Below are 452,954 nucleotides of genomic sequence, written 5' to 3' on the forward strand. Positions count from 1 at the left end.
CGACGGTCTTGATCGAGATGAACAGCTCGGACGCGACCTCACGGTAGGAGTAGCCGCGTGCGATCAGCCGCATGACCTCGCGTTCGCGGGCCGACAGCCGGTCCAGCTCGTCGTCACCGATCGCGACGTCGCCGGCCGACGACCCGAAGGCGTCCAGCACGAACCCCGCGAGCCTCGGGGAGAACACGGCGTCCCCGGAAGCCACGCGACGCACCGCGTCGGAGAGGTCCGGGCCGTCGATGTTCTTGGTGACGTAGCCCCGGGCGCCGGCGCGGATCACCGCGACCACGTCGTCGGAGGCGTCGGAGACCGACAGTGCGAGGAACCTCGTCGTGGCCAGCAGGTCGGTGCACGCGCGGATGACCTCCGCCCCGCCACCACCGTCTCCACCGGGCAGGTGCACGTCCAGCAGGACCACCGGCGGCTGCACCGAGCGCACCAGCCGGATCGCCTCGTCGACCGTGTCCGCCTCCCCCACCACCCGGACACCGGCATCCAGCGACGCCTTCACACCCGTACGGAACATGTGGTGGTCGTCGACCAGCACCACGTCGACGACGTCGCTCATCGCTCTTCCCCTTCGTCCGGACCGGAGCTCACCGGAACCAGCAGATGGACCTCGGTGCCGCGCCCCGGCTTGCACGTCACCGTCGCGGTGCCACCGCGACGACGCACGCGGCCGATGATCGACTCGCGCACCCCGAACCGGTCGGACGCGACCTCCTCCAGGTCGAACCCCTCGCCATGGTCCCGCACGAACACCTCGACCTGCGACGCCCCGACCTCCAGGTACAGCGAGACCGGCGGCAGACCGTGCACGACCGCGTTCACCAGCGCCTCACGAGTCGCCTGCAGCAGGGCCTCCGTGTCGACGTCCGGGACACGGTCCCCCACGACGACCGCCTCGACCGCGACCGGGTCGCCGGACGGCCCGGACCGGGAGTCCTCGACCTCCGCGACGATCTCGCGCAGCGATGCCGCCACCGACGTGCCCGGCGCCGGGCGATCGTCGTAGAGCCACTCGCGCAGCTCGCGTTCCTGTGCGCGCGCCATCCGGGCGACCTCCGCGGAGTCGTCGGCGCGCAGGCGGATCAGCGCGAGCGTCTGCAGGACCGAGTCGTGCAGGTGGGCGGCGATGTCAGCACGCTCCGACTCGCGCGCGCGGGCCGCCCGTTCGTCGCCCAGCTCGCGGACCAGCCGCAACCACCACGGGGTGAGCACGAGGGCCACCCCGCCGAGCATCACGACCGCCGCGATGATCGACTGCGCGAGCGTCGCCGGCTCGACGCCCTCGCCGGACCCGAGCCCGATGAACAGGAGCACCCCGACGCCCGCCAGCAGGATGCCGCCCGCCACGCGCAGGACGCTGACCGGAGTCCGCCCGCCGGCGCGGTCCCTGAGGCGGTCACGCTGCGCCGCGTCGAGCTGGCTCCACGCCAGCCACAGACCCGACAGCACGATCAGCGCCGGCAGCAACCAGTCCGCCTCGACGTCCGCACCGGCACGGACGGCGACCAGCAGCACGGCCGCGATGACGAGCACGGCGCCGATCGCGATGTCGGTGACGGGGATCCGGCGGCCCGGCTCGATGACGTTCTGCCGCCGCGCCAGCCTGGTCAAGGCGCTCGGCCGCACGTCGCGCGCGGCCGCGGCAGGGTCGCCGGCCGGGATCGCGAGCCACCAGAACACGTACAGCACCGGACCGACGGCCGCGACCGGCGTCAGGACGATGAACGCGAGCCGCACCAGCCCGACGGGCAGGTCGAGGTGCGCCGCGAGCCCGAGCGCGACGCCACCGAACCAACGCCCGCGCACGGGGCGGCGCAGCGGGAGCCGTCGCGGGGCGACGAGCGGTTCAGTGGTTGCCACGCTCCGATCGTCACACGTCCGTCCACCACCAGGGGCGCTTCTCGGGGCCGCTTCAGGGATCGGGACGTGCAGGATCAGGGTGCTCTCAGGGGTACACCCGATGCCGCCGGCACGCTCGGGCCACCAGGATCGAGACATGGACACGAGCACCCCCCCGATGCCGGAGCAACCGGCACCCGCTGCGGCGGCCCACCCCGCCGACGGCTTCTTCGCCGCGGTACGCCGCACCGGGATCACGCGAGCCGACGACCGTTGGGTCGCCGGCGTCAGCTCCGGCATCGCCGACAGGTTCGGGATCGACCCCCTGCTGGTCCGTGGGGTGTTCGCCGCGTCCCTGCTCCTCGGCGGGCTCGGTCTCATCGCCTACGGCATCGCCTGGGCCCTGCTCCCCGAGCGGAGCGACGGACGGATCCACACCGAGGAGATGATCCTCGGCCGCTTCGACATCGCCCTGCTCGGCGCCCTCGCGTTCGTGCTGGTGGGCTTCGGGCGTGGCGACACCTGGTTCTTCTTCTGGGGTCCTCCCGGTTGGGTCCAGGGTCTGCTGTGGCTGCTGTTCGCGGCCGGCATCGCCGCGATCGTGCTCGTGGTCGTGAACCAGAACCCACGCCCCGTTCCCCAGACCTACGGCGGGCCCCAGCCGGCCGCACCCTTCGCCGGCCAGGGCCAAGGCCACGCCGGTCCGCAGGCCGCGACGACGTACGCGGCGAGCACGGCGACGCCGCCGGCATCGTCTGCACCCGTCGACGCGATGCCGCCCGAGCCGGTGCGCACCTACGCGGCACCGGGATACACGCCGCAGGCCTACGCAGCGCCCGGGTACGCGTCGCCCACCTACGCACCGCCCCCGGCGTACGTCCCACCGCCGCCCACCAAGCCGAAGCAGGTACGCCACCAGCAGCCCCCGCGGCCGCCGCGGACGCGGACGCCCGGTGCGGGTGCGGGAGCGCTCGGGGTCGTCGTCGCGCTCAGCCTGCTCGCCCTCGCGACGCTGATGGTCGCAGAGCGCTCGGGCGAGTTCGACGGGCCCGTCGCGCTCACGTCGCTCGGCATCGCGATCGTCCTGGCGGGTCTGGGAATCATCGTCTCCGGCCTGCGCGGCCGAACCAGCGGAGCGCTCGGCGCCCTGGCCGTCCTCGGGCTCCTGGCGTCCGTGCCGCTCGGCGTCGCGACGAGCGCCAGCTCGTTCTGGAGCCGCGACGGCGAACGTCAATTCAACGCCGCCGACGTCGCCGTCAGCAGCCGCTCCGACGCCGCTGACGGGTACTCGATGGGCTTCGGCGACGTCACTATCGACCTGACGTCGGTCCCGATGACGGACGACACGCTGGTCGTCCCCATCGCCCTGGCCGCCGGCAACCTCACGGTGGTCGTCCCCGACGGCGCCGACGTCGACGCCGACGTCAACATCGGTGCAGGCGAGATCACCTGGGACGTGGACGGCGACCACCGCTCGCAGGACGGCGTCGCCATCGACGACGGCAACGACTTCAGCACGGGCAGCAGCGACCCCGAGCTCGAGCTCCAGATCCGCGTCGGTGCCGGCCAGGTCCAGATCATCGACTCCCGCACATCCGACACGCGACCCCTGCCGCCCGCACCAGCGGTGCCGGCTCAGCCCGGGGAGGAGACCCCATGAGCACCGAGAACAACGCGCCCGCCGACGAGACGCAGACCCAGCCGATGGACGCCGTCGACGAGACGGAGACCCAGCGCATGGACGCCCTCGATGAGACGCAGGATCCGTCGACGGATACCGTCGGTATCACCGCGACCCAACCGATCGACCCTGTCGATGAGACGGAGACCTCCTCGATGGCCACCGTCGACGTCGCCGAGACGCAGACGCTGGATCCCGTCGACGAGACGGAGGCGATCGCTGTGGTCGAGGACGAGCCGACCGCCGACGACGAGCCGACCTTCGACCACGACCCGCGGCCCACCGCCGAGCACCAGGCCGACCCGCTCGGTGGGTTCGCAGCGGTGCCCGCCGAGCCGTACCCGCCAGCCGCATCGACCCAGTCGTACGCGGGTCAGTCCTACGGAGAGCAGCCCTCCGCAGCCCCGACCGCGACCGTGGTGGTCGAACCGCAGGTCGTCGAACCCGGCATCGTCACCGAGCCCGGACCTCGCAGGCTTCGCGTGGGCACCGTCGTGTGGGGCCTGATCCTCGCCACGTGCGGTCTCGGCGTGATCGCCTGGGCCTCGGGCGCTCGGATCGACTTCCAGCTGGCCCTGATCATCCTGCTGGCCGTCGCCGGCACGGCACTTCTGGTCGGCTCCATCGTCTCGGGCGCACGACACGCCCGACGCTGACCACCGACGTCCGGTCCCCCTGGTGGGGACCGGACGTCGGCGTGGGTCAGACTGCCGCGGGCGGAGCGGGCGGGGTCGTCGGCGCGGCGGGTCGGGACGCGACGACGGGTGCGGGTGCAGCCGACACCGTGCCGACTGCGGGAACGATCCCGATGCGGCGCAGCGCCCAGCCGATGAGCGCGAACACCACGCCGATTCCGACTGCCATCAGCGCCACGCCGAACGCGACGACGGACGTGAACAGCGACGCCCGAAGGAACGAGGCCGTCATGGCCGTCTGCCGGACCGGGTCGTCCTGTCCGAGCTCGGCGTAGGTCTTGCCACCGGTCGCTTCGAGTGCGTGGTGGTTGATGATGTCGGCCTGGAACCACGCCTCCCACGGCGTGTCCACCAGCTCCCCGCCGAACGCCTTCGCGTCGTCGGAGACGGTGATGTTCTCTGCAGCGAGGTTGTTGGCGATAGCCACCCATGTCCCGATACCGGCAACGATGAAGATGATGCCCAGGATGAGGGTGATGAGCCCGATGACGCGGACCCCCTTGGACCCCTCGGTCTCAGTCGTCGTCGTCATTTCTACCCTTCCGAGTCCCGCTGCGGGACATGGGCACAGGGCCTGATGAGTACCGCAGCTCATGCCAGAAAGCCCGAACACGACCACGTTAGCGACAATTGTCCTGAAACGCCCGAACCATCTAATTCTGCGGCGTGCCTGGTCAGGGGGTGCGCGCAGAACTCCGCGCGCGGGCGTACTCCGCCTGGGCCGCTCCGAGGACGTCGTCCCACCCGAATGCAGGTGGGATCGACCGATTGTGTGCGGAAATTCCCTCGAAGACCTCGCGTTCCGACGCGAGCCGCACGACCGCCTCCGCCATCTCGGCGTCGTCGGCCACCAGGAACCCGTCCACACCATCCTCGACGAACTCCGCGATGCCCGTCCCACGACGCGCGACCACCACCAGACCCGCGGTCCGGGCCTCGAGCGCGGCGATGCCGAAGGCCTCGAGCTCGGCAGGTGCGAGGAACACGTCGGCGTCCGCGTAGGCCGCGCGGACCTGCGGACGGGTCAGCCGCCCGCGCAGGTCGACGACGCCGTCGAGGCCCTGTGCCGTGATCGCCGCCGCCACGCGCGCCTGCGCCGGACCCGAGCCGATGATCGAGAGTCGGAGCGCCTCTGCCGGGAGCCGGCGGGCGGCGGACCCGACCAGCTCGACGAGCGGCACCGCTCGCTTGCGCGGCGCGAGCCGCATGGTCGACACGAGCCGCAGGGAACGGTGCGCAGGTCTCGGTCCTTCGGGCGCCCACGCGTCCACGTCGATGCCGTTGGGCATGACCGCCACCTCCCCGCCGAAGACGTCGCGGACCCGGGAGGCTGCTTCGTGGCTCACCGCGCTCAACGCGGCGGGCGTCCGGCTCCACCGGGTCCGGCTCACGATGGCTCTCAGCGGACCGACGACGCCGTCGAGCATGCAGTGCCAGGTGATCGCCGTCGGCAGGCGCAGGTCGAGTGCGATGCGCGCGCCATCGTACGCGAACGGTGAGAGGACCCCGGCGTGCACGTGCACGACGTCCGGCGCGAGCGCGCGGAAGGCCTCGCGCAGGAGCCGTGGGCCGACCGGGTTCACGGGCAGGTCGAACGGCAGGCGCGCACCGAGCCGGTGGACGTGGACACCGTTCTCGACGTCGACGACGCCGCCGCGCTCCCCCGCCGCGCCCAGCGTGGCAGTCAGGACGTGGACCTCGTGCCCGGCTGCGGCCTGTCGGGCCGCCAGGTCGCCGACCTGTGACTCGATGCCGCCGGTGCGCGGCGCGTAGCAGTCGCTGACGTGCGCGATCAGCACGTCACCCTCGCTTCACGACACCGCGCCGCTGGCCGCCTCGATGCGGGCGACGGCCTGCGCGTGGACCTTGCGCTCGAGGACGAACGACATCACGGGCACGACACCAGCGGCCGCCATCGTCACGAGCCGTCCGACCCGCCAGCGCATCTTGGACCACAGGTCGAACACGGTCACGAGGTAGACCACGTAGAGCCAGCCGTGCGCATAGGCGATCCACGCGCCGATCACGGGGTTCGGGTGGCCGTCCGCGCCTACTCCGTTGGCGTGCAGGCCGTACTTCAGGATCAGCTCCAGGCACAGCAGGAGCAGCATCGTCCCGGTGGCCCACGCCATGATCCGGTACCGCAGCAACGCGCCCGCGGCCTTGCGTGGCCAGGCGTCCGCCTTGCTGTTCGTCGCAACCGACTCAGTCATGTGGCGATTCTCCCCCACGCGCAGGACCGGTCACTCCCACTCGATCGTGCCCGGCGGCTTGCTCGTGACGTCGAGGACCACCCGGTTGACCTCCGGCACCTCGTTCGTGATGCGCGTCGAGATCACGGCCAGCACGTCGTACGGCAGGCGCGTCCAGTCCGCGGTCATCGCGTCCTCCGACGAGACCGGTCGCAGCACGATCGGGTGGCCGTACGTGCGGCCGTCTCCCTGGACACCGACCGAGCGGACGTCGGCGAGCAGGACCACCGGGCACTGCCAGATGTCACGGTCGAGCCCGGCGCGGGACAGCTCCTCGCGCGCGATGACGTCCGCGGCACGCAGGATGTCGAGGCGCTCGGCCGTGACCTCGCCGATGATCCGGATGCCCAGACCGGGTCCGGGGAACGGCTGCCGCCAGACGATGCCCTCGGGCACGCCGAGCTCGAGCCCGACCGCCCGGACCTCGTCCTTGAACAGGGTGCGCAGCGGCTCGACGAGCGAGAACTGCAGGTCGTCGGGAAGCCCGCCGACGTTGTGATGGGACTTGATGTTGGCCGCGCCCTCGCCGCCGCCCGACTCGACGACGTCGGGGTACAGGGTGCCCTGGACGAGGAACTTGACCTCCTCGTCGCTGCCCTCCACGATCTCCCGCGCCGCGTCCTCGAACACACGGATGAACTCGCGACCGATGATCTTGCGCTTGGTCTCGGGGTCGGTGTGCCCGGCCAGCGCGCGCAGGAACCGGTCGCGCGCGTCGACCACCTTGAGCTGCACGCCCGTGGCGGCGACGAAGTCCTTCTCGACCTGCTCGGCCTCACCGGACCGCAGCAGACCGTGGTCGACGAACACGCACGTGAGCTGGCTGCCGACCGCCTTCTGCACGAGTGCCGCGGCGACCGACGAGTCCACGCCGCCGGAGAGCCCGCAGATCACGCGGGCCGACCCGACCTGTGCGCGGATCTTCTCGACCTGCTCCGCGACGACGTTCCCGGCGTTCCAGTCCGGCGCCAGGCCCGCGCCCTCGTAGAGGAAGTTCTCCAGCGCCTGCTGACCGAGCGGAGAGTGCTTCACCTCGGGGTGCCACTGCACGCCGAACAGGCGGCGCGACCGGTCCTCGAACGCCGCGACCGGGCTGCCGGCAGACGTCGCGAGCACCTCGAAGCCCTCGGGCGCGGCGTGCACGGCGTCGCCGTGGCTCATCCACACGGTCTGGTTCTCGGGGCTCCCCGACAGGACGGTCCCTTCCGAGGTGACCGACACCGCCGTACCGCCGTACTCACGCTGGCCGGTCTGCGCGACGGTCCCGCCGAGCGCCGCGGCCATCGCCTGGAACCCGTAGCAGATGCCGAGCACGGGGACACCGGCTTCGAACAAGGCCGGGTCGACGAAGGGAGCACCGGTCGCGTACACCGACGACGGGCCACCCGACAGGATGATCGCCGCCGGGTTCTTGGCCAGAAGGTCAGCGACCGAGGCCGTGTGCGGCACGATCTCGGAGTAGACGTTGGCCTCGCGCACCCGGCGCGCGATCAGTTGCGCGTACTGGGCTCCGAAGTCGACGACGAGGACCGGTCGGTGGTCCATGGTGGCGGGCGGCGGGGGCGTCTGCGTCACGGGCTCAGGGTAGTCGGGCACCGAGGCGTGCCGTGCTCCCGTCCACGCGGACCGCGACGTCACGGGCTCTCGACGACGCGGGGCAGGCCTGGACCGACGGAGCGCCCAGCTCGCCGGCGGGCGCCTCGGCGACGACGAACACGATCGGGGTGCCGCCCGGGCCCTTCGTCGAGACGAGCTCAGCGCGTCAGACCGAGGACGAGGATCACCGGCGCGACCAGGAGGAACCCGACCGGCCGCAGCACGCTCGACAGTGGCGGCTCGAGATCCGCTCGGTCGAGGTAGAGGACGTCCGGCCGGCCGGCCTCCTGGACGACAGGGACGACCTGCCCGACGCGGCACTCGTGGGACGGCGGCTCCTGCCGTACCGGGACCCCGCGCGGCCACGCAGCGGTCGCCACCGTGACGATGTCCGTGTTCCGCGGCTGGACCCAGCCGCCCCGCACCCGTGGCACGGGCCGGACGTCGACGACGACCGCCGTGCCCCGCAGCCCGTTGGCGAACCGGCGACGACGAGCGAGCGAGGCGAGCGCGATTGCGGCGAACAGTCCACAGACCGTGAGCGACGCGAGCAGGACGAAACGGGTCACGTGCGGCGGCCTACGAGCACGTCGGGCCCGCCTCGAGCCCCACCAGCGCCATGGCCATCCGCCGGAACACCGGTTCGCCGCTGCGTGGGGAAACCGTCCCACCGGGCAGGCGTCGGCGTGACGCCCGCCAGCTCACGACGGACTCGTGAATGCCGCGTACACGATCACGGGGATCATCACGAGCATGCCGAGGGGCACGTACACGCCGAAAGTCGAGCGTTCGAGGTCCGGCCGGTCGAGGAAGATGCGTTCGGGCCGTCCGGGCGCCTGAACCACCGGGACGACCTGACCGACCCAGTACTGCCCGGCGGGAAGCTTCTGGTCGACCGCGTGACCACGGGGCCACGCTGCCGTCGCCACGGTCACACGCTCGGTCGGCCTCTCGATGACCGAGCGGCGTTGCATGAGGAACGTGGGCTGCACGTCGATGACGACCGCGGTGCCGCGCAGGCCCTTGGTGAACACCCGGTGCCGGCTGTAGGTGTAGGCGAACGCACCGGCGCACGCGATGGCGAAGACGACCATCACGCCGAGCATGAGAACGGCCTGGCCTCCGGAGGGCGGACCCGACGTCACGGCTCCCACGGCCGTCACGGGCTCACCTTCAGCGACATGTCGACGTGGCATCCCTTCACCGGACGAACGACGGTCGTCCCCCTGAACGGTCGTCGCCGGAGGCTAGCATTCCGGGCGCACCGTCGTAGACGGGACGAAACCGGCCTTGACGGCACCACTGTGCTGGTTGTCGGCACCTGCATGGGCCGACTGCGCGGCATGCTCGCCCGGCTCCCGCCGCCCGTGCTCTGATGCTGCGCCGTGCGAGCTCGGTGCACCGGATCGGCATGAGGGCCGTCGGAAGCCTCACCCGTTGCGATCTGACCGAGGGCTCGCAGGTCGACGTAGCCGGGTGGCGCGGCGGGCGGACCGTGCGATAAGCCTTCGGTGCTTGTCGGTACCCGCCCGTAACGTTGCTCCTCGTGCGTTCCCTCCCCCTGGCCGACCCCGGGACCCCGCCGACGAGCGGGCCGTCCGCGTTGCTCTGGTGGCTGGCGCGCAGGCAGTGGGGCATTCTCCTGGTCGCCGTCCTGCTCGGTGTCACGATGTTCGCGTGCCAGGCGTTCACGCCGTACATCGTCGGGAGGGCCGTCGACGACGGCCTGAGCCACGGGTTCGGGCCTGAGCTGTGGCGGGCCTGCGGGACCCTGCTCGCGCTGGGCCTGGTGGTCATCGTGACCTCGGCGATCGGGCACCGGTACGACATCGCCAACTGGCTGCGTGCCTCGTTCACGGCGTCGCAGCTGGTCGGTCGCACGGTGTCCCGCAGCGGGCACGCGATCACCGCCGAGCTTCCGACCGGTGAGGTCGTCTCCGCCGTCGCCAACGACGCCCTGCGCATCGGCGAGGTCTACGCGCACGCCGCGCACTTCCTGGGAAGCCTGGTCGCGTACGGCGTCGTCGCGGCGCTGATGCTGCGCGTCTCGGTGCCGCTGGGCCTCGTCGTGATCCTCGGCCTGCCGACCGTCGCAGCGGCCCTGGGGCTGCTGGTCAAGCCGCTGCAGAGGAAGCAGGCGGCCCAGCGCGAGGCGTCCGGCCGGTTGACGACGCTCGGAGCCGACACCGTCTCCGGCCTGCGGATCCTGCGCGGCATCGGGGGCGAGTCCGTGTTCACCGGCCGCTACCGCGAGCAGTCGCAGACCACGCGGCGACGCGGGGTGGAGGTGGCGCAGACGCAGTCCGTCCTCGACGCGTTGCAGGTGCTCCTCCCCGGCATGTTCGTCGTGGTCCTCATCTGGATGGGTGCCCACCTGGCGCAGGCGGGCACGCTGACGCCTGGACAGCTCGTCTCCACCTACGGCTTCGCGGCGTTCCTGGCCTGGCCCGTGCAGAACGCGACGATGATGCTGCAGGCCACGAGCAGGGCACACATCGGTGCGGGCAAGGTGGTGAAGGTGCTCCGTGTGGTCCCTTCGACGGGCGCCACGCCGGCTGCGGCAGACGCGCCCGAGCCGGGCGTACGACTCGTCGACGAGGTCAGCGGGCTGGTGGTCAAGCCCGGTCGCGTGCTCGCACTGGTCAGCGCCGACCCGGACGAGTCGGCACGGATCGCCACCCGGCTCGGGCGGTTCGACGACGACGCCGAGCGTGAGACGCCGGTCCGGCTCGGCGGAGTCCTGCTGTCCGACCTGGACAAGGACGACGTGCGATCCCGGATCGTGGTCGCCGAAGCGACGCCCCAGCTGTTCTCGGGGCCGCTGGGCGGCGAGCTCGACGTGCGCGGGACGGCGTCGCGAGACGACCTGCTGCGCGTCATCGCCACGGCGGACGCGCACGACGTCCTCGACTCGGTGCCCGACGGGCTGGCCGGAGAGCTGCCCGAGAAGGGGCGGTCCTTGTCCGGCGGCCAGCGCCAGCGCGTGGCGTTGGCGCGTGCCCTGCTCATCGACCCGGAGATCCTCGTGCTCGTCGAGCCCACCAGCGCGGTCGACGCGCACACCGAGGCCCGGATCGCCGTGCGGCTCACGGAGGCACGCCGAGGCCGCACGACGGTCCTGGTCACCGCGAGCCCGCTCGTGCTCGACCACGTGGACGAGGTGGCGTTCCTCCAGGACGGCGTCGTGGTGGCTCGTGGACGGCACGAGGACCTGCTCGACGACGTGGCGTACCGCGCGGTCGTCGGTCGACTCATGGACGAGGAGGTGATGGCCCGATGAAGCTCCCCATCGCAGACACCGCGACCGTGCGCGCGTACGCGGCCGTGCTCATGCGACGTCACCGCCGTCCTCTGATCGGCATCGTCGTGCTGCACACGCTCGCGGCGACAGCGGGTCTGGCAGGTCCGCTGATCCTCGGCCTGCTGGTCAACGCCGTCACCACCGGCACCACGACCACCTACATCAACACGCTCGTGCTCGTGGGTGTGGCTGCGGTGCTGACGCAGACCGTGGTCATGCGGTTCGCCCAGCGCACGTCGATGGTCTTCGGCGAGGAGGTGTTCGCCGAGCTTCGTGAGGAGTTCATCGAGGCGGTCACCGCTCTGCCGCTGTCCACCGTGGAGCGGGCCGGGACCGGGGACCTCGTCGCGCGCACCACCAACGACGTGAACAAGCTGCAGCACGCGGTGCGGTTCGGCGTGCCGCGAGTGATCGTCGCCGTCGTCACCATCGTCCTGACCGTCGTCGTATGCCTGGTCATCGCTCCCCTGGTGGCGTTGGCGATGTTCGTCGGTGTGCCCTCGCTGCTGCTCGTCACCCGCTGGTACCTCAAGCGCGCGACCCCGGGGTACCGGCGGGAGTCGGCCGCGTACGCGACGCTCAACGGAACCATCACCGAGTCCGTCGAGGGCGCACGCACCGTGGATGCGCTGCGGTTGGGTCCGCGTCGGCTGGCGCGGGTGGACGCGGACCTGGCCGAGGCGTTCGCGGCCGAGAAGTACACGCTTCGACTGCGCACGATCCTCTTCCCGGGCATCGACGCGACGTTCGTCCTCGCGCCCGCTGCCGTGCTGCTGTGGGGCGGGTACCTCGCATCGCAGGATCTGGTGACCGTCGGGGCGGTGACGGCGATCGTCCTGTACTGCTACCAGGTGACAGGGCCCGTCTGGGAGCTGATCTTCTGGATCGACGAGATCCAGGTGGCGGCCGTCTCGCTCGCCCGGATCGTCGGCGTGCAGCTCGTCGACCCCGACCGCGAGCCGCGTGACGGCACGCCGGCCGACGAGACCATCGCGGCGCGTGACGTCACGTACGCGTACCGCGAGGGCCACAACGTGCTGCACGGGATCGACCTCGACCTCGCGGTCGGCGAGCGTCTCGCGGTGGTCGGCCCGTCCGGCGCCGGGAAGTCGACCCTCGGACGCATGCTCGCCGGCATCCACCCGCCGGCCCGCGGGTCGGTCGCGGTGGGCGGCGTGCCGCTGATCGACCTTCCCTTGCGTGATCTGCGCGGGCACGTCGCACTGGTCACCCAGGAGCACCACGTGTTCGTGGGATCGGTCGCGGACAACCTGCGGCTCGCTCAGGTCGACGCGCCCCCCGAGGCGCTCGAACGGGCACTGCGGGCCGTCGACGCCTGGGACTGGGTACAGGCGATGCCCGACGGGCTGGCCACCGAGGTCGGTTCGGGCGGTGCACCGCTGACGCCTGCTCAGGCGCAGCAGATCGCGCTGGCCCGGCTCGTCCTGCTCGATCCGCACACGCTCGTGCTGGACGAGGCGACCTCGCTGCTCGACCCTCGGGCGGCTCGGCACCTCGAACGGTCGTTGTCCGCCGTCCTCGAAGGTCGGACCGTCGTCGCCATCGCGCACCGCCTGCACACCGCGCACGACGCCGACCGGGTGGCGGTCGTCGATGACGGCCGGATCGTCGAGATCGGGGCGCACGACGACCTCGTGGCCGCGGGCGGCGACTACGCCGCCCTGTGGCACTCCTGGCAGCACGAGTGATGCTCGAGCTCCGTGGGGGCGTCGTCGTCCCGGACGACGCCCTCGCGTGGAGGTTCTCCCGGTCCGGCGGCCCGGGCGGTCAGTCCGTCAACACCACCGACTCACGCGTCGAGCTGTCCGTCGACCTCGCACGTATCCCGTGGAGCTCATCGACCCAGCAGGACCGCGTCCTGGAGCGCCTGCGACCGCGGCTCCGCGACGGCGTGCTGACCGTCACGGCGTCCGAGTACCGCTCGCAGCTGCGCAACCGCGAGGCGGCACTCGTGCGTGTGGGCGCACTGCTCGACGAGGCCCTCGCTCCCCCAGGTCCCGTCCGCCGCGCCACGCGCCCGAGCAAGGCGTCCCGCGCGCGCCGGACGCAGGCGGAACGCCAGCGCCGCGCCACCAAGCAGCTCCGTCAACGTCCGCCGCACGCGTGACCGCGCGGCACGTGATCGGGACGGGTTCGCCACCTCGTGCGGGAGGTTGTCGGGCCGGTCCGCGTGACGTGCAGCGGCTGGAGCCGCGCAGGCCGCGCGGGCGCGTGCGTCAGGCCGGACCGGGCGCGGCAACGGGCCCGTCGGGTGCGCCGCGAGCCTCGTCGCGGACCATCCGGAGCCAGAGCAGCACCGCGAAGGCACCGAAGATCCACCACTGGGCCGCGTACGCCAGGTTCTGGATGTTCAACCCCGAACCAGGCCTGGTCGGCGGGTCCAGGAGCGCGACGGACGACGACTGCTCGGGCTCTGACGACGCGACGACGAGGTAGCCGGTGTAGATGGGCCCTCCCCAGGCGTTGAGCAGCTCGGGCGAGCTGATCGCCTCCGTCTGCCCGTCGGCGACTCCGGAACCTGCCTGCTCGGAGGCCTGCAGGTACCCCACGACGGACACGCTGCCCGGTGGCGGGACGTCGGCCTGCGACGGCGATTGCACCCATCCACGGACGACCGGCAGCACCGGTGCGTCTGCGGTCGACACGCGCAGGGGGGTCAGCACGAGATAGCCGACCTGCCCGTCGTGGGCGCGACCGGGGACCAGGAGCTGGCCGTCTGCGTCGTACGTCCCGGTCACCGCGACCTTGCGGCCGACCAGTGCGCCGGTGAACGACGTCTGCGGCTCGAGCACCGTGCCCAGTGCGACCGGCTCGGCGGCCACGAGCGCGGCGGTGTGCCGGGCCTCTGCCGACGCGCCCCGCACCTGCGCACGGTCGAGCTGCCAGACGCCCAGACGTGCGCAGAGGGCTGCTGCCGCGAGCAGCAGCACGAGCGTCACGAGCATCCGGGGCCGCAGCGCGGCACGAAGCATCGTGGTGGGCGGTCGGCGTTCGGTCTGTGCCCACGCGGACCGGACGGGAGCGGGGGCCACGGGCGTCGACCCGGCTCCGACCGGCAGCGGTACGGCGCCCTCGGGGCCGCCGCCAGACAGGCCCGGTGCAGGCTCGCGCGCAGGCGCGGCCACCCCGTCCAATGTCTCGCGCTCGGTCACGTCTCACGGTACCCCGGAGCTCGTCGGCACCCCGAAGCCCTCGACGGCCGCCCGAGCTCCTGACCTGCCCGGGGAGCAGACACTGTGGCGAACACCACCTGTTCGACGAACGTTCGCTCTCCCCCTGTGCACCACGCGCTCACCTGCGGTTGTATGGCAAGACGAGGGTGCGCATCCGGGCCGAAGGGCCCTATGTGGCACCGTCTTCCGACAACGAGGGTGGCACCGGGGCCTGTCCGCGGCTCCGAGTGATCACGGGGAGCGCGCATGAGCACCACGACCACACCGGCCACTACCTGGCGCCGGGGCACCGGCCAGCCGGTCGACAGCACGACCCTCCAGCGGATCGACAAGTGGTGGCGTGCTGCCAACTACCTGTCGGTGGGGCAGATCTACCTGCTGGACAACGCCCTGCTGCGTGAGCCGCTGACCCGGGACCACGTGAAGCCACGTCTGCTGGGCCACTGGGGCACCACCCCGGGCCTGAACTTCCTGTACGCGCACCTGAACCGAGCGATCGCCGAGCGCAACCAGTCGACGATCTACATCATCGGCCCGGGCCACGGCGGCCCTGGCCTTGTCGCGAGCGCGTACCTCGACGGCACGTACTCCGAGGTGTACCACGACATCACCGAGGACTCTGAGGGCCTTCGCCGGCTGTTCCGGCAGTTCTCCTTCCCGGGTGGCATCCCCAGCCACGTCGCCCCCGAGACGCCGGGGTCGATCCACGAGGGCGGCGAGCTCGGGTACGCGCTGAGCCACGCGTACGGCGCGGCGTTCGACAACCCTGACCTGCTCGTCGCGACGATCGTCGGCGACGGCGAGGCCGAGACCGGTCCGCTGGCCACGAGCTGGCACTCGAACAAGTTCGTGAACGTCCAGAAGGACGGTGTCGTCCTGCCGATCCTGCACCTCAACGGGTACAAGATCGCGAACCCGACGGTCCTCGCGCGCATCAGCGACGAGGAGCTGAACGCGCTCATGGTCGGGTACGGGCACAAGCCGCACGTCTTCGTGGCGGGGTTCGACGAGGAGTCGGCGGAGAGCATCCACGCCCGGTTCGCGACGATCCTCGACGAGGTCCTGGACGAGATCGCCGACATCAAGGCGAGCAGCAGCGAGCAGCGCCCGATGTGGCCGATGATCGTGTTCCGCACCCCCAAGGGCTGGACCGGGCCGGACTACATCGACGGCAAGAAGACGACCGGCTCGTGGCGCGCGCACCAGGTGCCGCTGGCCAGCGCGCGGGACACCCCCGAACACCTCGAGGTCCTCAAGGACTGGCTCGAGAGCTACGGCGTCGACGAGCTGTTCGACGAGAACGGCGCGCTTCACGCGGACATCCGGGCGCTCGCCCCTGAGGGAGACCTGCGGATGAGCGCCAACCCGCACGCGAACGGCGGCCTGCTGCTCAAGGACCTGCGCCTGCCGGACTTCCGCGACTACGCGGTGGACGTGCCCACACCGGGCGGCTCGTTCAGCGAAGCCCCACGAGTGCTCGGCGACTGGCTGACCGACGTCATCAAGCAGAACCCGGACAACTTCCGGATCTTCGGCCCCGACGAGACCGCGTCGAACCGTCTGCAGTCCGTGTTCTCGACGACGGACAAGCAGTGGAACGCCGACTTCTACGGTCCGGACGTGGACGAGCACCTCGCCCGCGCCGGGCGGGTCATGGAGATGCTCAGCGAGCACCAGTGCCAGGGCTGGCTCGAGGGCTACCTGCTGACCGGTCGGCACGGGCTGTTCAACTGCTACGAGGCGTTCATCCACATCATCGACTCGATGTTCAACCAGCACGCCAAGTGGCTCAAGGTGTCCGACGAGATCCCGTGGCGGCGGCCGATCGCCAGCCTCAACTACCTGCTGTCCAGCCACGTCTGGCGCCAGGACCACAACGGCTTCAGCCACCAGGACCCGGGGTTCGTCGACCACGTGGTCAACAAGAAGGCCGAGGTCGTCCGGGTCTACTTCCCGCCGGACGCGAACACCCTGCTCTCCACCTACGACCACTGCCTGCGCAGCAGGCAGTACGTCAACGTCGTCGTCACCGGCAAGCAGCCGGCACCGAACTTCCTGACCATGGACCAGGCTGTCGCGCACTGCACGCGTGGCCTCGGCATCTGGGACTGGGCGGGTTCCGAGGTTCCCGGCGAGATGCCCGACGTCGTGCTGGGGTGCGCGGGTGACGTCCCGACGCTCGAGGTCCTGGCGGCAGCGGACATCCTGCGACGCGAGCTGCCCGACCTCAAGGTCCGGGTGATCAACGTCGTGGACCTCATGCGGCTGCAGGACGAGCGGGAGCACCCGCACGGGCTCTCGGACGCGCAGTTCGACGGGCTCTTCACCCACGATCGCCCGGTGATCTTCGCGTACCACGGCTACCCATGGCTCATCCACCGCCTGACCTACCGACGCGCGGGCCACACCAACATCCACGTGCGCGGCTACAAGGAGGAGGGGACCACGACCACACCGTTCGACATGGTCATGCTCAACGACCTCGACCGGTTCCACCTCGTGATCGACGTCATCGACAACGTCCCCTCGCTGCGCACCGCCCAGGCGGGCCTGCGGCAGCGGATGGTCGACGAGCGCCTCCGGGCACGCGAGTACACCCGCCAGCACGGAGACGACCTTCCCGAGGTGCGCGACTGGGTATGGCCCGATGCCGGGGACGCCGCCGCCGAGGGCGAGGTCGCCGCGACGATCTCGACCGGCGGCGACAACGAATAACCTGGCCGACACCTAGGTCAGGAGACCTGTTCCGTGGCACGCACCATCTACGTGACCTCACCCGAGGGCGACACCGGCAAGTCTGTGGTCGCCCTCGGGCTGGTCGACCTCCTCACGCGCACCGTGCAGAGGGTCGGCGTGTTCCGCCCGATCGCCCGCTCGACCGCGGTCCGCGACTTCGTCCTCGAGCTCCTGCTGCAGCGGGACGGTGTGGATCTCAGCTACGACGAGTGCATCGGTGTGACGTACGAGCAGGTCCGTCAGGACCCGGAGGCTGCGCTCTCCCAGATCGTGTCGCGCTACCACGACGTCGAGCGGCGCTGCGATGTCGTCGTGGTCGTCGGCACCGACTACACCGACGTCGCAGGTCCGACCGAGCTCGCGTACAACGCGCGGATCGCCGCCAACCTCGGCGCCCCTGTCGTCCTCGTCGTCAACGGGGCCGGCCGCTCGCCGTCCGAGATCGCCCAGGTCGCGGACGTCGTGGTGACCGAGATGGAGGCGAACTACGCACAGGTGGTCTCGGTCATCGCGAACCGCTGCAGCGGACGCGATCTCGACGCCATCCGCGAGGCGCTCAAGATCAAGGCCGGCTGGGCGATCCCCGAGAACTCCTTGCTCACGGCGCCCACGATGCGACAGCTGACCGACGCCGTCAGCGGTCGCGTGATCGCCGGCGACGAGGCGCTGCTCTCCCGCGAGGTGCTCGACGTGATGGTGGGCGCCATGTCGATCGAGCACCTCATCGACCGGCTGGCCGACGGATCCGTCGTCATCACGCCCGGCGACCGCTCGGACGTGCTGCTGGGTCTGCTCATGGCGCACCAGGCGGAGGGCTTCGCGTCGCTCGCCGGGATCATCCTCAACGGCGGGTTCCTTCCCTCGCCGTCGGTGATGCGGCTGATCGAGGGCCTCGGGACCAAGCTGCCGATCATCAGCACGAACCTCGGCACGTTCAGGTCCGCGAGCGCGGTCGGTGACACGCACGGACACCTGAGCGGCCACTCGCAGCGCAAGGTCGACACGGCGCTGTCCCTCTTCGAGCAGCACGTCGACGGCGCAGCCCTGCTGGCCGCGCTCGACGTCGAACGGCCTGAGGTCGTCACGCCGCTCATGTTCGAGTACGCGCTGCTGGCCCGGGCCCGAGCCGACCGGAAGCACGTCGTGCTCCCCGAGGGGGACGACGACCGTGTCCTGCGTGCTGCCTCGACCCTTCTGCAGCGCGGCGTCGCACAGATCACGATCCTCGGCGACGAGCCGACCATCCGTGCACGTGCCACCGAGCTCGGCCTCGACCTCGAGGACGCCGCGGTGGTGAGCGCGCACGACCCCGTGCTGCTCGAGCGCTTCGCGGTCGAGTACACCGAGATGCGCAAGCACAAGGGCATGACGGTCGAGCGTGCGCGCGAGATCGTCTCGTCGGTCTCGTACTTCGGCACCATGATGGTCAAGCTCGGGCTCGCGGACGGCATGGTCTCGGGTGCCGCCCACACGACCGCGCACACCATCAAGCCGTCCTTCGAGATCATCAAGACGTCGCCCGGCGTCTCCAACGTGTCGAGCTGCTTCCTGATGTGCCTCGAGGACCGGGTCCTGGTCTACGCCGACTGCGCGGTGATCCCCGACCCGACCGCCGAGCAGCTCGCCGACATCGCGATCTCGTCGGCCGGTACCGCCGCCCAGTTCGGCATCGAGCCGCGCATCGCGATGCTGTCCTACTCGACCGGCGAGTCCGGCTCGGGTGCCGACGTGGAGAAGGTCCGCGAGGCGACCGCTCTGGTCCGAGCACGGCGACCGGACCTGTCCGTCGAGGGCCCGATCCAGTACGACGCCGCAGTGGACGCCAGCGTCGCGCAGACCAAGTTGCCCGACTCCGCCGTGGCCGGTCGGGCGACCGTGTTCGTCTTCCCCGACCTGAACACCGGCAACAACACGTACAAGGCCGTGCAGCGTTCGGCGGGCGCCGTCGCCATCGGCCCTGTGCTGCAAGGGCTGCGCGCACCGGTCAACGACCTCTCGCGTGGTGCGCTCGTCTCGGACATCATCAACACGGTCGCCATCACGGCGATCCAGGCACAGGGGCAGTCGTGAGCACCGTTCTCGTCATCAACTCCGGCTCGTCGTCGATCAAGTACCAGCTTGTCGACACGGTCGGAGGCGAAGCGCTCGCCTCCGGGATCGTCGAACGGATCGGCGAGGCCGCCGGGTCGATCAAGCACTCGTTCGCGGGCACGACGACGTCGCGCACCGACCCGATCGCCGACCACGGCGTGGGGCTGCGGGCCGTCCTGGACCTGTTCCGTGAGCTGGGCCCCGACCTGCAGGAGGTGGGCATCGCCGCGGTCGGGCACCGGGTGGTGCACGGCGGGTCGGTGTTCGACGGTCCGGCGATCGTCACGGACGAGGTCATCGCACAGATCGACGCGCTGTCTCCCCTCGCGCCGCTGCACAACCCCCCGAACATCACAGGCATCCGGGTCGCGCGCGAGCTGCTGCCCGACGTGCCGCACGTGGTCGTGTTCGACACCGCGTTCTTCCGCACGCTCCCGGAGGCGGCGGCGACCTACGCGATCGACGCAGAGGTCGCCCGCGAGCACGGGATCCGCCGGTACGGCTTCCACGGGACGTCGCACCAGTTCGTCTCCCAGCAGGTGGCCCAGATCCTCGGGCGCCGGCCGCAGGACCTCAACCAGATCGTGCTGCACCTGGGCAACGGCGCGTCCGCGTCCGCCGTGCGGGGAGGCGTCGCGGTCGAGACGTCCATGGGCCTGACGCCTCTGGAGGGTCTGGTCATGGGCACGAGGTCCGGCGACATCGACCCCGCCGTCCTCATCCACCTGCAACGCAACGCGGGCATGAGCGTCGACGAGATCGACGACCTGCTCAACCGGCGCTCAGGCCTGAAGGGCCTCTCGGGCGAGAACGACTTCCGCACCCTGCACGACCTCGTCGCGGCCGGCGACGCCGAGGCGTCGCTCGCGCTCGACGTCTACCTGCACCGCCTGCGCAAGTACATCGGCGCCTACTTCGCTGTGCTCGGCAGGGTCGACGTCGTCGTGTTCACGGCGGGCGTCGGGGAGAACGACGACATCGTCCGCGCCCGCGCGCTGGCCGACCTGGAGTCGCTGGGCATCGCCGTGGACCTCGAGAAGAACGAGGGCCGCATCCGCGAGCCACGCGTGATCTCGCCGGAGTGGGCGACGACGACCGTCATGGTCGTGCCCACCAACGAGGAGCTCGCGATCGCCCAGCAGGCGGTCGACCTCATCGGCGTCGTGGACGACGCGGCCGACCTCGGCCACGCCTAGCTCCTACGGCAGGCGCAGCGTCTTCATCAGGCGCAGCGCCCCGGTGTACACACGTGGCCACGTCTCGGTGCCCAGGTCGAACATCCGGTGCAGGCCGACGCCCGGTCCGCCGAGCACGCCGTGGACCCCGTGCTGGACCGCGATCGTCTGCGTGCGGGTGGTCGCCCAGAGGCCTTCGCGACCGTGCCGCGAGCCCATGCCGGACGCACCGACGCCACCCTGCGGCGCCCCGACGGAACCCCATGTGGCCACGTAGGCCTCGTTGACGTTCACGGAACCGGACCGGACGCGTGCGGCCAGGGCGGCGCCCCGTCGAGTGTCCGCCGTCCAGATGCTCGCGTTCAGGCCGAACTCGGTGTCGTTCATGGCGGCGACCGCCTCGTCGTCCGACGCGACGCGGTAGACCGCGACCACCGGGCCGAACGTCTCCTCGCGGGCCAGGCGCGCCGCGTCCGGCACGTCGGCCAGGATCGTCGGCTCGTAGAACCACGGACCGAGGTCGCTCCGATGCAGTCCGCCCGCCAGCACGTTCGCACCGTGCCCGACCGCGTCCTCGACGTGCTCGACGACGGTCGCCAGCTGGGCGGCCGACGCCAGCGAACCGACGTCCGAGCGGTAGTCGAGGCCGGAGCCGAGGCGCAGCTCGCGGGTTCGCCGCACGAACGCGGCCGTGAACTCGTCGGCGACGTCCTGGTGGACGTAGATGCGCTCGATGCTGACGCACACCTGGCCGGTGCCGACGAAGCACGCGCGGACCGCCCCCTCGGCCGCGACCTCGACGTCCACGTCCGGCGCGACGTACATCGGGTTCTTGCCGCCGAGCTCCAGGGTGGCCGGGACGAGGAGCGAACCCGCCTGTGCGGCGACGATCCGCCCGGTGCGCGTGGAGCCCGTGAAGCTCAGGTGGTCGACGTGCTCGGTCACGGCCGCGCCGATCGAGCCGTCCCCGACGACCACCTGGAACAGACCGTCGGGCACGCCCGCCTCTTCCAGCAGCTCCACGGTCCACAGGGACGTCAGCGACGTCTGCGGATCCGGTCGCAGGATCACGGCGTTGCCGGCGACGAGCGCGGGCAGCACGTCACCGAGCGTGAGGGTCAGCGGGAAGTTCCAGGGGGCGACGATGCCGACGACGCCGACCGGGTGGCGCAGCACGCGTGTCGTCGTCAGGCCCGGGATGATGCCGGCGACCCGCCGTGGTGCGAGATAGCGACCGGCCCGCAACGAGTAGTGCCGGGCGATGTTGGCGATGTCGGCGATCTCCTCGAAGGCCGACACGCGCGCCTTGCCGGACTCGAGCTGGATGAGGTCGAGGACGTCGCTCTGGCGTTCGAGGATGAGATCGTGCACCCGGGAGAGCACCGCGGTCCGGTCCTTCAGCGGGCGCGCTGCCCACAGCCGCTGGGCGGAGCGGGCCGTACGTGCGGCACGGGCGACGTCGGCCGGCGTCGACAGCGGGATCGCGGCGATCGGGCCCCCAGTGAACGGGGCGTGCGACGTGTAGGTCGCGGCACCCGGCGACGCGACGACCCGTCGCAGGAGCGTGCGGATGTCGTCCGGTTCGAGGACGTACGTCGCGAGCGGGTCGGTCTCGGGGTCGTGGAGCTCGGTGTGTCCGGGGTCGTGCGCCATACCCGCGAGGGTACGCGCGGCCTCCCGGGATCTTCGCGCCCTACACGCCCGAGGTCTGACGCGCGTCGCCGTGCAGCGTGCCGACCACGGCGAGGTCAGGACGTCTCAGTGCGGCTGGTACGGGCTGACGACGACCTCGACGCGCTGGAACTCCTTGAGGTCGGAGTAGCCCGTCGTGGCCATGGCACGGCGCAGCGCGCCGATCAGGTTGAGCGTGCCGTCGGCCGTGTGGCCCGGCCCGAACAGGATCTGCTCGAGAGACCCGGCTGTGCCCACCTCCACGCGCTCGCCGCGCGGGAGCTGCGGGTGGTGTGCCTCGGGACCCCAGTGCCATCCCTGGCCGGGCGCCTCGGTGGCGCGGGCGAGTGCTGCGCCGAGCATGACGGCGTCCGCCCCGCACGCGACCGCCTTGACCAGGTCTCCGGAACGACCGACACCGCCGTCGGCGATGACGTGCACGTACCGACCGCCGGACTCGTCCAGGTAGTCCCGACGTGCAGCGGCGACGTCGGCGACCGCCGACGCCATGGGCGCGTGGATGCCGAGCGAGAGTCGCGTGGTGTGCGCGGCGCCCCCACCGAACCCGACGAGCACACCCGCCGCACCGGTCCGCATGAGGTGCAGAGCGGCCGTGTAGGTCGACGCGCCACCGACGATCACGGGGACGTCGAGCTCGTAGATGAACCGCTTCAGGTTCAGGGGTTCGGCGCGCCCCGACACGTGCTCGGCGGACACCGTGGTGCCCCGGATGACGAAGAGGTCGACGCCGGCGTCGACGACCGTCCGCCAGAACTCGTTGGTGCGCTGCGGTGAGAGGGCGCCCGCGACGGTGACGCCAGCCGCGCGTACCTCCTTGAGACGGGCCGTGATGAGCTCGGGCTGGATGGGGGCCGCGTAGATCTCCTGCATCCGCGCGGTGGCGCCTGCCGCGTCGAACGTCGCGATCTCCTCGAGCAGCGGCGTCGGGTCCTCGTACCGAGTCCACAGGCCTTCGAGATCGAGGACGCCGAGACCGCCCGCCTGGCCCAGCGCGACGGCCGTCGCCGGGCTCATGACCGAGTCCATGGGAGCGGCGACGACCGGGAGGTCGAAGTGGTAGGCGTCGATCTGCCAGCCGACCGAGACCTCCTCCGGGTCGCGGGTCCGTCGCGACGGGACGACCGCGATGTCGTCGAAGGAGTAGGCGCGGCGCCCGCGCTTTCCGCGGCCGATCTCGATGTCGTTGCTCACCGGGCAAGGCTACCGGCGCGGGGAGTTCGTCGAGATCGGACGCCACGCGGTCGGCCTACCGTGCCGTGTCGGACCCCGGTGCGATCCTGGCAGCAGACCGCACCTGAGGGAGACGCACGGATGAGAAGGCACGGATGAGCTGGGCGGACGGGCCGCTCCTGGGCTTCGACACGGAGACCACGGGCGTCGATGTCGACAACGACCGCATCGTGACCGCCGCACTGGTCCGGCGGGACCACACCGGAACGCACGTCCACAGCTGGCTCATCAACCCGGGCGTCGACATCCCGGAGGCGGCCGCCGCCATCCACGGTGTCAGCACCGAGCATGCGCGCACGCACGGCGCCAAGCCGAAGCAGGCGCTCGAGGAGATCGCAGCCGAGCTCGCACAGGCGTTCCGCGACGGTGTCCCGGTGGTGGCCTACAACGCGACGTTCGACCTGTGCCTGCTCGACGCCGAGCTCCGTCGGCACAAGCTCCGGACGATCCCCGAGCGGCTCTACAACGAGGCCCGTCCGGTGATCGACCCGCTCGTCCTGGACCGTGCGGAGGACGGGCTGCGACGCGGCAAGCGCAAGCTGGTCGACCTGTGCGGCTTCTACGAGGTCGTCGAGTCCGGCGCGCTGCACACCGCCGACGTCGACGTCGTCGCGACGCTGGACGTGCTGGAGCGGATCGTCGGACGCTTCCCGCACCTGGCCTCGCTGGACCTCGACACGCTCCACGAGTACCAGTCGACCGCGCACCAGGCGTGGGCCGAAGGGTTCAACGCCTGGCGGCTCGAGCAGGGGTTGGACGGCCCGGGCGTCTCGGACGTCTGGCCCACGCGGGAGCCGGTCGGCACGCTCTGGTGAGACGCGTCATATCGCGCTTGAGTTGCGCACGGCCTGAATGACCCGTATGGAGCGGAAACTCGGGACCTCGCGAGGTGGCAATATCTCATCCATGAGTTAACGTCGTGCACATGACGACGACTACCACGGTCCCGCTCAGCACCGGCCAGCTGCCGATGGTGGCCGACCCGCTCGCTCACGTCGGCTCCCTGGTCCGCTCGGCCCGGCAGCACCGAGGGCTCACGCAGGCCCAGCTGGCGGAGCGTCTGGGCACGAGCCAGTCCGCGATCCACCGCATCGAGCAGGGCGCGCAGAACGTCAGCCTCGAGATGCTGACCAGGATCGGCGGGGCGCTCGACTCCCCCATCGTCACGCTCGGCGGCCCGCAGCGCACCCACCTGCGCGTCCAGGGCGGCCAGACGCTCAGCGGCCGGATCGACGTCAACACCAGCAAGAACGGCGCCGTCGCCCTGCTGTGCGCGTCGCTGCTCAACCGCGGGACCACGCGGTTGCGCAACGTCGCCCGCATCGTCGAGGTCGACCGCATCGTCGAGGTGCTCCGGTCCATCGGCGTGAAGGCTGTCTGGTCGGCTGACGGTCGCGACCTCGAGATCGTCGTCCCCGAGCAGCTGCGGCTCGAGTCCATCGACGTGGACGCCGCACGCCGCACGCGGTCGATCATCATGTTCCTCGGGCCGCTGCTCGGCCAGCAGGACGAGTTCCGCCTGCCCTACGCGGGTGGCTGCGACCTCGGCACGCGCACCGTCGAGCCGCACCTGATCGGACTGCGCCCGTTCGGTCTGGAGGTCACCGCCACGGCGGGCGACTACCACGCGCTCGTCGAGCGGTCGGCGACGCAGGACCTGTCCGTGGTGCTGACCGAGCGCGGCGACACGGTCACCGAGAACGTCATCATGGCCGCCGCGCGCCGTACGGGTGTCACGACCATCCGGAACGCGAGCCCCAACTACATGGTCCAGGACCTGTGCTTCTACCTCGAGCTCCTCGGGGTGCGGATCGACGGCATCGGCACCACGACCCTGCGCGTGCACGGGGTGGCCAGCATCGACGCGGACGTCGAGTACGCCGTCTCGGAGGACCCGGTCGAGGCGATGAGCCTGCTCACCGCCGGCATCGTCACGGCGTCGCAGATCACGGTCGGCCGCGTGCCGATCGAGTTCATGGAGATCGAGCTCGCCACGCTCGCGGAGATGGGCCTGCACTTCTCGACGTCCGACGAGTACAGCGCCCAGAACGGCCGCACCCGCCTGGTCGACGTGACCGTGTACCCCAGCGAGCTGCGCGCGCCGATCGACAAGATCCACCCGATGCCGTTCCCGGGCCTGAACATCGACAACCTGCCGTTCTTCGCGGCGATCGCGGCCTGTGCGACCGGCACCACCCTGATCCACGACTGGGTCTACGAGGGCCGCGCCATCCACCTGACCGACCTCACCCGGCTGGGTGCGGACGTGCGGCTGCTCGACGCGCACCGCCTGCAGGTCAGCGGACCGACGCACTGGTCGGGCACGGAGGTCTCGTGCCCGCCCGCGCTTCGTCCCGCCGTCGTCATCCTGCTCGCGATGCTCGCCGCGAAGGGCACGTCCGTGCTCCGTGACGTCGACATCATCGCCCGTGGCTACGAGCAGCTGCAGGACCGCCTGGTCGAGCTCGGAGCACGCATCGAGACCTTCCGCGACTAGCGGGAGGCCCGTCGGGGCTTCCGCGACTAGCGGGAGGCCCGTCGGGGCGCGACCGGTTCGATCCGCGCGCTGCGCAGGTGCTCGAACACGATCGACGTCCGGACGTCCGCGATCTCCGGTCGTTCGGTGAGCCGGTCGATCACGAACGCGTACAGACGCTCGTTGTCGGCCACGGCGACGTGCAGCACGAAGTCCTCGGTGCCGCTCGTGACGAACACGCCGACGACCTCGGGCAGCGCCGCGGCCCAGGTGCGGAACCGTTCGATGTTCTGCCGTGTCGGCGGCCGGATCCGCAGGGCGATCATCGCCTGCACGGGCCGACCGATCTGCGCCAGGTCGACGTCCAGCACCGCACCGCGGATCACGCCCCGCTCGCGCAGCGACCGCGTGCGGTCCAGGGCGGTGGTCGGTGAGACACCCACCGCAGCAGCGATGTCCCGGTTGGTCCGCCGTGCATCCACCTGGAGCTCCCGCAGGATCGCCGTATCAAGTTCGTCGAGCGCCGCCATTTGCCCATCCTAGCCGTATGTCATACGAATCGCTTGGTCGTGGATCGCATCTCTGCATAGCCTTCTCGCGGAACAGCGGATGAACGAGAAGCAGGAGACGTGATGACGGTCGATGTGACACAGCGCATCGGGTTTGCTCCCGACGAGATCGAGACCGGCGCGCACACGCGCGCCGCCCGGCTCAAGTGGGTCGTCGTCGTCGACGCCTCCTTGCCCGCCGGCCGCGCGGCGAACGCCGTCGCGTGCGTCACCGCCGCGACCGCAGCGGGAGTCGACGGGCTGCTGGGTCCGGGCGTGCGCGACCGGTCGGGGACCGATCACCCGGGCATCCCGTGGATCGGCTGCACCGTCCTCGCCGCCGACGCTGCGCAGCTGACCGACATCCGGGCGAAGGCCGCGTCCTACGCCGAGATGTACGTCGCGGACATGCCCGAGATCGCCCAGAGCATCCGCGTCTACGACGAGTACGTCGACCACGTCACCGACGCCGAGGACCTGCCCTACATCGCGCTCAGCCTCGTCGGCCCACGCAGCCAGGTCGACCGTCTCGTCCGCAAGCTCCCGCTGCTGAGCTGACGGGCGCACTCGGCTGACGAGCGCGGCCCGCCCGCAGCGGGGAGCGCGCGGTCACCTGCCGGAGTAGTTGGGCGCCTCAGACACCATCTGCACGTCGTGCGGGTGGGACTCCTTGAGCCCTGCCGGCGTGATGCGGATGAACCTGCCGCGACTCTGGAGCTCGGGGACCGTGCGCGCACCGACGTAGAACATCGACTGGTGCAGGCCACCGATCAGCTGGTGCGCGACCGCTGCGAGCGGTCCGCGGTACGGGACCTGACCCTCGATGCCCTCGGTGATGATCTCGTCGTCGGAGAGGTCACCCTGGAAGTAGCGGTCCTTGGAGTACGAGCGGCGGTCGCCGCGCGACTGCATCGCACCGAGCGAGGCCATGCCGCGGTACCGCTTGAACTGCTTGCCGTTCACGAACACGAGGTCGCCGGGCGACTCGTCGCAACCGGCGAGGAGCCCGCCGAGCATCACGGTGTCGGCGCCGGCCACGAGCGCCTTGGCGATGTCGCCGGAGTACTGCAGCCCGCCGTCGCCGATGACCGGGACGCCGGCGGGCTTGGCCGCGAGCGACGCCTCGTAGATCGCGGTGATCTGCGGTACGCCGACCCCGGCGACCACGCGCGTGGTGCAGATCGACCCGGGTCCGACACCGACCTTGACGGCGTCGACACCCGCGTCGACGAGCGCCTGGGCACCCTCACGGGTCGCGATGTTGCCGCCGATGACCTGGACGTGCCTCGTGCCCGCGTCACCCTTGATGCGACGGACCATGTCGAGCATCAGCCGCGCGTGCCCGTTGGCGGTGTCGACGACGAGCACGTCCACGCCGGCCTCGACCAGGGCCGTCACGCGGTCCCAGGCGTCCCCGAAGAACCCGACGGCGGCGCCGACGACGAGCCGACCCTCCCCGTCCTTCGTGGCATCGGGGTACTGCTCGGACTTCACGAAGTCCTTGACCGTGATCAGTCCGCGCAGGATTCCTGCGTCGTCGACCAGGGGAAGCTTCTCGATCTTGTGCTTGGCCAGCAGGGCCGCAGCGTCGTCGCGCGCGATCCCGACCGGGGCCGTGATCAGCGGCATCGCGGTCATGACGTCCCGCACGCGCAAGGTCTCGAAGTCGCCGGGCGGGACGAAGCGCAGGTCGCGGTTCGTGATGATGCCCAGGAGCAGGCCGTCCGCACCCACGACCGGGAGGCCCGAGACGCGGTAGGTGCCGCACAGCCGGTCGAGCTCGGCGAGCGTCGCCTCGGGCGAGACCGTCACCGGGTCGGTGATCATGCCGGACTCAGATCGCTTGACCAGGTCCACCTGGTGCGCCTGGTCCTCGATGGACAGGTTCCGGTGCAGGATCCCGATCCCGCCCTGACGCGCCATCGCGATGGCCATGCGGGACTCGGTGACCGTGTCCATCGCGGCCGACAGGAGCGGCACGCGTACCGAGATCTCCCGCGTGAGCCGTGAGGTGGTGTTCACCTCGCTCGGGATGACGTCCGTCTCCCCCGGAAGGAGGAGCACGTCGTCGTAGGTCAGCCCGATCCGGGCGAACGGGTCGGCAGGCGAAGGCTCCGTCATTGCCACAGGATACGCGTGTCGGAGGACCTACTGGATCAGTCCCCGACGCAGCCCGATGGCCACGGCCTGGGCACGGTCGTTGGCGCCGAGCTTGCGGAACAGGCGCCGGGCATGAGTCTTGACGGTGTCCTCGGAGAGGTACAGCTCGGCACCGATCTGCGCGTTGGAGCGCCCGTTGCTCATGCCGACCAGCACCTCGATCTCACGCTTGGTCAGCGGCACACCGGCGATCGCACCCGAGGTCGGGGTACCCACGGGCACCCCGTTCGCGTCGTCCCGCATCGGGGCCGTGGAGGCGCGGCTGTCGTCCACGACCGAGCGCTGCGCGATGCTCGCCTGGCTGGGGACGTCGACCGACGCCATGCGTGCGCCGGTCGCGACCGGGAGCGCGGGGCTGGCGAGCACGTGCGCGGCGACGGCGGACAGCTCGGCCCGGCCCACGTCCGGGGCGAGGAAGCCGCGAGCGCCGAGGGCGAGCGCGCGGTCGAGCGCAACGGTGTCGTCCGGCAGGGCGAGGAGCACGATCGCGGCGGACGGTGCGACGGCGCGGAGGCGGCGGATCGCTTCGATCGCGCCCGGCGCACCCAGGTGGGCATCCAGGAGGACGACCGTCGGCGGCATCCGACGCGCGAGGCTCAGCAGCTCGTCGACGGAGGAGGCGGCGCGAACGGGACCGAGAGCCGGCACACCGATCGACGTCACTACCAGCCGTTCACGCACGACCGCCGAGCCGTGACACACCACGACCCCTGCCATGTTGATCCCCTCTCGGGCCCCGCACGGGGCACCCCTCGTCTATCGGTCGCCCGGACGAGTGACGTTAGTTCTGGCGCCGGGCGACGGGCGTGCGGGTCGGGCAATCGTCCGGCGATGCGTCGCAAGTGCGGAATGTCTCACCCGAACGACGCATCGGCGGGCGGGTGAAATGGCCCCATCAGGGACGAACATCACCGGGTCCAGCGCGAACGGTCTCACACCTCCGGCACGGCGAAGGTCTCGACCGCACCGTTCGCCACTGCCAGGACCTCGTGCACGAGGCCGGTGAAGGATCGCGCCCGGTGCACCGACCGACCGACCGGCACGGCAGCCGACGCACGGTCCGAGACCATCACGAACTGCGGCAGCTCGGCGTGGAGGTCGGCTATGCGCTCGACCACCTCGAGGTTCACCTCCGGTCCCTGGCCGATGGTGACCACAGCACGGGTCCGCGTCATCGCGACGAGCTCGAAGGCGTGGCGGACGCCGCCGGGCCCGCCGACGATCCGTGCGTCGACCCCGTGCGAGGCGAGCGCCCCGGCCACGGCGTGGGCCACGAGCGGCCGAGGCTCGTTGGGCGCGACGAGCACGAGGACCACAGGCCGGCGGGCACCCTCGAACGGTGCGATCCGGTCGCGCAGCGCCGCAAGCGTCGCGGCGTGGACGGTGGCCGTCGCGTCGACGCCCGGGGGGTCGACGACGGTCCGGCGCGCGAGCGCGTCGAGCGTCGGCTCCACGAGCCCCGTCCACCAGGCGAGGACGTCCGCATCGGCCGACAGGGCGAGGACGCGCGCGCAGCCGTCGATGTCGCCGGCCAGGGCGGCGTCCACCGCGGCGGTCGGGGTCTGCACCGCGGGAGCACCACCTGCGGGCGCTCCCGAGACGTCCGTGGCGAGGGCGATCCTCGCCGACTCCGCGGGTGCGACGCCGTCCAGCGTGAGGCGGCGCATGACGAGCAGGCGCTCGACGTCGGCGGCGGAGTACCGACGGTGCGCCCCGGCGGAGTGCTCGGACGGTCCGAGCCCGTAGCGGCGGTCCCAGGTGCGCAGCGTCGCGGGGGCGACCCCGAGGCGACGGGCCACGGCCGCGACAGCGAGTGCTGGCGCGTGGACGACCTGCGGCTCGTCGTCGCTCGGCGTGGACATGGCGCGATTCTGCCAGTCCGAGAGCAGAAGTTCGTGCGGGGCAAACCCTGGACATACCGACGCGACCTGGGGTATTGGCGCATATCGTTTCAACGAATCACATCTCGAACCGGTCTTGAACAACTTCTGAAGCGGTTGTACCGTCCTCCCAGAGACGTCGTCCGAAAGCGTCCCAGCGGTACCCGAACACCATGCACTTCCGGCACGGTCGCCCATCCGCGGCTGACGACGGAGCGACTCAGGAGGAACTGATGGCCGAGATCTCTCGCCTTCCCGGACCGGTGATGGATCTGTGGGAGTGGCAGTTCGAAGGCGCTTGTCGAGACGCCGACCAGGACCTCTTCTTCCACCCCGAGGGCGAGCGCGGCTCCGCGCGACGCCGACGCGCTGAGGCCGCCAAGGCCATCTGCGCCACCTGCCCCGTCATCAAGGAGTGCCGCGAGCAGTCGCTCGCGGTGCGCGAGCCTTACGGCGTGTGGGGCGGGCTGTCCGAGGACGAGCGGACCGCCGTCCTCGCCCAGCGCAACCGCCGCAGCCAGGCTGGATGACCTCGCCGGTCGCCCCTCGCACACACGAGAACGGCCCCTCCGGTCCAAGGACCGAAGGGGCCGTTCTGCGCGATCGTCAGATCACTTGACGACGACCGCGAGGATGTCGCGGGCCGAGAGGATGAGGAGCTCCTCGCCCTGGTACTTGACCTCGGTGCCGCCGTACTTGGAGTAGATCACCTTGTCGCCGACGGCGACGTCGAGCGGGACCCGGTTGCCGTTGTCGTCGATACGGCCGGGGCCGACCGCAAGGACCTCGCCCTCCTGGGGCTTCTCCTTGGCGCTGTCCGGGATGACGAGACCGGAAGCGGTCGTCGTCTCTGCCTCGAGCGTCTTGACGACGATCCGGTCCTCGAGGGGCTTGATGGAGACCGACACAGCGGACCTCCCCTTCGCATGTGAGTAGTTCGTGAGTCCGATGAGCGCTTTCGGGCCGCCGTCGTCGCGGGTGCCGGGGCCTTGAGCACTTGGCACACTCACGGGGAGAGTGCCAGTTCCTCACTCTAGGAACGGGTTAGCACTCGGTCAAGGCGAGTGCCAACGGCCGAGAGCGAACACCGATGGTCACAGGGCAAACATGCGAGGATCGCCGCATGGATTCCGAGGGCCTCTCCCAGCTCCTCAGCCCGACCGGCTGGGCACTGCTCTCCGCTCTGCCGCCCTACGACGAGACCCGCACGATGGCCCTCTCGGAACGCCTGCGCGAGGAGGGTCTCGACCCGGTGCTCGTGGCGGCGGCGCTGACCCAGTCGCGGCTGCGAGCCAAGGCGGTCGCCAAGTTCGGCGACTTCGCCGGCGGCATGCTCTTCACGGGTCCCGGCCTCGAGCAGGCCACGCGCCTGAACGTCGCGGCCCACCACGCACGTCGTTTCCGTGACGCAGGCAGCACGCGCGTCGCCGACCTGACGTGCGGGATCGGCGCAGACGCGATGGCGTTCGCCGGGATCGGGCTGCGGGTGCTCGCCACGGACGTCGACGAGGCGACCGCGGCGATCGCGACCGTGAACCTTCGGCACTTCCCCGACGCCGAGGTCAGGCACGGAGACGGGCTGGCACTGGACCTCGAGGGAGAGGGCATCGACGGGGTGTACGCGGACCCGGCCCGGCGGACGTCGTCGGGGAGCCGGGTGTTCGACCCGTCCGCCTACGAGCCGGCGCTCGACAGGGTCCTCGAGCTCCGCGAGCGGGTTCCGGCCCTCGGGCTCAAGCTCGGCCCCGGAATCCCCCATTCGGCCCTGCCCCTGGACGCGCACGCGCAGTGGGTGTCCGTGGACGGTGACGTGGTCGAGCTAGGGCTGTGGTTCGGGCCGCTCGCGCCCGAGGGCTCCGGACGGTCCGCGCTCGTGCTCCGCGACGGGCAGGCGCACACGATCCTGGCCAGCAACCCGGACGGCATCTACCGGCCGGCGTCCGGAGCGGTCGGGGCCTACCTGTACGAGCCGGACGGCGCCGTCATCCGCGCGGGTCTGGTCGGTGAGCTGGCCGACCAGGTGCGTGGACGGCTGGTCGACCCGACCATCGCCTACGTGACCTCCGACGTGCTCACGCCCGTGCCCACCGCGACGGCCTACCGGGTGCTCGACACGATGCCGTTCGGGTTGAAGCGCCTCAAGACCTACCTCCGGGAGCGTGACGTGGGCCGCCTGACGATCAAGAAGCGAGGCACGGCCGTCGTTCCCGAGCAGCTACGCCGCCAGCTCGACCTGCAGGGCAGCGCGTTCGCGACGATCATCCTGACGCGGGTCGCGGGCAGCCAGCAGGTGCTCGTCGTCGAGGCCGCGTGATGGCGGCGCCCGTTCCGCTGCCGTTCGCGCACTCGGAGCGGTCCAGCATCGGGATCGAGTGGGAGGTCGCACTGGTCGACGCGGACTCCGGCGACCTGCGGCAGGCGGCCGAGGCCATCCTCGCGGCGGTGCGGCCTGCCGGCGGCGGAGACCACCCACTGATCACGCAGGAGCTGCTGCTCAACACGGTCGAGCTGCGGTCGGGCAAGTGCACGACGGTGGCCGAGGCGGCCGCTGATCTGCAGCGTGCGCTGGACATCGTCGGTGCGGCCGCCGAGACCCTGCGGATCGACCTGATGGGCAGCGGGACGCACCCGTTCGCGCAGTGGTCCAACCAGCGCGTCACCGACAAGCAGCGCTACGCGACGCTGATCGACCGCACGCAGTGGTGGGGCCGGCAGATGCTCATCTACGGCGTGCACGTGCACGTGGGCATCGAGGACCGCGCCAAGGTGCTGCCGCTCTCGCGCGCGATGCTCACCGTCTTCGCGCACATCCAGTCGCTCTCGGCGTCGTCACCGTTCTGGGGCGGCAAGGACACCGGGTACGCCTCGAACCGCGCGCTGCTGTTCCAGCAGCTGCCCACCGCCGGCCTGCCGTTCGGGTTCGACGAGTGGTCACAGCTGGAGCAGTACGTCGGCGACATGATGCACACCGGCGTGATCGACCAGTTCGACGAGGTCCGCTGGGACGTGCGGCCGTCGCCGCGGTTCGGGACTCTCGAGATGCGGATCGCGGACGGGGCGTCGAACCTGCTCGAGGTCGCCGCGATCTCGGCGCTGACGCACTGCTTCGTCGAGCACTTCTCGACCCTGCTGGACCGTGGTGAGGCGCTTCCGAGCCTGCCGCCCTGGTTCGCGCAAGAGAACAAGTGGCGTTCGGCGCGGTACGGCATGGACGCGATCATCATCACGAACGCGGCCGGCGACGAGGAGCTGGTCACCGACGCGATCGGTCGCTGGTTGGTGGAGCTGGCCCCCGTGGCTGAGCGGCTGGGCTGCGCGGCGGAGCTCGACCAGGTGCGCGTGATCCTGCGGCGCGGCGCGTCCTACCAGCGTCAGCGCGCGGTGGCCCGCCGTCACGCCGGCGAGCTCGACGCCGTGGTCCGCTCACTCGTCGCGGAGATGAACGCCGGCCGACCGCTCTGACTACTTGTTTATACCTAGTACCTGGCATAGCGTGACGCCATGGACGAGCCGCGCGACCCGCAGCTGCTCAAGGGCGTCCTGCCGATGCTCGTCCTCGCGCTGCTTAGCGAGCGGGAGTCGTACGGCTACGAGCTGGTGACGCGGCTGCACGACGGCGGCTTGGACGACATCGCGGCCGGCACGGTCTACCCCGTGCTCAACCGCCTGGAACGCGACGGGCAGATCTCCTCCAGGCTCGTGGCGTCCACGGCGGGCCCCGCCCGCAAGTACTACCTGCCGACGACGACCGGAACCGACCAGCTGTGGGCCACCGCACGCTCCTGGCGCCGGCTCGCGGCGACCGTCGAACACGTGCTGGACCGCACCCCGAAGGAGAGCTGATGCTCCGCGACACGCTCCGGCGCGAGACCTACCTGCTCCGGTTCAGCTGGGCCGTGCAGGACTTCCCCAAGTACGTGCGGCTCAAGCGAGAGCTGCGTACCGAGCTCAACGCCACCGCGGCCGAGGTGGGGATGCGGCAGGCCGTCGCCGGCCTGGGGCACCCCCGCGTGCTCGCCGACGGCTACCTGGCCGAGCTCGACCGCAGAGTGCCGCGATGGAACACCGGCAGCTGGTCTGCCGTGGTCACGATCACGGTGCTCACGTCGCTGTGGACGGCGTACGGTCTCGGGACGCTCAGCACCCTGGAGCAGAACGGCGGCGGGACGTCGACCGCGACCTTCCTCGGCGCCACAACCACCTACACATGGACCGCCGGCTCGATCTCCTTCGCCACCGTGCTCACCTGGCAGCTCGTCGTCTTCCTCCTGCTGGCGTTCCTGGTTCCGTTCCTGGTCGGCGCGCGCGCCTGGCGCCTCTGGCCGACGTCGCGATCGCTCCAGACCGCGTAGACCCGTCGGTCAGCCGAGGCTCGTCACCTGGACGTCGTCGTACGTCACCGCCGCCGGGCCCGTCGTCGCGCCTGAGCTGAGGTACGTCGTGAGCCGCACCACCCCGGGCGACTGCAGGCCCACGGCCGAGCTCGTGACCGTGTGCGCCCAGCTCGTCGGCTCCGGGGTCCCGTCACGCCAGACGCGCACCCGCAGCGTCGTCGGGCTCGTCCCTTCCACTTGGAGGCGCACGTGCGCCGCGACGCCCGGACCGAACGTGCCGGCGGGCAGCGTGCTCGCCGCGAGCACGGTCGAGCCGGTCAGCAGGTTGAGCTGCGTCACGCCGGTCGGGAGCACCTTGAGCCGGGCCGTGTAGTCGGCCGCCCCGACCAGGCGTCCGACGAACGACAGGTACGTCGCCGTGTCCGGCTGCGCCGCGTACGAGACCGTCGCCGTCAGGTCGGTCGCCGAGGACGAGACGCCCGCAAGGGTGGCGGTCAGCGTCGAGCCGGAGGCCGCCTGGACCCGGCCGGCACCGCCGCTGACCGAGAAGCGCGAGGCACCGGTGAGCGTCCACGCACCTCCGACATCCGCCGAGCCCCACCCGCCGGTGACGGACCGGTTGAAGGCGTCGGAGGCGAGCGTCGAGGTCTGCGGCGGCGCGGTCACGACGACCTGCTGCGTGGTGCTCGCCGTCGCGCCGTCGTCGTCGGTCACCGTCAGCACCACCGGGTAGGTGCCCGCCACCGCGTAGGTGTGGTTCGCCGTGGCCGTCGTCGCCGAGCCTCCGTCGCCGAACGTCCAGGAGCGGGACGCGATCGTGCCGTCCGGGTCGGTGGAGGCCCCCGAGTCGACCGCGACGGACAGCCCGGTGGCGGTGGCGGTGAACGACGGCTGGGGCGGCTGGTTGACCGGTGGCGGCGTCGTTCCGATCTGCGTGACGAGCAGATCGTCATAGGTCGCCAGCAGCGACCCACCCGTCGTCGTGCTGCTCGCGTAGGTGGTGAGACGGACGCCGCCCGGCACCTGCATGCCCGTGGTCGAGTCGGTGGCGACCGCCTGCCAGGTCGCCGGCTCCGACGCACCGTCGAGCCATGCGCGCGCTCGCAGTGTGGTCGGCGACGCTCCCTCGACCTGCACGCGCACATGCAACCGCGTGCCGGCCGACAGGACGACCCCGGGCAGGGTCGCGTAGGCCACCGACGCGCCCGATCGGGATGCCTGCAGCTGCACCACACCGGTGGGGAGCACCTTGAGCCGGGCCGCATAGTCCTGCGTGCCGACGGTCCGGCCGGCGACGGTCAGGTACGCGGTCGCGTTGGGAACGCGGTCGAGCGCCACGGTCGTGTGGACGTCCGTCGCCGTCGACGCGAGGGTGCCGAGCGTCGACGCCAGCGTCGACCCCGCCGGCGCCGCCTGCTGCCCGGTCGCACCGTTGACCGTGTACCGGGAGGCGGAGCCGGCGTGGGTCCACGGGCCGCCGATGTCCGAGCTCCCCCAGCCTGAGGTGGACGTCCGGGAGAAGGCGTCGCCGGCCAGCGCGGTCGGTCCCGGGCCGGGGTCGGTCGTCATCGCGTACGGCATGGTGAACTGGCTGTCGGCGTCGGTCTCGAACGCACCCAGGTGGGGCGAGTACGTGAACGCCTTGATCTCGTTGGTCGCCGGGTAGAACGTGTAGTACCTGAGCCAGCCGTTGCCGCCGTTCGCCCGTTCCTGGTAGTCGCTCACGATCTGCAGGACCGGCTTGCCGCACGCGTTCGTGTCCGTGCGCCTCGCCTCCCCCGCGTCACCGTTGTGGAAGTGGCCGCTGACCACCATGAAGATCGAGCAGCTCGTCGAGACGAGGTTGTCCCACAGCTCGACCCCGCTGTTGCCGCCGTCGGCGCGGATCACCTGGGCCGAGCGCTGCCCCGACAGGTCGAGGAAGCTGTGGGTGGCCAGGATCACGCGCCGGTCGGGGTAGGCCGCGAGCACCCGCTTGGCCCAGGCGACGGCCGCATCGGGCGGGTTGAACTCGAGGCTCAGCACCAGGAAGTCCATGCCACCGGCGGTGAACAGCGAGTAGCTGTCGGCGTTCTGCCGGTCGATCGCGTCGGGCCCGAACTGGTTCTGCCCCAGGAAGCCGCCGTACGTCGTGGTCGACGGTGTCCACGCGGCCCCGGCGTACCTGCTGACCGGGAAGTACTGACCGAAGCGGATCACCTCGCCGTTCGCCATGTTCATGTCGTGGTTGCCCGGCACGACGCTGCTCGGCACCCCGGCGGCGTCGAGGATCCCCCAGTACTGCGAGGCCCGCTCCCAGTTGGTCAGGTTGTCCTCGAACTCGACGATGTCACCGAGGCTGGAGACGAACTCCGTGCCCAGCGCGGCCCGCTGGTCGGCGATCCACTGCATCTGCTCGCCCATGATCGGGTGGTTGGCCACCGACTTGGTGTAGCTCTGGGTATCCGGGACGACGACGAACGTGAACGGCGCGGGAGGCGGCTCCGCGGCGGCCGGTGCCGCGGCCAGCGCGGTCAGGACGAGCGCCGCCGCCGACGCGACGCCGACCCCCCGACGGTGGAGCAGGGCGCGCAGGTGCAACGACATGGAGGGCTCCTCACAGCTTCGGGCCCACCGTCCACCCGGGCATCAAAAGGTGTCAAGCCATCACAAGCAGGACAAACAGGACATCACCCTCTGGCCACGCCGCCGCGCGTGGCGGTCCCGCCGCGAGCGCTAGACGAGGACCTGCGTGAGTGGCATCGACGAGTCGACCGGCAGGTCCAAGGGCGACGGCGGAAGGCCGCGTCTGACGACGGCCGACCCGAGGGCGGCAATCATCGCGCCGTTGTCCGTGCAGTAGCGGATGGGCGGGATGCGCAGCGTGATGCCGGCCTCGGCGCAGCGCTTGGCCGCCATGTCGCGCAGCTGCGAGTTCGCCGAGAACCCGCCACCGATCACCAGGGTGTCGACCCCGTGCTTGCGGGCGGCCGCGATCGTCTTGGCGGTCAGCACGTCGGCCACGGCCTCCGCGAACGACGCAGCGACGTCGTTGAGCGGGATCTCCTCGCCCGCGTCCTGACGGGCCTCGACCCAGCGGGCGACGGCCGTCTTCAGACCCGAGAACGAGAAGTCGGCAGCGTGCTCGGCCTGGTCCTTCGGGGCGGTGAGCCCGCGCGGGAAGCGGATCGCGCCGGGGTCCCCCTCCCGTGCCAGCCTGTCGATGTGTGGTCCCCCGGGGTACGGCAGGCCCAGCAGCCGGCCGACCTTGTCGAACGCCTCCCCTGCGGCGTCGTCCAGCGTGGACCCGAGCTCCGTGACCGTCACGGTGTCGTCCAGCAGCAGCAGCGACGAGTGCCCGCCCGAGACCACGAGCGCCATGACGCGCGTCGGGAAGGCGCCGTCCACGAGCTCGTCCACGACCGCGTGCCCGATGACGTGGTTGACCCCGTACAGCGGCTTGTCCAGGGCCAGCGCGAGCGCCTTGGCCGCGGCTGCACCCACGGTCAGCGGGCCGACGAGCCCCGGTCCAGCCGTGACGGCGATGGCGTCGACGGCACCGAGCGACACGTCTGCGGTAGCCAGCGCCCGCTCGATCGTCGGGACCATGGCCTCGAGGTGCGCCCGCGAGGCGATCTCCGGGATGATCCCCCCGAACCGCGCGTGCTCGTCGACCGAGCTGGCCACTGCGTCGACGAGCAGGTCGAAGCCGCGGACGAGGGCGACGCCGGTCTCGTCGCAGGACGTCTCGATCCCGAGCACGAGGGGTTCAGCCATGTGCGCAGTTTATCGGCGCTCGGGAACGTGACCGGCCTCACCTCGCTGCTCGGAACAACCATTTGTAGTTGACCGTTCAACCGACATGACCACTGACACGACAGTCCTGGACGGCCTCGACTTCCCGACGCCCGCGCTGGCAGTTGCCGACGACGTCGCCGACCTCCTGTTCCGGGAGGCACGCACGGTTGCCCAGTTCGTCCCTGGCGAGGTCACCGACGAGCAGCTCGCCGCGGTCTACGACCTCGTCAAGTGGGGTCCGACCGCGATGAACACGCTGCCGCTGCGCCTGCTCGTCGTGCGCACGCCGGAGGCTCGTCAGCGTCTCGCCGCCCTGATGAACGAGGGCAACCGCGAGCGCGTGCTCGCCGCGCCCGTCACGCTGGTCCTCGCCGCCGACACCGGCTTCCATGAGCACCTCCCGACGCTGGCACCGCACGCCGCCGCGTACAAGGACGTCCTCGAGGGCCAGCCCGAGACCCGCGAGCAGATGGGCCGCACGAGCGCCCTGATCCAGGCCGGCTACCTGATCGTCGGTCTGCGTGCTGCCGGTCTGGGCGCCGGCCCGATGGCCGGTCTCGACTTCCCCGGCGTCGACGCCGAGTTCTTCGCGGACAGCGGCTGGAAGTCCCTGTTCGTCATCAACGTCGGCAACGTCGAGGGCACCGGGACACCGCGCCCGCGCGCCGAGCGCCTGCACTACCGCCAGGTCTCGAAGACCGTCTGACCCCGTGTACTGACGAAGGCCGCGACCTCCCCCTGGTCGCGGCCTTCGTCACTCCCCGGTCGCGACCGGTCGGCTGGGGTCGTTCGACCACTGCGACCACGAGCCGGGGTAGAGAGCAGCGTCGATGCCGATCGTCGCGAGCGCGGCGACCTCGTGCGCGGCCGTGACGCCGGACCCGCAGTAGACCGCGACCGGCCCCGGGAGCGCGGCGAACCGTGCGCGCAACGACTCGGCGCTCAGGAACGTCCCGTCCGCCTCCAGCAGCCACGCCGTCGGGAACGACAACGCGCCGGGGATGTGTCCGGCCCTCGGGTCCACCGGCTCGACCTCACCGCGGAACCGCTCCGCGGCGCGTGCATCGAGCAGCGAACCGCTCCAGCGGGCCGCTGCGTCCGCGTCGATCGTCTTCATCTCGCCCACCGACAGGACGATGTCGCTCGGCGACGGGGTGACCTCGCCCGCCTCGAGCGGACCCGTCCACGCCCCGAGACCACCGTCGAGCAGCCGGACGTCGCGGACGCCGGCCCAGCGCAGCAGCCACCAGGCGCGCGCCGCGGACATGCCGCCGACGGCGTCGTAGGCGACGACGGGACGCCCGCGCGTGATGCCCCACCGACGAGCCGAGGCCTGCAGGTCCGACGGGAGCGGATGGCGTCCGTCGCGCCCGGTCGGTGGGTCCGCGAGCTCGGTCTCCAGGTCGACGTAGACGGCGTCGGGCAGGTGCCCGGCGAGGTAGCGCGCGTGACCGTCCGTCTGCCCGAGCGCCCAGCGGACGTCGAGCAGGACCGGCCTGCGGGGACCGGCGAGCTCGGCCTGCAACGCCTCCGCGCTGACGAGCACGTCGTACCGGCTCACGCGCGTTCCCCGCGCAGGTCCAGCCGCATGGTCCAGGCGTCGATGTTGCCCGGCTGGTAGTACGCACGACGTTTGCCCAGCCGCTCGAACCCGGCGCTCTCGTACAGGTGGATCGCAGGCTCGTTGTCCACCCGGACCTCGAGCAGGACCACAGCGGCGCCGACCTCACGCGCCCGGGCCACCAGGTTGTCGAGCATGAGCCGGGCGAGCCCCCGGCCCTGGAACCGCTCGTCGGTCCCCACGGTCATCACCTGCGCGTCGAACCCGTCGAACCACAGCCCCGCGTAGCCCACGAGGTCACCGTCCTGCTCGACGCCGACGTACCAGCGCCCGGGCCCGACCAGCTCGTCGGCGAGACCCTGCGGCGACCAGGCGGCCGCACCGAACAGCTCACCCTCCAGGCGCACCAGGGTCGGTAGGTCGGCGGTGGTGAGCGGCCGGACGAGCACCGTCATCCGAGCGCACGCTTGCGGGCCGGCTGCGGCACGGCGTCGGGGCGGCGCAGGTAGAGGGGTTCGGTGTCGAGCACCTCGGCGGACCGCTGCAGGGACAGCCGGGCGAGCTCGGCGGGGTCGGGGTCGCGCAGCCCGTCCAGGAGGTCGGGCGTCATCAGCACCGTGCCGACGGGTGCGACGACCGGCCCGTCGAGGACGAAGACGTCCTGGTAGAGCTCGGCACCGCGCCCGAGCACGAGTGCTCCGTTCGCCGGGACGGCCGCCGCAGCGCCGACGGACGGTGGCACGAGAACCTGGATCCCGCCCGGGCCGGTCAGCCGGTACAGCGCCCAGTACACCTCGCGGCGGCGCGCGTCCGTCGCGACCAGCACATCGGTCCCCGCGGGAAGCTGGCGTGATGCGGCAGAGGCGATCGCGTCGAGGCTCGGCACGCCGCGCGCCGGTATGCCGAGCGCGAGCGCGAGGGTCCGCGCAGTCACGAGGCCGACGCGCAGGCCGGTGAACGGGGCAGGACCGGTACCGACCACCACCGAGGTGAGCTCGCGGCGGTCGACCCCCGCGTCCGCGAGAACGGCGGCGATCATCGGTGTGAGCAGCTCGGCGTGGTGCCGTTGCTGCTCGTCGGAACGTGCGGCAAGGAGGGCACCCTCGTCGTCGGTCAGGCTGACCGCGACCGCGGAGGAGGTGTCGAGAGCGAGGACGGGCACGTTCTCAGCCTGCCACTGTTCCGCGGCCGTCCGAGCCGGGGAACGTCACGTCGGCCCACCGCGCACCCACCGGGTTGAGCGTCACGATGCGCTCGCCCGTCGCTGCGTCGTCGAGGTTCTCCAGCGTCCCGCCCCGCGGGCGCTGCAGCGTGATCTCCAGGCGGTCGTCCGTCAGGCCCTCGACCCAGCCCTCACCCCACTCGACCACGGTGACGGCCTCGTCGAGGCTGGCGTCCAGGTCGAGCGCGTCGACCTCGTCGAGCGAGCCGAGCCGGTAGGCGTCCACGTGAACCAGCGCAGGTCCGCGTGTGCCGTCGGCTCGTGTCAGCGGTGGGTGCTCGCGAGCGATGACGAAGGTCGGGGAGGCAACCTGCCCACGGACCACGAGACCTGCGCCGATGCCCTGGGTCAGGGTCGTCTTGCCGGCGCCCAGGTCGCCCGTGAGCACCACCAGGTCGCCCGCCCGCAGCACAGCCGCGAGCGACCGCCCGAATGCCCGCGTCGCCTCGGCGTCCGCAAGCCGTACCTCGGTCATGAACCCTCCTCGCTGTCGACGTACACGCGCGGCACGCGCGCACCGAGGCGCGTGACGATCTCGTAGGAGATCGTCCCGGCCGCCCGTGCCCAGTCCTCAGCCGTCGGACCACCGTCCGCGCCCGTCCCGAACAGCTCGACCCGGTCGCCCGCCTGCTCGGTGGCGTCGTGACCGAGGTCGAGGATGACCTGGTCCATGCACACCCGCCCGGCGACCCCGACCGTCCTGGTCCCGACCCGCACAGGGGCCCCCGGATGGTTCTGGGTCCCGGAAGCGTGCCGCGGCACCCCGTCTCCGTACCCGAGCGGCACGAGGCCGAGCACGGTGTCGCGCTCGGTCACGTACAGGTGGGAGTACGAGACGCCGGAACCCTTCTCCACGCGCTTGACGTTCGCGAGCTCGGCCTCGACCGTCATGGCGGGCACGAGCCCGAAGTCCTCAGGTCCGCCGAGCTGCGGGACAGGGGACAGACCGTAGACAGCGATCCCTGGACGCACGAGGTCGAAGTGGGTGCCGGGGCTCGTCAGCGTCGCTGCGGAGCTGGCCAGGTGGCGCACCTCGAGCCGGACCCCCGCTGCCTCGACGACCTGCAAGGCCTCCGCGAACACCTCCCCCTGACGCTTCATGCTCGGATGCGTCGGCTCGTCGGCCGCAGCGAGGTGCGACCAGAGCCCGACGACGTCGATGACGCCCTCGGCCTCGAGCCGCCTGGCGAGCGGCAGAAGTGCAGTCAGGTCGGCCGGCGTGAGGCCGTTGCGGCTCAGTCCCGTGTCCACCTTGAGCTGGACCCGAGCCGTCTGGCCAACCGCGCGAGCCGCGTCGGCGACCTCGTCGAGGGCCCACCGCGCCGACACGGTCAGGTCGATGTCCGCCTCGATCGCGTCCTGCAGCGGCGCTCCGGGTGCGTAGAGCCACGTCAAGATGCGCGGTCCGGCAACCCCGAGGCGACGCAGCTCGAGCGCCTCACCCACCTGCGCGGCCCCCAGCCAGGTCGCTCCGCCGGCGACCGCTGCCTTCGCGGACGGGAGCAGGCCGTGGCCGTACGCGTCGGCCTTGACCACCGCCATGACCTGCGCAGCAGGAGCGTGGGCGGCTAGCGCGGACACGTTGCCACGGATCGCGGCAAGGTCGACGACCGCGCGCGCGGGGAAGTGGCTCACGGCGCCCAGTCTCGCACTGCGCTCACGGCTCACGGACGACCACGTCGGCCCGGTGAGCCGTCGCGGCGACGAGCCGGGCGTTCGCCTCGTCCGGACCGTGGGACCACGCGCGCGCTGCCTCGGGTGACTTGCCGAACGCCTCATGACGAGCCACGAGCCGCGCCAGCCGGATGTCGTCGGGCAGCGCGACGAACCACGACTCGTCGAGCAGCCCTGCCACCGGGGCGAAGCCGTCGCCGTCGAGAAGCAGGTAGTTCCCCTCGGTGACCACGAGAGGCACGTCCGAGGGAACCGCGATGGCCCCGGCAACCGGGTTGCGCAGGTCTCGCCGGTACTCCGGCGCGTACACCGTGCCGGGCTCTGTGCGCAGGCGCCGCAGCAGGGCCACGTACCCGGCGGCGTCGAACGTGTCCGGTGCACCCTTGCGATCGGCCCGGCCGATCCGTTCCAGCTCGGTCTGTGCCAGGTGGAAGCCGTCCATGGGGACGACGACGGCCCGCGTCCCGACCGCATCAACCACCTGCGCGGCGAGCGTCGACTTCCCGGCACCCGGGGCACCGACGATCCCCACGATGCGGCGCTGGCCGGAGGCCAGGAGGGCGTCGAGCCGTGCCCGGAGCTCCTCGTTCACGCGCGGCCGACCAGCTCGGCGACCGTTCCGGGCAGGGCCTCGGCGACCGCGGCCGCGGACACCGGGCCGCCGGGGTTGGCGCGATCGGCAGCCCGACCGTGCACCAGCGCGGCCGTCGCCGCGAGCGCCGCGACGACCGTCGCGTCCTCGTGGATCGCCTCGACCCGGGCAGCGAGCAGCGCGCCGAGCAGACCCGCGAGCACGTCCCCCGCACCGGCCGTCGCCAGCCACGGCGGTGCGTCCGCCTGTGCGTACGTGGCGCCGTGCGCACCGACCACGAGCGTCACCGGCCCCTTGAGCAGCACCGTCGCGCCCGTGAGCCGATGGGCCTGCCGCGCCCAGCGCAGCGGCTCGGCCTCGATGCCAGCGCGGTCGACGTCCTGGCCGCGGGCGACCAGCAGCGCGGCCAGCTCTCCGGCGTGCGGTGTCAGCACGGCGTGCGGGCCGACGCGCTCCGGCAGCAGCTCGAGCGCACCCGCGTCGATCACCGCCGGCTCGCCGCCGGTCAGCACGTGCTCGAGCGCGTACTGGATCCGGCGTCGCTGGCTCGCGTCGTCCGTCTGCACACCCGGCCCGAACACCCAGGCCTGGACTCGGCCGTTGCCGACGACGACCTCAGGGTTGGCCGCAACGACACGCTCGCCGACATCGCCCAGGTAGCGGACCATGCCGACGCCCGCTCGCAGGGCGGCGGTCGTCGCGAGGATCGCGGCCCCGGGGTACGCCCGGGACCCCGCGACGACACCCACGACCCCACGGGTGTACTTGTGCGCGTCGGCCGTCGGTACCGGCCACAGGCCGCCCACGTCGCTCGCCTCGAGCCGGGCGACTGCCGGGGACTCGTCCAGCGGGAGCCCGATGTCGACCACCACGACCCGACCCGCCCTGCGTGCGGCTGGCGGCAGCAGGAGGCCCGGCTTCGCGCCGCCGAACGTCACGGTGAGGTCAGCACCGAGCACGGTTCCCGTCGTGGTGCCGTCATCGACGCCGATGCCCGAGGGGACGTCCACCGCGACGACGAACGGGTCGCCCACCACCTCGTGGACGACCTCGGCAGCCCGACCACGCAACCCGCCGCCGTCCCCACCGATCCCGACGAGCCCGTCCAGCACGAGGTCGGCGGCGGCGGGTCGGTCGAGCACCCGCCCACCTGCCCGCAGCAACGCCACGAGCCCACCCTCGTGCACGCGCTCGCTCATCAGCACGGCCCGGACCTCGACCCCACGCCGCGCGAGCAGCGCCCCGGCGTACAGCGCGTCACCGCCGTTGTTGCCGGAACCAGCGAGGACCAGGACCCGCGCACCCCCGACCCTGCCGCGCAGCTCGCGGAGTGCGGTGCAGACGTGCACGTGCAGCGCGAACGCGGCCCGCTCCATGAGCGGCTGCCCGGCGGCCAGCAACGGCGCCTCGGCGGCTCGGACCTGCGACGACGTCCACGACTCCAGCACGTGCCCATCCTGTCCGTTCCGCGCGGACGGTGCGAGCCGCGGGTAGCGTGCGGTCATGCGCTTCGGACTCTTCATCCCCCAGGGCTGGCGGCAGGACCTCACGGGCATCGAGCCCCGCGACCACTGGCAGGTGATGAACGGCCTCGCCCAGCATGCCGACGAGGGCGACGCGTATGAGTCGATCTGGGTGTACGACCACTTCCACTCGGTCCCCGAGCCGAACGGTGAGGCCGTGCACGAGGCGTGGAGCCTGATGAACGCGTTCGCCGCGTCGACCAGCCGCGTCCGCCTGGGCCAGATGTGCACGTGCATGGCCTACCGGAATCCCGCCTACCTGGCCAAGGTCGCCGCCACCGCCGACGTGATCTCCGGTGGGCGCGTCGAGATGGGCATCGGCGCCGGCTGGTACGAGCACGAGTGGCGCGCGTACGGCTACGGCTTCCCGAGGGCCGGGGAGCGGATCGGCATGCTCGACGAGGGCGTGCAGATCTTCAAGCAGCTGTGGACCAACGGCACGGCGACCCTGGACGGTCGCTATTACCAGGTCGACGGCGCCCAGCTGGCTCCGCTCCCCCTGCAGGTCGACGGCCCGCCGCTGTGGATCGCCGGTGGCGGCGAGCAGAAGACCCTGCGCATCGCCGCCGAGCACGCGCAGTACACGAACTTCGACGGAACGCCTGAAGGCTTCGCGCACAAGTCCGACGTCCTGCGCGGGCACTGCGACGCCATCGGCCGGCCGTTCGACGAGATCACACGCTCGGCCAACTACAACGTGGTCATCGGCGAGACGGAGGCGGACGTGGACGACCGCATCGCCTGGGCGGAGGAGCACCTATCGAACACGGTCCCGACCCGTGCCGCGGACCAGGCCGAGGACCTGCGCAAGGGCCCGCTGGTGGGCACACCGGAGCAGATCGTCGAGAAGCTGCAGGCCCTGCGCGACCTCGGGCTCGGGTACGCGATCACGTACTTCCTCGAGGCCGCCTACGACCGCTCCGGCATCGAGCTGTTCGAGTCGCAGGTGATCCCGGCGCTGCGCTGAGGCGGTCAGTCGCGCTCGGCGACGACCACCGCGGAGGCGATGCCCGCGTCGTGCGAGATCGACAGGTGGAACCTGTCGACCCCGGCCGCGGCCGCGGCAGCGGCGACCGTCCCGACCACCTCCACCACAGGCTGCGCGCCGGCGATGCGGCGCACGGTCGCGTCCTGCCAGCTCATACCCGGGGGCGCGCCGAGCGCCTTGGCGATCGCCTCCTTGGCGGCGAACCGCGCAGCCAGCGACGTCTCGGGCATCTCGCGCTCCTCAGGCGTGAAGAGGCGCGCGCGCAGGCCGGGGACGCGGTGCAGCGTCGCCACGAACCGGGCGACGTCGACGACGTCGATGCCGATCCCCACGATCATGCGGGGGTCACTCGACCGTGACCGACTTCGCCAGGTTGCGCGGCTGGTCCACGTCCAGGCCCTTGGCCGTGGCGAGCTCGCACGCGAAGACCTGCAGCGGCACGACGGCGAGGAGCGGGGCGAGCAGCGTGGGGGCCTGCGGCACGTAGAAGACCTCGTCCGCGTAGGGCCGCACCGCCTCGTCGCCGTCCTCGGCGATCACGAGGGTGCGGGCGCCACGGGCACGGATCTCCTGGATGTTCGAGACCACCTTCGAGTGCAGGGAGTCGCGTCCGCGTGGCGAGGGGACCACGACGAACACGGGCTGCCCCTCCTCGATCAGCGCGATAGGCCCGTGCTTGAGCTCGCCGGCGGCGAACCCCTCGGCGTGGATGTACGCGAGCTCCTTGAGCTTGAGCGCACCCTCCATCGCCACGGGGAAGCCGACGTGCCGGCCGAGGAAGAGCACCGACGTCGTGTCCACCATCGACCGCGCGGTCTCGCGCACGCGGTCGGCGCGGTCCAGGACCTGCTGGATCTTGTCGGGCATGGCGCGCAGCTCGGTGAGGATCTCGGCGACCTCGTCGGCGTACTTGTTGCCGCGCAGCTGCGCGAGGTACAGACCCAGCAGGTACGTCGCGGTGATCTGCGCGAGGAACGCCTTGGTCGACGCGACGGCGATCTCCGGTCCGGCGTGCGTGTAGAGCACGGCGTCGGACTCGCGCGGGATGGTCGACCCGTGCGCGTTCACGATCGCGAGCACCTTGGCGCCCTGCTCACGCGCGTGGCGGGCGGCCATGAGCGTGTCCATGGTCTCGCCGGACTGTGACACCGCCACGACGAGCGTGCGCTCGTTGACCACGGGGTCGCGGTAGCGAAACTCGTGCGACAGCTCGACCTCGACGGGGATCCGGCACCAGTGCTCGATCGCGTACTTGGCGACGTGGCCGGCGTAGGCGGAGGTGCCGCACGCGATGACGACGATCTTGTCGATGGCACGCAGCACGGACTCGTCGATGCGCACCTCGTCGAGAACGAGGCGGCCGCGCGCGTCGGTCCGGCCCAGCAGGGTGTCCGCGACTGCCTGGGGCTGGTCGTGGATCTCCTTGTCCATGAACGAGCGGTAGCCGCCCTTCTCGGCGGCGGCGGCGTCCCAGTCGACGGTGTACCGGCGAGCGTCGGCAGGCAGCCCGTCGAAGCCGGTGACCGAGACGCTCCCGGGCGTGATCGTGACCACCTGGTCCTGGCCGAGCTCGAGCGCCTCGCGCGTGTGCGAGATGAAGGCCGCGACGTCGGAGCCGAGGAAGTTCTCGCCGTCGCCCAGACCGACCACGAGCGGCGAGTCGTGACGAGCACCGACGACGACGTCCGGCGCGTCCTCGTGGACAGCGAGCAGCGTGAACGTGCCGTGCAGGGTGCGAGCGACCTCGGTCATCGCGACGGTGAGGTCACCGGTCGTGGCGTACGCGCGGGCGATGAGCTGGGCCGCCACCTCCGTGTCGGTCTCCGACCGGAACACGATCCCCTGCCCGACGAGCTCCGCCTTGAGGGCCGCGAAGTTCTCGACGATGCCGTTGTGGATCACCGCGAGCTTTCCGGCGACGTGCGGGTGGGCGTTCACGTCGGTGGGGCCGCCGTGCGTCGCCCAGCGGGTGTGCCCGATCGCCGCGGTCGACGTCGGGAGGGGGTTCAGGTCCAGCTCCTCGACGAGGTTGGCCAGCTTGCCGGCCTTCTTGGCCGTCGCGAGCCGGCCGTCCGGGCTCACGAGCGCCACACCAGCGGAGTCGTAGCCGCGGTACTCCAACCGCCTCAGGCCCTCCAGCACGACGTCCAACGGACGATCGCTGGCTACCTGGCTTCCGACGTACCCAACGATTCCGCACATGGCCGGGAGTCTACCGGGGCCCCTTCGGGGCCTCGGTTGCCGGGGGACTCAGGCACAATCGTCCCGTGCCATCCTCGCTCAGCCTGGCCACACCCTTCGTCGATCTCGATCGTGGCGCCTGGGCGCGGCTCTCCGCATCGACCCCCCTCCCCCTGACGGACGCCGACGTCGAACGGCTCGCCGGCCTGGGGGACCCCATCGACCTGGCCGAGGTCGACGTCGTCTACCGACCGATCTCCCGGCTGCTGGACCTGCACATCGAGGCGACCCGCGGGCTGCACGCGGCATCGAGCACGTTCCTGCGCGAGGACGTCGGCGGCACCCCGTTCGTGATCGGCGTGGCCGGGTCGGTCGCCGTGGGCAAGTCCACGACCGCGCGCGTGCTGCGCGAGCTGCTCGCGCGCTGGCCCGCGACGCCCCGCGTCCAGCTGATCACCACCGACGGCTTCCTCTACTCGAACGCCGAGCTGGCGCGACGAGGGCTCATGGAGCGCAAGGGCTTCCCCGAGTCGTACGACCGGCGCGCGCTCCTGCGATTCGTCTCCCAGGTCAAGGCCGGCCGACCCGAGGTCACGGCGCCCGTCTACGACCACCTGACCTACGACATCGTGCCGGGACGCGAGGTCGTGGTCAGCCGGCCGGACGTGCTCATCGTCGAAGGCCTCAACGTCCTGCAGCCGGCCCGCCCGTCGTCTGAGGGCCCGTCGAGCTTGGCCGTCAGCGACTTCTTCGACTTCTCGATCTACGTAGACGCCCGCACCAACGACGTCCGTCAGTGGTACGTCGACCGGTTCCTGAGCCTGCGTGAGACCGCGTTCGCCCGGCCCGAGTCGTACTTCCACCGGTTCGCCGCTCTGAGCGACGCCGAGGCGGTCGAGCGGGCGGGGACGATCTGGGACTCGATCAACGCGCCGAACCTCCTGCAGAACATCCTGCCGACCCGCAGCCGCGCCACCCTCGTCCTGACCAAGGGCCCGGACCACGCGGTCCAGCGCGTCCGGCTGCGCAAGCTCTAGGGCGTCTGCTGCACCGGGTACTTCTCGCTGTCCGTCTCCTGCAGCTCGGCGAGCGCCTCGGCCACCTCGGCGCTGGGCGCTCCGCACCGGTCCGTCGGCCACGTCGGGCGCAGGGCACGGCCGAGCGCGTCGACGAGCCAGAGTGCGGGCGCCTCGGCCTGCCCGGAGCTGCAGGTGCCCCCTCGCGGCTCCGACGGCTCCTGCAGGGCCGCGACGAGCGCAGCGAGGTCACCCTCCCGGTGGCTGGCGGTGAGGGCGAGCCACGTGCCCGACGCGTTCTTCAGCGAGCCGTCGGCCGTGCACACCACGACGCTCACGGGGACGAAGCCGTCGGGCACGCTGCCCGGTTCTGCCGACGAGGAGGACGTGGGGCTGATCTCGGCGTCCTCGACCGATGCCGGGACCAGGCCGAGGTCGTGCAGGACCCCGGGCGCCATGCAGTCCGCGACCGGCGCCACCACCGCAGTGGGCGTCGGCGTCGGTGTCGGGTCACTCGGACCGGCACCGCAAGCCGTCAGGGCCATGAGCGTGGGCAGCGCGAGGAGGGTGATCCTCGCCCGCATGCCCATCACACCGGTCCCCCTCTCGGCCGCCGCCCATGCCGCGGCGCACCCCCACGGGTGTCGTACGAGATGGGAGTGCCAGCATCACCGTCGGCACCTGTCGAGAGTAACCGTTGTCATGACCGGAATGACCGGAACGAGACCGGATCGTTAGGCCGCGGGACCGGATCGTGAGCGTCCCGTGACCGGATGCACGGCCAACGGGACGACCTCGGCCATCGGCAGCTCCGCCGCGGGTGTCGAAGCCTGGTCCGGCTCGTCCGAGCTGTGGGTCAGCTTGCGCAGGACCCAGTCGATGATGATGCCGATCGCGATGCCGCCGACGACGCCGGCACCGACCGCGACGAGCATGTGGTCGCCGAGCCACGCCCCGGCCCCGATACCGATGAGCGCGGCGTAGGCCGACCAGGTGACTGCGGCGATCGCCGTGAGCCCGACGAACCGACGCCGCGGGTAGCCGACCGCACCGGCCGTCATGTTCACGGCGACCCGGCCGACCGGGATGTAGCGGGCGGCGATGATGAACGCGGCGCCCCGCTTGGCGAGGGCGTGCTCCGCCCAGTCGATCGCTGCCTGCCCACGGGCCGAGCTCAGGAGCCTCAGCTGCCGCACCTTGACCTTGGTGCCGATCTGGTAGGCGATCTGGTCACCGGTGAACGCACCCAGCGACGCGACGAGCATGATCAGCCAGATGTTGGGCTCACCGTTCGCGATCGCGAGCGCCGCCAGAGCGATCACCACGGACTCGCTCGGGATCGGTGGGAAGAACCCGTCGATCATGGCGAACAGGTAGAGGACGACGAAGATCCACGGGGAGCCCGCCAGGGCAAGTGCCCATGACTCGATCACCTGACTCCCCCTCCCCGGATGCCCGGCCACAGCAGGGGCCGGTTGTTCTTCTCAACGGTAGGTCGGACTGATCCGTGCCCGATATAGGGGAGACCCCCGGAACTACCCTGGGGTCTGCCTCCGCGGACCCTGAGTCAGTGGAGCGGGAACCCCAGGGCGTGGCTCGCCGCGTCGGGGCGGGGCTCCGACGCCCACCGGGCGCCGAAGCCGTCGGTCGTCGCGAGGGACCGCAGGTCAGCGCGGTCCAGGTAGAGCGTCCCGCCCAGGTGGTCGGTCTCGTGCTGGACGATCCGCGCGGACCAGCCCGTCACCAGCTCGTCGACCGGGGCGCCGCTCTCGTCGAGAGCAGTCAGGTGCACCTGGCGGGCGCGCGCCACGACCGCGGTGTAGCCGACGACGCTCAAGCAGCCCTCGTAGAACGAGGCGAGCACCTCGGCGCCGGTGTCGTCCGGGACAGCCTCGTACGAGGGGTTGACCAGGACCCGGTAGGGCAACGGATCCCGTTCGCGCGTCCGAGCGTGCTCGTCGGACGACGTACCGGGGTCCTCCAGCACCGCGATCGCGAGCGGCAGACCCAGCTGCGGTGCGGCCAGGCCGACGCCCGGAGCCGCGTGCATCGTGCGGCGCATGACGTCGAGCAGTGCCACGAGCTCGTCGTCGGCCAGCTGCGCGTCGTACTGCGTCGCCTCGGCCCGGAGCGCCGGGTGCCCTGCCTGCACGATGGGCGCCACGCCCTGCGCTGAGCGCCCGCCCGCATCGATGATCCACAGCGCCGTGTCACGCAGGGCCCGGTCCCAGTCCGGCCCAGCGTGCACGGGAGCGCTCACGACGCCGTCCTGGGCGCGCCGCGGTTCGCGGCCCGGCGCTTCCACGCGGTCACAGCGCGAGCCGCGCCCGTACGACGTCCGCCAGGTCGTGCGCCACCCGGTCGGCCTCGGCCTGGGTCGCGGCCTCGACCATGACGCGGACCAGGTTCTCCGTGCCCGACGGACGCAGCAGCACCCGGCCTGTGGACCCCAGACCCGCCTCGGCGATCCGCACCGCGTCGAGCAGCGGCCCGTCGGCGTCGGCGCGGTTCTTGTCCACGCCGGGCACGTTGACCAGGGTCTGCGGCAGCCGGCGGACGACTCCGGCGAGCTTCGCGATGGGCTCTCCGGTGGCCGCCACGCGCGCCGCAAGCTGCAGAGCGGTCAGCACCCCGTCCCCGGTCGTCGCGTGCGCGGCCATGATGATGTGCCCGGACTGCTCACCACCGAGCGCGTACCCGCCCGCGCGCATCGCCTCGAGGACGTAGCGGTCGCCGACCGCGGTGTGGATCGTCGCGATGCCGGCCTCGGTCATGGCGATCTTCAGCCCGAGGTTGCTCATCACGGTGGTGACGAGCGTGTTGTCCACCAGGTCCCCCCGGTCTCGCATGGACAGCGCCAGGATCCCCATGATCTGGTCGCCGTCCACGAGCACGCCCGACGCGTCCACGGCCAGGCACCGGTCCGCGTCCCCGTCGAACGCGACGCCGAGGTCCGCGCCGGACGCGACGACCGCCGCCTGGAGCTGCTCAGGGTGCGTGGAGCCGCACTTCTCGTTGATGTTGCGGCCGTCGGGAGACGCGTTGATGACGACCACGTCGGCCCCTGCGGCCCGCAGCGCGACCGGACCGACGTCGCTCGCGGCACCGTTGGCACAGTCGACGGCGATGCGCAGACCGGTGAGCGGGGCGTCGATGGTGCCGACGAGGTGCTCGACGTACTGCTCGCCGGCGCTACCCGTGTCGACGCGGATGCGTCCGACGTCGCCGCCGATGGGCCGGTCCCAGGTCTCGCCCATGCGCGCCTCGATGGCCGCCTCGAGCTCGTCGTCCAGCTTGTGTCCTCCGTGCGCGAGGAACTTGATGCCGTTGTCCGGCATCGGGTTGTGCGAGGCCGAGAGGACCACGCCGATGTCGACGCCCAGAGCAGCGGTCAGGAACGCGACCGCGGGGGTGGGCAGCACGCCGACGTTGTTGACGTCGACCCCGGCCGACGCGAGACCCGCGGACACGGCAGCCGCGAGGAACTCTCCCGATGCTCGGGAGTCACGACCGACGATCGCACGCGGTCGGTGCCCCTCGAACTGGCCCAACGAACCCAGGACGTGCGCAGCGGCGACGGACAGGTCGAGCGCCAGCTCCGCGGTGACATCCCGGTTGGCGAGCCCACGCACGCCGTCAGTACCGAACAGTTGTCCCATGGTGGTCAGACTCCTTCGTCGTCACGAGATCCGCGGTACACCGCGCTCGCTCCCCCGTTGATGGTCGCAGACATGCCGATGGCCCCGTCGGTCGTGAGACCGGCGAGGCCATCGGGCCGAAGTGCTGGGATCAGCGCTTCGAGTACTGCGGAGCCTTGCGGGCCTTCTTGAGACCAGCCTTCTTGCGCTCGACGACGCGGGCGTCGCGAGTCAGGAAGCCGGCCTTCTTCAGCGCCGGACGGTTGTGCTCCTCGTCGATCGCGTTCAGCGCACGGGCGATGCCCAGACGCAGCGCGCCGGCCTGGCCGCTCACGCCACCACCGGTGATGCGGGCGACGACGTCGAAGCGACCCTCGACGTCGACCAGCTTGAACGGGGAGTTGACGAGCTGCTGGTGCACCTTGTTCGGGAAGTAGTCCTCGAGCGTGCGCCCGTTGATCTTCCACTGGCCGGTGCCGGGGACGATGCGCACGCGGGCGATCGCCTCCTTGCGGCGACCCAGCGCGTTGGCGGGTGCCACATTGCTCAGGCCACGACCCGTCGGTGCGGCCGTCTCGGAGGTGTAGCTGGTGGGGGTGTCATCGCCCTCGAGGTCGATGTCGACCGTGGTCTCTGCCACTGGTTTCCTCGCGTCCTTGTTCTGTGCTCAGCGGCTCACGCCTGCTGAGAAACCTGGGTGATCTCGAAGGGCTTCGGCTGCTGCGCCGCGTGCGGGTGCTCCGCACCGGCGTAGACCTTGAGCTTGGTGAGCTGCTGGCGCGCGAGCGAGCTCTTGGGGAGCATGCCGCGCACAGCCTTCTCGATTGCGCGCTCGGGGTGCTTCTCCAGGAGGTCGGAGTAGGCCACGGCGCGCAGGCCGCCCGGGTATCCGGAGTGGCTGTACGCGAGCTTGTTCTCGCGCTTGTTGCCGGTCAGGGCCACCTTCTCCGCGTTGATGACGATGACGAAGTCACCGCCATCGACGTGCGGAGCAAAGGTCGCCTTGTGCTTGCCGCGCAGCAACGTGGCCACGTGAGTGGCCAAGCGGCCCAGGACGACATCGCTTGCGTCGATGATGTACCAGTTCCGCTCGACGTCGCCGGGCTTCGGGGTGTACGTACGCACGGTCGTCAGCCTTCGTTTCGTTGCGAATCTTGTCGCGGCGGAGCTCCGCAGGGTGCGGGTCCGCCGATGAGAACTCTCGTATGGCATCCGGGCGGCGAGCGGGAACGCACCGGCCCTGCCGTTCTGGCTCGGTGCTGAGTACACCGATTGGCATTTCAGCCGCTCGAACGGGGACGCACAACGACTCCCAAGATTACCGGGCGCTCAGACACGGGTCAAAACGCGGTTCGTCACACCGCGGCACGGGGGCCGTGCCTGGGCACCGGCCGCAGTGCGGTCGACGCCGCTCGGACGACCCGGTCGGTCAGGTCGTCGAGCGTCGGGGTCCGCAGGGCCCAGTGCTGCCAGTACAACGGGACGTCGAGGGTCCTGCCGGCGCGCACCTCGACGAGCGACCCGCGCTCGAGACCGTCACGGGCAGCGACCTCGGGCACCATCCCCCATCCGAGTCCCGCCTCGATGAGCCCGACGAACGCCGCTTGCGACGGCACGTAGTGCACCATCGGCGTCACGGTCCGCCTGCCGACCACCGCCGCGACGAAGCGTTCCTGCAGGCCATCCTCCCTGTTGAACGCCAGCAAGGGCGCCGCAGCGAACGCCTCGGCGGTCAGGCCGTCCGCGAACCAGCGGTCCCGGCGATGCGGTGATGCGACCGCCAGGTAGCGCATGGCGCCGAGGCGCCGGACCCGGCAGCCCTGGACGGCACGGGGGTCTGCGGTGACGGCCGCCATCACCGTGCCGTCTCGAAGCAGGCCCGCCGACAGGTCCTGGTCCTCGCGGCGCAGGTCGAGCAGGACGTCCGAGGGGAGGTCTGCGACGGCTGCCGGGAACCACGTCGACATGGAGTCGTCGTTGACGGCCACCGGCAGCCGCCGGGATGCCCCGCCCGACCGCACCGCCCGCTGACCGCCCGGGGCGGGGACCAGCTGGCCGAGCGCGTCGCGCGCCAGCAGGTCCACCTGACCGGCCAGCCGGACGAGGATCTCGCCGTCCTCGGTGGGCTGGCACGGCCGCGTTCGCAGCACCAGAACCCGCCCCACCTGCAGCTCTAGCGCCTTGACGCGCTGGCTGACCGCCGACGGAGTGACGTGCAGGCGCTGCGCGGCCGCGTCGAAGCTGCCCTCGCTGACGACCGCCGCGAGGGCGCTCAGCTGGTCGGGATCGAACGCCATATGAATGATGCTAACGGTTCTATCGAATCCTTAACTGGTCTTCATATGCCGCCCGCGTCTACGGTCGCCACATGCCTGCCGCCGCCCTCGCCGGGTTCCTCACGATGATGAGCCTCATCGTCGCCATCGGCGCCCAGAACGCCTTCGTCCTGCGGCAGGGCATCCGTCGCGAGCACATCCTGCCGGTGGTGGTGATCTGCGCACTGGCGGACGCGCTCCTGATAGTCGCCGGGATCGCCGGCCTCGGAGCCATCATCGCGAACCACCCGACCGTCCTGACGGTCACCAAGTACGTCGGTGCCGCGTTCCTCCTGGTGCTGGCCTTCGGCTCGTTCCGGCGCGCCCGCCGCCCCGAGGTCCTCGACCCGGCAGCGTCCGGCCCGGCGAGCCTGTCGGCCGTGCTGTCCACCTGCCTGGCCCTCACGTTCCTCAACCCGAACGTCTACCTCGACACCGTCGTGCTGATCGGCTCCCTGGCCCACCAGCACGACCCAGGCGCCTGGGCGTTCGGGTTCGGGGCGGTCCTGGCGAGCATCGTGTGGTTCACGGCGCTCGGGTTCGGCGCCGGGCACCTGCGGCCCTTGTTCGCCCGTCCGCGGTCATGGCAGGTCCTCGACATCGTCATCGGCCTGATCGTGACGACCATCGCCGTGACCCTCGTCCTGTGACGGCCGCGGTTGGAGCGTCCCGTCGCACCGAGACCTACCGCGCTCGTTCCACGCGGCCCACCTCCCACACCGGCTCGGGCGTCTCGATCACGTCGCCGTCCGCGCCGAACACCAGGAACCGGTCGAACGTCCGCGTGAACCAGCGGTCGTGCGTCACCGCCAGGACGGTTCCCTCGAACGCCGCGAGGCCCGTCTCGAGTGCCTCTGCCGAGTGCAGGTCGAGGTTGTCGGTGGGTTCGTCGAGAAGCAGCACGGTTGCCCCGCCGAGCTCGAGCAGCAGGATCTGGAGGCGCGCCTGCTGGCCGCCCGAGAGCGTCTCGTAGCGCTGTTCGGCAGCGGCCACGAGCTCGTACCGGTCGAGCGCCTTGGACGCCTGCTCGCGGCCGATACCGGAGCGGTGCCCGTCGCCGCGGTTGAGGATCTCGAGCAGGGTGCGGCCGACGAGCTCCGGGTGGCCGTGGTTCTGTGCGAACCAGCCGGGACGCACCCTGGGACCGAGGACGACGCGGCCCGTGTGCTTCACGGGCGCCACGGGGGTGTCGTCTGCCGGCTCGTGCTCGGGACCGGGATCGCTCCCGCCCGCCGCCAGCAGGCGCAGGAAGTGCGACTTTCCTGACCCGTTGGAGCCCAGCACCGCGACGCGCTCGCCGAACCAGACCTCGAGGTCGAACGGTTTCATCAGCCCGGTGAGCTCGAGGCTGGTCGCGACGACCGCACGCTTGGCCGTGCGGCCGCCTCGCAGCCGGACGCGGACGTTCTGCTCACGCGCGAGGAGCGCAGGCGGGCCGGCCTCCTCGAACTTGCGCAGCCGCGTCTGGGCCGCCTGGTAGCGGGACGCGAGGCCGTCGTTGAACGCCGACTTGGTCTTCAGCGTGAGCACGAGCTCCTTGAGCTTCGCGTGCTCCTCCTCCCACCGCCGCAGCAGCTCCTCCAGCCGCGAGCGCCGGTCCTCGCGCGCCTGGTGGTAGGTACCGAATCCACCGCCGTGAACCCAGACCGTCGCACCCATGACCCCCGGCTCGAGAGTGGCTACCTGCGTCGCGACGTTGGCCAGCATCTCGCGGTCGTGGCTGACGAACAGGACCGTCTTGTTCGACGCCCGGAGCTTGTCCTCGAGCCACCGCTTTGTCGGGACGTCGAGCGCGTTGTCGGGCTCGTCCAGGAGAAGGACCTCGTCGGGCCCCCGCAGCAACGCCTCGAGGACCAGCCGCTTCTGCTCACCGCCCGAGAGCGAGCGGACCTCACGGTGCTGCGCCTGGTCGAACGGGATGCTCAGCACGGCATCGGTGACGCGGTCCCAGCCGGCCTCGGCCTCGTACCCCCCGACGTCGGCCCAGTCGACGAGCGCCTGCGCGTACCGCATCTGCGACGGCTCGTCGTCCGTCTCCATGATGGCGATCTCTGACGCGCTCAGCTCGACCGCGGCATCCCGCACCGCAGGCACGGCAAGCGACGCCAGCAGATCCCGGATCGAGCGGTCGTCGTTGATCCGGCCGATGTCCTGCCGCATGATCCCGAGCCCGCCGCTACGACCGACCGACCCCGCGTGCGGCTGCTCGTCACCCGCGACGATGCGCAGGAGTGTCGTCTTCCCGGCACCGTTGGGGCCGACGAGTGCGACACGGGCCCCGTCACCGACCCGGAACGTGACGTCGTCGAGGAGCGGCCGGCCGTCGGACAGCACGTAGCCGATGCCGCCGATGTCGAGGTGACCCATGGCACCAGTGTCCCTTGCCGGGACTCGCGGCAGCACCGCAATACTGGCGCCCAGCCCTGACGGATGCGAGGGTCGTGCCATGAGCTACGACACCTCCGGCACGAGCCCAGATCCCGAGCTCGACGGCGAGGGCGACACCAACCAGCTGACGACCGAGGAGACCCTCCTGGACCGTGGTCTGGATGACGCGCTGGACGAGGGCTACACGGTCCCCGAGCGACCACGGGCCAACCACTACGGCGAGACCCCGTGGGAAGAGGCGCACCGGGAGACGATCGACCAGCGCATCGGCCAGGAGGAGCCCGAGGTCTGGGAGGCCCGCCAGATCCCGATCGATGACCGCGAGCAGTTCCGCGCCGGCCGCCTCGTGGAGGACGACGACGCAGTCTCGGCGGGCGGCACGGACGGCTTCGCGATCGATGCCGGCATCTCGGGCGGTGCCGCGAGCGCCGAGGAGGCCGCGGTCCACCTGATCGCCGAGGAGTTCGTCGACGACCGGCGGTACCACGACGACGACGACGAGGTCTGAGCTCTCCGAAGCGCTGCGGCGCCTAGCCGCAGCAGCCCACTGCGCCGGGGCGCGGGTCCACGTCGTGCGCCGCTCGGCGCGCGCGGGTCTGCGTCGCGCGCCGTCCCATCTCGTCGTCGGCCGGGTAGCCCACCTCCTCGAGCGTGAGCCCGTGCGCCGGCACGACGTGCGCACCGGCCAGCCTGCTCTTCGCAGCCAAGAGCGTCGCGGGCCAGCTCTCGTCACGACGGCCCTCCCCCACCGCGACGCTCGCACCGACGAGCGTGCGCACCATCGAGTGGCAGAACGCGTCTGCCTGCACGGTGGCGACGACGAGCCCCGCATCCGGCCCCTCGAGCGGCCGAACCCACCGGAAGGCCTCGAGCGTGCGGATCGTGGTCGCCCCTGGGCGGGGCTTGCAGTACGAAGCGAAGTCGTGCCGTCCCTGCAGAGGTCGTCCAGCGACGTCCATGGCCTCGACGTCCAGCGGGCGCCGGTGCCACAGCACGTGCGCACGGGAGAGCGGGTCGCGGCGGGCGGAGTCGTCACAGATCCGGTACGTGTACCGACGTCGCAGGGCTGAGAACCGGGCGTCGAACCCGTCGGGCGCACGGATGACGGAGTGGACGACCAGGTCCGTCGGCAGCACCCCGCCCAAGCGGGTGAGGAGCGCCTCCGTCAGGGGGCGGTCCGCGCGTCCCCGTGAGCGCTCGAGCAGGTCCACCGGGATGTCGACGTGCGCCACCTGACCCCGCGCGTGCACACCCGAGTCCGTCCTGCCGGCCACAGTGACGCGAGGCGGGCCATCGGTCCGCAGGACCATGCCGAGGGCGTCCTCGAGCACACCTTGCACGGTGCGCAGACCCGGCTGCACGGCCCAGCCTGCGAAGGTGGACCCGTCGTAGGCGAGGTCCAACCTCAGCCGCACCACCGGTGCTCCGCTGCCGCCTGCTCTGCCGTCGACGGTGCCGGGGGTGACGCTCACGGGTCCACAGGCTAGTCGTCGGCGCGCGGGCGCTCGGACCAGCCGCGCCGGTCCGTGCACGTCACGCCACGTCGCGGATGGCGCTGCGAGCGGGCACGGGAGCGCGACCAGCCGACGTCATCGATAGCGTGGCCGTGTGCCGAAGACCGATAAGGGCTTGTTCACGCTCGCCGTCGACTGCGGCGGCGGTGGGATCAAGGCGTCTGTGCTCGACGCAGCCGGAACCCTGCACGCCCCGGCGGTCCGCGTCGCCACGCCGTACCCCCTCTCGCCGGAACGACTGGTCTCGACCATCGCCGACATTGCGGCCGGGCTCCCCACGGCCGAGCGGGTCACCGTCGGGATGCCGGGGATGATCCGCCACGGTGTGGTCGTCGCAACCCCGCACTACGTCACGAGGAGCGGGCCTCGCAGTCCGGTCGACCCCGAGCTCCTCACCGCATGGTCCGGCTGCGACATCCGCGCGAGCATCGAGGCCAGGCTGCGCATGCCGACGCTCGTCCTGAACGACGCCGAGGTACATGGCGCAGGCGTGATCTCGGGCACCGGCATCGAGCTGGTCCTGACGCTGGGCACCGGCCTCGGTTCCGCGCTGTTCGACGGCGGACAGCTGGCGCCCCACCTCGAGCTGTCGCACGCACCGGTCAGGTGGGGCACGTCCTACGACGTCTACATCGGCCAGGTCGAGCGCGCGAGGCTCGGGGACGGGCTCTGGTCCCGCCGCGTGCGCCGAGTCGTCGAGGGGTTGCGGCCGGTGTTCTGGTGGGACCGCCTGTACCTCGGCGGTGGCAACGCGCGGCAGGTCACACCCCAGGTGCTCGAGAGACTGGGTGACGACGTCGTGGTCGTGCCCAACCAGGCCGGGATCGTCGGCGGGGTGCGTGCGTGGTCACTGGGCCGATGAAACCGTCGAGCGTCCGGCGAGCCGTCGAGCACGTGAGTCAGCTGACCGGCAGGCGTTCCTCGACGTCCGCGAGAGCCTCGAGGAGCACACGCGTGAACCTCGCAGGCTGCACGAGGTTCACGAGGTGCGTCGCACCGGGCACCACGACGAGCCGGCCGTCGCGGCATGCGGCCAGGAAACGCCGTTCCTCACCGCGGAAGTGGTCGAGGCGGCCGTTCACCAGCCACACCGGCGCGTCGACGCGGGCCAGGTCGTCGAGCGGTGTGGCGGTCTCCATCTCCCGCAGCACGTCTGCGGTGACCGACAGCGCGAAACCTCCCGCGGCCACATCCACGGCACCCGCAGACGGCAGAGCGAGATCCACGAAGAACTGGTTCAGACGAGCACCCCCATCGGGCAGCCGCACGATGTAGCGGGCACCGAGAGCCCATCCCGCCAGCAGGATCTTGTGCGGGCGGGTCGAGCACGACGCAGCCAGAACACCTGCCACCTGGCCAGGGTGCTCGGCGGCGTGCCGGAGGGCGACGTAGCCGCCCAAGGACAGTCCGACCACGAAGGCGCGACCTCCGAGCTCCCCGACCGCACGTGAGACCGTCTGGACCGACTCGTCGAGCGTGAACGGCTCCTGCAGACGTGTCCCGTGCCCCGGCAGGTCGACGGCGACCGCCGCCAGGCCGGAACGCGCGAGCGCCTCGAGCTGCACACGCCACATGGTCCGCGACGTCCGCAGCCCGTGGACCAGGACGACGGGCATGCTCATGCTGGCGACTCTAGGCATGCGAGAGGGCCCGGAACCAGTGCGGTCCCGGGCCCTCTCGTGAACTGCGTCAGGCCTTGTCGGCCTCGGCCGCGTCTGTCTCCTCGACGGGAGCATCCGTCGCCTCGACAGGTGCGTCCTCGACGGCATCCTGTGCAGGAGCGTCCTCGACCTTGTCGGCCTTCTTCTCCTTGGGCGCAGCCTTCGCGGCGGCCTTGGTGGCCTCCTTCACGACGGCCTGCTTCGGGGAGAGGGGCTCGAGCACGAGCTCGATGACGGCCATGGGGGCGTTGTCGCCCTTGCGGGGGCCGATCTTGGTGATGCGCGTGTAGCCACCCTGACGGTCGGCGACAGCCGGCGCGATCTCGGTGAACAACGCGTGCACGACGGACTTGTCCTTGACGACGGTCATCACGCGGCGGCGGGCGTGCAGGTCACCACGCTTGGCGAACGTGATGAGGCGCTCGGCGAGCGGACGCAGGCGCTTGGCCTTCGTCTCGGTCGTCGTGATGCGCTTGTGCTCGAACAGCGCCGTCGCGAGGTTCGCGAGGATCAGCCGCTCGTGCGCCGGTCCGCCACCGAGCCGGGGACCCTTGGTGGGCGTAGGCATGGTTTTTACTCCTTGGGTTCCATTGATGGGCTAACGACGGACCGGCGCAGGCCGGCCTGTCGTCTCCCCGGCGTCAGTACTGCTCGTCCTCGACGAAGTCACCCTCGTCGTCGCCGTAGTAGGCGGAGGCGGACGGGTCGAAGTCGAGCGGGCTGTCCTTGAGCGTCAGACCGAGCTCGGCGAGCTTCTCCTTGACCTCGGTGATGGACTTCGCACCGAAGTTGCGGATGTCCAGGAGGTCAGCCTCGGAGCGTGCGACGAGCTCACCCACGGAGTGGATGCCCTCACGCTTGAGGCAGTTGTAGGAGCGGATCGTGAGCTGCAGGTCCTCGATCGGCAGGGCCAGGTCAGCAGCGAGCGCGGCATCCGTCGGCGACGGGCCGATCTCGATGCCCTCGGCCTCGACGTTGAGCTCACGGGCGAGGCCGAACAGCTCCACCAGCGTCTTGCCGGCCGAGGCCAGCGCGTCGCGGGGGCCGATGGCCGACTTCGTCTCGACGTCGACGATCAGCTTGTCGAAGTCCGTGCGCTGCTCGACACGCGTCGCCTCGACCTTGTAGGTCACCTTGAGGACGGGCGAGTAGATCGAGTCGACCGGGATGCGGCCGATCTCGGCGTCGAACGACTTGTTCTGGTTGGCCGACACGTAGCCACGACCACGCTCGACGGTCAGCTCGATCTCGAGCTTGCCCTTGTCGTTCAGCGTCGCCAGGTGCAGGTCCGGGTTGTGCACCTCGACACCGGCCGGCGGCACGATGTCCGCAGCGGTGACCTCACCCGCACCCTGCTTGCGCAGGTACATCACGACGGGCTCGTCGTTCTCCGAGGAGACGACCAGCTGCTTGATGCTGAGGATGATCTCGGTGACGTCTTCCTTCACACCGGGAACGGTCGAGAACTCGTGGAGGACGCCGTCGATCCGGATCGACGTGACGGCGGCACCCGGGATGGAGGACAGCAGCGTCCGGCGGAGCGAGTTGCCGAGCGTGTAGCCGAAACCCGGCTCCAGGGGCTCGATGGAGAACCGCGACCGGTTCTCCGAGATGACCTCTTCGGTCAGGGTGGGGCGCTGTGCAATCAGCACGGTGTATTTCCTCTCAGCGGGCGTCCGCCATATGACGCTGCGCAGTACTACGAGCCGACCTGGTCTCGGTCCACCTGGTCGGACGGACTGATGCCGGGCCGGTGCTGGTGAGCACCGGCCCGGCCTAAGCCTGGGTCAGACGCGGCGGCGCTTGGGCGGGCGGCAGCCGTTGTGCGCCTGGGGCGTCACGTCCTGGATCGAACCGACCTCGAGCCCGGTCGCCTGCAGCGAGCGGATCGCGGTCTCGCGGCCGGAGCCGGGTCCCTTGACGAAGACGTCGACCTTCTTCATGCCGTGCTCCTGGGCACGGCGAGCGGCGGCCTCCGCGGCGAGCTGCGCCGCGAACGGGGTCGACTTGCGCGAACCCTTGAAGCCGACCTGGCCCGACGACGCGGACGCGATGACGGCGCCGGACGGGTCGGTGATGGAGATGATCGTGTTGTTGAACGTGCTCTTGATGTGCGCCTGGCCGTGGGAGATGTTCTTCTTCTCCTTGCGGCGCGGCTTTCGCACGGCGGAACGGGTCTTGGGAGGCATTCTCTTCTTCTCTCGAGGTCTGGTCGGCGTGCCCTGGCGCGAGGCGCCGGGGGCGGAGGGCTACTTGCGCCCGGCCTTCTTCTTGCCGGCGACGGTGCGCTTCGGTCCCTTGCGGGTACGCGCGTTGGTCTTCGTGCGCTGACCGCGCACGGGAAGGCCACGGCGGTGACGCAGGCCCTCGTAGCAGCCGATCTCGACCTTGCGGCGGATGTCGGCGGCAACCTCACGGCGGAGGTCACCTTCGAGCTTGTAGTTGCCCTCGAGGAAGTCACGCAGCGCGACGAGCTCGGTGTCACCGAGGTCCTTCACGCGGACGTCCGGGCTGATGCCGGTGGCGGCGAGGGTCGCCTGTGCGCGCGTGCGCCCGACGCCGTAGATGTAGGTGAGTGCGATCTCGAGCCGCTTCTCGCGGGGGAGGTCGACTCCGACAAGACGTGCCATGTGCCTGGTGGCTCCTGAACTGCGTCGGAGGTCTTCCGCACCACCTCCCCGCTTTCCGCGGGCCCCGGCCTCCGACCGGGGGTTCACCGGACCCGAGGGTCCGAGGTGGTGGTGCGCTTACGTGCTGGTGCTGCTAGCTCCTGCTGAGCAACAGGGCGTCAGCCCTGGCGCTGCTTGTGGCGCAGGTTCTCGCAGATCACCTGGACGCGACCGTGCCGGCGGATCACCTTGCACTTGTCGCAGATCTTCTTGACGCTGGGCTTGACCTTCATCGCGTGTTTTCCTCCGCCGCCGTGTTCGCTCCCCGCAAGGAGTCAGACGGCGTGATCGAGTGGCTGTTACTTGTAGCGGTAGACGATCCGGCCACGGGACAGGTCGTACGGGCTCAGCTCCACCACCACACGGTCCTCGGGGAGGATCCGGATGTAGTGCTGACGCATCTTGCCCGAGATGTGGGCGAGCACCTTGTGGCCGTTGGTGAGCTCCACGCGAAACATCGCGTTTGGCAGAGCCTCCACGACGCTGCCCTCGATCTCGATGACACCGTCCTTCTTCGCCATATCCTCCGCTAACTGTTCGTCCGATACTGATCGACCCATGTCGGCCACGTCGCTCGGCGGGAAGCCGACCGTCGTCGCTGTCGTGGAGAGTGCGGGTGCCCGTGCCGGACAGCTCGTCGACTGGCGACGAGGCGTAGCCCAGAGGCGTTCGATGAACCGGGCGCACACACCCAACGAATGATCTTACGCCATGCGGCCCAAGGGACGAAACCGATCCGGCCTCGACCTCCGTGCTCTCGGCCACACCCGACGTCGGGCTCAGGTCCGCCGACGACGAAGGCCGTCGCCGGGTAGGGCGACGGCCTGCGTCGGTGGGACGGCTGCCTGAGCAGCGCAGCTCGTCAGGCGGCGCGGCGCCGACGTCGCAGCACGACGAGCGCGGTGCCCGTGAGGACCAGGATCGCCCCGGCGAGGAGTCCGGGCGCCGGAGAGGAGCCCGTCGCCGCCAGCGTCCCGTCCGACCCGCCACCGGCCGCCAGCACCTCCGAGTGCACGCTGGCGCTCGGCGAGGGGACCGGGCTCGCAGCGGTCGTCGCGGGCGTCGACGCCGTCGGCGTCGGCTCCGGCGCGGCGAGGACCTCAGCACGCGGTGGCGTCGACGGGGTCGCGCTCGGTGCCGGCGTCGGCGTCTGTGCCGGCGGCGCGGGCACCGTGGACGACGGCGGCGGCGTGGGTGCGGCCGTCGTCGGCGGCGTCGACGGGCTCGGCGAGGGCGGCGTCGGCGCAGGAAGCGTCTGCACAGGCGGTGCCGGCGGTGCCGGCGGTGCGGGTGCGGGCGGCGTCGAGATGGAGGGCGTCGGGGTCGGCGTCGGCGGTGCCGGCGTGGACGGCGCAGGTGCCGGCACGTCCGTCGCGCACGCCGGGACCTTCACCATCGCGGTGAGGTCCCAGTGCTTGGCCGCAAAGATCGGGCCCCAGCCCACCGTGTCGTCCGGGTACTTCGGCGCCGGCTTGCTGGTGAACACGCTCGCGTCGCCGTTGGCCTGGTCTTCCTGCACTCCCCAGCCACCGCCGCACACGATCAGGCCTGCAGGGAGCGCAGGGGCGATCTCGTCGAGCGTCAGGTCCCGCCACGAGCCCGTGGGCCACGTCGTCACGAGGTACTGCTGCGTCGAGTTCTCCCACGACGCAGGCTTGCTCGCGTCCTTCTTGAGGTAGACGTACGCGGCAGTCACCTGCTGCTGCTTCTTCTTGTCGTAGTGGCTCCCACCGCGGTCGCGGTCATGAGCCTGAGCCGCACCCGCGCCCAACGCGAGGACGACCGTCGCCACCGTGAGCACGGCACCACCGCGGCGGAGCAGACGGACAGGGAAGGGACGAACACTGCGGTGCATGGGCCACCCGTTGCATCGGCTGCGGGCGCGCGCTGACCACGCGTCCGCATGAGGGTGGGCACCCACCCTCTACCGCGCGAAGATCGACCGCGCAGACCCCGAGGTGCCCAGGGCGATCCTCGACCGCCCTGCAGGACCATATCCGTCAAATCGGACAGCGGTGGCGCGTTTCGTCGCTAAATGTCGGATTTCGTGGCCCGCCCGACCAGGATCACCTGAACGGCCGTACTCACCGGTAACCCGGGAGCGTGCTCAGGCGAGCGGGGATACCGCCACGCCGAGCTCGGCGAGCCTCTGCGCTCCCCCGTCGACCGCCGTCAGCACCCAGATCCCGTCGGCCAGGACTGCCACGGAGTGCTCCCAGTGCGCCGCACGCGAGCCGTCGACAGTCACGACCGTCCACTCGTCGTCGAGCTCCCTGGTGTACCGCGAGCCGCGCACGAGCATCGGTTCGACGGCCACGCACAGCCCGGGCCGGAGCCTCTGCCCTCGGTCGCGGGTCCGGTAGTTCAGCACGTCGGGAGGCTGGTGCATCGCAGTGCCGATCCCGTGCCCGACGTACTCCTGGACGATGCCGTAGCGCGCTCCCCCGTTGAGGCCGGCCGCCTCGGCCTCGTCGACGAGATCCTCGACGGCCTCCCCCACCGAGCCGAGCCGGTCGCCTGTGGCCAACGCCGCGATCCCCGCCCAGAGCGCACGCTCGGTCGTTGTCACGAGCTCGGTGTCGAGGCGGTCCAGCTCTCCGGTGCCAGGCACGACGACCGTGATGGCCGAGTCCCCGTGCCAGCCCTCGACGATCGCCCCGCAGTCCACGCTCACGACGTCTCCGGCCTGCAGCACACGCTCGCCGGGGATGCCGTGCACGACCTCGTCGTTGACCGAGATGCACAACGTCGCCGGGTAGCCGTGGTACCCGAGGAAGGACGGCTGTGCGCCGTGGTCGCCGATCACCGCAGCGGCCAAGGCGTCGAGCGAGGCCGTCGTCGAGCCCGGCACCACGGCCTCGCGGACCACCTGCAGCGCCTCGGCGACGACGAGCCCCGCCCGACGCATGAGCAGCACCTGCTCGGGCGTCTTGTACTCGATGCGCTCGCGCCCGAACATCTCGGTCAGCGGGCCAGCGTGCCGATCACGGCGAGCAGGCGCGACGTGACGTCGTCGATCTCGCCGATCCCGTCGACCTGCGTGAGCAGACCGCGGTCCGCGTACACCGAGGCGATAGGCGCAGTCTCCTGGGCGTAGACGTCCAGACGGTGTCGGATGACATCTTCCGTGTCGTCCTCGCGGCCCTCGATCTCGGCACGCTTCAGCAACCGCGGGACGACGATCTCCGGATCGGCCGTCAGCTCGACGGCTCGGTCCAGCGCGACACCCGAGGCGGCAAGGATCGCGTCGAGCTCAGCGACCTGGGCCACGTTCCGCGGGTATCCGTCGAGCAGGAACCCGTCGGCCGCGTCCGCCTGCGCGAGCCGGTCACGCACCATGTCGTTGGTGACGGAGTCCGGCACGAGCGCGCCACGCGACGTGTACTCCTGGACCTTCAGGCCCAGGGGCGTCCCACCCTTGATGTTCGCGCGGAACAGGTCGCCGGTCGAGATCGCAGGGATGCCCAGGGACTCGGCGAGGCGGACCGCCTGGGTGCCCTTGCCGGCGCCAGGGGCGCCGAGCAGCACGAGTCGCGTGCTCATCGCAGGAACCCCTCGTAGTGACGCTGCTGCAGCTGCGACTCGATCTGCTTGACGGTCTCGAGCCCGACACCGACGACGATCAGGATCGACGAGCCGCCGAACGGGATGTTCGTCCCGACGCCGAGCACGATGAACACGATCGTCGGGATGAGCGCCACCACAGCGAGGTAGAGCGAACCAGGCGCGGTGATGCGCGAGATGACGAAGTCGAGGTACTCAGCCGTCGGACGGCCGGCCCTGATGCCCGGGATGAAGCCGCCGTACTTCTTCATGTTGTCCGCGACCTCGTCCGGGTTGAACGTGATCGCCGTGTAGAAGTAGCAGAAGAAGATGATCAGGAACACGTAGAGCGCGAGGTGCAGCGGCGCGCTCTGAGACGCCAGGTGCCGGGAGACCCACTGGACCCAGCCCGCCGACGGGTCGCCGAACTGGGCGAGGAGCCCGGGGACGGCGAGCAGCGACGACGCGAAGATGATCGGGATGACACCGGCCATGTTGATCTTGATCGGGATGTACGTGCTCGACCCGCCGTACATGCGTCGACCGACCATGCGCTTGGCGTACTGGACCGGGATACGACGCTGCGACTGCTCGACGAAGACGACCATGCCGACGACGAGGACGATGACGGCCAGCACGATGATGAACTTGAACGCACCGTTGTCGCCGCCCGCGATCGACCAGAGGGCCGTCGGGAAGCTCGCCGCGATCGACGTGAAGATGAGCAGCGACATGCCGTTGCCGACGCCGCGCTCCGTGATCAGCTCACCGAGCCACATGATGAGACCGGTTCCGGCCGTCATCGTGATCACCATGATCAGCAGGATGTACCAGGAGTCGTTCGGGATGACGTCCACGGGGCAGCCGCTGAACAGCTGACCGCTGCGCGCGACCGTGATGATCGTCGTGGACTGCAGGATCGCGAGGCCGATCGTCAGGTACCGCGTGTACTGCGTGAGCTTCGCGGTCCCGGACTGCCCTTCCTTGTGCAGCTCCTCGAAACGGGGAATGACCACCCGGAGAAGCTGCACGATGATGCTCGCCGTGATGTACGGCATGATCCCAAGGGAGAACACGGAGAGCTTGAGCAGTGCTCCACCGCTGAACAGGTTGACCAGACCGAGAAGGTCGTTCTGGGTCGTGTCGATACACGTCTGCACATTCGGGTACGACACCCCCGGAGTCGGCAGGAAAGAGCCCACCCGGAAGATCACCATGATCCCGATGGTGAAGAGCAGCTTGCGCCGCAGGTCGGGCGTTCGGAACGCCCTGACGAATGCGCTGAGCACCTGTGTCCTCCTGAGCCGCCGAGGCGGGATCTCGTACTACCGGCTCATTCCGGCCGTACCGCCTGCGAAACGTCGCAGGCACCGGGGAACCCTAACTGATGCTGAAGAACATATGGGAACGGGGCCGGTGGGGAGCTATGGCCCCACCGGCCCCGTTCTTTCGATCAGTCCTGCGCGACGGTGCCACCGGCAGCGACGATCGCGTCCTTCGCGGACGCCGAGTAGGCGTCGACCGCGACGGACACCTTGACCGTGAGCTCACCGGTGCCGAGCACCTTGACGGGCTGGCCCTTGCGGACCGCGCCCTTGGCAACCAGGTCGGCGACCGTCACGTCGCCACCGCTCGGGTACAGCGCCGAGATCTTGTCCAGGTTGACCACCTGGTACTCGACGCGGAACGGGTTCTTGAAGCCACGCAGCTTCGGGAGGCGCATGTGCAGAGGCATCTGCCCACCCTCGAAGCGCGTCGGCACCTGGTAGCGCGCCTTGGTGCCCTTGGTGCCACGACCTGCCGTCTTACCCTTGGACGCCTCGCCACGACCCACGCGGGTCTTGGCGGTCTTGGCGCCCGGGGCCGGACGAAGGTGGTGCATCTTCAGCGTTCCACCGTTGCCGGGCTGCGCCGCGGCCTCGGCCGCCTTGGCCGCAGCTGCGGACACGGCCTTCTTCGGCGCGGCCGCCTTCGGCTCAGCCTTCGCCTTGGGCTCGGCCTTCGCCTTGGGCTCGGCCTTCGCCTTGGCAGCAGCCTTCGGAGCTGCCTCGGCAGCGTCCTGCGACTTGGCGGCCTTGGGTGCAGCCTTCGCCTTGGTCGCCTTCGGAGCGGACTCCGTGTCGGCGGCCTTCTTCGCGGGGGCCTTCTTCGCGGCGGCGGCCTTGGGGGCCGTCACCTCGTCAGCCTTCTTCTCGTCTGCCATGGTCACTCCACCTCTTCGACCGCGACAAGGTGCGTCACCGTCTTGACCATGCCGCGGATCTCAGGGCGGTCCTCCTTGACGACGACGTCGCCGATCCGCTTGAGGCCGAGGGTGCGCAGGGTGTCGCGCTGGTTCTGCTTACCGCCGATGCCAGACCGCGTCTGGGTCACCTTGAGTCGAGCCATCAGGCACCTGCCTTCGTGCCCGCTGCGGCGGCCAGGCCAGCGGCCTGGGCGCGCAGGAGAGCAGCCGGCACGACGTGCTCGACGGGGAGCCCACGGCGCGCGGCCACAGCCTCCGGACGCTCGAGCCCGCGAAGAGCCGCGACCGTCGCGTGCACGATGTTGATCGCGTTCGACGAACCGAGCGACTTGCTCAGGACGTCGTGGATGCCGGCGCACTCGAGAACGGCGCGCACGGGGCCACCGGCGATCACACCGGTACCCGGCGACGCCGGACGCAGGAAGACGACACCGGCAGCGGCCTCACCCTGGATGGGGTGGGGAATCGTGCCCTGGATGCGGGGAACCTTGAAGAAGTTCTTCTTGGCTTCCTCGACGCCCTTGGCGATCGCCGCGGGCACCTCCTTGGCCTTCCCGTAGCCGACACCGACCGTGCCGTCGCCGTCGCCGACCACGACGAGCGCGGTGAAGCTGAAGCGACGACCGCCCTTGACGACCTTGGCGACGCGGTTGATCGTCACGACGCGCTCGAGGAACGCGCTCTTCTCTGCGGAGTCGCGGCCACCACGGCCGCCGCCACCGTCACGGCCACGACCGCCGTCACGACGGTCACCGCCGCCGCCGGCCCCGGCGCCGCCCGCAGGCGCGCCGGTGTTGCTGCGCTGAGGAGCAGCCATCAGATTGTCCTCTTCTTAGTTCCGGAGTTCGTCGTCGTCACAGCTTCAGACCGCCCTCGCGAGCGCCGTCCGCAACCGCTGCGACGCGGCCGTGGTACTTGTTGCCGCCGCGGTCGAAGACCACAGCGTCCAGGCCGGCAGCCTTCGCACGCTCGGCGATGAGCTCGCCGACCTTGCGGGCCTTGGCCGTCTTGTCGTCCGTCGAGCCGCGCAGGTCTGCCTCGAGCGTCGACGCAGAGACGAGCGTCTGGCCGATGCCGTCGTCCACGACCTGGGCCGTGATGTGCCGGGCGGACCGGGTCACGACGAGACGGGGACGGGCAGCCGAGCCGGAGACCTTCTTGCGAAGGCGGATGTGACGACGCTGGCGGGCCTTGCGCTTGCCCTTGCCGATGATCTTGAGTGCCATGGTTACTTACCGGCCTTTCCGACCTTGCGGCGCACATTCTCGCCCGCGTACCGCACGCCCTTGCCCTTGTACGGCTCAGGCTTACGGATCTTGCGGATGTTCGCGGCGACCTCGCCGACCTGCTGCTTGTCGATGCCCTGCACCGAGAAGCGCGTCGGAGCCTCGACGACGAAGGTGATGCCCTCCGGCGGGTTGACCACGACGGGGTGGCTGAAGCCCAGCGCGAACTCGAGGTCCGAGCCCTTCGCCGTCACGCGGTAACCGGTGCCGACGATCTCGAGCTTCTTGATGTAGCCCTCGGTGACGCCGATGACGAGGTTCGACAGCAGCGTGCGGGTGAGGCCGTGCAGCGAACGCGAGGCGCGCTCGTCGTCGGGGCGGGTGACCACGAGGGCACCTGCCTCGTCGCGCGCAACCTCGATAGGCGCGGGGATCGTGTGCGTCAGGGTGCCCTTGGGACCCTTGACCGTCACGAGTGCGCCGTTGATGTTGACATCCACGCCGGAGGGGACCGGGACGGGGACTCTGCCGATTCGGGACATTGGCTAGCTCCTTTCCGTCTCGGACTTACCAGACGTAGGCGAGGACTTCCCCACCCACGCCCTTCTTGGCGGCCTGCTTGTCGGTGAGGAGACCAGAGGACGTGGACAGGATCGCCACGCCGAGGCCGCCGAGCACCTTGGGCAGGTTGGTCGACTTGGCGTACACGCGCAGGCCCGGCTTGGACACGCGCTTGACACCGGCGAGCGCACGCTCGCGGTTCGGGCCGTACTTCAGCTCGATGATGAGGTTCTTGCCGACGACGGCATCCTCAACCGTCCAGCCCGAGATGTAGCCCTCGGCCTGGAGGATCTCCGCGATGTGCGACTTCAGCTTCGAGAACGGGATCAGCACGGTGTCGTGGTGAGCCGAGTTCGCGTTACGCAGCCGCGTGAGCAGGTCTGCGATGGGGTCGGTCATGGTCATGGGGCTTCCGCCCTTCCTCGCCGGGGTATCCCGCCCATTGCTGGGCTGGACCTACCGACGTTCGTGTTGCGTGGAATTACCAGCTGCTCTTGGTGACGCCGGGAAGCTCGCCGCGGTGGGCCATCTCGCGCACGCAGATCCGGCACAGGCCGAACTTGCGGTACACCGAGTGGGGCCGGCCGCAACGCTGGCAGCGCGTGTAGCCACGCACCGCGAACTTCGGCTTGGCAGCAGCCTTGTTCTTGAGGGCAGTCTTCGCCATGGTCAGATCTCCTTGAACGGGAAGCCGAGGAGCTTGAGGAAAGCGCGACCCTCGTCGTCGGTGTCAGCGGTCGTGACGACCGTGATGTCCATCCCGCGGACCCGGTCGATCTTGTCCTGGTCGATCTCGTGGAACACGGACTGCTCCACGAGGCCGAAGGTGTAGTTGCCGTGACCGTCGAACTGCTGCGGCGAGAGGCCACGGAAGTCACGGATACGGGGAAGGGCCGTCGAGAGCAGGCGGTCCAGGAACTCCCAGGCACGGTCGCCACGCAGCGTGACGTGCGCGCCGATCGGCATGCCCTCACGCAGCTTGAACTGCGCGATCGACTTGCGGGCCTTGGTGACCTGCGGCTTCTGGCCGGTGATCTGCGTGAGGTCGCGGATCGCGCCCTCGATGAGCTTCGAGTCCTTTGCGGCCTCGCCAACGCCCATGTTCACGACGACCTTCACCAGGCGCGCGACCTGGTTGATGTTCTCGTGACCGAACTGCTCGAAGAGCGCGTTGCGGATCTCGTCGTTGTACTTGGTCTTCAGACGGGGCAGCTCGACGGCTGCGACTGTCTCGGTCATCAGATGTCCTTACCGGAGCGCTTGGCGACGCGGACCCGAACGGTGCGGGTACGGCCGTCGCGCTCGACCTGCTCCGTGCGGTAGCCGACCCGGGTGCCCTTCTTGGTCTCCGGGTCCACGAGCATCACGTTGCTGATGTGGATGGGGGCCTCGATCGTCTCGATGCCACCGGTGCGCGTGCCGCGCTGCGTCTGGCCGGCCTTGACGTGCTTGGTGACGCGCTGGACACCCTCCACGACGAGGCGCTGCGACTCGACGAGGACCTCGAGCACACGGCCCTGACGTCCCTTGTCGCGGCCGGAGATGACGACGACGAGGTCGCCCTTCTTGATCTTCGCCATGGTCAGAGCACCTCCGGTGCCAGCGAGATGATCTTCATGAACTTCTTGTCGCGCAGCTCGCGCCCGACCGGGCCGAAGATGCGCGTGCCACGGGGCTCGCCGTCGGCCTTGAGGATCACTGCGGCGTTCTCGTCGAACTTGATGTACGAACCGTCCGGACGGCGGCGCTCCTTGCGGGTGCGCACGATGACAGCCTTGACGACGTCGCCCTTCTTGACGTTGCCGCCGGGGATGGCGTCCTTGACGGTGGCGACGATGACGTCACCGATGCCTGCGTAACGACGGCCCGAGCCACCGAGGACACGGATGCAGAGGATTTCCTTGGCACCCGTGTTGTCGGCGACGCGAAGCCGCGACTCCTGCTGAATCATTACTACTCCTGTCGTCTGGCGGGTTCTCGCTCCAGCTGGGGCGAGCCTGGCCGAACGGATAGTTGCCGTGATGCACACGTTGCGCCGGGCTTGGTCCTGCGGACGTGAACTGTCCTTCGGACGTCACCCGGCGCCCGTGGGCAACTGGGGGTACTGCTGTCTTACTTGGCCTTCTCGATGACCTCGACCAGGCGGAAGCGCTTGGTAGCGCTCAGCGGCCGCGTCTCCATGATGAGCACGAGGTCGCCGACGCCGGCAGCGCCGTTCTCGTCGTGCGCCTTGACCTTGCTCGTGCGACGGATGACCTTGCCGTAGAGCGGGTGCTTGACCCGGTCCTCGACCTCGACCACCACGGTCTTGTCCATCTTGTCGCTGACCACGTAGCCGCGGCGCGTCTTGCGGTCGCCACGCTTGGCAGCAACAGCTGTCGTCTTCTCGTTCTTCTCGTCTGCCATCAGTCTCACTCGCTCGCACTCGGGGCGGTACGGATGCCGAGCTCGCGCTCACGCAGGATCGTGTAGATCCGCGCGATGTCGCGGCGAACGGCCTTCAGGCGCCCGTGGCTCTCGAGCTGACCGGTTGCCGACTGGAAGCGGAGGTTGAACAGCTCCTCCTTGGACTTCTTCAGCTCGGCGACCAGCTTGTCGTCGTCGAAGGTGTCCAGCTCGCTGGGAGCCAGCTCCTTGGTGCCGATAGTCATCAGTTACCACCCTCGCGAACCACGAAACGTGTCTTCATCGGGAGCTTGTGCTGGGCGCGACGCATGGCCTCGCGCGCCAGGGGCTCCGGGACGCCGGCGAGCTCGAAGAGAACTCGGCCCGGCTTGACGTTGGCGATCCACCACTCGGGCGAGCCCTTGCCGGAACCCATGCGGGTCTCGGCGGGCTTCTTGGTGAGGGGGCGGTCCGGGTAGATGTTGATCCAGACCTTCCCTCCACGCTTGATGTGGCGGGTCATGGCGATACGTGCAGCCTCGATCTGCCGGTTCGTGACATACGCAGGCTCGAGAGCCTGGATGCCGAACTCACCGAACGAGATCGCGGTACCACCGGTCGCGGCGCCGGAACGCCCCGGGTGGTGCTGCTTGCGGTGCTTCAGCCTGCGCGGGATGAGCATTGCGGTCAGGCCTCCGTTCCGGTCTCAGTTGCAGCTGCCTCGGCCGGGGCCTCGACAGCAGCGGTCTCAGGAGCGGCCTCACGGTCGCGACGGGGTGCGCCACCGGCACGCGGGCCACGGTCTCCACCACCGGGACGGTCCGTCCGCGGGCCACGAGCCGGGCGCGGGGCCTGGGTCGCCTGCTCGCGAGCAAACTCCTTCTCGGTCATGTCGCCCTTGTAGACCCACACCTTGACGCCGATGCGCCCGAAGGTCGTGCGAGCCTCGAAGAACCCGTAGTCGATGTTCGCGCGGAGCGTGTGCAGGGGCACACGGCCTTCGCGGTAGAACTCCGTACGGCTCATCTCAGCGCCACCGAGGCGGCCGGAGACCTGCACACGGATGCCCTTGGCACCGGCGCGCTGGGCCGACTGGATGCCCTTGCGCATGGCGCGACGGAACGAGACGCGGCTCGCCAGCTGCTCGGCGATGCCCTGGGCGACCAGCTGAGCCTCGATCTCGGCGTTCTTGACCTCGAGGATGTTCAGCTGGACCTGCTTGCCCGTGAGCTTCTCGAGCTCGCCGCGGATGCGGTCGGCCTCCGCGCCACGACGCCCGATGACGATGCCCGGGCGGGCGGTGTGGATGTCGACACGGACGCGGTCACGCGTCCGCTCGATCTCGACCTTGGCGATACCGGCACGCTCGAGACCCGTGCTCATGAGCTTGCGGATCTTGACGTCCTCGCCCACGTAGTCGCGGTAGCGCTGACCCGGCTTGGTCGAGTCGGCGAACCAACGCGAGCGGTGGTCGGTCGTGATGCCCAGGCGGTACCCGAGCGGGTTGACTTTCTGTCCCACTATCGGGCCCTTCCCTTCGAGGTCTCACGCTCAGCGACGACCACGGTGATGTGGCTCGTCCGCTTGAGGATCTGACTGGCTCGGCCCTGCGCACGCGGTCGGAACCGCTTGAGCGTCGGACCCTCGTCGACGAACACCTCAGAGATGTAGAGATCCGCCTCGTCGAGACGCTCGTTGCTGCGCTTGGCAGCCTCACGAGCGTTCGCGATCGCGCTCTCCACAACCTTGAGAACCGTCTCCCCCGCGGCCTGCGGTGCGAACTTCAGCACCGCCACAGCCTCGCCGGCCTGCTTGCCACGGATGAGGTCCACGACGCGCCGGGCCTTCTGGGGCGTGACGCGGACGAACCGCGCCTTCGCCTTGGCTTCCATTGCTGTCCTGCCTTCTTGTCTCTGCCGGTGAGGGCGTCGCCTGGCTGACCCGGGGGTCAGCGGCGACGACCCTTCCGGTCGTCCTTCTCGTGGCCGCGGAACGTCCGTGTCGGAGCGAACTCGCCGAGCTTGTGCCCGACCATCGACTCCGTCACGAACACCGGGGTGTGCTTGCGTCCGTCGTGCACAGCAAACGTGTGGCCGAGGAAGTCCGGCGTGATGACCGAACGGCGCGACCACGTCTTGATGACGTTCTTCGTGCCGGCGGTGTTCTGGACGTCGACCTTCTTCTGCAGGTGACCGTCGACGAACGGGCCCTTCTTCAGGCTACGTGGCATCTCAGGCTCCTATCAGCGCTTGTTCTTGCCGGTGCGCCGACGGCGCACGATGAGCTTGTCGCTCGGCTTGTTCGGACGACGGGTACGACCCTCGGCCTGGCCCCACGGGCTGACGGGGTGACGTCCACCGGACGTCTTGCCCTCGCCACCACCGTGCGGGTGGTCGATCGGGTTCATGGCGACACCACGGACGGAGGGGCGCTTGCCCTTCCAGCGCATGCGCCCGGCCTTGCCCCAGTTGATGTTCGACTGCTCGGCGTTGCCCACCTCGCCGACCGTGGCGCGGCAGCGCAGGTCGACGTTGCGGATCTCACCGGACGGCATGCGCAGCTGGGCGAACCCACCGTCCTTGGCGACGAGCTGCACGGACGTACCGGCCGAGCGTGCGATCTTCGCACCGCCACCGGGCCGAAGCTCGATCGCGTGGATGACCGTACCGGTCGGGATGTTGCGCAGCGGCAGGTTGTTGCCGGGCTTGATGTCGGCGCCGGGGCCGTTCTCGATGCGGTCGCCCTGCGACAGCTTGTTCGGCGCGATGATGTAGCGCTTCTCGCCGTCCGCGTAGTGCAGGAGCGCGATGCGGGCCGTGCGGTTGGGGTCGTACTCGATGTGAGCGACCTTGGCCGGCACGCCGTCCTTGTCATGACGACGGAAGTCGATGACGCGGTACGCACGCTTGTGACCGCCACCCTTGTGGCGCGTGGTGATACGACCCGTGGAGTTGCGGCCACCCGTCTTGTGGAGCGGACGGACGAGCGACTTCTCCGGCGTGGATCGTGTGATCTCGACGAAGTCGGCCACGCTCGAGCCACGACGGCCCGGCGTTGTCGGCTTGTACTTACGGATTCCCATGAGTTCTCAGTCCTTATCAGCCGACCGGACCACCGAAGATGTCGATCGTTCCCTCGCGGAGGGTGACGATCGCACGCTTCGTGTCCTTGCGGCGGCCGGTGCCGAAACGGGTCCGACGGGACTTGCCCTGCCGGTTCGCGGTGTTGACCGAGTCGACCTTGACGCCGAAGACCTGCTCGACGGCAATCTTGATCTCGGTCTTGTTCGCCCGCGGGTCGACGAGGAAGGTGTACTTCCCCTCGTCGAGCAGGCCGTAGCTCTTCTCGGAGACGACCGGCGCGAGCAGGATGTCGCGCGGGTTCTTGCCGATGTCGGTCACTTGGTCTCCTCCTCGGACTCGGAGGACGTGGCCACCGCGGAGGCACCCTTGACGGGGCCCGCCAGGAACGCGTCGAGCGCGCCCTGCGTGAACACGACGTCGTCCGAGATCAGGACGTCGTAGGTGTTGAGCTGGTCAGCGACCAGCAGGTGCACCCGCGCGACGTTCCGCAGCGACTTCCACGTGATCTCGTCCTGACGCTCGACGACGACCAGGACGTTCTTGCGTCCCGAGAGGTTGTCGAGCACGGCGAGCGCGGACTTGGTCGAGGGTGCGGTGCCCGGGGCGAAGCCCGTGACAACGTGCACACGGCCGGCACGAGCGCGGTCCGAGAGAGCACCGCGGAGCGCCGCGGCCTTCATCTTCTTGGGGGTGCGCTGCGTGTAGTCACGCGGGGTGGGGCCGTGGACGACGCCACCACCGGCGAACTGCGGAGCACGCGTCGAACCCTGACGGGCGCGGCCGGTGCCCTTCTGCTTGTACGGCTTGCGGCCACCACCACGGACCTCGCCACGGCTCTTCGTGTCGTGGGTGCCCTGGCGAGCCGCCGCGCGCTGCGCGACGACGACCTGGTGGATGAGCGGGATGTTGGTCTGAACGTCGAAGACCTCGGCGGGCAGATCGGTGGAACCGGTCTTGTTGCCCTCGAAGTCGACGACGTCGACGGTCAGCGTGTCAGACATGGTCACGCCCCCTTCACAGCGGAACGCACGACCACGACGCCACCCTTGGGGCCGGGAACGGCACCCTTGACGAGCAGGAAGCCCCGCTCGGCGTCGACCGCGTGCACGGTCAGGTTCTGGGTGGTCTGGCGGTCCACGCCCATGCGACCGGCCATCTTGATGCCCTTGAACACGCGCGACGGCGTGGAGGCGCCACCGATGGAACCGGGCTTGCGGTGGTTGCGGTGCGCACCGTGCGAGGCGCCGACGCCGTGGAAGCCGTGACGCTTCATGACACCGGCGGTGCCCTTGCCCTTGGTGGTGCCGATGACGTCCACGAGCGAACCGGCCTCGAAGAGGTCGGCCGTGAGCTCCTGGCCGAGCGTGAACTCGGAGGCGTTCGGCGTGCGGATCTCGGCCACGTGCCGGCGCGGCGTGACGCCGGCCTTCTCGAAGTGGCCCTTCAGCGGCTTGGTGACCTTGCGCGGGTCGATCTGGCCGTGGGCCAGCTGGACCGCGGCGTAGCCGTCAGCGTCAGCGGAGCGCACCTGGGTCACGACGTTCGTCCCGACAGCGACGACGGTGACCGGGACGAGACGACCGTTGTCGTCCCACACCTGGGTCATGCCGAGCTTCGTGCCGATGAGGGCCGTGACTGCGCGCTCGTTCTGCTGGGTAACCATAGAAATCAGTTCCTTCCCAGCGTCAGAGCTTGATCTCGATGTTCACGTCCGCAGGCAGGTCGAGACGCATGAGCGAGTCGACGGCCTTCGGCGTGGGATCGATGATGTCGATGAGCCGCTTGTGAGTACGCATCTCGAAGTGCTCGCGGCTGTCCTTGTACTTGTGAGGCGACCGGATGACGCAGAAAACGTTCTTCTCCGTCGGCAACGGCACCGGACCCACGACCGACGCACCAGCGCGAGTCACCGTGTCGACGATCTTGCGCGCCGAGCTGTCGATGACTTCGTGGTCGTAGGACTTGAGCCTGATGCGGATCTTCTGTCCCGCCATGGCGCGTCTACTTCTCTCTGTTGAAACCGGCTCCGTCCGACCCCCGCACTCGGGCGTGTCGCTTCGCGCGACACACCGTTGCGCTGCGTACCGTTTCCGGCACGAGATCGGTGGTTGTTGTCGGGCGTCAACCACCGGGTAATCCCGGGGTCCAGACGCCGTCCACGTGTGCGAGCCCCGTCGTGTGCAGCGCGCGCGAACACGCCGCCCTCAACTAGGCAACCTGAACAGTGTGCCAGACCAGGCGCCGGAACTCCAATCGCCTGCGTCACACTCGGTCGTGCGACGGGGTCAGGCCTGCACGCGCGCCTTCGAGCGCCACCCTCCGACGAGGACCGACACCCCTCGGGCCTCCCAGGTCGCGGCGAACGCGCTCAGCGCGTCTGCCACTCGACGCGCGACACCCGTACCGTCCAGGTTCACCGTCAGCCGGCCGGTCAGGTCCGCGTCGAGCCGGAGCGTGGTCACGCCCGTACCCGCGTCCCAGCTGCTGCGTACGTGAACGCGCTCGACGTCCACCGCACCGAGGGTCATAGAGAACGGGCCAGGCAGCGGGACGTCGACGTTCAGCTCCGTCCGCACGTCGTACCGCCAGCCGCCTCGCGCCGCACCGGACGTCGGGGCCGACGTGAACCCCCAACCGTCGCGGTGAGCCTCCACGAACAGACCCGTCTCGGTCATGGCTGCTGCCAGGATCCCGAGTGCGTCGGCTGGCCCTGCAGCGACACGGACGAGGCAGAACGGTTCGGAGCACAGCATCGGCCATGGGCTCGGACCACGCGGGTCGGGCGCGTCGGCGGGGTCGCCAGCGGCCAGGAACGGCACCACATGGCCCTCGTGGACGGCGCGCGCGACTACCCCGGCGGCCGACGCCGCGACGCGCACACCGCGAGCCCCATCGGCAACGGCTGCTGACACGGCGTCTCGAACTCGGTCCATGGCACCCATGGGAGGACCGTACAGACACCCGGGCCACGCGGCGGTCCTCCGCCCGACACGTCCGAAAGGTGCACCCAGAACCACCCGATCGGCGCGGGGTACGACGAAGGCCCGGGAGCCGAAGCTCCCGGGCCTGCGTCAGATCAGCTGCCCCGAGGGGCGAGCATCACTTGATGATCTTGATGACCTTGCCCGAGCCGACGGTGCGGCCACCCTCGCGGATGGCGAAGCCGAGGCCCTCCTCCATCGCGATGGGCTGGATGAGGTTCACGTGGATCTCGGTGTTGTCGCCGGGCATGACCATCTCGGTGCCCTCGGGCAGCGTGATGACGCCGGTGACGTCGGTGGTGCGGAAGTAGAACTGCGGGCGGTAGTTCCCGTAGAACGGGTTGTGACGGCCACCCTCGTCCTTGGCCAGGATGTAGACCTGGCCCTCGAACTCGGTGTGCGGCGTGATCGAGCCGGGCTTGACGACGACCTGGCCGCGCTCGACCTCCTCGCGCTTCGTGCCACGAAGGAGCAGACCGACGTTCTCGCCGGCCTCGGCGTAGTCGAGCAGCTTGCGGAACATCTCGACGCCGGTGACCGTGGTCTTGATCGCCTTCTCCTTGATGCCGACGATCTCCACCTCCTCGTTCACCTTGAGCTTGCCGCGCTCCACGCGACCGGTGACGACGGTGCCACGACCGGTGATCGTGAAGACGTCCTCGATCGGCATGAGGAAGGGCTTGTCGATGTCGCGCACCGGGTCCGGCACGTTCTCGTCGACAGCCTCGAGCAGGTCCTCGACGGACTTGACCCAGACCGGGTCGCCCTCGAGCGCCTTCAGGCCGGAGACGCGCACGACGGGGACGTCGTCGCCGTCGAAGCCCTGGGCCGAGAGGAGCTCGCGGACCTCGACCTCGACGAGCTCCAGGATCTCCTCGTCGTCGACCATGTCGGTCTTGTTCAGCGCGACGAGCAGGTACGGCACGCCGACCTGACGGGCGAGCAGGACGTGCTCACGCGTCTGGGCCATCGGGCCGTCGGTGGCGGCGACCACGAGGATGGCGCCGTCCATCTGCGCCGCACCCGTGATCATGTTCTTGATGTAGTCCGCGTGACCGGGAGCGTCGACGTGAGCGTAGTGACGCTTCTCCGTCTGGTACTCCACGTGCGCGATGTTGATGGTGATACCGCGCTGCTTCTCCTCAGGGGCCTTGTCGATCTCGTCGAAAGGCGTGAAGGGGTTCAGGTCGGGGTACTTGTCGTGCAGCACCTTCGAGATGGCCGCCGTCAGCGTCGTCTTGCCGTGGTCGACGTGACCGATGGTGCCGATGTTGACGTGCGGCTTCGTCCGCTCGAACTTCGCCTTGCCCACTGGGTGTCCTCCTCAGGACTTGGTAGAGATTGGCCGACGTTGTGCGGCTACCGGACGGTAGCCGCTTGACGCGGCGTCCTACGGGTCGGTTTGTGTGATGGAACTACAGATGTCGACCTGTGGGACTACTCGCCCCGGGTCTTCTTGATGATTTCCTCGGCAACGTTCCGAGGAACCTCGGCGTAGCTGTCGAACTGCATCGAGTACACAGCACGACCCTGGGTCTTGGACCGCAGGTCGCCGACGTACCCGAACATCTCCGAAAGGGGGACCTGTGCACGGACGACCTTCACGCCCGTCGCGTCCTCCATGGACTGGATCATGCCGCGGCGGGAGTTGATGTCGCCGATGACGTCACCCATGTACTCCTCAGGAGTACGGACCTCGACGGCCATGACCGGCTCGAGGAGAACCGGGTCGGCCTTGCGGACCGCTTCCTTGAGGATCATCGAGCCCGCGATCTTGAACGCCATCTCCGAGGAGTCGACGTCGTGCGCGGCACCGTCGAGCAGGATCGCCTTGACGCCCACGAGCGGGAAGCCCGCGAGGACGCCGAGCTGCATCGCGCTCTGGATCCCGGCGTCGACCGACGGGATGTACTCGCGCGGGATGCGGCCACCGGTGACCTTGTTCGAGAACTCGTAGATCTCGCCGTCGGCGGTGTCCAGCGGCTCGAACGTCATCTGGACCTTCGCGTACTGGCCCGACCCACCGGTCTGCTTCTTGTGCGTGTAGTCGATCTTCTCGACCGAGCGACGGATCGTCTCGCGGTAGGCCACCTGCGGCTTGCCGACGTTGGCCTCGACCTTGAACTCGCGACGCATGCGGTCCACGAGGATGTCGAGGTGGAGCTCGCCCATGCCGCCGATGACGGTCTGGCCGGTCTCCTCGTCGTGCTTGACGCGGAAGGTCGGGTCCTCCTCGGCGAGCTTCTGGATGGCGACCGAGAGCTTCTCCTGGTCACCCTTCGTCTTCGGCTCGATGGCCACGTCGATGACGGGCTCCGGGAAGGTCATCGACTCGAGCACCACGGGTGCCGACGGGTCGCTCAGGGTGTCACCGGTGGTGACGTCCTTGAGGCCGATGAACGCGTAGATGTGGCCGGCCGTGGCGTCCTCGACCGGGTTCTCCTTGTTGGAGTGCATCTGGAAGAGCTTCCCGATGCGCTCCTTCTTGTTCTTGGTCGAGTTGAGCACCTGGGCGCCCTGCGAGACCTTGCCGGAGTACACCCGGACGTAGGTCAGCTTGCCGAAGAACGGGTGCGAGGCAACCTTGAACGCGAGGGCCGAGAACGGCTCCGTCGAGTCGGGGTGACGCTCGACGACGAGCTCGGGGTCCTTCATGTCGTGGCCCTCGACGGCCGGGACGTCCAGAGGCGTCGGCAGGTAGTCGATGACGGCGTCGAGCATGGGCTGGACGCCCTTGTTCTTGAACGCCGAGCCGCACAGGACCGGGTAGGCCTGCGACTTGACCGTGAGCTGGCGGATGCCGGCCTTGATCTCGGCCTCGGTCAGCTCCTCGCCACCGAGGAACTTCTCGAGCAGCTCGTCGTCAGTCTCGGCGACGGCCTCGAGGAGCTCGGCGCGGTACTGCTCCGCCTTCTCGACGAGGTCGGCGGGGATGTCCTCGACCTCGTACTTCTCGCCCAGGGCGGTCTCTCCGCGCCAGACCAGAGCACGCATCTTGACCAGGTCCACGACGCCGATGAAGTCGTTCTCGGCGCCGATGGGCAGCTGGATGACCAGCGGCTTGGCCTTGAGGCGGTCCACGATCGTCTTGACGGTGAAGTAGAAGTCGGCGCCGAGCTTGTCCATCTTGTTGACGAAGCAGATGCGCGGGACGTCGTACTTGTCGGCCTGACGCCAGACGGTCTCGGACTGGGGCTCGACGCCCTCCTTGCCGTCGAACACGGCAACGGCACCGTCGAGGACGCGCAGCGAGCGCTCGACCTCGACCGTGAAGTCCACGTGACCGGGCGTGTCGATGATGTTGATCTGGTTGTCGTGCCAGTAGCAGGTCGTCGCGGCGGACGTGATCGTGATGCCGCGCTCCTGCTCCTGCTCCATCCAGTCCATCGTCGACGCACCGTCGTGCGTCTCACCGATCTTGTAGTTGACCCCGGTGTAGAACAGGATCCGCTCGGTGGTCGTCGTCTTGCCAGCATCGATGTGAGCCATGATGCCGATGTTGCGGACCTTCGTGAGGTCCGTCAGCACATCCAGTGCCACGTGAGTTGCCCCTTACAGGTTGGCTTGGGTGGCGCCACCGGCCCGGCCCGAGGATCGGACCGGCGGCGCAGCGCCCGTGGGTGCCGGGATTACCAGCGGTAGTGCGCGAAGGCCTTGTTGGACTCAGCCATCTTGTGCATGTCCTCACGACGCTTCACCGCGGCACCGAGGCCGTTGGACGCGTCCAGGATCTCGTTCATGAGGCGCTCGGTCATCGTCTTCTCGCGACGAGCGCGCGAGTAGTCGGTGAGCCAGCGCAGCGCGAGGGTGGTCTGGCGGACCGGACGCACCTCGACGGGAACCTGGTACGTGGCACCACCGACGCGGCGCGAACGCACCTCGAGCGACGGGCGGACGTTGTCCAGGGCGCGCTTGAGCACGACCACCGGGTCGCCCTGCGTCTTCTCACGGACACCCTCGAGGGCGCCGTAGACGATGTGCTCCGCGACAGACTTCTTGCCGTCGAGCAGGACCTTGTTGATCAGCTGCGTGACGACCGGAGACCCGTAGACGGGGTCGATGACGAGCGGCCGCTTCGGGGCCGGACCCTTGCGAGGCATCAGCCCACCTTCTTCGCGCCGTAGCGGCTGCGCGCCTGCTTACGGTTCTTGACGCCCTGCGTGTCGAGGGCACCACGGACGATCTTGTAACGGACACCCGGGAGGTCCTTCACACGGCCACCGCGGACGAGCACGATCGAGTGCTCCTGCAGGTTGTGGCCGACACCGGGGATGTACGCCGTGACCTCGACCTGGCTGGAGAGACGAACGCGCGCGACCTTGCGGAGGGCGGAGTTCGGCTTCTTCGGGGTCGTGGTGTAGACGCGGGTGCACACACCGCGTCGCTGGGGGGAGCCCTTGAGGGCAGGCGTCTTCGACTTGTTCGTCTTCGCCTGCCGGCCCTTGCGGACCAGCTGCTGGATCGTAGGCACTACGTCTCCGTCTGTTGGATGATCTCTGGTCGACCGGACCCGTCACCCAGGACGGCCGGCATGGTCGGGGATCGTCGCCCGTCGCGCGACTACCTCAGGTCTCGAGTCCCGCACCGACCCCCGCGCTCGGGCGTGTCGCCCCGGCCCTCCTCGCCGCGTCCCGCAAGAACGGTCCTTGGCGAGGTGACGACGTGGTGGAGCGAGACCACCCGATGCTCCCGGCTCTGGACCCGCTCGCAAGAGGGATCCTTCGGGTGCATACGCGAGAGCCCGACGGCGCGGGCACGGTGTCCTACGTTACCCGGCGGCGCTTGCAGCGTCAAAGCGAGCCTCGTCACGTCGGCACGCGGATACGCGGACCGCGAGTGCTCTGTTCCGACCTCTCAGGGCGCCGACGGGACCACCCAGGCGTAGCTCTGGGAGCTGCCCGGAGGACCGTCACTGTCGTCCACGCGCACCGAGACGAGCGTGAAGTCCCGGCCTGCGACGGTCACGGTCTCCCCCACCTTCGCGCCGGAGGAGTCGGCCACCTCGCCCGCCCGGCTCGCCGACAACGACGCGTGGTCGTCGTCGATGTTGCTCGCGATGACCGTGAGGTCGTCGAGGGGTGTCGGGATGTTCTCCCGCAGCCAGATGCCACCGTCGGGTGACGACGCCGGGGGATCGGGCTCGTCGGCGCCGCAACCGGCCACCGCAAGGCTCGTCACGAGGACCACGCCCGCAGCCGAGACCCAACGCACCCACCGCGCCATCGGTGCCCCCCTGTTCTCTCGACCTGCCCGGAAGGATATGCGCACGTCAGCCCACCGCATTCGTGTCGACCGCGCGGAACGCGTCCACGTAGTCGTCGTAGCTCATCGTGATCGGTGGGTAGCCGGCGATGCCCCACGGGTTCACCACCGTCACCGTGCCGTGCTTCACGTCCGCGGACTGCACGTAGTAGGCATGGTGCGAGTGCAGCTGCTCCACGCCCTCGACCTTCTCCGGGCCGACAGGGGCGTCGTCCCGGGACGCGTTCCCGTACTTCGTCGGGTCTGCGGCCGGCGCGAGAGCCCCGCCACCGTCCGACGGACCGGCGGGCGCACCGGCACCGTCGCCGTCGTAGACGGTCGGCGTCCCGGTGCCACCGCAGTCACCAGCCCGGGTACCCAGCGAACGGACCGCGCAGCCGATCCTGTCGGCGAGGCTCTGTCCGACGCCCGACAGCCGGCTCGCCACGATGAGCGCACCGACGACGACCACCGCGGCGATAGCCACGCCGACGACTCGACGGAGGCCGCACCCCGCTGGCTGCCCCGAGGCCGCACGTTGCACGTCATGCGGTGATCGTCCCGGGCCGGGCAGGACCACCGACGTGGCCCCAGGACCCAATCTGGACCCAGGCGGGGCCCAGGCGGGCCTAGTGGGCTCAGCGGGCCCGGGACTCAAGCCCGGGCGCCGGAGCGCCACTACGCGTCGACCACGCTCGGTGGCCGGAGGCGTCGTCCACCGGACCCGGGCCCTCGGTCGATCGGCGTCGCCCGAGAACGCCCGAGGGGGCCCACCGAATCGGTGAGCCCCCTCGGGGGTGGTGCAGATCGATCAGCGGTAGTCGCCGAAGTCGATGTCCTCGAGCGGGATCGCCTCGCCGGAGCCGAGGCCCAGGGCGGGGAAGTCGATCTCGTCGTAGCCGAAGGTCGGGTACAGCTCGGCCTTCGCCTCCTCGGTGGGCTCGACCGCGATGTTGCCGTAGCGGGGCAGACCCGTTCCGGCCGGGATGAGCTTGCCGAGGATGACGTTCTCCTTGAGACCCAGCAGCGGGTCCGAACGACCCGACATCGCAGCCTCGGTGAGCACGCGGGTGGTCTCCTGGAAGGAGGCCGCCGACAGCCACGAGTCGGTCGCGAGCGACGCCTTCGTGATGCCCATGAGCTCGGGACGACCGGAGGCCGGCTGGCCGCCCTCGGACACCGCAGCGCGGTTCGCGTCCTCGAAGCGCCCACGCTCGGCGAGCTCGCCGGGCAGCAGGTCGGTCGTGCCCGAGTCGAGGACCGTCACGCGACGCAGCATCTGCCGCACGATGACCTCGATGTGCTTGTCGTGGATGTCCACACCCTGGGAGGAGTAGACGACCTGGACCTCGTCGACAAGGTGCTTCTGCGTGGCACGCGGGCCGAGGATGCGCAGGACCTTCTTCGGGTCGACCGCACCCTGGACCAGTTGGGTACCGACGGAGACGTGGTCGCCGTCCGAGATCAGCAGGCGCGTGCGCTTGGTGATCGGGTAGGCGATCTCCTCGGAGCCGTCGTCCGGCGTGAGCACGAGGCGACGCGAACGGTCCCCGTCCTCGACCGCGATACGACCGGAGAACTCCGCGATGGGCGCCTCACCCTTGGGGGTGCGGGCCTCGAAGAGCTCCTGGACGCGGGGCAGACCCTGCGTGATGTCGTCGGCCGAGGCCACGCCACCGGTGTGGAACGTACGCATGGTCAGCTGCGTGCCGGGCTCACCGATCGACTGGGCCGCGATGATGCCGACGGCCTCACCGATGTCGACGAGCTTGCCGGTGGCCAGCGAACGGCCGTAGCAGCGCGCGCAGGTGCCGACGCGGGACTCACACGTGAGGACCGAGCGGATCTTGAGCGTGTCCACGCCGGCCTCGAGGAGGCTGTCGAGCAGGACGTCGCCGACGTCGTCACCGGCGTGACCGATGACCTCGCCGCCGACCTCGATGTCGCTCGCCAGGGTGCGCGAGTAGACGCTCGTCTCCACCTTGTCGTGACGACGCAGCGGGCTGCCCGGGCCGGCCGACGGGACACCGATCGGCATGGTCAGACCACGCTCGGTGCCGCAGTCGTCCTCACGGACGATGACGTCCTGCGAGACGTCCACCAGACGACGGGTCAGGTAGCCCGAGTCGGCGGTCCGCAGAGCGGTGTCCGCCAGACCCTTGCGGGCACCGTGCGTCGCGATGAAGTACTCGAGGACCGACAGCCCCTCGCGGTAGTTCGACTTGATCGGGCGAGGGATGATCTCGCCCTTCGGGTTGGCGACGAGGCCACGCATACCGGCGATCTGGCGAACCTGCATCCAGTTACCACGGGCTCCCGAACCGACCATCTTGTAGACGGTGTTGTGCTTCGGGAAGTTCTCCTGCATCGCCTTGGCGACCTTGTCCGTGGCCTGCGTCCAGATCTCGATGAGCTCCTGACGACGCTCGTCGTCGGTGATGAGGCCCTTCTCGTACTGGCCCTGCACCTTCGCCGCGCGGCCCTCGTGCTCCTCGAGGATCGCTGCCTTGGCCGACGGGGTCGCGACGTCCGAGATGGAGATCGTGACGCCCGAGCGGGTGGCCCAGCGGAAGCCGGCCTCCTTGAGCGCGTCCAGCGACGCAGCGACCTCGACCTTGGGGTATCGCTCGGCCAGGTCGTTGACGATGACCGAGAGGCGCTTCTTGTCGACGACGCCGTTCTCGTACGGGTAGTCGATCGGCAGCAGCTCGTTGAACAGCGCACGGCCCAGGGTCGTCTCGAACAGCAGCGGCTCACCCTCGGTCCAGCCCTCGGGCGCCTGCTCCTCGGTGAGGACCAGGTCGTCGAAGCGGATCTTGATCACGGCGTTCAGGTCCAGGGAACCCTGGTCGAACGCCATGACGGCCTCGGAGACGGTGCTGAACGAGCGGCCCGCACCGAGCGGCTCGTCCTTGTCGTTGGTCAGGTGGTACAGACCGATGATCATGTCCTGCGAGGGCATGGTCACCGGACGACCGTCCGACGGCTTGAGGATGTTGTTGCTCGAGAGCATGAGGATGCGGGCCTCAGCCTGCGCCTCGGCGCTCAGGGGCAGGTGGACGGCCATCTGGTCACCGTCGAAGTCCGCGTTGAACGCGGCGCAGACGAGCGGGTGCAGGTGGATCGCCTTGCCCTCGACGAGCTGGGGCTCGAACGCCTGGATGCCCAGACGGTGCAGCGTGGGTGCACGGTTGAGCAGCACCGGGTGCTCCGTGATGACCTCTTCGAGGACATCCCAGACCACGGGGCGCGCGCGCTCGACCATGCGCTTGGCCGACTTGATGTTCTGCGCGTGGTTGAGGTCCACCAGGCGCTTCATGACGAACGGCTTGAACAGCTCGAGCGCCATCTGCTTGGGCAGACCGCACTGGTGCAGCTTGAGCTGCGGGCCGACGACGATGACCGAACGGCCCGAGTAGTCGACGCGCTTGCCGAGCAGGTTCTGGCGGAACCGACCCTGCTTGCCCTTGAGCATGTCCGAGATCGACTTGAGCGGGCGGTTGCCCGGACCGGTCACCGGACGTCCACGGCGGCCGTTGTCGAACAACGAGTCGACGGCCTCCTGGAGCATCCGCTTCTCGTTGTTGACGATGATCTCGGGCGCCCCGAGGTCGAGCAGCCGCTTGAGGCGGTTGTTCCGGTTGATCACGCGGCGGTACAGGTCGTTCAGGTCCGACGTGGCGAAGCGGCCACCATCGAGCTGGACCATCGGACGCAGGTCCGGCGGGATGACCGGGACGGCGTCGAGCACCATGCCGGTGGGCGAGTTGGTCGTCGTGAGGAACGCGTTGACGACCTTCAGACGCTTGAGGGCACGCGTCTTGCGCTGGCCCTTGCCCGTCTTGATGATCTCGCGCAGCGACTCGGACTCCGCGTCCAGGTCGAAGGCCTCGAGGCGCTTCTGGATCGCCGCGGCGCCCATCGAGCCCTCGAAGTAGTTGCCGAAGCGGTCCTGGAGCTGGCGGTACAGCATCTCGTCACCCTCGAGGTCAGCGACCTTGAGGTTCTTGAAGCGGTCCCACACGGTGTCCAGGCGCTCGAGCTCGAGGTCGGCACGCTTGCGCAGCTGAGCCATCTCGCGCTCGGCCGAGTCGCGCACCTTGCGGCGTGCGTCGGCCTTGGCACCCTCGGCCTCGAGCTCGGCCAGGTCGGCCTCGAGCTTGGTGGCGCGGGTGTTGATGTCGTTGTCGCGACGGTCCGAGATCTCCTTCTTCTCCAGGTCGATCCCGTTCTGGAGGTTGGGGAGGTCCTCGTGACGACCGTCGACGTCGACCCAGGTGATCATGTACGCCGCGAAGTAGATGACCTTCTCGAGGTCCTTCGGGGCGAGGTCGAGCAGGTAGCCGAGACGCGACGGCACACCCTTGAAGAACCAGATGTGCGTGACGGGCGCGGCGAGCTCGATGTGGCCCATGCGCTCACGACGGACCTTCGAGCGGGTCACCTCGACGCCGCAGCGCTCACAGATGATGCCCTTGAAGCGCACGCGCTTGTACTTGCCGCAGTAGCACTCCCAGTCCCGGGTGGGACCGAAGATCTTCTCGCAGAACAGGCCATCCTTCTCCGGCTTCAGGGTCCGGTAGTTGATGGTCTCGGGCTTCTTGACCTCGCCGTGCGACCAGGCACGGATGTCGTCGGCAGTAGCGAGGCCGATACGCAGCTCGTCGAAGACGTTGACGTCGAGCAAGGGGGGTCCTACTTCCTTCGCTTGCCGGCTGTGTCAGCCAGCTGAACGGAAATGTTGCTAAGGGTGCGGGCGCCCGCCGCCCACCCGTGAGGAAGGGCGGCGGGGCTCGACGTCAGATCTCTTCGATGCTGCTGGCGTTCGGGCGTCGCGACAGGTCGATGCCGAGCTCCTCCGCTGCGCGGTAGACCTCGTCGTCGTTCTCCTTCATGTCGATGGAGACGCCGTCCGAGGAGAGCACCTCCACGTTCAGGCAGAGCGACTGCATCTCCTTGAGGAGGACCTTGAAGGACTCCGGGATGCCCGAGTCGGGGATGTTCTCCCCCTTGACGATCGCCTCGTACACCTTGACGCGTCCGGGGACGTCGTCCGACTTGATGGTGAGGAGCTCCTGCAGCGTGTAGGCAGCGCCGTACGCCTCCAGGGCCCACACCTCCATCTCGCCGAACCGCTGGCCACCGAACTGCGCCTTACCACCCAGCGGCTGCTGCGTGATCATCGAGTACGGGCCGGTCGAGCGAGCGTGGATCTTGTCGTCCACAAGGTGGTGCAGCTTGAGGATGTACATGTAGCCGACGGCCACCGGCTCCGGGAACGGCTCGCCGGAGCGGCCGTCGAAGAGGTGGGCCTTGCCGTCGCCGCCGACGGTGCGGACACCGTCGCGGTTGGGCAGCGTCGAGGACAGCAGACCGGTCAGGGTCGTCTCGGGCACGCCGTCGAACACGGGGGTCGCGACCGGGTTGCCGGCCGGCGACTTCGCCGCGATCGCGGGGACGCCGTCGCGCCAGGACAGGTCGTCGCCCTCGGCGATCTCGATGTCCCAGCCCTGCTTGGCCACCCAGCCGAGGTGCGTCTCGAGCACCTGGCCGACGTTCATGCGGCCGGGAACACCGAGCGGGTTCAGGACGACGTCGACCGCGGTCCCGTCCGCGAGGAACGGCATGTCCTCGACGGGCAGGATCTTGGAGATGACGCCCTTGTTGCCGTGACGGCCGGCGAGCTTGTCGCCGTCCGTGATCTTGCGGCGCTGCGCGATGTACACGCGGACCAGCTCGTTGACGCCGGCGGGCAGCTCGTCGCCGTCCTCACGGCTGAACGTGCGGACCTCGATGACCGTGCCGGACTCGCCGTGCGGCACCTTGAGCGACGTGTCGCGGACCTCGCGCGCCTTCTCACCGAAGATCGCGCGGAGCAGCCGCTCCTCGGGGGTCAGCTCGGTCTCGCCCTTGGGCGTGACCTTGCCGACGAGGATGTCGCCGGCGCCGACCTCGGCACCGATGCGGATGATCCCGCGCTCGTCGAGGTCCGCGAGGACCTCCTCGGAGACGTTGGGGATGTCCCGCGTGATCTCCTCCGGGCCGAGCTTGGTGTCGCGTGCGTCGACCTCGTGCTCCTCGATGTGGATCGAGGAGAGCACGTCGTCCTGCACGAGACGCTGCGACAGGATGATCGCGTCCTCGTAGTTGTGACCCTCCCAGGACATGAACGCCACCAGCAGGTTACGGCCGAGCGCGAGCTCGCCCTCGTCCGTGGCGGGGCCGTCCGCGAGCACCGAGTTGACCTCGACGCGCGCGCCGGTGTCCACCAGCACGCGCTGGTTGTAGCTGGTGCCCTGGTTGGAGCGACGGAACTTGGCGACGCGGTGCGTCGACGTGGTGCCGTCGTCGTTGGCCACGACGATCAGGTCGGCCGACACCTCGGTGACGACACCCGGCTTCGTCGCGACGATGACGTCGCCCGCGTCGATCGCCGCACGCCGCTCCATGCCGGTACCCACGAGCGGGGCCTCGGAACGGACCAGCGGAACGGCCTGGCGCTGCATGTTGGCACCCATGAGGGCACGGTTGGCGTCGTCGTGCTCGAGGAACGGGATCAGGGCCGTGGCCACCGACACCATCTGGCGCGGGGAGACGTCCATGTAGTCGACGGCCTCGCCGGCGACGTACTCGATCTCGCCGCCCTTGACGCGGACCAGGACGCGGTCCTCCTCGAAGGCACCGTTCGCCTTGAGCGGGGCGTTGGCCTGCGCGATGACGTGGCGGTCCTCGTCGTCGGCGGTCAGGTAGTGGACCTCGTCGGAGACCTTGCCCTTGATGACCTTGCGGTACGGGGTCTCGACGAAGCCGAACGGGTTGATCCGCCCGTACGTCGCGAGCGAGCCGATGAGGCCGATGTTCGGGCCCTCAGGGGTCTCGATCGGGCACATGCGGCCGTAGTGCGACGGGTGGACGTCACGGACCTCCATGCCGGCACGGTCACGGGACAGACCACCCGGGCCCAGCGCGGACAGGCGACGCTTGTGCGTCAGACCCGCGAGGGGGTTGTTCTGGTCCATGAACTGCGACAGCTGCGAGGTGCCGAAGAACTCCTTGATCGACGCCACCACGGGGCGGATGTTGATCAGGGTCTGCGGCGTGATCGCCTCGACGTCCTGCGTCGTCATGCGCTCGCGCACGACGCGCTCCATCCGGGACAGGCCCGTGCGGACCTGGTTCTGGATGAGCTCGCCGACCGCACGGATGCGACGGTTGCCGAAGTGGTCGATGTCGTCGGTCTCGACGCGCAGCTCGATCGCCTCGCCGCCGCGGCGGCCGGGCAGCGTGGGCAGGTCGATGTGCAGCGACGCGAGGTACTTGATCGTCGCGACGATGTCGTCACGCGAGAGCACCGAGTCGGCCAGCGGGACATCCTCCCCGAGCTTCTTGTTCAGCTTGTAGCGGCCGACCTTGGCAAGGTCGTAGCGCTTCGGGTTGAAGTAGAAGTTCTCGATGAGCGCGCGACCGGCCTCGACCGTGGGCGGCTCGCCCGGGCGGATCTTGCGGTAGAGGTCGAGCAGGGCCTCGTCCTGCGTCTGGACGTGGTCCTTGTCGAGCGTGTCGATGACCGCCGGGTAGGCGGCGAACTCCTCGCGGATCTCCGCGTCCGACATGCCGAGGGCCTTGAGCAGCACGGTGGCGTTCTGCTTGCGCTTGCGGTCGACGCGCACGCCGACGTTGTCGCGCTTGTCGATCTCGAACTCGAGCCAGGCGCCACGGCTCGGGATGACCTTGGCCGTGAGGACGTCCTTGTCGGACGTCTTGTCGGCCGTGCGCTCGAAGTACACGCCGGGCGAACGGACGAGCTGCGAGACGACCACGCGCTCGGTGCCGTTGATGATGAAGGTGCCGCGCTCGGTCATGAGCGGGAAGTCGCCCATGAAGACCGTCTGGCTCTTGATCTCACCGGTCGTGTAGTTGACGAACTCCGCCGTGACGAACAGCGGGGCGGCGAAGGTGAAGTCCTTCTCCTTGCACTCCTCGGCCGTGTACTTGGGCGGCTCGAAGCGGTGCTCGCGGAAGGACAGCGACATGGAGCCGCCGAAGTCCTCGATCGGGGAGATCTCCTCGAAGATCTCCTCGAGACCTGCGGTCTCGGGAACGTCCTGCCGGCCGTTCTCGAGGGCCTTGGCCACGCGGGCCTGCCACTTCTCGTTGCCGAGGAGCCAGTCGAAGCTCTCGGTCTGCAGACCCAGGAGGTCCGGGACCTCGAGGGGCTCGTGGATCTTGGCGAAAGAGATACGACGAGATGCGGTGCGGTTCGCGATGGCGTCGGCGGTCGGAGCAGAAGGGGTGCGCGAGGCAGCCAAAAGAGGGGTCCTTCCCAGCGGATCGAGTGCACGCTGCGCTGGTCCTGACTAGGCACGATCCCCCGGCCGGCGAGCCTGCCACGTCGTGTACGAACGACGAGGGTGGGCTCGGGTTATACGGGATCGCGGGCACAGGCCAGCGCAAAGCGCTAGCATACTCATCCGCACGGGTAAAGTCCACCCGCAATCGACCCCTCCTGGCGCTGGCCACTTTCGTGGCCGACAGCCGCGAGGCGTCCGGTCCGTGTCAGCCGCTCTGCTGCACGTGGCGACGACGTTGGCGCCGCGCACATGGTGGCACACCTCACGGTCAGGACGAAAGTCGGTCTGTGGAGAAGCCTCCCCTCAGGCTCCGCAGGGCAGCAACGAGGCCCGCACCCCACAGGGGTACGGGCCTCGTCGGATCTCCGGATGAACCGGAGGTCAGATCACTTGAGCGTGACGGTGGCGCCAGCAGCCTCGAGGGTCTCCTTGGCCTTCTCGGCGGCGTCCTTGGCGACACCCTCCAGGACGGCCTTGGGGGCGGCGTCAACGAGGTCCTTGGCCTCCTTCAGACCGAGGGACGTCAGGACGCGCACCTCCTTGATGACCTGGATCTTCTTGTCACCGGCGGCCTCGAGAACGACGTCGAACGAGTCCTTCTCCTCCTCGACGGCGGCCTCAGCGGCGCCACCGGCGCCGGCCGGCGCGGCAACGGCGACGGGGGCAGCAGCGGTGACCTCGAAGACCTCCTCGAAGGCCTTCACGAACTCGGAGAGCTCGATGAGGGAGAGCTCCTTGAACGCGTCGATGAGCTCGGTGGTGGTGAGCTTCGCCATGATGGCGGTTCCTTCCGTTCGATGCCTGGCGGCCTCTGCGGCCTACCTGGGCGGGGGGGTGTGAAGAGCCTGTGCCGGGATGGCTCAGGCAGCGACCTCGGCCGACTCGTCCAGCTTGAGCCGGAGCGCGTCGACGGTGCGTGCAGCCTGAGCGGCGGGAGCGGTGAACATGTAGGCCGCCTGGTAGAGCTTGGCCTTGAACACGCCTGCCGCCTTGCCCAGCAGAACCTCACGGGACTCGAGGTCCGCGAGCTTGGTGACGTCCGCAGCGGTCAGGGCGCGTCCGTCGAGGACACCGCCCTTGATGACCAGTGCGGGGTTCGCCTTGGCGAAGTCACGCAGACCCTTGGCCGCCTCGACCGGGTCACCGGAGACGAAGGCGATCGCCGACGGGCCGGCAAGCGCGTCGTCGAGGCCCTCGAGGCCGGCATCCTTGGCCGCGATCGCGGTCAGCGTGTTCTTCACCACGGAGTACGTTGCGTTGCCGCTGAGCGCCTTGCGCAGCTTCTTGAGCTGAGCAACGGTGAGCCCGCGGTACTCGGTCAGCACGGCCGCGTTGGACTCGCGGAACAGGTCCGTGAGCTCTGCGACAGCGGCTGCCTTGTCCGGCCTCGCCATGGCAATCCTTCCGATGGTGGTGCCACCGGTCGTCACGCCCCACAAACGAAAGAGCCCCGCGCAGGCGCGGGGCTCGGCGTCAGGCTCGGCTTGCGCACGAGACCCTTCGAGAACTCTCACCTGCGCTGGCCTCCGCATGCTGCGGGACTTCGGGCGATCGACGTTCGCTCACTGCGTGGGCGCACGACGGTCGACGACCGGCGGTCTTTGGATGCCCCCAGCGTACGTCACGCGTGCGTGACGGCCAAATCGGTCCGGCTCCGGACCCGGAGCACCAGCTGTCCGCGGCCGCTCAGGCTGCCCCGTGCGCGCTGAACGTGCACCAGTTGACGAACCCCTCGGGGCTGTCGCGGTCGATGCGTCCGCGGGCCGCGTGCAGCGCGTGAGCGAACGTCTGGCCCGCTCGCAGGCCGCGGTGCAGCTCGAGCATGAGGTCGACCGCGGCCACGTCGGGCACGGCGGCGATGCTCGCGACGACCCCCGCGGTGCCCTGCGCGAGCATCGCGGACACGAACCCGAGCACCTCGTCGCCGAGGTAGGCGACGTCGGCACCCGAGTGGCAGGAGGCCAGGACCAGGCGGTGCGGTGCGACTCCGGCGCGATGCAGCTCCTGGACCGTCACCGGGCCGTCGGCGAGCAGCAGGGAGGAGAACATGGGGTTGTCGGCGCGCGGTGAGCCGTGGCAGGCGAGGTGGGCGAGGTCCGCGCTCCCGAGCGCGGCCACGACCGCTGCCGCCGTTCCGGAGTCCGGGTCGAGAACCGCCGCCCCCGGGTGGAGGTCCGTGAGGGCGTCGACCTCTTCGCGTGCGCCCTCGAGACCCGGGCCGGCGACGAGCACGGTCCCTCCGTTGCCGCCTCGGACGACCGCTGCCCGGCGGGTGCGGACCCAGACGGTCGCTGAGGGCGCCTGGGTCAGCGGCCCGTCGTGCATGCACGACCACGGCACGGCGTGCAGCAGTCCCACCGGCACCACGACGAGCTCGTCCTCCGCACCCACACCGAGCGGCGCGACGAGCATCGAGCGCAGCCGGGCGATACGCAGGTCCGCGCTCGCACGGGCCGCTCCGGCGGCTTCCGGAGTCCGTGGGTTGGCCAACCGTCGGAGGGCGAACAGCAGGGGACGCAGCTCGTCCTGGACGTCGGCAGCGGCGCCGAGCTCGACCACCCGGGCCCGCCTCGGTTCCACCACGACGGCGACGAGCCTTCCTTGGTGCGTGCCGAGCTCGACGAGCGTGCGCCCCTCGAGCTCGGCACGCAGCGCGGTCAACCCGATCGGGCGCCGGTCGCCCGCACCGTCCACGACGGGCTCGACCGAGCGCGCCCACTCCGCGGTACGAAGCCGGTCGCCGTCCGCGCCCTCGGCCGTCGCGACCGAGCGACCGGTGCTCGAGGCGTCCGTCTCATGCACGTACGGCGGTCGCTGGTCCACGCTGTCTGCCGTGCGCGGGAACCGCGCGGTGAGCGCCGCCGCGCGCGTGCGTTCCATCCAGGCCAGCGTCTCGGCGGGAGAGCCGGTCTCCAGCACGATGCCGAGGCCGATCTCGCCGAGCTCGGCCCCGTGACCGGATGCCAGGGCACGCAGCTCGATCGTGGGCAGGCTCGAGCGGTGCACCGCGAGGTCGCGCAGTCCCGCACGGCACTGGACGAGTGCCGACGCGGAGCGAAGCCTCGCCCTGTCCGCGAGCGCAGCGGCCAGCCGGGCGTGCAGCCGAAGCAGGACCTGACCCTGCCGACCGAGCTCGTGGGCACGTTCGAGGGCCGGTACTGCGTCACGGGGACGGTCGACGTGCAATGCGACCCGCCCGGCGACCAGGTACGCCTCGACGGCGCTGTGCAGGTGCTCGGCACGCTCGAGGTTCGCTGCTGCTCGACGTGCCGCTCGCAGCTCGCTCACCCCCGCCGTTCCGGCGCGCAGACGTGCCTCTACACCGATCACCACCGCCTTGTCCCGCCAACCCGCACGGCGCTGGCGCCGGGCCTCGGCTGTCGCGGCGTCGGCCAGGTCCCGGGCTGCCTCCACGTCGCCCAGGAGCAGCGAGATGCGCGCGAGCCGGAGCTTCGCCTCCGTCGCCATGAGGGCGCTGCCCATCGCGACAAGCTCCTCGACGGCGCGCCCGGCCGCAGACGCAGCCTCGGGCAGCAGCCGCAGATCCACCATGGCGTCGGCGTACTCGTAGTAGTACTCGCCCAGCGGCATGTCTGCGTCCGTCTGCACCTGGGCCGACCGCTCGAAGTCCAGCAGTCCCTGCGACAGGCGTCCGGCCCGGACCGCGATCCAGCCACGCGTCTGCAACACCGCTCCGAGGAATCCCGGCGCGTTGGCCGACATCGCGACCGCGGCGTCCGCCTGCTCGAGGGCCTCGTGGTATGCCCCTCGCTCGGCCAGCACGAGCGCAAGGTTGTTGTGCACGAGCCTGCCGATGAACTCCGAGCTCACCCCACTGGCCAGCAGCGCCCGGTAGCGCGTCTCGGCCTCGGCGGGCATTCCTGCGTGCTGTGCCACGACGGCTCGTGACACGAGGATCCGGTCGAGCAACCTCCTGCGTTCGCCGGTGTCGACGTCCGCCGCACGCCCGATCGCGGCGAGCGCCAAATCGAGGTCGCGCGCCGAGCCATTGACCCGGCCGAGCTCTTGGAGGACCGTCGCACGCGTGACGAGCGCGCCGGCAGCCACCGAGTGCAGGTCATGGCGACGAGCGACGCGCACCGCCTCGTTGAGCAACCGGCGCGCACCGAGGTCGTCCAGTCGCGTCCGGCGAGCCATCGCGAGCACTCGCAGGCTCAGGCACAGGATCTCGGGGTCCTTGCGCCGCCGCGCGGCGACCACCGCGGCCGCGGCCTGCGTCTCGACGGACACGGGATCCTCGTCCGCGGCAGCAAGAAGCGCACGCACATGTATCAGGAGTGCATCTCGGCTCTCTGACAGTGCGAAGGGATCGTCGTGTGGAGTCGTCGTACCGGCGTCGACCCCTTGCGGGCACATCTTCCGAAGTCTAGACGGAACGTGAAGGAGCAGACGTGAGTGTTTTCTCGGACGACCCGCAGACACCGGGCCGACCATTCGGCACGGACTACGCCTCCCAGCAGGGAGCCGGGGACGTCGACCCGCGCGTACAGCTGCAGGTGCGCCGGCAGGTCGATGACCTGTTCCAGCGCCACGTCGACCCCAGTGTGCGGCGGCGGATGAACGGCACGATCCGCGGGCGCTGGTCCACCCGTCGCGGTGTCGAGCTCGACGCGCTGGAGACCAGCAACGGGCAGGAGACCCTCGTGCTGGGCGGCGAGCTGCTGGTGACCGCGAGGTCGTGGGAAGACCCTGCCATCCGGGGCTATCTCGCCCGGCGTCGCCTGGAACGGGTCGAGGTCGGCTGCCCCGACCTGGAGGACCGCCTCGTCCGGCTGGTCACCACGGGCACCGTGCGACCGGGGTACCTCGAGGACGCCGTCGACGAGCTGCGCCGCCGCGGTGCCGCCGCCTCCCTGACCCACGTCACGCCGCTGGCAGGGATCCTGAAGCCGCACGGCACGTCCGTTCCCACCATCGGCACGTTCGAGGAGTACGGCACGCACCCGACCGGCGACGGCAGCGGTGCAAAGGTCGCCGTCGTCGACACCGGCATCGACGGCACCATCCGGGGCGACGGCTGGCTGACCGGGATCGAGCGCCGCTCCGACGTCCCGACGACGCACGCGGACGAGAACAACGTCGACCCGCTCGACAACACGCCCGACGACGGGTTCCTCGACTTCTCGGCAGGGCACGGCACGTTCGTCAGCGGCGTCGTCGCGCAGGTCGCACCCACCGCCGACATCGAGGTCTACCGCGCCCTGAGCACCGCGGGCACGGGCAGCGAGATCGAGGTCGCGTGTGCCCTGATCCGCGCGGTCCGTGACGGCGCGGACGTGGTCAACCTCTCGCTCGGGACCCAGACCCAGTACGACCAGCCGTCGCTGGCCCTCGCCGCGGCGCTCGACGTCGTCCGGGAGATCGAGATCGCACGGAAGCGCGAGGTGCTCGTCGTGGCCGCGGCCGGCAACTTCGGTGACACGACGCCGGTGTGGCCGGCGGCATTCCGGCGCGTCGTCTCGGTCGGGTCGCTGACCGCGGACCTCCGGCCGAGCGTGTTCTCCAGCAGGGGGTGGTGGGTGGACTGCTCCGCGATCGGTGAGGGGATCCTGTCGCCGTTCGTCGCGGGCGTGCAGTCGCCCGACTTCGCGCCGGACCCCGAGACGTTTCCCGAGGATGCCTTCGCCCGGTGGAGCGGCACGTCGTTCGCCGCACCACAGGTGGCCGGCGCGATCGCGCGTCTCATGCACGAGCGTGGGCTCGGTGCCCGGGAGGCCTACGTCCAGCTGCTGGCGTCCGGCAACCCTCTTCCCGACTTCGGCCAGACGTTCACGATCCTGCCGGGGGTGTGAGGTGCTGGGCACGCTGTGGCACACACGACATGATGGCTTCCACGTCGACCGTCGAAGGGATGCGAACGTGGACAACGACGACCCGTACCGCGCGTGGGATGCGCCGGCGCTGGTCACAGGTGCGCTCAACGGCGACCAGGGGGCCTGGACCGAGATCGTGCGCCGTCACGCACCCGCCGTCATCGCGCGGGTGCGACAGTTCCGGCTGACACCGCACCAGGCGGAGGACGTCGCTCAGACCGTCTGGCTCAACCTGCTCGAGAACCTCGAGAAGCTCCGCGACCCGCACGCCCTCCCCGGCTGGATCGCGACCACGGCGCGGCACGAGTGCATCCGCGTCACCAACCTCAACCGCCGTACCGTGCCGGTCGACCCCCAGGGTGGCCGGCTCGACGGCGCGGACGAGTCGAACCTCGACGAGCAGATGCTGCTGGTGGAGCGCGAGAGGGCGCTTCGGGAGGGTCTCGCGGAGCTTCCCCTCCACCAACGGGAGGTCCTTCTCATGCTCTCGGTGGACCCGCCGCTGAGCTACGCCGAGATCGCCGAGAAGCTCGGCGTACCCATCGGCTCGATCGGTCCCACCCGGGGCCGCGGCCTGGCACGGCTACGCGAGACGACCGCGATCAAGAACTATGTGGCTGCCTGGACGGCTCCCGCAGCAGGAGAAGGAGGCCGCGATGTTCTCGCACTCGGATGACCACGCCCGCACGCCGTGGGCCGACGACGACGCTCTCGGGTCTGACCTGGTGACCGCCGTCGCACAGTCCGATCTCTACGACCGGGTCCTGGCGAGCGCCGACCTGGCGTTCCGCGCCCACCGCGGGATGGTCGAGGCCAGGGCAGGGCTGGAGATGGACCTGCTGCTGCTCGAGCTCGTCTACGACTCCGGCGCGGTCGACGTACCCGCCGGCGTCCGTGACCGCTCGGGCGGCTCGTCGCGCACCCTCGTCTTCGAGGGCGACGCCCTGAGCGTCGAGGTCGAGGTCGAGGCCGCCTCGATCGAGGGGCAGCTCATCCCGCCGCGTCCCGGGCACGTCACGCTGCGGACGCCCACCGGCGACGTCGGATCGGTCGACACCGACGACGTCGGCTACTTCCGTTTCGACGTACGCCCCGACGGACCGCTGCGGCTGGAGTGCAGCAACGGAGAGGGCGCCTGCGTCACGCAGTGGCTTCCCTACTGACCGTCGAACGAACGAAGGCCCCGGTCATCCGACCGGGGCCTTCGTCGTACGTGCTGCCAGCGTCAGGCTGCGTCGTCCTCGGAGGTGAGGTTCCGCGTCTTGTTCTGGTCGACCAGGATGCCGGGTCCGTTCGTGGTCGAGAACGTCGCCTTGGCGATGTAGCGACCCTTCGAGGACGACGGCTTCAGGCGCAGGACCTCGTCGAGCGCTGCGGCGTAGTTCTCCACCAGCTGGACGTCGCTGAACGACGTCTTGCCGATGATGAAGTGCAGGTTCGCGTGACGGTCCACGCGGAACTCGATCTTGCCGCCCTTGATGTCGGACACGGCCTTGGCCACGTCCATCGTCACGGTGCCGGTCTTCGGGTTCGGCATGAGACCGCGCGGGCCGAGGACCTTTCCGAGTCGACCGACCTTGCCCATGAGGTCAGGCGTCGCGACGGCGGAGTCGAAGTCGGTCCAGCCGCCTGCGACCTTGTCGATCAGCTCGTCGCCACCGACCTCGTCGGCGCCGGCGGCGCGGGCCTGCTCGGCACGCTCACCCGTCGCGAAGACGATGACACGGGCGGTCTTGCCGGTGCCGTGGGGCAGGTTGACCGTGCCACGGACCATCTGGTCCGCCTTGCGCGGGTCCACGCCGAGGCGGAACGCGACCTCGACGGTCGCGTCGTACTTGGTGGTCGACGTCGCCTGCGCGAGCCGGACAGCCTCGAGGGGGCTGTAGAGGTTGCCCTCCTCGATCTTCTCGGCGGCGTTGCGGTACGCCTTGCTGTGCTTTGCCATCTGCTTGGTTCTCCTTGTGAGCAGTCGTGGTCTGTCGGGCCGCACATGGCCCTGCCACTGGGGGTGGTGCCGGGGTGGTGCTAGCTCAGCCCTGGACCGTGATGCCCATCGACCGGGCGGTGCCGGCGATGATCTTCTCGGCCGCGGCCAGGTCGTTCGCGTTGAGGTCCTCGAGCTTGGTGCTCGCGATCTCGGTGATCTGCGCCTTGGTCAGCGAGGCGACCTTGACGGTGTGGGGCGTGGGCGAACCCTTGGCCACACCGGCGGCCTTCTTGATGAGCTCGGCGGCCGGCGGCGTCTTAGTGATGAAGGTGAACGAGCGGTCCTCGTACACCGTGATCTCCACGGGGATGACGTTGCCGCGCTGCGCCTCGGTGGCCGCGTTGTACGCCTTGCAGAACTCCATGATGTTGACGCCGTGCTGACCCAGCGCCGGACCGATCGGCGGCGCGGGCGTTGCGGCGCCGGCCTTGATCTGGAGCTTGATGAGGCCGGTGACCTTCTTCTTCGGGGGCATGCTCAACTTCCGTTTCGTGTTGTGGGCCGACGCCGTGGGCGATGACCCGGTTGCAGGACCCGTCCGTCGGACGGGCATCCAGTCAGATCTTGGCGACCTGGCTGAAGGACAGCTCGACCGGGGTCTCCCGGCCGAAGATGGAGACGAGCACCTTGAGCTTCTGGTTCTCGGCGCTGATCTCCGAGATCGTCGCCGGCAAGGTGTCGAACGGGCCGTCGGTGACCGTGACCGACTCGCCGACGGTGAAGTCGACCTTGATCTGCGAGGCGGCCTTGGCTGCACTCGCGGCGGTCGTCGGCGTCTTGGGCTCGAGCGCCGGCGCGAGCATGGAGAAGACCTCGTCGAGCGTCAGCGGCACGGGCTGGTGGGTGTGCCCCACGAACCCGGTGACGCCCGGCGTGTGCCGGACGGCGCCCCACGACTCGTCGGTCAGGTCCATGCGCACCAGGACGTAGCCGGGGATCCGGACGCGCTTGACGACCTTGCGCTGCGCGTTCTTGATCTCCACGACCTCTTCCATGGGGACCTCCACCGCGTAGATGAAGTCCTCCATGTTCAGGCTCTGGCGACGGTTCTCCAGGTTGGCCTTCACGCGGTTCTCGTAGCCCGCGTAGGAGTGGATGACGTACCAGTCACCGAGCTGGCTGCGAAGCTGCGCCTTGAACGCCGCGACCGGGTCCTCGTCGACATCGGGCTCGGCGTCGTCCTCGGGCTCGGCCTCGTCGTCGGCGTCGACCGCGTCGGCCTCGACGCCGTCGGTCTCGTCGTCGGCGTCGACCGCGTCGGCCTCGACCTCGGCGTCGGCCTCGTCGCTCTCGGTGGCGTCGTCGAGCTCGACACCCTCGGCGTCCCCGGCCGATGCCTCGACGGCCTCGACCGACGCGAGGGCGTCGTCGAGCTCAATCTCGGCGCCCGTCGTGGGCTCCTGCGACTCCTGCGACACGTGCGAACCTGCCTTCTCTAGCGAATGCGCCCCGGCGTGCCGGAACTGTGAGCGCCCCACCTGGGCGAGGCGACTGCGGGAACGGCGGGCGTCAGCCCCCGAAGACCCAGAACGTGAGCTTTCCGACCGCGAGGTCGACCACGGTGACGAACGCCATGATCACGGCAACGAACACCAGGACGACGCCCGTGTAGGTCACCAGGTCCGACCGCGTCGGACGGACGACCTTCTTGAGCTCGCCCAGGACCTGACGGAAGAACAACGCGATCCGGGCGAACAGTCCGGGACGCTCCTTGCCCTTGCGGGCAGGCTTGGACGACGGACGCGCCGCCGAACCCCCGGCGTCGGACGCCGCAGCCGGTGCTGTCTCGCTCACGTCTGGCCCCTACGTCTCGTGGTGGTCGGGGTCCGTACGGAACCCGACGATCGGACGGGCCGACGCGTCGCGCCGGACCGACCGGCGGTCCTGCTCACCGTCCTGCCCCGTGAGGGGCCGAACGTTGCGCAGGGTAGACAGGACTCGAACCTGCAACCTGCGGTTTTGGAGACCGCTGCGCTACCAATTGCGCCACTACCCTTCGGAGGCCTCGACCACCATGACGCCCCGCGCGCGCACCGACGGACACCACCCGCAGGGGGTCCGCGAGCTCCCGATGCACTTCAGAGCGGCACTTGCAGATGCACGCTCGACTCACCGGGGCACGGCTCATCATGGCGGATGTCAACCGCCGGAGATCCACTGTACGCGACGGGGACGACTGGGTCGAACTCGCTCCGTCCGGCGACAGACGGTGACATGCGGGTGCACACCCCTACGTGACCTCTGCCACTATGGGGGCCGTGAGCGAGCAGACGTCCTCCCCCCGTCCACGCGTGTCCGCCCGACTGTCCGCGATCGCCGAGTCGGCGACGCTCGCGGTCGACGCCAAGGCGAAGGCCCTCAAGGCCGCCGGGCGGCCGGTCATCGGCTTCGGCGCCGGGGAGCCCGACTTCCCTACACCCGGGTACATCGTCGACGCGGCCATCGCGGCGGCGAAGGACCCGGCGAACCACCGGTACACCCCCGCGGCGGGGCTCCCCGCGCTGCGGGAGGCCGTCGCCGCCAAGACGCTGCGCGACTCCGGCTACACGGTCCAGCCGTCGCAGGTGCTGGTCACCAACGGAGGCAAGCAGGCCGTTTACCAGGCGTTCGCAGCGATCGTCGACCCGGGCGACGAGATCCTGCTCCCCGCGCCCTACTGGACCACCTACCCGGAGGCGATCCGGCTGGCTGGTGGCGTCCCGGTCGAGGTGTTCGCCGGCGCCGACCAGGCCTACCTGGTCACCGTCGAGCAGCTCGAGGCCGCGCGGACCCCCAAGACCAAGGCACTCCTGTTCTGCTCACCCTCGAACCCCACGGGTGCGGTCTACTCCCCTGAGCAGACGGCCGCGATCGGGCGGTGGGCGCTCGAGCACGGGATCTGGGTCATCACCGACGAGATCTACGAGCACCTGACCTACGACCACGCCGTGTTCACGCCCATCGTCCGCGTGGTTCCGGAGCTCGCTGACACGACCATCGTCCTGAACGGCGTCGCGAAGACCTACGCGATGACCGGCTGGCGGGTGGGCTGGATGATCGGGCCTGCCGACGTGATCACCGCGGCGACCAACCTGCAGTCACACCTGACCTCCAACGTGGCCAACGTGTCGCAGCGCGCGGCGATCGCGGCCCTGACCGACGACCTCGCCGCGGTCGAGGAGATGCGGCACGCCTTCGACCGGCGACGTCGCCTGATCGTCGAGATGCTCAGCGTCATCGACGGCTTCGAGGTCCCCGTCCCGCAGGGTGCGTTCTACGTGTACCCGTCGGTGCAGGGCATGCTCGGGCGCACGATCCGCGGCGTCACCCCGACCACGTCGGCGGAGCTGGCCACGCTGATCCTCGAGCAGGCGGAGGTCGCAGTCGTGCCCGGCGAGGCGTTCGGACCCAGCGGGTACCTGCGCCTGTCCTACGCGCTCGGCGACGACGACCTCATCGAGGGGATCAGCCGCATCCAGGCACTGCTCGCGTAGCCGGTCCGCTGCGCGGGGTTCCGTCGTCGGCTGACAGACTGACCGCGTGCGAGACCTGGCGACCCTTCCCAAGGCCCATCTCCACCTCCACTTCACCGGGTCGATGCGTGTCTCCACGCTCGCCGACCTGGCCGAGGCCCACGGGCTGCACCTCCCGGACGCCCTGCTCGACGACGACCCGCTGCAGGTTCCGGCCGACGAGCGCGGTTGGTTCCGGTTCCAGCGGCTCTACGACGCCGCGCGGGCGTGCGTGCGGTCGGAGGCCGACATGCGCCGGATCGTCGACGAGGCCGCGTGCGACGATGCCGCCGAGGGCTCCGGACGGCTCGAGATCCAGGTGGACCCCACGTCGTACGCGCCGTTCGTCGGCGGCCTGACGCCAGCGCTGGAGATCGTCCTCGACGCCGCCCGGCAAGCATCTGCCGCGCACCGCATCGACGTCGGCGTGATCGTCGCGGCGTCCCGGCTGCGGCACCCGCTCGACGCGCGGATCCTTGCGCGCCTAGCCGCGCACCACGCGGGCGACGGCCCCGGTCAGGTGGTCGGCTTCGGGCTCTCGAACGACGAGCGCCGCGGCGAGACCGCCGAGTTCGCGCACGCGTTCGGCATCGCCCGTGACGCCGGGCTCGCCTCCGTGCCGCACGGCGGCGAGCTGCTCGGGCCCGCACACGTCGAGGACGTCCTCGACCACCTGCGCCCTGACCGCCTCGGGCACGGCGTCCGGTCTGCGGAGGACCCGCGTGTGCTCGACCGTGTGGTGTCGTCCGGGATCGCGCTCGAGCTGTGCCCCGCCTCGAACGTGTCGCTCGGCGTGTACCGCTCGGCGGCCGACGTGCCGCTGCGGGCACTGGTGGACGCCGGTGCCAGCATCGCGCTCGGCGCCGACGACCCCCTGTTGTTCCGGTCGCGGCTCGTCGACCAGTACACGATCGCGCGTGAGGTCCATGGGTTCTCCGACGAGGAGCTGGCTTCGCTCGCGCGGTCGTCGATCCACGCCAGCCGCGCGTCGGACGCGGTGAAGACGACGCTGCTCGCGGGCGTCGACGCCTGGTTGGAGTCCTGAGCGACCCCTCCATGCCGGCACCTCTCCCGTCGAACGGCGCTGACCTGCTCGCTGCGCCCGCCCACTTGACGGTGACTGCATTCCAGATGCAATGTATCAATCAGTTGGTTCATTGATACAGGGAGTCCCATGTCTGCCGCAGTACCGCTCCTGCTCGTCCTGCTCGTCGGCCTAGGTGTGGGGTGGGCGTTGCGGCCGGTCCGCACCGAGGGACCACAGAGCCCGTCGGAGGCCTGGCTCGCCGCCGAGCAGCACGGACGCCGCGTCATGACCGTCGCCTGGGCCGTGCTCCTCCTGGTGCCGGTGCTCGTGATCGTCGGCCCGTTCACGCACGGCTGGAGCCAGGGCGGCGTTCTGCTCGGGACCCTGCCCGGCGTCGCGGGGATCGCCTTCCTGCTGGTCAGCGGCTTCGGAGAGCTGACCTGGCCGCGGCCCGTCGGGGCGCTGCGCCGGGCACCGCTGGTGCGCCGGCGGCTGCGCGACCTCCTCCCGCGCGCGCTCTCGATCCTGACCGCCGTCTGGGTCGGCCTGCTGGCCGCGCTGCTGCTGACCTGCGGCGCCGCCGGGGGCCAGGACGGCCGGTCCTTGTCGTACTCGCGCACAGCGGGCACGCTGAATCGCTCCAGCCCATTCCCTGGCTGGTACTACGGGTTGCCCATCGCCTCGACCCTGCTGGTCCTGCTGCTCCTGACCGGGGTGGTGCTCGTTCTGGTCGTGCGCCGGCCCGCGGTCAGCGACACGTCGGACGAGGTCGACCTCGCGCTGCGCCGTACCTCGTTGCGACGCGTGCTCGCTGGGGTGCAGCTGGTCGTCGCGTGGACTCTCGCGGGCTGCCTCTACATCGCGTCCAACGCCGTCCGCGGCGTCGAGCCCCGCTGGGCGGACGCCCTCGGTCCCGGGACGTCCACGACCGTCGCCGCCCTCTGCGCCCTGACCGCGGTGCTGATCCCGGTCGCGGCCGCGGTCGTGGCGGTGCGCGGGTCGGTCGACAAGGCCGGCCCGACGGCGGCACGAGTTCGAGCGACGGTCGCCGTATGAGGCCGCACCTGGAGGTCGACGTCACGTCCGGGGTCCCGGCGTTCGAGCAGATCCGGTCGCAGGTGGTCGCGCACGTCGCCGCGGGGCGACTCGTCGCCGGGGACCGGCTGCCCACCATCCGCGCTCTGGCGACCGACCTGGGGCTCGCCGCCGGGACCGTGGCGCGGGCGTTCCACGAGCTCGAGGCCGAGGGCGTCGTCGAGACGCGCCGCCGCGCCGGGACGGTCATCGCCGCCGGGGCCTCGGTACCGACGGACGTCGCGCGGCGGGCTGCGCAGACCTACGTGGCGGCCGTCCGCGCCGTGGGGCTGAGTGACGACGAGGCGCTGGTCCTGGTGCACGGCGCGCTGATCGGCACACCTGCGGACGTCACAGGCTGACGCCCACCAGGACGGGCTCCGGCTCAAGAGTGACGCCGAACGTCGAGACGACTCCCGAGCGGACCTCGCGGGCTACGGACAGCAGGTCCTCGGCCGTCGCCCCGCCCCGGTTGGTGAGCGCGAGCGTGTGCTTGGTCGAGAGCGTCGCCCGTCCCGGCGCACCGAAGCCACGGGCGAAACCGGCACGGTCGATGAGCCACGCGGCGCTCGTCTTGACCAGCCCGTCCGCCGCCGGGAACCGGGGGGCGTCCGCCGGGAGCGCGTCCGCCTGGCCGGGTGTCAGCAGCGGGTTGGTGAAGAACGAGCCCGCGCTCCACGTGTCGTGGTCCGCCGGGTCGAGCACCATGCCCTTGCCGGCGCGCAGCCCGAGGACCGCCGAACGGACCTCGGCCAGCGGAGCGCGCTCCCCCACGGCGATCCCGAGCGTGCGTGCGAGCTCCGGGTAGGTGACGGGGCGTGACAGGTCGCCCGGGCGCAGCTGGAACGTCACGTCCAGGACGACGTAGCGCGGGGTCGGCGACCACGGAGCCTGCGGATCGGTGCCGTCCGGTCCGTGCATCGACCGCTTGAGCAGCGAGGTGCGGTACCCGAAAGCCAGGGTGACCAGAGGCAGCGTCCGGACGCGGGCGCGCGCGCGGTCCCACACGCGAACGAGCGAGATGGTCTGCGCCACCTCCTGGCCGTACGCGCCGACGTTCTGGACCGGCGTCGCCCCCGTGGACCCAGGGATGCCGGACAGCGCCTCGATCCCGGTGAGCTCCTGCTCGACGGCGTAGCGCACGACGTCGTCCCAGGGCGTTCCCGCGGGCACGGTGAGCGTCGCGCCGGCGCACGCCGAGGCATCGGGCACCTCGACGCCGGACCGTACGTCGCGCACGACGACGCCCTCGAACCCCGCGTCGGAGACCAGCAGGTTCGACCCTCCGCCGACCACGAGCAGCGCCTCGCCGCCGGCGTCCGCCGCGCGCACGACGTCGAGCAGCTCGGCCTCGGTGGATGTCTCGACGTACCGCGCGGCCGGTCCGCCCACGCGCAGCGTGGTCAGCTCGGCCATCGTCGTCGCGCTCGAACGGACCGTCGGCCAGACGATCGTCGGAGGGACGCTCGCCGGGGAACAGTCGGCAGTGCTCAGCTCGGTCTGCACGCGCTCAGGTTAGTCCCGCGGAGTCGGGGCCTCGTCCGGGGCACCGACCCGCAAGGGGGCGGCCGCGCCCACGACGCAGAGGCCCAGCGCAATCGGCACGATGACGACGAGGAGCGCGTGCCGGTAGCCGACGTGCTGCGCGAGCAGCCCGATGAGCGGCGGCCCCGCGAGGAACGCGCTGTAGCCGATGGTCGCGACGACGCTGACCCGAGCCGGCGCCCTTCGCGGGTCGTCGGCCGCGGCACTGAGCCCGACCGGGAACCCGAACGCGGCACCCGCGCCCCACGCCACGACGCCCACGAGGGCGAGCCAGAGCGGGCCGGCGAGCGCGAACACCAGGAGGCCGACCAGCGAGAGCACGGCACACACCCGCAGGACGACCACCCGGCCGCGCCGGTCGAGCAGCGCGACGCCGAACCAGCGCATCGACGTCATGGCAGCGACGAACACCCCGAAGGCCAGTGCGCCCAACGCCTCGCCGGTGCTGAACCCGTCGACGACTGCGAGGCTGACCCAGTCGTTGGCGGACCCTTCGGTCAGCCCGGCGGCCAGCACGATGAGACCGATCAGCAGGGTGCGCGGCTCGAGCCAGGCGGCCAGAGCGCCCCGCGCGCCCTTCTCGGGTGCGTCCTCGTGCGCGACCGCGGCCTCGTCGGCCGGCGTCAGGAACCTGCGCACGACGAGCCCCACGACGACGACCGAGGCGACCACGGCGATGGGGACGTGCACGACCACAGGAACGTGCAGCCAGGCCATGACCGCCGCCAGACCGGCCGCAGCGACGGTGCCGAACGAGAACCCGGCGTGGTAGCGCGGCATGATCGTGCGCCCGAGGTGCTGCTCGACGGCTGCGCCCTCGAGGTTCATCGCCGCGTCCCAGACGCTCGTGCCGATGCCGAAGAGGACCAGACCGAAGCCGACGACGAGCACCTGTCCGAACGCGACGCCGACGGACGCGATGACGAGCCCCACGGCGTTCAGGACCGCGAACGCGAACACGGTCCGACGCGCACCGAGCCTCTCGACCACCATCCCGGAGAGGGGCAGGGCCACCAGCGACCCGACCGCGCCGACGAGCAGCAGGGCGCCCATCTGCGCCGGCGAGAAGTCGAGGCCGTCACGGATGGCGGGCAGGCGCGCCGCCCACGTCGCGAAGTTGAAGCCGTTCAGGAAGAAGACGACGAACACCGCTACCGAGGCGCGCTCGACGAGGCGCGCGTGGGAGTTCGTCACGGCTCGATCGTCCTGCACCGGCCCGCTCACGGCACACGCACCGGCCGGCGACGCCGCACGCGCGGCCTCCGGACGACGTGCCGGGACACCCGGTCGAGGGCGAGGTCGTCGGACACGGCGTCGCTGGGCTCGACGCGCGGCTCGATCCCGTCGGGCGACTCGGGTGCGACCCGGTGGGCAAGGAGGACGCTCGCCACCATCGCGACGGTGATGAGGACGAGAGCGTGCCGGGCGCCGGTCGCCGCGGCCGCGATGCCGAGCAGCGGGGGTGCGGCGATGGACGCCACGGACGCGAACGAGGAGACGACCGCGACCCGGCCGGCCGCGCGCAACGGGTCGTCGGATGCGGCCGCGATGCCGATCGGCACGGCGAGTGCGGCGCCGAAGCCCCACAGGACCACTCCTGCGCCCGCGAGCGGCAGCGTCGGGGCGAACCCGAAGAGCACGAGCCCGACGAGCGCGACGGAGCCTGAGGCACGCAGGACGACCACACGGCCGAACCGGTCGATCAGGCGGGTGCCCAGGAGACGGACGAGCGTCATCGCGCCGACGAAGACACCGAGCATCGCTGCACCGACGGCCTCGGGCTCCGCGAAGCCGTCCACGACCGCGAGCGAGAGCCAGTCGTTGGCCGAGCCCTCGGAGAGCGCCGCGGCCATGACGACCACACCGATGAGCAGCGTGCGCGGCTCACGCCAGGAGTCGAGTGCGCTGGCGATCCTGCGACGACGTCCGGCCGGCACCTGCGCGACACCCGCGGCCACCGGGATGCCGATCGGGCGCGGTCGGTCCCCCGGAGCGTCGTCGAGCACGGCGCCACGCAGCGAACCGAGCCGCCACGCGACCGCGACGGCTGCGACGAGCGAGAACTGCAGAGCGACCGAGACGTCGAAGTGAGACGCGAGCGCACCGATCGCTGACCCAGTGACGGCACCGATCGAGAACGCCGCATGGAACTGCGGGATCACCGTGCGCCCCATGGCGCGCTCGATCCTCGCCGACTCGACGTTCAGCGGAACGTTGCCGAGCGCGATCGCCACGCCGTTCAGGAAGATGCCGACACCGAGGAGCGGCACCGACCCGACCGTGGGGCCGACGCCCATGAGCACGTAGCCCACGGCGAGCACCGCGGTGGACAGGAGCAGGGACGTGCGGCTGCCGAACCGCTGCACCACGACTCCGGCGAACGTCACCGTGAGCAGCGCTCCGAGCGACCCGATCAGGAGCATCAGCCCGAGCTCGCCGGTCGACAGGTCAAGCAGGTCGCGCACGCTCGGGATCCGGGCGAGCCAGCTGGAGAAGATGATCCCGGTGAGGGCGAACAGACCCATGAGGAGCCAGCGGGCTCGACTCACGGCGGACGGTAGCCCGGGGCGGGCGGGGTGACTCACGAAGGCTCCGAGACGGTGGTCGCGATGGGGTGGTGCGGTCTGTCCTGATTCCCGGTCGAATCGATTTGATCGGCGGGCGCTCGCATCGGTCGAATCGATTTGAGGGATGCCGTCAGTCTGCGGGTACGCTTGCCGCTGCGTCAAACAGATTCGAGCTCTGCTGTGCTCGAAGGCCTGCTCGAAGGCCCCCTGCCCTACCCGTTCCGGGAGGTCTTGCCCTGTCCTCGACCCGCCCCACGCTGGCCGACGTCGCGTCGGCGGCAGGCGTCTCGGTCTCGACGGCCTCCTTGGCCTTCTCGGGCGCCGGACCCATCGCGCCGACCACCCGGCAGAAGGTTCTCGACGCCGCCACGCGGCTGGACTACTCGGGCCCGAACCCGCTGGGTCGGCAGCTGCGCCGCGGGCGCTCGGGCATCGTCGGAGTCGTCGTCGGCGACTCCCTCGGCCGCTCCTTCCGCGACCCGGTGTCCATCCAGGTGCTGGACGGTCTGGTCAGCACCCTGGGGCCGCTCGACCTCGGCGTCCTGCTCATCCCCGGCTCCAACGACCCGGCGGGACCGACGGTCGACCCGCTCGTCGAGACCGCTGCGATGGACGTCGCCGTGCTGCTGTGGGGCGGCACCACCGACGACCCGATGCTCGAGGCGCTGCGCCGACGCGGGATCCCCGCGGTGATCGTCGAGGGCAAGAGGTCCGACGGTGTGGCGTCGGTGGGCATCGACGACCGGGGCGGGATCCGGCAGGCCACGGAGCACCTGCTCTCCCTGGGACACACCCGCATCGCGACGGTGACCCTGCCGTTCAACGCGATGCGCTCCGAGGGTCTCGTCGACGAAGGCCGCCTGGTCCACCTGGAGTGGGAGATCACGAAACGACGCATGGCCGGCGTGACCGACGCGGGCGTCACCCCCGTGGCGACGTATGAGACCCCGGCATCACTGGTCGAGCACGGCCGCTCGGCCGGGCTCGCGCTGCTGGACGTGCCCGACCGACCGACCGCGGTCGCGTGCCAGTCGGACCTGCTCGCGTCCGGCGTCGTCCTGGCCGCACGAGAGCTCGGCCTGCGGGTGCCGCAGGACGTGTCGGTGAGTGGCTTCGACGGGCTCGACCTCCCATGGCTGGCACCTGACGTCCTGACGACCGTCGTGCAGCCGCTGGCCGAGAAGGGTGCCGCCATCGGCCATGCGGTCGAGGACCTGCTGGCCGGCGAGCACCCGGCGGCGCGTGAGCTGCCCGTCGAGCTGCGGATCGGCACGACGACCGGACCGGCACCTACGGTCTGAGCCTGCAGCCCCCACTGGAGCGCCGCAGGATCTACAGCCGGACGACCGCTTGCGCCTTGCCCAGCACCCGCGCACCGTCGACGCTCACGGTCAGGTCGATACGCGCCGTCCCCGCGTCGGCGTCGAGCGCGCCCACGACGGCGACGACCTCGACGGTCGCGGCACCAGGGTCGGGCACGGGGACCGGACGGGTGAAGCGCACCTGGTAGTCGACGACCCTGCCCGGATCCCCGAGCCAGTCGGCCACGACGCCGACTGCGGCGCCCATCGTCCACATGCCGTGCGCGATCACGTCGGGCAGGCCGACGGCCGTGGCGACGCGGGCGTTCCAGTGGATCGGGTTGAAGTCGCCACTGGCACCCGCGTACCGCACGAGGCGGGCGCGGTCGACCGTGACCTCGCGACGCGCGACCTCGGTTCCGACCGTCAGGTCCGCGCCCGTGCCCGTGCCCGTGTCAGTCATGAGTCCTCCGGGCGGACCGCAAGGGTCGAGACGACGGTCGCGACAGCCTCGCCCGACTCGTCAGCGATCTCCGCGCGCGTCGTGATCATGGCGAGCCCGGCGCGCACGGTGATCGAGTCGACGTGCAGCACCGTGACGAGACGGTCACCCGCGTGGATGGGGCGATGGTGCGTGAACCGCTCGTCGGCGTGCACCACGCGGCTGAAGTCGATGCCGGCAGCCGGATCCTCCAACAGCTGCGCCTCGGCGCGCTGCGCCACGACGACGGCAAACGTCGGCGGCGCGATGACGTCGGGGTAACCGAGCGCACGCGCCACCGACGGATCCGTGTGGGCGGGGTGGGAGGCACCGACTGCGTCGGCGAACTCCCGGAGCTTCTCGCGGCCTACCTCGTAGGCCGCGTTCGGCGGGTACTCGCGTCCCGCGTAGCTCGTGTCGACCTGCATCCCGGTCTGGTGAACCGAGATCAGCGGGTCTCGCGGTGCACGGTGTGACGGTTGTCGCGCGGGCAGAACTTCTTCATCTCGAGACGGTCGGGGTCGTTCCGACGGTTCTTCTTCGTGATGTAGTTCCGCTCCTTGCACTCAGTGCACGCGAGCGTGATCTTCGGACGGACGTCCGAGCTCTTGCTGGCCATGGTCTTGCCACCTCTCGCGCCCTCACGGGCACTGCGATTCTCGTCTTGCGCGCCGGCCGACGCGCTGTTGTGTCCTGGCGGTAGCGGGAGCGGGACTCGAACCCGCGACACCACGATTATGAGCCGTGTGCTCTAACCACCTGAGCTACCCCGCCACTGTCGGTGCGACCTCCGAAAGAGCGGCGCCTGCACTGGTCATGCACCGCACTTCCTTCGAACACACCACAGAGCCCCGAAAGGGAATCGAACCCTTGACCTTCTCCTTACCATGGAGACGCTCTGCCGACTGAGCTATCGGGGCAGCGCGTGCAAGGTTACACGGGCCCGGGGCTGGTCGCGAAATCGGCGCCGCGACCCCGCTCTCAGCGGGCCCTGCGCGGGCGACGCGCGACACGCTGCGCCCTCGATCCGGCAGTCCGCGCGGACCGTCGGCCTGAGCGCCGCATCCGCGACGACAGCGCCTGTGCGGTGCGCTCCGGAGCCAGTGGAACCGCGGTGCCCCCGAGCCCCGGAACGACAAGACCCCGGACCGTAGTGGTCCGGGGTCTTGTCACACACGTGGCGGGTGAGGGATTCGAACCCCCGTAGGCGTTGCCAGCTGATTTACAGTCAGCCCCCTTTGGCCACTCGGGTAACCCGCCGGGGTGTGCCCGCCGTCCGTCGACCGCCGAGGCGGCCGCGCGAGCAGCGTGCGGGTGGAAGGATAGCAACACCCGGGTAGTGCAAGCGAAACGGTCACGGACGCACGCGTCCAGAGGCCAGTCAGCAGGAGGAGTGTCATGGCGAGCGAAGCGTCGTTCGACGTCGTCAGCAAGGTCGACCGCCAGGAGGTGGACAACGCGCTGAACCAGGCATCGAAGGAGATCGCCCAGCGGTACGACTTCAAGGGCGTCGGCGCCTCGATCGCGTGGAGCGGCGAGAAGATCCTGATGATCGCCAACTCCTCGGAGCGTGTGCTTGCTGTCCTCGACGTCTTCGAGACGAAGCTCATCCGCCGCGGCATCTCCCTGAAGTCTCTCGACACCGGTGGCGACGACGGCCCCGAGCCCAAGCCGTCGGGCAAGGAGTACCGGCTCGAGGCGCTCATCAAGGAGGGTCTGTCCAGCGAGACCGCCAAGAAGGTGGCCAAGATCGTCCGCGACGAGGGGCCCAAGGGCATCAAGACCCAGATCCAGGGGGACGAGCTGCGCGTGACCGGCAAGAGCCGCGACGACCTCCAGGCGGTCATCGCCCTGCTCAAGGGCGCCGACGTCGACGCCGACCTGCAGTTCACCAACTACCGCTGAGGCCGGTGTCGACGGCGCAGGCCGTGGCGAGCCCGGCTCACCACGGTCTGCGGCTGAGACGTCGCGGGTTGCGGCGGTCGTGCACGGCCCCTCTCAGTAGCGCGTGATGCCGCCCTGCTGGTTCGCCTGGGTCTCCAGGCGGGCGATGCGCTCGGCCATCGGCGGGTGCGTCGCGAAGAGCTTGCCCATCCCTGCACCCTTGAACGGGTTGGCGATCATGAGGTGCGAGACGTCGACCAGCTCGCGGTCCTGCGGCAGCGGGCGGGCTTGCGTGCCGTGCTCGAGCTTGCGCAGCGCGGAGGCCAGCGCGAGTGGGTCGCCGGTCAAGGTGGCCCCGTCCTCGTCGGCGTCGAACTCGCGGGTCCGGCTGATGGCCAGCTGCACGAGCATCGCGGCGACAGGCGCGAGGAGCGCGAGCAGGAGACCCGCGATCGGGTTGCCGCGGTCACGGTCGTCGCCTCCCCCTCCGAAGAACAGCGCGAACTGCGCGAGCGAGGTGATGACGCCGGCCACGGCTGCGGCCACCGAGGACGTGAGGATGTCGCGGTTGTAGACGTGCATGAGCTCGTGCCCCAGGACGCCACGCAGCTCGCGCTCGTCGAGAAGCCCGAGGATGCCCTCCGTGCAGCACACCGCGGCGTGCGCCGGGTTGCGGCCCGTCGCGAAGGCGTTCGGGGCTGCGGTCGGGGAGATGTACAGGCGCGGCATGGGCTGACGGGCCTGCGTCGACAGCTCGCGCACGATCCGGTACATCGCGGGTGCCTCGAGCTCGCTCACCGGCCGGGCCCTCATGGCCCGGATCGCGATCTTGTCCGAGTTCCAGTAGCTGTACGCCGTCATGAGAAGGCCGAGGGCGGTGAAGAGCACCAGGAACTTCGGCGTCCCGCCGCCGAGCAGCCAGCCGATCCCCAGCAGGATCGCCCACATGGCGCCGAACAGCGCGGCAGTCTTCAACCCGTTGTAGTGCCGGTGGCCCATCGTCTCCCTCTCTCGTCTGCACATCCTGAAACGCGCGCGGACGCGTGCGGGTTCCCTCGTATCCTGTGTCCGACGTCCCACCGACACCCGGAGACACCCCGTGCGCCTTGCCCGTTGGACCACCCTTGCCGCCGTCGTCGCCCTGGCGCTGGCGGCCTGCGCACCCACCGACGAGTCCTCCGGTGACGCACCGAGCGACGGCTCGCTCGCGACGCTCACGGACGGCATCCTGACGGTCGCGACGTCGGACCCCGCCTACGAGCCGTGGGTGCTCGACAACGACCCCTCGACCGGCAAGGGCTTCGAGTCCGCGGTCGCCTACGCGGTGGCAGAGCAGCTCGGGTTCGACAAGGACCACGTCACCTGGGTGAGCGACAGCTTCGACCAGATCATCGCGCCCGGCGCCAAGGACTTCGACTTCGCCCTCAACCAGGTGTCGATCAGCGACGAGCGCAAGGCGAGCCTCGACTTCTCCTCGCCGTACTACCAGACCGCGCAGGCCGTCGTGACGCTCACGGGCTCCGCGGCTGAGAGCGCCACGACGCTGGCAGCCCTCAAGCCGCTGCGCATCGGCGCGATGGTGGGCACCACGAGCCTGACGTCCGCGCAGGAGACGATCGCCCCCGCCACGCCGGTCCAGGTGTTCAACGACAACGACCAGGTCAAGCAGGCGCTGACGTCGGGGCTCGTGGACGCGATCGTCGTCGACCTGCCGACCGCCCTCTACATCACGGCGGCAGAGCTGGACGGCGGCATCGTCCTCGGCCAGCTCCCGGACAGCGCCGGCGGCGACGAGTTCGGGATCGTGCTCGACAAGGACAACCCCCTGACGTCGTCGGTCTCGGCCGCGGTCGACGCGTTGCGCGAGAACGGCACGCTCGCCGACCTCGAGACCGAGTGGCTCACCGACGCCGCGGGTGCTCCGGTCCTGAAGTGAGCACCGCGGCCGCCTGGGTGCCGTCCGAGCGGCAGCGTGAGCGGGATGCGTTCCGACGCACGCGCGCGCGCCGCTCGACGACCGTCGCGGTCGTGTCGACGGTCGCGCTCGTGGCCGTCGCCTGGCTCGCGCTCGTCTCGTCGCCCGGCTGGCCGCGGGTCAAGGCGTCGTTCTTCGACTGGGACGTCGCCACGGCCGCGTTCCCGGCGATCCTCGAGGGTCTCTGGCTGAACATCCGGGTCATGGCGTGCAGCGCGGTCGTCATCGTGGTCGTCGCCATGGCCCTCGCCCTCGCCCGGACGTTGCGCGGACCCGCCTTCTTCCCGTTGCGCGCCCTGTCCACCGCCTACGTCGACATCTTCCGCGGACTGCCGCTGATCCTGGTGATGCTTCTCGTCGGGTTCGGGCTTCCCGGCCTGCGCCTGCAGGGCATCCCCACGTCCGCAGTCTGGCTGGGTGGCCTCGCGCTCGTGCTGACGTACTCGGCCTACGTGGCCGAGGTGTTCCGGGCGGGGATCGAGTCCGTGCACCCATCGCAGGTGGCTGCCGCTCGCTCGCTCGGCCTGACGCACGGGCAGTCGCTGCGGCACGTGGTCCTGCCCCAGGCCGTGCGCAACGTGATCCCGCCGCTCCTGAACGACCTGGTGTCGCTGTCCAAGGACTCCGGCCTCATCTCGATCCTCGGCGCCATCGACGCCGTGCGTGCCGCGCAGATCGAGACCGCGAAGTACGCCAACTTCACGCCCTACGTCGTTGCGGGGGGCCTGTTCGTGCTGCTCACCTTCCCGCTGACCCGGTTCACCGACGCGCTCGCGCGACGCTCGGGCTGGATCGGCGCACAGAGCACGATCGCGGGCAGCGGGGCCCTGCGATGAGGGCACGCCGGTTTCCCGAACCGTCGCCCGGGCGCTCGGACGGTCCCCTGCTGTCGGTCCGGTCCGTGCGCAAGTCGTTCGGTGACCACCTGGTCCTCGACGACCTCTCGCTCGACGTCGACGCGCACCGCGTGGTGGTCCTGATCGGTGCGTCCGGGTCGGGCAAGTCCACGCTGCTGCGGTGCATCGACCTGCTCGAGGACATCGACGACGGGGTCATCGAGCTCGAGGGCACCGACATCACGGACCCTCGCCTGGACGCCAACTCGGTCCGCGCGCGCATCGGCATGGTGTTCCAGGCCTACAACCTGTTCCCGCACCTGCGCGTGCTGGACAACGTGACCCTCGCCCCGCGCCTGGTGCACAGGACCAGCCGCAAGGAGGCCGAGGACGAAGCCATGGCGGTGCTGGAGCGGGTCGGGCTGGCGAGCAAGGCGCAGGCCTTCCCCGACGCGCTCTCCGGCGGCCAGCAGCAACGCGTGGCCATCGCCCGGGCTCTCGTCGGCAAGCCTGCGGTGATGCTGCTCGACGAGGTGACGAGCGCTCTGGACCCTGAGCTCGTCGGCGAGGTGCTCTCGCTCCTGGCCGAGCTCAAGCAGACCGGGCTGACCATGGTCGTCGCGACGCACGAGATGGGCTTCGCGCGCGAGGTCGCCGACGAGGTCTGCTTCCTGCACCAGGGCAGGGTGCACGAGCGCGGGACGCCGGAACAGGTGCTCGGCGACCCGCAGGAGGACCGCACGCGCGAGTTCCTCCGGCGGATCACCGCCTGACGTTCAGTCCTGCGGCACCGACTGGCCGAGAGCCACCGCGACCATGTGGTCGCGCGGGACGACCTTGATGCGCTCACGGCCGTGCGGCTCGCCCAGCGAGCGCTCGTACGCGTCCAGGAGCTCCCAGCCCTGCCACTGGATCACGTCGACGCTCCGGCTGCCGAGGAACTCGACCACGGCCGACGGGTCGCGGTCGGTCGCCGTGTAGAACGCCTCGCCACGCTCGGCCACGTCCTCGCCGAGGTGCCGGATCGTCTCCGACGCGTCCGACTTGGTGTGCCCGATGAGGCCGACCGGGCCGCGCTTGATCCACCCCGTCGCGTACACGCCCTGCAGATGCTCGCCGTCGACGTCGACCACGCGACCCTCACGGTTCGGGATGACGCCTGCGACGTCGTCGAACGGGATGTCGACGAGCGGCGAGCCGAAGTAGCCGACCGCCCGGTAGACGGCCTGGACGGGCCAGTCCTGGGTCTGACCGGTTCCGGTGACGTTGCCGTCGCCGTTCAGCGCGGTGCGCTCGGTCCGCAGACCGGTGACGTGCCCGTCCTCGCCCAGGATCTCGACCGGCTTGTGCAGGAAGTGCAGGTGGATGCGCCGGCTCGCGGTGTTCTCCTCCGGCTCCTTGAGCGTCCAGTCCGTGAGCGTCTTGACGACCTGCTTGGTCTGGTTGGACGAGTGGATCGCCGCCATCGACCCCTCGTCGAAGTCGAAGTCCTCCGGGTAGACGATCACGTCGACGTCCGGGACGTGACCGAGCTCGCGCAGCTCCAGCGGGGAGAACTTGACCTGCGCGGGGCCGCGGCGCGCGAACACGTGCACGTCGGTGACCGGCGAGGCCTTGAGGATGTCGTAGACGTTGCTCGGCAGCTCGGTGGGCAGCAGGTCGTCGGCGTGCTTGGCCAGGATCCGTGCCACGTCCAGCGCGACGTTGCCCGCGCCGAGGACGGCGACGTGCTGGGCGGTCAGCGGCCAGGTGCGCGGGACATCCGGGTGGCCGTCGTACCAGGACACGAAGTCCGCGGCACCGTACGAGCCGTCGAGGTCGATGCCGGGGACGGGCAGCGCCGCGTCGCGGATCGAGCCCGTCGAGAAGATCACGGCGTCGTAGAACTGGCGCAGGTCGTCGAGCTTCAGGTCCGTGCCGTAGTCGACGTTGGCCAGCAGCCGGATGTCGCCCCGGCTGAGGACGTTCTGCAGCGCGACGATGATCTGCTTGATGCGCGGGTGGTCGGGTGCCACGCCGTAGCGCACCAGGCCGAAGGGTGCAGGCAGGCGCTCGAACAGGTCGATGCTGACGTCGAGGTCGGTCTTCGACAGGATGTCGGCGGCGTAGATGCCAGCCGGTCCTGCGCCGACGATGGCCACTCGCAGAGTGCTCACGGGCGCGCTTTGCCTTCCGATCTTGGGGAGCCCCGCGTGCGCGATCAACGGCATCTGCGGGACTTTTCAGGGCCAGTGTAGGACGCGCTGTGAGGTCACCCTGAGACGGCCGCCAGCATGCGGACACCCGTGAGACGGCGTGTCGGGTCGGAAGGCCCGCGCTATGCGGACCGTCGCGTGAGGGTGGCGTCCACCACGACCGCTGTGACGTTGTCCGTGCCGCCTGCGGCCAGCGCCGCGGCGATCAGCCGGTCCGCGGCGTCCTGGGGGTCGTCGGCGGCTCGCAGCTCGGCCTCGATCCGTGCGTCCGAGAGCGCGTCGGTCAGCCCGTCGGAGCACATGAGCATGCGGTCCCCCGGGCTGACGGGAAGCAGCCAGACATCCGGGTCCACCTGGCGCGACCCACCACCCAGCACCCGGGTGACCACGTTGCGACGAGGGTGCCGGCTGGCGTCCTCCGCAGGCACCACCCCCGCGGCAACGAGCTCGGCGACCTCCGAGTGGTCGTGCGTGACCTGCTCGAGCACCGCCCCGGCCATCCGGTAGGTACGCGAGTCGCCGACGTTGATCACGAGCCAGCACGGCACGCCGTCGTGCTCCGTCAGCACCACGCCTGTCACCGTCGTCCCAGGTCGGCGTCCTGTGCCCTTGGGAAGTGCCCGGACGGCCGCGTGGGCCTCGTGCACCACCCCACGCGCCTCCTCAGGTGTGGGCGCGCCCTGGGCCAGGACAGCCAGCACCTCGATCGCCGTTCGGCTCGCCTCCTCGCCCCGCTCGTGGCCGCCCATGCCGTCCGCGACGAGAAACGCCCCGTCCTGGGTCCAGACGGCGTCCTCGTTGCGCGGGCGCTGCGCGCGGTCGGTCGCCACACCGACCCGCAGGCGGACGCGGCCGTCGATCACGGGATCGCGACGAGCCACGCGGTCACACGTGCCATCTCGTCCTCATCCCGGTGCCCTCGTCCCGCGGGGCGCCGCCGTGATCCGTGTGCCCCGATCGTCGGTCAGCATAACGACGCATCGAGGCCTACGACTCTGTGCTCTCGAACCATCCACCCGGCGGCACCGGCCGATCGGGAGGCCGGTACGCGTCGGGGCGTTCGGGTTCCCAGGGCCAGAGCTCGCGGACCTGCTCGAGCGCACCGGCGAGCTCTGCGGCGGGCAGGACGACCCGACCCTCGGGCAGGCCCAGCCCGACCGCGTGCACGACGAGGACGACATCGCCCGCAGGAGGCGTGGGACTCAGCCAGTACGTCAGCTCGTACCGACGGCCACCACCTCCACCACCGCGCTGGACGAGCGAGTAGGCAACGGCCGTGGCGTCGTTCCTGCCGGACGGGTCGGCAACCACCTTGGTGCCGTCGGCGAGCTCCACACCCAGGAACGTGTCCTCGGGGAACCGCTGCCAGTGGTCGCCGTCCGCACGTCGACGGAACTCCAGGCCGATCAGCAGACCCGCGCTGTACTGCAGCACGGACTGGAGCACGACGGCGGCGTCCCCGTCCGCCGCGACGACGGCCGGCCCACCCGCCTGGGCGGGAACCTCGTTCTCGGGCGGCGACCAGCGCACCCGCGCGGCGCGCAGGGCCTCCGGGTCGGTCTCGGACCCGTCGTCGGACGAGGACATCGCGGCGAAACCCATGGCTGCACCTTGACCGACCGTGCGCACCGCCACAAGTGCCGGTCGGCCGAAAGGACCAGCGTCGCTCCGGCCGTTCGGCCGCCGGGGTTCGACCTTTCCGGCCGATGCTGCCGCGCTCGGCGCATCGAGACGATCGAACTCACCGATCTGGGAGGCTCCTGATGTTGTCGCAGACCCTGTACCGCCTGGGCAGTGGGGCTGCCCGCCGCCCCAAGGCCGTGATCTCGTCGTGGTTGCTGCTCGCCGTCCTGGTCGTCGTGGCCTCCAGCACCTTCGGAGCGAAGCTGGAGGACTCGTTCCGGGTTCCGGGCCTGGACTCCCAGCAGGCGAACGACCTGCTCGAGTCCGCAGGATCGGGCCAAGCCGGCCTGACGGCACAGGTCGTGGCCACGCCCGTCGACGGAGGCTCGTTCACGGACGACCCCGCAGCCCGGGCCGCGCTCGCACGGCTGCAGCAGGACGCGGCCGCGCTGCCGCACGTGCTGGGCACCACCGACCCCGCCGGTGCGCTCGCCGGGTCGAGCGACGAGTCCGGGGTCGTCTCCCCCGACCGACGCGTGGCGCTGCTGCGCCTCCAGTACCCGACCCTCGACGAGCTCTCGAAGGCAGACCTGGACAACCTCGAGGCGCTCGACGGCGGACCGGACCTGCGCGTGGAGAAGGGCGGCGACCTGTACTTCGCCTACGAGGAGTCCACCGGCAACGCCGGCGAGCTCGTCGGCGTCCTGGCGGCGCTCGCCATCCTGTTCCTCGCCTTCGGGTCGGTCACCGCCGCCCTGCTGCCGATCGCGATGTCGATCCTGGGACTCGCGGTCGGGACCGGGGCGATGTCGCTGCTGGCCAACGTCATGGTCATCCCCAGCTACGCCCCCGTCCTCGGGGCGATGGTGGGCCTCGGCGTCGGGATCGACTACGCGCTGTTCGTCACCACGCGACACCGCGAGTACCTCGCTCGGGGGCTGGTGGTCGAGGACTCGATCGCACGGTCCATCGCGACGGCGGGTCGGCCGGTGGTCTTCGCCGGCGGGATCGTCGTGGTCTCGATCCTGGGGCTGGCGGTCGCCGGGGTGCCGTTCATGACGGCGGGCGGGATCGCCATCTCGATGGTCGTGCTCATCATGGTCGCGGCCTCCGTGACCCTCCTTCCCGCGCTCCTGGCCCTGTCTCGGCGCCGCGTGGTCGGTCGCCGCCCGGTCCACGCCACGAGCCCGGGCTGGGCTCGCTGGACGCGGCACGTGACGCGTCATCCGCGCAGCTACCTGCTGGGCGTCACCGCGCTGCTCCTCGCCCTGGCTGCGCCCGTGCTCGCGCTGCGCGTCGGCATCCCGGACGACGGCGCCCTGCCACCGAGCTTCACGCAGCGCCAGGCCTACGACCTCGTCGCCCAGGGCTTCGGACCCGGCCGGAACGGGCCTCTCGTCGTGGCCGTCGCGCTCGGCGGCGACGACGCAGTCCTCACGCCGCTCGCGGCAGCGATCGCCGACGACCCCGGGATCGCGAGCGTCGAGGCACCCGTCGTCCGCGGTGACGTCGGCACGGTCGTCGCCTACGCCACGACCGGCCCTCAGGACCAGGCGACGAGCGAGACGATCGGCCGGCTGCGCTCCGAGGTGTTCCCCGCGGCACTCGCCGACAGCCCTGCGCGGGCGCACGTGGGCGGGCAGACCGCGAACTTCGCCGACGTCGGGATCCGGGTCAACGACCGGCTGCCCGTGTTCGTCCTCGCGGTCCTGGGTATGTCGTTCCTCCTGCTCATGCTGGTGTTCCGTTCCGTGCTGGTACCGCTCAAGGCGGTCCTGCTCAACCTGCTGAGCATCGGGGCGTCCTACGGGGTGATGGTCATGGTGTTCCAGTGGGGCTGGGGCGCCGACCTCATCGGGCTCGAGTCCACCGTGCCGATCGTGTCGTTCATCCCCATGTTCATGTTCGCCATCCTGTTCGGGCTCTCCATGGACTACGAGGTGTTCCTGCTGAGCCGGGTGCGCGAGGAGTATGTCGCGACCGGCTCGAACGACCTGGCCGTGGTCAACGGGGTGGCCCGGACCGGACGCGTCATCACGTCTGCGGCACTGATCATGGTCTGCGTGTTCCTGGCCTTCGTGCTCGGCGCCGACGCCGCGACCAAGATGTTCGGGGTCGGGCTGGCCACCGCGATCCTCATCGACGCCACTCTCGTCAGGATGGTGCTGGTGCCCGCGACGATGAAGCTGCTCGGGCGCGCCAACTGGTGGGTTCCGCGCTGGCTCGACCGGGTGCTGCCCCGCGTAGAGGTGGACAGCGAGGAGCAGCTGCCCGAGGCCAAGATCCTGGTTGCTGCTCCCTAGTCGACCGCGTCGGTCGGGGCAGGCCAGTCCAGCTCCGACCGGCTGCGGACCTCGATCGTGCGCTGCCCGAACCTCACGGTGCTGCCGGCATCGACCCTCGTGCGCTTCCCAGGAGCGAGCGACACCTCGGTGCCGTCGGGACGCACCACGACGGTCCCGTTCATGGAACCGCGGTCGACGAACCACAGCCGGTTCCCCCGACGATCCACGCCGAACGCCAGGTGGACGCGCGAGATGGAGCCGCCCGGGTCGTCGATCGCGACGAGGTGCACGAGGCCCGGCTCGTCGTCGGGGGCCCGCCCGACCAGCCCGTCGCCCTCGACCTCGAGCTGCAGGCCGCTGTCGAACCGGAGCACCAGCCCCTGTTCCGTCACCCGGGCCGGGGGCTCGTCCGGACGCAGCCTGGCGTGCTCCAGCTCGGGCAGCCCTGGATCCGCCGGACGAACCTCCGGCTCGACCAGTCCGTCCGGGCGGTGCCTCGACCGTGCACCGATGCGGGGCAGGACCGGTACGCGTCGCAGTGACGTCGCGCGGATCGAGATCGCCTCCGTGGGGGGCGCACCGATGACCGGCCCGCGGACGGTCGGCCGCGGCGGCCCGGACACGAGCCTGTTCGGCACGTCGATCAGCCGACGGTCCGCGGGAGACGCCGGTCCCGTCAGCTTGCCCGGGCGCGGGCCCGGCGGCCCGGTGATGACCTCGACGTGCTGGACGGAGGTCGACACCGTGATCGACTTCCACGGGGCCGGCCGCACCAGACCCGGGGTGGTCGAGATGATCGGCGCGTTCCTCGGCGGAGCGTCACGTGGATTCGGCACCACCCCGGGCACCGGCCGCACCATGCCGAGGACCGGCACGGGTCCGAGCGCCCGGTGCACCGCGGGCGACGTCCCGGGCCCCTCGACGCCGGCTTCCCGCAGGGACCGCGCCCGCAGGACCAGCGTCCGTGCTGCTGTGTCGTGCCATCCCCGCCGGGCGGGTGGGCTGCCCCAGACGCCGGACGCGACGACGACCCACGCCCCGACCAGTGCCACGAGCGCCCCGGCGAGCTCGACGAGGACCCGCACGGCGATGGCGGACATCCCCGCCGGTCGGTACGTCTGCGACGCCATCGTGCGGATACCGGTCAGCGCGTTGCCCACGGTCGCACCCGACCGCGCCTCCACCAGCCACTGGGTCGCCGCGGCGACGACCAGCAGTCCCGGGAGGGCGACAGCCGCAGGGCTCCACGACCCGTCGGGCTCGTGAAGACCTCCGGACGCTCCCGCGAGCACGTAGCCGAGACCCACGGCCAGCCCCAGCACGACCACGTCGACCGTGAAGGCGAGCACCCGCAGACCCACAGGTGCGACGGTCTGCGCCGTGAGCTCCGGGACCGCGTCGAGCACCGGGCGACGAGGCAGCACCCGGGCGGCCGGCGCAGGGGGTGCGCCACACACCGCGCAGCGCTTGGCGCCTGCCGCGAGCGGCGCGCCACAGACGTCACACGGTGCGCTCACCTCGGACCTCCCGGTTCGGCCCGTCGATGGGCCGGGGTGACATGGTGTCAGAACGTGGGGCACGCGGTCAGGACGCGCGATCGACCAGCGCGTCCGCGAACGAGACCAGCGCGTCCTTGACCGATCCGTCGTCGAGGGCGTCGAGCTCGAGCACCGCGGACCGGGCCAGAGTCACCGCCCGCTCGCGGGTCTCCTCGACCACAGGGTGCACCCTCAGTGCTGCCACCGCACGGTCGAGCGCGTCGTCGTCGGTGAGGTCGGAGTCGAGGAGCGCCAGAAGCTCGTGGTCCGCCGCGGTGGCGTCGGGCGACGCCGCGCGGGCGCGCAGCAGGAGCGCGGGCATCGTCGGAACACGCTCGCGCAGGTCGGTGCCGGGCGTCTTGCCCGTGGTGGCGCCGTCGGACGTCAGGTCGATGACGTCGTCCGCCAGCTGGAACGCGACGCCGATCTTCTCGCCGAACGCGGACACGATGCTCTGGATCTCGGGCCGGCATCCGGAGAACATCGCACCGAACCGCGCGGACGTCGCGATGAGCGAGGCCGTCTTGTCGGCGAGCACCTGCAGGTAGTGCGCGACGTGGTCCTCCTCCGCGCGCGGACCCACGGTCTCGTGGAGCTGGCCGAGGCACAGCCGTTCGAAGGTCGCGGCCTGGATGCGTACCGCCTCGGGCCCCAGCCCGGCGACCGTCGCGGACGCCCTGGCGAACAGGAGGTCACCCGTGAGGATCGCGACGGAGTTCCCCCATACCTCGTGCGCAGCCGGCGCACCACGGCGCAGCGGTGCCGAGTCCATGACGTCGTCGTGGTACAGCGTGGCCAGGTGCGTGAGCTCGACCACGACTGCGGCGTCGATCACCTCGAGCCGGGACCCGTCGCCGAGCTCGGCCGCGAGCAGCGTCAGGAGCGGACGCAGACGCTTGCCACCCGCGTTGACCAGGTGACGTGAGGCGTCGTCGGCCAACGGGTCGACGTTGGTGACAGCATGGCGCAGCCGTTCCTCGACGATCTCCAGCCGTGCGGACAGGCGCTCGCCGAGATCGGCATCGGCCAGCGGGAAGGCCGTCATCGAGGTCACGGCATGAACCTATCTGCCCGCGGGCCTCGTGCAGGACACCGCACGCGGTGCGTGGTCACGGGAGGAACGACGCCACACCCTGGATGGCCTCGATCACGGGCGAGGGCGCGATGCCCATCACGATCGTGAGCAGCGCGCAGATCGCGATCGCAGCGACCGCGAGCCCCTCCGTCTTCACGACCGTGGTGGTGATCGTGGACCGCGCCTCCGTCTCGACGACCGTCTCGACCGCGACCGCGCCGTCGCCCGCGGAGATCGGCGCGCTGACGTCCCCGGCCGGCACGTACACGTCGGTCCCGGTGGGTTCGCCGTCGGCTGACGCGGAGCCGGTGAAGAACATCAGGACGATGATCCTCACGTAGAAGAACGCGGCGGCCGAGGAGGCGAGCACGCCGATGAGGGCCAGCGGCCAGGCGCCCCCGTCGACCGCGGCGGAGAACACACCGAACTTGCCGATGAAGCCCGCCGTGAGCGGGATCCCCGCGAACGACAGCAGGAACAGCGCGAACGTCAGTGCGAGCAGCGGGTTCGTCCGGCCCAGGCCGGCCCACTGCGAGAGGTGCGTGGCCTCGCCGAGGATCGGGCCGGGGCTGCCGTCCGCGGACTGCCTCGTCCGCTCGCGCACCAGCCAGACGATGCCGAACGCACCGACGGTCGCCGCGCCGTAGACGAGCAGGTAGAACAGGACCGCGGTGATGCCCGCCTGGTTCAGGGCGATGATGCCCGTGAGGATGAACCCGGAGTGCGCGATCGAGGAGTACCCGAGGACGCGCTTCATGTCGCTCTGGACGAGGGCGCCGACCGTGCCGACGACCATCGTCAGGATCGCGACGGTCCACAGGATCGCGGCGAGGTCCCACTGCAGGTCCGGGAAGACCGTGTAGACGATCCGCAGCAGCGCACCGAACGCCGCGATCTTCGTGCACGCCCCCATGAACCCGGTGATCGGTGTCGGGGCACCTTGGTAGACGTCGGGCGTCCAGGTGTGGAAGGGCACAGCCCCCACCTTGAACAGCAGGCCGGCCAGGATCAGGACCGACCCGACGAGCAGCACGCTCTCCATGCCGCTCGGGGTGCCGGTCGCGGTCGCGATGTCCGCGTAGCGCAGAGAGCCGCTGTACCCGTAGATCAGGGCGATGCCGAACAGGAACAGTGCGGACGCGAACGCGCCGAGCAGGAAGTACTTCATCGACGCCTCCTGCGAGAGCAGGCGACGACGACGTGCCATGCCCGCGAGCAGGTAGAGCGGCAGCGAGAGGACCTCGAGCGCGACGAAGAGGGTCAGCAGGTCACCGGCGGCCGGGAAGACGAGCATGCCTCCGGTGGCGAAGAGCACCAGGGGGTAGATCTCGGTCTGGTGGATGCCCTTGCGGCGGGCGACGTCCTCGTAGTCCGACCCCGGCACGGCAGCCGCGTTCGGGGCGAACGCGTCCTCGCCGGTCTCGGTGCGGTCGGCGATGATCAGCAGCGAGATCACCGCGAAGAGCGCGATCGAGCCCCACAGGACGAGCGTCGGGCCGTCGACGAGCACCGAGCCGCCGAGGACCGTGGTGCCCCCGGACTCCTCGACGCCGGGCCACAGCAGGACCACGGCGACGAGCGCGCCGATCGTCGCGAGCAGCGACAGAGCGAGCTGGGCGTTCCGGCGGGCCCGTGCCGGCACGAAGGCCTCGACGAGGACGCCGATGATGGCGGCGCCCAGGACGATGACGACGGGACTGAGCGCGCCCCAGTCGATCGTCGGTGCGGTGAACCCGCTCATCAGTTGCTCCCCTCATCGGTGCCGGCCGGCACGTCCGTCACGCCTACCTGCTCGAGCGTCACCGAAGCCGGTGGGCTGACCAGGTCGAGAGCCGGTCGCGGCACGAAGCCGAAGATCAGCATGAGCAGCAGCAGCGGCGCGATGGCCCACCGCTCACGAGCCCGCAGGTCCGCGGTCCCTTCCAGGTCGGCCGGGGCCGGACCCGTGAAGACCCGCTGGTAGAGCCACAGGATGTAGATCGCAGCCAGCACGACCCCGACCGTCGAGACGATCGCCGCGGCCGGGTGCCGGGCGAAGGTGCCCACGATGACCAGGAACTCGCTGATGAACGTCGACAGACCCGGAAGGGACAGGACGCTCAGGCCTGCGACGAGGAAGAAGCCGGCGAACACCGGAACGATCTTCTGCAGCCCGCCGAACGCCGAGATCTCCTGCGTGCCGCGCCGGGCAACCAGGAATCCTGCGAGCAGGAACATCGCCCCGGTCGAGAGCCCGTGGTTGACCATGTAGAACGAGGACCCGGCGATCGACGTCGACGTGAACGCGAAGATGCCCAGGACGATGAACCCGAAGTGCGACACCGACGTGTACGCGATCAGGCGCATGATGTCCTTCTGACCGATGGCCAGCGCGGCACCGTAGATGATCGAGACCAGAGCCAGCACGATGATCACCGGTGCGGCCCACCGCGAGGCGTCCGGGAACAGCGGCAGGCACAGCGTCAGCATCCCGAACGTGCCCACCTTGTCCAGGACGCCCACCAGCAGCGTCGAGGTTCCGGCGGGAGCCTGCTGTGCAGCGTCGGGAAGCCAGGTGTGCACCGGGAACATCGGCGCCTTGATCGCGAACGCCAGGAAGAACGCGAGGAACAGCAGCTTCTCCGTGGTGGGCGCGATGTCCAGGCCCGTGAGGTTGGCCGTCAGGAAGCCCTCCGGACCCCCGTCGCCCTGCAGGTACAGCGCGATCACCGCGATCAGCATGATCAGGCCGCCGGCCAGCGAGTAGAGCAGGAACTTCACGGCGGCGTAGCGGCGCAGCGCACCGCCGAACATGCCGATCATGAAGTAGACCGGGACGAGCATGGCCTCGAACAGGACGTAGAACAGGAACACGTCCCTCGCCGAGAACACGGCGACGATGAACGCCTCGAGCAGCAGGATGAGCGCGAGGTACCGGCGCAGCCTGTCCGTGGCCACGGTGAGCGAGTCCTGCTCTCGCCAGGCGGCCAGGACCACCAGCGGCACGAGCACGATCGACATGAGCACGAGAGCCAGGCCGACGCCGTCGACGCCTACCGCGTAGGACACGCCGAGAGCCGGGATCCAGGCGTGCTGCTCGTACAGCTGGATCGCCTGGGACGCGTCGGTGTCGAACGCCAGCAGCGCCCCGACACCGAGGGCGAGCACGACCACGGCCACGGCGAGAGCGACGGACCGTGCGTGCTTGCGCAGACCGGCAGGAAGCGCCCACAGCAGCACCGCGCCGAGCACGGGGACCACGATGAGGGCGGTCAGCCAGGGGAAGGAGGACGACATCGGTGTGAGCTCCATCAGATCTGGATGACCAGGACGACGATGACGAGGACGACGAGCCCGAGGAGCATCGACGCGGCGTACGACCGGACGTAGCCGGTCTGGAAGCGCCGGGCGATCTCACCGAGACCGACCGTGACCCGACCGACGCTCGACACGGTGCCGTCGATCGCGGTGCGGTCGACGTAGACGAGCGAGCGGGTCAGGGCCTGGCCCGGTTCCACCAGGAGGACGTCGTTGACGGTGTCCTGGTAGAGGTCCACACGAGCCGCGCGCGTCAGCGAGGTGCCGACCGGCGGGACGACGGGGACGCGCGACGCGACGTAGCGGCGCCAGGCGATCAGGATCCCGACGGCCACGAGAGCGAGGGTCAGTCCCATGATCACGGGTACGGGCATGACCGGCTCCTCGTGCTCCGGATGACCGAGCACCGGCGCCAGCCAGTCGACGAACTTGTTCCCGGCGTTGAGGAACGCACCCAGACCGACCGACCCGACCGCCAGCACGATCATCGGCCACGTCATGAGCTTGGGCGCCTCGTGCGGGTGCTGGTGGCTGCCGTCGGCCTTGTTCGTCCAGCGCTTCTCGCCCTCGAAGGTCATGAAGAACAGCCGGGACATGTAGAACGCGGTGATCCCCGCGGCGAGCATCGCCACGGACCCGAAGAACCACGCGCGCCACGGCGCACCCTCGACCGGCACGAACGCCGACTCGATGATGTGGTCCTTGCTGTAGAAGCCGGAGAAGAACGGGAAGCCGATGATCGCCAGCCAGCCCGCGCCGAAGGTGATGTAGGTGATCTTCATGTACCGGCCCAGGCCGCCGAACAGGCGCATGTTCACCTGGTCGTCCATGCCGTGCATCACGGAGCCGGCGCCGAGGAACATGCCGGCCTTGAAGAAGCCGTGCGTCACCAGGTGGAAGATGGCGAACGCGTAGCCGACCGGTCCGAGCCCCGCCGCGAGGATCATGTAGCCGATCTGCGACATCGTCGACGCCGCGAGCGCCTTCTTGATGTCGTCCTTGGCGCAACCGACGATCGCCCCGAACACGAGCGTGACGGCCCCGACGCAGACGACGACCAGCTGGGCGTCCGGCGCCGCGTTGAACAGCGGCGCCGACCGCACGATCAGGTAGACCCCCGCGGTCACCATGGTGGCGGCGTGGATCAGGGCCGAGACGGGTGTCGGGCCGGCCATCGCGTCGCCGAGCCAGGACTGCAGCGGGAACTGCGCCGACTTGCCGCACGCGGCCAGCAAGAGCATGAGCGCGATCCCGTTCAGGGTCGCCTGGCTGGTCGACTCCGTCACGCCACCGAGCACCGTGTCGAAGCTGACGCTGCCGAAGGTCGCAAACATCAGGCCCATCGCGATGATGAGCCCGAGGTCACCGATGCGGTTGGCGACGAACGCCTTCTTGGCGGCCACCGCGTAGTCGAGCCGGTAGTTCCAGAAGCCGATCAACAGGTACGACGCGAGCCCGACACCCTCCCAGCCGAAGAACAGCAGGAGGTAGCTGTTGGCCAGCACGAGCGTGAGCATCGCGGCGATGAACAGGTTGAGGTAGGCGAAGAACCTGCGCCGGTCGGCGTCGTGCTCCATGTACGCGACGGCGTAGATGTGGATCAGCGAACCCACGAACGTCACGAGGAGCACGAACGTCAACGACAGCGGGTCCAGCCGCACCCCGGCATTCAGGTGGAACGCGCCCGCGTCGATCCAGTTGCCCAGGTCGACGTCCAGCACGCGCGATCCCTCGGACCGACCGAGCATGTTGACGAAGACGACGGCTCCGATGACGAACGCGGCCGACGACGCGAGCACGCCGAGCCAGTGGCCCCAGCGGTCGGTGCGGCGGCCCAGCACCAGCAGCAGCGCAGCACTGAGGAGCGGGATGCCGACGAGCAGCGGTGCGACGAGCAGGGTGCCCGTCTCCACGGTCTCCGTCGCCGGGCCGATCGTGTCTGATGGCAGGCTCGCCACCAGGGCTGTCAGGGTGTGCACGTCCCCGCCCCTCAGTTCTTCAACAGGTTCACGTCGTCGACCGAGGCCGAGCGTCGGGTTCGGAAGATGGCCACGATGATCGACAGGCCGACGACGACCTCGGCGGCCGCGACGACCATCACGAAGAAGGCCATCACCTGCCCCGTGAGGTCACCGTGGATGCGGGAGAACGTGACGAGCGTGAGGTTGGTGGCGTTGAGCATGAGCTCGACCCCCATGAACACGATGATCGCGTTGCGCCGGAGCAGGACGGTCGTGGCGCCCAGCGAGAAGAGGATCGCCGCCAGCACGAGGTAGTGGGTCAGGCTCACGTGCTCTCCTCCGTCGCGGCCGCATCCGGGACGTCCGGGTTGCCGAACTGCTTGCCGGCGACCACCGACCCGCCCGCCAGGACCCGGTCGATCCGGGCGGCGAACTCCTGCGCGTCGGCCTCCTGGCCGCGGATGCGCAGCACGCGTGGGACCGAGCTGTCGAGCGGCCGTCCGTCGGGTCCGAGTGCCGGCACGTCCATCGCGTTGTGCCGGGCGTACACGCCTGGTGCGGGGAGCGGCGTGAGGGTGGCACCGGCGGCGACGCGGGCGTCGGAGCGCTCCTTCTGGCCGACGCGCGGTGTGAGCCGCTGCCGGTGCGTGAGGACCAGGGCACCGAGCGCCGCGGTGACGAGCAGCGCGCCGACCACCTCGAACGCGAACACGTACTGCCCGAAGAGGATCTCCGCGATCCCCTGGGGGTTGTTGTCCACGGCTTCGGGCGTGAACCCGCTCACGTCGTACGCGGCCTTGGCGACGACGCCCACGAGCACGCACGCGAGCCCGATACCGGCGAGCAGCGCGATCCAGCGCTGCCCGCGGATCGTCTCGACGAGCGAGTCGGAACCGTCGACTCCCACGAGCATGAGGACGAACAGGAAGAGCATCATCACGGCGCCCGTGTAGACCACGACCTGCACCATGCCGAGGAACACCGCACCCTGCGCGATGTATAGGATGGCCAGCGAGATCATGACCGTGATCACGAGCAGGGCGGCGTGCACCGCCTTCTTGATGAAGAGCAGCCCGCTCGCGGCGAGGACCATGACCGGTGCCAGGCACCAGAACAGCACCGCTTCACCGGTCGAGGTCTTTCCCGTCTCGCTGAGGGACTGGACGAGGGTCAGCGTCGTCGCCGCGTTCATCGGGTGCCCTGCCGCGTTGCGCGTGCCACCGTGGCGGCCATGACAGCCGCCGTCGGCCCGGGGACGTTCGCGGCGTCCAGCCCGGCACCGCCGGGCAGGGTCGGGTCGTCGGGACGGTGCTCCGCGACCCAGGCGACCTGCGCGGGCGTCGAACCGTTGACCTCGCCGCGGTAGTAGTCCGTGTCCGTCGTGCCTTCGACCATCGGGTGCGGCGCCTGGAGCATCCCGCTGCGCAGCGGGGCCAGCAGGTCCTGCTTCTCCCAGATCATGCCCGCGCGGGTCGGCCCCGCCAGCTCGTACTCGTTGGTCATGGTCAGCGCCCGGGTGGGGCACGCCTCGATGCACAGACCGCAGAAGATGCAGCGCAGGTAGTTGATCTGGTAGACGCTGCCGTAACGCTCGCCCGGAGAGTGCTGGTCCTCGGGGGTGTTGTCGCCGCCCTCGACGTAGATCGCGTCCGCCGGGCACGCCCACGCGCACAGCTCGCAGCCGATGCACTTCTCGAGGCCGTCGGCGTACCTGTTGAGCTGGTGGCGCCCGTGGTACCGCGGCTTGGCCGGCACCTTCTCCGAGGGGTACTGCTCGGTCACGGTGGGCCGGAACATGTTCGAGAGCGTGACGCCGAACCCGCCGACGGGTGCGAAGAAGTCCGACACGGCGTTGCGCGGCTCGATGAGCGACTGGTAGCCCTCGGGCCGTGCCACCTCACCGGAGGTACGACGCGGCGCGACCGACGAACCGGCCGCGCTGGGGGCAGGCGTGGTCTGCGCCGGCTTGCGGGCCGGCTGCTTGCCGGACCCTGCGGCCTCGCGCTTGTCTGGCCTGGGCTTGTCAGCCACCGTTGACCCCTCCTGTCTCGTCGCTCTCGTCGGTGCCTGCCGGCGCGGGTCCGGCCGTCACCGAGGCCGTTGCCTTGACTTCGGCGGCCCGCTGCTTGCGTGGGGACGGCGGCAGCACCTGGCCCGGTAGCGGAGGCACGGGGTAGCCGCCTGCGTACGGGTCGTAGACCTCGGGCGCCTTGGGCTTGGGCGGTTCGGGCTTCTTCTCGGGGACGAATCCCCAGACCACCGCTCCGACCAGGATGACCGCGGCGGTGACGATGAGGATCTTCTGCAGCGGGACGTCCGTGAACTGGTGCACGCCCTGGTAGACGCCGACCACGACGACCGTCGCGAGCGCCGCCGGGATGAGGATCTTCCAGCCGATCTTCATGAACTGGTCGTACCGGAAGCGCAGGACCGAACCGCGGACCCAGACGAAGAAGAACATGAAGATCCAGAGCTTGGCGACGAACCACAGGATCGGCCACCAACCCTCGTTCAGAGCACCGTCGAGGAAGGTGGTCGGCACCGGGAGGCGCCAGCCGCCCAGGAACAGGGTCGTGGCGATCGCCGAGACGTTCAGCATGTTGATGTACTCCGCGAGGAAGAACCACGCGAACTTCATCGACGAGTACTCGGTCATGTAGCCCGAGACCAGCTCACCCTCGGCCTCGGGCAGGTCGAACGGAAGCCGGTTGGTCTCGCCGACCATCGACACGATGTAGATCGCGAACGCCGGGATCAGCGGGATGAACCACCAGAGCCGCTGCTGCGAGTCCACGATCTGCGACGTCGACATCGACCCCGCGACGATGAACACCGTGACCAGCGACAGGCCCATCGAGAGCTCGTAGCTGATGACCTGCGCCGTCGAGCGGACGGAGCCGAGCAGGGGGTACGTGGAGCCGGACGACCACCCACCGAGCACGATGCCGTACACGCCGACGGACGCGCACGCCAGGATGTAGAGGACGGCCACCGGGAAGTCGGTCAGCTGGAGCGGCGTCTCCACCCCGAACATGCTGACCATCGGCCCGAACGGGATGACCGCGAACACCAGCAGCGAGCAGAACACCGCGATCATCGGCGCGACGATGTAGACCACCTTGTCGGCGGCCTTGACAGTCATGTCCTCCTTGACCAGGAGCTTCATGGCGTCGGCGAGCGACTGCAGGAGTCCGAACGGGCCGTGGACGTTCGGGCCCGGACGCTGCTGCATGCGACCGACGACCTTGCGCTCGAACCAGATCGCGAACAGGACGCTGACGAGCAGGAACACGACGATGGCCACGGCCTTGATCAGGACGATCCACCAGGTGTCGTTGCTGAAGTCCGCCACGACGGGCGGAGCCGCGTCGGCGGGCAGGAACACTGTGGGCAGGGCGGCGATCATGCGCTGGCCTCCTCGTCCTGTCGCTCGACCTCTCGAGCACCCGGAGCGAGCCGCACCAGGTCGCCCGCGTCGGCGTGCAAGGTGTCGCGGACCGCGCTGCCGAGCGAGTTCGTCGGGAGCCACACCACGTGGTCGGGCATGTCCGTGACGACGACCGGCAGCGTGATCGTGCCGGCATCCGTCCCGACGGCGATCAGGGCACCGTCGACGACGCCCACGCCCTGCGCGGTACCGAGCGAGATCCTGGCGACCGCGCGCTTGGCCGTGCCGGCGAGGAACGGCTCACCCGACTGCAGGCGACCCGTGTCCAGCAGCTGGTGCCACGTGGCGAGCACAGCCGTGCCGGGGCTGACGGCAGGCGGCTCGGCGGGTGCGACCGACGGTGCGTCGACGCGGGGGCCGTCCCAGCCTCCGAGCTGGTCGAGCTCTGCGTGCACGGCGGCCAACGTCTCGAGGCCGAGCTCGACGCCGAGGGCGTCCGCGAGCCGGTCGAGAACCCGGTGGTCGGCCATGGCGTGCGAGACGAGCGCCTGCGGGAACGGACGCGGGCGCCCTTCCCACGTGACGAACGTGCCCGACTTCTCCGCGGGCGGAGCGACCGGCAGCACGACGTCGGCACGGTCGGTGACCTCGGAACGACGCACCTCGAGCGAGACCAGGAACGGGACGACGTCGAGCGCCTCACGGGCGATCGCCGGGTCCGGCAGGTCTGCGGGCTCGAGGCCACCGACCACGAGCCCGCCCAGGAGTCCCGCGCGGGCGGCGGCGATGATCTCGCCCGTGGAGCGTCCGCGCTCGGCGGGCAGGCTCTCGACGCCCCAGACCGCCGCGAGGTCGACGCGGGCCGCCGGGCTCGACACCGGGCGACCGCCCGGCAGGAGCGTCGGCAGCAGCCCTGCCTCGACGCCGGAACGCTCGCCGACACGGCGCGGGATCCACGCCAGCCGGGCGCCGGTGCGCTCGGCCAGCCGCAGAGCGGCCGAGTAGCCACCGGTCACGGTCGCGAGACGCTCGCCGACGAGGATCAGCGCGCCGTCGGCCGCGAGCGCGGACACCACGTCGTCGGAGAGCCCGTCGAGCACCTCCGCCTCGGTGCCCGGCGCCGCCGGGACGAGAGTGCCGCTGAGCCGCTGCAGCCCCCGGCTCTCCAGCGCGGCGACCGACAGGACGCGGGTCTTGTGGTCCACGACGGCGGAGCGCAGGCGCAGGAACGCGATCCCCGCCTCCTCCTCGAGCTCCAGGCCGACCAGCAGCACCGACGGCGCCCGGTCGAGGTCCGCGAACGTGACCTCGAGCGTGCGACCTGCCACGTGGTGCGCGAGGAAGGCCTCCTCCTCGGCGGAGTGCGGGCGGGCCCGGCCGTCCACGTCGTTGGTGCCCAGCGCGACGCGCGCGAACTTGCCGTACGCGTAGGCGTCCTCGAGCGTGAGCCGGCCGCCGGCCAGCACGGCCCAGCCCGTAGCGGGCTCACGCGGGTCGGACGGGTGGGCCGCCGCCCGGAGTCCCGCCGCGGCGGCGTCGAGCGCCTCGACCCAGCTGGCCGGCTCGAGCTCCCCGTCCGAGTTGCGCACGAGCGGGGTGGTGATGCGGTCCGGGGCCGTCTGCCACGTGAACGCGAAGCGGTCCTTGTCGGTGATCCACTCCTGGTTGACGGTCGGGTCCTCGCCCGCCAGCCGGCGCAGCACGACACCGCGACGGTGGTCGACGCGGATGGCCGACCCCTGCGAGTCGTGCTCCCCCACACCCGGCGTCGAGACGAGGTCGAACGGTCGGGACCGGAAGCGGTACGCCGCGCTGGTCAGCGCGCCGACCGGGCAGATCTGCACGGTGTTGCCGGAGAAGTAGCTGGCGAACGGGCGACCGGAGGTGTCCTCGGCGGAGGCGCCCACCGGTGTCTCCCCCTCGAACCCGAGGACCTGCGTGTCGAACCGGCCGATCTGCTGGTTGGCGCCGCGCTTCTGGAGGTCGATGAACACGTCCCCGGCGATCTCCTCGGAGAACCGCGTGCAGCGCTGGCACAGGACGCAGCGCTCCCGGTCCAGGAGGATCTGCGTCGAGATCGCGATCGGCTTGGGGAACGTCCGCTTGACGTCGACGAACCGGGTGCTGGCACGCCCGTTGCTCATCGCCTGGTTCTGCAGGGGGCACTCGCCACCCTTGTCGCAGACCGGGCAGTCGAGCGGGTGGTTGATGAGCAGCAGCTCCATGACGCCGTGCTGAGCCTTGTCGGCCTCCGCTGACGTGTGCTGCGTCTTGACCTGCATCCCGGGCGACGCCTCGAGCGTGCAGCTGGCCTGCGGCTTGGGCATCTTGGACAGGGCCCCGTCGCGACCGGGAGCCCACACCTCGACGAGGCACTGGCGGCACGCACCGGCCGGTGCGAGCAGCGGGTGGTCGCAGAACCTCGGGATCTGGATGCCGAGGTCCTCGGCGGCGCGGATGACGAGCGTGCCCTTGGGCACCTCGGTCTCGATGCCGTCGATGGTGAACGTCACGGTGGCAGCCGGCTCCGTGGGCACCTGGGGCGGTGCCGGCGGGACCAGCTGGGTGCTCGCCCCGGAGGACAGGATCGTCATGCGTGGACCCCCGCGAGGACGCCGGTCTGACGCGGCGTGTAGGTGAACAGCGAGCTGCGCTCGGGTGGGAAGAGCACGTCGGCCGCCGTGTGCGTGCCGGCCTCGAACTCGTCCCGGAAGTACTGCACGGCCGAGGTGATCGGGCTCGTCGCACCGTCACCGAGGGCGCAGAACGCGCGTCCCAGGATGTTGTCGCACAGGTCGAGCAGCAGGTCGATGTCCGCGGACGTCCCCTGACCTGCCTCGAGGCGCTGGAGCACCTGGGCGAGCCAGTAGGTCCCCTCGCGGCACGGCGTGCACTTGCCGCACGACTCGTGCTTGTAGAACTCGGTCCAGCGCGTCACCGCGCGCACCACCGAGGTCGTCTCGTCGAAGATCTGCAGCGCACGCGTGCCGAGCATCGAGCCGGCTGCTGCGACGGACTCGTAGTCCAGCGGGATGTCGAGGTGCTCGGCTGTGAAGATCGGCGTCGAGGAGCCCCCGGGCGTCCAGAACTTCAGCTCGTGGCCCTCGCGGACGCCCCCTGCCATGTCGAGGAGCTCACGCAGCGTGATGCCGAGCGGCGCCTCGTACTGCCCCGGCCGGGTCACGTGGCCGGACAGCGAGAACAGCCCGTGGCCCGTGGAACGCTCGGTACCCATCGACTTGAACCAGTCGGAGCCGCCGACGACGATCCCCGGCACCGACGCGATCGACTCGACGTTGTTCACGACGGTCGGCCGGGCGTACAGACCGGCGACCGCCGGGAACGGGGGCTTGAGCCGCGGCTGGCCGCGCAGACCCTCGAGCGAGTCGAGCAGCGCCGTCTCCTCGCCGCAGATGTACGCACCCGCACCGGAGTGCAGCGTGATCTCCAGGTTGTAGCCGGAGCCGAGGATGTCTGTACCCAGGTAGCCGGCCGCGCGGGCCTCCTGGATCGCGTTGAGGAGCCGCCGGTACACGTGCAGGACCTCGCCGCGCACGTAGAGGAACGCGTGGTCGCAGCCGATGGCGTAGCTCGTGATGATCATGCCCTCGATCAGGTGCTGAGGGCTGGCCATCATGAGCGGGATGTCCTTGCAGGTCCCCGGCTCGGACTCGTCCGCGTTGACCACCAGGTACCGGGGTCCGCCGTCGGGCGCGGGAAGGAAGCCCCATTTCATGCCCGTCGGGAAGCCGGCGCCCCCGCGGCCACGCAGACCGGAGTCCTTGACCATCGTGACCACGTCGGCCGCCTGCATGCCCAGCGCGCGACGCAGACCCTTGTAGCCGCCAGCACCCTCGTAGGTGGCCAGCGTCCACGAGCGGTCCGCATCCCACGTGTCCGTGAGGACGGGGGTGAGCGTGGTGGCCATCAGGACTCCTTCGCGTCGTCGGAGGTCTGCTTCTTGCGCTCGCCTGACGGTGACACGTCACCGGCCGTCGTGGTGGGACGCTGGGCACTGGACTGCTCGCCGCCCACCTGCGGAGCGCCGCCCGCTGGGGCGGCTGCGGTCCCGGACGCCTCGAACGGCGGGGCCGTCCAGCTCTCCGCACGAGCCAGCTCGACGCCCCGCAGAGTCGGCACGCCACCGCCCACGCCCTCGTGGGCGCGGCCGTCATCGAACCCGGCGAGCACGCGGGACATCTCCTTGAACGAGCAGACCGTGTCGGCACCACGGGTCGGGGCCACCGGCTGACCGGCCGCGATCGTCTCGACGATCTCCCGCGCGCTGTCCGGTGTCTGGTTGTCGAAGAACTCCCAGTTGACCATCACGACCGGCGCGTAGTCGCAGGCGGCGTTGCACTCGATGCGCTCGAGCGTGATGCGACCGTCGTCCGTCGTCTCGTCGTGCCCGATGCCCAGGGAGTCCGACAGGTCCTCCCAGATGGCGTCCCCGCCCATGACCGCGCACAGCGTGTTGATGCAGACGCCGACGGTGTAGTCGCCGTTCGGGTGCCGCTTGTACTGCGTGTAGAACGTCGCGACCGCGGACACCTCGGCGGTGGTCAGGCCCAGGTGCGACGCGCAGAACGCGATGCCCCGCGGGCTGACGTAGCCGTCCTCGGACTGGACGAGGTGCAGCATCGGCAGCAGCGCCGACCGTGCCTGGGGATAGCGCGCGACGATCAGGTCCGAGTCGGCCGTCAGACGCGCGTGCGTCTCGGCGTCGTAGGACGTGCGGTGCGTCTGCCCGGGCGTACGCCCAGCCTCGACCGACATCAGCGGTCCACCCCTCCGAGCACAGGGTCGAGGGACGCGACGGCGACGACGACGTCGGCCACCTGCGCGCCCTCGCACATGATCGACGTCGCCTGCAGGTTGTTGAACGACGGGTCCCTGAAGTGCGCCCGGTACGGGCGCGTGCCTCCGTCGGACACCAGGTGGACGCCGAGTTCGCCGCGTGGGTGCTCGACGGTCTGGAACACCTGGCCGGCCGGTACGCGGAACCCTTCCGTGACCAGCTTGAAGTGGTGGATCAGGGCCTCCATCGAGGTGCCCATGATCTCGCGGATGTGGTCGAGCGAGTTGCCCATGCCGTCGGCACCGATGGCCATCTGCGCCGGCCAGGCGACCTTCTTGTCGGCGACCATGACCGGACCGGGGCCCATCTTCTGCAGGCGGTCGAGGGTCTGCTCGACGATCTTCATCGACTGGTAGCACTCCTCGACCCGTAGGACGAGCCGGCCCCACGAGTCAGCGGTGTCCGCCGTCGGGACGTCGAAGTCGTACGTCTCGTACCCGCAGTACGGGTTCGCCTTGCGGACGTCGTAGGGCAGGCCCGCGCTGCGGAGCACCGGACCGGTCATGCCCAGCGCCATGCACCCCGACAGTCCGAGGTAGCCCACGCCCTTGAGGCGCAGGTGCAGGATCGGGTTCGCCATCATCAGGTCTTCGAGCTGCTTGAAGAACTTGCGCACGACCACGAGCGACTCGCGGATGGTGTCGATCGCACCCGGGGGGATGTCCTGCGCGACGCCGCCGGGACGGATGAACGCGTGGTTCATCCGCAGGCCCGTGATCAGCTCGAAGATCTTCAGGATCTCCTCGCGGGCCGTGAAGCCCACGGTCATGATCGTCGTCGCGCCGAGCTCGTTGCCGCCCGTGGCCAGGCAGACCAGGTGGCTCGTGATGCGGTTGAGCTCCATGAGCAGCACGCGGATCACCGTGGCGCGCTCGGGGACGTCGTCGGTGATGCCGAGCAGCTTCTCGACGGCCAGGCAGTACGCGGCCTCCTGGAACAGCGGCGCGACGTAGTCCATGCGCGTGCAGAACGTCACGCCCTGGGTCCAGGTGCGGAACTCCATGTTCTTCTCGATGCCGGTGTGCAGGTAGCCGATGCCTGCGCGGGCCTCGGTGACCGTCTCACCGTCGATCTCGAGCATGAGCCGGAGCACGCCGTGCGTCGACGGGTGCTGCGGGCCCATGTTGACGACGATCCGCTCCTCGCCGAGGCGGGCAGCCTCCTCGGCGATGTCGGACCAGTCGCCGCCGGAGGCCTCGAAGGACGGGATGCCCTCGGTGTCGCCGTCCACCACGCGCGCGGTGGACCTCGGTGTCTGTGTGGTCATCGGTACGACCTCCGCTGGTCCGGGGGCGGCACGGTGGCGCCCTTGTACTCGACCGGGATGCCCCCGAGGGGGTAGTCCTTGCGCTGCGGGTGGCCCGGCCAGTCGTCGGGCATCTCGATGCGGGCCAGTGCGGGATGACCGTCGAAGACGATCCCGAAGAAGTCGTAGGTCTCGCGCTCGTGCCAGTCGTTGGCCGGGTACACCTGCACGGTCGACGGGATGTGCGGGTCCTGGTCGGGCACGGCGACCTCGAAGCGCAGGCGCCGCGAGTGGGTCACCGAGACGACGTGGTAGACCGCGTGCAGCTCGCGGCCGGTGTCGTGGGGGTAGTGCACGCCCGAGACGCCCAGGCTGAGCTCGAAGCGCAGGTCCTGGTCGTCGCGGAGCGCCTGGGCCACCTCGACCACGTGCTCGCGGTGCACGTAGAGCGTGATCTCCTCGCGGTCGATCACGACCTGCTCGATCGCGTTGGTGAACCCGGTGCCGGACTCGTCGAGCACCTCGGTCAGGACGTCGACGACCTCGTCGAACCAGCCACCGTAGGGTCGCGCGCTCGGCCCGGGCAGGGCGATCACCGAGATCATGCCGCCGTAGCCCGACGTGTCACCGGAGCCCGTCACACCGAACATGCCCTTGCGGACGTCGACGACCTCGACCGGGTGCTGGGTGCCGAGGTTCTGGCCGCCGGCCTCGTGCGCGGCCTCGGTGGCCGTCTGGCCCACCGTGCCGGTGTCACCCGGCTTCGCGGCCGCGGCCGCGTCCTTGCGGATGCCCGCCTTCTCGTCCGTCACTTCAGCAGCCCCGTCATGTGCGACGTCGGGGTCGCGGCGAGCGCGGCCGCCTCCGCGGCGGCCGCGGCCTCCTTGCGGTTGGCGCCGAGCGGCTCGTTCTCGATCTGCTCGTGCAGCGCAAGGATCGCGTTGATCAGCATCTCCGGCCGCGGCGGGCACCCCGGCAGGTAGATGTCGACGGGCACGATGTGGTCGACGCCCTGCACGATCGCGTAGTTGTTGAACATGCCTCCGCTGCTCGCGCACACGCCCATCGACAGAACCCACTTGGGCTCGGACATCTGGTCGTAGACCTGACGCACCACGGGGGCCATCTTCTGGCTCACCCGACCGGCCACGATCATGAGGTCCGCCTGGCGCGGCGACGCCCGGAACACCTCCATGCCGAAGCGCGAGATGTCGAACCGGCTGGCGCCGGCCGCCATCATCTCGATGGCGCAGCACGCCAGACCGAACGTCACGGGCCACAGCGACGACTTGCGGAAGTAGCCGACGAGATCCTCGACCGTCGTGAGCAGGAAGCCTGACGGCGCTTCTTCGATCCCCATCTCAAACCTCCGGACACGCAGTGGTTGACGCGAGTGCTGGGCTGCTCTGGTCCTTGGTCAGTCCCACTCGAAGCCTCCGCGACGCCACTCGTACACGAACGGCACCGTGATGATGAGCAGGAACCCCATCATCGCGACGAGACCGAACAGAGCCAGCGTGCCGAAGCTGACGGCCCACGGGTAGAGGAACACCACCTCGATGTCGAACACGATGAACGTCATCGCGACGAGGTAGTACTTGATCGGGAAGCGGCCCCCGCCGATGGCGTGCGGGGTCGGCTCGATGCCGCACTCGTACGCCTCGAGCTTGGCGCGGTTGTACCGCTTGGGGCCGAGGATCACGGACGAGCCGACGCCACCCAGCGCCATCAGGGCAGCGATGCCCATCAGGAACAGCAGAGGCACGTAGGGATTGCTCATCGTGCGTCACTCCTCAACGGCGAGGTGTTGCTCGGGGACGTGCAGGGCGTTCAGGCTGCCGGTGCGAGCCGGCTCAGTCCGGAGATGACCCGGTCGACCAGGTCACCACCACGGGGTTCGTAGCAGTCGGACAGGAGCTTCAGGACGAACTTCATGACGAGCGGCCTCGGCAGGCCGTACCGCGTGCACACCCGCATGATCTCCGGGTGCTCGATGAGCCGGACGAAGATCCGCCCGAGCGTGTAGTAACCGCCGAGGTCATCCTTCATCCGGCCCTGGTACGTGGCGAACGCTCGCTCCCGGCCGGCTGCGGTCCCCCGCGCCAGGCCCTGGGCGATGGCGTCGGCGGCAACTCGGCCGGCCTGCAGGCCGTACGCGATGCCCTCGCCGTTGAACGGGCTGATCATCCCGGCGGAGTCACCGACGAGCATGAGGCCGTTGCCGTACAGCGGGCCGCGGTTGAACCCCATGGGAAGCGCCGCGCCGCGTACCGGGCCGACCTGGTTGTCCGGTGTGAACTCCCACTCGGCCGGTGCGTTGGCCATCCACTTGGCGAACAGTGACTTGTAGTCGACCTTCGTCGCGGCCGCGGTGCTCGACACCGACCCCAGGCCGACGTTCGCGGTGCCGTCGCCGAGGGCGAAGATCCACCCGTACCCGGGCATCAGGTTCGACTTGTGCGGGACCCCGTCCCAGAGCTCGAGGTGGCTCTCCATCCACGCGTCGTCGTGCCGTGGGGTACGGAAGTACGTGCGCACCGCGACGCCCATCGGGCGGTCCATGCGCTTCTCGAGCCCCATGCCCGTGGCCAGGCGCGCCGAGACCCCGTCCGCGGCGATGACGACCGGGGCGCGATAGGTCGCGGCGCCGTCCTCGGTCTTCGCGGTGACGCCCACGACCCTGCCCGAGCGCTCGTCCCTGACCGCGCCGGTGACGTTGGTCCGCTCCTGGAGCTTCGCGCCGGCTGACCGGGCGTGGTCGACGAGAGTGTGGTCGAGCGACATCCGCGACTTGGCGAGCCCGTACGACGGGTAGCTCGACAGCTCGGGCCACTCCAGCTCGAGCCGGTGCCCGCCGCCGAGGACCCGCAGGCCCCTGTTCCGGATCCAGCCGTCCTGCTCGCGGATCGGCAGTCCCATCCGTACCAGCTCGGCGACCGCGCGTGGTGTCAGCCCGTCGCCACAGATCTTGTCCCGTGGAAACTCCGACTTCTCGAGCAGCAGCACGTCGAGGCCCGCGGAGGCGCAGTGGAACGCGGCGGCGGACCCGGCCGGGCCCGCACCCACGACGATGACGTCTGCGTCATCGAGCGCTGCATCCACCACCAGTGACCCCACTTGTGACGTTGTTCACGAGCTGACTCGGCGAGTGTAACCACGGCCACATTCGATGTCTGCGAAGGCTTGGCTTACTTGCGGAGAGCAGAGGAAGAACGGCGCTGAACAGCACAGAGACTCGCCCGCGGGCACCCGACGACGGACGCTTCACCGACCACGCGTGAGGCGTCACGGGGACATTGTTCACCCATACGGGGCGACGAGTCGCGGCGACCCCGGATCGGCGCGTGCAGGACGTTGCGCCGTGCTTATTCCGGGCGCGTCGCACGGTGCAGGGCGACGACGCCGCCGGTGAGGTTGCGGAACGCGACCTCGGTCCAGCCCGTGCCCTTGATCAGTCGGCCGAGCGCCGTCTGGTCGGGCCACTCACGGATCGACTCGGCGAGGTAGACGTAGGCGTCCGGCTCCTTGGAGACCGCTCGCGCGACCGGCGGCAGGGCACGCATGAGGTAGTTCGTGTAGACGGTGCGGAACGGTGCGAACGTCGGGGTCGAGAACTCGCACACGACGAGCCGGCCGCCCGGCTTGGTCACGCGGTAGAGCTCGTCCAGGGCCCCCTCGACGTCCGAGACGTTCCGCAGGCCGAACGACATCGTCACCGCGTCGAAGGACTCGTCGGCGAACGGCAGGTGCAGAGCGTCACCGGCCACGAACGGCAGGTCGGGCCGGCGCCGCTTGCCCACCTCGAGCATCCCGACGGAGAGATCGCACGCGACCACGCGCACCCCGGCATCGGCCATGGGCTCCGACGAGGTGCCCGTACCGGCCGCGAGGTCGAGCACGGTCTGGCCAGGCTGGGCGTCGACGGCCTTGAGGGTGGCGCGCCGCCAGGCCCGGTCCTGGCCCAGCGACAGCACGTCGTTGGTGCGGTCGTAGCGGGCGGCCACGGCGTCGAACATCACGGCGACGTCGTGCGGGTCCTTGTCGAGGCTGGCGCGCGGCATGGCCCCATCGTCGCAGGTCCGCCGCGTCCCTCACGAACCGGCGACGCCGCACGCCGCTGTGGAGCGCCTGAGGGAGCGGGTGGCCGCGGCTCCGCGGAGCCTTACCCTGGAGCCGATGAGCCAGCAGCCCTCCACCCCCGAGACGACGGGGATCCCGCTCCCGCACCCGCTCGTGGTCCGCACCGTCGCTCTCGAGGACCTCGCCGAGCAGCGTTCCGTGAGCGACCTGCTGGACCTGCTCCCCTCGACCGGCTCGCCGCTCGCCTGGGTGCGCCGCGGGGACGGGCTGGTGGCCTGGGGCGAGACCCTGCGCGTCGAGGTCTCCGGGTCGGACCGGTTCGCGGAGGCCGAGCGCGCCTGGCACGGGTTGCTCAGGCACGCGATCGTCCGCGACGAGGTGCAGGTTCCCGGCAGCGGACCGGTCGCGTTCGGGTCGTTCGCGTTCGACGACGACTCCCCTGCCGGCGGCGTCGTCGTCGTACCCAGCGTCGTGGTGGGCCGCCGCGGAGGACACACGTGGCTGACGACGATCACGACAGGCGCCCGCCTCGGCGCGGCGCCCCGGCTGAGCGACGTCACCGGACCGCGCATCGCTCCGACCGACCCCGGCGACGTCGCCTACGACGACGCTGACGCCCACGACTGGATGGACGTCGTCGCGCGGGGCATCGCCGCCGTCCGCGCGGGCGACGTCGAGAAGGTCGTCCTCGCTCGTGACGTGCACGCCAGGACCGAGCACCCGGTCGACGTGCGGTGGGCGCTCGAACGTCTCGTGGACACCTACGAGTCCTGCTGGACGTTCAGCGTCGACGGCCTCGTGGGCGCGACCCCCGAGCTGCTCGTGCGCTCCGAGAAGGGCCTGGTGACGTCGCGTGTGCTCGCCGGCACCATCCGGCGGACCGGCGACGACAACGCCGACCTTGCCCGGGCGGCGATCCTCGCGCACTCGTCGAAGGACCTCGAGGAGCACGAGTACGCGGTGCAGTCGGTCGCGGAGGCGCTCGACCCCTTCTGCTCGTCGACGAACGTCCCGGACGTGCCGTTCGTCCTGCACCTGCCCAACGTGCTGCACCTGGCCTCGGACGTCACGGGCGTGCTCACGTCGACCGACGCCACGCACCCGTCCTCGCTCGCACTCGCGGCTGCACTGCACCCGACGGCCGCCGTCTGCGGCACCCCCACGGTCGCCGCGCGCGAGCTGATCCGGAGCATCGAGGGCATCGACCGCGCCCGGTACGCGGGTCCGGTCGGCTGGTTCGGCGCGGACGGCGACGGCGAGTGGGGCATCGCGCTGCGGTCCGCGCACATCGACCGGGACGACCCCCGACGCGTCCGCCTCTTCGCCGGCTGCGGCATCGTCGCCGCTTCCGACCCGGCGGCCGAGCTGGCGGAGTCCGAGGCCAAGCTCGAGCCCATGCGGCATGCGCTCGGCCGGGACGACCAGCCCCGCTGACCCGGCGACGCCGACCGTAGGACGACCGAGTCCCGGACCGCTGATGCGCGGTCCGGGACTGTGTGCGGTCCGGGTCGGACCGCGGTCGCGGCTCCAGGGGTGCGAGCCGCACGGCAGACGTCCAGGTAGGTCCAGGACCGGCGGCCGGATCCCCGATGGGGGGTACGAGGACCGGCGGCCGCCGGTGGTCAGTGGCAGATGATGACGCTCAGGCGATCAGCCGTTGCCCTGCTGCTGGCTCTGGAACCACTCCCACAGCTGCTCGGGGGTCATGCCGTTCGGGAGACCGTTCGCGCCACCCTTGTCGCTGCCGTCGCCCGGCGAGCCCAGGTCGGGAGCCTGCTGGTCCGGCGCCTGCTGGCCTTCGTCGTTGCTGTCGCCGCTGTTGTCGCCGCTGTTGTCGTCGCTGCCGTTCGAGGAGGCGGCCGGCTCGGGCCGCACCGCGAGCGTGACGTCCATCTCCGACGCCTTGCCGTCCCGGACGACGGTCAGCGTGACCTTGGTGTCGGACGGGAGCGCCCGGACGTAGGCCGTGAGGGACTCGGCGCCGGCAACGGCCTTGCCGTCGATCGCGACGATCGTGTCGTCGGTCTTGATCCCGGCCTTGGACGCCGGCGAGCTGTCGCTGACCGACTGGACCACCGCACCGCGGCGGGTCACGTCGTCGGCGGTCGCGGTGCCGTCGGACAGGGTCACCCCGAGGAACGCGTGCTCCGCCGTGCCGTCCTCGACGAGCTGTGCGGCGACGTTCTTGACCAGGTCCACCGGGATGGCGAAGCCGAGGCCGATCGAGCCGGACTCCTGCGACAGCGTCGCGATCGAGGAGTTGATCCCGATCACGCGACCGGCGGCGTCGAACAGCGGACCGCCGGAGTTGCCCGGGTTCACCGCCGCATCCACCTGGATGGCGTTGGTGACCGTGGCGTCGCCGCCGTTCTCACCCGACGTCGAGACCGGGCGGTCGACCGCCGAGACGATGCCGGTGGTCACGGTGCTGGCCAACCCGAGCGGGTTGCCCACAGCCATGACCGCCTGGCCGACGACGACCTTCGAGGAGTCGCCGAACTCTGCCGGCTTGAGGTCCTTGGGCGGGTCGGTGAGCTTGATGACGGCGAGGTCGGTGGTCGGGTCCGTGCCGACGACCGTGGCCTTGAAGATCCGGCCGTCGTTGAGCGTGACCTCGATGCTGTCCTTGTCCGCGTCGCCGACCACGTGGTTGTTGGTCACGATGTGACCGGCGTCGTCCACGATGACGCCGGAACCCTCGGCGCCGCCCCCGCCGCCGCCGATGGTCACCTGGATGGCGACGACCGACGCCTGCACGGCCTTCGAGACGGCCTCCCAGTCCGGGCTGTCGGACGTCGAACCCGAGACCGGGACGGTGTCGTTGGTGTCCTGGCCGATCGTGGCCAGGGAGGCAGGGCGTCGCAGCGCGTCGGCCACGTCGTCTCCGGAGAGCGAGTGCACGACGCCACCGGTGGCGACGGCAGCCACGATCGCGGCGGCCGCGGCGGCGGAGGTGATGGGGATCCACGAGCGGCGCTTGCGCTGCGTCGGGACGACGGGCGCCGGGCCCTGCGGGAGGTACTGCTGCCCGGCGGTCGCCTCCTGCGGCGCCTGGTAGGCGGCCTGGAACACGGCCGGCTGCTCGACCTGCTGCTCGCGCACGTGCTGCTGGACGAGCGCCGGGTCCTGGATCGACGCACGCTGGGCAGCGTCCCACTGGGCACGACGGACGGCCTCGGCGTGTGCGGCAGCCGTCGCGGCGGCGACGACCTGGGTGGCCTCGTACAGCGCGCGCTGGTCGGCGGGTGCCGCCGGGTGCGGCGGGGTGAAGGGGTTCGTCGGGTGAGCCGCCGGAGCGGCGGGCAGCGGCTGCGTCGCATGCACCGGCGGGATCGGCTGGGTCTGCGCGAGGGGCGCGATCGGCTGGGTCTGGGCGACCGGGGCGATCGGCTGGGTCTGCGCGAGGGGCGCGATCGGCTGCGTCTGCGTGACAGGAGCGATCGGCTGGGTCTGCGCGACCGGCGTGACCGGTGCCGTCTCCGCCGCCGGCGCGACGGGCGCGGTCTCGGCTGCGGGGGCGACCGGTGCAGTCGACTCGTTCTCGGGGTGCTGGTCGCCCACGTTGGCGCCGGTCTTGGGGTTCTTAGGCATGGGGTGTGGCCTCCTTGGTCGAGGACCACTCAACTAGGTCGCGCTGAAGGCACCCGGAGCAGAACCTGGGAATTTGCTGCGAGTTTCGAGTGGATTTGGGCGACTCAGTCCTGGAGAGCGTCGGCGACGGCTGCGACGACCTGTGCCGCCAGCCGCTCCCCGAGCGCGCGACGACCGCTCCGGTCCACGCGGACCTCGACGACGCTGAGCCCCGGCCCGGGTGCCGCGAGCGCAGGCAGCAGCCCGTCGACGTCACCGACGCGGGTGTGCCGGACGCCGTACCCCGCGCAGATGGCCGCGATGTCCGCCCCGTGCGGCGTCCCGAACACCCGCTCGAACACCTCCGCCCGGTCCGGCTCGCCGGGCTCCAGCGTCGCGAAGATCGAGCCTCCGTCGTCGTTGGCGACGACGAGCTGCAGGTGCACCACGTGCTCGAGCGGCCCGCGCAGCAGACCGCCCACGTCGTGCAGGAACGTGAGGTCACCCAGGAGAGCGCGCACGCGGCGGTCCGGCAGCCCGAGCGCGACGCCGGCGGCGGTCGAGATCGTGCCGTCGATGCCGGCGAGCCCACGGTTGGCCAGGACGACCGGCGGGGCCGACCAGCGGGCCACGAGGTCCAGGTCCCGCACCGGATTGGACGACCCGACGACGAGGACGTCGTCGGGGGCGCTCACCTCGGCGACCGCCCGAGCGAGAACCGGGCCCGTGACGCGTGTCCCGCTCCGGGACCGCCGGCCCTCGAACGAGCCGTCGAGCACCCCGTCGACGGCCGCACCTGCGGCCTTGTCCGCGGTCTGCCAGGCCTCGAGCCAGCCCTCGGGCGCCCGCATCCGGCCGGTGCGCATCCTCGCGGGTGGCTCGAGGAGCACCTCGGCGGCGTTGCGTGCCGCATCGGGCCAGTCGGCTCCGCGGGCGCCGATCACGACGACCTCGACGTCCGGGCGGCCGAGGAGGCGCTGCACGGGTCGGGACAATGTCGGGCGGCCGAGCACCACGACGCGTCGCACCGAGCCACCGAGCAGGGGGTGCTGGAGCAGGTGGACGTAGGCCGCGATCGCATTGGCGCCGCCCCGGGCGCCGGATGACGGCTCCGCGAGCAACGGCCAGCCGTTCGCCTCGGCGAGGCGTCGTGCGAGCAGACCCGCGTCGTCGCCGGCGACGACGATCGTCGGCGCGCCGCCGCGTCGTCCTCCGGGCGAGGGTTCCACGGTCGGGAGGACCGCCGCGACGGGTCGCGCCTGCACGTGGGTCAGCCCGACGGTGGACGGCTCCGGCCACGCCCCCGGACCGGGGACGAGCGGTTCGCGGAACGCGACGTTCAGGTGGACGGGACCAGGGTCGCCGGTACGCGCGCCGGTGGCGGCTGCGAGAGCGCGCGCGACCGTCCTGCGCAGGTCCCGCGCCTCGTCGGACCGCCCGTCCGGGGCCGGCAGGTCGAGGCACAGGCGGACGGCCGGGCCGAACACGCCGACCTGCTCGGTGGTCTGGTTGGCACCGGTGCCACGCAGCTCGTGCGGGCGGTCGGCCGTGAGCACGACGAGGGGCAGACCGCTGTGGTGCGCCTCGAGGACCGCCGGATGCAGGTTCGCCACCGCGGTGCCCGAGGTGGTGACGACGGCGACGGGGCGCGGCGGCACCGACCCGCCGTCCGGTCCCACGGTGGACGCCCGGGCGAGGCCGAGGGCCAGGAACCCCGCCGACCGCTCGTCGACCCGCACGTGCAGCCGCAGTGCGGGTGCACCGGCCGGCGGCTCCGGCCGAGTTGCGTCCGCGAGCGCGTAGGCGAGCGGTGCGCTGCGGGAACCGGGAGCGAGCACGACGTCCTCGACGCCCAGGGCTGCGAGCGCCTGGACCAGGACCCGGGCCGCGGAGGTCGCCGGACCACCCCCTGCGTCCGTCGTCGTCACGCCTGCCATCATGCCTGAGCCTGGACGGCGGCGACCCGTCGACGCCACCGGTCGGCGAGGTCGGGCGCCGCGGCGGCGCGTGCGAGGACCGTCGGGTCGGGTGCAGGGCGACGCACGGCGATCGCGCCGTCCTGCGGAAGGAGCGGCTCGGCGACGAGGTCCGCGGCAAGCAGCTGGGCGGTCGCGAGGCCGCAGGCGTACGGCAGCTCGGGCAGCGCGGCGGCGAGCGCGATCCCGGCTGCCAGGCCGACGGAGGACTCCAGGGCGCTGGACACGACGACCGGGAGGCCGAGGGTCTCGGCGAGCTCGAGGCACGCGCGCACACCACCCAGGGGCTGCACCTTGAGGACCACGACGTCGGCGGCGTGCGCTCGCGCGACGGCCCACGGGTCCTGCGCCCGACGGATCGACTCGTCGGCGGCGATCGGCACGTGGGTGCGCCGGCGGAGCTCGGCGAGGTCCTCGACGGACGGAACGGGCTGCTCGGCGTACTCGAGGCCGCCGGCGGCGCGGTCGAGCGCGTGGAGCCTCGCGACGGCCGTGTCGACGTCCCAGGCGGCGTTGGCGTCGATGCGGATCGCGCCGCTCGGTCCGAGAGCGTCGCGCACGGCCTCGAGGCGCGCGATCTCGTCAGCGAGCGACTGGCCGGGCTCGGCGACCTTGACCTTGGCGGTCCGGCAGCCACCGGAGGCGAGCACGATGGCGTGAGCGGTCGCCGCGTCGACGGCCGGCACGGTGACGTTGACCGGGATCCGGTCGCGCACGGGCGCCGGCCAGCCCTCGTCGGCCGCCTCCCGGGCGGCGCGCCACCACGCGAGCGACTCCTGCTCGTCGTAGTCCCAGAACGGGCTGAACTCCGCCCAGCCGGCGTCGCCCTGCACGAGAACGCCGTCTCGGACGGTCAGTCCGCGGAACCTGGTCCGCAACGGGACGGACCAGACGTGCAGGTCAGCGGGCATGGCACAACCCTACGCGGCCGGACTTTGCTCCCGGCCGGCAGGAGCACAGCTCCAGGCGGCAACGAGCAGGTCCCGCACGGTCGGGCGCACCTCCCGGTGCTCGGTGAGCGCGCTGACCACGCCGCCGTCCACGATCGCGATGGTGACCTGAGCACTCGTGGGTGCACCCACCAGGGAGACCAGGTGCTCGACCGCCTCGTCGACCCCCGACCGGCCCGCGGCGAACGCGCGCGCCAGCGCGGGGTGACGGCCGGCGCCCAGGAGGTGCTCGTAGTGGCTCCGCACGTCGGCGTCGTCGCCCGCCGGCAGGACCGCGTCCGCGACGAGGACCGCCGCGGCCCGCGGGTCGGCGGACACGCGCTGGCCCCGGTGCTCGGTGGCCCGGGCGTGTGCCGCCCACGCCTGCGCGAGCGCGTCGCCCGCCGCGCCTGCGAGCTCGTCCAGGCTGCCGAAGTAGTACGTCGTGGCCGAGACGGACGCGCCCGCCTCGACGGCGACCCTGCGGTGCGTCAGTGCGCCCGGTCCCTCGCGGAGCATGAGGGCTGCGGCGGCCTGGGCGAGCTCGTCGCGGCGACGCGCCCCCTTGCCCGTCGATCCGGCCATCAGTGCCCGCCGCCGGACAGGTTGAGCCCGACCACGCCGGCGACGATGAGGACGAGCGAGACGATCTTGAGCACAGACACGGACTCGCCGAGGAACACGATCGCCAGGACCGCGGTCAGCGCCGCCCCGATGCCGACCCAGACTCCGTACGCGACCCCGACCGGCAACGTCTTGAGCGACCAGGCCAGGCCTCCCATGGAGGCGGCCAGCATCACGACGAAGAGGACGCTCGGCCACAGCCTGGTGAAGCCGTCGGACGCCTTGAGGCTCAGTGCCCAGCCCGCCTCGAGCATGCCGGACACGATGAGAACGACCCATGCCATGGTGATGCACCTCCGTCCGCCTGGGCTCGCCGCAGGCGGTGGGACCGTGCGCGCCGGGTGGCAGTCCCCGCCGTCACGCGCACGTTCTGGTACAAGCGTACCAAACCGATAGGCTGGGCGTCGTGAACCTCCCGGCACCCGTCAGCGACACCTTCGACCCGACACGGTGGCGGACCGTCGACGGGTTCGAGGACCTCACCGACCTGACCTACCACCGCGGCGTCGCCCGGCCCAGCCCCGAGCAGGCCGCGCAGGGCGCCCTCGAACGGGACACCCCGGTGGTCCGGGTCGCGTTCCACCGGCCCGAGGTGCGCAACGCGTTCCGGCCGCACACCGTCGACGAGCTCTACCGGGTGCTCGACCACGCGCGCACCACCTCGAACGTCGGGACCGTGCTGCTCACCGGCAACGGGCCGGCCCCGAAGGACGGCGTCTGGTCGTTCTGCTCCGGCGGCGACCAGCGCATCCGCGGCCGCGACGGCTACCGCTACGCCGACAGTGAGACGTCCGAGGGCATCGATCCCGCGCGGGCAGGACGCCTCCACATCCTGGAGGTGCAGCGACTCATCCGGACGATGCCCAAGGTCGTCGTCGCCCTGGTCAACGGCTGGGCAGCCGGCGGCGGCCACTCCCTGCACGTCGTCGCGGACCTGACGATCGCCAGCCGCGAGCATGCGCGATTCATGCAGACCGACGCCAACGTCGGCTCGTTCGACGGCGGGTACGGGTCAGCGCTGCTCGCCCGTCAGGTCGGTCAGAAGCGGGCGCGGGAGATCTTCTTCCTGGCGCGGGAGTACTCGGCCGAGCAGGCACTCGCCTGGGGGGCCGTCAACGACGTCGTGGCCCATGACGACCTCGAGGAGGCCGGGATCGAGTACGCGCGGATCATCGCGACGAAGTCGCCGCAGGCCGTCCGGATGCTCAAGTTCGCGTTCAACCTCGCCGACGACGGCCTGGCCGGCCAGCAGGTGTTCGCAGGCGAGGCGACGCGCCTGGCGTACATGACGGACGAGGCCGTCGAGGGCCGGGACGCCTTCCTGCAGCGCCGAGAGCCGGACTGGTCGGGCTTCCCGTACGCGTACTGAGCGCGTCGCTACCGGCCGCCCATGGCCCAGCCGGCCACGTCGACGATCGCCCCGAGGACGCCCGCCGTGGCGACCAGGAGCGCGACGAGGACGACGCCGGCCGCGACCACGGCAGCCATCGAACGGACGTCGTGCTCACTCGCGGGAGAGTGCGTGGGATCTGCCATGCCTCCAGGCTGCCCGGGTGGGCGTGGGGAGCACATCGGCCCCGGGTCTCGGTCCGGAGCCGCCAGGTCATCCCTGGGACGGACTCAGCCGACCGTCACGGATCCTGACCCGGCCGGCACCAGCTCGACCCAGGTGTTGCCCGGCGCCAGGTCGGCCGGCGACCCGTCGGCCGCGAAGAGGCGCATCGGTGCGTCCTGGGAGTCCTTCTTCCAGGTGACCGGAAGGGTCTTGCCACCCGTCGCCACCAGACCCTCGCCGGATCCCACCAGCTCGTACGTCGGAACAGGCGTGCCACCCTGCGCGGCATAGCCGGTCGGAGGGTGAGCCGCGGTGATCGAGACGACGTTGACGGCCGACAGACGCGCACCGCCGCGCGACGTCGCCGGTGTGGCGCCCTCCGACCGGAGCCACGTGCCCGAGGCGGCGTCCCAGGTCCAGGTCGGGCTCGACGCCGGGGAGAGCTGGAAGGAGAGCGTCCCGGCCGGGGCACCGCCGACCACGGCGGCGGCCCGGTCGGCGCTGCGCGCGATCGTGAACTGCTCGCCGGGCGGTGCCTGGTGGTCGGCGTCCGCCTGGGCCCAGAACACCGTCGGGGTGCCGTAGACGTTGTGCGGTGCCGCACGGTCCTTGGTCCGGTACATCCCCGGAGCACCCGCGTCATGACTGATCATCTGGACGCCACTCTGGGCGACGAGCGTGAGGATGCCCGGCTGACCGCCGGAGAACGCCAGCAGCCCGTGCATGGGAGCGAGGATCAGCGGGTCCATCGGACGCACCGACCGGATCGGTCCGACCTCGGCGGGCACCTGCGAGTGGAAGACCGCGACGAGCCGGGACACGTCGAACTCGACGATGGTCTCCCAGACCACGTCCGCCTGCTCCAGGCCCGACTGCGGCCGTGCCACCGGCGTGTTCTCGATCTTCACCGCGAGCGCGGGACGCGACGCAGGATCACCGGGGACGCCCGTCAAGGGCCAGCTCGGCGCCACGACCGGGACGGGTGCCGCCGCCTTGGCGGGAGGGACCGTCGGAAGGACAGTCACCGTGGTGGCGCTGGGCGCGGGCTCCGGAGCCGGCGAGCTGCAGGACACCAGAGCCAGCAGCGCACCGAGCGCCACACCGATCGACCCCACACGCGTCTTGGTCCTCATACCGCCCCCTGTCGCCACCGTGCTGATGCTCCAGGTTGCCATGCGACCACGGCGGGACGCGGGAGCACAGGCCGGGTCAGCCCATCGTGACGGAACCCGAACCCACCGGGACCAGCTCGATCCAGGTCACGCCCGGGGCCAGCGTCGCCGGGGCTCCGTCAGCGGTCGCCAGGGTGAGCACCTCACCGACCGAGCCCTTCGCCCACCGGACCGGGACCGACTTGCCGCCGCTGGACAGGGTCCCGTCGCCGGTGCCCTCCAGCACGGTCTCGGGCACCGGGTTCCCCGCGGGGTCGAAGGTCCCCGAGTTCACCAGCTGGACCGAGAGGGTGACGATGTTGGTGGCCGCCATCCGCGCACCCGTGCGGACGACCGCGGGCGTGGTGCCCTCCGAGCGCAGGTAGGTGCTCGACGGCGCGTCCCAGGACCACGTCGGCTTGGCGTAGCCGGACAGCTTGACGCTGACGGTCCCGGCCGGGGAGCCGCTGACGACCGCACTCGCGGACTCCGCCTTCTTGGCGAAGACGAACTGGGTGGGCGGGGTGGCACTGTGCTCGGCATCCGCCTGGCTCCAGAACGTCTCCGGGGTGCCGTAGACGTTGTGGGGTGCCGGCGCGACACCCTTCTTGCGGTAGAAGCCGGCTGCGCCCGCGTCCTGGCTGATCGTCTGGATCCCGGCAGCCTTCAGCTCGTTCACGAAACCGGGCTGGCCACCGGAGAACGCGATGAGCCCGTGCATCGGGGCGACGATCGCGGGGTCCATCGGGCGCACCGAGCGGATCGGACCGACCTCGGCGGGGACCTTCGAGTGGTAGACCGCGACGAACCGGCTGATGCCGCCCTCGACGACCTCTTCCCAGACGTTGTCCGCCTCGTCCAGACCGGTCTGCGGTCGGGCCTCGCCGGAGTTCTCGATCTTCACCGCGAGCGAGGGCCGCACGGGCATGTCGGTGGCGGCGACGCCCGTCAAGGGCCACCGCGGCGGCGCGGCCGGTGCGGGCGGGGCACCCTTCGCGGGCTCGATCACTGTCGGCTGCGACACGTCCGCGACGGGCGTGGGCGACTCGGACGACCCACCGCTGCAGGCGGCCAGCAGTGACATCGCACCGGCCGCGACGACGAGCAGCGCCGGCAGGCGACGAGTGCGGATGAGGGCAGTGGGCACAGGGAGCTCCTTGAGGGTGGGACCGCCGATACTCTACGGCCCGATTCCTGGCCACTCGGAGACCGCCGCGACGGCGCGCCCTACCCTGGACCGGTGAGCCGGCCCCTGCGCGACGTCCCCGCGCGGGCCGATCTCCTGCTCCCGGCGCTCGCGGCCGCTCTCGACGGCACGGGCGCCGCCGTCGGCCCGGGCCCCGACACGGTCGCCGACGAGGTCGCGCTCGTGGTGCGCACGTCCGGCTCGACCGGCGACCCGCGCGGCGTGCTGCTCTCGGCCGCCGCGCTGCGCGCCTCGGCGGCCGCGACGGCCGACCGCCTGGCCGGTCCGGGGCACTGGCTCCTCGCACTGCCGCTGCAGCACGTCGCCGGTCTGCAGGTCCTGGTCCGGTCGGTGCTCGCAGGCACCCGACCGGTCGTCCTGCCGGACGGGCCGTTCCGGGCACCCGCCTTCGTGGCCGCGGCGACCACCATGCATTCCGGCCCCCGGTACACGTCACTCGTTCCGACCCAGCTCGTACGGCTTCTGGACGACCCCGCCGGCTCCGACGCCCTGCGCGAGTTCGACGCCGTGCTGGTCGGTGGTGCCGCGACGGGCAGCGACCTGCTGGACCGGGCCCGGTCCGCGGGTGTCGCGGTGGTCACCACCTACGGGATGTCCGAGACGTGCGGCGGCTGCGTGTACGACGGTGTCCCGCTCGACGGCGTCTCCGTCCGGACCGATGACGCGGGGCGCATCCTGCTGGCGGGACCGGTCCTGGCCGAGGGGTACACGGGCGGGCGCGGCCACCTCGAGGACCCGTTCGTGCACGTCGACGGGCGTCGCTGGCTGGTGACCTCCGACCTCGGGTCCTGGGCGGGCGGACGGCTCACCGTGCTGGGCCGGGCCGACGACGTGCTGGTCAGCGGCGGCACCAAGGTCTCGCCGCACGCGGTCGAGGCGGTCCTCGAACGGTTCGGCGAGGTGGTCGTCGTCGGACTTCCGGACGCCGAGTGGGGGCAGGTCGTGGTGGCCGTCGTGGTGCCGCGCCCGGGGAGCACGCCGACGCTCGCGGACGCACGCGCGGTGGTCACCGAACGCCTCGGCGCGGCCCACGCCCCGCGCCACCTCGTGGTCACAGGTTCGCTCCCGCTGCGCGGGCCGGGCAAGATCGACCGTCGGGCCGCCGCACGGCTCGCCGGTGCCCTGCTCCAGCAAGGGACCTTCATCGAGAGGAACGACACGTGACCACTGCCAGCGACTGGGTGCAGGGCGCTCGTCTGCGCACGCTGCCTGCCGCCGCCGCCCCGGTCCTCGTCGGCAGCGGCGCCGCCGCTCACCTGGGCGCGTTCGACCTCGGTCGGGCCGCCCTGGCCCTCGGGGTCGCCCTCGCTCTGCAGGTGGGTGTCAACTACGCCAACGACTACTCCGACGGGATCCGCGGTACCGACGTCGACCGCGTCGGTCCTCTGCGCCTGACCGCGTCCGGCACAGCGAGCCCGAGGACGGTCAAGGGCGCGGCTTTCACGGCGTTCGGCGTCGCCGCGGTGCTGGGCCTGTGGCTCGTCTCGCTGTCCGGCCAGTGGTGGTTGCTCGCCGTCGGGGCGGCCGCGATCCTCGCCGCTTGGGGATACACCGGCGGCCGCAAGCCCTACGGCTACCGGGGGCTCGGCGAGGTGGGCGTCTTCACGTTCTTCGGGCTGGTCGCCGTGCTCGGCACGACGTACACCCAGGCGGGCGAGGTCTCCTGGGCCGCCTGGGTGGGGGCGGTCGCTGTCGGGATGCTCGCGTGCGCCCTGCTCATGGCCAACAACCTGCGCGACGTGCCCACGGACGCGCTCGTCGGCAAGCGCACTCTGGCCGTGCGCCTCGGCGAGCACCGGTCGCGCCGGGTCTACGCCGGGCTCGTGGTGCTCCCGGTCCTCCTCGGCGGCATCGGGTGCGCGTTCGCGAACCCGTGGACGCTGATCGTCCTGCTCCTGCTGTTCCCGTCGGTCGCGCTCGCCGTGACGGTCCTGCTGGGTGCTCGCGGCCGCGCGCTGGTGCCCGTGCTCATGTTCACCGGGCTGCTCGAGCTGGCCTTCGGGATCCTGCTCGGCATCGGCCTCGCGCTCTAGGGCTCCCGCCGGGCCGCCTCGTCCGCGGCATCCTCGACGATCGCGTCGACGTCGGGTCGGCGTCCGCGCTCCACGCGGTCCGCGATGTGCCGAGCGGCCGCGTCGCGCTGGCGGGACAGCAGCACGTAGGAGAGTCCCCACGCCAGGAAGGCCGCGACGACGGGGGTCAGCCACGACCGCATCCCGACCCACCACAAGATGGCGAAGCACACGGCGAACAGGGCGAGGCGCAGGATCGAGAAGACGACGACGGGCACGGGCACCAGGGTAGGCCGCTGGGGCCCTCATCCCGCCCCGCGGCGTCTACTCTGACGAGATGCGCAACCTCGTCGTCCTGGCGCTCCTCGGCCTGACGATCTACTGCCTGTTCGACATCCTCCGCAGCACGCGCGACGAGCGGCTCGGGGTTCACCCCGTGCTCTGGATCCTCCTCGTGCTGGTGGTGCCGGTCCTGGGTGCCCTGGTGTGGCTGGGCGTCCGCTGGTCCAGGCGTACGGCCTACGCGGAGATCTCCGACACGCCCCCCACGAGCCGGCCGGAACGCCTGCGCTCGCCGGCGCCCGACGACGACCCGGAGTTCCTGCGCCGGCTCGACGAGGAGCGCCGTCGCAACGACGGGCCACCTGCCGTCGGCTGACACCTTCGTGAACGATCGGTCCGTCCTTGCGCCGCGCGGCCAGAGAGCGCTCCCTGGAATCCATCCCGCGGCTTGACAGGAGGATTGTCCGGGTTGAGGGTGAACTCCCAGAGAGCGCTCCCTCGCCTCTCCGGCCCCATCCCACCTGTCAATGACGACCCTTGGGGGAAGCATGCCTCCCGTTCCACGCCCCGCAACCGGCACGACGGCCGCCACCGGCCGACCAGCCGGGCGCACCGCCCTCGCAGCCCTTGCTGTCATCGCCGTGGCCCTCGGCCTGGCCGCCGTCCGCGCCGACCAGGCGCACGCGGCCGTCGTCGTCCTGTCCCAGGGCAAGACGACCACGGCATCGTCCTCGGAGTCCGCCGGCACCGCGCCGAGCGCGGCGACCGACGGGAACACCGGCACCCGCTGGTCCAGCTCGTTCGCGGACAACCAGTGGATCCAGGTGGACCTGGGATCCACGCAGTCGTTCACCGAGATCGACCTCACCTGGGAGGCCGCCTACGCCTCCGCCTACACGATCCAGGTCTCGGACAACGGCTCGACGTGGACGACGGTGCGCAACGGCACCGCCACCTCCGCCGCCAAGCAGGCGCTCGCGATCAACGGCTCGGGCCGCTACGTGCGCCTCACCGGAACCCAACGGGCCACCCAGTACGGGATCTCGCTGTTCGAGCTCGAGGTCCTGGGCAGCACCGCACCGCCCGCCACCTCGACCTTGCTGTCGCAGGGCCGGCCCACCACCGCCTCCTCGGTGGAGTCCGCCGGCACGCCGGCGGCCTCCGCGACCGACGGCAACCTGGGCACCCGCTGGTCGAGCGCGTCCGCGGACCCGCAGTGGATCCAGGTGGACCTCGGGGCCGCCCGCGCCCTGACCCGCGTCGACCTCACGTGGGAGACCGCCTACGCGAGCGCGTTCCAGATCCAGACGTCCACGGACGGCACCGTCTGGACCACGCAGTCCTCGCAGACCGCGACCAGCAGCGCGAAGCAGTCGATCGCGCTGAGCGCCACGGCCCGCTACGTCCGGCTGTACTCCACGAAGCGCGCGACCGCGTACGGCGTCTCGCTGTGGGAGCTCCAGGTCTTCGGCGTCGCGGACGGCAGCACCACCCCGCCGCCCCCCACGCAGAACCCCGGCACCCCCGTGCTCCTCAGCTACAAGAAGCCGGGCACGGCGTCGACCAGCCAGGACGACGGCACCTGCTACCAGTGCACGCCCGACAAGGCGCTCGACGCGGACGCCGCCTCCCGCTGGGCCAGCGCCAACCCCGCCGGGTGGACCGACGCGGGGTGGATCCAGGTGGACCTCGGCGCCACGGCGCACGTCTCGCAGGTCGTCCTGCAGTGGGACCCCGCGTACGCCACGGGCTACCAGGTCCAGATCTCGGCCGACGGCAACGCCTGGAGCACGATCTACTCGACCACCACCGGCAAGGGGCTCAAGGAGACCCTGAACGTCTCCGGTGACGGCCGCTACGTCCGGCTGAACCTCACGAAGCGCAGCGGCCCGTACGGGTACTCCCTGTACGCGTTCGACGTCTACGGCACGGGCGGGAACCCCGTCCAGCCGCCGACGACGAACGTCCCCGCCCCGAACTTCACGCGCCTCGCCTTCAGCGACGAGTTCAACGGCACGTCGGGCACCGGACCGGACACCTCCAAGTGGACGGTGGACCCCGGCACCGGTCAGAACGGCGAGCAGCAGTACTACACGCCATCCGGCAACCTGAACATGGACGGCCAGGGCCACCTCGTCATCCAGGCGCGCAAGGAGGCGGCGGGCGGCCGCGACTACACCTCCGGGCGCATGAACACCACCAACAAGTTCATGTTCACCTACGGTCGCGTCGAGGCGCGCATCAAGGTCCCGGCGGGCCAGGGCTACTGGCCCGCGTTCTGGATGATGGGAGCCGACTTCCTGACCGGCCGGCCGTGGCCGTACAACGGCGAGGTCGACATCATGGAGGTCCTGGGCAAGGACACGACGACGTCGTACTCGACGCTGCACGCCCCCGCCTACAACGGCGCAGGCGGGTACGGCGGCTCGTACAAGCTCCCGGACGGAGCGCCGCTGTCCAACGACTTCCACACCTGGGCGGCGGAGTGGGACGCCAACGGCATCCGCTACTTCCTGGACAACCGCCTCGTCTTCACGGCCGACAAGGCGACCGTGGAGTCGACCCGGGGTCCGTGGATCTACGACCACGACTTCTACGTCATCCTCAACCTCGCCGTCGGGGGTGACTGGCCAGGTCCTGTGGACGCCACCACACCGTTCCCGGCACAGATGCTCGTGGACTACGTCCGCGTCTACCGCTGAGCAGAAGTGTGTGGCGGGCCCGGACCGGTCGGTCCGGGCCCGCCGCACCGGGTGCTAAGAAAGGACCCATGACCAGCAGGCCGGGACCGTCGACCATCGAGGAGGTGGCCCAGCGAGCCGGTGTCTCACGCTCCACGGTCTCGCGCGTGCTGAACGGGGTCGCGACAGTGGATCCCAAGATGCGTCGTGCCGTCGACGACGCCGTGCGCGCCACGGGGTACGTGCCGAACCTGGCCGCACGTTCGCTGGTCACACGCCGGACCAACTCGGTCGCGCTCGTGATCTCGGAGCCCGCCTCGGGGATCGCCGGCGCCGAGTTCCTGCAGCGGATCTTCTCGGACCCGTACTTCGGCCGCGTGACGGCGGGCGCCCAGCACGTGCTGCGCGCCACGGGCGTGCACCTCGTCGTGGTCCCGGCAGACCGCGAGGCGCACGACTTCGTACTCAGCTACCTGCGGCAGGGGCACGTGGACGGTGTGCTCTTCCTGGCCGGCGGCGACGAGCACGGGCTTCCGCACGCCCTGTACGAGATGAACGTGCCGGTCGTCCTGTCCCACCGGCCCAGCGCGGCACTCCCGGTGAGCTGGGTGGATGCCGACCAGACGATCGGCGGCCGGCTGGCGGCGGAGCATCTCGGCCGGCTCGGCCGCCGTCGCGCCGTGGTGCTCGCCGGGCCGCCCGAGCTGGCCGCCGCGCGTGAGCGGCTCGCGGGGTTCCGGGCGGCCGCCGAAGGGCTGGGCATCGCCGTCGCCGTGGTGCACGGTGACTACTCTGCGCGCAGCGGGACGGCAGGAGGACGCAGGATCCTGGCCGAGCACCCCACCGCCGACGCGGTCTTCGCAGCCAACGACCTGGTCGCCGAGGCGGTGGTGCGCGTCCTGGTGGACGCCGGACGGCACGTGCCGGCCGACGTCGCCGTCGTCGGGTTCGACGACAGCACGACAGCGCGCGACGCCGTCCCTGCCCTGACCACGATCCGTCAGCCGGTCGAGGACATGGCCGGGGAGATGGCCCGGCTCCTCCTGGACCGCATCCGGACGCCGGACCAGCCCGCTCGCGGCGTCATGTTCGCGCCGACGCTCGTGGTGCGCGAGACGGCCTAGGGAGCGCTCGGAGCCCGAAGGCCAGGAGGGCCTCCCCCAACGACAAGGACGAGCCGGCAGCCACGGGCTGATCCCGCGACCCACCGGACCGCGTCACCGTCCGGACCCCACGGCGGTGCCGTCAGGCGATCCAGCCACGGTCCCGGGCGATGCGGACGGCGTCGTGCCGGTTCGCCGCGCCCAGCTTGGTCACCGCGGCCGACAGGTAGTTGCGGGCCGTGCCCGCCGACAACGACGCCGCGCGCGCGATCGCCTCGACGGGTGCGCCGTCGGCGGCGAGCTCGAGGACGTCGGCCTCCCGGGCCGTGAGCGGGTTGTCACCGCCGCTGATCGCCTCGGCGGCGAGCTGCGGGTCAACGTACCGCCCGCCCGCGTGCACCGAGCGGATGACGTCGGCGAGCACGTGCGCCGAGACGGTCTTCGGCAGGAACCCCCGCACCCCGGCCGCGAGCGCGCGCTTGAGGTGCCCGGGTCGGCCGTGGCCGGTGACGATCACGCACGCGCAGCCGGGGACGTCCCGAGCCAGCGCCTCGGCGACGGCGATGCCGTCGAGGTCGGGCATCTGGAGGTCGAGGACCGCGACGTCCGGACGGTACGCGCGAGCCGTCGCGACCGCTTCGCTCCCGGTGCGGGCCTGCGCGACCACTTCGAGGTCGTCCTCGAGGTCGAGCAGGGCGGCCAGTCCCGAGCGGATGAGGTTCTCGTCGTCGGCGAGCACGACGCGGATCATGAGCCCACCGGCAGCCGCGCGATTAGCACGAAGGTGCCGCTCCCGGGCGGTTCCGGGGCGGCCGAGACCACCACGTCACCGCCGCGGACGGCCAGCCGCTCGCGCAGGCCGACCAGCCCGGTGCCGCCCGTGCCACCGGGGCGCGCACCGTCGTTGCCGATCGTCAGGACCGTGCCCTCGTGGTCCATGGCCAGGTCGAACGTCACGGCGGTCGCGTCGCTGTGCCGCAGGATGTTCGTCGTCGCCTCTCGAACCACCCAGCCGAGCGTCGTCTGGGTGTCCTGAGGCAGGCTGCCGCCGTCACCGACCACGCGGGTCTCGATCCCGGCAGCCCTCAGCACGGACCGCGCACCCGCCAGCTCCGTGGTCAGGTCGGTCGAGCGGTAGGCGCCGACGACGTCGCGCAGCTCCAGCATCGAGTCCTGCGCCGTCTGCCGGATCCGCGCCAGAAGCTCCTCGGAGCCGTCCTGGCCTCGGAGCACGAGCTTCTCGGCGAGCTCGCTGTCGATCGCGATGAGGGCGAGGTTGCGGCCGAGCACGTCGTGCAGGTCCCTCGAGAACCGGAGCCGCTCCTCGGCGACCGCGAGCCGCGCCTGCACTCCGCGCGCGTTGTACATCTGCCATAGGACGTCGAGCATCCACAGGGTCGCGCCGTAGATCACTGCGACGGTGCCGACGGTGAGCGCGTAGTTCACGGCCCAGACGACCTGGTCCTGCGTCACGGTCTGCACCACACCGAGCAGCAAGGCGGGCACCGTGACCGAGACCGCGAGCCAGGTCGGCCGCAGGAACGGGCTCACCGCGGCGGTCAGCGCCGCGCAGAACAGGATCGCCGAACCGCCCGCGGCCAGCCCGAACGTGAGGGGGTCCGTGTCGTCGGCGAACGCGACGGCGACCAGCACCCCGACCAAGGTGAGGAAGCACGCTGCAGCCAGCGGCAGTTGCACCGGACGTCGGCCACCCATCCGTCGGTCGACGCCTGCGCGCAGCACCAGGAGGCACGCGACGGTCTGCGCGACGACGACGGCCAGCAGGGCCGCCGTCCGTCTGTCGTGCGACGCCTTGTCGCCCGCAGCACCGACGACGACCAGCACCATCACCACGGGGGCGGTCGCCGACACCGCGTACAAGGACCAGCGCGTCAACAGGTCGATGCTGCGCCGCCCCTGCTCGTCCGTGGTCACCGGGTCATTAGCCCGTGCCCCGGCGACGAGCGCAAGTCTCACCTGCGCACGTCCCACCGGAACCACCGCCGGGCTGCCCACGTCCCGACCACCAGCCACCCGACCAGGATCGCGATCGGCGCCAGGATCGCTCCGCCAGAGCCCGCGAGGGCGATGTTCAGGAGGTCGACCGTCGGCGTCAGCGGGGAGTACGGAGCGACTGCCTGCACCCAGTCGGGCAAGGCGTCGAGGGGGAACACCAGCCCGCTGAGGAACAGCGGGATCAGCGTGCCCGGCAGCGTCGTCACCTGTGCCAGCTCGACGGTCCGGGTGAACGCCGTGCTGACCACGGCCAGGAGGACGAACACGGCGGTCCCGAGCACGACCGCGAGCGCTGCGAGCGGGACGTTCGAGCCTTCGGACGCACCGACCAGCACCACGACGAGCACCCCGCCGACGACCGCCTGAGCCCAGGTCAGGGCGATCGCCGGAGCAGCGGTGCCCAGCAGGATCTCGGCATCCCGCAGCTCACCGGTGCGCAACCGCTCCAGCACGCGGGCCTCGCGGCGCGCGACGATCGCCGTGACCAGGTTGAAGTAGACGCCGGACAGCATCGAGAAGCCGATGAGCAGGACGAGCAGAGCGCCCGTGCCGTTCTCGTACAGACCCGACGATGCCACCATCGGCACCGCCAGGACCGGGATGCCGACCGCGACCACCAGTGCCAGCGGGTCACGGCGGAGCAACGTGCCCTCGGCCCGCGCGAGCGACCCGACACGCGTCATGCCGCCACCCCCGCCGCGATCTCGAGGAACGCTTCCTCCAGCGTCGCGGGCCGCGTGCTGACCGCGAGACCCGGCGCCCACGCGTCCAGCGCTGCGATCGTCCCGGCCACGTCGTCGGTGGACACCGTGACCGTGTCCCCGACCACCTCGACGGTCCCGTCCAAGGGCGGCAGAGGCAGGACCGTGCGGAACGTGACGCGCTGCGCGTGCGCCGCCGCGACCGCCGCCGGTGTGCCGTCACGGACCACCACACCGCGGTGCAGGATGGCCAGCCGGTCGGCGAGCCGCTCCGCCTCCTGCAGGTGGTGGGTCGTCATCAGCACGGTCACGCCCGTGCCGAGCAGCTCGCGCACCAGCCGCCACGTGCGGGCCCGGCTCTCCGGGTCGAGCCCCGCGGTCGGTTCGTCGAGGAACAGGACGTCCGGCCTCCCGAGGACGGCGAGCGCAAGGTCGAGGCGGCGCCGCTCACCCCCGGACAGCTGCCGGACCCGCACCCGCGCGCGGTGCCGCAGGTCCAGCAGGTCGAGGACCTCGTCGATCGGCCGCGGCCTCGACAGCGTCCCCGCCCACATCCGCAGCGTCTCGGTGACCGTGAGCCCCGTCTGCAGACCGCCCTCCTGCAGCACGACCCCGGTGCGCGCCCGCACGGTGCGTCGCTCGCGGACCGGGTCATGGCCCAGCACGCGCACCGTGCCCCCGGTCGGCGGCGCGAGCCCTTCGATGACTTCCAGTGCGGACGTCTTGCCGGCGCCGTTGGTGCCGAGCAGGGCGAAGAGCTCCCCGCGGCGGACGGTCAGGCTCACGCCGCGGACCGCGTCGAATCCCTGGTACGAGCGCCACAGGTCCTCGACCTCGACTGCTGCTGTCTGCGTCATACCGCCAGCGTCGGCCCTGGCAGACCGGGGCGGCAGTGCGCCGACGCACGAGGTCACCGTGCGATCCGCACCGCCGACCCGTGACAGATGTCAGGTGCCGGCCGGGCGGCCTAGAGGCCCGAGTACGAGTGCTTGCCCGTGACCACGAGGTTCACGACGGTGAAGTTCATCAGCACCACGGCGTAGCCGACGAAGACGAAGTACGAGGCGCGGCGCCCGCTCCAGCCGCGCGTGGTGCGCGCGTGCAGATAGGCCGCGTACACCACCCAGGCGACGAACGTGCCGACCTCCTTGGGGTCCCAGCCCCAGTACCGTCCCCACGCGTGCTCGGCCCAGACGGCCCCGCCGATGAGGGTGAAGGTCCACAGGACGAACGCGACCGCGTTGAGCCGGAACGACATCGCCTCGAGGTCGCGACCGCTCGGGACCTGCTCGAGCCAGCTGAACCGGCGCCCGGACACGGTCGTGCGGACGCGTCCCGCGTTCTCGGGGAGCCCTTCCTCGCGGTAGCTCTTGAGCACCTGCAGCACCGACGCGCCGAACGCGACGGTGAAGATGCCCGTGGCGGCGATGGCGACCCCGACGTGCAGCACCAGCCAGTAGCTCTGCAGCGCGGGCTGCACGGCATCGGCCTGGATGTAGAACCAGTTGAGCGCGACGACGAGCGCGACGACCGCCAGCCCCATGACGACCACGGACAGGAACGCGATGATCCGGCGGCGCTGCACCACCGCGAGGATGAGTGTGGCCCAGAACACCGCGACCAGGGTGAACTCGTACATGTTGGCGGTGGGCCAGCGGCCCGCGGCGAACCCGCGCAGCACGATCCCCCCGAACAGCAGCGCGATCCCGAGCAGGTGCGTCGAGCGGGCGATGCCCTCGGCGCGGACCGACCTGCTCGGCGCCCTCTGGTCCGCCGACCCGGCAGCCGCGGAGACCGGTCCACCGCCGCCCGAGCCCACCATGGCGGGCTGCGCGACGCGCTGCGACCGCTCCGCGATGCGCGCGAGGTCCACGGCGTAGGCGACGAGCGCGACGGTGAACGCGGTCGCGGCGGCCCAGACCAGCAGGGTGCTCAGGTCACCGGTGTCCATCGTTCGCCTCTCCATCGGGGTGCTGCGCCAGGGTGGCCGCCAGTACCCGGTCCAGCTCGGGCTGCAGCCCGACGTCGTCCCCGCGCGCCAGGCCGGCCGCGGTCACCACTGTACGGCGGGAGGACCGGTCGTCGCCCTCGTCGTGTGCAGGCGTGAACCGCAGCCACACCCGGCGCCGCGGCGCGAACAGGGACGTGGCGAGTCCCGCGAAGGCGAGCAGCGCGAACACCAGGACGTACACGAGGGCGGGGTCGTGGCGCAGGTCGAGCGCGACGAACCGCTTGAGACCGTTGAAGGTCAACGTGCCCAGGCCGTCGGGCAGCTCGACCGTCTCGCCGGGCTTCACCACGAGGATCACGGGGTCGCCGTCGGCGTCCTTCACCTGCGTCATCCGGGCCTCGTCGAGCTCGTACACGTTCTGCGGGACCCCCGTGTCGAGACCGAGGTTCCCCTTCCACACGTTCAGCACGAGGACCGGGTCGTTCGGCTCCGGGAACTGGGAGACGTAGGCCGGTCCGTTCGGGGTCTCCACGGTCTTCTTCGTCGGCAGCAGGAACCCGATGAGGCCGACCTGGTCCTGTCCGTCGGTGACGTCCGGGACCTTCACCACGCCCTTCGACGTGTACACCTGGTCCTGCGGGAGGAACGGAGTGGGCCCGTCGCTGACCAGTGCGCCGGAGGCGTCGTGGATGGTCAGGTCCGGTGCGTACCCGTTGCCCTGCAGGTAGACCTTCGCGCCGCCCGCGTCGAGCGGGTGGTTGACCTTGATCGTCTCGGCTTGCGGCTTCTCCCCCGGCTCGGTCAGGGTCACGTGCGCCGTGAAGTCGCGCGACGCCAGCGTCTCGGGGTCGAACCGTGACTCGAAGTCGTCGAGCGCGAGCGTGAACGGCACGAGGCTGCTCGGGGAGTACGCGGTCCCGCGCTCGAACGTGTCGTAGGCGCCCTGCGAGTTGGCGAAGCCCGAGCCCTGGACCACGATCATCTGCCCGCGGTAGTGCAGGACCTGGCCGGTGGCCACCGAGATCAGGAGGCCGACGAGGGCGAGGTGGAACACCAGGTTGCCGGTCTCGCGCAGGTACCCGCGCTCACCCGCGACCGACCACGTCCCGTCGCCCTCGTCACGGGTCTCGACCCGGTAGGTGGGCACGAACGGAAGCAGCCGCCAGCCACGCCGCAGCACCGCGGTCGCACGTCGCGTGAGCTCTTCGGGGGTGTCGTCGGCCGTGCCGGAGCCCTGTGCGGGGAACCGCCCGAACCGTCTGGGCGCGCGGGGCGGCCGACCTCGCACGCCCGCGAGGTGCACCTTGGTGCGCGGCAGGATGCAGCCGACCAGCGACACGAAGAGGAGCAGGTAGATCGCGGAGAACCAGACCGACGAGTAGACGTTGAAGGCGCCGACGCGGTCGAGCACCGGTCCGAGCGAGGGGTGGTCGGTCAGGTAGGCGACGACCTTCTCCGGACTCTGCGCGCGCTGCGGCCAGACCGTCCCGGGGACCGCCGCGACCGCGAGCAGCATGAGCAGCAGGAGCGCGACCCGCATGCTGGTCAGCTGCCGCCACGCCCACCGCAGCCAGCCGGTCAGGCCGATGCCTTGCACCACCGGCCGCTGCTCGCCTGGGTCCGTCGGTTCGGTGAAGACGTCGGAGATGCCCTCGGGGCGGTACTGGCTCACGTCAGACCACCGGCACGAACGGCTCGTTGCCCGAGACGACACCCTGGAGCCAGCCTGCCCACTGACCCCAGACGCCGGTCACGAGCGCGAGGCCGAGCACGATGAGCAGCCCGCCGCCGAGCCGCATGATCGCGAGCCGGTGCCGGCGCAGGAACGCCAGGGCCTTCGCGCTGCGCTCGACGCTGAACGCCACGATCAGGAACGGCAGGCCGAGGCCGAGGCAGAACGCGACCGCGAGGATCCCGCCGCGGCCCGCGGTGCCCCCGTCGAGGGACAGGGCGATGATCGCGGCGAGCGTCGGTCCGATGCAGGGCGCCCACCCGAGGCCGAACGTGACGCCCAGCAGGGGCGCACCCCAGAGTCCGGCCCGCGGGGCCAGGTGCACGCGCCGCTCGTTCTGCAGGAACGGGATGAAGCCCAGGAACGCCAGACCCATGACGATCACGACGACACCGAGCACCCGCATGATCACGTCCTGGTACTCCAGGAGCACCCCGCCGAGGGACCCTGCGAGGATCCCGAGCGCGAGGTAGACGGCCGTGAACCCCGCGATGAAGAGCGAGACGCCGAGCATCAGTCGGGAACGGGCGGGCTTCGGTACGGGGGTGCCGATCGGGCGACTCCCGGCCGCACCGGTCATCCCTCCGAGGTAGCCGAGGTAGGCGGGGACGAGCGGCAGGACGCACGGCGACGCGAACGAGACCAGCCCGGCGAGCAGCGCGACGGGGACGGCCAGCAGCAGCGAACCGGAGATGATCGCCTGACCGAAGGCGTCACCGGCGCTCCCGATGATCACGTGGACGGGGTCGCGGCGGGCTCGGCGTGCACGGGCTCGGCGACCAGCTCGTCGACCATCGAGCGCAGCGTGGACGGGTCGACGACCCCCAGGATCCGGCCCGCGACCATCCCGTTGCGGTCGAGCACGATCGTCGTGGGCACTGCGTTGACCGGGACGACGCCCTCGAGCGCGGCGACGGCGGAACCGTCCTCGTCGTGGATGCTCGGGTACGGCACGCCGTGGTTCGTCTGGAACGCCTGCGCGGTGCCCGCGGCGTCCGTGTGGTTGATGCCGAGCACGTGGACGCCCTGGTCCGCGTAGTCATCGGCGATCGCGGCCAGGTCCGGGGCCTCGGCACGGCACGGCGGGCAGTTGGCGTACCAGGTGTTCAGCACGACGACGTCGCCGGCCCAGTCGGTCACGTCCTGGGTCGCACCCTCGTAGTCGGTGCCACTGAGGGTCACGGGCCCCTGCCGGTCCGCGGCGGCCCAGGTGCGAGTGCTGCCGTCGCCGGACTGGTAGCCCTGCTGCGCGACGTCGCCGCTGGTGGCCGGCTGGCTGCAGCCGGTCAGGAGCATGGCACCGGCCGCCAGCAGGCCCGTGACCAGCACGGCAGCGGAGCGCACCTGCACGTCAGGCTCCCGCGACGGACGAGGTCCCGGGCAGCAGCGCAGCGGCGGGCTCGCTGTAGCCGATGCCGACGAGGGTGTCGTCCTGGTACCGCAGGCTGGTCAGGGACGCGACGGAGCACTGGCGCCGGCGCGGGTCGTGCCACAGGCGGCGATTCTCGAGCGCGAGGCGCGTCACCCACACGGGCAGCTGGTGGCTGACCAGGACGGCCTCGTGGCCGCGTGCGAGGACGAGCGCGTCCGCGACGGCGGCCAGCATGCGCTCGACCTGCTCCGTGTACGGCTCGCCCCATGACGGGCGGAAGGGGTTGCGCAGGTACGGCCAGTGCTCGGGGTGGCGCAACGAGCCGTCGCCCACGCCGAAGGTCATGCCCTCGAAGTGGTTTCCTGCCTCGATGATGCGCGGCTCGGTCGCGATGTCCACCCCGAACGCCGCAGCGATCGGCCCGGCGGTCTCCTGCGCCCGCTGCAGCGGGGAGGCGATGACGGCAACGACGTCCCTGCGCGGCGGCGGCGCGGTGTCGGCCGGACCGTTGACGCGACGTTCGCCCCCGGGTGCTCCGGTCGCGGTGCCCGCGAGGTGCGCGGCGACCGTCTCGGCCATGGCCGCACCGCGCTCGGACAGGCGGTAGCCCGGCAGTCGGCCGTAGAGCACACCCTCGGGGTTGTGCACCTCGCCGTGCCGCATCAGGTGGATCGTCGTGTCGACCATGGGGTCAGTCTCGCAAACACTCCTGTGGACTCAGCACGCGTCGGGTTCCCCCTCGACGTGACACGCGCCACCCGTCAGGTGCACGCGCACGGTCTCCATCGCGTCGCCGAGCGCTGCGAACTGCTCCGGGGTGAGCACGTCGACCAGGTGGTCCCGCACCGACTGGACGTGCCCGGGGGCCGCCGCGACGAGCGTCGCCCACCCCTTGTCGGTCATCGTCGCGTTCACGCCACGAGCGTCGGACTCGCAGGGCACGCGCGCGACGAGACCGGACTCCTCCATCCGACGCACGGTGTGCGTGAGCCGACTGCGCGAGTGCGCGACGTTGTCGGCGAGCTGCGCCATGCGCAGGGTCCGCCCAGGCGCCTCGGAGAGGCGGACCAGCACCTCGTACTCGTGCGTGGACAGACCGGACTTCGCGTCGAGCTCGTGCTCGAGCACCGCGAGGAGCCGCGCGACGCCCTGGCGGAACGAGCGCCACGTCTTCTGCTGCTCTTCGGTCAGCCACTCGACCGTCTCGGCGGTGACCTCTGTGGTCGTGCTCACAACACGCCTCCTCGGCTCGGGTTGCGGGGACGTCTCAAGTGTAGTACAACTTTGAACTAACGGATTAGTTGACTCTTCAACATCTCGGAGGACATGCCATGAGCACCAGCACCAGCACCGCACTCCCCACCGGCCTCACCACCGGCACGTGGGCCGTCGACGCCTCCCACACCGAGGCAGGCTTCACCGTGCGTCACGCCGGGATCTCCAAGGTCCGCGGAACCATCGCGGTCACCGAGGGCGTCATCACCGTCGGCGACGACCTCGAGACCACCTCGGTCTCGGTCACGCTCGACCCCTCGACCGTCTCCACCGGAGACGCCAACCGCGACGGGCACCTCAAGAGCGGCGACTTCTTCGACGTCGAGAAGTTCGGCCAGTGGACCTTCGTCTCCACCGCGGTGCGCGAGGCCGGCAGCAAGCACGTCATCGTCGGCGACCTGACCATCCACGGCGTCACGCAGTCCGTCGAGCTCGACACCGAGTTCAACGGCACCGCCGTCGACCCGTTCGGCAACACCCGCGCCGGGTTCGAGGCCACCGTCGCCATCTCGCGCAAGGACTTCGGCCTGACGTGGAACGCGGCCCTCGAGGCGGGCGGCGTGCTCGTCGGCGACAAGGTCACGATCGCGCTAGACGTGTCGGCCATCAAGGGCTGACCTGCTTCACGCACGACGACGAGCCGGTGCCCGTGGGGGCACCGGCTCTCGTCATGCCCAGTCCCCCGTGCTGGTCCGGCGCCTGTCGTGGAACGCCAGGATCTGCAGCTCCGACGCCACGTCGACGGCCCGCAGGTCCACGCGTGCCGGCACCCGCAGCGCGCGCGGCGCGAAGGTCAGGATCCCGACCACACCGGCCTCGACGAGCGCGTCGCACACCTCCTGCGCGCTGGACGCCGGGGTCGCGATGATGCCGATGGTCGCGTCCGTCGTCCTGACCACCTCGCCCACGTCCTGCCAGGGCCGCACCACCAGCCCCGCGACGGTGGTCCCGACGACGGCCGGGTCCGCGTCGACGAGGCCGACGACCGCGAAGCCTCGCTCCGCGAAGACCGAGTAGCTCGCCAGAGCGTGCCCCAGGTTCCCGATGCCGACGATCACGACCCGCCGCTGCGTGGTCAGGCCGAGCACCACACCGATCTGCTCGGACAGGTGCTCCACGTCGTACCCGACACCACGCCGGCCGTACGAGCCCAGGAACGACAGGTCCTTGCGCAGCTGCGCCGGGGTGACACCCGCGGCATGCGCGAGCTCGTCCGACGACGTCGTGACCACGCCCTCAAGCCCTTGCAGCGCCCGCAGGTACCCGGGCAGCCGAGCGACCGTCGACGGCGGCACCTCCCGGGCAGGCCCTTGGCCGACCGCTCTCGCCGCGCGGACGGATCCACGCGCCGTCCGCTGCGTGTCCACATCGACTCCCGCGACAGCCCTGCCGGCCCTCGGGCCGGATCCTGACGTCAGGGTAGGGGTCGCGACCCGGGCCCGGTAAGGGTTCGACGCAGACGCGCGGCATCGATCCGCCAGTACCCCTGCTGGACCCCGTCCACCTCGACCACCGGGACGAGCTCACCGAGCTCGTCGACCAGGTCCCGGCCCTCGTACGGACCTGCCTCGATGTCGACCTCGGTCCACCCCGAGCCCGTCTCCGCGCAGACGCTGCGCACCACGTCACGCGCGTCATCGCACAGGTGGCAACCCGAGCGGCCGTACAGCACGACCCTCGTCTGCACCGTGTTCGTCATGCGTTCACCGTACCGACCGAGGTCAGGCGCGTCCGACCACCGCTCGTCGTTACAGTGGAAGCGTGCGCCCGGCCGTCGAGAGTCCCATCGTCCCGAACCCGGTCCCCCGGGCGCCCGGGGCCGGACCTGACGGACCCCGCACCGGCGCCTTCTTCGACGTCGACAACACGATCATCCGCGGAGCGAGCTCGTTCCACCTCGCCAAAGGGCTGTACCTGCGCGGGTTCTTCCGCAAGCGCGACCTGGTCCGGTTCGGGCTGCACCAGTTCCGGTACCTGACGTTCGGCGAGAACAAGGAGCAGATCGACGAGGTCCGGCAGCGCGCGCTGGAGATCATGACGGGCCACTCCGTCGCCGAGGTCACCGCCATCGCCGAGGACGTCTACGACGAGGTCCTCCTGCTGCGCATCTACCCGGGAACCCAACGGCTCCTCGACGAGCACATCGCCGCCGGTCACTCCGTCTGGCTGGTCACCGCCACACCGCGCGAGATCGGGGAGATCATCGCTCGGCGCCTCGGAGCCACGGGCGCCCTGGGCACCGTCGCGGAGCACAAGGACGGCTACTACACCGGTCGCCTCGTCGGCGACATGCTGCACGGCCGCGCCAAGGCCGAGGCCGTCCGGTCGATCGCCGCAGACAACGGGATCGACCTTGCCCAGTCGTACGCCTACGGCGACTCGACCAACGACGTGCCGATCCTCTCCGAGGTCGGCTTCCCGTGCGCGATCAACCCCGACCGGCGTCTGCGCCGGCACGCCGCCGAGGTCGGATGGCCCGTGCGCGAGTTCCGGACCCGTCGCCGCAACACCCGCCGAGGAACCGCGGTGGTCAGCCTGGCGGGACTGGCCTGGGCGTTCGGACTCGTGGCGCGCACGGTGGTCCGCACGTGGCGCGGGTCGCGCGACGCGTGACCGCCTCCTGTGCCGTCCGCGCGGCAGTCCCCGACGACGTACCCGCGCTGGCCGCGCTCGCCGCCCTCACGTTCCCGCTCGCGTGCCCGCCAGGCTCGACGCCCGAGGACCAGCAGGCGTTCATCACCTCGGTGCTCTCGCCTGGCCGGTTCGCGTCGTACCTCGCGTCCCCTGAGCGGTCGGTGCTCGTCGCAGAGCAGGGCGGCGCGCTGGTCGGCTACACGATGCTCGTGCTGACCGCCCCCACCGACCCGGACGTCGCGGGCGCACTCACGCTCACACCGACCGTCGAGCTGTCGAAGTGCTACGTCCACCCCGCCCACCACGGTGCCGGCATCGCGCACGCCCTCATGGAGTCGTCGCTGGCCGTGGCGCAGGGTCACGGAGCCGCGGGCATCTGGCTCGGCGTCAACCAGGAGAACGCTCGGGCGCGCGCGTTCTACGAACGGTCGGGCTTCTCGGTGGTCGGGACCAAGCACTTCACGGTCGGCACCCGCCTCGAGAACGACTACGTCCTCGAACGGCCCCTCTGACCTGAGCCTCTCGTCGAGGCGCAGGCGACGACTACCGACATCGGCCCTCGGTCGTGACGTCAGCACCTGCATCGCCGGTCGCGGAACGGTCGCGCTCGCGCTCAGGCACGACGAGCAGGATCAACAAACAGGCACAACAAAACGGGCCCGGCGTCCGCCGAGCCCGTCGTGCTGCTCCTACGCCGAGCGGACTCGGCGTGGGGTCACTTCTTGTTGCGGCGCTGGTGGCGCGTCTTGCGAAGAAGCTTGCGGTGCTTCTTCTTGGCCATCCGCTTACGACGCTTCTTGATGACGGAACCCATGGGTCCTCACTTCATTTCCGAGTGGAGGCCCGGCGGACGGGCCGTGCCTGCTGGTGGTCGATCGATGCGCGTGCAGTCTGTTCAACCCATCGCCCACGCACGGAGAAAGTCCGAGGCTCTACCTTACGCGATGTCCAGGGTCCCTCGCGACGCGCGACCAGATCGGGCGAAGGACGGACGAGCGAGACGCCGGACCGGACGGGCTCAGGAGCTCCTGCGGTCCTCGTCGGCGGTCGTCGACTCGATCGGCAACGACGTGGCCAGGTAGTGGTCCAGGGCGTCCTGCGGGACACGGAAGGACCGGCCGACGCGGACACCCGGCAGCTCACCCGAATGCAGCAGGCGGTACACCGTCATCTTGGACACGCGCATGATCTCGGCGACCTCGAGCACCGTCAGATACCTGGTGCGGGCCGGCTGCTCGCTCATGTGGTCGCTTCTTCCTCATCCGCCCCTGTGACGAGCGGGCTCCGCGCATCCACCGGAGGATGCCTGGTCAGCGTAGTGGCGCGTGGGACTGGAGTGAAAGGGGGGACGCCTGGGACTCACGCGTGCGGCCCAACGCCGCACCTGGTCAGTCGTGGTCCGGATCGAGACCGATCAGCGGGAAGACCGCCGAGCGGGTCGACCGGATGGCGCGGTCCACGTCGTCACCCGGGTCGTAGCCGGACGTCCAGGGGCTGAAGCGGGCGTCACGACCATCAGTCATGCGGTCCGGCCCGCGCCGGCCGTAGCGCTCCTGGACGACGGAGCGCCAGCTCTCGGGCACGACCGTGTCCGGGTCCACGGGCTGGTGGGTCGCGACGCCGATCAGGTGGGCCCACGACCGCGGCACGACGTCGACGACGGCGTAGCCCCCACCGCCGAGCGCGAGCCATCGGCCGTCCGTGACCTCGTGCGCCAGCCGGTGCAGCATCTGCGCGGCTGCTCGTTGACCGTCGATGCTCACCCGCAGGTGGGTCAGCGGATCCAGCAGGTGCGTGTCACAGCCGTGCTGCGTGACCAGGACGTCGGGCGCAAACCCCCGCACCACGGCGGGCACGATCGCGTCGATCGCGCGCAGCCAGCCGGCATCGCCCGTTCCCGACGGCAGGGGGATGTTCACCGCCGTGCCCTCAGCCCCCGAACCACCGGTCTCGCGCGCGTGCCCGGTCCCGGGGAAGAGCGCGTGCCCCGTCTCGTGGACGGACAGCGTCAGGACGCGCGGCTCGTCCCAGAAGATCTGCTGCACCCCGTCTCCGTGGTGCGCGTCCACGTCGACGTACGCCACCCGCCCGGCGCCCGCATCCAGCAGCGTGCGGATGGCCGCCGCCGCGTCGTTGTACACGCAGAACCCCGACGCGGCGGCCGGCATGGCGTGATGCAGCCCGCCCGTCACGTTCACCGCATGGGCCGTCCGCCCCTCCCAGACGGCCAGCGCCGAGTCGACGCTGCCCTGCACGACGCGTGCGGTCGCCTCGTGCATGCCCGGGAAGATCGGGTCGTCGGTCGTCCCCAGGCCGTGGTCGAGGTCCACCACACCCTCCGACGAGGCCCTGTGCACCGCGGCGATGTAGGCACGGTCGTGCACGAGGGCGAGCAGGTCGTCGGAGGCGACTCCCGCATCGGCGAGCTCGACGCCCGGACCGTCGAGCAGACCGAGGTCCTGGGCCAGCCGGATGGTCAGGTCCAGCCGCTCGGACGTCATCGGGTGCCCCTGCCCGAAGTCGTAGGCCAGCATGTCCCGCGACCAGACGACGCGCACCGGTCCGTCGAGGGGCTGCTCGTCCGTCGGCGTCATGCGCCCACCGTCGCACCCGCCCGGTCCGGTGTCGATCCGACGGGAGGCTGTGTCGGCTCGTTCACCGCGCCACCTACATGCCAGAGTGAGCCCTTTGGTGTGGAGCGGGAGGTGCGATGGCGCGGGGTAGCCGCGACGTGACGGTGTGGGCGCGGGAGTTCGTCGACCGCTCGGCCCGCCACTCCCCCGCCCGGCTGGCCCTCGGTGTCTTCGCGCTCGTCATCTCGATCATCACGGTCCTGCTCTCGGCACCCTGGTCCACCTCGAGCCGGCACCGGGCGCCGTTCGTCGACGCCCTTTTCACCGCGACGTCGGCGAGCACCGTCACGGGCCTGGTCGTCGTGCCGACCGGGTCCTACTGGTCCCCGGCGGGCCTCGTCGTGATCCTTGTCGCGATCCAGGTGGGCGGCCTCGGCGTGATGACGCTCGCGTCGCTGCTCGGCATGGCGGTGTCGAGACGGATCGGACTGACGCAGCGGCTGCTCGTCTCGTCGGAGACCAAGGAGACGCGGCTCGGCGAGGTCGGCTCGCTCATCCGTACCGTGCTCATCACCTCGGTGACCCTCGAGGCTTTCATCGCGCTGGTCCTGTTCCCCCGGTTCCTCCTGCACGACGAGTCCGCCGGGAAGGCCGCCTGGCACTCCGTCTTCTACGCCGTCTCCGCGTTCAACAACGCCGGCTTCATCCCGACGACGTACGGCCTCGACCCGTTCGTGTCGGACTGGTGGGTCCTGCTGCCGATCATCATCGGCGTGTTCATCGGCTCCCTGGGATTCCCGGTGATCCTCAACGTCTCCCGGCACCTCCGCGAGCCGCGGCGGTGGAGCCTGCACTCCAAGCTGACCATCACCACCAGCCTCGGCCTCGTCCTTGCCGGGGCGGTGCTCCTCGCGGCGCTCGAGTGGACGAACCCCAAGACGTTCGCCCCGCTCGACTTCAGCGGCACCGCGCTCGCCTCGCTGTTCGCCGGGGTGATGCCTCGCTCGGGCGGGTTCTCGACGGTGGACGTGGGTCAGATGCACGAGTCCACCTGGCTGGTCACGGACGCCCTGATGTTCGTCGGCGGCGGCTCGGCCTCGACCGCGGGTGGCATCAAGGTGACCACCCTGGCCGTCATGCTCCTGGCGATCCTCGCCGAAGGGCGCGGCGACAAGGACGTCGAGGCGTACGGTCGGCGCATCCCGCGCGAGGCGCTGCAGGTGGCCATCGCGGTCACCATGGTCTCGGCGACGTTCGTGCTCATCGCGTCGCTGCTCCTGCTGTCGATGACCGACCTCGCCCTGGACCGGGTGCTCTTCGAGGTGATCTCGGCGTTCGCGACCTGCGGGTTGTCCACCGGGATCACGCCCGACCTGCCCAACAAGGCCAAGTACGTGCTCGTCGTGCTCATGTTCATCGGCCGAACTGGCACGATGACGCTTGCGGCCGCGCTCGCGCTGCGCAACCGTCGTCGGGTCATCCGGCTACCGGAAGAGAGGCCGATCATTGGCTGACAGGTTCGGTGACCTCTCCAAGGGGTCCCAGAATGCTCCGCGCACACCGAAGAAGGACGCCGGTGTGCTCGTCATCGGGCTCGGCCGGTTCGGGTCCTCCATCGCCGCGACCCTCGACCGGCTCGGCCAGGACGTGCTCGCCGTCGAGCGCAACCCTGAGCTGGTCGCGCAGTGGGCCGGCCGGATCGCGCTCGTCGAGGCGGACGCCGCCAACCCCGACGCCCTCGAGCAGCTCGGTGCCCGCGAGTTCCCGGTCGCGGTGGTCGGCGTCGGCTCCTACCTCGAGGCATCGGTGCTGATCGCGGGCAACCTGGTCGACATCGGCGTACCGCAGATCTGGGCCAAGGCCATCAGCAACGAGCACGCGCGCATCCTGCAGCGGATCGGCGTCCACCACGTCGTGCTCCCCGAGGCCGACGCGGGCGCGCGCGTGGCGCACCTGGTGTCCGGGAAGCTGCTCGACTACATCGAGGTCGAGGACGGCTTCACGATCGTGAAGATGCGGCCGCCCAAGGAGACCCAGGGGTTCACGCTCGCCCAGTCGAAGGTCCGCGAGCGCTACGGGGTGACCGTCGTCGGCGTGAAGAGCCCCGGACAGGACTTCGTCTACGCAACCCCGACGACGCGGCTGTCGTCGAACGACCTGATCATCGTGTCCGGCCACGCCGACCTGCTGGAGCGCTTCGCCGCGCGACCGTAGGCGTCAGCTCGGCGCCTACGGCGTGCGACGGCGCAGCGTCGCGGCTCCGACCACCAGGGCCCCGACGATGAAGCCCGACACCACGGCGACGTCGCCGCGCACGTCCACCCAGGTCCCGCCGGCGGCCAGCTGCTGCATCGCGTCGAGCGCGTAGGTCAGCGGCAGGACGCGCGAGATCGCCTCCAGGACGGCCGGCATCTCGTCGCGGGGCATGAGCAGGCCGCACGTGATGAGCTGCGGGAACAGGATCAGCGGCATGAGCTGGACGGCCTGGAACTCGGTGCGTGCCAGCGCCGAGGCTCCCAGTCCCAGGGCGCAGCCGAGCACGGCGTCGAGCACCGCCACGAGGATGACCAGACCGATCGGCCCTGCGACGTCCATACCGCACACCAGGACCGCGAACCCGACGATCACGAACGCCTGGACGACGGCCAGGACCGCGAACGCGGCGGCATACCCGATGACCACGTCACCGCGACCGATGGGCAGCGTCATGAGCCGTTCGAGCGTGCCGGTCGTCCGCTCGCGCAGCGTGGCCACGCTGGTGACCAGGAACATCACGATCATCGGGAACAGGCCGACCAGCAGCGGACCGAACTGGTCCAGCACGGGCGTCCCGTGGAACATCCAGGCGATGAGGCCGATCAGCAGGCACGGCAGCAGGACCACCAGCGCGATCGTGCGCTTGTCGTGACGCAGCTGGGTCAGCACGCGCGACGCGGTCGCTCCCGTCAGGTAGGGCGTCAGGGGCCGCGTCCTCACCTCGACGCTCATGCTGCTGCCCCCGCCGCCTCGTCGACGAGGAGGAGGAACGCAGCCTCCGCGTCGCCCGTCCTGGTCCGCGCGAGCAGCTCGTCGAGCGTCGCGTCCGCCAGCACGCCGCCGCCGCGCATCAGGACCAGCCGGTCGCAGCGGGCCGCCTCGTCCATCACGTGGCTGGACACGAGCAGGCTCACACCGCGCTCGGTGAGCCGTCGGAACATGGCCCACAGGTCGCGGCGCAGGACGGGGTCGAGGCCGACGGTCGGCTCGTCGAGGACGAGCAGGTCCGGAGAGCCCAGCAGTGCGATCGCTAGCGAGACCCGCGCCCTCTCGCCACCGGAGAGCGTGCCGATGATGCGCTTCTGCTTGTCCGCGAGGTCCACCTCCTGCAACGAACGCTGAACCTCGCCGTCCTCGACCCGCAGGATCGCTGCTGCGTAGCGCAGGTTCTCATGGACCGTGAGGTCGGCGTAGACGCTCGGAGCCTGCGTGACGTAGCCGACGCGGCTACGCAGGGAGGCCGAGCCCGCCGGCTGCCCCAGCACCATGACCGTCCCGCCGTCGACGACCTGCGAGCCGACGACGGCGCGCATCAGCGTGGTCTTGCCGCTGCCGCTCGGTCCCAGCAGGCCGACCACCTGGCCGACGGGCACGCTCAGGTCGAGCGACTCGATGACGACGCTCCCGCCTCGAACCACGCGCAACCCGCGGACCTCGATCGCGTTATTCCCCATGTAGGGAATTGTGCTCCTGCCCGCGAGCGACTGCAAGCCCCTACTGCGTCGACTCGACGATCGCCGCCCGCAGTCGCTGCGGAACCGCCGGGTCCCCCTCACGCGCCAGACCCTCACCGGCCGAGCGACCCCACAGCCACAGCTCGAGCTCCCAGGCCGTCCCGCTGACGGTCGCAGCAACGTCGTGGTCGTCGTCCTCCCAACCGACGAGCTCAGCACACGGGTCGTCGTACGCCTTGCCGGTCGTGGGCGACGTTCCCGTGAACCGCCCGAAGGCCACCAGCCACTCGCGACCCGCATCCGTCGCACGAACCCGGATGCGCGGGCCGTCGGGGGTGAACCGCGCCCAGGGCGGCAGACCGCTGAGCATCACGGCCAACAGCTCGTCGACCCCGTCAGCGGCGAGCTCCGGACCAGGGTCGGTGACCGGCAGACCCGCCGTCTGCTCGGCGTCGACGCGGTGCACCAGCGCCTCGTGAGCCTGCCGTCGGCTGACCCAGCCCACCGTGCCGCCCGAGGTCGACCACGACCAGCACGCATCGTGCGGGTCCCGGTCTGCGAGAGCCTCGAGCAGCGCGGTGGTCCGGGTGCGCAGGAACGGGACCAGCTCGACGTCCGGCCGTCGCACCGTCTCCTCGAGCTCGTCGGGACCCGTGGGCGCCTGCGCGACCAGGGAGGCCCAGAAGTCCTGGACCTCGCCCACGTGGTAGGCCAGGTCTGCGGCGTCCCAGTCGGGGCACGACGGCACCCGGCTCCCCGTCGGCGCCGACGCGAGCGCATCGGCGGCGCGCGCGGACTCCTGGGCGATCACGTAGGCGTAGTCCATCCAGCGCACGCTACCCACGGCCGCAGACACGCGCCGGGGTCGGCGACTACTGGGTCAGGTAACGCTGCAGCGTCGGAGCGACGAGCTCGACCACACGTGGGACCGGTAGCGACGCGATCGGCTCCAGGTGCATCACGTTGCGGGCGAGCAGGACACCGGCCACCTGCGAGACCACCAACGAGACCCGCAGGGCGGGGTCCGGGCCGGGCAGGAGCGTCGCCACCTCGGCGAACACCTCGCGCCCGACGTAGCCCAGAAGCGCCTCGGCCTGCACCTCGCTCGAGCTCAGGCCCGCGAACGCCACCCGGAACGCGGCCCCGCCGTCCGCCTCCCAGACCCCGAGGACCGTGGTCAGCAGCCGTTCTCCGAGCCCGTCGACACCGCCGGCGACCACCGCCGCGACGAGCTCCGCGGGGTCCACGTCCACCGGGATCATCCCCGCCGCGAACAGCTCCGCCTTGTCCTGGAAGTAGTGCCGCACCAGGGCCGGGTCCACCTCCGCGCGGCGCGCGACCGACCGGATGCTCGCGCCGTCGTAGCCCCGCTCGGCGAACTCGTGCCGCGCGGCGGACAAGATGGCGCCGCGCGTGTCGGAGCCCCCAGGTCGCCGCCCGCGAGGACGGACCGACTCGGCCGGGTCAGCCTGCGGCGTGGACATGGAGGCAGCCTAGGAGCGCGGAACGGCGAGCGCCTTCAGGACGAGTACTGGGCGCCGAGCTCGCGCGACCGGTCCCGGGCGGCCTCTGCGGCCGCGACGATGCCTGCCCGCACGCCGTGCGCGTCGAGCACCTGGACAGCAGCGACCGTGGTCCCGCCCGGGGACGACACGCGCTCGCGCAGGATCGCGGGATGGTCGCCCGACTGCGCGGCAAGGGCGGCCGAGCCCTCCACCGTGGCCACGGCGAGCCTGGTGGCGACGTCCCGGCTCAGGCCGAGCAGGACGCCGGCTTCCGCCATCGCGTCGATCACGTAGAACGCGTACGCCGGGCCCGACCCTGAGATCGCGGTGACCGCGTCCAGGTCCTTCTCCTCGACCCGCAGGACGAGCCCCGTCGAGGCGAGCATCTTCTCGACCAGGACGAGGTGCCCGGTGCTCGCGTGCGTCCCGGCGGCGATCGCGCTCGCCCCCTTGCCGACGACCGCCGGGGTGTTCGGCATGACCCGGACCACGGGTGTGCCCTGCGCGAGCCGCTTCTCATAGCTAGCGATCGGCAAACCTGCCGCGACGCTCACGACGAGCGCACCACCGCGCAGCACCGGCCGGATCTCGTCGAGCACCGAGGCGACGACGTTCGGTTTCACCGCGAGCAGGACGACGTCCGCGCGCCCCGCGGCCTGCGCGTTGGACGCCCCGGTCCGCACGCCGTACGTCTTCGCGAGCTGACCTGCGCGCTCGACGGCTCGCTCCGTGACCTCGACCTGCTCGGCGGTCCAGCCCGCGGTCAGCAGGGCGCTCAGCAGGGTCTCGCCCATCACGCCACCGCCCAGCACCGCGATCTGTGGCGTGCCCTGCTGGGTCACCGGCTCCGTCATCGTCGTCCTCCGTCCGTGCCGCGCCCGCGACGCGCAGAGCCTACTGAGTCACGGCTAGAGCTCGCGGCCGTAGGCCAGGACCGTGGCGCCGTGCTCCTCCGTGCCGCAGACGTCGACCATGATCTTCGTCCAGTCCAGGGACATGAACGACGTGTCAGCCCAGAGCGTCAGCGGTGCACCGTCCGCGTCGACCGTGAACCGCTCGTCATGCGTCACCCACGTCACCTCGCCCGTGTACGGCACCGTGTCGTCGTTGCTGCACGGACCCTCGCCCGCCCCTACCGGGACCTCCGTGAAGGTGCCCGTGCCGTCCGCACGAAGCTCGATCGTCGATCCCTCGGTGTGGATGGCGTCCCACCTGGCAGGCAAGGGTGTGGGCGGCCCGCCGTGCGAGCAGGCCGAGCACCCCAGAACCACGCCGACCAGCAGTGCCACCCGTCGCCTCATGCCCGGGACCGTATGACGAGTTCGCCGGGCTCGTCGCCGGTTCGTGTGCACGTTCGGTGCAGGCCCCGCACGGAGCAGAGCGCCCGGCCCGCGTCTGCTCGCGTCAGCCCGCGGGGACGCCCCTCGTGAACTCGCTCGGCGGACCGCCGCCCGGGCCACCCTCGAGCACGAAGCCCGTGGGCGCCTGGCCGTCGTCTCCGAGACCCGACAGGCCGTTGCTCGACGACGTCCCCGTGTCGATGGCCTGGTCGAGATCCGCCAGCACGACCTCCTGCCCGACCGCCAGGCCCTTCGTGATCTCCGTGCGCTCGGCACCGACCGCCCCCACGGTCACGGTGACGTCCGTCGGGGCGCCGTTCTCGAGCACCTGGACCGTCGACTCCGAGCCGTCGACGTGCACCGCCGACGTCGGGACCGTGAGCACCTCGTCGCCACCGGCGACCGAGATCCTGACGGTTGCCGAGGCGCCGTCGTAGAGCTGCACGTCGGTCGGGTCCAGGGCCAGCACGACCGTGTACGACGGCTCGCTGGTGGTCGACGCGTCGAGGATCCCGATGCTCGCGACCGTTCCCGTCAGCGCCTTGTCCGTGGTCGGCGTGGTGACCGACGCGACCTGGCCGAGCTGGACGATGTCGATCTTGGTCAACGGCACCGTCGTGGTCACCGTGTACCCGTTGGTGCCGATGACCGTGACGAGCGCGGTCGTCGACGACGCGCTGACCGAGTCCCCCACGGCCAGCGAGACGGCCGCCACGGTGCCCGCGATGGGGCTGGTGAGCGTCGCGAACGGCAGCGCGCTCTGCGCGAGGGTGACCTTCGCCTCGGCCAGGTCGATCGCCGCCTGGTCGGCGAGGATCGTCGCCGCGGACGCGACGTCCGTCGTGGCGCTGTCGTTCCCGGTCGGCGCGCTCTGCGAGGTCGGGCTGCTGGTGCTCGATGTCGGCGTCGTCGTCTGCTGGGACGACGAGCCCGTCGGCGTGGTCGAGCCGCTCGGCGTGCTCGAGCCGCTCGGCGTGGTGGAGCCGTCGGTCGAGCCGTCGGGCGTGGTGGAACCGTTCGACGAGGCAGCCTGCGCGATCGCCGTCTGCAGCTTGGTGACGGAGTCGTCGAGCGCCGCGACCAGCGGCAGGAGCGCCTGCTGCTGGGCGTCGGTCGCGGTCTGCGCGTCGAGCGCACCGGACAGCGCCGCCTGGCAGTCGGCGAGTGCCTGGGTGACGGCCGACGTGTCCGGAACCACGGGATCCGTGGGATCCGCCGGGTCCGCTGAATCTGCCGGATCCGCCGGTTCCGCTGCGTCCTCGGGCTCTGCGTCCTCCGCGTCGGAGGCTGTGACGTCGGCCGGGACGACCGCGAGGAAGGCTGCGCACGACGCCTCGGACGCGGTGACGCTCTGCCCGCTGTCGGCGAGCGCGTCGGCAGCGACCTGGTACTGGTCGAGCAGCGCCTTCTGGGCGTCCTTGACGGCCTGGACCGCCGCGGCCACGGCCGGATCCGTGGTGTCGTCCGTCGACGGCGTCGAGGCGCTGGGCTCGGGCGCCGGCGTGGAGGTCGACGATCCCGACGGCGTGTCCGACTCGACCGACGAGTCGTCGTCGGACGAGTCGGAGTCGTCGGAGGAGTCGGAGTCGTCGGAGGAGTCGGACGAGTCCGAGGACGTCTGCGAGTCGAGGTCGTCGCTGAGCTGCTGCTGAGCCGTTGCCAGGTCCGCCTGGGCCTTCTCGACCGCCTCCTGCAGCGCTTCCGGGTCCAGCGTCGCCAGCGTGTCGCCGGGGGCGACCACCTGACCCACGCTCACGCCGACGGTCGCGACGGTGCCGTCGACCGAGAACGAGACGTCCCGACGCGTCGCCGACTCGATCGTGCCGACCGAGTCGATGATCTGCTCGACGCTGGACTTCTCGGCCGCGACCGTCCGGTACCGGGAGGCCTCACCACCGGTCACCGCGAGGGCGACCCCGCCGCCCGCTGCCATGAGCACGACCGCACCGGCGGTGCCGAGCACGATGATCCGGCGACGACGAGCACGCCGCCTGACCGCGAGCGGCGGTCGGGCCGGCTCGGATGCCTGTGCGTGGGAGCGCCGGCTACGCATTCGTGGTCCCTCCCTGCTGGTCGTCGGAGCCCTGCTGGGCGTCGGAACCCTGCTGACCGTCGGTGCCCTGCCCCCCTTGACCGCCGCCGGGGAACCCCGTCCCGGGTCGGCCGTTCATGATCAGCGCGGTCGAGCACGACCCGTCGGTCGGAGCAGAGATCATCACGGTCGTCGCGGTCACCTTGCCGCTGTCGTCCGCCTCGCCCCGTGCGGTCGCGCACTGGCCGGCGACGACCGCGGTCGCGTCCGCCGACACGGTCCGGGTGTACGTGGTGTCCGCCGACACGGTCACGGTCCGGGTCGTCGTCGCGCCGTCGGGGTCGGTGGTCTCGACGGACAACGTGTCACCCTCGATCGCCGTGACCTTGCCGCTCGCGCCGCCGCCGAACATGCGGGACTGCCCGCTGGCACCCGAGGGGGCACCCGACGGCCGCGTACCGTCCGCGGGCATCGTCGGGGCGCCGTCCGGCCGGCCGACGCCGCCCCCCGGGTCGGCCGCGGGGCCGCCGAACGCTGGCGTGCACGTGCCGTCCGCGGCAACCTCCGTGAGCCGGATGCTCGTGGCCGCGACCGGGGTCGAGTCGTCCGTCGCGGACTCGTCGGCCGAGCTGGAGGTGCTCGGCGCGGCCATGGCGAGCACGCAGGTGCCGACAGAGACGTCGGACAGCGCTCCGGCCACCTGGGAGGTGAAGGTCGTGGCGTCGGTCCACGTCACGGCCGTCTGAGCGTCGGTGCCGCGCAGCTGCATGACGTTCCCGTTCACCGATGCGATCTCGCCCGAGGCGCCGCCACGCCCGGGGTCGGCCTGCTGGGCACGCTGCGCGTCGTCGTCCGACGCGGCCGACGGTGCCGCGGTGGCCGCGTCACCTGTGCCGCCCGTGCCGCCCGAGCAGGCGGTGAGGGTGAGCACGGTGGCCGCGGTGAGCGCCGGGACCAGGAGTGCGGTGCGGGTTCTGATGGACATGGAAGGTCTCCTCGAGGTGGTCATTCCGCGCGCAGCGCGTCGATGGGGGCCAGTCGCGCGGCGCGCGTGGCGGGGTAGACGCCGAAGACGAGTCCGATGCCCATGGCGACCGCCACGGCGCCGGCGACGGCGGCGCCGGACACGACGACCGAGGTGTCGAGCAGCCCGGGCAGAACCTGGGCAGCGACGATGCCGAGCACCGCACCGAGCACCCCGCCGGACAGGCCGAGCACGGTGGCCTCGACCAGGAACTGCCGGCGGATGGCCCACGGCGGCGCACCGAGCGCCTTGCGCAGCCCGATCTCGCGGGTCCGCTCCGTGACCGACACCAGCATGATGTTCATGACGCCGATGCCACCGACGAGCAGCGACAGGGCCGCGATACCGGTGAGCAGGATCGTGAGGGTCTTGTAGACCGCGGTCGCCGTGGACACCAGCGCGTCCTGGCTGTTGATCGTGAAGTCCGCGCCGTCCGCGCTGGTGATCCCGTGCAGGTTCAGCAGCAGGGTCTCGGCCTCCTGGTACGCAGCGTTGAGCTGGTCGGTCGAGGCCGCCTGGACGTAGATCGTCGAGACCGCGTTCCGGCTCAGGCCGCCCGTGAGGAAGTCGGCCGACGTCGACATCGGCAGGACCGCGACGTCGTCGAGGTCGCTGTCGCCGCTGGCGCCCTGGGACTCGAGCACTCCGACCACCCGCAGCTCGGTGCCGTTCACCGTGACCGTCTGCCCGACCACACGCGTGGTGCCGAACAGCTCGGTGGCCGTCTCGGGCCCGAGCACGACGACCTTCGCGCGGGACGTCTCGTCGTCGGCCGTGAAGAACGCGCCCGTCGCGATGCTGCGGCCGCGCACGTCGAGCCAGTCGGTCGTCGTGCCGGTGACCTGGGTGGTCCAGTTGGTGTCGTTGGCCTCGAGCGACGCGGACGTGGTCTTCTCGGCGGCGACCTTGGCGATGTCCGGTGCGTTCACCGAGGACGCGAGCGCCTCGGCGTCAGCCGTGGTCAGCGTGGTGCGTGAGCCGAAGCCACCGCGGACGCCCTCGGACGTCGTGCTGCTGCCCGGCCGGACGATCAGCAGGTTGCTGCCGAGCTCGCTGATCTGCGCGCTGACGTCCTTCTGCGTCCCCAGCCCGAGCCCGACCGTGAGGATCACGGCTGCGATCCCGATCAGGATGCCGAGCACCGTGAGGATCGAACGAAGCGCGTGCGTACGCACCGCGGCCCAGCCGGTGCGCAGGGTCTCCATCCAGGTCATCGGACACCCCCGTCCGACGTCACGACGCCGTCCATGACGCGGACCACCCGCTCGGCCCGCTCCGCGACGTCGGCCTCGTGGGTGATGAGCACGATCGTCCGGCCCTGCGCGTGCAGCTCGTCGAACAGGCCGAGGATCTCCTGGGTCGACGACGAGTCGAGGTTGCCCGTCGGCTCGTCGGCCAGCAGGAGCGCCGGCTCGCCGACGAGGGCACGGGCCACAGCGACGCGCTGCTGCTGCCCGCCGGACAGCTCGCCCGGACGGTTGGCCAGGCGGTCGCCGAGGCCGACCCGCTCGAGTGCCGCGGTCGCCCGGGCCTTGCGCTCGGCACCGTGCACCCGGCCGTAGACCAGGGGCAGCTCGACGTTGCGCAGCGCGGACAGCGAGGGCAGCAGGTTGAACTGCTGGAACACGAAGCCGATGCGCCGGTTGCGCACACCGGCCAGCTCGATCTCGTCCATCTCGCCGACGTCCTCGCCGGCGAGATGGTACGAGCCGCGCGTGAGCGTGTCGAGGCAGCCGAGGATGTTCATCAGCGTCGACTTGCCGGAGCCCGACGGGCCCATGACGGCCACGTACTCCCCCTGCTCGATCCGCAGGTCGACACCCTTGAGCGCCTCGAACTCGATGCTTCCGGACGTGTACGTCTTGCCGACGCCCTCAAGGTCGATGACCGGGTAGGAACCGGTCGCCGCGGAGCCTTCGAGGAACGGCAGGGTCAGCTCAGCCATTCGTCGGCCCGCCGCCCTGCTCGCTGAACTGCGGTGCAGTGCCGCCTTCGGGGAGCTGGAAGAACTGACCGCCGCCGGGGAGTTCGCCCTGCTGCTGGTTGTCCCGACCCGACCCGCCGCTACCGGGCGTGAACACCGCGAGCACGACCTCGTCACCCTCTGCGAGTCCCGCCGTGATCTCGGTGACGTTCCCCGACGTCTCGCCGACGGTCACGTCGACCGTGCTCGTCCTCCCGTCCGCGTCCTGGACGGTGACCGTCGACTTCCCGTCGGTCGTCGTGACGGCCAGGCTCGGGACCGTGAGCACGTCGGTGCGGCGCTCGTAGATGAGCTTCACGTCCGCGGAGACCCCGTCGTGCAGGCCTTCCTGGTCCCCCGTGACCGCGACCGTCACCGGGTAGCCCGCGACGCCCGTGTCGCTCGTGGACAGCAGCCCGATCGCACTGATCGTGCCGAAGACCGGAGCCGTGGCACCGTCGAGCGTGACCTCGGCCTGGTCACCGACCGCGACGAGCGCGATGTCGGCGTCCGAGACGGTGACGTCGACGTCCCAGCTGTCGGTCGCGACGATCGTGAACTGCGCCGCCGTGTCCCCGTTCGTACCCTGGCCGGGGTCGGAGCCCACGACGTCCCCGACCTCGAGCGTCACGGCGGTCAGCAGCCCGGCCACCGGCGCAACCAGCGTCGCCCCGTCCATCGCGGTCTGCGCCGTGTCCACAGCCGACTGCGCGACGTCGACCTGCGCCTGCGCGGCGGCGATCTGCGCGTCGCTCGACGTCGAGCCGGTGCTCGCGTCCTCGGCGTCGGAGAGCTTCGCCTCGGCGCTCGCGAGGGTCGCCTTGGCCTGCAGGAGGTCAGCCTGGAGCGTGAGCGTGTCGACCGTCGCGAGCGTCTGCCCGGCCGTCACCGCCTGACCCACGGCGACCGGCACCGTGGTGACCGTCCCGCTGACCTCGAAGCTGACGTCCTCCTGCACGGTCGGCGTCAACGTGCCGCTGCCGCTCACCGACTTCTCCATCGTCGTCAGGCTCGCCGCGACCGTCCGGGTGACCGGGTCGTTCGTCGTCGCCGACGCGTCCCGGATGCCGAACCACCAGACGGCTGCGGCGGTCACCGCAGCGACGACCACCAGCCCGAGCGTCCGCGTCAGCGGACTCGTCCGCGTCCATACGCGCTGCATTCTTCTTCCTCACGTCAGTGACCAGGTCGAACAACCTGGGCTGAACGTAGGAAGCCCCGCTGAGCCGGGTGTAGCACCGGCCTGTGGCGTGCCTGTGAGTCGCTCGGCGTAGCGGCCTACGACGAGGGGACGAGCAGGCCGTCGCGGACCAGGCCGCGCGCGGAGGGGAGGATGTCCGCGGCCACCGCATCGGCGCCCACGTCCAGGAGGGCACCGAGGGCGTTGACGATCTGCCCCACCGAGAGGTCACCGTCGCACGCACCCACGAACCCGGCGAGCGCGGTCCCCGCCTGCACGGCGCGACCGAACCCACCGCCCTGGCGCAGCAGGACAACCTGCGGGTCGGACTCCCCCGGCGTCAGGTAGCGCTCCTCCGTGACGTCGGGCGCGACCACCAGGTGCGCGGCGAGCAGCCCGTCGTCGTCGTGGACCTCGAGCCAGTCGTGCGCGCCCAGGGACGCGGCGATCACCGGACCGAGTGGCTGCCGGACGGTCCCGGTGGCCTCCTCGAGCCGGCGCAGGGACGGTGCGCCCGCGAGCGGCCGACGCAGGGTCAGGAAGCCGAAGCCGATCGCCTCGACGTCCCGGGACGCGAAGTCGTCGAGCCACGACCCGTACCGGGACGCCCAGGCGGCGCGGTCGCGGTCCGGTGTGGTGCCGCCGTCACGGATCCACGTCTCGGCATACTGCGCGGGATCCTGCAGCTCGCGCTGCACCACCCAGCCGTCCAGCCCTGACGCGTCGAGCCAGCTGCCCACGCGCTCGTGCCACTGCTCGCCCCGGCGGACCTCCCAGTTGCCGAGCAGCTGTGCGACGCCGCCGGGCGCCAGGACCGATCCGACGCCCTCGACGAGCTCGCGCACGATCGCGTCACCCGAGCGCCCCCCGTCGCGGTATTCGTACGACGGCATGCCCGGTGTGCGCGGTGTGATGACGAACGGCGGGTTGCTGACCACGAGGTCGAAGCGCTCGTCGGCCACCGGCTCCAGCATCGAGCCCGCCCGCAGCTCGAGCCGAACCCCGGCCAGCAGGGCGTTGAACCGCGCGAACTCCAGTGCGCGGGCCGAGATGTCCGTGCCGACCACGCGCCGGGAGTGGCGTGACGCGTGCAGCGCCTGGATCCCGCAGCCTGTGCCGAGGTCGAGCACCATCCGACGTTCGTCGCGGATCGTGACCTGGGCCAGCGTGGTCGACGCGCCGCCCACGCCGAGCACGTGGTCGGTGCGCAGGGCGTTCCCCGTGGCGAGCTCGCCCAGGTCGGACGCGATCCACCAGTTGACCTCGCCGCCCCCGTCGACGGCCGCGTAGGGGCGCAGGTCCACGAGCGCGCGCACCTGGTCCCCGTCGCTGCGGACCAGACCGAGCCGGGTGGCACCCGGAATCCCGAGCGACGGCAGGGCGGCCTGCAGCCGACGAGCGGACACCGGCTCACCGAGCAGGAACGCGCGCACCAGCACCGCCACGGGGTCGTCGGACCCCTCGGTGGCGCGCAGCGCAGGCACGGGCTCCTCACGGTGCAGGGCGTCGGCCGCGACGGCCCCGAGCACCTCCTCGACGCCCGCGACGGCGAAGCCGGAGGCCGTCAGGTCGTCGCGAAGCCGGTCGGTCAGGGCGGGGTCGTGTTCCACGGGGTCAGTCTGGCAGCGCGTCGGGACAGCACCCGGCCGGAGGTCACGGACGCGTGCGCTGCACGTCGACGACGATCGGCCGGTGGTCGCTGCCCGCCTCGACCGCGGGACCGTCGGGCACGCGGACGCCGTCGAAGACGAGGTCGGGGGTCATCACGATCGCGTCGATGCGCTGGCGGGGTTCTTTGGACGGGAACGTCGGACCCGTCGGCACGGTCGGCCCGCCGAGATGGGCCGCGAGGCGTGCCCACGCCGGGCCCTCGGGCGGCTCGTTGAGGTCCCCCAGCACCACGGTCGCGCCGGTCGGGACGACCGAGGCCAGCAGGGTGTCCAGGTGGGCGGCCCGCTCCGTGCGCACCAGGGAGAAGTGCACGACCACGATCGTCACCCCGTCCACCGCGGCGACCGCGACGCCTCGGCGCGTGCGACCGGGCTGCCAAGACAGGCGGACCGCGTGGGCGCCCAGCACCGGGAGGTCTGGCCGGTGCCGCACGAGGAGCGCAGTCGTCCGTGCACCGTGCCCGCTGACCACCGGCACCAGGCCGACCGCACGCCCGAACCGCCGCATCCTGAGCCAGCCGAACAGGCCCCGAGGTGGCTCCTGGACCGCGAGGACGTCCGGCGCGCTGGCCCGCACGACGGCCGCTGCGGCGCGGGCGTCCATGTGCAGACCCTTGATGTTGTACGTCATCAGCCTCATGCGTCCACCCGCCCGTTCGTCGTGTGTGCGCACGTCATGACGTCGGCGGGATCGATGCGGGAGGTACGCACGCAGGCCATCTTGGCGCACGGCAGGCCGGTGAGCCCGCCGATGTGGTTCTCAGCTGCTCGTGGGCTGGCACACTGACCGCGGCTCGAGCCGCACCACAGGACTCCCGGAAGGCATCAGATGACCTACGCCCGACGGGCCGTCGCCGCGGTGGCGACCTGCGCCGTGCTCGGTCTGAGCGCGTGCTCCTCGGACGCGCCGGACGACGAGCCGAGCACCGACCCCTCGTGGCAGTCGTTCACGGTCGGTCCTGTGACGCTCAGCGCGCCCTCGGAGTGGGAGAGGTCGGCCGGGAGCGACCTCTACCCGTCGTCCGACACCGACACGACCGTCGCCCTGACGGCACCGGAGAATGACGAGGGCGTCCGCGCCGGCGTCCTCGTGACCGTGCAGAGCGCACCGACGCGGGACGCGACCGAGGAGGCCGCGGCTCTCATGATCGGCGAGAAGGCGACGACGGGCGCCGATGACGTCGAGACCGGTGAGGGCGAGCTGTCGGGTGCGTCGTCGGTCGCCACGGTGTCGTTCGTCAGCGACGTGCGACGCAGCGACGGCACCACCGCGTCGCTGCGTTCCCGGTGGATCGTCGCGGACCTCGACTCGGGTGAGCAGGTCATCGTCCGCGCCGTCGGTCCGCGCGACGAGTTCGAGGACACCCCGCTGGACGAGATCCTGCAGACCGTGACGCTTCCGACGTAACGCGACGTACGCAAACGACAGCGAGCCCCCCGGCCATGTCGACCGGGGGGCTCGCTGCGGTTGCGTCAGCGCGCGAGCAGCTTCTCGGCCTCGCGGGTCAGGTCCGCCTTGTCGTCGCGGGCAGCCCGGAGGCGGGACGCGATGACGGCACCGAACGCGATGAGCGCGGCCGCGGACGCGATCCCCAGGCGCAGCGCCGTGTTCGCCTCGTCACCCACCGAGACGGCCACGACGGCCGGCGCGATGAGCAGCGCGACCAGGTTCATGACCTTGATCAGCGGGTTGATGGCCGGTCCGGCGGTGTCCTTGAACGGGTCACCGACCGTGTCGCCGATGACCGCCGCCGCGTGGGCGTCGGAGCCCTTGCCGCCGAAGTTGCCGTCCTCGACGATCTTCTTCGCGTTGTCCCAGGCACCGCCCGAGTTGGCCAGGAAGACGGCCATGAGCACGCCCGCGGCGATCGCGCCGCCGAGGAACCCGGCGAGCGGGCCGACCCCGAGACCGAAGCCGACCGCGATCGGGGCGAACGCCGCCAGGAGCCCCGGCGTCGCCAGCTCGCGCAGCGAGTCCCGCGTGCAGATGTCGACGACGCGGCCGTACTCCGGTCGCACGTCGTAGGTCATGATCCCGGGGTTGTCCCGGAACTGGCGGCGCACCTCGAACACGATGGCGCCGGCCGCGCGCGTGACCGCGTCGATGGCCAGGCCCGAGAAGAGGAACACCGTCGCCCCGCCGAGGATGACGCCGACGAGCGTGACCGGGCTGATGATCTGGTAGTTGAGCATGGCCTGCGCGAGGTCCCCGCCGACGGACCCGGTGATGTCGCCGAGCGCCGTCTGGACGGCGTCCGCGTAGGAACCGAACAGCGCGGTCGCGGCGAGCACGGCCGTCGCGATGGCGATGCCCTTGGTGACGGCCTTGGTGGTGTTCCCGACCGCGTCCAGGTCGGTGAGGATCTGCGCCCCCTCCGGCGTCACGTCACCGGACATCTCGGCGATGCCCTGCGCGTTGTCGCTGACCGGCCCGAACGTGTCCATCGCGACGATGACGCCCACCGTGGTCAGCAGACCGCAGCCGGCCAGCGCGATGAGGAACAGGGCCAGTCCGATGGAGCCGCCGGCCAGGATGAATACCCCGCAGATCGCTGCGGCGATGATCCCGGCTGTGTAGACGGCGGACTCGAAGCCGACGCCGATGCCCGACAGGACGACCGTGGCGGCGCCCGTCAGAGTGGTGCGCGCGACGTGCAGCGTGGGCTTGCTCGTCGTGCCGGTGAAGTACCCCGTGACCCACAGGATCACGCCCGCGAGCACGACGCCGATGGCCACGGCGGCGGAGGCGATGAGCCGGGGGTCGCCCGCGTGGTCGGCCAGACCGGCAGCGACGCCGTCGATGCCCGCGAACGTGGAGGGCAGGTAGGTGAACGCTGCGACGGCCGACAGCAGGACGCCGACGAGGGCCGCGATGTAGAAGCCGCGGTTGATCGCGGTCAGGCCGGACTCGGCGCCACGGACGCGCGTGATCGCGACACCCAGGACGGCGACGACCGCGCCGATCGCCGTGACGATCAGCGGGAACACGAGGCCCTGCTCGCCGAAGGCCGCCTTGCCCAGGATGAGCGCCGCGACGAGCGTGACCGCGTACGACTCGAACAGGTCGGCGGCCATCCCGGCGCAGTCGCCCACGTTGTCCCCGACGTTGTCCGCGATGGTCGCCGCGTTGCGCGGGTCGTCCTCGGGGATGCCCTGCTCGACCTTGCCGACGAGGTCCGCGCCGACGTCGGCAGCCTTGGTGAAGATGCCGCCGCCGACCCGCATGAACATGGCCAGCAGTGCGGCGCCGAACCCGAAGCCCTCGAGCACGGCAGGTGCGTCCTGGTGGTAGATCAGGACGACGGACGACGCACCGAGCAGGCCGAGACCGACCACGCTCATACCCACGAACCCGCCGGTGCGGAACGCGATGCGCGCCCCCTCGGCACGCCCGCCCGCCTGCGACGCGGCAGCAGCGACCCGGACGTTCGCGCGCGTGGCGAGCCACATGCCGAGGTACCCGATGGTCGCGGAGAACACGGCGCCGACGAGGAAGAACGCCGAACGCCCCCACTTGACCCCCGTGTCACCGGGCAGCAGGAACAGGAGCGCGCACACGACCACCGCGAACACGGCCAGCGTGCGGAACTGGCGGCTCAGGTAGGCGGCCGCACCCTCCTGGACCGCCTTGGCGATGTCCTGCATCTTCTCGGTGCCCTCGCCCGCGGCGAGGACCTGGCGACGAAGTACGACAGCGACGATGAGCGAAACGACGGCGATCGCCGCGATGACGCCGACGATCGCAAGGCTCGTGGACCCGAGCTCGACCATGCATCCTCCTCGACACCGGTGCGGACCCCCCGGACCGCTCCCCGTCAAAACGGCCCCGTTGCCGTGTGACCGGGCGAGTCTAGTCATAGAGATGTGACGTAGATCGCACAGCGACGAGTCCATCGTGTGACAGGTGCGCGACGCGGCGGGGGAACCCCCTCGTCACGCGGCGCTGATCACGAGCTGAGCGCGGCCTCGAGCGTGTCGTGGACCGTGAACACCTGTAGCAGGGCGGTGATGCGAAAGACTTTCAGCAGACGCTCGGAGTCGATGACCAGCTGGAGCGAACCACCCTGCAGGCGCACCTTCTTGAGCACGCCCACGAGCACACCCAGGCCGGTCGAGTCCATGAACCGCACCTCCCGCAGGTCGATCACGAGGTCGGTGCGCTCGCGCTCCAGCAGGTTCGAGAGCTCGTCACGCAGAGCGTCGGCGCTGGAGACGTCGATCTCGCCCCGAACCTCGACGACGGTTCGGGGACCGATGTCCCGGCTGGTCACACGGATATCCACGGATCGCCCCTCTCCCGAGAGCATTCAAACAGACTCGACCCCGTCGTCCCGGTGACGCGTGCACGACGTGCCGAGAATCGGCCGCCCCGGCACGGCCGCGGACCAGGTGTCAGCCGAGGACGAACCGGACCCGGTCACCGGGACGCACCTGGCCGAGACTGTCGAGCGCGCGACGACGGACGACAGCGAGCACCGGGTAGCCGCCCGTCACAGGGTGGTCGACGCCGAACACGACCGGCTGAGCGTCGGGCGGTATCTGCACAGCCCCCGGGACCAGACCGGCGGACGGCAGCTCCCGGTGCTCCGGACGAGCGACAGCGCTCCCGTCGAGCCGCAGCGCGACGCGGTTGGTCGCCGGTGTCACGACGTAGTCCCCGCTCGAGAGGACGACCAGGCCGTGGTCGAACCAGTCGGCCTGCGGTCCCGGCAGAACCGGCAGGACGACGTCCGTCGGCCAGCCGCCGGTCACAGCCAGGTCCACGACCGGCCACTCGTCGGGCGCCGGGCCGACGGGCAGGACGTCACCGGCCCCCACCGGTTCGGGACCGATCCCGGCCAGCTGGTCGGTGGAGCGGGAACCGAGGACCGACGGCACGTCGATCCCGCCCCGCACCGCGACGTAGGAACGCAGCCCGACCGGCGACGTACCCACCCGGAGCTCGGCGCCCGCGGCCAGCTCGAGGACGGCGTTGTGCGCGACCGGTGTGCCGTCGACCCACACCGGTCCCGGCGCGCCCGTCACTGCGACGGTCGTCGGGACGGTCACCTGGAACCGCAGCCCGCCGAGCAGCACCTCCAGACCCGCCGCACCCGTGTCGTTGGCCACGAGCCGGTTGCCCAGCCGGAGCGACCCCGCGTCCGCGGCGCCCGAGCGTCCCACTCCGATGTGCGCCCACCCCGGCCGGCCGAGATCCTGGACCAGAGTGAGAACGCCGGGATCGAGGACCCGGATCATCGCCCGTCCCTCGCCACGAACCGGACGCGGGTTCCCGGTCGGAGCAGGGCAGGTGGGTCGCGGTCGACGTCGAAGAGTTGCGCGTCGCACCTGCCGAGCAGCCGCCAGCCGCCTGGGGTCGCCGCCGGGTAGACGGCCGTGAACTCGTCTGCGATCGCCACCGCCCCGGCCGGGACCTTCTGGCGTGGTGACGCCAACCGCGGCACCCGCAGGGCAGCGTCGAGGCCGGTCAGGTACGCGAAGCCGGGCATGAAGCCGCCGAAGGCGACCGTGTACTGCCCTGCGGCGTGCCGGGCGACGACCTGCGCGACGGTGAGCCCCGTCAGCTCGGCGACGTCGTCGAGGTCATCGCCGTCGTAGGTGACCTCGAGCTCCACGGTCTCGGTCTCGGCGTGCACGGTCGACGTGGGACGGTGCGTCCAGGCCTGCGCGACGGCGGTTGCGAGGGCCCCGGGGTCGCCCTCGTCGGCCACCCGCAGGAGCAGCGTGCGAGCCGCCGGGACCTGGTCCACGACCGCCGCGAACGCACCCGGCGCCGACCCGTCGCGCAGCGCCCAGATCGCCGAGTCCAGGGCCTGGACCGCGGCCAGGTCGGCAAGCTCGACGAGCACCGCACCGTCCCCGAACGGAACGACCCGCGGTCCGTCGAGCTGTTCGTCGGCCGGTCGCTCGGCCTGCGTCATGGTGCCGTGAACGGCTGGACCAGGATGCCTGAGCCCTCCAGGGTGCGGCGGACGGTCCTCGCCAGGTCCAGCGCACCAGGGGTGTCCGAGTGGACGCACACCGACTCCGCCCGCACCTCGACGTCCGTGCCGTCCACGGTCGTCACGACGCCCTCGTCGACCATCCGGACCACGCGCGCCGCGACCTGCGCCGCATCGGTGATGACAGCACCCTCCTGCGAACGCGGGACCAGCGTCCCGTCGTGCCGGTAGGCGCGGTCGGCGAACGCCTCGGGGACCGTGCGCAGGCCCTTCGCGGCCGCGAGCGCCAGCACGGCCGAGCCAGGCAGCCCGACCACCGGCAGGTGCACCGCCTCCACGACCGCCCGGGCGTGCCCCTCGTGATCGACGACCGCGTTGTACAGGGCACCGTGCGGCTTCACGTACGCCACGGTCGCGCCGACCATGCGGGCGACGGCTTCCAGCGCACCCAGCTGGTAGGCCACCTGAGCCCGGAGCACGTCGTGGGGGACGTCGAGGGCGCGTCGACCGAAGTGCTCACGGTCCAGGTACGAGACGTGCGCACCGACCGGCACCCCGCGGACCGCTGCGGCGCGGCACACCGCCGCCATGACCCGGGCGTCACCCGCGTGGAACCCGCAGGCCACGTTCGCGCTCGTCACGACGTCCAGCAGCAGGCTGTCGAGACCGTCCTCGCCCGGCTCCCACGGGTCGATGTCCTCGCCGAGGTCGCAGTTCAGGTCGATGCTGGCCGCCATACCCTGATCCTGCCAGCGCATCCGACCCGCGCCACGCCGGTGCGGGGACGGCCTGCGAGGATGAGCCCGTGGTGGGAACCGGCGAGCTGCTCGACGTCTTGCTCGCCGGAGGCCGACGCGCCGACCGGCTGACGCACGTGAGGCACCTGCCCGCGCGGGCGGGCACCCAGGGCGACTGGCCGTCCTGGGCCGACCCGGACCTCGTCCGGGGGTACCGGGCGCTCGGGGTGGAACGCCCGTGGACGCACCAGGTCTCGGCGGCCGACGCGGCGTGGTCCGGTCGGCACACGGTGCTCGCCACGTCCACCGGCTCGGGCAAGTCGCTCGCCTTCTGGCTGCCCGCACTCTCCCGAGTCCGCGCCGCGGCGGCACGCTCGACGCTCGACCCCGGACGCATCGAGACACTCGCCCGTCGTGCCACGACGCTCTACCTCTGCCCCACCAAGGCCCTCGCCGCGGACCAGCTCGTCGCACTCGACCGGCTGCTCGTCGCGTCGCGCACGCCGGACACGCGCATCGCGACCTGTGACGGGGACACGTCGCTCGAGGAACGGCGCTGGGTGCAGGAGTATGCGGACGTCGTGCTCACCAATCCCGACTTCCTGCACTTCGCGCTCCTGCCGCAGCACCGGCGCTGGGCGCGGCTGCTCGGGTCGCTGCAGTTCGTGGTCCTCGACGAGTGCCACGCGTTCCGAGGCGTCTTCGGTGCGCACGTCGGCCTGGTCCTGCGTCGGCTGCGCCGCCTGGCCGAGTCCTACGGTGCGACGCCGACGTTCCTGCTGGCCTCCGCAACCACGGCCGATCCCGCCGTCAGCGCCGCCCGGCTGGTCGGCGTCGACCCGGCCGAGGTCACGGCGGTGACCACCGACGCGTCGCCCGCGGGCCGCAAGACGTTCGTCCTGTGGCAGCCGCCCGAGCTTCCCGGAGTCTCCTCCCCGGTGTCCGACGACGACCCGTGGGCCAGCGACCTCGCGGTTCCGACCCCGGCCCGCGCACCGGACTCGCTGGGACCGCCCGAGCCCGACGACGTCTGGAATGCGCCGGCGCGTGTGCCCGGCTCGGGGCCGCTCGGCACCGGTGAGCGCGTGGTGAGCGAACCCGCCGACCGCCCCCGCCGCACCGCGACCGCCGAGATCGCCGACCTGCTGACCGACCTGACGATCGCCGGCGCCCGCACGCTGGCCTTCACCCGGTCACGTCGCGGCGCCGAGTCCGTCGCGGCATCGACACGCGCGCACCTCGAAGAGGTCGACCCGTCGCTCGCCCGAGCCGTCTCGGCGTACCGCGGCGGCTACCTGCCCGAGGAGCGGCGTGCGCTCGAGCAGGCGATCCGGACCGGGTCCCTCCTGTCCCTGGCCACCACGAACGCCCTCGAGCTCGGCGTCGACATCTCCGGCCTCGACGCCGTGCTCATCGCCGGATGGCCGGGGACGCGCGTCTCGCTGTGGCAGCAGGCCGGCCGCGCGGGCCGGGCGGGCGCCGACGGTCTCGTCGCGCTCGTCGCCCGTGAGGACCCCCTCGACACGTTCCTCGTGCACCACCCGGAGGCCATCTTCGACGCCCCCGTCGAGGCGACAGTCTTCGACACCACCAACCCTTACGTCCTGGCCCCGCACCTGTGCGCCGCGGCGGCCGAGCTGCCGCTGCGGTTCGAGGAGCTGGACCGCTTCGGCCCGCGCACGTCGGAGCTGCTCGCAGAGCTGGTCGAGCGCGGTGCACTCCGCCGACGGCCGTCGGGGTGGTACTGGACCCGCAACGAGGTCGCGAGCCGGCTGACCGACCTGCGCGGTTCGGGTGGCGAACCGGTCCGGGTCGTCGAGTCCGTCACGGGCCGCCTGCTGGGCACGGTCGACGCCGCCTCAGCGGACTCGACGGTGCACACCGGCGCCGTCTACGTGCACCAGGGAGCAACGTTCGTCGTCGACGAGCTGCGCCTGGAGGACGGCGTCGCGCTCGTCACCCGGCGGGACGTCGACTACGGCACCTGGTCACGGAACGCCACGAGCACCGAGATCCGCTCCGTAGACGCGGAGGTCCCCTGGGGGCCGGTCACCTGGGGGTTCGGCGCTGTCGACGTCACGACCCAGGTGACCGGCTACCAGCGCAAACGGATCCCCGACCTGCAGATCCTGCGCAACGAGACGCTGGACCTGCCCGAGCGGACGCTGCGGACGACCGCGGTCTGGTGGACCGCGCCCCCGTCCGTCCTCGAAGCGGCGGGCGTCGACGCGGAGACAGCCCCCGGCGCGCTGCACGCCGCCGAGCACGCATCCATCGGCCTGCTGCCGCTGCTCGCCACCTGTGACCGCTGGGACCTCGGCGGCTTGTCCACCGCGCTGCACGCGGACACCGGGGTGGCGACGGTCTTCGTGCACGACGGCTACCCCGGCGGTGCCGGCTTCGCTGAGCGCGGGTTCGCACTCGGGGCGACCTGGCTGCGAGCCACCCGAGACGCGATCGCCGCGTGCCGGTGCGTCTCGGGGTGCCCGGCGTGCGTCCAGTCCCCGAAGTGCGGCAACGGCAACAACCCCCTCGAGAAGGCCGCCGCGGTCCGCCTGCTCGACGCGGTCATCGCGCACGCGCCCGCCTGACGCGGCGCTCGCTCCCGGTGGGATTCACTCGCGGGCCGACGCCGGACCTGCGCGCGCTTCGGCCGAGGCGACGCCGACACGCGTCGGCACCACGACCCGCACACGGACGACAGCTGCGCCCTCGTCCTGGCACACCGAGAGCCGCCCACCGTTGCGCGTCGCCGTCTGCGCCGCGATCTCGCACGGGTCCCCGCCGGCGACCGGCAGCAGCTGGGACGCCCCAGCGATCGCGGCAAGGTCGGCGGCGGCCTGCGCGCGTCCGCGCGCGGACTGTGCCGACGCCAGCACTCCTAGGAACGCCGCCATGAACATCACGACGCAGACCAGACCCAGCAGGAGCACGGTTCCGGACCCATCGTCCCCGGACGGCCTACGCCGTCCGCGCCCGCTGGAGCGTGCGTGAGATCCGTTCACGGCTCGTCCCGCGCCACGGACGTCGACGCGGCACGCAACGGGACGCCCCGCCACGGGCCGACGGCGTCGGTCACCGTGACGCGGGCCCAGCCGTCGGACCGCGCCACGCTCACGTCGGCGTGCGCACCCGCGACCCTGCGTGCGGTCGCCACCACGGTCGTGTCGTCCTCGCCGAGGGCCGCCGACCGTGCGCCCGCCCGCGCGCCGTCCGCGCAGCGTGCCTGCGTGATCGCCGCCGACGAGACGGCGAGGAGCGCGACAAGGACGAGCACGACGGCCGGCAGACCGACCGCCAGCTCAGCGGTGACGCTCCCCCGGTCCCGCGGGCTCACTGGCCCAGGGCCTGGCGGATGATGGCGAGCAGGAAGCCCTTCACCTCGTTGCCCCGCAGGATCACCACGAGCAGGCCGGCGAACCCGACCGCCGCGAGCGTCGCGATCGCGTACTCGGCGGTCGCCATGCCGGCCTCTGCGAGCTCGTCGCGCACATGGCGACCCCGCTCGCGCACGGCCCGCGAGAAGGCGGGGAAGACCGCTCGACGCCGGGTGACCGGCCGAGGGTCGAGGACGTGCGCCGACCGCTCGGCCGCCATCGGCTCCTGCCGCGGCGGTGCCACCCCGTCCGTTGCCGCACCCCTTGGATCCGCGCTGCCCACCATGTCCTTCTCCTCTCGTCGAGACTTCGCCGTCTGGCGTCCGACCAGAGTCGGCCGCCGGGCCGGCCTGCGACGGGCTCCGGACGGGCCGGAGCAGAGGGCGGGGCTGTGGGTGTGTCGCACCGCGTCAGCCACCACCGAGCAGCCCCGTGGCCAGGCTGAGCACCATCGGGACGAGGCCGAGCAGGACGAAGGCAGGCAGGAAGCACAGCCCGAGCGGCAGCACGAGGCGCACACCCAAGGTCCCGGCCGCTGCCCGGGCGCGCGCACGACGGCGCCGACGAAGCTGGTCGGCTCGCGTGCGCAGAGCAGGCCCCGGCGCCGAACCGCTGGTCCAGCTCGTCTCGAGCACGTCGGCGACGTCCACCAGGGCCGACGACGCACCGGCCCAGGCCGCCTGCCACGACGCCCCGAGCACGAGTGACGCGGAGGCCCGGACAAGCCCCTCGCCGGGAACGCCACCCACCGCGGACCCGACGGCCGCGAGCGCCCGCGGGATCGAGACCCCGGTCGAGACGGCGACCTCGACCAGGTCGAGGAGCAGCGCGGAGTCCGTCGCCGTCGGCACCACGCCCGTCACGGGTGCAGTCGGGATCCGTCGAAGCGGTCGTCGGATGTACCACGGGCTCGCCGCGCCCAGGATCGCGAGAGCGACCAGGACGCCCGTCATGCCGAGAGCCCGGTCCCCGGCACCGGCCCTGCGCGTCGGCCCGCTGACGTCGCTCGGTCGCGTTCCGCGCGGACGAGCAAGGACGCCGTCCACCATCGGCCGAGCAGCACGAGCACAGCTCCGAGGGCTGCCGCGGCGGTCCCGACCCCGCCCCGGAGCACCACCGCGACGGGGTTCGCCCCGAGTGCGACGCCAAGCACGAGGCCGAGCAGCGGCAGCCACGCCAGGACCTGCGCCGTCGCACGCGGCCCCGCCAGCGCGGCCTGCCGCTCGTGCTCGCACTCCTCGTCAGCGGCCAGCCCCGCTCCGACGCGGTCCAGGACCGCTGCCAGCGGAGCGCCCAGGTCGTCCGACAGCCGTGCGGCGGCCACCACCGCGGCGGCGCGCTGGACCCGTGCCTCGCGTCCCCGACGCGTGTGCCGTGACGGCACACCGACGAGCTCCGCGACGGCGGGAACCCGTCCGACGCGTCGGCTCAGGGCGCGAGCCCACGCCTCGGCGGGCGGCGCTCCGGACCGCAGCTGTGCCGCCACCGTGGACAGGACCACCGACAGGTCCTGCGCGTCCGTGGGCGAGACCCTGGGCCGCCGACCACCCGACGGAGGCGTCACGCGCGCACCCAGGCGACGCGGCACCCGCACGCCGAGCACGAGCACGGCAAGGGCGACCGCGATCCCGACCAGCGCCGTCACCGGGATCGCAGCCCGAGCCGTTCGGCGAGCGCCGGCCACCCCGGCCCGTCGAGGCACGTGCCTCCCGGGTCCGCGCGCACCGCGTCGACCACCTCGAGCGCCCCGCTGTCCGCTCGACGCACCACCCCGACCTCCGCCAGGTAGCGCTGACCGTGGTCGGCGCGTGAACGACGCAGGTGGAGCACGGCGTCCAGCGCGCTGGCGGCCTGCGCGGCGACGGCGTCACGAGACATCCCCGCAAGCGCGGCCAGCGCCTCGAGTCGCGCGGGCACATCGACCGCCGCATTCGCGTGCAGCGTCGCGAAGCCTCCGTCGTGCCCGGTGTTCAGTGCAGTGAGCACGTCTCGGACCTCTGCGCCACGGCACTCTCCGAGCACGATCCGGTCGGGTCGCATGCGCAGCGCGGTGCGCACGAGCTCGCTGAGCCCGACACCTCCGGCGCCGTCGACGTTGGGTCGCCGGGCCACGAGCCTCACGACGTGCGGGTGGTCGGGACGCAGCTCCCCGGCCTCCTCGATGACGACGATCCGCTCGGTGTCCGGCACGAGCGAGAGGAGGAAAGCGAGCAGGGTCGTCTTTCCGCACCCCGTGGCACCGGAGATCAGCACGTTCGCCTTGGCGGAGACGAGCGCGCGGACCACGGGAACCAGACCGGGCGCGATCGTCCCGGAGCGCAGCAGCTCCTCGAGGGTCAGGGCGCGCGCCCGCACCACCCGCAGGCTGATCAGGACGCCGGCCTCCGCGACCGGGGGCAGGACCGCGTGCAGCCGCGTGCCGTCCGGCAGCCGGGCGTCCACGGTCGGCGCGGCGTCGTCCAGGCGCTGTCCGCCCGCAGCCGCGAGCCGGACCGCGAGGGCCCGCACGTCCCCCTCGGAGCCCAGATCGACAGCTGCGCGCACCAGGCGCCCGCCGCGCTCCACCCAGACGTCGCCCGGCCCGTTGACCAGGACGTCGGTCACGTCCAGGTCGTCCAGCAGCGGCTGCAACGGTCCAGCACCGAAGAGCTCACCGCGCACGGTTCGTGCGGTGCTCGCCAGGGCGCTCGACCCGAGCACCACGCCTGAGGACCGGGCCGCCGCGTCGACCGCGACCTCCAGCGCGTCGCCTGCGCTCACTCGGGACCGGACCCGGTCGAGAAACGCGGAGTCGATGCTCACAGGAGGCTTCCGGCGAGCCTGGCCGCTGCCCGCGACGTCCGCCCACGGCCGAGGTCCCCGTCCCGTTCGAGGGCCGCGGCGAGCCGACGGTCGTTGCGCACGGTGGCGAGCACGGGAAGGTCGACGGCGGCCGCCATCTCGGACACTCCCAACGGGCCAGCGCCACGGACGGCGAGACCTGCTCGCGGTCCGTCCAGGAACGGGCGCATCGCAAGGATCCCGGCCACGCTGCGCAGGTCCCTGCGTGCGACAACGAGCACCACGTCGCACGCCGAGACCAGCGACTCGCCCGCCACGACGGCCGCACGTTCGAGGTCCAGGACCACGGCACCCACCTCGGCGCACAAGCCGTGCAGGACGTCGACCACGACAGCCGGCTCGGGAGCTCCCGGACGGAGCCTGTCGGCGCTGAGCACGGCGCACGACCCCCACCGGGGCAGCAGTGCGAGAACATCGGCGCCGGGGACGTCACCGCGAGCGTCGCGCAGGTCCGGCCAACGCATGCCGTCGGTCCCTTCGAGCCCGAGCAGCACGTCGATCCCACCCGAGCCGCGGTCGAGTTCGACCAGGACCGTGGCGGTGCGCCGCGAGAGCTCTCGCGCGACGGCGGCGGCCAACGTCGAGGCACCTGCGCCCCCGCGCGCTGCCACGACTCCCAGCACCACGGCCGTCACGTCCACCTCGTCCCGGCCGATCGGTCGTCGGCACCTGGCCAGGCTCTCCTCGCTCGACGCGCGCAGCGGTCCGGATAGGAGCAGTGCGAGGACGTGGGGGCTGTGGACGGCTCGGGGACCGGTTGCGTGACAGGGTTGTGTGCGCCCGCACGTTGGACACCAGCGGCGACGGGCCCGTCCCGCCGATCGAGGAGCCCGTCATGAACACCGCTGCGGCCTTCCCTGCCACCAGCGCTCCGATTCTCCAGAACGTCGCCCGATGAGCACGACCTACACGATCCGGATCGCCGGCCTCCCCCTCGACGAGAACTGGTCGGGGCTGACGATCGCCCCCAACCACGACGGCACGAGCACGCTCACCGGCGAGATCCGTGACCAGGCCGAGCTGCACGCGGTCCTGGCACGGCTCCATGAGTCGGGTGCCACGCTGATGGAGCTGCACTCCGCAGCGCTGTCACCGGTCCTCGCCGGCCCTCTACGGACCGCACGGCTGACCCTGCGTCCTGCGGTCGCCGACGACGCCACCGCGATCTGGGCATACCGGCGGCTCGACTCCGTCGACCAGTGGCTCACCGGTATCCCGAGCGATCCGGACGTCTTCCGGGCGATGTTCGCCGACCCGGCCCGCCTCGCGAGGACCATCGTCGTCGAACACGGATCCGGGGCGCGCGCGACGGTCGTCGGCGACCTCATGTTGCGTCGTGAGGACGGCTGGTCACAGCTGGGGATGGCCGACGAGGCACGCGGCAGCCAGGCGGAGCTCGGCTGGGTGCTCGACCCGGCCCACCAGGGGCACGGCTACGCCACCGAGGCGGTCCGCGAGCTCATCCGCTACGCCTTCGACGACCTGGGCCTGCGGCGCCTGGTCGCCAACGCGTTCCACGACAACGACGCCTCGGTGCGCGTCATGGAACGTGTCGGGATGCGCCGCGAGGTGCACATGGTCCGGGACTCCCTGCACCGCTCGGGGCGGTGGATGGACTCGGTCGCCTACGGCCTGCTCGACGACGAGTGGAGGGCAGGACACGGATCTGTCGGTGAGTCCCGTTAGGCTCGCGGAGCACGCAGCCGACGACGTCAACCCGGAGCCGCATGAACGAGCAGCAGACGCCTGAGGCCCCGGCGCCTGCACCCCGGACGGCGGCCTTCTTCGACCTCGACAAGACGATCATCGCGACGTCGTCCGCCACGGCGTTCTCGCGTCCGTTCCTTGCGGAGGGCCTCCTGACGCGCCGTGCCGTGATGCGCACCGCGTACGCCCAGCTGCTCTACCTCGTGGGTGGGGCGGACGAGGACCAGACCGAGCGCCTGCGCGCCCAGCTGAGCCGCATGGTGACCGGCTGGGACGTCTCGCAGGTGTCGTCGATCGTCGCGGAGACGCTGCACGAGTCCATCGACCCGACCGTCTACCTGGAGGCGGTCGCGCTCATCGACGAGCACCACGCCGCGGGTCGGGACGTCGTGGTCGTGTCGGCCTCCGGGGCCGAGGTGGTCGAGCCGATCGCGGCGGCCCTCGGCGCGGACCACGTGATCGCGACGCGCATGCACGTCGTGGACGGCCGGTACACGGGTGCGATCGACTTCTACGCCTACGGCGAGAACAAGGCGTCCGCGATCATGGCCCTCGCCGACGAGCAGGGCTACGACCTCGCGGGCAGCTACGCGTACTCCGACTCGATCACCGATGCCCCGATGCTCGCTGTGGTCGGCAACGCCTTCGCGGTGAACCCGGACCGGGCGCTGCGCAGGCTCGCTGCGGACCGCGGCTGGGGGACGCTCAGCTTCAACCGCCCCGTGCCGCTGTTCCCCCGTCCCGCGCGCGTCATCACGTCCGGCGTGGTCCTCCTGCTCGTGGCTGCAGGCGTCATCGTGTGGCTGGTCGTGCGGCGCAAGAGGCGCGAACGAACGACAGCGCCCCCGAGAGGGCGCCGTCGCCAACGATGACCGGAGGGTGATCATGCGTGCACCGTTGTCGGTCGCGACGGGACAAGCCCGGTCGACCTGCCCATAGGTGGGCTCTCCTGCGCGTGGGTGCCCTCGCGGGTCATGCAGTTGTGACCCCTTGCTACTCCCCTGCGATCCGAAAGGGAACCCCCAGCCAGCAGGTCTGCAGGCCACGCTGTTTCACCGGACGCATGCTGGGACGCGCGTCCGCCCAGTGGGACGAATCGGGCTCCCGCCTGAGACGCGCTCAGTCCCCGGGAAGGGCTCCCGCACGCACCCCGTCGGCTACCGACCTGGCGCGGGCGGCACCCTCGACAGCAGCGGTCGAGCATGCCTGGATCCAGGCTGCGACACCGGCCGGTGTCCCTGTCGCGAATCCCGCCGCGGCCCCGAGGTACGGGTTGAGCGACCAGGACTCGATGACCGAACCGGTCGGGTCCAGGCCACGCGTCGTCGCGAGCAGGCGCGCCATCGCCCGTGCGACCACGCCGTTCCCCGCCCGGAACGGCCGCAGCGTGAGCAGCTCGGCATGGACCACGGAGGCGACGACGAGGGCGGGCACCTGCGACGACGTGACGGTCTCGGCGAGCAGGTCCACCCGAGCCGCGAGCGCCTCACCGGACGGCGCCGGACCGAGGCCCGTGAGGTCGGCGGGAGGCAGGTCCGTCCGCAGCCGGCCGACGTGCTCGACGGGCAGCCACCCTCCGGTGGCGGCCGCATGCAGTCGCGCGAGCAGCTGCCCGAAGGGCGGCAGGGCTGCCGCGCCGCGAGCACCGAGCGCCGGCATCAGCTCCTCGACGACCACGGTCGCACGAAGCGCACCGGCTGCCACCGGTTCGTGGTCGGACCCTCCGGCCGTCGCGAGCGAGCGCACCACGGACAGGGGAACCCGCGCGCCCTCCAGGGACGCGGACTCCCGCGTCGCCCGCAGCCCGGCCTCGGCCCGCACCTCACGCCAGCGTCGTCGGTAGGCCTCGTGCCAGCGCAGCTCCTCGCAGGCTATGCGCGCGCGCTCGACCGCCTCGGCGACCCCGGGCAGCTGCAGGAGCGGTTCGAGAGTCACGCGCGCCACCCTACGAGTGGCTCACCCACGGGACACAATGGCGAGATGGTCTCCCCGAGCGTCTCCTCGTCCATCACGGCGCGGCTGGAGGTGCAGGCCCGTCCGACGGCCGTCAGCGAGCTGACCACCGCCATCGAGAAGGCCGGCGGGATCGTCACGGCCCTCGACGTCACAGCCTCAGGACACGAGCAGATGACGGTGGACGTCACGTGCGCTACGCGCGGCGAGCAGCACGCGGCCGACATCGTCGACACGCTCAAGGAGCTCACCGGGGTCGTCGTCGACCGCGTGAGCGACCGCACGTTCCTCATGCACCTGGGCGGCAAGCTGTCCATCGAGTCCAAGGTCCCGCTGCGCAACCGCGACGACCTGTCCATGGCCTACACGCCCGGCGTCGCCCGCGTCTGCGAGGCCATCGCGGCCCACCCTGAGGACGCGCGGCGCCTCACCATCAAGCGCAACACGATCGCGGTCGTCACCGACGGCACCGCGGTGCTCGGCCTGGGCAACATCGGCCCGCTCGCGTCGCTGCCGGTGATGGAGGGCAAGGCGGTCCTGTTCAAGCGGTTCGCGGGCATCGACGCCTTCCCGATCGCGCTCGACACACAGGACGTGGACCAGATCGTGGAGACGATCTGCGCGATCGCGCCCGTGTTCGCCGGCATCAACCTGGAGGACTTCTCGGCGCCACGGTGCTTCGAGATCGAGGCCCGCCTCCGTGAGCGCCTGGACATCCCGGTGTTCCACGACGACCAGCACGGCACCGCGATCGTCGTCGTGGCCGCGCTGACCAACGCGCTCAAGGTCGTCAGGAAGCAGCTGGACAGCGTGCGCATCGTGCTCTCGGGGGCGGGGGCCGCAGGGACCGCCGTGCTCAAGCTGCTGCTGGCCGCCGGTGCACGGGACGTGGTGGTCGCCGACATCGACGGCGTCATCCGCCACGACCGCCCGGGCCTGGCCGAGTCCCTCGTGTGGACCGCGGCCGTCACCAACCCCCGCGGCATCACCGGCTCGATCCCCGACGCGCTTCGCGGTGCCGACGTCTTCATCGGAGTCTCCGCCCCGGACGTCATCACGGGCGACGACGTCGCCACGATGGCCGCGGACTCCATCGTGTTCGCCCTGGCGAACCCGCGCCCCGAGGTCGACCCTGATGATGCGGCGCTGCACGCGGCCGTCGTCGGAACCGGCCGTTCGGACTTCGCCAACCAGATCAACAACGTGCTCGCGTTCCCGGGCGTGTTCCGGGGCCTGCTCGACTCGCAGTCGCACCGGATCACGGACCAGATGCTCCTGGCCGCTGCGCAGGCGCTGGCCTCCGTGGTCACCGACGCGGAGCTCAACCCGACGTACATCGTCCCGAGCGTCTTCAACCCTGAGGTCACCTCGAGGGTCGCGGCGGCGGTCTCAGAAGCGGCGCTCTACACGACGCCCGCCGATGCGACCTACTCCATCTGAACGCGTCGAGCGGCAGCCCGCGCCGGCGGCGCTCGTCACGTCCAGGCGCCGCGCACGTAGGGCGCCTGCCAGCCCGTCGCCGACGTGCCCTCGACGACGTCAGCCGTACCCGGCTCGGCGGGCAGCGCACCGGTCGCCACGCCCAGCTCGTGCGCAGCACGCAGCGGCCAGAACGGGTCGCGCAGACCTTCTCGACCCAGCAGGATCGCGTCTGCGGACCCCTCGACCAGCACCGCCTCGGCCTGTCGCGCGTCGGTGATGAGCCCGACGGCCGCAACCGGGAGGCCGGACGCCTCGCGCACCTCCCGGGCGGCGGGCACCTGGTAGCCCGGGCCGACGGGGATCGACGCCGGGGCGTTGCCACCGGTCGACACGTCGACCAGGTCGACGCCGTGGGCGCCCAGCTCCTTGGCGACCAGCCCGACCTCCTCGACGGCCAGACCGCCCTCGACCCAGTCGGTCGCTGACAGCCTGACGAAGAGCGGCTTGTCCGACGGCCACACCGCGCGGACCGCGTCGACCGTCTCGACCAGCAGGCGAGACCGGTTCTCGAGCGGCCCGCCGTAGTCGTCCGTGCGGTCGTTCGACAGCGGCGAGAGGAACTGGTGCAGCAGGTACCCGTGCGCCGCGTGCAGCTCGACCACGTCGAAGCCGGCGCGGTGGGCACGCGTCGCGGCGGCGGCGAACGCGACAGGGATCGCCTCGATCTGCTCCGCCGTCAGCGCGCGCGGCTCCGCGAGGCCAGGGAACGCCGACGCCGACGGCCCGACGGTCTCCCAACCGCCGTCGTCGAGCGGGACCGACCCTCGCTGCCCGTCGAACCCGCGGTGTGTCGAGGCCTTGCGGCCGGCGTGCGCCAGCTGGACGCCGATCTTGGCTCCCCGTGCGTGCACGAAGTCAGTGATCCGTGCCCACTGCGCGACGTGCCGCTCGTCCCAGAGCCCGGTGTCCTGCGGAGAGATCCGCCCCTCGGGGACCACCGCCGTCGCCTCGGCGATCACGAGCCCGAACCCGCCCGCCGCACGGGCGCCCAGGTGGACCAGGTGCCAGTCGCCGGGGCTGCCGTCGGTCGCGGAGTACTGGCACATCGGCGCAAGCCAGGCCCGGTTGGCGAACGTGGTGCCCCGCAGGGTCAGCGGAGTGAAGAGAAGGGTCACACCGCGTGCCAACTCTCGCGGCACCGCGACGATTCCCGTGGGCTTCCAGGGCTGCCCGCGAGCAGCGCGCCGCGCGGCAGGCGAACCGACTCGGACATACGGTGAACGCGACGGCGGCGTCGTTCGACGCCGCACAAGACTGTTGCGCCCGGCGCCCAGCGCCCTGAGCCGAGGAGCACGCGTGAGCACCTCCGACCCGAATCGTCCGGCCGACGACACCACCCCCTCGGCCGATGCGGCCACCGCTCCTGTCGACCCGGTGGTCGCGGACACCCCCGAACCCGTCGCGCCGGCCGCTCCCGCGCCCGAAGCCGCCGCCACGACGCCGGCAGGGCAAGCAGTCGTGGAACCACCCACCGAGGCGCAGCCCGCCGCCGTCGAACCGCCCACCGAGGTGCAGCCCGCCGTCGCGAAGCCCGTCGAGCCGTCGGAGTCGGCAGCCACGGCTCCCGCCGCCGAGCCACCCGCTCACGCCGGTCCCGCCAGCCTCGACACGGGCCGCCACGCGATCGTCCGGCCGGCGCCCGTTCCGCCGGAGGACCCGGTCCCGGTCGTCTCGACGCCGGCCACGACGCCGGTCACTGCGGTCGAGACCCGGCCCCAGGCCCCCACCGAACCAGCCGTCACCGCGGCCGGGGCGGCGACGGTCGCGAGCCGGCCGGAAACTGAGCCTGCCGTGCCCTACGGCGCGATCACGCCCGAGCCCGAGGACGACGGCCGCCTGTTCCCGGACCCCAACGCACCGAGCAGCCCGTCGGCCGGGTCACGGGTGCTGGGGATTCTCGTCGGCCTGGTCCTCGCGCCGATCTCCCTCCTGGTCCTGCTGCTCGGTGAGTCCCAGATCCTCGAGGCCCAGGTGGACACCTGGGACGCGACGACCTCGGTGTTCGGCATCGTGCTCGTGACGCTCGGGCTGCTCCTGCTCGGGTGCGTGCTCCTGCTGGGCAGCTGGACGGCGGCGGTCCCCATCACCGGTGGAGCCGTCCTGACGGCCGCGGGCGTCGTCTACCTCTACGCGCCATCGATCGCACGGGAGCAGACTTTGCGCTACCTCAGCTCGTCGGGGTGGCGGACGACGATCACGCAGGTCACCGTCGCCGGGACGTCGGGGATGGTGCTCGCGGTCGGTTTCCTGCTCCTGCTCGCCGGGCTGGTCATCGCCTCGGCCCGCAGGCGCGGCGTGCACCTCGGCGAGTTCCGCGAGCGCCACAAGGTCTGACGAACCCGGTCGGCAGGTGGCCGCGAGTACGGCTAGAGTCCCACCCGGACCCCGGTCCACCTGCACCGACGTCGCTGCACAGGAGGTGGTCCACGTGACCTCGAACGAGCCCCAGACCCCGCACGAGCCTGGTCTGGAGAACCTGCTCACCGAGGAGCGGCGCTTCCCGCCGAGCCCCGAGTTCGCCGAGCGGGCCAACGCCCAGCAGGGCCTGTACGCGTGGGCCAACTCCGATCGACCGGGCTTCTGGGCGGAGCAGGCGCGCGAGCTGATCAGCTGGGAGAAGCCGTTCGAGGAGGTGCTCGACTGGTCGAACGCACCGTTCGCGCGCTGGTTCGCGGACGGGACGCTGAACGCTGCGTACAACGCGGTCGACCGGCACGTCGAGGCCGGGAACGGCGACCGGGTCGCATTGCACTTCGAGGGTGAGGCGGGCGACACCCGCACGATCACCTACGCCGACCTGCAGCGCGAGGTGTCGAAGGCCGCGAACGCGTTCACCGCGCTCGGCGTGGCCACGGGCGACCGCGTGGCCATCTACCTGCCACTGATCCCCGAGGCCGTGATCACCATGCTGGCCTGCGCCCGGATCGGCGCACCCCACTCGGTCGTGTTCGGTGGGTTCTCGGCCGAGGCCCTGAGCAGCCGGATCAACGACGCCGAGGCCAAGCTCGTGGTCACCGCGGACGGCGGGTACCGACGCGGAGCTGCAAGTGCGCTCAAGCCCGCCGTGGACGAGGCGATCGCCAAGGGCACGCCGTCCGTCGAGCACGTCCTCGTCGTGAAGCGCACGGGCCAGGACGTCGCCTGGAACGAGCGGGACGTCTGGTGGTCCGACGTGGTCGACAGCGCGAGCGAGCAGCACGTGCCCGTCGCGGTCGAGGCCGAGCACCCGCTGTTCATCCTCTACACCTCGGGGACCACGGGGAAGCCGAAGGGCATCTTCCACACGACGGGCGGCTACCTGACGCAGGCGGCGTTCACGCACCTCAACGTGTTCGACCTCAAGCCCGAGACGGACGTCTACTGGTGCACGGCGGACGTCGGCTGGATCACCGGCCACACCTACGTCGTCTACGGACCGCTGATCAACGGCGCCACCCAGGTCATCTACGAGGGCACACCCGACACCCCGCACCGGGGTCGCTGGTGGGAGATCATCGAGAAGTACAAGGTCAGCATCCTGTACACCGCGCCGACGGCCATCCGTACGTGCATGAAGTGGGGACAGGAGATCCCCAACACGTTCGACCTGTCGAGCCTTCGGGTCCTCGGGTCGGTGGGCGAGCCGATCAACCCCGAGGCGTGGATCTGGTACCGCCGGGTGATCGGTGGCGACAAGGCCCCCATCGTCGACACCTGGTGGCAGACCGAGACCGGCGCCATCATGATCAGCCCGCTGCCGGGCGTCACCGAGACCAAGCCCGGTTCGGCCCAGGTCGCCCTGCCGGGGATCGCGGCTGACGTCGTCGACGACGAGGCACACTCGGTGCCGGACGGTTCCGGCGGCTACCTGGTGATCACCGAGCCGTGGCCCTCGATGCTGCGCGGCATCTGGGGAGACCCGCAGCGCTACGAGGACACCTACTGGTCCCGGTTCCGCAACCTGTACTTCGCCGGCGACGGCGCCAAGAAGGACGACGACGGCGACATCTGGCTGCTGGGCCGGGTCGACGACGTGATGAACGTGTCGGGCCATCGGCTCTCGACCACCGAGATCGAGTCGGCTCTGGTCAGTCACCCGTGGGTCGCGGAGGCGGCCGTCGTCGGCGCGAACGACGAGACCACGGGACAGGCGGTCGTCGCGTTCGTGATCCTGCGCGGGGACGCAGCCGGCAAGGACCAGGACGCGGACGCGGTCCAGACCGAGCTCCGCAACCACGTGGCCAAGGCCATCGGACCAATCGCCAAGCCGCGCCAGATCCTCGTCGTCGCGGAGCTGCCCAAGACGCGGTCGGGCAAGATCATGCGGCGTCTCCTGAGGGACGTCGCAGAGAACCGCCAGGTCGGCGACGCCACCACGCTCGCGGACTCCTCCGTGATGGACCTCATCGCTCAGGGCCTGACCGCCCCGGGCGCGAAGCAGGAGGACTGAGCCGCAGCGAAGCGGAAGGTGGGGGCGCGCCAGCGCACCCGCCTGCAGCGCAGCGCAGGCTCACTCCGACCGAGCAGCAGGAGGACTGACCTCGCGCGCCTGCGCGGACGCAGCCGCCGATGCCTCGGCTGCGGCGTTCGCGGGGCTCAGCGCGAGCGCGACGCACCCGGTCAGCGCGAGCAGGAGGCCGAGGACGGCTGCCGGGGCCCAGCCGTCCCGCACCCGGTCGCCGAGCACCCAGATGCCGACCACGCCGGGCACGACGACCTCGAGCACGGACACGACGGCGGCCGCGGTGCCGACGGACCCGCGTTCGAGCGCCCGCAGGTAGGTCAGGGCACCGGCGACCGCGCAGATCGCGATCGCGATCGCGAGCGGCTGGAGGATCGTCGCGGCGATGCCGTCGGCCTCGGTGGCGGCTCGCGCGGCGATCGCCGCACCGGAGTACCCGAGCCCGCCGATCACCGCGAGGACGATCGGCGAGCCGGACCGGTAGAACGCGAGCGCCAGGGCGCCGAGCACGACGGAGGCACCGATCATCACCGCGACGAACCCGTCCGGCGCCGGCACCGCCGGCTGCTCACCACCCGAGAGTGAGACCAGGACGAGGGAGCCGACGACGAGGACGACGGCTGCGCGGTCGATCGGGCGCATGCGGGTGCCGAGCACCAGCCGCGCAAGCACGACGACGACCACGAGCGACGACGCGATGATCGCCTGCACGACGAACAGCGGGAGCTCGTCCAGGGCCACCACCGAGAGCAGCCACGCCACGACGTCGACCGCCAGCGCCGCGATCACGAGCGGCTGCAGCACGACCGCGAGGCCGGTCGCCCTGCGTGCCGCGACCGCCTGCATGATCGTGCTGATCCCGTAGGCGACAGACGAGACGACGGCAGCGAGCAGCGCCCAGATCACTCGAGCACCGCGTCGGTCATGACCTCAGTCTGCCCAGCCCCGCAAGGGCTCGCCCGGTGCCCACCCGGGCGGACTGCCTCGTCGTCGGTCACGGGCCGGCGCCCACGACGCACTCACCCTCGAGGGTCAGCGGGACCAGACCGTGCGCAGGTTGTGGACCGCCTCGCGGCCGGCGCGGTTGGCGCCGACCGTCGACGCGCTCGGGCCGTAGCCGACGAGCTGGATGCGCGGGTCGGCGACCACCTGCGTGCCGTCCATGACGATCCCACCCCCGGGGGCACGGAGTCGCAGCGGTGCGAGGTGGTCGAGCGATGCGCGGAACCCCGTGCACCACAGCAGCGTGCGCGCCTCGACCGAGGACGGTCCGTCGACCCAGCCGGGTTCCGAGGAAGGGTCCACCGCGTCCGGGCCCCACTCGACGCCTGTCGCGGTGATCCGGGAGAACATCGGGCGCGCGACCAGGACGCCCGCGGTGATGCCGAGGCGGTTCTGCGGGGTCAGCGGCAGGCCGGTGACCGAGACGATGCTCGAGGGCGGCAGGCCTGCACGGGTGCGCGCATCCACCTGAGCGACGGCCTCACGCCCGAGCTCCGGCGTGAACTCGACGTCGCGCCAGGCGGGCGGTCGGCGGGTGACCCACGTGGTCGTGGTGACGCGGGAGATCGCAAGGGTCAGCTGGACGGCGGAGGTCCCCCCGCCGACGACCACCACGTGACCGTCCGCGAGGTCCTCGGGGAGCTGGAAGTCGTGTCCGTGCAACTGCCGGCCGGTGAAGGACGACCGTCCGGGGTAGGCCGGCCAGAAGGGCTTGTTCCACGTGCCCGACGCGTTGATCAGTCCTCGCGCGCGCCACTCGACGACCTCGCTCGGACTCGCCACGCTGTGGCTGCGCACCAGGAGGCTTCCCTCGAGGTCGGACACCTGCGACACGCGCACGGGCCGCTGGACGTGCAGGTCGAACGCCTCTTCGTACTGCGCGAAGTAGTACGGGACGGCGAACGCGGCGGGCTCTGCGGGGTCGGGCGCGACCAGGGGCATGCCCGGCAGGTCGTGGATCCCGTGGGCATCCGCCATCGTCAGTCCCGGCCACCGGTGCTGCCAGGCTCCGCCTGCCTGCGGCGCGTCGTCGAGGACCACGAACGTCCCGTCGGCCGTCGTCCAGCCGGGCTCCCCCACGGCCACCAGGCCGTTCTTGCGCAGGTGGTACGCGGCCGAGAGGCCCGCCTGCCCCGCACCGATGACGACGACGGTCACCTCGACCGGTCCGGCGGGCGTCGACGTCCGGGCGCGCCGAGACCGGCGCGTCGCCGGCGGGCTCTGGGACTGGTCCATTGCCGGCCAAACCTACCCGTTCGCAGTAGGCCGGCCGAGCGCCCGAACGGTCGTACACCGAAACGCGCGGTCGGCCGGGCCGCCGCCCAAGACGCTCCGTGGTGGGATGGGCCCATGGTCGACGACGTGTCCACCCGGGTCGTCGTCACGGCGACGGCCGGTCCGCTCTCCGCGACGACCGCCGACGCGGTGCGGACCCTCGCACAGCGGGCTGCGGCGGTCGACGGCGTGGCCCCGCTCTCGGAACAGCCCTTGCTCTGGCTCACTGACGTCGAGGCTCCGGCGGTCCACCTGCAGGCGACCCTCGCGGGCTCGCTGGTGGGCTACGCGCAGCTGGACACCGGGTCGCAGACGCGCGTGAAGGCCGAGCTCGTGGTCGATCCTGCGCACCGTCGGACCGGCGTCGGGCGTGCGCTGCTGGCCCGGGCGACGACCGAGACACGGGTGGTCGACGGACGCGAGCTCCGGGTGTGGGCGCACGGTGACCTGCCCGCAGCGCGCGCGTTCGCCCTCAGCGCGGGGATGGGCGTCGTCCGGGAGCTGCTCCAGATGCGCATCGACCTGACCGCGCGCCCGTCACGCGAACCGACCCTCCCGCCCGGCGTCACCGTGCGGACCTTCCGGCCAGGTGCCGACGAGGACGCGTGGCGTCGGGTCAACTCCCGAGCGTTCGCGCACCACCCGGAGCAGGGCCGGATGACCTCGGCAGACCTGCACGCGCGCGAGGCCGAGGACTGGTTCGACCCCCAGGGGTTCCTGCTCGTGGAACGCGACGGGAAGCTGCTGGGCTCGGTGTGGACCAAGGTGCACCCGGCGGGCGAGCACGGTCCGGAGCGGGTCGGTGAGATCTACGTGGTCGGGGTGGACCCGGACGCTCAGGGCCTGGGACTCGGCCGCGCCCTGACGGCACTGGGCCTGGACCACCTGACCACGGTGGGTCTGACCGCCGCGATCCTGTACACCGACGCGGACAACACCGTCGCGGTGCACACCTACGAGCGAGCAGGCTTCGTCCGGGCGGGTGCCGACGTGATGTTCGGGCTCGATACCAAGAGTTCACCCAGGGATGTCACGATGGGCATATGACGGACCTGACCATGATCGACCCCGACCTCGCGGCGCACATCGCCGAGCACGTACGCCCTGCGGAGGTCCTCGAGGTCGACGAGGCCGCACTCGAGCTCGAGCCCCTCCCGGACGACCGGTTCCTGGATCGCGAGCTGTCGTGGCTGGCGTTCAACCAGCGGGTTCTCGAGCTCGCGGAGGATCCTGCCGTCCCGCTTCTCGAGCGTGTGCGGTTCCTGGCGATCTTCGCCTCGAACCTGGACGAGTTCTTCATGGTCCGCGTGGCCGGCCTCAAGCGCCGCATCGCCACCGGCATCGCGGTCACGGCAGCATCCGGCCTCTCACCGCGTCAGGTCCTCGAGTGCATCAGCGAGGAGGCGCACCGCCTGATGGCACGGCACGCTGCCGTGTTCGCGGAGCAGGTGCAGCCCGGGCTCGCGAGCGAGGGCATCACGCTGGTGCGCTGGGACGAGCTGGGCGAGTCCGAGCAGGAGCGGCTGCGCAAGTTCTTCCGCCGGCAGATCTTCCCCGTCCTGACGCCTCTCGCCGTGGACCCTGCTCACCCGTTCCCGTACATCTCGGGACTCTCCCTCAACCTCGCCGTCGTGGTGTCCAACCCCTCGACCGGCAAGGAGCACTTCGCCCGGGTCAAGGTTCCGCCGCTGCTCCCCCGGTTCATCGCGGTCGACGCATCCGGCCGCCCGAGCGCGCCCGACGTCCAGGCCGCGAGCCTCGAACGCGGGCCCATGTCGTTCGTGCCGGTCGAGGACGTCATCTCCGAGCACCTCGACCAGCTGTTCCCCGGCATGGAGGTCCAGGAGCACCACACCTTCCGGGTCACGCGCAACGAGGACGTGGAGGTCGAGGAGGACGACGCCGAGAACCTCCTCAAGGCCATGGAGAAGGAGCTCCTGCGGCGCCGCTTCGGGCCGCCGGTCCGCCTCGAGATCGCGGACGGGATCAGCCCTCGCATCCGGAGCCTGCTCATCCGTGAGCTCGCCGTGGACGAGGAGGAGGTGTACGAGCTTCCCGCGCCCCTGGACCACACGGGCCTGCACCTCATCGCGGACCTGGACCGGGCCTCCTTGCAGTTCCCGCGCTTCGTGGCGTCGACCCCTCGCCAGCTCGCGGAGGTCGAGAGCGCGACGCCCGCGGACATGTTCGCCAAGATCCGCGAGCGCGACATCCTCCTGCACCACCCGTACGACTCGTTCTCGACGAGCGTCCAGACGTTCCTGCAGCAGGCCGCCGCTGACCCGCAGGTGCTCGCGATCAAGCAGACGCTCTACCGCACGTCGGGTGACTCCCCGATCGTCGACGCCCTGATCGACGCCGCCGAGGCCGGTAAGCAGGTCCTTGCGCTGGTCGAGATCAAGGCGCGCTTCGACGAGCAGAACAACATCTCCTGGGCACGCAAGCTCGAGCAGGCGGGCGTCCACGTGGTCTACGGGATCGTCGGCCTCAAGACGCACTGCAAGCTGTCGCTGGTCGTTCGCCAGGAGGGTGAGGGACTGCGCCGTTACTGCCACATCGGCACCGGCAACTACAACCCGAAGACGGCGCGGCTGTACACGGACCACGGGCTGCTCACCAGCGACCTCGAGGTCGGTCAGGACCTGACGCGCCTGTTCAACCAGCTGTCCGGCTATGCGCCGAAGTCGCGGTTCCACCGGCTGCTCGTCGCGCCCCGGTCGGTGCGCAACGGGCTCATCGAGCGCATCGACCGAGAGGCCACGGCCGCCCGTGAGGGCCGGCCGGCGTGGATCAAGATCAAGGTCAACTCGATGGTCGACGAGGCCGTCATCGACGCGCTCTACCGCGCGTCCCAGGCCGGTGTGCCGGTCGACCTGGTGATCCGTGGCATCTGCGCGCTCCGGCCTGGCGTGCCGGGCCTGTCGGAGACGGTGCGCGTCCGGTCGATCCTGGGGCGCTTCCTGGAGCACTCCCGCATCTTCGCGTTCGCCAACTCGAGCACCGGCGAGGACGCCACGTTCGAGGGGCCCGAGGTCTACATCGGCTCCGCCGACCTCATGCACCGCAACCTGGACCGCCGCGTGGAGACCCTCGTCCGGATCGCGGACGCCGACCAGGTCAGTGAGCTCATCGAGCTGCTCGACGAGTCGACCGATCCGGGCACCGCGTCGTGGCACCTGGACGCCGAGGGCGGTTGGGAGCGCCACCACATCGGTCCCGACGGCCCGCTCGTCGACCTGCAGGCCGCCCAGATCAGCCGGCAGCACCGGCTGCGGCGCAGGTCCGGCACCGGACGGTGAGCCGCGCGCAGGCACAGGTGCGCGCACCGATGATCGTGGAGGCCGCCGGTGCGCTCGTCTGGCGTGTCCGCCAGGAGAGGCTCCAGGTCGCCCTCGTGCACCGGCCGCGGTACGGCGACTGGTCCTGGCCCAAGGGCAAGGTGGACCCGGGTGAGACGGTCCTGGCGTGCGCCATCCGGGAGGTCGCCGAGGAGACCGGTCACGACGTCGTCCTCGGGATGCCCCTGCCCGGTCTGGAGTACGGCCTGTCCGACGGACGTCGCAAACGCGTGCACTACTGGGCGGCGCAGGTGGCCGGCCGACCCGACGCCGCTGCCCTGCGCGCTCGCCCGCCGGCGCCACCCGTGTCTCCCAAGGAGATCGACCAGCTGCGCTGGTTCGACGCCGACGTCGCGTTCAAGCGCCTGACCCGCCCCGACGACCAGCAGCCGCTCGACGAGCTCGTCGAGGCGTACGCCCGGGACCGGCTCGACACCCGCGCGGTCGTCGTCGTGCGGCACGGGACGGCACGGCGACGGGCGGACTGGAAGGGCACCGAGCTCGACCGCCCGCTCACGCCCGAGGGTCATCGGCAGGCGCGGGCGCTCGTCCCGATCCTGTCGACCTTCGGGGTGGGGCGCATGGTGACGAGCGCGTGGGCGAGGTGCATCAGCACGGTCGCGCCGTACGCCGAGGCCGCGCAGGTGGTACCGGAGGTGTCCGCGATCCTCACGGAGTCGCAGCACAGCACCTCACCCGCACGCGTCGCTGCTGAGGTCAGGACCCTCCTCGAGGCGCACGCCGACGTGGCCCTGTGCACCCACAGACCGGTGCTGCCCACCGTGGTCGACGTCCTCGCGCAGCACGCGGGCCGGGAGATCGCCGACTCGCTGCCGATCGACGACCCGTTCCTGCACCCTGGCCAGGTCCTCGTCGCGCACGTGGCGCAGACGCACAAGGGTCCGCGCGTCGTGGCGACCGAGACGCACCGGCCCCACGAGGCCTAGCGGTTCACGATCCCCAGCAGGATCGGGTTCAGGATCCAGTAGCAGATCGCCGCGACGAAGGCTGCCGCCGGGATGGTCAGCACCCACGCGTAGGCGATGTTCTTCGCGACGCCCCAGCGGACCGCCGAGACGCGCTTCGTCGCGCCGACACCCATGATCGCGGACGTGATCGTATGGGTCGTGGAGACGGGTGCGTGGAACCAGTACGCGCTGCCGTACAGGACGAGGGACGCGACCGACTCGGCCACGAAGCCGCGGGCCGGGTCGAGCTCGATGATCTTGCGGCCGAGCGTGCGCATGATGCGCCAGCCACCCGAGTAGGTGCCCAGCGAGATCGCCAGGGCTGAGGACAGCTTGACCCACAGCGGGATCTCGGAGCCGGTGTGGAAACCGCCCGCGACGAGCGCGAGGACGATGATGCCCATGGTCTTCTGGGCGTCCTGCAGACCGTGGCCGAGCGACATGGCCGCGGCGGACGCCGTCTGCGCCAGCCGGAACCGGCGCTGCGTGCGGGCGGGTGCACGGTTCCGCACGATCCAGAGCACCAGGACCATGAGCACGAACGCGCCGAAGAACCCGATCAACGGGGAGAACACCATCGGCAGGACGACCTTGTCCCAGATCGCGTCCCAGTGCACCGTCACGCTGGACGCCAGGCCGACTCCGGTCAGGGCGCCGATGATCGCGTGCGTCGAGGAGGACGGCAGTCCCAGGCGCCACGTGATGAGGTTCCACGCGATGGCGCCGACGAGCGCCGACAGGACGATGATCAGGCCCTCTTCGGCGCTGACGCCGCCGATGCTGATGATGTCCTCGGCGATGGTCGTCGCCACGTTGGTGCCCAGGAGCGCACCGAGGAGGTTGAAGAACGCGGCCATGAGCAGCGCGACGCGCGGCGTGAGGGCTCGCGTGGAGACCGAGGTCGCGATCGCGTTGGCGGCGTCGTGGAAGCCGTTGGTGTAGTCGAAGCCGAGCGCGAACACCACGACGATGATGACGAGCGCGAGTTCCACCGCGGTCAGGACTCCTTGAGCGCGATGGTCTCGACGGTGTTCGCCACCTTCTCGAACGCGTCAGCCGCGTCCTCGAGCCGCTCGACGATCTCCTTGATCTTCATCAGGTGGATCGGGTCGGTGATCTCGTCGAACATCTGGGCGAGCAGCTTGCGGTGGATCTTGTCGGCCTGGTTCTCGAGGCGGTTGACCTCGACCCAGTACTCGGACAGCGAGTCCATGGACCGCAGCCGCGGCATGGCCTCGGCGGTCAGCTCCGCGGCGCGCTGCAGCACCTGGACCTGGTCGGAGACCCGTGCCGGCAGGTCGTCCACCTTGTAGAGGACGATCAGGTCGGCGGCTTCCTCCATGAAGTCCATGCAGTCGTCCAGGCTCGACGCGAGCATGTAGATGTCGTCGCGGTCGAAGGGCGTCACGAAGGTCGAGTTGAGACGCCGCATGATCAGGTGCGTCGCCTCGTCGGCCTCGTGCTCCGCGTCTGCGATGCGCTTGCCGATCTCCTTGCGGTTCGGGCGGTCTGCACCGAGCATCTCGCCGAGCAGGTTCGCTCCGGTGACGAGGTGCGTCGCCTGAGCGGCGAAGAGGTCGAAGAATGTGGTGTCGCGCGGTGTGAGGCGCAGGCGCACGGCGGGCTCCGTCGAGGGGGGAGGAGGACGGGGATCAGGCTAGGTCACGGGTAGTGGAATGCCTAACGCGCGACGACGCGCGCATGGACACATGGTGACAGGCAGATGACCTCTGCGGATCCACTCCCAGGGCCTGGCATGCGCTGGGCGCAAACGACGCCGGGCCGCGGAGCGCCTCTCGGCGCGGGGCCGCTCGAAGCGGCTTGAGATGGAGCCCGGGGCTACCGCGACCCGACGTCGCTCCTCATTCTAGTCCCGCGCTTCCCCTGCTTCCACGTCACCGGGCTCAGCGGAGAGCGGAATCAGCGGGCCTCGCGGGGCAGGAAAGTGCTCGTGGCGTGCAGCGATGCCACCTCTACTCGAGCTTGTCCGCGCGCCAGAGGGATGCAGCACGACCGAGCTCCTCAGCCGTCCGGACCAACGACGCCGCGCCGCGCGTGAGGCGGGTCGCGCCGGGCGGGTCGAGCTCGTCGAGGTGGTCGGCGTCGAACGCGGCGCCCGTGGCAAGCACCTGGCAGAAGGCCGCCGCACGCTCCAGAGCGACCGCGAGATCACCCGAATAGACGCCTGAGAGCACGGCGTCCGCGACCGCGCGCACGTCTGCCGGACCGGGCGCGTCCGCTACCCCTGCGACGGCATCCTGCACGGGAGCGGCCGCGACGCCGAGCCGATAGCGGTCCGCGACCGTCTCCGGGTCTCGGCGCACCCACTCGCGCAGCACGTACAGCCGCCAGAGCGCGCCCGGCAGCGTGTCCGCAGGGCTGTCCGACCAGAGGCCGGCAACCACGTCGAGGCCCTCGTTCTCGACGAGCGAGACGAGCCGCGCCACGACGTCGGGGTCGGTGTTCGCGCGCCCGTGCCGCACGAGCGCCGCCGCCGTCGTGTGGGCGATCTCGTTGCGCGTCGCGGGGTCGTACCCACCGGGCAGCTCGCCGGCCGCCGCAGGGTCGAGCATCGCGGGCCGGCGGGGGCGCCGTGCGCCGGAGGTCGAGTCCATCGGACGATGATGCCCCGCCATCGCGTGCACGGCCAGCACGTCGCCGCCTCGTCGCGTCACACTCGCCGCATCCTCCCGCACGTCCGACGACGTGCGGCGGACGCTCCCCGGGGCCAAGGTGGAGGCAGATCCGGGGGCTCCACCCGGCGACCGGGGAGGTCAGGAACATGTCGCACGCATCGATGCCACCGACCGGCGAGGCCGGACCAAGCCCCTACAAGAACAAGGCGATCGGCCTGGCCATCGCGGCGGCGGTCGGCGGCTTCCTGTTCGGCTTCGACAGCTCGGTCATCAACGGCGCGGTCGACGCCATCCAGGAGGACTTCGGGATCGGCTCGTCGCTCACCGGGTTCGTCGTCGCGGTCGCCCTGCTCGGCTGCGCGTTCGGCGCGTGGCTCGGCGGCAAGCTGGCCGACAAGTTCGGCCGCACCCGCGTCATGCTGGTCGGCGCGATCCTGTTCTTCGTCTCGTCCATCCTGTCCGGCCTCGCCACCGGAGTCTGGGACCTGATCCTGTGGCGCGTGCTCGCGGGCATCGGCATCGGCATCGCCTCCGTGATCGCGCCGGCCTACATCGCAGAGATCGCGCCGGCGGCCATGCGCGGACGGCTGGGCTCGCTCCAGCAGCTCGCCATCACGCTCGGTATCTTCGCCGCCCTGCTGTCCGACCAGCTGCTGCAGGGCGCGGCCGGCGGCGCGTCCGAGACGCTCTGGCTGGGCCTCGAGGCGTGGCGCTGGATGTTCATGGTCGCGGCCATCCCGGCCGCCGTGTACGGATACCTGTCCCTGCGGATCCCCGAGTCGCCGCGCTACCTCATCGCCACCGGTCGCCGCGAGCAGGCCAAGACCGTCCTGGCGTCGACCCTCGGCGAGGGAGCCGACGTCGAGGACCACGTGGTCCAGATCGAGCACACGATCGCCACGGACAAGAAGCTCGAGGCTCAGGCCAGCCTGCGGGGGCCCCGGTTCGGGCTGCTCCCCGTGGTGTGGGTCGGCATCCTGCTGTCGGTGTTCCAGCAGTTCGTGGGCATCAACGTGATCTTCTACTACTCGACCACGCTGTGGCAGGCCGTCGGGTTCGAGGAGAGCGACTCGTTCCTGTTCTCGACCATCACGTCGGTCACCAACGTGCTCGTCACCTTCATCGCGATCGCACTCATCGACAAGGTGGGTCGCCGACCTCTGCTGCTCACAGGTTCCGTCGGCATGGCCGTGACCCTGGGCGTCATGTCCTTGGCCTTCACCCAGGCCTCGGGATCAGGCGACGACATCACGCTCCCCGAGCCGTGGGGCGTCATCGCGCTGATCGCCGCCAACCTGTTCGTGGTCTTCTTCGGCGCCACCTGGGGCCCGCTCGTCTGGGTGCTCCTGGGCGAGATGTTCCCCAACCGCATCCGCGCGGCGGCGCTCGGCCTCGCCGCGGCGGCCCAGTGGATCGCCAACTTCGCGATCACCGTGACGTTCCCGCCGCTGCTCGACCGGTTCGGGGCATCGATCCCGTACCTGATGTATGCGATATTCGCTGCACTCTCCTTCCTGTTCACCTTGTGGAAGGTGCCCGAGACCAAGGGCATCGAGCTCGAGGACATGGAGGGCGTCAAGGTCGACCGCTCCCGACGAGGAACGGCCGCATCCGCCTGACGGGGATGCGATCCGTCGTCGGGACGGTCCACGACGGCGCGGTGCGGACCTCCCGGTCCCGCCGCGCCGTTCGTCTGCCCGCGGCCGCGCCGCGCCGGATGCAGGCCGATGACCGCGAGCTCCGCACGGACGGGAACAAACGAACATCTCAGTTGCTTAGAGCAAATGTCGATATACGGTTGTACCGAGCACACAGTTCGACGCGTCGCGCGAGCGATCGAGAGGCCCACGACGCCCCGGGTCCGCACCCCGTCGAAAGAAAGAACGAGAGATGTCCGCGACACGCACCCAGCCCGCCACGACGGCAGAGCACGACGCCGCCCCGACCATGACGCGCCGCGAGGTGCTGGAGTCGCTCTCCGGGATCCTTCTCGGCATGTTCGTCTCGATCCTGGCGACGAGCGTCGTCTCCTCCTCGCTCCCGCGGATCATCTCCGACCTCGGCGGCTCCCAGTCCGCGTTCACGTGGGTGGTCACCGCGACGCTGCTGACCACGACGATCTCCACGCCGATCTGGGGCAAGCTCGCCGACCAGGTCGACCGCAAGCTGCTGATCCAGCTGGCGCTCGTGATCTCGGTCGCGTCGTCGGCACTGGCCGGGCTGTCGCACAGCACCGAGATGCTCATCGGCATGCGCGCACTGCAGGGCATCGGCGCCGGCGGCCTGACCGCGCTGGGCACCGTCCTGATCGCCGACATCATCAGCCCGCGCGAGCGCGGCAAGTACATGGGCCTCATGGGCGCCGTGATGGGCCTCGGCATGGTCGGCGGACCCCTGCTCGGTGGCGTGATCACCGACGGACCCGGATGGCGCTGGAACTTCTTCGTCGGACTGCCCGTCGCGGTCGCCGCCATCGTCGTGCTGCAGCGCACGCTGCACCTGCCGAAGCGCGTCAAGCGCGCCGTCAGGATCGACTACCTGGGAGCCACGCTGCTGTCCATCGGCATCGCGCTGCTGCTCCTGTGGATCACGTTCGCCGACAGCTCGTTCGCGTGGGCCTCCTGGCAGACGCTCGCGATGGTCGGCGGCTCGGTCCTCGCCCTCGGGCTGGCCGTCTGGGCCGAGACCCGCGCCGCCGAGCCGATCATCCCGCTGCACCTGTTCAAGAACCGCACGCTGGTCATGGCCGTGATCGCGAGCATCTCCGTGGGCGTCGCCCTGTTCGGCACGTCGGTGTTCCTCAGCCAGTACATGCAGCTGGCGCGTGACAAGACGCCGACCCAGTCCGGCCTGCTCACCATCCCGATGATCGTCGGCCTGCTCGTCTCCTCGACGGTCTCTGGCCAGATCATCAGCCGCACCGGCCGCTACAAGAAGTTCATGATCGCCGGCGCCATCCTGCTCACCGGCGGCATGACGCTCATGGGCACCATCGACTACGACACGAGCTTCACCCTGGTCAGCGCGTACCTGGTGGTCATCGGGCTCGGCGTCGGCATGCTCATGCAGAACCTCGTCCTGGCCGTCCAGAACACCCTGGACATCACGGAGGTCGGCTCCGGCACGGCTACCGTGGCGTTCTTCCGGACGCTCGGCGGCGCGCTCGGCGTCTCGGTGCTCGGCGCCGTCCTGGGCAACAAGGTGACCAGCCTCATGATCAGCGGTCTGGCCAGCGCCGGGATCGACCCGTCGCTCATGGGCGGCGGCGACGCACTGCCCGACCTGTCGACCCTGCCCGACAACATCCGCGTGATCGTGGAGCAGTCGTTCGGGACGGCGATCGCCGAGCTGTTCCTGGTCGCCGCACCGATCGCGCTGGTGTCCCTGGTCGCGGTGCTGTTCCTCAAGGAGGTGCCGCTCGGCACCCGCTCGGGGATCGAGCAGCTCCTCGAGGCACAGGGCGGACTGCCGGAGCGTGACGCGTCGAGCCCGTCGACCCTGGACGAGGAGCTCGACGAGCTGACGCAGGACTCGCTCGAGTCGCGGGGCTCTGCGAGGTAGGCCAAGGTATCGGCACGCGCCACCCCCGATCCCCTCCGACCGGGGGTGGCGCGTGTCAGCTCTTGGGCTCTCGAGCGGCGGCGAGGTCAGCGTTCAGCCGGGCGACCTGCGCCGCGAACGAGCCGATATCGTCCTCGGACCAGCCGCTGAGCGCCGTACGGAAGAAGACGCGGCGCGCGGTCTGCGCGGTCTGGAACCGGTGTCGACCCTCGTCGGTGAGATCGAGCAGCTGACCGCGGTAGTCGTCGGGATCCGGCCTCCGGGAGACCAGGCCGAGCTCGCCGAGCCTCGCGAGCTGCCGGGACATCGTGCCGCGACCCACACCGATGTTCGCGGCGAGGTCGCTGGCTCGCACGCCCGGGGTCGACGCGATCATCGACAGGAGCGCGTACGCAGCCGGCTCCAGGTCCGGGTGGACGTGCCGCGAGATCGCCGCCGAGGACGCCTGAGCCCTGCGCAGGAGAAGTCCCATCTCGCGCTCGAGCTGCCGCAACGTGTCGTCGACCACGGGACCATCCTCGCGGACGCGGCTCACGAAGGACCCGTCGCCACCAGGTCGGGATTGGTGTTTCACCAGTTCAACGATGTCGCCTGGGTGCCAGCACCCAGAGGCGGTGCTGTGACGACACGTCCGGGGCGCGCACCTCGCTCAGCGGGCTGTTCGCCGTGCAGAAGCCGAAGCCATCGCTCCGTGCGCCATCTCCGACCTGTTGGTCCAGCGCGCCGGAGGTTCAGTCGCCGGTGCCGGTGCCGACGGGGCGGTACTCCTGGTTCTGGTGAGCCTGCGGACACACGCGGCTCCACTCGGCCATCACACGATCCATCTCGTCCTTGCTGACGAAGGGCGCAGCCCGCCCGTGCACGCGGTGCCCGCTGCGTGTCCGCAGGTGCAGCACGGCGTTCCGGTACTCCTGCCGGACGAACGCCCGCTCTGAGCCGCTCGTGTCGGGACCACTCGCAAACGGTGTGCACACCAGGGTGACCCTCGCGATGCCATCCGGGCTGAACCGGGCCTCGCGACCACCGACCGTCCGCATCCAGATCACCGGCTCGGACTCCTCGACCACGCGCGCCTCCACGACGCTGGTGCGGTCGTACACCCACCGAGCCACGGCGACGACCAGGAGCAGCACCGCCAGGCCAGTCAGCGCGTAGCCGAGGACCCGCTGCTCGAGGCGGATCAGGAGCAGACCGCTCCCACCGATCACGGCTACCGTGATCGACCACCTAGCCCAGCGCCGCCAGTCCGGCCCTAGCGTGTCGGTCTTCCAGAGCGTGCCTTCGGGAATGTCCACCCGCTCATCATGGTCGTACCGGTCAGGCCGTGGATGGGCTACGGGGGATCAGGTCCGGAACGACGGGGTCGATCCGCTGGTAGAACGCGAGGAGTGCGGCTCGAGGTCAGCGGGACCAGGTCGCGCGCTGCCGGGCCACGTGGGCGATCGCCGCGACGCGGTGCACGTCGAGGCGAACAGGCATCGCACGGAACATGCTCTGGACGTCCTGCCGCGCCATCACGACCGTCTCGCTCTGCACGGCACCGGAACGGATCTCCAGGTCACCCTGCACCACGACCACGCCGCGGACGTTCACGTTCGCGCACCCCGCGGACAAAAGCAGACCTCGGACACGGCCGGCCTCGAGCTTCGCGTCCCGCAGGTACGGCATCGAGCGGCCGTCCACCTCCAGGGATCGGCCGTCGACGACGACCTTCTGCCCGGGGTGCCGGCGCTCCGCGACCGTGAACGCCCCTCCCGGACCGATCAGCAGGTGCTCGACGAGGCTGCCCTGACGCCCGAGCGGCACGTCGTGGATGACCTGCCAGCCCTCGTCCACAAGACGCTCGAGACGGGTGCGGACCGAGCTACCGCGCTCGGCACGGACGCCGTCCAGGTCGATCGCGTCCCAGTCGTCGCCACCGAGCCAGGCCTGAAGCGCGGCATCGTCGGCCGCGTCCAAGGCACCGACCCCGGGGGTGGCCATGGGAAGGGCGAGCTCGGTGACGTCTGCACGGAGGTAGGCCTGCGCTGCGCGACGCACCCCGGGCTCGAGCACCGGGTCGTCGGCGACGACCTCACCGGACTGCAGGTCGACGGAGCCGACCCTCCGACCGGTCTCCTGCGTGACGAAGAGGCGATCGGCGCCATAGCGCCGCCACCTCCGCACGGTCAGGACATCTTCCATGCGTGCATTATCGGCACGGCTGGTCCCGGACTTCAGCACCGTCGACCATCCGGACGTCACTCGGACGGGGTGTCGCCTCGGCACGCCGTGGCGACACCCGTCCGTGAACGCCCCACACGCTCACAAGTGCGGACTATTCACCGGGCTCGAACGTCAGGCTCACCGAGTTCATGCAGAACCGGTCACCCGTGGGGGTCTGGGGAGCATCGTCGAACACGTGCCCGAGGTGCGAGCCGCAGCGCGCACAACGCACCTCGGTGCGCACCATCCCCAGCGTGCGGTCGGTGATCAGCTCGACCCGGTCGCCCGCCAAGGGCGAGAAGAAGCTGGGCCACCCGCAGTGCGAGTCGAACTTGGTGTCGGAGCGGAACAGCTCGTTGGCGCACGCCCGACACCTGTAGACGCCCTGCCGCTTCTCGTCCAGCAGCTCCCCCGTCCACGGCCGCTCTGTACCTGCCTTGCGCAGGACGGCGAACTCCTGCGGCTCGAGCTCCAACGCCCACTGCTCCTCGGTCTTGGTGACCTCGTACGTCATGGGACTCCCTCCAGGATCGATGGACGCCCTGTGCAACCACGAGGCAGGCGCAAGAGTTCCCGACGCTCCGGTCGACGCTCCGACCTGGACACTCGTCATTCGGCGCGCAGTTCCGCATACTCTCGGCGAAGCGGGCGCAGCGGGTGCCCGCCACTGGAGGACGCCGTGCCCGGAGCCGCCCGCCGTCGCTGGTCGCTGACACGCTACTTCGCGGTCGTCAGCATCCTGGCGATGGCCGCGCTCGGCGTCGCCCTCGTGTGGGTCACCTGGTCCGTCATGGGCGACCAGGCCATCCGCGACGGGATCAACGCAGCCGAGTCCGTCCAGACCTACGCCACGGCCACCGTCCCGACGGAGTCGTTCGTCCTGCCGGACGCACTCAGCTCCGCAGAGGCAGCCGCTGTGGAGGTGGCGACGGCAGGGTTCGGTGACCGCCTCGTCGAGCTGCGGCTGTGGGCGCAGGACGGGTCGCTCATGTACAGCTCGGCCACGCAGACCACGACCGCGTTCCCCGCGGGCGACCGGCTCGACCGGGTCATGACGACCCGCACGCCCGATGCGCAGATCATCACGGACGTGCGCGGCGTCAGCCTGAGCTCGGATCAGAGCACCGAGCGCGAGGTCCTCGACGTCTACGTCCCGGTCGCGGTCGACGACACCATGACGCGCGGCTCGACCCTCTCGCCGATGCCCCGCGCGCACGAGATCGTCGGCGCTGCCGAGGTCATGCTGGACCACACGGATGCGTCCACGGCGCTCGCCGACGCGGTCCGGACCGTGTCGGTCGTGGTCGTCCTGGGCCTGGTCCTGCTGTGGATGCTGCTGTTCCGCACCGTGTTCACCACGTCGCGACGCCTCCAGGCGACGGCCCTGGAGAACGCCCGGCTGGCGCTCCTCGACTCGCTGACCGGGCTGCCCAACCGGCGCATGCTCGCCGACCGCATGCGGCGAGCGATCCTGGAGGCGCAGGAGACCGGGAGCCGCGTCGGCCTCATGCTCCTGGACATCGACCGGTTCAAGGACATCAACGACTCCCTGGGTCATGACCGCGGGGACGAGCTGCTCGAGCAGGTGGCCGAACGGCTCCGCGGCGCGCTGCGGGACGACGACATCGTGGCGCGCCTGGGTGGGGACGAGTTCGCGATCCTCCTGCCGGACGTCCGGTCCGTGGCGAACGCGGAACGGCTGGCCCGGCGGGTTCGCGGTCTGTTCGTGCCGCCGTTCATGCTGGGTGAGCTGCCCCTGCACGTGGACACCTCCGTCGGCGTCGCGTGCCTTCCCGACCACGCGACGGACGCGTCGTCCCTGATGCGCACGGCGGACGTCGCGATGTACGCGGCCAAGCACCACCGGACCGGCGTCTCGGTCTACTCCTCCGACGAGGACGACTCGTCGCCCGCCCGCCTGGTGCTGCTGGGTGACCTGCACCGTGCCCTGACCCCCGCCGAAGGCGAGCCGCGCGAGCTGCGCATGCACTACCAGCCGAAGATCGAGCTGGCGACGGGTCGCACGATCGGCCTCGAGGCACTCGTGCGCTGGGTCCACCCGACCCGTGGGCTGCTGCCGCCCAACCTGTTCATCCCGCTCGCGGAGCAGTCGGGCCTCATCCACGACGTCACGCGCTACGTCCTGATCGAGTGCATCACGCAGCTCGCCGCCTGGCGGGCGCAGGGCCGGGCGACACCCGTCGCGGTCAACCTCTCCGCGCACGACGTCACGACGCCCGCCGTGGTCGAGCTGATCGAGCAGCTGCTCGACGAGCACGACGTGCCCGCGGACCTCCTCGAGGTGGAGATCACCGAGACGGCGCTGGTTGCGGACCCGTCGCGTGTGGTCCCCGTGCTCGAACGGCTGAGCGCTCTGGGCATCCGGGTGGCGATCGACGACTTCGGCATCGGGAGCACGTCGATCTCCCAGCTGCGCGACCTGCCCGTCGACGAGCTCAAGATCGACCGGCTCTTCGTGTCGGACCTCGGCAACGGCGGTCGTGAGGGTTCGGACGTCCTCGTGCAGGCCATGGTGGACCTGGCCCACTCGTTCGACCTGCAGGTCGTCGCCGAGGGCGTGGAGGACGTCGGTACGGCCGCCATCCTGCAACGCCTCGGCGTCGACCAGGCGCAAGGGTTCCTGTACTCGAAGGCCGTGCCTCCCGACGACCTGCCACCCGTCGATGCAGCACCGCGACCGCGGCGCGGACGGAGCAGGGCGACCGGGTCCGTCGTGGTCGCGCACGACGACCGTCCCGGACCGGTCAGGCTCGCGCGCCACCCGCGTCCACCCCGGGCAGACAACACCATCGAGTGATAATTCGGATTTGCCCTCAAGGTCGGCTACGAGATGCCGATGGAACCGTTTCGCCCTACGCCCTCTGGACGGTGCGCCGATGATGGACGACCTGCTGCACGAGATGATCAACCCCGCCCCAGCCCCGCGGGACGCCGCCCGCCGGCGCCGGCTGTGGACGACCGTCACGATCGTCGGGCTCGCCGCCGTCGGCGCGACCACGCTGACCACGTCGGCGCTGTTCACCGACGAGGACGCCATGTCGGCATCCATCAAGACGGGCAGCGTCAGCCTGGCCCTGAGCGGGTCGACACCGTTCGCCTTCACGCCGACCAACCTGGCGCCGGGAGACTCGACCTTCGTTCCCGTGACGGTCACGAACGACGGCTCCCTCGGCCTTCGCTACTCGATCTCCTACTTCGGCGCTCCTGGCGCCGGCACGGGTACCGGGGACCTGAGTGACGTCCTGGAGCTGCGGATGTTCACCGTCCCGGACGCGAGCTCGTGCACCGAGATCGGGACCAACGCAGCGACCACGATCAACACCCCGCCCGCGGCCGTGAGCAACTGGCCGGTCGCTCCCGGCCTTCCCCTGGTCGGGAACCCGGCTGTGGGCCAGCAGGGGGGCGACCGCCTGCTCCCGAGCGGCATCGGGAACAGCGAGACCCTGTGCGCCCGGGTGGACCTGCCCCTCTCGGCGGGCAACGAGTACCAGGACACGTCGGTCACGCTGAACCTCCTGTTCACGTCCGAGCAGACCCTCAACAACTGAACCTGAGATGTCCGCTGCGAGCGGGAGCCCCGACGCTCCGCTGATCGACCGCAGGGCCCCCCGGACGCCCGGTGGGCCAGTTCGGCGTCCGCGCCTCCCGGCGTGGCGGCGGGCCCTCTCCATCCTCCTCTGGGCGGTCGTGGCGGCGTGCGGACTCGCCTACGCGGCCTCGCTGGCCGTACCGCTCTGGTTCCAGACGCACGACCAGAGGCTGCTCGTGGTGACGTCCGGATCGATGTCCCCGAAGTTCGACGCAGGCGACGCCGTGGTGCTGCGCGCCATCACCGACGAGTCCGAGCTCAAGGTGAACCAGGTCATCTCGTTCTGGCCCGTCGGCTCGACGGACCTCGTCACCCACCGGATCGTGTCCCTGCAGCGGATCCCGGAGACAGCGCCGGACAAGACGACCGGTCGCCCGGTGCAGAAGGTCGACGCCCAGGGGCAGCCGAAGATGCGCTCCTACGTCATCACCAAGGGCGACGCCAACCAGAACGCCGACGTCAACGCGACCCCGGTCGAGCGGGTGCGTGGCGTCGTCCTCGCGGTCCACCCGGGCTGGGGATGGGTCCTGAGCTGGGCGGGTTCGAACGTCGGCCGCGCGGTCATGCTGGTCCCTCCGCTGCTCGCGCTCGCGACCCTCGAGCTGCTGGCCGTTCACGACCGTCGCCGCTCAGACCACGACCGACCCCGCTCGAGCGCGGACAGGAGGGTCGATGACCTCCTCCTCGAATGAGTCGCCCGCCGACCCGCGGGTCGCGTTCCTCGCCCGGGACCGCGGCTCGATCACCCGCCTCGTCGTCGTGCTCCTGATCGGTGCCGCCGCCCTCGTCGGTCCCCTGGTCTCGTCGACGTCCGCCCAGCTCACCGACGAGACGCAGGTCGATGTGACGTTCACCGTGCCCGCCACACCGACCCCGACGCCCTGACGGGTCCTGGCGGAACCGTCGACCGGCCCGCGCTGCCTACGACCGGACCCCTCGCGCCGCGAGCAGCACACCGTCCGGGTCGAACGCACGAGAGAGCCGCTGCAGCCGCACGGCGACCTCGGGGGTGAACACGCGCGCCGCCCACTGCGGGCCCGCCGTGTCCGTGAAGTTCGGCAGCCCTCCGTCGACGGCCCACGGGGCCAGTCCGTCGTGCAGCCGGGCACTGTCGCTGACGACCGCCTGCGCGATCTCAGGGATCATCAGCGCGAGCGAGAAGACGGAGAACTCCGCGTCCCGGTGGGCGAACGCGCTCGGCACGCCACGGTCGTCGCGGACCTTGCCCCCGAGCTGGCGCACCTCGACACCCGAGACGCTGGTCTGCACGTCCGGCCCGACCAGGTCGATCAGCCGCTCGGCCGCCTCCGGACCGAAGTCGGCCAGCAGGCTGCTCCGCTCGTACAGGGGCATCGGCTCGACCGGGTCCGAGTGCACCTCGGCGAGCTCGGAGTAGGGCATGACCCGCACGGTGTCGATCACCGGTTCGGCCAGGGCGCGCAGCGGCTGGATCATCTCCGCACCGACGGAGGGGTCACCGGTCCACGCGAACCGCACCGAGACCGACGTCCGGCCCCGCAGCGGCTCCGGGAACATGGGCATGTCGGGAAGCCGCATGACCACGAACGACGTCGTCCCCGCCTCAGGGAGCAGCGAGGACCACAGGCTCCACGTGCGGATCACTGCCGGTGCGGCGGCGGCGTCGAACCACAACGCGCCCGCGTACAGCTCGGCCTGCTCGACGAGGTCGATCTCGACCGCGGTGACGATGCCGAGGGTGCCCTTCCCGCCGCGCAGACCCCAGAACAGGTCCGCGTTCTCCGTGGCGCTCGCGCGGCGCACCACACCGTCGCCCGTGACGACGTCGAACGCTCGGACGGTGTCGGACGCGAGCCCGTGGGTGCGCGCGACCGGGCCGAGACCGCCGCCCGTGAGGTACCCGACGACGCCCACGTCGGGCGACGAACCGGCCAGTCCGGCAAGCCCGTGCGGCGCGCACACGTCGAGGACCGCCTGCCACTTCACGCCGGCGCCGACCCGGACCCAGCGGTCCTGAGCATGCAGCGTCACCTCGTCGAGAGCGACCGTGCTGACCAGGATCGCGTCCTGCATGGTCTCGGTAGCACCGTGGCCGGTCCCCTGGACGGCGACCTGCACGCCCGCGGCAGCGGCCAGCCGCAACGTCAGGCTGATGTCCTGGGCGTCGCGCGCGGCGACGACTCCGGCCGGCGCGATGGCCTTGACGAGGTTCGACGTGCGGGTGAGCGCCACGTACCCGTCCGTCCCGGGCAGGTGCACCGGGACTCCGGCGTCGGCGAGTGCTGTGAGGGCAGCGGCCGGGACGGGGCGGTGGTCCGCGCCGACGTGCGAGCTGAGGATGGTCATGCGTTCTGTCCTTCGGGTGTCCGGCGCGGGGTCCGCGCGACGTGAGGTCCGCGCCACATCGGCGCACGGGCTAGAAGGGCAGGCCGTCGACCGCCTGATACATCCCGAATGTCCGACCTGCCGGCGTGCGGCTACCCGGGAGGCGTCGCCGGCAGCTCGATCGTGAAGGTCGTCCCCTCGCCCACCAGGCTCGCGATCGACAGGGTCCCCCCGTGGGCGTCGACCACCGCCTTGGTGATCGCCAGTCCCAGCCCGACGCCCTGGATGGCCCGCCTGGTGGCTGTCGACGCCCGGAAGAACCGCGTGGTGAGCGACTCCAGCTCGTCCGGTGGGATGCCGATCCCGGTGTCCGCGACCGCGATCCGCGCGCCGAGCGCGGTCGGCTCGACGGACACCCGGATCGATCCCCCGGCCGGCGTGAACTTGATCGCGTTCGAGATGAGGTTGTCCAGCACCTGAGCCAGCCGCACCGGGTCGGCGTCCACCACCGTGGGCTCCGCGACGAGGTCGAGCTGGACCCTGGCGGCCTCGGCGACCGGCGTCGCCGAGGTGAGGGACGCCCGCGCCACGTCGACGAGATCGAGCCGCTGCGGCGAGATCGAGAACTTTCCTGCGTCCACCTGAGCCGTCAGCAGCAGGTCACCGACGAGCCGCAGCTGCCGGCGGGCGTTGCGGTCGATGACGGTCAGGTACTCGCGCTGGTCGTCGGTGAGCGGGTCGGTGCCGTCGGTCAGGAGGTCGAGGTAGCCGAGCACCGACGTCAGAGGCGTGCGCAGCTCGTGGCTGACCAGGCTGACGAACTCGTCCTGCAGACGCGCGGCCTCGCGCTCGGCCGTGACGTCGGTGGCGACGACCACGTAGCCGGCAGCCGACTCGTCGACGTCCTCGCGGCGGGTCACCGCGAGCCTCACGGTCAGCGTCGTGCCGTCCCGGCGCACGTACGTCCAGTCGCGCACCTCCGGACGCCCGGCCAGCGCCGCCGCGACGATCGTGTCGAACCCGAGCGGCGAGTCACCGTCGTCGGCGTAGTCGACGAGGCCTCGACGACGCTCGTCGAGCTCGGACTGCTGGTGGAACGCGGTCACGGGCAGGCGCCCGACGACCTCACCCTGCGAGTACCCGAGCAGCCGCTCCGCCCCGGGGTTGAACACCTCGATGATGCCGTCCGCGTCGGTCGCCATGATGGCCTGCTCGGTCGCCGAGTCGATCACCGAGATCAGCTGGTCACGAGCCGCACGACGCCTGTCGGCGACGCGCCCGAGCTCGGTCGCGTCCCGCCGGGCACGCTCGAGGAGCGCCGTCTGCTGGAGCTGGAGACGCTCCAGGGCGATGGTGCGGGCCCGTAGACGGTCCGTGATCTCGTGCACGGTCACCGCGACGACGAATGCGACGAGCGAGAGGTAGAAGCTGCGCAGGATCGTGTCGCCCGTGACGTGCAGGGTCGGGTCGAGGATCGGGGGCGCGAAGACCACAGATGCCACGCCGGCCGTCGCGAGCACGACACCCCGACGACCTTGCTGCGACGCAAGCGTGATCACCGGGAGGAACACCATCGTCGTGAACAGCGGCCCCACGGTCCCCGTGCCGGCACGCACCACGCCCACGCTGAAGATCAGGACGAGCGGCAGCACGTCCTGCGCACCTTCGGGCCAGCGGTCCCAGGGCAGCAGCCGGGCGGCGAGCGCCTGCACTGCGACGATCACCCCGGCAACGACCAGGAACCCTGGGTGCGGGACCGTGAGCGACGGCGACAGGACGATGAGCATCGACACCAGGTACAGGACCAGGAACGGGAGCTGCCGTTCGAGGACCGACGCGTCCGGGCCCAGCAGGCGGTGGATCGAGGTGGTCAGGTGCGTCTCGCCGTCCGTGGACCGGCGCCCCGAACCTGCGCGCGATGTTCCCCTGCGGCGGTCGTCGCCGACCCGTCGGTCGACGCCGTCCCAGGCCGGGTCGCTCATCGGACCGCCACGGAGTGGGCGCCGGGCGCCTGGTCCACGTCGTCGCTCGTGACCGGTCCGTGCAGCACGAGCACGGCGACGGTGCAGACGGCGGCGACGACGGCGACTCCCACGAGGAGCCTGCGCTCGGTCCGGCCGTTGGCCTCGATCTCGTCGGCGAGGGCCTCGTCTGTGAGGGTCGCCCAGGACCCGCTGCTCATCCCATCACCCGGCCCGTCTTCTCGGTCTTGTCCCACACCGCGGCCGCACCCCGCCACTGCTTGACGTAGGCGTCCAGGGTGATCGCGCAGAGCACCGGTCCGAAGCCCACGAGGTAGAGCAGAGGCAGCGCGAGGGGCTTGAGGACCCGGGTCCGCTCGAGCTGTTTGACGCCCCACGCCAGCAGCATCGCCAGGACGGACCATGCGTAGAGGGTCAGGGTCCACACCTCTCGGCCGGCGGGGGTCATCTCCCAGCCGAACAGGGCCGGGAGCCGCACCTCGAGGAGGTTCGGGAACCACGCGGCCACCATGACGACGAGTGCCCCGACACCGGGGAACAGCAGTCCTTGGAGCCACGACCGTCTGGCGGTCTCACGGTCGAGCAGCATCGTCGTGACCGTGATGAAGACGTAGGCGCTCACGGCGATCCACCACAGCGACTGGAACGCCAACGTCGCCGTCACCTCGGCGACGAAGTAGAGCCCGACGAGCCCCACGGCAGCCAGGACCATCGCCACGGGCAGCAGGTAGATGGCGAACCAGATGACGCCGAAGTCGAACCGGCCCAGGCCGTGCCCGCGGCGCGGGCGGAACCACACCCGACGGAACGTCCGCGTGATCTGCACGTTGCCACGGGCCCACCGGACGCGTTGCTTCCACAGGGCGGTGACGGTGTCCGGCTCCTCGGCCAGCACGACGGCTGCAGGTTCGAACACGACCTTGCGCCCGGCGAGCTGCGTGAGGAACGTCGTGTAGGTGTCCTCGGCGAGCGTGCTGGTGTCCACGCGCCCTCCGACCGCTTCGAGGTTCGCTCGCGAGTGCAGCTGCGCCCCACCCGCCAGGCACGCCATGGCCCCCATGATGTTCTGCGCGCGGCGCGCGGCCGCCTGCGCGGTCACGTACTCGTACCCGACGAAGCGCGCGACGCTCCCGGGCCGCCGGCTGCCCTCGCGGATGAACGCCGTGACCGCACCGACCTGCTCGTCCGCCAGGTGCCGAGTCATGCGTCGCAAGGAGTCGGGGTGGTAGATGACGTCGGCGTCCATGATCAGCAGCGCCTGCATCCAGTCGTCCGCGAGCGCCACCGCGATCCCGTGGTTGAGCGTGTGCGCCTTGCCCTGCCCGCCCTGCTCGCGCCGGAGGTGCACGACCCGGTCGTGGTACTGGGCCGCCTTGGCGCGCACGACGTCGGGGGTGTCGTCGGTGCTCGCGTCGTCGACGACGAGCACGCGCAGCCGGTCGGGCGGGTACTCCAGCCGCATCAGCCGGTCGAGCGACGCACCCAGGACCGCGCCCTCGTTCCACGCGGGGACGATCACGACGACCCGGGGAAGGTACGGGGCCGCACGGCTCAGGTGGTTGCGGAACGCGTGCACGGGGATCAGGAGGTACTGGTAGAGCCCAGCGAGGACGGGGATCGCGCCGATGCCGACGCATGCGGCCAGGACCGCTACCAGCACGTCGCGCCACGGGACGGTCACGCCGTGCACACCCACTCGTAGCGGCCGACGTCCGCCTCCGTGTGCGCGTCGGTCGACGGGACCAGCTGGACGCCCGCGGCCCGCCAGCGGTCCGCGACCCGCGTGCTCGGGCACTGCCACTTCTCGTTGACCTCGACGAGCGTTCCCGCGGCGATGGCGACGTCGGCCAGGGCGTCCAGGAGCTCGTCGGGGACGTCGTCCTCGCTGATGCCGATCTTGGGCAGCACCGAGAACGGGTGTGCGAGCTGAGCCGGACCCACCCGCTGGATCGCGCGGATCGTGGCGGTGAGCAGCATCTCGATCACGTCCTGCGGGTCCAGGCCGTCGACGATCCGCTGCAGCGTCGCGTGCGGGCTCCACGGTCCGTCGGGCCCCGGGACCTGGTGGTCGGCCAGCAGGACGCGGTCGGCACCGTGGGGCTCGCCGATCGAGGCGAGCACCTCCGGTGGGGCGTCGACCGTGCCGTCGGCGTCCAGGATCTTGGCCTCGACACCCGTGAGCACGGTGAGGCCCTCGATCCGTGGGAGGGCGCGCACCGCGGCCAGGAACTCGGGCACGTACGTGGTGCTCTCGCGCACGTGGTCGACCATCCGGACCACGCGCAGGGCCGCACGGTCGGCGGCCGCGAGGTTCTGCGCCGGCGTGCTGACCGCGTCATCGGAGAAGGTCGAGTGGACGTGGTGGTCCTCGTCGGGGCCGATGACGCGCCGGCTCATCGTGGTCTCAGCACCTGGTCGATCGGCAGGAACACGTCCTCCAGGTAGCGGACGTTCGCGATCTCGGTGAACTCGACGTGCGCGGGCACCGGCCGGCCCAGGACGGCGTCGAGGGTCAGCGACGGCATGTCGACGCCCGCCGCGATGGTCAGCGGCATGGCGCCCGGGAAGCGCGGGTTCACCTCGAGCAGGGCCGGCACCCCCGCGGCGTCGTACTTGAGCTGGACGTTCGCCACCGTGGTCAGGCCGACGGCACGCGCGATCGCCGACGCCGTCTCGATCAGGAGGTCGTCGTGCACGGTGACACCCGCGACCGCGACACCGGAGTCCACGCGCAGACGAGCGCGCGGGACGGCCGCGACCACGTGACCTTCCAGGTCGGCGAGGACGTCGACCGAGAACTCGTCACCCGGGAGCAGCTCCTGCACGATCAGGTCCTCCTCGTCGTGCACGGCGTCGAGCTCGGCCTGGCTGTGCACGGTCCGCACGCCGCGCGAGCCGGCTCCGCGGCGCGGCTTGACGATCACGGGGAAGTCCCAGCCGCTCGTCGCCTGCACCGTGCCGAGCAGCTCGGTCCGGGGCACGCGGACGGTCCGCGCGCACGCCCGGGCCAGCGCGAGCTTGTCCAGACAGGTCTCGAGCGTGGTCAACGACGGGGACGCGAGGACCGCGCCGCTGAGGTCGTCGCGGACCGCCGCCAGGAGCGGCAGCTCGACGTCGACCGTCGGGAAGAGCACGTCGATCGCGTCGTCGGCGCACAGCTGACGCACGACGTCGACGAAGTCGGGCGCCTTGCCTGCCGGGAGGAGTCGCCGGTGCTGCGCATCCACGAGGTAGAGGGCGCTCGCCCAGCGGTCCATGTCGGCCGCGAACACCTCGACGTCGCCGCGGCGCAGGAGCGAGCGGATGACCGCGACACCGGCGGGCCCACCTGCGCCGGTGACCAGAACCTTCATGAGCGCGCCTCCTGCTCGTCCGTCCGGTCCTCGGGCACGGCCGAGACGAGCCCGGCGCCAGCGCGCAGCATCCCGGACACGCGGATGGTCTCGAGGGGCTCGGCGAACGTCCCAGCCCCGTACCGCGCCCAGTACCTGGCGGTGGCACGCACGAGCTCGGGTTCCATGTAGTCCCGGTGCGACTGGGACGTGAACGCCGCGAGCATCCGCAGCTTGGTGTCGATGAAGCCGTCGACCGGCACGAACCGGGTGGGTCGGAAGTCGATCGTGGACGACGGGCTCTGGAAGCAGGCGAGGGAGGGGACGCGTCGGGCGGCCACCTCGACCGCTTGTCGGACCGCGCGGTGGTCCTGGTGGCGGTCGTGCTCGCTGTGCGTGTAGACGAGCGTGGGCTCCACCACGCCGATGGTCTCCTCGATCGTCGCGATGAGCCCGCCCGCCGGGTCCATGCGCGTGTCCTCGAAGTCGTGCAGGTACAGGCGCGCCCCGATGATCGCCGCGGCCGCTAGCGCCTCGTGCCGGCGAGCCTGCACGTCGCCGCCCACGGACCCGCTCGAGAGCGTCAGGATCACGACCGTGTCGCCGGCCGCGCGGTGCGAGGCGAGCGTCGCCCCGACGCCGATCTCGACGTCGTCGGGATGGGCTCCTACCGCGAGCACGACGTCGTGCGACTCGTGCGTGTCGCGTCGCTGACGCCCCAGCGCCGCGAGCGCGGTGATCCGCTCCAGCAAGGTGGCGGCCGCGACAGGCTTGACGAGGAACTCGTCGGCGTCGCGCCGCAGGGCCTCGACCGCGTAGTCGACGCTCGCGAACGCGGTCATGACCGCGACGGGCGTTCCGGCCGCGCGCGACCGCAGCTCGTCGAGGAGCTCGAGCCCGGTCATCCCCGGCATCTGGATGTCGGTGAGCACCACGTCGAACCGGGCGCGCGCCACTTCGGCGAGAGCCGACATGGGCTCGTGCACCACCGTGACCGCCATGCCGCCACGCCGTTCCAGCACCGTGCGGACGTACTGCGCGGTGTCCACGTCGTCTTCTACGACGAGGACCCTGATCTGGTCGTCTGCCACGCGAAGTGCCCTCCGTCACCGGTCGGTGCTGACCACGCTATCGGTAAGCAACCTCGCACCACAGGCCGGGGAATAGGCACGGCGGGGCTTCAGTTGAAGCGGCAAGTACATGCAAACGCATGAACCATGGATCACCCTGTGAGGCGAGAGAGATGCAGTTCGGGATCTTCACCGTCGGCGACGTCACCACGGACCCCACGACCGGCCGGACCCCCGACGACACGGAGCGGGTGCGCAACATGCTCACCATCGCCCAGCACGCCGACGCCGCAGGTCTGGACGTCTTCGCGACCGGCGAGCACCACAACCCGCCGTTCGTCCCCTCGTCGCCCACCACCATGCTCGGCTACCTCGCGGGAACGACGAAGAACATCATCCTGTCGACCGCGACGACGCTCATCACGACCAACGACCCCGTCCGCCTGGCCGAGGAGTACGCGATGCTCCAGGTCATCTCCGACGGCCGCATGGACCTCATGATGGGCCGCGGCAACACCGGCCCCGTGTACCCGTGGTTCGGTCAGGACATCCGCCAGGGCATCCCCCTGGCCATCGAGCACTACGCGCTCCTGCGCCGCCTCTGGGAGGAGGACGTCGTCGACTGGCAGGGGAAGTTCCGTGGTCCGCTGCAGGGCTTCACCTCGACGCCGCGCCCGCTCGACGGGGTCCCGCCGTTCGTCTGGCACGGCTCGATCCGCAGCCCCGAGATCGCCGAGCAGGCCGCCTACTACGGTGACGGGTTCCTGCACAACGCGATCTTCTGGCCGCTCGAGCACGCCGCGCAGATGGTCAACTTCTACCGTCAGCGCTACGAGCACTACGGGCACGGGCAGGCGGACCAGGCGATCGTCGGGCTCGGCGGGCAGGTGTTCATGCGCAAGAGCTCGCAGGACGCGGTCCGCGAGTTCCGGCCCTACTTCGACAACGCCCCGGTCTACGGACACGGGCCGTCGATGGAGGACTTCGTGCGCGACACCCCGCTGACCGTCGGCAGCCCTCAGGAGGTCATCGACCGGTACGGGAAGTTCCGCGAGCAGGTCGGCCACTACCAGCGTCAGATGTTCCTCATGGACCACGCAGGCCTGCCGCTGAAGACCGTCCTGGAGCAGATCGACATCCTCGCGACCGAGGTCGTCCCGGTGCTCCGCGCCGAGGCCGAGGCCGCGCGCCCTGCCCACGTGCCGGCCGACCCGCCCTCGCACGCCTCTCGGGTGGCCGCGGCACGCGCTGCGGGTACCGTGCACGAGCAGGTCGTTGCCGAGGACACCTTCACCGGCCTCCGGGCCGAGGACTCGCTGCAGTCATGACCCTCTCTTCTGGAAAGGACGTGCGATGAGCGACCGCTCGATCGTCGTCATCTCGGCGGGGCTGTCCCAGCCCTCGTCGTCGCGTCTGCTGGCCGACCGCCTCGCCGACGCCACCGTCACCGAGCTCGCCGCGCGCGGCATCACCGCGCACGTCGAGACCGTGGAGCTGCGCGACGTCGCCCACGAGGTGGTCAACATGACCCTCTCCGGCTTCGCCTCCGGCCCCCTCAAGGACGTCATCGAGAAGGTGACCGCGGCGGACGGCGTCATCGCGGTCACGCCGATCTTCTCGGCGTCCTACTCCGGCCTGTTCAAGTCGTTCATGGACATCCTCGACAAGGACGCGCTCGTCGGACGTCCCGTCCTGGTCGGCGCGACCGGCGGCACCGGGCGACACTCGCTCGCGCTCGAGTACGCGCTGCGACCGCTGTTCGCCTACCTGCGTGCCGACGTCGCCGGTACGGCCGTGTTCGCGGCCACCGACGACTGGGCCGACGGTGGCGGCGACGACGTCAACCCGCTGCCCAACCGGATCCGTCGTGCCGGCCGAGAGCTCGCGGAGATGGTTGCCGACCGGGAACCGTCCGCGCCGGTCGGCCTCTACGACGCGGTGCCGTCGTTCGACCAGCTCCTGGGCGGCGCCTGACACCACTGGTCCGGTGCCCACCACCGGACCGGTGCGCAACGAGGGCGGGAAGCCGTGGCTTCCCGCCCTCGTCGTTTCCTGCCCGTGCACCCGGGCCGGTCGTGCCCCGGCCGTGCACAGGCGCTCCGGGGCTGCGGCCCCGAGTAAGCCGTGCTTCCGCGCGCTGCTGCGGCCCTACTGCGGTTCGAGCGTGAATGCCGTGCCAGTGGCGGCCGACTCGACGTCGAGGCGCTGGTCAGCCAGTGTCACGGACGCCTGCGGGTCCACGTACACGCGGCTCGTACCGTCCGTCACCACATCATCGCCCGGGACCGGCTCCGGGACGAGTGCAAGCTCGAATCCTCCGGCCTCCTGCTGCGCGATCCGCAGGCCGCCCGTGTCCTCGGGAAGCCCGGCCCTGGTGGTGAGGGTATGGACCGCGGTGTGTGCGCTGTCGGTCAGGGTGAGCACGTCGCTCTCCTTCCATCGGCGTTCTCCTGCGTACGCCTTCGTTCCGCGTACGGTCCACCGTGACCACCGTGCGGCGACGGCGGCAACTCGGGTCCCGCTGGACGAGACCACCGGTGTCCAACGGTCGCGCGCGGCGCGGATCGGCCCTAGCCTCCGCACCATGCCGCTCCCGTTGTGGGTGACGCGAGTGAACCGGCGGGTCGCCAACCCGCTCCTCAGCCTGCTCTCCGACGACGTGCCACCCCTCGCCACGCTGCATCACGTCGGGCGCTCCAGCGGTCGACGGTTCCGGACCCCGGTGATGGCGTTCCCGTCGGGCTCGCGCGTCACGATCGCTCTGACGTACGGCCCGCGGGTGCAGTGGCTGCGCAACATCGAGGCGGGTCGGCCCGCTCGGCTGGTGCGTCGCCGCACCGTGCTCGCCCTGTCCGACCCGGTGCGCCTGCGCGGCGCCGAAGGTGCACGGCTGGTGCCGGCCTGGACACGGGCGGCGCTCCGGCTGCTGGGCACCGACGAGTTCGTGTCGCTACGCGCCGACGATCCGTACGATCGGCCTCAGGAGGTACCTGATGCCGCGTGAGGGCTACCCAGCCGCAACCGTCGAGGAGTACCTCGCGGCCGTGCCCGCCGACAAGGGATCCGCGCTCCGGGTGGTACGCGACCGGCTGGTCGACGCGGTGCCGGATGCGGGGCAGGTCATCTCCTACCAGGTCCCGACGATCACCTACCGGGGAGTCGGTCTCGTGGCCTTGTCCGTCGCGACGTCGCACTGCAGCCTGCATCTCATGAGCCCGCCGCTCGCGCGATCGCTGGGCGGGTCGCTGCCCGAGGGACGCATGTCGGGCGCGACGCTGCAGTTCCCCGCCGACGCACCGCTGAGCGAGGAGACGGTCCGGCGGATCGCGAGCCTGCGGATGGCCGAGGTCGACGCGCGCCTCGACGCGCGATGACCGATCCCTCGACGGTCCCCCTCCCACCGCCGGCGCAGACTCCGGCGGCCTCTCGGCCTGAGTCGCAGCCTGCGCCCTCCGCTGCGTCGGCGACGGTGCCTCCGCACCTTGCGCACTCGTCGCCACGGCTGCGCACGGCCTCCGCGCCGCACGGCGTCCACCTGGGCGGACGGCTGCGGCGGGCGATGCGCATCCTGACCGAGCCCCCGCCGCCCGGGGTCATCGCCGAGCCCCGGGAGCTGCCGACCGTCCCCCCCGACCTCGTGCCGCTGCTGCGCGAGCTCGGTGCCGCGCTGCTCTCGTCAGGACAGTCCGTCATGGACACCGAGCAGCAGATCGGGGACATCGCACAGGCCTACGGCGCGGACCGGGTGCGGACCCTGGTCCTGCCGACCGGCGTGTTCATCCACGTCGAGACCGCCGACGGTCCGGAGAGCGACTTCACCGGGCCCAACACCGAGACGACCCTGCCGCTGCACCAGATCGGCGCCGTCGACCGGCTCGTTCGCGACCTGACCACCGGGACCGCCGACCTCGGCGCCTCACGCGGCCGCCTGCGGCAGATCCTCGCGATGCCGCCCCACTACGGACCGCTCGCGGCCGTCCTCGGCCACGCCCTGCTCACGCTCGGGTTCGGGCTGATCCTCTACCCGACCGTGCACGCCCTGCCCGTGTACCTGGCCATGGGCGCCGCCGTGGGCGTCCTTCGGCTGGTCGCCGACCGCTGGCCCACGCTCTCCACCGCCCTCCCCGTGGTCGCCGCCTTCCTGGTCACCCACGCGACCATCACCGTCGTCGCCCCCGCCCTCGACATCGACCCGATCCGGCTGCTCGCACCGCCGCTCGTCAGCTTCCTGCCCGGTGCCGTGCTGACGGTCGCAGCCATGGAGCTCACCAGCAACCAGGTCATCGCGGGGGCGTCACGGCTGGTCTACGGGATCGCACAGCTCCTGCTCCTCGCGTTCGGCGTCGTCGCCGCGGTCACCGTGGCCGGACCGTTCTCCACCGACACGAGCTCGCCCCTGCTCGGGCCGTGGGCCGCGTGGGTCGGGGTCCTGTTCGTGGCCATCGGGCACCGGTACTTCTCCTCGCCGCCCCGTCGGTCGTTCTGGTGGCTGCTGCTCGCGCTGTACGCCGCGTTCGCGGCACAGAGCGTCGGGCTCGTCCTGCTCTCGCCGCAGCTGTCGGGGTTCGTCGGCGGGCTCGTGCTCGTCCCCGTCTCGAGGGTCATCGCGAGGGCCCCGACCGGTCCGCCCGCGATCGTCACCATGCTGCCCGCGTTCTGGCTCCTGCTCCCCGGAGCCCTCGGGTTCCGAGGTGTGTCCGAGCTCGCGACCGGCGTCCCGGCCGGGGTCACCGACGTCATCGACACCAGCCTGGCGCTCTTCTCCATCGCGCTCGGGGTCATCGTCGGCACGGCCCTGACCGGCGACGTCCGCAGGTTCACCCGCGCGGTCGTCCGCGCGGTGACGCCCACACCCTGACGCTCCGCACGCCGTCGCTTCACACCGTCCCGCGCCGGGTCCCGTCGATGCCCGACGACACCGTGGTGCCGGCCCACTTCGACGCGTCGGTGCACCCCTCGGCGCAGTGCATGCCACACGTCGGGCACACCCAGAGCGTGTGGTGCCTGTCCACGGTGCACCCGCACGTGACGAACCGCTCCGACGGTCTCCCCGGCCCGCTCGTGGTCCACCGATGCCCCGCAGGGCAGCCGGCCGGAGGTACCCGCACCCAGCCCAGCGGCGTCCGTCGCCACTTCGACCAGTCGATCTCCCGGACCATCGCCCCAGCCCGTTCTTTCGTGTCCGCTTCTCGTGCTCCCCAGATCTGCGCTCGTGCGGCTCGCGCGTCACCGGTCGATCGTACATGTGTTCGAACGCGGGCCGATGCGGGAAGCCAGAACATCCGGCGTCAAGCCCGTGTCGGTGCACCGCGCTTGGATGGGTGCATGGACGAGAGCGATGCGCGACGGGCAGCGCTCGCACTGCCGGAGGTCACGGAGCGGGCGAGCTGGGGGCAGCCCGCGTGGTTCCACCGGAACATGGTTGCCCGGATGTGGGACGACGCCCGGCTGACCGTCCGGGTCGAGGACGACGGAGAGCGGTTGGCGCTCGTGGAGCAGATGCCCGGGCTGTACTCGACGACCGACCACCACCTGGGGACCAACCTGGTCCTGATCTCTCTGGCGGCTGTCGACGCCGCGACACTCGACGCTCACCTGGCCGAGTCGTGGTGGTGGGCCGCTCCCCCGGTCCTGCGCAAGCGGTATCCGACCCTCGGCCCCACGGAGGACGTCTGACGTCAGACCGGCCGGGGCTGGCCTACGCGAGCACCGGCTGGGGCGCCGTCCGGAGCGCTACGCGTGGGAGGACCTCTTCTCCGACCCGGTAGGCCTCCTCCACGTGCGGCCAGCCGGACAGGATGAACTCGTCGAAGCCTGCGCCGGCGAGCTCCACAAGGCGGTCGGCAACCTCGTCGTGGCTCCCCACGAGGGCAGTCCCAGCCCCCTCGCGCAGCAGGCCGATCCCCGCCCAGAGGTTCGGGCCGACCTGCTGCTCGTACGCCGACCCCGCAGGACTGAGACCCTGCGTCAGGCCGGTCATGCGCGCCTGGCCGACGGACTCCATCGTCGTGAACCGCCTCTGGGCCGCTGCGCGCGCCTCGGGGTCCATGCCGGCGAGCAGGCGGTCAGCCTCGGCCCACGCCTCGTCGGCGGTGTCACGGGAGATGACGTGCAGGCGGACGCCGAACCGAGGCGCGCGCCCCAGGGCCGCCGCAGCCGCGCGCACGCGAGTCACACGCTCGACGAGGGCGGGGAGCGGCTCGCCCCAGGCGAGGTAGACGTCGGCGTGCTGGGCGGCGACCGCCTCGGCAGCGGGCGAGGCACCACCGAAGTAGACGTCAGGGCGTGGCGCCTGCAGCGACGGGAACCCACCGTCGGTCACGGTGTAATGGGACCCCGCGTGCGAGAACCGCGCCGGCCCCCAGAGCCCGTCGAAGACCTCGAGGAACTCCGCCGTCCGCGCGTACCGCTCGTCGTGGCTGAGGGTGTCGCCGTACGCGCGCTGCTCGGCAGGATCGCCACCGGTCACGATGTTAACCGCGAGACGGCCGCCGGACAGCCGCTGGAAGGTCGCCGCCTGCTGGGCGGCCAACGTCGGGAGCAGGAAGCCCGGCCGGAAGGCGACGAGGAACCGGAGTCGCTCGGTGACGGACAGGAGCGACGCGGTCGTGATCCAGGCGTCCTCGCAGGCCGCACCGGTGGGCGTCAGGACCGCGTCGAATCCCGACTGCTCGGCCGCCCGGGCGATCTGGCCGAGGTAGGCGAGCGACGCAGGACGCGTCAGGACGCGTCGCGCGACACCGGCCGCCGCGACGACGTTGGCGACATGTCTGCCGTCACCGTTGGTGGGGAGGAACCAGTGGAAGGAGCTCATGTCGACCTGTCCGGGATGCCGTCGGGACGGGCATCCTCGCGGCGCGACGACCGGGATGACAAGCGAAGCAGAGCGTCGTCTCACGGCTCGGATGTCCCGCGCAGGTCGGGCGCGTGCGGGTGACCCAGCTGCTGGCGACGGACATAGGTTGAGCGAGTGAGCACCACGGACCCGGACCCTGCCCCGACGCCCGAGGACGCGACGGGCACGGGACGCCCGCAGGCCCGGCGCGGGCCCGACTGGGTACGGCACGCGATCTGGTGGCACACGTACCCGCTGGGGTTCGTGGGTGCCTACCCGCAGGCTGGAGCGACTGTGGACGAGCACCGGCTGCGGCGGATGGCCGGCTGGTTCGACCATGCGATCGCGATCGGCGCATCGGGGATCGCGCTGGGACCGGTCTTCGCCTCGGAGACCCACGGGTACGACACCGTCGACCACCTGCGGATCGACCCGCGGCTCGGCACGGACGAGGACTTCGACATGCTCGTGGACGAGGCTCACCGTCGCGGCCTGAGGGTGTTGCTGGACGGGGTGTTCAACCACGTCGGCCTCGGTTCGCAGATCGCCCGCCGGTCCATCGAGGCGGCCGAGGGCCGGTCCGACGACGAGGTGTGGTTGCTGCGTACCGACGGCGGCGGGCCGACGGACTTCGTCAGCTTCGAGGGGCACGGCGCCCTGGTGACTCTCGACCACGGACACCCCTCGGTCGTCGACTACGTGGTCCGCGTGATGAACCACTGGCTCGGTCGCGGTGCGGACGGGTGGCGCCTCGATGCCGCGTACGCGGTGCCGACGAGCTTCTGGGCCGAGGTGCTGCCCCGCGTGCGCGCCGAGCACCCGGACGCGTGGGTGGTCGCGGAGGTCATCCACGGCGACTACTCCAGGTTCGTCCGCGACTCGGGCGTCGACTCCCTGACCCAGTACGAGCTGTGGAAGGCGATCTGGAGCTCGATCAACGACGTCAACCTCTGGGAGCTCGCCTGGTCGCTCACGCGGCACGACGAGTTCCTCGACACGTTCGTGCCGATGACCTTCGTCGGCAACCACGACGTCACACGCATCGCCAGCAAGATCACGGACCCGCGGCACCTGGCGCACGCACTGGTGGTGCTGCTCACGGTGGGCGGGACGCCATCGGTCTACGCGGGCGACGAGCTGGGGCTCACGGGCGTGAAGGAGGACCGCGCAGGGGGCGACGACGCGGTGCGCCCCGAGTTCCCGGCGGACGGGCCGGGCGCACAGGGCGGCGACGCGGGCGGGGGCGACGCGGACGGGGCCGGCGCACCTGCGGCGGACGACCGCGCTGCCGCGATCCTGCGTGTGCACCAGGACCTGATCGGGCTCAGGCGGCGCCACCCGTGGCTCCACGACGCACGGACCAGGCAGGTCGAGCTGGCCAACGAACGGTTCGTCTACGAGGTGCGGTCCGTCGACGACCCGGCGAAGACGATCGTCGTCGCGCTGAACCTGGGTGACGACGCGTTCGCCGTTCCCGCGGGCGAGGTGCTGGCGGCGAGCGAGGGCTCCCCTGCCGGCGCCGTCGGCCCGCACGGGTGGGCGATCGTCGGCCGGTGACGCCGGCCCGGGTAGCCGCAGGGTGGCGCACCGACTCTCCCGTGGTCGGTGCGCCACCCGTCTCGGGTAGTGCTGGGTACCGGGGGACGGAGACGACGGCCGAGGGAAGTCGTCGTCCCGTCACCCGGTGATCACCAGGCCGAGGGAGCCGGCGGTACGACGACCGGCGGACGGTCGTCGCAGGTGATCGTGTTGGGCAGCTCCCACGGGGCGAACCACGGACCTGTCGTGCCACCACCGTCGTTGCCGCCCCCGTCGATCGAGGACCACTCGGACCCCGCGGGCGTGAAGTGGAACGTTCCGCAGTTGTTGATCCCGACGGCCCCGACGTTGCGGGCGTCCACGTTCTCGAACGTCGCGGAACCGGCCGCACGCGCACTGAGCACGGAGGTTCCGGTGCCGTCGACGCGGATGTCCTTGAAGTGGACGTCGGTGATCGAGTAGAGGTCCTTCACGGGCCAGTCGGCCACCAGCATGATCGCGTTGTAGGTGCTGTCGAGGAAGTGGTCGCCGACCACCTGGATGTCCGCGTCGATGCTCTTCTCCAGCGCGTAGAACCAGATGGCGCCGAGTCCGATGTTCCAGTTCAGCTCGTAGGTTCCGGCCCGGACCGTGGTGTTGTCGGTGATCCACAGGTGCCCGGTGAACGGCTCGGCGCCGAACCGCGAACCCACCTGGATGGCGGAGCCCTCACGCAGCGGGTCGGCGATCAGGTTGCTGGAGACCGTGGTGTCGCTGCCGCCGTAGATCGCGATGCCGTTGGCCAGGGTCGGCGTCTGCACCGTGTTGTGGTCGAACGTGTTGCCGGCGTTCCCGGTGTGCTCCGACCACATGGCCAGACCGTCGTCGCCGGTGTTCCGGACCACGGTGTTCCGGACCACCGAGCCGGTGACACCGGTGTGGAAGTTCACGCCGTCGGCGATCTGGTCGACGATGACGCTGTTGGTGATCGCCACGTTGTTCATCGGGCCGTCGAGCCAGATGCCGACCTTGGTGTGCTGGATGTAGAGACCGTCGATCGTCGAGTCGCTGAGCGCACCGCCGATGCCGTTCACCTGGTCGGTGTCGACGCGCTCGCGCACGTCGCCGCGGATGGTGAACCCGGACAGGTGCACGTTGTGGCTGCCCCCGGCGGACGCGTCCTTGCCGTAGAAGCCGACACCCGTGTGCACCGACCCGTCGGGTGCGGGCGTCGCGAGCGGGACCTCGGAGCCGCGGATGATCGTGTACCAGCTGCCCGCGCCCTGGATGGTGACGTCGTCGACGACGATGTGCCGGTTGACCTGGAAGACGCCTGGTGGCACGTACACCGGAAGGTGGTGGCTGCGGGCGAACGCGACGGCCTTGTCGAACGCGTCGGCGGAGTCGCGCCTGCCGAACGGGTCGGCCCCGAAGAGCAGCACGTTCGCCGCCTTGAGCTTGACCGTCGGCAGGCCCACGAGCTCCGAGTCGAGCAGGTCGACGACCGTCCACTCCACACCCGCTGGCGCCGTCAGCCGGACCACGGAACCGGCCTTGTAGGTGCTGCCGAGGAGCACGCGCTGCTCGTCGTAGAAGTGCATCGGCCGGAAGGGGGTCGACACGACGGGCGTCGGGGTGGTCGTGGCCGGGACACACCCGCACTCGGTGATCCACCAGTCGGGGTGCAGCAGACCCGCGTCGGGGTCGTTCGAGAACGGGTACTGGTTGTAGAGGTAGGAGTACTGGGACGTCAGGGTGGCGGTGATCGGGCGGCCGCCGTTCACGCTGAGCGCGAGGGGCGCGGTCAGGCCCCCGCCGGTGGGCGCGTCGGGCAGCGCGTACCGCACGGTCACCGCGTTCGCGGCGCGCGGCAGCGTGAAGTCGACGTACTGCCCGGGCGTCAGCTTGACGGCCTTCCTGCCCGAGGCCTCGGCGGGGAGCGTGTAGGCGTTCCGGTCCGGGCCGATCACGGTGCCGTTGGTGGCGGCGTTCTCGGCCTCCTGCTCGAGGAACCCCACGTCCGCACCCCGTCCGGCGACGAGCGACGGGTCGAGCGCTGCTCGGGTGACCGGCGTCGGGGTCGGCGGGGCAGGGCGGGCGGACGCCGCCGTCGGTTGGACGACGAGGGCGAGTGCGGCGAGCAGTGCAGGGACGGCGTAGACAGTCCGACGAACGGGGTTCCTCACGGGAGCGCCTCCTTGCGCAGCCGGGACGGCGTCGGTCAGGAGCCGCGCCGCATATCGGGACACACCGTAGGGAATGGACAAGAGGTCAGACAAGAGTGAATGGCAAGTTGCAAGAACTTACGTGTCGACCGCAAAAGGACGGCTCGATTCACCGCTTCGGATGCCCTGAAACAGGGCTATGCCGACAGGCGGACCACCTGCGGCCAGACGGACTCCCACGTCCCGGCCGGAGCGTCGCAGACCCGGACCGCACGGCCCTGCTCCTCGTTGTCCACCTCGAACCCGTTGTCCACGTGCGCCACCACCCGGCAGCCGACGGCCCAGGAGGGCGCACGGTCGTACCCGACGAGGACGAACGGTCCGTCGGAACCGTGGGGTGGCCCCCAGGCCGCGAAGCCGTTGTGCCCGCTGTAGACCGGAACCTCCAGGCCGTACCACTCGAGGGCACCGGCCTCCCCGTAGTTCTCGGCGACCGCGAGCGTCGCCCCCGAGGACGTAGCCGCCGCCTGCACCGTCGCGGCGAGGGCCGGCCACCCGACCATCTCCGACTGGTCCTCGTTGATGTCCGCGAAGAACGACTCCCCGAACGCGCGCTCCGGCAGGATCGGCAGAGCCGCCGGCCACACGAGGAGGCCGCTGAGCCCGATCACGACACCTGCGACGGCGACCCCCCGGGCACTCCACCGCTCGGCCAGCCCACAGGCACCCGCAGCGAAGAGCACCGGCACCGCGCCGACCACGTAGTACGCCTTGCCACCGGTCAGGAAGAAGACCACGACCATGACCACGAACGCCCAGGCGAGCGGTCGCGCGCGCACCAGGGACGGGACCCGGAACAGGCGCACCAACCCGTAGATCCACAGGGCCGCACTCACCGGGCTGAACTGCACGAGAAGCAGCCCGATGAAGTTCAGCCGCTCGGCGAGCACGCCGTACTCGTCGCGGATGTCGGCCGCGAGCGTCAGCTGCGGCCACCCGTTGAGTGCCTGCCACGCCAGGTTGGGCGCCCACAGGACCAGGGCCAGAGCCACGCCGCCCCAGGCCCACGGTGAGCGCAGGTGATGCCGCACCTCGGAGGTGAGCGCGACGCCCACGACGATCCCGACGAGCAGGAACGCGACGAGATGCTTGTCCTCCAGAGCGAGACCGGCCAGCGCGCCCACCACGACCCAGCCACGAGGGCGGTCACGACCCAGCGTCCACACCGTGGCGTAGACGATCGCGACCCAGAACAACGTGTCCACCGTGGCCGTCGAGAGCATGTGGCCGAGGATCCAGGTGACCAGACCGCAGCCCGTCGCGACCACCGTCAGAACCTGCGCGGCCGTCCCGCCACCCAGCTCCCGCGCGGTGAGCGCGGACAGCACCACGACGCCCGCCATGGCCAGGGCCGCCGGCAGGTGCAGGGCGACCAGCGACCCCGGCGCGACCACGTCGGCGAGGTGCGCGACGAGCGGCGTCAGGGCCGGCTGGTCGGGATACCCCCACGCGAGGCGACGACCTGCCGCCAGGAAGTACAGCTCGTCGCGGTGCGGGCCGTACCGGGCGGAGAGCGCGACCAGTACCGCGAGCAGCAGACCCGCGGCGACGAGCACCCAGAACCAGGCAACCGGAGGCGGTGCCTCCCGACGCCGACCGGCGTCGGTGGCGACCACCCCAGGAGCGTAGCGAGCGAGCGCGGGACCGGGACATAGCGGATACGGTCGATCGGGGATCTGGAAGGAGACAGGAGATGAGCGCACGCCCGCACGTGGTGGTGGTCGGCAGCGGGTTCGCCGGCTTCTTCGCCGCCCGCACGCTCGAGCGGCTGCTCCCCCGCGGAGCAGCAGACCTCACGATCGTCAGCGCGACCGACCACCTCTGCTACTCGCCGCTGCTGCCTGAGGTCGCGGCCGGGCGGCTCGACCCCCGTCGCATCGCGATCCCCCTGCACTCGGGCCTGCGGCGGGCGCGGATCGTTCAGGGCCTGGTGGAGTCGGTGGACACCGGGGCGCACACGATCGACGTGTCGTGCGACCTCGCCGACCCCCTCGTCCTGCCGTGGGACCGGCTCGCGGTGACCGTCGGCTCGGTGACCCGCCGGCAGCCCACTCCCGGCATCGAGGACCACGCCCTCGGGCTGAAGACGCTCGTGCAGGCGGTCTACATCCGCGACCACGTGCTGCGCCAGATGGAGATCGCCGACGCGACCGACGACCTGGAGGAGCGTCGAGCCCGCCTGACGTTCGTGGTGGTGGGCGCGGGGTACGCCGGAACCGAGACGGCCGCGCAGCTGCAGGTCATGACGACCGCGCAGCTGGACCGGTTCCCCCGGCTGCGCGCCGAGGACCTCACCTGGCTGCTGGTCGACGTCGCGCCCGCCGTGCTGCCCGAGCTGGGTCCGCGCCTCGGGCAGTTCGCGCTCGACCAGATCCGTGCGCGCGGGATGCAGGTGCGGCTGCGCACCTCCGTCACCGACATCGCGCCCGACCGCGTCACGCTCTCCGACGGCCAGACGATCCCGTGCCACACCGTTCTCTGGACCGCGGGCGTCACGCCTGCTCCGCTCGTCGGCCGGCTCGGCGACGCCGTGGAGCACGGCCGGCTCGTCGTCGACTCCCAGCTCCGCGTGCCCGAGGAGCCCGACGTCTGGGCGGCGGGCGACTCGGCGGCGGCCCCCGACCGGCACGACGCGCAGCACCGCCCCTACCCCCCGACCGCGCAGCACGCCCAGCGCATGGGTGTGGTCCTCGCGCACAACATCGCGGCGAGCCTCGGGCACGGGGAGCCGCGCGAGTACCGGCACCACGACCTCGGCCTGGTCGCCGACCTCGGTCGGCGCAGCGGGGTCGCGCGTCCGCTCGGCGTCCCGCTGACCGGGTGGCCCGCGAAGGTCGTCGCGAAGGGGTACCACCTGTACGCCGTCCCCTCGATGGCCAACCGGTCCCGGATCGCCGCCGACTGGGCACTGAACCTGGTCAGCCGGCCCGTGCCGGCACAGCTCGGTCTCGTGCGGCCGGGCCAGGCGCGGTTCGCCGCCGCGGAGCACACCGCGCTCCGCTGACGACAGCTCAGCCGAGCCGGACGACCTCGCGCAGCGCGCCCTGACCGTCCACGTCGATCCCGAGCAGGGCGTCGCCGATCGGGTAGGCGAAGTCGACACCGCTGGGCAGCGTCCGCCGCCACACCTGCTCACCGCTCCCAGGATCGAGTGCGTGGAGCTCGCTCGCGGTGCCCTCGTCGGAGCCCACCGACAGGACGAGCACGTATCGACCGTCGGTCATGGGGCTGCCGAACGTCCTTCCCTCCGGGGCGTCCAGGGACCAGAGCGTCCTGCCGCTACGGCCGTCGACCGCGGCGAGACCCTCCCGCGTCGTGACGAACGCGCGTCCCCGCAGGATCATCGCGGCCGGGTTGTCCGTCGAGACCTCGAGGTCGGAGGACCACCGGCGCGTGCCGGTCTCGGCGTCCGCGCCGTTCAGCAGGACGCCGTCGGTCGGTCCGGCGCCCCAGGCGGAGAAGAGCAGGAGGTCGTTGACGCTGCCGTCGTCGACCGTCGGGACGTACGGGGTTCCCGGCAGCGTGTACCTCGGTCGGTCCCCGTCCAGCACCGTGGCACCGGTTCCGTAGCTCGAGCCGTTGGACCAGTCGCTGAACACGAGCCGCCCGGTGGCGTTCTCGACGTAGAAGTGGCCGGGCACGTCGGCGTCGGCAGCGTCGCCCAGCTGCGGGTTCACGGGCTGCCCGTCGGCATCGATGAGCGCCGGGTGCCCAGAGAATCCCGTGCAGGCTAGGAGATCCGCGACACGGTAGACGTCCGGCGGCCAGTCGGTCGTGCGGTCGGCCACCACCTCCGTCGGCGCGGCGACCTGGGCCGTCCAGCGCGGCTCGCCCGTCAGCAGGTCGCGCGCGTCGAGGATGACCGCCCCGTAGGAGTCGGAGTACGAGGCGAGGACTGCGACGTCGCCGACCACCGCGAGCGTGGTGCCGCTGGCCGGCCACTGGGCGACGACACGTCCGTCGGCGGTGTCGACCACGCGGACGAACGTCGCCGAGGCGGGCACCTGCATGGCGCCCGAGTCGCGGAACCTGACGAAGCCGTCGGTGGCGAGGCAGGCGACCCGGTCCGGGTCCTCGGCGTCGTCGGTCGTGACGCACGTCGGAGGGGACGCACCCAGGTCGGCCTCGGCCTCCGCCCGGACGGGGTCCGGTCCGTACAGCTCGGTCGACCACCGGACCTTGCCCGTCGCGAGGTCGTGCGCGACGAGGCGCTGCGAGCCGTCGGCGTCGACCACCGGCCCGACGACCGCACCGTGGGTGGCGATCTGGTACCAGATGAGGTCTCCCACCGAGTCCGAGCGCCACGCCACCGGCAGCGACTCGTCGACCGGTGCCAGCACTCCCGGGACCTCGGCCAGCCGTGCGACCACGGCCCGCTCGCGCGCATCCGCGACGAGCTGGACGGCGAGGACCGCCAGCGCAGCGCCTGCGGCAGCTGCTACCCACCGGCGGCGACGGCGCGTGGTGGGTGAGCGGGGCGCGACGACTCCGGCCGACTCCTCGTCGAGCTCCACGTGCTGCATCTCGCCGCGCGCCATCCGGGGAACCTAGCCGAGCACTGCCACGCCGTCGGTCGAGAGGCCGAGCAGTACCCGACCGACCGAGGTGCTGGACCTGATGTCTGCGGGCAGCGGCGCCCGCCAGAGCGGGTGACCGTCGTCCAGGTCGTACGCGACGAGCTCGCTGCGGTCCGAGCCGGCGACCGGCTGGTCCGCGACGAGGATCGCGCTGCCGTCGGTCGCCAACGCTCCGGGCACGTGCCCCGGGGTCACGGCCGAGCGCCACGAGAGGGAGCCCGTGCGGCCGTCCAGCGAGACGATCCCTGTCATCGTCGGGACGTACACGCGACCGCGCAGCACCACCGCTGGGCCCGTGGCGGTCTCCTGCGAGGTCCACCAGGGCTGCCCCGTGCGGGCGTCCCAGCCGCGCAGCATGCCGTCGGCCGTCAGCACGAGATCGGGCAGGCTCGCGTCGTCGGCCGAGACCTCGAGGTAGGTGCCCGGCAGGTCGACGGTGTCCAGACCGGCACGCACGATCGACGAGCGCACCTGTCCCGACTCCGTGGTGCTCAGGAGCGCCAGCACGCCGGCGACCTTGTCGTAGCGGTAGCCCGCGACCGCCGGGACAGGCGGTCGCACGACAGCCCCGGAGGCGTCCAGCAGCGCGACCGACCATCCGGGGTTGGTCACGCCGACCAGGTCGCCCGCGGCGAAGACCTTGACGGACGAGGTCAAGGCGGCCTGGCTCAGGTCCACGCCCGCGCTCGGCGGCAGGTACCGCCAGCGTTCCTCACCGGTGAGCAGGTCCTGGGCGGTCACGCCTCGATCGCGTGCGCCCAGCACCGCCAGGCCCGGGAACACGGCCATCGAGGTGACGTCGGTGACCGGCCGGTCCGCGACGATGCGCCCGTCCCTCGTATCGAGGACCACGACCCGGGTGGACGTGGCGGGGACGATCTCCGGGCTGCTCGCCCGGTCGAAGTGCTGGTACCCGTTGCTCACGAGGCACGCGAGCCGGTGCTCGGTGGCACGGGCGCACTGGTCGGCGGTGCGGCGGTCGAGCGACAGCGCCCGTGAGGCGTCCGGGCCGAACAGGGTCGTCGACCACAGCACGTCACCGGTCCGCTGGTCGACCGCGACGACTGCCTGCGACCCGTTGCCGGCGACGCTGAGCCCGACGAAGGCGCCGTCGGCGGCGATGCCCTCGCGCACGAGCCCAGCGAGCGCTACCGGTGGCTGCCAGGCGATCCGCACGTCCGGACCGACGGGCCTCACGACCCCGGGGATCGTCGCGAACCTGGCCTCGGCTGCCCGTTGCCTCGTGTCGAGCAGCTCCTGGGTACCGGCGAGCAGCGCGACGGCGACCACCGCGACGAACGCCGGCCACCACCGGCCCACGGCGCGGCGTCGAGGTTCCGGCACCCGGTCGACGGACGACTCGTCCGGCAGGCGTTCCTCGTCGAGGAGCTCGACCGACTGCAGGCGGCTGCGATGCCCCATCTTGGGAGGCTAACCCCGAGGGCGATGTCCCGGCCCTTCGAGGTGCGGGTGACTCGGCGCGCCGAAGCCCGGCCGCCGGAGGGGTGGCGGCCGGGCTTCGGAGGTGCGTGCGGCTACTTCAGGCCGTTGGAGACGGCGCCGATGAGCTCACCGCCGGCGGTGTCCCCGGAGAGCTCCCAGAAGAAGCTGCCGCCGAGGCCCTTGCCCTTGGCCCACGACATCTTGCCCGCGATCGTGCTCGGGGTGTCGTAGCTCCACCACTCGGAGCCGCACTTGGCGTACGCCGTGCCGCCGACGGTGCCCGTGGCCGGGCACCTGGTCTTGAGCACCTTGTAGTCCTCGATCCCCTGCTCGTACGTGCCGGGCGCCGGACCGGTTGCCGAGCCGCCCGGTGCGGACTGCGTGACACCGGACCAGCCGCGGCCGTAGAAGCCGATGCCGAGCAGGATCTTGCTCGGCGGGACGCCCTTGCCGATCAGCTTGGTGATCGCGGCCTCGGAGTTGAACCCCGCGCTCGGGATGCCCGGGTAGGACGTCAGCGGCGAGTGCGGCGCGGTGGGGCCGGACGGGTTGAACGCGCCGAAGTAGTCGTACGTCATCGGCATGATCCAGTCGAGCTTCTGCGCACCCGAGGCGTAGTCGGCGAGGTCGATCTTGCCGCCGTTGCTGCCGTCGGCCGTGATGGCGGCGGTGACGAGCTTGCTGCTGCCGAACTTGTTGCGCAGCGCGGTGACCACGGTGTTGAACGCTGCCGGGCCGCTCGAGTCGCACTGCAGGCCGCAGGCGTTCGGGTACTCCCAGTCGACGTCGATGCCGTCGAACACTCCGGCCCACCGCGGGTCGTTGACCAGCTTGTAGCAGGAGTCGGCGAACGCCGTCGGGTTGGCCGCGGCCTGCGTGAAGCCTCCCGACCAGGTCCAGCCGCCGAACGACCAGATGACCTTGAGGTTCGGGTGCTTGGCCTTGAGCTTCTTGAGCTGGTTGAAGCTGCCCTTGAGCGGCTGGTCCCACGTGTCAGCGACGCCGTCGACGCTCTGGTCGGCGGTGTAGGCCTTCTCGTAGTCCGCGTAGGAGTCACCGATCGAGCACTGACCGTTGGTCGTGTTGCCGAACGCGTACAGCAGAGCCGTCAGCTTGTCGGCCGATCCGCTCGTCTCGATGTTCTTCACGTGGTAGTTGCGCCCGTAGACGCCCCACTCGGCGAAGTACCCCACGACCTTGCTTCCACCCGGACCGGTGGGGGTCGTCGGGGTGGGCGTGGGGGTCGGCGTCGGAGTGCTCGTCGGCGTCGGGCTCGGGGTGCCGGTGCCGCCGGAGGAGCACGAGCCACCGTTCAGGCTGCAGGTGCTGGGAGTCTTGAACGGGCCGGTGGCCACGTAGCCCCAGGTGATCGAGGCTCCGGGCGCGAGGGTGGGCGCCCAGCTCTTGTTCACGGCCTTGTAGTGGCTGCCGGTGCGCGTGATGTCGGCGTCCCACGAGCTGGTGATCGCGTCGCCGGCCGGCAGGTCGAACTCGAGCGCCCAGCCGTTGACGGTCGAGGATGTGCCGTTGGTGAGCGTGACGCCTACCTGGTGACCGGTCCCCCAGTCGCCTTGCGAGGTGAACGCCACGGAGAAGGTGCCTGCGGCCGTGGCCGGCTGGGCGGCGACCACGAGCGCCGCAACGAGGGTGGTGACCGCTGCGAGCGCGACGGTGACGAGCGCAGGACGTCGTCGTCCCGTGCTCCCGCCGCTGCTGCTCGGGTCCTCGGTCGAGGCCGTACGTCGGATGAATGCCATAGAGCTGTCCCCTGCCCATCGTCGGTGCATGGATATGTAAGGAAGGCATACAAATGGTTCGCATCGGACGCTAACGTTTTTCACCCGCTCCGCGCAAACTTCACCCGCTGTTGGCGGGGTGGTGCCACCTGTGGAGGCATAATCCGCGCCGGCGCCGGACATGGGCCCACGTCGTCGCACGTATCCCTCGGTCGCCCCGATCGCTCTTCTCATCGCAGCGCTGGTTCCCGGCGTCGTCGACCGGGCGAACTTGCGCGTGTCGGTGCGATCCCACGGCCTATCGGTCGAATGATGGAAGGGAACGGCACAGCGAAGGAGTCGACAGATGACGGTGACCGACGGGCAGCTCCACGTGGACCCGGAGCTCGAGGCGCAGGTGCGCAGGGAGCACGCCGGCGCCACCTGGTTCGAGCTCGCCAGCGCGACGGCCAAGGCCCACCGCGCGTACGACGAGGTACGCCGCCAGCACGACGACGCGGTCACCGCCCGCGCCCGCGGTCGGCTGCACGTGCTCGAGCTGCTGCTGGCCGCGGAGACGGACCGGCTCCACCCGCTGACCGCCGAGAAGCACACCACCTGACATCCTGGCCGGGTGACCCCACCGAGCAGCGCAGGCCTCCTGCTGTTCCGACGCAGCGACGTGTCCGGGCTGCAGGTCCTGATCGCCCACATGGGTGGGCCGTTCTGGGCGCGCAAGGACGCCGGCGCCTGGACCATCCCGAAGGGCGAGCCGTCCCCCGACGAGGACCCGCACGCTGCCGCGCTGCGCGAGTTCGAGGAGGAGCTCGGGTCCCCGCCACCTCCCGCTGACGTCCCGGACCTCACGCTCGGCACCGTCCGGCAGAAGTCCGGCAAGGTGGTCACCGCGTGGGCGCGTGAGGGCGACTTCGATGCGGCGAGCGCCACAAGCAACACCGTCGAGATCGAGTGGCCGCCCCGGTCGGGACGCCGGATCCAGGTGCCCGAGATCGACCGGGTGGGCTGGTTCGCGCCCGCCGAGGCCGCAGCGCTCGTCGTCCTCGGGCAGGGCGAGCTCATCCAGCGGCTCGTCGCGCTCCTGGAACCGGAGGCGCGCAGCGTCTAGCGCCGCGGCCCGACGGAGCAGCCGGCCGCCGGTCGCTGCGCCCCCTCCTAGGGTCGCTCCTCGTCCTCGGGCGCCGCCGGCGGCTCGTCGCCCGTCGTCGTGACTGCCGTGGCCCCGGGCGGGAGGTTGAACAGGTCGGGTGCGATGACGATGCCCGGCAGCCCCGAGTCGGGCAGGCGGAACACGGTGTCAGGGATCGTCGCCGGACCCGTGAGGATCAGGTCGTGCGCACCGCGCATCGGCAGCGTCTGACCCCGGAAGAACGCCGGCTGGCGGATCCACCACACCACCATGAGGACGACGCCGATGAGGATGGCCAGGACGCCTACGACGGCGACCGCGCCGATCCCCATGATCGTCACGTTCTCGTCGTTGTCGTCGGTCAGCCAGTCCGGCGCCGCGAACTGGATCAGCGCGTACACGAACGCCGCGAGCAGGATCAGGCCGCCCAGCGAGGGCAGCACACCCTGCATGAAGAAGTCACGGCGCGTGTGGTGCAGGGTCCGGCGGTAGAACCAGCTGCACGCGAACCCCGTCAGGCCGTAGTAGAACGCGATCATCAAGCCGACCGACCCGATCAGGGCCGTGAGCAGGTTCGGGCTGATCAGCGTGAAGACCAGGTAGAACGCCATCGAGACGACGCCCATCGCGATCGTGGACACGGTCGGCGTCAGGTACTTCGCGTGGATCTTGGCGAACGACGCCGGGAGCGCCTTGTACGCGGCCATGGACAGCGACGTGCGGGCGGTCGGCAGGATCGTGGTCTGGGTCGAGGCGGATGCCGACGTCAGGATCGAGGCCGAGAGCAGCAGCAGGGCGATCTTGCCGAGCCCCGTGTCACCGAACAGCTCCGGACCGATCGCCGCGAACACGTCGTCGGCGTTGTCGGGGTTGCCCAGGCCGATGCCGGTCGTGCCGACACCGGCGAACGCGACGGCCGCGGTCGACACCATCAGGTACGTCACGAGCAGCAGCACGGTCGACAGGATCGCGGCGCGACCGGGGGTCGTCGCCGGGTCGTCGGACTCCTCGTTGATCGAGACGGCCGTGTCCCAGCCCCAGTAGATGAACACCGCGGTCAGCAGCGCGGGCGCGATGACGGTGGAGAGGTCCAGGCCGCCGGGCCAGAACCAGCTCCACTGCGGGACGAGCGAGTAGGACTCCCCGTTTCCGGTGTAGACCTTGGTCAGCGCGACGACCGCGAACATGATCAGGACGAGCACCTCGACGGACAGCAGCGCGTACTGGATGCGCGCGGAGACCTCGATGCCGCGATAGCAGAGGTACGTCATCACGGCTATCCACAGCAGTCCCACGGCCGTCGTCCACACGACGCTCGTGTCGAGGTCCCCCGCCGCGTCCCAGCCCAGCTCGCCGAGGAACGTGAACGTGTACGTCCCTGCGATCTGCGCCAGGTTCGCCATCACGATCACGTCGGCGGCGATGATCCCCCACCCGCCGAGCCAACCGGTGACCGGGCCGAACGCGCGGGTGGCCCAGGTGAACGTGGTCCCGCAGTCGGGCTCCGCGCGGTTCAGCTCCTGGTAGGCGACGGCGATCAGGTACATCGGGACGAATGCCAGCAGGATGATCGCCGGCGCCTTGACGCCCGCCAGGATCGCGCCGCCGCCCGCGACGACGAAGCCGAGGCTCGCGGCGAGGCTGTACGCGGGTGCGGTGGACGCGGTGCCGACGACGACGCTCGAGAGCAGCCCGAGCGCACCGCCCTTGAGGCCCTTGCCGGTCTCGGGGAATCCCAGCGGAGCGGCGTCGGTGGAGGGAGCGGACACGAAACCTCGCAATGGCGCGGCCCAGGGCGACGTTGCCTCGGGCGAGGGTGGACCGAGCGGATTCGTTGTGCGGAACGGCTAGGAGAGCAGAGATCGCTCGTCTTTCGAAGGTCCAGCAACCGAAACCGTAGCGTTTGCCCCGGTTCACCGGAAGGGGTTCTGGACGCGCGGTCGACAGGGTGCCCCGTACGGTGCACTCATGACCGGACCGCCGCTGGGGACCACAGCCCGCGGCGCCTTGCGTGACGTGTGGGACACCGTGAAGCACGCGGATCTCGCGATCGCCTACTGCGCGGTGGTCACGGCCATCACCCTCTGGGTCCACGTGCAGCCGGCACCGCGTCAGGAGGAGATGCTCGACCGGGTGAGCAGCAACCTCAGCAACCTGCGCTCCGAGCCGTTCGTGTCCATGATCGGCAGCGCGTTCGTGGTCGAGGGCGTCCTCGGGCTCGTGCTCGTCGCGCAGCTGCTCGTCGTCCTGGCCTACCTGCAGCGGTTCGTCGGCCGGCTCGCGGCCGTGGTCGTGGGCCTCGCGGGCCACGTCGGCGCGGGACTCGTGGTCGCGGTAGGACTGGCCACGGGGATCTTCCACGGCTTCGTCGACGAGTCGGTGGCCGAGGCGACCGACGTCGGCGTCAGCTACGTGATGGCCTGCGCGACGGGCTTCCTCGTGCTCGCCGTGCCGCGACGCTGGCGGTGGTGGTACCTCTGCGGAGCCGCCCTCTACTGGTTGGTGCCTGGGGCCTTCAGCCGGACCTTCACGGACGCCGGGCACGCGACGGCACTGGCCATCGGCCTGCTCCTCGCGCTCGTCTCGTCACGCGTCGTGGCGGCGGACCGCCAGGCACGCGCACACGCCGCGGACCCGCCCGGACCGCGCTGACGCAGGTCAGCGCGGTCCGGGGGATCTGGCGCTCAGTGCGACGCGACCGGCTCGTCGGCCTGGGGCGTCGTGTCGGTGAGCCGCAGGTTCGCACCCTCGATGTCGACGTTCGGCGTGATCTTCGCGAGCCAGCCCGGCAGGCTCCAGGCCCGGTCACCCAGCAGCGCGAGCACCGCCGGGACGATCGTCATGCGGACCACGAACGCGTCGATGAGCACGCCGACGGCCAGGCCGAAGCCGATCGCCTTGATGGTCGGGTCGTCGACCAGCGCGAAGCCCCCGAAGACCGACGCCATGATCAGGGCCGCAGCCGTGACCACGCGCGCACCGTGCCCGACGCCCTCGATCGTGGCCTCGGTGGCGTGGCTGCCGTGGACGAACTCCTCGCGCACGCGGGACACGATGAACACCTCGTAGTCCATGGCGAGCCCGAACAGGATCCCGATCATGATGATCGGCAGGAAGCTGACCAACGGACCGGGGTTGTCGATCCCGAAGAGCGCACCCGCCCAGCCCCACTGGAACACGCCGACGACGAGCCCGAACGTCGCGCCGACCGTGAGCAGGAACCCGAATGCGGCCTTGAGCGGCACCATCCAGGAGCGGAAGGCGATGAGCAGCAGGATGAACGACAGCCCGATCACGACCGCCAGGTAGATCGGCAGGGCGGCCGCCAGCTTGGCGGAGACGTCCACGCCGATCGCGGTGGTCCCGGTGATCGCGATGCTCTCCGACGTTCCCTCCGTCTGCGGCTGGACCGCGTCCCGGATCGTCCGCACGAGCTCCGCGGTCTCCTCGGTGCTGGGTCCGCTGGCCGGGATCACGGTGATGAGCTGGGTCTGGCCGGACTCGCTGACGGGGCCGGGCTGGACGGCGACCACGTCGTCGAGGCCCTCGACCGTGCTGGTCACGTTCGCCGCGAGCGCCGCCGTGGACTCCGCGGTGTCCCCCTTGACGACGATGACCAGCGGGCCGTTGACCCCCGGGCCGAACGCCTCGGCGGTCAGGTCGTACGCGACGCGCTGGTGACTGCCCGCAGGGGCGTTCCCGCCGTCAGGCAGGGCCAGGTGCATGTTCAGCATCGGGATCGCGAGGAGCCCGAGGCCGACCACGCCGCCGATGACCACCGGGGTGCGGAACCTGATGACCCCACGGGCCCAGCGGAAGCCGGCACCGTCCTGGGCGTTCGGCGCGATCGAGCCCGAGCGCTGCTTGCGCGGCAGGATGCGCTTGCCGACGAAGCCGAGGAGCGCGGGCAGCAGCGTGATCGCCACGATCACGGCGGTCAGCACGGTGCCTGCCGCCGCCTGACCCATGGTGGACAGGAACGGGATGCCGGCGATGCCCAGACCGACGAGGGCGATGACGACGGTGGCCCCGGCGAACGTCACGGCAGAACCCGCGGTGGCGACCGCGCGGGCGACCGACTCCTCGTAGTCGAGCCCGTCGGCGAGGTTGTTGCGGTGCCGTGAGCTGATGAACAGCGCGTAGTCGATGCCGACCGCGAGGCCGAGCATGAGCGCCAGGATCGGCGCGGTGGAGGTGATGTCGACGTACGAGGTGAGGATCAGCAGCACGCTCATGCCGACGGCGAGACCGATGATCGCGGTCAGCAGCGTCATGCCCGCGGCCACCAGCGACCCGAACGTCACGACGAGGACGACCGCGGCGACGAGCACGCCGATCGCTTCGGTGGCACCCACCTCGGGCGGCGCCTGCGACAGCTCTCCGCCGGAGACGACCTTCAGCTTCTCGGTCGTGGCCGAGTCCCCGAACTCGTCGAAGGCGTCCTTGGCCTCCTGCGAGATGCCGTCCAGCGGTGTGCCGTAGGCGACCGTGACCAGACCGGTACGCCCGTCCTGGCTGACGGCGTGCGAGACCGTCGGGTCGACCACTCCGACGACCTCGGGCAGCGCAGCCGCGTCCTGCAGGACGGGTGCGAGCGCGTCGGCGTCCAGGGTCTGCCCCTCGGGGGCCTGGACGACCAGCGTGGCGGTCGCGCCGGACGCGGCCGGCAGGTCCGTCCGCAGGTCGTCGAGCGCCTGCTGACCCTCGGTGCCGGGGATGGACAGCGCGTCGCTGGTGGACCCGCCGAGGGTTGCGACGCCGATGCCGAGCAGCACCAGGATCACGCCCCAGATCGCGACGACACGACCGCGTCGGCGGTAGGAGAACCTACCCAGTCGGTAGAGGAGCTGTGCCATGTCGGTCTTCCGTTTCGATCGGTGTGGCGGAGGTGGTGGTGGGCGCCACGTCGTCGGGGCTCGCAGTGCTGGCTGGTGGTTCTGGCTGGAGCAGGAGTCGTCTCATGCACGTCTGCAGCAACCGGCGCAGATCGTCGTCGGAGTGGCGGTGGTCGCGGCACTCCGCGATCACGCCGTTGAGTGCGAAGTTGGCGACGTCGAGCTGTTCGGGGCTGTCGCCTCCGGCGAGCAGGACCGGAAGTGCGGTGCACGAGTCGGCGACCGCGATGAAGGACGGGACCTCGGCCAGGAGCTGGGGGCCGTCCAGGACGACGGCGAGGCTGCGGAACTGCACGACGACCTCGATGAACTCGTCGATCGCGCGCTCCTGCCCGTCCGGGCCGGGATGGCTCGCGAGCTCCTTGACCAACGTGTCGAGCTGGAGCGCTGCCGGCTCGAGGACCTCGGAGATGATCGCGGCCTTGTTGGCGAAGTGGTACAGCACGGTGGCCTTCGAGCATCCCACCGCGGCGGCGATGTCCGCCAGGGACGTCTCCTGGTAGCCGCCGTCCACGAACAGCTCGAGCGCCCGGTCGAGGATCTCTCGACGGGTGCGTTCGCGCACGGGCACGGTCGTGGTCACGGGGTGACAGTACCTGACCGATCGGTCAGGCGCCGACCGGTCGGTCAGTTCGAGGACGGCGGCGCCCATGACCGGCGCGTGTCAATCGGGTGAAACCGGACAGATCGCCCAGCCGGCGGCCCGCCGATCTGTCAGGGTCACCCCATGTTCGGCTACCCACCAGCGGGCTGGTACCCCGACGGCGCCACGGTCGGCGTCGTCCGCTGGTTCGACGGCAGCGCCTGGACCGAGCACGTCATGCCCGAGCCCCTGCACAGCAGGCAGCGCGCCCGGGCCCTCGTCTCCACGGTGCCCTCGACCGCCGAGGAACCGACCGGCTAGGTGGCGTCGAACCGCTCGGCGCCGGTGGGCTCGTAGTGCTCCACGTCGTTCATCCGGTGCCGCAGCTGGGACAGCTCCCAGTACATCCGCTTCCTCGCCCGGCTCTGGTTGCCCAGCGGACGGTGCTCGGCGATGGTGTGCCACGGGTTGTAGGACAGCCGCTTCGCGAACTCCATCTGCGCGGGCGAGTCGAAGGTCTGCCTCGGCAGGCGCAGCGTCGCCACCGGTACGCGCGGCGACAGAGCGGTGGGCCACAGCACGCCGGCGTTCTCGATGGGCATGAGGTGCGGGTCGGTCTGCATCTGCACGCGCACCTCGAGCTCGACGTCACCTTCGGCGAGTGACGCGACCATCGCGTCGCGCAGGTAGTCGTCCGGCGGCCGCAGCGGCAGGCGCGGGACGGGGGTCTTCGTGCTCGACGTCGGCCAGACCGAGTACGACATCGCCTGACCCTCGCCCATCAGGTAGGGCACGCAGCTGAAGTAGGGCGCCTCGAACGGGCTGGTCTGGGTCTTGGTGTAGAGACCCTGCATGATCATGTCCAGCACGTGCGGGGCGCGCAGGTTCAGGAAGTAGAACAGCTGCGCGTTCTGCACGCTCCAGCGCTGCAGCGCCGCGTTGGCCTTCACGTCCGGAGTGACGAACGTGGCCGTCGACACGCCGAACATGTCGAGCGTGTGCTTCTCGTCCTCCGCCAGCTTGGGCCCTTCCACGCCCATGAGCTTGATGCTGATGCTCATGAACCCGACGTCGTCGATGTCGGGCGTGATGTACGGACCGGGCCCCGAGAAGCGCACCCAGGCCTTGAAGGTCTGCGGCTTGGCATAGATCCCGCGGCGCATGTGCTCGGGCAGACCGTCGTGCACCGTGAACTCGCCGCGGCAGATGCCCTGCGTCTTGGTGTTGCCGCCACGCTCGAAGCCGCCCGGCTTCCACAGGCCGGTCATCTGCTGCGTGAAGCTGCGCACGATCGAGTCGGTGAAGCTCTCTTCGTCGACGATCATCCGCTCCTGCGCGATCCCGAGGTGCAGGTCACGGCGGTTGATGTTGATGATCGACGTGACGAGCCGCTCGAGACGGTCCTTCAGCAGCGCGTCGAAGGCGGGTCTGACGAACGGGTCGACACGGCGCTCCAGCCTCAGCAAGGCCATCGTGGTGTCGGCCACGACGTCGCGCCACGCCACACCGGTGCTGGAGCGCGGCTGGGGGTGGCTGACGTTCGAGCTCGTGGTGGGCACTCCCGGCGGGCTCACGAGCGGCAGCCTCAGTCGCGGGCGGCGAGGACCGCGAGCGCCGTGTTGACCGAAGAGATGGCCACGGTGGTGACGGCAGCACGTCGCGGGAGGTCACCGCGGATGCCGGACACGGCGGCGGACACCGTGTCCGACGCGTGGATGAGGATCGCCAGGCGGGTCAGCCTGCGTCGCGAGGCGTCGTCCGCGGCCAGCAGCTCGACGCCGAGCAGGATCGTCCGGATGCCGAACATGCGGAACGGGTACATGCCTGCCCGGGCCGCGTGCTCGTCCGTGGTCAGCCGACGCAGGAGCACCTGGGGCGCCAGGAGGCCGAGCGTTCCGTTGACGATGCGGACGACGGCCAGGATCTGACCCGAGCGGCGTGCCACGGTGGATGTCGCCATTGCGTCTCCCCTGATCGACTCCCCTGCCACGTTGACAGCGGCGCTGGTCGCTGTCAACGCCCGCGCGCCGACGCCCGGTATCGCCCGGTTTACGCCTTTACAAGCCTGGTCGGCGAGGCCAGTCTGGAAGGCGATCAGGCCGCGCTCGATCCACCGGCCTGCGGGCAGGGGGAGGCCAGACGATGTTTGGCAGGTCGACGACACGTGAGCGCAAGACCACCGAGGCCACCCTCATGCGGCTCGGCAACCTGCTCCTCGACGAGCTCTTCCGCGCGAGCCCTCCCGGTCCGATCCCCAAGGGAAAGCTGCGCGGGACGGTTCTCGCCTTTCCGGGAAGCCGAGCGGTCAAGCCCATCTCGAAGATCGCACGCGTGCTGTTCTGGCAGGGCAAGGTCGTGGACGCGGAACAGGCCAGCCTGAAGAACCTCGTGAGCCCGTTGCGGCTGCCGTTGATCAAGGCGACGTTGTCCCACGCGGACAGCTGGGTCGACGGTGACCCGATCGTCCTCATCGACTACTCGCGCACCTCGCTCGTGGCCCACATGGTCCGTGACGAGATCCGTCTCGTCGGCCCCAACCTCTACCTCGGGGTCGTCTTCCTGTGGCGCTGGCGCGTCGGCTGGTTCACGCTCCGACAGCGCGGATCGAAGTAGCACTCCGGACCGGCGAGCGACGGGCAGGGCACATGGTCCGAGGGGTTGTTGCATGCCGGCACAGGTAGCGGTCTGCGTCCAGGCGGAGCTCGTCGCCGACCGCGAGCAGGCTGCCCGAGACTTCCTGGCGCAGATCGACGTCGACGCCTTCGACGCGATGGGCACGGTCCACTTCGCCCGTGCCTTCATCCTCGACCGAGTGGTGGACACGGCTGGACGCCCGATCCCGTCGTCGGTGGTCTACATGGCCGACGTCGACGGTTCGGCCGACGGGCACTTCCGGGCCCTGCCGCCCGACCTGCAGACGCTCTTCGGGCACTGCGTGGGCTACCCCACCAACTCGGGCACAGGCGCGCGGCTCAGGTGGTTGCACGAGCACTCGTTGCGGCCGGCCGCCTACTACCGGCACACGGCAGACCGACCCGTGGATCAGATCAGGCGCGAGGCGTACCTGCGCGAGCAGGTCGAGATCGTGCTGGACGAGCTGCCGGACGCCCGGCGAACCTCGGTCGACGAGGTCACCCGCACCGTGTACCGGGCGATGAAGCGGCGCCCGGACCTGTCATGGGCCATCCGACGGCCCGCGAGCCCGGGACTCGCCTACGGAGTGCTCCGGATCGCGACGCTCGTCGCCCTCGCCGGGGCCCTGCTCTTCACGCTCCCCGTCGTCGGACCGTTCCTCGTCGCGTGGGTCCTCGTGGTGCGTTTCCTGGAGCTGCACGACGCCCAGGAGAGCGGGGCGGTCGACGTCGGGCACATCGAGGCGGTCCGACGGCACGAGGACCACGGGGTGCAGAACCCGTTCACGGGCGTGGGGTTCGTCAAGCCCGGGATCGTGCGGCGGCTCACCATGCGCGGCGCGCTGCTCGGCCTCGACCTGGCGTTCCGCCTCGTCATGTACCGCAACAGCCTGTCCGGCGTGCGGACCATCCACTTCGCCCGGTGGCAGCCGGTCGACGGCGGCCGCCGGTTCATCTTCGCGAGCGCCTACGACGGCAACCTCGAGAGCTACATGGACGACTTCATCTCCCGGCTGGCCTGGGGCATCAACCTCGTCTTCGGCAACGGCGTCGGCTTCCCGCGCACGCGCTGGCTGTTCTTCGGTGGCGCTAAGGACGAGATCGCGTACAAGCACTACCTGCGCCGTCACCTGGTCCCGACCGAGGTGTTCTACTCGGCGTACCCGACGCTCGCCGCGATCCACATCGACCGGAACGCCGACGTCCGGCGGGCTCTTCGCGCCCAGGACCGGCGTTGGCTGCAGGCGATGTGAGCGCCGTGACGAGCGAGCGGCTCGACCTGTCGGACGTCCAGGGTCTGGTGGTGCGCGGCTACGGCAAGCTCCCGTGCGCGGCCTACGTGCTGGTGCACGCACCGGAGCCGGACGGCCTGAGGCAGCTGGCCCGGTGGGTCGCTGAGCGGGTCACCTCCGGTGCCGAGAGCCCCACCGACCGGGCGCTGAACGTCGCCGTCACGAGCGAGGGGGTGCGTGCGCTGACCGGGTGGGACGAGCTGCCCGACGGGTTCTCAGAGCCGTTCCGGACCGGGATGGACACCGAGTACCGGAACCGCATCCTCGGTGACACCGGGTCGAACGGACCGAGCGGCTGGCTGTGGGGACGCGCCGACGCCGAGCCCGTCCACCTCGTGCTCATGCTGTACGCCCGGGACGCGTCCACCCTGGCGACGTTCCTGGAGGAGGTCAGCGGGCAGGCGCACGCCGGCGGGGTCCGGGTGCACCGGGTGCTCGCCACCGACGAGCTGAGCGACCGGGAGGCCTTCGGGTTCCGGGACGGGGTCTCGCAGCCGACGATCGCCGGGGTGACCGACGGGCCGAACCCTCCCGAGGCCCTCATGCCCGGCGAGTTCGTCCTCGGCTACCGCAACGAGTACGGCCAACGGTCCGAGCGTCCGCTGCTGGGGCGGTCGCAGGACCCCGACCGGATGCTGGCCCGCGACCGTTCGGGAGCACCGGACCTCGGCCGCAACGGCTCCTACCTGGTCTTCCGCCAGCTCAGGCAGGACGTCGAGGGCTTCTGGGGATGGGTGGATGAGGCGGCCGGCGGCGACGCCGCAGCGAGCCAGCACCTCGCGGCTCGGATCGTGGGCAGGTGGCCCAGTGGTGCGCCGCTGGTTCTCGCCCCCGGAGCCGACGACCCGTCGGTCGCCGACGCGAACGACTTCGGCTACCACCACACCGACGCCCTCGGTCTGCGGTGCCCGGTGGGCGCCCACGTGCGTCGCGCCAACCCGCGCGACTCCCTGCCGCCGAGCCCCGGCACGGAGTCCTCCTTGCGAGGCGTCCGCACCCACCGGATGATCCGCCGAGGTCGGACGTACTCCGACGGTGACGAGCAGGGCCTGTATTTCGTGGCCCTGGGCGCCAACCTGGCCCGGCAGTTCGAGTTCGTCCAGCACGGCTGGCTGAACGGCAACGCGTTCGTGACGCTCGACGACGTGGACGACCCCCTGGTCGGTGCCCGGGCGCACGGGCCGTCGTCGTTCACCGTCCCCGAGCAGCCCGTGCGGCGGCGCTACCGGGACCTCCCCCAGTTCATCCAGGTGCGCGGTGGCGCCTACTTCTTCCTGCCCGGCCTGCGGGCGCTCAACTTCCTCGCGGCACGCCCGCGGGGCGGAACGGACTGAGGACACGACTCTCGGGGGAAAGATGCGCAAGCAGTCGACGTTCGGCAAGGTCGTCGAGTTCTTCGACCAGCGGTTCAGGTGGCACACGTTCCCGACCGTGCTCGGGGTGCTCGCGCTCATCGGCGTCCGGAACACGCTGCGGGCCCGCAACCTGTTCAGCACCACCAAGGGGTCGGGCACCAAGGCACCCGTCCCCGCGCCACCGCGTCACCTCGTCGCACGCACCACCGACGGTTCCTACAACGACCTCGACCACCCCGCGATGGGGATGGCCGGCACGCGGTTCGGCCGGAACGTGCCACTCGAGCTCACGAAGCCCGAGGTCCCGCCCCGGCTGTTCACACCGAACCCCAGGACCATCTCCGAGACCCTGCTCCTGCGCCACGAGTTCAAGCCCGCCACCACGCTGAACGTCCTGGCCGCAGCGTGGCTGCAGTTCGAGACGCGGGACTGGTTCAGCCACGGCACAGACATGGAGCACCCGATCCGCGTCCCGCGTCCTGCGGGCGACGACTGGCCCACCGACCCGATGGAGTGGCCCAGCACGCCCAAGGACCACACCAACCACGCGACCGACGGGTCGGCGACGTTCCTCAACACCGAGACGCACTGGTGGGACGCGTCCCAGATCTACGGGAGCGTCCCCGAGTTCGAGCAGGCCATCCGGACCGGCGTGGGCGGCCGGGTGCGGATCCGCGAGGACGGGCTGATCGACGTGGACCCGGCCCTGCTCGGCACCTCGGGCGGCCGGGACGGCTGGTGGGTGGGGCTCGAGCTCATGCACACGCTGTTCATGCGGGAGCACAACGCGATCTGCGACCGGCTCGCGGCGTCCTACTCGTCGTGGACCGACGACCAGCTGTTCGAGAAGGCCCGTCTGATCAACGCGGCCCTCATCGCGAAGATCCACACCGTCGAGTGGACGCCCGCGATCCTCGGCCACCCCGTCCTGCACATCGCGATGCGCGCCAACTGGTGGGGGCTTGCCGAGGAACGGGTGCACAACCTGGTCGGGCGCCTCAGCTCGAGCGACCTGATCAGCGGCATCCCGGGGTCGCCGACCGACCACCACGGCGTGCCGTACGCGATGACCGAGGAGTTCGTCGCGGTGTACCGGATGCACCCGCTGATCCCCGACGACTACGAGATCCGCGACGCCGTCACCGGCGCCGTCACCGAGAACCTGCAGTTCACGGACCTGCACGGGTTGAGCTCGCGGCCCGTCCTGGAGCGCGCCTCCGCATCGAACGTGTTCTTCTCGCTCGGCGTGGCCAACCCCGGCGCGCTGCGTCTGCACAACAACCCTCGGTTCATGCACCGGCTCGAGCGCGCCGACGGCCACCTGATCGACCTGGCGGCGATCGACGTCCTGCGCTCGCGCGAACGCGGCGTCCCCCGGTACAACGACTTCCGCCGCCTGATGCACATGGCACCCGTGCGCAGCTTCGACGAGCTCGGCGACGACCCCGAGACGGTCGCCCAGCTGCGCGAGGTGTACGACGACAACCTGGAGGACGTCGACCTGGCCGTCGGCATGCTCGGCGAGCAGCTGCCGCGCGGCTTCGGGTTCAGCGACACCGCGTTCCGGATCTTCGTCCTCATGGCGTCGCGCCGCCTGAAGAGCGACCGCTTCTTCGGCGTGGACTTCAACGCGAAGGTCTACACGCCCGAGGGGATGGCCTGGATCGACGGCAACGACATGTCGTCGGTGATCGTGCGGCACTTCCCGGAGCTCGCTCCGGCGGTGCGAGGCGTCCGCAACGCGTTCGCACCCTGGCCGTTGCCCTAGCCCGTCCTGTGGGCGCTCGGTCCTAGGCTCGGGCCGTGCACCGGCTGTCCCGCACCGACGCCCGACGCGTCGCCGTGCGCGCACAGCTGCTCACAGCCGACCGCCCGACCGACGTGCACGAGACGGTCCGCCGGCTCTCGCTCCTCCAGCTGAACCCGACCGCGCCGATCGCCCCGAGCGCGGACCTCGTCCTGTGGAGCCGGATCGGTTCGTCGTACGACCCGGCGGAGCTGCGCGAGGCGCTCGACCAGCAGACGATCCTGGACTACCGGATGACCCTGCGCGTCGCGGAGGACATGGCGCTGTACCGCGCCGAGATGGCGCAGTGGCCGGGCACGGGCGACGCCGTTCCGGGATGGGCGCGGGCCAACCGGCAGTGGGTCGAGGACAACGAGGCGTGCCGGCAGGACATTCTCGCGCTGCTGCGCACCGACGGTCCCCTGACCGCGAGCGAGCTGCCGGACACCTGCGTGCGGCCGTGGCGGTCGTCGGGCTGGAACAACAACCGCAACATCACGATGATGCTCGACCAGCTGGTGCTGATGGGTGACGTCGCGGCCGCGGGCGGGACCGGCAAGGACCGGCTGTGGGACCTGGCCGAGCGGGTCTACCCGCCCGGCCCGGAGATCCCGCTCGGGGAGGCACGGCGGCTTCGCGACGAGCGTCGTCTCGGCGCTCTCGGGATCGCCCGCTCGCGGGGACCCGCGTGCCCGGTCGAACCCCTCGACGTCGGGACCGCCGGGGAGGCGACTGTCGTGGAGGGCGTGCGCGGCGAGTGGCGGGTGGACCCGGCGCTCCTGGATGCACCGCGGTTCGAGGGGCGCGCGGCGCTGCTCTCCCCCTTCGACCGGCTGCTGCACGACCGCAAGCGGATGGCCGAGATCTTCGAGTTCGAGTACGCCTTGGAGATGTTCAAGCCGGCCGCCGCACGCCGCTGGGGCTACTACGCGCTGCCGGTGCTCGTCGGCGACCGGCTGGTGGGCAAGCTCGACGCGGATGCCCGCGCGGGCGCGCTCCGGGTCAATGCCCTGCACCTGGACGTGCCGCTCTCGTCGTCGGAGAGGGACGCGATCGACCATGAGATCGCCGACCTCGCCCGGTGGCTCGGGCTCGGGCTCGACTCGTAGCCGGCCGCCGGGACATCTGCCGTTCGATGTCTTCCGGCGATCCTGTTCGGGGACACGCCGAGGGTGGGTCTAGCCTCAGTCCCACGAATCGAGCTCCACCCCCGCACGGGCGGCGCCGGTCCCTAGTCACCCCCAGGTTTCGACCAGACGAGGACCAGCAATGACCGCTACTTCCGTGCGCCCCCACGGCTCCAGCACGCACCCGACGATCGACGTCGCCAGCACGATGGACGAGTACCTGGACCGCTCCGACTGGCGCGTCAACGCCAACGCGAACCAGGGCTACTCGCTCGGCGGCCTGATCCTGCAGACCGCCGGCAAGGTGACGGCCAACTACTGGCTGTCGCAGGTCTACGAACCGGCGGTCGGGGAGGCGCACCGCGAGGGTGACCTGCACATCCACGACCTCGACCTGCTCTCCGGCTACTGCGCCGGCTGGTCGCTGCGCATGCTGCTCAGCGAGGGGTTCAACGGGGTGCCCGGGACGATCGAGTCGAGGCCCCCGCGTCACTTCTCGTCGGCCGTCGGGCAGATCGTGAACTTCCTGGGCACCCTGCAGAACGAGTGGGCGGGCGCGCAGGCGTTCAGCTCGTTCGACACGTACATGGCCCCCTTCGTCCGGACCGACGCCCTGGCGTACGACGAGGTCCGCCAGCTCGTCCAGGAGCTCGTGCACAACCTGAACGTGCCGTCCCGTTGGGGCACGCAGACGCCGTTCACCAACCTGACGTTCGACTGGACCTGCCCCGACGACCTGCGCGACGAGGTCCCGCTGGTCGGCGGCGAGCCCGTCGACTTCACCTACGGCGACCTGGCCGTCGAGATGGCCATGATCAACCGCGCGTACATCGAGGTCATGACCGAGGGTGACGCGTCGGGCCGGGTGTTCACGTTCCCGATCCCGACGTACAACATCACGCCCGACTTCGACTGGGACTCGGACAACGCCGACCGTCTGTTCGCGATGACCGCCAAGTACGGCCTGCCGTACTTCCAGAACTTCCTGAACTCCGACCTGGAACCCGGCCAGATCCGGTCGATGTGCTGCCGCCTGCAGCTGGACCTGCGCGAGCTGCTCAAGCGTGGCAACGGGCTGTTCGGGTCTGCCGAGCAGACCGGCTCGCTCGGCGTCGTCACGGTGAACTGCGCGCGGCTCGGGTACGTGCACCGCGGCGACTGGGACGGGCTCGTGGCAGCCCTCGACGTCCTGCTCGAGCTGTCGCGAGACTCCCTGGAGCTCAAGCGCGAGGTCATCGACCGGTACATCCAGGACGGCCTGTTCCCGTACACGAAGCGGTACCTGGCCGGCGGTCTGGCCAACCACTTCTCGACCATCGGTGTGAACGGCATCAACGAGATGGTCCGCAACTTCACCGGCGACGCGCACGACATCACCTCGCAGGAGGGCCACGCGTACGCCGTCGCCCTCCTCGACCACGTGCGCGCGCGGATGGTCGAGTTCCAGGAGCAGACCGGCCACCTGTACAACCTGGAAGCCACGCCGGCCGAGGGCACCACGTACCGGTTCGCCAAGGAGGACCGCCGTCGCTTCCCGGACATCCTGCAGGCGGGCACCGACGCCAACCCGTACTACACCAACTCCTCACAGCTGCCCGTGGGCTTCACCGACGACCCGTTCGAGGCCCTCGACCGCCAGGACGAGCTGCAGACCAAGTACACGGGCGGCACGGTCCTGCACCTGTACATGTCGGAGCGGCTCTCGACGCCCGAGGCCTGCCGCAAGCTCGTCCAGCGTGCGCTCGAGAACCACCGCCTGCCGTACATCACCGTGACGCCGACGTTCTCCATCTGCGCCTCGCACGGGTACCTCGCGGGCGAGGCGCTGAGCTGCCCGACCTGCGGCGGCGACACCGAGGTGTGGACCCGCGTCATGGGCTACCACCGGCCCGTCTCGTCGTTCAACGTGGGCAAGAAGGGCGAGCACGAGGAGCGCCTGCACTTCTCCGAGAACGCGCTGTCGTGCTGACGGCCGTGACGCTGATCGGCTGACGTGCTGACCTCCACCACGAGCGACCTGGCCGTCGCAGGCCTGACTCCCCTGTCGACCTGCGACTGGCCGGGCCAGCTCGTCGCCACCGTGTTCCTGCAGGGCTGCCCTCTGGCCTGCACCTACTGCCACAACCCGTCCCTGATCGACCCTCGTGTGCCGGGGACGGTGCCGTGGACGTCCGTGACCGACCTGCTGGGGCGTCGGCGCGGGCTGCTCGACGGCGTGGTGTTCTCAGGTGGGGAGCCGACCCGCCAGCGGGCGCTGCGCGACGCCATGCTCGAGGTGCGGTCGCTGGGTTACCGGGTGGGGCTGCACACGGCGGGGACCTACCCGAACCGCCTGGCGCAGGTGCTCGACCTGCTCGACTGGGTGGGGCTCGACATCAAGTCGGTCCCCCGGCTCTACGCCGCCCAGACGGGTGTCGACGGCTGGGACAAGGCGCTCGCGTCGCTGCGGCTCGTGCAGGCGTCGGGCACCGCGGTCCAGGTCCGGACGACCGTCGACCCGACGGTCCAGACGGCCGCCGACGTCGCGGAGCTGACGGCACTGCTCGCGGCCGTGGGCGTCGACGAGCACGTGCTGCAGGAGGTGCGGCCGGACGGCACGACGACCGCCTACCGGGAAGCGCTGTGCGAGGTGAGGCCCGGAGGTGTCGAGTAGGCGAACCGCGAAGACCACCGGGAGCCCAGCCGGGACGCGGCGAACGCCCCGCCGACGATGGTCGCGAGGAACGCCACGAGTAGGACCACGACGACGGCGGCCCTGCCGGTCGGCATGCGGCCGAGCGTCTCCAGGCCCTCGTCCGTGGCGGTACCCGCCGCCATGGTGATCAGGACCAGGCAGGAGAGCAGCACCCCGGCCCACCGTGCGACCGCGGACCACCGGCGCCTTCCGACCGCCAGGGCGCCGGTCAGCGCGGCCGGGAGCATCAGGACGACGAACAGCAGGACGATCGCGGTCGACGCCTCCCAGGTGAAACCCGTCTCCTCCTGGAAGGCGTACGCCAGGAGCCGCATGAGCACGCGCGCGACGACGCCGGCCACGGCGCCCGCGCACACGGCTGCGAGGAAGGTGGCGGACAGGCGCGGCAAGGGCGTCGGCATGAGCACTCCTTCGGGTCCGCACGGTCGGCTCGGCCAGCTACGAGGAAGAGGCGGGTACTCGACCACTGATACCGCACGCTCTTCGGCGCCGACCACCCCCGATGCACCGGATCCAGGAGTCGCTGCAGCTGCATCGGTGACGTCGCACGCCCACGGCCCCGTCCGCCGTGGGCGTGCCAGGACAGGACCAATGGCCCGGGTCACGGGCGTGCGCTCTTGGGACGATGTCAGAGCCGGCGATCCCGGCGCTCACACCTCGCCCCCACAAGGAGCTCCGATGACCACCGAGACGTTCTCCCTCCCCGCACGACGAGTGACCGCGCGCACGCACGACGTGCTCGAGACGATCTACTCGGCACCGGCGCCGCGGTGGGGCAGCTCAGCGACCGACCATGGCAAGTTCCTGAGCTACCTCGTCGGCAGCATGGTCACCTGGGTCGTGCTCCCGCTCGTGGTCACCGGCGCCTTCGCCGCGCTCCTGTCGCTCTAGGGACCACCGAACCAGGCGGCGAGGGCCTCGGCCAGCCGCGCGTCTGTGTGATCTCCGGCCCAGGCGACGTAGCCGTCGGGCCGGACGAGCACCGCTGACGGTGCCGCGACCTCACCGAGCACGGGCAGCTCCCACACGCCGTCGTGCTGCGCGTCGACGACCCGCACCGGGCCCGCCGGCATGACGGCCTCCACGAGGTTGAGGAGCACCGGTCGGGCGTCGTGCAGCAGGGCGTAGACGCGCGTCGGACCGTCCGCGGTCTGCAGGTCGAGGTCCGGCATGCGTCGCCCGATCAGCGGGTGCCCGTCGCCCAGGTCGTAGTGGACGTCCAGGCCGGAGAGCATCCCGGCGATGCGCCTGCGCGGCTCGTCCATGCGGAGCAGCTCCCCGACGACTGACCGCAGGGCCGCGTGGGAGTCGTCCGGGGTGCTCAGCGCCACCTGGGCCATGATCGTGTGCAGGACCTGGGCACCGACCCGGTGCCGTTCCCGGTGGTACGTGTCCAGGAGGCTGTCCGGCGAGGCTCCGTCGACCACCCGGGCCAGCTTCCAGCCGAGGTTCATGGCGTCCTGGACGCCGATGTTCAGGCCCTGGCCGCCCTGCGGCGGATGCACGTGCGCGGCGTCGCCGGCGAGCAGGACACGCCCCGCGCGATAGGACGACGCCTGGCGGGTCGCGTCGGTGAACCGGGAGATCCACGTCGGGCTGTGGACCCCGTAGTCGGTCCCGTACGCGGCGACCAGCGCGTCCCGGAGATCCTGCAGGGTCGGTTCGCCAGGATCGTCGACGAGCGGTTCCTGCAGCACCACCCGGTACGGGCCCGCGGCGCCGCCGTGACCGATCGGGCCGACGCCTCCCCCCTCCGGGCGCATGCCGATCTGCGGCGCACTCTCCATCGCGACCTCGCCGATGATCCAGCCGACCGTGGCATCCGACCCCACGAAGTCGATCCCGGCCAGCTTGCGGACGATGCTGCGCCCGCCGTCGCACCCGACGAGGTAGGCCGCCCGGAGCGCGTGTCCGTCCGACAGTGCGACGTCGACGCCCGAGTCGTCCTGGGCGATCCGCGTCACCTCCCGCTCCCGCAGGATCGGCATCGACAGCTCGTCGACCCACTCAGCGAGGAGTCGCTCGATCTCGCCCTGCCCGAGCGCGAGCCCGTAGTTGTGGCGGGTGGGGAAGTCGCCGACGTCCATCGGGATCCCGACGAAGCCCGTGATCTGCATGGTCCGCCCCGCGGCGAGGAACCGGTCGACGATCCCGCGCTGGTCGAGCATCTCGAGGGTGCGCGCGTGCAGTCCACCGGCTCGGGTCCCGTCGACCTGCTGGCTGGCGCGTCGTTCGACGACGACCACGTGGACGCCCGCCAGCGCCAGCTCCCCCGCGAGCACAAGCCCGGTCGGGCCGGCACCCACGATCACCACCGAGTGCTCGGTCATTCGGGGTCCCCTCTCGGCGCCGCACCGGACCTACCCGGCTCACCCGCCATCGTCAGCACGCGCGGGTCCTCGGCCGCAACCCCGGACCTGCTTGCCTCGTCCTGCCCAAGACAGGTAGCGAACTACTCAGGGCCCGGAGGCGCAGCGCGGGCAACGTGGTGGTGAAGGGCTCAGCGAGCCCCCCGAACCGCGGAGACCCCCGTGTCCAGGACGGCGCACCTCGGCACTGTGCTCGAGTTCGAGCTGGCACCCGAGACCCCGACCATCGCCGACGAGCCCCGGCAGCCGGCGATCGGGCGTCGGGCACGCGTGACCCTGGGAGCGCTCGGCGTCGCGGCCGCCATCGCCGGTGGGCTCACCGTCTCCGTCGCACCGGCGCTGCCTGACGAGCTCGGCCCACCCGCCGGGATCCAGCCCTTCGACTACAGGCTGTGCCACCTGGCCGAGGTGGCACCTCCCTGGAGCGACCTCGGAGCGCGGTGCGCGCTGGCGCCGCCGGGCTCGCCCTCGGGCGAGGTCTCCGCACGCGACGCGTCGGACGCCGCCACGCCGCGCAGCGTCCCGCCGGGGAGCGGCGACTACGGCACGCGGGAGTCGTCCGAGCCGGCCGTGCAGCGGATGGGTTCTCCCTGAGCCCAGCGGTCAGCGGACGTCGATCGCCAGCGCTTCGGCGAGCTCCGAGCGGCGACGTGTGCCGAGCTTGGCGCCCGCGCGGTACAGGTGGCCCTCGACGGTCCGGACGGAACACGTCAGGCGGTCGGCGATCTGCTGGTTGGTGAGTCCCCTGGCCGCAAGGAGGACGATCTCGCGCTCGCGGCCGGTGAGGGGCACCGGCTGCGTCAGCTCGGCGAGGGCAGGCGTCCGGACCCCACCGCACGCGCCGGAGAGCCGCATCGCACGGCTCGCGCAGCGCCGTGACCGGTCAGCGAGACCTTGCCGGGCGAAGGCGACCGAGGCCTGCGCCGCTGCGTCGACGGCAGCAACCCGGTCGCCGATCTCTTCCAGACGGACCGACGCATCCTGCAGGCCGTCACCGTCGTGAGCCGCGAGCGCGGCGGCGTGTGCAGCGGTCGCGGGTGCGCGAGGTCCCTGGACGTCGTTCGCGCGTCGCAGGAGGCGGTCGACGACGGACGTGTCACCGAGGCAGACGGCAGCGTGCAGCGCAGCCACCTCGTACCCGTGCTCGTGCCGCGACGCCGCGAGGTCGGCGGCCTCCACCGCGAGCGCGACCGCCTCCGTCGTCGAGCCCTCGGCACTCGCGACGCGGGCGCGGACGAGCAGGCGCTCGGGCTCCAGGAACGCGCAGGCCGGCGGCCACCGACGATCGGCCTCCACCAGCGCGGCCTGGGCGTCCTGCACCCGTCCGACGAGTGCGAGCGCGTCCGCGAGGCCGAGCGAACCGTGGGCGGCGAACCCGGACGTGTCGGTGTCGCCGAGTGCGGCCCGAGCCTCGTCGAAGCACCGGATGCTCGTCGGGAGGTCGCCGACGGCCCGCGCCGCGTGGCCGCGCAGAACCTCCGCGTAGAACATCGCGGGCCCCGGGATGTCGGCGCCGATGCGCGACCGGGTCTCGGCGAGTGCCGCGGCTCCGGACACGTAGCCGGCGAGCCTCAGGGCGATCAGGTGGAAGTACGCGAGCCCGAAGCACGGCACCGCGGCGTCGGAGCTCTCCGCACCGGCCGCGTACGCGCGGTCGGCCGAGTCACCGATCTCGTCGGCACGACCGAGCAGTCCGAGCCCGCCGACGAGACCGAACGACGCGAGGACCACCGCAGGGTCCGGGAGGAACGGTGCGGCGAGGGCCGATGCGGCGACGTCCACCGCACGCTTCGGCTCTCCTAGGTGGACGAGAATCGCGGCATCGAGTGAGTCGAGCACCGGCGGGATGCCCTCGGGGACGCCCGCCCTGGCCGCGTCCAGGACGTGCCGAGCGTCGTCGGGCCTCCGCAGCGTGTAGAAGAGGTTCGCCACGCGTTGGAACGCGGCCCTCACCTTCTCGACAGGGTCGCTCGCCGTGTCCTGCGCCGCACGCATCTGCACGTCCGCCGCAACGCCGTCGTCCAGCCAGGACAACGCGTTGCCGAGCAGCATGTGGGCGCCGAACCCGCCGCCGGCCTCGAGCGCCGCCCGGGCGAGACCCGATGCGAGCGGCAGGTCGAGCATCCGCATGGCCGTGGCGGCCGCCCGTTCGAGCTCGAGCGGATCGAGAGCCACATCAGCGTCGAGGGAGAGCACCGCCCGCACCATCGACGAGCGGTCGTCCGTCGCGTCCATCGCCTCGGCGATCTGGCCTCGGAGGCGCCGCGCCCGGAGCTCCCCCATGCCGGCGCGGAGCACCTCGCCGTACAGCGGGTGCGCCAACCGGACCACCTGCCGGCCCGCCGCATCCGTCTCCGCCCGGACGAGCCCGCGCTCCTCGGCGACCTCGACCGTCCCCAGGTCGACGAGACCCGTCAGGTCGGCCAGCCCGATCGGGTCGCACAACGCGAGCACGTCCGCCGCGGTACGCACGGGCTCGGCCAGGTCCCCGATCCTCGCGGCCACGAGGTCGCGCAGCCCCGACGAGACCGCCGGCGTTCCACGCCAGAGCCACACGTCGTCGTGCCGCGCGAGCCGGCCGGCGGCCCGCTCGTCCTCGACCAGGTGGCGCAGGTAGAGGCTGTTGCCGCCGCTCAGGTGGAACAGCCGGCGCACGGTGTCGTCCGCGACCAGGTCACCGAGCACCGTGTCCAGCACCGCGCCCGTGTCAGCCATCGTCAGTGCGGGTACCTCGATCCGGTCGATGAGGCCGTCGCGCCAGAGGACCTCCACGGCCTCGGGCAACGGCTCACCGGCGCGTGCCACGACGATGAGCGAGGCAAGCCCCTGTGCCGCCAGCTGATGGACCACGAAGGCCGACTGGTCGTCGAGGAGGTGCGCGTCGTCGATCACGAGCAGGACGCGACCCGTGCCGTCGCCCGACGCCAACGACCCCGCGATGTGCCGGACCATCTGCAGCGGATCCGTGCCACCGGGTTCGACGAACTCCGCGAACGCGCCGAGCGGCAGCGCCCGGCAGGACGCCGTCGCCGTCACCCAGCGAACCGCCGTCGAACGAGGGGCGTCGTGCGCCGCGGTGCGGGCGAGAGACGTCTTGCCCACACCGGCATCACCGATCAGCAGCGCCCCGCGCGACGTTCGGAGCGCAGACGAGATGCCGCGCAGCTGCGTCGCGCGGCCGACCAGACTCCACGCCTGGGCCACGAGCCGAGCGTAGTGGGCCACCACCGGGCCGCACACGGCCCGCCGCTCGCGTTGCTCGGCCCCCCGGCCGTCGATACCGTCGAGAACACTCCTCCGGAAGGCAGGTGGCCGTCGTGACCTACAAGGTCGGGTACTTCGTGGGCAGCCTCTCGTCCACGTCGATCAACCGGACGCTGTCCAAGGCGCTGATCCGCCTGGCACCGGACGACCTGGAGTTCACCGAGATCCCGATCCGTGACCTCCCGCTGTACAGCCAGGACTACGACGACGACTTCCCGCCCGAGGCTCGGGCGTTGAAGGAGGCGATCGCCGGCGTCCAGGCGGTGCTGTTCATCACCCCGGAGTTCAACCGGTCCATCCCCGGGGCCCTCAAGAACGCCCTCGACTGGTCGTCGCGTCCCTGGGGGCAGAACTCGCTCGACCACGTCCCGGCCGGGGTGATCGGGATCTCCGTCGGCCAGATCGGTACCGCCCTGGCGCAGCAGAGCCTGCGCGGGGTGCTGAGCTTCGTCAACGCCAGGCAGATGACCGCTCCCGAGGCCTACCTTCGCTGGGCGCCGGGCATGTTCGGCGACGACGGCGAGGTCCTCGTCGAGTCCACAGCCGAGGTCCTGCGCAACTACATGGCGGAGTTCCGCGAGCACGTCGTCCGCGTCCTGACCGTCCTGCCGAGGTAGGTCCGCCGGGTCCGTCCGGGAGATGACCGAGCGGGCGCACCCTGCGCGGCCCCGCTGGGCTGGGCGCAGCACCTCGGCCGGTCGGCCGTCGCCGCGCTGCTCGACGGCCTCTGAGCTGCTGCGGTCGGTGCTCAGGAGCTGAGCGTGCTTCTGCGCTTCACCCGAGCGGGTGAACACGCGCCGACGCGACACACGGGAATGGTAGGAACCGGTACATTTCCCCCGCGCCGCGGGCTGTCACGGGGCACTGGACTCGCTGGGGGTAGCCGCAATGAAGCCGTCGTCGTCCCATCCCGCCGCGCGTAGGCTCGCAGGCCTTCTCGCCGCGCTCGCCCTGATGCTGGGCCTCGGTGCGCTCGTCCCCGTGAGTGCGGTGGCCGACGTCGGCATGGGGGCGTTCGCGATCTCCGGCACGGTCACGGACGACACCGGCGCTCCCGTGGCGGACGTCAGCGTGCAGGTCTCCCCGGGCGGTCAGGTCACGACGGACGCCGCCGGCCACTACACCGCATCGGGCCTGATGCCGGGCTCGTACACCGTGACGTTCGTGCCGCCGCCGGCCAGCGGGCTGCTCGGCGAGGCGTACGACAACGTTGCCTTCTGGAACCCGACGCAGGTGGCCGTGAGCGACGCGGACGTCACCGGCATCGATGCGGTGCTCGACCACGCCGGCACGATCAGCGGGAAGGTCCTCGACACGGACGGCGGTCCCATCGCCGGCGTCGCGGTACAGCTCCAGTCGGTCGCCTTCGTGTACGCCTCGACGACGACGGGCGCTGACGGCACCTACACGGCCGGCGGTCTGCGTCCGGGCGACTGGCGCGTGTCCTTCACCGCGCCCAACGGCTCGGCCTGGGTCTCGGAGCTCTACGACGACGCGCACACCCCCGAGACCCAGACCGTCGTGCCGCTTGCACCGGGCGCCTCGGTCACGCTGCACGACGCGGTGCTCGCCCGCGGCGGGACGATCTCGGGCCGGATCCTCGCGCCCGACGGGACGCCGCGCGCCGGCATCGAGGTGTACGCCTCCACGGACTCCGGCAACGGCGGCGGTGCGACCACGGGAGCTGACGGCGCCTACACGATCACCGGCCTGGCGGACGGCGACTACCTCGTGAACGCCCAGTCGGACTGGGGCGCCAACCTCGTCGGCGTCGTCTACCCCGGCACCACGCACTGGGCCGACGCCGAGCACGTGCACGTCTCCGGGGCCGCCCCCGTTCTGCTCGGTGACATGACCCTGGTCGCCGGCGCCTCCATCACCGGCACGGTCTTCGGTCCTGACGGTGCGCCGCTCGCCGGTGCGACGGTCTACGCGCTCTCGCAGGACGGTCAGGACGGGTCGTCGACGGGCAGCGACGGCACGTTCACGATCAAGCTGCTGCCGCCAGGCACGTACCAGGTCATGGCCAGGAACTGGTTCGACGCCCCGGTCAAGATCGTCCGCACGTACTACGCCGCGACGCCCGGTGAGACGCGGGCGAGCCAGTCCACGCCTGTACCTCTTGCAGCCGGCGGGGCCGCGGAGGGCATCGACATTCACGCCGCTGCTCAGGGCTCTGCGCAGGCGACGGTGGTCGCGACCGTGGCGCACGCTCCAGTCCTCGGCGAACCCTTCACGATCGACGTCACCGTGACCGGCGCACAGGGAGTTCCCACCGGTTCTGTGTGGGTGGGCTCCACGGGGGCGACCGAGATCGTCAACCCCTACGCCGACGCCGACCTCGACGCCTCGGGGCACGCCACCTTGTCCTTCGACGCGGTCGACCAGGGCACGTACCCGGTGGTCGACGTGTACTACGTCGGAGACGCCACCTACGCCCTGGCGGCCGCACAGGTCGACTACGTGCCTGGTGCCGAACCGCCGGCGATCACGTCCCTCGCTCCCGCGTCGGGCACGGTCCTCGGAGGCGAGCACGTGGCCATCACGGGCACCGGGTTCGGCCCGGACAGCACGGTGACGTTCGGCGGCGTCCCGGCGACGGTCGCTGTCGAGTCGCCGACGTCGCTGGTCGCCACCGCCCCGGCGCACGCGGCCGGGCCGGTCGACGTGGTCGTCACCACCCAGGGTCAGCCGAGCTCGCCGGCCACGTACACCTACCAGAAGGTCGCGTCGAGCCTGACGCTGACCGGCCCGACCGGGTCGACCACCGCCGGTTCGAACGCCACGTTCACCGCCACGGTCGGCAGCGCCGGTGGGGTACCGGCCGGCTCCGTCGCGTTCGCGGTCGACGGTGGCTCTGCGGTCTCGGTCCCGCTCGTCGGCGGCACCGCGGCCTTCAGCACATCGGCCCTGGCCGCCGGTGCGCACACGGTCGTCGCGACGTTCGCCGGCGACGCCACCTACGCCGGGTCGACGGCACAGGTCAACCACACGGTGACCCGTCCGGCCACCGGCACGCTGCCCGTCGTCGACCGCGCCACACCGAGCATCGGCCTCACAGCCGGCGGGACGCTGACGGTGCTCACCGGCAAGAACTTCGTCAAGGGCAAGACCGCGGCTTCGTTCGGGGGTGCGACGGCGACGAAGGTCACCGTCCTGAGCAGCACCCGGGCGCTGGTCGTCGTGCCCAAGCACGCGGCGGGAACCGTCAAGGTCACGGTGACCACGCCGGCCGGGACCTCCGCAACCTCGGCGCGGTTCACGTACGTCGCCTGCCGCGGCCGACACTGACCTGGGCATGAGAAGGGCCGCCGGACCAGCGGCCCTTCTCATGCCGTCCGCAGCGCCTCCGTGGGCGGCACCCGTGCAGCCCGGAGCGCCGGGTAGAGCCCGACGAGCGAGCCGATGACGAGTGCACACGCGAGCCCCGCCGCGACGGGCCGCCAGGGCACGATCAGTGCCCAGCCCTGCGAGGCTGCGAACGCCCAGGTCACGGCCACGCCGAGAACGGCACCGGCGAACCCGCCGAACAAGGACACCAGGACCGACTCGACGAGGAACTGACCGCCGATCGACCCCCGGGTGGCACCGAGCGCTCGGCGGACCCCGATCTCCCGCCTCCGCTCGAGCACCGAGACGACCATGACGTTCGCGATGCCCACGCCACCGACGAGCAGCGCCACGGCGCCGAGCCCGAGCGCCAGCAGGGTGAACGAGCGGTTCGCGGCGTCCTGTGCGGCGAGCGCATCGGACGGCCGGGACACCCGGACCTCGTCAGGAGCCGAGGGGTTGGCTGTGCGGCCGAGGACCGTCCGCGTCGGGACCACCTGGGCAGGATCGACCCGGACGTAGACGCCCGACGGCGGCAGGTCGCCGTCGAACAGCTCGTGCGCCACCGAGGTCCCGATGATCGCCGCCTCGTCGAGCTCCGAGGCGAGGACCACAGGATCCAGGACGCCCACGACCGCATAGGGCCGGCCGTCGATCCACACGTCGACACCGCCGTCGAGCGGGCCGATCGCGAGGCGCCGGGCCGCCGTCGAGCCGAGCACCACCGCCGGGTACTGCGCGGTTGCCGCGTCGAGCCAGCGCCCCTGCGCGACGGTCGCCGCAACGGTCTCCGGGAGGTCGAGGTCCGCCGCGACGACCCCGATGCCGCTCGTCTCGCTCTGCGGGACCCGGTCGTTGCGGCGGACGGTGGCGTCGAGCTTGCGCACCGCGGACGCCGAGGTGACCGTGGGGATCCGGGCGATCATCGCGACGGACTCGTCGGGCAGGGTCGCATCGTCCCCCAGCAGCCCCTGTCCCGGTGCGACGGTGAGCAGGTTGGTGCCCAGCTGGTCGAGCTGGGCCTGCAGGTCCGCGCGCGACGACTCGGACAGGCCGAGCACACCCACCAGCGCGGTGATCCCGATCGCCACGCCGAGCGCCGACAGCGCAGTACGGCCCTTGCGGACCGTGAGCCCCCGACCGCCGAGCCGCAGCCGGTCACCGACCGACATGCGCCGGACCACGGGAGCGGCGGGTGAGGCGGCGAGCCGCGTCCCGGTCACGAGAGCACCGCACGCGACGGCGCGGGGCACGTGTCGTGCTCCACCTGCCCGTCACGCATCGACACCACACGGGGCAGCCGGCCCGCGACGTGCTCGTCGTGCGTGACCACGACGATCGTCGAGCCGTCCTCGTGGAGCGTGTCGAACAGGTCGAGGACGGCAGCGCCCGACGCCTGGTCCAGGTTTCCCGTGGGCTCGTCGGCGAGGACGATCGCCGGCGCGTGCACGAGGGCGCGCGCGACCGCGACCCGCTGGCACTCTCCACCCGACAGCTCGGCCGGGGTGTGGGACGCCCGGGCACCGAGCCCGACCCGGTCGAGCGCGTCGCGCGCACGGCGCAGCCGCTCGCCTCGGCGGACACCCTGGTACAGCAGGCCGTCGGCGACGTTCTCGAGTGCGGACCGTCCGTCGAGCAGGAAGAACTGCTGGAACACGAAGCCGAGGTGCACCGCGCGGACCCGGGACAGGGCGGCGTCCGACATCGTCGTCACGTCGTCGCCCGCGAGCCGCACGCTGCCGGTCGAGGGCCGGTCGAGGGCGCCCATGATGTTCAGCAGCGTCGACTTTCCTGAGCCGGACGGCCCGACGACGGCCAGGTAGTCGCCCGCCTCGATGCCCAGGTCGATGTCGTGCAGCACCGTGAGCGCGGTCGGACCGCTGCCGTACGTCTTGGTGACGCCGTGCAGCTCGAGGACCGTCATGGCGTGACCACCACCTCGTCGCCCTGTGCGACGTCGTCGCCCGACACCTCGACGGACGTGCCCGCGAACGCGCCGGCGGTCACCGGGACGTACCGCGTCGATCCGTCGACCAGCACCTTCTCCAGGCCGTACCCGCCGCCCGACAGCGCCACGAGCGCGGTCACCGGCACGACCAGCACGTCGGTTGCCGCGACCTGGTCGAGCTTCACCTGGATCGGCGCTCCCTCGAGGAGCCCGCCGACGGCGTCGCCGGCGGTGGAGATCGAGACCGAGAGCTGCTGCTGGTCGTCCACCGTCACGACCTCCGCCTGCGTGATCGTGCCGTCGGTCACGCTCCCGTCCGGGAGGGTGAGGTGTGCCGTCGCGCCCACGGGTGCGAGCGAGGCCTGGCTGGTCCGCAGGTCGCACGAGACCAGCTGCTGCGTGGATCCGACGCCGATCACGGGCATGCCGGGCTCGACCGGCGCACCGAGGTCGGCGAGGTGCTCGGCGACCCGCAGGTCGTCGGGCGTGAACACCACGTCGCCGAGCGGGACGGTGCCCGTCTGCGTCAGGCCGAGCGACTTCTGCCAGCGCTTGACCGCGGTCGTCGTGACCGCCGTCCAGTCGTCGTCGACCGTCAGGTGGAGTCCCGTGGTGTGGCCCAGGTCGACGAGCGCCTGCTCGAGCTGCTGCACGTCGGCACCGTCCGCGGACGACGGGCCCAGCGGACGCCACGCGGGCTCTGCGCCCGCCAGGCGGACGACGGGCCGGGTGTCGACGGCGTAGAGCATCTGCCCCTGGCCGACGGTGGAACCGGTGTCCGCGAGCGCTGTGAGCGTCCCCTGCGTGCGCGCCTCCAGCGGTGTCGTGGTTCCGTGGCCGAGCTCGCACGCGGTCGTGGTGCTCGACGTGAGGTCGGCGCGCTGGACCGTCGAGGTGGAGCGGGTCGCCGTCGGCGAGGGGTCGGATCCGGGGTCGGCCGGCGCGCCGCACCCGGCCAGGAGCGCGCCGAGCGCGAGCACGGCGAGGGCCGGGACGATCCGGCTCGGCGCGGTCATCCCTCGCCCCCGCCTGTGCTGCCACCGTCCGGGAGCTCGAGCCCGACCTCGTGGGCGCACTCGGTCATGTCCTTCTCGAACTGCGGGTCACCCGGCACCGGGTCGCCGGGCTGCGGATCCTGGCTCCTGCCGAACTGCTGCTTGACACCACCGTCGCTGTCGAAGACGGGGTCGGACACGTTCCACCCCCGGTCGCGCAGGCACGTGGCCTGGTCGAGGAACACCTGCTTCTCGTCCTCGGTGAGCTGCCGTCCGCCCCCGTCCTGCGACTCGGCCATCTCCTGCCACTTCTCGCAGGCGCTGTCGGCGGCCTCCATCTTCTCGGGACCGATCCCCTCGCCGTTGAGGGTCAGCCTCCCGTCGACGGGGTCGGGCATGTCGACCCCGTGCTCGCGCATGCAGCGCGCGTACTGGATCAGCGCGTCCTCCGGGTCGAGCGAGGCGGTGGGCGACGCCCCCGCGGTGGTCGGTGCCGTGGCACCCGAGGCTTCCGGCAAGGCGGAGCGGGCCGGGTCGGCGGAGCAGGCTGCGACGACGAGCAGGACTCCCAGGGCCACGAGAGCGGCGGCTGCGCGACGGGGGTGGCGGTGGACGGTGATCATGGTCGGCTCCTCGGGTTCGACGACGTGCTGCGGACCGGACGACCCCCAGCCCATCGCCGCGACGGTTCCGTCAGCGTTGGCTGCCGGAGCCGTCGGACGCCCCGCCCTTACGCTGGCTGAACACGACCGGTCCGATGCTGCGCCAAGGGATGGCGACGGAGGTTGCGCGTGCGGGTGCTCGTGGTCGAGGACGAGGAGGTCATGGCCGACGCCCTGGCGCGCGGTCTACGGCGTGCTGGGTACGCCGCGGACGTCGCCGTCGACGGCGGGGCGGCGCTCGAGCTGGCCGGGATGAACCGGTACGACGTCGTGCTGCTCGACCGTGACCTCCCGGTGATGCACGGCGACGACGTGTGCCGCGCACTCGTCGACGCGGGCACGTCGTCGCGGATCCTGATGCTGACCGCGGCCGGCGGCCTGGAGCAGAAGGTCGACGGCTTCGCGCTCGGGGCCGACGACTACCTCGCCAAGCCGTTCGCGTTCGCAGAGCTGCTCGCCCGCGTCCGGGCGCTGGCGCGACGCACCGCCCCCGCCCAGCCCCCGGTGCTCGTGGCGGGCGGTCTGCGTGTTGATGTGGCCCGCCGCGCCGTGACGCGTGACGGGCGGCAGGTCGATCTCACGCTCAAGGAGTACGGCGTCCTCGTGGAGCTGGTACGGGCCGACGGTGCCCTCGTGTCGGCCGAGGAGCTGCTCGAACGTGTCTGGGACGAGAACGCGGATCCGTTCACCAACGCGGTGCGGGTGACGATGGTCGGTCTTCGGCGCAAGCTCGGGGACCCGCCGGCGATCGACACGCTCCGAGGTGCCGGCTACCGGCTGGTCGTGCGGTGAGCCGGCGCTCGCTGAGCGTCCGGTGGCGGCTGACGCTCTTCTACACAGCGGTCGTCGCGATCTCCGGGGCGGTCCTGCTGTTCCTCGTCTACGGCCTGACCCAGGGGCAGGACCGGTCCCAGCGCGTGAGCTCCACCCTCTACCCGGGCGACGGCCCGGCTGCGGTCCGTCTGCTGGAGGGCACGACCATCGAGGAGGCTCGCGATCAGGCCGCCGGGTCGACGATGGCGCAGCTCGTGCACAACGGGTGGCTCGCCCTGCTCATCGTCACCGCCGCGTCCATCGGGATCGGCTGGCTGGTTGCCGGCCGGGTCCTGCGGCCCGTGCACGTCATCACCGCTCGTGCGCAGACGATCTCAGCGGACTCCCTCGACGAGCGGATCGCGCTCGGCGGCCCGCGGGACGAGCTGCGCGAGCTCGCCGACACCTTCGACGCGCTGCTCGGCCGGGTGCAGCAGACGGTCAGCTCTGAGCGTCGGCTCGTCGCGACGATGTCCCACGAGCTGCGCACACCGCTCGCCAACCAGCAGGCCGCCCTCGACGTGGCGCTCGCGGACCCGGACGCCGACGCGGTGGAGCTGCGGGCGGCGGCGTCGACCGCCCTGGACCAGAGCCGCCGGGCGGCGCGCACGATCGACGCGCTGCTCATGCTCGCCCGCGCCCAGTCCGGGCAGGCGGGGCGACCACCCGTCGACGTGGACCTGCGAGCCACCGTCACGGACGCGGTGGACCAGGTCCGCAGGCCTGACGACGGCCTCACGTGGGAGGTGGATCTGGACGAGGTCACGGTTCCCGGCGAACCGGTCCTGATCAGCCGCGCGGTCACCAACCTGGTGCACAACGCGGCCCACCACAACGTGCCGGACGGGCAGGTCTCGGTGGCGTTGTGGCTCACCCCGGGCGAGGCTCACGTCGTCATCCAGAACACGGGGCCCACCGTGCCCGCGGACGCGGCCCCTGACCTCGTGCTCCCCTTCAGGCGGCGGGCCGACGACCGGACCGGCGCCGACGAGGGCGTCGGGCTCGGACTGACCGTGGTGCGCGCTGTCTCGGACCATCACGGGGGCCGCCTGACGCTGACCCCTCGGTCGGGCGGCGGTCTCGTCGTGGAGCTGGTCCTCCCGGACCCTGCGGTCAGAAGGCCGACGTCACCGCCACCGACAACGGCACGTTGATCCCGCCCGGGGTGAACGGCTTGCCCGGGGTCGACGGCTCCCACGGCGGGCGCTCGTACCGGACGACCGTGGGCTTGTCGGGATCGACCAGGTAGCCCGTCCACCGGGCACCGTCCCAGTACCGCTTGCGTGACGGCTGCTGGGGATCGGGGTACCAGTTGGCTGGGGTCGTAGACACATCTCGACCGTACAGCGGCGGTGGCCCGTCGGGACAGGACCGAAAGGCCCGACCGGACGCGACCGTCGTCCGGGTCGCGGCGTCCGTGAGAGCGTGCCCCGTCACGCGGGCTTCGCGGTCGCCCGCGCGGCAGCCAGCGAGGCGGCGATCCCCACGTCGTACGGCGTCGGTGCGACGTCGAACGTCCGCTCGAACTCGCTCGAGTCGAACAGGTACGGCGCCGTGTACTGGTAGGCCATCTCGAGCGTCTCGCGGGCGGGGGTGCTGAACAGTGCACCGATCCGCATGGTGGTCATGCTCATGGTCGTGCAGCGTCCCCCGGCGATCGCGACGTACTCCTGACCGGTGAGGGCGGGGGCGGTCGGGACGTGCCACACCCGACCGCGTGCGCGGTCGTCGGTGCCGAGGACCGCGAGCGCGTCGGCGATGTCGGGGACGTACGTCAGGGAGTGCGGCTGCGTTGCGTCGAAGAACCAGGTCGCCTTCTTGCCGGCGACGATCCGGTCGATCGCGAACGTGGTGAAGACGCTCGTCGTCGCCCCGGGTCCGTAGAAGTCCGCGCTGTGCGCGACGGTCTTGACCAGACCTCGCACCTCCGCGGCCTCGTCGAGGGCGTGGAGCACGGCGGCTCGCGCCCACCCCTTGCGCGTCGACGGCCGCAGTGGCAGGTCGGGGGTGATCGGTCCGTGGAACGGGCCGTAGGCGTAGACGTTGTCGAGGACGACCAGGTGCGTGCCGTGCGTGAGCGCCGCCGCGATGGTGTTGCGCGCGACCAGCGGCCACTGCTTCTCCCACACCCGAGCCGAGTACGGGAGGCCGACGACGAGGTAGGCGACGTCGGCGCCACGCAGGGCACGGTCGACGTCGTCCGCCTCGAGCAGGTCGGCGGTGACGGAGCGCACGTCGCCCCTGCTCGAGGGTGCGCGGCCCACCGAGACGGTGTCGTGGCCGCGGTCGAGCAGGGCGCGGACGGTCTCACGACCGACGACGCCGTTCCCGCCGAGCACGACGTGGGTTCCGGTGGGGTGCGTCATGACGGGTCCTCGTCTCGTGGTGTGCCGGGTACGGGAAACAGCTCGGTGGTGGCGTCCTGCTGGGCCAGGCGGCGCAGTCCGGCGAAGAGGGGGTCGCCCAGGACGGTGCCGACGACCATGAGCTCTGCGACCCGGTCGGTCTCGGAGCGCGTGGTCAGGGCGTGCAGGTCGGCGGCGGCCGCGCGGGCGGCGGCGGCGGCGTACGCGTCGAGGTAGCCCGGCGGCGGGTCGAACCCGATCCCCCGGAACCCGTCGAGGGCCCGCGCGGCCGTCTCGATACCGGGGTTGTCGTCGGTGGTCACCCAGCGGTGCTCGCGCGCGAGCCGACGCACGCGCTCACGTGACTCCTCGCTCGGGGCACCACCCGCTGTCCGGGAGGCGCTGATCGCGTGCTGCGCGACCGCGAACGTCTCGGCGAGCGGGGCGTCGGGAGCGTCGAGCACCGCGATGACCTCCCGCGCCGCCGCGACCGAGAGTCCGCCGGTCTCGAGCAGCGCACGGACGAGCCGGACGCGCGTGACGTGCGCGTCGTCGTACTCGACCTGGTTCGGGTGCGAGCGCCGACCCTCGGGGATCAGACCTTCGCGCTGGTAGAACTTCATGGCGGACAGTGGGATCCCGGCACGTCGACACACCTCGGATATGCGCACTATCCGATAGTGACACTATCCGATCGTCGTGGCAACGCCTTCAGGAGACGACGATGAACGAGACCGGCGCGCAGCACTGGGTGGCCCATCGCGACCACTACGACCGCATGTACGCGAAGTTCCAGGCCGCACTGCTGTCCGCTGCCGCGATCCGCCCCGGGGAGCAGGTGCTCGACGTGGGCTGCGGGTACGGCACCACGACCCTGGCCGCGGCCGAGGTCGCCCGGCCGGGCACCGCCGTCGGGATCGACGTCTCCCCCACGATGCTCGACCTCGCACGCGCGCGGGCCGTCGGCGTGCCGAACGTGACCTTCGTCGAGGCCGACGCGCAGGACCACCGATTCGCACCGTCGTCGTTCGACGTCGCGCTCTCCCGGTTCGGGCTGATGTTCTTCACGGACCCGGTGGCCGCGCTCGCGAACCTTCGGCGCGCCACGCGGCCCGGCGGGCGCCTGGCGTTCGTGGCGTGGCGGTCGCTCGCGCGCCAGCCGTGGCTGTGCGTCCCGGGCACCGCCGCCGCTCGCATCGTCCCGGTGCCCGGCATGGAGACCCGCGACGGGCCGGGCATGTTCTCCTTCGCCGACCCCGACCGCGTGCGGTCCCTGCTGACCGCCGCCGGATGGACCGGTGTCGAGCTGGCGTCGGTCACCGAGAAGCTCCCGGTCGGGGACTCCCCCGAGGACGCCGTCGCGTTCCTGGCGAGCGGGACGCTCGGCCGTCGGCTCCTGGACGGCTCCGACGAGCAGACGCAGGCCCGTGTGCTCGCCGAGGTGCGTGCAGCCCTGGCCCCGCACACCCGGGGCGACGGCGTCCGCCTCGGCGCGAGCGTCTGGCTCGGCCAGGCACGGGCCTGACCCTCAGCGTCCGAGCACGCCCGCTCGCTCACGTGGGCCGACCGCCCCGAGGCGACGCTCCGCCCGCGGGAAGACGACTGCGCCGAGGCCGAGCAGCGGTGCGACGAGCGCGAGCGCCGCGGTGAGCCCGAGGGCACCCGCCACGAGGCCGATCATGCCCGGACCGACGAGCACGCCCGCGTAGACGAAGACCGAGAGCCGCGCGACCGCCAAGGTGCTCGGATCACGACGGCCGGTCTCCGCATAGGCGATGGGGACCAGGGCCGCGCCCCCCAGTCCGAGCAGCGCGAACCCACCGACCGCCGCGGCCGGTCGGGGCACGAGCACCGCGGCGGCCAGACCCACCGCACCGACAAGAGACCCGACCCGGAACAACCGGGCATCCCCCAGCGCACCCCGCAGCCGGTCCCCACCGAGCCGGCCGACGGTCTGCGCCGCGGTGAACGCGGTGGTCGCCGCGGCGGCCAGGGCGAGCGGCGCACCGCGCACCTCGTGGAGGAACACCCCGCTCCACCCGAGCGCAGCGCCCTCGGCCACCATCAGGATGACCCCGACCAGCGCGACACGGACGAGCGCAGCCGACCATCGCGCCGGCGCGGGCGACTCCGGCCCGACCGTGGCCGGCCCGTTCCCCGGGAGTCGGGAGCCGGCCAGGACGGCGATCGGGACCGCGAGAGCCGCAGCAGCCGCGAGATGGACCGTGGTCGGAGCTCCCGCTGCGATGCTCGCCGTGCCGGCGAGCATCGCGGTCGTGGCGCCGACGCTCCACGCCGCATGGCACCCGCTGAGCATCGGCCGCCCCAGTCGCTGCTCCGCACCGACCGCCGTCGCGTTCATCGCCACGTCGAGGGCGCCGTTCGCAGCGGCCACCAGGACGATCGCCACGACGTAGCCCGGGATCCCCAGCGGAACACCGAGCACGACGACGGCGAGCGGGAACGCGACGACTGCGACGCGGGCGACGACCGACGGACCGACCCGGCGCAGCACCGGCGCCACGGACCGCATGGTCACGATGGCGACGACGCCGAACAGGACGCTGAGCAGTCCGTAGGACGTGTCGTCGAGCCCGCGCTCGACCTTCAGCGTGGGCGACCGGACCAGGAAGCCGCCGAAGGACAGGCCACTGACGAGGAACAGGGCAGTGGTCGCCCAGCGCTCGCTGCGGGTGATCGCGATGCTCATGAACCCATGACGCACGAGCAACGCCGCACACGACAGGACGGCGCGATCTGGGTGTCAGTCCACCGCCGACCTGGTCGTGGGTACTGCGACGACCGCGTGCTGCTCGGTCAGGGTCGTCCGCGATCGTCGGACGGCAGGCATGGGACGGAGGCGGTGGGATCGCACCTGACGTCCTCGGGCGGTCCGTAGCGCACGGGTGTGGCGACGACGACCGCGCTCGCGAGCACGGCGAGCAGCGTCCCGACCGCGCAGAGCCGCATCGCGGCGCACCTCGGGAGCGTGCCGCGGACCAGGGCGAGCCCGGCCAGGCCCCCGGCGGTGTTGACGATGACGTCGGTGGTGTCGGTGCTGCCGACGGCCAGGACGTACTGTCCCGTCTCCAGCGCCAGACTCGCGGCGGCCATCACGCCGGCGGCCTTCCACCACCGCCACGTCGGCGCGAGAAGGCCTAGGTAGAGACCGAAGGGCACGAAGAGCACGAGGTTGGCGGCGACGTCGAAGGGCGTGCTCGCACCCGCGCCCGCAGTGGATACGAACGGCATGAGCTTGACGATGCGCTCTCCCGGCTCGCCGACCCACGGGACCTCGAGCTTCCACAGCACCACCCACGCGAGCAGCCCGAGGTAGACGACGAAGAGCACGACCAGGTAGGCCGGTGCGCGGGCCGCGCCAGCCTCCTCGCCGGCCGAACCGCTCTCGGTCGTGTGGACAGAAGTCGCGGGGTCGAACGTGCGGGTCACTGCTGCATCCTCGGATCGTGCGTCGGGTCGGCGTACATGGCAGGGCATCCGGCGTCGACGGCGTCGGGGCGCAGCTCGTAGTGCCACGGCTCGTTGCCGTAGATCTGGCACAGCCCGTACTGGGCTCCGTGCTCCGCGAGCCACGCGGTGGCGTCCCAGCGCCCCACGTCGATCGCGGCACCCTGCACGTGAGGGGAGGTGTCTGACGTCGCCACCCACCGGGCCGCCTCCTGCTCCGAGCCGTACTGGACGACCGCGTCGCGCAGGAGCTGGTCCTGGAACGCGCGGGAACGCCAGCCGCTGTTGACGTAGAACGTGATCCGCTCGTCGGCGGCATCGGTCGCGGCCTCGCGGACCGCGGCGAGCAGGTCGGGATCGAGGTTGGCCACCGCAGGGACGCCGTCGTCGAAGACGGTCACACCGTCGGCGACGGCGCCGTCGGAGCCATCGGCGCCGACCAGACCAGGATCGTCTGCGACCGGGTCGTCGGCCGACGGTGGCGCAAGAACAGGCGCATCCCTCGGGAGCTGGGCCACCGCTGCACGGCTGGGGGCGTCGGGTGCGGCCGATGGCGACGTGGCCGCCGACGGCTTGCCGCCGAAGACCGCGACCGAGACGGCGGCGACCGTCGTGACGACGACCGCCAGGGCGACGGGGACGGCGGGTCGGGCTTCGCGCGCTGGTGGGGTACCGAACATGACCTCAGGGAACGCGGCTCACTGTTGCCGTCACGTATGCAGTTCGCGATATCCCGACGATAAGTCCCGGCTCGTAGAGTCGAGAGAGTGCGCGTGCTGATCGTCGACGACGAGCCCTACCTGGCCGAGGCCATCCGCGACGGCCTGCGCCTCGAGGCGATCGCCGCCGACATCGCCGGCGACGGCGACACCGCACTGGAGCTGCTGGGCATCAACGCCTACGACATCGCGGTCCTCGACCGTGACATCCCGGGGCCGTCCGGGGATGCGGTCGCCGCGCACATCGTCGCCTCGGGGAGCGGTATGCCGATCCTCATGCTCACGGCGGCAGACAGGCTCGACGACCTGGCCTCCGGGTTCGAGCTCGGTGCCGACGACTACCTCACCAAGCCGTTCCAGATGCGCGAGCTCGTGCTGCGGCTCCGGGCGCTGGACCGTCGCCGAGCCCACCACAGACCGCCTGTGCGCGAGGTCGCGGGCCTGCGGCTCGACCCGTTCCGCCGTGAGGTCTTCCGCGACGGACGGTACGTACCGCTGACCCGCAAGCAGTTCGCGGTGCTCGAGGTGCTCGTCGCCGCCGACGGAGGCGTCATCAGCGCTGAGGAGCTTCTCGAGCGGGCGTGGGACCAGAACGCCGACCCGTTCACCAACGCCGTGCGCATCACCGTCTCGGCGCTGCGCAAGCGGCTCGGCGAACCGTGGCTGATCACCACGGTGCCCGGAGCCGGCTATCGCATCGACGCGGACGCCGGCGTCGCACGTGACTAGGTCGCAGGTGACCAGGGACCCCGGGCCGAGCGTCCGCCTCAAGCTCACCCTGAGCTACGCCGCGTTCCTCATGGTGGCCGGCGTCCTGCTCCTGGCCGTGGTGTGGGTCTTCCTGCTGCGCTACGTGCCCGACGGGCAGAGCCAGGGTGTCCCCGGCCTTCCAGGCATCCCGAGCCGGTGGAGCCCGAGCCGCGACGACCTCGTCCGCGCCTTCGTTCCCAAGGTGTCGTGGGCGCTCGCGTTCCTGCTCCTGTTCGGCCTGGCGGGCGGGTGGGTGCTCGCCGGCCGCATGCTCGCACCGCTGGGCCGGATCACGGACGCGACCCGTGTCGCGGCGAGCGGGTCCCTCTCCCACCGCATCCGGCTGCCGGGCCGCGCCGACGAGTTCCGTGAGCTCGCCGACGCCTTCGACGCCATGCTGGAACGGCTCGAGGCGCACGTCGCCGAGCAGCGGCGGTTCGCCGCCAACGCCTCCCATGAGCTGCGGACCCCGCTGGCGACCACCCAGGCGCTCCTCGAGGTGGCCCGCAGCGACCCCGGCCGGGACCAGGTCGAGCTCATCGAACGGCTCCACGCCGTGAACGCCCGAGCGATCGACCTGACCGAGGCGTTGCTCCTGCTGAGCCGCGCCGACCAACGGTCCTTCACGCGCGAACGGGTCGACCTGTCGCTGCTCGCGGAGGAGGCCACCGAGACGCTCCTGCCCTTTGCGGAGAGACGCGGGGTGACCCTGGAGACCTCCGGTGACATCACGCCGACGGTCGGTTCGCGTGCCCTGCTGCTGCAGCTGACCACGAACCTCGTGCACAACGCGATCGTCCACAACCTTCCAGGCGGCGGCAGCGTGTGGGTCAGCGCGGCCGCGGGGCCGGGGTCGGTCGTGCTCACGGTCGAGAACACCGGTGAGTCACTGGCTCCCGGGCGGGTCTCGACCCTCACGGAGCCGTTCCAGCGTGGCACCGAACGGGTGCACAGCGACCATGCGGGCGTCGGCCTGGGCCTCGCCATCGTGCAGAGCATCGCCCGGGCGCACGACGGGACGCTCACCGTCACGCCGCGGCCCGGTGGGGGGCTCCGCGTCGCGGTGCACCTGCCTGGGTGACGTCCCTGCGCCCGCGCTCAGGACGGGCGTGTGGGCGCGGGCCAGCCGTCGGTCCAGGCGAGCGGTGCGAGGTGGAGCGCGCGGTAGATGTAGAGCTCGTCCCACCCGTGGAACACGAGGGTGTCCCCGTCTGCCGAGCTCACCACGTCCTGGCCGCCCGGCCCGCGCACCGCACCGTCCCAGGTGTCCGTGGTCAGGACCGGTTCCGACTTCTTGGTGTAGGGGCCCAGGAGCGACGCCGAGCGTGCCGCCCCGATCGCGTAGTCGTCGCCTCCGTAGGCGTTCGCCGAGTACAGGAGCACGTACGTGCCGTCGTGCAGGACGAGCGTCGGCGCTTCGACCAGCTCGCCTTCCCACGCAAGGTCCTGGCGCAGGAGCCGCGTCGGCTCGTCGGCCAGCGACAGCCCGTCGTCGGACAGCCGGGCGATCTCGATCCACGTGTCGAGCGAGCAGCAGTTCCCGTCCGTCTTCCACAGCAGGTAGCGAGCGCCGTCGGCGTCGGTGAACGTGCTGGGGTCGATGGCCCCGCCCTCCTCCACCGGGCACACGAGCGGTTCGGCACCCGCGGGCACGAACGTCCCGTCGGTCGTGGGGCTCGTGGCGACGCCGATGCACTGACGGCCGGAGTCGGTGTGCTCGGCCGTGACGTACATGACCCACGAACCGTCGGGCCGCGGCGAGACGTCGGGTGCCCATGTCCGACCGGGCGACGCCCAGGCCGGGAGCGTGGGAAGCGCGTCCCGGGACTGCACCTTCCACGTCGAGAGGTCGGGGCTCGACGCCACCCGGATGTTCAGCCCGGACGTGCCGGTGCCGAACGCCAGCCAGCCGTCGTCCACCGCGACGACGTCGGGGTCCGGGAAGTCCTCGTCGACGACCGGTGCGACAGCAGCTGCGTCGGAGGAGGACGGGGTCGGGGCGCCGGTCGGCTGGGCCGGCCCGCACGAGGCCAGCGCGACGCACGCCGCTGCGACGGCCACGACCCGGACCGACCTGCTCCTCACCCCTTGACCGCCGCACCGGTGACCGAGTCCACGATCTGCCGCTGCGCGATGCCGAACAGCACCAGCACGGGGACCGAGGCGATCACCGCCGCAGCCATGACGATCGCGAAGTGCGTCCGGTAGGCGCCCTGCAGCATGGAGAGCCCTGGTTGGAGCGTCATGTGCTCGGGTGAGAGCAGCACGTACACGGGCCACAGGAAGTCGTTCCAGTTGTTCAGGAACGACAGGACCGCCAGCGTGGCCAGGGCCGGTCGTGCCAGCGGCAGCACGACCTGCAGGAAGATCCGGATGTCGCCCGCACCGTCGATGCGCGCGGCCTCCTCGATCTCGACCGGGAGCCCGACGAAGAACTGCCGAAGGAAGAAGATGCCGAACGCACCGGCCGCACCGGGCACGGTGATCGCCAGGATCGTGTCCAGCCAGCCGAGGTTCTGCACGATCAGGTAGTTGGGGATGAGGAACACGACCGGCGGGACCAGCAGCGTCGAGATGATCAGGCCGAAGATGATCTTCTTGCCCGCGAACTCCATCCGCGCGAGCGCGTAGGCGCCCATCGACGCGGTCACCAGGATCAGCACGGTCTGGACGGTCGCGGCCGCGAGCGAGTTCCACAGCCAGAGCAGGATCGGCTGCTGACCGCTCGCGAGCGTCCGGTAGGCGTCCAGGGACACCGGACTGGGCGGCGAGTAGGGGTTCCGGATGGCGTCGGCGTCCGTCTTGAACGACGTCAGAAGCATCCACAGCAGGGGCAGCACGATGGCGAGCGCCAGCACGCCGAGCACCACGTACAGGACGGTCTTCGCGGCGATCCGGCGCCCGGAGCGCGGTCGACGCACGGCGATGGCGGTCGCGCTCATCGGGTGCCTCCTTTCTCGACGCGCTCGCGCTGGAGCCGGAAGTTGACCACGCTCACCACCGCGAGGAACGCGAACAGCACGTAGCTCATGGCGGCCGCGGGGGCCATGTTGTTCTGGGAGAGGCCCTGGTCGGCGATGTACATGATCGCGGTGCGGGTCGCGTTGCCCGGGCCCCCGGTGGTGAGCAGGTACGCCTGGCCGAACATGTTCGCGGAGGCCAGCACGGTCGTCGTCGTGATGAAGAGCGTCACGGGTCGCAGGCCGGGCAGCGTCACGTTCCGGAACGACCGGACGGCGCCGGCGCCGTCGAGCGCAGCGGCCTCGTACAGCTCGGTGTTGATGCCCTTGAGGCCGGCCAGGAAGATCACGGTGTTCAGTCCGGAGGTCCACCACACCGTGACGCCGACCAGCGAGACCCACACCCACGGCACGTCCACGGTCCACGGGATGTCGGACTGGATGCCGATGCCGTGCAGCAGGTGGTTGAGGACCCCGGACTGCGTGTCCAGCACGTACCCCCAGATCAGCCCGACCACTGCGACGCCGAGCACGTACGGCGCGAAGAACACCGTGCGGAACGCCGACGCGGCGCGGATCTTCTGGTTGAGCAGGATGGCGACGAACAACGGGACCACGACGAGGAACGGGACGCTCGCCACCACGAAGATGGCGGTCGCGCCCATCGACTGCCAGAAGTCGCCCGAGGTCGTGGTGCCAGCGGTGAACAGGTCGACGTAGTTCTGCAGGCCGACGAAGTGCTGCACGTCGCGGAAGGGGCTCCAGTCCGTGACGCTGATCCACAGACCGAACACCGCCGGCGCCAGCACGAACATGGTGAACAGCACGAGGAACGGCGCGAGGAACAGGTACGCGGTCAGCGTCTTGCGCCGACGGCGGGCCGGGCTGACCACCCGCCGCGGGCCGTGCCCCCCAGCGCTGGTGCGCTGGGGGGCGACGGTGTCCGCGGCGACAGAGTCAGTCACCGTACTTGGTCCGGTTCTGCTCGAGGATCTGGTCGGCCTTGGCCTTCGCGTCGTCGAGCGCCGCCTGCGGCGACTTCTTGCCCGTGAGGGCCTCGTTGATCGCCGTGGTGATGAGGTTGTTCGCCTCGTTGATGCCCGGCGAGACCGTCTCGTAGTGCGCGTACTCGAGCTCGTCCATGAACGGCTTGAGGTTCGGGTACTTCTCGAGCAGCGCCGGGTCGTCGCGCACGGAGTTCGCTCCGGGGAGCTCGCCCGTCTCGGCCCAACCGGCGGAGTTGTCGTTCATCCACTTCACGAACGTGGCGGCCGCGGCGGTCTTGTTCTCGTCCTGGCCCTTGTTGGCAGGGAACGCCCAGTGCGTCGAGCTCGACCAGACAGCCTTCTCGGAGCCGATCTGCGGCACCGGCGCCGCCTCCCACTGAAGGCCGTCGAACGCGGTGTTCGTCGTCTGCCACACGCCGTTCCAGTTGAACGCGGTGTCCCCCGCCAGCAGCGCCTTGATGTTGCCGTCCTGCGCGACGTTCGCCGGGCTGAAGCCCTGGTCGACGAGGCCGGTCATCCAGGTGAGCGCCTGCACGCCGGCGTCGGAGTTGAACGTCGCCTCGGTCACGTCCTCGTTGTACAGCTCGCCGCCGAACTGCCACAGCAGGCTCTCGAACTCGAACGTCCCGGTGAACACGTAGCCGTCCACCCACTCGCCCTGGACGCCCGCGTCCTTCAGAGCCGTGAGCGAGGCCTCGTAGGAGTCTTTGTCCGTGGGGATGTCGGTGACGCCGCCCTGGGAGAGGACGTCCTTGTTCACGTACAGGCCGAGCGGCGTCACGCTCCAGGGCACCGCGTACTGGGCGTCCTTGTAGTTGCCCTTGTCGAAGACGCCGGGCGGGAAGTCGTCGGCGGAGTAGCCGAGGTCGTCGACGATGTCGTCGGCCTGCAGGAGCAGGTTCTGCGCGGCGTACGTCGCGAGGTCGTCGCCGTGCAGCACCACCACGTCAGGTCCCTTGCCGGCCTTGATCGCGAGCGGCAGCTTGGCCGAGATGTCACCCCACTCCTGGGGGACGGCCTTGACGGTGATGTTGTCGTGCTCGGAGTTGAACTTGTCGATGAGCTTCGGCACGAGTGTCGGAGCGGCTCCGCCGGTCCAGCCGTGCCAGAACGTGATGTCGACGTTCGGGCCGTCGTAGGCGCCACCACCGACGCCGCCACCGCCCGAGCCGGAGCCCGAGTCGGAGCCGGAACCGGAACAGGCAGCCAGCGCGAGGCTTACCGAGACGGCGATGGTGGCACTGAGTCCCCTGACCACGGACTTCCTCATGCAAACTCTCCCTTGAGTCGAGGTGTGCCGTCGCCCTGCCTTGGACGGCGACACGTGGCCGGTGGGCCTTCCGGAAACTTTACAGCGCTGGAAACTGGCCGGTCAAGAGGGAGCAGGGGGCCGCCGGTCACGTGCGGGCCACGGCGTCCGCCGACGGCCCCGCGCCAGTACTGTGGGCCCGCGAGCGCCAGGGCGGGCGCGTTGCTCAGGGAGGTTGCCATGGGCCAGGTGCGGCTCCAGGACGTCGCCGAGCACGCGGGCGTCTCCATGAAGACGGTCTCCAACGTCGTGCGGGACGCGCCCCACGTGTCCCCGCGCATGCGCGAGCGGGTGCAGAAGGCCATCGACGAGCTCGGCTACCGCCCGAACATGATGGGGCGCCGGCTCGCCACGGGGCGGACGTCCCTCATCGCGCTCGGCTTCGCGGACGTCGCCATCCCGTACTTCGCCGAGCTCTCACGCGTGGTGTCCCGCGTCTCCCTGCAGCACGGCTACCGCGTGCTCCTGGAGGAGACGGACGCGACGCTCGACGGCGAGCGGGCACTGGTGGCGGCCTCGGAGTCCGGGCTCGTCGACGGCATGCTGTTCCAGCCCAGCGTCATGAGCTCGACCGAGATCGCGCGGCACCGGACGGAGCTCCCGCTCGTGCTGCTGGGCGAGACCGCCGCTCCGCTGACCGTCGACCGCGTGATGATCGACAACGTGCTGGCCGCGCAGGAGATCACGCGGCACGTGCTCGATGCGGGGCGGCGCCGGGTGGGGTTCGTCGGGCACGAGCGCTCGGGGCTCTCGGAGACGTCCCGCCAGCGCATCGCCGGCTACCAGCAGGCCCTCGAGGACGCCGGCATCGCGCCGGACCCAGCACTGCTCATCGCCACGGCCGAGATCTCGGCCGTGGGTGCCGTCCGGGCCGTCGGGGAGATGCTGGACGCCGGCCTGGTGGTCGACGCCCTCGTCTGCCGCGACGACCTGGCCGCGATCGGGACGTTGCGGGCGTTGCACGAACGAGGCATCCGGGTGCCGCACGACGTCGCGGTGACCGGCTGGGACGACATCCACCTCAGTGCGGTGACGTTCCCGAGCCTCACCACGGTCTCGCCGGACCTCGAGGCGCTTGCCGAGCGCGCGGTCAGCATGCTGCTCGAACGGATCGGCGGCTTCGACGGGATGGGTCGCCACGTGGTCGTGCCGCATCGGGTCGTCGTCCGGGAGAGCGCTCCGTAGCGGTCACCGGACGGCTGATTTACAGCGCTGCAATTGTGCGGCATGCTGAGCGCCATGATCAGTGAGGATCTCGCGCGCCCGGTCGCGAGCACGCAGGACGGGACCCATCCGCGACCCCAGCTCCTGCGGTCGGCATGGACTGACCTGTCGGGGCCCTGGCGGTTCGCGTTCGACGACCTGGACCGCGGGCTGCGCGAGCAGTGGTGGCTCAGCTGGCCCGACGCCGACCGCGAGATCGTCGTCCCGTTCCCGCCCGAGTCGCCCGCCTCGGGTGTCGGTGACACCACGTACCACCCGGTCTCCTGGTACCGCCGGACGCTGTCGCCGGCGGACCTGGACGCGGCCGGCCACGTCGACGGCGAGCGGCTCATGCTCCGGTTCGGCGCCGTCGACTTCCGGTGCCGTGTCTGGGTCGACGGTCAGGTCGTCGCGACGCACGACGGCGGCCACACCCCGTTCTCCTGCGACATCACCGACGCCCTGGGGCAGGGCGAGCACGTGATCGTGGTGCGCACGGAGGACGACCCGCACGACATCGCCCAGCCGCGCGGCAAGCAGGACTGGCGCGAGAGCCCGCACATCATCTGGTACCACCGCACGAGCGGCATCTGGCAGCAGGTCTGGCTCGAGTCCGTGCCGCCCGTCGCTGTCGAGTCGCTGCACTGGACCACCGACCCCCGGTCGGCGACGGTCACCGCAGCCCTTCGGCTGACCGCGACCCCGCACGAGCCCGTGCCGGTGCGGGTGCGGCTGACCTACGACGGCGCACCGTTGGCCGAGACGTCGACGACCCTCAGCACGCTCGAGACGACGGTGGTCATCGCGGTGCCGGCGCTGACCAACGGGCAGGCGTACGAGGAGCTGCTCTGGTCCCCTGAGCACCCCAGGCTCGTGGACGCCACCGTCGACGTGGGCGCCGACCGGCTGTCGTCGTACCTCGGGATCCGCACCGCCGAGGTCGCCCGCGGACACTTCCTGCTCAACGACCGGCCCTACTACGTGCGCTCGGTGCTGAACCAGGGCTACTGGCCGCAGTCGCACCTCGCCGCCCCCTCCGCCGACGCCCTCCGCCTCGAGGCCCAGCTCATCAAGGACCTCGGGTTCAACGCGACCCGCGTGCACCAGAAGTTCGAGGACCCGCGCTTCCTGCACTGGGCGGACCGGCTGGGCCTCCTGGTGTGGGCCGAGGCACCGGCGAGCTTCACCTACTCGACCGTCTCGGTGGAGCGCACCGTGCGCGAGTGGCTCGAGATCGTCCAGCGGGACTACTCGCACCCGTCGATCGTCACCTGGGTACCGCTCAACGAGAGCTGGGGGGTCCAGCACATCGCCCACGACACGCGCATGCAGCACTTCGCGCGCGCCCTGGTCGGGCTCACCAAGGCGCTCGACGGCACGCGACCGGTGGTGTCCAACGACGGGTGGGAGCAGGTCGACACCGACATCCTCGCCATCCACGACTACTCCTGGGACCCCGACGTGGTGGACGCCCGGTACCGCGACAGGGCGTCGGTCGACGCGCTGATCGACGGCATCGGCCCGGCGGGCCGGCGGCTGGTGCTCAGCGGCGCGGTCGACGACGCGCCCGTGATGCTGACCGAGTTCGGCGGGATCTCGTACGACATCGACGCCGTGGACGACGCCTGGGGCTACTCGTCGGCAACGACCTCGGACGACTTCGCGAAGCGGTTGGCGGGCCTCCTCGACGCCGTGCGCCACAGCGAGGTGCTCGCCGGGTTCTGCTACACGCAGCTGGCGGACACCGAGCAGGAGACCAACGGCCTGGTCCGAGCCGACCGCACCCCCAAGCTCCCGCTCGAGCACCTGCGCGCGATCGTCACCGGAGACCGACCGAGCTGAAGGCAAGCGCCGGTCCGATGTGCCGAACCTCAGCGGATGTTGTCGCTGGCGCCCGTGGCCCGGACGGCGCCCCGGCGGCGGGTGGACGTGAGGGGATCGGCGACGTCCTCGAGTGACTTGCGCTCGGCGTCGACCCCGATGAACCACGCCACCAGACCACCCGTCAGCATGAAGGCCGCACCGAGGGCGTAGCCGATGGCGAGCGGACCCCGGGACTCCCCCTCACCGACGAGCGCGGCGTACAGCGACGCGGCGACGGCACCGGAGAGCTGGGCGATGCAGAAGAAGAACGCGATCGCCTGCCCGCGCAGCTCCAGCGGGAAGATCTCGCTGACGGTCAGGTACGCCGACGAGGCCCCCGCCGAGGCGAAGAAGAAGCAGACGCACCACAGGATCGTCTGGGTCACGGCGGTCAGGAGTCCCGCGTAGAACAGCACCGCGGCGACGGCCAGCACGATCGCTGCCAGCCCGTAGGTCAGCAGGATCATCTTGCGCCGGCCCCACACGTCGAAGAGGTGGCCAAGCAGCAGCGGGCCCAGCAGGTTCCCGAACGCGAAGGGGATGAAGTACAGCGGCACGCGCCCGCTCGGGACGTCGAAGAAGTTGCTCAGCACCAGGGCGTAGCTGAAGAAGATCGCGTTGTAGAGGAACGACTGCGTGATCATCATGGTGCCGCCGAGGATCGCGCGGCGGCGGTACTCGGTGAACATCAGCTGGCCGACGCGCAGGATGGCGATCGACTTCTCGGGGACCACCTCGATGGCCTTGTTCTCGTCCACCGGAGGCAGCTCGACACCCTGCCCTCGGACGGTCTCCTCGATGCCGTCGATCGTCTCCTCGGCCTCCTGCGCGTACCCGTGCGTCAGCTGCCAGCGCGGGCTCTCCGGGATGTGCCGGCGGATGTAGATGATGACCAGTCCGAGGATGGGGCCGATGAAGAAGCAGATGCGCCAGCCCCAGAAGATCGGCACCAGGTCGGGGTTCAGCAGCACCAGGGCACCGAGCGAGCCGATGAGCGCGCCAGCCCAGTAGGTTCCGTTGACGGCGATGTCGACCCGGCCGCGGAAGTGCGCCGGGATCAGCTCGTCGATCGCCGAGTTGATGGCCGTGTACTCGCCGCCGATGCCGAGGCCCGCGATGAAGCGGAACACCAGCAACGAGCCGAGGTTCCACGACAGGCCGCCGAGACCGCTCCCGGCCAGGTAGATGACGAGCGTGAGGATGAACAGGCGGCGCCGGCCCAGGCGGTCCGTCATGCGCCCGAACACGAGCGCACCGACCACCTGACCCACCAGGTACACCGACGCAAGCAGGCCCACCTCCGCGGGCGCGATCCCGAGCCCGCTCTCGGGCTCGGTGAGGACCGAGCCGACGTTGGCCACCAGCTGGATCTCGAGTCCGTCGAGGATCCACGACACCCCGAGCCCGACGACGACCATCCAGTGGAACCTCGTCCACGGCAGTCGGTCCAGCCGCGCCGGGATCAAGCTGCGCACCGCCTGCGGCGGTGCTGTGGGCGCGCTCATCTCAGTCCCCCCACTCGCTGGTCGCTCGGGCTCGCCGACGCTGCGGCCGCTCGGTCCGCTCACGGGAGCGCGTCGCCGACCTCTGCGCGGCAGGTCGCCACGGCGCGGTGGTCCCCGCGCTTCTCGGCCTCGGTGATGCCCCGCGCGTGCGGTGGCTGTCGGCCAGCAGGTCACCCAAGGACGTCGCAGCCATGCCGGGTCCTCTCCGTCGAGGCATCACGCGGGCCGGCTGCTGCAGTCCCGTTCTGGGAAAACCGTGACACCGCGACCGCGAGGGCGCATCCTGAGCGACGGCCCTACACCGGTACGCGCCCCTCCCAGCCCCACACGGCGTTCGTCATGAAGACGATGGGCGCGGGCCGTCAGCCGCGTGCTTGGACCTATCCGGTAGCCACCGCCTGCGCTCCTGGTCCTGCCCGGCGCGCGGTCAGCACGCGTCCCCCGGCCTGTAGGTCTGGACCGACCAGATCCCCGTGGGCTGCAGCGCGACCTCGGCGCGGATCGCCTGATGCGGCGTGTCCAGGTCGGCGCCTGAGGTGACCTCGCCGTTCTGGGTGTAGACCACCTTGCTGTCGTCGCTGCACATGTCGACGATCACGAGCTGCGTGGTGCCCGCGATGTCGGTGTAGGTGTCGGTCTCCTCACCCGACGTGACCCAGCCGTTCTTCCCGTTCGTCGAGACCACCTCGTTGACCTGAGCCAGCGCCTCACCGACGGCGAGGTGGTCGATCTCGGGCGACACGACGCCCTCGACGCGCGAGCGCCAGAACTCGACCTGGAACTGCATCAGCGCGTCGAACGCGTCGGCCTGGGAGCCGGCGACCTCGGGGATGCCCGCGAACGCGATCCCGAGCCCGGGGTCGGAGCGGTCGACCACCGAGGAGGCCGTCGGCGTCGGGGTCGGGGTCGCACTCGGACTCACCGAGCCGGCCGGCGCGCTGGACGGCGCTGCCGGAACGCTCGCAGTGGCGTCGCCCGACTCGCCCGAGCACGCGCCGACGGCCAGCGCGACCATCAGGGCGCACGCCATCCCCGTCGTCGCGCGCACCACGGAGCCGCGCCGCGTCACACGCCCAACCCCCCGCGGGCTCGGTCGACCTGCGGTGGAATGCGCTGAGATCTCAGTCGGCAATCGTCTCTCCTCGTTCGACGGTCACTTGCAGCGACGGATGCAGCGGGCATGGCCGCCGTCACCGCACGAGCGCCGCACGTGCCACGCGGCGCGCTACGCCTGCAGTGTCCACGGGACCCGGGAGGTACCGACAACTCGTCCGCCGCAGCTCAGAAAAGAGGACGGATGCCGGCTACCGAGGAGCGGGGTGCGCGAATTCTGCTGTCGGTCACCTCGCCGTCGACCCTTGACGCCCTCTGGTGCGCAGGTAAGGCTAGGCGTAAGGAATCCGTGCAGCGGTAAGGTGCGACGACATGCCGGTTGCCACCGTGACGTCCAAAGGCCAGATCACCATCCCGATCGAGGTGCGCACAGCCCTCGGCCTTCGGGCCGGCGATCGCGTCCAGTTCATCCAGGGCGCCGATGGAGCCTACGAGATCAGGCCGGCAAACCAGTCGATCCGCGCCCTGCGTGGCGCACTGTCCCGGTACGCGCCCGGCACACCCGTGACCGTCGAGGACATGGGTACCTCGATCGCCGCAGCCGCCGGAGGCGACAACCAGTGATCGCCCTGGACACCAACGTGCTCGTTCGCTACTTCGTGCGCGACGACGCCCCCCAGACGGCAGTCGCCGACTCCATCATCGAGAACCTCACGCCGCGCGATCCCGCATTCGTGGGCCTTTTGGTGCTCGTTGAGCTGTGGTGGGTGCTCGGCGTCGCCTACGCGATTCCCACCAGCGACCGGCGCGACGTCTTGACGGGCCTGCTCGACTCGGAGGAGATCGCCGTCGAGGACCCGGACCTGGTGCGCTCCGCACTGCGCAAGGTCAACCACCGGACCGACTTCCCCGACCTGCTCATCGCGGAGAGCGCCGCGCAACGTGGATGCACCGCCACCGTGACCTTCGACAAGAGTGCTGCGCGGTATGCCGGCATGAGGTTTGCCAGCGGCGTCCGATGACCGCCCACACGATCCTGCGAGCCGCGCCGGGCGCAACCACGTCGCCCTCACCGTTCCGCCGCCCGAGCGTCTTTCGACGTGCGAGGGGAAACGGGTGGTGATGCGCTTCGCCCCCGAACCGACCCCGGAAATCGTCAGCCGGGACCCTGCCGTGCGACGTGGCCCGTAGCCACCCACCTCTCGAGCAGCGGTACGAGTTCGGCGGGCCGTTCAGTGAAGCCTGGCAACGGCCGAGCGCCGGTCGCCGTCTCCAGGACGACCTGATCGCTCCACATCGGTCGACCCTCGATGTTGCCGTGCACCGCAAGGACATCGACCCGGCGAATCGAGTACGGCCGCAACCGGCGACGGAGCTCGAGGCTGTCCGGCGTCAGCCACAGCTGCGCGACCTGACCGACGAAACCCAGCCAGCCCCACAACACAGCCAGCAGGGCACTCACCCCCGCGGCGACGACGAGCACACCGCTGTGCACGACGAAGGCGGCGCAGGACAAGACGACCGCCGCCACCGACCAGACGACGAGGTGCCCGATCGTCAGCAATCGGTTGGGCCGCGCAGTCGCGGCGATGCGCCCGCCCGCGGCGTTCCCCATCCGACAATCGTGACACCACCCCGCCGGCAACGCTCGGCCCACCACCGCAGGTCAGGTGACGTCGTGGGTATCAACTCGGGCGGTCAACTGGTCGACGGCCGGGATGTGGGCGTATTGAGGCAGACAAGCACCGAGTTCCCCGCCGAACTCCGCGACTAACCGAACGCACCCGCCACCTGGCGAGACCGGATGGCGAAGTACGCGCCGGCGAAAACCGTCTGACGGCTTCGACGTCAGTTCGGTCCTTGTGCCGGCGCCTGCCCCCCATGGGATCGGGGTGTGATGCGAAGCCGTTTCTGCCGCGCACCCCGGCGGAAACAGGCCACCGAACCGCACTCCGTTTGAGGCTGGCGCGAGCAGGTGAACCTCCGCCTCGATGGTGGCGACGTCGTCATCCGTTCGGCGACACTCTCGGCATGGATGCGCTGCACGCCGTGAGCCTGCCGGTCGGTGACTGGCTACTGATCGACAGCACCATGGACAACACCGTCTCAGTCGCAGCCGTCGACCTGGAGGACACGGTCGTCGCAACCGGGCACCACGTCCGGGAAGTCGGCTGGGCCGCTGCTGCCGCGCACCCCCGCAAAGGTGAAGGGTCCGCGGGATGGCCACCGGAGGACGCAGCCCTCACCATCTCGCTGCCGATGACGCACTGGTCGTTCGTCCTGGCCGAGCTCGCGCGCTGGGCGCTGGTGGAGGAGAAGCTCGGTCAGCGTGAGGAGCTGGAAGAGTCAGCTCGGCTCGAACGCATCCTCCGCGAGCAGCTCACCGGGGCGCCTTGATCGCCCCCATGGATGGCGGTGAAGACGCCGGACCGCCGCTCATTTCTGATGGGGAGCCGACGGGTAGGAACCATTCGTCGCCCGACACGACCGTCGAGGCCACACCGCTGCTGCCGGCAGCGGAGAGGTCGTGGTGGCGCACACCGTGGGCGCTCCTCGTAGCGGGGGTCGTCAGCCTCGCGGTCGGGGGAGCGACCGCCATAGCGGCAGCCGGTGGCAGCGACCACACGGGAGGAGCGGCACTTCCGACCCTGGGTGCGAACGCGATCGGGTGCCCGTTCAGAAAGCCTGAGCCCGGCCTGGCGTTGACATCCGCAACCTCCTGCGCCTATCGGCAGCTCGTCATCGAAGCCTGCTCGCTCAATGCAGCCGACGTCCCCGCGACAGGCACCCTCATCTCCGATGACAGCGGGCACTTCTCAATCCGGTTCGATGACACCGTCGGCGGTTCCTCGCAGGTGGACTGGACGCGCGGCTCCAAGACCGCGTCTGTGCAGTGCTCGTACACGTACGTCTCGAAGGGCCTGCCGGAGCCAACGGAGACTGCGGTGACCGGACCCAGCTGAACGGCGCACCACGCCATACGGAGGTCCAGCCGTGGGGCTGACTGCACGTCACCCGCCGGACCGGGCCAGCCCATGCATGCGCACCGAACGACGCTCATCTACGGCGGCGTACCTGCGCTCGGAGTCCGCACCGTGCTCCGCACGGCAGGGACCACCCCTGTTCCTGGACCAGCCGGGCGCTCATTTTGGGAGCACGTTCTCCCTACGTAGGGACCTGCCTGCGCGGAGGCGGGCTGGCGCGGGTCTGCCACCGCTCAGGCGACGTGCTTCCGTAGAGTCGCGGCTGGTTTCGTCGGACACCGACGAGACGCGCATCCGGAGGGGCCGCACTCGGGGCGAACTACACGGGAGCTGTCCCGAGGGTTCTCCCGGTTGTAGTCCCCATCCCCCGGGCCTCTGGTGGATCGGGACAATAACTCACACCTGCATCGACGTTGATCAGGGTGGATTCCAGTGCCGGGTTCGGGAACGCGATGTCGATGCGACGAGAACGCGCGAGCGCAGCCCGATCGGCGGGGATAGCGACCCGTCAGGCGCTGTGGTGCGGGCCTCAGTAGTCGAGGAGCGTGATCGCCGCTTCGAGCTTCGTCCGCGCGCCCGCACTCCCTTCCGCGAGGAGTGCTGAGTTGAGTTCGGGCAGAGCCGACGCCGCACCCTGCGCGGCGAGCCACGTCGCCGCGCTACCCCGGACCGCCGCCTGCCCGTGTTTCAGAGCAGAAGTGGCCAGGGCACGTGCGTCGCCGTGCTTCTCGACGACCCGTCGCGCGGCGGCCCGCGGCCTGGCCGGCCCGACGATTGCCAGATCGTCCGCCCGCGGTTGGTAGCGCCGTGGCATCGCGGTCATCTGCTCGAGAACCGCAAGCGCCTTGACGAGCGTCTTCTCAACGACCGCAACCTCTGGGACAGCCAGACCCAAATGGTCATCGAGGCTGCCCGGACGTTCGACATACAAGGGCCAGGCCAAGGTGGAGGTCAGATACGTCTGAGTCTCGGAGAAGTACTGCCCGCTGACCCAAGCCTCACCGCGCATGACGCCGAGCCGCGCACCGGCGTCGACGAAGTTGCGCAGGTCGACGCCCGTATAGTCGAAGTCCCACATCAGCAGAGACGGATGCACTTCATCCCAGACAAGACGTAGCTGCTGCAGCGGGGTGAGCTGTCTGCTGAGTTCCTTCGAGTACTGGATTTCGGCCAGTTTCCTGATGGCGGGGTGCACCTGGCCGAGGCCTGACACTGCCCCAGCGGCGAGGACGCAGTCGTCCATCGTGACTGCTTCGAGCCAGGCGATCTTGGCCTTCGTCTGCCCCAACCAGGTGTGCGGTCCGTCCTCCAGTACCTCTCCACGCTCGTGGAGCATGCGCCTGCTCGTCTGAATCGAGCGACGCTGCTTCCCGATCTCTCGGCTGATGACGTCGTAGATGCGTTCGGAGAACCCATCCGGCGCAGGCAGGTCCTGCCACGGCCGTGCTTCAGGTACCGCGACCCGGAGATCCGGCGCGTGCCGACGCACGTCGATCTGGGCAAGCCCTGACCGAATCGCGCCCAGCGCGTAGGGGCCGCACCCATCCAGCGCGTTGGCAAGCACCGACCGCGCCGCCGGTTCGGGATTGAGCTCCAGGAAGGTGACGGCGTCGTCGATCACGTCGTGACGCTCGTGCCGCAGCGCTCGCCCGAGCGCCTCCGCGGCTCCCTCCAGTCCATGTGGCGCTGCTCGGTATCCCTGCGCACGTACCTCGGCCCGGCTATCCAGGATCATCGGTGCCCACGAGATGTACCGAACAATGCTCACAGGGGAGTCATCGGACGCGCCACGACGAATGTTGAGGGCCCTCAGGGCACTGGTCGGCACGATGCGAAAGTCAGGCCCGACGTCCCGCCAGCGCACGGCCGCTGGAGCGAGCCCCCAGACGCCGTCAGGGAGTGCCGTCCGTCGACTCCGGATGCGCCGAACTCCGACCCAATCGAACGACGTACGGAGGCTTCCTCCGTGGGCTCTCCCAGCTGTTGTCCGCATCCACCCTTTCACGAACACCGGCGATAGCCCGGACCCCGTCGTGTCGTAAGGTCTCAGTCGTGGTGATGAGGGACCCAGGACGCCCGAACTACACGGGAGTTGTCCCGAGGGTTCTCCCGGTTATAGTCCCCATCCCCCGGGCCTCTAGCTCAATTGGCAGAGCAGCGGACTTTTAATCCGCGGGTTGTGGGTTCGATCCCCACGGGGCCCACGCGTGACCTCTGACGGCGGCAGCTTCGGGTGCGCTCGACGGCAGGGCTCAGGGCCATCAAGGCAGCACAGCTTGACCGGAACGTCGGCCCGGACCCACGCCCGACGTCGCGACCGGTCGCTAGACCCTGGCCGACGAGGCGCCCACCGATGTCCGCTGCTGCAGCCACGAGTCGAGGGTGTCGGCCGGCATCGGACGCGCCAGGTAGAAGCCCTGCGCCTGCTCGCACCCGAGCTCGCGCAGGCGGTCCCAGACGTCGAGGGTCTCGACGCCCTCGGCGACGACGCGCAGGCCGAAGCGGTGGGCCAACGTGAGCAGCGACTCGGCCACGGCGGCGTCCTGCTGCGCGCCGAGCATCCCGGTGATGAACGTGCGGTCGATCTTGAGGGCGTGCACAGGCAGGCTCGGGAGCAGAGCCATGGACGTGTACCCGGTGCCGAAGTCGTCGAGCGAGACGCGGATGCCCATGGCGTCGAGCTGTTGCAGGACCGCGGTGGCTCCTGCCGGGTCGGCCATGACGGCGGTCTCGGTGATCTCCAGCTCGAGGAGGTGCGCCGGCAGGCCGGTGCGGGTGAGCGTGTCCAGCACGATCGTGGGGAGGTCCCCGCCGACCAGGGAGCGCGGGCTGATGTTCACCGCGACCGCCAGCGGACGGCCCGCGGAGCGCCACAGCGCCGCCTGACGGCAGGCCTGCTCGAGCACCCACGCGGTCAGCGGCTGGATCAGCCCGGTCACTTCTGCCATGGGGATGAACGCGCCGGGCTGCAGCAGCCCGTGCCGCGGGTGGACCCACCGCACGAGGGCTTCCACCGAGAGCACCTCGCTCGAGTCGAGCTCGGCCTTCGGCTGGTAGTGGAGCACCAGCTCGTCGTGGTCGATCGCGTACCGCAGCTCGGCGAGCAGCTGCAGCTGGTCCACGTCGTGCGGGTCGACCTCGCAGCTGTAGGGGACGACGCCGGCACCCAGCCGCTTCGCGGCGTACATGGCGATGTCGGCGCGTTGCAGCAGCCCCGCCACGTCTGTCGCGTCGTCCGGGAGCATGGCCACGCCGGCGCTCGCCCGGACGTCCAGGAGCACGCCTTGGACGGCGAAGGCTCCCTGGTGCAGCCCGTCGATGACGGTGCGAGCCGTGGTCAACGCAGCCTCGGCGTTCGGGACGTCCGGGATCAGCACCGCGAACTCGTCACCGCCCAGCCGGACCACGAGGTCGGTCGGGCTCACGAGGCTGGTGAGCACCTCGGCCACCTGGACCAGGAGCGCGTCGCCGGCCTGGTGGCCCAGGGTGTCGTTGACGGCCTTGAACCGGTCGAGGTCGAAGAGGATCAGCGCAGCCCGGTCCGACTCCGTGCGGCCGCGGAGCGACCCTTCGGCGCGGCGCAGTGCCATCCGGTTGCCGAGCCCGGTCAGGGGGTCGCGCAGCGCTTCCGCCTGGCGGATCCGCGCCCGGCGGTTCGTCTGGACCAGGGCGGTGCCGACGAGGAACGTCGCCAACCCGAGTGCGACGTACAGCTTCACGATGTCGTGGGTGACCTCCGCGCGCACGGACGGCAGCACGACCTCGACGGTCCCGTCGGCCGATCCGTCGTGGTCGGCGTCGTAGGAGAGGAAGACCTCGACCGTGTCCTGCCCTCCGACGGTGCGGTCACCAGGCTGCAGGAAGGTCGACTCCGCGGCTGTGCGCTGCTGCTCGCGCAGCGGCATACGGGTCTCTGTGGTCGGGTGCCCGGCGTCGGCGAACAGCAGCACGCCGTCGGAGCGCCACACCTCGAGGCCGTACAGCAGGCCCCGCTGCGCAAGGACCTCCACGTTCCGGTCCAGTGCGGCGGCCACCGACGTCGGCAGCGGCTGTGCGCCGTCCAGGTGGTCGACGGTGACGGTCTGCTCGACGGCCATGGCGACGACGGTCTGTGCAGTCAGACCTGCCTGCCGGACGGCTCGCTGCTCGACGTGCGAGGCGAGCTGCTGTCCGACCAGCGCTGAGGCGAGGACGACGGCAGCGACGGCTACGCCCAGGAGCCAGCCCGGAACGGGTCGCAGATGCCGTCTAGTCACGTCGACCATATCGACGCGGACGCACCGGGTATGAGCGAATGCACCGGGCGAGACCTCCGGGCGCATCTCCCGCCCGCCGCCCAGGCGCGGTGGGCATGGCGAGGTGACCGATCGTCGGATGCCGCCGACGACGACTACGCGGTCAGCGGCGGCGCAGGCCGGCAGCGGGCGGCGCGGGCTCGCTCCCGATCCAGGTGGCGGACGCCCACACGGCCGCGAGGTCGATCGTCAGCTCGACCTTCTGACCGTTCAGGAGCACGATCTGGTGCTGCGTGCCCTGCGGAGCCTTCAGCCGCATCGCCAGCTGGCTGATCGCATTGGCGTCCTTCTGGGGCCCGAGCTCGTACGTGACGCCGTTGATGTGCATGAACCCGTTCACCGGACGCCCCGGAAGCCAGTCACGAGAGTCACCTTCCGTCGTGCGGTCGGCCTTGCGCCGACGGCCACCTCGACAGCGTCCCAGCGGTCACCCCGACGCGACACCCGGACGGCCCAGCAGATGCGGTGCGAGGTTTCTCGAACGATGTGTCGGTGCGCGTTCGTACGATCACCAGATGGCCGTCGAGGTGCATGCCGCCGTCGGGCGCTACGACGACTTCTTCGAGGTGGTCGGCGTCAAGAAACCCGGTGGCAGCGGCTGCTGGTGCATGGCCTACCGCGACAGCCGGGTGCCCAACGAGGCGAGACCGCAGTACATGCGCGACGAGTGCGCGCGCGAGCCGGGGCCCGGGGTCCTCGCGTACGTGGACGGCGAGGTCGCGGGCTGGTGCTCGGTCGCGCCGCGCACCAGCTACCGGCGGCTCATGCACTCGCGGACCATCCCGTTCGTCGACGATCGTGACGCGTGGAGCATCGTCTGCTTCGTCGTCCGTGCACGGTTCAGGGGTCGAGGGCTGATGCACGAGCTGCTCGCCGGGGCGGTCGCGCACGCACGGGACTCTGGTGCAGAGGTCGTCGAGGGCTACCCCGTCGTGGTGCCGGACGGGCACCGGGTCGATCTCATCTCCGGCTACGTCGGGACCACCGGCCTCTTCGAGGCGGCCGGGTTCCACCAGGCCTCCGAGACGAGTGCCCACAGCGGTGGCCGGGACCGCGTGGTCATGCGCCGTGAGCTGCCCTGACCGGCGGCACCGAGCTCCACACGGCCGCGCGCGGTTGCCGTCGTTGCGAGACGCTGGGGCCATGTCCCTCACCACGGATCCCGCAGACACTGCTCCCCGACTCGTGTCCCGGGTGGCGCTCGGGCTGGCCCTGCTGTTCGCGGGCATCAGCCACCTCACGTTCGCACGCCAGGAGTTCCGCGCGCAGGTGCCGTCGTGGTTCCCGGTCGGCGCCGACGTCACGGTCCTGGCGTCGGGGGCCGTCGAGGTGGGGCTGGGTGCCGGTCTCGTGATCTCGCGCCGACGGGTGAGCGTCGGGCTCGTCACCGCTGCGTTCTTCGTCGCGATCTTCCCGGGCAACATCAGCCAGTGGCTCGAGCACAAGGACGGATTCAGGCTCGACACCGACGCTCGTCGGCTCACCCGCCTGTTCTTCCAGCCCGTGCTCGTCGCCTGGGCGTTGTGGTCCACCGGTGCGCTCGAGGCCTGGCGCAACCGCTCGGCGCACTGAGGCTGAGGTGCCGCGGAGCACGGCGAGAGTCGTCCTCGGACACCGGGCGGGCCTACGCCCACAGCGAATCACCCGCCCCGGCGGGCATCGAAACCGGTTCCCGGACGTTCAAGCGCACATGGACACCACGATGACGCAACCTCTGACCGCAGCCGACCGCTGCGACCGCTGCGGTGCCCGCGCCTACGTGCGGGTCTTCCTGCCCGTCGGCGAGCTGCTCTTCTGCGGACACCACGCGCGTGAGCACTCCGCCAAGTTCGCGGAGCTGGCCTTCCACGTCCAGGACGAGACCGACCGTCTGCTGGCCGACGCCGGAGCCGGCGCCCTGTAGGCGAGGCCGCCGCGCTGACTGCCGTCCGAAGGTCGTGACGGGCAGCCGGCCGACATGATGTCCCCATGGAGCTCGCGTTCACCGGCGGCATCGCTGCGATCGTCCTGTTCGGAGTCGTCGGCCAGCTGCTCGGCAAGGCCACCGGGATCCCGTCGATCATCCTGCTGCTGCTCCTCGGGCTGCTGGTCGGGCCGGTTCTCGGCTGGGTGAACCCGGACGCCCTGCTGGGCGAGAACCTGTTCCCGCTCGTCTCGATGGCCGTCTCCGTGCTGCTGTTCGAGGAGGCGCTCAAGCTCGACTTCTCGCGGCTGCACGGTGGTGCCCGACGGCCGGTGCTCGGGCTGGTGACCGTGGGTGCCGCGCTCACCGGCATCGGCGCGTCGCTCCTGACGTACTGGGTGTTCGACCTGCCTGCGGCCCGTGCGGCGGTCATCGGCGCGATCCTCATCGTCTCCGGTCCCACCGTCGTCGGCCCGCTGCTCGCGATCATCCGGCCCAGGCAGCCCCTCGAGTCCGTCCTGGCGTTCGAGGGGATCTTCATCGACCCGATCGGCGCGACCGTCGCGCTCGCGATCGCGCACGTGGCGCTGCACGAGCACCCGCAGGGGATGGTCAGGACGGGACTGACGGGGATCGTCGTCGGGCTCGCGGCCGCGGCGACCTACGTCCTCATGGTCCGGTTCGCGCGCACACCCGCCTCGATGCACGTGGTGCTCGCCCTGGCCCTCGCACTGACCGCCTTCGCCATCGCCGAGTCCTTCTTCGAGGAGTCCGGGCTCTGGGCGACGACGACCCTCGGCGTCACCCTCGCCAACCAGCAGGTCGTCAGACTCGGAGCGCTGCACGAGTTCGGCAGCCACGTGGGGGCGCTGCTCATCGGCTCGCTGTTCATCGTCCTGGCGGCGCGGGTGGACCTCGATGCGCTCATCAGGTACGCACCGGCCACGCTCGGCCTGGTGATGCTGCTGGTCCTGGTCCTGCGACCGGTCGTCGCCTGGATCGCCACGACGGGCACCATCCTGTCGGGTCGAGACCGCGCGATGGTCGGGTGGATGGCGCCCCGCGGCATCGTGGCGGCGTCGACGGCGAGCCTTTTCGCGCTCCAGTTCGAACAGGCGGGCAAGCCGTTCCCGCAGCTGGTGCCGGTGGTGTTCGGCGTGGTCCTGGCGACCGCGGTCATCTACGGGCTCACCGGGCCGCTGGTCGCCGCCCGGCTCGGCGTCCGCAGCGATGCCCTCGAGCAGGCGATCGACGAGGACGGCGTCCCTCTGTCCACCTGACGGCGGGGCGAGACTCCCGGCCGCGGCACGGCACGCAGGGACGATTGAGACCGTCTCGAGACCTGGATGTTACTTACCAGTAAGACCCTCACTATGTTCGCAACAACGGTGTGCTACCAATTGGCCACTGAGAACCAGCCGTGGGTCGACACATCTGCGCCCACGGCCCTGACGGAAGAGGGACGTAGCGCATGACTTCCCACGCACGAAACCGCCGCGTGATCGCGGCCACCGCTGGACTGGCGGCCGTCGCCCTGGTCCTGACCGCGTGCTCCAACAATGACGATGGTGGCACCGACGGCAGCACTTCCGACAGCGGCGACGGCAGCTCGCTCGTCATCGGGACCACCGACAAGGTCACGACGCTGGACCCGGCCGGTTCGTACGACAACGGCTCGTTCGCCGTCATGAACCAGGTCTTCCCGTTCCTCATGAACACGCCGTACGGCAGCCCCGACGTGGAGCCGGACATCGCGGAGTCCGCCGAGTTCACGGCGCCGACGGAGTACACCGTCAAGCTCAAGCCCGGCCTGAAGTTCGCGAACGGTCACGCCCTGACCGCGTCGGACGTGAAGTTCACGTTCGACCGCCAGGTCAAGATCAAGGACGACAACGGCCCCTCGTCGCTCCTCTACAACCTGGACACCACGGACGCAGTCGACGACACCACGGTGGTCTTCCACCTGCTGTCCCCCAACGACCAGGTCTTCCCGCAGATCCTGTCGAGCCCCGCGGGCCCGATCGTCGACGAGGAGGTCTTCTCCGCCGACGCGCTGACCTCGGACGACGAGATCGTCTCCGGGAACGCCTTCGCGGGCCAGTACACGATCACGGACTACGACTTCAACAACCTGATCGCGTACAAGGCGAACCCGGACTACCAGGGTGTCCTGGGCGCTCCGAAGACCGACGTGGTCAACGCCAAGTACTACGCGGACTCGTCGAACCTGAAGCTCGACGTGCAGCAGGGCAACATCGACGTGGCCTTCCGCAGCCTCACGTCCACGGACATCGCCGACCTCAAGACGGACGACAACGTCCAGGTCGTCGACGGTCCCGGTGGTGAGATCCGGTACATCACGTTCAACTTCAACACGATGCCGTTCGGCGCGACGACGCCCGAGGCGGACGCCACCAAGGCGCTCGCGGTGCGTTCGGCCGTCGCCGACCTCGTCGACCGTGAGGCGATCGCGGAGCAGGTCTACAAGGGCACCTACACGCCCCTGTACTCCTACGTCCCGGCCGGCCTGACCGGCGCGATCGAGCCGCTCAAGGACATGTACGGCGACGGTGACGGCGGCCCCGACGCCGACAAGGCCAAGGCTGCGCTGAAGGACGCCGGCGTCGAGACGCCGGTCGTGCTGAACCTCCAGTACTCCAGCGAGCACTACGGCCCGTCGTCTGCCGACGAGTACGCGCAGATCAAGGACCAGCTGGAGAAGGACGGGCTGTTCACCGTCAACCTGCAGACCACCGAGTGGGTGCAGTACTCCAAGGACCGTACGGCTGACGTCTACCCCGAGTACCAGCTGGGCTGGTTCCCCGACTACTCGGACGCCGACAACTACCTCACGCCGTTCTTCCTCAAGGAGAACTTCCTGGCCAACCACTACGACAACCCGGCCGTGAACGACATGATCCTGGCGCAGGCGACGACGGTTGACCCGGACGCCCGCACCGGGCTCATCGAGGACATCCAGACCGCGGTGGCCAAGGACCTCTCGACGGTGCCGCTGCTCCAGGGCGCGCAGGTCGCCGTGGTGGGCAAGGATGTCGACGGCGCGCAGGACACGCTCGACGCCTCGTTCAAGTTCCGGTACGCGGCTCTCTCGAAGAGCTGACCCGCAACGACCGACCGGGCGTTCGGCGCATGTGCGTCGGGCGCCCGGTCGGTCGTGCAACGCCGCACATCTGGCACACGAGCGCATCAGAGCAAGGCAGGAACCATGACCTCGACCATCACGGGAGCGCCCACGGGCGTCGCACCCGGCCAGCCGTCCCCCGCACCCGAAGCGCGCAAGAAGAAGCAGGGTGGTGGCCTCGGCGGCTACCTGCTCGTGCGCTTCCTGCTGATCTTCCCCACGATCTTCATCCTCGTGAGCACGGTGTTCCTGCTGATGCGGACCACGGGCGACCCGATCACGGCGGCGCTGGGTGGGCGGCTCCCAGCCGACCAGCTGGCTGAGCGCGTGCACGCCGCCGGCTACGACCGGCCGCTCTTCACCCAGTACGTCGAGTACATGGGCCAGATCGCGCGGGGCGACTTCGGCCACACGATCTCGGACAACCGGCCGGTCACCGAGGTGCTCACCACCTACGGCACCGCCACGCTCGAGCTGGCGTTCTACGCGCTGATCGTCGCGTTCGCCATCGGCATCCCGCTCGGCCGCTACGCCGCGTCTCGCCGCGACAAGGGACCTGACGCGGGTCTGCGCATCGGCGCGGTCCTCGCCTATGCGACGCCCGTGTTCTTCATCGGCATCCTGCTCAAGCTCGTCTTCTCCGTCTGGCTGGACTGGCTGCCGGTCGCAGGCCGCGCCTCCACCGGGGCGGAGATCGCGATGCAGCACGACGGCCTGCAGACGGGCTTCTACACGATCGACGCCATCAGCACCGGGAATCCGCAGATCCTGCGCGACGTGCTCGAGCACGCGGTCCTTCCGGCGATCGCGCTGGGTCTGCTCACCGGTGGCATCTTCCTGCGGCTGGTGCGCACGAACGTCATCGGGACCCTGTCCACCGGCTATGTCGAGGCAGCGCGGTCACGCGGCGTCAACGAGCGGCGACTGCTGCGCAAGCACGCCTGGCGTCCGGCCCTCGTGCCGATCATCACCGTCATCGGTCTGCAGGTCGCGCTCATGCTCAGCGGGGCGGTCCTGACCGAGACGACCTTCGAGTGGAAGGGTCTCGGCTTCCAGCTGATCCAGTACGTCAAGGCCCGTGACTACGTGGCCGTGCAGGGCATGGTCGTCATGCTGGCCGTGATCGTGGCCCTGACCAACTTCGTCGTCGACATCATCGCGGCGCTCGTCGACCCCCGGATCAGGTTCTGACATGACTATCCCCACCAACGTTGCCCCCGCCCCGGTCCGTCCTTCGCTCTGGAAGCGCCTCCCGGTAGTCCACCAGGTGCGCAGCAGCGTCGGCCTGCAGCGCAGCATGCTCGTGGGCGGCCTCGTCCTCGTCGGCATCTATGTGATCACCGCCCTGTTCGCGCCGTGGCTCGCCCCGTACGGGTTCGCGCAGATCCGCGTCGGCGACACCCTGTTCGGCTCGCAGCAGCCCCCGTCGTCCGAGCACTGGTTCGGCACCACCGTGGCCGGCTACGACGTGCTGTCCCGGTGCCTCTGGGGCGCCCGGCCGGCCCTCCTGGTCATGCTCGCCGCCGTCGTCCTGTCGATCTTCATCGGCGTCACCGGTGGCCTCCTGTCGGGCTACTTCGGTGGCTGGGTGGACCGCGTGCTCGTGGTCGTCGCGGACGCGATCTACGCCTTCCCGTCCCTCCTGCTCGCGATCGTCGCGGCGATCGTGATCAACCACGGTCAGTCGGACCTGTGGGGCGGCATCCTCGCGGCGGCCGTCGCGATCACCGTGGTCTTCATCCCGCAGTACTTCCGGGTCATCCGGGCCGAGACCGTGCGGATCAAGTCCGAGGCGTTCGTCGAGTCGGCGCGCGTCATCGGTGCCAGTCACCCGCGGATCATGACGCGCCACGTGCTGCGCAACTCGACCCGGACGCTGCCCCTGATCCTGACGCTCAACTGCTCCGAGGCCGTGCTGACGCTCGCGGCGCTCGGGTTCCTCGGGTTCGGCATCGAGCCCACTGTCGCGGCCGACTGGGGGTACGACCTCAACAAGTCGCTCTCTGACGTGACCAGCGGGATCTGGTGGACGTCCCTGTACCCAGGGCTCGCGATCGCGCTCTCCGTCCTGGGCGTGACGCTGGTCGGTGAGTCGTTGAACGACCTCGCCGACCCGCGTCTGCGCACCCGCCGCGCGGCCTCGCAGGCCGCCGGCGTCGTAGGCGCCGTCACGGTCGTTCCGGGCGGCGTGCTGAGCGCCGGCGCCGAGGGCATCGAAGGTCTGGACCTTCTGGAGGGCACCGCCGACGAGCTCTTCGCCGGGCCCACCGAGGACGAGCCCCTGGCCCGACCCAGCACCGACGAGGAAGGGGGTCGCTCATGACCGCGACCCAGGACACCCGGGACGTCGTCGTCGACATCCAGGACCTGCACATCTCCTTCGCGACCGACGCCGGCACCGTCCGTGCGGTCTCCGGGGCGTCGCTCCAGGTGAAGTCGGGCGAGGTCCTCGCGATCGTCGGCGAGTCGGGCTCGGGCAAGACCGTCACCGCCCGCTCGATCCTCGGCCTGCTGCCCGACACGGCTCTGACCAGCGGCGCCGTGCTGCTGACCCGTAAGGACGGGTCGGACACGCACGACGTCACGACCCTGCAGGGGAAGAACCTGAGAGACATCCGCGGGCGCGACGCCGCGATGGTCTTCCAGGAGCCCTCCACGGTCCTGAACCCCGTGTTCACCGTCGGCTGGCAGATCGCCGAGGGCCTGCGTGCCCACACGCAGATGTCCGCGTCCGACGCCCGCGAGAAGGCGATCGACATCCTGCGCCGGGTCGGCATCCCCGACCCCGAGCACCGCATCGACCACTACCCGCACCAGTTCTCCGGCGGGCAGAAGCAGCGCATCGTCATCGCGCAGGCGATCTCGCTCGACCCGGGCCTGATCATCGCCGACGAACCCACGACCGCACTCGACGTCACGGTGCAGGCAGAGATCCTCGACCTCCTGCGCCAGATCCCGAAGGAGTTCGGCGCTGCCGTCGTCCTGATCACGCACAACATGGGCGTCGTCGCGGACCTCGCCGACACGGTCGCGGTGATGTACAAGGGCGAGATCGTCGAGCAGGCCGACGTGCACACGCTGTTCGCCGCGCCGAAGCACGAGTACACCCGCGCGCTGCTGGACGCGGTGCCGCGCCTGGGCGGCCGGCGCTTCCGGGACCGCGTCATCGTCTCGGAGGCGGACGCCGCCTTCGAGCCGGTCGACGTGGACCCGTCGGCCACGCCCGTCGTCGCGGCCCAGGATCTGCGGATCGTGTACCGCGGTCGCCTGCGCCAGCCCGACTTCACGGCCGTCGACGGGGTCTCCTTGGAGATCCGGCCCGGTGAGGTGCTCGGTCTGGTGGGCGAGTCCGGAAGTGGCAAGACCACCATCGGCCGTGCCATCGCCGGTCTGACGCCGGTCAGCGGAGGTTCGCTGAACGTGCTCGGCGTCGAGATGCTGGGCGTCAAGGAGAGGACCTTCCGGCCGATCAGGCGACGGATCGGGTTCGTCTTCCAGGACCCGGCCACCAGCTTCAACCCGCTGCTCACCATCGCCCAGTGCGTCGCCGAACCTCTCGTCGTGCACGGGATCTCATCCAGCGCACAGGAGGCTCGTCGCCGGGTGGACGAGCTGCTGGAGGCTGTGCAGCTGCCCAAGGCGTTCGGGGACCGTTTCCCGCACGAGCTCTCCGGTGGTCAGCGCCAGCGCGCGAGCCTGGCGCGGGCGCTCGCCCTCGACCCTGAGCTGCTCATCGCCGACGAGCCGACCTCCGCGCTCGACGTCTCGGTGCAGGCCCGGGTGCTCGACCTGTTCGCACGCCTCCAGGCGGAGCTCGGGTTCGCGTGCCTGTTCATCAGCCACGACCTCGCGGTGGTGGACCTGCTCGCGCACCGCATCGCGGTGCTGCACAACGGCGTCCTGGTCGAGGAGGGTACGGGCGACGAGGTGCTGGGCGCCCCCAAGCACCCGTACACGCAGCGCCTGCTCGCCTCCCTGCCCGTCCCGGACCCCGTCGAGCAGGCCGCCCGCCGCGAGACGTGGCGGAATCTGCGCGCAGCCGACTGAACCGCCACACCCGGCGCGGCCGCGGCCCTAGGTTGTGCGCATGACACGACCGCGGCCGCGCGACGGGTGGGTGATCGGCCTCTGTGTGGTGTCAGCGTTCGTCGCGCTCGCGACGGTGCTGGTCTACCGGGTGCAGCTCGACCAGACCCCGGGCACGGTGCTCGCTCTGACGCTCCTCGTGGTCGCCGGTGCGGTCGCGGCCGCCTGCCGCCCGCGGCGCGCGGCGCGACATGCGTGGCTGTTCGTCGTGCCGGCGACCCTCGCCACCTGGCTCTGGGAGGTCGCGGGTCCCGCCACGCCGTCCTACGACGTCCTGACGGTCACGGTCACCGATGCGTCGTCGCCGGCGTCGACACCCGCGATCTACCAGTCCCCGGACGCAGCCGTCTTCGGCCAGTCGACCGGCCCCGTCCCCATCTTCACCGCGCTCGTGGTTCTCCTCTGGGCGGTCACGACCGTCGGCCTGGTCGTCCTGGTGCGCGATGCACGACCCGAGAGCGGCGCCGCGCACGTGCTGGCCGTCGTCGCCGCGGTGCTGACCGCCCCTCAGGTGCACCAGCTGGCGACCCGCCACCTGCTGCTCGCAGGCTCCGACGTGTTCGAATCGACGGGGTCTGCCACAGCCGAAGCCGTCGCTGTCGCCCTGGTCGTCGGGATCGGCGCCGCTGTCGTGCGCTCGCACCGACGCGTCCCGGCCCGTTCATCCCTGTACCTGCTGCCCGCCGCGATGCTGACGTGGCTCGCGTGGACCTCGGGCCTAGGACCCGAGCCTGTCTACGGGAGCTTCGCGTACGGCGGCTCCGTCCAGCTGACGTGGCTCGACACGCTGCCCTGGACCGCGATCGCTGCCTTCGCGGCCTGCCTGCTCGTCGTCGTGTGGATCCAGGCCGTCCGGGGCACATGGAGCATGCTCGTGCGGTACCGGCCACCGCCCGCCCTGGAGGAGCCGCTCGTCCCGTGACGGTCAGACGGCGACGAGCTCGGGTGCCCCGACGCTCGCCTCACGACGCGCCGAGTACCGGTCGTAGAGGGTGACGATCAGCGCCACGATGTAGGCGAACAGGAGGACGTCCCCTGCGGAGAGGTCGGCTGCACCGCGGCTCGCCAGCGCGGCGAACAGCAGCATCGCGACCACGCTGACCGCAGTGTTGATCGCGACCTGCACGCCCAGGTGCGCGGCACCGGACCGCCCGGTCCGTGCGCGCCAGACCGACAGGCCCGCGTGCGCCAGGACCGTCGCGGTGACCACGAGCGCGACGTCCCAGAGCCTCGCGTCCAGCAGCGGCCACGACAGGAACATGATCATCGTGACGAGCCCGGCAAGAGCGACCTTCTCGAGCACGTGGCCGACGCCGTGCGGCGCCACGTCGATGCGGCCGCGGGGCGCCCAGCCGACGTGGCGTGCGACCACGTCGGAGTCGACGGTGAACGGCCACGCGGCGGGCGGGAGCCGCTTCGAGAGCCGCAGACCGACCACGACGAGCACCGCGACGACAAGCAGCAGGCCGACGACGACCCAGGGCCGGTTGGCAATGCCCTCGGCCCAGGACGCGGTGCCGGGGACGCCGAGCACGCGCTCCTTGATCTCGTCGGTGGCGTCGAGCTGGGCGACGTGGATCCACCACTCCTGCGGGAGCTTGATGAAGATCCAGATGAAGGCCGCCGTGAGGACGAACGCCTTCTTCGAGAGGCGGCCCGCGTCCCAACGCGTGCGGACCACCTCGATCGCGATCACGAAGTACTCGAACGTGTTGGGGAAGAGCATCAGGAGCCAGCGCTCGCCCGACAGCTCGAATGCCAGCACACCGACCAGCCGGTAGTACCAGAGCGCCGCGGCGACGCCCAGCGCGAAGGGGTTGCGCCAGTTCCGGATGACCGACAGGTACGCGACGGTCAGGTAGTAGATGTCGAGCGCCTTGTCGTAGGACTGGTAGTTGTCCAGCGGCAGGTCGGTGAACGTGGCGAAGACGGTCTGGTCGATGCCGTCGATGACCAGGGCTGCGAGGAGCGCGGGCAGCGGGAACCGTGGGATGAACAGCGGGACCACGAGCCGAAGCCCGACGACCAGCGCGAAGATCGTCCAGTCGTGCGTGCTGACGGATCCCATGCCGGGCACTCTAGGGGGTCAGGATGTCCAGGTTGTCGCAATCAGCAGCATGGTGACGACGAATCCCGTGACGAGGTTGAGCCAGAGGAACGTCCGCCAGCCTGCGTTGGCGCGTTCGCAGTCCTCGTCCCGGACCGACCAGAACCTGGCTGTGCTGACCGCGTAAGGCACGGGGAGCACAGCCGCGAGCACGCCGGGCCACGGGACGAGCAGCAGGACCCCCGCGGCCAGCACGTACAGGACGGTCGACGCCACCACGGTCGGATGCGCTCCGAGCGCCGTCGCGACCGACGCGATGCCGCCCTCGCGGTCGGCGCGCACGTCCTGGACCGCGCCGAACGCGTGCGAGGCCATGCCCCACAGCACGAACGCGACGAGCACCGGCCATGTCGTCCTGGTCGTCAGCGACGCGCCGACGAGCACGAGCGCGTAGAGCAGGGGGCCGACGAAGTGCATCGCCGACGTGAACGAGTCCAGGACGGGCCGCTCCTTGAACCGCAGTCCCGGCGCGGAGTACGCCACGACGAGGAACAGCACCGCCAGGAGCGTCAGATCGGCCGCTGTCGACCCGTGCAGCAGCAGGTAGACGACGAACGGGACGGTCAGGATGATGCAGGACCACAGGATCCGCCGGTGCACCTCGGCGGCGCGGTCCTGCGGCACCAGAGCGCCCTCGATCCCGCCCTTGCGTGGGTTGCGCAGGTCCGAGGCGTGGTCGAACACGTCGTTGATCCCGTACATCAGCAGGTTGTACGGGATCAGGAAGAACAGTGTCCCGATGGCGAACAGCGCGTCCAGTCGACCACCGGTCGCCAGCAGGTAGCCCGCCGCGAACGGGTACGCGGTGTTGATCCAGGAGAAGGGCCGCGAGGCCGCCAGGACCTCCTTCACGCCTCCTCACCGCCTCCGCCGGGCGCCTCGCCGCGGCTCGGCCGCCCACCCAGCACGGTCCACAGCACAGGCATCCCGAGTGCGGCCGCCACCGCGTAGGCGAAGTCCTCGATGGGCGCGCCCCAGACGTAGACGCCGAGGATCTTGTCCGCGTCGTAGACGTAGAGGTCGGCCGCGATCATCGCTGTGTCGAACACGGCGGTCAGCAGGCAGAGCACGACGACCGTCCCTGTGACGGGGCCGCCGCGCAGCCGTCGGAGCACGGGCCAGGACACTCCGACCAGGACGGCGAGGACGAGCAGGTTGAGAGCCGCGTTCGTCATCGCCGCCGACGCTCCAGCCCGCGCCAGGTGAGCAGCGCGGTGTAGCAGAGCAGCGCGAGGAAGAACGCCTCCTCGACCGGCAGCTCGGGTGCCAGCAGGATCCCGGTCATGTGCGGGGACCCACCACGCGCGAAGATGCCCAGGCCCAGACCGGCGAGGTCCCACAGGAGGAACCCGAGCACGCCGATCCCGACCGACAGCGAGGCGCGGCGGGCGTCGGCCCAGAAGGCCAGCCGGAAGCGGCGGTCCAGGATGGCCAGCCCGGCAAGCGAGAGCAGCAGGGCACCCAGGTACAGGAAGGTCATCGGTGGACGGCGCTCCACACGCCGCCCGGGCGCGCAGACGCGAGGAACCCAGGCCGCAGGGGCTCCGGCAGCGGGCGCGCGGACGTCTCTCCCAGCATGCGCTTCACCACGAGCTCGGCGCTGATCAGGCACATCGGCAGTCCCACACCAGGGATCGTCCCACCACCCGCGTGCAGGAGGTTCGGGACGCGCGCGGACGCGTCGCCAGGGCGGAACATCGCGCTCTGCCTGAGCGTGTGCTCCATGCCGAGCGCCGTGCCGCGCCAGGCGTGGAAGTCCCTGGCGAAGTCGGCGGGGCCTCGCACGGACCGCACGACCACCCGTTCCCGGAGGTCCGGGACACCCGCCCAGTCGCCGATCTGGTCGAGGTAGCGGTCCGCGTGCCGGTCGAGGTCGGTGAGGGTGGGGTCGGCCGGGAACGGGACGAGGACGAAGAGGTTCTCGTGGCCCGCCGGTGCCGCTGTCGGGTCTGTGGCCGTGGTCCGCGAGACGTAGAGGGAGGCGACCTCGGGCACCCTGGAGGTCGTGGACGCACGGTCGGTGCCGAGGATGTCCTCGAAGTTCGCCGGCCAGTCCCGGGTGAAGAACAGCGAGTGGTGGGCCAGCTCGGGCAGCGCTCCACGGACGCCCGCCACGATGATCAGCGCCGAGATGCCGGGCCCCTTGGTGTCCCACGTCTCCGGGGGCAGGTCGCTGTAGCTGGCGTCGAGCAGCGCGCTCTCGGTGTGGTGCCGGTCCGCCGCGGAGACCACGATGTCCGCCGGCACGAGCTCGCCGGTCGACAGCCGGACGCCGCGGGCCGTGCCTGACCTGCGCGGATGCACCAGCGATGCAGACATCGGCTCGACCTCGATCGAGGCGACTGCGGCTCCTGTGCGGATGCGGACGCCCTCCCGGATCGCGATGCGCTGGAGTGCTTCTATCACTGTGTACATCCCACCGCGGGGGAAACGTACACCGTCCACCAGGTCCAGGTGACTCATGAGCGAGTAGAGGGCCGGGACGCGGTACGGCGAGCTGCCGAGGAACACCGCCGGGTAGCCGAGCACCTGCTGCAGCACCGGATGGTCGACGGCGCCGGCCACGTGCTCAGCCAGCGTGTGCGTCAGCAGGCCCGCGAGCGTGCGGGACCGGCGCACGACGTCGCGCGTGACCAGCCGGTGCGGACGAGCGAAGGTCGTGTACAGGAAGGAGTCGAGCGCGTCGCGGTACGCCTGCGTCGAGTCCTGCGCGTACCGCCGCATCGCGGATCCGGCACCCGGTTCCAGCGCCTCGAACGTCGCCCAGTTGACCTCCGGGTCCTGCACCACGTCGAGAGGCGCATGACCGCCGGACGGCTCAGGGAACAACCGGTACGCCGGGTCAAGCCGCACCAGGTCGACGTGGTCCTCGATCCGCTCGCCCAGCAGCGCGAACGCGTGCGTGAAGACCTCCGGCATGAAGTACCAGGACGGTCCGGTGTCGAACCGGAACCCGTCCAGCTCCAGCAGCCCAGCCCGACCACCCACCCCGTCGTGCTGCTCGAGCAGGGTCACGCGCGCTCCCCCGCGCGCCAGCAGCGCCGCGGTGGTCAGCCCGGCGATCCCGGCGCCGACGACGACGACACGTCCGCTCACCGGCCCGCCCGGGCCTGGGCGAGCACGGCCTCCCCGACGACGACCAGCTTGGTCGGTGTGGAGAGCCGGAGCCGACGTTCCAGGATCTCGCTGGGCGTGCACCGCTCGAGGTCGTCCATCAGCCGCTCGTAGAGCGCGAGCGTCGCGGCGACGGCGTACCTCGCTCGGGGCGGCAGCTCGGGCAGCGCCGACCGCGCGACGGCGAGGTCACCGCCGATCTCCTCGAGGATCGCGGACAGCTGCTCCCGTGAGAGCTCCCCGGGGCGCGTACCCGGGAAGTACGTGCGTTCGAGCTCCTCGTTGTCGATTCCGAGGTCGCGCAGGAAGTTGATCTTCTGGAATGCAGCGCCGAGGGCGCACGCGCCGGCCACCTGGATGTCGGTGGGCTCGACCACGGGTGCCGCCGGGCTCCGCGACTCGTTGATGAAGGCGCGGACACACATGAGACCGACCACCTCGGCGGAGCCGTAGACGTAGGCCTCGTAGCTCGCCCGGTCGTGCGTGTGGACCGTCAGGTCGGCACGCATCGACGCGAAGAACGGGACGGTCTCGGCGGTCGTGATGCCGACGCGGCGCGCGGTCCGCGCGAACGCGTGGACCACGAGGTTCGTCGAGTAGCCGGTGCGCAGCGCGCGGTGCGTCTGCTCCTCGAGCTCGTCGAGCTCGGCACCGGCGTCGTCCCCGCGGTAGGTGTCGACGACCTCGTCGGCGAGCCGGACGAGCGCGTACACGGCGCGGATGTCCCGCTGCCCACGGCGCCCGAGCAGCCGGGTACCGAGGCCGAACGACGTCGAGTACGCGGCGAGCACCGTGGCGCTGGTGCGTGCGGCGGTGGTGTCGTAGAGCCGCAGCGCGCGGTCCCTCGCCAGTCCCATGGTGTCCCCTCTGATCCAGCGCCCCTGCCTACCCGTTAGCCTCCCAGCGGTTCGGGCTGTGTGCCCAATGCCCGCGCACCCCATCCCGTTCCCTGGTTGTCGCGGCGGCCGCGCGCAGCGATCGGTACGCTCGCCTCCATGACATGGCTGGTCACTGGCGGTGCCGGGTACATCGGGTCTCACGTGGTGCGGGCGTTCGGGCAGGTGGGACTCAGCACGGTCGTCCTGGACGACCTGTCCAGCGGGCACAAGGAGTTCGTCCCGGGCGACGTGCCGCTCGTCGAGGGCTCGATCCTCGACACGGACCTCATCGCGGACACGCTCAGCCAGCACGGCGTCGTGGGGGTCGTGCACCTCGCGGGGTTCAAGTACGCCGGAGTCTCGGTCAGCCGACCGCTGCACACGTACGAGCAGAACGTCACCGGGACCGTCCACCTGCTGGAGGCGATGGCCTCGCAGGGGGTCGACGCGATCGTGTTCTCCTCGTCGGCCGCCGTCTACGGCACCCCGGACGTGGACCTGGTCACCGAGACGACCGCGACGCACCCCGAGTCGCCCTACGGCGAGTCCAAGCTCATCGGCGAGTGGCTCCTCGCCGACCAGGCGCGGGCGACCGACCTGCGGCACACGTCGCTGCGGTACTTCAACGTCGTCGGCTCGGCCACCGACGACCTCTACGACACGAGCCCGCACAACCTCTTCCCCCTGGTCCTCGACGCCCTGGCCGCGGGCCGGACCCCGCGCATCAACGGGACCGACTACCCCACCCCGGACGGGACCTGCGTCCGCGACTACCTGCACGTCGCGGACCTTGCCGCGTCCCACGTCGCCGCCGCGCAGGCTCTCGCCGAGGGACGCACGCTCGAGCCGGTCTACAACCTGGGCTCGGGCGACGGCAGCTCCGTGCGGGAGATCATGACGGCCGTCGCGCAGGCCACCGGGATCGACTTCGAGCCCGAGCTCGCGCCTCGACGTCCGGGCGACCCGGCCCGCATCGTCGCGTCCGGCGAGCTCGCCGCACGTGACCTCGACTGGCGGATGCGCCACACGCTGCTCGGCATGGTCACCAGCGCCTGGTCCGCCCGCCAGGCCCACTGACGGTCAGCGCGCAGCGACCGGGAGGGCCTGGAACGTCGGGAGCTGCGCGGCGAGCGCGTCCAGGACCGCCGGTGAGCCCGCGTAGACGCCTTCGGCACGGGGCCAGTGGACGATCACGTCGGTGAACCCCAGCGCCGCCGCGCGCTCGATGCCTTCGACCACGAGGTCGACCGACTGCATCGAGAAGATCGGCGCACCGTCGAGGCTCAGGTAGCGACGTAGCGGCGGCATCCCCGCGGGTCGATGGGTCGCGACGGCCTCGTCGACGCTCGCCTGCATCGCCGCCAGGCCTGACCACCACTGCTCCTGCTCGGCCACGGGATCACCGCCCTCGCCCTCGGACAGGAACGTCTGCCCGTAGGTGACCCAGCCCTGCCCGTGCCGGGCCGCGAGCGCCATGGTGCGCGGCCCGTTGGCGGCCACGACGAACGGGGTGCGCGGCTCTGCGAGCGTCCCGGGGATCATCCGGGCACCGTCGGCGCGGTAGAACTCCCCCTCGTGCTCGGTGACGGGCGTGGTCAGGAGCGTGTCCATCAGGGCGACGAACTCCTCGAACCGCCGCGTCCGTTCGCCGCGACTGATCGGGTCACCCGCGACCCATGAGTCGAGGCCCTCGCCGCCTGCACCGATCCCGAGCACGAAGCGCCCGCCGCTGATGTCGTCGAGCCCCATCACGTCCTTGGCGAACGGCACCGGGTGCCGGAAGTTCGGCGACGCCACGAACGTCCCGAGTCCGATGCGTTCTGTCACGGCCGCCGCGGCGGCGAGCAGCGGCACGGTCGCGAACCACGGCTGGTCGACGAGCGTGCGCCACGCCAGGTGGTCGTACGTCCACGCGTGGTCGAACCCCCACTCCTCCGCGAGGAGCCACTTGCGGCGCCCGACCTCCCAGCGGTCCTGCGGCAGCACGACGATCCCCACGGCAACCATGGTCGCGACCCTACGCGTGCGAGTGACGTTCCTCGCGGGTGGCCGACGGCGGCTCGAGCTGGAACGTGCAGTGCGCGACGTCGAAGTGGCCGGCGAGGCAGTGCCGCAGGTCGTCCAGCACCCGGCCGGCCTCGCCGCGCGCGAGCAGCTCGTCCGGCACCTCGACGTGCGCGGACAGCACAGGAACCCCTGATGTGATGGTCCACGCGTGGAGGTCGTGGACCCCGAGGACGCCAGGCACCCCGCAGATGTGCGACCGGATCGCGTCGAGGTCGACCCCGCGCGGGGTGGCCTCCAGGAGCACCCCTGCGACGTCGCGCAGCAGCCCTGCGGCCCTCGGCACGATCATCAGACCGATCAGGACGGAGGCGATCCCGTCGGCCCGCAGGAACCCCGTGGCCATCACGACCACCGCAGCCACGACCACCGCGACCGACCCCAGCAGGTCGCCGAGCACCTCCAGGTAGGCACCACGGACCGTCAGCGACTCCTCCTGCCCGCGCCGCAGCAGAGCGAGGCTGACGGCGTTGGCGAGAAGACCCACGCACGCGACGACGAGCATGAGACCCGCCTCGACCGGTGCCGGACTGACGATCCGCCGGACACCGCCGACGATCACGACCAGGCCCACGACGCCGATGACCAGCCCGTTCACGAGCGCAGCGAGAATCTCGGCACGCTGCCAGCCGAACGTGCGCGCGGCAGTCGCGGGGCGCGTGGCGAGTGCCGTCGCCCCCAGCGCCAGGCCGACACCGGCAGCGTCGGTGAGCATGTGGCCCGCGTCCGCGACCAGCGCGAACGAGCCGGACACGACACCGCCGACGACCTCGACGACCAGGACCACCAGCGTCAGGACGAGGACCGCGACCAGCGACCCCGTGTGCGCCTGTGCCGCCGTCGAGTGGTCGTGGTCGTGGCCCACGACCATCAGCCCCAGCCGAGCGCGTGCAGCCGCTCGTCGTCGATGCCGAAGTGGTGGGCGATCTCGTGCACGACGGTGACCGCGACCTCCTCGACGACGTCGTCCCTGTCCTCGCAGAAGTCCAGGGTGGGCAGGCGGAAGATCGTGATGCGGTCGGGCAGCGACCCGGAGGCCCAGAAGTCGCCACGCTCGGTCAGTGGCGTCCCCTCGTACAGCCCGAGCAGGTCAGGCTCGTCGGCGGGCGGTGAGTCCTCGACGAGCACGACGACGTTGTCCATCATCGCGGCGAGCTCGGCCGGGATCTCGTCGAGAGCGTCGCGCACGGCATCCTCGAACTCGGCGCGCGTCATCTCGACCATGCCGACCATCTTCGCAGGCTGGGGGCGCGCCGGAGGGTTCCGCCGGTCGGTCAAGGACGGGGCGACAGGGGCCGCTTTGGAGTTCGGGCCGATCACCCCGTATGCTCATCACCGGTCTTCCGACGCCTCGACGTCAGGGGTTGGACTAGCCCCCATCGTCTAGCGGCCTAGGACCCCGCCCTTTCACGGCGGTAGCACGGGTTCGAATCCCGTTGGGGGTACGAGCAGTACCAGCAGGTGCAGTACCGCAGTTCAGTAGCAAGGCCTTGTCTCACCAAGGCCCCGTAGCGCAGTTGGTTAGCGCGCCGCCCTGTCACGGCGGAGGTCGCGGGTTCAAGTCCCGTCGGGGTCGCTCGATTCGCCGGTCTACGGACCGGCGTTCTCGTTTCACGGCTCTGTAGCTCAGTTGGTAGAGCGCACGACTGAAAATCGTGAGGTCACGGGATCGACGCCCGTCGGAGCCACCACTGAAGCCCCCCTGGTGACCAGGGGGGCTTCTTCTGTCTCTGGCCTTCGTCTCATGGTCCGGAGCGGTCGATCACTGCTGTCCGACGAGCTAGCCGCTCCCCGCCTGTCCACCACCCGCTCGATGCCCCGTCCGACCTAGGGTGGGCGCAGTCCTACGAGCGGAAGGAGACCGTCCATGACCAGCACCCCAGGCGCCGAGAGGCCCGATCGATCCAGGAGCTTCTTCGACCGGCTGACCGAGCCGTTCGCGGACAAGGCGCGCGAGAAGATCGAGCAGGTCGAGGACCACGTCCGTGACGCCCTGCAGGCGGAGATCAACGCCGTCGCGATCAGCGTCCGCGCCCGCGCAGTGGAGGTCCGCCCGTCGGCGATCGCGTTCGGCGTCGCGGCGCTCGTCACGTTCTTCGGGCTCGCCCTGTTCGTGACCGCGGCGGTCTTGGGACTCTCGCACGCGGTCGAGCCGTGGCTCGCGGCGCTGATCGTCGGCGTCGCACTGGTCCTGATCGGCGCCGGCGCCGCCGCATGGGGGCGCCGCCACCTCCCGAGCGGACCGCCCCTCTCCATCGTCCGCGTGCAGGAACCGACCCATCCCGCCGAGGAGCACGTCCATCCTTGGGAAGACTGACCGCCGCACCTCTCGCGTGGCGGGTCCGCGACCAGCACACTTGTACCTCGACGAGTCACCAGAGCGAGAGGTTGCGCCATGACCACCCAGTCGGGACCCCCGGGCGACGAACGATCCCTGGGCAAGCTCGTCAGCGAGATCAGCGAGACGGGCGCCAGGCTCGTCCGCGCAGAGATCGAGCTCTTCAAGGCTGAGATCGCCGGCCGGGCCCAGAAGATCGGCATCGGTGCCGGCCTCCTGGCTGCGGCCGGTCTCCTCGCGCTCTACTTCCTGGCCGCGGCCATCGCGACCGCCATCATCGCGCTCGCGCTCGTGGTCGACCTCTGGCTCGCGGCACTGATCGTCACGGTGCTGCTACTGCTCGTCGTGGCCGTGCTCGCCCTGATCGGCATCCGGAGCATCAAGAAGGGCACACCGCCCTCGCCCATCCGCGCCATCGAGAGCGTGCAGGAAGACATCGACGCGATCAAGACGGGGATCCGCTCATGAGTGACGAGACGACCGACCGACCGGCCAAGCCCGTCGAGCCGTTCAGCACTCCGCAGATGGTCGCCATCGAGGCGGAGATCGCGGCCGCGCGCGCCGAGCTGGCAGCGACCGTGGATGAGCTCGTCGCTCGCGCCGACCCCCGGGCGCTGGCCGCCAGGCTGCTGGGGGGCTTCGGGCAGCTCTTCTCCGCCGCAGTCACCGGTGAGGACGGGCCTGAGGCTCGCAAGAGGGCTCTGACCGTGCTGGGGAGCGTCGCTGCCGGCGTCCTGGCGCTGGGAGGCCTCGTCGTCTTCGCAGCGTCACGCCGCGGCGACTGACGCCGGTTTCACCGGCCGTCATAGCTGTCCCGAACCCACGGGCGCCCGTGGCGGCCCGACAGGCCGCGGAGGCCGGAAACCACACCGGCCGACTCCGGCGCGCCTGCATCGTTGCTTGGCGCAGCGGTAACCCGGGTCGGGGGCCCCGGGACTTCGAGCGATACGGTCGGTCAGCTGTCCGAGCGCTGCTGCGGGATCCCGTTGAGAAGGTCCCGAACCTCGGACTCGCGGTAACGGCGGTGCCCACCGAGCGTGCGGATCGAGGAGAGCTTCCCGGCCTTGGCCCACCGCGTCACGGTCTTGGGGTCCACCCGGAAGAGCGTGGCCACCTCGGACGGGGTGAGCAGGGCCTCGGACTCTGTTGCGTGTGCGTTCACGAAATGCCTCCTGGCGAGGTATCTGCCCCACGACACCGACGGCGCCGGTGCTCTGATTTCTTCGTGTGCGGCGATGCGTTGAGGCTCAGCGACACGGGTCGACTATCAGACGCTTGTCAGCCGTCAAAGCGGACAACTCCCCTCAGCATGCACGAAAGCCCCCCATATCGCATGCCCCGGAGCGCTCTCGCTGCGGATCTTCACAGCACTCCCTTGCTTTGCGTACCGGCCCGTGCTGCCGGGTCGTCAGGTCAGACTAAACCCGACGAAACGGTCAAACCACCCGACACGCCCGAACAGCCTCGAACACTGGACGCTTGTCCGACTGCGCCGCACCGCCCGCCTGCCCTCCGGGCCTCCCGTCGAACCTTCACAGGTCTGCGCGCCTCCCCGGATGCTCCGCGCCGTACGGTGGAGTCGGGCGCCCGAGCGGCCGAACGACACGCAATCAGGACGTCTCGGGCCCATCTCCCGGATCCCGACCTGGCGAGTGGTCGGAATACGCAACGACCATGTACGGTTGCCCCACGAAGAGACGAATTCAGCACCCCGGGGCCGCACGTGTCAGCACGGAGCCGCCCCGCTTCCACGTAAGAGGGGGTCGATGCCATGGGGCGCGGCCGTCAGAAGGCTAAGCAGACGAAGGTTGCCCGGGAGCTGAAGTACTTCAGTCCCGACACCAACTACCGAGCTCTCGAGCAGGAGCTCACGTCGCACGGCCACAACGATGTCGTGACCGACAACCGCCCTCGCGCGGTTGTGGAAACCGACACTGACGACGACAACGACGACTACCGCCGTTGGTCGGACGACGATCGTTGACGCGGTAGGTGTCTGACCTCGCGGTTGCCGCGAGGTCGTGGCGCAGCGCACGCTGCGTGAATCCAGAGCAGGGCGTCGCAGGTGCACCACGTCTTCGGGCACTCGCGACGCCCTGCTGGCTTCGTCCACGGACCGTGGGGCACGAGCCGCACGCGGACGTCGCGACGCCAGAGGTCCCGTGGGAGAACCGGCAGCCGGTGCTCCGGCATGCTCGGTGACAGGACCGCCGGCTACCCGCGCCGCGTTCAGAGGTTCGATGGCGCGGTCCTCGCGCAGGCGATCTCGCGAGTCGGCTTCGCAGCGTCAGCACTGACACACGGCTGGCGGGCGCGCGTGGAGCGGCCCGCCGGGCACCGGATCAGACCCGGTAGGTCCCCGTGAGCTGGACCGCTCCCCCGTGCACGCCCTTCGTGCCCGCGACGAAGCCCGGTGCCCCCAGGACGTCCTTCGAGGGGTCGGTGGAGCGCACGGCACCCAGGGTCCAGGCGGTCATGCCGAGCTCTCGCGCGTGTGCCAGGACACCGTCGACGGCGTCGGGCGCGACGATCGCCACCATGCCCACGCCCAGGTTCAGCGTGCCTTCGAGGTCCGTCCACGGGACCTGCCCCAGGCTCTGCACGAGCGAGAAGATGGGCGGCAGCTGCCAGCCCCCGCGGTCGATGTCCGCGACGAGCCCCTGGGGCAGCACACGCGCGACGTTCGACGCGAGGCCGCCGCCGGTGACGTGGCTGTAGGCGTGGACGCCGGAGACGCCCGCACGCTCGACGAGGGCCAGGCAGTCGCTCGCGTAGACGCGGGTGGGCTCGAGGAGCTCCTCGCCCAGCGTCCGGCCGAGCTCGTCCACGTGCCGGTCGAGCTGCCACCCGGCCACCTGGACCACCTTGCGGACCAGGGAGTAGCCGTTGGAGTGCAGGCCGCTCGAGCCCAGGGCGACCAGCACGTCGCCGGTGCGCACGCGCTCCGGACCGAGCAGCTGGTCGGCCTCGACCACACCTGTCGCGGCGCCCGCCACGTCGTACTCGTCCGGCCCCAGCAGACCGGGGTGCTCGGCGGTCTCGCCGCCGACGAGCGCGGTGCCTGCCACGGAGCACGCCGCAGCGATGCCCCGCACGATCCCGGCGATGCGCTCGGGGACCACGCGGCCGCACGCGATGTAGTCCGTCATGAACAGCGGCTTGGCACCGACCACGACGATGTCGTCGACCACCATGCCGACGAGGTCGAAGCCGATGGTGTCGTGGATGTCCAGGGCCTGCGCGATCGCGACCTTGGTGCCGACACCGTCGGTCGAGGTGGCCAGCAGCGGCTTGCGGTAGCCGACCAAGGAGCTCGCGTCGAACAGGCCGGCGAAGCCGCCGACGCCCCCGAGCACCTGCGGGCCGTGCGTCGCCCGCACGGCGTCCTTCATCAGCTCGACGGCCTTGTCACCGGCTTCGGTGTCCACGCCCGCCGCGGCATACGTGACGGACCCGCCCTGCGGCGCGCTCACGGGTGGTCCAGAGCGGAGCCGCCGCCGACGCCGGGAACGATCGACAGCAGGCCGTCCTCGGGTGCACCCAGGGGAAGCTCGTTCTGCTCGAGCAGGAACTTGCCCATGCGGTCGGCCGCGGGCAGCTCGATCGGGTACTGACCGGTGAAGCAGGCGGCGCACAGCTGCGACGCGGGCTGCTCGGTGGCGGCGATCATGCCCTCCGGGGAGATGTAGCCGAGGGAGTCCGCGCCCAGTGAGGCGGCGATCTCCTCGGGAGAAAGGCCGTTGGCGATGAGCTCCGCACGGGACGCGAAGTCGATGCCGTAGAAGCACGGCCATTTGACGGGCGGTGAGCTGATCCGGACGTGCACCTCGGCGGCACCGGCCTCGCGCAGCATGCGGATCAGGGCGCGCTGGGTGTTGCCGCGGACGATCGAGTCGTCGACGACCACCAGGCGCTTGCCGCGGATGACCTCACGGAGCGGGTTGAGCTTGAGCCGGATGCCCAGCTGCCGCAGCGTCTGCGACGGCTGGATGAACGTCCGGCCGACGTACGCGTTCTTGGTCAGTCCCTGGCCGAACGGGATGCCCGACTCGGCGGCGTAGCCCACCGCCGCCGGCGTGCCCGACTCCGGGACGGGGATGACGAGGTCGGCCTTGACCGGGTGCTCCACAGCCAGCCGGCGTCCCATCGCCACGCGAGCGGCGTGCACGGAGCGTCCGGCGATGGTGGTGTCGGGTCGTGCCAGGTAGACGTACTCGAACACGCAGCCCGCACGGTCGGGGGTGGCGAACTTGGTGCTGCGCAGGCCGTCGGCGTCGATCGCGATGAACTCACCGGGGTCGATCTCACGGACGAACGAGGCACCGACGATGTCGAGGGCCGGCGTCTCGCTGGCCACGACCCACCCGCGCTCGAGGCGACCGAGGACCAACGGCCGGACACCCTGCGGGTCCCGAGCCGCGTAGAGCGTGTGCTCATCCATGAAGACGAGGCTGAACGCACCGCGCAGGCGCGGAAGCACCTCGAGCGCGGTGGCCTCGAGGGTGTGGTCCGGGTCGCCTGCGAGCAGCGCGGTGATCAGCGCGGTGTCCGTCGTGTTGCCGCGCGCGAGCTCACCGCGACGCTGGCTGCCGTAACGCTCGGCGACCAGGTCCACGAGCTCGGCGGTGTTGGTCAGGTTGCCGTTGTGGCCCAGGGCGACCGTGCCGGCGGACGTCGGTCCGAGCGTCGGCTGCGCGTTCTCCCACGTGCTGCCACCGGTCGTCGAGTACCGGGCGTGCCCGATCGCGATGTGCCCCTGGAGGGCGTTCAGCGCGGTCTCGTCGAACACCTGGGAGACCAGGCCCATGTCCTTGTAGACGAGCAGCTGCTGGCCGTTGGAGGTGGCGATGCCCGCCGACTCCTGGCCACGGTGCTGCAGGGCGTAGAGCCCGAAGTAGGTGAGCTTGGCGACTTCCTCGCCGGGAGCCCAGACACCGAAGACGCCACAAGCGTCCTGGGGGCCTTTTTCGTTGGGGAGGAGGTCGTGGTTCAGACGTCCGTCTGCGCGGGGGGCCACTGCCTCATCGTCTCATACGACGCCGACCGCGCAGGGAACCCGACCAGCGGTCAGGCGTCGTCGCGACCTGCCCTGCGCACGCTGCGCCGGTCCGCCACGACGGCGCAGAGGCCTCCGACGAATCCACCGAGCACCGCGCCTGCGACCGCCATGACGGTGCGGACCGCGCTCTCGCCGTCCAGGAACGGCAAGAAGCCCGAGCCGTCCGAGGCGAGCGGAACCCGAGGCGAGACGAGCGCCGTCAGCAGCAGGCCGAGGAGGAATCCCACGATCGCGCCCGCGGCGATGAACGCGCCGAACTTCGGGGCGTGCCGGACGGTCGCGTCGGGCGCGTCGGCGAGCTCCTCGGGCGTCGGCAGAGGAGGCTCCCCGGGAGCCCCCTGGGGCGTGGGCGGAGGCTCCCCGGGAGCCCCCTGGGGCGTGGGCAGAGGAGGCTCTTCGGGAGCCCCCTGGGGTGTGGGCAGAGCACCCTCGCCGGCGGGCGAGGGAACTGAGGGTGTAGCCGGCCCCGGGTCGGTCGGCTGCGGGTCGTCGGGCACGCGGCGATCCTAGGTCAGATGCCGGTCACGGCCGTGCGCGCGCTGCCTGCAACGGGAGCCAGTCGCGCAGGTCGGCCCGCGCGCCGGAGGCACGGATCCGCCCGTTGGCGACCGCGTCGTCCCAGGTCAGGGCCCCGGTCGCGAGCTGCAGCCAGGTCTGCGGGTCGGTCTCGACGACGTTGGGCGGTGTGCCCCGGGTGTGACGTGGCCCCTCGACCGCCTGCACGGCACCGTCGGGCGGCACCCGGACCTCCACCGAGTTCCCCGGTGCGACGTCGGCGAGCTCCTCGAGCGTGAACCGGACGGCAGTCCGGCGTGCGCCCGCCTGCGCAGGGTCTGCACGCCATGCGGCGAGCGCGACCCGACCGTCCGCAGGGTCGGTACGGCGACGAGGAGGCATACGCTCATTGTGCTGCGCGCCCGAGCTCGCCGATTGCGGCCAGCCACCCGCGTGGTCGGTACGGGTATCTGACGCCGTCGTCGGAACCCTTCTCTTCTGTCGCTGCTCCGCGGTCGGTCAGAGGTGACCCGATGAGACATGCTCGAAGATTCCGACTCGCCGCTCTGCTCGTCGGGGCGGGCCTCCTGGCCGCCTGCGGGGGCCCGGGCAACGAGACCCCACCCACCGTGGCCGCACAGAAGCCCGCCGCCGAGGATCCCGCCGCCCAGGAGCCGGCGGTCCAGGAGCCGGCGGTCCAGCCCACCCGCGGCACCGGCGCGCAGGAGGCGCCACTTCCTCGGGGTCAGGCTCAGCCGGTGCTCACCACCGCGGTCGCCGGCACCGGCTCGGGCACCTTCGTGCCCCCGGACACGGTGTGCGTCTTCTGGACGTGGGGCGGTGACGGCACACCACAGCTCACCGACGGCCTGTGGTTCCTGGTCGACCATCCGGTCGTGTCGTCCGAGGCGTGGCAGACGACCCACGACACCTGCGACGACGCGGGCGTCCCGTGGTGCGACGGGGCCCAGGTCACGGCGGACGCGTCCACCTGCCAGATCGGGTTCGTGCGGTCCGGATCGGCAGCGGAGCACGCGTTCGTCGGCATGGTCGGCACGCTGCGCTGCACGTCGCCGCTCTCGGACGACGACTGCGTGGCACTCGCTCAGGAGGTGGACGCCGCCGCGGACGTCTCGGCCGACCTCGACCTGGAGGCCCTCGCCGCCGGGGGCGCCTGACGTGGCACCCTCTGCCGCCCGGACCCTGCCGCAGTGGCTGTCCACCGCAACCCAGATCGCGGCGCCGATCACCCTGGTCAGCACCCTGCTGTTCTACTTCGGTTACGTCTACACCAGGTCGCAGTACGCCTACTTCGGGGTCGACGTCGACACGATCGGGCTGACCCCGCGCGACTACGTCATGCGCAGCCCGCAGCCGCTGCTCGTCCCGCTCTTGGTTCTCGTCGTGCTGTCCGTCGCGGCGGTCGCACTGCACGGGAGGCTCCAGGCCGAGGCCGGTGAGCGCCGGCTCCTCCCCGAGGGTGACGCGCACGTCCGGCGCGTCGCGCGGCGCTGGGTCGTCGGCAGCGGCGCTGTGCTCGCCGCGGGCCTTGCCCTCCTGCTCGCGTACGCCTGGTGGGGCGCGTGGCCGTACCTGTCGCTGGTGTCCGCCTGCCTGATCGGTCTGGGCGCGGGGCTCTGCGCGTCCGCCCTGCCGTTCGGGACGGCGAATGCACCCGGGACCGTCGCGGGGCTGTGGGTGCTCGTCGTCGCTGCCGCGTTCTGGGCCGTCTCGATCACCGCAGACTGGTCCGGTCGCGGCCAGGCGCAGCAGGTTGCGCGCAACCTCGAGCAGCTGCCCGCGGTGATCCTCGACAGCCCGGCCGACCTTCACCTGCGCAATACCGTCGCGGCGCCGGAGGACCTCTGCTGGGTCACGGGACCTGCGCCCGACGCCGCCTGCGCAGCCCTGACGGATGAGCCGCGTTACCGCTATCGCGGGCTGCGGCTCCTCGTGCAAGGCCCGTCGGCGATGTTCCTCGTGCCGACCGAGTGGTCGCCCAGCGGGACGACGCTCATGGTGCCGCGCACCTCAGACGCCCGGCTGCAGTTCCAGTTCGTGAACGACTCGCCGTTCTAGGTGCGCGGGTCAAGCACGCACCGACACGTCGAATTGTCGGCATCTATCACGCGCGCTACGCCGCCACATACACCTGAGAGAACCAGCTGAATGCCGTGAACAACACGACCAGCCCACCAATCCACGTCAACCAGTGCGGCCTTGTCCATGTCTTGCGCCAACCGGGATCCGGGGCAGGATCTGCGCCGCCGATACAAGGGCGCAGGATCTCTGCTACGCCATCAACACGAGTCTTTCGACCGAGCATGAGCATCAGGTTCGTCGCCTGTATCGCCCAGCATCGGACCACAGTCTCGTCTTCCAGCTCGACGTACAAGAAGCTGGAACCCTCCGAAAGGAATCCTCGGACCGACGGCCACGGAATCTGCCAGGTAACGCACGGGTTCACCACCGTCAATCCGTGCTCGTTCGCACGGACGCGCGGAGCAAAGGCCATGGCTGTCAGGAGGTAGAAAGCCGCCAGGACGACGACGAAGAAAATCGCATTGCTCGGGTCGTCGACCGTGGCCTGTGAAAATCGCACACCCAAGAGCACGGCCGCGAACACGCCATATGCAAGGACGGCAACTATCCGCAGCTGCCACGAGGCTCGCAACGTCAGCGGGGCTCCAGGCCGGATGTCGCCGGGTCGAGAATCCACTACGGGCACCTCCTGGGCAACGAACAAGCCGACCCAGCTGCGCCGGTGCGTGCGTGCATCGCGCAGCTGCCCCCGGCGACAGGCACCTCAAGGACGCGCCCGTGAGGCGTGCCCTCGCGCGGAGCGGCGTGCCGCCGCGAGCCGGACTGAACCGTATGCGCGTACGCGGAAGGCCGTCGGCCTTTCAGCGGAGTTCATCCCTTTGGGCGTTCTCGCGGTGAGGATCGCCCGTCCCAGCAACGCTGACCGCGCCCGTGCTCCCGGTCGAACTCTGCCATCGGCCGCATCACGCCTCAGCTGCGAGGGTGACCAGGGCCGCGCAGGCCGCGCTGGTACTCCTTGGTGATGCGCTTCCAGCGGTCCCGCTCCTCGGCGGCGAGGCGGGCGTCGGAGCGGCGGGCCTGGTACGCCGCCTCCTTCGCCAGTCTGCGCCAGCTGTCGAACCGGCGTTCGGTCAGCTCCCCGGTCGCCAGTGCCTCCTGGATCGCGCAGCCCGCGTCGCCCGCGTGATGGCAGTCGGCGAACCGGCACAGCTCCGCGAGCTCTGCGACGTCTGCGAACGTCGTGTCCAAGGCGGCCGCGTCGGCGACGAGGCCGACCCCGCGGATGCCCGGGGTGTCGATGAGCATGGCCCCGCCGGCCAGCGGGACGAGCTGCCGGTGGGTCGTGGTGTGCCGACCGCGGCCGTCGTTGCGCTGCCCGCCCGTGTCCATGACCTCACGGCCGGCGAGCGCGTTGACCAGCGTGGACTTGCCGGCGCCCGAGGGACCGACGACGACGAGCGTGACGCCCGGTCGCAGAAGCGTCCGCAGGCCGTCCAGGCCCGTGCCGGCCGGGACGCTCACCGTGTGGACGTCGACCGCGAGCGCGACGGCGGCCACGTCGGCGGCCATGCCTTCGGGGTCCGGGACCAGGTCGGCCTTGGTGAGGACGACGACCGGCTGGGCGCCGGACCGCCACGCCAGCGTGAGCATGCGCTCGACGCGGCCGAGGTCCGGGTCGGGGTCCAGGTGCTCGACGATCAGGACGACGTCGACGTTCGCGGCGAGCGCCTGCTCGCGACTCGTCGCGCCGGCGGAGTCGCGCACCAGCGCGGTCCGGCGTTCATGCAGCAGGACCGCGTGCCCGTCGTCGACGTCGAGGACGTCACCGACCGTCGGCGCACACCGCTGGCCGTCCCGGCTCGAGACCAGGCCGTCGCGGTCCAGGGCCACGCGGACCGGCTCGGCGTCACCGTCGCGCAGGTCGTGGGCGAACCGGTCCGCGGGCAGCACGAGCACCGCGCCCTTGTCGGCGCGCACCACACGGACTTCCTCGGACCTGAGCACGCGTCGACGCTAGGAGCCGACCTCGCCGGCACGCGACCGATTAATCGCCTTCCAGCCCGTCGACGTCATGCACGCCGACCGCTCGATCGGCGTGCATGACGTCGTTCTGGTCGAGCAGCGCTCAGCCGAAGTAGCGCGGGAGCGTCGCCTCGTGAGCCTCGCGGGCCTCCGCCAGCGGGAGCGTGAAGAGGCCCTGGACCTCGACGGCCGGTCCGTGCACGTGGTCGACCTCGTCCACCGGCGTGCCGGCTCCGGGGGAGCAGGACTCCGCCGTCTCGCCCAGACGCAGTGCCGGGACGCCGCGTGCGGTGCACAGGTCGACCAGGCGGACCTCCTCCGAACGCGGGACCGCGACGACGACGCGGGCGGTCGACTCGGAGAACAGGGCCTCGAACGGTGTGACCCCGTCGCGTGCGCACAGCCCGTCGAGCGAGATCTGCACGCCGACGCCGTAGCGCAGGCTCGACTCGACGAGGGCCTGCGCGAGGCCACCCTCGGACAGGTCGTGCGCGGCGTCGACCAGGTGGTCGCGGCTGGCGTGCGTCAGGACGAAGGCGAGGCGACGCTCGGCCGCGAGGTCCACGGTCGGCGGGAGCCCGCCGAGGTGGCCGTGCACGACGTCGGCCCACGCGGAGCCGTCGAGCTCTGGCCGCGTGGTGCCGAGCAGGTAGACGGCCTGGCCCGGCTGGGTCCACCCGGACGCGGTGGCGTCGGCGACGTCGTCGAGCACGCCGAGCACGCCCACCACGGGCGTCGGGTGGATGGCCGAGTCGATGAGACCCGGCTCGCCGGTGCCGTTGTACAGCGACACGTTGCCGCCCGTGACCGGGACCTCGAGCGTCTGGCACGCGTCCGCAAGGCCGCGGATCGCCTCGACCAGCTGCCACATCGAGTCGGGGTGCTCGGGCGAGCCGAAGTTCAGGCAGTCCGTGACCGCGAGCGGGCGTGCGCCGGTCGTCGCGACGTTCCGGTACGCCTCAGCCAGCGCCAGCTGCGCTCCGGTGTACGGGTCGAGCTTGGCGTACCGGCCGTTGGCGTCGGTGGCCAGCGCGACCCCCAGACCGGTGGTCTCGTCGACGCGGATCACGCCTGAGTCGTCGGGCTGCGCGAGCGCGGTGTTGCCCTGCACGAACCGGTCGTACTGGTTGGTGACCCAGGCCTTCGACGCCAGGTTGGGTGACGCGAGCAGACGAAGGACGGTCGCGCGGATGTCGGCGTTGGTCGACGGCCGGTCCAGGGCGCTCGACGTGTCGGCGTTCAGGCCGTCCTGCCAGGCCGGGCGCGCGTACGGGCGGTCGTAGACAGGGCCGTCGTGCGCGACGGAGCGCGGCTCGACGTCGACGATGCGCTCGCCGTGGTGGTCGATGGTCAGCCGGCCGGTGCCGGTGACCTCACCGATCACGGCGGTCTCGACGTCCCACTTGGCGGTGATGGCCAGGAACTCGTCGAGCTGGTCGGGCCGGACGACGGCCATCATCCGCTCCTGCGACTCCGACATGAGGATCTCGCCGGCGGTCAGCGTGGGGTCGCGCAGGAGCACGTTCTCCAGGTCGACGTGCATGCCGCCGTCGCCGTTGGAGGCGAGCTCGCTCGTCGCGCAGGAGATGCCGGCCGCGCCCAGGTCCTGGATGCCTTCGACCACGCGCGCGGCGTAGAGCTCGAGGCAGCACTCGATGAGCACCTTCTCCATGAACGGGTCGCCCACCTGCACGGACGGACGCTTCGAGGGCTTGGTGTCGTCGAAGGTCTCCGACGCGAGGATGGAGGCCCCACCGATCCCGTCGCCCCCTGTGCGCGCGCCGAACAGGACGATCTTGTTGCCTGTGCCGGACGCGTTGGCCAGGTGGATGTCCTCGTGCCGCAGCACGCCGAGGCACAGTGCGTTGACCAGCGGGTTGCCCTGGTAGGAGGCGTCGAACACGAGCTCGCCGCCGATGTTCGGCAGGCCGAGCGAGTTGCCGTAGCCGCCGACGCCGGCCACGACGCCGTGCACCACGCGCGCCGTGTCGGGGTGGTCGACGGCGCCGAACCGCAGCTGGTCCATGACCGCAACCGGCCGGGCGCCCATCGAGATGATGTCGCGCACGATGCCGCCGACGCCGGTGGCCGCACCCTGGTAGGGCTCGACGTAGGACGGGTGGTTGTGCGACTCGACCTTGAACGTGACGGCCCAGCCGTCACCGATGTCCACGACGCCGGCGTTCTCACCGATCCCGACGAGCAGGTGCTCCTTCATGGCGTCGGTCGTCTTGTCACCGAACTGGCGCAGGTGGTTCTTGCTCGACTTGTACGAGCAGTGCTCCGACCACATCACCGAGTACATGGCGAGCTCTGCGGCGGTGGGGCGACGACCGAGCAGGTCGCGGATCCGCTGGTACTCGTCCTGCTTGAGCCCGAGCTCGGCGAACGGCTGCGCCAGGTCCGGGGTCGCGGCGGCGTTCTCGACGGTGTCGGACACGTGGGCGTGGGTCGTGCTGGAGGCCATCTGATCCCTCGATCGGGGGCCGCGCGCGAGCGGCGGCAGGGGGTCGGCAGACGGGGCACAGCCTACCGGCGCGCAGAAGCAGGCCCCGCGTCGTCTCAGTCTGGCTAGAGTCCGAGCATGTCGAGAACGGGAGCACTCGTCAGCTCCGCCGTCGCCGCGCTGGTCGCGGTGGGACTGTGGCTGCTGAGCGGCACGATCTCGCTGGCCACGCAGCCCGACGGCGGCCTGGCAGCCTTCGTGCCGTACACCGGGGGCGCCCTGCAGCGCGCACAGGCCAACACCACCTCCTGGCTCGTGGGTATCGCCGTGCTGGTGGCGGTGGTCGGAGCGCTCACGGTCCCGGTCTCGCGATCGCGGACGGGTGGTTGGCCAGTGGTCGTCCTGGCCCTCTGGTTCGTGTCGGTCGCGGGCGCGGGCCTCGCCACGCTCGCGATGGCCGAGGTCGCGGACCACCTCGCGATGTCGAACCCCGGCGAGCGCATCGGTGCGATCACCGTGGGCGGGTACTGGGGCGTCGTCTGGGGCTGGGCCGTAGGCCTGGCTGTCGTCCTGGTCCAGCCGCGGCCGTTGCTCGCCGCCGCGAGCCCGAGCGAGCGAGCCGCTCGACTCGCCGGCGGGACGACCGCACTGGTCGGCGGGCTCGGCTGGCTCGTCATCGGCGCCTTGCGCTCCTGGGCTGACGGCTCCGTCGACCTGACCGACCCGACGGCCGTGGCTGCTCACCACGACGCATCGCCGTGGATCTCGACGCTCCTTCCGGTGCCCGGCAGCTGGTGGGCTCCCCTCGTCACCGGCGGCACGCCGCGCGTGTGGCTCGGGGCGGCTGTCGTCGCGGCCGTGCAGGGCGCGCTCGCGTACGTGGCGGCCCGGACGATGCACCGCCGGTTCGGTCGCGTCGCGTTCACCTTCGCCGTGTGGTTCTCTGCCGTCGCCGCAGCGGTCCTCGCGACCGCCGCGATGTACACCGGGGCCACGGCCGAGGAGCTCTACCAGGGCATCACTGTGGTGAGCCAGCTGGTGCTGGTCGGGGGCCAGTTCGGGGTCCAGTACGGGTGGGTCGGCGCTGTGCTGGCTCTCGTCGTGCTCGCCGCCGTCGACGACCGCTCGCCCGCCGCCGACGGAATCGACAGCGACGCGTTGACCGCCGCTTAGGGATCCGCACCCTCGCGCGCTCGTACGGCAAGGGCCGTGCCCTCGTCGCGACCGGCGGGGCCCGGGACTCTTTCCGCATCCGCATCCGCGTTGGCGGCGGAGGTTGCTACCGTCGGCGCCATGCCGAGGTCACGACACGTCGTCGCACTCGTCGCGTTCGTCCTCGTCCTCGCCGCGTGCTCGAGTCCGATGGATCAGCCGACGCCCGAGCCGTCACAGGCCACCGCAACGCCGACCCCCACACCCGTGCTGCCCGAGCCGGTCGCGGTCACGAGCGGCTCGGCGACGATCACCGTCCAGCCGCTCGACCCCGAGGCGGTCCCAGCGGTGACGCCCGTGGACGACGGCTCCGTACGCCTCAGCGTCTCGGTGGGCGAAGCGATCCTCACCGCGCCGTCGGGAACGACGCTGCGGGCACTGGACGACGGGTCTGCCGTCGTCGAGGACGGCGCCGGCACCTTCGTGGCCGGCATCAGCGGGGAGTCGCCCGGGCTGCGGCTCGTGCAGGACAGCCCGACCTCGGTGCGGGTGACCGGTACGGCGCCCGCCTCGCTCTGGGCGGCGAGCGTGGCCGTGCAGGATGCCGTCTGGGGCAAGGCGGAGGGCGGCAAGTCCTTGGCGGTGACCCCGAGCGGCTGGGCGCGTGCCTGGTCCCAGGCGGCGAGCGTCGGACTGTGGTCGCAGCTCGTCGCTCGTGAGCCCGATGCGAACAGCCCGTCGATGCGCGCGCAGCTCGAGTGCCACCAGCTCGGCGCCCCGGACAAGGACACCTGGAACCTCGAGCCCTGGCGGCCCGACGTCAGCGCGGTCGACATGATCGCGGCGCGTTGCAACCCTGAGTGAGGCCGCTCGCACGTGGTGGAGCGCGCGACGGTCCGGCGGTAGTCGGAGGTCCTGGAGCGGACCGCACGCGCTGACGCGCACGGCGACGTCCGCGCCCGGGAGCGGATCCCCCACAGGCGCGGACGTCGTAGCAGTCAGCGGTGGTGCTTCTCCGGGACCGGGGCGTCGCCCGACGCCCGCTGGGCCTTGTAGTAGGCGCGTGCCTCGTCCTGACGTCCCGCCTCGGCACCCGACGCGATCGGCGCGCGCAGGTGGACCTGCTCGTAGCCGAACGCGTCGACCAGGCTCTGCGCGTGCGGCCGCAGCCGGGTGAGCAACCGGTCGATGTACGAGGTCACGGTCCGCGCCCGTCCGGCCGAGAGCCGGCCGTTCAGCAGGTACCAGGTGAGGTGCCGCTCGATCAGCGAGAGACCGAACAGGTCCCGCACCCACGTGAGGATCTGCCGCGTGCTCGGGTCGGTGACCCGCTCGAGCGCCGCCGTGAAGGACTCCCACTGCACCAGCTCGGCATGCGCCTTGGCCGCCTCGACCAGCTCGTGCTGGTGCGCGTTGAACAGGGCGGCAGCCTCCTGCGGCGACGCCTTCTGGGCGGGACGCAGCGCCTGGGCGATCTCCGCGACCATCGTCTCGACGCGGTCCACGAGCAGCTCGCGCTGGGTGGTCGTCTCGCGCAGCTGACCGGCCGAACGGCGGGGGTCGCCCACGTCCGCGATCGTCTGTGTCGCGCGCCGCAGCGGCGTGCGGTAGCGGGCGGCGTCGGCGGCACGCTCGGCCACCAGACGCGCGACCTTCACGGCGTCCAGGTGCTTGAACGTCTTGCTGTAGTCGGCGAGCAGACGCTTGCCGACGAGCTGCAGAAGGACGGTGTTGTCGCCCTCGAACGTGGCGTAGACGTCCAGGTCCGCACGCAGGCCCGTGATCCGGTTCTCCGCGAGGAACCCTGCACCACCGCAGGCCTCCCGTGATACCTGCAGGGTGTTCAGGGCGTGCCACGTGGACGTCGGCTTGAGCGCCGCGGCGAGCGTCTCCAGGTCCTCACGCGTCTCGGGGGTGTCGTTGCGACCCGAGAACACGTCGTCGAACGCGGCCAGCAGGTCCTCGTGCGCGAAGCCGGCCGCGTACGTCTCGGCGAGCAGCGGGAGCAGTCGACGCTGGTGCTCGGCGTAGTCGAGGAGCACGACCTCCTCGGTGGGCGACGAGGACGCGAACTGGCGGCGCTGGTTGCCGTAGGTGACCGCGATGGTCAGACCGAGGCGGGAGGCGACGACCGCCGCACCGTCGAGCGAGACACGGCCCTGGACGAGGGTGCCGAGCATCGTGAAGAACCGGCGTCCGGGGCTGTCGATCGGGGACTCGTAGACGCCCTCAGGCGTGACGTCGCCGTACCGGTTGAGCAGGTTGGTCCGGGGGACGCGCACGTGGTCGAACCAGAGCCGGCCGTTGTCGATGCCGTTCAGGCCGCCCTTGAGCCCGTCGTCCTCACCGCCGACACCGGGCAGGAACTCCATCGTCGCCTCGTCGCGGATGGGGACGTAGATCGCGTGCACCCCGTGGTCCACGCCCTGCGTCACGAGCCGCGCGAAGACGACCGCGGCCGTGCCGTGCTGACCCGCGTTCCCGAGGTAGTCCTTCCAGGCCGCGCGGAACGGCGTGTGGATGACGAACTCCTGCGTGGCGACGTCGTAGGTGGCGGTCGTGCCGATGGCGGCGACGTCGGAGCCGTGGCCCGTCTCGGTCATCGCGAACGCGCCCGGCACCTTGATGCTCAGGGCGTCGGCCAGGAACTCGTCGTGGTTGCGCTCGGTGCCCAGGTGGTAGATCGCCGACGCGAACAGACCCCACTGCACACCGGACTTGATCTGCAGCGAGGGGTCGGCGTGCGTCAGCTCCTCGAACCGTGCGAGGAAGCCGCCGTGGTCGTCGAACCCGCCGAACCGCGACGGGAACGAGCGGTGCACGTCGCCCTCGACGGCCAGCAGCCGCAGCTGCCCGAGCACGCGCTCGCGGTGCTCCGGGACCGACTGGCCCTCGATGCGGTGGAACCGCTCGTCGGCCATGAGCTTGCGCGCGGCCAGCCGGAGCTCCGGGTAGTGGCCGAGCAGGACCTCACCGAGGTGACCGACGTCGACGGCGACGTCGGCGTCGAGGCGCGGATCTCCCGCGTCGTCGATCGAGGTCACGGGGCGCTGCGTGGTGGTGCTCATGCTTCCTCCGGGCTGTCGCTCGTGATGGCTGTCGTCTTGCGGTCTCGGGCCAGAAGGCCCACGGGTCCCGCCCACAGCCATGCGGCTACGTGTGCGGTGATCTCTTCACGGTCGGCCGTGCCCGGCTCGTCGCGGTGGGCCAGCCACCACTCACCGGAGCCGCGGACGAACCCGACGGCTCCCGCTGCCCAGGACTCGGCGAGTGCGACGCGGGCCGCGAGCAGCTCGTCGTCGGCCCCGTTCGCCTCGGGACGCCGTGCGCGTCCGTTGTGCTCCTCGGTCAGCCCGCGTGCGAACGGCGCAGCCACGAGTGCGGTCACCGAGTCCAGGAAGTGCCCGAGCGGGCCACCCGACTCGACCGACCCGTTGCGGGTGACGAACGCGTACACGTTGGGCGACGACTCGATCATCTCGAGGTAGACCGCGACCATCGCCCGCAGGCCTTCGCGTGGGGTCGGCGCGACGCGGAGGACGCCCTCGAGGGCACCCTGGATCTGCAGGACGACGGCCTCGGCGACGGCGATCTGCAGCCCGGTCTTGTCGGAGAAGTAGCGGTAGACGATCGACTTCGAGGTGCCGGCGTCTGCGGCGATCTCCTCCATCGACACGTCCGGACCGCGGTGGTGGACCGTCTTGCGGGCGGCGCGCACCAGCTCGGCGCGGCGGGCCTCGCGGTGGTCGGCCCAACGAGTCGAGCGGCCGTCAGGTTCCGGCTGCACGAGAGGCATCACGGTGAGGGTCGTCGTCTTCGACGGACCCGGGGGGCTCGGGCTCACGAGACCGAAGGTATCAGGTACTGTGGGTTTCGGACACCGTGTCAGTTCACCGGTCTGCCCACCAGCCAGTTCGCTTCATCGTCGAATGCGAGAGGAACGAGCCCTCATGGCCCGTCGCACACCCGCTGCTGCACCCGAGACAACCCTCCCCCGCGCTGCCTATGTGCTCGGCGGCAACCGGATCCCCTTCGCCCGTGCGGGCGGTCCGTACGCGCACGCCAGCAACCAGGACATGCTCACGGCCGCGCTCGACGGGCTGGTGGCCCGCTACGGGTTGCAGGGCGAGCGGATCGGCGAGGTGGCCGCGGGCGCGGTGCTCAAGCACAGCCGCGACTTCAACCTCACGCGCGAGTCGGTGCTCGGCTCGGCGCTGTCGGCCGAGACCCCCGCGTACGACGTCCAGATGGCGTGCGCGACCGGCCTCGAGACGGTCGTCTCGCTGAGCAACAAGATCCGCCTCGGCCAGCTCGAGTCGGCGATCGCCGCCGGTGTCGACACGACGTCGGACGCCCCCATCGCCGTCAGCGACCGGCTTCGCCGCCAGCTGCTCGACCTGTCCCGGGCCCGCAGCGCGGGCCAGAAGCTCGCGGCGCTCGCCAAGATCCGGCCCAAGGACCTGGCGCCGTCCGCCCCACGGACCAGCGAGCCCCGCACGCACCTGTCGATGGGCGAGCACCAGGCGCTGACCACCGCGCAGTGGGGCATCACGCAGGCCGCACAGGACGAGGTCGCTCTGGCCAGCCACCAGCGGCTCGCCGCCGCGTACGACGACGGCTTCTTCGACGACCTGGTGACCCCCTTCCGCGGCCTGACACGCGACGCGAACCTGCGCGCCGACTCGTCGCTGGAGAAGCTCGCGTCGCTGAAGCCCACCTTCGGGCTCGGGCTCGACACCCCCGCCACGATGACCGCCGGTAACTCGACGCCGCTGTCCGACGGCGCCTCGACCGTGCTGCTCGGGTCTGCCGAGTGGGCGGCGGCTCACGACCTGGTGCCGCTGGCGTCGGTGGTCGACTCGGAGGCCGCGGCGGTCGACTTCGTGCACGGCGTCGACGGGCTGCTCATGGCTCCGGTCTTCGCGGTGCCGCGTCTGCTCGAGCGCAACGGGCTCACGCTCGACGACTTCGACCTGGTCGAGATCCACGAGGCCTTCGCGTCGACGGTGCTGACGATCCTCGCCGCATGGGAGTCCGAGGAGTTCGGGCGCACACGGCTCGGCCTCGACGGCGCCTTCGGTTCCGTCGACCGTGCCAGGCTGAACGTCCACGGGTCCTCGCTCGCGGCCGGCCACCCGTTCGCGGCGACCGGCGGGCGGATCATCGCGACCGTCAGCAAGGAGCTCCACCGACGAGGCCCCGGAACCCGGGCGCTCGTGTCCATCTGCGCTGCCGGCGGGCTCGGCCTGACCGCGATCCTCGAGGCGGCCTGATGTCCTCCGACACGTACCTGAACCTGGTCAACAGCGGCTTCACGGGCAAGCTCGCCAAGCAGCTCGGCCTGCCGCAACCCACACCGCTGCGCCGGTTCACGCCCGGGCAGCCGCTGCTCGAAGGTCCAGTGCTGGTGCTGGGCGGCCCGTCCGCCGACGAGCTCGCCCACCTGCTCTCGGCCGACTGGGACCTCGACGTCCACCGGCACGCGACGCCCGAGACGCGCTACTCGACCGTCGTCCTGGGGCTCACCGACCTGACGCACCCGTCGTCGTTGGGGGCTCCCGTGCTGGAGCTCTCCGGCGTCCTCAAGAAGCTCGCCCGCGGCGGGCGGGTCGTGACCGTGTCGCGGGCGGCACGCACCGAGGACGCCCCGGCGGTTGCCGCCGCACGGCAGGGGGTCGACGGCTTCCTGCGGTCGATCGCCAAGGAGCTTCGTGGGGGTGCGACCGCCAACGGTCTGGTGCTCGCCGAGACCGTCCCGGTCACCGCACCCTCTGTGGTCGGAGCGCTGCGCTTCTTCCTGTCGACGCGCTCGGCGTTCGTCGACGGCCAGCTGCTCGCCGTCGACTCGTCGGCCGGCTCGCTGCCCAGCTCCTGGGACCGACCGCTCGAGGGCCGGGTCGCCGTCGTCACGGGCGCCGCGCGCGGCATCGGGGAGTCCATCGCGGACACGCTCGCGCGGGACGGGGCCACGGTCGTGGCGGTCGACGTCCCCGCGGCAGGCGAACAGCTCGTGGCCGTCGCCAACCGCGTCCGCGGCACCGCGCTCCAGCTCGACGTCACGGCGCCCGACGCGGGGACGAGGATCCTGGAGCACACCGTGACGCGCCACGGGCGGATCGACATCGTCGTCCACAACGCCGGCATCACCCGCGACAAGCTGCTGGCGAACATGGCGCCCGACAAGTGGGACTCCGTGCTGGCCGTCAACATCGCGTCCCAGCTGGCGATCAACGAGGCCCTGCTGGCTTCCGACGACTTCTCCGACGCACCGCGGATCGTCTCGCTCGCGTCCACGTCGGGCATCGCAGGCAACCGCGGGCAGTCCAACTACGCGGCGTCCAAGGGCGGTGTGATCGGCATGGTCCGCGCCACGGCTCCCCTGCTGGAGGCCGTCGGCGGGACCGCGAACGCGGTCGCGCCCGGGTTCATCGAGACCGAGATGACCGCGCGCATCCCGGCGGTCACGCGTCAGGTGGCTCGGCGTCTCAACTCGCTGCAGCAGGGCGGGCAGCCGGTCGACGTGGCCGAGACGGTCGCGTTCCTGGCCTCGCCCGCGGCGGGCGGGATCGCAGGGCGTGTGCTGCGCGTGTGCGGTCAGAACCTGGTGGGTCAGTGACGGTCGTCGTCCTGCCGGACGTCCCCGGTCTCGGCGGGCTCTACGCGCGCGCCGCGGCGTCGTCGGTGCGACCGCGGCGCCAGACCGACCTGCCCGACGTCGCGTACGTCGTCCGCTCGGTCCGCGCCGACCCGGCCCACCTGACCGACTACCAGCACCTGCTCGCGGAGTCGGCGAGCGACCTGCTGCCCGCGGGCTACGTGCACGTGCTCGCCTTCCCCGTGGCGACGGCCCTCATGGCGCGTGCCGACTTCCCCCTGCCGCTCGTCGGCCTGGTGCACCTGTCCAACCGCGTCACGCAGCACCGCCCGCTCTCCCTCGCGGACACGTTCGACGTCCACGCGACCGCGACCAACCTGCGCGCGCACCGCACGGGCACGCAGGTCGACCTCGTGACCACGGTCTCGGTCGGCGACGACGTCACCTGGCGAGGGGTGTCCACCTACCTGGCCAAGGGCGTCTTCCTGCAGGGCGCGGGCGAGGACGATCGCAGCCCGTTCGTGCCCCCCGTCCCGACCGGTCAGTGGGTGCTCGCTTCGGACACCGGCCGCCGGTACGCGGCCGTCTCCGGCGACCACAACCCGATCCACCTGTCCTCGTTGACCGCCAAGGCGTTCGGGTTCCCGCGAGCGATCGCCCACGGCATGTACACGGCGTCGCTGGCTCTCGCAGGCGTGGGGGCCGCACGTGGCGATGCGTTCGACTGGTCCGTCGACTTCTTCAAGCCGGTGCTGCTGCCGTCCACGGTGTCGGTCCGGATCGCCTCGGCCGGCACCGCAGGCGGGTTCGACCTCGCGGCCTGGACCTCGGTGCCGCACCTGACCGGCAACGTCACTCCGACACCCTGACAGCGGCCTGACATGACGGCAGCCGCCGGGTCTCGGAGCCCGGCGGCTGCTCGCCTGACATCCATCTTGGATCAGAGGTCCGCCGGCCGCAGCACGAAGGTGATCGCGTGCGCGATCTGGACGTTGCCCGCGTTGAGGTCGAGCTGGCGGCGGATCAGGAACGGGTTGACGTCGTTCTTGTCCTGGTCCCGCAGCTGCACCAGGGGGAGCCGCTTGCTCAGGACGTCGACCGTGAAGGTGCCGCCCTGCGCCGTCGTCAGGGCGACGCCGTCCGACGCGAGCGCAGCCGACGAGTCGATCGTCGAGCCCGGGACCACGTGGTAGAGCAGCACCTGCTCGATTGCGTCGACGCCCACGGCGTCGGCCAGCGCGGTCAGCACCTGCTGCTCGCTGCCGTACCAGCGGTGCGTGAGGTCCCAGGCCAGCACCTGGAACGCCCGGTCGTTCGGCACGAACGCGGTGAGCGGCACCGTGCCGTCGGCGAGGACGGCCACCGGGCTGGTGGGCTTGGCGGCCAGGACTGCGGCGACCGCCTGGTCGAGGACGTCGAAGTCGTACCAGTTCCGGTCGAACGTGTCCCCGTCCGACGCGAGCAGCGCCGCGAGGCTCGACGTCCCCGGCGCGGCCGATGCGGCCGGTGCGAGCGCGAGCCCCCCTCCCGCGGCGAGACCGGCGACGACCAGGGCGGACAGCGTGCGGCGGATCCTCATGATGAGCTCCTACGGACGTGGGTCCGCGGCCGACGCCTGTGCGCCGCACCGCGCGGGCGCCCGGTCGGACGCCCTGCACCCACTTCCCGGCCACGGCGTCACCTGGATGCACCTGAGCTGCGACGGCCGACCGAGCGCGTCGCGGCTCAGGCGCGCCGTGTCGCGACGACGACGCGTCGCCGATCACGACGGCGATCCACGATGAGGTCCCGGCCGCTCCCGGTCCGGTGGGCGCCCAGGAGTCAGTCGTCGAGCGCGGGACCGCAGGCTGCCGCTGCTGTCGCGGCCAGGTGGTCGAGGCCGTGGACCACGACCAGCGGCCTCGTGTCCTCCACGACGGCCCAGCAGCCGTCGACGATCTCGTAACCGGACGTGGGACCGTCGGAGAGGTACTGCGACAGGGCGCCGACGAGCCGGTCGACCGCCTCGCTCGTGGTACCGACGCCGACCGATGCGCGGATCGCACCGTCCGAGGCGTTCAGGTGCGCCAGGAGCGGGTGGGCGCAGAAGCGTCCGTCCCGGACTCCGATGCCGTGCTCGGCGGACAGGTACGCCGCGACCAGTCCTGGGTTGTGGCCGGGGACCGTGAACGTCAGCACACCGACCGGCGGGGCCGAGTCCGGCCAGATGCGCGCGATCTCGACACCCTCGATCGCCGAGAGGCCCGCGACGAGCCGCCCGCGGAGGGCCTCCTCGTGGGCGGCCAGGGCGCCCGGGGGAAGTGCGGCGAGCCGGTCGCACGCCTCCGCGAGCGCGATCGCCCCGATGACGTTGGGCGAGCCGGCCTCGTGCCGAGCGGGTGCCGGCTGCCAGACCGTGCGGTCGGCCCGTACGTCGCGCACCGCGCCTCCCCCTGCGAGGTACGGCGAGCCGGCGTCGAGCCAGTCGCGTCGACCGACCAGGGCACCGGCCCCGAACGGTGCGTACGTCTTGTGTCCCGAGAAGGCGATGTAGTCGGCGTCCGTGGCCGCCAGCGAGAACCCGCGGTGCGGAACCAGCTGGGCACCGTCGACCGCGACGCGGGTGCCCTCGGCGTGCGCGAGCGCGATGACCTCCTCGAGCGGGAGCGACTCGCCGGTCACGTTGGAGGCGCCCGTGACGGTCAGGAGGGCGTAGCGCTGGCGTGCGAGCTCGTCGCGGAGCTTCACCAGGGTCTCGGCGACCGTGCGCGCGATGGGCAGGATCGTGGTCGAGTGGCCGTGGCCGTCGGCGGAGTGGACCCAGGGCAGCAGGTTGGCGTGGTGCTCGACGTCCAGGACGAGCACGCGACCACCTGGGGGGATGACGCCGGCCAGCAGGTTGAGCGAGTCCGTGGTGTTGCGGGTGATGATCGCGACGTCGTCGGGACGTGCGTCCACGAACCGCGCGATCGTCTGCCGTGCGGACTCGTACAGGGCCGTGGACACCTGCGAGAGGTACCCCGCGCCGCGGTGCACGGACGCGTACAGCGGCAGGACCTCGGTGACGCGGGCGGCCACCGCCTCGAGCGCGGGCGCACTGGCCGCGTAGTCGAGGTTGGCGTAGGTGCGCTGGGTGCCGTCCAGCAGGGGCACCGTGGTGTTGCCGCCGACGACGGGGAGCAGAGCGCTCACGGCATCGACGTCAGCACACGAGAGACGCTCGACGGTTGTGGTCATGATGGTCCTCCGACAAGGTTTCGAGGGCCACCTACTCAGCCGACCAGCAACCGGCGGACCCCGCGCTTGCCGCACTCCGGACGGAGCACGGCCAGGTCGTCACCCGGGGCACCCCACCGCGGAGGAGGGTTGCCGGCCAGCGAGCCGGGGCTTGACGCTGGCGCTCATGACCTGAGAAGAGCGTCCCCGCCCACGCGCGGACCTGTCAACGCACGAAACGGATCGTCTCGTATCGCAAGACTTCGATTCCACCAGTTGGATTCCGCCGGACGCCCGACTAGCATCACCGACACCATCCAGAGCGGCTGAGAGATCTGGCTCGACGACGCCGCAGCAACCCGCGAGCACCCCGGTGCTCGGAGCAGGGTGCTACCGCCAGGACCGATGGAGGTATCGCGCCGTGCACGCCGCAACCCACGAGACGAGTCCCGCATGAGCTACGCCGGTGACCTGACCCCTCAGCAGGCCTGGGACCTGCTCACGTCGGACGAGCGCGCGTTGCTCGTCGACGTGCGCACCGACGCCGAGTGGGCCTACGTCGGCATCCCCGACGGCTCGACGATCGACGGACGCACCGCTCTGGTCGAGTGGGTGTCCTACCCGTCGGGTCGCCCGAACCCGCAGTTCCTCAAGCAGCTCGGCGACCTCGGGCTCACCGCCGGCGACGAGCGGCCGATCGTCTTCCTGTGCCGCTCGGGCGTCCGCTCGGTCCACGCCGCGAACGCGGCCACGGCAGCCGGGTACGGCCCGGCGTACAACGTCCTCGAGGGCTTCGAGGGCGACGTGGGCGCCGACGGGCACCGCGGGCACTCGGGCTGGCGCGCAGCCGGCCTTCCGTGGCGGCAGCGGTGAACGCCCGCGTGCCCGGTCCCGGCGACTGGGACGAGAAGCGGGTCGAGCGCAGCGGCTTGCGCCCCGACACTCTCGCCGTGCGGGGCGGCCTAGTGCGGTCGCAGTTCAACGAGATGTCCGAGGCGCTGTTCCTGACGCAGGGCTACGTCTACGACAACGGGGCCGAGGCGGAGGCCGCGTTCGCCGGCGAGCGGGACCGGTTCCTGTACTCGCGCTACAACAACCCGACGGTCTCGACCTTCGAGGAGCGCCTGCGTCTGCTCGACGGCGCCGAGGCGGCGTTCGCGACCGCGAGCGGCATGTCCGCGGTGTTCACCGCGTTGGCGGCCGTCGCCAAGTCGGGCTCGCGCATCGTCGCGGCGAGGGCGCTGTTCGGCTCGACGGTCGTGCTCTTCGAGGAGGTCCTCGCCCGGTGGGGTGTGCGGACCGAGTACGTCGACGGGCACGTCCTGTCCCAGTGGGAAGAGGCCCTGTCGACGCCCGCGGACGTGGTGTTCTTCGAGACGCCCTCCAACCCGATGCAGGACCTGGTCGACATCGAGGCGGTGTCCCGGCTCGCGCACGCGGCCGGTGCCCTCGTCATCGTCGACAACGTCTTCGCCACACCCGTGCTGTCCCGCCCGCTCGACCTCGGCGCCGACGTCGTCGTCTACTCCGCGACCAAGCACATCGACGGTCAGGGCCGCGTCCTGGGGGGCGCCATCCTCGGCTCCGAGGAGTACATCCACGGCCCGGTGCAGACGATGATCCGGAACACCGGCCCGTCGATGTCGGCGTTCAACGCGTGGGTGCTGCTCAAGGGTCTGGAGACCCTCTCCCTGCGCGTCCGGCACCAGACCGCGTCCGCGCTCCGGCTCGCGACCTGGCTCGAAGGCCAGCCGGGCGTCTCCCAGGTCCGCTACCCCTACCTGCCCTCGCACCCGCAGCACGCGCTCGCCCTGACGCAGCAGAGCGGCGGAGGCACGGTCGTGACCTTCAACCTGGCGGTGCCCGACGGCGCGACGCCCGAGGTGGCCAAGAAGGCCACGTTCGGCGTGGTCGACTCGCTGCGCATCATCGACATCTCGAACAACCTCGGAGATGCCAAGTCGATCGTCACGCACCCGGCCACCACGACGCACCGCAAGCTCGGCGCCGAGGGCCGGGCGGCCGTGGGGATCGGCGAGGCGACGCTTCGGCTGTCGGTCGGCCTCGAGGATCCGGAGGACCTGATCGACGACCTCACGCAGGCACTGGAGACGCTGGGGCGCTGAGCCTCCGGCCGGCCGGGCTGGCGACCGGGACCTACAGCTCCACCGTCTCGTTCTCTCCGCCGTCGTAGCGCTCGCCGGTGACCTTCGCCTTGACCAGGCTGAACGCGGTGGTGAGCCTGCCACCCGGCGCGTGCCAGTACTCCGCGGTCCGTCCTCGCAGGGCGATGAGGACCACTCCGGGAGTCTCGGGACCGTCGGGGAACCAGGCGTCGGCCGTCGGACCCCAGAGCTCCTTGATCTTGGCGAGGTCCCGGACCACGTCGGCCGAGCCGGAGACGGACACCCACGAGGTCGCGTCCGCGAACGCAGCGTTCGCAGGGCTGCCCGCCTCGATCTCGTGGACCTTGTGGCTGTCCGCATCGGCGAAGAACCACAGGTCACCGTCGAAGTCGGCGTCCTGGACCCCCATCGGCCTGCTGACGAGGGCCCCGTCGGGACCGACCGTGGTGAGCATCGCGATCTTGGCGTCCTTGACCAGCTTCGCGACCGTCGCGACATCGTCCTCGTGCGTCATGAGCTCTCCTGCCCTCGGCCGCACCGGGGTGTTCTCACCGGCCACGGTGCGGTCACCGTAGGCACGGCTGCGCCACGCCACCACTGGAACCGGTCCCCCGGACGCGGGATGCTCATGTGATGCCGACGGAGTTCGATGCCATCGCGGTGGACCTCGTCGCCCGCGGAGCGACGCTCGGCCAGATGATGGGCCACCCGATGCTCAAGGCGGGCTCGTCGATGTTCGCCGCCTACACCGGCGACGGGCACCTGGCGGTCAAGCTCGGCCGTGCGTCGTCGGAGACGCCGAGGCCCTGGAGCTGCCCGGCGCGGCCGTGTGGTCGCCGGGCGGCAGCGGACGCCAGTTCTACGACTGGGTCTCGCTGCCACCCGAGCATGAGGACCACTGGATGCGGTTCGCCGAGGCGGCCCGGCTGCACGTCAGCTGATCAGCGCACCCACTGCTCGCCGGCCTCGACGGCGACCGTCAGCACGTTCTCCGCCGGCGGGATCGGGCACGTGGCGAACTCGGTCAGGCCGCACGGCAGGTTGGCCGCCCGGTTGAAGTCGAGCGTGACCGTGCCGTCGTCGTGCAGTGCGCCGAGCCCGAGAGTGCGCGACGCCGGGTAGGTGGTCACGCCGCTCGTCGCGTCGCGGAACAGGACGGAGAGCCCACGGGCGCCCCCGTCGAACACGACGAGCGACTGCGCCACGCCGGCGAGCTCGAAGTGCACCGTGCCGGCGGCGGTGTGGTGGTGCTCGAGACCCTCGACGACCGCGCCCGTGGTCACGGTGCGCGGCTGGTCGAACGGCTCGAACGTGCCGGTGACGATCCACCGCGCGTCCGGTGCGTACGCCGGGATCCCGGTGAACGCCGCCAGCTGCGGGGCGCGCGGGTCGTGCACCCGGATGATCACGTGAGCCGTACGGCGAGCCACCTCGAGGATGAGGTCGCCCGAACGGACCCGCAGCCCCGGGCCACCCTCGACCGGGTCGAGGGTGGAGACGCCGTCGACCACGTCGCCGTCGGGAAGCACGAGCCCGTCCTGCGCGGCCGCCTCGATGGTCAGGACCTGTCCGGGCGCCGCGGTCCAGCGGCCCGGGAACTCGTCGAACACCACGGGTTCGGCGGTCAGCCAGTGCAGCGACGTGATGGCCACCCAGCCGTGCGGCTCGGCGAAGTACGCGTCGCGCGAGGCGTGCCACGCCTCCCACTCGGCAGTGAAGGTGTCGGTGTCGGTGAGGACGGTCATCTGGGGATCCCTCTCAGGAGGTGCTGACGGTGTCGGACAGGGTGCGGCCGAAGGCCTCGGCGGCGGGCAGGCCGAGGTTCTCCCGCAGCGTGGAGCCCTCGTAGGAGGTGCGGAACGAGCCGCGCTCCTGCAGGAGCGGGACCACCTTCTCGACGAACTCGTCGAGACCGTGCGGGGTGAGGTGCGGCACGAGGATGAAGCCGTCGGAGGCGTCCTCCTGCACGTAGTGGTCGATCTCGGCGGCCACGTGCTCGGGGGTCCCGACGAAGTTCGACCGGCCGACGACCGAGATGACGAGCTCCCGGATCGACAGCCCCCTCGCCTCGGAGAGCTCGCGCCACTGCCGCGCGACCGCGACCGGGTCCTTGAACATGCTGGCGCGGCCGTTGGTGATGGAGGGCGCGTCCACGAGCGGGTCGATGCTCGGCAGCGGGCCGTCGACGTCGTACGCGGACAGGTCGCGGTTCCACAGCTGCTCGACGAACGCGCGCGCCACCGAAGGACGGACCGTCTGACGCTGGAGCTCACGAAGACGCTCCTCGGCCTCGGTCGTGGTGTCCCCCAGCACGAAGGACGAGCCCGGCAGGATGAGCAGGTCCTCGCGCCGCCGGCCGTAGCGTGCGAGCCGACCCTTGACGTCCGCGTAGAACGCCTTGCCGTCCTCGAGCGCGCTGTGCCGCGAGAAGACGGCGTCCGCCACCTGGGCCGCGAGCTCCCGGCCTCCGTCGGAGTCGCCTGCCTGCAGGATCACCGGGTGGCCCTGCGGCGGACGGGGCACCGTGGGCGTGGCCTCGATGTCGACGAGCCTGCCGCCCGTGCGGACCGTGCCCAGCGAACCGGGACGCACGAAGTCGCCGCCCTGGTCGAGGATGGCATCCGGCGCCCAGGCGTCCCACAGGGCCCGCGCTGCCTCGACCACCTCACGCGCGCGCTCGTACCGGTCCGGGTAGGCCAGGTAGCCACCGCGGCGGAAGTTGGCGCCGTGGAAGTCGTCCGACGAGGTGACGACGTTCCACGCGGCACGCCCCGCCGACAGGTGGTCGAGCGTCGCGAGCTGGCGAGCGAGCTCGTACGGGTCGTTGAAGGTCGCGTTGATGGTGCCCGCCAGGCCCAGGTGCGTGGTCACACCGGCCAGCGCGGCGAGGACCGCGTACGTGTCGGGGCGCCCGACGACGTCCTGGTCGACCAGCTGCCCACGGTGCTCGCGCAGACGCAGGCCCTCGGCCAGGAACAGGAAGTCGAACAGCCCGCGCTCGGCGGTCTCCGCCAGGTGCCGGAACGACGCGAACGCCGACTGCGTCTGCGGGGTGTGGCTGGGGTCCGTCCAGACGGTGTGGTGGTTGACGCCCGGGAAGTGGGCGCCCAGGTGGATCTGCTTCTTCGTCGTCATCGTCGCGTCCTGTTCAGCGTGCTGCCGCGTAGCGGCTCGTCGGGCGGGGCAGGCCGAGGGTCTCGCGCAGCGTGGGGCCCGTCGGAGCCAGGGGCAGCAGCCCCGCCAGCAGGGCGGCGTCACCCGCGACCGGGCGCACCGTCACCCCGTCGGCCGCGGCCGCGAGGCCGGTCAGCGCGGTCGCAACCGTGTCCGGCCCGCCGACGACGACCCCCTCCCACGACCACGGCTCGAAGGCATCCAGCGCCCTGCGCTGCTCGTCGGCCGCCCGGTCGGTGGGCGCGACCAGAACGGCCACGTCGAGCAGGACCGTGACCGTGTCAGGCGCCGACGCCCGGACGGCAGCAGCCGCCTCGGGCGTGCGGACGCGGATCACCTGCGCGCGCCGGGCGGCGACCTCGAGCTCGTGCGGCTCGTCGGCACGGACGACGACGACCGGCCTGCCCTGCGGGGACCGCGGCGTGATCGAGGCACCGTGCACCGAGAAGAACTCACCCGTGAACTCGATGGCGTGGACCTTCTCGCGGTCGATGTACCGGTCGTTGACCTCGTCGAGGATGATCGCGTCGTCCTCCCAGCTGTCCCACAGCCGTTCGAGGACCTCGATCGTGTCCTCGGCCTCGCGCCACAGCGCGGGAAGCTCGCGCGGCACGCGCTCGTCGTAGCGGAGCGCCTCCGTGCCCGAACGCGGATCGAGGGCGGACGTCGCCACGTCGATCTGGACCGCACCCCGCCCGAGGCTGACGTGGTCGAGCGTCTGGATCTCCTTGCCCACGTGGAACGGCTCGCGGTAGGTGACCGGGACGACCGGTGCGAGGCCGATCCCGCTCGTGAGCGGTCCGAGCAGGGCGGCGACGCCCACCGCGTCGAGGCTTCCGACGAACCGGCCGGGACGCTCGAGGGGCGGGGTGGCGGAGTCGTCGACGAACACGAGCGACGCCCCCGCACGCTCGGCCGCGTGAGCGCGCGTCAGCCAGTGCCGGGCAGTGAACGCGCCGGAGGCGTCCTCGGAGGGCAGACGCCAGGCAGCAGGGTGCAGACCGGCGGGCGTGAGCTCGACGGCGAGATGGAAGGTCATGGCCGCAGACCGTAGGGCCGGGGCGCCGCTTGACCAGAGGTTCGCCGGAAAGTCCCGCAATGCGAGACGGCTGCTCAGAGGGCCTTTCCGAAGAGCAGCGAGAGCAGGTCGTCGGTGTACGGCCCGAACGGTGCGATGGGTCGGTAGCCGACCGAGAGGTACAGCGTGACCGCCTCGGGCTGCCGGATGCCGGTCTGCAGGACCACGCTCGTCAGACCCGCCGCGCGCGCGTCGTCCTCGATCGCGATCAGGAGCGCGCGGGCCGCACCGGCACCCCGTGCGTCGTCGTTCACCCAGACCTTCTTGAGCTCACCCGAACCCGCGGGAAAGCCGTGCCTCGCGGCTCGCAGCGACGCACAGCCGACCGGCACGCCGTCGAGGTCAGCGATCACGGAGCTGATCGTGCCGACGCCTTGCTGCGGGTCGTCGACCGCGAAGCCGCCCGGCACAGCGGCCACGATCTCCGGGTAGCGCACCTCGATGTCGCGCCACATCGCGTAGCGCAGCGCGACCGCGTCGGGGTGGTCCCACGGGACTCGTCGCAAGGTCAGCGTTCCTGGGTGCTTCGCGCCCCTGGGGCGCGGCTCGGCGTGCAGGTCCTTGGCGAAGCAGCGTGAGGACGTCTCGGTGGCGTACTCACCGAAGTTGGGGATCGAGCGGTAGCCGGCGGACATGTACAGGCTCATCGCCTGGACCTGCAGCACGCCGGTCTCCAGGACGAGCCGGGTGAACCCCTTGTCCTGCGCGACGCGTTCGAGCTCCGCCAGCACCTGCCGCGACAGCCCACGCCCCCGCGCCTCGGGAACGACGTACATCCGCTTGAGCTCTCCCACGCCGTCGCCCAGGTCACGGATCGCGCCACACGCCACGGGCGCGTCGTCCTCGCGCACCAGGACCATCGCGGCGATGTCCTCGCCCGTCATGTCGTGGCCGAGGTCCTCCTCGCCGTAGAGGTCGGCCAGCTCGCTCTGCTGTGCGTCGCGCAGCCGCTTCACCTCGGGGTCGTCCCAGGAGACGAGGGTGATCACGCCGCCACTCAGCCGACGAGCGTCTTGAGGACGGACGTGAAGAACCGCAACCCGTCGACGCCTGTGCGGGGGCCCTTGGCGCCGTCCGGCCCGAAGCCCTCCTCGACCGCGTGCTCGGGGTGCGGCATGAGGCCGACCACGTTGCCCGCGGCGTTCGAGATGCCGGCGATGCCTCGTCGCGACCCGTTGGGGTTCCAGCCCTGGTAGCGGAAGACCACGCGGCCCTCCCCCTCGAGCTCGTCGAGCGTGTGCTCGTCGGCGACGTACTGGCCGTCCTGGTTCTTCAGCGGGATCGTGATGTGCTCGCCGGCGGTGTAGTCGCGCGTCCACGCGGTGTCCACGTTCTCCACGGAGAGCACCTGCTCGCGGCAGACGAAGTGCAGGTGGTCGTTCTTGATCATCGAGCCGGGCAGCAGGTGGGCCTCGGTGAGCACCTGGAAGCCGTTGCAGATGCCCAGGACCGGCAGACCCTTGTTCGCGGCGGAGATGATCTCGCCCATGACGGGCGCGAACCGGCTGATCGCGCCCGCACGCAGGTAGTCGCCGTAGGAGAAGCCTCCGGGCAGGACCACCGCGTCGACCCCGTGCAGGTCGGCGTCCCCGTGCCACAGGCTCACGGCCTCGGCACCGGCCAGGCGCACCGCGCGCGAGGCGTCGCGGTCGTCGAGGGTGCCGGGGAAGGTGACGACGCCGACGCGGGTCACTTCTCGGTGTCCTCGTAGACGGCCACGACGTCCTCGATCACCGGGTTCGACAGCACCTGCTCGCCGGCCGCGCGAGCGGCAGCAAGGATCTCCTCCGTCACGGGCCCGTCGACCTCGAGCTCGAACCGCTTGCCCTGGCGGACGGACGCGAACTGTGCGAAACCGAGCCGCGGCAGGGCGCCGGCGACGGCCTTGCCCTGCGGGTCGAGGATCTCGGGCTTCGGCATGACATCGACGACGACTCGTCCCACGAAAGGGCTCCAGGTGTTCACGCGGCGGTGGGGGTTGCGGCGATTCTAGCGAGTGACTGCGCGAGCTCGGTGCCCGTGTCCATCAGCCCGCGGGCGTGTGGTCGGTCGGCGCGATCTGCCGCGTGGTGTCGTGCTCGGCGGGCTCCTCGTCGCCCCAGGTGTTCCACCGGTCGATCTCGTCCTGCAGCGCGAGCAGGCGGGCGGCCCTCTCCTTGCGGCGGTCGTCCTTGGTGGCCAACCTCAGCACCAGACCGAAGAGCAACGGGATCGTGCTGGCCACGATGTCGTAGCCCTCCTGGTCCAGCCACCACATCGTGGCCCACGTGGCGGCGACCACCGGCGAGGCCAGGAGCAGCTGGACGAGGAGGATGCGCACGGCGGAGAACCGGCCGGCGCGGTCGTCGTCCACCCAACCGGCGTACGTCGGCCCCGGCCGACGACTGAGCAGGCGGTAGGCCAGGTAGGTGCCCAGGGGCGGGCGGTCCCGTCGACGGGTCTGCCATCCCGCGCCGACCAGACCGAGGGCGGTGCGGGCGTCGAGGCGGGACGCGTCCTCGGGGGCCAGGTCGGCGATCACCGCGGTGATCTCGGCGGCCCGCTCGTCGCGCCAGCGTCGCGGGTAGGCGCGAAGCCAGAAGGCGGTGGAGCGCTCCAGGGGAGTCACCGTCACGCACCGCCCAGCGCGGGCCGGCCGACCGGCCCGAGCAGCCGCTGGGCGCGCGCCGCGAGCCCTGCGATCCGAGCCGTCTCCTCCCTCAGCACGGCCTGGCCCGCCGACGTCAGCCGGTAGTACCGGCGCAGCCGGCCGTCGACCACGATCTCGCCGGACGCCTCGGCGTACTGCGCCTGGACGAGGCGGTCCAGGATGCCGTACAGCGTGCCCGCACCGAGGCGTACGCGATCGTCGGAGATCTCTTTGACGGCCTGGACGATGCCGTAGCCGTGCCTGGGCTCCTGGGCGAGCGCGAGCAGGACCAGGTACGCCTGCTCGCTCATCCGGGATGCCATAGCTCGATATATATCGCGCGGCGACCTATCAGGCAATTCATGGCACTGATGTCGGCGGCTCGGGTGATGATGCCCGGATGGGTTCCTCGGGGGCGGCAACTTCGCGTGGATGGTTCGGGTCGTACCTGCTGCTGGCGGTCCTCTGGGGCTGCAGCTTCCTGTTCATCGCGACGGCGCTGCGTTCGTTCTCACCGACGCAGGTCGCGTTCGGTCGGATCGTCATCGGGCTCGCGCTCCTCGTCGTCGTGCTCCTCGTCCGGCGTGAACGGGTCCGCGTGCAGCGGCGCCTGGTCGGCGACTTCGTGCTCGTCGGCGCGGTCATGACGGCGATCCCGTTCGTGCTGTTCGGGCTGGCCGAGCAGCGCGTGAGCTCGGTGCTCGCCGGTCTGGTGAACGCCACGACCCCGCTGTTCACGGCGCTGTTCGTCGCGCTGCTCATCCCGACCGAGCGACCCGACCGAGTACAGCTCGGCGGGCTGGTGCTCGGGTTCGGCGGCATCGCGGTCCTGCTGGGCGTCTGGGACGCCGGGGCGATCGACCTGGTCGGCGGGCTCATGCTCCTCGGCGCCACGTTCTGCTACGGCCTCGGGAACGCGTGGGGGCGGTTCCGGCTGACGAGCACGGGCCTGTCGACGGTGGCGACACCGGCGGTCCAGCTCGTGGTCGGTGCGCTGGTCGTTCTGCCCTTCGCCGTCGCTGCACCTCGACCCGGTCCCATCTCCCCCGCCCCAGCCCTGGCGCTCCTTGCGCTGGGACTGGGCGGGACCGGGCTGGCCTACGTGCTGTTCTGGCGGGTCATGTCGGTGGCGGGCGCAACGGTCACCGCCAGCGTCACCTACGTGATCCCGATCGTGTCCACGACGCTCGGCGTCGTCGTGCTCCACGAGACGCTGCACTGGTACGAGCCGGTCGGCGGGGCGATCGTCCTCGGCGGTGTGGCCCTCACGCAGTGGGGCGCCGTCCGCCGGCGACGCACGGTCGCGGCGCCGAACCTGGGCACATCGGGTGCGCCGGTCGATACGGTCGCCAGGTGAGCACCACGGAGCTGGGCTACCGACCGACGTTCCTCGGGCCGCCCGTTCCGCTCCCGGGAGCCGCCCGCGCAGTTCACGAGCTCCCGTCGACGCACTTCACCGTGCTGCTCGACCCTGCCCGGAGGCTCGCCGCAGCGACCGCCGTGAACATCGACGGCACGAGGCTCGTGGATGTGCCCCGCGGAGACGACTGGCACCTCGACCCCCGTGTCCCGCCGAACGAGCAGGCGGGACCGGAGCTCTACGCCGGCAACGACCTCGATCGCGGCCATCTGGTGCGTCGTCGCGACCCGGTCTGGGGGCCCGCCGCCGCGCTGGCCAACCAGCAGACCTTCGCCTACCCGAACGCAGCCCCCCAGGCGTCCGCGTTCAACCAGGGCGAGCGCCTCTGGGTCGGTCTGGAGAACCACGTGCTGACCTACGCGAGCACGTACCGGCTCCGGTTGTCGGTCTTCACGGGCCCGGTGCTCGCCGACGACGACCCCGTCTACCGCGGCATCGGCATCCCGCGGATGTTCTGGAAGGTCGCGGCGTGGGCGACCGAGGGCACGGACCTGCGGGCGGCCGGGTTCGCGCTCGACCAGAGCGCTCTCATCTCGAACCTGGCGTTCGCGGCCGACGTCCCGCCGCTCGGCCCGTTCCTCACCTACCAGGTGCCCGTCGCGGACGTCGAGGCGCTGACCGGGCTGGACCTCGGACCGCTCGTGGAGGCGGACGTCCTCGCCCCCGTGACCTCGCAGGACCGGCACGGTCGTTGGGTCGAGCTCAACGGTCCCGCGGACATCGCCCTGGACTAGGGGACGTCACCGCACTACAGGACGAGCGCCGACCCCGTGAGCCGCTCGTAGGCCTCGAGATACCGGTCCCTGGTGCGCTCGACCACATCCCCCGGAAGTGCGGGTGGCGGTGTGTCCGAGCGGCGGTCCCAGCCCGAGGCCGGTGACGTGAGCCAGTCGCGGACGAACTGCTTGTCGAACGACGGCTGGGCGTGGCCGGGCTCCCAGGCGTCCGCGGGCCAGAACCGCGACGAGTCCGGCGTGAGGACCTCGTCGCCGAGCGTGATCGCCCCGGTCAGCGGGTCGGTGCCGAACTCCAGCTTGGTGTCGGCGAGGATCACGCCCTTCGACCGGGCGACCTGCTCGGCCAGCGCGTACACGGCGAGCGTCAGGTCACGCAGCGTCTCGGCGTTCGCGGAGCCCACAGTCTCGACGACCGCCGAGAACTCCACGTTCTCGTCGTGGTCTCCGAGAGCGGCTTTGGTGGCGGGCGTGAAGATCGGTGCCGGAAGCCGCGACCCGTCGACCAGCCCGGCCGGCAGCTCGATCCCCGTGACTGACCCCGACACCTCGTACTCCGCGAGGCCGGAGCCTGTCAGGTAGCCGCGCGCGACGCACTCGACGGGGAACATCTCCAGACGTCGGCAGATCATGGCGCGACCCGCCACGGCCGCAGGCACGTCCGTCGAGACGACGTGGTTCGGTACGAGGTCCGCGAGCTGGTCGAACCACCACAGGCTCAGCGTCGTCAGCACGATGCCCTTGCCGGGGATCCCTGGGCTCAGCACGTGGTCGTAGGCGGAGACCCGGTCGCTCGCGACGACCAGCACGACGTCACCCAGCTCCGACGGCTCCGTCGGCACGTACAGGTCGCGGACCTTGCCTGAGTAGGTGTGGGTCCAGCCGGGAAGCTCAGAAGTCACGGGCACAAGTGTGGCGTACCGACGACGCGCACCCGCACGCTCCGGCGTCAGAGCAGGCCGGAACCACCCTCGAGACCTTCGGGGATCGGCAGGCCCACGAGCCGGATCAACCGCTCGACGGTCTCCTCGACGAAGGTGTCCTCGGGCTCGTCGACATGTTCCTCCGCGAGCAGCCTGCGCACGTGCTTGGCCTCGACGTCGACGGCTCCGACCAGCAGCGCCCACTCCGCGAACGCCTCGGCCTCGGCCTCGAGGTCGACGGGAGCCGACTCGGCGGGGTCGTCGAAGAAGTCCCGCGGCTGGAAGCCCAGGTAGAACCTGCCGAGCCCGGGCGGCGCGGGCGCGAAGTCGACCGTCGCGATGTCGCCGTCGTGCACCTCGATGCGCAGGCTCGGCTCGACCGTGCCGTCGCCACCCCAAGCACCGTCGCCGTACACGAAGCCCTCGAATCCACCCATGCAGCGATACTGCCGCACATGGCCACCACACCTGTGCTCGTCGTGCTCGGCGGGTTGCCCGGAACCGGCAAGACGACGCTCGCGCGAGTCCTGGCACGCGACCTGGGCGCCGCTCACCTGCGGATCGACACGATCGAGCAGGCTGTCGTGCACTCGTCGTTGCCCGTGGACGCTGCCGCGGAGGTCGGTTACACGGCAGCCGCCGCAGTGGCCCGCGACAACCTCGGCCTCGGGCTCTCGGTCGTGGCCGACTGCGTGAACCCGGTGGCGGAGAGCCAGGCCGGCTGGCACGCCGTCGCGGTCGCGACCGGCGCCCGGCTCGTCGAGATCCAGCTCGTCTGCACCGACGCCGAGGAGCACCGTCACCGGGTGCAGGACCGTGTGGCAGACATCCCCGGGCACGTCCAGCCGACGTGGGACGACGTCTCCACGAGAGTGCTCGCACCGTGGCCCGGCGCGGCCGTTCTCGACTCCGCCGGGCGCGCCATCTCTGACGTGGCGCGCGACGCGCGAGCCCTGATCGACGCAGGTGCATGACAGACGGTCCGCGGCGGGCCATCCTGCGGACTATGAGCGTGGACTACCAGTACTTCGGCGCCGCATCAGTCAAGGCCGCCGCCGAGGTCGCCCACCGGACCGACGGCCCGGGCTCCCCACCCGCAAAGCGCAAGGGCAAGAAGAAGGTCAGCAAGAAGGACCGTGAGGCGGCCCCCCGGTTCACCGTCGTGGACGCCCCCATGATCGACCCCTACGTCGTCGCCGGAACCCTGACGTCGCTGCTCACGGGGAGGTCGTACGAGGACATCGTCGACGACCTGGACTGGGGCGACGTCGTGGCAGAGGGCCCGGCCGGCCACCTGGTGATCGCGACGACCGACGCGTTCGTCAAGGCTCTCGCCGCGAGCGACGACTCCGCGCTGACCGCGATCGCCGAACCGTGGTCGCACACCGAGGAGCTCGAGGGCATCGCCGTCGAGCGCCTCACGGCCACGCTTCACGAGCTCGCCGCTCTCGCGCGAGCAGCTCGCGTGGAGAAGGCTCGGATCTACTGCTGGGTCGGCAGCCGCACAGGCTCTTAGGGCGCGCGAGCCGGCGGCACGCCCTTCGAGCCGGCGGCGACCCCCCTCAGACGAGCGGACCGTCGGCTGCGGCAGACGCGATGTCGTTGCGGTGGTGGGAGTACGGCAGCTCGATCTGCGCGACCCCGGCATACGCCGCCGCGCGTGCCGCCGCGAGGTCCTGACCGACGCCGACCACCGACAGGACGCGACCGCCGGCCGCCACCAGGTGTGCGCCGTCGAGCGCGTCGTCGTCCTCACCCGCCGGATTCAGCTGCAGCGCCGTCCCGGCGTGCAGCACGTGCACCCCGGGGATCGCCTCGGCATCCTCGATGCCCGTGATCGGGTCGCCCGCACGGACCGTCCCGGGGTAGCCGCCGGACGCGATCACGACCGTCACCGCAGCGGCGTCGAGCCACTCCAACGCCGGCAGCGTACCGAGGGAACCGGTCGCTGCGGCCTGCAGGACGGCCCCGAGCGGTGTGGCCAGCCGTGCCAGCACGACCTGCGTCTCGGGGTCGCCGAAGCGGGCGTTGAACTCGACGACCCGCAGGCCCTTGCTCGTCATCGCGAGGCCCACGTAGAGCACCCCCGCGAACGGGGTACCGCGGCGTGCCATCTCCGCGATCGTGGGCCGGGCCACCCGGTCCATGACCTCCTGGACGAGGTCCTGCGGAGCCCACGGCAGCGGCGAGTACGCACCCATCCCGCCGGTGTTGGGCCCTTCGTCCCCGTCGTGCGCCCGCTTGAAGTCCTGCGCCGGGACGAGCGGCACGGCGTCGACACCGTCGGAGAGGACGAAAAGTGAGATCTCGGGGCCGTCGAGGTAGTCCTCGATAACGACCCGGCTGCCGGTCTTGGCCAGGCAGTCGGCTGCGTGTGCGAGTGCCTCGTCGCGGTCATGGGTCACGACGACACCCTTGCCCGCTGCGAGCCCGTCGTCCTTGACGACGTACGGCGCACCGAACGCGTCCAGGCCGGCTGCGGCTTCCTCCAGGGTGGTCGCGATGCGCGGCTCGGCGGTGGGGACGCCCGCGGCAGCCATGACCTCCTTGGCGAACGCCTTGGACCCCTCCAGCTGCGCGGCGGCCGCCGACGGGCCGAAGACGGCGATGCCCGCCGCTCGCACCGCATCGGCCACCCCGGCGACGAGCGGTGCCTCGGGTCCGACGACGACCAGGTCGGCGCCCAGCCGGCCCGCGAGCTCGGCGACCGCGGACCCGTCGAGCTGATCGACGGGGTGCAGCTGGGCGAGCAGGCCGATCCCGGGGTTGCCGGGTGCGGCGTGCAGCTCGGTCACCGCGGGGTCGAGGGAGAGCGAGCGGACGAGCGCGTGCTCACGGGCACCGGTGCCGACGACGAGGATCTTCACGGCTCGGGAGCCTACCGACCCGGACGGCATCGCCTCGTCGTCGGTCGGGGGCTGGTCGCCGATGACCGCGGGGATCTCACCCCGGCCGCGTCGGCTGTCTAGGCTGGCGGCGTGCCCCGGACCGTCGCCGATGCCGTTCCGCGCGGCGTGCTGCGTGGGCTCACCCAGCCCGTCCTGCCTGCTGATGCGGGCGTCGGACTGCGTCCGTGGCGCCCGGACGACCACGCCGTGGTGGTCGCTGCCTACGCGGACCCCGAGATCACGTACTGGCACGCCCGCACGATGACCCCCGACGAGGCGGCAGCCTGGATCGCGCACTGGACGCAGCGGTGGGCCGACGAGACGGGCGCGGGCTGGGCGATCACGCTGGACGGTGAGGTCGTCGGGCAGATCAGCCTCCGGCAGGTCAACCACACGGACGGCCTGACCGACGTGTCCTACTGGGTGCTGCCCGCCGGGCGGGGTCGCGGCGCGGCTACCGCGGCCCTGAGCACCCTGGCGCGCTGGTCCTTCGAGGCGTTGGGGCTGCACCGGATCGTCGTCCACCACTCGATCCGGAACGCGGCATCGTGCGCTGTCGCGACGAAGGCCGGCTTCCTGCTCGAGGGCACCAAGCGCGGGGACGCCCTGCACGTCGACGGCTGGCACGACATGCACCAGCACGCCCGCCTGGCGGACGACCGCTAGCTCGGCGGCGTACCGGTGCGACGCCGAGCTCCCCCGATGACCGCGGTCGGAGCACCCGACGTGCGACTCGCGCGGGGTCCCGGGCTCAGCTCAGGAGCTCGTGCCGGATGATCGTGGCCTCACGGCCGGGACCGACGCCGACCGAGGAGATCCGTGCGCCCGAGATCTCCTCGAGCCGCAGCAGGTAGCGCTGCGCGTTGACGGGCAGGTCGTCGAACTCGCGGGCCTGGGAGATGTCCTCGGTCCAGCCGTCCAGGTACTCGTAGATCGGCGTGGCGTGATGGAAGTCCGACTGGTTGTCGGGCATCTCGTCGAAACGCCGGCCGTTGACGTCGTAGGCCACGGCCACGGGGATCTTGTCGCGGCCGGTGAGCACGTCGAGCTTGGTCACGACGAGGTCGGTCAGGCCGTTGACACGGCTGGCGTACCGGACCACGACGGCGTCGTACCAGCCGCAGCGGCGGGGGCGACCGGTCGTGGTGCCGAACTCGCCGCCGGTCTGTCGCAGCCACTCGCCGTCGGCGTCGAGCAGCTCGGTCGGGAACGGGCCCTCACCCACGCGCGTGGTGTACGCCTTGGCGACGGCGACGACGCGGTCGATCCTCGTCGGACCCACGCCCGACCCGGTGCAGGCGCCACCCGCCGTGGCGGACGACGACGTGACGAACGGGTAGGTGCCGTGGTCGACGTCGAGCATCGTGGCCTGGCCGGCCTCGAAGACGAGCGTCTTGCCGTTGTCCAGGGCCGTGTTGAGCAGCAGCGGCGCGTCGCCCACGAACGGCTTGAGGCGGTCGGCGTGGCGCAGCAGGTCCTCGAGCGTCTCCTCGACGGTGATCGCGCGGCGGTTGTAGACCTTGACCAGCAGGTGGTTCTTCTGGTCGAGGGCGCCCTCGATCTTCTCCGTCAGGATCTTCTCGTCGAATAGGTCCTGGATGCGGATGCCGACCCGGTTGATCTTGTCGGAGTACGCCGGGCCGATCCCGCGGCCGGTGGTGCCGATGCGGCGCTTGCCCAGGAACCGCTCGGTGACCTTGTCGAGCGTGCGGTTGTACGGCGCGATGACGTGGGCGGCCGACGAGACGACGAGCGCGCTGGTGTCCACGCCACGCGCCTCGAGCGCGTCGATCTCCTCGAACAGGACCTCGATGTCGACGACGACGCCGTTGCCGATCACCGGGACGACCCCGGGCGAGAGGATGCCCGAGGGCAGCAGGTGCAGGGCGTACTTCTCGCCGTCGATCACGACGGTGTGCCCGGCGTTGTTCCCGCCGTTGAACTTCACCACGTAGTCGGTGCGTGCACCGAGCTGGTCGGTCGCCTTGCCCTTACCCTCATCGCCCCACTGGGCTCCGAGCACCACGACGGCGGGCATCTGAATCAACTCCCACCTGCCTGTGCTGCGGGCGGCACGGCGGGGGCCGACGTCTGGTCTGGACGCGGCGCGTGCACGTGGCCCGGGCACCGGGCGGCAGGGACCCAGTACCTCCGAGAGGGTACAGGACCGTCAAGAACTGGTCATGCTCAGCGCAGGGCGGCGACCTCGTCGGCCGACGTGCCGCAGTCCAGGAGGAACTGCAGGCAACGGGCGGACTCGTCCGACTCCTCGATCGCCTCGGCCGCCTCGCCGAGCGCGAGGAGCGCACGCAGGAACCCCTGGTTCGGCACGTGGTCGACCGGAACCGGTCCACGCCCCCGCCACCCGGCGCGGCGCAGCGCGTCGAGGCCGCGGTGGTACCCGGTGCGGGCGTAGGCGTACGCGGCGACCGGGTCACCGTCGTCGGCGAGCGCGTGCTCAGCCAGGATCGCCCAGACCAGCGACGACGACGGCGCGGCAGGCACGGCCTCGCGCGCCGAGGAACCGGAGGTCAGCGCGTCGCGTGCGTCGGCGTCCGCACCGTCCGCGGGCAGGAGGGTGGGCGCGGGTCCGTCCAGCAGGTTCTCGTGGCTCATGACATGAGTCTCCCATTCGGGGTGCGTCGACGGCGGACCCCGACTACAGTCGATCCGCTGACCTGGACCAGTGTTCGGGAAGCATGCCCTCTTCCCCTCCCGACGACGGGCGGACCCCCGATGATCGAGATCTCCGTCTCCTCGACGACGACGACGCTGACCATCGCCGGCGACCTCGACCTGGCTGAACGTGACCAGTTCCCCGAGATCGCGGCCCGCGTCGTCGGCCTGCGACACCAGCTCCTCGTGGTGGACATGTGCGACGTCACGTTCATGGACTCGACGGGGGCAGCCTTCCTGATCTCGCTCGCCGACTCGGCTCGCAAGCGCGGCGGCGCGACCGTCCTGCGGGGTGCCGACCAGCGGGACCTGTTCGTCATCGAGATCTGTGGCGCGCTGGACCTGTTCCGGATCGACTCCGACCACCACTGCGAGAGCGGGTCGTCCGACTCGGGCTTCCGTCGCCCCGACGGCGCCCAGGGGCCCGCACTGCCGACCCCGCACTGACCGCCCGCGCTGGCTGCCCGGCACTGGGTGCCCCGCGCAGAGAGCTCCTGCCGGGGCCCGCACAAGTGCTAGGTCTTGGGCGGCGTGCCCGGCAGGGAGGCCGGGCGCACCTTCGCCCAGACGAGCTTGCCGCCGCGTGACTGCCGCCAGCCCCAGTCGGCCAGGCGCTCCACGATCTGCATGCCGAACCCACCCACCCGCCCCGGGTGCCCGTCGGTGGTCACCGGCGGTGTCGGGTTCGCGTCCTCGACCTCGATGCGCAGACCGTCGCCCGTGTCGTACAGCTGCAGCGAGACGTGACCGTAACCGTGCAGGACGGCGTTGGCGACGAGCTCCGAGACCACCAGCTCGGCGTTCGCGGCGTCGGGGATCCCCCATGCCTGGCACGTGCGCACCACAGCGTGCCGAGCACGCCCGATCGATGCGGCCTCGCTCGGCAGCGACCACCTCCGTCGACGCGGACTGCGCGCTCGCGACAGGCTGTCCTGCGGGGCGGGCACGCGGACGACGACGACCGCGACGTCGTCCTCGGGATGGTCGGCGAGCCGGGACAGGAGCTCCTCACCCACCCCTGCTGCGTCGAGCGCCGTGATGCCGGACGCCACCGACGACAGCGCGGCGAGCCCCTCACGAAGGCCGCGGTCCCGCCGCTCGATCAGCCCGTCGGTGTAGTACAGCAGGACGTCGCCAGGCCGGAGCGCGGCCGAACCGGTGGTCCGCGGCTTGCCGCCGAACCCGATGAGGGCCCCCGCAGCCTCGTCCAGCGCAGTCACGGCGCCGTCCCGGACCAGGAGCGCCGGCAGGTGCCCTGCGCGCGAGTAGTCCACCTGCCAGGCCCCGTCGCACCGCGTCAGCGTGGACAGGACGAGACCAGCCGGTCGAGGGACACGCATCCCGGCCACAAGCTGGTCGACGCGCTCCAGGACGGGCCCAGGCGTCGTGATGTCGAACATGTAGGAGCGGACCACCGAGCGCAGCTGGCCCATGGCGGCGGCCGCCTCGACGTCGTGGCCCACCACGTCACCGATGACCACGCCGACGACGTCGGGCGACACCTGCAGCACGTCGTACCAGTCGCCGCCGACCTGCGCGTTCTCGGAGTTGGGCGCGTAGTAGGTCCACACGTCGAGCCCGTCCACCTCGGCCTGCTCAGGCAGCATGGCGCGCTGCAGCGTCTCGGCCAGCCGGTGCTCACGCTCGTAGAGGCGCGCGTTGTCGACGACCAGGCCGACGCGCCGCGCGGTCAGGTCCAGCACCGTGAGCGCTGCGGGTTCGAGCCCTCTGAGGCCGCCACCGACGTGCACGGCCAGCACCCCGAGCACCCTGCGGCGACCAGGCAGCGCGAACACGGCGATCTGCCCGTTCGGCCGAGCCGGCGCGCCGTCGTCGTCCGAGAGCGCCTGAAGCTGTTCGGTCGCGTGGAGCACGAGCCACGCCGACGGGCTGCCGGCGGCGTACGAGCCGTCCAGCGCAAGCTCGACAGGATGGTCGCTCTGCCCGTCGAGCAGCAGCTGAACGGCATCGCGGCCGCGCGGCTGCAGGACGTTGCGGTGCCGCGCCCCACGGCCGGACAGGCCCTGGCCGGCGACGATCCCGTCGGCAGGTCGCAGGCCGCCGTCGTCGAGGTAGAACTGCGCCCAGCCCACGACGCCCCGACGCAGGACCGCAGCGATCTCACGCAGCGCGTGGGGGTCGTCGACGTCCATGATCAGGTCCGAGACCTGCGCGACCAGGCCCAGGCTGCGACGCTCCCGCCGCTCCGCCTCGACGAGCGCCGCCTGCTCGGCGTCGTGGGTCAGCTGCTCGGTGAGGTCCTGCATGGCAACCACCCAGTGCGTCACCTCGTCGCCCGAGAGCACCGGGGACAGCACCGCGCGGCACGTCAGGCGCGATCCGTCGGCCCGTCGCACCGTGAGCGTCTGCGAGACCTCTCGGCCCGCGGCCAGCGCCTCGCGGATCCTGCGGATGTCCGTCGGCTCCAGCGACGAGTCCTCGACGAACGCCCCCTGACGCTGGCGGGCCGCGTCGGCGTCGTACCCGGTGACCTTCTCGTACGCGGCATTGACCCACACGACCGGCAGATCTGAGCCGGTCGCGTCCAGCAGCGCGATCGGGACCGCGGCAGCCCGCAGCGCGCGGTCGAGGAGGTCGACCGGCACCCGATCAGGTATTCGAGAGTCGAGGGGATTGACCACCACCACCTCCGATCGTCTACCGTTCCGGACAGGTCGGTCGTCGAGTATGCGGCGATTGTCCCGATGTCCGACACCGAAGGAGCGCCGTGCGCGACGGTAACAGCACGACCCCCGACGGGCCCGCGGAAGCGCCGAACTCGGAGACGGTTGGTGAACCTGGCGCCGTGCACGTCATCGTGGGCACCGACTCCACCCGCATCGTCCTGTCCGGCGAGGTCGACGCCGACCTCGGCACGGAGCTGCAGGAGGCGACCGCAGAGGCCGAGCAGATCGGCCTGCCGATCGAGGTCGACGCCCATCACGTCACGTTCATGGACTCGTCAGGTGTGGCGTTCCTGGCTCGCCTGTCCATCAGGTCCCAGCACCGGGTCCGCATGATCCGGGTCCCGCCGCACGTGAAGTTCCTGCTCGACGTCACGCGTATCGGCGAGCTGCTGGACGTCGTCGAGAGCGACGACGAGGCGGACTTCCAACCCGTCGGGGAATGACGAAGGGCCGTCCCGTTACCGGGACGGCCCTCCATCGTGAGGATCAGGCGCTGAGCGACTGCCCGGCAGAGCGCAGCTGCTGGGCGGCCTCGACGAGACGCGCAGCCATGCCGGCCTCGGCCAGCTTGCCCCAGGCGCGCGGGTCGTAGGCCTTCTTGTTGCCCACCTCGCCATCGACCTTGAGCACGCCGTCGTAGTTGCGGAAGAAGTGGTCCGCCACCGGACGGCTGTACGCGTACTGCGTGTCCGTGTCGATGTTCATCTTGATGACGCCGTTGTCGACGGCCTCGGCGATCTCGGCCTCCGTGGAGCCGGAGCCACCGTGGAAGACGAGGTCGAACGGGTTCTCGACGCCGATCGCGTCGCCGACGGCCTTCTGGATCTCCGCGAGGATCGACGGGCGCAGCTTGACCGCACCCGGCTTGTAGACGCCGTGCACGTTGCCGAACGTCAGGGCCGTCAGGTAGCGGCCCTTCTCGCCCGAACCGAGCGCCTTGACCGTGGCCAGGCCGTCCTCGACCGTCGTGTACAGCTTGTCGTTGATCTCGGCGGTGTGGCCGTCCTCCTCGCCACCGACCACGCCGACCTCGATCTCGAGGATCGTGCGGGCCTGCCGCGACAGCTCGAGGAGCTCCTCCGCGATGACCAGGTTCTCGTCGAGCGGCACGGACGAGCCGTCCCACATGTGTGACTGGAACGTGGGGAGCTTGCCGGCCTTGACCTGCTCGATCTCGAGGGCCAGCAGCGGGCGGACCCAGGAGTCGAGGTTCTGCTTGGCGCAGTGGTCCGTGTGCAGGGCCACCGTGATCGGGTAGCCCTTGGCCACCTCGGCCGCGTAGGCCGCGAGGGCGAGCGAGCCCGAGACGCGGTCCTTGACCGTCGAGCCGGCGGCGTACTCGGCGCCACCGACGGAAACCTGGATGATCCCGTCCGAGCCGGCCTCCGCGAAGCCCTGCAGGGCGGCGGTGACGGACTGGGAGGACGTGACGTTGACGGCGGGGTAGGCGAACTTGCCTGCCTTGGCCCGGTCGATCATCTCGGCGTAGACCTCGGGGGTGGCGATGGCCATCTGCAGCATCTCCTGCGCGCTAGAGGGGGGGTATCGCATCGATTCTGGCACGATTCCCGATTGGGCCGGATGGGCCATTGGTCCCGTGGACATCGCTGTCCGCCGCACCCGGCCCGGCAACGGCGTTTAGTGTGACCGCCGTGCTGTTCGCTCAGGTCAAGGCGTGGTCCATCGCTGCGTTGAGCTGGTGCGCCCTCGTGGCCCTCTTCGGTGGGCTCGCTGCCGGGGCGTTCGTCTCCGCTGCGGAGGTCTACCGCGCGACGCACGGGGGTGTCGAGGGCACCTTCACGCCGGCGTTCGAGTCGTGCACGAGCGGCCGCGGGGGCATCAGCTGCCGCTGGTCGGGCGGCTTCACGAGCGACGACGGGGCGGTCACGCTCGTCGACGCAATGCTGAACGACGACCTCGGCGTCGAGAAGACACCGTCGACGGCCTCCCGGGCGTACGCGAAGCCGGTGCGGGTGGTCTATGACGGCGAGGCCGGGTACAGCGGCCACGTGTACCTGCCGAACGACCGGCTCTGGATCTGGGAACCGCTGATCGGCGTCGTCAGTCTCGTGCTCGGCTGGTTCAGCGTCCGTAGGGTCGAGCGGTGGCGACGACGGAGCATCATGGCGGCCCGCCACAGGCCTGCGCGTTCCGCTGAGGAGGAGAGGCGCCGGCACGAGAGGCTCAGCACGGTCGGGGCGTACGCCGCCTGGCTCGTGCTTGCCGTGACTGCGGTCGGTGTCGTCATCCAGCTCGGATCACCGATGGTCGGCGCGTTCCGCGCCACGCACGGCGGCGTGGAGGGCACGTTCATGCCGGTCCTCGAGCGGTGTTCCACCAACGTCGTCGGCCTCACGACGTGCGAGTGGCTCGGCACGTTCCTGAGCGACGACGGCTCGACGATCGCAGACCCGGTGCTCATCCACGAGGGCCTCGGCGCGCAGGAGGGCGACCCCGTTCCACCGGACGTCGACCACGTCCTCTACGTCGAAGGACTCGGCGGTCCCGTCGGCGCCACCGACGTCCACGGGACGGTGTTCGGGCCGCGCAGCACCGGGTGGTTCGTGCTGGCGCTGGCCGTCGTCGCGGTCCTCGCCCTGATCGCGTTCCTTGCCGCGCGCCTCCACCGCTGGCGGCGGCGGCCGTTCGCGCCGCACCCCGCGGCCGAATCCTCAGCCGGCGTGCTGGGCGATCCAGGAGTGCATGGCGATGGCAGCGGCAGCGCCCGCGTTGATCGAGCGGGTCGACCCGAACTGGGCGATGTGCAGGACGTCGACCGCGGCCGCGCGAGCCTCGTCGGAAAGTCCGACTGACTCCTGCCCGAACAGGAGCACGCACGCCCGTGGCAACGGGTAGCCCTCCAACGGCACCGAGCCGGGCAGGTTGTCGACGCCGAGGACGGGGATCCCCTGCGACGAAGCCCACGCCAGCAGCTCGTCGATCGACGGATGGTGCCGGACGTGCTGGTAGCGGTCCGTCACCATCGCCCCGCGGCGGTTCCAGCGGCGGTTGCCGACGATGTGCACCTCGGCGGCGAGGAACGCGTTGGCGGTGCGGACCACCGACCCGATGTTGAGGTCGTGGGCCCAGTTCTCGATGGCCACGTGAAAAGGGTGCCGACGGGTGTCGAGGTCGGCGACGATCGCCTCGAGCGACCAGTACCGGTACCGGTCGACGACGTTGCGCCGGTCACCCTCGGCCAGCAGCTCCGGGTCGTAGCGCACGTCCGTGGGCCACTCGCCCGGCCACGGGCCCACGCCGATCTCGTCCGTCACAGCCGAGACGCTAGTCCCCCACGAGGCGTGCACACGCAGGCCCGTACTCTGGGCACATGCTGACGAACGCCCTCGCCGCCGCCCTGCCCGCACTGGGACCGGCGCACTCGGGCATCACCGACTACCTCGACGCCCAGCACCTGATCGACTCGTTCGGGCAGTGGGTGCTGATCGGCATCATGGCGGTGATCTTCGTCGAGGTCGGCCTGCTGTTCCCGATCCTCCCGGGTGACTCACTGCTGTTCACAGCCGGTGCGCTGGTTGCGCAGGACGAGCTGGACGTGAAGATCGGGATCGCGCCCCTGATGGCGCTCCTGATCCTGGCGGCATACGCCGGCACGCAGACCGGGTACCTGATCGGTCGCACCGCGGGCCCGAAGGTGTTCGCCAAGGAGGACTCCCGGTTCTTCAAGCAGAAGTACATCGACCAGACGTACGCGTACTTCGACCGTTACGGCGGCCGCACCCTCGTCGTGGCGCAGTTCATCCCGTTCGTGCGCACGTACGCCTCCGTCGCTGCCGGCGTCGGCAAGATGAAGTACCGCCAGTTCGCGCTGTGGAACCTCATCGGTGTGGTGCTCTGGGCCGGCGGAGTGACGTTGCTCGGGTACCTGCTGGGCAACGTTCCCTTCATCAAGAACAACATCGAGTCGCTGCTCGTCCTGGTGGTCCTCTTCTCGGTCCTGCCGATCTTCGTCGAGGTGTGGCGCAAGCGCCGCCGGGCCCGGAAGGGCCTCGGGGTGGCCGACGAGCGTGACGCCCGGTACGACGAGCAGTCGGAACGCGACGAGGTCGAGAAGAAGGCCTTCGGCGCATGACGCATCACGGCCCCCGAGAGATCCGCTCGTGGCTCTCGGACATGGACGGTGTGCTGGTCCACGAAGGGACCGCCATCCCCGGCGCCGCGGAGTTCGTCCGCGCGCTGCGAGACGGTGACCGCCCATTCCTCGTCCTGACCAACAACTCCATCTTCACGCCACGCGACCTGCGTGCACGGCTCGCGAGCTCCGGGATCGACCTGCCCGAAGAAGCCATCTGGACCTCCGCGCTGGCCACCGCGCAGTTCCTGGTCGACCAGATGCCGGGTGGGTCCGCCTACGTGATCGGCGAGGCGGGTCTGACCACGGCGATGTACGAGGCCGGCTACACGCTGACCGGGACCGAGCCGGACTTCGTGGTGCTGGGCGAGACACGCACGTACTCGTTCGAGGCGATCACGCAGGCCGTCCGACTGATCCAAGGTGGTGCACGGTTCATCGCCACCAACCCCGACGTGACCGGCCCGAGCCGCGACGGGGACCTGCCGGCCACCGGTGCGGTCGCCGCGATGATCTCCGCCGCGACCGGGCGCAAGCCCTACTTCGTCGGCAAGCCCAACCCCATGATGATCCGGAGCGCGCTGAACCAGATCGACGCACACTCCGAGACGACCGTCATGGTCGGAGACCGGATGGACACCGACGTCGTCGCCGGCATCGAGGCGGGGCTTCGCACGTTCCTCGTGCTGTCGGGCTCCACCCAGCGCGCCGACGTCGACCGGTTCCCGTTCCGGCCCAGCGAGATCGTCGACTCGATCGCCGATCTGGTCGGCCGGATCTGACGTTTGGTCAATTAGGTAACCCTGTCCTAACCTTCGCTCGTATCCCGCCAAGGTTAGGACTACCTATGCCGTTCCAGCCCGTCCGCCTGCTCGCCGTCGCCGTCGCGGCCGCCACTCTGGCACTCGCCGGGTGCAGCGCCGACGCGGCGCCCTCGACCGACGAGACCGCCGGCGCAGCCGACGACGGGGCCTTCCCCGTCACGCTCACCGACGCCTTGGGTGAGGCGACCATCGACTCGAAGCCCGAGCGCATCGTGACCATCGGCTGGGCAGCACAGGACGTCGTCGCCGCACTCGGTACCACGCCCGTCGCGACCACCGACTTCACGTGGGGCTCGGTCGACAAGTACCTGCCGTGGTTCCAGGAGCGCGTCGAGGAGCTCGGCGGCGAGCTGCCCGAGATCGTCAGGACCACCGACGCCGAGGAGATCGACTTCGACCAGGTGCTGAGTCTCGAACCGGACCTGATCCTCGCACCCCACTCGGGCATCACCGAGAACGAGTACAAGCGTCTCTCGGACATCGCCCCGACCGTCGCGTACGCCGAAGCCCCGTGGACCTCGGACTGGCAGGAGCTGACCCGCACGATCGGCAAGGCTCTGGGCCAGGTCGATGACGCCGAGGCGCTCATCGAGGCGACCAACGCGGAGATCACCGCCCAGGCCGACGCACACCCCGAGTTCGCGGGCGTGCCGTTCACCTACGGCTGGTACCTGTCCGACGGCGCGACCGCCGTGGACCTCTACGTCCCGCAGGACCCTCGGGTACAGCTCATGGAGCAGCTCGGATTCGTCTCGTCGCCGCAGGTCGTGGCGCTCGGGAAGGTCACCGAGGGCTTCTTCGGGTCGGTCAGCCTCGAGGAGCTCAGCAGCGTGGAGTCCCAGTTCCACCTCGGCTGGGTGAACGAGCCCGGCGACGTGGCACGCACGGTCGAGAACCCGATCGTCGCCGCCTGGGGCCCGATCAAGAACGGCTCCTACTACTTCATGGAGGACCAGTCGATGGCCTGGGCCTCGTCGCAGCCGTCTGTGCTGAGCATCCCGTGGTCGCTGGACACGATCGTCCCGGAGATCGCCGCCCACCTGCACGTCACCGACTCCTAGCCCGTTGAGCACGACCACCGACACACGCAGCAGCGCCGGCATCTCGCACGGCGCCGCTGCGCGCACCCTCGGGCTGCTGCTGGCGGTGGTCGTGCTCACGGCCGTCTGCGTACTGAGCGTCATGATCGGCGCCAAGGCGATCCCCGCCTTCGACGTCCTGTCCGCGATCGGGAACCGCGGATCCGAGAACCACCCGATCATCTGGGAGCTCCGGATCCCTCGCACGGCCGTCGGCCTGGTCGCGGGAGCAGCACTGGGAGTGTGCGGGGCGCTCATCCAGGCGTACACCCGCAACCCGCTGGCCGACCCCGGGATCCTCGGCGTGAACGCCGGTGCCGGGCTCGCGATCACGATCGCGATCGCGTTCTTCGGCCTGACCTCGGCAGCCGGCTACGTGTGGTTCTCGTTCGCCGGGGCCGCCGTCGCGACGATGCTCGTCTACCTGATCGGCGCGTCCGGCCGCGGCCAGGCGAGCCCCGAGAAGCTCACGCTCGCCGGCGTCGCGCTCGCCGCGGTCGCCGGGGGCGTCGGGCAGGTGCTCCGGCTCAGCGACCCGCTGCTGTTCGCCAGCACGCTGGCCTGGAGCGTGGGCAGCATCGGCGGCCGGTCGCTCGGGCTGCTCGGCACGATCGCGCCGTTCATCGTCGTCGGCCTCGTGCTCGCCTTCGTCCTGGCCCGGCAGCTGAACGCGCTCGCGCTCGGCGACGAGCTGGGTCGCTCGCTCGGTGCACGCATCGGACCTACTCGCATCATGACCATCGTCGCCGTGACGCTCCTGGCCGGTGGGGCGACCGCGCTCGCGGGTCCGATCGCGTTCGTCGGCCTCATGGTCCCCCACGCGGTGCGTTGGTTCACCGGTCCCGACCAGCGCTGGATCATCCCCTACTCGATGGTGTGCGCAGCGATCCTCCTGCTCGTCTCGGACATCGTCGGCCGCATCATCCTGCCCAGCGGCGAGCTCCGGGTCGGACTGGTCACCGCGTTCCTCGGTGCCCCGGTCCTGATCGTGCTGGCCCGGCGCCGGACGGCGAGCGGACTGTGAGCGTCGACCTCGGACGCCCGGTCGTCGTCCTGCGCCGCGGCGGTCGCTCGGCTCGCGTCGACCGCCGCGCAATCGTCGTGTGCGGGGTGCTGCTCGCCCTCCTCCTGGCCCTCGGGTCGGCCAGTCTGGCCGTCGGTACCTACCACCTGAGCCTGGGCGAGGTGTTCAGCGCGTTGACCGGCGGGGGCGACCGGCGCGCGCACACGCTCGTCGTCGAGTGGCGGCTGCCCCGCTTGCTGTTCGCGATCGGATGCGGGGCCGCGCTGGCGCTGGCCGGTGCGGTGTTCCAGTCCTTGACCCGCAACCCGCTCGGCAGCCCCGACGTCATCGGTCTCGACGCCGGGTCCTACACCGGTGCGCTGTGCGTGATGCTCGTGGTCGGCAGCACGTCGTACTCCGCGATCGCACTGGGCTCGATCGTCGGCGGCCTAGCCACCGCCGCCGCGGTCTACCTGCTGGCGTACCGACGAGGCGCGCAGGGGTTCCGGCTGATCATCGTCGGCATTGCGGTCGCGGCGATGCTCAGCTCGTTCAACACCTACCTGATGACACGCGTGAGCACCGAGGTCGCGATGCTCGTCTCGGCCTGGGGCGCGGGCTCGCTGTCGGCGCTCGGGTGGTCCCAGCTGGTCCCGTTCGCGATCGCACTGGCCGTCCTGCTCCCGCTTCTCGCTCTCGTCGGCCGGCCTCTGGGCCAGCTGGAGCTCGGCGACGACGCCGCCCGTGCGCACGGGATCAGGGCCGAACGGGTCCGGCTGGGTGCCGTGCTCCTCGGCGTCGCGTTCGCCGCGCTCGTCACGGCGGCCGCCGGCCCCATCGCCTTCATCGCGCTGGTCGCACCGCAGATCGCCCACCGCGTGGCGCGCACCCCAGGCCCGTCCCTGGCGGTCTCGGCACTCATGGGCGCCGTGCTCCTGACCGCCGCCGACTTCCTGGCACAGCGAATCGGCGTGGCCACCGGCCTGGTCACCGTCACGCTCGGCGGCCTCTACCTCATCTGGCTTCTGATCCGGGAGTACCGACGCTCATGACGACACTCGAGGCGCATGGCCTGACGCTCGCGTACGACAAGCGCGTCATCAGCTCCGACCTGTCCGCCCACGTGCCCGCCGGGTCGTTCACCGCGGTCATCGGCCCGAACGCGTGTGGCAAGTCGACGCTACTGCGCGCCATGGCCCGGCTCCTCAAGCCTCGCGACGGCTCCGTGCTGCTCGACGGGCGCGACATCGCCGAGCGCAACCCGAAGGAGCTGGCGCGCGAGCTCGGGCTCCTGCCGCAGACGTCGCTCGCACCCGACGGCATCCGTGTGGCCGACCTCGTCGCACGGGGACGGTTCCCGCACCAGCGCGTGTTCGACCGTTGGTCCCCCGAGGACGAGGCCGCTGTCGTTCGGGCAATGACAGCGACAGACATCCTGGACCTCTCGGGCCGCCCGGTCGATGAGCTGTCCGGTGGTCAGCGCCAGCGTGTCTGGGTCGCCATGGCGCTCGCGCAGGAGACCGGCACCCTGCTTCTCGACGAGCCGACGACGTTCCTCGACATCGCACACCAGATCGACGTGCTCGAGCTGTTCCGGCGGATCAACCGATCAGAGGGTCGGACCCTGGTCGCCGTCCTGCACGACCTCAACCAGGCGGCCCGCTACGCGTCGCACATCATCGCGATGAAGGACGGTCGGGTCGTGGCGTCGGGCACACCGGCCGACGTCATCACGCCTGCGATCGTCGAGGACGTGTTCAGCGTCCCGTGCCGCGTGATCGACGACCCCGAGGCGCACACCCCACTCGTGATCCCGCTGGTCCGCGGCTAGCCCGAGGCAGACCGCAGGCGCTGCCTCGGATCAGAAGCTGACGGTCGGCGCCTGGCGGACCTGCGGGTCCTCGGCCTCGAAGTACTCGGCCCGCTCGAAGTGGAACATGCCCGCGACGATGTTCGACGGGAACGACTCGACCTTGGTGTTGAGGCTCCGCACGTTCGCGTTGTAGAACCGGCGCCCCGCGGCGATGCGGTCCTCGGTGTTGGTGAGCTCGGCCTGCAGCTGCTGGAAGTTCTCGCTGGCCCGCAGGACGGGGTACGCCTCGGCGACGGCGAAGAGACGACCGAGCGCCTGTGTCAGCTGGTTCTCCTGCTGCGCCTGCTGGGCCGGGCTCGAGCCGGGCGCGGACGCGGCAGCCCGGGCGCGTGCGACCTCGTCGAAGACCCCGCGCTCGTGGGCGGCGTAGCCCTTGACCGACTCGACGAGGTTCGGGATCAGGTCGTGCCGGCGGTTGAGCTCGACGTCGATCTGGCGCCAGGCCTCCTGCACCAGGTTCCGCAGCCGGACCAGACCGTTGTACATGCCGACGAACCAGAGCAGCAGGACGACGACGAGCACGACGATGATGATCAGGGCGATGACTGCACCGGTCACGTGAGGTTCCTTCGTGGATGAGGTAGGTCAGGCGATCGTAACGTTCAGCTGGACGACGACAGCGGGTCGAAGCCGTGATCCAGCCACACGTGCCGCGGGATCGAGTCCGCGACCGCGGTCAGCACGCCGAGCCGCGACGCCAGCCGGTCGAGGTCGGTCGACCCCATCGCCCACGTGAGGATCCAGGTGCCCTCGATCCGCCAGGTCGTGCCCGCCGCGTCGGGACGCAGCATCCGCTCCATGAGCCGGGGGTGCACGATGGCGTGCGCCACCTGGGGGTCGGACGACGCGACGCGGAAGGCCCTGTTGAAGTCCTCGGACTCGAACTGGATGTCTTGTGCGCCGACCAGCTTGGCGAGCTTCGCGCCCAACCCGTCCGGCGTGAGCTCGACGGTCGGGAGGTACGCCGGCAGGCTCACGCCGACGATGTGCGCGGTGTGGTTGGCGGAGCTCTTGCCGCTGCCGGTGGTCCAGGAGTAGGTGAACGACAGGGCCGGATGCCGGTCGTAGGTGCCGGTCAGCACCTCGGTGGCCCGCTTCGAGTGCCCGAGACCGAACGGCTGCAGGCGAGAGAACCCCACCAGCGACCGGTCGCTGGATGTGTAGGTCCACCCGTTGACCCTCGCCCACGTCTGCAGGCGTTCCCGGCGCTTGACCGAAGCCCACCACCCGAAGGCGACGAAGCAGACCAGGCCGATGGCGAAGAGGACGAACAGCGCCTCGACGCCCATCGCGGTCAGCCCAGGCCGAGGTCGGACAGGCTGAACAGGTAGTGGTACGGCACCCCGAGGGCCTCGATCTTCGCCTGCGCACCGGTCGCCCTGTCGACGATCACGGCGACTCCGCGCACGTCGGCGCCGATCTCGCGCGCAGCCTCGACGGCCGCGATCGGCGAGCCGCCCGTGGTCGACGTGTCCTCGAGGACGACCACGCGACGACCCGTGATGTCCGGGCCCTCGATGCGGCGCTGCATGCCGTGCGCCTTGGCCTCCTTGCGCACGACGAACGCGTCGAGGTCCTGCCCGCGCGACGCGGCCGCGTGCAGCAGGCTCGTCGCGACCGGGTCTGCGCCCAGCGTCAGCCCGCCGACCGCGTCGATCTCGGCGGTGCCCAGGCCGGCCTCCTCGAGCAGGTCCAGCATCAGGTGCCCGATGAGCGGCGCGGCCGCGTGGTGCAGCGTCACCCGACGCAGGTCCACGTAGTAGTCGGCCTCGCGGCCCGACGAGAGCGTGACCTTGCCGTGCACGACGGCGAGGTCCTTGATCAGTTCGAGCAGCTGCTCGCGAGGCGTCTGGGTCACGGCGGTCAGGCTACCGGTCCGCCGTAGCGGCGGTCCGGTGGTCCGCGACCGGGTCAGGAGCCTTCGATCGCCTTGCGGTACCGGCCGAATCGGCGGATCACGAACCGCGGGCTCATCCGGGCCGCCGCCGACGCAGCGCGGTAGCGGACGCTCGGTGTCGAGATGACCGCCCCCCGGCGGACGTCGGAGAGAGCCTTGGCAACCACGTCCTCGGCGTTCAGCCACGCGATCGCCGGGTAGGCCGATACGTCGATGGCACCGCGCTCGTGGAACTCGGTGTGCACGAAGCCCGGGCACAGGGCGGTCGCGGTGACGCCGGTGCCCTCCAGCTCGACCGCGAGACCTTCCGTGAAGGAGCGGACCCAGGCCTTGTGCGCGGAGTACGTGCCGGAGGCCAGCAGCGCGGCGACGGAGGCGACGTTGAGGATCGCGCCACGTCCGCGCGCCACCATGGCGTCAGCGGCTGCCTGCGACAGGACGAGCACCGCCGTGACCATCACCGCGAGCGCGGCCTCCTCGCGGGCGAGGTCTCCGCCGATGAACCGCTGGTTGAGCCCCAGACCTGCGTTGTTCACCAGCAGGCCGATGGGCTTCTCGTCGGACCGCAGCCGCTCGGCGACCCGCTCCACGTCCGCCCGGACCGACAGGTCCGCGACGAGCACCTCGGCCCGGATCCCCGCTGCGGCCTCCAGCTGACCGGCGAGGCGCTTGAGTCGTTCTTCGTTGCGGGCCACCAGGACCACGTCGTGCTTGGCCGTCGCCAGCTGCCAGGCGAACTCGAGGCCGAGTCCCGCGGACGCGCCGGTGATCAGAGCGGTTCCCATGGGCAACACCCTACGGACGCCCCGGGCGCACGCGCGACGCGTCCCACCGATGTCCTCGCCGTCCACGGTGCGTTGCTCGAGGCGCACCTCGGCGCTGTGGACAGCGGGGCTTTGCCTGTCGGCGCGGGAACGTAGGGTGTGCGCGTGACGGACGGGTGGGATGGCGGCGACTGGCCGCTCGACGACGAGCCCCCGTTCGACCCCTTCTACGACGCCCCGCCGCCGGACCTCGGGCAGCCAGGGGTCTCTGCGTCGGGCCCGTCGGGTCCCCGTCGCGACCGACCGGCCCCTCCCCCGCGCCCTGACATCCCGCGCACGGTGGCCCAGGTCCTCTCGCCCGAGGCTGCCGTCGCCGCAGCGTCGACCGTGCTGCACGACGTGTGGGGGTACGGAGCGTTCCGCGGCGAGCAGGCGGACATCGTCGAGACCGTCATCCGGGGTGGGGACGCGCTCGTCCTGATGCCCACCGGTGGCGGGAAGTCGCTCTGCTACCAGGTGCCGTCGCTGGTCCGGGAGGGCACCGGCGTCGTCATCTCACCGCTGATCGCCTTGATGCAGGACCAGGTGGACGCGTTGTCGGCGCTCGGTGTGCGTGCGGGCTTCCTCAACTCGACGCAGCAGACGTTCGAGCGGCGCAAGGTCGAGGACGCCTACCTCGCGGGCGAGCTGGACCTGCTCTACCTCGCTCCGGAGCGGTTGCGGGTCCGCGAGACGATCGAGCTCCTGGACCGCGGCACGGTCGCCCTGTTCGCGATCGACGAGGCGCACTGCGTGTCCCAGTGGGGGCACGACTTCCGGCCCGACTACCTGCAGCTCTCGATGCTGCACGAGCGCTGGCCCGAGGTGCCACGGATCGCGCTGACCGCGACGGCGACCGACCAGACGCACGCCGAGATCGCGCAGCGGCTGCAGCTCGGCGACGCCCGGCACTTCGTGGCGAGCTTCGACCGGCCGAACATCCAGTACCGGATCGCGCCCAAGGACAAGCCCCGCGACCAGCTGCTCAACCTGCTGCGCACCGAGCACGAGGGCGACGCCGGCATCGTCTACTGCCTGTCACGGAACTCGGTCGAGCAGACCGCGCAGTTCCTGGTCGACCGTGGCATCACCGCGCTGCCGTACCACGCGGGCCTCGACCGGCAGGTGCGCGCGCGCAACCAGTCGCGGTTCCTCCGCGAGGACGGCGTCGTGATGGTAGCGACGATCGCGTTCGGCATGGGGATCGACAAGCCGGACGTGCGGTTCGTCGCGCACCTCGACCTTCCGAAGTCGGTCGAGGGCTACTACCAGGAGACGGGCCGTGCCGGACGTGACGGTCTGCCGTCGACCGCCTGGCTCGCGTACGGGCTGGCAGACGTGGTGCAGCAGCGCCGCATGATCGACACCTCCGAGGGCGACGCCGCGCACAAGCGCCGGCTCACCGCGCACCTGGACGCGATGCTCGCGCTCTGCGAGACCGTCGAGTGCCGCCGGGTGCAGCTGCTCAACTACTTCGGCCAGTCCTCGCAGCCGTGCGGCAACTGCGACACGTGCCTCACTCCGCCCGAGTCGTGGGACGGGACGATCGCCGCTCAGAAGCTGCTGTCCACCGTGGTCCGGCTCGAGCAGCGCGGACAGCGGTACGGCGCCGGGCACCTGGTCGACATCCTGCGCGGCAAGGTGACGCCGCGGATCACGTCGCTGGGGCACGAGACGTTGAGCACGTTCGGCCTCGGCGCAGACGTGTCGGAAGCCGACTGGCGCGGAGTGGTCCGGCAGCTGCTGGCCATGGAGCTGCTGGGCGTCGACTCGGACGGCTACGGCACCATCCGGCTCTCGCCCGAGAGCGGTTCCGTGCTGCGCGGCGAGCGCGCGGTGCGCCTGCGCCGGGAGACCGAGAAGGTCGTTCGTTCACGCGGCTCCCGCGGGAAGCCGGCCGCCACGGCGGACCTGTCCGCCGAGGGTGCCACGGTGTTCGAGGCTCTGCGGGCATGGCGTGCAGGCGTCGCCAAGGAGCAGGGCGTGCCCGCGTACGTGGTGTTCCACGACGCGACGCTGCGTGAGGTGGTGGCTCAGATGCCGACGTCCTTGGAGGCACTCGGCGGGATCAGCGGTATCGGCGCGGCCAAGCTGGAGCGCCACGGCCCCGGAGTGCTCGCGGTGCTCGCGGAGGCGGCGGCGCCCGCCTAGCGACTAGCGCTCGTCGTCGTCCGAGCGCACCCGCACGGGAACTCGCTCGGGGCGCCGGAACAGCGACCGGAGCAGCATTGCGCCGCCACCGAGCACGAGCGCGACCACGCTCGACACGAGAACGACGTCAGACGCGCTGGGCACCAGTGGGTTCGACATGATCCGACCATAACGCCAGGGCGCAACCCCGCCCCCTTGAGGTCGCTGTTGCATCTGCCGATGCGGCGTCATGAGCACTCGCGTACGGCGTCGCGATCTGCGTGATCCCGAGGTCACGCCGTACGGGCCAGCAGGCCTGCGCATCTCGGTACGTCGGGTTCGGGCCATCGCGGGCACGTTGGCCTTCTCGGTCCTGCTGCTTGGCGCGAGGGTCCGCACCTTGCTGCTCTCTGAGATCGGCGACCTGCTGGTGGTCAAGGTCGTCGTGCTCCGTACCAAGTACAAGATCACGCTGGTCCGGCGCCCGGACGGCTCCTGCCTGGGCCGGCTGCCGGCACCTGTGCCGGGCACCGTCTCGGGCGCCGACCTCCTGGAGAGCACCGGGATCCGACTGCGCTTCCACACCGGCAACACGACGAGCGACGAGCTCGAACGCCTGAGTCCGGGCGCGTCGCAGTGGGGTGAGCGGCACTCGGTGCTGCTGTTCTCGATCGTCTCCGTCACGACCGTCGTCGGGATCTATCTGCTGGCCGTGCTGACGACGATGGCCTAGCCGCGCTCGAACGACCGGCGCTGGAGCTCCTTGACGTCGTCCTCGAGAGACGGTTCCGGTCCGTCGACGACGATGCCCGGCGCGATGTCCTGGATCGGCAGCGGCGCGACGGGGCTCGGCGAGCCACCCCAGGACGCCCGCCACCCGGTGATCTGTGCCGACGACGCCGCGTACGCGATCCGGCCCAGACCTACCCATGCGTGCGCCGCCGAGCACATCGGGCAGTGCTCGCCGGAGGTGTAGACGGTCGCCGTCGCTCGCTCGTCGGGCGTCAGGTTGTTCGCGGCCCAGCGGGCGATCTCGAACTCCGGGTGCCGGGTCTGGTCGCCGTCCTTGGTGCGGTTGCGGTCCTCGAACCGCACCGCACCGGTCGCATCCACGAGGACGCTGCCGAACGGCTCGTCGCCGTCGAGCAGGGCCTCCCGCGCGAGGACGACGGCGCGGGCGAGGTGGGTGCGGTCGAGGTCGTCGAGGGGCATGGGGCAGTCCTACCGCTTGCCGGTGCCGTCGACCGCCAACGGCTCGATCGCGTCGATCTCGTCGGCAGTCAGCGGCGGCGCGGACAGGGCGGCGACGTTGTCCTCCAGCTGCTTCGGCGAGCTCGCGCCGACCAGCGCGGAGGTGATCCGGTCGTCGCGGAGCACCCAGGACAGCGCGAGCTGCGCGAGGGTCTGGCCGCGGCCGACGGCGATCTCGTTGAGCGCACGAGCGCGGGACAGGTACGTCTCGGAGAGCTGCGTCGGCTTGAGGAAGTGCCCGACCGCGGCCCGGGAGTCGGCCGGGACGGAGCCCGAGAGGTAACGATCCGTGAGCATGCCCTGGGAGAGCGGCGAGAACACGATGGTGCCGATCCCGAGGTCGCCGACGACGTCCAGGAGCGTCTCGCTCTGGCCGTCCGCAACCTGTTCGACGTGCCGGTTGAACATCGAGTACGACGGCTGGTGGATGAGCAGCGGCGTACCGAGCGCACGCAGGATCTCGAAAGCCGCGCGCGTCTGCGACGGCGAGTAGTTCGAGATGCCCGCGTACAGGGCACGACCACTGCTCACCGCGGTGTGCAGCGCGCCCATGGTCTCCTCGAGCGGCACGGACGGGTCCGGACGGTGCGAGTAGAAGATGTCGACGTAGTCCAGGCCCAGCCGCGCGAGCGACTGGTCGAGCGACGAGAGCAGGTACTTGCGGCTGCCGCCGTCGCCGTAGGGGCCCGGCCACATGTCGTAGCCCGCCTTGGAGGAGATGACCAGCTCGTCGCGGTACGGGCGCAGGTCCTGCGCGAGGAGCCGGCCGAAGTTCTCCTCGGCAGACCCGTACGGCGGGCCGTAGTTGTTGGCCAGGTCGAAGTGGGTGATCCCGAGGTCGAACGCCCGTCGGACCACCGCGCGCTGAGTCTCGAGCGGGGTGGTGTCACCGAAGTTGTGCCACAGCCCGAGCGACAGACCGGGCAGCGTCAGCCCGCTGCGGCCGGTGCGGCGGTAGGTCATCGCGTCGTAGCGGTCGTCGGCAGCCTGGTACATGGGGTCCTCTCGAGAAGCGCGAACGGGACACGCTAACGCGCCGGGCCTGGTGGCAAGATCTGCCCGTGCTGCACATCGCCTTCTTCGAGCCGCGGATCCCGGGGAACACCGGTGCCGCGATCCGACTGGCTGCCGGGACCGGTGCGACGCTCCACCTCGTCGAGCCGCTCGGGTTCGACCTGTCGGAGGCCAAGCTGCGCCGGGCCGGTCTGGACTACCACGACCTGGCTCACGTCGTCGTGCACGCCGATCTCGGGGCGCTCTGGCAGGCGTTGCCGACGAACGACGTCTACGCCTTCACCACACAGGCCACCCGGTTCCACACGGACGTGCACTACACGCCCGACGACGTCCTGCTCTTCGGCCCCGAGCCGACCGGGCTCCCGGACGAGGTGCTCGCCGACGCGCGGATCACCGACCAGCTGCGCATCCCGATGCTTGCGGGCCGTCGTTCGATGAACCTGTCCAACGCTGCCTCGGTCGGGATCTACGAGGCGTGGCGTCAGCTCGGGTTCCCGGGCGGGGCCTGAAGGGTCAGCCCCCGCCCGGGAGCGGGTCAGCCCTTGTGCCACTTCTGGTTGGCGCCGCCGTGGCAGTCCCACAGGATGAGCTGGGCGCCCTCGGCCGCGTTCCAGCCGGCGATGTCGACGCACCGGTTCGCCTGCGGGTTCACCAGGTCGCCGGCAGCGCTGAGCACGAACTGCTGTGCCGCGGTCCCGTTGCAGGTCCACACCTGGATCACCGAGTTGTTGGCGGTCTTGCCTCCGCTGACGTCCAGGCATGTGTTGTTCTGCGTGCGCAGCGTGCCGCCCGTGAACTCCCAGCTCTGGGCGCCTGTCCCGTTGCAGCCCCACATCTGGACGCGCACGCCGTCGGTGAAGTTCGCGCCGGGCACGTCGAGGCACCTGCCGTTCAGGTTGCTGATCACCCGGGAGCCGCCCGAGCTCGGGGGCGTGCCGCCACCGGTGAAGGGCTGGATGATCAGCCCGGCTGCGCGCGGCGAGCCGTCGTTGACCAGCGACTCGAAGTTGCCCACGTCGTCGAACGCGAAGGCGTACGCCTTACCGTCTGCCATGTTCTGGTGCACGATCTTGGCGTACTGGTTGGTCGGGTTCGACCGGTAGAAGTCGCCTGCGTTGGTGCTCGGCTGCGTGTCGACCGTGCCGAGCGTGCCGCGGTTGAGCGCCGCGCACAGGGTGCGAGCGATGGGGCCGACGACGGTGTCGTTCGGAGCGCCGAGGCTGCCGTCACAGCCCCACACGTTGGCCGACGACGGCTTGGAGAACGACGCGACCTGCTGACCGGACGCGTTGGTGAAAGTCATCGTGTTCCCGGCCGTCCGGCCGTAGTACTTCACGTTCGGCTGGTCGCCGAACGGGATGACGGTCAGCGTCTTGCTGGCGTACGCGTTCCACGCCGAGGTGATGTACGGGTCGAGGTAGGCGGCGTTCATCAGGCCCGCGCCCGCAGCCTTGCCGGGAGCCAGCACGCGCAGCACCGTGCCGTCAGCGCGCTTGATCACGCTGCCGCCCCAGCCGGACTGGGCCGCGATGCCGTTGATGGTCTTGGTGCGACCGTCAGGCACGAGAGCACCGGAGCGCCTCACCGTGCCGTCGCCCGCCGTCACCGTGACCGTGTGCGGGACAGCGAACATGTCCACCTGCGAGCTGTTCAGCCAGAGCCCCGCGTCGTTGTAGGTGAACTCGCTCCAGTCGAACAGGACGCCGTAGTTGGCGTCGCCCGGCGCCCACGGAGCCGGCTGGACCAGCCCGTCGGGAGTCAGGAAGAACTTCAGCTTCTCGCCGAGGGAGAAGTACACGCGGCCCGACATGCCGCGCGGGACCTGCACGGTCGTCGTGGATCCGTTGCCGGGGCCGGAGATCGCGATGTCGGGTGCGGCGACGGGCGGGTTGGCGCCACCCGTCCAGCTGGTGAAGCTGCCTGCCGCGTTCGCGTAGCCGAGGCGCCCCGTGTTCAGGTTGACCCCGATCACGTACACGTAGACGGCCTCACCCCGTCCGCTCGAGTTCGTGATGGTCAGCGGCAGCTTGTCCGGTCCGGCAGCGCTCGCGGGTCCGCCCGATACGACGATCGCCGTGGTCACCGCCACAGCGAGGGCGCTGAGCGCTCCGACCAACCGTCTTCTGGTCCGCATCGACCACTCCTCTGAAGTCTGCGAGTGCCTCGTCGGCATGAGCGTTCCCACACCAGGCAGATGTCCACTTTTGTGGACTTGTCATTCTTTGACCGAATCGTGAAGGTACCCCATCCCCCGCGCACCGCGTGCCGCTTCCCGACTGTGCGGCAGGATCGGGGTGTGTTCACCACACGGCCCGTCCTGACGGGAACGTTCGGCATGGTCGCCTCGACGCACTGGTTGGCGTCGGGCGTCGGGATGCGCATGCTCGAGTCCGGGGGGAACGCGTTCGACGCCGCCGTCGCGGCCGGCTTCACGTTGACCGTCGTCGAGCCCCACATGAACGGTCTCGGCGGTGACGCACCCCTCCTCGGCCACCGCGCGTCCGACGGTCACACGTTCGTGATCTGCGGGCAGGGCACGGCCCCCGCCCTGGCGACGATCGACAGCTTTCACGATCTGGGCCTGGACCTCGTGCCCGGCACAGGTCACCTCGCCGCCGTGGTCCCCGGCGCGTTCGGCGCCTGGCTCGACCTGCTCGCGCGGTACGGCACGCTCCCGCTGGCCGACGTGCTGGCACCTGCCATCGGCTACGCCCGCGACGGCTACCCGATCGTCCCGGACGCGGCCCACACCATCAGCGCCGTCGCGGACCTGTTCGCCGACCACTGGACCTCGTCGGCCGAGATCTATCTCCCCGCCCCCTCGCCCGGCTCGCGCTTCACCAACCCTCAGCTCGCCGAGACGCTGTCCCGCCTGGCCGATCAGAAGGGCACGCGGGAGCAGCAGATCGAAGCCGCCAGGCGGGCGTTCTACGAGGGATTCGTCGCCGAGGCCGTCGACTCCTTCGTCTCGGGCACACCGGTGCTCGACTCGTCGGGTCGCCTCCACGCCGGATTTCTGCGGGGCTCGGACCTCGCCGGCTGGAGGGCGACGGAGGAGCCGACGGTGTCGGTGCGCTTCGCGGACCGCACGATCCACAAGACAGCCGCCTGGGGCCAGGGGCCGGTGCTCCTGCAGCAGCTCGCGATGCTCGACGCGCTCGGTGTGACCGCCGACGCCGACCCCGTCGACCTCGTGCACACGGTCGTCGAGGTGGCCAAGCTCGCGTTCGCGGACCGCGAGGCCTGGTACGGCGACGTGCCCGACGTCCCCCTGGCGACGCTGCTGTCGAGCTCCTACGCCGCCGGCCGGGCCGGCCTGGTCGGAGCCACCGCCGCCGAAGGTCTGCTGCCCGGCTCTCCCGACGGCCGCACGCCGCGACTGGCCGCGAGCCTGTGGGACTCCTCGCACGTCGTGACCTCGGCTTTCGGCGTCGGTGAACCCGTCACGACCGTCCGCCCGGCATCCGGTGACACCTGCCATCTCGACGTCGTGGACCGCTGGGGCAACCGCATCTCCGCGACCCCGTCCGGAGGCTGGCTCCAGTCGAGCCCCGCGGTGCCCGGCCTCGGCTTCTCGCTGCCCACCCGCGCCCAGATGTTCTGGCTCGAACCAGGACTGCCCGCGAGCCTGGCCCCAGGCCGCCGCCCGCGCACCACCCTCAGCCCAGGCATGGTCCTGGACGACGACGGCTCAGGTCTCGCGTTCGGCACCCCGGGCGGTGACCAGCAGGACCAGTGGACCGTCCCGTTCCTCCTGCGCCACCTGCTGGGCGGGTACGACCTGCAGGCCGCGATCGACGCACCCACGTGGCACTCCACGCACGTGCCGAGCTCGTTCTACCCGCGGACGCACTCGCCCCGTGGAGTCGTCGTGGAGTCACGCCTCGGAGCACACGTCCTGACCGGCCTGGCCGGGCGAGGTCACGCCGTCCACGACGCAGGGCCGTGGGCGGCTGGCCGGCTCAGCGCCGCCGGCACCCGAGCCGACGGACTGCTCGTCGCAGCGGCCAACCCGCGAGGGATGCAGGGGTACGCCGTCGGCCGGTGAGATCGGCCCCGTGCCGACGCTCAGCGCAGGCGCGGCGTGGAGTCCCGGATCACGAGCTCGGTGTGGACCGTGCGGATCTCGGGCTCGTCGCCAGAGCCGGACAGGGCGAGCTCGGTAGCCATGTGACCCAGCTCGTGGAGCGGGAGACGCACGGTCGTGAGGGCCGGCGTCACGTCGCGCAGCGTCGAGATGTCGTTGAACCCGGCAAGGGCCACGTCCTGCGGCACCCGGACGCCGGCCTCCCGCATGACGCCCAGCGCGCCGAGAGCCATGGTGTCGGCGACCGCGAAGATCATCTCGGGCAGCGTTCCCGCGGCCAGCAGGATCCGCATGGCCTCCTGGCCACCCGCATGGTCCATCGAGGTGCTCACGATGTCGGCGTCGGCGATGGTCGTGCCGAGCTCGCGCAGGGTGAAGATGAACGCGTCCCGACGCTCGCGGGCGGACAGGTAGTCCTCCGGACCACCGAGCACCGCGAACCGCCGGTAGCCCAGGTCATGCATCGCCCGCGCGAGACTGCTGGCGCCCTGCGCGTTGTTGATGACGACGGTGTTCACACCGAGGATCGGCTGGCCGATGAGTGCTGCCGATCCACCGCTGGACCGGAAGTCCGCGAGCGCGAGCCGCAGATGGTCGTTGACCGCGACGTCGTCGCTCCGGCCGCCCGCCAGGACGATCGCCCGTGCCCTCTGACGGCGCAGGAGGTGCACCATCTCGATCTCGCGGGCGGGGTCGTTCTCGCTGCTGGCGAGCGTCAGCTGAAGTCCTGCAGCGTCGGCGGACTGCGCCACACCCGCCGCGATGGCGGAGAAGTAGGGGTCAGCGATGTTGTGCACGAGCAGGCCGAGCGACGTCGTCCGGCCGCGCGCCATCGCCTGGGCGTTGGCGTCCGGGGTGTAGCGCAACCGCACCGCGGCGGCGAGGACACGGTCTCGCAGCTCGGCACCCACGGTCCGGCTCGCGGAGCCGTTGATGGCCCGCGACGCGGTCGCGAGCGAGACTCCGGCCTCGCGGGCCACGTCACTGAGCGTCACTGTCATGTGGGGAGAGTACGGGTCAGCGACATCCCCGTTCGATGCCCCCTGCGAGGTTCGTACCGGTCAGTACGCTGTTGTGCCACAAAAGTTCATCCTGGACAGCGCCGCACCCACCGTGCGGGCCACTGCGGGCGCCCGCCCACGCGTCGTCCGCCGTCCGGTTGAGCCGTGTCGGATCCGTCTGATTCCATGGATTCCATGAGTGCGCTGACGATGACAGCACTGAACAAGAGCTACGGCGCTGTCCGCGCGCTGAGAGACCTCTCGCTCGAGGTCCGCGCCGGCGAGATCGTGGGCTTCGTCGGCTCCAACGGAGCGGGAAAGTCGACGGCGATGCGCATCACGCTCGGGGTGGTCGCGGCCGACTCGGGCGAGGTGCGATGGGACGGCCGCCTGATCGACCTCGACGTCCGCCGACGCATCGGGTACATGCCTGAAGAGCGCGGTCTGTACCCGCGGATGCGCGTGGGCGAGCAGCTGACATACCTGGCGCGCCTGCACGGGCTGGACACCGCTCAGGCGACCACGTCCATGGAGCACTGGACCGAGGTGCTGGGAATCGCCGAGCGCCGTGGGGACGAGGTGCTCAAGCTGTCGCTCGGCAACCAGCAGCGCGTCCAGCTGGCCGCGGCCCTCGTCCACTCGCCAGAGATCCTGGTGCTCGACGAACCCTTCTCAGGCCTCGACCCGGTCGCGGTCGACGTCATGAGCGCGGTGCTGCGCGACCAGGCCGCGGCCGGCGTGCCCGTGCTGTTCTCGTCGCACCAGCTCGAGCTCGTCGAGTCTCTGTGCGACCGTGTCGGCATCATCAACAGCGGGTCGATCGTCGCGTTCGGCGACATCGAGACGCTGCGCCGGACGGACACTCGGCGCTGGGTGGTCGACGGGCCCCCGTACGCGAGCTGGCTGCCGTCGGTCCCCACCGCGTCCCTGATCTCGACCGAGGGCTCACGGACGGTCGTAGAGGTGCAGGACGCCTCACTGACCACGGTCGACCAGGAGCTGCTGGGTGCGGCCCTGGCGGCTGGACCGGTCCACGAGTTCACGCGGCAGCGTCCGTCGCTGACGGAGCTCTACCGGCACGTGGTGAGAACACCGTCGGAGGCGGTCCTCGACGCGCAGGAGGTCAGCGCATGAGCGTCACGTTCCACCCGGTGACCTCCTCGGAGGCGGTCCGCATGATCGCCGGCCGCGAGATCACGACGCGGGTCCGCTCGAAGGCCTTCATCTGGACGACGATCGCCCTGGTCGCCGGGGTGGTCCTGGGGGGCGTCATCCTGCACCTCGCCGCCCCGGACGACGACGAGGGCCAGAGCGTCGGGCTGACGTCCGCCGCCTCCGACGTGTCCGAGATCCTCGTCGGTACCGCCCAGGTGTCGGGCGTCACCGTGACCACGCAGGACGTGTCCGACGAGGCGGCGGGCGAACAGCTGCTTCGCGACGGCAAGATCGACGCACTCGTGACGTCCACCGACCCGTTCACCGTCGTGGTCCACGAGTCGCTGCCCGAGTCGCTGACTCCGGTCTTCACCTCGGTGGCTCAGCAGGTCGCGCTGTCGTCGGCGATCACCGACCTCGGGGGCAACCCCGCCTCGGTGAGCGCGGAGATCGCGGCCGCCACCCCGACCGTCACGGCACTGGAACCTCCGCCCGAGCGCGACGCCGCGCAGGTCGCCGCCGGCTTCATCGCGGGAATCCTGCTGTTCGTCACGCTCATCTCCACCGGCCAGCTCGTCGCGCAGGGCGTCGTCGAGGAGAAGTCGAGCCGCGTGGTCGAGCTGCTCCTGGCGACCGTCCGTCCGTGGCAGCTCATGGCCGGGAAGGTGCTCGGCATCGGCTTCATCGGCCTCGCGCAGATCGTGCTCGTCGTGACCGCCGGCGCTGGGACCGCGGCCGCGCTCGGTCTTGTCGACGCGTCGAGCCTCGACGTCGGCACCACCGCGCTCTGGGTGGTGGTCTGGTTCGTCGTCGGGTTCACCACGTACGCGCTCGCGCTCGGGGCCCTCGCGGCGCTCGTCTCCCGGCAGGAGGACGTCGGGTCGGTGACCGCACCCGTCATCACCGTGATGATGATCCCGTACATCATCGGGGTCAGCATCGCCCCGTGGGACCCGACCAACCCCCTCGTCGTCGCGCTGTCCTTCATCCCGTTCTGCGCGCCCCTGATCATGCCGATCCGGATCGCCCTGGGCGAGGTCGCGCCATGGGAGGTCGCGGTCTCCCTGGGGCTCTCGCTCGCAGTCATTCCGGTGCTCGTCTGGTTCGCCGGACGCGTCTACTCGAACGCGGTCCTGCACAGCGGCGGCCGCATCAAGCTGAAGGACGCTCTCGCGGGGCGCTGAGTGGCGCTCACCCTCCCACCCGCTCGCTCAGCGGCCTGCCGCCGCGCGTGCCGGGTCGGTAAGGTCGGTTCATGGAGCTGGTGGACTACGTCTCGACCTTCATCTGCGTGGCACCCGATTCGGCCGCCGTCGCAGGGATCGAGCCTGCGCCGCGTGGCGACGCTCCTACCGTGGCGTCCGCCATGTACGACATGCTCACATCCGCGCCGCCGTACACCTACCGGAGCTCCGACGTGATCTTCACGGTCTGGGCCGACCGCAACGGCGTCGCACCGGAGACGCGTCCCGAGGTCTGGCCGACGTTCTTCCAGGGCCCCCACGCCTGCCTGCGCTCCTCGGACCTCGGCAAGAAGTACGGCTGGGGGATCCACGCCGACGCCGACGGGCGGCTGGCCGTCTACGCGGTGGGGACGCCGGAGTACGCGGCGCTGGCGGCGGGGTTCTCGCGCGACGGGTCACCGGTGAAAGTGACACGGGCGCTGCGCTCCGGTCGCTGATGACCCGGCTCGAGCGATCGTGACTCCTCTCGAACCGGACGACGAGGTTCCCTACCGGCACCCGCTGTCGCGGCGGATCGTGGCTGGCGTCGCCATCGTCGCGCTCGTGCTCTCGGCGATCGGCGTGGGCGTGGCGATCGCTCGTGCCCAGTGGGGTCCGCCCCCCGACCCCGTCGAGCAGCAGCAACAGGTCCCGGCGTGAGGGCCTCGCGCGCGTGAGGTCACGGGCACTCACCACGGGCGTCACGACTCGTCCGGCGTGTGGGTCGGTGCGACGACAATGGCGCCGTGACCCTGCTGCTCCTGCTCGACGACGCCACCAGCGCGGACGCAGTCGTCATGCAGGAGCTCACGGACGAGGGGGCGCTCGTCGCGACGGAGACGGTGCTCGTGGCAAACCTTGCCCAGACGGTCCGCGACCGAGAGGCCGACCAGCCCCGCTGGGTCTGGGACGACACCTCACGCCGCTACCCCGCGCTGCTGGACGCCGGTGTCCGCGTCCAGCGCTGCCACGACCTGCGGCTCTGCCACGCCATCGTGCGCCGCAGCATCTACGCGCGCGGCTCGGAGCTGGCGCAGGGACCCACGACCGCCTGGGACGGGCCGCGGCCCGGCGCTCCCGAGCCGGTCGAGGTCAGCCTCTTCGACGAGGAACGGCCACAGACGCTGGACTGCGCCGACGAGCTGCGCCGACAGCTCGCCGCCGTGGCCGCGTCCGACGAGCCCGGCAGGCTCCGGCTCCTGCTCGCCGCCGAGTCGACGGGCGCGCTGATCGCCGCCGAGATGAACCACGTCGGCGTGCCGTGGAGCGTCGCGGCCCACGACCGGATCCTGACCGAGATGCTCGGTCCGCGCCCCCGCAACGGACGGCCGGCCAAGCTCGAGGCACTTGCCGAGGAGGTCCGCGAGGCACTGGCGCAGCCGAACCTCAACCTCGACTCCCAGCAGGACCTGCTGCGCGGCCTGCGTGCGGCGGGCTACGACGTCGAGTCGACCAGCCGGTGGGAGATCAAGGACATCGACCTGCCCGCGACCGAGCCCCTCCTCGCCTACAAGAAGCTCGCCCGTCTGCTGAGCTCCAACGGCTGGGCGTGGATGGACACCTGGGTGCACCGCGGCCGGTTCCGTCCCGACTGCGTACCCGGCGGGGTGGTGACGGGCCGGTGGGCGACGAGCGGCGGCGGAGCGCTGCAGCTCCCCGCCAGCATCCGAGGCGCCGTACGGGCGGACGACGGCTGGAAGCTCGTGGTCGCTGACGCCGCACAGCTCGAGCCACGGGTGCTGGCCGCGATGTCCGGGGACACGGCCATGGCGGCGGCGGGCCGGCACGCCGACCTCTACCAGGGCGTGGTCGACGCGGGAATTGTCGAGACCCGGGCGCAGGCCAAGGTGGCCATGCTCGGTGCCATCTACGGTGCGACCACCGGCCCGAGCGCGGTGCTCATGCCCCGGCTGACGCAAGGGTTCCCGCGGGCGGTTGCCCTGGTCGAGGCCGCGGCGCGGGCCGGTGAGCGGGGTGACGTCGTCGCGACCTGGCTCGGCCGGACCTCCCCCGCGCCCGATGCCGCCTGGCGGGACGCGCTCGCGGCAGCGTCGGCGGAAGGCGCCGGCGCGGACGACGTGCGAGCGGCGAGGAGGCGCGGGCGGGACTGGGGACGGTTCACCCGCAACTTCGTCGTCCAGGGCACCGCCGCCGAGTGGGCCCTGTGCTGGATGGCCTCACTTCGCAGACGGCTGCGCGAGCACGACGCGCACCTGGTGTTCTTCCTGCACGACGAGGTGATGGTGCACGCGCCCGCGGACGAGGCGGACGCCGTCGCCGAAGCCGTACGGGAGGCGGCACTCGAGGCCGGGCACCTGCTGTTCGGGGACACCCCGGTGGACTTCGCCCTCAACGTGGCCGTGGTGGACAGCTACGACCAGGCGAAGTGAGCCTGCTTCGTCAGTGCAGGAGGATCTTGAGCAGGATCACGACCATCCCGAACGCGACCGCGAGCGCGGTCTCCCCGATCAGCGGCCACTTGCGAGCACCCGCGCGGAAGGCAGCGAGGCAGCCCGCCGCACCGAGCATCGCGACCGTGAACCACAGGGCCGTCCACGCGGCCGTCGCGACGTCCAGACCGAAGAGTCGGCCGCCCGCGAAGACGATCATCACGGGCAGTCCCCCGACCAGCACCCCGGTGTTGTTCCGGAATGCGTACATCAGTCGCCGACCGGTCGAGTTCGCGTAGTCGTGGAAGCGACCGCCGACCGCGTCGACGTAGATGTGCGCGAGCCAGTAGGTGATGTTCACCAAGCCGGTCGCCAGGAAGACCGATCCACCGTCGTCCGACTTCGCGCTCGAGATCGCGAGGACCGAGCCGGCCACCAGAGCGCCGTACAGGAACTCGTCGATCTGGCGTTCGCGAACGAGCTTGCGCACCGCGCGCCGGATGGGATGGTCTGTCGCCTGGTCCGTCACGTCATCCAGTCTGGACCCACACGCAGGGCCGCGCGGGTGCGACGATCACCCCATGAAGCGAATCGGAGCGGCCGCACTCGCACTCGCGGCGCTCTTGGCCGTGCTCGTGCGTGCGAGCCCCCGACCGACCGCACTGTTCTACCGGCGGCGTTTCGACCGCAACGGCGCACGCCGGTCCCTCGCCGCGGCCACGTTCGTGCCCGACGGAGTGACGAGCCTGCGCGACCTGCCGTACCGCCCAGGTGATCGCGACGCGCTGCTCGACGTCCACCGGCCACCCATCGGCCGGGGCACCGGCGCGACGATCGTCTGGGTGCACGGCGGAGCCTGGCTGTCCGGCAACAAGGACCACATCGCCAACTTCCTGCGGGTGCTCGCGGCCGGCGGATTCACCGTGGTCGGCGTCGACTACTCGATCGCCCCGGAGGCCCGGTACCCGACGCCCGTCCGGCAGGTCCTCGACGCGCTCGGCTTCCTGTCCGAGCACGCGTCCGAGCTCGGGGTGGACCCGTCACGGATCGTGCTGGCCGGCGACTCTGCGGGCGCGCAGATCGCTGCGCAGGTGGCGGGCATGATCACCAACGCCGCCTACGCCTCGTCGATGCAGATGCGTCCCACGATCGAGCCCGCTCACCTCGTGGGCACCGTCCTGTTCTGCGGCGCGTTCGACATGTCCCTGATCCGGCCGCTGCGCGGCCGCACCCGGTGGTTCGTCGACTCGATCATGTGGGCCTTCACCGGCACCTCGCAGTACTTGGACGATCCGCGGTTCGCCGGACTGTCGGTCGCTCACCACGTCACCGGCGACTTCCCCCCGACGTTCTTGTCGTGTGGAGCGGACGACCCGATGATGGCGCACCAGTACGTCATGGCGGACGCCCTCGAGACGGCGGGTGTCCGCCACGAGACGCACGTCGCTCCGGACGCGGGCCACCAGTACCAGTTCGACCTGGCCACCCCTGCCGCGCACGAGGCGATCACCGCAATCCAGGCCTTCGTCACGACGCTGGTCCCGGCCCCCGGAGCGCCCTGACGCCACCCGTCGGCAAGCCCAGGCCCACCGGACGGCCCGTCAGGCGGAGTCGCGGATGTGGAGGCTCGGCTCGAAGATGACGGACGTGACGCGCCGGTCCGGCTCGGCGATCGTGTCGAGCAGGATCTTGGCCATCTCGATCGCCATCTCCTCGATCGGCTGGCGCACCGAGGTCAGGGAGGGTCGGGTCAGGGCGCCGACGGAGCTGTCGTCGAAGCCGATCACGCGGACGTCGTCGGGGACTCGGCGCCCGGCGACGTGCAGGGCCTCGATGGCTCCGAGCGCCATGAGGTCGTTGGCGGCGAACACGCCGTCGATGTCGGCGTACCTCCCGAGCAGCGACGTCATCGCCTTGACGCCGCTCTCGAACGTGAAGTTGCCGAACTCGGCTGCCACGAACGCCTGGCCGTGTCGGGCCATGGCGTCCCGGAAGCCCGAGAGCCGGTCCGCGGCGGACCCGACGTCGATCGGACCGGAGACAGCCGCGACGTGCCGGCAGCCGCGAGACACCAGGTGCTCGGCGGCCAGGCCGGCACCGTCGCGGTTGGCGACGTCCACGAAGCTCAGCGGGATGGGGTGCGAGGGGCGCGCGAACATGACGGCGGGCAGGCCTGCGTCGACGAGCAGGCCCGGCATCGGGTCGTCGGCGCGAGTCGAGACGACCAGTGCACCGTCCGCGTTGCCGTTGCGCAGGGTGCTGAGCACGCGGGCCCGGTCGTTGTCGGTCTCGGCGAGCATCAGGATCGGGTCCACGTCGTGCGGCCGCAGGGCACGCAGCAGGCCACCGACGATGCGGCCGAAGAACGGGTCGGCGAAGTCGATGGTCGACAGCGCGCCCTCGTGCCCCTGGTCCTCGACGCCCGAGACGACGACGATCACGGCGCCGGTGCGGCGGGTGACCAGCGAGCGCGCGGCGAGGTTGGGCACGTAGCCGGTGGTCGCGATCGCGGCCTTGACCACGTTCTGGATCTCTGGCGCGACGGCGCGCTTGCCGTTGACCACGCGGGAGACCGTGGCCCGCGAGACGCCCGCGACGCGGGCGACGTCTTCCAGGGTGGGCGCACCGCGTCCGAGCCCGGGCGCGGCCACGCCGTCCGGCGCCGGCTCGAGCGTCGTGACGGGACCTGAGGCCGCGAGCCCCCTGTCGTCCTCCATGGTGCGAAATCTACCAGCGCCGGAGAGCGCTCTATCGCATCAAGCCCCAGGAGCTGCGTGTGGCGTCCACGACCGGGCACCTGGGCCGTTCCCGGGCTATGCGGCCGGGTGAAATCGGGTATAGCGTCCCTCCCGGAGCAGAACGGACTGCCTTTCCGACCCGATCCACCTGGAGAGGTGCCACTCGCGCTCCGTTGATAGAGCGCTCTCCGAGCGCTAGCGCAACGAACGACAGCTCAACGACGAACTGCAACGCCTGGCGCATCGGATCGACAACGAGGTCGACTGCGGAGCTCGACCTCGACGACCTTGCCACGGGCCGAGCCTTGAGGAGAGAAACCTGTGTCAACCCCCACCCACCCGTGGCACGGGTCGCGCAACGACGCGCGCCCGTCCCGACCCCCGACCCGCGGCCGCCGCCTCCTGGGCGTGCTGATCTCCGGCGCACTCGTTGCCACCGCGATCACCATCCCGGCCATCGCCGCGCAGGCAGCCGACCCTGTCCTGCTGTCGCAGGGCAAGACGATCACCGCGTCGTCGGTCGAGAACGCCGACTACTACCCGGCCAGGTACGCGGTAGACGGCAGCAGCACCACCCGCTGGTCGAGCCTCGCGTCCGACGCGCAGTGGCTCCGCATCGACCTCGGTTCGACGTCCACGATCAGCAAGGTCGTCCTGAGCTGGGAAGGCGCCTACGGATCCGGCTACCAGATCCAGACCTCCCCCACGGGCACCGGTGACTGGACGACGATCTACGGCACCACGACCGGCACGGGCGGAGTCGAGACACTGACGGTCAACGGCACCGGCCGCTTCGTCCAGCTGCTCGGCACCAAGCGCGCCACCGGCTACGGGTACTCGCTGTACGAGTTCCAGGTCTTCGGCACAGCCGGCGGCACGACCCCACCGCCGACGGGCGGCACCTGCACCAACGACAACGTGGCACAGGGCAAGACCGCAACGGCGTCGAGCGTCGAGGGCGGGAACACCGCCGCCTTGGCCGTCGACGGCAACGCCGGGACGCGCTTCGCGAGCAGCTTCGCGGACAACCAGACCTGGCAGGTCGACCTCGGCACCAGCCAGAACCTGTGCAACGTCGCCATCAGCTGGGAGGCCGCCTACGGCAAGGCGTTCGACATCCTCGGGTCGGACACGGGCACCGGTGCGTACACGACGCTCGCCTCGGTCAGCAACGGCGCCGGCGGCAACCAGTCGATCGCCGTATCCGGCAAGGCCCGCTACCTCAAGCTGGACCTGAAGACCCGGGCGACCGGGTACGGCTTCTCGTTCTGGGAGGTCAAGGTCTCGACGACCGGAACCGTCACGCCGCCCACCGACCCCGGCAACGGCACGGAGCCCTCGGGCCCCGCCGACGGCAAGGTGCGCATCTCCGGGTCGCAGGGCAGCTGGGCGCTCCTGGTCAACGGCAAGAACTGGGTGGTCAAGGGTGTGACGTGGGGTCCGGCTCCGGCCGACTTCCCGCAGCACGTGGCCAACCTCAAGGCGCTCGGCGTGAACACGATCCGCACCTGGGGCACCGACGCGGGCTCCAAGGTCCTGCTCGATGCTGCAGCCGCCAACGGCATCCGCACGGTCGCCGGGTTCTGGCTGGCTCCCGGCGGTGGCCCCGGCTCGGGCGGCTGCCCGAACTACGTGACGGACGCGACCTACAAGGCGAACTCCATGAACGACATCGTCACGTGGGTCTCCGCGTACAAGGACAACCCCGGCGTGCTCATGTGGGACGTCGGCAACGAGTCCCTGCTCGGCCTCGGCAACTGCTACTCGGGCCAGGAGCTCGAGAACCAGCGCGACGCGTACGCCACGTTCGTCAACGACGCGGCCAAGCGGATCCACCAGATCGACCCGACGCACCCCGTCACGTCGACCGACGCGTGGACCGGTTCCTGGCCGTACTACAAGAAGAACGCCCCGGACCTGGACCTCTACGGCCTGAACAGCTACAACGCGGTGTGCGACGCGAAGGCGACGTGGATCGCGGGCGGCTACACCAAGCCGTACCTCATCACCGAGTCCGGCCCGGCCGGCGAGTGGGAGGTCCCCAACGACATCAACGGCGTTCCCGACCAGGGCACCGACGCGCAGAACGCCGCGGGCTACACCAGCTCGTGGAACTGCATCCAGGCGCACAAGGGCGTGGCCCTCGGCGCGACGATGTTCCACTACGGCAACGAGGGCGACTTCGGCGGCATCTGGTTCAACCTGAAGCCGGGCAACAACCGCCGGCTGTCGTTCTACGCCCTGGCCAAGGCGTACGGCGGTCCCGCCGGCGCAGCGGGCACCAACACCCCGCCGACGTTCAGCTCGTTCACGGTCAACAACCAGACCGGCGTCGTGGCCGGCTCCACCTTCACGGTCAACGCCCCGGCGACGGACCCGAACGGTGACCCCATCACCTACAACGTGCTGATGAACAGCACTTACATCAACAAGTCCGGTGGCCTCGCCACGGTGCCGTTCACGCGCAACGGCAGCACCTTCTCGGTCACGGCTCCCCAGACGCTCGGCGTCTGGAAGGTCTACGTGTTCGCCGAGGACGGCAAGGGCAACGTGGGCGTCGAGACCAAGTCGGTCCGGGTGATCCCGCCGCCCGTCGCGGGCACGAACATCGCCAAGGGCCGGCCGGCCACGGCGTCCTCGTTCGACCCGTACAACGGGAACTTCACGCCTGGCCAGGCCACGGACGGCGACCTCGCCACCCGCTGGTCGAGCAGCTGGACCGACAACGAGTGGATCCAGGTCGACCTGGGATCGCAGAAGGCGTTCACATCGGTCCAGCTCGTGTGGGAAGCCGCATTCGCCAAGGGGTACAAGCTCCAGACGTCCAACGACGGAACCACGTGGACCACCCTCACGGAGGTCACCAACGGCGACGGCAACGTCGACACGGTGAACGTCAACGGCAACGCGCGGTACGTCCGGCTCCAGGGCGTGACCCGCGGAACGGCGTACGGGTACTCGCTCTACGAGCTCGGGATCTACGGCTGACGGCCCGATCTCGTCACACGTGCCGGGGGTGGGCTACCACCCGCCCCCGGCACCACCCCTCGGCCACCTGACCCCTGTTCGAGCCGATACCGAGGCGTCACAGCATCGTGGCACCTCGCTCCCGGCATCGACGGCAATCCCTGGAACGTCACCCGCTTCCGGTCCCGCCCCGATGCCAGCCCGCGCGGCACGTTCGCCGCACAGTGCAGACGAAGGAGCACCACGCATGACCACGCATCAGCTCTCCCGGCCCAGCGGCCGTGCCCGCGCCTGGGTCGCCGCCGCTCTCGCGACCGCGCTCGTCGGCGCCGGGGCGGTCGCCATCGCGACCAGTGCCAGCGCCGCCCCGGTCAACCTCTCGCAGGGCAAGGTCGTCTCGGCGTCCTCCGTCGAGGGCGCCGACGTCAACGCGTCCAAGGCGGTGGACGGCAACAACGGCACGCGTTGGGCCAGCCAGTTCGCGGACAACCAGTGGATCCAGGTCGATCTCGGCGGCCCGGCGACGCTCTCGAGCGTCGGTCTGCGCTGGGAGGCCGCCTACGCCAAGAGCTTCCAGGTCCTGACGTCGACCGACGGGCTGACGTGGGCAACCGCGGCCACCATCACCAACGGCACCGGCGGCAACCAGACCATCAATGTCACGGTCAGCGCCCGCTACGTGAAGCTCAACCTACAGACGCGTGCCACCGGCTACGGGTTCTCGCTGTGGGAGCTCCAGGTGTTCGGCACGGGCGGCTCGGCGACGCCGCCGTACAGCCCGAAGCCGCTTCCGCCTGCCCCGCCGGGCGCCGACACGACCGTCACGCACCACGAGTTCCAGGCGAACTGCACCCCGACGCACACCCTGCCGGACGACCCGATCGTCTTCCCGGGTCAGGCGGGCGCCTCGCACAGCCACACGTTCATGGGGAACCGCTCCACCAATGCCCAGACGACGGCGGCGTCACTCGTCGCCAACGGCACCACCACGAGCTGCACGGTGCCGCAGGACAGGTCGGCGTACTGGTTCCCGACGCTGCTCAAGGGCGGCACGCAGGTGGTCTCGCCCTCGGCGCAGACCATCTACTACAAGGCCGGGATCCTCGACTACGCGAAGGTCCAGCCGTTCCCGGCCGGCCTGCGGTTCGTGGTCGGGAGCATGCTCGCCACCCAGTCCGAGTTCCAGAACGCACCCGGTCATGTCGAGGGCTTCGAGTGCGGCAACCTCTCGTTCCAGTGGGACATCCCTGCGTACTGCGCACCCGGCTCGGAGCTCAACGTCCGGTACCAGGCACCGAGCTGCTGGAACGGCGTGGATCTCGACTCGGCCAACCACAAGAGCCACATGGCGTACCCGGTCAACGGTGAGTGCCCGGCCGGGTACCCGGTCCCCGTCCCGATGATCGAGTTCAAGCTGTCCTGGCCCGTGTCCGGTGACATGTCCTCGGTCGCGTTCGCCAGCGGTCGCGGGTACTCGTTCCACTACGACTTCTTCAACGGGTGGGACGCCGGCGTGCTGTCGGCACTGACCCAGCACTGCATCGACGGTGGCCTCCAGTGCAACCCGCGCGGGTTCGACCTGTACAAGCCGTGGGCAGGTGGCGTGCTCGACACGAACTACGCGCTGATTCCCTGACCCACCCCCCGAACGGGCCCCTCGCGCGCGGCGACCGCGACTCGCTGCGCGCGAGGGGCCTCTCCACAGCACCCTCCACCAGGAGGGCGACGGTTCCCTGACCACGACGGCTTCGATCTCTCGAAAGGGATCGGAGCCGTCGTCGTGTCTCAGGCCGTGCGCACGACGGGCTCGGCGCAAGCGGGGGCCGCGCGCCACGAGGCGACCGACGCGACGACGCACACGGGCACCCACAGGACTCGCTCGACCAGCGACGGCGACGCGAGGTTGAGCACAGCGCCCACGCCGAGCACGAGCGACGCGGTCCGCAGGACGCGCCGTCGCAGCGTCGAAGTGCCGACCAGTCCGAACGCGACAGCCGCGAGCGCGAGGTAGACCGGGACGGCAACGGTGCTCGAGAGCCTCTGCTGCGGCGGTAGGACGCCGACGTTCGCGCCGCCGTACGAGGCCTGCCCCCACGGCGCACCGAGCGCGAGCGCAGCCTGGAAGGTCGCGATGCCGACGAGGGTCGAGCCGGCGACGCGCTGCGCGGTTGTCTGTCTCATGGCGTGAGCGAAACATATCTGTCAGATATAGTCCAGCCATGGCGAGACGCGCTCAGACCGAAACCGCGGTGCTCGGCGCCCTGTCGGTCGAACCCATGACCGGCTACGCCGTGCGCGCCGCGATCACCACGACGCTCGGCCACTTCTGGAGCGAGAGCTTCGGGCAGATCTACCCCACGCTCGACAGGCTCTCGGCCGACGGCCTGGTCGTGCACGGCGCGGACAAGCGGTTCACCATCACGGACGCCGGACTGACGCGACTGCGCGAGCTGCTGTGCGAGCCGATCGAACCGGCACCCGCGCGCAACGGCCTCCTGCTGCGGCTGTTCTTCGGCCGGATGCTCGGTCGTGACGTGTGCATCCAGCTGCTGGAGGAGGCACGTTCGTCGTCGGAAAGAAGCCTGGAGACCATGGCTGCGATCCGGGCTGGCGTCGAGTCTGAGACCGGCTCCCCAGACCAACCCTTCTTCCTCGTGACGATCGCTGCGGGCGAGGCCGGCGCCCGCGCCCAGATCGAGTGGGCAACGGAGTCGATGGAACTGCTGCGCCGATAGTCCATGGCGCACCGGCCTGACCGGACCCAGGAGCCCAGTTCGCCTGCGCGGATTCCTCGGCAGACACCCGTCCGCGTCGCACAGACGCGACGTCCTCGAGCTGCACCGGCGCGCGTGAGGTGGTCGGCACCTTGCCAGGGGGAGGAATCGCGGCCGCCGCCTGTGGCGGAAGCGCCGGTCTGGGCTGCGTTGCAGCTGGAGCGGCAGTTGCCGCAGGCGCCGCATGGATCACGGAGCGCGGCGGCATCTGCACCGGGACGAAGCCGCGCATGCAGTTCTACATGCCGTGGGGCTGGACGGGCGGACCCGGCCTTACGATCAAGTGCATCGCGTAAGGCCGCAATGCGAACCGAAGGCGGAGGCATCTTGAAGCGCTATACCAGTGTGGTCTTCATGGTCACGCTTCTCATGGGCGTGATCTCCTGGACCACGCGCCACGTCCTGCACGAGACGATTGTCACCGTGCTGTTCACGGCGCTTTGCGCGGTCGGCGGTCTTGCACTCGTGGCGTGGGTCAAGCGAAGCGCGGAACCGCAGCCGGACAACGAATGAGGAAAGCGCCCCACCTCGTCGGGAGGTGGGGCGCTTGCCTTGTCGTGAGCTCGCGCACTCTTGCCTGAGACACTCGCCTCGGGCAAGAGACCGAGTCGATCTCCTGCTGCGCCAGGAGGTATTTCGTCGCGCGTCGCGCACTCCTGTCTGAGACGCTCACTCAGACGGAAGGCCCCTCATGCTCCTGGCGCAGCGCACCGTGGCGTTCGACCCGGCAACCCACGGTTTTGCCTTCCCCAACGCGTTCGTCAACGTCGTGCTCACGCTGCCGAACGGCGCAGAGATCGCCACGGCGGGACGGTGCGGGGGCATGGCCTACGCCGCCCTCGACTACTTCGTCCCGGGGCAACCTGTGCCTCGCCTCCGGCCAGAGCTGTGGGCACCGAACCGGGTCCCACCGGACAGCCACTGGCTCGCCAAGTACTTCACCACGCGCCTGCGCGACTCGTTCTTCACCGGCTCGGCCGCCAAGTTCGTCACCTGGTCCCTGCACTCCGACGACCCCACCTGGGTGTTCAAGGGTGTCTCCCGCTGGACCAAGGAAGAGGAGCTGCCCCGTCTCATGGCGTCGATCGACCGCGGTCGTCCTGTGGTCCTCGGTCTCGTCGTGGCCCGCAGCCTCGGAGCGATCGGCGACAACCACCAGGTCGTCGCCTACGGGTACGAGCGGTCCGCGGACGGCCGGGTGACCGTCACGGTCTACGACAACAACACCCCGGACCGTCCCGTGACGCTCACGTCCTCGCAGGACCAGCACGACTGGACCGCTTCCAACGGCCACGTCTGGCGCGGGTTCTTCGTCCAGGACTACACGCCCAAGTCACCCAGGGTGCTCACCCGCCACGCACCCGACGCGAGCGCGCCGATGACGACCGGCCAGATCGCGAAGCTCTCGCACGTGTGGACCGGCCTCACCCTCCACTCGCACGCGCTGCCCTACACCCATCCAGGGACGGACGGCCTCCAGCAGGTCACGTGCTTCGGGGGTTCCGACGACAACGACCGCTGGCTGATCGTCGGCGCGTCGGCCGGCATCTCGCTGACCCACGGGTCCGTCATCCGCCTGCGCCACGAGCGGACCGGCCGGTGGTTGCACAGCCGGTCGGGCGTGCCGTCGCCGATCTCCCGTCAGCAGGAGGTCAGCGCCACCGACGACGAGTCGCTGGACACCTGGCGGGTCGAGCTCGAACGCCCCGGCCCTTGGCTCGCCGGCTCTCGCGTCCGCCTCGTCCACGTCCAGACCGACACCTACCTGCACTCGCACCGCGGCTTCGACCCGGAGCTCACCGCGAGCCAGCAGGAGGTCACGACGGTCCCGCAGCACGATGCCGACTGCTGGTGGACCGTCCTCGAGCTCACCTGACGAGGACACGGGTGCCGCCATCTGAGGGGTTGGCGGCACCCGTGTCCTGCTCGAGATCACTCAGTCGACGGTGCCCGTGAACGCAGGCAGCTCACGGGGGCCGAACGACGCGTTCCAGCTCGCCTGCACCGTGACGTCGTCTCCGGCGACCGACACCGTCGCCGTGAGGCAGAACGGCGACTCGACGAACCGGAACGTCAGCACGTACACGTCGGTCGCTGTCCACGTGCCGCTGACCAGGACGTCCTCGGGCTGACGGCGCCGGAGCGAGCCCCGGACGACCGCCGGCTGGCCGTGTCCGGCCTCCGCTCGTCCGGCTGCTGGGCCGGTCCTCCCGACTGCCGCCTCGATCCGCTCGCCTGCGAGGTCGACGACGAGCAGGTCCTCGTCGGCACCGACGAGCAGCACGGCGCTCCGAAGCCCGCACGCGTTCTGCACGAACCTGATCCTGCGTCCGCTGAGCCGCGCTCCTGTCGGTGACGTCGGCTCGCCACGAGGCGGGTCCAGGCGCATCGCGGCGATCGCCCGGTCGAGCTCGGCGTGATCCTTCGGGGGCAGCGGAGCGTCCGACAGCCCAGGCAGCAGCCCGTCCCAGAGGACGTCGAGGTACTCGTGCATCTCCTGACGACCCGCGGTCGTCACGACGACCACGTCCTGCTCCGGCAGCCCGACGACGTACTGGCCGAACGCGCCGTCGCCACGCCATGCGTTCGCTGGCCGGCAGCGCCAGAACTGGTACCCGTAGCCCTGCGCCCAGTCGCTGTCAGGGTCGTCACCGTTGGGGACGTGCATCCGGGTTGCCTCGGCGGCCCAGCCGTCCGGCAGAACCTGCTGGCCCTCCCACGCACCGTCCTGCAGGTAGAGCAGCCCGATCGCGGCGAGGTCCTCCGTCGTCGCGGACCAGCCGTAGCCGCCCGTGTCGACGCCCGACGGCGACTGCTCCCAGGTGCTGCCCTCGATGCCCAGCGGCTCGAACAGCCGCGGCTGCAGGTAGTCGAGCAGCCGCTGGCCTGTCGCCTTCTGCACGAGCGCCGACAGCATGAAGCTCGCAGCCGTGTTGTACACGAAGCGCGTCCCGGGTTCGTGCTCGACGGGCACGCGCAGGAACTGCGCGACCCAGTCGTCGTCGCTCGGGAACACGAGCGGTGACGGGTCCTGGCTATGGCCCGTCGTCATGGTGAGCAGGTGCCGCACCCGCATCCTGCGCAGGTGCTCGTCGGGCTCCACCGCGTCGGGCAGACGGTCGCCGAAGTGGTCGAGCACCAGGTCGTCGACACCGAAGAGCCCCTCGTCGACCGCGAACCCCACCGCGGTCGAGGTCACGCTCTTGCTCAGCGAGTACACCTCGTGCAACCGGTCCGCGGCGTACGGCTCGGCCCAGCCCTCGGCGACGACGCGGCCGTGCCTGAGCACCATGAGCGAGTGCAGCTCCGGCAGGGCGGTGAGCGACCTGACCACGCCGGCGAGCGCTCCCGGGTCCACCCCCTGCTCCTCGGGTGTGCTCCGCGGCAGGCGTCGACGTCCAGGCATGCGACCACCCTGCCACGCGCCAGGCGGGCGTGGAGACGGCGACGCCCCGCTCCCTCAGGGGGAACGGGGCGCCGTCGAGCAGGGTGTCAGAGGGCGGGCAGGGTGCCCGTGCCTCCGTCGCCGATGGACGAGATGGGCGGTGCTGCAGGCAGGTCCGTGCCCGAGCCGGGAGTGCCCACCGAGACGCCGACCTTGACCGGCTCGTCGTGGTGCGCGCCGCGCGGGACGCCGCGGAACGTGAACTCCCCGAGCAGGCCCTCGCCCTCGCCGTCCACGATCACGAGCTGACCGGCCTTGAGCTCCCCGAACAGGATCTTCTCGGACAGGACGTCCTCGATCTCCCGCTGGATCGCCCGACGCAGCGGACGAGCACCGAGGACCGGGTCGTAGCCGCGCTCGGACAGGAGCTTCTTGGCCGCGGGCGTGACCTCGATGGCCATGTCCTTGTCCCGCAGGCGCCGGTCCAGCTTGGCGACCATGAGGTCGACGATCGCGAAGATCTCCGGCTGGGACAGCTGCGGGAACACGACCACGTCGTCGACGCGGTTGAGGAACTCAGGACGGAAGTGCTGCTTGAGCTCGTCGTTGACCTTCGACTTCATGCGCTCGTACGACGTCGACAGGTCCCCGCCGGCCTGGAAGCCGGTCATGAGGCCCTTGGCGATGTCCCGGGTGCCGAGGTTGGTGGTCATGATGATCACGGTGTTCTTGAAGTCGACCACGCGGCCCTGCGAGTCGGTCAGGCGACCGTCCTCGAGGATCTGCAGGAGCGAGTTGAAGATGTCCGCGTGGGCCTTCTCGACCTCGTCGAAGAGGACCACGGAGAACGGCTTGCGCCGCACCTTCTCGGTCAGCTGGCCGCCCTCGTCGTAGCCGACGTAGCCGGGGGGCGAGCCGAACAGCCGCGAGACCGTGTGCTTCTCCGAGAACTCCGACATGTCGAGCTGGATCAGCGCGGACTCGTCCCCGAACAGGAACTCCGCGAGCGCCTTGGCCAGCTCGGTCTTACCGACACCGGTCGGACCGGCGAAGATGAACGACCCACCGGGGCGCTTCGGGTCCTTGAGGCCCGCACGCGTACGACGGATGGCCTGCGAGAGCGCCTTGATGGCGGCGTCCTGGCCGACGACCCGCTTGTGCAGGTTCTCCTCCATGTGGAGCAGGCGGCTGGACTCCTCCTCGGTGAGCTTGAACACCGGGATGCCCGTGGCGTTCGCCAGCACCTCGGCGATGAGCTCCTCGTCCACCTCCGCGACCGCGTCGAGGTCGCCGGACTTCCAGGCCTTCTCCTTCTCCACACGCTTGAGACCGAGCTGCTTCTCGGCGTCGCGGAGACGGGCTGCCTTCTCGAAGTCCTGCTCGTCGATCGCCGACTCCTTGTCGCGGCGCGTCTCGGCGATCTGCTCGTCGAGCTCGCGCAGCTCCGGCGGAGCCGTCATGCGACGGATGCGCAGGCGGGCACCGGCCTCGTCGACCAGGTCGATCGCCTTGTCCGGCAGGTACCGGTCGTTGACGTACCGGTCGGCCAGCGTGGCGGCGGCGACCAGCGCGGCGTCCGTGATGGACACACGGTGGTGCGCCTCGTACCGGTCGCGCAGACCCTTGAGGATCTCGATCGCGTGCTGCAGGTTGGGCTCGGCCACCTGGATCGGCTGGAAGCGACGCTCCAGGGCCGGGTCCTTCTCGACGTACTTGCGGTACTCGTCGAGCGTCGTGGCACCGATGGTCTGCAGCTCGCCACGCGCCAGCATGGGCTTGAGGATGCTGGCGGCGTCGATCGCGCCCTCCGCGGCACCTGCACCGACGAGGGTGTGGATCTCGTCGATGAACAGGATGATGTCGCCGCGCGTGCGGATCTCCTTGAGCACCTTCTTGAGGCGCTCCTCGAAGTCACCGCGGTAGCGGCTGCCGGCCACGAGCGCGCCCAGGTCCAGCGTGTAGAGCTGCTTGTCCTTGAGCGTCTCGGGCACGTCGCCGCGCACGATGTCCTGCGCGAGACCCTCGACGACGGCGGTCTTGCCGACGCCGGGCTCCCCGATGAGGACCGGGTTGTTCTTGGTGCGGCGGGACAGCACCTGCATGACCCGCTCGATCTCCTTCTCGCGCCCGATGACCGGGTCGAGCTTGCCGTCGCGCGCAGCCTGCGTGAGGTTGCGGCCGAACTGGTCGAGGACGGCGCTGCCCGAGGGCTGGCCCTCCTGCGGACCGCCGGCGGCGACGGGCTCCTTGCCCTGGTAGCCGGAGACGAGCTGGATGACCTGCTGGCGCACGCGGTTCAGGTCCGCGCCGAGCTTGTTGAGGACCTGGGCGGCGACGCCCTCGCCCTCGCGGATCAGGCCGAGCAGGATGTGCTCGGTGCCGATGTAGTTGTGGCCGAGCTGCAGCGCCTCGCGCAGCGAGAGCTCGAGGACCTTCTTGGCGCGCGGCGTGAAGGGGATGTGGCCCGACGGAGCCTGCTGGCCCTCGCCGATGATCTCCTGCACCTGTGCGCGCACGGCCTCGAGCGAGATGCCGAGCGACTCCAGCGCCTTGGCGGCGACACCCTCACCCTCGTGGATCAGTCCCAGGAGGATGTGTTCCGTGCCGATGTAGTTGTGGTTGAGCATCCGTGCCTCTTCTTGGGCAAGGACGACCACGCGACGGGCTCGGTCCGTGAATCTCTCGAACATGTGCACTCCTCACGAGCTGCGTGCCCACCGAACCCCGGGCTGGCGCACCGGGGGTCTACGAGCGGCGTTGTTCGATGCTAACGGCGTGGTGGTGCCCGGACTGCCCGTGTTCGCCAGGGGCGTGACTCGCAGGGACGCGGGTCAGCCAGTCGGGTGGACGATCACCCAGGTGGCGACCGTCGTGTCGGCGGACTGGTTGGACAGCCGGTGGGGGGTGCCGCAGGCGTAGGAGATCGTGTCGCCAGGCCGCAGGACCACGCGCTCGTCGGGAAAGTCGATGGTGAGCTCGCCCTGGGAGACCGTGCCGATCTCGTAGCCGAGGTGGGTGACCAGCTCGTTCTGCTCGGCCCCGGTGGACCCGGGCGGGTAGGTGGACTCGAAGAAGTCGACGTCGCGCGACAGCCCCGGTGACAGTCGCCGGAACACGACCCCACCGGCCAGGCGGACCACGTCGGCCTCGATCGCGCGACGGACGACGTACCCCTCGAGCAGCGGCTGCGGACCCGGCTCGGAGGTCCCGCCGAACACGTCCACGAGGCTCGCGTCGAGCGCGGTGACCAGCGCGAACAACCGGTTCACGGACGGGCGCAGGACACCGCGCTCGATCTGCGAGACCGCACTGGTGGAGATGCCGAGGCGGCGCCCGACCTCCTTCAGGGTGAGCCCCCGCTCCTCGCGCAGCTGCCGCAGCCTGGCGCCCAGCTGCTCGGAGTCGAACGACTCGAGGAGGCGGCCGGCGTCGTCGGCGGTCGTCGTGCTCACCGAGGCACCCCCGAATCATGACTGAAGCCCAAAGTTCACAGACCGGAAACCGACGCCCTGCTGTGAAGCAATAGATTCACAACATTCGAGCAGTCGCTTCACCGTACAGCCTTCTCACCTGGCCAGGGAGAGATCGGGACCCGGGCAACACCGCCGGTCCGAACCCACGTCCCGCACTTGCGACCCCGCGTGAGGACCCCCCATGAACCCCTCAGAAGCAACCGCCACCGAACCACTGCCCAACGACACCGTCGAGGCCGCCGGGTACCCCCCGGGCGCCGGCAACATCAAGCCCGGCTACGACCCTCTGCTCACCAACGAGGACCTCGCGCCGCTGCGCAAGCAGACCTGGTCGTCGTACAACATCTTCGCGTTCTGGATGTCCGACGTGCACAGCGTCGGCGGCTACGTCACGGCCGGGTCGCTGTTCGCGCTCGGCATCTCCAGCTGGCAGGTGCTGATCTCTCTGGTCGTCGGCATCGTCATCGTGCAGCTCTTCTGCAACCTCGTCGCCAAGCCGAGCCAGAAGACCGCCGTCCCGTACCCGGTCATCAACCGGGCGGTGTTCGGTGTGATGGGCGCGAACATCCCGGCCATCATCCGCGGCCTCATCGCCGTCGCCTGGTACGGCGTCCAGACGTTCCTGGCCGCCGAGGCGCTCAACATCATCTGGCTCAAGTTCTTCCCGAGCTCGGAGCAGCTGGTGGAGACGTCGTTCCTCGGCCTGTCGACCCTCGGCTGGATCTCCTTCGCGATCCTCTGGGCCGCCCAGGCCGCCCTGTTCTGGCGTGGCATGGACACCATCCGCAAGTTCATCGACTTCGCCGGGCCTGCCGTCTACGTCGTGATGATCGCGCTGGCCGGCTATCTGGTGTCGCAGGCCGGCTGGAGCAACATCTCGTTCAGCCTCTCCTCGGGTCCGGCGCTCGGGTTCTGGAAGACGATCTCCGTGATGCTCGGCGCGATCGCCCTCGTGGTCGCCTACTTCTCGGGGCCGATGCTGAACTTCGGAGACTTCGCGCGGTACGGGGCGTCGTTCACGAAGGTCAAGCGCGGCAACTTCCTCGGTCTGCCGGTGAACTTCCTGTTCTTCTCCTTGCTGACCGTCATCTGCGCGTCCGCCACGGTGCCCGTGTTCGGCGAGCTGATCACCGACCCCATCGCGACCGTCGCCCAGATCGACACGCCGTTCGCCATCCTGCTGGGCGGCCTGACGTTCGTGACCGCGACGGTCGGCATCAACATCGTCGCCAACTTCATCTCCCCCGCGTTCGACTTCTCCAACGTCTCCCCGCAGAGGATCAGCTGGCGGATGGGCGGCATGATCGCGGCCGTCGGCTCGGTGATCCTCATGCCGTGGAACTGGTACAACAACCCCGACGCGATCCACTACACGCTCGGTGTGCTGGGCGCGCTCATCGGGCCGCTGTTCGGCATCCTCATCGCGGGCTACTACGTGATCGGGAAGCAGAAGGTCCACGTGGACGACATGTTCACCAAGTCGACCACCGGCACGTACTGGTACTCGGGCGGGTACAACCGCAACGCGGTCGCCACGGTCATCGTCGCAGGCCTGCTGTCGATCTGCTCCGCGGTGCTGCCCAAGACGTTCGCGGACCTGGGCGCGTTCGACGTCACGTGGGTCTCCGACTACGCCTGGTTCATCGGGTGCGGTCTCGGCTTCCTGATCTTCATCTTCCTGGAGCGCCGCAACCCGCAGATCCCGCAGCTCGACGCCTCCGACCCGGCCGTCTCCGACGGAACCGTCGAGGAGCGCACGGGCCACACCCTGGCCGTCGAGCCCGCCTGAGAAGCCCATGCACATCCGGGTGATCAACCCCAACACCACCCGGGCGATGACCGACCTGATCGGTCGGTCCGCCCGGGTGGTGGCGGCTCGGGGCACGGTGGTCGACGCAGTGCAGCCCACGATGGGTCCGGCCTCGATCGAGAGCCACTACGAGGAGGCCCTGGCGGTACCCGGCATCCTCGAGCAGGTCACCCTCGGCGAGGCGGACGGGGTCGACGGCTACGTCGTCGCGTGCTTCGGCGACCCCGGCCTGGACGCCGCCCGTGAGCTCGCGGCCGGACCGGTGGTCGGTATCGCCGAGGCCGCGATGCACGCTGCCTCCCTGGTCGGCCGGCGGTTCAGCGTCGTCACGACCCTCGGCAGGACCCGCGCCCGGGCCCGCGAGCTGGCGCAGCGGTACGGCTTCGCGGACGCCTGCCTCAGCGTGCGCGCGTGCGAGGTCGCCGTGCTGTCCCTCGACGCCGACCCCACCGGCCTGGCCCGCATCGTCGACGAGTGCCGCTCGGCGGTCGACGACGACGGGGCCGACGCCGTCGTCCTGGGCTGCGCCGGGATGGCGTCGTGGACGTCCGTGATCGCCGGCGAGATCGGCGTACCGGTCCTCGACGGGGTGGCCGCCGGGACCCTCCTCGCGCAGTCGCTCGTGACCCTGGGTGCCCGCCCCGGTGCGCACGACGAGTACGCGTCACCGCCGGCCAAGCCGATGGCCGGCCTGCTCGCCGGGTTCGAGATCCGGCCCGGTGCGCACCTGCCGACGGTCCGACATGCGCCTGTAACGCGGCTTGAGGCAGTGTGGCCGTAGCCGTAGCCGACCCCAGGAGGACGCGTGACTGATCTCGTCGTGCGCGCGAAGCGCGTCTGGGTGGACCGGGAGCTCCGAGCGGCGCAGGTGCACGTCACCGGCGGCCTGGTGACCGCCGTGCTGCCGTTCGACGCGCCGGGGCCTGTCGACGTCACGCTGCCCGACGACCAGGTCCTCCTGCCAGGGCTCGTCGACTCGCACGTCCACGTCAACGAACCCGGCCGCACGGCGTGGGAGGGCTTCGCGTCAGCCACCCGGGCGGCGGCGGCGAGCGGCGTCACGACGATCGTCGACATGCCGCTGAACTCGATCCCGCCGACCACCACGGTCGAGGCGCTCAGGCTCAAGACGGACGCGACCGGCGGCAAGCTCACCGTGGACGTGGCGTTCTGGGGCGGCGCCGTCCCGGGCAACCTCGGCTCGCTGAAGGCGCTGCACGACGCCGGCGTCCGCGGGTTCAAGGCGTTCCTGGCGCCCTCCGGGGTCGACGAGTTCGCGTACCTGCCGGCCGACCTGCTGGAGCCTGCGCTGGCGGAGGTCGCGTCGATCGGCAGCGTGCTGCTGGTGCACGCGGAGGACCCCTCGCACCTGCACGAGACGCACGGGAGGTCCTACGACGACTTCGTCGCGTCCCGCCCGCCGGTCTCGGAGACCGAGGCCATCGCCCACGTCATCGACGCCATGCGCGTGACCGGTGCCCGCGCGCACATCCTGCACGTGTCCGCCGCCGACTCGCTCGGCCTGATCCGGGCGGCCCGCGCCGAGGGCCTGCCCCTGACCGTCGAGACCTGCCCGCACTACCTGACGCTGCGCGCCGAGGACGTCCCTGCCGGCGGCACCCAGTTCAAGTGCTGCCCGCCGATCCGCGACGGCGCCAACCAGGACCTCCTGTGGGAGGCGGTGCTCGACGGGACGTTCGACGCGATCGTCTCCGACCACTCACCGGCGACGGTGGACGTCAAGAGCGTCGGCGACGGCGACTTCGGCCTCTCCTGGGGCGGCATCGCCGGGCTGCAGCTCGGGTTCACGGTGGTGTGGACCGAGGCGCGTCGGCGCGGGGTGCCGCTCGACGCGATCCTGCCGCTGTTCACCACCGGACCGGCGAGCGTGGCCGGCCTCGACGCAGGGGTGATCACTGTGGGCGCCCCCGCGCACCTGGTCGCCTTCGCGCCGGCCGAGGAGTGGGTCGTCGACGTGCAGTCTCTCGAGCACAGGAACCCCGTCTCGCCCTACGACGGCGCGACCGTCGTCGGTCGTGCGCGAACCGTGTGGCTGCACGGTGAGCCGGTCGTGCGAAACGGCTCGGTCAGCTCGCCGGGCACGGGGCGCACGGTCCTCCCGGAGCCCGCCCGTGCCTGAGGGGTCATGCTTCCCGGTGCCGGTGCCCCAGTCCCGCCGTGACGAGCGCGAGCACGCCCGCCACGAGCATCCCCACGCCCACACCGCGCTCACCGCCCGCCTTGAGCAGCAGGGCTCCGACCCCCGCACCGACCAGGATCAGGCCGACCGCGAGCGAACGGCGCGCCCACCCGTCTCCCGTGCCGCCGGCCAGCCGCGAGTCGGCGGCCAACCCGGTCAGCGTCGACGTCACCACCACCGTGGTCACGTCCTTGACGGCAAGCCGGCGCGCGGTCGCGGCCTGCAGCCCCATCGCCACGGCCAGCAGGCCGGTCACGACCAGAGCCCAGACCTGGCCCTGCTTGGGCGGTGCGATCACCGCAGCGACCCCGAGCCCGACGGCCAGCACGCCCGTCGCGTTGAACGTCACGCTCGTACGGTGCGACCAGCCCGCAGGCGCGGTCCGCAGCAGGCGCCCGCCGATCGCCGCTCCGGCCAGGAACGCCACGAGCGCGATCGCCGGGCCGAGGATCGGCAGGTCGTCGGCACCCGCGAGCGCCATGCCGAGGATGACCACGTTGCCGGTCATGTTGGCCGTGAACACACGGTCCAGCCCCAGGTAGCCGACGGCGTCGACTATGCCGGTCGTGAACGTCAGTGCCAGCATCAGCACCAGGTGCCGGCGCGCGTCATCCCATGTCTTCACCGCGACATCGTGGGGGTCCAGGCCTGATGGGTGCAACGCTGCAGCCCGGCACGGGTCACATCGCCGCGTCCGTCTACCTGCCCTCGACACCCAAGACGGTCCTGTGGGGGCGGCTCCCCTGCGCCAGCGACGAGCCGGTGCTGCGCATCGGCGACGGTGTCGCCGTGACCATCGACACCGTCAGCCACGAGGGTCTGCTCGTCGACCACGGCAGCGACCCGCTCGCCTACTTCACGGGCCACGGCGTCGCGCCGCAGGACGTCCTGACCGACGCGATCGAGATCGTCGCGACGATGGAACGCGGCACCGACGACGGCCCGCACATCGTCACGGGCCCGATCTTCGTCGAGGGCGCGATGCCTGGGGACCTGCTGGCGATCACCGTCCTGGAGACCGCCCCGCGCGTCCCCTACGGCGTCATCTCCAACCGGCACGGACGCGGCGCCCTGGCCGGTGAGCTGCCGCGGGGTGCCGACGAGGTCAGCGTGTTCACCCCGGTGGTCGAAGGTCACGGCAGGCTCCCGGTCGTCGAGGGCGGCTCGCGTGACATCGCGTTCCCGATCGCACCGTTCCTGGGGATCATGGGCGTCGCGGTCGCCGGCTCCGCGAGGCCGCACTCCGTCCCGCCCGGTGCGCACGGCGGCAACATCGACATCAACCTGCTCCAGGTGGGCGCGACGCTCTACCTGCCCGTCCAGGTGCCTGGTGCGCTGGCCTACGTAGGCGACCCGCACTTCGCGCAGGGCGACGGGGAGGTCGCGCTGACCGCGCTCGAGGCGTCGCTTCGGGTCACGCTGCGGTTCGACGTGGTGCCGGCGCAGGTCGCGGTCGAGCAGTTCGGCCTGCTGGACGGGCCGCTCGTCCAGACGGCCGAGTACCTGGTGCCGACGGGTCTGCACCCCGACCTGAACGAGGCCATGCGCCGCTGCGTCCGCGCCGCGATCGCGCTGCTGCGGGCACGCTGGGGCCTCGACGAGCACCTCGCGTACGCGTACCTGTCCGCAGCGACCGACTTCGACATCTCGCAGGTGGTCGACCAGGTGTGCGGCGTGCACGCCAGGATCCGGGTGGCCGACTTCACCGAGGTCAGCAGGTGAGCGCCGTTCCCGCCGACCTCTGGGCGGCGTTCGAGGCGTACGAGGCGGCGGTCCTCGCGGACGACGTGCCGGTGCTCGACGACCTGTTCGCACCCGGGCCGGCGACGATGCGCGGCGACAAGGACGGACTGCTCGTCGGGCACGATGCGATCAGCCGGTTCCGCAGCGCACGGGGCGGTGTGGCACCCCGGACCCTCGACCACGTCGAGACCAGGCGACTCGCCGACGACTGCTGGCTGATCGTCTCGACGAGCCGGTACGACGGCGGTGGCACCGGGCTGCAGACGCAGGTGTGGCAGCTCGCCGACGGACGCTGGCGGATCACGGCCGCGCACGTCACGGGCAGGACCGCGAGCTTCGACCGGTCCGTGTGGCGCACCGTCGGCGACCCGCTCTACCAGGGGGCGTTCACGGGTCCGCTGGTGGGTCTGCGCGTCGCGGTCAAGGACCTGTTCGCGATCAAGGGGTACCGCATCGGTGCCGGCAACCCGACGTGGCTGCACGGCGCGGCCCGCGAGCGCCAGCACGCACCGGCGGTGCTCGACCTGCTGCGTGGCGGCGCCTCCGTCCGTGGTCTGGCCCGCACCGACGAGCTGGCCTACTCCATCGCCGGGTCGAACGCCCACTACGGGACCCCGGTCAACGGCGCGCTCCCGGGCGCGCTGCCGGGAGGCTCGTCGAGCGGGCCCGCCACAGCCGTGGCCACGGGGCTGGCGGACGTCGGCCTGGCGAGCGACACCGCCGGCTCGATCCGCGTCCCCGCGTCCTACCAGGGTCTGTGGGGCCTGCGCACGACGCACGGGCTGGTGCCGCGACAGGGCATGGTCCCGCTCGCACCGTCGTTCGACACGGTCGGCTGGCTGACCCGCGACGGTGCGACGCTCGAGGCGGTCGCCACGTGGTGCCTGGAGTCGACCGTCGACGAACCGGCGGAACCCGGGACGCACGCCGCGCCGGCACTGCCCGAGCTGCTGCGCATCCCGCGCGAGGCGCTCGCCGCCGCGGAACCGGCGACCCGCACGGCCTTCGAGGCCTGGTGCTCCAGCAGGACCACAGAGCTCGTCGACGTCGGCCCGCTCGACGAGTGGTTCGAGGCCTTCCGCCTGGTCCAGGCCGCCGAGGCGTGGCGAACGCACGGCCAGTGGTTCACCGACCACCCCGGCGCGACGGGCCCCGACATCCGCCGACGGTTCGAGCTCGCGTCGACCGTGACACCGGAGCAGGAGGCCGCCGCCCGGGAGCAGGTCACGGCGCGCGCCACGCTCGTTCGCTCCCTCGTCGCCGACGCCCTGCTCGTGCTCCCGACCGCACCCGGCCCGGCACCAGCACGCACCGACCCGCTCGAGGACGTCCGCGCCGCGACGCTCCGCCTGACCGCGCTTGCCGGTATCGGCGGCCTGCCTGCCCTGAGCATCCCGGCGCTGACCGTTCCGAGCCTGCTCGGTGCCGCTCCCGTCGGAGTCTGCCTCGTCGGACCCCAAGGAAGCGACCTGTCCCTGGTGCGCCACGCGCGCCACCTCACCCGCGGAGAGATCGCATGACACGCCCCGTGAACCCGCCCCCTCGCCTGCTCATGGGACCGGGACCCGTGAATGCCGACCCGCGCGTGCTGCGGGCCATGTCCACGCCCCTGATCGGGCAGTACGACCCCGTCATGACGGGGTACATGAACGAGACGCAGGCCCTCTACCGGGAGGTCTTCTCGACGACGAACGAGGCGACCCTGCTGGTGGACGGCACGTCGCGCGCGGGCATCGAGGCAGCGATCGTGTCGCTCGTCCGACCCGGACAACGTGTCCTCGTGCCCGTGTTCGGCCGGTTCGGGCACCTGCTCGCCGAGATCGCGCTACGCGCGGGGGCCGACGTCCACACCATCGAGGTCGAGTGGGGGCAGGTGTTCTCGCCCTCGGCCATCGAGGAGGCCGTCGTCCGGGTCAAGCCGCACCTGCTCGCGATCGTGCAGGGCGACACGTCCACCACCATGAACCAGCCGCTCGACGAGCTCGGGGCGATCTGTGCGAAGCACGGCGTCCTGTTCTACACGGACGCGACCGCGTCGCTGGGCGGCAACCCGTTCGAGATGGACGCGTGGGGTCTGGACGCGGCGACGGCCGGGCTCCAGAAGTGCCTGTCGGGTCCGTCGGGCAGCGCGCCGATCAGCCTCTCGGCCCGAGCCGTCGACGTCATCCGTGGCCGCACCCGCATCGAGGCCGGGATCCGCGACGAGTCCGACGAGGACACCGGTGAGCCCGTGCACTCCAACTACTTCGACCTCGGCATGATCCTCGACTACTGGGGTCCGCGGCGGCTCAACCACCACACCGAGGCGACGACGATGCTCTACGGCGCCTACGAGTGCGCGCGGGTGATCCTCGAGGAGGGGCGGTCCGCCGTCATCGACCGCCACGAGCGCGCCGGACGCGCGATGCTGGCGGGCGTCCAGGGCCTCGGCCTGTCGGTGTTCGGGTCGGTGAGCCACAAGATGAACAACGTGGTCGCGGTGTTCATCCCGGACGTGGTGGAGGGCGACGCCGTGCGCGCCGACCTGCTCAACGACTTCTCCATCGAGATCGGGACGTCGTTCGGGCCGCTGCACGGGCGCGTCTGGCGCATCGGGACCATGGGTGCGAACGCCCGTCTGGACACCGTCCTGGTGACGCTCGCGGCCCTGGAGCAGGTTCTGCGGCGGCACGGCGCCTCCCTCCCGGTCGGCGGCGGCGTGGACGCGGCCTACGAGGCGTGGGGCTGATGCCGCAGACACCTGCGTTCCAGGACGCCGCCCGCCGGATCATGGCCCGGTGCGACGAGCTCGCCCGCTACACGTCGATGGAGGGCGGGATCGAACGCGTCTACCTGTCCCCCGAGCACGCGCGCGTGAACCGCCTCGCGTCGCGCTGGATGCGCGAGGTCGGGCTCGACACCTGGCAGGACGAGGCCGGGAACCTCAACGGACACCTGGACGGGAAGGACCCTGAGGCGCCGTCGCTGCTGCTGGGCTCGCACCTGGACAGCGTCCGCGACGCGGGTCGCTACGACGGGATCCTCGGGGTCCTGATGGCGATCGAGGTGGTGCGAGCCCTGAAGCCGCGCTCGAAGGACCTGCGGTTCGGGCTCGACGTCGTCGCGTTCTGGGACGAGGAGGGCGCGCGGTTCGGCACGGCCCTGCTGGGCAGCTCCGCGATGGCCGGCCAGTGGAACCCTGCGTGGTGGGACCTGACGGACGAGCACGGCACGTCGCTGCGGACCGCGTTCCGCGAGTTCGGCCTGGACCCGGGCCGGGTAGCGGCGGCAGCCCGGCGCCCGGAGTCCCTCGCCGGGTACCTCGAGGCGCACATCGAGCAGGGGCCCGATCTCGACCGGTCGAACGCCCCGCTGGGCGTCGTCACGTCGATCGCGAGCGCCCGCCGCTTCTCCGTGCAGATCCTCGGCGAGGCCAGGCACGCCGGGGGCACACGGTACGAGGACCGGCACGACGCCCTTCTCGGCGCCTCGGAGGCGACCCTCGCGGTTGAGCGGCTGTGCCGGGCCGAGCACCACATCGTCGGCACGGTCGGCCGGCTGGAGACGTTCCCGGGTGCCGTGAACGTGGTGCCGGGCGAGGCGCGACTGACCGTCGACCTGCGCGGAGAGCACGATGACGACCGTGACCGGGTCTGGGCGGACATCTCGCGGTCCATCGACGAGATCGCCGGCCGCCGGGGTCTGCGGTGGAACGCGACGCAGATCCACGAGGCGCCCGCCGTCTGGTGCGACGGCCTGCTGCAGGACGTCGTCCGCGCGGGGATCGAGGACACCGCCCGCGGCGAGGCACCGAGCATGTTCAGCCGCGCCGGGCACGACGCGATGGCGATCGGGGCGATCACGGGCGTCGGCATGCTCTTCCTGCGCAACCCCGACGGGATCAGCCACCACCCCGACGAGTCGGTCAGCCTGGCGGACGTCGAGACCGGTCTGCGGGCCATGACCGCGACCGTCGAGCACCTGGCCCGGGAGGCTGCCTGACTGACCCGGGTGTGCGGCTACCGCTGCGCCCTCTCGTCCGGAGCGAGGTCCCGTGCTCGCCACACCACGTCGAGCGCGGGGTCGTCGGCGTCGCGTTCCACCCGCTCGACGGCGAAACCCTCACGCTCGTAGAACGCTCCTGCTCGCACGTTGCCGGCGAAGTGCTCCACGCACAGGCGCCTCGCGTCCGGCGGCAGCTGTCCGACCACGGCCGCGATCAGCCGCGGACCGAGCCCTTGACCCCGGCAGGCGGGGTCGACGTAGAGCTTGTAAATGACGTGGTCGGCGCCGTCCCATCCGCGCTGCGCGACGCCCACGACCCCGTCCCCGGCCTCGGCCTCGGCGACCACGATGCGACCCTGCGACACGGCGGTGCCGATCTGTTCGACGCTCCACCATCGGGTCACCTGCAGGTCCGCAGCCCCTGCGCCGATCAGGGGCGTGTAGTGCGGCCGGATGTGCGTGGCACCGAACGCGCAGATCGGCCCGACGTCACCCCCGTCGGCGAGCCTCGTGACCCACCCGGCTCTCCGAGTCACTCCCGCACCCCCGATCGTCCGCCGTGCACCCAGGCAAGGCTAGGCCGACGCCTGATCGTCGTCGCGGCACGCACCACGCCGCCCGCGCCGCTGGATCAGGTCGTGGGCGGTGTCGTGCGTCGTGCGTCCACCGTCTGCACGGTCTGCCAGGAACCGCCGTCGCGCGAGATCTCGTTGCGCCAGGCGAAGGTGTCGGCCTGGATGTCGGAGAACACCCACCGTTCGATCCGGTCCGCCTCGGCTCGCTCGAGGACGATGTCGGGTCCGATGCGGTGCGCGTACATGTGGATGACCGTGGTGGTGGCTGTCGAGTGGAAGGTGAAACGCCACAGCTGCAGCCGCGGGTCCCAGATGCGGACACAGAGACCGACCTCGCGCTCGGCATCGACGCACGCGATGTCACGGGCCGGCACGCGCCACGTGTCCACCACGGCGCGGCCGTCCAGGGCATAGCTGAACTCCCAGTCGCCGATGACCTCGCGCACCGGTGAGCCGTCAGGCCCCAGGTACCTGATGTGCGTCCGCCACGCTCCGGCGAAGTGCCCGAACGTCTGCAGCTCGGCGGCATACCGGTCGACCGGCGCGTTCGACAGGATCGTCATGCCGGCCGTCCCTGGAGCCCAGCGGCGAGACAGTCGACGATCGCGTCGGTGTATGCGCCGTCCGGGTCGAGGTCCGGGTCGTAGATCGTGACATCGACGCCCACGATCCGACGTGACTCCAGCAACCGCGACAGGAGCAGCGCCAGCTGCTCGAAGGTGACGCCCGGTGTTCCTGGGGAGTCGACGGCGGGCAGGTGTGCCATGTCCACCACGTCGAGGTCGACGTGCACCCAGATCGGCTGCTCGGCCTTCAGGTGTCCGACGGCCTGCTGTGCTGTCGCCTCCACGCCCGCGGCGAGGAGCTCGTGGATGCCGATCACCAGCAGGTCGGTGGGCACGGCCTGGCCGGTCCGGTCGCCGATCTGGACGACGGACGGGTCGCCGACAAGGGGGCCGTCCACGCCCGGCCAGCGGGTCAGCAGCAGCTCCCCGCGGCCGGTGGCCAGAGCCAGGTCCATGCCGGCGGCCGCACCCAGGCCGGAGAAGTCGGGATGTCCGGGGTGGGTGAAGTCGGGATGCCCGTCGATGTGCACCAACGCGATCTGATGGTGGCGGCGGGCGCCGCTCAGCGAGCCGAGCAGCACTGAGCAGTCGCCGCCGACCACGACCGGCATGCGTCCGGCCGCGACGGCGTCACCGACCGCGTCGGCCAGGAGCAGGCTGTGCTGGCGCAGCGTCACGCCGTTGCGCACCCGGGTGCCCGGCTGAGCCTCGAACTGGTAGGGCGGTCGGGACAGCTCGGTCACCGCAACCGCCTCGAGCCGTTGGCCCAGACCGGCTCCGCGGAGCACGTGCGGCGCACGCCACGTACCGGGCTCGGCGCCGGCGGCGGTAGGTCGCAGCCCGATGCTCCACGGCGCACAGATCAGCTCGACCGGCAGCGGGCCAGTCGCCAGGTCGAGGTCGCCCATGCCACTCCTCATCTCTGCGATCTACACCGGCTTACACTGTTTCACCGGTGTAGAAAGTGCGCAACACCGATACAGTCGAGGCATGGTCGCGAAGGCGGAGGCTCATCACACGCCCCACGAGTTCCGGCCCCGTGACTTCGTCGGCGGACACCCAGCCATCGACTTCGTCAACACCGTCACCGCTCGGAACACCGCCACACCCGACGACTGGCTCGACAGCTACGCCACGCTGCTGCGCTGGGCGTCGCTGAGCGACCTGGCACTCCCTGCTGTCGGGGCCGAGGTGGGCCAAGGTGACGCCGAAGCCGAGCTGCGTCGGTGCCGCACGCTCCGCGAGGCGCTGCACGCAACCCTCGCGTCCGTCCAGGACGACGGTCCCGTGCCCCCGAAGGCGGCCCTGACCTTGGAGACGAGCTGGCGGCTCGCTGCGGCCCACGCACGCCTGGACCTGTCGACCACCCCGTTCCGACTGCGGTACGACCAGGATGGACCGCCTCTGTCCGTCGCACGGCGCGCGCTGGCAGCCGCGGCCGTCGAGCTGCTCGTCGACCTGCCGCGTGAGCGGCTGCGCACCTGTCCGGGCGAGCGCTGCGGATGGATGTTCCTCGACGTCAGCAAGGCGGGCCGTCGTCGCTGGTGCGACATGGCGACGTGCGGCACGGGCGCCAAGAACCGCCGCCGCGCACGTCCCTGAGAACACCGCCGTCCAGGTGGGTCGACCCGGCGACAGCATGGACAATCGAGCCGTGCCCACCGTCCTGCACCCGCCGTCGCTCGGCCACGTCCCCGACATCCGCCTCATCGCAGTCGACATGGACGGGACGCTGCTCGACGACGAGAAGCAGATCCACGACGAGTTCTGGCCGCTGCTCGACGAGCTCGCCGCCCGCGGGATCGCCCTGTGCCCGGCGAGCGGTCGACAGTTCGCGGCTCTGCGCCGCCAGATCGGCCGCCCGGAGCTGGTCTACATCGCCGAGAACGGTGCGTACGTGGTGCGCGACGACACGGAGGTCAGCTCGGAGACGCTCTCCCTGCAGACGGCTCACGACGCCATCCGGATCCTGCGGTCGGCGCACCATCTCGACACCGGCACCGTGCTGTGCGGCAAACGCTCGGCCTACGTCGAACGCACCGACGACGTCTTCCTCGCGCAGGTGCACCCGTACTACGCCCGCCTCGAGCTGGTGGACGACCTGATCGGCGTCGACGACGAGATCCTCAAGGTCGCGGTCCACGACTTCGGGCCGGTCGAGCAGGGTGCCGGAGCGCTGCTCGCGGACGTCGACGGTGCCGTGGTGAGCGGCGAGCACTGGGTCGACCTCATGAACCCGGTCGCCGACAAGGGCCTCGCACTGCGGCACGTCCAGGACTCCCTCGGCGTGACCCGCGAGCAGACCATGGCGTTCGGCGACTACCTCAACGACGTCGGACTGCTCGACGCGGCGCACTGGTCGTTCGCGATGGACAACGCCCACCCCGACGTCCGCGCCCACGCCCGGTTCGTCGCACCGGCCAACACCGCCAACGGCGTGGTCCGCACCATCAGGTCGGTGCTGGGACTGGAGCAACCCTCGTGAACGTGGCAGGTCTGCTGCTCACCCCCGGCGCCAGCGCGGGCCGCGACAGCCCGCCGCTCGTCGCCGTGGAGACCGCCGTGGAGCCGCTGCCCGTCCTGCGGGTCGAGTTCCCCAACCGGGCCGCGGGCAGCCGCGCACCCGAGCGCCCCCCGGTGGCGATCGCGCACGTGCGGTCGACGGCCGACGCGATGGCCCTGACGCTGGGCGTCGAGCCTGACGCGATCGTGCTCGGCGGGCGGTCGTTCGGCGGGCGGATGTGCTCGATGGCCGTCGCGGAAGGGCAGCCGGCGGCAGGCCTCGTGCTCCTGTCCTACCCGCTGCACCCCCCGGGGCGCCCGGACCGGTTGCGCATCGAGCACCTGACCTCGATCCAGGTCCCGGTGCTCGCGGTCTCCGGCGAGCGCGACCCGTTCGGCACGCCCGCCGAGCTCCGGACGCACCTGGCTGCCATCCCTGGTCCGGTCACCACAGTGTTCGTCGCCGGCACGCACACGCCGTCGAACAACGGCGCGGTCGCGCAGGTGGTCCGCGACTGGCTCGCGACGATCGGCTGACAGGCGGTCACCGTGCAGGCGAGCCACCCGGGCCCGACCGAGACGTCGGTGCAGGCGCGCTCAGCCCGGCGCCCTGACGTGTCGATAGGTGCGACATGACGGGTCCGGTCGATGTCCTCTACCGCTACCGGCAGCCGTCGACGGCGGACGAGGGGCGGCTCGCGCTGTCGACGACCGAGTCGACGACGTTCCTCGACGCGCACGTCGAGCGAGCGGACGTGGTCTCTGCCGGCCTGATCGTGCTCGGCGACCTGCCCGGCACCCGGTTCTACACGCCACCGAACGCGGCGCTCCGGCAGGCGTGGGCGGATCCAATCGTCACGACCGAGGCGCACGCGCTCCGGTTCGAGAGCCTCTCGGCCTGCAGCGGTGTCGCCGCCCGGCTCGATGTCCTGCCGGGCGGTCTGGACGTGGCGGACGCACGGCACGGCACCACGAACGTGGACATCAACGCACCGCTGCGGCGTCTGCTCAGTCAGGTGCGGGCGTCGGACCCGATGCACCTGACCGTGGCTGAGGACGGGCTCGGCGTCACGACGCTCGACGGCGAGGTGCACGAGCGCAAGGTCGCGCTGCCGGAGCGTTGGGTCCGCTCGCTCGCCGAGCTGCAGGTCCTGCTCGCCGACCTGACGCAGGTCGCCGACCTCGACGCCACCGCGATGCGCCAGTTCCTCCGGTCGCTGCCGCGGAGCACGCCTCCCGTGTCCTCGTTCTGGCTCCAGCCCCTGCACGCGGGCGGACTGCGCCTCGGCGCGAGCCGAACGCCGGGCTCGATCTCCGTCGGCGGACCCGAGCGGTTGAGGGTGCTCGACGGCGCGATGCGGTTCGCGACACGGCTGCGGGTCTACGGGGACCTCGACAGCGCCGAGCCGTCGACGAGCTGCTGGGTCGTGGACCTCCCGCACGCGCGCCTGTCGTTGTCGCTCAGCCCGCAGTCGACCCGCGGGTTCTCCGGCGAGGGCGCGCTGCTCGACCAGCTCGTCGACGCCGATCCCCAGGCGCTGGAGGCGGCGCACGGGCGGCTCGGCTACGACGTCGTCGACGGCCGCTACTTCGCCCGCGAGCTCCCGTTCGGTCGGGACCTGCTGCGCGACCACCCGCGCTGGACCAAGGCCCAGCGGCTCGTGCTCGACGGCGCCGTGAGCGCCGACGGAGCCGATCACCTGGTTCGCAGCGGCGGGACCCAGCACCTCGTCCGTCGCGACGCTGCAGGGAACGAACGCTGCACGTGCGCCTGGTACGCCAAGCACGGCACCGGCCGTGGACCGTGCGCGCACGTGCTGGCCGTACGGCTGGCCGCACGATGATCCGCGGCCTGCGGTGGAAGCGCGACGCTCACCCCGCCCCCGTGGGCGCGCGCGTGCTCGGGGCGGTCCGGACCGGCGATCTCGACGCGGTCGTCGCTCTGGTCACCGCTGAGGCTGACCGGCCTGCGGTACGCAACGCCCTCCTCGGCGACCTACCCACCGACGCGCCGGGACATGCTGCGCGCGACCTCGCCCTGTTCGCGATCGGGGAGGCAGGGGGCTGGAGCGTCTGGAGCGTGCTCAACCTCCCCGACGGGGCTTCACGCGGGGTCGACGCGGTGGTCGCGGTCGGTCACGTCCGCGGCAGCGCCTGGTCGACGGCCACGGTGGCCTCGTGGCTCAGCGCCTGGCCGAACGCGCAGCACTGGAGGATCGCGCACTCCTGGGTGCGTTCAGGGCTGGTGCCCGAGCCGACGGTGGACGAGTACGCCGTCTGGGCCTTGTACCCGCCCGTGAACGAGACGCTCGAGTCGCTCGTGCAGGCCGACCCAGACCTGGGACGAGTTCTCCGGCGCGTCTTCACGTCGACGGGCGCCGGCATCGCGTTCAGTCAGCACCCGTCGTCCGTCACCGCCTTCGTCGGCGCTCTCGGGGGTCGTACGGGGCCGGCCCGCGAGGAGCTGCTGGAGGGCGCCCTCGCCGCACTCGACACGCCCCTGACCGTCACCGACCTGCGCGGCTGGAGCCGGGTCGTCGACCACCTCGCACCGACGCCCACCGAGGTTGCCGAGCGCTCGGACACGTTCGTCGCGATGCTGGGCGCACCCTCGGCTGTTCGGGTGGGGGTCGCGCAGCGCGCTCTTGCCACGCAGGTCAAGCACGGCGCAGGGAGCGTGGACGGGTCCGCTCTGGTGTCCGTCAGCCGAGGAGTGCTCGCGCGTCCTGAGCGGGGCCTGGTCAAGGCGCAGCTTCGGCTGCTCGGTGAGGCCCACAAGCGTGCCCTCGTCCCGGTCAAGGATCTCGCGGTGTGCCTCGAGGAGAGCATCGACCCCGATCGCCCCGACCTCGCGGCGATGGCGACGGAACTTCTGAAGGTGATCAGCCCGACCCGCGTCGCGACGCCCCGGACGCCGGTGCGAGGGCCGAGCCAGCCCGCGCCGGCACCCGTCGACCTGCCCGAACCCGGCACGCTGGAGCTGGTCCACGACGCCGACGAGCTCGTCGACCTCCTGGCGCACGTGCTGGCTCGTCCCGGTGACCCCGCCGACCTCGAACGCGTCTACGACGGCATGGTCCGGTTCCCGTCGTCGGACTCCCGCGCCGCACGCACCCTGCTCCGCGCGGCGGGCGCCTGGGTCCCCTCGTTCGAGTCCTCGGCCTTCTCGCAGCGCAGGACCATGTCGGACGCCGTCGGCGGACTCGTTCTCGCCTGGCTCGGTGAGCCGGTTCCGGCGGCCGTCGTCGGCGTGACCCGGTGCGGCTACCTCCACGACATGCACACGCCGGCGCCGCCCGGTGCGACGGTGCGCAACCAGAGCTCTTCGGAGCGGACAGCGGTCGAGGGCGTGCGTCGCGTCACGCACTCGCGCTACTGGGAGGTGGACGTCCCGTCCTGGATCCCGAGCGTGCTGACCTTCCGCCGCACCGTGGAGCTGCGCGACCTCGTCGGCACTGGATCCCCTCTGCTCAGCACCCCCACCCGGTCGGACGGATCCCTCGACGGCGAGACCCTTGTACGCAGGCTCGCGACGGTCCCACGACGCCCGCACGACCTCGGCACGGCCTTGTTGCGTCTCGACCCTGCGGATCGGCACCTGCTCGGACCTGCCGTCTCGGCGGAGCTGGCGCAGCTCGGCGACCGAGACCGCTGGGTGCCCTCGACGCACCCGATGCCGCCGAAGCACTTCCGGCTGACGTCCCCGGGACTGTTCTGGGACGCGGCGAACGCGCCGGTCGGCTCACCTGACGACCCAGTCGCGGGCTGGCTCGACACCTCGACGATCGTCGACGGCTGGGACGACCACCTCGACGTCGTCGACTGGCACGACACCCGCTGGGCGCTCGGCCCGGCGCACTGGACGAGCGTGCTGGTGCACGACCCCGACCTGCTCGCCGCGCACCTGGTCCCGCTGCTCCTGTACTCCGCGGAGAAGTCGCGTGCCGACTTCGGCAGGGTCGCGCAGGCGCTCGGCTCCTCGCGCGTGCCTCTGGGCGGTCCAGCGGCCAGCGCGCTGGTTCGGCTCGCCGGGTTCAAGGACGTCACGGTCCGCACCGTGACGGCAGAGGCGCTCGCCGACGCGGCACTGCGCGGGACGCTCGACGGTGAGCTGCTCGGAGGCGAGCTGACCCGGCTCGTCGTACCCGGCGGCGACAGCGCACCGAAGCTCAACCGGGTCGCTGCCACGCTTGCCGACTGTGCCCGCATCCACGAGCACGCCGAGGTCCTGGTGCTCGACGCGGTCGTGGCCATGCTCCCGGTGCTGCGGACCCTTCGCGGAGGCGCCGAGCTCCTCGAGCCGGCCGCGCAGATCGCCGAGCGCCGCGGCGTCCGCGTGGACCTGCCGCCGGACCTCGGTGACCTGGCCCGCGGACGCTCGACGACGCGCGTCGCCGCGGCCGTACGGCGGCTCGGGGCGGTCTAGCGTCGGGATACCGTCTGTACGTCTGCCGGCGTCGGTGGAGGACGACGACACCCGCGGAGGCAGCCATGCCCGAGTTCACGCTCGACTCGTTGCGACGCTGGCCGGACGTCGAGGGCCCCGACCTGGTCGCCGTCGACGCGACGGACCGCCTCGTCCTCGACACGGCAGCGTCCGCGCTGGCCGCAGCAGCGCCGGGTGAGGTCGTCACCGTCGGGGACCGCTACGGAGCGCTCACGCTCGGCGCCGTCGGCCTGCACGGCAGCCGGGCTGTCCGCAGCCACCAGGACCTGCGCTCGGCCGAGCTGGCACTGGCGGCGAACGCGCAACGCTGCGGGCTCGACGGCACGTACACCTCCGGACCGCTCGACGCGGCGACGCTCAAGGGGGCCCGGGTCGTGCTCCTGCAGCTCCCGAGGTCGCTCGACGCCCTCGACGAGATCGCGGCGCACGTGGCGGCTCATGCCCACCCCGAGGTTCACGTGGTCGCAGGGGGCCGGATCAAGCACATGACCCTGGCCATGAACGACGTGCTGGCGCGGTGGTTCACCGTGGTCGAACCACAGCTGGCCCGGCAGAAGTCCCGTGTGCTGCTGGCGTCGCGGCCCGTCGCAGGGGCGGACCGGCCCACCGTGACCTGGCCGGCGCACGACGACGTCCTGCTGCCGGACGGCACGCCGTTGACCGTTTGCGCGCACGGTGCCGCGTTCGCCGGGACCCGCATCGACGTGGGGACCCGGGTCCTTCTCGGCGCACTTGACGGCGCAGCGCCCGGAGCGGCGACCGCGGTCGACCTCGGCTGCGGCACGGGGGTCGTCGCGACGGTTCTCGCGGCGCGCCGGCCCGACCTCCGGGTGATCGCGACGGACGGCTCCGCGGCAGCCGTCGCGTCGGCGGCGGCGACGGCCGCGGCGAACGGCGTCTCGGCACGGGTCACCACCCTGCAGGACGACGCCGCCGCCTCCGTCCCGGATGCGAGCGTGGACCTCGTGGTGCTCAACCCTCCGTTCCATGTGGGCGCAGGCGTGCACACCGGCGTCGCCCACAAGCTGTTCGACGCGGCGGCGCGCATCCTGCGGCCCGGCGGCGAGCTGTGGACGGTGTGGAACTCGCACCTGCAGTACCGGCCCGCGCTCGAGCGGTCCGTCGGGCCCACCCGCCAGGTGCTGCGGGACCCGAAGTTCACCGTCACGGCGTCGACCCGCTCCTAGCGCGCTCCGGGCAGGGACGACCACGCGTCCGCAAGTGGACGTTGTGGGATCCGCGCGTACCGCGCAGCATCGATGACATGGACCTCGGCCAGCTGCGTGCAGCGTTCTCTCCTGTGCCCGGCTACCTCGACGCGGCAACGTGCGGGCTGCCCGCGCGAGCGACGGTGGCGGCGATGCGCGAGGGGCTCGAGACGTGGCAGGCGGGAAAGGCCGACCTCGCGGTCTACGACGCGGCGGTCGCGGCGAGCCGGGCGGCGTACGGCCGGATCGTCGGCGTCGGACCCGAGTCGGTCGCCATCGCCGCACAGGCCAGCGCCCTGGTCGGCCTCGTTGCGGCGAGCCTTCCGGACGGCGCTGAGGTCCTGGCCGTCGACGGCGACTTCACGTCCGTCACCTACCCGTTCGAGGCGCAGGCGGACCGCGGCGTCACGGTGCGCTACGTCCCGCTCGACCGGCTCGCCGACGAGGTGCGGCCGACGACCGACGTGGTGGCGTACTCGCTCGTGCAGTCGCGAGACGGGCAGGTCGCCTCGTCGGCCGTCCAGGCGGCCGCCGCGGCTCACGGAGCCCGAACGGTCTGCGACGTCACCCAGGCGGCCGGATGGCTCCCGGTCGACGCCGGCGGCTTCGACGTCACCGTGTGCGCGGCCTACAAGTGGCTGTCGGCACCGCGCGGCACCGCCTTCCTGACCGTCCGACCCGGCATCGACCTCCGCCCGGTGGGGGCCGGGTGGTACGCAGGTGCTGACGTCTGGAGCAGCGTCTACGGGCCCGCGATGCGGCTCGCCGACGACGCGCGGCGCTTCGACGTGTCGCCCGCGTGGCTGTGCTGGGTCGGGGCGGCGCCGGTCCTGGAGGCGTTCGCGGTGGCGGACCTCGACACGGTGCGCGCGTACGACGTCGGGCTGGCCAACGCGTTCCGTGCGGGCATCGGCTGGGAGCCCTCGAACAGCGCCGTCGTCCGGCTCCCGGACGACTCCGCCGGAACGCTGCGCACCCGACTCACCGAGCACGGCTGCCGCGTCGCCGGCCGCGGCGGCGGTGTGCGGATCGCGTTCCACCTCTGGAACGACGCGGACGACGTCGACCGCGCGGTCGGGGCCGTTCCTGAGGCGAACCTGAGGGTTCCCTGAGGGTCGATTCGGGGGTATCCCCTATATCCCTGGTCGAGGAACTGCCGGAATCCTAGGATCCGAACAGCACCGACCGACGCGCCGGGCCCAGGTATCACCGGTCCCGCTTGCTGCACCTCATAGTCGTCGCCGACTCCCCACCAGAGGATTTCCCATGGCCCACGTCTCCCGGTGGATCACCCACCGATACGTCAAGTTCCTGATCATCGCGTTCTGGCTCGTCGTCGTCGCCCTGCTAGGCCCTCTGGCGGGCAAGCTGACCGACGCGCAGAGCAACGACGCCAAGTCCTGGTTGCCGCAGAGTGCGGAGTCCACCGAGGTCCTGGACGTCGCGACCGGCTTCGTCTCCTCCAACACGATCCCCGCGGTCATCGTCTACGAACGTGACGGCGGGCTCACGGAGGCCGACCTGGCAGTCGTCGCCGCCGACGCCGAGGAGTTCGGCACGCTCGCGACCCTGGACGGTGAGGTCGTCGGACCTGTCCCGTCGGAGGATGGCGAGGCCGCCCAGATCATCGTCCCGCTCGACCTCGGGAGCGACGGCTGGAACCTCGCGGCCGACGCCGTCACGGACCTTCGCGCCACCGCGGAGGACGGCGCGAACGGGATGAACGTGTACATCACCGGGCCCGCGGGCCAGGCTGCTGACTCCTCGGCGGCGTTCGAGGGGCTGGACAGCACGCTGCTCTTCTCGGCCGCCGGCGTCGTCATCATCATCCTTCTGCTCACCTACCGCAGCCCGATCCTGTGGCTCCTGCCCCTCATCTCCGCGGGCGTCGCGCTTACCGTCTCGCAGGCCGTCATCTACCTGCTCGCCGAGAACGCGGGCCTCACCGTGAACGCGCAGAGCGCCGGCATCCTCACCGTCCTGGTGTTCGGCGCCGGCACGGACTACGCGTTGCTGCTCACGGCCCGGTATCGAGAAGAGCTCCGCAAGCACGGAGACCGGCACGAGGCGATGGGCCTGGCGCTGCACCGTGCGAGCCCCGCGATCATCGCGAGCGGCGCAACCGTCGCGATCTCCATGCTCGTGCTGCTCCTCGCGTCGATCGCGTCCACCGCGGGCCTGGGCCCGGTCGCCGCCATCGGCATCGTCGTCGCCGTCATCGTGATGCTGACGCTGCTGCCCGCGCTGCTGGTCACGTGCGGTCGCTGGGTGTTCTGGCCGCGTGCGCCGAAGCTCGGTGACGCGGAGCCGTCGGAGCACGGCTTCTGGTCGCGGATCGGGACCCGCATCGAACGCCGGCCGCGTCGTACCTGGGTCGTCACGTCCCTCGTCCTGGTCCTCGCGGGCTTCGGCGTCGTCGCGCTCAACGCGAACGGCCTGAGCAACGAGGGGCAGTACACCTCGGAGCAGCCGTCCATCGCAGGCGAGAAGGTCCTGGCGGCGCACTTCGCCGGCGGTGCCGGGTCGCCGGTCGTGGTCATCGCGAACACCGATCAGGCGGACGACGTCGTGGCCGTCTTCGCGGGCGTCGACGGCATCGAGCCGAGCAGCGTCCAGGCGCTGGGCGACAAGGACGGTGTCACCTACATCGAGGGCACGTTGACGTCGGCTCCCGACAGCGACGAGGCCTACGACACGGTCGACCGGGTCCGCGACGCGGTGCACCCCGTGGACGGTGCGGACGCCATCGTCGGCGGCACCAGCGCGATCACGCTCGACGTGGAGCGCGCCGCCGTGGCGGACAACAAGCTGGTCATGCCGCTCATCCTGCTCGTGGTGTTCGTCGTGCTGATGATCCTGCTGCGGGCGGTCCTCGGGCCGCTGGTGCTCATCGGCACGGTCGTCCTGTCGTTCGCGGCGGCCATCGGGATCAGCGCGCTGTTCTTCAAGTACGTGTTCGGCTACGAGGGAGCGGACACAGCCTTCCCGCTGTTCGTCTTCGTCTTCCTGGTCGCCCTGGGCATCGACTACAACATCTTCCTGATGACGAGAGTCCGGGAAGAGACGATCCGGATCGGCCATCACCGTGGTTCCCTCGTCGCGCTCGCCGCGACCGGTGGGGTCATCACGTCGGCCGGACTGGTGCTCGCCGGAACGTTCGCGGTGCTCGGCACGCTGCCGCTCGTCGCGTTCGCCGAGATCGGGTTCGCCGTGGCACTCGGCGTCCTGCTCGACACCCTGGTCGTCCGGTCCGTGCTGGTCACGGCGCTCAACCTCGACATCGGCAAGAAGATGTGGTGGCCCAGCGCCTTGGCACGCAAGCCCGACCCGACCCCCGCAGCCGTCACCGAGGAGGCGCCGGTCCCGGTCGCCTGATCCCGTGACGCCGGCGCGGTCCGCATCGGAGGGGATGCGGACCGCGCCGGCGCCCGGTCTGATAGGCACATGCAGACACGACTTCTCGGGGACATCAAGGTCAGCCGCATCGGGCTCGGCGGCATGCCGATGTCGATCGAAGGACGGCCCGACCGCGCACGGTCCCTGGCCACCATCCACGCCGCCCTCGACGCGGGTGTCACGCTCATCGACACGGCCGACGCCTACCACCTGCACGCCGACGAGGTCGGCCACAACGAGACGCTCATCGCCGAGGCGTTGCGCACCTGGGGCGGTGACTCCTCGGACGTTCTCGTCGCGACGAAGGGCGGCCACCTGCGCCCCGGGGACGGCAGCTGGACCGTCGACGGCTCGCCGCAGCACCTGCGCGAGGCCGTCCAGGCGTCCGCACGTCGGCTCGGGGTCGACGCGATCGGCCTCTACCAGTTCCACCGCCCCGACCCGCGGGTCCCGTACGCCGACTCGGTCGGCGTGCTCGCCGAGCTCCTCGACGCGGGCACGATCCGGCTGGCAGGCATCTCGAACGCCGATCCCGAGCAGATCAGGCTTGCTCAGGAGGTGCTCGGCGGACGCCTCGTGTCCGTCCAGAACCAGTACTCGCCCGCGTTCCGCTCCTCGCAGCCGGAGCTCGACCTCTGCGCCGAGCTGGGCATCGCCTTCCTCCCGTGGAGCCCGTTGGGCGGCATCGCCCGTGCCGGCGAGCTCGGGTCCCGGTTCGATGCGTTCCAGACGATCGCTGACGCGCACCGCGTGAGCCCGCAGCAGGTCGCCCTCGCCTGGGAGCTGTCGCAGGCACCCGTCGTGATCCCCATCCCTGGCGCGTCGCGCCCTGAGTCGATCCAGGACTCGGTGCTCGCGGTCGACCTGGTGCTCGGGCAGGAGGAGCTCGCCGAGCTGAACGGCAGCTGAGGTCAGCCGAGTGCGTCCTCGAACGCCGCGAGGGCGTCGGCGGAGAAGAGCACGAACCGCACGACCTCGACGCGGGTCGTCGCTCCTCGCACCGCCTCGACGGCGATCCGCGCGACGTCCTCCACCCCCCAGCCGTACACGCCGGCGCTCACTGCCGGAGCCGCGACGCTCACGGCGCCGACCTCGTCGGCCACCGCCAGCGACCGGAGGAAGCACGACGCGAGCAGAGCGGGATCGGTCTGCCCGCGGTGGCGGTTCGGCCCGACGGTGTGGATGACCCAGCGGGCGGGAAGCCGAAAACCAGGCGTCGCGACGGCCTCCCCGACCGGTAGACCGTCGGGCAGGCTCGTGCGCCGTAGCACCTCGCACGCCGCCAGCAGCTGCGGACCTGCAGCGGCGTGGATGGCGCCGTCCACGCCTCCACCGCCCAGCAGCCGCGAGTTCGCGGCGTTGACGATCGCGTCGACGCCCTGCGTCGTGATGTCGCCCCTGACGGCCTCGATACGCACACCGACAGTGTGACAAGGCGAAGGCCCCTCGGACGCTTACTCCGAGGGGCCTTCACCTGTGTCCAACGGTACGCGCACGGACTGCTCGGACGGGTGAACGCCACGCAACTCATCCACAAATTCTGTCCACAGGCCTGTGTTTCGGTGGCGTTTCCGCAGGTCGGCCTGTGGACGACCCTGTGTGGTCAACGGTGGATAAAGATTGGCCCCAGAAGTCCTTGCGGCGAGTTGGACAGCAGGACTAGACATCACACATCGAGATCGACAGATCAAGATCCGCAGGCGAAGGGCCCCCTCCGGGGAGCAGAAGCCGGCCGGTGACGGAACCCCTCCGGGGGCCTACGGAACCGCCGACGGACGCACACCGGACGGACCGGAGCCTCAGGCGTCGAAGCCCTCCCGGGGGCGACGGAGCCCGGCGGCGACGGAACCCCCTCGGGGGCGACGGAGGCGGCGGTGACAGGCAGTCGAGCTCGGGCCGGCCGGAGAACGGGCGACCACATCGGAGGGGTAACCCGACGACTCGCGGATGACGACGCGAGGGTCGCTACGGACCGGGCGGTGGATCGTAGTCGTCCCGCCCACGGCGGGTCGCCAGCTTGAGATCCTCTCCGGAGGAGCGCGAGCAGGTGACGCACCGGGTGTCAGGACGAAGCCGCACCGTCAGCGCGGTGTCGGTCACCGGTTCGCCGGAGGCCAACGACCTGCGGTCACGGAAGGGCCCCTCGGACGCTTACTCCGAGGGGCCCTTCTCCATGTCTTGAGCACCGACGGGCCGAGCTCGCCGCAGGAGACTGCGCGGGGTTCCCGCTAAGGCTGCGTCACCAGCACGTCTTCCCAGACGGCCGGCGTGCTGGTCAAGTGCATCGGGCCTGTCGCACCATCGAGCAGGGCCGTGCAGTGGTCGCCGTCCCCGGTTATCGCGTACACCGGCGGCTCGTGCGTGTCACCGAGCACCGACGAGCCCCAGAACTCCGGCTCGCTGTCATCGAACGCCGACTCCGGCATCCACAGGTACCTCGACTCGGTGGCAGTCCCACGGAACTTCGCCTCATCGGCGATGCGGAAGAGGCGTCCTTCGACCTCCTCACCGACTCCGCCTTCGACGTACGTGACCACACACGTCTGAGGGATGGCCAGATCGTTGGACAGCCGCGTCCGGTCGCCACGGCCGTACTCGATCTCGGCTACGAGCACCAGCCGAGGCCGTTCGACGGGAACCGAGAACACCCGCGAGTCCACCCACGGCACGGAGCCGCCGAACCAGCCGCCCGGTCCCCCGGGGCCGCTCGGTCGCCAGATCGTGCAGTTGGCACGTGCGGCCAGCATCCTGATCCGATACTCGACCTCCGCATCCAACGGCCACGAGCACACCACCACGTCGTACGCGAGCACCACGGGCTCTCCCTCGCCGACGCTCGTCGCCTTCGACTCGACCCGCACCTCGAACGCAGTCCCGTCCGGGGACAGCTCACGAGACACGGCCCCGAGCTCGAGGTGAATGTTCGTGCTCTGGTTCAGCGACGACGTCACGCTCGCACTCATGAGCTGAAGGACGATCGGCACGCCGAGCGCGACCACGCCACCGAACCCCACGACCTGACGCGCCGCCTTACGGTCCCGCTTCTCGATCCCGCTCCACAGCCAGATCCACATCCCGACCGACGTGAAGAACACGACGACCGCCAACGTGTAGGGCCACGGGTCGAGCGGCGGCCGCAATGCCGACGGCAGGACGGCTGTGCTCAGGGCGAGCCCCACGACGCAGATGCCGATCGCGGACAGACGGACCCACAGTGCCGACGTACGCACGCCCTGCGGAAGCCGGGCGGGGAGGCGGTCGGCGTACGGAAGCCGGTAGGAGCGTGCGAGGTCGAGCACGACGGGCGGCAGCAGGATGGCGAGCACGACCGCAAAGCTCAGCGCGGTCCCGATCTCGAGCATCCGGTCGACGACGAAGGCGCCCACCGTCGGCGGCTCGGCGACCGGCACGCTCCAGAACTTCAGCGCGAGCCAGATGAAGGGCAAGCACCAGAAGACGATCCAGAGCCGGCTGTCGACCGGCAGATCCGAGGACTCCTCCTCAGGGCCCAGCATGGGCTGCTGGTCACCGCCGGCGGTCACACTCCGAGCCTCCCACCGCCGGACGCCCCAAACCAGGATGAAACGGACACCCGGATGGGCGCTACAGGACGCTGGCCAGGAAGTCCTTGGTCCGCTGCTCGGTGGGGGCGCCGATGACCTGCTCCACCGGTCCGTGCTCGACGACCACACCGTCGGCCATGAACACCGCCTGGTCGGCGACCTCGCGGGCGAACCCGATCTCGTGCGTCACCACGATCATGGTCATGCCGGAACGGGCCAGGTCGCGCATGACGCCGAGCACCTCACCGACCAGCTCGGGGTCGAGGGCCGAGGTCGGCTCGTCGAACAGCATGAGCTCGGGGTCCATGGCCAGGGCGCGGGCGATGGCCACGCGCTGCTGCTGACCGCCCGACAGCTGCGCCGGGTAGTGGTCCATCCGGTCGTCCAGACCCACGCGCGTGAGCACCTCGGTGGCACGCTCCCTGGCCTCGGCCTTGCTGCGCCCCAGCACCTGCACCTGGGCCTCCATGACGTTGCCGATGGCCGTCATGTGGGGGAACAGGTTGAAGCGCTGGAACACCATCCCGATGCGTGACCGCTGCCGGGAGATGACCTTGGGGTGCAGCCGGTAGAGCACGGGCTTGCCGCCGCGGGTGCCCTCCTTGTAGCCCATGAGCTCGCCGTCGACGCGGATGCTCCCGGCGCCGATCTCCTCGAGCTGGTTGATGCAGCGCAGCGCGGTCGACTTGCCCGATCCCGAGGGACCGAGGACCACGGTCACCGTGCCGGTGGGTACGACGAGGTCGACGCCCTTGAGCACGTGCGACTCGCCGAACCACTTGTGCACGCCGACCATGTCGACCATCGGGACGTCGGCGGTCACGGGTTCGCCTCCAAGGGGCCAAGGTCTGCGGCGGTGCCCGCGGCGTTGATGGCGGCCTGTCTGGGCACGCGACGCTTGCGCCCTCGCGGGGCAGGCGTGTGCGCGTCGAAGCCCTTGCCGTAGTACCGCTCGATGTAGCTCTGCCCGACCATCAGCACGCTCGTGATCGCCAGGTACCACAGCGCTGCCACCACGAGCAGGGGGATGGGCTGGAAGTTGCGGTTGCCGATCGCCGACGCCGCGTAGTTCAGGTCGAGGATGAACGGCACCGCCAGCACGAGCGACGTCGTCTTCAGCATGGAGATCGTCTCGTTGCCGGTGGGCGGCACGATGACGCGCATGGCCTGCGGGATGACGATGCGCCCGAGGATCCGGCCCTCCGACATGCCGAGCGCGCGCGCCGCCTCGGACTGCCCCGTGTCGACGCTCTGCAGACCCGCGCGCACGATCTCCGCGAGGTAGGCGGCCTCGTTGAGCGCCAGGCCGAGGATGGCGACGCGCGCGAGCGTGAAGACCGTGCCGCTGTCGAAGCGGATCAGCTCAGGCCCGAAGGGCACGCCCAGCGACAGCGTCGGGTACAGCACGGTGATCAGGCCCCAGAACACCAGCTGGGTGTAGATCGGGGTGCCGCGGAAGAACCAGATGTAGACCCAGGCGACGTACCGCATCACCGGGTTGCCCGACCGCCGCATGATCGCCAGCAGGACCGCGAGCACGATCGCGATCACCATCGAGGCGATCGTCAGCCAGATCGTCCAGCGCACGCCGCGCAGGATCGGCTCGCTGAACAGGTACTTCGAGACCGTGGGCCAGGCGAAGTTGTCGTTCGTGATCAGTGCGCTGGCGACCATCGCCGCCAGCACGAGCACCACCACCGCGGACACCCACCGTCCGGGGTAGCGGACGGGGATCGCGTGGATCCGTTCCGGCTCCTGCGTCGGGGTGGCCGCGGTGGTGGGGGTGCTCATGACGTCAGCTGACCGAGGGGTTCAGCTCGGCCGTCTCGACGGCGCCCGTGTCGTTGCCCCAGGCCTCGAGGATCTTGCCGTAGTCGCCGCTGTCGATCAGCTTCTGCACGGCCTTCTGGATCGCGTCGGTGAGCGCCTGGTCGTCCTTCGAGACGACGATGCCCTGCGGGGCGCTGGCGAAGACGTCACCGAGCTGCTCGAGCTTGCCGTCGGTCTGCGCGATCGCGTACGCGATGATCGGCGAGTCCGCGTACATGACGTCGGCCTTGCCACCCACGAGGGCGGTGGTCACGTCGGTCTGCTTGGCGTACTTCAGCGGCGTGATCTCGTCCTTGCCGCTGGAGATGCAGGCAGCGGCGAGCGCGTCCAGCTCCTCGTCCTCGACCGTGCCGGTCTGCACGCCGACGGTCAGGCCGCACAGGTCGTCGCCGTTGACCTTCTTCGGGTTGCCCGTCGCCACCGCGTACGCCTCGCCGGCCTCGAAGTACTGGACCATGTTGGCCTGCTCTTCGCGCTCGGCGTTGATGGTGAACGACGAGATGCCGACGTCGTACTTGGAGCCGATCGCCGGGATGATGCCCGAGAAGTCGGCCGTCTGGACGTCGGCCTCGAGCCCGAGCACCGCGGCGATGCCCTTGGCCAGGTCGACGTCGTAGCCGACCGGCGTCGTGCCGTCCTCGTCGATGTACTCCGCCGGGGCGTACGACGTGTCGGACCCGACGACGAGCTTGCCGCTGCTGGCGATCTTCTCGGGCAGCAGGGCAGCGATCGTGTCGTCCTTGGCGATGCTCGTGGGGTCGAACGACGCCGCTCCACCACCGGAGGCCGACGAGCTGGAGCTGTCAGACCCGCTGTCGTCGCCGCCACAGGCGGTCAGCAGCAGGGCGGACGCGGCGAGGGTTGCGGCCGCGAGGACGAGACGGTTACTACGCACGGAGTACCTCCTGCGACGCCGGGGGACGTCGTCTGGTTCGGAACTGCGGGGACGAGGGACGGCGCTCGGGTGCCGCGCTCGCGTGACAGTAATGGCGGAATGTTACGGCGCAGTATCCGGTCCTGGGGACCGAACCGGTCACGGCGCGCCAATTCAGGCGGGATGGGACTCCAGAAGGAGGGTCACAGGACCGTCGTTGACGAGCTCGACCGCCATGTCGGCTCCGAACACTCCGGTTGCCACCTCGAGGCCCCTCGCCCGCAGCGCCGCCACGACGGCGTCGACCAACGGCTCGGCGACCGGACCGGGCGCGGCGGCGTTCCACGTCGGCCGGCGGCCCTTGCGGGTGTCGCCGTAGAGCGTGAACTGGCTGACGACGAGCACGGGTGCACCCACGTCGACGGCAGCCAACTCGTCGCGCAGGATGCGCAGCTCGGCGATCTTGCGGGCGATCAGCTCCACCTGCGCGGGCCCGTCCCCCGGTGTCACACCGACGAGCGCCACCAGCCCGGGCCGGTCGATCGCCCCGACGACGACCCCGTCGACCGTCACGGACGCGCGCGTCACGCGCTGGACGACGGCCCTCATGCGAGCGCAGCCACGACCTCGCCGACCGGCGCCCCGTGGCCGAGCACCGGCGTGAGCCCGACGGCCTCGACGAGGGCGGGGTCGACGCCCGCCACCGCGAGCGCAGCGGCCAGGACGGCCGCTCGGGGCCGCGCCGAGCCGTCGAGGACCTTGAACGCCACGGCTGACCCGTCAGCCAGCCCGGCCGCGTAGACACCGTCGGCCCCGTCCTTGGCGACGAGCCCCGGTACGGCCTCCATGAACCGTGTGGCGTCCCTTCCCGTCCCTGCGACGTGCCACGGGTGGCCGCTCATCGCGCGTGCGACCCGCGCCTCGGGCCCGTCCGCCGCAGACGCGATCCGCCCGAAGGAACGCGCGAGGCCGAGCAGGTTCGTGGAGAACAGCGGTGCGCCGCAGCCGTCGACCGTGCCGTGCTCCACGGGGACACCCGTCAGGTCGGCCACGGCAGCACGCACCGCCACCTGCAACGGGTGACCGGCATCGAGGTAGTCGTCGGTGGACCAGCCGTTCTCGATGCAGGTCATGAGCATCCCGGCGTGCTTGCCGGAGCAGTTCTGGGTGATCGGCTCGGTTCCGTGCCCGTCCGAGCGCCACTGGAACGCGGCGTCGGGGTCGAGCGGCCAGTCCGGTGTGTTGTGCAGGTCGTCGGCACCCAGGCCCGCCAGGGACAGCAGCGTGCGCACGACAGCCAGGTGCCCACCCTCACCGCTGTGGCTGGCGCACACGAGCGCCAGCAGCGCACGGTCCACGTCGAGCCCCGCGCGCAGCATCGCGACGGCCTGCAACGGCTTCAGCGCGGACCGCGCCCAGATGGAGACGGACGGGTCCCCGAGCGCGCGCCGGACGGACCCGTCCGGCGCGAGCACGACCAGGTGACCGAGATGGACCGACTCGACGAGGTCACCCCGCAGCACCCGCGCGAGCGGGACCGCCGCGGTGGCGACGTCCGGCCCGGTCACCAGCCGCCCGAGGACGGACGGCCCGGACCGTTGCCGCGACGACGCGAGTACGGCGTGATCGCCGGCTTGACGTCCACGAGGTACACGATCGCCGCGACCGCGGACACCAGCGCCAGGAAGTCGGGGAACGGAAGGTTCAGCGGGTACGGCAGCGAGATGAACGCGATCATCACGGCCGCGCCGAGGATCAGACCCCACTTGGTCTTGGTGAGCTTGCCGGCTTGCGTGAAGGCGCTCGCCGGCCGCCGGGACAGGTCGATCAGCGCCCACGCGGCGATCGCGAGGATGGCGAAGTAGAAGACGAAGAACAGCAGCAGCTGCAGGGAGGCGATCACGGAGCGAGCCTAGTCATGGGACCACCCGAAGACCCTCGGCACGTGCTGCGGCAGCCAGGTGCTCGTCCCACACGGCGACGACGAGGTCCGGCGAGCGCAGCTCGATCGCCGACGCGAGGTGCAGCGCGTCGGCGGCACGCAGCGGGTGCTTTCCGACGAGCACCGCGGCCGCCGCCGTGACGGCAGGGGCCAGCTCCAGGACGTGCAGTCCGGGCCACAGCCGGTCCCACTCGGCGGTCGCGCCGCCCTCGTCGACGAGCCGTCCGGCCCGTCTACCTGCCGCGAGCACCGCACGGACCTCGGCATCCGCGAGCCGCGACGTCACGACGAGGTCCGCACCGTCCCACAGAGCAGCCACCAGATCGGACCCGGGCTCGTCGACGACGAGCTTCACCAGCGCGCTCGTGTCGAGGTAGACGATCGCCATGTCAGCGTCGCAGCCGACGGACGAGGTCCGAGACCCCACCCTTCGCCGCGGTCTTGTCGGCGCTCCTCGCCGCGGGACGCGCCGTCGTGGACGGCGTGAGCAGGCCGTCACGCTCGAGACGCGTCAGAAGGTCCGCCGACGCGATGCCGCTCAGCCGCGCGACGGGGATCCCGCGTTCGGTGATCACCACGTCCTCGCCGGTGCGCGCGGCCTCGATCCATTGCTTGAGCTCTGCGCGCAGGGCGCTGACCGAGACGTCCACACGGCGACCGTACCGAACCCCGAGGCCAGCGGGGGGTCCGGGTCTGCGATCAGATCTCAGGCAGTGCTTCCCGGGCAGCCTGCGGGCCGGTCCCGGCCGCCTCGAGCAGGTCGACGACCAGCGAACGCTGAAGCATGACGAGGCTCTGCACCTGCCAGTCCGTCATCGCGAACGGGTCGAGCCCGCGCGCGACCGTGAGCAGCTCGGTGCGGGCCCGTGCCGGGTCGCGTCCGGATGCGAGTGCGGCCGAGAGCTCGTCGGTCGCACGGGCGGTCGCGTCGACCAGGTCGGCCATCCCGGACAGGTCGTGGTTGCCCGCCTCGACCGCCGGGAGCGACCGCCGGACGAGCACGCGGGTGTTGCGCATGGCCCGGTCGACGAGCACCGCGCGCCCCTCCAACGCCGAGAGCTCGTCGCGGAACCGTCGGATGGTCGGCGAGATCCGCGCCAGCTCACCGGCGTTCTTGGCCGTCTCCGACCACTCGTCGATGGCCGGCTGCGACGCCCGCGCACGGACGAGGGCGTCCTCGACGTCGTTCGACGAGGCGTCGCGAAGACCCCGCGCGAACAGCCTCAGCACGCCGGCCAGCTCGTCGCACGCGCTGTGCGCCAGGGCCCGGGAGTGCCTGCGTGGGTCGCGCGGGGTCAGGAGGGCGACCGCCAGCGCGACGACGCCGCCGATCGCCGCGTCGATCCACCGCCCGAGCGGTCCCCCGCTGGCAGCGAGCGCGGGAAGCCCGACGATCACGAGCGCCTGCACGCCGGCCTGCGTGGTGAGCAGGGCGCCGCGGTCGATGAACCGCCCGATCGTCGCGGCGAGGAACACGACGACGGCGACCTGCCACACGCCGTTGCCGATGAGGTGCACGAGCACGTCACCCAGGGCCACGCCGAGCGCCACACCGACGGCGAGCTCGGCGACCTTGCGTACCGACCGGTCGGCCGTGTACCCCAGCGCGACCCACGCGCACACCGGAGCGAAGAAGGGGTAGGGGTGGTGCACGACGTAGCGAGCCAGACCGAACGCGATGCCTGCCGCTATGGCCGCCTGGAGGATCGGGAACCACGCCGCGTGCACGCGGGAGACACCCTGCCGGACCCGGGCCTCCAGGACGACGCGCGGGTTCCGCCTGGTCCCGGCAGCAGCCGCAGCGGCGCTCACAGCATCGGGTGCTGCCCCAGCCCGCGGGCCAACGGTCCACGGGGCGCCGGCCGGTCGGTCGAGACGCCCTCGCCCGGCACGATCGCCTCCTGGTTGGCCGCCACGGCACCGCCGTCGCTGTCCACGACGAGCTCGGCGTCCACGGGCGTCGAGCGCTTCACGACGGCCAGCGCGACCGGACCGAGCTCGTGGTGGCGAGCCACGGTCGTCACGCTTCCCACGGGTCGGCCCGGCTCCTGAGACGTCTCCGTGCGGACCACGTCGTGCACCTGCGCGCCGACCTCGGGCAGCACGTGTCCCGAGCCGTCCAGGTGGAGCATCACGAGTCGCCGTGGGGGTCGCCCGAGGTTGTGCACGCGGGCCACGGTCTCCTGGCCTCGGTAGCAGCCCTTGTTCAGGTGGACGGCCGTGCGCAGCCAGTCGAGCTCGTGCGGGATCGTGCGGTGGTCGACCTCGTGGGAGGCACGCGGGCGCCACGCCTCGACCCGCATCGCCTCGCTCGCCCAGGTGCCGACGAGCGGCCAGCCCGCTGCCTCACGCGCACGAACCTCGTCGGCGAGCCGGTCACGTCGCACCAGGACGAGCCGCCACTGGCGGTCGGCGCCGGGGTGCTCGTCGTCGGCCGGTCCGTAGCGCGTCCCACCCGCGGCCGTGGTCGGCCACGGGTCGCGCCAGGTCACCGGCTCCTCGGGCGTGCCCTCCGCGTCCACGGGCTCGCCGATCGCGGCCCACTCGTCGGTCACGTCCGCGACGTCGACCCTGAGCATGAACTTCATGCGGTTCAACCAGGCCGCGAGCCCGCTCGGGGTCTCGGTCAGCAGCCACGTCGTCTCGCCGTCGTCGACCACACCTGCGGCGTGCTCGATGTGCCCCTGGGGGCTCAGGACGAGCAGCTCGGTGGACGTGCGGGGCGGCAGGTCCGTGAGCTCCTGCGACGTGATCGAGTTGAGCCAGCTGAGCCGGTCGGGCCCGGTCACCGAGACCACACCGAGGTAGGACTGGTCGACCACGGCACCGCCCCGGCTGAGGGCCCGCTGCTCGGCCGTCGGGTCGCCGTAGTGCCACGCGACCCCGTCGTCCGGACCGGAGGCGCGCACGGCACCCGGTCGCGCGAGCAGCGCACTGGCGTGCCGTGGCGGTTCGCCGTGCATCTCGACGACCTGGTCGGGTCCCGAACCCGTGACAGTCATGACAGGTCCCCCGCGTCCGCCTCGACGCGCGACAGCCGCCCCGAGGCGTACGACTGCATCGGGTGCCCGAAGGCCGCGATGTCGTGCGCCCACATGAGCTCGCCGTTGACCAGGCCGTACAGACGCTTCTCCGCGCTGACGTCCGCCCCGCTGGCCGCGCGCGCGATCACGTCGCTGACCAGGTCGATCCGGCCCTTGCCGACT

General features: G+C 71.1%; 448 protein-coding genes, 8 tRNA genes and 2 riboswitches (2 of these 458 only partly in view). Of the genes, 168 read left to right on the top strand and 288 right to left on the bottom strand.

Annotated elements, in window-relative coordinates; translation table 11 throughout:
- Together N553_RS0101040 and N553_RS20505 are read right to left on the bottom strand one after the other, a co-directional pair.
- Positions 1–568, bottom strand: the 5' portion of a protein-coding gene (locus N553_RS0101040; RefSeq protein ID WP_028044991.1) for a response regulator transcription factor. Its footprint begins 89 nt before the window's first position; only the first 568 of its 657 coding nucleotides appear in the window; its start codon is at positions 566–568; its stop codon lies off the left edge, out of view.
- The gene (locus N553_RS20505; protein WP_034620443.1) at positions 565–1,869 is read right to left on the bottom strand and encodes an ATP-binding protein; all 1,305 of its coding nucleotides are present in this window, start codon (positions 1,867–1,869) and stop codon (positions 565–567) included. The genes N553_RS0101040 and N553_RS20505 overlap by 4 nt, the downstream gene beginning before the upstream one ends.
- A gap of 136 nt (positions 1,870–2,005) precedes the next feature.
- On the opposite strand from N553_RS20505, the gene N553_RS0101050 reads away from it, so the two are divergent.
- Together N553_RS0101050 and N553_RS0101055 are read left to right on the top strand one after the other, a co-directional pair.
- Entirely contained in the window at positions 2,006–3,508 is a 1,503-nt protein-coding gene (locus N553_RS0101050; RefSeq protein ID WP_028044992.1) for a PspC domain-containing protein, read from the top strand.
- Positions 3,505–4,185, top strand: coding sequence for a hypothetical protein (locus N553_RS0101055; protein ID WP_028044993.1), 681 nt, complete (start codon positions 3,505–3,507; stop codon positions 4,183–4,185). Before N553_RS0101050 ends, N553_RS0101055 begins: the two co-directional genes overlap by 4 nt.
- A 46-nt stretch (positions 4,186–4,231) precedes the next feature.
- Here N553_RS0101055 and N553_RS20510 read toward each other — a convergent pair whose 3' ends face one another.
- The 6 genes from N553_RS20510 to N553_RS24905 form a co-directional block, all read right to left on the bottom strand.
- On the bottom strand, positions 4,232–4,756 hold the full coding sequence (locus N553_RS20510; protein WP_051639734.1) for a hypothetical protein: 525 nt from the start codon (positions 4,754–4,756) through the stop codon (positions 4,232–4,234).
- Positions 4,757–4,898: 142 nt separating this feature from the next.
- Positions 4,899–6,023, bottom strand: a complete 1,125-nt coding sequence (locus N553_RS0101065; protein WP_028044994.1) for a glycosyltransferase family 4 protein — start codon at positions 6,021–6,023, stop codon at positions 4,899–4,901.
- Between the two features lie 12 nt (positions 6,024–6,035).
- Entirely contained in the window at positions 6,036–6,437 is a 402-nt protein-coding gene (locus tag N553_RS0101070) for a DUF3817 domain-containing protein (protein WP_028044995.1), read from the bottom strand.
- A 30-nt stretch (positions 6,438–6,467) separates the two neighbouring features.
- Positions 6,468–8,021 carry a glutamine-hydrolyzing GMP synthase gene (guaA, locus tag N553_RS0101075; protein WP_051639972.1) on the bottom strand — a complete coding sequence of 518 codons (1,554 nt, stop codon included), beginning with the start codon at positions 8,019–8,021 and terminating at the stop codon, positions 6,468–6,470.
- 209 nt (positions 8,022–8,230) lie between these two features.
- Complete coding sequence (locus N553_RS24900) at positions 8,231–8,641, bottom strand: hypothetical protein (protein WP_028044997.1); 411 nt, start codon at positions 8,639–8,641, stop codon at positions 8,231–8,233.
- Between the two features lie 132 nt (positions 8,642–8,773).
- On the bottom strand, positions 8,774–9,235 hold the full coding sequence (locus tag N553_RS24905; RefSeq protein ID WP_028044998.1) for a hypothetical protein: 462 nt from the start codon (positions 9,233–9,235) through the stop codon (positions 8,774–8,776).
- A gap of 383 nt (positions 9,236–9,618) precedes the next feature.
- On the opposite strand from N553_RS24905, the gene N553_RS20515 reads away from it, so the two are divergent.
- Genes N553_RS20515 through arfB form a run of 3 tightly spaced genes read left to right on the top strand, consistent with a single transcriptional unit; the run spans position 9,619 to position 13,501 of the window.
- Positions 9,619–11,352 (top strand): ABC transporter ATP-binding protein, encoded by a 1,734-nt coding sequence (locus N553_RS20515; protein WP_034620446.1) that lies wholly within the window; start codon positions 9,619–9,621, stop codon positions 11,350–11,352.
- Positions 11,349–13,082 (top strand): ABC transporter ATP-binding protein, encoded by a 1,734-nt coding sequence (locus N553_RS0101105; RefSeq protein WP_028044999.1) that lies wholly within the window; start codon positions 11,349–11,351, stop codon positions 13,080–13,082. Before N553_RS20515 ends, N553_RS0101105 begins: the two co-directional genes overlap by 4 nt.
- Positions 13,082–13,501, top strand: a complete 420-nt coding sequence (gene arfB, locus N553_RS0101110; RefSeq protein ID WP_034620946.1) for an alternative ribosome rescue aminoacyl-tRNA hydrolase ArfB — start codon at positions 13,082–13,084, stop codon at positions 13,499–13,501. The genes N553_RS0101105 and arfB overlap by 1 nt, the downstream gene beginning before the upstream one ends.
- Positions 13,502–13,610: 109 nt before the next feature.
- Here the strand turns inward: arfB and N553_RS20520 are convergent, their stop codons facing one another.
- Positions 13,611–14,546 (bottom strand): SURF1 family protein, encoded by a 936-nt coding sequence (locus N553_RS20520; RefSeq protein ID WP_231505130.1) that lies wholly within the window; start codon positions 14,544–14,546, stop codon positions 13,611–13,613.
- Positions 14,547–14,813: 267 nt separating this feature from the next.
- On the opposite strand from N553_RS20520, the gene N553_RS0101120 reads away from it, so the two are divergent.
- The 3 genes from N553_RS0101120 to N553_RS20525 are packed head-to-tail and all read left to right on the top strand — an operon-like array spanning position 14,814 to position 20,590.
- On the top strand, positions 14,814–17,282 hold the full coding sequence (locus N553_RS0101120; RefSeq protein WP_028045001.1) for a phosphoketolase: 2,469 nt from the start codon (positions 14,814–14,816) through the stop codon (positions 17,280–17,282).
- A gap of 33 nt (positions 17,283–17,315) precedes the next feature.
- Positions 17,316–19,373, top strand: coding sequence for a phosphate acetyltransferase (gene pta / locus N553_RS0101125; RefSeq protein WP_028045002.1), 2,058 nt, complete (start codon positions 17,316–17,318; stop codon positions 19,371–19,373).
- On the top strand, positions 19,370–20,590 hold the full coding sequence (locus N553_RS20525; RefSeq protein ID WP_051639735.1) for an acetate/propionate family kinase: 1,221 nt from the start codon (positions 19,370–19,372) through the stop codon (positions 20,588–20,590). Before pta ends, N553_RS20525 begins: the two co-directional genes overlap by 4 nt.
- Positions 20,591–20,593: 3 nt before the next feature.
- On the opposite strand, the gene N553_RS0101135 is transcribed toward N553_RS20525, so the two are convergent.
- Positions 20,594–22,222: a succinic semialdehyde dehydrogenase gene (locus tag N553_RS0101135; protein ID WP_028045003.1), complete on the bottom strand. Its 1,629-nt coding sequence runs from the start codon at positions 22,220–22,222 to the stop codon at positions 20,594–20,596.
- A 105-nt stretch (positions 22,223–22,327) separates the two neighbouring features.
- Positions 22,328–23,452 (bottom strand): GuaB3 family IMP dehydrogenase-related protein, encoded by a 1,125-nt coding sequence (locus tag N553_RS0101140; protein ID WP_028045004.1) that lies wholly within the window; start codon positions 23,450–23,452, stop codon positions 22,328–22,330.
- Between the two features lie 134 nt (positions 23,453–23,586).
- On the opposite strand from N553_RS0101140, the gene N553_RS0101145 reads away from it, so the two are divergent.
- Together N553_RS0101145 and N553_RS0101150 are read left to right on the top strand one after the other, a co-directional pair.
- Positions 23,587–24,306, top strand: coding sequence for an exonuclease domain-containing protein (locus N553_RS0101145; RefSeq protein WP_028045005.1), 720 nt, complete (start codon positions 23,587–23,589; stop codon positions 24,304–24,306).
- Between the two features lie 110 nt (positions 24,307–24,416).
- A complete protein-coding gene (locus tag N553_RS0101150; protein ID WP_197029878.1) occupies positions 24,417–25,988 on the top strand; it encodes a UDP-N-acetylglucosamine 1-carboxyvinyltransferase in 1,572 nt (523 codons plus the stop codon).
- A gap of 26 nt (positions 25,989–26,014) precedes the next feature.
- Here N553_RS0101150 and N553_RS0101155 read toward each other — a convergent pair whose 3' ends face one another.
- Complete coding sequence (locus tag N553_RS0101155; RefSeq protein ID WP_028045007.1) at positions 26,015–26,497, bottom strand: Lrp/AsnC family transcriptional regulator; 483 nt, start codon at positions 26,495–26,497, stop codon at positions 26,015–26,017.
- Between the two features lie 102 nt (positions 26,498–26,599).
- Here N553_RS0101155 and N553_RS0101160 point away from each other — a divergent pair, with 102 nt between their 5' ends.
- Positions 26,600–27,073 (top strand): DUF2000 domain-containing protein, encoded by a 474-nt coding sequence (locus tag N553_RS0101160; RefSeq protein WP_028045008.1) that lies wholly within the window; start codon positions 26,600–26,602, stop codon positions 27,071–27,073.
- 51 nt (positions 27,074–27,124) lie between these two features.
- Here the strand turns inward: N553_RS0101160 and guaB are convergent, their stop codons facing one another.
- From guaB to N553_RS24000, 3 genes are all read right to left on the bottom strand, one after another.
- On the bottom strand, positions 27,125–28,636 hold the full coding sequence (guaB, locus tag N553_RS0101165) for an IMP dehydrogenase (protein WP_028045009.1): 1,512 nt from the start codon (positions 28,634–28,636) through the stop codon (positions 27,125–27,127).
- Positions 28,637–28,663: 27 nt separating this feature from the next.
- Positions 28,664–29,392, bottom strand: a complete 729-nt coding sequence (locus N553_RS0101170; protein WP_028045010.1) for a response regulator transcription factor — start codon at positions 29,390–29,392, stop codon at positions 28,664–28,666.
- Positions 29,393–29,607: 215 nt separating this feature from the next.
- Positions 29,608–30,537, bottom strand: a complete 930-nt coding sequence (locus tag N553_RS24000; RefSeq protein ID WP_051639736.1) for a MerR family transcriptional regulator — start codon at positions 30,535–30,537, stop codon at positions 29,608–29,610.
- Between the two features lie 251 nt (positions 30,538–30,788).
- On the opposite strand from N553_RS24000, the gene N553_RS0101180 reads away from it, so the two are divergent.
- Complete coding sequence (locus N553_RS0101180; protein ID WP_028045011.1) at positions 30,789–31,085, top strand: WhiB family transcriptional regulator; 297 nt, start codon at positions 30,789–30,791, stop codon at positions 31,083–31,085.
- Positions 31,086–31,166: 81 nt separating this feature from the next.
- On the opposite strand, the gene groES is transcribed toward N553_RS0101180, so the two are convergent.
- A complete protein-coding gene (gene groES / locus N553_RS0101185; protein ID WP_028045012.1) occupies positions 31,167–31,463 on the bottom strand; it encodes a co-chaperone GroES in 297 nt (98 codons plus the stop codon).
- Positions 31,464–31,678: 215 nt separating this feature from the next.
- Between groES and N553_RS0101190 the strand changes: the two genes are divergently transcribed.
- The 4 genes from N553_RS0101190 to N553_RS24005 are packed head-to-tail and all read left to right on the top strand — an operon-like array spanning position 31,679 to position 34,907.
- Positions 31,679–32,869, top strand: coding sequence for an SAM-dependent methyltransferase (locus tag N553_RS0101190; RefSeq protein ID WP_028045013.1), 1,191 nt, complete (start codon positions 31,679–31,681; stop codon positions 32,867–32,869).
- Positions 32,869–34,017, top strand: a complete 1,149-nt coding sequence (locus N553_RS0101195; protein WP_028045014.1) for a glutamate--cysteine ligase — start codon at positions 32,869–32,871, stop codon at positions 34,015–34,017. Before N553_RS0101190 ends, N553_RS0101195 begins: the two co-directional genes overlap by 1 nt.
- 39 nt (positions 34,018–34,056) lie before the next feature.
- The gene (locus tag N553_RS0101200; RefSeq protein ID WP_028045015.1) at positions 34,057–34,398 is read left to right on the top strand and encodes a PadR family transcriptional regulator; all 342 of its coding nucleotides are present in this window, start codon (positions 34,057–34,059) and stop codon (positions 34,396–34,398) included.
- A complete protein-coding gene (locus N553_RS24005) occupies positions 34,398–34,907 on the top strand; it encodes a hypothetical protein (protein WP_028045016.1) in 510 nt (169 codons plus the stop codon). Before N553_RS0101200 ends, N553_RS24005 begins: the two co-directional genes overlap by 1 nt.
- A 9-nt stretch (positions 34,908–34,916) precedes the next feature.
- Here N553_RS24005 and N553_RS24010 read toward each other — a convergent pair whose 3' ends face one another.
- Positions 34,917–37,475 (bottom strand): PKD domain-containing protein, encoded by a 2,559-nt coding sequence (locus N553_RS24010; protein WP_051639737.1) that lies wholly within the window; start codon positions 37,473–37,475, stop codon positions 34,917–34,919.
- Between the two features lie 129 nt (positions 37,476–37,604).
- Positions 37,605–38,645 carry a tRNA (adenosine(37)-N6)-threonylcarbamoyltransferase complex transferase subunit TsaD gene (tsaD, locus tag N553_RS0101215; protein ID WP_028045017.1) on the bottom strand — a complete coding sequence of 347 codons (1,041 nt, stop codon included), beginning with the start codon at positions 38,643–38,645 and terminating at the stop codon, positions 37,605–37,607.
- Between the two features lie 85 nt (positions 38,646–38,730).
- Between tsaD and N553_RS0101220 the strand changes: the two genes are divergently transcribed.
- Positions 38,731–39,372, top strand: coding sequence for a malonic semialdehyde reductase (locus tag N553_RS0101220; RefSeq protein ID WP_028045018.1), 642 nt, complete (start codon positions 38,731–38,733; stop codon positions 39,370–39,372).
- Positions 39,373–39,420: 48 nt separating this feature from the next.
- On the opposite strand, the gene N553_RS0101225 is transcribed toward N553_RS0101220, so the two are convergent.
- Genes N553_RS0101225 through N553_RS0101255 form a run of 7 tightly spaced genes read right to left on the bottom strand, consistent with a single transcriptional unit; the run spans position 39,421 to position 45,163 of the window.
- Positions 39,421–40,227 carry a sulfurtransferase gene (locus N553_RS0101225; RefSeq protein WP_028045019.1) on the bottom strand — a complete coding sequence of 269 codons (807 nt, stop codon included), beginning with the start codon at positions 40,225–40,227 and terminating at the stop codon, positions 39,421–39,423.
- Complete coding sequence (gene rimI / locus N553_RS0101230) at positions 40,224–40,682, bottom strand: ribosomal protein S18-alanine N-acetyltransferase (RefSeq protein ID WP_028045020.1); 459 nt, start codon at positions 40,680–40,682, stop codon at positions 40,224–40,226. Before rimI ends, N553_RS0101225 begins: the two co-directional genes overlap by 4 nt.
- Positions 40,679–41,389, bottom strand: a complete 711-nt coding sequence (gene tsaB / locus N553_RS0101235) for a tRNA (adenosine(37)-N6)-threonylcarbamoyltransferase complex dimerization subunit type 1 TsaB (protein ID WP_028045021.1) — start codon at positions 41,387–41,389, stop codon at positions 40,679–40,681. The genes rimI and tsaB overlap by 4 nt, the downstream gene beginning before the upstream one ends.
- A gap of 4 nt (positions 41,390–41,393) precedes the next feature.
- On the bottom strand, positions 41,394–41,924 hold the full coding sequence (gene tsaE, locus N553_RS20545) for a tRNA (adenosine(37)-N6)-threonylcarbamoyltransferase complex ATPase subunit type 1 TsaE (RefSeq protein ID WP_034620451.1): 531 nt from the start codon (positions 41,922–41,924) through the stop codon (positions 41,394–41,396).
- A complete protein-coding gene (gene alr / locus N553_RS0101245) occupies positions 41,921–43,084 on the bottom strand; it encodes an alanine racemase (protein ID WP_051639738.1) in 1,164 nt (387 codons plus the stop codon). Before alr ends, tsaE begins: the two co-directional genes overlap by 4 nt.
- A gap of 22 nt (positions 43,085–43,106) precedes the next feature.
- Positions 43,107–43,715 carry a nucleoside/nucleotide kinase family protein gene (locus N553_RS0101250; RefSeq protein ID WP_028045023.1) on the bottom strand — a complete coding sequence of 203 codons (609 nt, stop codon included), beginning with the start codon at positions 43,713–43,715 and terminating at the stop codon, positions 43,107–43,109.
- Positions 43,712–45,163, bottom strand: a complete 1,452-nt coding sequence (locus tag N553_RS0101255; RefSeq protein ID WP_028045024.1) for a bifunctional ADP-dependent NAD(P)H-hydrate dehydratase/NAD(P)H-hydrate epimerase — start codon at positions 45,161–45,163, stop codon at positions 43,712–43,714. Before N553_RS0101255 ends, N553_RS0101250 begins: the two co-directional genes overlap by 4 nt.
- 55 nt (positions 45,164–45,218) lie before the next feature.
- On the opposite strand from N553_RS0101255, the gene N553_RS0101260 reads away from it, so the two are divergent.
- Positions 45,219–46,205: an LLM class F420-dependent oxidoreductase gene (locus N553_RS0101260; protein WP_028045025.1), complete on the top strand. Its 987-nt coding sequence runs from the start codon at positions 45,219–45,221 to the stop codon at positions 46,203–46,205.
- 5 nt (positions 46,206–46,210) lie between these two features.
- On the opposite strand, the gene N553_RS0101265 is transcribed toward N553_RS0101260, so the two are convergent.
- Together N553_RS0101265 and glmS are read right to left on the bottom strand one after the other, a co-directional pair.
- A complete protein-coding gene (locus N553_RS0101265) occupies positions 46,211–46,564 on the bottom strand; it encodes a holo-ACP synthase (protein WP_028045026.1) in 354 nt (117 codons plus the stop codon).
- A 7-nt stretch (positions 46,565–46,571) separates the two neighbouring features.
- A complete protein-coding gene (gene glmS, locus N553_RS0101270; protein WP_028045027.1) occupies positions 46,572–48,428 on the bottom strand; it encodes a glutamine--fructose-6-phosphate transaminase (isomerizing) in 1,857 nt (618 codons plus the stop codon).
- A 65-nt stretch (positions 48,429–48,493) separates the two neighbouring features.
- Here glmS and coaA point away from each other — a divergent pair, with 65 nt between their 5' ends.
- On the top strand, positions 48,494–49,444 hold the full coding sequence (gene coaA, locus N553_RS0101275) for a type I pantothenate kinase (protein ID WP_028045028.1): 951 nt from the start codon (positions 48,494–48,496) through the stop codon (positions 49,442–49,444).
- On the opposite strand, the gene N553_RS24015 is transcribed toward coaA, so the two are convergent.
- From N553_RS24015 to N553_RS0101310, 7 genes are all read right to left on the bottom strand, one after another.
- A complete protein-coding gene (locus N553_RS24015) occupies positions 49,441–50,007 on the bottom strand; it encodes a hypothetical protein (protein WP_156043654.1) in 567 nt (188 codons plus the stop codon). The genes coaA and N553_RS24015 overlap by 4 nt on opposite strands.
- Positions 50,008–50,157: 150 nt before the next feature.
- Positions 50,158–50,856 carry a DedA family protein gene (locus tag N553_RS0101285; protein ID WP_034620453.1) on the bottom strand — a complete coding sequence of 233 codons (699 nt, stop codon included), beginning with the start codon at positions 50,854–50,856 and terminating at the stop codon, positions 50,158–50,160.
- 134 nt (positions 50,857–50,990) lie between these two features.
- The gene (locus N553_RS0101290) at positions 50,991–51,683 is read right to left on the bottom strand and encodes a peptide deformylase (protein ID WP_369796644.1); all 693 of its coding nucleotides are present in this window, start codon (positions 51,681–51,683) and stop codon (positions 50,991–50,993) included.
- Between the two features lie 49 nt (positions 51,684–51,732).
- Positions 51,733–53,082: a phosphoglucosamine mutase gene (gene glmM / locus N553_RS0101295; protein ID WP_028045031.1), complete on the bottom strand. Its 1,350-nt coding sequence runs from the start codon at positions 53,080–53,082 to the stop codon at positions 51,733–51,735.
- 130 nt (positions 53,083–53,212) lie between these two features.
- Positions 53,213–53,701 carry a 30S ribosomal protein S9 gene (gene rpsI, locus N553_RS0101300; RefSeq protein WP_028045032.1) on the bottom strand — a complete coding sequence of 163 codons (489 nt, stop codon included), beginning with the start codon at positions 53,699–53,701 and terminating at the stop codon, positions 53,213–53,215.
- 35 nt (positions 53,702–53,736) lie between these two features.
- Positions 53,737–54,186, bottom strand: coding sequence for a 50S ribosomal protein L13 (rplM, locus tag N553_RS0101305; RefSeq protein ID WP_028045033.1), 450 nt, complete (start codon positions 54,184–54,186; stop codon positions 53,737–53,739).
- Between the two features lie 230 nt (positions 54,187–54,416).
- A complete protein-coding gene (locus N553_RS0101310) occupies positions 54,417–55,358 on the bottom strand; it encodes a LysR family transcriptional regulator ArgP (protein ID WP_028045034.1) in 942 nt (313 codons plus the stop codon).
- Between the two features lie 71 nt (positions 55,359–55,429).
- On the opposite strand from N553_RS0101310, the gene N553_RS0101315 reads away from it, so the two are divergent.
- Positions 55,430–56,026, top strand: coding sequence for a LysE/ArgO family amino acid transporter (locus N553_RS0101315; RefSeq protein WP_028045035.1), 597 nt, complete (start codon positions 55,430–55,432; stop codon positions 56,024–56,026).
- A gap of 34 nt (positions 56,027–56,060) precedes the next feature.
- Here N553_RS0101315 and N553_RS0101320 read toward each other — a convergent pair whose 3' ends face one another.
- A complete protein-coding gene (locus tag N553_RS0101320) occupies positions 56,061–57,743 on the bottom strand; it encodes an ABC-F family ATP-binding cassette domain-containing protein (RefSeq protein ID WP_028045036.1) in 1,683 nt (560 codons plus the stop codon).
- A 79-nt stretch (positions 57,744–57,822) separates the two neighbouring features.
- On the opposite strand from N553_RS0101320, the gene N553_RS0101325 reads away from it, so the two are divergent.
- Positions 57,823–58,272, top strand: coding sequence for a DUF5709 domain-containing protein (locus tag N553_RS0101325; protein WP_028045037.1), 450 nt, complete (start codon positions 57,823–57,825; stop codon positions 58,270–58,272).
- Positions 58,273–58,294: 22 nt separating this feature from the next.
- On the opposite strand, the gene N553_RS0101330 is transcribed toward N553_RS0101325, so the two are convergent.
- Positions 58,295–59,236: a tRNA pseudouridine(38-40) synthase TruA gene (locus tag N553_RS0101330; protein ID WP_028045038.1), complete on the bottom strand. Its 942-nt coding sequence runs from the start codon at positions 59,234–59,236 to the stop codon at positions 58,295–58,297.
- A 136-nt stretch (positions 59,237–59,372) separates the two neighbouring features.
- Here N553_RS0101330 and N553_RS0101335 point away from each other — a divergent pair, with 136 nt between their 5' ends.
- A complete protein-coding gene (locus N553_RS0101335) occupies positions 59,373–60,140 on the top strand; it encodes an ROK family protein (RefSeq protein ID WP_028045039.1) in 768 nt (255 codons plus the stop codon).
- 37 nt (positions 60,141–60,177) lie between these two features.
- Here the strand turns inward: N553_RS0101335 and N553_RS0101340 are convergent, their stop codons facing one another.
- The 44 genes from N553_RS0101340 to N553_RS20565 all read right to left on the bottom strand — a co-directional run bounded on the left by N553_RS0101340 (position 60,178) and on the right by N553_RS20565 (position 97,475).
- Complete coding sequence (locus tag N553_RS0101340; RefSeq protein ID WP_028045040.1) at positions 60,178–60,900, bottom strand: alpha/beta fold hydrolase; 723 nt, start codon at positions 60,898–60,900, stop codon at positions 60,178–60,180.
- Positions 60,901–60,967: 67 nt separating this feature from the next.
- Positions 60,968–61,507: a 50S ribosomal protein L17 gene (gene rplQ, locus N553_RS0101345; protein ID WP_028045041.1), complete on the bottom strand. Its 540-nt coding sequence runs from the start codon at positions 61,505–61,507 to the stop codon at positions 60,968–60,970.
- A gap of 73 nt (positions 61,508–61,580) precedes the next feature.
- Positions 61,581–62,591, bottom strand: a complete 1,011-nt coding sequence (locus tag N553_RS0101350; protein WP_028045042.1) for a DNA-directed RNA polymerase subunit alpha — start codon at positions 62,589–62,591, stop codon at positions 61,581–61,583.
- Positions 62,592–62,726: 135 nt separating this feature from the next.
- Positions 62,727–63,128 carry a 30S ribosomal protein S11 gene (gene rpsK, locus N553_RS0101355; protein ID WP_028045043.1) on the bottom strand — a complete coding sequence of 134 codons (402 nt, stop codon included), beginning with the start codon at positions 63,126–63,128 and terminating at the stop codon, positions 62,727–62,729.
- Between the two features lie 60 nt (positions 63,129–63,188).
- On the bottom strand, positions 63,189–63,569 hold the full coding sequence (rpsM, locus tag N553_RS0101360; protein WP_028045044.1) for a 30S ribosomal protein S13: 381 nt from the start codon (positions 63,567–63,569) through the stop codon (positions 63,189–63,191).
- Positions 63,570–63,727: 158 nt separating this feature from the next.
- A complete protein-coding gene (gene rpmJ, locus N553_RS0101365; protein WP_013117849.1) occupies positions 63,728–63,841 on the bottom strand; it encodes a 50S ribosomal protein L36 in 114 nt (37 codons plus the stop codon).
- 66 nt (positions 63,842–63,907) lie between these two features.
- On the bottom strand, positions 63,908–64,129 hold the full coding sequence (gene infA, locus N553_RS0101370) for a translation initiation factor IF-1 (protein ID WP_013770189.1): 222 nt from the start codon (positions 64,127–64,129) through the stop codon (positions 63,908–63,910).
- A 341-nt stretch (positions 64,130–64,470) separates the two neighbouring features.
- Complete coding sequence (locus N553_RS25800) at positions 64,471–65,409, bottom strand: LPXTG cell wall anchor domain-containing protein (RefSeq protein WP_051639740.1); 939 nt, start codon at positions 65,407–65,409, stop codon at positions 64,471–64,473.
- Between the two features lie 306 nt (positions 65,410–65,715).
- Positions 65,716–66,567, bottom strand: coding sequence for a type I methionyl aminopeptidase (map, locus tag N553_RS0101385; protein ID WP_028045046.1), 852 nt, complete (start codon positions 66,565–66,567; stop codon positions 65,716–65,718).
- A 5-nt stretch (positions 66,568–66,572) separates the two neighbouring features.
- Positions 66,573–67,151 carry an adenylate kinase gene (locus N553_RS0101390; protein WP_028045047.1) on the bottom strand — a complete coding sequence of 193 codons (579 nt, stop codon included), beginning with the start codon at positions 67,149–67,151 and terminating at the stop codon, positions 66,573–66,575.
- The gene (gene secY / locus N553_RS0101395; protein WP_028045048.1) at positions 67,148–68,440 is read right to left on the bottom strand and encodes a preprotein translocase subunit SecY; all 1,293 of its coding nucleotides are present in this window, start codon (positions 68,438–68,440) and stop codon (positions 67,148–67,150) included. Before secY ends, N553_RS0101390 begins: the two co-directional genes overlap by 4 nt.
- 164 nt (positions 68,441–68,604) lie before the next feature.
- Positions 68,605–69,354: a 50S ribosomal protein L15 gene (rplO, locus tag N553_RS25260; RefSeq protein ID WP_081844311.1), complete on the bottom strand. Its 750-nt coding sequence runs from the start codon at positions 69,352–69,354 to the stop codon at positions 68,605–68,607.
- A 2-nt stretch (positions 69,355–69,356) separates the two neighbouring features.
- The gene (rpmD, locus tag N553_RS0101405; RefSeq protein ID WP_028045050.1) at positions 69,357–69,539 is read right to left on the bottom strand and encodes a 50S ribosomal protein L30; all 183 of its coding nucleotides are present in this window, start codon (positions 69,537–69,539) and stop codon (positions 69,357–69,359) included.
- Positions 69,539–70,213, bottom strand: a complete 675-nt coding sequence (rpsE, locus tag N553_RS0101410) for a 30S ribosomal protein S5 (RefSeq protein WP_028045051.1) — start codon at positions 70,211–70,213, stop codon at positions 69,539–69,541. Before rpsE ends, rpmD begins: the two co-directional genes overlap by 1 nt.
- A gap of 37 nt (positions 70,214–70,250) precedes the next feature.
- Complete coding sequence (rplR, locus tag N553_RS0101415) at positions 70,251–70,622, bottom strand: 50S ribosomal protein L18 (RefSeq protein WP_028045052.1); 372 nt, start codon at positions 70,620–70,622, stop codon at positions 70,251–70,253.
- 2 nt (positions 70,623–70,624) lie between these two features.
- Positions 70,625–71,164: a 50S ribosomal protein L6 gene (rplF, locus tag N553_RS0101420; protein WP_028045053.1), complete on the bottom strand. Its 540-nt coding sequence runs from the start codon at positions 71,162–71,164 to the stop codon at positions 70,625–70,627.
- Between the two features lie 25 nt (positions 71,165–71,189).
- Positions 71,190–71,588: a 30S ribosomal protein S8 gene (gene rpsH, locus N553_RS0101425; RefSeq protein ID WP_028045054.1), complete on the bottom strand. Its 399-nt coding sequence runs from the start codon at positions 71,586–71,588 to the stop codon at positions 71,190–71,192.
- A 76-nt stretch (positions 71,589–71,664) separates the two neighbouring features.
- The gene (locus tag N553_RS0101430) at positions 71,665–71,850 is read right to left on the bottom strand and encodes a type Z 30S ribosomal protein S14 (RefSeq protein WP_028045055.1); all 186 of its coding nucleotides are present in this window, start codon (positions 71,848–71,850) and stop codon (positions 71,665–71,667) included.
- A 2-nt stretch (positions 71,851–71,852) separates the two neighbouring features.
- Complete coding sequence (gene rplE, locus N553_RS0101435) at positions 71,853–72,422, bottom strand: 50S ribosomal protein L5 (RefSeq protein WP_028045056.1); 570 nt, start codon at positions 72,420–72,422, stop codon at positions 71,853–71,855.
- Positions 72,422–72,763: a 50S ribosomal protein L24 gene (gene rplX / locus N553_RS0101440; protein ID WP_028045057.1), complete on the bottom strand. Its 342-nt coding sequence runs from the start codon at positions 72,761–72,763 to the stop codon at positions 72,422–72,424. Before rplX ends, rplE begins: the two co-directional genes overlap by 1 nt.
- Positions 72,764–72,765: 2 nt before the next feature.
- On the bottom strand, positions 72,766–73,134 hold the full coding sequence (rplN, locus tag N553_RS0101445; protein ID WP_028045058.1) for a 50S ribosomal protein L14: 369 nt from the start codon (positions 73,132–73,134) through the stop codon (positions 72,766–72,768).
- A 161-nt stretch (positions 73,135–73,295) separates the two neighbouring features.
- Positions 73,296–73,589 (bottom strand): 30S ribosomal protein S17, encoded by a 294-nt coding sequence (rpsQ, locus tag N553_RS0101450; RefSeq protein ID WP_028045059.1) that lies wholly within the window; start codon positions 73,587–73,589, stop codon positions 73,296–73,298.
- A gap of 5 nt (positions 73,590–73,594) precedes the next feature.
- Positions 73,595–73,834 (bottom strand): 50S ribosomal protein L29, encoded by a 240-nt coding sequence (gene rpmC, locus N553_RS0101455; protein WP_028045060.1) that lies wholly within the window; start codon positions 73,832–73,834, stop codon positions 73,595–73,597.
- Positions 73,834–74,250 (bottom strand): 50S ribosomal protein L16, encoded by a 417-nt coding sequence (gene rplP / locus N553_RS0101460; protein WP_028045061.1) that lies wholly within the window; start codon positions 74,248–74,250, stop codon positions 73,834–73,836. Before rplP ends, rpmC begins: the two co-directional genes overlap by 1 nt.
- Before the next feature lie 5 nt (positions 74,251–74,255).
- A complete protein-coding gene (rpsC, locus tag N553_RS0101465; protein WP_028045062.1) occupies positions 74,256–75,089 on the bottom strand; it encodes a 30S ribosomal protein S3 in 834 nt (277 codons plus the stop codon).
- On the bottom strand, positions 75,089–75,460 hold the full coding sequence (rplV, locus tag N553_RS0101470) for a 50S ribosomal protein L22 (RefSeq protein ID WP_028045063.1): 372 nt from the start codon (positions 75,458–75,460) through the stop codon (positions 75,089–75,091). The genes rpsC and rplV overlap by 1 nt, the downstream gene beginning before the upstream one ends.
- A gap of 56 nt (positions 75,461–75,516) precedes the next feature.
- Positions 75,517–75,798: a 30S ribosomal protein S19 gene (gene rpsS / locus N553_RS0101475; protein ID WP_028045064.1), complete on the bottom strand. Its 282-nt coding sequence runs from the start codon at positions 75,796–75,798 to the stop codon at positions 75,517–75,519.
- Between the two features lie 12 nt (positions 75,799–75,810).
- The gene (gene rplB / locus N553_RS0101480) at positions 75,811–76,650 is read right to left on the bottom strand and encodes a 50S ribosomal protein L2 (RefSeq protein ID WP_028045065.1); all 840 of its coding nucleotides are present in this window, start codon (positions 76,648–76,650) and stop codon (positions 75,811–75,813) included.
- Between the two features lie 16 nt (positions 76,651–76,666).
- Positions 76,667–76,969, bottom strand: coding sequence for a 50S ribosomal protein L23 (gene rplW / locus N553_RS0101485; RefSeq protein WP_028045066.1), 303 nt, complete (start codon positions 76,967–76,969; stop codon positions 76,667–76,669).
- Positions 76,966–77,652 carry a 50S ribosomal protein L4 gene (gene rplD, locus N553_RS0101490; protein WP_028045067.1) on the bottom strand — a complete coding sequence of 229 codons (687 nt, stop codon included), beginning with the start codon at positions 77,650–77,652 and terminating at the stop codon, positions 76,966–76,968. Before rplD ends, rplW begins: the two co-directional genes overlap by 4 nt.
- 2 nt (positions 77,653–77,654) lie before the next feature.
- Positions 77,655–78,314: a 50S ribosomal protein L3 gene (rplC, locus tag N553_RS0101495; RefSeq protein WP_034620458.1), complete on the bottom strand. Its 660-nt coding sequence runs from the start codon at positions 78,312–78,314 to the stop codon at positions 77,655–77,657.
- Positions 78,315–78,336: 22 nt separating this feature from the next.
- Positions 78,337–78,645: a 30S ribosomal protein S10 gene (rpsJ, locus tag N553_RS0101500; RefSeq protein ID WP_013117879.1), complete on the bottom strand. Its 309-nt coding sequence runs from the start codon at positions 78,643–78,645 to the stop codon at positions 78,337–78,339.
- Between the two features lie 291 nt (positions 78,646–78,936).
- Entirely contained in the window at positions 78,937–79,593 is a 657-nt protein-coding gene (locus N553_RS0101505; protein WP_156043655.1) for a hypothetical protein, read from the bottom strand.
- 157 nt (positions 79,594–79,750) lie between these two features.
- Positions 79,751–80,944 (bottom strand): elongation factor Tu, encoded by a 1,194-nt coding sequence (gene tuf / locus N553_RS0101515; RefSeq protein ID WP_028045070.1) that lies wholly within the window; start codon positions 80,942–80,944, stop codon positions 79,751–79,753.
- A 125-nt stretch (positions 80,945–81,069) separates the two neighbouring features.
- Positions 81,070–83,172 (bottom strand): elongation factor G, encoded by a 2,103-nt coding sequence (fusA, locus tag N553_RS0101520; RefSeq protein ID WP_028045071.1) that lies wholly within the window; start codon positions 83,170–83,172, stop codon positions 81,070–81,072.
- Positions 83,173–83,261: 89 nt separating this feature from the next.
- Positions 83,262–83,732, bottom strand: coding sequence for a 30S ribosomal protein S7 (gene rpsG, locus N553_RS0101525; RefSeq protein ID WP_028045072.1), 471 nt, complete (start codon positions 83,730–83,732; stop codon positions 83,262–83,264).
- Complete coding sequence (gene rpsL / locus N553_RS0101530; RefSeq protein ID WP_013770160.1) at positions 83,732–84,103, bottom strand: 30S ribosomal protein S12; 372 nt, start codon at positions 84,101–84,103, stop codon at positions 83,732–83,734. Before rpsL ends, rpsG begins: the two co-directional genes overlap by 1 nt.
- Positions 84,104–84,486: 383 nt before the next feature.
- Positions 84,487–84,855 carry a hypothetical protein gene (locus tag N553_RS0101535; protein WP_028045073.1) on the bottom strand — a complete coding sequence of 123 codons (369 nt, stop codon included), beginning with the start codon at positions 84,853–84,855 and terminating at the stop codon, positions 84,487–84,489.
- Between the two features lie 46 nt (positions 84,856–84,901).
- Positions 84,902–85,360, bottom strand: a complete 459-nt coding sequence (locus tag N553_RS0101540) for a hypothetical protein (RefSeq protein ID WP_028045074.1) — start codon at positions 85,358–85,360, stop codon at positions 84,902–84,904.
- A 324-nt stretch (positions 85,361–85,684) separates the two neighbouring features.
- Positions 85,685–89,560 (bottom strand): DNA-directed RNA polymerase subunit beta', encoded by a 3,876-nt coding sequence (locus N553_RS0101545; RefSeq protein ID WP_028045075.1) that lies wholly within the window; start codon positions 89,558–89,560, stop codon positions 85,685–85,687.
- A 112-nt stretch (positions 89,561–89,672) separates the two neighbouring features.
- Complete coding sequence (rpoB, locus tag N553_RS0101550; RefSeq protein ID WP_028045076.1) at positions 89,673–93,182, bottom strand: DNA-directed RNA polymerase subunit beta; 3,510 nt, start codon at positions 93,180–93,182, stop codon at positions 89,673–89,675.
- Positions 93,183–93,610: 428 nt separating this feature from the next.
- The gene (gene rplL, locus N553_RS0101555; RefSeq protein ID WP_028045077.1) at positions 93,611–94,000 is read right to left on the bottom strand and encodes a 50S ribosomal protein L7/L12; all 390 of its coding nucleotides are present in this window, start codon (positions 93,998–94,000) and stop codon (positions 93,611–93,613) included.
- An 84-nt stretch (positions 94,001–94,084) separates the two neighbouring features.
- Complete coding sequence (gene rplJ, locus N553_RS0101560) at positions 94,085–94,618, bottom strand: 50S ribosomal protein L10 (protein WP_028045078.1); 534 nt, start codon at positions 94,616–94,618, stop codon at positions 94,085–94,087.
- A gap of 292 nt (positions 94,619–94,910) precedes the next feature.
- Positions 94,911–97,475: a CHAT domain-containing protein gene (locus tag N553_RS20565; RefSeq protein ID WP_051639741.1), complete on the bottom strand. Its 2,565-nt coding sequence runs from the start codon at positions 97,473–97,475 to the stop codon at positions 94,911–94,913.
- A 161-nt stretch (positions 97,476–97,636) separates the two neighbouring features.
- Between N553_RS20565 and N553_RS24025 the strand changes: the two genes are divergently transcribed.
- The 3 genes from N553_RS24025 (at position 97,637) to N553_RS0101580 (ending at position 100,221) form a co-directional block, all read left to right on the top strand.
- A complete protein-coding gene (locus N553_RS24025) occupies positions 97,637–99,037 on the top strand; it encodes a S8 family serine peptidase (RefSeq protein ID WP_051639742.1) in 1,401 nt (466 codons plus the stop codon).
- Between the two features lie 67 nt (positions 99,038–99,104).
- Positions 99,105–99,734 (top strand): RNA polymerase sigma factor, encoded by a 630-nt coding sequence (locus N553_RS0101575; protein WP_028045079.1) that lies wholly within the window; start codon positions 99,105–99,107, stop codon positions 99,732–99,734.
- Positions 99,715–100,221 (top strand): hypothetical protein, encoded by a 507-nt coding sequence (locus N553_RS0101580; RefSeq protein WP_028045080.1) that lies wholly within the window; start codon positions 99,715–99,717, stop codon positions 100,219–100,221. Before N553_RS0101575 ends, N553_RS0101580 begins: the two co-directional genes overlap by 20 nt.
- 62 nt (positions 100,222–100,283) lie before the next feature.
- Here the strand turns inward: N553_RS0101580 and rplA are convergent, their stop codons facing one another.
- From rplA to N553_RS0101605, 5 genes are all read right to left on the bottom strand, one after another.
- Entirely contained in the window at positions 100,284–101,003 is a 720-nt protein-coding gene (rplA, locus tag N553_RS0101585; protein WP_028045081.1) for a 50S ribosomal protein L1, read from the bottom strand.
- Between the two features lie 85 nt (positions 101,004–101,088).
- Complete coding sequence (gene rplK / locus N553_RS0101590; protein ID WP_028045082.1) at positions 101,089–101,520, bottom strand: 50S ribosomal protein L11; 432 nt, start codon at positions 101,518–101,520, stop codon at positions 101,089–101,091.
- A gap of 82 nt (positions 101,521–101,602) precedes the next feature.
- Positions 101,603–102,463 carry a transcription termination/antitermination protein NusG gene (nusG, locus tag N553_RS0101595; protein ID WP_028045083.1) on the bottom strand — a complete coding sequence of 287 codons (861 nt, stop codon included), beginning with the start codon at positions 102,461–102,463 and terminating at the stop codon, positions 101,603–101,605.
- A gap of 91 nt (positions 102,464–102,554) precedes the next feature.
- Entirely contained in the window at positions 102,555–102,839 is a 285-nt protein-coding gene (gene secE, locus N553_RS0101600; protein ID WP_028045084.1) for a preprotein translocase subunit SecE, read from the bottom strand.
- 129 nt (positions 102,840–102,968) lie between these two features.
- Positions 102,969–103,041 (bottom strand) — tRNA-Trp (locus N553_RS0101605).
- Positions 103,042–103,294: 253 nt separating this feature from the next.
- Between N553_RS0101605 and N553_RS0101610 the strand changes: the two genes are divergently transcribed.
- The 4 genes from N553_RS0101610 (at position 103,295) to N553_RS0101625 (ending at position 106,999) form a co-directional block, all read left to right on the top strand.
- Entirely contained in the window at positions 103,295–104,518 is a 1,224-nt protein-coding gene (locus N553_RS0101610) for a pyridoxal phosphate-dependent aminotransferase (RefSeq protein WP_034620459.1), read from the top strand.
- A gap of 46 nt (positions 104,519–104,564) precedes the next feature.
- On the top strand, positions 104,565–105,581 hold the full coding sequence (locus N553_RS0101615) for an adenosine deaminase (protein WP_028045086.1): 1,017 nt from the start codon (positions 104,565–104,567) through the stop codon (positions 105,579–105,581).
- A 129-nt stretch (positions 105,582–105,710) separates the two neighbouring features.
- Positions 105,711–106,619: a hypothetical protein gene (locus N553_RS0101620; RefSeq protein ID WP_028045087.1), complete on the top strand. Its 909-nt coding sequence runs from the start codon at positions 105,711–105,713 to the stop codon at positions 106,617–106,619.
- On the top strand, positions 106,616–106,999 hold the full coding sequence (locus tag N553_RS0101625) for a GntR family transcriptional regulator (protein WP_028045088.1): 384 nt from the start codon (positions 106,616–106,618) through the stop codon (positions 106,997–106,999). The genes N553_RS0101620 and N553_RS0101625 overlap by 4 nt, the downstream gene beginning before the upstream one ends.
- Here the strand turns inward: N553_RS0101625 and N553_RS0101630 are convergent.
- The 3 genes from N553_RS0101630 to N553_RS20575 all read right to left on the bottom strand — a co-directional run bounded on the left by N553_RS0101630 (position 106,989) and on the right by N553_RS20575 (position 110,731).
- On the bottom strand, positions 106,989–108,053 hold the full coding sequence (locus N553_RS0101630) for a UDP-N-acetylmuramate dehydrogenase (RefSeq protein WP_028045089.1): 1,065 nt from the start codon (positions 108,051–108,053) through the stop codon (positions 106,989–106,991). The genes N553_RS0101625 and N553_RS0101630 overlap by 11 nt on opposite strands.
- A gap of 99 nt (positions 108,054–108,152) precedes the next feature.
- Positions 108,153–109,376 carry an MFS transporter gene (locus N553_RS0101640; RefSeq protein WP_028045090.1) on the bottom strand — a complete coding sequence of 408 codons (1,224 nt, stop codon included), beginning with the start codon at positions 109,374–109,376 and terminating at the stop codon, positions 108,153–108,155.
- Between the two features lie 26 nt (positions 109,377–109,402).
- Entirely contained in the window at positions 109,403–110,731 is a 1,329-nt protein-coding gene (locus tag N553_RS20575; protein ID WP_231505131.1) for an MFS transporter, read from the bottom strand.
- A 254-nt stretch (positions 110,732–110,985) separates the two neighbouring features.
- Here N553_RS20575 and N553_RS0101650 point away from each other — a divergent pair, with 254 nt between their 5' ends.
- Positions 110,986–112,050: a LacI family DNA-binding transcriptional regulator gene (locus N553_RS0101650; RefSeq protein ID WP_028045091.1), complete on the top strand. Its 1,065-nt coding sequence runs from the start codon at positions 110,986–110,988 to the stop codon at positions 112,048–112,050.
- 31 nt (positions 112,051–112,081) lie between these two features.
- On the opposite strand, the gene N553_RS0101655 is transcribed toward N553_RS0101650, so the two are convergent.
- The 6 genes from N553_RS0101655 to N553_RS0101680 all read right to left on the bottom strand — a co-directional run bounded on the left by N553_RS0101655 (position 112,082) and on the right by N553_RS0101680 (position 113,791).
- Positions 112,082–112,513, bottom strand: coding sequence for a MaoC/PaaZ C-terminal domain-containing protein (locus N553_RS0101655; protein WP_028045092.1), 432 nt, complete (start codon positions 112,511–112,513; stop codon positions 112,082–112,084).
- Complete coding sequence (locus N553_RS0101660) at positions 112,510–112,959, bottom strand: MaoC family dehydratase N-terminal domain-containing protein (RefSeq protein WP_028045093.1); 450 nt, start codon at positions 112,957–112,959, stop codon at positions 112,510–112,512. Before N553_RS0101660 ends, N553_RS0101655 begins: the two co-directional genes overlap by 4 nt.
- Before the next feature lie 20 nt (positions 112,960–112,979).
- Positions 112,980–113,150 (bottom strand): 50S ribosomal protein L33, encoded by a 171-nt coding sequence (gene rpmG, locus N553_RS0101665; RefSeq protein ID WP_028045094.1) that lies wholly within the window; start codon positions 113,148–113,150, stop codon positions 112,980–112,982.
- A gap of 81 nt (positions 113,151–113,231) precedes the next feature.
- Positions 113,232–113,305, bottom strand: a tRNA-Met gene (locus N553_RS0101670).
- Between the two features lie 73 nt (positions 113,306–113,378).
- A tRNA-Thr gene (locus N553_RS0101675) sits at positions 113,379–113,451 on the bottom strand.
- Between the two features lie 258 nt (positions 113,452–113,709).
- A tRNA-Tyr gene (locus tag N553_RS0101680) sits at positions 113,710–113,791 on the bottom strand.
- 138 nt (positions 113,792–113,929) lie between these two features.
- On the opposite strand from N553_RS0101680, the gene N553_RS0101685 reads away from it, so the two are divergent.
- A complete protein-coding gene (locus N553_RS0101685; protein ID WP_028045095.1) occupies positions 113,930–114,436 on the top strand; it encodes a YajQ family cyclic di-GMP-binding protein in 507 nt (168 codons plus the stop codon).
- A 93-nt stretch (positions 114,437–114,529) separates the two neighbouring features.
- Here the strand turns inward: N553_RS0101685 and htpX are convergent, their stop codons facing one another.
- Positions 114,530–115,414, bottom strand: coding sequence for a zinc metalloprotease HtpX (gene htpX / locus N553_RS0101690; protein WP_028045096.1), 885 nt, complete (start codon positions 115,412–115,414; stop codon positions 114,530–114,532).
- A 100-nt stretch (positions 115,415–115,514) separates the two neighbouring features.
- On the opposite strand from htpX, the gene N553_RS0101695 reads away from it, so the two are divergent.
- From N553_RS0101695 to N553_RS0101705, 3 genes are read left to right on the top strand one after another with little or no spacing between them, the layout of a single operon-like run.
- The gene (locus N553_RS0101695; protein ID WP_028045097.1) at positions 115,515–116,351 is read left to right on the top strand and encodes a transporter substrate-binding domain-containing protein; all 837 of its coding nucleotides are present in this window, start codon (positions 115,515–115,517) and stop codon (positions 116,349–116,351) included.
- Positions 116,348–117,226, top strand: a complete 879-nt coding sequence (locus N553_RS0101700; RefSeq protein ID WP_028045098.1) for an amino acid ABC transporter permease — start codon at positions 116,348–116,350, stop codon at positions 117,224–117,226. Before N553_RS0101695 ends, N553_RS0101700 begins: the two co-directional genes overlap by 4 nt.
- Positions 117,223–117,999 carry an amino acid ABC transporter ATP-binding protein gene (locus N553_RS0101705; protein ID WP_028045099.1) on the top strand — a complete coding sequence of 259 codons (777 nt, stop codon included), beginning with the start codon at positions 117,223–117,225 and terminating at the stop codon, positions 117,997–117,999. The genes N553_RS0101700 and N553_RS0101705 overlap by 4 nt, the downstream gene beginning before the upstream one ends.
- Before the next feature lie 3 nt (positions 118,000–118,002).
- Here N553_RS0101705 and N553_RS0101710 read toward each other — a convergent pair whose 3' ends face one another.
- The 3 genes from N553_RS0101710 to N553_RS0101720 form a co-directional block, all read right to left on the bottom strand.
- Entirely contained in the window at positions 118,003–119,373 is a 1,371-nt protein-coding gene (locus N553_RS0101710; protein ID WP_369796688.1) for an FAD-dependent oxidoreductase, read from the bottom strand.
- A 170-nt stretch (positions 119,374–119,543) separates the two neighbouring features.
- The gene (locus N553_RS0101715; RefSeq protein WP_231505132.1) at positions 119,544–120,302 is read right to left on the bottom strand and encodes a PP2C family serine/threonine-protein phosphatase; all 759 of its coding nucleotides are present in this window, start codon (positions 120,300–120,302) and stop codon (positions 119,544–119,546) included.
- A gap of 106 nt (positions 120,303–120,408) precedes the next feature.
- Positions 120,409–121,023, bottom strand: coding sequence for a hypothetical protein (locus tag N553_RS0101720; RefSeq protein ID WP_028045102.1), 615 nt, complete (start codon positions 121,021–121,023; stop codon positions 120,409–120,411).
- A gap of 161 nt (positions 121,024–121,184) precedes the next feature.
- Here N553_RS0101720 and N553_RS0101725 point away from each other — a divergent pair, with 161 nt between their 5' ends.
- On the top strand, positions 121,185–123,347 hold the full coding sequence (locus N553_RS0101725; protein WP_028045103.1) for an MMPL family transporter: 2,163 nt from the start codon (positions 121,185–121,187) through the stop codon (positions 123,345–123,347).
- Here the strand turns inward: N553_RS0101725 and N553_RS24030 are convergent.
- The 18 genes from N553_RS24030 to N553_RS0101815 form a co-directional block, all read right to left on the bottom strand.
- Positions 123,344–124,846 (bottom strand): RDD family protein, encoded by a 1,503-nt coding sequence (locus N553_RS24030; RefSeq protein ID WP_156043657.1) that lies wholly within the window; start codon positions 124,844–124,846, stop codon positions 123,344–123,346. The two genes, N553_RS0101725 and N553_RS24030, sit on opposite strands and share 4 nt — an antisense overlap.
- A 67-nt stretch (positions 124,847–124,913) precedes the next feature.
- Positions 124,914–125,912: a polyprenyl synthetase family protein gene (locus tag N553_RS0101735; protein WP_081844448.1), complete on the bottom strand. Its 999-nt coding sequence runs from the start codon at positions 125,910–125,912 to the stop codon at positions 124,914–124,916.
- Positions 125,913–125,976: 64 nt separating this feature from the next.
- Positions 125,977–127,683 carry an NADH-quinone oxidoreductase subunit NuoN gene (gene nuoN, locus N553_RS0101740; protein WP_028045105.1) on the bottom strand — a complete coding sequence of 569 codons (1,707 nt, stop codon included), beginning with the start codon at positions 127,681–127,683 and terminating at the stop codon, positions 125,977–125,979.
- Positions 127,683–129,218, bottom strand: a complete 1,536-nt coding sequence (locus N553_RS0101745) for an NADH-quinone oxidoreductase subunit M (RefSeq protein WP_034620965.1) — start codon at positions 129,216–129,218, stop codon at positions 127,683–127,685. Before N553_RS0101745 ends, nuoN begins: the two co-directional genes overlap by 1 nt.
- A 14-nt stretch (positions 129,219–129,232) precedes the next feature.
- Positions 129,233–131,218, bottom strand: coding sequence for an NADH-quinone oxidoreductase subunit L (nuoL, locus tag N553_RS0101750; RefSeq protein ID WP_034620463.1), 1,986 nt, complete (start codon positions 131,216–131,218; stop codon positions 129,233–129,235).
- An 11-nt stretch (positions 131,219–131,229) separates the two neighbouring features.
- The gene (nuoK, locus tag N553_RS0101755; RefSeq protein ID WP_028045108.1) at positions 131,230–131,529 is read right to left on the bottom strand and encodes an NADH-quinone oxidoreductase subunit NuoK; all 300 of its coding nucleotides are present in this window, start codon (positions 131,527–131,529) and stop codon (positions 131,230–131,232) included.
- A complete protein-coding gene (locus N553_RS20585) occupies positions 131,526–132,392 on the bottom strand; it encodes an NADH-quinone oxidoreductase subunit J (protein ID WP_034620464.1) in 867 nt (288 codons plus the stop codon). Before N553_RS20585 ends, nuoK begins: the two co-directional genes overlap by 4 nt.
- Positions 132,389–133,231 carry an NADH-quinone oxidoreductase subunit NuoI gene (nuoI, locus tag N553_RS0101765; protein ID WP_028045109.1) on the bottom strand — a complete coding sequence of 281 codons (843 nt, stop codon included), beginning with the start codon at positions 133,229–133,231 and terminating at the stop codon, positions 132,389–132,391. The genes N553_RS20585 and nuoI overlap by 4 nt, the downstream gene beginning before the upstream one ends.
- Positions 133,224–134,606, bottom strand: coding sequence for an NADH-quinone oxidoreductase subunit NuoH (gene nuoH, locus N553_RS0101770; RefSeq protein ID WP_051639745.1), 1,383 nt, complete (start codon positions 134,604–134,606; stop codon positions 133,224–133,226). The genes nuoI and nuoH overlap by 8 nt, the downstream gene beginning before the upstream one ends.
- Complete coding sequence (locus N553_RS0101775) at positions 134,603–137,182, bottom strand: NADH-quinone oxidoreductase subunit G (RefSeq protein ID WP_028045111.1); 2,580 nt, start codon at positions 137,180–137,182, stop codon at positions 134,603–134,605. Before N553_RS0101775 ends, nuoH begins: the two co-directional genes overlap by 4 nt.
- The gene (nuoF, locus tag N553_RS0101780; protein ID WP_028045112.1) at positions 137,179–138,516 is read right to left on the bottom strand and encodes an NADH-quinone oxidoreductase subunit NuoF; all 1,338 of its coding nucleotides are present in this window, start codon (positions 138,514–138,516) and stop codon (positions 137,179–137,181) included. The genes N553_RS0101775 and nuoF overlap by 4 nt, the downstream gene beginning before the upstream one ends.
- Positions 138,516–139,364: an NADH-quinone oxidoreductase subunit NuoE gene (gene nuoE / locus N553_RS0101785; RefSeq protein WP_028045113.1), complete on the bottom strand. Its 849-nt coding sequence runs from the start codon at positions 139,362–139,364 to the stop codon at positions 138,516–138,518. Before nuoE ends, nuoF begins: the two co-directional genes overlap by 1 nt.
- A complete protein-coding gene (locus tag N553_RS0101790; RefSeq protein ID WP_028045114.1) occupies positions 139,364–140,713 on the bottom strand; it encodes an NADH-quinone oxidoreductase subunit D in 1,350 nt (449 codons plus the stop codon). The genes nuoE and N553_RS0101790 overlap by 1 nt, the downstream gene beginning before the upstream one ends.
- Complete coding sequence (locus N553_RS0101795) at positions 140,710–141,504, bottom strand: NADH-quinone oxidoreductase subunit C (protein WP_028045115.1); 795 nt, start codon at positions 141,502–141,504, stop codon at positions 140,710–140,712. Before N553_RS0101795 ends, N553_RS0101790 begins: the two co-directional genes overlap by 4 nt.
- Positions 141,501–142,052 (bottom strand): NADH-quinone oxidoreductase subunit B family protein, encoded by a 552-nt coding sequence (locus N553_RS0101800; protein ID WP_028045116.1) that lies wholly within the window; start codon positions 142,050–142,052, stop codon positions 141,501–141,503. Before N553_RS0101800 ends, N553_RS0101795 begins: the two co-directional genes overlap by 4 nt.
- Before the next feature lie 57 nt (positions 142,053–142,109).
- Complete coding sequence (locus N553_RS0101805) at positions 142,110–142,472, bottom strand: NADH-quinone oxidoreductase subunit A (RefSeq protein ID WP_028045117.1); 363 nt, start codon at positions 142,470–142,472, stop codon at positions 142,110–142,112.
- Between the two features lie 50 nt (positions 142,473–142,522).
- Positions 142,523–143,794: a geranylgeranyl reductase family protein gene (locus N553_RS0101810; protein WP_156043658.1), complete on the bottom strand. Its 1,272-nt coding sequence runs from the start codon at positions 143,792–143,794 to the stop codon at positions 142,523–142,525.
- Between the two features lie 263 nt (positions 143,795–144,057).
- The gene (locus N553_RS0101815) at positions 144,058–144,753 is read right to left on the bottom strand and encodes a demethylmenaquinone methyltransferase (RefSeq protein WP_028045119.1); all 696 of its coding nucleotides are present in this window, start codon (positions 144,751–144,753) and stop codon (positions 144,058–144,060) included.
- A gap of 115 nt (positions 144,754–144,868) precedes the next feature.
- Here N553_RS0101815 and N553_RS0101820 point away from each other — a divergent pair, with 115 nt between their 5' ends.
- Positions 144,869–146,206, top strand: a complete 1,338-nt coding sequence (locus tag N553_RS0101820) for an isochorismate synthase MenF (RefSeq protein ID WP_028045120.1) — start codon at positions 144,869–144,871, stop codon at positions 146,204–146,206.
- A gap of 216 nt (positions 146,207–146,422) precedes the next feature.
- On the opposite strand, the gene N553_RS0101825 is transcribed toward N553_RS0101820, so the two are convergent.
- The 5 genes from N553_RS0101825 to N553_RS0101845 form a co-directional block, all read right to left on the bottom strand.
- Complete coding sequence (locus N553_RS0101825; RefSeq protein ID WP_051639746.1) at positions 146,423–148,363, bottom strand: S1C family serine protease; 1,941 nt, start codon at positions 148,361–148,363, stop codon at positions 146,423–146,425.
- A gap of 104 nt (positions 148,364–148,467) precedes the next feature.
- Positions 148,468–150,279, bottom strand: coding sequence for a 2-succinyl-5-enolpyruvyl-6-hydroxy-3-cyclohexene-1-carboxylic-acid synthase (gene menD, locus N553_RS0101830; RefSeq protein WP_369796647.1), 1,812 nt, complete (start codon positions 150,277–150,279; stop codon positions 148,468–148,470).
- Complete coding sequence (locus N553_RS0101835) at positions 150,279–151,229, bottom strand: o-succinylbenzoate synthase (RefSeq protein WP_028045123.1); 951 nt, start codon at positions 151,227–151,229, stop codon at positions 150,279–150,281. Before N553_RS0101835 ends, menD begins: the two co-directional genes overlap by 1 nt.
- A 9-nt stretch (positions 151,230–151,238) precedes the next feature.
- Positions 151,239–151,832 (bottom strand): TetR/AcrR family transcriptional regulator, encoded by a 594-nt coding sequence (locus N553_RS20590; RefSeq protein WP_051639747.1) that lies wholly within the window; start codon positions 151,830–151,832, stop codon positions 151,239–151,241.
- Positions 151,832–152,155 (bottom strand): multidrug efflux SMR transporter, encoded by a 324-nt coding sequence (locus N553_RS0101845; protein ID WP_028045124.1) that lies wholly within the window; start codon positions 152,153–152,155, stop codon positions 151,832–151,834. Before N553_RS0101845 ends, N553_RS20590 begins: the two co-directional genes overlap by 1 nt.
- 122 nt (positions 152,156–152,277) lie before the next feature.
- Between N553_RS0101845 and N553_RS0101850 the strand changes: the two genes are divergently transcribed.
- On the top strand, positions 152,278–153,240 hold the full coding sequence (locus tag N553_RS0101850; RefSeq protein WP_369796649.1) for a 1,4-dihydroxy-2-naphthoyl-CoA synthase: 963 nt from the start codon (positions 152,278–152,280) through the stop codon (positions 153,238–153,240).
- A gap of 8 nt (positions 153,241–153,248) precedes the next feature.
- On the opposite strand, the gene N553_RS25265 is transcribed toward N553_RS0101850, so the two are convergent.
- The 3 genes from N553_RS25265 to N553_RS0101865 form a co-directional block, all read right to left on the bottom strand.
- The gene (locus tag N553_RS25265) at positions 153,249–153,407 is read right to left on the bottom strand and encodes a hypothetical protein (protein ID WP_197029882.1); all 159 of its coding nucleotides are present in this window, start codon (positions 153,405–153,407) and stop codon (positions 153,249–153,251) included.
- 84 nt (positions 153,408–153,491) lie between these two features.
- Positions 153,492–154,559, bottom strand: a complete 1,068-nt coding sequence (locus tag N553_RS0101860) for a DUF3048 domain-containing protein (RefSeq protein ID WP_051639748.1) — start codon at positions 154,557–154,559, stop codon at positions 153,492–153,494.
- 76 nt (positions 154,560–154,635) lie between these two features.
- The gene (locus N553_RS0101865; protein WP_051639749.1) at positions 154,636–155,724 is read right to left on the bottom strand and encodes a DUF3048 domain-containing protein; all 1,089 of its coding nucleotides are present in this window, start codon (positions 155,722–155,724) and stop codon (positions 154,636–154,638) included.
- 93 nt (positions 155,725–155,817) lie between these two features.
- Between N553_RS0101865 and menE the strand changes: the two genes are divergently transcribed.
- Both menE and N553_RS0101875 read left to right on the top strand, forming a co-directional pair.
- The gene (gene menE, locus N553_RS20595) at positions 155,818–156,948 is read left to right on the top strand and encodes an o-succinylbenzoate--CoA ligase (RefSeq protein WP_156043659.1); all 1,131 of its coding nucleotides are present in this window, start codon (positions 155,818–155,820) and stop codon (positions 156,946–156,948) included.
- Entirely contained in the window at positions 156,945–157,817 is an 873-nt protein-coding gene (locus N553_RS0101875; RefSeq protein WP_028045128.1) for a 1,4-dihydroxy-2-naphthoate polyprenyltransferase, read from the top strand. Before menE ends, N553_RS0101875 begins: the two co-directional genes overlap by 4 nt.
- On the opposite strand, the gene N553_RS0101880 is transcribed toward N553_RS0101875, so the two are convergent.
- The gene (locus tag N553_RS0101880; protein WP_028045129.1) at positions 157,814–158,074 is read right to left on the bottom strand and encodes a DUF4229 domain-containing protein; all 261 of its coding nucleotides are present in this window, start codon (positions 158,072–158,074) and stop codon (positions 157,814–157,816) included. The two genes, N553_RS0101875 and N553_RS0101880, sit on opposite strands and share 4 nt — an antisense overlap.
- 59 nt (positions 158,075–158,133) lie before the next feature.
- On the opposite strand from N553_RS0101880, the gene N553_RS0101885 reads away from it, so the two are divergent.
- The 3 genes from N553_RS0101885 to N553_RS0101895 all read left to right on the top strand — a co-directional run bounded on the left by N553_RS0101885 (position 158,134) and on the right by N553_RS0101895 (position 161,883).
- On the top strand, positions 158,134–158,454 hold the full coding sequence (locus tag N553_RS0101885; RefSeq protein WP_028045130.1) for a PLDc N-terminal domain-containing protein: 321 nt from the start codon (positions 158,134–158,136) through the stop codon (positions 158,452–158,454).
- A 172-nt stretch (positions 158,455–158,626) separates the two neighbouring features.
- The gene (locus N553_RS0101890) at positions 158,627–160,780 is read left to right on the top strand and encodes a discoidin domain-containing protein (RefSeq protein WP_081844314.1); all 2,154 of its coding nucleotides are present in this window, start codon (positions 158,627–158,629) and stop codon (positions 160,778–160,780) included.
- A gap of 68 nt (positions 160,781–160,848) precedes the next feature.
- Positions 160,849–161,883: a LacI family DNA-binding transcriptional regulator gene (locus N553_RS0101895; protein ID WP_028045132.1), complete on the top strand. Its 1,035-nt coding sequence runs from the start codon at positions 160,849–160,851 to the stop codon at positions 161,881–161,883.
- A gap of 121 nt (positions 161,884–162,004) precedes the next feature.
- Here the strand turns inward: N553_RS0101895 and N553_RS0101900 are convergent, their stop codons facing one another.
- From N553_RS0101900 to N553_RS0101945, 10 genes are all read right to left on the bottom strand, one after another.
- The gene (locus N553_RS0101900; protein ID WP_028045133.1) at positions 162,005–162,613 is read right to left on the bottom strand and encodes a DNA-binding response regulator; all 609 of its coding nucleotides are present in this window, start codon (positions 162,611–162,613) and stop codon (positions 162,005–162,007) included.
- A complete protein-coding gene (locus tag N553_RS0101905) occupies positions 162,610–163,839 on the bottom strand; it encodes a sensor histidine kinase (RefSeq protein ID WP_231505134.1) in 1,230 nt (409 codons plus the stop codon). Before N553_RS0101905 ends, N553_RS0101900 begins: the two co-directional genes overlap by 4 nt.
- Positions 163,836–164,561, bottom strand: coding sequence for an ABC transporter permease (locus N553_RS0101910; protein ID WP_028045135.1), 726 nt, complete (start codon positions 164,559–164,561; stop codon positions 163,836–163,838). The genes N553_RS0101905 and N553_RS0101910 overlap by 4 nt, the downstream gene beginning before the upstream one ends.
- Entirely contained in the window at positions 164,558–165,436 is an 879-nt protein-coding gene (locus tag N553_RS0101915; RefSeq protein ID WP_028045136.1) for an ABC transporter ATP-binding protein, read from the bottom strand. Before N553_RS0101915 ends, N553_RS0101910 begins: the two co-directional genes overlap by 4 nt.
- A 110-nt stretch (positions 165,437–165,546) precedes the next feature.
- Positions 165,547–166,530 carry a c-type cytochrome biogenesis protein CcsB gene (gene ccsB / locus N553_RS0101920; protein ID WP_028045137.1) on the bottom strand — a complete coding sequence of 328 codons (984 nt, stop codon included), beginning with the start codon at positions 166,528–166,530 and terminating at the stop codon, positions 165,547–165,549.
- Complete coding sequence (locus N553_RS20600) at positions 166,517–168,202, bottom strand: cytochrome c biogenesis protein ResB (RefSeq protein WP_051639750.1); 1,686 nt, start codon at positions 168,200–168,202, stop codon at positions 166,517–166,519. The genes ccsB and N553_RS20600 overlap by 14 nt, the downstream gene beginning before the upstream one ends.
- Position 168,203: 1 nt before the next feature.
- On the bottom strand, positions 168,204–168,998 hold the full coding sequence (locus N553_RS0101930; RefSeq protein WP_028045138.1) for a cytochrome c biogenesis CcdA family protein: 795 nt from the start codon (positions 168,996–168,998) through the stop codon (positions 168,204–168,206).
- On the bottom strand, positions 168,995–169,612 hold the full coding sequence (locus N553_RS0101935) for a TlpA family protein disulfide reductase (protein ID WP_369796650.1): 618 nt from the start codon (positions 169,610–169,612) through the stop codon (positions 168,995–168,997). The genes N553_RS0101930 and N553_RS0101935 overlap by 4 nt, the downstream gene beginning before the upstream one ends.
- 1 nt (position 169,613) lies before the next feature.
- Positions 169,614–170,321, bottom strand: a complete 708-nt coding sequence (locus tag N553_RS0101940; RefSeq protein WP_028045140.1) for a histidine phosphatase family protein — start codon at positions 170,319–170,321, stop codon at positions 169,614–169,616.
- Positions 170,322–170,351: 30 nt separating this feature from the next.
- On the bottom strand, positions 170,352–170,867 hold the full coding sequence (locus N553_RS0101945) for a MarR family winged helix-turn-helix transcriptional regulator (RefSeq protein ID WP_028045141.1): 516 nt from the start codon (positions 170,865–170,867) through the stop codon (positions 170,352–170,354).
- Between the two features lie 98 nt (positions 170,868–170,965).
- Here N553_RS0101945 and N553_RS0101950 point away from each other — a divergent pair, with 98 nt between their 5' ends.
- Positions 170,966–171,526, top strand: coding sequence for a YceI family protein (locus tag N553_RS0101950; RefSeq protein WP_028045142.1), 561 nt, complete (start codon positions 170,966–170,968; stop codon positions 171,524–171,526).
- A gap of 51 nt (positions 171,527–171,577) precedes the next feature.
- On the opposite strand, the gene N553_RS0101955 is transcribed toward N553_RS0101950, so the two are convergent.
- Together N553_RS0101955 and N553_RS0101960 are read right to left on the bottom strand one after the other, a co-directional pair.
- On the bottom strand, positions 171,578–172,276 hold the full coding sequence (locus tag N553_RS0101955; protein WP_028045143.1) for a redox-sensing transcriptional repressor Rex: 699 nt from the start codon (positions 172,274–172,276) through the stop codon (positions 171,578–171,580).
- A 47-nt stretch (positions 172,277–172,323) separates the two neighbouring features.
- Complete coding sequence (locus tag N553_RS0101960) at positions 172,324–172,608, bottom strand: glutaredoxin family protein (RefSeq protein ID WP_028045144.1); 285 nt, start codon at positions 172,606–172,608, stop codon at positions 172,324–172,326.
- A gap of 86 nt (positions 172,609–172,694) precedes the next feature.
- Between N553_RS0101960 and N553_RS0101965 the strand changes: the two genes are divergently transcribed.
- Together N553_RS0101965 and N553_RS0101970 are read left to right on the top strand one after the other, a co-directional pair.
- Positions 172,695–173,522 carry an HAD family phosphatase gene (locus N553_RS0101965; RefSeq protein ID WP_051639982.1) on the top strand — a complete coding sequence of 276 codons (828 nt, stop codon included), beginning with the start codon at positions 172,695–172,697 and terminating at the stop codon, positions 173,520–173,522.
- Positions 173,519–174,055, top strand: coding sequence for a GNAT family N-acetyltransferase (locus tag N553_RS0101970; protein ID WP_028045146.1), 537 nt, complete (start codon positions 173,519–173,521; stop codon positions 174,053–174,055). The genes N553_RS0101965 and N553_RS0101970 overlap by 4 nt, the downstream gene beginning before the upstream one ends.
- Positions 174,056–174,258: 203 nt before the next feature.
- Here N553_RS0101970 and N553_RS24580 read toward each other — a convergent pair whose 3' ends face one another.
- From N553_RS24580 to N553_RS0101985, 3 genes are all read right to left on the bottom strand, one after another.
- Positions 174,259–174,357 carry a 30S ribosomal protein bS22 gene (locus tag N553_RS24580; protein ID WP_003792170.1) on the bottom strand — a complete coding sequence of 33 codons (99 nt, stop codon included), beginning with the start codon at positions 174,355–174,357 and terminating at the stop codon, positions 174,259–174,261.
- Positions 174,358–174,561: 204 nt separating this feature from the next.
- Positions 174,562–174,786 carry a helix-turn-helix domain-containing protein gene (locus tag N553_RS0101980; protein ID WP_028045147.1) on the bottom strand — a complete coding sequence of 75 codons (225 nt, stop codon included), beginning with the start codon at positions 174,784–174,786 and terminating at the stop codon, positions 174,562–174,564.
- 145 nt (positions 174,787–174,931) lie between these two features.
- Positions 174,932–176,137, bottom strand: coding sequence for an acetoin utilization protein AcuC (locus N553_RS0101985; protein WP_051639751.1), 1,206 nt, complete (start codon positions 176,135–176,137; stop codon positions 174,932–174,934).
- A 116-nt stretch (positions 176,138–176,253) separates the two neighbouring features.
- On the opposite strand from N553_RS0101985, the gene N553_RS0101990 reads away from it, so the two are divergent.
- Both N553_RS0101990 and N553_RS0101995 read left to right on the top strand, forming a co-directional pair.
- Positions 176,254–177,630, top strand: a complete 1,377-nt coding sequence (locus N553_RS0101990; protein ID WP_028045149.1) for a TrkH family potassium uptake protein — start codon at positions 176,254–176,256, stop codon at positions 177,628–177,630.
- Positions 177,623–178,330 carry a TrkA family potassium uptake protein gene (locus N553_RS0101995; protein WP_028045150.1) on the top strand — a complete coding sequence of 236 codons (708 nt, stop codon included), beginning with the start codon at positions 177,623–177,625 and terminating at the stop codon, positions 178,328–178,330. The genes N553_RS0101990 and N553_RS0101995 overlap by 8 nt, the downstream gene beginning before the upstream one ends.
- 15 nt (positions 178,331–178,345) lie before the next feature.
- Here the strand turns inward: N553_RS0101995 and N553_RS0102000 are convergent, their stop codons facing one another.
- From N553_RS0102000 to N553_RS24035, 13 genes are all read right to left on the bottom strand, one after another.
- Positions 178,346–179,104 (bottom strand): ABC transporter permease, encoded by a 759-nt coding sequence (locus tag N553_RS0102000; RefSeq protein ID WP_051639752.1) that lies wholly within the window; start codon positions 179,102–179,104, stop codon positions 178,346–178,348.
- Positions 179,101–179,826, bottom strand: a complete 726-nt coding sequence (locus N553_RS0102005; protein ID WP_028045152.1) for an ABC transporter ATP-binding protein — start codon at positions 179,824–179,826, stop codon at positions 179,101–179,103. The genes N553_RS0102000 and N553_RS0102005 overlap by 4 nt, the downstream gene beginning before the upstream one ends.
- 40 nt (positions 179,827–179,866) lie before the next feature.
- Positions 179,867–180,652 carry a maleylpyruvate isomerase family mycothiol-dependent enzyme gene (locus tag N553_RS20605; protein ID WP_156043660.1) on the bottom strand — a complete coding sequence of 262 codons (786 nt, stop codon included), beginning with the start codon at positions 180,650–180,652 and terminating at the stop codon, positions 179,867–179,869.
- 46 nt (positions 180,653–180,698) lie between these two features.
- Positions 180,699–181,310, bottom strand: coding sequence for a TetR family transcriptional regulator (locus tag N553_RS0102015; RefSeq protein WP_028045153.1), 612 nt, complete (start codon positions 181,308–181,310; stop codon positions 180,699–180,701).
- A 35-nt stretch (positions 181,311–181,345) separates the two neighbouring features.
- Entirely contained in the window at positions 181,346–182,185 is an 840-nt protein-coding gene (proC, locus tag N553_RS0102020) for a pyrroline-5-carboxylate reductase (protein WP_034620479.1), read from the bottom strand.
- 54 nt (positions 182,186–182,239) lie between these two features.
- On the bottom strand, positions 182,240–182,632 hold the full coding sequence (locus tag N553_RS0102025; protein WP_156043661.1) for a hypothetical protein: 393 nt from the start codon (positions 182,630–182,632) through the stop codon (positions 182,240–182,242).
- A gap of 103 nt (positions 182,633–182,735) precedes the next feature.
- Positions 182,736–184,724, bottom strand: a complete 1,989-nt coding sequence (locus N553_RS20610) for a biotin/lipoyl-binding protein (protein WP_081844315.1) — start codon at positions 184,722–184,724, stop codon at positions 182,736–182,738.
- A complete protein-coding gene (locus tag N553_RS0102035) occupies positions 184,717–185,688 on the bottom strand; it encodes a hypothetical protein (protein ID WP_028045156.1) in 972 nt (323 codons plus the stop codon). The genes N553_RS20610 and N553_RS0102035 overlap by 8 nt, the downstream gene beginning before the upstream one ends.
- Before the next feature lie 20 nt (positions 185,689–185,708).
- The gene (locus tag N553_RS0102040; RefSeq protein WP_028045157.1) at positions 185,709–186,941 is read right to left on the bottom strand and encodes an ABC transporter permease; all 1,233 of its coding nucleotides are present in this window, start codon (positions 186,939–186,941) and stop codon (positions 185,709–185,711) included.
- Positions 186,938–187,672 (bottom strand): ABC transporter ATP-binding protein, encoded by a 735-nt coding sequence (locus N553_RS0102045; protein ID WP_028045158.1) that lies wholly within the window; start codon positions 187,670–187,672, stop codon positions 186,938–186,940. The genes N553_RS0102040 and N553_RS0102045 overlap by 4 nt, the downstream gene beginning before the upstream one ends.
- Entirely contained in the window at positions 187,665–188,852 is a 1,188-nt protein-coding gene (locus N553_RS0102050; RefSeq protein WP_034620493.1) for an efflux RND transporter periplasmic adaptor subunit, read from the bottom strand. Before N553_RS0102050 ends, N553_RS0102045 begins: the two co-directional genes overlap by 8 nt.
- A 116-nt stretch (positions 188,853–188,968) precedes the next feature.
- The gene (locus tag N553_RS0102055; RefSeq protein WP_028045160.1) at positions 188,969–190,480 is read right to left on the bottom strand and encodes a methyltransferase; all 1,512 of its coding nucleotides are present in this window, start codon (positions 190,478–190,480) and stop codon (positions 188,969–188,971) included.
- A gap of 43 nt (positions 190,481–190,523) precedes the next feature.
- Positions 190,524–191,180 carry an endonuclease/exonuclease/phosphatase family protein gene (locus tag N553_RS24035; protein WP_081844316.1) on the bottom strand — a complete coding sequence of 219 codons (657 nt, stop codon included), beginning with the start codon at positions 191,178–191,180 and terminating at the stop codon, positions 190,524–190,526.
- A 189-nt stretch (positions 191,181–191,369) separates the two neighbouring features.
- Between N553_RS24035 and N553_RS0102065 the strand changes: the two genes are divergently transcribed.
- Positions 191,370–191,948, top strand: coding sequence for a hypothetical protein (locus N553_RS0102065; protein ID WP_028045161.1), 579 nt, complete (start codon positions 191,370–191,372; stop codon positions 191,946–191,948).
- 65 nt (positions 191,949–192,013) lie between these two features.
- On the opposite strand, the gene N553_RS0102070 is transcribed toward N553_RS0102065, so the two are convergent.
- From N553_RS0102070 to N553_RS0102090, 5 genes are all read right to left on the bottom strand, one after another.
- Positions 192,014–194,311: a sodium-translocating pyrophosphatase gene (locus tag N553_RS0102070; protein ID WP_028045162.1), complete on the bottom strand. Its 2,298-nt coding sequence runs from the start codon at positions 194,309–194,311 to the stop codon at positions 192,014–192,016.
- Between the two features lie 176 nt (positions 194,312–194,487).
- On the bottom strand, positions 194,488–194,823 hold the full coding sequence (locus tag N553_RS0102075; RefSeq protein ID WP_028045163.1) for an STAS domain-containing protein: 336 nt from the start codon (positions 194,821–194,823) through the stop codon (positions 194,488–194,490).
- A 109-nt stretch (positions 194,824–194,932) separates the two neighbouring features.
- Positions 194,933–195,778: a biotin-dependent carboxyltransferase family protein gene (locus N553_RS0102080; protein WP_028045164.1), complete on the bottom strand. Its 846-nt coding sequence runs from the start codon at positions 195,776–195,778 to the stop codon at positions 194,933–194,935.
- Positions 195,775–196,461, bottom strand: coding sequence for an allophanate hydrolase subunit 1 (locus tag N553_RS0102085; RefSeq protein ID WP_051639755.1), 687 nt, complete (start codon positions 196,459–196,461; stop codon positions 195,775–195,777). Before N553_RS0102085 ends, N553_RS0102080 begins: the two co-directional genes overlap by 4 nt.
- On the bottom strand, positions 196,458–197,219 hold the full coding sequence (locus N553_RS0102090) for a LamB/YcsF family protein (RefSeq protein WP_028045166.1): 762 nt from the start codon (positions 197,217–197,219) through the stop codon (positions 196,458–196,460). The genes N553_RS0102085 and N553_RS0102090 overlap by 4 nt, the downstream gene beginning before the upstream one ends.
- 68 nt (positions 197,220–197,287) lie before the next feature.
- Between N553_RS0102090 and N553_RS0102095 the strand changes: the two genes are divergently transcribed.
- Complete coding sequence (locus N553_RS0102095) at positions 197,288–199,810, top strand: DEAD/DEAH box helicase (RefSeq protein ID WP_028045167.1); 2,523 nt, start codon at positions 197,288–197,290, stop codon at positions 199,808–199,810.
- 24 nt (positions 199,811–199,834) lie between these two features.
- Here N553_RS0102095 and N553_RS20620 read toward each other — a convergent pair whose 3' ends face one another.
- From N553_RS20620 to N553_RS24915, 7 genes are all read right to left on the bottom strand, one after another.
- Complete coding sequence (locus N553_RS20620) at positions 199,835–200,278, bottom strand: Rv3654c family TadE-like protein (RefSeq protein WP_369796651.1); 444 nt, start codon at positions 200,276–200,278, stop codon at positions 199,835–199,837.
- Positions 200,221–200,556, bottom strand: coding sequence for a TadE family type IV pilus minor pilin (locus tag N553_RS0102105; RefSeq protein WP_028045168.1), 336 nt, complete (start codon positions 200,554–200,556; stop codon positions 200,221–200,223). Before N553_RS0102105 ends, N553_RS20620 begins: the two co-directional genes overlap by 58 nt.
- On the bottom strand, positions 200,553–200,882 hold the full coding sequence (locus tag N553_RS25885) for a DUF4244 domain-containing protein (RefSeq protein WP_369796652.1): 330 nt from the start codon (positions 200,880–200,882) through the stop codon (positions 200,553–200,555). The genes N553_RS0102105 and N553_RS25885 overlap by 4 nt, the downstream gene beginning before the upstream one ends.
- Before the next feature lie 124 nt (positions 200,883–201,006).
- Positions 201,007–201,549: a type II secretion system F family protein gene (locus N553_RS0102115; RefSeq protein WP_028045169.1), complete on the bottom strand. Its 543-nt coding sequence runs from the start codon at positions 201,547–201,549 to the stop codon at positions 201,007–201,009.
- On the bottom strand, positions 201,546–202,241 hold the full coding sequence (locus N553_RS25270) for a type II secretion protein F (RefSeq protein ID WP_197029884.1): 696 nt from the start codon (positions 202,239–202,241) through the stop codon (positions 201,546–201,548). Before N553_RS25270 ends, N553_RS0102115 begins: the two co-directional genes overlap by 4 nt.
- Positions 202,238–203,398 carry a TadA family conjugal transfer-associated ATPase gene (locus N553_RS20635; RefSeq protein WP_051639756.1) on the bottom strand — a complete coding sequence of 387 codons (1,161 nt, stop codon included), beginning with the start codon at positions 203,396–203,398 and terminating at the stop codon, positions 202,238–202,240. The genes N553_RS25270 and N553_RS20635 overlap by 4 nt, the downstream gene beginning before the upstream one ends.
- Positions 203,395–204,072, bottom strand: coding sequence for a pilus assembly protein FlpE (locus tag N553_RS24915; protein ID WP_231505135.1), 678 nt, complete (start codon positions 204,070–204,072; stop codon positions 203,395–203,397). The genes N553_RS20635 and N553_RS24915 overlap by 4 nt, the downstream gene beginning before the upstream one ends.
- 259 nt (positions 204,073–204,331) lie before the next feature.
- Here N553_RS24915 and N553_RS0102140 point away from each other — a divergent pair, with 259 nt between their 5' ends.
- Both N553_RS0102140 and N553_RS20645 read left to right on the top strand, forming a co-directional pair.
- Positions 204,332–205,123, top strand: a complete 792-nt coding sequence (locus tag N553_RS0102140; protein ID WP_231505136.1) for a GNAT family N-acetyltransferase — start codon at positions 204,332–204,334, stop codon at positions 205,121–205,123.
- Positions 205,124–205,164: 41 nt separating this feature from the next.
- Positions 205,165–206,016: an HAD family phosphatase gene (locus N553_RS20645; protein ID WP_051639757.1), complete on the top strand. Its 852-nt coding sequence runs from the start codon at positions 205,165–205,167 to the stop codon at positions 206,014–206,016.
- A 247-nt stretch (positions 206,017–206,263) separates the two neighbouring features.
- On the opposite strand, the gene N553_RS0102150 is transcribed toward N553_RS20645, so the two are convergent.
- Complete coding sequence (locus N553_RS0102150) at positions 206,264–207,079, bottom strand: Fic family protein (RefSeq protein WP_231505137.1); 816 nt, start codon at positions 207,077–207,079, stop codon at positions 206,264–206,266.
- Between the two features lie 45 nt (positions 207,080–207,124).
- Between N553_RS0102150 and N553_RS0102155 the strand changes: the two genes are divergently transcribed.
- Entirely contained in the window at positions 207,125–208,537 is a 1,413-nt protein-coding gene (locus N553_RS0102155) for an NAD-dependent malic enzyme (RefSeq protein ID WP_028045172.1), read from the top strand.
- A gap of 35 nt (positions 208,538–208,572) precedes the next feature.
- On the opposite strand, the gene N553_RS0102160 is transcribed toward N553_RS0102155, so the two are convergent.
- Positions 208,573–209,694, bottom strand: coding sequence for an NADH:flavin oxidoreductase/NADH oxidase (locus N553_RS0102160; protein ID WP_028045173.1), 1,122 nt, complete (start codon positions 209,692–209,694; stop codon positions 208,573–208,575).
- A 181-nt stretch (positions 209,695–209,875) separates the two neighbouring features.
- On the opposite strand from N553_RS0102160, the gene N553_RS0102165 reads away from it, so the two are divergent.
- Together N553_RS0102165 and acs are read left to right on the top strand one after the other, a co-directional pair.
- Positions 209,876–210,913, top strand: coding sequence for a hypothetical protein (locus N553_RS0102165; protein ID WP_028045174.1), 1,038 nt, complete (start codon positions 209,876–209,878; stop codon positions 210,911–210,913).
- A gap of 94 nt (positions 210,914–211,007) precedes the next feature.
- The gene (gene acs, locus N553_RS0102170; RefSeq protein ID WP_028045175.1) at positions 211,008–213,008 is read left to right on the top strand and encodes an acetate--CoA ligase; all 2,001 of its coding nucleotides are present in this window, start codon (positions 211,008–211,010) and stop codon (positions 213,006–213,008) included.
- A 60-nt stretch (positions 213,009–213,068) separates the two neighbouring features.
- On the opposite strand, the gene N553_RS20650 is transcribed toward acs, so the two are convergent.
- Complete coding sequence (locus N553_RS20650; protein WP_051639759.1) at positions 213,069–213,926, bottom strand: hypothetical protein; 858 nt, start codon at positions 213,924–213,926, stop codon at positions 213,069–213,071.
- A gap of 126 nt (positions 213,927–214,052) precedes the next feature.
- Positions 214,053–215,258, bottom strand: coding sequence for an NAD(P)-binding domain-containing protein (locus N553_RS0102185; RefSeq protein ID WP_081844319.1), 1,206 nt, complete (start codon positions 215,256–215,258; stop codon positions 214,053–214,055).
- Between the two features lie 114 nt (positions 215,259–215,372).
- Between N553_RS0102185 and mshD the strand changes: the two genes are divergently transcribed.
- The 3 genes from mshD to N553_RS0102200 are packed head-to-tail and all read left to right on the top strand — an operon-like array spanning position 215,373 to position 219,582.
- On the top strand, positions 215,373–216,344 hold the full coding sequence (gene mshD, locus N553_RS0102190) for a mycothiol synthase (protein ID WP_028045177.1): 972 nt from the start codon (positions 215,373–215,375) through the stop codon (positions 216,342–216,344).
- The gene (locus N553_RS0102195) at positions 216,341–218,596 is read left to right on the top strand and encodes an RNA degradosome polyphosphate kinase (RefSeq protein ID WP_028045178.1); all 2,256 of its coding nucleotides are present in this window, start codon (positions 216,341–216,343) and stop codon (positions 218,594–218,596) included. Before mshD ends, N553_RS0102195 begins: the two co-directional genes overlap by 4 nt.
- Entirely contained in the window at positions 218,593–219,582 is a 990-nt protein-coding gene (locus tag N553_RS0102200; RefSeq protein ID WP_028045179.1) for an NUDIX domain-containing protein, read from the top strand. Before N553_RS0102195 ends, N553_RS0102200 begins: the two co-directional genes overlap by 4 nt.
- On the opposite strand, the gene N553_RS0102205 is transcribed toward N553_RS0102200, so the two are convergent.
- The 3 genes from N553_RS0102205 to N553_RS0102215 form a co-directional block, all read right to left on the bottom strand.
- Complete coding sequence (locus N553_RS0102205; RefSeq protein ID WP_028045180.1) at positions 219,579–220,595, bottom strand: inorganic phosphate transporter; 1,017 nt, start codon at positions 220,593–220,595, stop codon at positions 219,579–219,581. The genes N553_RS0102200 and N553_RS0102205 overlap by 4 nt on opposite strands.
- Positions 220,596–220,600: 5 nt before the next feature.
- On the bottom strand, positions 220,601–221,221 hold the full coding sequence (locus tag N553_RS0102210) for a DUF47 domain-containing protein (RefSeq protein WP_028045181.1): 621 nt from the start codon (positions 221,219–221,221) through the stop codon (positions 220,601–220,603).
- A 355-nt stretch (positions 221,222–221,576) separates the two neighbouring features.
- Positions 221,577–222,176 carry a hypothetical protein gene (locus N553_RS0102215; protein WP_028045182.1) on the bottom strand — a complete coding sequence of 200 codons (600 nt, stop codon included), beginning with the start codon at positions 222,174–222,176 and terminating at the stop codon, positions 221,577–221,579.
- Positions 222,177–222,385: 209 nt separating this feature from the next.
- Here N553_RS0102215 and N553_RS0102220 point away from each other — a divergent pair, with 209 nt between their 5' ends.
- Together N553_RS0102220 and N553_RS20655 are read left to right on the top strand one after the other, a co-directional pair.
- Positions 222,386–223,858, top strand: coding sequence for a sugar porter family MFS transporter (locus N553_RS0102220; RefSeq protein WP_028045183.1), 1,473 nt, complete (start codon positions 222,386–222,388; stop codon positions 223,856–223,858).
- A 271-nt stretch (positions 223,859–224,129) separates the two neighbouring features.
- Positions 224,130–225,800, top strand: coding sequence for an MDR family MFS transporter (locus tag N553_RS20655; RefSeq protein WP_051639760.1), 1,671 nt, complete (start codon positions 224,130–224,132; stop codon positions 225,798–225,800).
- 55 nt (positions 225,801–225,855) lie between these two features.
- Here the strand turns inward: N553_RS20655 and N553_RS0102230 are convergent, their stop codons facing one another.
- The 4 genes from N553_RS0102230 to msrB all read right to left on the bottom strand — a co-directional run bounded on the left by N553_RS0102230 (position 225,856) and on the right by msrB (position 228,519).
- Positions 225,856–226,308 (bottom strand): MarR family winged helix-turn-helix transcriptional regulator, encoded by a 453-nt coding sequence (locus tag N553_RS0102230; RefSeq protein ID WP_028045184.1) that lies wholly within the window; start codon positions 226,306–226,308, stop codon positions 225,856–225,858.
- Between the two features lie 223 nt (positions 226,309–226,531).
- The gene (locus N553_RS0102235; RefSeq protein ID WP_156043662.1) at positions 226,532–227,095 is read right to left on the bottom strand and encodes a hypothetical protein; all 564 of its coding nucleotides are present in this window, start codon (positions 227,093–227,095) and stop codon (positions 226,532–226,534) included.
- A 106-nt stretch (positions 227,096–227,201) separates the two neighbouring features.
- On the bottom strand, positions 227,202–227,984 hold the full coding sequence (locus tag N553_RS0102240) for a nuclease-related domain-containing protein (protein WP_028045186.1): 783 nt from the start codon (positions 227,982–227,984) through the stop codon (positions 227,202–227,204).
- Between the two features lie 133 nt (positions 227,985–228,117).
- The gene (gene msrB / locus N553_RS0102245) at positions 228,118–228,519 is read right to left on the bottom strand and encodes a peptide-methionine (R)-S-oxide reductase MsrB (protein WP_028045187.1); all 402 of its coding nucleotides are present in this window, start codon (positions 228,517–228,519) and stop codon (positions 228,118–228,120) included.
- Positions 228,520–228,684: 165 nt separating this feature from the next.
- Here msrB and N553_RS24040 point away from each other — a divergent pair, with 165 nt between their 5' ends.
- The 4 genes from N553_RS24040 (at position 228,685) to N553_RS0102265 (ending at position 232,500) form a co-directional block, all read left to right on the top strand.
- On the top strand, positions 228,685–230,823 hold the full coding sequence (locus N553_RS24040) for a bifunctional diguanylate cyclase/phosphodiesterase (protein WP_231505138.1): 2,139 nt from the start codon (positions 228,685–228,687) through the stop codon (positions 230,821–230,823).
- 79 nt (positions 230,824–230,902) lie between these two features.
- Positions 230,903–231,574 carry a hypothetical protein gene (locus N553_RS0102255; protein WP_028045188.1) on the top strand — a complete coding sequence of 224 codons (672 nt, stop codon included), beginning with the start codon at positions 230,903–230,905 and terminating at the stop codon, positions 231,572–231,574.
- 7 nt (positions 231,575–231,581) lie between these two features.
- Entirely contained in the window at positions 231,582–232,307 is a 726-nt protein-coding gene (locus N553_RS0102260) for a signal peptidase I (protein WP_028045189.1), read from the top strand.
- Positions 232,288–232,500, top strand: coding sequence for a hypothetical protein (locus tag N553_RS0102265; RefSeq protein ID WP_028045190.1), 213 nt, complete (start codon positions 232,288–232,290; stop codon positions 232,498–232,500). Before N553_RS0102260 ends, N553_RS0102265 begins: the two co-directional genes overlap by 20 nt.
- Positions 232,501–232,536: 36 nt before the next feature.
- On the opposite strand, the gene N553_RS0102270 is transcribed toward N553_RS0102265, so the two are convergent.
- From N553_RS0102270 to N553_RS0102300, 7 genes are all read right to left on the bottom strand, one after another.
- Positions 232,537–233,940: an FAD-binding oxidoreductase gene (locus tag N553_RS0102270; RefSeq protein ID WP_028045191.1), complete on the bottom strand. Its 1,404-nt coding sequence runs from the start codon at positions 233,938–233,940 to the stop codon at positions 232,537–232,539.
- 131 nt (positions 233,941–234,071) lie between these two features.
- Positions 234,072–235,901 (bottom strand): cell wall metabolism sensor histidine kinase WalK, encoded by a 1,830-nt coding sequence (locus N553_RS20665; RefSeq protein ID WP_051639761.1) that lies wholly within the window; start codon positions 235,899–235,901, stop codon positions 234,072–234,074.
- Positions 235,898–236,101, bottom strand: a complete 204-nt coding sequence (locus N553_RS0102280) for a hypothetical protein (RefSeq protein WP_028045192.1) — start codon at positions 236,099–236,101, stop codon at positions 235,898–235,900. Before N553_RS0102280 ends, N553_RS20665 begins: the two co-directional genes overlap by 4 nt.
- Complete coding sequence (locus N553_RS0102285; RefSeq protein ID WP_028045193.1) at positions 236,098–237,582, bottom strand: glycosyltransferase family 2 protein; 1,485 nt, start codon at positions 237,580–237,582, stop codon at positions 236,098–236,100. Before N553_RS0102285 ends, N553_RS0102280 begins: the two co-directional genes overlap by 4 nt.
- Complete coding sequence (locus N553_RS0102290) at positions 237,579–238,298, bottom strand: PHP domain-containing protein (RefSeq protein ID WP_028045194.1); 720 nt, start codon at positions 238,296–238,298, stop codon at positions 237,579–237,581. Before N553_RS0102290 ends, N553_RS0102285 begins: the two co-directional genes overlap by 4 nt.
- The gene (locus tag N553_RS0102295) at positions 238,295–239,254 is read right to left on the bottom strand and encodes an ATP-grasp domain-containing protein (RefSeq protein ID WP_028045195.1); all 960 of its coding nucleotides are present in this window, start codon (positions 239,252–239,254) and stop codon (positions 238,295–238,297) included. The genes N553_RS0102290 and N553_RS0102295 overlap by 4 nt, the downstream gene beginning before the upstream one ends.
- Positions 239,251–240,324 carry a response regulator gene (locus N553_RS0102300; RefSeq protein WP_028045196.1) on the bottom strand — a complete coding sequence of 358 codons (1,074 nt, stop codon included), beginning with the start codon at positions 240,322–240,324 and terminating at the stop codon, positions 239,251–239,253. Before N553_RS0102300 ends, N553_RS0102295 begins: the two co-directional genes overlap by 4 nt.
- Before the next feature lie 152 nt (positions 240,325–240,476).
- Here N553_RS0102300 and N553_RS0102305 point away from each other — a divergent pair, with 152 nt between their 5' ends.
- A complete protein-coding gene (locus N553_RS0102305) occupies positions 240,477–241,631 on the top strand; it encodes an LLM class flavin-dependent oxidoreductase (RefSeq protein ID WP_028045197.1) in 1,155 nt (384 codons plus the stop codon).
- 25 nt (positions 241,632–241,656) lie between these two features.
- Positions 241,657–242,277, top strand: coding sequence for a CE1759 family FMN reductase (locus tag N553_RS0102310; protein ID WP_028045198.1), 621 nt, complete (start codon positions 241,657–241,659; stop codon positions 242,275–242,277).
- Between the two features lie 174 nt (positions 242,278–242,451).
- Here the strand turns inward: N553_RS0102310 and N553_RS0102315 are convergent, their stop codons facing one another.
- Positions 242,452–242,727: an adhesin gene (locus N553_RS0102315; RefSeq protein ID WP_028045199.1), complete on the bottom strand. Its 276-nt coding sequence runs from the start codon at positions 242,725–242,727 to the stop codon at positions 242,452–242,454.
- 160 nt (positions 242,728–242,887) lie between these two features.
- Between N553_RS0102315 and N553_RS0102320 the strand changes: the two genes are divergently transcribed.
- The 4 genes from N553_RS0102320 to N553_RS20670 all read left to right on the top strand — a co-directional run bounded on the left by N553_RS0102320 (position 242,888) and on the right by N553_RS20670 (position 245,979).
- A complete protein-coding gene (locus N553_RS0102320) occupies positions 242,888–243,307 on the top strand; it encodes a nitroreductase/quinone reductase family protein (RefSeq protein WP_028045200.1) in 420 nt (139 codons plus the stop codon).
- A complete protein-coding gene (locus N553_RS0102325) occupies positions 243,297–243,677 on the top strand; it encodes an iron chaperone (protein WP_028045201.1) in 381 nt (126 codons plus the stop codon). Before N553_RS0102320 ends, N553_RS0102325 begins: the two co-directional genes overlap by 11 nt.
- A 95-nt stretch (positions 243,678–243,772) precedes the next feature.
- Positions 243,773–245,161: a threonine/serine exporter ThrE family protein gene (locus N553_RS0102330; RefSeq protein WP_197029885.1), complete on the top strand. Its 1,389-nt coding sequence runs from the start codon at positions 243,773–243,775 to the stop codon at positions 245,159–245,161.
- Between the two features lie 467 nt (positions 245,162–245,628).
- Positions 245,629–245,979, top strand: a complete 351-nt coding sequence (locus N553_RS20670) for an MmcQ/YjbR family DNA-binding protein (RefSeq protein WP_034620503.1) — start codon at positions 245,629–245,631, stop codon at positions 245,977–245,979.
- A 22-nt stretch (positions 245,980–246,001) separates the two neighbouring features.
- Here N553_RS20670 and N553_RS0102345 read toward each other — a convergent pair whose 3' ends face one another.
- A complete protein-coding gene (locus N553_RS0102345) occupies positions 246,002–247,117 on the bottom strand; it encodes an LLM class flavin-dependent oxidoreductase (protein ID WP_028045204.1) in 1,116 nt (371 codons plus the stop codon).
- Positions 247,118–247,273: 156 nt separating this feature from the next.
- Between N553_RS0102345 and N553_RS20675 the strand changes: the two genes are divergently transcribed.
- The gene (locus N553_RS20675; protein ID WP_081844320.1) at positions 247,274–248,695 is read left to right on the top strand and encodes an alpha-amylase family glycosyl hydrolase; all 1,422 of its coding nucleotides are present in this window, start codon (positions 247,274–247,276) and stop codon (positions 248,693–248,695) included.
- 131 nt (positions 248,696–248,826) lie between these two features.
- On the opposite strand, the gene N553_RS0102355 is transcribed toward N553_RS20675, so the two are convergent.
- Positions 248,827–250,842: a right-handed parallel beta-helix repeat-containing protein gene (locus tag N553_RS0102355; RefSeq protein ID WP_028045205.1), complete on the bottom strand. Its 2,016-nt coding sequence runs from the start codon at positions 250,840–250,842 to the stop codon at positions 248,827–248,829.
- 176 nt (positions 250,843–251,018) lie between these two features.
- Complete coding sequence (locus N553_RS20680; protein WP_051639764.1) at positions 251,019–252,497, bottom strand: glycosyltransferase family 39 protein; 1,479 nt, start codon at positions 252,495–252,497, stop codon at positions 251,019–251,021.
- Positions 252,498–252,574: 77 nt separating this feature from the next.
- On the opposite strand from N553_RS20680, the gene N553_RS20685 reads away from it, so the two are divergent.
- Positions 252,575–253,885 (top strand): NAD(P)/FAD-dependent oxidoreductase, encoded by a 1,311-nt coding sequence (locus N553_RS20685; RefSeq protein WP_034620506.1) that lies wholly within the window; start codon positions 252,575–252,577, stop codon positions 253,883–253,885.
- A gap of 7 nt (positions 253,886–253,892) precedes the next feature.
- Here the strand turns inward: N553_RS20685 and N553_RS0102370 are convergent, their stop codons facing one another.
- The 3 genes from N553_RS0102370 to N553_RS0102380 all read right to left on the bottom strand — a co-directional run bounded on the left by N553_RS0102370 (position 253,893) and on the right by N553_RS0102380 (position 258,658).
- On the bottom strand, positions 253,893–255,419 hold the full coding sequence (locus N553_RS0102370; RefSeq protein ID WP_028045206.1) for a PQQ-binding-like beta-propeller repeat protein: 1,527 nt from the start codon (positions 255,417–255,419) through the stop codon (positions 253,893–253,895).
- A gap of 9 nt (positions 255,420–255,428) precedes the next feature.
- Positions 255,429–256,880, bottom strand: a complete 1,452-nt coding sequence (locus tag N553_RS0102375) for a PQQ-binding-like beta-propeller repeat protein (RefSeq protein ID WP_028045207.1) — start codon at positions 256,878–256,880, stop codon at positions 255,429–255,431.
- 113 nt (positions 256,881–256,993) lie between these two features.
- A complete protein-coding gene (locus N553_RS0102380) occupies positions 256,994–258,658 on the bottom strand; it encodes a glycosyl hydrolase family 18 protein (RefSeq protein WP_081844322.1) in 1,665 nt (554 codons plus the stop codon).
- A gap of 325 nt (positions 258,659–258,983) precedes the next feature.
- Between N553_RS0102380 and N553_RS0102385 the strand changes: the two genes are divergently transcribed.
- Together N553_RS0102385 and N553_RS0102390 are read left to right on the top strand one after the other, a co-directional pair.
- A complete protein-coding gene (locus tag N553_RS0102385; RefSeq protein ID WP_028045209.1) occupies positions 258,984–259,238 on the top strand; it encodes a hypothetical protein in 255 nt (84 codons plus the stop codon).
- Between the two features lie 12 nt (positions 259,239–259,250).
- Positions 259,251–259,742: an NUDIX domain-containing protein gene (locus N553_RS0102390; RefSeq protein WP_028045210.1), complete on the top strand. Its 492-nt coding sequence runs from the start codon at positions 259,251–259,253 to the stop codon at positions 259,740–259,742.
- Positions 259,743–259,789: 47 nt separating this feature from the next.
- Here N553_RS0102390 and N553_RS20690 read toward each other — a convergent pair whose 3' ends face one another.
- Positions 259,790–261,532, bottom strand: coding sequence for an APC family permease (locus N553_RS20690; protein ID WP_051639765.1), 1,743 nt, complete (start codon positions 261,530–261,532; stop codon positions 259,790–259,792).
- Between the two features lie 199 nt (positions 261,533–261,731).
- Here N553_RS20690 and N553_RS20695 point away from each other — a divergent pair, with 199 nt between their 5' ends.
- Positions 261,732–262,415 carry a rhomboid-like protein gene (locus tag N553_RS20695; protein WP_051639766.1) on the top strand — a complete coding sequence of 228 codons (684 nt, stop codon included), beginning with the start codon at positions 261,732–261,734 and terminating at the stop codon, positions 262,413–262,415.
- Between the two features lie 32 nt (positions 262,416–262,447).
- On the opposite strand, the gene N553_RS0102405 is transcribed toward N553_RS20695, so the two are convergent.
- Together N553_RS0102405 and N553_RS24045 are read right to left on the bottom strand one after the other, a co-directional pair.
- Positions 262,448–264,619: an MMPL family transporter gene (locus tag N553_RS0102405; protein ID WP_028045211.1), complete on the bottom strand. Its 2,172-nt coding sequence runs from the start codon at positions 264,617–264,619 to the stop codon at positions 262,448–262,450.
- Positions 264,591–265,241, bottom strand: coding sequence for a TetR/AcrR family transcriptional regulator (locus tag N553_RS24045; RefSeq protein WP_197029886.1), 651 nt, complete (start codon positions 265,239–265,241; stop codon positions 264,591–264,593). Before N553_RS24045 ends, N553_RS0102405 begins: the two co-directional genes overlap by 29 nt.
- A gap of 144 nt (positions 265,242–265,385) precedes the next feature.
- On the opposite strand from N553_RS24045, the gene N553_RS24590 reads away from it, so the two are divergent.
- Positions 265,386–265,562: a DUF2510 domain-containing protein gene (locus tag N553_RS24590; RefSeq protein ID WP_081844323.1), complete on the top strand. Its 177-nt coding sequence runs from the start codon at positions 265,386–265,388 to the stop codon at positions 265,560–265,562.
- On the opposite strand, the gene N553_RS0102420 is transcribed toward N553_RS24590, so the two are convergent.
- Both N553_RS0102420 and N553_RS0102425 read right to left on the bottom strand, forming a co-directional pair.
- On the bottom strand, positions 265,559–266,815 hold the full coding sequence (locus tag N553_RS0102420; RefSeq protein ID WP_197029887.1) for a hypothetical protein: 1,257 nt from the start codon (positions 266,813–266,815) through the stop codon (positions 265,559–265,561). The genes N553_RS24590 and N553_RS0102420 overlap by 4 nt on opposite strands.
- Positions 266,816–266,826: 11 nt before the next feature.
- Complete coding sequence (locus N553_RS0102425) at positions 266,827–267,201, bottom strand: hypothetical protein (protein ID WP_028045213.1); 375 nt, start codon at positions 267,199–267,201, stop codon at positions 266,827–266,829.
- Between the two features lie 182 nt (positions 267,202–267,383).
- On the opposite strand from N553_RS0102425, the gene N553_RS0102430 reads away from it, so the two are divergent.
- The 7 genes from N553_RS0102430 (at position 267,384) to N553_RS20710 (ending at position 276,087) form a co-directional block, all read left to right on the top strand.
- Positions 267,384–267,854, top strand: coding sequence for a hypothetical protein (locus N553_RS0102430; protein WP_051639768.1), 471 nt, complete (start codon positions 267,384–267,386; stop codon positions 267,852–267,854).
- Between the two features lie 52 nt (positions 267,855–267,906).
- The gene (locus N553_RS20705; RefSeq protein ID WP_051639769.1) at positions 267,907–269,127 is read left to right on the top strand and encodes a hypothetical protein; all 1,221 of its coding nucleotides are present in this window, start codon (positions 267,907–267,909) and stop codon (positions 269,125–269,127) included.
- Complete coding sequence (locus N553_RS0102440; protein WP_231505139.1) at positions 269,124–270,500, top strand: Dyp-type peroxidase; 1,377 nt, start codon at positions 269,124–269,126, stop codon at positions 270,498–270,500. The genes N553_RS20705 and N553_RS0102440 overlap by 4 nt, the downstream gene beginning before the upstream one ends.
- A 22-nt stretch (positions 270,501–270,522) precedes the next feature.
- Positions 270,523–272,289: a peroxidase family protein gene (locus tag N553_RS0102445; protein WP_028045216.1), complete on the top strand. Its 1,767-nt coding sequence runs from the start codon at positions 270,523–270,525 to the stop codon at positions 272,287–272,289.
- Positions 272,290–272,324: 35 nt separating this feature from the next.
- Positions 272,325–273,416, top strand: coding sequence for a DNA glycosylase AlkZ-like family protein (locus N553_RS0102450; protein ID WP_028045217.1), 1,092 nt, complete (start codon positions 272,325–272,327; stop codon positions 273,414–273,416).
- Between the two features lie 160 nt (positions 273,417–273,576).
- Positions 273,577–275,403: a ribonucleoside triphosphate reductase gene (locus N553_RS0102455; RefSeq protein ID WP_051639770.1), complete on the top strand. Its 1,827-nt coding sequence runs from the start codon at positions 273,577–273,579 to the stop codon at positions 275,401–275,403.
- Between the two features lie 24 nt (positions 275,404–275,427).
- Positions 275,428–276,087 carry an anaerobic ribonucleoside-triphosphate reductase activating protein gene (locus N553_RS20710; protein ID WP_051639771.1) on the top strand — a complete coding sequence of 220 codons (660 nt, stop codon included), beginning with the start codon at positions 275,428–275,430 and terminating at the stop codon, positions 276,085–276,087.
- Here N553_RS20710 and N553_RS0102465 read toward each other — a convergent pair.
- On the bottom strand, positions 276,042–276,530 hold the full coding sequence (locus N553_RS0102465; RefSeq protein ID WP_028045219.1) for a hypothetical protein: 489 nt from the start codon (positions 276,528–276,530) through the stop codon (positions 276,042–276,044). The genes N553_RS20710 and N553_RS0102465 overlap by 46 nt on opposite strands.
- Before the next feature lie 277 nt (positions 276,531–276,807).
- Here N553_RS0102465 and N553_RS0102470 point away from each other — a divergent pair, with 277 nt between their 5' ends.
- Complete coding sequence (locus N553_RS0102470; protein WP_028045220.1) at positions 276,808–277,020, top strand: hypothetical protein; 213 nt, start codon at positions 276,808–276,810, stop codon at positions 277,018–277,020.
- On the opposite strand, the gene N553_RS0102475 is transcribed toward N553_RS0102470, so the two are convergent.
- On the bottom strand, positions 277,017–278,459 hold the full coding sequence (locus N553_RS0102475; RefSeq protein ID WP_028045221.1) for an FAD-dependent monooxygenase: 1,443 nt from the start codon (positions 278,457–278,459) through the stop codon (positions 277,017–277,019). The genes N553_RS0102470 and N553_RS0102475 overlap by 4 nt on opposite strands.
- A gap of 201 nt (positions 278,460–278,660) precedes the next feature.
- Between N553_RS0102475 and N553_RS0102480 the strand changes: the two genes are divergently transcribed.
- Positions 278,661–279,092: a hypothetical protein gene (locus N553_RS0102480; RefSeq protein ID WP_156043663.1), complete on the top strand. Its 432-nt coding sequence runs from the start codon at positions 278,661–278,663 to the stop codon at positions 279,090–279,092.
- A 9-nt stretch (positions 279,093–279,101) separates the two neighbouring features.
- Here N553_RS0102480 and N553_RS20715 read toward each other — a convergent pair whose 3' ends face one another.
- Positions 279,102–281,702 carry a LuxR C-terminal-related transcriptional regulator gene (locus tag N553_RS20715; protein ID WP_156043664.1) on the bottom strand — a complete coding sequence of 867 codons (2,601 nt, stop codon included), beginning with the start codon at positions 281,700–281,702 and terminating at the stop codon, positions 279,102–279,104.
- Between the two features lie 113 nt (positions 281,703–281,815).
- On the opposite strand from N553_RS20715, the gene N553_RS0102490 reads away from it, so the two are divergent.
- Both N553_RS0102490 and N553_RS0102495 read left to right on the top strand, forming a co-directional pair.
- Positions 281,816–282,379: an NADPH-dependent FMN reductase gene (locus tag N553_RS0102490; RefSeq protein WP_028045223.1), complete on the top strand. Its 564-nt coding sequence runs from the start codon at positions 281,816–281,818 to the stop codon at positions 282,377–282,379.
- Positions 282,380–282,650: 271 nt separating this feature from the next.
- Positions 282,651–285,053 carry a carboxypeptidase regulatory-like domain-containing protein gene (locus tag N553_RS0102495; RefSeq protein WP_028045224.1) on the top strand — a complete coding sequence of 801 codons (2,403 nt, stop codon included), beginning with the start codon at positions 282,651–282,653 and terminating at the stop codon, positions 285,051–285,053.
- A gap of 38 nt (positions 285,054–285,091) precedes the next feature.
- On the opposite strand, the gene N553_RS0102500 is transcribed toward N553_RS0102495, so the two are convergent.
- Genes N553_RS0102500 through N553_RS24050 form a run of 4 tightly spaced genes read right to left on the bottom strand, consistent with a single transcriptional unit; the run spans position 285,092 to position 288,658 of the window.
- Positions 285,092–286,315, bottom strand: coding sequence for an ABC transporter permease (locus tag N553_RS0102500; RefSeq protein WP_231505140.1), 1,224 nt, complete (start codon positions 286,313–286,315; stop codon positions 285,092–285,094).
- Complete coding sequence (locus N553_RS0102505; RefSeq protein WP_028045226.1) at positions 286,312–287,016, bottom strand: ABC transporter ATP-binding protein; 705 nt, start codon at positions 287,014–287,016, stop codon at positions 286,312–286,314. Before N553_RS0102505 ends, N553_RS0102500 begins: the two co-directional genes overlap by 4 nt.
- Entirely contained in the window at positions 287,013–288,056 is a 1,044-nt protein-coding gene (locus N553_RS20720) for a peptidoglycan-binding domain-containing protein (RefSeq protein WP_051639773.1), read from the bottom strand. Before N553_RS20720 ends, N553_RS0102505 begins: the two co-directional genes overlap by 4 nt.
- Positions 288,053–288,658, bottom strand: a complete 606-nt coding sequence (locus tag N553_RS24050) for a hypothetical protein (RefSeq protein WP_156043665.1) — start codon at positions 288,656–288,658, stop codon at positions 288,053–288,055. The genes N553_RS20720 and N553_RS24050 overlap by 4 nt, the downstream gene beginning before the upstream one ends.
- A gap of 168 nt (positions 288,659–288,826) precedes the next feature.
- On the opposite strand from N553_RS24050, the gene N553_RS0102520 reads away from it, so the two are divergent.
- Positions 288,827–289,489, top strand: a complete 663-nt coding sequence (locus N553_RS0102520) for a response regulator transcription factor (RefSeq protein WP_028045227.1) — start codon at positions 288,827–288,829, stop codon at positions 289,487–289,489.
- A complete protein-coding gene (locus N553_RS20730) occupies positions 289,486–290,664 on the top strand; it encodes a cell wall metabolism sensor histidine kinase WalK (RefSeq protein WP_051639775.1) in 1,179 nt (392 codons plus the stop codon). The genes N553_RS0102520 and N553_RS20730 overlap by 4 nt, the downstream gene beginning before the upstream one ends.
- Here the strand turns inward: N553_RS20730 and N553_RS24920 are convergent.
- The 3 genes from N553_RS24920 to N553_RS0102540 all read right to left on the bottom strand — a co-directional run bounded on the left by N553_RS24920 (position 290,624) and on the right by N553_RS0102540 (position 292,526).
- Positions 290,624–290,842 carry a DUF2510 domain-containing protein gene (locus tag N553_RS24920; protein WP_028045228.1) on the bottom strand — a complete coding sequence of 73 codons (219 nt, stop codon included), beginning with the start codon at positions 290,840–290,842 and terminating at the stop codon, positions 290,624–290,626. The genes N553_RS20730 and N553_RS24920 overlap by 41 nt on opposite strands.
- Positions 290,843–290,943: 101 nt before the next feature.
- A complete protein-coding gene (locus N553_RS20735) occupies positions 290,944–291,876 on the bottom strand; it encodes an NAD-dependent epimerase/dehydratase family protein (protein WP_051639776.1) in 933 nt (310 codons plus the stop codon).
- A complete protein-coding gene (locus tag N553_RS0102540; protein WP_028045229.1) occupies positions 291,873–292,526 on the bottom strand; it encodes a MerR family transcriptional regulator in 654 nt (217 codons plus the stop codon). Before N553_RS0102540 ends, N553_RS20735 begins: the two co-directional genes overlap by 4 nt.
- Before the next feature lie 53 nt (positions 292,527–292,579).
- On the opposite strand from N553_RS0102540, the gene N553_RS0102545 reads away from it, so the two are divergent.
- Positions 292,580–293,380, top strand: a complete 801-nt coding sequence (locus N553_RS0102545) for a class I SAM-dependent methyltransferase (protein ID WP_028045230.1) — start codon at positions 292,580–292,582, stop codon at positions 293,378–293,380.
- Between the two features lie 3 nt (positions 293,381–293,383).
- On the opposite strand, the gene N553_RS20740 is transcribed toward N553_RS0102545, so the two are convergent.
- The 3 genes from N553_RS20740 to N553_RS0102560 all read right to left on the bottom strand — a co-directional run bounded on the left by N553_RS20740 (position 293,384) and on the right by N553_RS0102560 (position 296,003).
- Positions 293,384–294,565, bottom strand: coding sequence for a hypothetical protein (locus tag N553_RS20740; RefSeq protein ID WP_051639777.1), 1,182 nt, complete (start codon positions 294,563–294,565; stop codon positions 293,384–293,386).
- A gap of 107 nt (positions 294,566–294,672) precedes the next feature.
- Complete coding sequence (locus N553_RS20745) at positions 294,673–295,305, bottom strand: VanZ family protein (protein WP_231505142.1); 633 nt, start codon at positions 295,303–295,305, stop codon at positions 294,673–294,675.
- Complete coding sequence (locus tag N553_RS0102560) at positions 295,302–296,003, bottom strand: M15 family metallopeptidase (RefSeq protein ID WP_028045231.1); 702 nt, start codon at positions 296,001–296,003, stop codon at positions 295,302–295,304. Before N553_RS0102560 ends, N553_RS20745 begins: the two co-directional genes overlap by 4 nt.
- A gap of 87 nt (positions 296,004–296,090) precedes the next feature.
- Here N553_RS0102560 and N553_RS0102565 point away from each other — a divergent pair, with 87 nt between their 5' ends.
- Both N553_RS0102565 and N553_RS0102570 read left to right on the top strand, forming a co-directional pair.
- Positions 296,091–296,771 (top strand): response regulator transcription factor, encoded by a 681-nt coding sequence (locus N553_RS0102565; RefSeq protein ID WP_028045232.1) that lies wholly within the window; start codon positions 296,091–296,093, stop codon positions 296,769–296,771.
- 7 nt (positions 296,772–296,778) lie between these two features.
- Complete coding sequence (locus N553_RS0102570; RefSeq protein WP_028045233.1) at positions 296,779–297,873, top strand: HAMP domain-containing sensor histidine kinase; 1,095 nt, start codon at positions 296,779–296,781, stop codon at positions 297,871–297,873.
- 17 nt (positions 297,874–297,890) lie between these two features.
- On the opposite strand, the gene N553_RS0102575 is transcribed toward N553_RS0102570, so the two are convergent.
- The 4 genes from N553_RS0102575 to N553_RS0102590 are packed head-to-tail and all read right to left on the bottom strand — an operon-like array spanning position 297,891 to position 302,029.
- Entirely contained in the window at positions 297,891–298,877 is a 987-nt protein-coding gene (locus N553_RS0102575; protein ID WP_156043667.1) for a glycoside hydrolase family 43 protein, read from the bottom strand.
- Positions 298,874–299,734, bottom strand: coding sequence for a carbohydrate ABC transporter permease (locus tag N553_RS0102580; protein WP_028045235.1), 861 nt, complete (start codon positions 299,732–299,734; stop codon positions 298,874–298,876). The genes N553_RS0102575 and N553_RS0102580 overlap by 4 nt, the downstream gene beginning before the upstream one ends.
- A complete protein-coding gene (locus tag N553_RS0102585) occupies positions 299,731–300,717 on the bottom strand; it encodes a carbohydrate ABC transporter permease (RefSeq protein ID WP_028045236.1) in 987 nt (328 codons plus the stop codon). The genes N553_RS0102580 and N553_RS0102585 overlap by 4 nt, the downstream gene beginning before the upstream one ends.
- Positions 300,710–302,029: an ABC transporter substrate-binding protein gene (locus tag N553_RS0102590; protein WP_028045237.1), complete on the bottom strand. Its 1,320-nt coding sequence runs from the start codon at positions 302,027–302,029 to the stop codon at positions 300,710–300,712. Before N553_RS0102590 ends, N553_RS0102585 begins: the two co-directional genes overlap by 8 nt.
- Before the next feature lie 219 nt (positions 302,030–302,248).
- Here N553_RS0102590 and N553_RS0102595 point away from each other — a divergent pair, with 219 nt between their 5' ends.
- Together N553_RS0102595 and N553_RS0102600 are read left to right on the top strand one after the other, a co-directional pair.
- Entirely contained in the window at positions 302,249–303,253 is a 1,005-nt protein-coding gene (locus tag N553_RS0102595) for a LacI family DNA-binding transcriptional regulator (protein WP_028045238.1), read from the top strand.
- A gap of 54 nt (positions 303,254–303,307) precedes the next feature.
- Positions 303,308–305,113: a glycoside hydrolase family 2 protein gene (locus tag N553_RS0102600; RefSeq protein WP_028045239.1), complete on the top strand. Its 1,806-nt coding sequence runs from the start codon at positions 303,308–303,310 to the stop codon at positions 305,111–305,113.
- 29 nt (positions 305,114–305,142) lie between these two features.
- Here the strand turns inward: N553_RS0102600 and N553_RS0102605 are convergent, their stop codons facing one another.
- Together N553_RS0102605 and N553_RS0102610 are read right to left on the bottom strand one after the other, a co-directional pair.
- Positions 305,143–306,639 (bottom strand): MFS transporter, encoded by a 1,497-nt coding sequence (locus N553_RS0102605; protein WP_028045240.1) that lies wholly within the window; start codon positions 306,637–306,639, stop codon positions 305,143–305,145.
- Positions 306,640–307,066: 427 nt separating this feature from the next.
- Positions 307,067–307,708: a hypothetical protein gene (locus N553_RS0102610; RefSeq protein ID WP_028045241.1), complete on the bottom strand. Its 642-nt coding sequence runs from the start codon at positions 307,706–307,708 to the stop codon at positions 307,067–307,069.
- Between the two features lie 356 nt (positions 307,709–308,064).
- Here N553_RS0102610 and N553_RS0102615 point away from each other — a divergent pair, with 356 nt between their 5' ends.
- Together N553_RS0102615 and N553_RS0102620 are read left to right on the top strand one after the other, a co-directional pair.
- The gene (locus N553_RS0102615; protein ID WP_028045242.1) at positions 308,065–308,316 is read left to right on the top strand and encodes an AbrB/MazE/SpoVT family DNA-binding domain-containing protein; all 252 of its coding nucleotides are present in this window, start codon (positions 308,065–308,067) and stop codon (positions 308,314–308,316) included.
- Positions 308,313–308,714, top strand: a complete 402-nt coding sequence (locus N553_RS0102620) for a PIN domain-containing protein (protein ID WP_028045243.1) — start codon at positions 308,313–308,315, stop codon at positions 308,712–308,714. The genes N553_RS0102615 and N553_RS0102620 overlap by 4 nt, the downstream gene beginning before the upstream one ends.
- A gap of 134 nt (positions 308,715–308,848) precedes the next feature.
- Here the strand turns inward: N553_RS0102620 and N553_RS0102625 are convergent, their stop codons facing one another.
- Positions 308,849–309,307, bottom strand: coding sequence for a hypothetical protein (locus N553_RS0102625; protein WP_028045244.1), 459 nt, complete (start codon positions 309,305–309,307; stop codon positions 308,849–308,851).
- A 416-nt stretch (positions 309,308–309,723) separates the two neighbouring features.
- On the opposite strand from N553_RS0102625, the gene N553_RS0102630 reads away from it, so the two are divergent.
- Positions 309,724–310,089, top strand: a complete 366-nt coding sequence (locus tag N553_RS0102630; RefSeq protein WP_028045245.1) for a hypothetical protein — start codon at positions 309,724–309,726, stop codon at positions 310,087–310,089.
- Entirely contained in the window at positions 310,086–310,655 is a 570-nt protein-coding gene (locus tag N553_RS24925; protein ID WP_156043668.1) for a hypothetical protein, read from the top strand. The genes N553_RS0102630 and N553_RS24925 overlap by 4 nt, the downstream gene beginning before the upstream one ends.
- 550 nt (positions 310,656–311,205) lie before the next feature.
- Here N553_RS24925 and N553_RS0102640 read toward each other — a convergent pair.
- Positions 311,206–312,297 carry a hypothetical protein gene (locus tag N553_RS0102640; protein ID WP_028045247.1) on the bottom strand — a complete coding sequence of 364 codons (1,092 nt, stop codon included), beginning with the start codon at positions 312,295–312,297 and terminating at the stop codon, positions 311,206–311,208.
- 510 nt (positions 312,298–312,807) lie between these two features.
- On the opposite strand from N553_RS0102640, the gene N553_RS0102645 reads away from it, so the two are divergent.
- A tRNA-Lys gene (locus tag N553_RS0102645) sits at positions 312,808–312,880 on the top strand.
- Positions 312,881–313,000: 120 nt separating this feature from the next.
- On the opposite strand, the gene N553_RS20750 is transcribed toward N553_RS0102645, so the two are convergent.
- Together N553_RS20750 and N553_RS0102655 are read right to left on the bottom strand one after the other, a co-directional pair.
- Complete coding sequence (locus N553_RS20750; RefSeq protein WP_197029889.1) at positions 313,001–314,932, bottom strand: bifunctional diguanylate cyclase/phosphodiesterase; 1,932 nt, start codon at positions 314,930–314,932, stop codon at positions 313,001–313,003.
- Between the two features lie 142 nt (positions 314,933–315,074).
- Positions 315,075–315,299: a hypothetical protein gene (locus tag N553_RS0102655; protein WP_156043669.1), complete on the bottom strand. Its 225-nt coding sequence runs from the start codon at positions 315,297–315,299 to the stop codon at positions 315,075–315,077.
- Between the two features lie 187 nt (positions 315,300–315,486).
- Between N553_RS0102655 and N553_RS0102660 the strand changes: the two genes are divergently transcribed.
- The 9 genes from N553_RS0102660 to N553_RS0102700 all read left to right on the top strand — a co-directional run bounded on the left by N553_RS0102660 (position 315,487) and on the right by N553_RS0102700 (position 325,024).
- Complete coding sequence (locus N553_RS0102660; protein ID WP_028045249.1) at positions 315,487–316,053, top strand: GNAT family N-acetyltransferase; 567 nt, start codon at positions 315,487–315,489, stop codon at positions 316,051–316,053.
- 61 nt (positions 316,054–316,114) lie between these two features.
- Complete coding sequence (locus tag N553_RS0102665; protein WP_028045250.1) at positions 316,115–316,543, top strand: membrane protein; 429 nt, start codon at positions 316,115–316,117, stop codon at positions 316,541–316,543.
- 130 nt (positions 316,544–316,673) lie between these two features.
- Positions 316,674–316,874: a hypothetical protein gene (locus N553_RS0102670; RefSeq protein ID WP_231505143.1), complete on the top strand. Its 201-nt coding sequence runs from the start codon at positions 316,674–316,676 to the stop codon at positions 316,872–316,874.
- Between the two features lie 65 nt (positions 316,875–316,939).
- Complete coding sequence (locus tag N553_RS20755; RefSeq protein WP_051639779.1) at positions 316,940–318,154, top strand: cation:proton antiporter; 1,215 nt, start codon at positions 316,940–316,942, stop codon at positions 318,152–318,154.
- 191 nt (positions 318,155–318,345) lie between these two features.
- Positions 318,346–319,995, top strand: coding sequence for an ABC transporter substrate-binding protein (locus N553_RS0102680; protein WP_028045252.1), 1,650 nt, complete (start codon positions 318,346–318,348; stop codon positions 319,993–319,995).
- 105 nt (positions 319,996–320,100) lie between these two features.
- Positions 320,101–321,207 (top strand): ABC transporter permease, encoded by a 1,107-nt coding sequence (locus N553_RS0102685; protein WP_028045253.1) that lies wholly within the window; start codon positions 320,101–320,103, stop codon positions 321,205–321,207.
- A 1-nt stretch (position 321,208) separates the two neighbouring features.
- On the top strand, positions 321,209–322,339 hold the full coding sequence (locus N553_RS20760; protein WP_034620520.1) for an ABC transporter permease: 1,131 nt from the start codon (positions 321,209–321,211) through the stop codon (positions 322,337–322,339).
- The gene (locus N553_RS0102695; RefSeq protein ID WP_028045254.1) at positions 322,336–324,063 is read left to right on the top strand and encodes an ABC transporter ATP-binding protein; all 1,728 of its coding nucleotides are present in this window, start codon (positions 322,336–322,338) and stop codon (positions 324,061–324,063) included. The genes N553_RS20760 and N553_RS0102695 overlap by 4 nt, the downstream gene beginning before the upstream one ends.
- A gap of 40 nt (positions 324,064–324,103) precedes the next feature.
- Positions 324,104–325,024: a hypothetical protein gene (locus N553_RS0102700; protein ID WP_034620523.1), complete on the top strand. Its 921-nt coding sequence runs from the start codon at positions 324,104–324,106 to the stop codon at positions 325,022–325,024.
- A gap of 3 nt (positions 325,025–325,027) precedes the next feature.
- Here N553_RS0102700 and N553_RS24055 read toward each other — a convergent pair whose 3' ends face one another.
- From N553_RS24055 to N553_RS0102730, 6 genes are read right to left on the bottom strand one after another with little or no spacing between them, the layout of a single operon-like run.
- Positions 325,028–326,170, bottom strand: coding sequence for a hypothetical protein (locus tag N553_RS24055; RefSeq protein ID WP_051639780.1), 1,143 nt, complete (start codon positions 326,168–326,170; stop codon positions 325,028–325,030).
- Positions 326,171–326,188: 18 nt separating this feature from the next.
- On the bottom strand, positions 326,189–327,061 hold the full coding sequence (locus tag N553_RS0102710; protein WP_028045256.1) for a prenyltransferase: 873 nt from the start codon (positions 327,059–327,061) through the stop codon (positions 326,189–326,191).
- Positions 327,058–327,384: a lycopene cyclase domain-containing protein gene (locus N553_RS0102715; protein WP_028045257.1), complete on the bottom strand. Its 327-nt coding sequence runs from the start codon at positions 327,382–327,384 to the stop codon at positions 327,058–327,060. The genes N553_RS0102710 and N553_RS0102715 overlap by 4 nt, the downstream gene beginning before the upstream one ends.
- Positions 327,381–327,689: a lycopene cyclase domain-containing protein gene (locus N553_RS0102720; RefSeq protein ID WP_028045258.1), complete on the bottom strand. Its 309-nt coding sequence runs from the start codon at positions 327,687–327,689 to the stop codon at positions 327,381–327,383. Before N553_RS0102720 ends, N553_RS0102715 begins: the two co-directional genes overlap by 4 nt.
- A complete protein-coding gene (gene crtI / locus N553_RS0102725) occupies positions 327,686–329,305 on the bottom strand; it encodes a phytoene desaturase family protein (protein WP_034620525.1) in 1,620 nt (539 codons plus the stop codon). Before crtI ends, N553_RS0102720 begins: the two co-directional genes overlap by 4 nt.
- Positions 329,302–330,180, bottom strand: a complete 879-nt coding sequence (locus tag N553_RS0102730; RefSeq protein WP_028045260.1) for a squalene/phytoene synthase family protein — start codon at positions 330,178–330,180, stop codon at positions 329,302–329,304. The genes crtI and N553_RS0102730 overlap by 4 nt, the downstream gene beginning before the upstream one ends.
- Before the next feature lie 138 nt (positions 330,181–330,318).
- Between N553_RS0102730 and galE the strand changes: the two genes are divergently transcribed.
- Positions 330,319–331,278 (top strand): UDP-glucose 4-epimerase GalE, encoded by a 960-nt coding sequence (gene galE, locus N553_RS0102735; protein WP_028045261.1) that lies wholly within the window; start codon positions 330,319–330,321, stop codon positions 331,276–331,278.
- A gap of 3 nt (positions 331,279–331,281) precedes the next feature.
- On the opposite strand, the gene N553_RS0102740 is transcribed toward galE, so the two are convergent.
- From N553_RS0102740 to N553_RS0102750, 3 genes are read right to left on the bottom strand one after another with little or no spacing between them, the layout of a single operon-like run.
- Entirely contained in the window at positions 331,282–332,208 is a 927-nt protein-coding gene (locus tag N553_RS0102740) for an LLM class flavin-dependent oxidoreductase (protein ID WP_028045262.1), read from the bottom strand.
- 10 nt (positions 332,209–332,218) lie between these two features.
- Entirely contained in the window at positions 332,219–333,130 is a 912-nt protein-coding gene (locus tag N553_RS0102745; protein WP_028045263.1) for a cation diffusion facilitator family transporter, read from the bottom strand.
- Positions 333,131–333,135: 5 nt separating this feature from the next.
- Positions 333,136–333,489 carry a metallopeptidase family protein gene (locus N553_RS0102750; RefSeq protein ID WP_028045264.1) on the bottom strand — a complete coding sequence of 118 codons (354 nt, stop codon included), beginning with the start codon at positions 333,487–333,489 and terminating at the stop codon, positions 333,136–333,138.
- Between the two features lie 148 nt (positions 333,490–333,637).
- Between N553_RS0102750 and N553_RS0102755 the strand changes: the two genes are divergently transcribed.
- The 6 genes from N553_RS0102755 (at position 333,638) to N553_RS20770 (ending at position 335,388) form a co-directional block, all read left to right on the top strand.
- Positions 333,638–333,710, top strand: a tRNA-Glu gene (locus N553_RS0102755).
- Between the two features lie 57 nt (positions 333,711–333,767).
- Positions 333,768–333,841: transfer RNA gene (locus N553_RS0102760), tRNA-Asp, on the top strand.
- Positions 333,842–333,880: 39 nt separating this feature from the next.
- A tRNA-Phe gene (locus N553_RS0102765) sits at positions 333,881–333,956 on the top strand.
- A gap of 176 nt (positions 333,957–334,132) precedes the next feature.
- Positions 334,133–334,582 (top strand): phage holin family protein, encoded by a 450-nt coding sequence (locus N553_RS0102770; RefSeq protein ID WP_028045265.1) that lies wholly within the window; start codon positions 334,133–334,135, stop codon positions 334,580–334,582.
- Positions 334,583–334,660: 78 nt separating this feature from the next.
- The gene (locus N553_RS0102775) at positions 334,661–335,071 is read left to right on the top strand and encodes a phage holin family protein (protein ID WP_028045266.1); all 411 of its coding nucleotides are present in this window, start codon (positions 334,661–334,663) and stop codon (positions 335,069–335,071) included.
- Entirely contained in the window at positions 335,068–335,388 is a 321-nt protein-coding gene (locus N553_RS20770; RefSeq protein WP_034620528.1) for a DUF3618 domain-containing protein, read from the top strand. The genes N553_RS0102775 and N553_RS20770 overlap by 4 nt, the downstream gene beginning before the upstream one ends.
- Before the next feature lie 170 nt (positions 335,389–335,558).
- Here N553_RS20770 and N553_RS0102785 read toward each other — a convergent pair whose 3' ends face one another.
- Positions 335,559–335,765 (bottom strand): BldC family transcriptional regulator, encoded by a 207-nt coding sequence (locus N553_RS0102785; RefSeq protein WP_028045267.1) that lies wholly within the window; start codon positions 335,763–335,765, stop codon positions 335,559–335,561.
- 609 nt (positions 335,766–336,374) lie between these two features.
- On the opposite strand from N553_RS0102785, the gene N553_RS0102790 reads away from it, so the two are divergent.
- Entirely contained in the window at positions 336,375–336,587 is a 213-nt protein-coding gene (locus N553_RS0102790) for a DUF3073 domain-containing protein (protein ID WP_028045268.1), read from the top strand.
- Positions 336,588–336,945: 358 nt separating this feature from the next.
- Here N553_RS0102790 and purM read toward each other — a convergent pair whose 3' ends face one another.
- Genes purM through N553_RS0102810 form a run of 4 tightly spaced genes read right to left on the bottom strand, consistent with a single transcriptional unit; the run spans position 336,946 to position 340,559 of the window.
- Positions 336,946–338,076, bottom strand: a complete 1,131-nt coding sequence (purM, locus tag N553_RS0102795) for a phosphoribosylformylglycinamidine cyclo-ligase (protein WP_028045269.1) — start codon at positions 338,074–338,076, stop codon at positions 336,946–336,948.
- A complete protein-coding gene (gene purF / locus N553_RS0102800) occupies positions 338,073–339,620 on the bottom strand; it encodes an amidophosphoribosyltransferase (protein ID WP_028045270.1) in 1,548 nt (515 codons plus the stop codon). Before purF ends, purM begins: the two co-directional genes overlap by 4 nt.
- A gap of 50 nt (positions 339,621–339,670) precedes the next feature.
- Positions 339,671–340,159, bottom strand: coding sequence for a histidine kinase (locus tag N553_RS20775; RefSeq protein ID WP_231505144.1), 489 nt, complete (start codon positions 340,157–340,159; stop codon positions 339,671–339,673).
- Between the two features lie 25 nt (positions 340,160–340,184).
- Complete coding sequence (locus tag N553_RS0102810; RefSeq protein ID WP_028045271.1) at positions 340,185–340,559, bottom strand: sterol carrier family protein; 375 nt, start codon at positions 340,557–340,559, stop codon at positions 340,185–340,187.
- A 131-nt stretch (positions 340,560–340,690) separates the two neighbouring features.
- Between N553_RS0102810 and N553_RS0102815 the strand changes: the two genes are divergently transcribed.
- Both N553_RS0102815 and N553_RS0102820 read left to right on the top strand, forming a co-directional pair.
- Positions 340,691–341,335 (top strand): hypothetical protein, encoded by a 645-nt coding sequence (locus N553_RS0102815; RefSeq protein WP_156043670.1) that lies wholly within the window; start codon positions 340,691–340,693, stop codon positions 341,333–341,335.
- A gap of 1 nt (position 341,336) precedes the next feature.
- Positions 341,337–342,236 carry a hypothetical protein gene (locus tag N553_RS0102820; protein WP_028045273.1) on the top strand — a complete coding sequence of 300 codons (900 nt, stop codon included), beginning with the start codon at positions 341,337–341,339 and terminating at the stop codon, positions 342,234–342,236.
- Positions 342,237–342,291: 55 nt separating this feature from the next.
- Here the strand turns inward: N553_RS0102820 and N553_RS0102825 are convergent, their stop codons facing one another.
- The 3 genes from N553_RS0102825 to purL form a co-directional block, all read right to left on the bottom strand.
- On the bottom strand, positions 342,292–342,876 hold the full coding sequence (locus tag N553_RS0102825; protein WP_156043671.1) for a PH domain-containing protein: 585 nt from the start codon (positions 342,874–342,876) through the stop codon (positions 342,292–342,294).
- 293 nt (positions 342,877–343,169) lie between these two features.
- Positions 343,170–344,204: a ribosome small subunit-dependent GTPase A gene (gene rsgA, locus N553_RS20780; RefSeq protein ID WP_231505145.1), complete on the bottom strand. Its 1,035-nt coding sequence runs from the start codon at positions 344,202–344,204 to the stop codon at positions 343,170–343,172.
- Positions 344,205–344,325: 121 nt separating this feature from the next.
- Positions 344,326–346,689, bottom strand: a complete 2,364-nt coding sequence (gene purL / locus N553_RS0102835) for a phosphoribosylformylglycinamidine synthase subunit PurL (protein WP_028045275.1) — start codon at positions 346,687–346,689, stop codon at positions 344,326–344,328.
- 117 nt (positions 346,690–346,806) lie between these two features.
- On the opposite strand from purL, the gene N553_RS0102840 reads away from it, so the two are divergent.
- Both N553_RS0102840 and N553_RS24060 read left to right on the top strand, forming a co-directional pair.
- The gene (locus tag N553_RS0102840) at positions 346,807–347,841 is read left to right on the top strand and encodes a hypothetical protein (protein WP_028045276.1); all 1,035 of its coding nucleotides are present in this window, start codon (positions 346,807–346,809) and stop codon (positions 347,839–347,841) included.
- A 120-nt stretch (positions 347,842–347,961) separates the two neighbouring features.
- Positions 347,962–348,684: a DUF2599 domain-containing protein gene (locus N553_RS24060; protein WP_051639781.1), complete on the top strand. Its 723-nt coding sequence runs from the start codon at positions 347,962–347,964 to the stop codon at positions 348,682–348,684.
- Positions 348,685–348,818: 134 nt separating this feature from the next.
- On the opposite strand, the gene N553_RS0102850 is transcribed toward N553_RS24060, so the two are convergent.
- Both N553_RS0102850 and N553_RS20790 read right to left on the bottom strand, forming a co-directional pair.
- Positions 348,819–350,888, bottom strand: a complete 2,070-nt coding sequence (locus tag N553_RS0102850) for an acyl-CoA dehydrogenase (RefSeq protein WP_028045277.1) — start codon at positions 350,886–350,888, stop codon at positions 348,819–348,821.
- Positions 350,885–351,664 carry a TetR/AcrR family transcriptional regulator gene (locus tag N553_RS20790; RefSeq protein ID WP_369796658.1) on the bottom strand — a complete coding sequence of 260 codons (780 nt, stop codon included), beginning with the start codon at positions 351,662–351,664 and terminating at the stop codon, positions 350,885–350,887. Before N553_RS20790 ends, N553_RS0102850 begins: the two co-directional genes overlap by 4 nt.
- A 106-nt stretch (positions 351,665–351,770) precedes the next feature.
- On the opposite strand from N553_RS20790, the gene N553_RS0102860 reads away from it, so the two are divergent.
- The 3 genes from N553_RS0102860 to N553_RS0102870 are packed head-to-tail and all read left to right on the top strand — an operon-like array spanning position 351,771 to position 355,284.
- Complete coding sequence (locus tag N553_RS0102860) at positions 351,771–353,093, top strand: acetyl-CoA C-acetyltransferase (protein ID WP_028045278.1); 1,323 nt, start codon at positions 351,771–351,773, stop codon at positions 353,091–353,093.
- Positions 353,093–354,436, top strand: coding sequence for a 3-oxoacyl-ACP reductase (locus N553_RS0102865; RefSeq protein WP_034620532.1), 1,344 nt, complete (start codon positions 353,093–353,095; stop codon positions 354,434–354,436). Before N553_RS0102860 ends, N553_RS0102865 begins: the two co-directional genes overlap by 1 nt.
- Entirely contained in the window at positions 354,433–355,284 is an 852-nt protein-coding gene (locus N553_RS0102870; RefSeq protein ID WP_028045280.1) for a MaoC/PaaZ C-terminal domain-containing protein, read from the top strand. Before N553_RS0102865 ends, N553_RS0102870 begins: the two co-directional genes overlap by 4 nt.
- Positions 355,285–355,355: 71 nt before the next feature.
- Here N553_RS0102870 and N553_RS0102875 read toward each other — a convergent pair whose 3' ends face one another.
- Together N553_RS0102875 and N553_RS0102880 are read right to left on the bottom strand one after the other, a co-directional pair.
- The gene (locus N553_RS0102875; RefSeq protein WP_028045281.1) at positions 355,356–355,994 is read right to left on the bottom strand and encodes a fasciclin domain-containing protein; all 639 of its coding nucleotides are present in this window, start codon (positions 355,992–355,994) and stop codon (positions 355,356–355,358) included.
- A gap of 242 nt (positions 355,995–356,236) precedes the next feature.
- Entirely contained in the window at positions 356,237–357,631 is a 1,395-nt protein-coding gene (locus N553_RS0102880; RefSeq protein WP_028045282.1) for an aminotransferase class V-fold PLP-dependent enzyme, read from the bottom strand.
- Between the two features lie 57 nt (positions 357,632–357,688).
- Positions 357,689–357,803: riboswitch (SAM riboswitch) on the bottom strand.
- 117 nt (positions 357,804–357,920) lie between these two features.
- Positions 357,921–358,022, top strand: a riboswitch (SAM riboswitch).
- Positions 358,023–358,063: 41 nt separating this feature from the next.
- Here N553_RS0102880 and N553_RS0102885 point away from each other — a divergent pair.
- Together N553_RS0102885 and N553_RS0102890 are read left to right on the top strand one after the other, a co-directional pair.
- Entirely contained in the window at positions 358,064–358,483 is a 420-nt protein-coding gene (locus tag N553_RS0102885) for a rhodanese-like domain-containing protein (protein ID WP_028045283.1), read from the top strand.
- 8 nt (positions 358,484–358,491) lie between these two features.
- Entirely contained in the window at positions 358,492–359,736 is a 1,245-nt protein-coding gene (locus N553_RS0102890) for an O-succinylhomoserine sulfhydrylase (RefSeq protein ID WP_034621011.1), read from the top strand.
- 31 nt (positions 359,737–359,767) lie between these two features.
- On the opposite strand, the gene N553_RS0102895 is transcribed toward N553_RS0102890, so the two are convergent.
- The 9 genes from N553_RS0102895 to N553_RS0102940 all read right to left on the bottom strand — a co-directional run bounded on the left by N553_RS0102895 (position 359,768) and on the right by N553_RS0102940 (position 366,928).
- Positions 359,768–360,250, bottom strand: a complete 483-nt coding sequence (locus N553_RS0102895) for a pyridoxamine 5'-phosphate oxidase family protein (protein WP_028045285.1) — start codon at positions 360,248–360,250, stop codon at positions 359,768–359,770.
- 427 nt (positions 360,251–360,677) lie between these two features.
- Positions 360,678–361,481, bottom strand: a complete 804-nt coding sequence (locus N553_RS0102905; protein ID WP_028045286.1) for a DUF1684 domain-containing protein — start codon at positions 361,479–361,481, stop codon at positions 360,678–360,680.
- Positions 361,482–361,494: 13 nt separating this feature from the next.
- The gene (locus N553_RS0102910) at positions 361,495–362,871 is read right to left on the bottom strand and encodes an NtaA/DmoA family FMN-dependent monooxygenase (RefSeq protein WP_028045287.1); all 1,377 of its coding nucleotides are present in this window, start codon (positions 362,869–362,871) and stop codon (positions 361,495–361,497) included.
- 13 nt (positions 362,872–362,884) lie between these two features.
- Entirely contained in the window at positions 362,885–363,949 is a 1,065-nt protein-coding gene (locus N553_RS0102915; protein ID WP_028045288.1) for an LLM class flavin-dependent oxidoreductase, read from the bottom strand.
- 74 nt (positions 363,950–364,023) lie between these two features.
- Complete coding sequence (locus tag N553_RS0102920; protein WP_231505146.1) at positions 364,024–364,977, bottom strand: GNAT family N-acetyltransferase; 954 nt, start codon at positions 364,975–364,977, stop codon at positions 364,024–364,026.
- Between the two features lie 8 nt (positions 364,978–364,985).
- On the bottom strand, positions 364,986–365,681 hold the full coding sequence (purQ, locus tag N553_RS0102925; RefSeq protein ID WP_028045290.1) for a phosphoribosylformylglycinamidine synthase subunit PurQ: 696 nt from the start codon (positions 365,679–365,681) through the stop codon (positions 364,986–364,988).
- Complete coding sequence (purS, locus tag N553_RS0102930; RefSeq protein WP_028045291.1) at positions 365,678–365,932, bottom strand: phosphoribosylformylglycinamidine synthase subunit PurS; 255 nt, start codon at positions 365,930–365,932, stop codon at positions 365,678–365,680. The genes purQ and purS overlap by 4 nt, the downstream gene beginning before the upstream one ends.
- Before the next feature lie 82 nt (positions 365,933–366,014).
- Complete coding sequence (locus N553_RS0102935) at positions 366,015–366,596, bottom strand: hypothetical protein (RefSeq protein WP_156043672.1); 582 nt, start codon at positions 366,594–366,596, stop codon at positions 366,015–366,017.
- Positions 366,597–366,598: 2 nt separating this feature from the next.
- Positions 366,599–366,928, bottom strand: coding sequence for a PadR family transcriptional regulator (locus N553_RS0102940; protein ID WP_231505147.1), 330 nt, complete (start codon positions 366,926–366,928; stop codon positions 366,599–366,601).
- An 89-nt stretch (positions 366,929–367,017) separates the two neighbouring features.
- Between N553_RS0102940 and N553_RS20795 the strand changes: the two genes are divergently transcribed.
- Both N553_RS20795 and N553_RS20800 read left to right on the top strand, forming a co-directional pair.
- Positions 367,018–367,974 carry a DMT family transporter gene (locus N553_RS20795; RefSeq protein ID WP_051639783.1) on the top strand — a complete coding sequence of 319 codons (957 nt, stop codon included), beginning with the start codon at positions 367,018–367,020 and terminating at the stop codon, positions 367,972–367,974.
- Positions 367,971–368,771: a DNA/RNA non-specific endonuclease gene (locus N553_RS20800; RefSeq protein ID WP_231505148.1), complete on the top strand. Its 801-nt coding sequence runs from the start codon at positions 367,971–367,973 to the stop codon at positions 368,769–368,771. The genes N553_RS20795 and N553_RS20800 overlap by 4 nt, the downstream gene beginning before the upstream one ends.
- A gap of 14 nt (positions 368,772–368,785) precedes the next feature.
- On the opposite strand, the gene N553_RS0102955 is transcribed toward N553_RS20800, so the two are convergent.
- Both N553_RS0102955 and N553_RS25275 read right to left on the bottom strand, forming a co-directional pair.
- Entirely contained in the window at positions 368,786–369,673 is an 888-nt protein-coding gene (locus N553_RS0102955; RefSeq protein WP_369796659.1) for a phosphoribosylaminoimidazolesuccinocarboxamide synthase, read from the bottom strand.
- A gap of 47 nt (positions 369,674–369,720) precedes the next feature.
- Positions 369,721–370,131, bottom strand: a complete 411-nt coding sequence (locus tag N553_RS25275) for a hypothetical protein (RefSeq protein ID WP_028045295.1) — start codon at positions 370,129–370,131, stop codon at positions 369,721–369,723.
- A gap of 18 nt (positions 370,132–370,149) precedes the next feature.
- Between N553_RS25275 and N553_RS25280 the strand changes: the two genes are divergently transcribed.
- Complete coding sequence (locus N553_RS25280; protein WP_081844327.1) at positions 370,150–370,668, top strand: AAA family ATPase; 519 nt, start codon at positions 370,150–370,152, stop codon at positions 370,666–370,668.
- Positions 370,669–370,700: 32 nt separating this feature from the next.
- A complete protein-coding gene (locus tag N553_RS0102970; RefSeq protein WP_028045296.1) occupies positions 370,701–371,210 on the top strand; it encodes a hypothetical protein in 510 nt (169 codons plus the stop codon).
- A 46-nt stretch (positions 371,211–371,256) separates the two neighbouring features.
- On the opposite strand, the gene purD is transcribed toward N553_RS0102970, so the two are convergent.
- On the bottom strand, positions 371,257–372,561 hold the full coding sequence (gene purD, locus N553_RS0102975) for a phosphoribosylamine--glycine ligase (protein WP_028045297.1): 1,305 nt from the start codon (positions 372,559–372,561) through the stop codon (positions 371,257–371,259).
- Between the two features lie 111 nt (positions 372,562–372,672).
- On the opposite strand from purD, the gene N553_RS0102980 reads away from it, so the two are divergent.
- The gene (locus tag N553_RS0102980) at positions 372,673–373,248 is read left to right on the top strand and encodes a GNAT family N-acetyltransferase (RefSeq protein ID WP_028045298.1); all 576 of its coding nucleotides are present in this window, start codon (positions 372,673–372,675) and stop codon (positions 373,246–373,248) included.
- Positions 373,249–373,333: 85 nt separating this feature from the next.
- Here N553_RS0102980 and N553_RS0102985 read toward each other — a convergent pair whose 3' ends face one another.
- Positions 373,334–374,620 (bottom strand): adenylosuccinate synthase, encoded by a 1,287-nt coding sequence (locus N553_RS0102985; RefSeq protein WP_028045299.1) that lies wholly within the window; start codon positions 374,618–374,620, stop codon positions 373,334–373,336.
- Positions 374,621–374,769: 149 nt separating this feature from the next.
- Positions 374,770–375,198 carry a DUF3151 domain-containing protein gene (locus N553_RS0102990; RefSeq protein WP_028045300.1) on the bottom strand — a complete coding sequence of 143 codons (429 nt, stop codon included), beginning with the start codon at positions 375,196–375,198 and terminating at the stop codon, positions 374,770–374,772.
- Between the two features lie 120 nt (positions 375,199–375,318).
- On the opposite strand from N553_RS0102990, the gene N553_RS0102995 reads away from it, so the two are divergent.
- Entirely contained in the window at positions 375,319–375,705 is a 387-nt protein-coding gene (locus tag N553_RS0102995; protein WP_028045301.1) for an STAS domain-containing protein, read from the top strand.
- A 68-nt stretch (positions 375,706–375,773) separates the two neighbouring features.
- Here the strand turns inward: N553_RS0102995 and N553_RS0103000 are convergent, their stop codons facing one another.
- Positions 375,774–377,864 (bottom strand): ATP-binding SpoIIE family protein phosphatase, encoded by a 2,091-nt coding sequence (locus tag N553_RS0103000; protein ID WP_231505149.1) that lies wholly within the window; start codon positions 377,862–377,864, stop codon positions 375,774–375,776.
- Between the two features lie 200 nt (positions 377,865–378,064).
- On the opposite strand from N553_RS0103000, the gene N553_RS0103005 reads away from it, so the two are divergent.
- Complete coding sequence (locus tag N553_RS0103005) at positions 378,065–378,388, top strand: STAS domain-containing protein (RefSeq protein ID WP_231505150.1); 324 nt, start codon at positions 378,065–378,067, stop codon at positions 378,386–378,388.
- Positions 378,389–378,431: 43 nt separating this feature from the next.
- Here the strand turns inward: N553_RS0103005 and fbaA are convergent, their stop codons facing one another.
- Entirely contained in the window at positions 378,432–379,466 is a 1,035-nt protein-coding gene (fbaA, locus tag N553_RS0103010) for a class II fructose-bisphosphate aldolase (protein ID WP_255346995.1), read from the bottom strand.
- A 1,151-nt stretch (positions 379,467–380,617) separates the two neighbouring features.
- Positions 380,618–381,220, bottom strand: coding sequence for an RNA methyltransferase (locus N553_RS20810; protein WP_034620537.1), 603 nt, complete (start codon positions 381,218–381,220; stop codon positions 380,618–380,620).
- Positions 381,221–381,276: 56 nt separating this feature from the next.
- Between N553_RS20810 and N553_RS0103025 the strand changes: the two genes are divergently transcribed.
- From N553_RS0103025 to N553_RS0103050, 6 genes are all read left to right on the top strand, one after another.
- Entirely contained in the window at positions 381,277–382,038 is a 762-nt protein-coding gene (locus tag N553_RS0103025; RefSeq protein WP_028045306.1) for a DedA family protein, read from the top strand.
- On the top strand, positions 382,035–382,820 hold the full coding sequence (locus N553_RS0103030) for an HAD-IIA family hydrolase (RefSeq protein WP_028045307.1): 786 nt from the start codon (positions 382,035–382,037) through the stop codon (positions 382,818–382,820). The genes N553_RS0103025 and N553_RS0103030 overlap by 4 nt, the downstream gene beginning before the upstream one ends.
- Positions 382,821–382,885: 65 nt before the next feature.
- Entirely contained in the window at positions 382,886–383,923 is a 1,038-nt protein-coding gene (locus N553_RS0103035) for an ABC transporter substrate-binding protein (RefSeq protein ID WP_028045308.1), read from the top strand.
- Between the two features lie 4 nt (positions 383,924–383,927).
- Positions 383,928–384,965, top strand: coding sequence for an iron ABC transporter permease (locus tag N553_RS0103040; RefSeq protein ID WP_028045309.1), 1,038 nt, complete (start codon positions 383,928–383,930; stop codon positions 384,963–384,965).
- Positions 384,962–385,996: an iron chelate uptake ABC transporter family permease subunit gene (locus N553_RS0103045; RefSeq protein ID WP_028045310.1), complete on the top strand. Its 1,035-nt coding sequence runs from the start codon at positions 384,962–384,964 to the stop codon at positions 385,994–385,996. Before N553_RS0103040 ends, N553_RS0103045 begins: the two co-directional genes overlap by 4 nt.
- The gene (locus N553_RS0103050) at positions 385,993–386,775 is read left to right on the top strand and encodes an ABC transporter ATP-binding protein (RefSeq protein ID WP_028045311.1); all 783 of its coding nucleotides are present in this window, start codon (positions 385,993–385,995) and stop codon (positions 386,773–386,775) included. Before N553_RS0103045 ends, N553_RS0103050 begins: the two co-directional genes overlap by 4 nt.
- A 30-nt stretch (positions 386,776–386,805) precedes the next feature.
- Here N553_RS0103050 and N553_RS0103055 read toward each other — a convergent pair whose 3' ends face one another.
- From N553_RS0103055 to N553_RS0103070, 4 genes are read right to left on the bottom strand one after another with little or no spacing between them, the layout of a single operon-like run.
- Positions 386,806–387,375 (bottom strand): LemA family protein, encoded by a 570-nt coding sequence (locus tag N553_RS0103055; protein WP_028045312.1) that lies wholly within the window; start codon positions 387,373–387,375, stop codon positions 386,806–386,808.
- A 44-nt stretch (positions 387,376–387,419) separates the two neighbouring features.
- A complete protein-coding gene (locus N553_RS20815; RefSeq protein WP_051639785.1) occupies positions 387,420–388,106 on the bottom strand; it encodes a DUF3137 domain-containing protein in 687 nt (228 codons plus the stop codon).
- Between the two features lie 5 nt (positions 388,107–388,111).
- Positions 388,112–388,675, bottom strand: coding sequence for an orotate phosphoribosyltransferase (pyrE, locus tag N553_RS0103065; protein ID WP_034620539.1), 564 nt, complete (start codon positions 388,673–388,675; stop codon positions 388,112–388,114).
- A 53-nt stretch (positions 388,676–388,728) separates the two neighbouring features.
- Positions 388,729–389,499, bottom strand: coding sequence for an SDR family oxidoreductase (locus N553_RS0103070; RefSeq protein ID WP_028045314.1), 771 nt, complete (start codon positions 389,497–389,499; stop codon positions 388,729–388,731).
- Between the two features lie 144 nt (positions 389,500–389,643).
- On the opposite strand from N553_RS0103070, the gene recQ reads away from it, so the two are divergent.
- Entirely contained in the window at positions 389,644–391,668 is a 2,025-nt protein-coding gene (gene recQ, locus N553_RS20820) for a DNA helicase RecQ (RefSeq protein WP_369796662.1), read from the top strand.
- A gap of 3 nt (positions 391,669–391,671) precedes the next feature.
- Here the strand turns inward: recQ and N553_RS24935 are convergent, their stop codons facing one another.
- Positions 391,672–391,827, bottom strand: coding sequence for a hypothetical protein (locus N553_RS24935; RefSeq protein WP_156043675.1), 156 nt, complete (start codon positions 391,825–391,827; stop codon positions 391,672–391,674).
- A gap of 70 nt (positions 391,828–391,897) precedes the next feature.
- Between N553_RS24935 and N553_RS0103085 the strand changes: the two genes are divergently transcribed.
- Positions 391,898–392,380, top strand: a complete 483-nt coding sequence (locus N553_RS0103085; protein ID WP_028045315.1) for a hypothetical protein — start codon at positions 391,898–391,900, stop codon at positions 392,378–392,380.
- Here the strand turns inward: N553_RS0103085 and N553_RS0103090 are convergent.
- Together N553_RS0103090 and N553_RS0103095 are read right to left on the bottom strand one after the other, a co-directional pair.
- Positions 392,377–392,859 (bottom strand): nucleoside deaminase, encoded by a 483-nt coding sequence (locus tag N553_RS0103090; RefSeq protein WP_028045316.1) that lies wholly within the window; start codon positions 392,857–392,859, stop codon positions 392,377–392,379. The genes N553_RS0103085 and N553_RS0103090 overlap by 4 nt on opposite strands.
- Positions 392,860–392,868: 9 nt before the next feature.
- Positions 392,869–393,894, bottom strand: coding sequence for an aldo/keto reductase (locus N553_RS0103095; protein ID WP_028045317.1), 1,026 nt, complete (start codon positions 393,892–393,894; stop codon positions 392,869–392,871).
- A gap of 65 nt (positions 393,895–393,959) precedes the next feature.
- Here N553_RS0103095 and N553_RS0103100 point away from each other — a divergent pair, with 65 nt between their 5' ends.
- A complete protein-coding gene (locus N553_RS0103100; protein ID WP_028045318.1) occupies positions 393,960–394,424 on the top strand; it encodes a tRNA (cytidine(34)-2'-O)-methyltransferase in 465 nt (154 codons plus the stop codon).
- Positions 394,425–394,450: 26 nt separating this feature from the next.
- On the opposite strand, the gene N553_RS0103105 is transcribed toward N553_RS0103100, so the two are convergent.
- Positions 394,451–396,049: a beta-1,3-glucanase family protein gene (locus tag N553_RS0103105; RefSeq protein WP_028045319.1), complete on the bottom strand. Its 1,599-nt coding sequence runs from the start codon at positions 396,047–396,049 to the stop codon at positions 394,451–394,453.
- A gap of 201 nt (positions 396,050–396,250) precedes the next feature.
- On the opposite strand from N553_RS0103105, the gene N553_RS0103110 reads away from it, so the two are divergent.
- Entirely contained in the window at positions 396,251–397,963 is a 1,713-nt protein-coding gene (locus N553_RS0103110; RefSeq protein WP_231505207.1) for a gamma-glutamyltransferase family protein, read from the top strand.
- Between the two features lie 20 nt (positions 397,964–397,983).
- Here the strand turns inward: N553_RS0103110 and N553_RS0103115 are convergent, their stop codons facing one another.
- The gene (locus N553_RS0103115) at positions 397,984–399,003 is read right to left on the bottom strand and encodes a LacI family DNA-binding transcriptional regulator (protein ID WP_034620541.1); all 1,020 of its coding nucleotides are present in this window, start codon (positions 399,001–399,003) and stop codon (positions 397,984–397,986) included.
- 195 nt (positions 399,004–399,198) lie between these two features.
- Between N553_RS0103115 and N553_RS20825 the strand changes: the two genes are divergently transcribed.
- The 5 genes from N553_RS20825 to N553_RS20830 all read left to right on the top strand — a co-directional run bounded on the left by N553_RS20825 (position 399,199) and on the right by N553_RS20830 (position 403,771).
- Positions 399,199–400,137, top strand: a complete 939-nt coding sequence (locus tag N553_RS20825; protein ID WP_034620543.1) for an ABC transporter ATP-binding protein — start codon at positions 399,199–399,201, stop codon at positions 400,135–400,137.
- Positions 400,134–401,342: an ABC transporter permease gene (locus N553_RS0103125; protein WP_028045322.1), complete on the top strand. Its 1,209-nt coding sequence runs from the start codon at positions 400,134–400,136 to the stop codon at positions 401,340–401,342. Before N553_RS20825 ends, N553_RS0103125 begins: the two co-directional genes overlap by 4 nt.
- 71 nt (positions 401,343–401,413) lie before the next feature.
- Positions 401,414–401,839: a DUF6157 family protein gene (locus N553_RS0103130; RefSeq protein ID WP_028045323.1), complete on the top strand. Its 426-nt coding sequence runs from the start codon at positions 401,414–401,416 to the stop codon at positions 401,837–401,839.
- A 19-nt stretch (positions 401,840–401,858) separates the two neighbouring features.
- Positions 401,859–402,041, top strand: a complete 183-nt coding sequence (locus N553_RS0103135) for a hypothetical protein (protein ID WP_028045324.1) — start codon at positions 401,859–401,861, stop codon at positions 402,039–402,041.
- An 86-nt stretch (positions 402,042–402,127) separates the two neighbouring features.
- Positions 402,128–403,771 (top strand): bifunctional 3'-5' exonuclease/DNA polymerase, encoded by a 1,644-nt coding sequence (locus N553_RS20830; RefSeq protein ID WP_156043676.1) that lies wholly within the window; start codon positions 402,128–402,130, stop codon positions 403,769–403,771.
- Positions 403,772–403,781: 10 nt separating this feature from the next.
- Here N553_RS20830 and N553_RS20835 read toward each other — a convergent pair whose 3' ends face one another.
- The gene (locus tag N553_RS20835) at positions 403,782–404,300 is read right to left on the bottom strand and encodes a hypothetical protein (protein WP_034620545.1); all 519 of its coding nucleotides are present in this window, start codon (positions 404,298–404,300) and stop codon (positions 403,782–403,784) included.
- A gap of 52 nt (positions 404,301–404,352) precedes the next feature.
- Here N553_RS20835 and N553_RS20840 point away from each other — a divergent pair, with 52 nt between their 5' ends.
- Positions 404,353–405,333: an alpha/beta hydrolase gene (locus N553_RS20840; RefSeq protein WP_034620547.1), complete on the top strand. Its 981-nt coding sequence runs from the start codon at positions 404,353–404,355 to the stop codon at positions 405,331–405,333.
- Positions 405,334–405,372: 39 nt separating this feature from the next.
- Here the strand turns inward: N553_RS20840 and N553_RS0103155 are convergent, their stop codons facing one another.
- The gene (locus N553_RS0103155) at positions 405,373–406,488 is read right to left on the bottom strand and encodes a LacI family DNA-binding transcriptional regulator (protein WP_081844330.1); all 1,116 of its coding nucleotides are present in this window, start codon (positions 406,486–406,488) and stop codon (positions 405,373–405,375) included.
- 342 nt (positions 406,489–406,830) lie between these two features.
- Here N553_RS0103155 and N553_RS20845 point away from each other — a divergent pair, with 342 nt between their 5' ends.
- Complete coding sequence (locus N553_RS20845; RefSeq protein ID WP_081844331.1) at positions 406,831–409,497, top strand: discoidin domain-containing protein; 2,667 nt, start codon at positions 406,831–406,833, stop codon at positions 409,495–409,497.
- A gap of 226 nt (positions 409,498–409,723) precedes the next feature.
- Positions 409,724–411,112, top strand: coding sequence for a DUF1996 domain-containing protein (locus N553_RS0103165; RefSeq protein WP_028045326.1), 1,389 nt, complete (start codon positions 409,724–409,726; stop codon positions 411,110–411,112).
- Between the two features lie 149 nt (positions 411,113–411,261).
- On the opposite strand, the gene N553_RS24065 is transcribed toward N553_RS0103165, so the two are convergent.
- Positions 411,262–411,657, bottom strand: a complete 396-nt coding sequence (locus N553_RS24065) for a hypothetical protein (protein WP_051639787.1) — start codon at positions 411,655–411,657, stop codon at positions 411,262–411,264.
- 38 nt (positions 411,658–411,695) lie between these two features.
- Here N553_RS24065 and N553_RS0103175 point away from each other — a divergent pair, with 38 nt between their 5' ends.
- From N553_RS0103175 to N553_RS0103185, 3 genes are all read left to right on the top strand, one after another.
- On the top strand, positions 411,696–412,211 hold the full coding sequence (locus N553_RS0103175; protein WP_028045327.1) for a PadR family transcriptional regulator: 516 nt from the start codon (positions 411,696–411,698) through the stop codon (positions 412,209–412,211).
- Between the two features lie 366 nt (positions 412,212–412,577).
- Positions 412,578–412,763, top strand: coding sequence for a hypothetical protein (locus tag N553_RS0103180; RefSeq protein ID WP_156043677.1), 186 nt, complete (start codon positions 412,578–412,580; stop codon positions 412,761–412,763).
- A gap of 178 nt (positions 412,764–412,941) precedes the next feature.
- Positions 412,942–414,126, top strand: coding sequence for a hypothetical protein (locus tag N553_RS0103185; protein WP_028045329.1), 1,185 nt, complete (start codon positions 412,942–412,944; stop codon positions 414,124–414,126).
- Between the two features lie 60 nt (positions 414,127–414,186).
- Here N553_RS0103185 and N553_RS20855 read toward each other — a convergent pair whose 3' ends face one another.
- The 3 genes from N553_RS20855 to N553_RS20860 all read right to left on the bottom strand — a co-directional run bounded on the left by N553_RS20855 (position 414,187) and on the right by N553_RS20860 (position 419,087).
- Positions 414,187–415,656 (bottom strand): serine hydrolase, encoded by a 1,470-nt coding sequence (locus N553_RS20855; protein ID WP_034620549.1) that lies wholly within the window; start codon positions 415,654–415,656, stop codon positions 414,187–414,189.
- 86 nt (positions 415,657–415,742) lie between these two features.
- Positions 415,743–418,325 (bottom strand): ATP-dependent Clp protease ATP-binding subunit, encoded by a 2,583-nt coding sequence (locus tag N553_RS0103195; protein ID WP_028045330.1) that lies wholly within the window; start codon positions 418,323–418,325, stop codon positions 415,743–415,745.
- A 141-nt stretch (positions 418,326–418,466) separates the two neighbouring features.
- Positions 418,467–419,087 carry a helix-turn-helix domain-containing protein gene (locus N553_RS20860; RefSeq protein ID WP_034620551.1) on the bottom strand — a complete coding sequence of 207 codons (621 nt, stop codon included), beginning with the start codon at positions 419,085–419,087 and terminating at the stop codon, positions 418,467–418,469.
- A gap of 202 nt (positions 419,088–419,289) precedes the next feature.
- Between N553_RS20860 and N553_RS20865 the strand changes: the two genes are divergently transcribed.
- Genes N553_RS20865 through allB form a run of 3 tightly spaced genes read left to right on the top strand, consistent with a single transcriptional unit; the run spans position 419,290 to position 423,058 of the window.
- On the top strand, positions 419,290–420,897 hold the full coding sequence (locus tag N553_RS20865; RefSeq protein WP_051639788.1) for an NCS1 family nucleobase:cation symporter-1: 1,608 nt from the start codon (positions 419,290–419,292) through the stop codon (positions 420,895–420,897).
- 7 nt (positions 420,898–420,904) lie between these two features.
- Positions 420,905–421,699: an aspartate/glutamate racemase family protein gene (locus tag N553_RS20870; protein WP_051639789.1), complete on the top strand. Its 795-nt coding sequence runs from the start codon at positions 420,905–420,907 to the stop codon at positions 421,697–421,699.
- A gap of 24 nt (positions 421,700–421,723) precedes the next feature.
- Complete coding sequence (allB, locus tag N553_RS0103215; RefSeq protein ID WP_028045331.1) at positions 421,724–423,058, top strand: allantoinase AllB; 1,335 nt, start codon at positions 421,724–421,726, stop codon at positions 423,056–423,058.
- A 4-nt stretch (positions 423,059–423,062) separates the two neighbouring features.
- On the opposite strand, the gene N553_RS0103220 is transcribed toward allB, so the two are convergent.
- Positions 423,063–423,704: a YoaK family protein gene (locus N553_RS0103220; RefSeq protein WP_051639995.1), complete on the bottom strand. Its 642-nt coding sequence runs from the start codon at positions 423,702–423,704 to the stop codon at positions 423,063–423,065.
- Positions 423,705–423,769: 65 nt separating this feature from the next.
- On the opposite strand from N553_RS0103220, the gene N553_RS0103225 reads away from it, so the two are divergent.
- Genes N553_RS0103225 through N553_RS0103240 form a run of 4 tightly spaced genes read left to right on the top strand, consistent with a single transcriptional unit; the run spans position 423,770 to position 428,842 of the window.
- Positions 423,770–424,840, top strand: a complete 1,071-nt coding sequence (locus N553_RS0103225; RefSeq protein WP_028045333.1) for an acetamidase/formamidase family protein — start codon at positions 423,770–423,772, stop codon at positions 424,838–424,840.
- Positions 424,837–426,381 (top strand): AtzH-like domain-containing protein, encoded by a 1,545-nt coding sequence (locus N553_RS0103230; protein ID WP_028045334.1) that lies wholly within the window; start codon positions 424,837–424,839, stop codon positions 426,379–426,381. Before N553_RS0103225 ends, N553_RS0103230 begins: the two co-directional genes overlap by 4 nt.
- The gene (locus N553_RS0103235; protein WP_028045335.1) at positions 426,378–427,589 is read left to right on the top strand and encodes an alanine--glyoxylate aminotransferase family protein; all 1,212 of its coding nucleotides are present in this window, start codon (positions 426,378–426,380) and stop codon (positions 427,587–427,589) included. The genes N553_RS0103230 and N553_RS0103235 overlap by 4 nt, the downstream gene beginning before the upstream one ends.
- Entirely contained in the window at positions 427,589–428,842 is a 1,254-nt protein-coding gene (locus N553_RS0103240; protein WP_028045336.1) for an allantoate amidohydrolase, read from the top strand. The genes N553_RS0103235 and N553_RS0103240 overlap by 1 nt, the downstream gene beginning before the upstream one ends.
- Before the next feature lie 17 nt (positions 428,843–428,859).
- On the opposite strand, the gene N553_RS0103245 is transcribed toward N553_RS0103240, so the two are convergent.
- The 3 genes from N553_RS0103245 to N553_RS0103255 all read right to left on the bottom strand — a co-directional run bounded on the left by N553_RS0103245 (position 428,860) and on the right by N553_RS0103255 (position 430,894).
- Positions 428,860–429,381 (bottom strand): GNAT family N-acetyltransferase, encoded by a 522-nt coding sequence (locus N553_RS0103245; protein WP_028045337.1) that lies wholly within the window; start codon positions 429,379–429,381, stop codon positions 428,860–428,862.
- Positions 429,382–429,476: 95 nt separating this feature from the next.
- On the bottom strand, positions 429,477–429,983 hold the full coding sequence (locus N553_RS0103250) for a hypothetical protein (protein WP_028045338.1): 507 nt from the start codon (positions 429,981–429,983) through the stop codon (positions 429,477–429,479).
- Positions 429,980–430,894, bottom strand: a complete 915-nt coding sequence (locus N553_RS0103255; protein ID WP_051639790.1) for an arginase family protein — start codon at positions 430,892–430,894, stop codon at positions 429,980–429,982. Before N553_RS0103255 ends, N553_RS0103250 begins: the two co-directional genes overlap by 4 nt.
- 82 nt (positions 430,895–430,976) lie before the next feature.
- Between N553_RS0103255 and N553_RS0103260 the strand changes: the two genes are divergently transcribed.
- The 9 genes from N553_RS0103260 (at position 430,977) to N553_RS0103300 (ending at position 442,448) form a co-directional block, all read left to right on the top strand.
- Positions 430,977–431,588 carry an ABATE domain-containing protein gene (locus tag N553_RS0103260; RefSeq protein ID WP_028045340.1) on the top strand — a complete coding sequence of 204 codons (612 nt, stop codon included), beginning with the start codon at positions 430,977–430,979 and terminating at the stop codon, positions 431,586–431,588.
- A 52-nt stretch (positions 431,589–431,640) separates the two neighbouring features.
- Complete coding sequence (locus N553_RS0103265; protein WP_231505151.1) at positions 431,641–432,471, top strand: Cof-type HAD-IIB family hydrolase; 831 nt, start codon at positions 431,641–431,643, stop codon at positions 432,469–432,471.
- A gap of 2 nt (positions 432,472–432,473) precedes the next feature.
- The gene (locus tag N553_RS20875) at positions 432,474–433,025 is read left to right on the top strand and encodes an alpha/beta family hydrolase (RefSeq protein ID WP_369796663.1); all 552 of its coding nucleotides are present in this window, start codon (positions 432,474–432,476) and stop codon (positions 433,023–433,025) included.
- A 95-nt stretch (positions 433,026–433,120) separates the two neighbouring features.
- Entirely contained in the window at positions 433,121–434,332 is a 1,212-nt protein-coding gene (locus tag N553_RS0103275) for a hypothetical protein (RefSeq protein ID WP_028045342.1), read from the top strand.
- Positions 434,329–436,914 carry a hypothetical protein gene (locus N553_RS0103280; RefSeq protein WP_028045343.1) on the top strand — a complete coding sequence of 862 codons (2,586 nt, stop codon included), beginning with the start codon at positions 434,329–434,331 and terminating at the stop codon, positions 436,912–436,914. The genes N553_RS0103275 and N553_RS0103280 overlap by 4 nt, the downstream gene beginning before the upstream one ends.
- Before the next feature lie 65 nt (positions 436,915–436,979).
- Positions 436,980–438,122, top strand: a complete 1,143-nt coding sequence (locus N553_RS0103285) for a class I SAM-dependent methyltransferase (RefSeq protein ID WP_028045344.1) — start codon at positions 436,980–436,982, stop codon at positions 438,120–438,122.
- A 77-nt stretch (positions 438,123–438,199) separates the two neighbouring features.
- Complete coding sequence (locus N553_RS0103290) at positions 438,200–439,255, top strand: aminotransferase class V-fold PLP-dependent enzyme (protein ID WP_028045345.1); 1,056 nt, start codon at positions 438,200–438,202, stop codon at positions 439,253–439,255.
- A gap of 154 nt (positions 439,256–439,409) precedes the next feature.
- Positions 439,410–441,518, top strand: a complete 2,109-nt coding sequence (locus N553_RS20880) for an MMPL family transporter (RefSeq protein WP_034620559.1) — start codon at positions 439,410–439,412, stop codon at positions 441,516–441,518.
- Between the two features lie 69 nt (positions 441,519–441,587).
- Positions 441,588–442,448, top strand: a complete 861-nt coding sequence (locus N553_RS0103300; RefSeq protein ID WP_028045346.1) for an aldo/keto reductase — start codon at positions 441,588–441,590, stop codon at positions 442,446–442,448.
- Between the two features lie 2 nt (positions 442,449–442,450).
- On the opposite strand, the gene N553_RS0103305 is transcribed toward N553_RS0103300, so the two are convergent.
- The 13 genes from N553_RS0103305 to N553_RS0103365 all read right to left on the bottom strand — a co-directional run.
- Positions 442,451–442,957, bottom strand: coding sequence for an O-acetyl-ADP-ribose deacetylase (locus N553_RS0103305; RefSeq protein ID WP_028045347.1), 507 nt, complete (start codon positions 442,955–442,957; stop codon positions 442,451–442,453).
- A gap of 810 nt (positions 442,958–443,767) precedes the next feature.
- Positions 443,768–445,081 (bottom strand): hypothetical protein, encoded by a 1,314-nt coding sequence (locus N553_RS0103310; RefSeq protein ID WP_028045348.1) that lies wholly within the window; start codon positions 445,079–445,081, stop codon positions 443,768–443,770.
- Positions 445,082–445,142: 61 nt separating this feature from the next.
- A complete protein-coding gene (locus N553_RS0103315; protein ID WP_028045349.1) occupies positions 445,143–445,925 on the bottom strand; it encodes an amino acid ABC transporter ATP-binding protein in 783 nt (260 codons plus the stop codon).
- Complete coding sequence (locus tag N553_RS0103320; protein ID WP_028045350.1) at positions 445,922–446,893, bottom strand: amino acid ABC transporter permease; 972 nt, start codon at positions 446,891–446,893, stop codon at positions 445,922–445,924. Before N553_RS0103320 ends, N553_RS0103315 begins: the two co-directional genes overlap by 4 nt.
- Positions 446,894–446,897: 4 nt before the next feature.
- Complete coding sequence (locus N553_RS0103325) at positions 446,898–447,827, bottom strand: ABC transporter substrate-binding protein (RefSeq protein ID WP_028045351.1); 930 nt, start codon at positions 447,825–447,827, stop codon at positions 446,898–446,900.
- 153 nt (positions 447,828–447,980) lie between these two features.
- Positions 447,981–448,415, bottom strand: a complete 435-nt coding sequence (dtd, locus tag N553_RS0103330; protein ID WP_028045352.1) for a D-aminoacyl-tRNA deacylase — start codon at positions 448,413–448,415, stop codon at positions 447,981–447,983.
- On the bottom strand, positions 448,412–449,374 hold the full coding sequence (locus N553_RS0103335; protein WP_051639791.1) for an asparaginase: 963 nt from the start codon (positions 449,372–449,374) through the stop codon (positions 448,412–448,414). Before N553_RS0103335 ends, dtd begins: the two co-directional genes overlap by 4 nt.
- Positions 449,371–449,709 carry a DUF2516 family protein gene (locus tag N553_RS0103340; protein WP_028045354.1) on the bottom strand — a complete coding sequence of 113 codons (339 nt, stop codon included), beginning with the start codon at positions 449,707–449,709 and terminating at the stop codon, positions 449,371–449,373. Before N553_RS0103340 ends, N553_RS0103335 begins: the two co-directional genes overlap by 4 nt.
- 13 nt (positions 449,710–449,722) lie before the next feature.
- Positions 449,723–450,136, bottom strand: coding sequence for a type II toxin-antitoxin system VapC family toxin (locus N553_RS0103345; protein ID WP_028045355.1), 414 nt, complete (start codon positions 450,134–450,136; stop codon positions 449,723–449,725).
- A 1-nt stretch (position 450,137) separates the two neighbouring features.
- Positions 450,138–450,398: a type II toxin-antitoxin system Phd/YefM family antitoxin gene (locus N553_RS0103350; protein WP_028045356.1), complete on the bottom strand. Its 261-nt coding sequence runs from the start codon at positions 450,396–450,398 to the stop codon at positions 450,138–450,140.
- 49 nt (positions 450,399–450,447) lie between these two features.
- Positions 450,448–451,560: an aromatic acid exporter family protein gene (locus tag N553_RS0103355; RefSeq protein WP_028045357.1), complete on the bottom strand. Its 1,113-nt coding sequence runs from the start codon at positions 451,558–451,560 to the stop codon at positions 450,448–450,450.
- The gene (locus N553_RS20885) at positions 451,557–452,750 is read right to left on the bottom strand and encodes a folate-binding protein YgfZ (protein WP_081844333.1); all 1,194 of its coding nucleotides are present in this window, start codon (positions 452,748–452,750) and stop codon (positions 451,557–451,559) included. The genes N553_RS0103355 and N553_RS20885 overlap by 4 nt, the downstream gene beginning before the upstream one ends.
- Positions 452,747–452,954: the final stretch of an FABP family protein gene (locus tag N553_RS0103365; protein ID WP_028045358.1), read on the bottom strand. Its footprint extends 386 nt past the window's final position; only the last 208 of its 594 coding nucleotides appear in the window; its start codon lies off the right edge, out of view — the gene reads right to left on this strand; the stop codon is at positions 452,747–452,749. Before N553_RS0103365 ends, N553_RS20885 begins: the two co-directional genes overlap by 4 nt.

It is taken from the genome of Cellulomonas sp. URHE0023 (genome assembly GCF_000688475.1).
Taxonomy (GTDB): Bacteria; Actinomycetota; Actinomycetes; order Actinomycetales; family Cellulomonadaceae; genus Cellulomonas.

Bases quoted from the DNA above. Each gene is read 5' to 3' on its own strand.
- N553_RS0101050 (WP_028044992.1), top strand. From the start codon at position 2,006: ATGGACACGAGCACCCCCCCGATGCCGGAGCAACCGGCACCCGCTGCG.
- N553_RS0101055 (WP_028044993.1), top strand. From the start codon at position 3,505: ATGAGCACCGAGAACAACGCGCCCGCCGACGAGACGCAGACCCAGCCG.
- N553_RS20510 (WP_051639734.1), bottom strand. From the start codon at position 4,756: ATGACGACGACGACTGAGACCGAGGGGTCCAAGGGGGTCCGCGTCATC.
- N553_RS0101070 (WP_028044995.1), bottom strand. From the start codon at position 6,437: ATGACTGAGTCGGTTGCGACGAACAGCAAGGCGGACGCCTGGCCACGC.
- guaA (WP_051639972.1), bottom strand. From the start codon at position 8,021: ATGGACCACCGACCGGTCCTCGTCGTCGACTTCGGAGCCCAGTACGCG.
- N553_RS0101105 (WP_028044999.1), top strand. From the start codon at position 11,349: ATGAAGCTCCCCATCGCAGACACCGCGACCGTGCGCGCGTACGCGGCC.
- arfB (WP_034620946.1), top strand. From the start codon at position 13,082: ATGCTCGAGCTCCGTGGGGGCGTCGTCGTCCCGGACGACGCCCTCGCG.
- N553_RS0101120 (WP_028045001.1), top strand. From the start codon at position 14,814: ATGAGCACCACGACCACACCGGCCACTACCTGGCGCCGGGGCACCGGC.
- N553_RS0101135 (WP_028045003.1), bottom strand. From the start codon at position 22,222: ATGGCGCACGACCCCGGACACACCGAGCTCCACGACCCCGAGACCGAC.
- N553_RS0101145 (WP_028045005.1), top strand. From the start codon at position 23,587: ATGAGCTGGGCGGACGGGCCGCTCCTGGGCTTCGACACGGAGACCACG.
- N553_RS0101150 (WP_197029878.1), top strand. From the start codon at position 24,417: ATGACGACGACTACCACGGTCCCGCTCAGCACCGGCCAGCTGCCGATG.
- N553_RS0101155 (WP_028045007.1), bottom strand. From the start codon at position 26,497: ATGGCGGCGCTCGACGAACTTGATACGGCGATCCTGCGGGAGCTCCAG.
- N553_RS0101160 (WP_028045008.1), top strand. From the start codon at position 26,600: ATGACGGTCGATGTGACACAGCGCATCGGGTTTGCTCCCGACGAGATC.
- guaB (WP_028045009.1), bottom strand. From the start codon at position 28,636: ATGACGGAGCCTTCGCCTGCCGACCCGTTCGCCCGGATCGGGCTGACC.
- N553_RS0101170 (WP_028045010.1), bottom strand. From the start codon at position 29,392: ATGGCAGGGGTCGTGGTGTGTCACGGCTCGGCGGTCGTGCGTGAACGG.
- N553_RS24000 (WP_051639736.1), bottom strand. From the start codon at position 30,537: ATGTCCACGCCGAGCGACGACGAGCCGCAGGTCGTCCACGCGCCAGCA.
- N553_RS0101180 (WP_028045011.1), top strand. From the start codon at position 30,789: ATGGCCGAGATCTCTCGCCTTCCCGGACCGGTGATGGATCTGTGGGAG.
- N553_RS0101190 (WP_028045013.1), top strand. From the start codon at position 31,679: ATGGATTCCGAGGGCCTCTCCCAGCTCCTCAGCCCGACCGGCTGGGCA.
- N553_RS0101195 (WP_028045014.1), top strand. From the start codon at position 32,869: ATGGCGGCGCCCGTTCCGCTGCCGTTCGCGCACTCGGAGCGGTCCAGC.
- N553_RS0101200 (WP_028045015.1), top strand. From the start codon at position 34,057: ATGGACGAGCCGCGCGACCCGCAGCTGCTCAAGGGCGTCCTGCCGATG.
- N553_RS24005 (WP_028045016.1), top strand. From the start codon at position 34,398: ATGCTCCGCGACACGCTCCGGCGCGAGACCTACCTGCTCCGGTTCAGC.
- N553_RS24010 (WP_051639737.1), bottom strand. From the start codon at position 37,475: ATGTCGTTGCACCTGCGCGCCCTGCTCCACCGTCGGGGGGTCGGCGTC.
- tsaD (WP_028045017.1), bottom strand. From the start codon at position 38,645: ATGGCTGAACCCCTCGTGCTCGGGATCGAGACGTCCTGCGACGAGACC.
- N553_RS0101220 (WP_028045018.1), top strand. From the start codon at position 38,731: ATGACCACTGACACGACAGTCCTGGACGGCCTCGACTTCCCGACGCCC.
- rimI (WP_028045020.1), bottom strand. From the start codon at position 40,682: ATGACGGTGCTCGTCCGGCCGCTCACCACCGCCGACCTACCGACCCTG.
- tsaE (WP_034620451.1), bottom strand. From the start codon at position 41,924: ATGACCGAGGTACGGCTTGCGGACGCCGAGGCGACGCGGGCATTCGGG.
- N553_RS0101260 (WP_028045025.1), top strand. From the start codon at position 45,219: ATGCGCTTCGGACTCTTCATCCCCCAGGGCTGGCGGCAGGACCTCACG.
- N553_RS0101265 (WP_028045026.1), bottom strand. From the start codon at position 46,564: ATGATCGTGGGGATCGGCATCGACGTCGTCGACGTCGCCCGGTTCGTG.
- glmS (WP_028045027.1), bottom strand. From the start codon at position 48,428: ATGTGCGGAATCGTTGGGTACGTCGGAAGCCAGGTAGCCAGCGATCGT.
- N553_RS24015 (WP_156043654.1), bottom strand. From the start codon at position 50,007: ATGCGGGCGAGGATCACCCTCCTCGCGCTGCCCACGCTCATGGCCCTG.
- glmM (WP_028045031.1), bottom strand. From the start codon at position 53,082: ATGGGACAACTGTTCGGTACTGACGGCGTGCGTGGGCTCGCCAACCGG.
- N553_RS0101310 (WP_028045034.1), bottom strand. From the start codon at position 55,358: ATGGCGTTCGATCCCGACCAGCTGAGCGCCCTCGCGGCGGTCGTCAGC.
- N553_RS0101315 (WP_028045035.1), top strand. From the start codon at position 55,430: ATGCCTGCCGCCGCCCTCGCCGGGTTCCTCACGATGATGAGCCTCATC.
- N553_RS0101320 (WP_028045036.1), bottom strand. From the start codon at position 57,743: ATGGGTCACCTCGACATCGGCGGCATCGGCTACGTGCTGTCCGACGGC.
- N553_RS0101325 (WP_028045037.1), top strand. From the start codon at position 57,823: ATGAGCTACGACACCTCCGGCACGAGCCCAGATCCCGAGCTCGACGGC.
- N553_RS0101340 (WP_028045040.1), bottom strand. From the start codon at position 60,900: ATGAGCATGCCCGTCGTCCTGGTCCACGGGCTGCGGACGTCGCGGACC.
- rplQ (WP_028045041.1), bottom strand. From the start codon at position 61,507: ATGCCTACGCCCACCAAGGGTCCCCGGCTCGGTGGCGGACCGGCGCAC.
- rpsK (WP_028045043.1), bottom strand. From the start codon at position 63,128: ATGCCTCCCAAGACCCGTTCCGCCGTGCGAAAGCCGCGCCGCAAGGAG.
- rpsM (WP_028045044.1), bottom strand. From the start codon at position 63,569: ATGGCACGTCTTGTCGGAGTCGACCTCCCCCGCGAGAAGCGGCTCGAG.
- rpmJ (WP_013117849.1), bottom strand. From the start codon at position 63,841: ATGAAGGTCAAGCCCAGCGTCAAGAAGATCTGCGACAAGTGCAAGGTG.
- infA (WP_013770189.1), bottom strand. From the start codon at position 64,129: ATGGCGAAGAAGGACGGTGTCATCGAGATCGAGGGCAGCGTCGTGGAG.
- map (WP_028045046.1), bottom strand. From the start codon at position 66,567: ATGTTCGGGCGCGAGCGCATCGAGTACAAGACGCCCGAGCAGGTGCTG.
- N553_RS0101390 (WP_028045047.1), bottom strand. From the start codon at position 67,151: ATGAGCACGCGACTCGTGCTGCTCGGCGCCCCTGGCGCCGGCAAGGGC.
- rplO (WP_081844311.1), bottom strand. From the start codon at position 69,354: ATGGCAGACGAGAAGAAGGCTGACGAGGTGACGGCCCCCAAGGCCGCC.
- rpmD (WP_028045050.1), bottom strand. From the start codon at position 69,539: ATGGCTCGACTCAAGGTGACCCAGACGCGGTCTGGCATCGGCGGTAAG.
- rpsE (WP_028045051.1), bottom strand. From the start codon at position 70,213: ATGGCTGCTCCTCAGCGCAGCAACACCGGCGCGCCTGCGGGCGGCGCC.
- rplR (WP_028045052.1), bottom strand. From the start codon at position 70,622: ATGGCACTCAAGATCATCGGCAAGGGCAAGCGCAAGGCCCGCCAGCGT.
- rplF (WP_028045053.1), bottom strand. From the start codon at position 71,164: ATGTCCCGAATCGGCAGAGTCCCCGTCCCGGTCCCCTCCGGCGTGGAT.
- rpsH (WP_028045054.1), bottom strand. From the start codon at position 71,588: ATGACCATGACCGACCCCATCGCAGACCTGCTCACGCGGCTGCGTAAC.
- N553_RS0101430 (WP_028045055.1), bottom strand. From the start codon at position 71,850: ATGGCGAAGACTGCCCTCAAGAACAAGGCTGCTGCCAAGCCGAAGTTC.
- rplE (WP_028045056.1), bottom strand. From the start codon at position 72,422: ATGACCGAGACAGTCGCAGCCGTCGAGCTGCCCCGTCTGAAGACCAAG.
- rplX (WP_028045057.1), bottom strand. From the start codon at position 72,763: ATGGCGAAGATCAAGAAGGGCGACCTCGTCGTCGTCATCTCCGGCCGC.
- rplN (WP_028045058.1), bottom strand. From the start codon at position 73,134: ATGATTCAGCAGGAGTCGCGGCTTCGCGTCGCCGACAACACGGGTGCC.
- rpsQ (WP_028045059.1), bottom strand. From the start codon at position 73,589: ATGGCAGACGAGAAGAACGAGAAGACGACAGCTGTTGCTGCCAAGCGT.
- rpmC (WP_028045060.1), bottom strand. From the start codon at position 73,834: ATGACTATCGGCACCAAGGAGCTGGCTCCCAGCGAGCTGGACACCTTC.
- rplP (WP_028045061.1), bottom strand. From the start codon at position 74,250: ATGCTCATCCCGCGCAGGCTGAAGCACCGCAAGCAGCACCACCCGGGG.
- rplV (WP_028045063.1), bottom strand. From the start codon at position 75,460: ATGGAAGCCAAGGCGAAGGCGCGGTTCGTCCGCGTCACGCCCCAGAAG.
- rpsS (WP_028045064.1), bottom strand. From the start codon at position 75,798: ATGCCACGTAGCCTGAAGAAGGGCCCGTTCGTCGACGGTCACCTGCAG.
- rplB (WP_028045065.1), bottom strand. From the start codon at position 76,650: ATGGGAATCCGTAAGTACAAGCCGACAACGCCGGGCCGTCGTGGCTCG.
- rplD (WP_028045067.1), bottom strand. From the start codon at position 77,652: ATGTCTGACACGCTGACCGTCGACGTCGTCGACTTCGAGGGCAACAAG.
- rplC (WP_034620458.1), bottom strand. From the start codon at position 78,314: ATGGTTACCCAGCAGAACGAGCGCGCAGTCACGGCCCTCATCGGCACG.
- rpsJ (WP_013117879.1), bottom strand. From the start codon at position 78,645: ATGGCGGGACAGAAGATCCGCATCAGGCTCAAGTCCTACGACCACGAA.
- N553_RS0101505 (WP_156043655.1), bottom strand. From the start codon at position 79,593: ATGGGTGCCATGGACCGAGTTCGAGACGCCGTGTCAGCAGCCGTTGCC.
- rpsG (WP_028045072.1), bottom strand. From the start codon at position 83,732: ATGCCTCGCAAGGGTCCGGCCCCGAAGCGGCCGCTCGTCATCGACCCC.
- N553_RS0101535 (WP_028045073.1), bottom strand. From the start codon at position 84,855: ATGGCGCGGTGGGTGCGTTGGGTCTCGGCTGCGGGCGTGGTCCTCGTG.
- rplL (WP_028045077.1), bottom strand. From the start codon at position 94,000: ATGGCGAAGCTCACCACCACCGAGCTCATCGACGCGTTCAAGGAGCTC.
- rplJ (WP_028045078.1), bottom strand. From the start codon at position 94,618: ATGGCGAGGCCGGACAAGGCAGCCGCTGTCGCAGAGCTCACGGACCTG.
- N553_RS0101580 (WP_028045080.1), top strand. From the start codon at position 99,715: ATGTTCTCGCACTCGGATGACCACGCCCGCACGCCGTGGGCCGACGAC.
- rplA (WP_028045081.1), bottom strand. From the start codon at position 101,003: ATGGCAAAGCACAGCAAGGCGTACCGCAACGCCGCCGAGAAGATCGAG.
- rplK (WP_028045082.1), bottom strand. From the start codon at position 101,520: ATGCCCCCGAAGAAGAAGGTCACCGGCCTCATCAAGCTCCAGATCAAG.
- N553_RS0101610 (WP_034620459.1), top strand. From the start codon at position 103,295: ATGGGGGCCGTGAGCGAGCAGACGTCCTCCCCCCGTCCACGCGTGTCC.
- N553_RS0101620 (WP_028045087.1), top strand. From the start codon at position 105,711: ATGTCTGCCGCAGTACCGCTCCTGCTCGTCCTGCTCGTCGGCCTAGGT.
- N553_RS0101625 (WP_028045088.1), top strand. From the start codon at position 106,616: ATGAGGCCGCACCTGGAGGTCGACGTCACGTCCGGGGTCCCGGCGTTC.
- N553_RS0101630 (WP_028045089.1), bottom strand. From the start codon at position 108,053: ATGGCCGAGCTGACCACGCTGCGCGTGGGCGGACCGGCCGCGCGGTAC.
- N553_RS0101655 (WP_028045092.1), bottom strand. From the start codon at position 112,513: ATGACTGACACGGGCACGGGCACGGGCGCGGACCTGACGGTCGGAACC.
- N553_RS0101660 (WP_028045093.1), bottom strand. From the start codon at position 112,959: ATGCAGGTCGACACGAGCTACGCGGGACGCGAGTACCCGCCGAACGCG.
- rpmG (WP_028045094.1), bottom strand. From the start codon at position 113,150: ATGGCCAGCAAGAGCTCGGACGTCCGTCCGAAGATCACGCTCGCGTGC.
- N553_RS0101685 (WP_028045095.1), top strand. From the start codon at position 113,930: ATGGCGAGCGAAGCGTCGTTCGACGTCGTCAGCAAGGTCGACCGCCAG.
- htpX (WP_028045096.1), bottom strand. From the start codon at position 115,414: ATGGGCCACCGGCACTACAACGGGTTGAAGACTGCCGCGCTGTTCGGC.
- N553_RS0101705 (WP_028045099.1), top strand. From the start codon at position 117,223: ATGAGGGCACGCCGGTTTCCCGAACCGTCGCCCGGGCGCTCGGACGGT.
- N553_RS0101720 (WP_028045102.1), bottom strand. From the start codon at position 121,023: ATGGGTTTCGCCGCGATGTCCTCGTCCGACGACGGGTCCGAGACCGAC.
- N553_RS0101725 (WP_028045103.1), top strand. From the start codon at position 121,185: ATGTTGTCGCAGACCCTGTACCGCCTGGGCAGTGGGGCTGCCCGCCGC.
- N553_RS0101735 (WP_081844448.1), bottom strand. From the start codon at position 125,912: ATGACGGCCTTCCCGCTGGCCGATGCCGATCTCGGCGAGCGCCTGTCC.
- nuoN (WP_028045105.1), bottom strand. From the start codon at position 127,683: ATGAGCGGGTTCACCGCACCGACGATCGACTGGGGCGCGCTCAGTCCC.
- N553_RS0101745 (WP_034620965.1), bottom strand. From the start codon at position 129,218: ATGTCGTCCTCCTTCCCCTGGCTGACCGCCCTCATCGTGGTCCCCGTG.
- N553_RS20585 (WP_034620464.1), bottom strand. From the start codon at position 132,392: ATGAACGCGGCGACGACGCTGACCCTCGTCCAGTCCCTCAGCGAGACG.
- nuoH (WP_051639745.1), bottom strand. From the start codon at position 134,606: ATGATCGCCGCCCTGCCCACAGTGTTCCTGCCCGCCGACGCGGCTCCG.
- N553_RS0101775 (WP_028045111.1), bottom strand. From the start codon at position 137,182: ATGACGATCCTGTCCTCCGGGGCGAGCACCCAGCTGGTCCCGCCGGCA.
- nuoF (WP_028045112.1), bottom strand. From the start codon at position 138,516: ATGGCCACCACGCTCACCCCCGTCCTCACGGACACGTGGGATGCGGAC.
- nuoE (WP_028045113.1), bottom strand. From the start codon at position 139,364: ATGTCGGTCGAGGCTGGGCGTACGCCCGGGCAGACGCACCGCACGTCC.
- N553_RS0101790 (WP_028045114.1), bottom strand. From the start codon at position 140,713: ATGACCACACAGACACCGAGGTCCACCGCGCGCGTGGTGGACGGCGAC.
- N553_RS0101800 (WP_028045116.1), bottom strand. From the start codon at position 142,052: ATGGGGATCGAAGAAGCGCCGTCAGGCTTCCTGCTCACGACGGTCGAG.
- N553_RS0101805 (WP_028045117.1), bottom strand. From the start codon at position 142,472: ATGAGCAATCCCTACGTGCCTCTGCTGTTCCTGATGGGCATCGCTGCC.
- N553_RS0101815 (WP_028045119.1), bottom strand. From the start codon at position 144,753: ATGCCGCGCGCCAGCCTCGACAAGGACCCGCACGACGTCGCCGTGATG.
- N553_RS0101820 (WP_028045120.1), top strand. From the start codon at position 144,869: ATGAGCCAGCAGCCCTCCACCCCCGAGACGACGGGGATCCCGCTCCCG.
- N553_RS0101825 (WP_051639746.1), bottom strand. From the start codon at position 148,363: ATGCCTAAGAACCCCAAGACCGGCGCCAACGTGGGCGACCAGCACCCC.
- menD (WP_369796647.1), bottom strand. From the start codon at position 150,279: ATGGCAGGCGTGACGACGACGGACGCAGGGGGTGGTCCGGCGACCTCC.
- N553_RS0101835 (WP_028045123.1), bottom strand. From the start codon at position 151,229: ATGCCCGCTGACCTGCACGTCTGGTCCGTCCCGTTGCGGACCAGGTTC.
- N553_RS20590 (WP_051639747.1), bottom strand. From the start codon at position 151,832: ATGGCCGGATCGACGGGCAAGGGGGCGCGTCGCCGCGACGAGCTCGCC.
- N553_RS0101845 (WP_028045124.1), bottom strand. From the start codon at position 152,155: ATGGCATGGGTCGTTCTCATCGTGTCCGGCATGCTCGAGGCGGGCTGG.
- N553_RS25265 (WP_197029882.1), bottom strand. From the start codon at position 153,407: ATGGCAGATCCCACGCACTCTCCCGCGAGTGAGCACGACGTCCGTTCG.
- N553_RS0101860 (WP_051639748.1), bottom strand. From the start codon at position 154,559: ATGAGGACCAAGACGCGTGTGGGGTCGATCGGTGTGGCGCTCGGTGCG.
- N553_RS0101885 (WP_028045130.1), top strand. From the start codon at position 158,134: ATGCGCAACCTCGTCGTCCTGGCGCTCCTCGGCCTGACGATCTACTGC.
- N553_RS0101890 (WP_081844314.1), top strand. From the start codon at position 158,627: ATGCCTCCCGTTCCACGCCCCGCAACCGGCACGACGGCCGCCACCGGC.
- N553_RS0101895 (WP_028045132.1), top strand. From the start codon at position 160,849: ATGACCAGCAGGCCGGGACCGTCGACCATCGAGGAGGTGGCCCAGCGA.
- N553_RS0101900 (WP_028045133.1), bottom strand. From the start codon at position 162,613: ATGATCCGCGTCGTGCTCGCCGACGACGAGAACCTCATCCGCTCGGGA.
- N553_RS0101910 (WP_028045135.1), bottom strand. From the start codon at position 164,561: ATGACGCGTGTCGGGTCGCTCGCGCGGGCCGAGGGCACGTTGCTCCGC.
- N553_RS0101915 (WP_028045136.1), bottom strand. From the start codon at position 165,436: ATGACGCAGACAGCAGCAGTCGAGGTCGAGGACCTGTGGCGCTCGTAC.
- ccsB (WP_028045137.1), bottom strand. From the start codon at position 166,530: ATGGACACCGGTGACCTGAGCACCCTGCTGGTCTGGGCCGCCGCGACC.
- N553_RS0101940 (WP_028045140.1), bottom strand. From the start codon at position 170,321: ATGGTCGACACGACGATCCACCTGATGCGGCACGGCGAGGTGCACAAC.
- N553_RS0101950 (WP_028045142.1), top strand. From the start codon at position 170,966: ATGAGCACCAGCACCAGCACCGCACTCCCCACCGGCCTCACCACCGGC.
- N553_RS0101960 (WP_028045144.1), bottom strand. From the start codon at position 172,608: ATGACGAACACGGTGCAGACGAGGGTCGTGCTGTACGGCCGCTCGGGT.
- N553_RS24580 (WP_003792170.1), bottom strand. From the start codon at position 174,357: ATGGGTTCCGTCATCAAGAAGCGTCGTAAGCGGATGGCCAAGAAGAAG.
- N553_RS0101980 (WP_028045147.1), bottom strand. From the start codon at position 174,786: ATGAGCGAGCAGCCGGCCCGCACCAGGTATCTGACGGTGCTCGAGGTC.
- N553_RS0101985 (WP_051639751.1), bottom strand. From the start codon at position 176,137: ATGACGCCGACGGACGAGCAGCCCCTCGACGGACCGGTGCGCGTCGTC.
- N553_RS0101990 (WP_028045149.1), top strand. From the start codon at position 176,254: ATGGCGCGGGGTAGCCGCGACGTGACGGTGTGGGCGCGGGAGTTCGTC.
- N553_RS0102000 (WP_051639752.1), bottom strand. From the start codon at position 179,104: ATGAGCGTCGAGGTGAGGACGCGGCCCCTGACGCCCTACCTGACGGGA.
- N553_RS0102005 (WP_028045152.1), bottom strand. From the start codon at position 179,826: ATGGGGAATAACGCGATCGAGGTCCGCGGGTTGCGCGTGGTTCGAGGC.
- N553_RS20605 (WP_156043660.1), bottom strand. From the start codon at position 180,652: ATGGACTACGCCTACGTGATCGCCCAGGAGTCCGCGCGCGCCGCCGAT.
- N553_RS0102015 (WP_028045153.1), bottom strand. From the start codon at position 181,310: ATGTCCACGCCGCAGGCTGACCCGGCCGAGTCGGTCCGTCCTCGCGGG.
- proC (WP_034620479.1), bottom strand. From the start codon at position 182,185: ATGACGGAGCCGGTGACCCAGCAGGGCACGCCACAGATCGCGGTGCTG.
- N553_RS0102025 (WP_156043661.1), bottom strand. From the start codon at position 182,632: ATGAGGCGACGGGTGGCACTGCTGGTCGGCGTGGTTCTGGGGTGCTCG.
- N553_RS20610 (WP_081844315.1), bottom strand. From the start codon at position 184,724: ATGCGTAGCCGGCGCTCCCACGCACAGGCATCCGAGCCGGCCCGACCG.
- N553_RS0102035 (WP_028045156.1), bottom strand. From the start codon at position 185,688: ATGTCCATCAGAACCCGCACCGCACTCCTGGTCCCGGCGCTCACCGCG.
- N553_RS0102040 (WP_028045157.1), bottom strand. From the start codon at position 186,941: ATGACCTGGATGGAGACCCTGCGCACCGGCTGGGCCGCGGTGCGTACG.
- N553_RS0102045 (WP_028045158.1), bottom strand. From the start codon at position 187,672: ATGGCTGAGCTGACCCTGCCGTTCCTCGAAGGCTCCGCGGCGACCGGT.
- N553_RS0102050 (WP_034620493.1), bottom strand. From the start codon at position 188,852: ATGCAGCGCGTATGGACGCGGACGAGTCCGCTGACGCGGACGCTCGGG.
- N553_RS24035 (WP_081844316.1), bottom strand. From the start codon at position 191,180: ATGAGGCTGATGACGTACAACATCAAGGGTCTGCACATGGACGCCCGC.
- N553_RS0102065 (WP_028045161.1), top strand. From the start codon at position 191,370: ATGACCTACGCCCGACGGGCCGTCGCCGCGGTGGCGACCTGCGCCGTG.
- N553_RS0102070 (WP_028045162.1), bottom strand. From the start codon at position 194,311: ATGGTCGAGCTCGGGTCCACGAGCCTTGCGATCGTCGGCGTCATCGCG.
- N553_RS0102080 (WP_028045164.1), bottom strand. From the start codon at position 195,778: ATGATCCGGGTCCTCGATCCCGGCGTTCTCACTCTGGTCCAGGATCTC.
- N553_RS0102085 (WP_051639755.1), bottom strand. From the start codon at position 196,461: ATGACGCAGGCCGAGCGACCGGCCGACGAACAGCTCGACGGACCGCGG.
- N553_RS0102090 (WP_028045166.1), bottom strand. From the start codon at position 197,219: ATGGCGGCCAGCATCGACCTGAACTGCGACCTCGGCGAGGACATCGAC.
- N553_RS25885 (WP_369796652.1), bottom strand. From the start codon at position 200,882: ATGGTGGGCAGCGCGGATCCAAGGGGTGCGGCAACGGACGGGGTGGCA.
- N553_RS0102115 (WP_028045169.1), bottom strand. From the start codon at position 201,549: ATGACGGGCGTCCTGGTCGCTCTCGCGATCCTGGGCGCGGCGAGCCCG.
- N553_RS0102140 (WP_231505136.1), top strand. From the start codon at position 204,332: ATGAGCACGACCTACACGATCCGGATCGCCGGCCTCCCCCTCGACGAG.
- N553_RS20645 (WP_051639757.1), top strand. From the start codon at position 205,165: ATGAACGAGCAGCAGACGCCTGAGGCCCCGGCGCCTGCACCCCGGACG.
- N553_RS0102155 (WP_028045172.1), top strand. From the start codon at position 207,125: ATGGTCTCCCCGAGCGTCTCCTCGTCCATCACGGCGCGGCTGGAGGTG.
- N553_RS0102185 (WP_081844319.1), bottom strand. From the start codon at position 215,258: ATGGACCAGTCCCAGAGCCCGCCGGCGACGCGCCGGTCTCGGCGCGCC.
- mshD (WP_028045177.1), top strand. From the start codon at position 215,373: ATGGTCGACGACGTGTCCACCCGGGTCGTCGTCACGGCGACGGCCGGT.
- N553_RS0102195 (WP_028045178.1), top strand. From the start codon at position 216,341: ATGACGGACCTGACCATGATCGACCCCGACCTCGCGGCGCACATCGCC.
- N553_RS0102215 (WP_028045182.1), bottom strand. From the start codon at position 222,176: ATGCTCGACCCTGCGGCGGCCGGCGAGCTGCCCGGTGGGTACGACCCC.
- N553_RS0102220 (WP_028045183.1), top strand. From the start codon at position 222,386: ATGTCGCACGCATCGATGCCACCGACCGGCGAGGCCGGACCAAGCCCC.
- N553_RS20655 (WP_051639760.1), top strand. From the start codon at position 224,130: ATGTCCGCGACACGCACCCAGCCCGCCACGACGGCAGAGCACGACGCC.
- N553_RS0102240 (WP_028045186.1), bottom strand. From the start codon at position 227,984: ATGGAAGATGTCCTGACCGTGCGGAGGTGGCGGCGCTATGGCGCCGAT.
- msrB (WP_028045187.1), bottom strand. From the start codon at position 228,519: ATGACGTACGAGGTCACCAAGACCGAGGAGCAGTGGGCGTTGGAGCTC.
- N553_RS0102255 (WP_028045188.1), top strand. From the start codon at position 230,903: ATGATGGACGACCTGCTGCACGAGATGATCAACCCCGCCCCAGCCCCG.
- N553_RS0102260 (WP_028045189.1), top strand. From the start codon at position 231,582: ATGTCCGCTGCGAGCGGGAGCCCCGACGCTCCGCTGATCGACCGCAGG.
- N553_RS0102265 (WP_028045190.1), top strand. From the start codon at position 232,288: ATGACCTCCTCCTCGAATGAGTCGCCCGCCGACCCGCGGGTCGCGTTC.
- N553_RS0102270 (WP_028045191.1), bottom strand. From the start codon at position 233,940: ATGACCATCCTCAGCTCGCACGTCGGCGCGGACCACCGCCCCGTCCCG.
- N553_RS20665 (WP_051639761.1), bottom strand. From the start codon at position 235,901: ATGAGCGACCCGGCCTGGGACGGCGTCGACCGACGGGTCGGCGACGAC.
- N553_RS0102280 (WP_028045192.1), bottom strand. From the start codon at position 236,101: ATGAGCAGCGGGTCCTGGGCGACCCTCACAGACGAGGCCCTCGCCGAC.
- N553_RS0102290 (WP_028045194.1), bottom strand. From the start codon at position 238,298: ATGAGCCGGCGCGTCATCGGCCCCGACGAGGACCACCACGTCCACTCG.
- N553_RS0102295 (WP_028045195.1), bottom strand. From the start codon at position 239,254: ATGAAGGTTCTGGTCACCGGCGCAGGTGGGCCCGCCGGTGTCGCGGTC.
- N553_RS0102305 (WP_028045197.1), top strand. From the start codon at position 240,477: ATGCAGTTCGGGATCTTCACCGTCGGCGACGTCACCACGGACCCCACG.
- N553_RS0102310 (WP_028045198.1), top strand. From the start codon at position 241,657: ATGAGCGACCGCTCGATCGTCGTCATCTCGGCGGGGCTGTCCCAGCCC.
- N553_RS0102320 (WP_028045200.1), top strand. From the start codon at position 242,888: ATGCCGCTCCCGTTGTGGGTGACGCGAGTGAACCGGCGGGTCGCCAAC.
- N553_RS0102325 (WP_028045201.1), top strand. From the start codon at position 243,297: ATGCCGCGTGAGGGCTACCCAGCCGCAACCGTCGAGGAGTACCTCGCG.
- N553_RS20670 (WP_034620503.1), top strand. From the start codon at position 245,629: ATGGACGAGAGCGATGCGCGACGGGCAGCGCTCGCACTGCCGGAGGTC.
- N553_RS0102345 (WP_028045204.1), bottom strand. From the start codon at position 247,117: ATGAGCTCCTTCCACTGGTTCCTCCCCACCAACGGTGACGGCAGACAT.
- N553_RS20685 (WP_034620506.1), top strand. From the start codon at position 252,575: ATGAGCGCACGCCCGCACGTGGTGGTGGTCGGCAGCGGGTTCGCCGGC.
- N553_RS0102370 (WP_028045206.1), bottom strand. From the start codon at position 255,419: ATGGCGCGCGGCGAGATGCAGCACGTGGAGCTCGACGAGGAGTCGGCC.
- N553_RS0102375 (WP_028045207.1), bottom strand. From the start codon at position 256,880: ATGGGGCATCGCAGCCGCCTGCAGTCGGTCGAGCTCCTCGACGAGGAA.
- N553_RS0102380 (WP_081844322.1), bottom strand. From the start codon at position 258,658: ATGGCATTCATCCGACGTACGGCCTCGACCGAGGACCCGAGCAGCAGC.
- N553_RS0102385 (WP_028045209.1), top strand. From the start codon at position 258,984: ATGACGGTGACCGACGGGCAGCTCCACGTGGACCCGGAGCTCGAGGCG.
- N553_RS20695 (WP_051639766.1), top strand. From the start codon at position 261,732: ATGACCGGACCGCCGCTGGGGACCACAGCCCGCGGCGCCTTGCGTGAC.
- N553_RS0102405 (WP_028045211.1), bottom strand. From the start codon at position 264,619: ATGGCACAGCTCCTCTACCGACTGGGTAGGTTCTCCTACCGCCGACGC.
- N553_RS24590 (WP_081844323.1), top strand. From the start codon at position 265,386: ATGTTCGGCTACCCACCAGCGGGCTGGTACCCCGACGGCGCCACGGTC.
- N553_RS0102425 (WP_028045213.1), bottom strand. From the start codon at position 267,201: ATGGCGACATCCACCGTGGCACGCCGCTCGGGTCAGATCCTGGCCGTC.
- N553_RS0102430 (WP_051639768.1), top strand. From the start codon at position 267,384: ATGTTTGGCAGGTCGACGACACGTGAGCGCAAGACCACCGAGGCCACC.
- N553_RS20705 (WP_051639769.1), top strand. From the start codon at position 267,907: ATGCCGGCACAGGTAGCGGTCTGCGTCCAGGCGGAGCTCGTCGCCGAC.
- N553_RS0102445 (WP_028045216.1), top strand. From the start codon at position 270,523: ATGCGCAAGCAGTCGACGTTCGGCAAGGTCGTCGAGTTCTTCGACCAG.
- N553_RS0102455 (WP_051639770.1), top strand. From the start codon at position 273,577: ATGACCGCTACTTCCGTGCGCCCCCACGGCTCCAGCACGCACCCGACG.
- N553_RS0102465 (WP_028045219.1), bottom strand. From the start codon at position 276,530: ATGCCGACGCCCTTGCCGCGCCTGTCCGCCACCTTCCTCGCAGCCGTG.
- N553_RS0102470 (WP_028045220.1), top strand. From the start codon at position 276,808: ATGACCACCGAGACGTTCTCCCTCCCCGCACGACGAGTGACCGCGCGC.
- N553_RS0102475 (WP_028045221.1), bottom strand. From the start codon at position 278,459: ATGACCGAGCACTCGGTGGTGATCGTGGGTGCCGGCCCGACCGGGCTT.
- N553_RS0102495 (WP_028045224.1), top strand. From the start codon at position 282,651: ATGAAGCCGTCGTCGTCCCATCCCGCCGCGCGTAGGCTCGCAGGCCTT.
- N553_RS0102505 (WP_028045226.1), bottom strand. From the start codon at position 287,016: ATGACGGTCCTCGAGCTGCACGGCGTCACCAAGACGTACGGCAGCGGT.
- N553_RS20720 (WP_051639773.1), bottom strand. From the start codon at position 288,056: ATGACCGCGCCGAGCCGGATCGTCCCGGCCCTCGCCGTGCTCGCGCTC.
- N553_RS24050 (WP_156043665.1), bottom strand. From the start codon at position 288,658: ATGATCACCGTCCACCGCCACCCCCGTCGCGCAGCCGCCGCTCTCGTG.
- N553_RS20735 (WP_051639776.1), bottom strand. From the start codon at position 291,876: ATGACGCACCCCACCGGAACCCACGTCGTGCTCGGCGGGAACGGCGTC.
- N553_RS0102545 (WP_028045230.1), top strand. From the start codon at position 292,580: ATGAACGAGACCGGCGCGCAGCACTGGGTGGCCCATCGCGACCACTAC.
- N553_RS20740 (WP_051639777.1), bottom strand. From the start codon at position 294,565: ATGAGCATCGCGATCACCCGCAGCGAGCGCTGGGCGACCACTGCCCTG.
- N553_RS0102560 (WP_028045231.1), bottom strand. From the start codon at position 296,003: ATGTTCGGTACCCCACCAGCGCGCGAAGCCCGACCCGCCGTCCCCGTC.
- N553_RS0102580 (WP_028045235.1), bottom strand. From the start codon at position 299,734: ATGAGCGCGACCGCCATCGCCGTGCGTCGACCGCGCTCCGGGCGCCGG.
- N553_RS0102590 (WP_028045237.1), bottom strand. From the start codon at position 302,029: ATGAGGAAGTCCGTGGTCAGGGGACTCAGTGCCACCATCGCCGTCTCG.
- N553_RS0102595 (WP_028045238.1), top strand. From the start codon at position 302,249: ATGGGCCAGGTGCGGCTCCAGGACGTCGCCGAGCACGCGGGCGTCTCC.
- N553_RS0102600 (WP_028045239.1), top strand. From the start codon at position 303,308: ATGATCAGTGAGGATCTCGCGCGCCCGGTCGCGAGCACGCAGGACGGG.
- N553_RS0102605 (WP_028045240.1), bottom strand. From the start codon at position 306,639: ATGAGCGCGCCCACAGCACCGCCGCAGGCGGTGCGCAGCTTGATCCCG.
- N553_RS0102615 (WP_028045242.1), top strand. From the start codon at position 308,065: ATGCCGGTTGCCACCGTGACGTCCAAAGGCCAGATCACCATCCCGATC.
- N553_RS0102625 (WP_028045244.1), bottom strand. From the start codon at position 309,307: ATGGGGAACGCCGCGGGCGGGCGCATCGCCGCGACTGCGCGGCCCAAC.
- N553_RS0102630 (WP_028045245.1), top strand. From the start codon at position 309,724: ATGGATGCGCTGCACGCCGTGAGCCTGCCGGTCGGTGACTGGCTACTG.
- N553_RS0102655 (WP_156043669.1), bottom strand. From the start codon at position 315,299: ATGCACATCAACGGCGTCACGTACGAGCTCGGGCCCCAGAAGGACGCC.
- N553_RS0102660 (WP_028045249.1), top strand. From the start codon at position 315,487: ATGGCCGTCGAGGTGCATGCCGCCGTCGGGCGCTACGACGACTTCTTC.
- N553_RS0102665 (WP_028045250.1), top strand. From the start codon at position 316,115: ATGTCCCTCACCACGGATCCCGCAGACACTGCTCCCCGACTCGTGTCC.
- N553_RS0102670 (WP_231505143.1), top strand. From the start codon at position 316,674: ATGACGCAACCTCTGACCGCAGCCGACCGCTGCGACCGCTGCGGTGCC.
- N553_RS20755 (WP_051639779.1), top strand. From the start codon at position 316,940: ATGGAGCTCGCGTTCACCGGCGGCATCGCTGCGATCGTCCTGTTCGGA.
- N553_RS0102680 (WP_028045252.1), top strand. From the start codon at position 318,346: ATGACTTCCCACGCACGAAACCGCCGCGTGATCGCGGCCACCGCTGGA.
- N553_RS0102685 (WP_028045253.1), top strand. From the start codon at position 320,101: ATGACCTCGACCATCACGGGAGCGCCCACGGGCGTCGCACCCGGCCAG.
- N553_RS20760 (WP_034620520.1), top strand. From the start codon at position 321,209: ATGACTATCCCCACCAACGTTGCCCCCGCCCCGGTCCGTCCTTCGCTC.
- N553_RS0102695 (WP_028045254.1), top strand. From the start codon at position 322,336: ATGACCGCGACCCAGGACACCCGGGACGTCGTCGTCGACATCCAGGAC.
- N553_RS0102700 (WP_034620523.1), top strand. From the start codon at position 324,104: ATGACACGACCGCGGCCGCGCGACGGGTGGGTGATCGGCCTCTGTGTG.
- N553_RS24055 (WP_051639780.1), bottom strand. From the start codon at position 326,170: ATGGGATCCGTCAGCACGCACGACTGGACGATCTTCGCGCTGGTCGTC.
- N553_RS0102715 (WP_028045257.1), bottom strand. From the start codon at position 327,384: ATGACGAACGCGGCTCTCAACCTGCTCGTCCTCGCCGTCCTGGTCGGA.
- N553_RS0102720 (WP_028045258.1), bottom strand. From the start codon at position 327,689: ATGACCTTCCTGTACCTGGGTGCCCTGCTGCTCTCGCTTGCCGGGCTG.
- N553_RS0102730 (WP_028045260.1), bottom strand. From the start codon at position 330,180: ATGGGACTGGCGAGGGACCGCGCGCTGCGGCTCTACGACACCACCGCC.
- galE (WP_028045261.1), top strand. From the start codon at position 330,319: ATGACATGGCTGGTCACTGGCGGTGCCGGGTACATCGGGTCTCACGTG.
- N553_RS0102740 (WP_028045262.1), bottom strand. From the start codon at position 332,208: ATGGTTGCCGTGGGGATCGTCGTGCTGCCGCAGGACCGCTGGGAGGTC.
- N553_RS0102750 (WP_028045264.1), bottom strand. From the start codon at position 333,489: ATGGTCGAGATGACGCGCGCCGAGTTCGAGGATGCCGTGCGCGACGCT.
- N553_RS0102770 (WP_028045265.1), top strand. From the start codon at position 334,133: ATGACCAGCACCCCAGGCGCCGAGAGGCCCGATCGATCCAGGAGCTTC.
- N553_RS0102775 (WP_028045266.1), top strand. From the start codon at position 334,661: ATGACCACCCAGTCGGGACCCCCGGGCGACGAACGATCCCTGGGCAAG.
- N553_RS20770 (WP_034620528.1), top strand. From the start codon at position 335,068: ATGAGTGACGAGACGACCGACCGACCGGCCAAGCCCGTCGAGCCGTTC.
- N553_RS0102790 (WP_028045268.1), top strand. From the start codon at position 336,375: ATGGGGCGCGGCCGTCAGAAGGCTAAGCAGACGAAGGTTGCCCGGGAG.
- N553_RS0102810 (WP_028045271.1), bottom strand. From the start codon at position 340,559: ATGCCTCCTCGTCGCCGTACCGACCCTGCGGACGGTCGGGTCGCGCTC.
- N553_RS0102815 (WP_156043670.1), top strand. From the start codon at position 340,691: ATGAGACATGCTCGAAGATTCCGACTCGCCGCTCTGCTCGTCGGGGCG.
- purL (WP_028045275.1), bottom strand. From the start codon at position 346,689: ATGGCCTCCAGCACGACCCACGCCCACGTGTCCGACACCGTCGAGAAC.
- N553_RS0102840 (WP_028045276.1), top strand. From the start codon at position 346,807: ATGTCGAGAACGGGAGCACTCGTCAGCTCCGCCGTCGCCGCGCTGGTC.
- N553_RS24060 (WP_051639781.1), top strand. From the start codon at position 347,962: ATGCCGAGGTCACGACACGTCGTCGCACTCGTCGCGTTCGTCCTCGTC.
- N553_RS0102850 (WP_028045277.1), bottom strand. From the start codon at position 350,888: ATGAGCACCACCACGCAGCGCCCCGTGACCTCGATCGACGACGCGGGA.
- N553_RS0102860 (WP_028045278.1), top strand. From the start codon at position 351,771: ATGGCCCGTCGCACACCCGCTGCTGCACCCGAGACAACCCTCCCCCGC.
- N553_RS0102865 (WP_034620532.1), top strand. From the start codon at position 353,093: ATGTCCTCCGACACGTACCTGAACCTGGTCAACAGCGGCTTCACGGGC.
- N553_RS0102875 (WP_028045281.1), bottom strand. From the start codon at position 355,994: ATGAGGATCCGCCGCACGCTGTCCGCCCTGGTCGTCGCCGGTCTCGCC.
- N553_RS0102880 (WP_028045282.1), bottom strand. From the start codon at position 357,631: ATGACCACAACCGTCGAGCGTCTCTCGTGTGCTGACGTCGATGCCGTG.
- N553_RS0102885 (WP_028045283.1), top strand. From the start codon at position 358,064: ATGAGCTACGCCGGTGACCTGACCCCTCAGCAGGCCTGGGACCTGCTC.
- N553_RS0102895 (WP_028045285.1), bottom strand. From the start codon at position 360,250: ATGACGCACGAGGACGATGTCGCGACGGTCGCGAAGCTGGTCAAGGAC.
- N553_RS0102905 (WP_028045286.1), bottom strand. From the start codon at position 361,481: ATGACCGTCCTCACCGACACCGACACCTTCACTGCCGAGTGGGAGGCG.
- N553_RS0102910 (WP_028045287.1), bottom strand. From the start codon at position 362,871: ATGACGACGAAGAAGCAGATCCACCTGGGCGCCCACTTCCCGGGCGTC.
- N553_RS0102915 (WP_028045288.1), bottom strand. From the start codon at position 363,949: ATGACCTTCCATCTCGCCGTCGAGCTCACGCCCGCCGGTCTGCACCCT.
- N553_RS0102940 (WP_231505147.1), bottom strand. From the start codon at position 366,928: ATGAGCGAGCAGGCGTACCTGGTCCTGCTCGCGCTCGCCCAGGAGCCC.
- N553_RS20795 (WP_051639783.1), top strand. From the start codon at position 367,018: ATGGGTTCCTCGGGGGCGGCAACTTCGCGTGGATGGTTCGGGTCGTAC.
- N553_RS25275 (WP_028045295.1), bottom strand. From the start codon at position 370,131: ATGGGTGGATTCGAGGGCTTCGTGTACGGCGACGGTGCTTGGGGTGGC.
- N553_RS25280 (WP_081844327.1), top strand. From the start codon at position 370,150: ATGGCCACCACACCTGTGCTCGTCGTGCTCGGCGGGTTGCCCGGAACC.
- N553_RS0102970 (WP_028045296.1), top strand. From the start codon at position 370,701: ATGAGCGTGGACTACCAGTACTTCGGCGCCGCATCAGTCAAGGCCGCC.
- N553_RS0102985 (WP_028045299.1), bottom strand. From the start codon at position 374,620: ATGCCCGCCGTCGTGGTGCTCGGAGCCCAGTGGGGCGATGAGGGTAAG.
- N553_RS0102990 (WP_028045300.1), bottom strand. From the start codon at position 375,198: ATGAGCCACGAGAACCTGCTGGACGGACCCGCGCCCACCCTCCTGCCC.
- N553_RS0102995 (WP_028045301.1), top strand. From the start codon at position 375,319: ATGATCGAGATCTCCGTCTCCTCGACGACGACGACGCTGACCATCGCC.
- fbaA (WP_255346995.1), bottom strand. From the start codon at position 379,466: ATGCTGCAGATGGCCATCGCCACCCCCGAGGTCTACGCCGAGATGATC.
- N553_RS0103025 (WP_028045306.1), top strand. From the start codon at position 381,277: ATGCTGACGAACGCCCTCGCCGCCGCCCTGCCCGCACTGGGACCGGCG.
- N553_RS0103030 (WP_028045307.1), top strand. From the start codon at position 382,035: ATGACGCATCACGGCCCCCGAGAGATCCGCTCGTGGCTCTCGGACATG.
- N553_RS0103035 (WP_028045308.1), top strand. From the start codon at position 382,886: ATGCCGTTCCAGCCCGTCCGCCTGCTCGCCGTCGCCGTCGCGGCCGCC.
- N553_RS0103050 (WP_028045311.1), top strand. From the start codon at position 385,993: ATGACGACACTCGAGGCGCATGGCCTGACGCTCGCGTACGACAAGCGC.
- N553_RS20815 (WP_051639785.1), bottom strand. From the start codon at position 388,106: ATGGGCGTCGAGGCGCTGTTCGTCCTCTTCGCCATCGGCCTGGTCTGC.
- N553_RS0103070 (WP_028045314.1), bottom strand. From the start codon at position 389,499: ATGGGAACCGCTCTGATCACCGGCGCGTCCGCGGGACTCGGCCTCGAG.
- N553_RS24935 (WP_156043675.1), bottom strand. From the start codon at position 391,827: ATGTCGAACCCACTGGTGCCCAGCGCGTCTGACGTCGTTCTCGTGTCG.
- N553_RS0103085 (WP_028045315.1), top strand. From the start codon at position 391,898: ATGAGCACTCGCGTACGGCGTCGCGATCTGCGTGATCCCGAGGTCACG.
- N553_RS0103090 (WP_028045316.1), bottom strand. From the start codon at position 392,859: ATGCCCCTCGACGACCTCGACCGCACCCACCTCGCCCGCGCCGTCGTC.
- N553_RS0103095 (WP_028045317.1), bottom strand. From the start codon at position 393,894: ATGTACCAGGCTGCCGACGACCGCTACGACGCGATGACCTACCGCCGC.
- N553_RS0103105 (WP_028045319.1), bottom strand. From the start codon at position 396,049: ATGCGGACCAGAAGACGGTTGGTCGGAGCGCTCAGCGCCCTCGCTGTG.
- N553_RS0103110 (WP_231505207.1), top strand. From the start codon at position 396,251: ATGGTCGCCTCGACGCACTGGTTGGCGTCGGGCGTCGGGATGCGCATG.
- N553_RS0103115 (WP_034620541.1), bottom strand. From the start codon at position 399,003: ATGACAGTGACGCTCAGTGACGTGGCCCGCGAGGCCGGAGTCTCGCTC.
- N553_RS20825 (WP_034620543.1), top strand. From the start codon at position 399,199: ATGAGTGCGCTGACGATGACAGCACTGAACAAGAGCTACGGCGCTGTC.
- N553_RS0103125 (WP_028045322.1), top strand. From the start codon at position 400,134: ATGAGCGTCACGTTCCACCCGGTGACCTCCTCGGAGGCGGTCCGCATG.
- N553_RS0103130 (WP_028045323.1), top strand. From the start codon at position 401,414: ATGGAGCTGGTGGACTACGTCTCGACCTTCATCTGCGTGGCACCCGAT.
- N553_RS20840 (WP_034620547.1), top strand. From the start codon at position 404,353: ATGAAGCGAATCGGAGCGGCCGCACTCGCACTCGCGGCGCTCTTGGCC.
- N553_RS0103155 (WP_081844330.1), bottom strand. From the start codon at position 406,488: ATGGAGGACGACAGGGGGCTCGCGGCCTCAGGTCCCGTCACGACGCTC.
- N553_RS0103165 (WP_028045326.1), top strand. From the start codon at position 409,724: ATGACCACGCATCAGCTCTCCCGGCCCAGCGGCCGTGCCCGCGCCTGG.
- N553_RS24065 (WP_051639787.1), bottom strand. From the start codon at position 411,657: ATGAGACAGACAACCGCGCAGCGCGTCGCCGGCTCGACCCTCGTCGGC.
- N553_RS0103175 (WP_028045327.1), top strand. From the start codon at position 411,696: ATGGCGAGACGCGCTCAGACCGAAACCGCGGTGCTCGGCGCCCTGTCG.
- N553_RS0103185 (WP_028045329.1), top strand. From the start codon at position 412,942: ATGCTCCTGGCGCAGCGCACCGTGGCGTTCGACCCGGCAACCCACGGT.
- N553_RS20855 (WP_034620549.1), bottom strand. From the start codon at position 415,656: ATGCCTGGACGTCGACGCCTGCCGCGGAGCACACCCGAGGAGCAGGGG.
- N553_RS0103195 (WP_028045330.1), bottom strand. From the start codon at position 418,325: ATGTTCGAGAGATTCACGGACCGAGCCCGTCGCGTGGTCGTCCTTGCC.
- N553_RS20865 (WP_051639788.1), top strand. From the start codon at position 419,290: ATGAACCCCTCAGAAGCAACCGCCACCGAACCACTGCCCAACGACACC.
- N553_RS20870 (WP_051639789.1), top strand. From the start codon at position 420,905: ATGCACATCCGGGTGATCAACCCCAACACCACCCGGGCGATGACCGAC.
- N553_RS0103220 (WP_051639995.1), bottom strand. From the start codon at position 423,704: ATGCTGGCACTGACGTTCACGACCGGCATAGTCGACGCCGTCGGCTAC.
- N553_RS0103225 (WP_028045333.1), top strand. From the start codon at position 423,770: ATGGGTGCAACGCTGCAGCCCGGCACGGGTCACATCGCCGCGTCCGTC.
- N553_RS0103235 (WP_028045335.1), top strand. From the start codon at position 426,378: ATGACACGCCCCGTGAACCCGCCCCCTCGCCTGCTCATGGGACCGGGA.
- N553_RS0103240 (WP_028045336.1), top strand. From the start codon at position 427,589: ATGCCGCAGACACCTGCGTTCCAGGACGCCGCCCGCCGGATCATGGCC.
- N553_RS0103250 (WP_028045338.1), bottom strand. From the start codon at position 429,983: ATGACGATCCTGTCGAACGCGCCGGTCGACCGGTATGCCGCCGAGCTG.
- N553_RS0103255 (WP_051639790.1), bottom strand. From the start codon at position 430,894: ATGGGCGACCTCGACCTGGCGACTGGCCCGCTGCCGGTCGAGCTGATC.
- N553_RS0103260 (WP_028045340.1), top strand. From the start codon at position 430,977: ATGGTCGCGAAGGCGGAGGCTCATCACACGCCCCACGAGTTCCGGCCC.
- N553_RS0103275 (WP_028045342.1), top strand. From the start codon at position 433,121: ATGACGGGTCCGGTCGATGTCCTCTACCGCTACCGGCAGCCGTCGACG.
- N553_RS0103280 (WP_028045343.1), top strand. From the start codon at position 434,329: ATGATCCGCGGCCTGCGGTGGAAGCGCGACGCTCACCCCGCCCCCGTG.
- N553_RS0103285 (WP_028045344.1), top strand. From the start codon at position 436,980: ATGCCCGAGTTCACGCTCGACTCGTTGCGACGCTGGCCGGACGTCGAG.
- N553_RS0103290 (WP_028045345.1), top strand. From the start codon at position 438,200: ATGGACCTCGGCCAGCTGCGTGCAGCGTTCTCTCCTGTGCCCGGCTAC.
- N553_RS20880 (WP_034620559.1), top strand. From the start codon at position 439,410: ATGGCCCACGTCTCCCGGTGGATCACCCACCGATACGTCAAGTTCCTG.
- N553_RS0103300 (WP_028045346.1), top strand. From the start codon at position 441,588: ATGCAGACACGACTTCTCGGGGACATCAAGGTCAGCCGCATCGGGCTC.
- N553_RS0103320 (WP_028045350.1), bottom strand. From the start codon at position 446,893: ATGAGCACCCCCACCACCGCGGCCACCCCGACGCAGGAGCCGGAACGG.
- dtd (WP_028045352.1), bottom strand. From the start codon at position 448,415: ATGAGGGCCGTCGTCCAGCGCGTGACGCGCGCGTCCGTGACGGTCGAC.
- N553_RS0103345 (WP_028045355.1), bottom strand. From the start codon at position 450,136: ATGGCGATCGTCTACCTCGACACGAGCGCGCTGGTGAAGCTCGTCGTC.
- N553_RS20885 (WP_081844333.1), bottom strand. From the start codon at position 452,750: ATGACTGTCACGGGTTCGGGACCCGACCAGGTCGTCGAGATGCACGGC.